Annotated in this window: 411 protein-coding genes, 6 tRNA genes and 13 pseudogenes (2 of these 430 running past the window's edge); 200 read left to right on the top strand and 230 right to left on the bottom strand. The window is 71.0% G+C overall.

Going from position 1 to position 456443, the window contains the following annotated elements; genetic code table 11:
- A protein-coding gene (locus tag OG252_RS35180; RefSeq protein WP_329341218.1) for an LLM class F420-dependent oxidoreductase crosses the window boundary here: on the top strand, positions 1-701 show its 3' portion. The gene continues 310 nt to the left of window position 1, outside the view; only the last 701 of its 1011 coding nucleotides appear in the window; the start codon falls outside the window, past its left edge; its stop codon occupies positions 699-701.
- 14 nt (positions 702-715) lie between these two features.
- On the opposite strand, the gene OG252_RS35175 is transcribed toward OG252_RS35180, so the two are convergent.
- Genes OG252_RS35175 through OG252_RS35165 form a run of 3 tightly spaced genes read right to left on the bottom strand, consistent with a single transcriptional unit; the run spans position 716 to position 4234 of the window.
- Entirely contained in the window at positions 716-1465 is a 750-nt protein-coding gene (locus OG252_RS35175; RefSeq protein ID WP_266440190.1) for a hypothetical protein, read from the bottom strand.
- Positions 1452-3002, bottom strand: a complete 1551-nt coding sequence (locus tag OG252_RS35170) for a vWA domain-containing protein (RefSeq protein WP_329341217.1) — start codon at positions 3000-3002, stop codon at positions 1452-1454. The genes OG252_RS35175 and OG252_RS35170 overlap by 14 nt, the downstream gene beginning before the upstream one ends.
- A 20-nt stretch (positions 3003-3022) precedes the next feature.
- Positions 3023-4234 (bottom strand): hypothetical protein, encoded by a 1212-nt coding sequence (locus tag OG252_RS35165; protein ID WP_329341215.1) that lies wholly within the window; start codon positions 4232-4234, stop codon positions 3023-3025.
- A gap of 170 nt (positions 4235-4404) precedes the next feature.
- Here OG252_RS35165 and OG252_RS35160 point away from each other — a divergent pair, with 170 nt between their 5' ends.
- Complete coding sequence (locus tag OG252_RS35160) at positions 4405-4698, top strand: hypothetical protein (protein ID WP_266440185.1); 294 nt, start codon at positions 4405-4407, stop codon at positions 4696-4698.
- A 296-nt stretch (positions 4699-4994) separates the two neighbouring features.
- Here OG252_RS35160 and OG252_RS35155 read toward each other — a convergent pair whose 3' ends face one another.
- The 3 genes from OG252_RS35155 to OG252_RS35145 are packed head-to-tail and all read right to left on the bottom strand — an operon-like array spanning position 4995 to position 8214.
- Positions 4995-6065, bottom strand: coding sequence for a prenyltransferase (locus OG252_RS35155; RefSeq protein ID WP_266440183.1), 1071 nt, complete (start codon positions 6063-6065; stop codon positions 4995-4997).
- Complete coding sequence (locus OG252_RS35150; protein WP_266440181.1) at positions 6062-6811, bottom strand: class I SAM-dependent methyltransferase; 750 nt, start codon at positions 6809-6811, stop codon at positions 6062-6064. Before OG252_RS35150 ends, OG252_RS35155 begins: the two co-directional genes overlap by 4 nt.
- Positions 6805-8214 (bottom strand): glycosyltransferase family 4 protein, encoded by a 1410-nt coding sequence (locus OG252_RS35145; protein WP_266440179.1) that lies wholly within the window; start codon positions 8212-8214, stop codon positions 6805-6807. Before OG252_RS35145 ends, OG252_RS35150 begins: the two co-directional genes overlap by 7 nt.
- 209 nt (positions 8215-8423) lie before the next feature.
- Here OG252_RS35145 and OG252_RS35140 point away from each other — a divergent pair, with 209 nt between their 5' ends.
- Positions 8424-9080 (top strand): TetR family transcriptional regulator, encoded by a 657-nt coding sequence (locus OG252_RS35140; RefSeq protein ID WP_266440177.1) that lies wholly within the window; start codon positions 8424-8426, stop codon positions 9078-9080.
- A gap of 277 nt (positions 9081-9357) precedes the next feature.
- Here the strand turns inward: OG252_RS35140 and OG252_RS35135 are convergent, their stop codons facing one another.
- The 3 genes from OG252_RS35135 to OG252_RS35125 are packed head-to-tail and all read right to left on the bottom strand — an operon-like array spanning position 9358 to position 11646.
- On the bottom strand, positions 9358-9894 hold the full coding sequence (locus OG252_RS35135) for a hypothetical protein (RefSeq protein ID WP_329341211.1): 537 nt from the start codon (positions 9892-9894) through the stop codon (positions 9358-9360).
- Positions 9895-9948: 54 nt separating this feature from the next.
- Positions 9949-10182: a ferredoxin gene (locus OG252_RS35130; RefSeq protein ID WP_266440174.1), complete on the bottom strand. Its 234-nt coding sequence runs from the start codon at positions 10180-10182 to the stop codon at positions 9949-9951.
- A 6-nt stretch (positions 10183-10188) separates the two neighbouring features.
- Positions 10189-11646 carry an aldehyde dehydrogenase gene (locus OG252_RS35125; protein WP_266440172.1) on the bottom strand — a complete coding sequence of 486 codons (1458 nt, stop codon included), beginning with the start codon at positions 11644-11646 and terminating at the stop codon, positions 10189-10191.
- A 418-nt stretch (positions 11647-12064) separates the two neighbouring features.
- On the opposite strand from OG252_RS35125, the gene OG252_RS35120 reads away from it, so the two are divergent.
- From OG252_RS35120 to OG252_RS35110, 3 genes are all read left to right on the top strand, one after another.
- Complete coding sequence (locus OG252_RS35120; protein WP_266440170.1) at positions 12065-13090, top strand: MBL fold metallo-hydrolase; 1026 nt, start codon at positions 12065-12067, stop codon at positions 13088-13090.
- Between the two features lie 82 nt (positions 13091-13172).
- On the top strand, positions 13173-13634 hold the full coding sequence (locus OG252_RS35115) for a nuclear transport factor 2 family protein (protein WP_329345257.1): 462 nt from the start codon (positions 13173-13175) through the stop codon (positions 13632-13634).
- Between the two features lie 44 nt (positions 13635-13678).
- Positions 13679-14371, top strand: coding sequence for a hypothetical protein (locus OG252_RS35110; RefSeq protein ID WP_329341209.1), 693 nt, complete (start codon positions 13679-13681; stop codon positions 14369-14371).
- Between the two features lie 246 nt (positions 14372-14617).
- Here the strand turns inward: OG252_RS35110 and OG252_RS35105 are convergent, their stop codons facing one another.
- Complete coding sequence (locus OG252_RS35105) at positions 14618-15280, bottom strand: response regulator (protein ID WP_266440166.1); 663 nt, start codon at positions 15278-15280, stop codon at positions 14618-14620.
- The gene (locus OG252_RS35100; protein WP_266440164.1) at positions 15255-16427 is read right to left on the bottom strand and encodes a sensor histidine kinase; all 1173 of its coding nucleotides are present in this window, start codon (positions 16425-16427) and stop codon (positions 15255-15257) included. Before OG252_RS35100 ends, OG252_RS35105 begins: the two co-directional genes overlap by 26 nt.
- A gap of 174 nt (positions 16428-16601) precedes the next feature.
- Here OG252_RS35100 and OG252_RS35095 point away from each other — a divergent pair, with 174 nt between their 5' ends.
- The gene (locus OG252_RS35095; protein WP_329341206.1) at positions 16602-18872 is read left to right on the top strand and encodes an MMPL family transporter; all 2271 of its coding nucleotides are present in this window, start codon (positions 16602-16604) and stop codon (positions 18870-18872) included.
- A gap of 93 nt (positions 18873-18965) precedes the next feature.
- Here the strand turns inward: OG252_RS35095 and OG252_RS35090 are convergent, their stop codons facing one another.
- A complete protein-coding gene (locus tag OG252_RS35090) occupies positions 18966-19628 on the bottom strand; it encodes a phosphotransferase (protein WP_329341204.1) in 663 nt (220 codons plus the stop codon).
- A 292-nt stretch (positions 19629-19920) separates the two neighbouring features.
- On the opposite strand from OG252_RS35090, the gene OG252_RS35085 reads away from it, so the two are divergent.
- From OG252_RS35085 to OG252_RS35055, 7 genes are all read left to right on the top strand, one after another.
- Entirely contained in the window at positions 19921-21168 is a 1248-nt protein-coding gene (locus tag OG252_RS35085; RefSeq protein WP_329341202.1) for a prenyltransferase/squalene oxidase repeat-containing protein, read from the top strand.
- Positions 21165-21806 (top strand): SCO2322 family protein, encoded by a 642-nt coding sequence (locus OG252_RS35080; protein ID WP_329341201.1) that lies wholly within the window; start codon positions 21165-21167, stop codon positions 21804-21806. Before OG252_RS35085 ends, OG252_RS35080 begins: the two co-directional genes overlap by 4 nt.
- A 52-nt stretch (positions 21807-21858) precedes the next feature.
- Positions 21859-23019: an energy-coupling factor transporter transmembrane component T gene (locus OG252_RS35075; protein ID WP_329341199.1), complete on the top strand. Its 1161-nt coding sequence runs from the start codon at positions 21859-21861 to the stop codon at positions 23017-23019.
- A complete protein-coding gene (locus OG252_RS35070; RefSeq protein WP_329341197.1) occupies positions 23016-24707 on the top strand; it encodes an ABC transporter ATP-binding protein in 1692 nt (563 codons plus the stop codon). The genes OG252_RS35075 and OG252_RS35070 overlap by 4 nt, the downstream gene beginning before the upstream one ends.
- Positions 24704-25528 carry an ECF transporter S component gene (locus tag OG252_RS35065; protein WP_329341195.1) on the top strand — a complete coding sequence of 275 codons (825 nt, stop codon included), beginning with the start codon at positions 24704-24706 and terminating at the stop codon, positions 25526-25528. The genes OG252_RS35070 and OG252_RS35065 overlap by 4 nt, the downstream gene beginning before the upstream one ends.
- Positions 25529-25831: 303 nt before the next feature.
- A complete protein-coding gene (locus OG252_RS35060; protein WP_329341193.1) occupies positions 25832-26254 on the top strand; it encodes a transglycosylase SLT domain-containing protein in 423 nt (140 codons plus the stop codon).
- Between the two features lie 335 nt (positions 26255-26589).
- On the top strand, positions 26590-27423 hold the full coding sequence (locus OG252_RS35055) for a hypothetical protein (protein ID WP_329341190.1): 834 nt from the start codon (positions 26590-26592) through the stop codon (positions 27421-27423).
- 211 nt (positions 27424-27634) lie between these two features.
- On the opposite strand, the gene OG252_RS35050 is transcribed toward OG252_RS35055, so the two are convergent.
- Positions 27635-30043 (bottom strand): serine/threonine-protein kinase, encoded by a 2409-nt coding sequence (locus OG252_RS35050; protein ID WP_329341188.1) that lies wholly within the window; start codon positions 30041-30043, stop codon positions 27635-27637.
- Positions 30044-30125: 82 nt separating this feature from the next.
- Positions 30126-30530, bottom strand: a complete 405-nt coding sequence (locus OG252_RS35045) for an ATP-binding protein (RefSeq protein WP_329341186.1) — start codon at positions 30528-30530, stop codon at positions 30126-30128.
- A gap of 94 nt (positions 30531-30624) precedes the next feature.
- Between OG252_RS35045 and OG252_RS35040 the strand changes: the two genes are divergently transcribed.
- Both OG252_RS35040 and OG252_RS35035 read left to right on the top strand, forming a co-directional pair.
- The gene (locus OG252_RS35040; protein ID WP_329341184.1) at positions 30625-31461 is read left to right on the top strand and encodes a helix-turn-helix domain-containing protein; all 837 of its coding nucleotides are present in this window, start codon (positions 30625-30627) and stop codon (positions 31459-31461) included.
- A complete protein-coding gene (locus OG252_RS35035; RefSeq protein ID WP_329341183.1) occupies positions 31433-31627 on the top strand; it encodes a DUF397 domain-containing protein in 195 nt (64 codons plus the stop codon). Before OG252_RS35040 ends, OG252_RS35035 begins: the two co-directional genes overlap by 29 nt.
- Here the strand turns inward: OG252_RS35035 and OG252_RS35030 are convergent.
- Entirely contained in the window at positions 31611-32780 is a 1170-nt protein-coding gene (locus tag OG252_RS35030) for a steroid 3-ketoacyl-CoA thiolase (protein WP_329341182.1), read from the bottom strand. The genes OG252_RS35035 and OG252_RS35030 overlap by 17 nt on opposite strands.
- 235 nt (positions 32781-33015) lie before the next feature.
- Here OG252_RS35030 and OG252_RS35025 point away from each other — a divergent pair, with 235 nt between their 5' ends.
- From OG252_RS35025 to OG252_RS35005, 5 genes are all read left to right on the top strand, one after another.
- Positions 33016-34251, top strand: a complete 1236-nt coding sequence (locus OG252_RS35025) for a cytochrome P450 (RefSeq protein ID WP_266440142.1) — start codon at positions 33016-33018, stop codon at positions 34249-34251.
- A gap of 159 nt (positions 34252-34410) precedes the next feature.
- On the top strand, positions 34411-36681 hold the full coding sequence (locus OG252_RS35020; protein WP_329341180.1) for a hypothetical protein: 2271 nt from the start codon (positions 34411-34413) through the stop codon (positions 36679-36681).
- Positions 36682-36796: 115 nt separating this feature from the next.
- Positions 36797-37216 carry a hypothetical protein gene (locus OG252_RS35015; protein WP_329341179.1) on the top strand — a complete coding sequence of 140 codons (420 nt, stop codon included), beginning with the start codon at positions 36797-36799 and terminating at the stop codon, positions 37214-37216.
- On the top strand, positions 37213-38721 hold the full coding sequence (locus tag OG252_RS35010) for a PrsW family glutamic-type intramembrane protease (RefSeq protein WP_329341177.1): 1509 nt from the start codon (positions 37213-37215) through the stop codon (positions 38719-38721). The genes OG252_RS35015 and OG252_RS35010 overlap by 4 nt, the downstream gene beginning before the upstream one ends.
- Entirely contained in the window at positions 38718-39068 is a 351-nt protein-coding gene (locus tag OG252_RS35005; protein WP_329341175.1) for a hypothetical protein, read from the top strand. Before OG252_RS35010 ends, OG252_RS35005 begins: the two co-directional genes overlap by 4 nt.
- 30 nt (positions 39069-39098) lie before the next feature.
- Here OG252_RS35005 and OG252_RS35000 read toward each other — a convergent pair whose 3' ends face one another.
- A complete protein-coding gene (locus OG252_RS35000; RefSeq protein ID WP_329341173.1) occupies positions 39099-41153 on the bottom strand; it encodes a bifunctional glycosyltransferase 87/phosphatase PAP2 family protein in 2055 nt (684 codons plus the stop codon).
- 394 nt (positions 41154-41547) lie between these two features.
- On the opposite strand from OG252_RS35000, the gene proP reads away from it, so the two are divergent.
- Both proP and OG252_RS34990 read left to right on the top strand, forming a co-directional pair.
- Complete coding sequence (proP, locus tag OG252_RS34995) at positions 41548-42981, top strand: glycine betaine/L-proline transporter ProP (protein WP_329341171.1); 1434 nt, start codon at positions 41548-41550, stop codon at positions 42979-42981.
- Between the two features lie 121 nt (positions 42982-43102).
- Entirely contained in the window at positions 43103-43774 is a 672-nt protein-coding gene (locus OG252_RS34990; RefSeq protein ID WP_266440127.1) for an O-methyltransferase, read from the top strand.
- A gap of 17 nt (positions 43775-43791) precedes the next feature.
- Here OG252_RS34990 and OG252_RS34985 read toward each other — a convergent pair whose 3' ends face one another.
- Entirely contained in the window at positions 43792-44184 is a 393-nt protein-coding gene (locus OG252_RS34985; RefSeq protein ID WP_329341168.1) for an FHA domain-containing protein, read from the bottom strand.
- An 80-nt stretch (positions 44185-44264) separates the two neighbouring features.
- On the opposite strand from OG252_RS34985, the gene OG252_RS34980 reads away from it, so the two are divergent.
- Positions 44265-44675 carry a J-domain-containing protein gene (locus tag OG252_RS34980; protein WP_266440124.1) on the top strand — a complete coding sequence of 137 codons (411 nt, stop codon included), beginning with the start codon at positions 44265-44267 and terminating at the stop codon, positions 44673-44675.
- A gap of 12 nt (positions 44676-44687) precedes the next feature.
- Here the strand turns inward: OG252_RS34980 and OG252_RS34975 are convergent, their stop codons facing one another.
- Together OG252_RS34975 and OG252_RS34970 are read right to left on the bottom strand one after the other, a co-directional pair.
- Entirely contained in the window at positions 44688-45350 is a 663-nt protein-coding gene (locus OG252_RS34975; protein ID WP_266440122.1) for a hypothetical protein, read from the bottom strand.
- Between the two features lie 5 nt (positions 45351-45355).
- Positions 45356-46033, bottom strand: a complete 678-nt coding sequence (locus OG252_RS34970; protein WP_266440120.1) for a hypothetical protein — start codon at positions 46031-46033, stop codon at positions 45356-45358.
- A gap of 182 nt (positions 46034-46215) precedes the next feature.
- Between OG252_RS34970 and OG252_RS34965 the strand changes: the two genes are divergently transcribed.
- Together OG252_RS34965 and OG252_RS34960 are read left to right on the top strand one after the other, a co-directional pair.
- Positions 46216-46830 (top strand): dihydrofolate reductase family protein, encoded by a 615-nt coding sequence (locus OG252_RS34965; RefSeq protein ID WP_329341165.1) that lies wholly within the window; start codon positions 46216-46218, stop codon positions 46828-46830.
- Between the two features lie 14 nt (positions 46831-46844).
- The gene (locus tag OG252_RS34960; RefSeq protein ID WP_406492629.1) at positions 46845-47348 is read left to right on the top strand and encodes a GNAT family N-acetyltransferase; all 504 of its coding nucleotides are present in this window, start codon (positions 46845-46847) and stop codon (positions 47346-47348) included.
- Here OG252_RS34960 and OG252_RS34955 read toward each other — a convergent pair.
- Complete coding sequence (locus tag OG252_RS34955) at positions 47341-49389, bottom strand: MFS transporter (protein ID WP_329341161.1); 2049 nt, start codon at positions 49387-49389, stop codon at positions 47341-47343. The two genes, OG252_RS34960 and OG252_RS34955, sit on opposite strands and share 8 nt — an antisense overlap.
- A 173-nt stretch (positions 49390-49562) precedes the next feature.
- Between OG252_RS34955 and OG252_RS34950 the strand changes: the two genes are divergently transcribed.
- The gene (locus OG252_RS34950; protein ID WP_329341159.1) at positions 49563-50621 is read left to right on the top strand and encodes a peptidoglycan-binding domain-containing protein; all 1059 of its coding nucleotides are present in this window, start codon (positions 49563-49565) and stop codon (positions 50619-50621) included.
- Positions 50622-50984: 363 nt separating this feature from the next.
- On the opposite strand, the pseudogene OG252_RS34940 reads toward OG252_RS34950, so the two are convergent.
- From OG252_RS34940 to OG252_RS34920, 5 genes and pseudogenes are all read right to left on the bottom strand, one after another.
- Positions 50985-51143 (bottom strand): annotated as a pseudogene (locus OG252_RS34940) (HAD family hydrolase); the annotation flags it as partial.
- A 76-nt stretch (positions 51144-51219) separates the two neighbouring features.
- Positions 51220-51378 (bottom strand): annotated as a pseudogene (locus OG252_RS34935) (HAD family hydrolase); the annotation flags it as partial.
- Positions 51379-51454: 76 nt separating this feature from the next.
- Positions 51455-51613: pseudogene (locus tag OG252_RS34930) on the bottom strand (HAD family hydrolase); the annotation flags it as partial.
- 76 nt (positions 51614-51689) lie between these two features.
- Positions 51690-52349: an HAD family hydrolase gene (locus OG252_RS34925; RefSeq protein WP_329341157.1), complete on the bottom strand. Its 660-nt coding sequence runs from the start codon at positions 52347-52349 to the stop codon at positions 51690-51692.
- 185 nt (positions 52350-52534) lie between these two features.
- Entirely contained in the window at positions 52535-53122 is a 588-nt protein-coding gene (locus OG252_RS34920) for a TMEM165/GDT1 family protein (protein ID WP_266440110.1), read from the bottom strand.
- 397 nt (positions 53123-53519) lie between these two features.
- Between OG252_RS34920 and OG252_RS34915 the strand changes: the two genes are divergently transcribed.
- From OG252_RS34915 to OG252_RS34895, 5 genes are all read left to right on the top strand, one after another.
- A complete protein-coding gene (locus OG252_RS34915; protein ID WP_266440109.1) occupies positions 53520-54164 on the top strand; it encodes an HNH endonuclease family protein in 645 nt (214 codons plus the stop codon).
- Positions 54165-54295: 131 nt separating this feature from the next.
- On the top strand, positions 54296-55933 hold the full coding sequence (locus tag OG252_RS34910) for an alkaline phosphatase D family protein (protein WP_329341153.1): 1638 nt from the start codon (positions 54296-54298) through the stop codon (positions 55931-55933).
- 178 nt (positions 55934-56111) lie between these two features.
- Positions 56112-58046 carry an FAD/NAD(P)-binding protein gene (locus OG252_RS34905; protein ID WP_329341151.1) on the top strand — a complete coding sequence of 645 codons (1935 nt, stop codon included), beginning with the start codon at positions 56112-56114 and terminating at the stop codon, positions 58044-58046.
- 88 nt (positions 58047-58134) lie between these two features.
- Positions 58135-58587, top strand: coding sequence for a DoxX family protein (locus tag OG252_RS34900; RefSeq protein ID WP_329341149.1), 453 nt, complete (start codon positions 58135-58137; stop codon positions 58585-58587).
- Positions 58588-58787: 200 nt separating this feature from the next.
- A complete protein-coding gene (locus tag OG252_RS34895; protein WP_266448578.1) occupies positions 58788-59405 on the top strand; it encodes a DedA family protein in 618 nt (205 codons plus the stop codon).
- Positions 59406-60006: 601 nt separating this feature from the next.
- Here OG252_RS34895 and OG252_RS34890 read toward each other — a convergent pair.
- Positions 60007-60237, bottom strand: a complete 231-nt coding sequence (locus OG252_RS34890; RefSeq protein ID WP_266440102.1) for a DUF2277 domain-containing protein — start codon at positions 60235-60237, stop codon at positions 60007-60009.
- Between the two features lie 143 nt (positions 60238-60380).
- Here OG252_RS34890 and OG252_RS34885 point away from each other — a divergent pair, with 143 nt between their 5' ends.
- The 4 genes and pseudogenes from OG252_RS34885 to OG252_RS34870 all read left to right on the top strand — a co-directional run bounded on the left by OG252_RS34885 (position 60381) and on the right by OG252_RS34870 (position 63285).
- A complete protein-coding gene (locus OG252_RS34885; protein WP_329341147.1) occupies positions 60381-61283 on the top strand; it encodes a ketopantoate reductase family protein in 903 nt (300 codons plus the stop codon).
- A 204-nt stretch (positions 61284-61487) separates the two neighbouring features.
- Positions 61488-62483 (top strand): alpha/beta fold hydrolase, encoded by a 996-nt coding sequence (locus tag OG252_RS34880; protein WP_329341145.1) that lies wholly within the window; start codon positions 61488-61490, stop codon positions 62481-62483.
- Between the two features lie 21 nt (positions 62484-62504).
- Positions 62505-62880: pseudogene (locus tag OG252_RS34875) on the top strand (hypothetical protein); the annotation flags it as partial.
- A 51-nt stretch (positions 62881-62931) separates the two neighbouring features.
- Positions 62932-63285, top strand: a complete 354-nt coding sequence (locus OG252_RS34870; protein WP_266440098.1) for a hypothetical protein — start codon at positions 62932-62934, stop codon at positions 63283-63285.
- A 45-nt stretch (positions 63286-63330) separates the two neighbouring features.
- Here the strand turns inward: OG252_RS34870 and OG252_RS34865 are convergent.
- A tRNA-Val gene (locus OG252_RS34865) sits at positions 63331-63402 on the bottom strand.
- A 253-nt stretch (positions 63403-63655) separates the two neighbouring features.
- Between OG252_RS34865 and OG252_RS34860 the strand changes: the two genes are divergently transcribed.
- The 3 genes from OG252_RS34860 (at position 63656) to OG252_RS34850 (ending at position 66161) form a co-directional block, all read left to right on the top strand.
- Positions 63656-64426 carry a DUF4097 family beta strand repeat-containing protein gene (locus OG252_RS34860; RefSeq protein WP_329341142.1) on the top strand — a complete coding sequence of 257 codons (771 nt, stop codon included), beginning with the start codon at positions 63656-63658 and terminating at the stop codon, positions 64424-64426.
- Between the two features lie 75 nt (positions 64427-64501).
- Positions 64502-65893 (top strand): hypothetical protein, encoded by a 1392-nt coding sequence (locus OG252_RS34855; protein WP_329341139.1) that lies wholly within the window; start codon positions 64502-64504, stop codon positions 65891-65893.
- 43 nt (positions 65894-65936) lie between these two features.
- The gene (locus OG252_RS34850) at positions 65937-66161 is read left to right on the top strand and encodes an FmdB family zinc ribbon protein (protein ID WP_266440093.1); all 225 of its coding nucleotides are present in this window, start codon (positions 65937-65939) and stop codon (positions 66159-66161) included.
- Between the two features lie 4 nt (positions 66162-66165).
- On the opposite strand, the gene OG252_RS34845 is transcribed toward OG252_RS34850, so the two are convergent.
- Genes OG252_RS34845 through OG252_RS34835 form a run of 3 tightly spaced genes read right to left on the bottom strand, consistent with a single transcriptional unit; the run spans position 66166 to position 70639 of the window.
- Positions 66166-66975 carry an HAD family hydrolase gene (locus tag OG252_RS34845; RefSeq protein WP_329341137.1) on the bottom strand — a complete coding sequence of 270 codons (810 nt, stop codon included), beginning with the start codon at positions 66973-66975 and terminating at the stop codon, positions 66166-66168.
- On the bottom strand, positions 66975-69449 hold the full coding sequence (locus OG252_RS34840; protein WP_329341135.1) for a phosphoribosyltransferase: 2475 nt from the start codon (positions 69447-69449) through the stop codon (positions 66975-66977). The genes OG252_RS34845 and OG252_RS34840 overlap by 1 nt, the downstream gene beginning before the upstream one ends.
- A gap of 23 nt (positions 69450-69472) precedes the next feature.
- Positions 69473-70639: an HpcH/HpaI aldolase/citrate lyase family protein gene (locus OG252_RS34835; RefSeq protein ID WP_329341133.1), complete on the bottom strand. Its 1167-nt coding sequence runs from the start codon at positions 70637-70639 to the stop codon at positions 69473-69475.
- Between the two features lie 198 nt (positions 70640-70837).
- Between OG252_RS34835 and OG252_RS34830 the strand changes: the two genes are divergently transcribed.
- Entirely contained in the window at positions 70838-71659 is an 822-nt protein-coding gene (locus OG252_RS34830; RefSeq protein ID WP_266440085.1) for a TerD family protein, read from the top strand.
- Between the two features lie 30 nt (positions 71660-71689).
- Here the strand turns inward: OG252_RS34830 and OG252_RS34825 are convergent, their stop codons facing one another.
- From OG252_RS34825 to OG252_RS34800, 6 genes are all read right to left on the bottom strand, one after another.
- Complete coding sequence (locus OG252_RS34825) at positions 71690-72427, bottom strand: TerD family protein (RefSeq protein ID WP_266440083.1); 738 nt, start codon at positions 72425-72427, stop codon at positions 71690-71692.
- Between the two features lie 94 nt (positions 72428-72521).
- Positions 72522-73667, bottom strand: coding sequence for a DUF475 domain-containing protein (locus OG252_RS34820; protein WP_266440082.1), 1146 nt, complete (start codon positions 73665-73667; stop codon positions 72522-72524).
- Between the two features lie 49 nt (positions 73668-73716).
- On the bottom strand, positions 73717-74292 hold the full coding sequence (locus OG252_RS34815; RefSeq protein WP_266440081.1) for a TerD family protein: 576 nt from the start codon (positions 74290-74292) through the stop codon (positions 73717-73719).
- Between the two features lie 100 nt (positions 74293-74392).
- A complete protein-coding gene (locus tag OG252_RS34810; RefSeq protein WP_307674513.1) occupies positions 74393-74968 on the bottom strand; it encodes a TerD family protein in 576 nt (191 codons plus the stop codon).
- A 114-nt stretch (positions 74969-75082) separates the two neighbouring features.
- On the bottom strand, positions 75083-75541 hold the full coding sequence (locus OG252_RS34805; protein WP_266440077.1) for a peroxiredoxin: 459 nt from the start codon (positions 75539-75541) through the stop codon (positions 75083-75085).
- Positions 75542-75669: 128 nt separating this feature from the next.
- Positions 75670-76107, bottom strand: coding sequence for a DUF3052 domain-containing protein (locus OG252_RS34800; RefSeq protein WP_217240558.1), 438 nt, complete (start codon positions 76105-76107; stop codon positions 75670-75672).
- Positions 76108-76480: 373 nt separating this feature from the next.
- Between OG252_RS34800 and aceE the strand changes: the two genes are divergently transcribed.
- Positions 76481-79213 carry a pyruvate dehydrogenase (acetyl-transferring), homodimeric type gene (gene aceE, locus OG252_RS34795; RefSeq protein ID WP_266440075.1) on the top strand — a complete coding sequence of 911 codons (2733 nt, stop codon included), beginning with the start codon at positions 76481-76483 and terminating at the stop codon, positions 79211-79213.
- Between the two features lie 83 nt (positions 79214-79296).
- Positions 79297-80034 carry a potassium channel family protein gene (locus OG252_RS34790; RefSeq protein ID WP_266440073.1) on the top strand — a complete coding sequence of 246 codons (738 nt, stop codon included), beginning with the start codon at positions 79297-79299 and terminating at the stop codon, positions 80032-80034.
- 158 nt (positions 80035-80192) lie between these two features.
- On the opposite strand, the gene OG252_RS34785 is transcribed toward OG252_RS34790, so the two are convergent.
- Together OG252_RS34785 and OG252_RS34780 are read right to left on the bottom strand one after the other, a co-directional pair.
- The gene (locus OG252_RS34785; protein WP_266440072.1) at positions 80193-80501 is read right to left on the bottom strand and encodes a small hydrophobic protein; all 309 of its coding nucleotides are present in this window, start codon (positions 80499-80501) and stop codon (positions 80193-80195) included.
- 307 nt (positions 80502-80808) lie between these two features.
- Entirely contained in the window at positions 80809-82428 is a 1620-nt protein-coding gene (locus tag OG252_RS34780; RefSeq protein ID WP_266440070.1) for an MFS transporter, read from the bottom strand.
- 96 nt (positions 82429-82524) lie between these two features.
- Between OG252_RS34780 and OG252_RS34775 the strand changes: the two genes are divergently transcribed.
- The 3 genes from OG252_RS34775 (at position 82525) to OG252_RS34765 (ending at position 85405) form a co-directional block, all read left to right on the top strand.
- Positions 82525-83166: a TetR family transcriptional regulator gene (locus tag OG252_RS34775; RefSeq protein ID WP_266440068.1), complete on the top strand. Its 642-nt coding sequence runs from the start codon at positions 82525-82527 to the stop codon at positions 83164-83166.
- A gap of 100 nt (positions 83167-83266) precedes the next feature.
- Positions 83267-84487 (top strand): alpha/beta hydrolase, encoded by a 1221-nt coding sequence (locus tag OG252_RS34770; protein ID WP_329341124.1) that lies wholly within the window; start codon positions 83267-83269, stop codon positions 84485-84487.
- 57 nt (positions 84488-84544) lie between these two features.
- Positions 84545-85405 carry a DUF4429 domain-containing protein gene (locus OG252_RS34765; RefSeq protein ID WP_329345255.1) on the top strand — a complete coding sequence of 287 codons (861 nt, stop codon included), beginning with the start codon at positions 84545-84547 and terminating at the stop codon, positions 85403-85405.
- A 26-nt stretch (positions 85406-85431) separates the two neighbouring features.
- Here the strand turns inward: OG252_RS34765 and OG252_RS34760 are convergent, their stop codons facing one another.
- Positions 85432-86448, bottom strand: a complete 1017-nt coding sequence (locus OG252_RS34760) for an aldo/keto reductase (RefSeq protein WP_329341122.1) — start codon at positions 86446-86448, stop codon at positions 85432-85434.
- Positions 86448-86912 (bottom strand): MerR family transcriptional regulator, encoded by a 465-nt coding sequence (locus OG252_RS34755; protein ID WP_266440062.1) that lies wholly within the window; start codon positions 86910-86912, stop codon positions 86448-86450. The genes OG252_RS34760 and OG252_RS34755 overlap by 1 nt, the downstream gene beginning before the upstream one ends.
- 97 nt (positions 86913-87009) lie before the next feature.
- Here OG252_RS34755 and OG252_RS34750 point away from each other — a divergent pair, with 97 nt between their 5' ends.
- Positions 87010-87483 (top strand): GNAT family N-acetyltransferase, encoded by a 474-nt coding sequence (locus tag OG252_RS34750; RefSeq protein ID WP_266440060.1) that lies wholly within the window; start codon positions 87010-87012, stop codon positions 87481-87483.
- Positions 87484-87502: 19 nt separating this feature from the next.
- Entirely contained in the window at positions 87503-88324 is an 822-nt protein-coding gene (locus OG252_RS34745) for a serine hydrolase domain-containing protein (protein ID WP_329341121.1), read from the top strand.
- Positions 88325-88559: 235 nt separating this feature from the next.
- Here OG252_RS34745 and OG252_RS34740 read toward each other — a convergent pair whose 3' ends face one another.
- A complete protein-coding gene (locus tag OG252_RS34740; protein WP_329345253.1) occupies positions 88560-89213 on the bottom strand; it encodes a pirin family protein in 654 nt (217 codons plus the stop codon).
- Positions 89214-89285: 72 nt separating this feature from the next.
- On the opposite strand from OG252_RS34740, the gene OG252_RS34735 reads away from it, so the two are divergent.
- The 5 genes from OG252_RS34735 (at position 89286) to OG252_RS34715 (ending at position 94244) form a co-directional block, all read left to right on the top strand.
- Positions 89286-90491, top strand: a complete 1206-nt coding sequence (locus OG252_RS34735; protein ID WP_266440056.1) for a PucR family transcriptional regulator — start codon at positions 89286-89288, stop codon at positions 90489-90491.
- An 89-nt stretch (positions 90492-90580) separates the two neighbouring features.
- A complete protein-coding gene (locus OG252_RS34730) occupies positions 90581-91528 on the top strand; it encodes an ACP S-malonyltransferase (RefSeq protein ID WP_266440055.1) in 948 nt (315 codons plus the stop codon).
- A gap of 18 nt (positions 91529-91546) precedes the next feature.
- Positions 91547-92545: a ketoacyl-ACP synthase III gene (locus tag OG252_RS34725; protein WP_329341118.1), complete on the top strand. Its 999-nt coding sequence runs from the start codon at positions 91547-91549 to the stop codon at positions 92543-92545.
- Positions 92546-92647: 102 nt separating this feature from the next.
- Positions 92648-92896, top strand: a complete 249-nt coding sequence (locus OG252_RS34720) for an acyl carrier protein (RefSeq protein WP_030796760.1) — start codon at positions 92648-92650, stop codon at positions 92894-92896.
- 76 nt (positions 92897-92972) lie between these two features.
- Positions 92973-94244 carry a beta-ketoacyl-[acyl-carrier-protein] synthase family protein gene (locus OG252_RS34715; RefSeq protein WP_266440052.1) on the top strand — a complete coding sequence of 424 codons (1272 nt, stop codon included), beginning with the start codon at positions 92973-92975 and terminating at the stop codon, positions 94242-94244.
- 165 nt (positions 94245-94409) lie between these two features.
- On the opposite strand, the gene OG252_RS34710 is transcribed toward OG252_RS34715, so the two are convergent.
- Positions 94410-94904 (bottom strand): DUF3145 domain-containing protein, encoded by a 495-nt coding sequence (locus tag OG252_RS34710; protein WP_266440050.1) that lies wholly within the window; start codon positions 94902-94904, stop codon positions 94410-94412.
- Positions 94905-95193: 289 nt separating this feature from the next.
- On the opposite strand from OG252_RS34710, the gene OG252_RS34705 reads away from it, so the two are divergent.
- Both OG252_RS34705 and OG252_RS34700 read left to right on the top strand, forming a co-directional pair.
- The gene (locus tag OG252_RS34705; protein ID WP_266440048.1) at positions 95194-96090 is read left to right on the top strand and encodes an SGNH/GDSL hydrolase family protein; all 897 of its coding nucleotides are present in this window, start codon (positions 95194-95196) and stop codon (positions 96088-96090) included.
- 15 nt (positions 96091-96105) lie between these two features.
- Positions 96106-97077, top strand: coding sequence for an aldose epimerase family protein (locus tag OG252_RS34700; RefSeq protein ID WP_329341114.1), 972 nt, complete (start codon positions 96106-96108; stop codon positions 97075-97077).
- 92 nt (positions 97078-97169) lie between these two features.
- Here the strand turns inward: OG252_RS34700 and OG252_RS34695 are convergent, their stop codons facing one another.
- Positions 97170-99602, bottom strand: coding sequence for a beta-glucosidase H (locus tag OG252_RS34695; RefSeq protein ID WP_329341112.1), 2433 nt, complete (start codon positions 99600-99602; stop codon positions 97170-97172).
- Positions 99603-99711: 109 nt separating this feature from the next.
- Here OG252_RS34695 and OG252_RS34690 point away from each other — a divergent pair, with 109 nt between their 5' ends.
- The gene (locus OG252_RS34690; RefSeq protein WP_266440043.1) at positions 99712-100287 is read left to right on the top strand and encodes a TetR/AcrR family transcriptional regulator; all 576 of its coding nucleotides are present in this window, start codon (positions 99712-99714) and stop codon (positions 100285-100287) included.
- Here the strand turns inward: OG252_RS34690 and OG252_RS34685 are convergent.
- Entirely contained in the window at positions 100265-100660 is a 396-nt protein-coding gene (locus OG252_RS34685; protein WP_266440041.1) for a RidA family protein, read from the bottom strand. The genes OG252_RS34690 and OG252_RS34685 overlap by 23 nt on opposite strands.
- Before the next feature lie 58 nt (positions 100661-100718).
- On the opposite strand from OG252_RS34685, the gene OG252_RS34680 reads away from it, so the two are divergent.
- The 3 genes from OG252_RS34680 (at position 100719) to OG252_RS34670 (ending at position 103323) form a co-directional block, all read left to right on the top strand.
- Positions 100719-101657, top strand: a complete 939-nt coding sequence (locus OG252_RS34680; RefSeq protein WP_266440040.1) for a LysR family transcriptional regulator — start codon at positions 100719-100721, stop codon at positions 101655-101657.
- A gap of 49 nt (positions 101658-101706) precedes the next feature.
- The gene (locus tag OG252_RS34675; protein WP_329341109.1) at positions 101707-101973 is read left to right on the top strand and encodes a hypothetical protein; all 267 of its coding nucleotides are present in this window, start codon (positions 101707-101709) and stop codon (positions 101971-101973) included.
- Between the two features lie 93 nt (positions 101974-102066).
- Entirely contained in the window at positions 102067-103323 is a 1257-nt protein-coding gene (locus OG252_RS34670) for a pyroglutamyl peptidase (RefSeq protein WP_329341107.1), read from the top strand.
- Between the two features lie 110 nt (positions 103324-103433).
- Here the strand turns inward: OG252_RS34670 and OG252_RS34665 are convergent, their stop codons facing one another.
- Positions 103434-104228 (bottom strand): EI24 domain-containing protein, encoded by a 795-nt coding sequence (locus OG252_RS34665; RefSeq protein ID WP_329341105.1) that lies wholly within the window; start codon positions 104226-104228, stop codon positions 103434-103436.
- 69 nt (positions 104229-104297) lie between these two features.
- Positions 104298-105161: a hypothetical protein gene (locus OG252_RS34660; protein ID WP_329341103.1), complete on the bottom strand. Its 864-nt coding sequence runs from the start codon at positions 105159-105161 to the stop codon at positions 104298-104300.
- Between the two features lie 213 nt (positions 105162-105374).
- On the opposite strand from OG252_RS34660, the gene OG252_RS34655 reads away from it, so the two are divergent.
- Together OG252_RS34655 and OG252_RS34650 are read left to right on the top strand one after the other, a co-directional pair.
- Positions 105375-107936 carry a M14 family zinc carboxypeptidase gene (locus OG252_RS34655; RefSeq protein ID WP_329341101.1) on the top strand — a complete coding sequence of 854 codons (2562 nt, stop codon included), beginning with the start codon at positions 105375-105377 and terminating at the stop codon, positions 107934-107936.
- The gene (locus OG252_RS34650) at positions 107933-109084 is read left to right on the top strand and encodes a serine hydrolase domain-containing protein (protein ID WP_329341099.1); all 1152 of its coding nucleotides are present in this window, start codon (positions 107933-107935) and stop codon (positions 109082-109084) included. Before OG252_RS34655 ends, OG252_RS34650 begins: the two co-directional genes overlap by 4 nt.
- Before the next feature lie 87 nt (positions 109085-109171).
- Here the strand turns inward: OG252_RS34650 and OG252_RS34645 are convergent, their stop codons facing one another.
- A complete protein-coding gene (locus OG252_RS34645) occupies positions 109172-109591 on the bottom strand; it encodes an organic hydroperoxide resistance protein (RefSeq protein WP_266440028.1) in 420 nt (139 codons plus the stop codon).
- Between the two features lie 116 nt (positions 109592-109707).
- A complete protein-coding gene (locus OG252_RS34640; protein ID WP_266440026.1) occupies positions 109708-110730 on the bottom strand; it encodes an NADP-dependent oxidoreductase in 1023 nt (340 codons plus the stop codon).
- Between the two features lie 92 nt (positions 110731-110822).
- Between OG252_RS34640 and OG252_RS34635 the strand changes: the two genes are divergently transcribed.
- The gene (locus OG252_RS34635; RefSeq protein WP_329341096.1) at positions 110823-111266 is read left to right on the top strand and encodes a MarR family winged helix-turn-helix transcriptional regulator; all 444 of its coding nucleotides are present in this window, start codon (positions 110823-110825) and stop codon (positions 111264-111266) included.
- 178 nt (positions 111267-111444) lie between these two features.
- On the opposite strand, the gene OG252_RS34630 is transcribed toward OG252_RS34635, so the two are convergent.
- The 6 genes from OG252_RS34630 to OG252_RS34605 all read right to left on the bottom strand — a co-directional run bounded on the left by OG252_RS34630 (position 111445) and on the right by OG252_RS34605 (position 118857).
- Entirely contained in the window at positions 111445-112632 is a 1188-nt protein-coding gene (locus OG252_RS34630; protein ID WP_329341094.1) for an SCO2400 family protein, read from the bottom strand.
- 219 nt (positions 112633-112851) lie between these two features.
- Positions 112852-113880 carry a galactofuranose ABC transporter, permease protein YjfF gene (gene yjfF, locus OG252_RS34625; protein WP_266440020.1) on the bottom strand — a complete coding sequence of 343 codons (1029 nt, stop codon included), beginning with the start codon at positions 113878-113880 and terminating at the stop codon, positions 112852-112854.
- Positions 113880-114989, bottom strand: coding sequence for an ABC transporter permease (locus OG252_RS34620; protein WP_266440018.1), 1110 nt, complete (start codon positions 114987-114989; stop codon positions 113880-113882). The genes yjfF and OG252_RS34620 overlap by 1 nt, the downstream gene beginning before the upstream one ends.
- Positions 114986-116524, bottom strand: a complete 1539-nt coding sequence (locus OG252_RS34615; protein WP_266440017.1) for a sugar ABC transporter ATP-binding protein — start codon at positions 116522-116524, stop codon at positions 114986-114988. The genes OG252_RS34620 and OG252_RS34615 overlap by 4 nt, the downstream gene beginning before the upstream one ends.
- Positions 116525-116631: 107 nt before the next feature.
- Positions 116632-117636 carry an ABC transporter substrate-binding protein gene (locus OG252_RS34610; protein ID WP_266440015.1) on the bottom strand — a complete coding sequence of 335 codons (1005 nt, stop codon included), beginning with the start codon at positions 117634-117636 and terminating at the stop codon, positions 116632-116634.
- Between the two features lie 174 nt (positions 117637-117810).
- Positions 117811-118857, bottom strand: a complete 1047-nt coding sequence (locus OG252_RS34605) for a LacI family DNA-binding transcriptional regulator (protein ID WP_266440013.1) — start codon at positions 118855-118857, stop codon at positions 117811-117813.
- A 476-nt stretch (positions 118858-119333) separates the two neighbouring features.
- Between OG252_RS34605 and OG252_RS34600 the strand changes: the two genes are divergently transcribed.
- From OG252_RS34600 to OG252_RS34565, 8 genes and pseudogenes are all read left to right on the top strand, one after another.
- Complete coding sequence (locus OG252_RS34600; RefSeq protein WP_266440012.1) at positions 119334-120491, top strand: mandelate racemase/muconate lactonizing enzyme family protein; 1158 nt, start codon at positions 119334-119336, stop codon at positions 120489-120491.
- Complete coding sequence (locus tag OG252_RS34595; RefSeq protein ID WP_266440010.1) at positions 120488-121492, top strand: zinc-dependent alcohol dehydrogenase; 1005 nt, start codon at positions 120488-120490, stop codon at positions 121490-121492. The genes OG252_RS34600 and OG252_RS34595 overlap by 4 nt, the downstream gene beginning before the upstream one ends.
- Before the next feature lie 110 nt (positions 121493-121602).
- On the top strand, positions 121603-122571 hold the full coding sequence (locus OG252_RS34590) for a hypothetical protein (protein ID WP_329341090.1): 969 nt from the start codon (positions 121603-121605) through the stop codon (positions 122569-122571).
- A 145-nt stretch (positions 122572-122716) separates the two neighbouring features.
- Positions 122717-123829 carry a multiple monosaccharide ABC transporter substrate-binding protein gene (chvE, locus tag OG252_RS34585; protein ID WP_354006249.1) on the top strand — a complete coding sequence of 371 codons (1113 nt, stop codon included), beginning with the start codon at positions 122717-122719 and terminating at the stop codon, positions 123827-123829.
- Positions 123830-123861: 32 nt separating this feature from the next.
- Entirely contained in the window at positions 123862-125412 is a 1551-nt protein-coding gene (mmsA, locus tag OG252_RS34580) for a multiple monosaccharide ABC transporter ATP-binding protein (protein WP_266440005.1), read from the top strand.
- Positions 125409-126653, top strand: coding sequence for a multiple monosaccharide ABC transporter permease (mmsB, locus tag OG252_RS34575; RefSeq protein ID WP_266440003.1), 1245 nt, complete (start codon positions 125409-125411; stop codon positions 126651-126653). Before mmsA ends, mmsB begins: the two co-directional genes overlap by 4 nt.
- Before the next feature lie 52 nt (positions 126654-126705).
- Positions 126706-127773, top strand: a pseudogene (locus tag OG252_RS34570) (aldose epimerase family protein); the annotation flags it as partial.
- Between the two features lie 194 nt (positions 127774-127967).
- Entirely contained in the window at positions 127968-129626 is a 1659-nt protein-coding gene (locus OG252_RS34565) for a pyridoxal phosphate-dependent aminotransferase (protein ID WP_329341084.1), read from the top strand.
- A gap of 17 nt (positions 129627-129643) precedes the next feature.
- Here OG252_RS34565 and OG252_RS34560 read toward each other — a convergent pair whose 3' ends face one another.
- From OG252_RS34560 to OG252_RS34530, 7 genes are all read right to left on the bottom strand, one after another.
- The gene (locus tag OG252_RS34560; protein ID WP_266439998.1) at positions 129644-131077 is read right to left on the bottom strand and encodes a family 43 glycosylhydrolase; all 1434 of its coding nucleotides are present in this window, start codon (positions 131075-131077) and stop codon (positions 129644-129646) included.
- Positions 131059-132045 carry an arabinan endo-1,5-alpha-L-arabinosidase gene (locus OG252_RS34555; RefSeq protein ID WP_329345251.1) on the bottom strand — a complete coding sequence of 329 codons (987 nt, stop codon included), beginning with the start codon at positions 132043-132045 and terminating at the stop codon, positions 131059-131061. Before OG252_RS34555 ends, OG252_RS34560 begins: the two co-directional genes overlap by 19 nt.
- Before the next feature lie 205 nt (positions 132046-132250).
- Positions 132251-132547, bottom strand: coding sequence for a hypothetical protein (locus OG252_RS34550; protein WP_266439996.1), 297 nt, complete (start codon positions 132545-132547; stop codon positions 132251-132253).
- Positions 132548-132758: 211 nt separating this feature from the next.
- Entirely contained in the window at positions 132759-133412 is a 654-nt protein-coding gene (locus OG252_RS34545; protein WP_329341069.1) for a DUF4360 domain-containing protein, read from the bottom strand.
- A 224-nt stretch (positions 133413-133636) separates the two neighbouring features.
- The gene (locus tag OG252_RS34540; RefSeq protein ID WP_329341067.1) at positions 133637-134167 is read right to left on the bottom strand and encodes a TSUP family transporter; all 531 of its coding nucleotides are present in this window, start codon (positions 134165-134167) and stop codon (positions 133637-133639) included.
- Complete coding sequence (locus OG252_RS34535) at positions 134164-134766, bottom strand: sulfite exporter TauE/SafE family protein (RefSeq protein ID WP_329341065.1); 603 nt, start codon at positions 134764-134766, stop codon at positions 134164-134166. Before OG252_RS34535 ends, OG252_RS34540 begins: the two co-directional genes overlap by 4 nt.
- Before the next feature lie 118 nt (positions 134767-134884).
- On the bottom strand, positions 134885-135343 hold the full coding sequence (locus OG252_RS34530) for an RrF2 family transcriptional regulator (protein WP_266439991.1): 459 nt from the start codon (positions 135341-135343) through the stop codon (positions 134885-134887).
- Positions 135344-135426: 83 nt separating this feature from the next.
- Between OG252_RS34530 and OG252_RS34525 the strand changes: the two genes are divergently transcribed.
- A complete protein-coding gene (locus OG252_RS34525; protein WP_266439989.1) occupies positions 135427-138438 on the top strand; it encodes a glycoside hydrolase family 35 protein in 3012 nt (1003 codons plus the stop codon).
- A 21-nt stretch (positions 138439-138459) separates the two neighbouring features.
- Here OG252_RS34525 and arfA read toward each other — a convergent pair whose 3' ends face one another.
- The 5 genes from arfA to OG252_RS34500 all read right to left on the bottom strand — a co-directional run bounded on the left by arfA (position 138460) and on the right by OG252_RS34500 (position 144214).
- Complete coding sequence (arfA, locus tag OG252_RS34520; RefSeq protein ID WP_266439987.1) at positions 138460-139974, bottom strand: arabinosylfuranosidase ArfA; 1515 nt, start codon at positions 139972-139974, stop codon at positions 138460-138462.
- Between the two features lie 107 nt (positions 139975-140081).
- Positions 140082-141050 carry an arabinan endo-1,5-alpha-L-arabinosidase gene (locus OG252_RS34515; RefSeq protein WP_329341062.1) on the bottom strand — a complete coding sequence of 323 codons (969 nt, stop codon included), beginning with the start codon at positions 141048-141050 and terminating at the stop codon, positions 140082-140084.
- A gap of 22 nt (positions 141051-141072) precedes the next feature.
- Positions 141073-141933 carry a carbohydrate ABC transporter permease gene (locus OG252_RS34510; RefSeq protein ID WP_266439983.1) on the bottom strand — a complete coding sequence of 287 codons (861 nt, stop codon included), beginning with the start codon at positions 141931-141933 and terminating at the stop codon, positions 141073-141075.
- Complete coding sequence (locus OG252_RS34505; RefSeq protein WP_329341060.1) at positions 141930-142868, bottom strand: carbohydrate ABC transporter permease; 939 nt, start codon at positions 142866-142868, stop codon at positions 141930-141932. Before OG252_RS34505 ends, OG252_RS34510 begins: the two co-directional genes overlap by 4 nt.
- Positions 142865-144214 carry an extracellular solute-binding protein gene (locus tag OG252_RS34500; RefSeq protein WP_329341058.1) on the bottom strand — a complete coding sequence of 450 codons (1350 nt, stop codon included), beginning with the start codon at positions 144212-144214 and terminating at the stop codon, positions 142865-142867. Before OG252_RS34500 ends, OG252_RS34505 begins: the two co-directional genes overlap by 4 nt.
- Positions 144215-144462: 248 nt before the next feature.
- On the opposite strand from OG252_RS34500, the gene OG252_RS34495 reads away from it, so the two are divergent.
- The 3 genes from OG252_RS34495 to OG252_RS34485 are packed head-to-tail and all read left to right on the top strand — an operon-like array spanning position 144463 to position 147750.
- Entirely contained in the window at positions 144463-145065 is a 603-nt protein-coding gene (locus OG252_RS34495) for a toxin-antitoxin system, toxin component family protein (protein ID WP_266439977.1), read from the top strand.
- Positions 145066-145103: 38 nt separating this feature from the next.
- Positions 145104-146354: an MAB_1171c family putative transporter gene (locus tag OG252_RS34490; RefSeq protein ID WP_329345249.1), complete on the top strand. Its 1251-nt coding sequence runs from the start codon at positions 145104-145106 to the stop codon at positions 146352-146354.
- Positions 146347-147750 carry an NAD(P)/FAD-dependent oxidoreductase gene (locus tag OG252_RS34485; protein ID WP_266439975.1) on the top strand — a complete coding sequence of 468 codons (1404 nt, stop codon included), beginning with the start codon at positions 146347-146349 and terminating at the stop codon, positions 147748-147750. The genes OG252_RS34490 and OG252_RS34485 overlap by 8 nt, the downstream gene beginning before the upstream one ends.
- A gap of 602 nt (positions 147751-148352) precedes the next feature.
- Here the strand turns inward: OG252_RS34485 and OG252_RS34480 are convergent.
- From OG252_RS34480 to OG252_RS34465, 4 genes are all read right to left on the bottom strand, one after another.
- Positions 148353-149204 (bottom strand): SMP-30/gluconolactonase/LRE family protein, encoded by an 852-nt coding sequence (locus tag OG252_RS34480; RefSeq protein ID WP_266439974.1) that lies wholly within the window; start codon positions 149202-149204, stop codon positions 148353-148355.
- Positions 149201-149974 carry an IclR family transcriptional regulator gene (locus OG252_RS34475; RefSeq protein ID WP_266439972.1) on the bottom strand — a complete coding sequence of 258 codons (774 nt, stop codon included), beginning with the start codon at positions 149972-149974 and terminating at the stop codon, positions 149201-149203. The genes OG252_RS34480 and OG252_RS34475 overlap by 4 nt, the downstream gene beginning before the upstream one ends.
- A 146-nt stretch (positions 149975-150120) precedes the next feature.
- Complete coding sequence (locus tag OG252_RS34470) at positions 150121-151371, bottom strand: helix-turn-helix domain-containing protein (RefSeq protein WP_266439970.1); 1251 nt, start codon at positions 151369-151371, stop codon at positions 150121-150123.
- A 3-nt stretch (positions 151372-151374) separates the two neighbouring features.
- Positions 151375-151527, bottom strand: coding sequence for a hypothetical protein (locus OG252_RS34465; RefSeq protein WP_266439968.1), 153 nt, complete (start codon positions 151525-151527; stop codon positions 151375-151377).
- Positions 151528-151869: 342 nt separating this feature from the next.
- Between OG252_RS34465 and OG252_RS34460 the strand changes: the two genes are divergently transcribed.
- From OG252_RS34460 to OG252_RS34415, 10 genes are all read left to right on the top strand, one after another.
- The gene (locus OG252_RS34460; RefSeq protein ID WP_329341054.1) at positions 151870-152856 is read left to right on the top strand and encodes a DUF3068 domain-containing protein; all 987 of its coding nucleotides are present in this window, start codon (positions 151870-151872) and stop codon (positions 152854-152856) included.
- Positions 152857-153056: 200 nt separating this feature from the next.
- Entirely contained in the window at positions 153057-154208 is a 1152-nt protein-coding gene (locus OG252_RS34455) for a glycosyltransferase family 4 protein (protein WP_266439964.1), read from the top strand.
- Positions 154209-154243: 35 nt separating this feature from the next.
- A complete protein-coding gene (locus OG252_RS34450; protein WP_266448563.1) occupies positions 154244-155038 on the top strand; it encodes a class I SAM-dependent methyltransferase in 795 nt (264 codons plus the stop codon).
- A complete protein-coding gene (locus tag OG252_RS34445; RefSeq protein ID WP_329345247.1) occupies positions 155035-159243 on the top strand; it encodes a DUF3367 domain-containing protein in 4209 nt (1402 codons plus the stop codon). Before OG252_RS34450 ends, OG252_RS34445 begins: the two co-directional genes overlap by 4 nt.
- Positions 159240-160658, top strand: coding sequence for a condensation protein (locus tag OG252_RS34440; RefSeq protein WP_329341052.1), 1419 nt, complete (start codon positions 159240-159242; stop codon positions 160656-160658). The genes OG252_RS34445 and OG252_RS34440 overlap by 4 nt, the downstream gene beginning before the upstream one ends.
- The gene (locus OG252_RS34435) at positions 160655-161383 is read left to right on the top strand and encodes a class I SAM-dependent methyltransferase (protein ID WP_266439960.1); all 729 of its coding nucleotides are present in this window, start codon (positions 160655-160657) and stop codon (positions 161381-161383) included. The genes OG252_RS34440 and OG252_RS34435 overlap by 4 nt, the downstream gene beginning before the upstream one ends.
- A gap of 15 nt (positions 161384-161398) precedes the next feature.
- Positions 161399-162304 carry a hypothetical protein gene (locus OG252_RS34430; RefSeq protein WP_266448561.1) on the top strand — a complete coding sequence of 302 codons (906 nt, stop codon included), beginning with the start codon at positions 161399-161401 and terminating at the stop codon, positions 162302-162304.
- A complete protein-coding gene (locus OG252_RS34425) occupies positions 162301-162525 on the top strand; it encodes a Trm112 family protein (protein WP_266439957.1) in 225 nt (74 codons plus the stop codon). Before OG252_RS34430 ends, OG252_RS34425 begins: the two co-directional genes overlap by 4 nt.
- A complete protein-coding gene (locus OG252_RS34420) occupies positions 162522-163370 on the top strand; it encodes an FkbM family methyltransferase (protein WP_329341048.1) in 849 nt (282 codons plus the stop codon). Before OG252_RS34425 ends, OG252_RS34420 begins: the two co-directional genes overlap by 4 nt.
- A 69-nt stretch (positions 163371-163439) precedes the next feature.
- Positions 163440-164057: a hypothetical protein gene (locus tag OG252_RS34415; protein ID WP_266439955.1), complete on the top strand. Its 618-nt coding sequence runs from the start codon at positions 163440-163442 to the stop codon at positions 164055-164057.
- A gap of 124 nt (positions 164058-164181) precedes the next feature.
- Here the strand turns inward: OG252_RS34415 and OG252_RS34410 are convergent, their stop codons facing one another.
- Positions 164182-165051, bottom strand: coding sequence for an ATP-grasp domain-containing protein (locus OG252_RS34410; protein ID WP_329341046.1), 870 nt, complete (start codon positions 165049-165051; stop codon positions 164182-164184).
- A 135-nt stretch (positions 165052-165186) separates the two neighbouring features.
- Between OG252_RS34410 and OG252_RS34405 the strand changes: the two are divergent.
- Positions 165187-165387, top strand: a pseudogene (locus OG252_RS34405) (MerR family transcriptional regulator); the annotation flags it as partial.
- Between the two features lie 15 nt (positions 165388-165402).
- On the opposite strand, the pseudogene tnpA reads toward OG252_RS34405, so the two are convergent.
- A pseudogene (tnpA, locus tag OG252_RS34400) lies at positions 165403-165802 on the bottom strand (IS200/IS605 family transposase); the annotation flags it as partial.
- A 25-nt stretch (positions 165803-165827) separates the two neighbouring features.
- Here tnpA and OG252_RS34395 point away from each other — a divergent pair.
- Positions 165828-167051, top strand: a complete 1224-nt coding sequence (locus tag OG252_RS34395) for an RNA-guided endonuclease InsQ/TnpB family protein (RefSeq protein WP_329341044.1) — start codon at positions 165828-165830, stop codon at positions 167049-167051.
- A gap of 236 nt (positions 167052-167287) precedes the next feature.
- Here OG252_RS34395 and OG252_RS34390 read toward each other — a convergent pair whose 3' ends face one another.
- The gene (locus tag OG252_RS34390) at positions 167288-168007 is read right to left on the bottom strand and encodes a FadR/GntR family transcriptional regulator (protein ID WP_329341042.1); all 720 of its coding nucleotides are present in this window, start codon (positions 168005-168007) and stop codon (positions 167288-167290) included.
- 219 nt (positions 168008-168226) lie between these two features.
- On the opposite strand from OG252_RS34390, the gene OG252_RS34385 reads away from it, so the two are divergent.
- The 11 genes and pseudogenes from OG252_RS34385 to OG252_RS34335 all read left to right on the top strand — a co-directional run bounded on the left by OG252_RS34385 (position 168227) and on the right by OG252_RS34335 (position 185665).
- Positions 168227-169603 carry an SLC13 family permease gene (locus tag OG252_RS34385; protein WP_329341040.1) on the top strand — a complete coding sequence of 459 codons (1377 nt, stop codon included), beginning with the start codon at positions 168227-168229 and terminating at the stop codon, positions 169601-169603.
- Positions 169604-169655: 52 nt separating this feature from the next.
- Positions 169656-171140: an acyl-CoA synthetase gene (locus OG252_RS34380; protein WP_443068445.1), complete on the top strand. Its 1485-nt coding sequence runs from the start codon at positions 169656-169658 to the stop codon at positions 171138-171140.
- On the top strand, positions 171133-172485 hold the full coding sequence (locus OG252_RS34375) for a carboxyl transferase domain-containing protein (RefSeq protein ID WP_329341038.1): 1353 nt from the start codon (positions 171133-171135) through the stop codon (positions 172483-172485). The genes OG252_RS34380 and OG252_RS34375 overlap by 8 nt, the downstream gene beginning before the upstream one ends.
- A gap of 94 nt (positions 172486-172579) precedes the next feature.
- Entirely contained in the window at positions 172580-172978 is a 399-nt protein-coding gene (locus tag OG252_RS34370; protein ID WP_329341036.1) for a CU044_2847 family protein, read from the top strand.
- Entirely contained in the window at positions 172975-174696 is a 1722-nt protein-coding gene (locus tag OG252_RS34365) for a VMAP-C domain-containing protein (RefSeq protein WP_329341033.1), read from the top strand. Before OG252_RS34370 ends, OG252_RS34365 begins: the two co-directional genes overlap by 4 nt.
- A 48-nt stretch (positions 174697-174744) precedes the next feature.
- Positions 174745-175767 carry an AAA family ATPase gene (locus tag OG252_RS34360; protein WP_329341031.1) on the top strand — a complete coding sequence of 341 codons (1023 nt, stop codon included), beginning with the start codon at positions 174745-174747 and terminating at the stop codon, positions 175765-175767.
- Positions 175757-180172 (top strand): SAV_2336 N-terminal domain-related protein, encoded by a 4416-nt coding sequence (locus tag OG252_RS34355; protein ID WP_329341029.1) that lies wholly within the window; start codon positions 175757-175759, stop codon positions 180170-180172. The genes OG252_RS34360 and OG252_RS34355 overlap by 11 nt, the downstream gene beginning before the upstream one ends.
- Positions 180173-180298: 126 nt before the next feature.
- Positions 180299-181336: a rod shape-determining protein gene (locus OG252_RS34350; RefSeq protein ID WP_266439931.1), complete on the top strand. Its 1038-nt coding sequence runs from the start codon at positions 180299-180301 to the stop codon at positions 181334-181336.
- Positions 181335-181680: pseudogene (locus OG252_RS34345) on the top strand (histidine kinase); the annotation flags it as partial. The gene OG252_RS34350 and the pseudogene OG252_RS34345, both read left to right, overlap by 2 nt.
- Positions 181681-181907: 227 nt before the next feature.
- Positions 181908-184517 (top strand): ATP-binding protein, encoded by a 2610-nt coding sequence (locus tag OG252_RS34340; RefSeq protein ID WP_329341026.1) that lies wholly within the window; start codon positions 181908-181910, stop codon positions 184515-184517.
- Positions 184514-185665 (top strand): hypothetical protein, encoded by a 1152-nt coding sequence (locus OG252_RS34335; RefSeq protein ID WP_329341025.1) that lies wholly within the window; start codon positions 184514-184516, stop codon positions 185663-185665. Before OG252_RS34340 ends, OG252_RS34335 begins: the two co-directional genes overlap by 4 nt.
- A gap of 30 nt (positions 185666-185695) precedes the next feature.
- Here the strand turns inward: OG252_RS34335 and OG252_RS34330 are convergent, their stop codons facing one another.
- Together OG252_RS34330 and OG252_RS34325 are read right to left on the bottom strand one after the other, a co-directional pair.
- The gene (locus OG252_RS34330; protein WP_266439926.1) at positions 185696-186637 is read right to left on the bottom strand and encodes a sensor histidine kinase; all 942 of its coding nucleotides are present in this window, start codon (positions 186635-186637) and stop codon (positions 185696-185698) included.
- Complete coding sequence (locus tag OG252_RS34325; RefSeq protein ID WP_425587643.1) at positions 186634-186981, bottom strand: STAS domain-containing protein; 348 nt, start codon at positions 186979-186981, stop codon at positions 186634-186636. Before OG252_RS34325 ends, OG252_RS34330 begins: the two co-directional genes overlap by 4 nt.
- Positions 186982-187199: 218 nt before the next feature.
- Between OG252_RS34325 and OG252_RS34320 the strand changes: the two genes are divergently transcribed.
- On the top strand, positions 187200-187919 hold the full coding sequence (locus tag OG252_RS34320; RefSeq protein WP_329341022.1) for an ANTAR domain-containing protein: 720 nt from the start codon (positions 187200-187202) through the stop codon (positions 187917-187919).
- Between the two features lie 70 nt (positions 187920-187989).
- Positions 187990-188862 carry an LLM class flavin-dependent oxidoreductase gene (locus OG252_RS34315; protein WP_329341021.1) on the top strand — a complete coding sequence of 291 codons (873 nt, stop codon included), beginning with the start codon at positions 187990-187992 and terminating at the stop codon, positions 188860-188862.
- A 42-nt stretch (positions 188863-188904) separates the two neighbouring features.
- On the opposite strand, the gene OG252_RS34310 is transcribed toward OG252_RS34315, so the two are convergent.
- The 4 genes from OG252_RS34310 to OG252_RS34295 all read right to left on the bottom strand — a co-directional run bounded on the left by OG252_RS34310 (position 188905) and on the right by OG252_RS34295 (position 194056).
- On the bottom strand, positions 188905-190026 hold the full coding sequence (locus OG252_RS34310) for a DUF2235 domain-containing protein (RefSeq protein WP_266439919.1): 1122 nt from the start codon (positions 190024-190026) through the stop codon (positions 188905-188907).
- A gap of 13 nt (positions 190027-190039) precedes the next feature.
- A complete protein-coding gene (locus OG252_RS34305; RefSeq protein WP_266439917.1) occupies positions 190040-190903 on the bottom strand; it encodes a DUF6424 family protein in 864 nt (287 codons plus the stop codon).
- A 153-nt stretch (positions 190904-191056) separates the two neighbouring features.
- A complete protein-coding gene (locus OG252_RS34300; RefSeq protein WP_266439916.1) occupies positions 191057-191557 on the bottom strand; it encodes a hypothetical protein in 501 nt (166 codons plus the stop codon).
- A gap of 519 nt (positions 191558-192076) precedes the next feature.
- Positions 192077-194056 carry a heavy metal translocating P-type ATPase gene (locus OG252_RS34295; RefSeq protein WP_329341015.1) on the bottom strand — a complete coding sequence of 660 codons (1980 nt, stop codon included), beginning with the start codon at positions 194054-194056 and terminating at the stop codon, positions 192077-192079.
- Between the two features lie 141 nt (positions 194057-194197).
- On the opposite strand from OG252_RS34295, the gene OG252_RS34290 reads away from it, so the two are divergent.
- Together OG252_RS34290 and OG252_RS34285 are read left to right on the top strand one after the other, a co-directional pair.
- Positions 194198-194584 carry an ArsR/SmtB family transcription factor gene (locus OG252_RS34290; RefSeq protein WP_266439914.1) on the top strand — a complete coding sequence of 129 codons (387 nt, stop codon included), beginning with the start codon at positions 194198-194200 and terminating at the stop codon, positions 194582-194584.
- 264 nt (positions 194585-194848) lie between these two features.
- Positions 194849-195415, top strand: a complete 567-nt coding sequence (locus OG252_RS34285) for a hypothetical protein (protein WP_329341013.1) — start codon at positions 194849-194851, stop codon at positions 195413-195415.
- Positions 195416-195563: 148 nt separating this feature from the next.
- Here OG252_RS34285 and OG252_RS34280 read toward each other — a convergent pair whose 3' ends face one another.
- From OG252_RS34280 to OG252_RS34265, 4 genes are all read right to left on the bottom strand, one after another.
- Entirely contained in the window at positions 195564-196430 is an 867-nt protein-coding gene (locus tag OG252_RS34280) for an amino acid ABC transporter permease (protein WP_329341011.1), read from the bottom strand.
- The gene (locus tag OG252_RS34275) at positions 196427-197077 is read right to left on the bottom strand and encodes an amino acid ABC transporter permease (protein ID WP_266439910.1); all 651 of its coding nucleotides are present in this window, start codon (positions 197075-197077) and stop codon (positions 196427-196429) included. Before OG252_RS34275 ends, OG252_RS34280 begins: the two co-directional genes overlap by 4 nt.
- A 256-nt stretch (positions 197078-197333) precedes the next feature.
- Positions 197334-198227, bottom strand: coding sequence for a glutamate ABC transporter substrate-binding protein (locus OG252_RS34270; RefSeq protein ID WP_329341009.1), 894 nt, complete (start codon positions 198225-198227; stop codon positions 197334-197336).
- A gap of 44 nt (positions 198228-198271) precedes the next feature.
- A complete protein-coding gene (locus tag OG252_RS34265; protein WP_425587638.1) occupies positions 198272-199018 on the bottom strand; it encodes an amino acid ABC transporter ATP-binding protein in 747 nt (248 codons plus the stop codon).
- A 464-nt stretch (positions 199019-199482) separates the two neighbouring features.
- On the opposite strand from OG252_RS34265, the gene OG252_RS34260 reads away from it, so the two are divergent.
- Positions 199483-200652 carry an aminotransferase class V-fold PLP-dependent enzyme gene (locus OG252_RS34260; protein WP_329341007.1) on the top strand — a complete coding sequence of 390 codons (1170 nt, stop codon included), beginning with the start codon at positions 199483-199485 and terminating at the stop codon, positions 200650-200652.
- A 94-nt stretch (positions 200653-200746) separates the two neighbouring features.
- On the opposite strand, the gene OG252_RS34255 is transcribed toward OG252_RS34260, so the two are convergent.
- From OG252_RS34255 to OG252_RS34240, 4 genes are all read right to left on the bottom strand, one after another.
- Entirely contained in the window at positions 200747-201451 is a 705-nt protein-coding gene (locus tag OG252_RS34255; protein ID WP_266439906.1) for a FadR/GntR family transcriptional regulator, read from the bottom strand.
- A 193-nt stretch (positions 201452-201644) separates the two neighbouring features.
- On the bottom strand, positions 201645-203129 hold the full coding sequence (locus OG252_RS34250; protein ID WP_266439904.1) for a ricin-type beta-trefoil lectin domain protein: 1485 nt from the start codon (positions 203127-203129) through the stop codon (positions 201645-201647).
- Between the two features lie 415 nt (positions 203130-203544).
- Positions 203545-205200, bottom strand: a complete 1656-nt coding sequence (locus OG252_RS34245) for an FG-GAP repeat domain-containing protein (RefSeq protein WP_266439902.1) — start codon at positions 205198-205200, stop codon at positions 203545-203547.
- 16 nt (positions 205201-205216) lie between these two features.
- Positions 205217-207028: an alkaline phosphatase D family protein gene (locus tag OG252_RS34240; RefSeq protein WP_406492733.1), complete on the bottom strand. Its 1812-nt coding sequence runs from the start codon at positions 207026-207028 to the stop codon at positions 205217-205219.
- A gap of 87 nt (positions 207029-207115) precedes the next feature.
- Between OG252_RS34240 and OG252_RS34235 the strand changes: the two genes are divergently transcribed.
- On the top strand, positions 207116-207919 hold the full coding sequence (locus OG252_RS34235; protein WP_329345242.1) for a DUF4232 domain-containing protein: 804 nt from the start codon (positions 207116-207118) through the stop codon (positions 207917-207919).
- A gap of 137 nt (positions 207920-208056) precedes the next feature.
- Here OG252_RS34235 and OG252_RS34230 read toward each other — a convergent pair whose 3' ends face one another.
- Together OG252_RS34230 and OG252_RS34225 are read right to left on the bottom strand one after the other, a co-directional pair.
- Entirely contained in the window at positions 208057-208875 is an 819-nt protein-coding gene (locus tag OG252_RS34230; RefSeq protein WP_329341002.1) for an oxidoreductase, read from the bottom strand.
- Between the two features lie 230 nt (positions 208876-209105).
- Entirely contained in the window at positions 209106-210080 is a 975-nt protein-coding gene (locus OG252_RS34225; protein ID WP_329341000.1) for an enoyl-CoA hydratase/isomerase family protein, read from the bottom strand.
- 398 nt (positions 210081-210478) lie between these two features.
- On the opposite strand from OG252_RS34225, the gene OG252_RS34220 reads away from it, so the two are divergent.
- The 3 genes from OG252_RS34220 to OG252_RS34210 all read left to right on the top strand — a co-directional run bounded on the left by OG252_RS34220 (position 210479) and on the right by OG252_RS34210 (position 212273).
- Positions 210479-210694: a type II toxin-antitoxin system VapB family antitoxin gene (locus OG252_RS34220; protein ID WP_020115394.1), complete on the top strand. Its 216-nt coding sequence runs from the start codon at positions 210479-210481 to the stop codon at positions 210692-210694.
- Entirely contained in the window at positions 210691-211104 is a 414-nt protein-coding gene (locus tag OG252_RS34215) for a PIN domain nuclease (RefSeq protein WP_266439896.1), read from the top strand. The genes OG252_RS34220 and OG252_RS34215 overlap by 4 nt, the downstream gene beginning before the upstream one ends.
- Before the next feature lie 323 nt (positions 211105-211427).
- Positions 211428-212273 carry a helix-turn-helix domain-containing protein gene (locus OG252_RS34210; RefSeq protein ID WP_266439895.1) on the top strand — a complete coding sequence of 282 codons (846 nt, stop codon included), beginning with the start codon at positions 211428-211430 and terminating at the stop codon, positions 212271-212273.
- Positions 212274-212299: 26 nt separating this feature from the next.
- Here the strand turns inward: OG252_RS34210 and OG252_RS34205 are convergent, their stop codons facing one another.
- Together OG252_RS34205 and OG252_RS34200 are read right to left on the bottom strand one after the other, a co-directional pair.
- Positions 212300-212659 carry a cyclophilin-like fold protein gene (locus OG252_RS34205; protein WP_266439894.1) on the bottom strand — a complete coding sequence of 120 codons (360 nt, stop codon included), beginning with the start codon at positions 212657-212659 and terminating at the stop codon, positions 212300-212302.
- Positions 212660-212847: 188 nt separating this feature from the next.
- Positions 212848-213825 (bottom strand): aldo/keto reductase, encoded by a 978-nt coding sequence (locus tag OG252_RS34200; protein WP_329340993.1) that lies wholly within the window; start codon positions 213823-213825, stop codon positions 212848-212850.
- A gap of 97 nt (positions 213826-213922) precedes the next feature.
- Between OG252_RS34200 and OG252_RS34195 the strand changes: the two genes are divergently transcribed.
- On the top strand, positions 213923-214513 hold the full coding sequence (locus OG252_RS34195; RefSeq protein WP_329340991.1) for a TetR family transcriptional regulator: 591 nt from the start codon (positions 213923-213925) through the stop codon (positions 214511-214513).
- Positions 214514-214671: 158 nt separating this feature from the next.
- Here OG252_RS34195 and OG252_RS34190 read toward each other — a convergent pair whose 3' ends face one another.
- Positions 214672-215694: an alcohol dehydrogenase catalytic domain-containing protein gene (locus OG252_RS34190; RefSeq protein WP_329340989.1), complete on the bottom strand. Its 1023-nt coding sequence runs from the start codon at positions 215692-215694 to the stop codon at positions 214672-214674.
- 62 nt (positions 215695-215756) lie between these two features.
- A complete protein-coding gene (locus OG252_RS34185; protein ID WP_329340987.1) occupies positions 215757-217193 on the bottom strand; it encodes a carboxylesterase family protein in 1437 nt (478 codons plus the stop codon).
- A 122-nt stretch (positions 217194-217315) separates the two neighbouring features.
- Here OG252_RS34185 and OG252_RS34180 point away from each other — a divergent pair, with 122 nt between their 5' ends.
- Positions 217316-217879, top strand: a complete 564-nt coding sequence (locus OG252_RS34180) for a hypothetical protein (RefSeq protein WP_329340985.1) — start codon at positions 217316-217318, stop codon at positions 217877-217879.
- 213 nt (positions 217880-218092) lie between these two features.
- Here OG252_RS34180 and OG252_RS34175 read toward each other — a convergent pair whose 3' ends face one another.
- From OG252_RS34175 to OG252_RS34150, 6 genes are all read right to left on the bottom strand, one after another.
- Complete coding sequence (locus OG252_RS34175) at positions 218093-219061, bottom strand: hypothetical protein (RefSeq protein WP_329340983.1); 969 nt, start codon at positions 219059-219061, stop codon at positions 218093-218095.
- Between the two features lie 81 nt (positions 219062-219142).
- Positions 219143-220594 (bottom strand): amino acid permease, encoded by a 1452-nt coding sequence (locus tag OG252_RS34170; protein ID WP_329340981.1) that lies wholly within the window; start codon positions 220592-220594, stop codon positions 219143-219145.
- 203 nt (positions 220595-220797) lie between these two features.
- Positions 220798-221553 carry an ABC transporter ATP-binding protein gene (locus OG252_RS34165; protein ID WP_257564205.1) on the bottom strand — a complete coding sequence of 252 codons (756 nt, stop codon included), beginning with the start codon at positions 221551-221553 and terminating at the stop codon, positions 220798-220800.
- Position 221554: 1 nt separating this feature from the next.
- Positions 221555-223387 carry a branched-chain amino acid ABC transporter ATP-binding protein/permease gene (locus OG252_RS34160; protein WP_329340976.1) on the bottom strand — a complete coding sequence of 611 codons (1833 nt, stop codon included), beginning with the start codon at positions 223385-223387 and terminating at the stop codon, positions 221555-221557.
- 5 nt (positions 223388-223392) lie between these two features.
- On the bottom strand, positions 223393-224304 hold the full coding sequence (locus tag OG252_RS34155; RefSeq protein WP_329340974.1) for a branched-chain amino acid ABC transporter permease: 912 nt from the start codon (positions 224302-224304) through the stop codon (positions 223393-223395).
- 22 nt (positions 224305-224326) lie between these two features.
- Positions 224327-225388 carry a branched-chain amino acid ABC transporter substrate-binding protein gene (locus OG252_RS34150; protein WP_329340972.1) on the bottom strand — a complete coding sequence of 354 codons (1062 nt, stop codon included), beginning with the start codon at positions 225386-225388 and terminating at the stop codon, positions 224327-224329.
- Positions 225389-226546: 1158 nt separating this feature from the next.
- Between OG252_RS34150 and OG252_RS34145 the strand changes: the two are divergent.
- Both OG252_RS34145 and OG252_RS34140 read left to right on the top strand, forming a co-directional pair.
- Positions 226547-226951 (top strand): annotated as a pseudogene (locus OG252_RS34145) (aminotransferase class III-fold pyridoxal phosphate-dependent enzyme); the annotation flags it as partial.
- Between the two features lie 354 nt (positions 226952-227305).
- The gene (locus OG252_RS34140) at positions 227306-227857 is read left to right on the top strand and encodes a cupin domain-containing protein (protein WP_329340970.1); all 552 of its coding nucleotides are present in this window, start codon (positions 227306-227308) and stop codon (positions 227855-227857) included.
- A gap of 376 nt (positions 227858-228233) precedes the next feature.
- Here OG252_RS34140 and OG252_RS34135 read toward each other — a convergent pair whose 3' ends face one another.
- A complete protein-coding gene (locus OG252_RS34135; RefSeq protein WP_266439873.1) occupies positions 228234-228383 on the bottom strand; it encodes a hypothetical protein in 150 nt (49 codons plus the stop codon).
- Positions 228384-228608: 225 nt separating this feature from the next.
- On the opposite strand from OG252_RS34135, the gene OG252_RS34130 reads away from it, so the two are divergent.
- Positions 228609-229292 (top strand): response regulator transcription factor, encoded by a 684-nt coding sequence (locus OG252_RS34130; RefSeq protein ID WP_323186074.1) that lies wholly within the window; start codon positions 228609-228611, stop codon positions 229290-229292.
- Positions 229289-230737: a sensor histidine kinase gene (locus OG252_RS34125; protein WP_329340967.1), complete on the top strand. Its 1449-nt coding sequence runs from the start codon at positions 229289-229291 to the stop codon at positions 230735-230737. Before OG252_RS34130 ends, OG252_RS34125 begins: the two co-directional genes overlap by 4 nt.
- Before the next feature lie 302 nt (positions 230738-231039).
- Here OG252_RS34125 and OG252_RS34120 read toward each other — a convergent pair whose 3' ends face one another.
- The gene (locus OG252_RS34120; RefSeq protein ID WP_329340965.1) at positions 231040-233190 is read right to left on the bottom strand and encodes an MMPL family transporter; all 2151 of its coding nucleotides are present in this window, start codon (positions 233188-233190) and stop codon (positions 231040-231042) included.
- A gap of 86 nt (positions 233191-233276) precedes the next feature.
- A complete protein-coding gene (locus tag OG252_RS34115) occupies positions 233277-233732 on the bottom strand; it encodes an aromatic-ring hydroxylase C-terminal domain-containing protein (RefSeq protein ID WP_329340963.1) in 456 nt (151 codons plus the stop codon).
- Positions 233733-233737: 5 nt separating this feature from the next.
- Between OG252_RS34115 and OG252_RS34110 the strand changes: the two genes are divergently transcribed.
- A complete protein-coding gene (locus OG252_RS34110; protein ID WP_329340961.1) occupies positions 233738-233977 on the top strand; it encodes a DUF2568 domain-containing protein in 240 nt (79 codons plus the stop codon).
- An 807-nt stretch (positions 233978-234784) separates the two neighbouring features.
- Here OG252_RS34110 and OG252_RS34105 read toward each other — a convergent pair.
- The 3 genes from OG252_RS34105 to OG252_RS34095 all read right to left on the bottom strand — a co-directional run bounded on the left by OG252_RS34105 (position 234785) and on the right by OG252_RS34095 (position 235188).
- Positions 234785-234858, bottom strand: a tRNA-Ile gene (locus OG252_RS34105).
- 178 nt (positions 234859-235036) lie between these two features.
- Positions 235037-235109, bottom strand: a tRNA-Asn gene (locus OG252_RS34100).
- Positions 235110-235115: 6 nt separating this feature from the next.
- Positions 235116-235188 (bottom strand) — tRNA-Asn (locus OG252_RS34095).
- Between the two features lie 159 nt (positions 235189-235347).
- Here OG252_RS34095 and OG252_RS34090 point away from each other — a divergent pair.
- From OG252_RS34090 to OG252_RS34075, 4 genes are all read left to right on the top strand, one after another.
- Positions 235348-235653: a YtxH domain-containing protein gene (locus tag OG252_RS34090; RefSeq protein WP_266439867.1), complete on the top strand. Its 306-nt coding sequence runs from the start codon at positions 235348-235350 to the stop codon at positions 235651-235653.
- Between the two features lie 117 nt (positions 235654-235770).
- Positions 235771-237225 (top strand): FGGY family carbohydrate kinase, encoded by a 1455-nt coding sequence (locus OG252_RS34085; RefSeq protein WP_266439866.1) that lies wholly within the window; start codon positions 235771-235773, stop codon positions 237223-237225.
- Positions 237226-237414: 189 nt separating this feature from the next.
- On the top strand, positions 237415-239148 hold the full coding sequence (locus OG252_RS34080) for an ABC transporter ATP-binding protein (RefSeq protein ID WP_329340956.1): 1734 nt from the start codon (positions 237415-237417) through the stop codon (positions 239146-239148).
- Positions 239148-241076 (top strand): ABC transporter ATP-binding protein, encoded by a 1929-nt coding sequence (locus OG252_RS34075; protein ID WP_329340954.1) that lies wholly within the window; start codon positions 239148-239150, stop codon positions 241074-241076. Before OG252_RS34080 ends, OG252_RS34075 begins: the two co-directional genes overlap by 1 nt.
- Positions 241077-241251: 175 nt before the next feature.
- Here OG252_RS34075 and OG252_RS34070 read toward each other — a convergent pair whose 3' ends face one another.
- From OG252_RS34070 to OG252_RS34050, 5 genes are all read right to left on the bottom strand, one after another.
- Entirely contained in the window at positions 241252-242541 is a 1290-nt protein-coding gene (locus OG252_RS34070) for an RNA polymerase sigma factor (protein ID WP_329340952.1), read from the bottom strand.
- Between the two features lie 106 nt (positions 242542-242647).
- Positions 242648-244549: a DNA primase gene (dnaG, locus tag OG252_RS34065; RefSeq protein ID WP_329340950.1), complete on the bottom strand. Its 1902-nt coding sequence runs from the start codon at positions 244547-244549 to the stop codon at positions 242648-242650.
- Positions 244550-244596: 47 nt separating this feature from the next.
- Positions 244597-245862 (bottom strand): NAD(P)/FAD-dependent oxidoreductase, encoded by a 1266-nt coding sequence (locus OG252_RS34060; protein ID WP_266439856.1) that lies wholly within the window; start codon positions 245860-245862, stop codon positions 244597-244599.
- A 135-nt stretch (positions 245863-245997) separates the two neighbouring features.
- On the bottom strand, positions 245998-247293 hold the full coding sequence (locus tag OG252_RS34055; protein WP_266439854.1) for a deoxyguanosinetriphosphate triphosphohydrolase: 1296 nt from the start codon (positions 247291-247293) through the stop codon (positions 245998-246000).
- A 169-nt stretch (positions 247294-247462) separates the two neighbouring features.
- Positions 247463-248383, bottom strand: a complete 921-nt coding sequence (locus OG252_RS34050; protein WP_266439852.1) for a sirohydrochlorin chelatase — start codon at positions 248381-248383, stop codon at positions 247463-247465.
- Between the two features lie 213 nt (positions 248384-248596).
- Here OG252_RS34050 and OG252_RS34045 point away from each other — a divergent pair, with 213 nt between their 5' ends.
- Positions 248597-249370 (top strand): SanA/YdcF family protein, encoded by a 774-nt coding sequence (locus tag OG252_RS34045; protein ID WP_329340946.1) that lies wholly within the window; start codon positions 248597-248599, stop codon positions 249368-249370.
- A gap of 40 nt (positions 249371-249410) precedes the next feature.
- Here OG252_RS34045 and OG252_RS34040 read toward each other — a convergent pair whose 3' ends face one another.
- From OG252_RS34040 to OG252_RS34030, 3 genes are read right to left on the bottom strand one after another with little or no spacing between them, the layout of a single operon-like run.
- Complete coding sequence (locus OG252_RS34040; protein WP_329340944.1) at positions 249411-250178, bottom strand: enoyl-CoA hydratase-related protein; 768 nt, start codon at positions 250176-250178, stop codon at positions 249411-249413.
- Between the two features lie 17 nt (positions 250179-250195).
- Positions 250196-251464, bottom strand: a complete 1269-nt coding sequence (locus OG252_RS34035; protein WP_329340942.1) for a hypothetical protein — start codon at positions 251462-251464, stop codon at positions 250196-250198.
- Positions 251461-253023, bottom strand: a complete 1563-nt coding sequence (locus OG252_RS34030; protein ID WP_266439844.1) for an amino acid adenylation domain-containing protein — start codon at positions 253021-253023, stop codon at positions 251461-251463. Before OG252_RS34030 ends, OG252_RS34035 begins: the two co-directional genes overlap by 4 nt.
- A 370-nt stretch (positions 253024-253393) precedes the next feature.
- Between OG252_RS34030 and OG252_RS34025 the strand changes: the two genes are divergently transcribed.
- Positions 253394-255553, top strand: coding sequence for a molybdopterin oxidoreductase family protein (locus OG252_RS34025; protein ID WP_329340939.1), 2160 nt, complete (start codon positions 253394-253396; stop codon positions 255551-255553).
- A 6-nt stretch (positions 255554-255559) separates the two neighbouring features.
- On the opposite strand, the gene OG252_RS34020 is transcribed toward OG252_RS34025, so the two are convergent.
- The 7 genes from OG252_RS34020 to OG252_RS33990 are packed head-to-tail and all read right to left on the bottom strand — an operon-like array spanning position 255560 to position 261952.
- Positions 255560-256039 (bottom strand): GAF domain-containing protein, encoded by a 480-nt coding sequence (locus tag OG252_RS34020; RefSeq protein ID WP_329340937.1) that lies wholly within the window; start codon positions 256037-256039, stop codon positions 255560-255562.
- Positions 256040-256055: 16 nt separating this feature from the next.
- On the bottom strand, positions 256056-257495 hold the full coding sequence (locus OG252_RS34015; RefSeq protein ID WP_329340935.1) for an alkaline phosphatase family protein: 1440 nt from the start codon (positions 257493-257495) through the stop codon (positions 256056-256058).
- Positions 257495-258649, bottom strand: a complete 1155-nt coding sequence (eboE, locus tag OG252_RS34010; protein ID WP_329340933.1) for a metabolite traffic protein EboE — start codon at positions 258647-258649, stop codon at positions 257495-257497. The genes OG252_RS34015 and eboE overlap by 1 nt, the downstream gene beginning before the upstream one ends.
- A gap of 7 nt (positions 258650-258656) precedes the next feature.
- Complete coding sequence (locus tag OG252_RS34005; protein ID WP_329340931.1) at positions 258657-259511, bottom strand: TatD family hydrolase; 855 nt, start codon at positions 259509-259511, stop codon at positions 258657-258659.
- A 2-nt stretch (positions 259512-259513) separates the two neighbouring features.
- Positions 259514-260107 (bottom strand): EboA domain-containing protein, encoded by a 594-nt coding sequence (locus OG252_RS34000; RefSeq protein WP_329340930.1) that lies wholly within the window; start codon positions 260105-260107, stop codon positions 259514-259516.
- A gap of 46 nt (positions 260108-260153) precedes the next feature.
- Positions 260154-260999, bottom strand: a complete 846-nt coding sequence (locus OG252_RS33995) for a sugar phosphate isomerase/epimerase family protein (protein WP_266439830.1) — start codon at positions 260997-260999, stop codon at positions 260154-260156.
- Entirely contained in the window at positions 260996-261952 is a 957-nt protein-coding gene (locus OG252_RS33990) for an SCO3242 family prenyltransferase (RefSeq protein ID WP_266439828.1), read from the bottom strand. Before OG252_RS33990 ends, OG252_RS33995 begins: the two co-directional genes overlap by 4 nt.
- Positions 261953-262072: 120 nt before the next feature.
- Here OG252_RS33990 and OG252_RS33985 point away from each other — a divergent pair, with 120 nt between their 5' ends.
- Positions 262073-264127 carry an alpha-galactosidase gene (locus OG252_RS33985; RefSeq protein ID WP_329340927.1) on the top strand — a complete coding sequence of 685 codons (2055 nt, stop codon included), beginning with the start codon at positions 262073-262075 and terminating at the stop codon, positions 264125-264127.
- A 41-nt stretch (positions 264128-264168) separates the two neighbouring features.
- On the opposite strand, the gene OG252_RS33980 is transcribed toward OG252_RS33985, so the two are convergent.
- On the bottom strand, positions 264169-264603 hold the full coding sequence (locus OG252_RS33980; RefSeq protein WP_266439824.1) for a gamma-glutamylcyclotransferase family protein: 435 nt from the start codon (positions 264601-264603) through the stop codon (positions 264169-264171).
- Between the two features lie 147 nt (positions 264604-264750).
- Here OG252_RS33980 and OG252_RS33975 point away from each other — a divergent pair, with 147 nt between their 5' ends.
- The gene (locus OG252_RS33975) at positions 264751-266400 is read left to right on the top strand and encodes a M4 family metallopeptidase (RefSeq protein ID WP_329340925.1); all 1650 of its coding nucleotides are present in this window, start codon (positions 264751-264753) and stop codon (positions 266398-266400) included.
- 97 nt (positions 266401-266497) lie between these two features.
- Here the strand turns inward: OG252_RS33975 and OG252_RS33970 are convergent, their stop codons facing one another.
- From OG252_RS33970 to OG252_RS33965, 3 genes and pseudogenes are all read right to left on the bottom strand, one after another.
- Positions 266498-266650 carry an SDR family oxidoreductase gene (locus OG252_RS33970; protein WP_266439821.1) on the bottom strand — a complete coding sequence of 51 codons (153 nt, stop codon included), beginning with the start codon at positions 266648-266650 and terminating at the stop codon, positions 266498-266500.
- Positions 266651-266765: 115 nt separating this feature from the next.
- A pseudogene (locus OG252_RS52405) lies at positions 266766-266813 on the bottom strand (hypothetical protein); the annotation flags it as partial.
- Positions 266814-266851: 38 nt separating this feature from the next.
- On the bottom strand, positions 266852-267265 hold the full coding sequence (locus OG252_RS33965; RefSeq protein WP_266439820.1) for an SDR family NAD(P)-dependent oxidoreductase: 414 nt from the start codon (positions 267263-267265) through the stop codon (positions 266852-266854).
- 337 nt (positions 267266-267602) lie between these two features.
- Here OG252_RS33965 and OG252_RS33960 point away from each other — a divergent pair, with 337 nt between their 5' ends.
- Both OG252_RS33960 and OG252_RS33955 read left to right on the top strand, forming a co-directional pair.
- Entirely contained in the window at positions 267603-268394 is a 792-nt protein-coding gene (locus tag OG252_RS33960; protein ID WP_443068444.1) for a ribonuclease BN, read from the top strand.
- A gap of 121 nt (positions 268395-268515) precedes the next feature.
- Positions 268516-269436: an aminoglycoside phosphotransferase family protein gene (locus OG252_RS33955; RefSeq protein WP_329340922.1), complete on the top strand. Its 921-nt coding sequence runs from the start codon at positions 268516-268518 to the stop codon at positions 269434-269436.
- A gap of 51 nt (positions 269437-269487) precedes the next feature.
- On the opposite strand, the gene OG252_RS33950 is transcribed toward OG252_RS33955, so the two are convergent.
- Entirely contained in the window at positions 269488-271239 is a 1752-nt protein-coding gene (locus OG252_RS33950; RefSeq protein ID WP_329340921.1) for a tannase/feruloyl esterase family alpha/beta hydrolase, read from the bottom strand.
- 365 nt (positions 271240-271604) lie between these two features.
- Between OG252_RS33950 and OG252_RS33945 the strand changes: the two genes are divergently transcribed.
- Together OG252_RS33945 and OG252_RS33940 are read left to right on the top strand one after the other, a co-directional pair.
- A complete protein-coding gene (locus OG252_RS33945) occupies positions 271605-272132 on the top strand; it encodes a hypothetical protein (RefSeq protein ID WP_329340919.1) in 528 nt (175 codons plus the stop codon).
- A 114-nt stretch (positions 272133-272246) separates the two neighbouring features.
- A complete protein-coding gene (locus OG252_RS33940; protein ID WP_329340917.1) occupies positions 272247-272867 on the top strand; it encodes a class F sortase in 621 nt (206 codons plus the stop codon).
- On the opposite strand, the gene OG252_RS33935 is transcribed toward OG252_RS33940, so the two are convergent.
- Entirely contained in the window at positions 272805-273194 is a 390-nt protein-coding gene (locus OG252_RS33935) for a winged helix-turn-helix transcriptional regulator (RefSeq protein WP_266439814.1), read from the bottom strand. The two genes, OG252_RS33940 and OG252_RS33935, sit on opposite strands and share 63 nt — an antisense overlap.
- 98 nt (positions 273195-273292) lie before the next feature.
- On the opposite strand from OG252_RS33935, the gene OG252_RS33930 reads away from it, so the two are divergent.
- The 5 genes and pseudogenes from OG252_RS33930 to OG252_RS33910 form a co-directional block, all read left to right on the top strand.
- On the top strand, positions 273293-274189 hold the full coding sequence (locus tag OG252_RS33930; RefSeq protein ID WP_329340914.1) for an NAD(P)-dependent oxidoreductase: 897 nt from the start codon (positions 273293-273295) through the stop codon (positions 274187-274189).
- 467 nt (positions 274190-274656) lie between these two features.
- Positions 274657-275871 (top strand): NAD(P)/FAD-dependent oxidoreductase, encoded by a 1215-nt coding sequence (locus OG252_RS33925; protein ID WP_329340912.1) that lies wholly within the window; start codon positions 274657-274659, stop codon positions 275869-275871.
- The gene (nirB, locus tag OG252_RS33920) at positions 275871-278501 is read left to right on the top strand and encodes a nitrite reductase large subunit NirB (RefSeq protein WP_329340909.1); all 2631 of its coding nucleotides are present in this window, start codon (positions 275871-275873) and stop codon (positions 278499-278501) included. Before OG252_RS33925 ends, nirB begins: the two co-directional genes overlap by 1 nt.
- Positions 278498-278848, top strand: a complete 351-nt coding sequence (gene nirD, locus OG252_RS33915) for a nitrite reductase small subunit NirD (protein WP_266439808.1) — start codon at positions 278498-278500, stop codon at positions 278846-278848. The genes nirB and nirD overlap by 4 nt, the downstream gene beginning before the upstream one ends.
- Positions 278808-279230: pseudogene (locus OG252_RS33910) on the top strand (SDR family NAD(P)-dependent oxidoreductase); the annotation flags it as partial. The gene nirD and the pseudogene OG252_RS33910, both read left to right, overlap by 41 nt.
- Before the next feature lie 9 nt (positions 279231-279239).
- Here the strand turns inward: OG252_RS33910 and OG252_RS33905 are convergent.
- From OG252_RS33905 to OG252_RS33895, 3 genes are read right to left on the bottom strand one after another with little or no spacing between them, the layout of a single operon-like run.
- Complete coding sequence (locus tag OG252_RS33905) at positions 279240-280166, bottom strand: oxidoreductase (protein WP_329340907.1); 927 nt, start codon at positions 280164-280166, stop codon at positions 279240-279242.
- 32 nt (positions 280167-280198) lie between these two features.
- On the bottom strand, positions 280199-281929 hold the full coding sequence (locus OG252_RS33900; RefSeq protein WP_329340905.1) for a SulP family inorganic anion transporter: 1731 nt from the start codon (positions 281927-281929) through the stop codon (positions 280199-280201).
- Positions 281926-282531, bottom strand: coding sequence for a carbonic anhydrase (locus OG252_RS33895; protein ID WP_266439801.1), 606 nt, complete (start codon positions 282529-282531; stop codon positions 281926-281928). The genes OG252_RS33900 and OG252_RS33895 overlap by 4 nt, the downstream gene beginning before the upstream one ends.
- Before the next feature lie 192 nt (positions 282532-282723).
- On the opposite strand from OG252_RS33895, the gene OG252_RS33890 reads away from it, so the two are divergent.
- The 5 genes and pseudogenes from OG252_RS33890 to OG252_RS33870 all read left to right on the top strand — a co-directional run bounded on the left by OG252_RS33890 (position 282724) and on the right by OG252_RS33870 (position 287478).
- Positions 282724-283590 carry a response regulator transcription factor gene (locus OG252_RS33890; RefSeq protein ID WP_329340902.1) on the top strand — a complete coding sequence of 289 codons (867 nt, stop codon included), beginning with the start codon at positions 282724-282726 and terminating at the stop codon, positions 283588-283590.
- Positions 283587-285110 carry a sensor histidine kinase gene (locus OG252_RS33885; RefSeq protein WP_329340900.1) on the top strand — a complete coding sequence of 508 codons (1524 nt, stop codon included), beginning with the start codon at positions 283587-283589 and terminating at the stop codon, positions 285108-285110. Before OG252_RS33890 ends, OG252_RS33885 begins: the two co-directional genes overlap by 4 nt.
- Positions 285111-285178: 68 nt before the next feature.
- The gene (locus OG252_RS33880) at positions 285179-286339 is read left to right on the top strand and encodes an alkaline phosphatase PhoX (protein WP_329340899.1); all 1161 of its coding nucleotides are present in this window, start codon (positions 285179-285181) and stop codon (positions 286337-286339) included.
- Between the two features lie 241 nt (positions 286340-286580).
- Positions 286581-287006, top strand: a complete 426-nt coding sequence (locus OG252_RS33875) for an LAETG motif-containing sortase-dependent surface protein (protein WP_266448538.1) — start codon at positions 286581-286583, stop codon at positions 287004-287006.
- A 29-nt stretch (positions 287007-287035) separates the two neighbouring features.
- Positions 287036-287478 (top strand): annotated as a pseudogene (locus OG252_RS33870) (excalibur calcium-binding domain-containing protein).
- Between the two features lie 185 nt (positions 287479-287663).
- Here OG252_RS33870 and OG252_RS33865 read toward each other — a convergent pair.
- A complete protein-coding gene (locus OG252_RS33865) occupies positions 287664-287909 on the bottom strand; it encodes a hypothetical protein (protein ID WP_329340897.1) in 246 nt (81 codons plus the stop codon).
- Positions 287906-288385 carry a hypothetical protein gene (locus OG252_RS33860; RefSeq protein ID WP_329340895.1) on the bottom strand — a complete coding sequence of 160 codons (480 nt, stop codon included), beginning with the start codon at positions 288383-288385 and terminating at the stop codon, positions 287906-287908. The genes OG252_RS33865 and OG252_RS33860 overlap by 4 nt, the downstream gene beginning before the upstream one ends.
- A 121-nt stretch (positions 288386-288506) precedes the next feature.
- Between OG252_RS33860 and OG252_RS33855 the strand changes: the two genes are divergently transcribed.
- Positions 288507-288923: a TIGR03668 family PPOX class F420-dependent oxidoreductase gene (locus OG252_RS33855; RefSeq protein ID WP_329340893.1), complete on the top strand. Its 417-nt coding sequence runs from the start codon at positions 288507-288509 to the stop codon at positions 288921-288923.
- A gap of 207 nt (positions 288924-289130) precedes the next feature.
- Here the strand turns inward: OG252_RS33855 and ppdK are convergent, their stop codons facing one another.
- Complete coding sequence (ppdK, locus tag OG252_RS33850; protein WP_266439787.1) at positions 289131-291878, bottom strand: pyruvate, phosphate dikinase; 2748 nt, start codon at positions 291876-291878, stop codon at positions 289131-289133.
- A 405-nt stretch (positions 291879-292283) separates the two neighbouring features.
- The gene (locus OG252_RS33845) at positions 292284-293510 is read right to left on the bottom strand and encodes an ROK family protein (protein ID WP_266439786.1); all 1227 of its coding nucleotides are present in this window, start codon (positions 293508-293510) and stop codon (positions 292284-292286) included.
- Between the two features lie 119 nt (positions 293511-293629).
- Here OG252_RS33845 and OG252_RS33840 point away from each other — a divergent pair, with 119 nt between their 5' ends.
- The 3 genes from OG252_RS33840 (at position 293630) to OG252_RS33830 (ending at position 299019) form a co-directional block, all read left to right on the top strand.
- Positions 293630-295144 carry an MGH1-like glycoside hydrolase domain-containing protein gene (locus tag OG252_RS33840; RefSeq protein ID WP_443068443.1) on the top strand — a complete coding sequence of 505 codons (1515 nt, stop codon included), beginning with the start codon at positions 293630-293632 and terminating at the stop codon, positions 295142-295144.
- On the top strand, positions 295141-297078 hold the full coding sequence (locus tag OG252_RS33835) for an amylo-alpha-1,6-glucosidase (RefSeq protein WP_329340891.1): 1938 nt from the start codon (positions 295141-295143) through the stop codon (positions 297076-297078). Before OG252_RS33840 ends, OG252_RS33835 begins: the two co-directional genes overlap by 4 nt.
- A gap of 87 nt (positions 297079-297165) precedes the next feature.
- Positions 297166-299019, top strand: a complete 1854-nt coding sequence (locus tag OG252_RS33830) for a CDP-alcohol phosphatidyltransferase (RefSeq protein WP_406492812.1) — start codon at positions 297166-297168, stop codon at positions 299017-299019.
- A gap of 20 nt (positions 299020-299039) precedes the next feature.
- Here the strand turns inward: OG252_RS33830 and dusB are convergent, their stop codons facing one another.
- Positions 299040-300182, bottom strand: coding sequence for a tRNA dihydrouridine synthase DusB (dusB, locus tag OG252_RS33825; RefSeq protein WP_307674691.1), 1143 nt, complete (start codon positions 300180-300182; stop codon positions 299040-299042).
- A gap of 111 nt (positions 300183-300293) precedes the next feature.
- Between dusB and OG252_RS33820 the strand changes: the two genes are divergently transcribed.
- The 4 genes from OG252_RS33820 to OG252_RS33805 all read left to right on the top strand — a co-directional run bounded on the left by OG252_RS33820 (position 300294) and on the right by OG252_RS33805 (position 304692).
- A complete protein-coding gene (locus OG252_RS33820) occupies positions 300294-301739 on the top strand; it encodes an MFS transporter (protein WP_266439782.1) in 1446 nt (481 codons plus the stop codon).
- Positions 301740-301833: 94 nt separating this feature from the next.
- The gene (locus tag OG252_RS33815) at positions 301834-302838 is read left to right on the top strand and encodes a helix-turn-helix domain-containing protein (protein WP_329340886.1); all 1005 of its coding nucleotides are present in this window, start codon (positions 301834-301836) and stop codon (positions 302836-302838) included.
- A 112-nt stretch (positions 302839-302950) separates the two neighbouring features.
- Complete coding sequence (locus tag OG252_RS33810) at positions 302951-303517, top strand: RICIN domain-containing protein (protein ID WP_266439780.1); 567 nt, start codon at positions 302951-302953, stop codon at positions 303515-303517.
- Positions 303505-304692, top strand: a complete 1188-nt coding sequence (locus tag OG252_RS33805; protein WP_329340881.1) for a sialidase family protein — start codon at positions 303505-303507, stop codon at positions 304690-304692. The genes OG252_RS33810 and OG252_RS33805 overlap by 13 nt, the downstream gene beginning before the upstream one ends.
- An 82-nt stretch (positions 304693-304774) precedes the next feature.
- Here the strand turns inward: OG252_RS33805 and OG252_RS33800 are convergent, their stop codons facing one another.
- From OG252_RS33800 to OG252_RS33790, 3 genes are all read right to left on the bottom strand, one after another.
- The gene (locus OG252_RS33800; protein ID WP_329340879.1) at positions 304775-309391 is read right to left on the bottom strand and encodes a cation-translocating P-type ATPase; all 4617 of its coding nucleotides are present in this window, start codon (positions 309389-309391) and stop codon (positions 304775-304777) included.
- A gap of 9 nt (positions 309392-309400) precedes the next feature.
- Positions 309401-309895, bottom strand: a complete 495-nt coding sequence (locus OG252_RS33795; RefSeq protein WP_329340877.1) for a hypothetical protein — start codon at positions 309893-309895, stop codon at positions 309401-309403.
- An 83-nt stretch (positions 309896-309978) separates the two neighbouring features.
- Positions 309979-310872, bottom strand: a complete 894-nt coding sequence (locus OG252_RS33790) for a helix-turn-helix transcriptional regulator (protein ID WP_329340876.1) — start codon at positions 310870-310872, stop codon at positions 309979-309981.
- Between the two features lie 112 nt (positions 310873-310984).
- On the opposite strand from OG252_RS33790, the gene OG252_RS33785 reads away from it, so the two are divergent.
- Positions 310985-312415 (top strand): MFS transporter, encoded by a 1431-nt coding sequence (locus tag OG252_RS33785; RefSeq protein WP_329340874.1) that lies wholly within the window; start codon positions 310985-310987, stop codon positions 312413-312415.
- A 114-nt stretch (positions 312416-312529) separates the two neighbouring features.
- Positions 312530-312742, top strand: coding sequence for a hypothetical protein (locus OG252_RS33780; protein ID WP_266439770.1), 213 nt, complete (start codon positions 312530-312532; stop codon positions 312740-312742).
- 174 nt (positions 312743-312916) lie between these two features.
- Here the strand turns inward: OG252_RS33780 and OG252_RS33775 are convergent, their stop codons facing one another.
- The 5 genes from OG252_RS33775 to OG252_RS33755 form a co-directional block, all read right to left on the bottom strand.
- Complete coding sequence (locus OG252_RS33775) at positions 312917-313345, bottom strand: VOC family protein (protein WP_329340872.1); 429 nt, start codon at positions 313343-313345, stop codon at positions 312917-312919.
- Between the two features lie 69 nt (positions 313346-313414).
- Positions 313415-314005 carry a TetR/AcrR family transcriptional regulator gene (locus OG252_RS33770; protein WP_329340870.1) on the bottom strand — a complete coding sequence of 197 codons (591 nt, stop codon included), beginning with the start codon at positions 314003-314005 and terminating at the stop codon, positions 313415-313417.
- A 25-nt stretch (positions 314006-314030) separates the two neighbouring features.
- Positions 314031-315035: an aldo/keto reductase gene (locus tag OG252_RS33765; protein ID WP_266439766.1), complete on the bottom strand. Its 1005-nt coding sequence runs from the start codon at positions 315033-315035 to the stop codon at positions 314031-314033.
- Positions 315036-315131: 96 nt separating this feature from the next.
- Positions 315132-316079 (bottom strand): DUF4394 domain-containing protein, encoded by a 948-nt coding sequence (locus OG252_RS33760; protein ID WP_266439765.1) that lies wholly within the window; start codon positions 316077-316079, stop codon positions 315132-315134.
- 170 nt (positions 316080-316249) lie between these two features.
- Positions 316250-317632, bottom strand: coding sequence for a glycine--tRNA ligase (locus OG252_RS33755; protein WP_266439763.1), 1383 nt, complete (start codon positions 317630-317632; stop codon positions 316250-316252).
- Positions 317633-317806: 174 nt separating this feature from the next.
- On the opposite strand from OG252_RS33755, the gene OG252_RS33750 reads away from it, so the two are divergent.
- Genes OG252_RS33750 through OG252_RS33735 form a run of 4 tightly spaced genes read left to right on the top strand, consistent with a single transcriptional unit; the run spans position 317807 to position 320954 of the window.
- Positions 317807-318775, top strand: coding sequence for a metal ABC transporter solute-binding protein, Zn/Mn family (locus tag OG252_RS33750; RefSeq protein WP_329340867.1), 969 nt, complete (start codon positions 317807-317809; stop codon positions 318773-318775).
- Positions 318776-318807: 32 nt separating this feature from the next.
- Positions 318808-319575 carry a metal ABC transporter ATP-binding protein gene (locus tag OG252_RS33745; protein ID WP_329340864.1) on the top strand — a complete coding sequence of 256 codons (768 nt, stop codon included), beginning with the start codon at positions 318808-318810 and terminating at the stop codon, positions 319573-319575.
- A complete protein-coding gene (locus OG252_RS33740; protein ID WP_266439757.1) occupies positions 319575-320477 on the top strand; it encodes a metal ABC transporter permease in 903 nt (300 codons plus the stop codon). Before OG252_RS33745 ends, OG252_RS33740 begins: the two co-directional genes overlap by 1 nt.
- 60 nt (positions 320478-320537) lie before the next feature.
- On the top strand, positions 320538-320954 hold the full coding sequence (locus OG252_RS33735) for a Fur family transcriptional regulator (RefSeq protein ID WP_266439755.1): 417 nt from the start codon (positions 320538-320540) through the stop codon (positions 320952-320954).
- A gap of 145 nt (positions 320955-321099) precedes the next feature.
- Here the strand turns inward: OG252_RS33735 and OG252_RS33730 are convergent, their stop codons facing one another.
- The 3 genes from OG252_RS33730 to OG252_RS33720 all read right to left on the bottom strand — a co-directional run bounded on the left by OG252_RS33730 (position 321100) and on the right by OG252_RS33720 (position 323032).
- Positions 321100-321936: an isoprenyl transferase gene (locus OG252_RS33730; RefSeq protein WP_266439753.1), complete on the bottom strand. Its 837-nt coding sequence runs from the start codon at positions 321934-321936 to the stop codon at positions 321100-321102.
- A 71-nt stretch (positions 321937-322007) separates the two neighbouring features.
- Positions 322008-322757 (bottom strand): DNA repair protein RecO, encoded by a 750-nt coding sequence (recO, locus tag OG252_RS33725; protein WP_266439751.1) that lies wholly within the window; start codon positions 322755-322757, stop codon positions 322008-322010.
- Between the two features lie 59 nt (positions 322758-322816).
- Positions 322817-323032 (bottom strand): hypothetical protein, encoded by a 216-nt coding sequence (locus OG252_RS33720; RefSeq protein ID WP_266439749.1) that lies wholly within the window; start codon positions 323030-323032, stop codon positions 322817-322819.
- Positions 323033-323359: 327 nt separating this feature from the next.
- Here OG252_RS33720 and OG252_RS33710 point away from each other — a divergent pair, with 327 nt between their 5' ends.
- The 3 genes from OG252_RS33710 (at position 323360) to OG252_RS33700 (ending at position 326154) form a co-directional block, all read left to right on the top strand.
- A complete protein-coding gene (locus tag OG252_RS33710) occupies positions 323360-324190 on the top strand; it encodes a helix-turn-helix domain-containing protein (RefSeq protein WP_266439747.1) in 831 nt (276 codons plus the stop codon).
- A complete protein-coding gene (locus tag OG252_RS33705; protein WP_266439746.1) occupies positions 324172-324447 on the top strand; it encodes a DUF397 domain-containing protein in 276 nt (91 codons plus the stop codon). Before OG252_RS33710 ends, OG252_RS33705 begins: the two co-directional genes overlap by 19 nt.
- A 228-nt stretch (positions 324448-324675) precedes the next feature.
- Positions 324676-326154, top strand: a complete 1479-nt coding sequence (locus OG252_RS33700; protein ID WP_266439744.1) for an alpha/beta hydrolase — start codon at positions 324676-324678, stop codon at positions 326152-326154.
- Between the two features lie 3 nt (positions 326155-326157).
- Here the strand turns inward: OG252_RS33700 and OG252_RS33695 are convergent, their stop codons facing one another.
- On the bottom strand, positions 326158-327306 hold the full coding sequence (locus OG252_RS33695) for an abortive phage infection protein (RefSeq protein ID WP_266439742.1): 1149 nt from the start codon (positions 327304-327306) through the stop codon (positions 326158-326160).
- Between the two features lie 153 nt (positions 327307-327459).
- Between OG252_RS33695 and bla the strand changes: the two genes are divergently transcribed.
- Positions 327460-328335: a class A beta-lactamase gene (gene bla, locus OG252_RS33690; RefSeq protein ID WP_266439741.1), complete on the top strand. Its 876-nt coding sequence runs from the start codon at positions 327460-327462 to the stop codon at positions 328333-328335.
- On the opposite strand, the gene OG252_RS33685 is transcribed toward bla, so the two are convergent.
- On the bottom strand, positions 328328-329119 hold the full coding sequence (locus OG252_RS33685; RefSeq protein WP_329340860.1) for an AraC family transcriptional regulator: 792 nt from the start codon (positions 329117-329119) through the stop codon (positions 328328-328330). The two genes, bla and OG252_RS33685, sit on opposite strands and share 8 nt — an antisense overlap.
- Before the next feature lie 56 nt (positions 329120-329175).
- Here OG252_RS33685 and OG252_RS33680 point away from each other — a divergent pair, with 56 nt between their 5' ends.
- On the top strand, positions 329176-329748 hold the full coding sequence (locus OG252_RS33680; RefSeq protein ID WP_329340858.1) for a class I SAM-dependent methyltransferase: 573 nt from the start codon (positions 329176-329178) through the stop codon (positions 329746-329748).
- Here the strand turns inward: OG252_RS33680 and OG252_RS33675 are convergent.
- Complete coding sequence (locus tag OG252_RS33675; RefSeq protein ID WP_329345239.1) at positions 329722-330186, bottom strand: protein-tyrosine phosphatase family protein; 465 nt, start codon at positions 330184-330186, stop codon at positions 329722-329724. The genes OG252_RS33680 and OG252_RS33675 overlap by 27 nt on opposite strands.
- Before the next feature lie 90 nt (positions 330187-330276).
- On the opposite strand from OG252_RS33675, the gene OG252_RS33670 reads away from it, so the two are divergent.
- Together OG252_RS33670 and OG252_RS33665 are read left to right on the top strand one after the other, a co-directional pair.
- Positions 330277-330828, top strand: a complete 552-nt coding sequence (locus OG252_RS33670) for a SigE family RNA polymerase sigma factor (protein WP_329340856.1) — start codon at positions 330277-330279, stop codon at positions 330826-330828.
- Complete coding sequence (locus OG252_RS33665; RefSeq protein WP_329340855.1) at positions 330825-331784, top strand: hypothetical protein; 960 nt, start codon at positions 330825-330827, stop codon at positions 331782-331784. The genes OG252_RS33670 and OG252_RS33665 overlap by 4 nt, the downstream gene beginning before the upstream one ends.
- 335 nt (positions 331785-332119) lie before the next feature.
- On the opposite strand, the gene OG252_RS33660 is transcribed toward OG252_RS33665, so the two are convergent.
- From OG252_RS33660 to leuA, 5 genes are all read right to left on the bottom strand, one after another.
- Positions 332120-332800, bottom strand: a complete 681-nt coding sequence (locus tag OG252_RS33660; RefSeq protein ID WP_329340854.1) for a response regulator transcription factor — start codon at positions 332798-332800, stop codon at positions 332120-332122.
- Positions 332797-334026 (bottom strand): sensor histidine kinase, encoded by a 1230-nt coding sequence (locus tag OG252_RS33655; protein WP_329340851.1) that lies wholly within the window; start codon positions 334024-334026, stop codon positions 332797-332799. Before OG252_RS33655 ends, OG252_RS33660 begins: the two co-directional genes overlap by 4 nt.
- 68 nt (positions 334027-334094) lie before the next feature.
- Positions 334095-336176, bottom strand: a complete 2082-nt coding sequence (locus OG252_RS33650) for an MMPL family transporter (RefSeq protein WP_329340850.1) — start codon at positions 336174-336176, stop codon at positions 334095-334097.
- A gap of 147 nt (positions 336177-336323) precedes the next feature.
- Positions 336324-337019 carry a tellurite resistance TerB family protein gene (locus OG252_RS33645; RefSeq protein WP_266439731.1) on the bottom strand — a complete coding sequence of 232 codons (696 nt, stop codon included), beginning with the start codon at positions 337017-337019 and terminating at the stop codon, positions 336324-336326.
- A 292-nt stretch (positions 337020-337311) separates the two neighbouring features.
- Positions 337312-339033: a 2-isopropylmalate synthase gene (leuA, locus tag OG252_RS33640; protein WP_329340847.1), complete on the bottom strand. Its 1722-nt coding sequence runs from the start codon at positions 339031-339033 to the stop codon at positions 337312-337314.
- A 323-nt stretch (positions 339034-339356) separates the two neighbouring features.
- Between leuA and OG252_RS33635 the strand changes: the two genes are divergently transcribed.
- The 3 genes from OG252_RS33635 (at position 339357) to OG252_RS33625 (ending at position 342136) form a co-directional block, all read left to right on the top strand.
- Positions 339357-340427 carry a M4 family metallopeptidase gene (locus tag OG252_RS33635; protein ID WP_329340846.1) on the top strand — a complete coding sequence of 357 codons (1071 nt, stop codon included), beginning with the start codon at positions 339357-339359 and terminating at the stop codon, positions 340425-340427.
- A 21-nt stretch (positions 340428-340448) separates the two neighbouring features.
- Positions 340449-340715 carry a protealysin inhibitor emfourin gene (locus OG252_RS33630; protein ID WP_266439726.1) on the top strand — a complete coding sequence of 89 codons (267 nt, stop codon included), beginning with the start codon at positions 340449-340451 and terminating at the stop codon, positions 340713-340715.
- Positions 340716-340783: 68 nt separating this feature from the next.
- Positions 340784-342136: a GH1 family beta-glucosidase gene (locus OG252_RS33625; protein WP_443068442.1), complete on the top strand. Its 1353-nt coding sequence runs from the start codon at positions 340784-340786 to the stop codon at positions 342134-342136.
- A gap of 619 nt (positions 342137-342755) precedes the next feature.
- On the opposite strand, the gene era is transcribed toward OG252_RS33625, so the two are convergent.
- On the bottom strand, positions 342756-343724 hold the full coding sequence (gene era / locus OG252_RS33620) for a GTPase Era (protein ID WP_266439724.1): 969 nt from the start codon (positions 343722-343724) through the stop codon (positions 342756-342758).
- 76 nt (positions 343725-343800) lie between these two features.
- Between era and OG252_RS33615 the strand changes: the two are divergent.
- Positions 343801-343941: pseudogene (locus tag OG252_RS33615) on the top strand (ammonium transporter); the annotation flags it as partial.
- Positions 343938-344276 (top strand): P-II family nitrogen regulator, encoded by a 339-nt coding sequence (locus tag OG252_RS33610; protein WP_266439722.1) that lies wholly within the window; start codon positions 343938-343940, stop codon positions 344274-344276. The pseudogene OG252_RS33615 and the gene OG252_RS33610, both read left to right, overlap by 4 nt.
- Positions 344277-344301: 25 nt before the next feature.
- On the opposite strand, the gene OG252_RS33605 is transcribed toward OG252_RS33610, so the two are convergent.
- Entirely contained in the window at positions 344302-344784 is a 483-nt protein-coding gene (locus OG252_RS33605; protein ID WP_329340842.1) for a hypothetical protein, read from the bottom strand.
- 478 nt (positions 344785-345262) lie between these two features.
- Here OG252_RS33605 and OG252_RS33600 point away from each other — a divergent pair, with 478 nt between their 5' ends.
- From OG252_RS33600 to OG252_RS33590, 3 genes are all read left to right on the top strand, one after another.
- A complete protein-coding gene (locus tag OG252_RS33600; RefSeq protein WP_266439720.1) occupies positions 345263-345922 on the top strand; it encodes a response regulator in 660 nt (219 codons plus the stop codon).
- Positions 345923-346034: 112 nt separating this feature from the next.
- Positions 346035-347582 carry an MFS transporter gene (locus OG252_RS33595; RefSeq protein WP_329340839.1) on the top strand — a complete coding sequence of 516 codons (1548 nt, stop codon included), beginning with the start codon at positions 346035-346037 and terminating at the stop codon, positions 347580-347582.
- 46 nt (positions 347583-347628) lie between these two features.
- The gene (locus OG252_RS33590) at positions 347629-348828 is read left to right on the top strand and encodes an FAD-dependent oxidoreductase (RefSeq protein WP_266439716.1); all 1200 of its coding nucleotides are present in this window, start codon (positions 347629-347631) and stop codon (positions 348826-348828) included.
- Between the two features lie 10 nt (positions 348829-348838).
- On the opposite strand, the gene OG252_RS33585 is transcribed toward OG252_RS33590, so the two are convergent.
- The 13 genes from OG252_RS33585 to OG252_RS33525 all read right to left on the bottom strand — a co-directional run bounded on the left by OG252_RS33585 (position 348839) and on the right by OG252_RS33525 (position 359528).
- The gene (locus tag OG252_RS33585) at positions 348839-349378 is read right to left on the bottom strand and encodes a TetR/AcrR family transcriptional regulator (RefSeq protein ID WP_329340837.1); all 540 of its coding nucleotides are present in this window, start codon (positions 349376-349378) and stop codon (positions 348839-348841) included.
- 106 nt (positions 349379-349484) lie between these two features.
- The gene (locus OG252_RS33580) at positions 349485-350843 is read right to left on the bottom strand and encodes an acyltransferase domain-containing protein (RefSeq protein WP_329340835.1); all 1359 of its coding nucleotides are present in this window, start codon (positions 350841-350843) and stop codon (positions 349485-349487) included.
- A gap of 13 nt (positions 350844-350856) precedes the next feature.
- The gene (locus OG252_RS33575; protein WP_329340833.1) at positions 350857-351681 is read right to left on the bottom strand and encodes a cyclase family protein; all 825 of its coding nucleotides are present in this window, start codon (positions 351679-351681) and stop codon (positions 350857-350859) included.
- 3 nt (positions 351682-351684) lie between these two features.
- A complete protein-coding gene (locus tag OG252_RS33570) occupies positions 351685-352308 on the bottom strand; it encodes a methyltransferase family protein (protein WP_266439706.1) in 624 nt (207 codons plus the stop codon).
- A complete protein-coding gene (locus tag OG252_RS33565) occupies positions 352305-353282 on the bottom strand; it encodes a carbohydrate kinase family protein (RefSeq protein ID WP_329345238.1) in 978 nt (325 codons plus the stop codon). Before OG252_RS33565 ends, OG252_RS33570 begins: the two co-directional genes overlap by 4 nt.
- 47 nt (positions 353283-353329) lie before the next feature.
- The gene (locus OG252_RS33560; protein ID WP_329340831.1) at positions 353330-353782 is read right to left on the bottom strand and encodes an SRPBCC family protein; all 453 of its coding nucleotides are present in this window, start codon (positions 353780-353782) and stop codon (positions 353330-353332) included.
- Between the two features lie 4 nt (positions 353783-353786).
- Positions 353787-354038, bottom strand: coding sequence for an acyl carrier protein (locus OG252_RS33555; RefSeq protein WP_307674732.1), 252 nt, complete (start codon positions 354036-354038; stop codon positions 353787-353789).
- A gap of 58 nt (positions 354039-354096) precedes the next feature.
- The gene (gene acpS, locus OG252_RS33550) at positions 354097-354525 is read right to left on the bottom strand and encodes a holo-ACP synthase (RefSeq protein WP_329340827.1); all 429 of its coding nucleotides are present in this window, start codon (positions 354523-354525) and stop codon (positions 354097-354099) included.
- The gene (locus OG252_RS33545) at positions 354504-355742 is read right to left on the bottom strand and encodes a beta-ketoacyl-[acyl-carrier-protein] synthase family protein (RefSeq protein ID WP_329340825.1); all 1239 of its coding nucleotides are present in this window, start codon (positions 355740-355742) and stop codon (positions 354504-354506) included. The genes acpS and OG252_RS33545 overlap by 22 nt, the downstream gene beginning before the upstream one ends.
- On the bottom strand, positions 355739-357025 hold the full coding sequence (locus OG252_RS33540; RefSeq protein ID WP_329340823.1) for a beta-ketoacyl-[acyl-carrier-protein] synthase family protein: 1287 nt from the start codon (positions 357023-357025) through the stop codon (positions 355739-355741). Before OG252_RS33540 ends, OG252_RS33545 begins: the two co-directional genes overlap by 4 nt.
- A gap of 2 nt (positions 357026-357027) precedes the next feature.
- Complete coding sequence (locus OG252_RS33535; protein WP_329340821.1) at positions 357028-358080, bottom strand: class I SAM-dependent methyltransferase; 1053 nt, start codon at positions 358078-358080, stop codon at positions 357028-357030.
- Positions 358081-358089: 9 nt separating this feature from the next.
- Positions 358090-359124 (bottom strand): methyltransferase, encoded by a 1035-nt coding sequence (locus tag OG252_RS33530; RefSeq protein WP_266439691.1) that lies wholly within the window; start codon positions 359122-359124, stop codon positions 358090-358092.
- Positions 359121-359528, bottom strand: coding sequence for a cupin domain-containing protein (locus OG252_RS33525; RefSeq protein ID WP_266439690.1), 408 nt, complete (start codon positions 359526-359528; stop codon positions 359121-359123). The genes OG252_RS33530 and OG252_RS33525 overlap by 4 nt, the downstream gene beginning before the upstream one ends.
- A 266-nt stretch (positions 359529-359794) precedes the next feature.
- Between OG252_RS33525 and OG252_RS33520 the strand changes: the two genes are divergently transcribed.
- Entirely contained in the window at positions 359795-360244 is a 450-nt protein-coding gene (locus OG252_RS33520; RefSeq protein ID WP_266439688.1) for a helix-turn-helix domain-containing protein, read from the top strand.
- Positions 360241-360825, top strand: coding sequence for a TetR/AcrR family transcriptional regulator (locus OG252_RS33515; protein ID WP_329340818.1), 585 nt, complete (start codon positions 360241-360243; stop codon positions 360823-360825). Before OG252_RS33520 ends, OG252_RS33515 begins: the two co-directional genes overlap by 4 nt.
- Positions 360826-361340: 515 nt before the next feature.
- On the opposite strand, the gene OG252_RS33510 is transcribed toward OG252_RS33515, so the two are convergent.
- Together OG252_RS33510 and OG252_RS33505 are read right to left on the bottom strand one after the other, a co-directional pair.
- Positions 361341-361694: a cytidine deaminase gene (locus OG252_RS33510; protein ID WP_266439686.1), complete on the bottom strand. Its 354-nt coding sequence runs from the start codon at positions 361692-361694 to the stop codon at positions 361341-361343.
- Between the two features lie 28 nt (positions 361695-361722).
- Entirely contained in the window at positions 361723-362604 is an 882-nt protein-coding gene (locus OG252_RS33505) for a helix-turn-helix transcriptional regulator (protein ID WP_329340816.1), read from the bottom strand.
- 82 nt (positions 362605-362686) lie between these two features.
- Here OG252_RS33505 and OG252_RS33500 point away from each other — a divergent pair, with 82 nt between their 5' ends.
- Positions 362687-364132 (top strand): MFS transporter, encoded by a 1446-nt coding sequence (locus OG252_RS33500; RefSeq protein ID WP_329340814.1) that lies wholly within the window; start codon positions 362687-362689, stop codon positions 364130-364132.
- Here OG252_RS33500 and OG252_RS33495 read toward each other — a convergent pair.
- From OG252_RS33495 to OG252_RS33465, 7 genes are all read right to left on the bottom strand, one after another.
- A complete protein-coding gene (locus tag OG252_RS33495; protein WP_329340812.1) occupies positions 364094-364453 on the bottom strand; it encodes an MmcQ/YjbR family DNA-binding protein in 360 nt (119 codons plus the stop codon). The two genes, OG252_RS33500 and OG252_RS33495, sit on opposite strands and share 39 nt — an antisense overlap.
- Positions 364450-365760: a hemolysin family protein gene (locus OG252_RS33490; RefSeq protein WP_266439680.1), complete on the bottom strand. Its 1311-nt coding sequence runs from the start codon at positions 365758-365760 to the stop codon at positions 364450-364452. Before OG252_RS33490 ends, OG252_RS33495 begins: the two co-directional genes overlap by 4 nt.
- The gene (gene ybeY, locus OG252_RS33485; protein ID WP_266439678.1) at positions 365757-366254 is read right to left on the bottom strand and encodes an rRNA maturation RNase YbeY; all 498 of its coding nucleotides are present in this window, start codon (positions 366252-366254) and stop codon (positions 365757-365759) included. Before ybeY ends, OG252_RS33490 begins: the two co-directional genes overlap by 4 nt.
- 12 nt (positions 366255-366266) lie before the next feature.
- The gene (locus OG252_RS33480; RefSeq protein ID WP_266439676.1) at positions 366267-367325 is read right to left on the bottom strand and encodes a PhoH family protein; all 1059 of its coding nucleotides are present in this window, start codon (positions 367323-367325) and stop codon (positions 366267-366269) included.
- A gap of 175 nt (positions 367326-367500) precedes the next feature.
- Positions 367501-368643, bottom strand: coding sequence for a carbohydrate kinase family protein (locus tag OG252_RS33475; protein WP_266439674.1), 1143 nt, complete (start codon positions 368641-368643; stop codon positions 367501-367503).
- Between the two features lie 857 nt (positions 368644-369500).
- A complete protein-coding gene (locus OG252_RS33470; RefSeq protein ID WP_329340809.1) occupies positions 369501-370790 on the bottom strand; it encodes a glucarate dehydratase family protein in 1290 nt (429 codons plus the stop codon).
- On the bottom strand, positions 370787-371728 hold the full coding sequence (locus tag OG252_RS33465) for a 5-dehydro-4-deoxyglucarate dehydratase (RefSeq protein WP_329340807.1): 942 nt from the start codon (positions 371726-371728) through the stop codon (positions 370787-370789). Before OG252_RS33465 ends, OG252_RS33470 begins: the two co-directional genes overlap by 4 nt.
- Positions 371729-371833: 105 nt before the next feature.
- Between OG252_RS33465 and OG252_RS33460 the strand changes: the two genes are divergently transcribed.
- The gene (locus OG252_RS33460) at positions 371834-372616 is read left to right on the top strand and encodes an IclR family transcriptional regulator (protein WP_329340805.1); all 783 of its coding nucleotides are present in this window, start codon (positions 371834-371836) and stop codon (positions 372614-372616) included.
- A gap of 199 nt (positions 372617-372815) precedes the next feature.
- The gene (locus OG252_RS33455) at positions 372816-374153 is read left to right on the top strand and encodes an MFS transporter (RefSeq protein ID WP_329340803.1); all 1338 of its coding nucleotides are present in this window, start codon (positions 372816-372818) and stop codon (positions 374151-374153) included.
- Between the two features lie 12 nt (positions 374154-374165).
- Here the strand turns inward: OG252_RS33455 and OG252_RS33450 are convergent, their stop codons facing one another.
- The 5 genes from OG252_RS33450 to OG252_RS33430 all read right to left on the bottom strand — a co-directional run bounded on the left by OG252_RS33450 (position 374166) and on the right by OG252_RS33430 (position 380762).
- A complete protein-coding gene (locus OG252_RS33450) occupies positions 374166-375158 on the bottom strand; it encodes an adenosine deaminase (protein ID WP_329340801.1) in 993 nt (330 codons plus the stop codon).
- A 20-nt stretch (positions 375159-375178) separates the two neighbouring features.
- Positions 375179-376084: a ribonuclease Z gene (locus OG252_RS33445; RefSeq protein WP_329340799.1), complete on the bottom strand. Its 906-nt coding sequence runs from the start codon at positions 376082-376084 to the stop codon at positions 375179-375181.
- A 6-nt stretch (positions 376085-376090) separates the two neighbouring features.
- Positions 376091-376444: a histidine triad nucleotide-binding protein gene (locus tag OG252_RS33440; protein ID WP_266439664.1), complete on the bottom strand. Its 354-nt coding sequence runs from the start codon at positions 376442-376444 to the stop codon at positions 376091-376093.
- Between the two features lie 133 nt (positions 376445-376577).
- Positions 376578-379802, bottom strand: a complete 3225-nt coding sequence (locus OG252_RS33435) for a S41 family peptidase (RefSeq protein ID WP_329340797.1) — start codon at positions 379800-379802, stop codon at positions 376578-376580.
- 429 nt (positions 379803-380231) lie between these two features.
- Positions 380232-380762 carry a hypothetical protein gene (locus tag OG252_RS33430; RefSeq protein ID WP_329340795.1) on the bottom strand — a complete coding sequence of 177 codons (531 nt, stop codon included), beginning with the start codon at positions 380760-380762 and terminating at the stop codon, positions 380232-380234.
- Between the two features lie 81 nt (positions 380763-380843).
- Between OG252_RS33430 and OG252_RS33425 the strand changes: the two genes are divergently transcribed.
- The gene (locus OG252_RS33425; RefSeq protein ID WP_329340793.1) at positions 380844-381242 is read left to right on the top strand and encodes a hypothetical protein; all 399 of its coding nucleotides are present in this window, start codon (positions 380844-380846) and stop codon (positions 381240-381242) included.
- Here OG252_RS33425 and OG252_RS33420 read toward each other — a convergent pair.
- From OG252_RS33420 to hrcA, 5 genes are all read right to left on the bottom strand, one after another.
- Positions 381184-381579 (bottom strand): VOC family protein, encoded by a 396-nt coding sequence (locus OG252_RS33420; RefSeq protein ID WP_329340792.1) that lies wholly within the window; start codon positions 381577-381579, stop codon positions 381184-381186. The genes OG252_RS33425 and OG252_RS33420 overlap by 59 nt on opposite strands.
- 23 nt (positions 381580-381602) lie before the next feature.
- A complete protein-coding gene (locus OG252_RS33415) occupies positions 381603-382343 on the bottom strand; it encodes a 16S rRNA (uracil(1498)-N(3))-methyltransferase (protein WP_266439656.1) in 741 nt (246 codons plus the stop codon).
- Positions 382340-383413, bottom strand: coding sequence for a nitronate monooxygenase (locus OG252_RS33410; RefSeq protein WP_329340790.1), 1074 nt, complete (start codon positions 383411-383413; stop codon positions 382340-382342). Before OG252_RS33410 ends, OG252_RS33415 begins: the two co-directional genes overlap by 4 nt.
- 327 nt (positions 383414-383740) lie before the next feature.
- Complete coding sequence (gene dnaJ / locus OG252_RS33405; RefSeq protein ID WP_266439653.1) at positions 383741-384880, bottom strand: molecular chaperone DnaJ; 1140 nt, start codon at positions 384878-384880, stop codon at positions 383741-383743.
- Positions 384881-385897, bottom strand: a complete 1017-nt coding sequence (gene hrcA / locus OG252_RS33400) for a heat-inducible transcriptional repressor HrcA (protein ID WP_266439652.1) — start codon at positions 385895-385897, stop codon at positions 384881-384883.
- A gap of 161 nt (positions 385898-386058) precedes the next feature.
- Here hrcA and OG252_RS33395 point away from each other — a divergent pair, with 161 nt between their 5' ends.
- Both OG252_RS33395 and OG252_RS33390 read left to right on the top strand, forming a co-directional pair.
- A complete protein-coding gene (locus OG252_RS33395) occupies positions 386059-386790 on the top strand; it encodes an MBL fold metallo-hydrolase (RefSeq protein ID WP_329340787.1) in 732 nt (243 codons plus the stop codon).
- A 31-nt stretch (positions 386791-386821) separates the two neighbouring features.
- Positions 386822-387628 (top strand): DUF3097 domain-containing protein, encoded by an 807-nt coding sequence (locus tag OG252_RS33390; protein ID WP_266439648.1) that lies wholly within the window; start codon positions 386822-386824, stop codon positions 387626-387628.
- Between the two features lie 210 nt (positions 387629-387838).
- Here the strand turns inward: OG252_RS33390 and hemW are convergent, their stop codons facing one another.
- Both hemW and OG252_RS33380 read right to left on the bottom strand, forming a co-directional pair.
- Positions 387839-389071, bottom strand: coding sequence for a radical SAM family heme chaperone HemW (hemW, locus tag OG252_RS33385; protein WP_329340784.1), 1233 nt, complete (start codon positions 389069-389071; stop codon positions 387839-387841).
- Between the two features lie 27 nt (positions 389072-389098).
- On the bottom strand, positions 389099-391042 hold the full coding sequence (locus OG252_RS33380; protein ID WP_266439645.1) for an ATP-binding SpoIIE family protein phosphatase: 1944 nt from the start codon (positions 391040-391042) through the stop codon (positions 389099-389101).
- 102 nt (positions 391043-391144) lie between these two features.
- Here OG252_RS33380 and OG252_RS33375 point away from each other — a divergent pair, with 102 nt between their 5' ends.
- Positions 391145-395275 carry a HAMP domain-containing protein gene (locus OG252_RS33375; RefSeq protein ID WP_329340781.1) on the top strand — a complete coding sequence of 1377 codons (4131 nt, stop codon included), beginning with the start codon at positions 391145-391147 and terminating at the stop codon, positions 395273-395275.
- Between the two features lie 14 nt (positions 395276-395289).
- The gene (locus tag OG252_RS33370; protein WP_266439643.1) at positions 395290-395865 is read left to right on the top strand and encodes a response regulator; all 576 of its coding nucleotides are present in this window, start codon (positions 395290-395292) and stop codon (positions 395863-395865) included.
- 88 nt (positions 395866-395953) lie between these two features.
- Here the strand turns inward: OG252_RS33370 and OG252_RS33365 are convergent, their stop codons facing one another.
- The gene (locus OG252_RS33365; RefSeq protein WP_329340778.1) at positions 395954-397828 is read right to left on the bottom strand and encodes an AMP-dependent synthetase/ligase; all 1875 of its coding nucleotides are present in this window, start codon (positions 397826-397828) and stop codon (positions 395954-395956) included.
- Between the two features lie 212 nt (positions 397829-398040).
- Entirely contained in the window at positions 398041-399909 is a 1869-nt protein-coding gene (gene lepA / locus OG252_RS33360) for a translation elongation factor 4 (RefSeq protein ID WP_266439641.1), read from the bottom strand.
- Positions 399910-400140: 231 nt separating this feature from the next.
- Here lepA and rpsT point away from each other — a divergent pair, with 231 nt between their 5' ends.
- Positions 400141-400407, top strand: a complete 267-nt coding sequence (gene rpsT, locus OG252_RS33355) for a 30S ribosomal protein S20 (RefSeq protein WP_266439639.1) — start codon at positions 400141-400143, stop codon at positions 400405-400407.
- Positions 400408-400608: 201 nt separating this feature from the next.
- Here the strand turns inward: rpsT and OG252_RS33350 are convergent, their stop codons facing one another.
- The 6 genes from OG252_RS33350 to OG252_RS33325 form a co-directional block, all read right to left on the bottom strand.
- Positions 400609-401007 carry a nuclear transport factor 2 family protein gene (locus tag OG252_RS33350; RefSeq protein ID WP_266439637.1) on the bottom strand — a complete coding sequence of 133 codons (399 nt, stop codon included), beginning with the start codon at positions 401005-401007 and terminating at the stop codon, positions 400609-400611.
- A 67-nt stretch (positions 401008-401074) separates the two neighbouring features.
- Positions 401075-402064 (bottom strand): DNA polymerase III subunit delta, encoded by a 990-nt coding sequence (gene holA / locus OG252_RS33345; RefSeq protein WP_329340774.1) that lies wholly within the window; start codon positions 402062-402064, stop codon positions 401075-401077.
- Between the two features lie 84 nt (positions 402065-402148).
- Complete coding sequence (locus OG252_RS33340; RefSeq protein WP_266439634.1) at positions 402149-402394, bottom strand: hypothetical protein; 246 nt, start codon at positions 402392-402394, stop codon at positions 402149-402151.
- A 37-nt stretch (positions 402395-402431) separates the two neighbouring features.
- On the bottom strand, positions 402432-403313 hold the full coding sequence (locus OG252_RS33335; protein ID WP_329340771.1) for a YceI family protein: 882 nt from the start codon (positions 403311-403313) through the stop codon (positions 402432-402434).
- Between the two features lie 180 nt (positions 403314-403493).
- Positions 403494-404348, bottom strand: a complete 855-nt coding sequence (locus tag OG252_RS33330) for an arylamine N-acetyltransferase family protein (protein ID WP_329340769.1) — start codon at positions 404346-404348, stop codon at positions 403494-403496.
- Positions 404349-404352: 4 nt separating this feature from the next.
- Positions 404353-407178, bottom strand: coding sequence for a ComEC/Rec2 family competence protein (locus OG252_RS33325; protein ID WP_329340767.1), 2826 nt, complete (start codon positions 407176-407178; stop codon positions 404353-404355).
- 146 nt (positions 407179-407324) lie between these two features.
- On the opposite strand from OG252_RS33325, the gene OG252_RS33320 reads away from it, so the two are divergent.
- The 16 genes from OG252_RS33320 (at position 407325) to cutA (ending at position 415993) form a co-directional block, all read left to right on the top strand.
- Positions 407325-407789: a hypothetical protein gene (locus tag OG252_RS33320; protein WP_329340766.1), complete on the top strand. Its 465-nt coding sequence runs from the start codon at positions 407325-407327 to the stop codon at positions 407787-407789.
- 113 nt (positions 407790-407902) lie between these two features.
- A complete protein-coding gene (locus OG252_RS33315) occupies positions 407903-408619 on the top strand; it encodes a DUF6907 domain-containing protein (protein WP_329340765.1) in 717 nt (238 codons plus the stop codon).
- A complete protein-coding gene (locus tag OG252_RS33310; protein ID WP_329340764.1) occupies positions 408616-408783 on the top strand; it encodes a hypothetical protein in 168 nt (55 codons plus the stop codon). Before OG252_RS33315 ends, OG252_RS33310 begins: the two co-directional genes overlap by 4 nt.
- Positions 408780-409487 carry a DUF6907 domain-containing protein gene (locus OG252_RS33305; protein ID WP_329340762.1) on the top strand — a complete coding sequence of 236 codons (708 nt, stop codon included), beginning with the start codon at positions 408780-408782 and terminating at the stop codon, positions 409485-409487. Before OG252_RS33310 ends, OG252_RS33305 begins: the two co-directional genes overlap by 4 nt.
- Entirely contained in the window at positions 409484-409693 is a 210-nt protein-coding gene (locus tag OG252_RS33300) for a hypothetical protein (protein WP_329340760.1), read from the top strand. The genes OG252_RS33305 and OG252_RS33300 overlap by 4 nt, the downstream gene beginning before the upstream one ends.
- Positions 409690-410817 (top strand): hypothetical protein, encoded by a 1128-nt coding sequence (locus OG252_RS33295; protein WP_329340758.1) that lies wholly within the window; start codon positions 409690-409692, stop codon positions 410815-410817. Before OG252_RS33300 ends, OG252_RS33295 begins: the two co-directional genes overlap by 4 nt.
- On the top strand, positions 410817-410984 hold the full coding sequence (locus tag OG252_RS33290; RefSeq protein ID WP_329340756.1) for a hypothetical protein: 168 nt from the start codon (positions 410817-410819) through the stop codon (positions 410982-410984). The genes OG252_RS33295 and OG252_RS33290 overlap by 1 nt, the downstream gene beginning before the upstream one ends.
- Positions 410981-411304: a hypothetical protein gene (locus OG252_RS33285; protein WP_329340754.1), complete on the top strand. Its 324-nt coding sequence runs from the start codon at positions 410981-410983 to the stop codon at positions 411302-411304. The genes OG252_RS33290 and OG252_RS33285 overlap by 4 nt, the downstream gene beginning before the upstream one ends.
- A gap of 26 nt (positions 411305-411330) precedes the next feature.
- On the top strand, positions 411331-411519 hold the full coding sequence (locus tag OG252_RS33280) for a hypothetical protein (protein ID WP_329340752.1): 189 nt from the start codon (positions 411331-411333) through the stop codon (positions 411517-411519).
- 121 nt (positions 411520-411640) lie between these two features.
- On the top strand, positions 411641-411817 hold the full coding sequence (locus tag OG252_RS33275; protein ID WP_329340750.1) for a hypothetical protein: 177 nt from the start codon (positions 411641-411643) through the stop codon (positions 411815-411817).
- Between the two features lie 12 nt (positions 411818-411829).
- Complete coding sequence (locus OG252_RS33270; protein ID WP_329340748.1) at positions 411830-412039, top strand: hypothetical protein; 210 nt, start codon at positions 411830-411832, stop codon at positions 412037-412039.
- Positions 412032-412217 (top strand): DUF6257 family protein, encoded by a 186-nt coding sequence (locus tag OG252_RS33265; protein WP_329340746.1) that lies wholly within the window; start codon positions 412032-412034, stop codon positions 412215-412217. The genes OG252_RS33270 and OG252_RS33265 overlap by 8 nt, the downstream gene beginning before the upstream one ends.
- Before the next feature lie 87 nt (positions 412218-412304).
- Positions 412305-414407, top strand: coding sequence for a cell division protein FtsK (locus OG252_RS33260; RefSeq protein WP_329340744.1), 2103 nt, complete (start codon positions 412305-412307; stop codon positions 414405-414407).
- Positions 414408-414802: 395 nt separating this feature from the next.
- A complete protein-coding gene (locus tag OG252_RS33255) occupies positions 414803-415423 on the top strand; it encodes a DUF5753 domain-containing protein (RefSeq protein ID WP_329340741.1) in 621 nt (206 codons plus the stop codon).
- Complete coding sequence (locus OG252_RS33250) at positions 415399-415584, top strand: DUF397 domain-containing protein (protein WP_329340739.1); 186 nt, start codon at positions 415399-415401, stop codon at positions 415582-415584. Before OG252_RS33255 ends, OG252_RS33250 begins: the two co-directional genes overlap by 25 nt.
- An 82-nt stretch (positions 415585-415666) precedes the next feature.
- Complete coding sequence (cutA, locus tag OG252_RS33245; protein WP_329340736.1) at positions 415667-415993, top strand: divalent-cation tolerance protein CutA; 327 nt, start codon at positions 415667-415669, stop codon at positions 415991-415993.
- Position 415994: 1 nt separating this feature from the next.
- Here the strand turns inward: cutA and OG252_RS33240 are convergent, their stop codons facing one another.
- On the bottom strand, positions 415995-417275 hold the full coding sequence (locus OG252_RS33240; protein ID WP_329340734.1) for an XRE family transcriptional regulator: 1281 nt from the start codon (positions 417273-417275) through the stop codon (positions 415995-415997).
- A 171-nt stretch (positions 417276-417446) separates the two neighbouring features.
- Between OG252_RS33240 and OG252_RS33235 the strand changes: the two genes are divergently transcribed.
- Together OG252_RS33235 and OG252_RS33230 are read left to right on the top strand one after the other, a co-directional pair.
- Positions 417447-417845, top strand: coding sequence for a DUF6415 family natural product biosynthesis protein (locus OG252_RS33235; RefSeq protein WP_329340732.1), 399 nt, complete (start codon positions 417447-417449; stop codon positions 417843-417845).
- The gene (locus tag OG252_RS33230) at positions 417835-418149 is read left to right on the top strand and encodes a hypothetical protein (protein ID WP_329340730.1); all 315 of its coding nucleotides are present in this window, start codon (positions 417835-417837) and stop codon (positions 418147-418149) included. The genes OG252_RS33235 and OG252_RS33230 overlap by 11 nt, the downstream gene beginning before the upstream one ends.
- A gap of 106 nt (positions 418150-418255) precedes the next feature.
- Here the strand turns inward: OG252_RS33230 and OG252_RS33225 are convergent, their stop codons facing one another.
- Genes OG252_RS33225 through OG252_RS33215 form a run of 3 tightly spaced genes read right to left on the bottom strand, consistent with a single transcriptional unit; the run spans position 418256 to position 422654 of the window.
- A complete protein-coding gene (locus tag OG252_RS33225) occupies positions 418256-418762 on the bottom strand; it encodes a hypothetical protein (protein ID WP_329340728.1) in 507 nt (168 codons plus the stop codon).
- Complete coding sequence (locus tag OG252_RS33220) at positions 418762-422433, bottom strand: hypothetical protein (RefSeq protein WP_329340725.1); 3672 nt, start codon at positions 422431-422433, stop codon at positions 418762-418764. Before OG252_RS33220 ends, OG252_RS33225 begins: the two co-directional genes overlap by 1 nt.
- Positions 422433-422654 carry a helix-turn-helix transcriptional regulator gene (locus tag OG252_RS33215; protein ID WP_329340723.1) on the bottom strand — a complete coding sequence of 74 codons (222 nt, stop codon included), beginning with the start codon at positions 422652-422654 and terminating at the stop codon, positions 422433-422435. Before OG252_RS33215 ends, OG252_RS33220 begins: the two co-directional genes overlap by 1 nt.
- A gap of 269 nt (positions 422655-422923) precedes the next feature.
- Between OG252_RS33215 and OG252_RS33210 the strand changes: the two genes are divergently transcribed.
- Positions 422924-423208, top strand: coding sequence for a helix-turn-helix domain-containing protein (locus OG252_RS33210; protein WP_329340721.1), 285 nt, complete (start codon positions 422924-422926; stop codon positions 423206-423208).
- Between the two features lie 63 nt (positions 423209-423271).
- Here OG252_RS33210 and OG252_RS33205 read toward each other — a convergent pair whose 3' ends face one another.
- Positions 423272-424309, bottom strand: coding sequence for a tyrosine-type recombinase/integrase (locus OG252_RS33205; RefSeq protein ID WP_329340718.1), 1038 nt, complete (start codon positions 424307-424309; stop codon positions 423272-423274).
- A 216-nt stretch (positions 424310-424525) separates the two neighbouring features.
- Here OG252_RS33205 and OG252_RS33200 point away from each other — a divergent pair, with 216 nt between their 5' ends.
- Positions 424526-424906 (top strand): hypothetical protein, encoded by a 381-nt coding sequence (locus OG252_RS33200; RefSeq protein WP_329340716.1) that lies wholly within the window; start codon positions 424526-424528, stop codon positions 424904-424906.
- Positions 424907-425600: 694 nt separating this feature from the next.
- Positions 425601-426254 carry a DUF4352 domain-containing protein gene (locus tag OG252_RS33195; protein ID WP_329340714.1) on the top strand — a complete coding sequence of 218 codons (654 nt, stop codon included), beginning with the start codon at positions 425601-425603 and terminating at the stop codon, positions 426252-426254.
- A gap of 81 nt (positions 426255-426335) precedes the next feature.
- Here OG252_RS33195 and OG252_RS33190 read toward each other — a convergent pair whose 3' ends face one another.
- The 10 genes from OG252_RS33190 to OG252_RS52400 form a co-directional block, all read right to left on the bottom strand.
- Positions 426336-426653 carry a hypothetical protein gene (locus tag OG252_RS33190; protein ID WP_329340712.1) on the bottom strand — a complete coding sequence of 106 codons (318 nt, stop codon included), beginning with the start codon at positions 426651-426653 and terminating at the stop codon, positions 426336-426338.
- Positions 426654-426707: 54 nt separating this feature from the next.
- Positions 426708-426929, bottom strand: a complete 222-nt coding sequence (locus OG252_RS33185; protein WP_329340710.1) for a hypothetical protein — start codon at positions 426927-426929, stop codon at positions 426708-426710.
- A complete protein-coding gene (locus tag OG252_RS33180) occupies positions 426926-427453 on the bottom strand; it encodes a hypothetical protein (RefSeq protein ID WP_329340708.1) in 528 nt (175 codons plus the stop codon). Before OG252_RS33180 ends, OG252_RS33185 begins: the two co-directional genes overlap by 4 nt.
- A 49-nt stretch (positions 427454-427502) precedes the next feature.
- Positions 427503-427694, bottom strand: coding sequence for a hypothetical protein (locus tag OG252_RS33175; RefSeq protein ID WP_329340705.1), 192 nt, complete (start codon positions 427692-427694; stop codon positions 427503-427505).
- A complete protein-coding gene (locus tag OG252_RS33170) occupies positions 427691-428146 on the bottom strand; it encodes a hypothetical protein (RefSeq protein ID WP_329340704.1) in 456 nt (151 codons plus the stop codon). The genes OG252_RS33175 and OG252_RS33170 overlap by 4 nt, the downstream gene beginning before the upstream one ends.
- A gap of 132 nt (positions 428147-428278) precedes the next feature.
- On the bottom strand, positions 428279-428650 hold the full coding sequence (locus OG252_RS33165) for a hypothetical protein (protein WP_329340702.1): 372 nt from the start codon (positions 428648-428650) through the stop codon (positions 428279-428281).
- Positions 428651-428886: 236 nt separating this feature from the next.
- Positions 428887-431547 carry a hypothetical protein gene (locus tag OG252_RS33160; protein WP_329340700.1) on the bottom strand — a complete coding sequence of 887 codons (2661 nt, stop codon included), beginning with the start codon at positions 431545-431547 and terminating at the stop codon, positions 428887-428889.
- Positions 431544-431750 carry a hypothetical protein gene (locus tag OG252_RS33155; protein ID WP_329340698.1) on the bottom strand — a complete coding sequence of 69 codons (207 nt, stop codon included), beginning with the start codon at positions 431748-431750 and terminating at the stop codon, positions 431544-431546. Before OG252_RS33155 ends, OG252_RS33160 begins: the two co-directional genes overlap by 4 nt.
- A gap of 234 nt (positions 431751-431984) precedes the next feature.
- Positions 431985-432752, bottom strand: a complete 768-nt coding sequence (locus tag OG252_RS33150; protein WP_329340696.1) for a hypothetical protein — start codon at positions 432750-432752, stop codon at positions 431985-431987.
- Between the two features lie 296 nt (positions 432753-433048).
- On the bottom strand, positions 433049-433249 hold the full coding sequence (locus OG252_RS52400; RefSeq protein ID WP_443068508.1) for a helix-turn-helix domain-containing protein: 201 nt from the start codon (positions 433247-433249) through the stop codon (positions 433049-433051).
- Positions 433250-433412: 163 nt separating this feature from the next.
- Here OG252_RS52400 and OG252_RS33145 point away from each other — a divergent pair, with 163 nt between their 5' ends.
- Entirely contained in the window at positions 433413-433988 is a 576-nt protein-coding gene (locus OG252_RS33145) for a hypothetical protein (RefSeq protein WP_329340693.1), read from the top strand.
- Positions 433989-434037: 49 nt separating this feature from the next.
- On the opposite strand, the gene OG252_RS33140 is transcribed toward OG252_RS33145, so the two are convergent.
- The 5 genes from OG252_RS33140 to leuS all read right to left on the bottom strand — a co-directional run bounded on the left by OG252_RS33140 (position 434038) and on the right by leuS (position 441972).
- Positions 434038-435555 carry a recombinase family protein gene (locus OG252_RS33140; RefSeq protein ID WP_329340691.1) on the bottom strand — a complete coding sequence of 506 codons (1518 nt, stop codon included), beginning with the start codon at positions 435553-435555 and terminating at the stop codon, positions 434038-434040.
- Positions 435556-435564: 9 nt separating this feature from the next.
- A complete protein-coding gene (locus OG252_RS33135) occupies positions 435565-436239 on the bottom strand; it encodes a helix-hairpin-helix domain-containing protein (protein WP_443068441.1) in 675 nt (224 codons plus the stop codon).
- Between the two features lie 1047 nt (positions 436240-437286).
- A complete protein-coding gene (locus tag OG252_RS33130; RefSeq protein WP_329340690.1) occupies positions 437287-438132 on the bottom strand; it encodes a DegV family protein in 846 nt (281 codons plus the stop codon).
- A gap of 71 nt (positions 438133-438203) precedes the next feature.
- The gene (locus OG252_RS33125; protein WP_266439626.1) at positions 438204-438947 is read right to left on the bottom strand and encodes a hypothetical protein; all 744 of its coding nucleotides are present in this window, start codon (positions 438945-438947) and stop codon (positions 438204-438206) included.
- 136 nt (positions 438948-439083) lie between these two features.
- A complete protein-coding gene (leuS, locus tag OG252_RS33120; protein WP_266439625.1) occupies positions 439084-441972 on the bottom strand; it encodes a leucine--tRNA ligase in 2889 nt (962 codons plus the stop codon).
- A 520-nt stretch (positions 441973-442492) separates the two neighbouring features.
- Here leuS and OG252_RS33115 point away from each other — a divergent pair.
- Positions 442493-443728, top strand: coding sequence for a cytochrome b/b6 domain-containing protein (locus OG252_RS33115; RefSeq protein WP_266439623.1), 1236 nt, complete (start codon positions 442493-442495; stop codon positions 443726-443728).
- On the top strand, positions 443725-445338 hold the full coding sequence (locus OG252_RS33110; RefSeq protein ID WP_266439621.1) for an NADH-quinone oxidoreductase subunit NuoF family protein: 1614 nt from the start codon (positions 443725-443727) through the stop codon (positions 445336-445338). The genes OG252_RS33115 and OG252_RS33110 overlap by 4 nt, the downstream gene beginning before the upstream one ends.
- Before the next feature lie 51 nt (positions 445339-445389).
- Here the strand turns inward: OG252_RS33110 and OG252_RS33105 are convergent.
- The 3 genes from OG252_RS33105 to OG252_RS33095 all read right to left on the bottom strand — a co-directional run bounded on the left by OG252_RS33105 (position 445390) and on the right by OG252_RS33095 (position 447563).
- Positions 445390-445462, bottom strand: a tRNA-Ala gene (locus OG252_RS33105).
- 148 nt (positions 445463-445610) lie between these two features.
- Positions 445611-445844, bottom strand: a complete 234-nt coding sequence (locus OG252_RS33100; protein WP_053750770.1) for a hypothetical protein — start codon at positions 445842-445844, stop codon at positions 445611-445613.
- A 246-nt stretch (positions 445845-446090) separates the two neighbouring features.
- Positions 446091-447563: an MFS transporter gene (locus tag OG252_RS33095; RefSeq protein ID WP_329340679.1), complete on the bottom strand. Its 1473-nt coding sequence runs from the start codon at positions 447561-447563 to the stop codon at positions 446091-446093.
- Between the two features lie 94 nt (positions 447564-447657).
- On the opposite strand from OG252_RS33095, the gene OG252_RS33090 reads away from it, so the two are divergent.
- Positions 447658-448503, top strand: a complete 846-nt coding sequence (locus OG252_RS33090) for a helix-turn-helix transcriptional regulator (RefSeq protein WP_329340677.1) — start codon at positions 447658-447660, stop codon at positions 448501-448503.
- Positions 448504-448611: 108 nt separating this feature from the next.
- Here the strand turns inward: OG252_RS33090 and OG252_RS33085 are convergent.
- The 7 genes from OG252_RS33085 to OG252_RS33055 all read right to left on the bottom strand — a co-directional run bounded on the left by OG252_RS33085 (position 448612) and on the right by OG252_RS33055 (position 453054).
- A tRNA-Ala gene (locus OG252_RS33085) sits at positions 448612-448684 on the bottom strand.
- A 94-nt stretch (positions 448685-448778) separates the two neighbouring features.
- Positions 448779-449447 carry a histidine phosphatase family protein gene (locus OG252_RS33080; RefSeq protein ID WP_266439614.1) on the bottom strand — a complete coding sequence of 223 codons (669 nt, stop codon included), beginning with the start codon at positions 449445-449447 and terminating at the stop codon, positions 448779-448781.
- Positions 449444-449887 carry a ribosome silencing factor gene (gene rsfS, locus OG252_RS33075; RefSeq protein ID WP_329340674.1) on the bottom strand — a complete coding sequence of 148 codons (444 nt, stop codon included), beginning with the start codon at positions 449885-449887 and terminating at the stop codon, positions 449444-449446. The genes OG252_RS33080 and rsfS overlap by 4 nt, the downstream gene beginning before the upstream one ends.
- Before the next feature lie 127 nt (positions 449888-450014).
- Positions 450015-451763, bottom strand: a complete 1749-nt coding sequence (locus tag OG252_RS33070) for a LytR C-terminal domain-containing protein (protein WP_329340672.1) — start codon at positions 451761-451763, stop codon at positions 450015-450017.
- Between the two features lie 16 nt (positions 451764-451779).
- Positions 451780-452514, bottom strand: a complete 735-nt coding sequence (gene nadD, locus OG252_RS33065; RefSeq protein WP_266439609.1) for a nicotinate-nucleotide adenylyltransferase — start codon at positions 452512-452514, stop codon at positions 451780-451782.
- A 104-nt stretch (positions 452515-452618) separates the two neighbouring features.
- The gene (locus tag OG252_RS33060) at positions 452619-452783 is read right to left on the bottom strand and encodes a hypothetical protein (RefSeq protein ID WP_266439608.1); all 165 of its coding nucleotides are present in this window, start codon (positions 452781-452783) and stop codon (positions 452619-452621) included.
- Between the two features lie 109 nt (positions 452784-452892).
- The gene (locus OG252_RS33055; protein WP_107091591.1) at positions 452893-453054 is read right to left on the bottom strand and encodes a hypothetical protein; all 162 of its coding nucleotides are present in this window, start codon (positions 453052-453054) and stop codon (positions 452893-452895) included.
- Positions 453055-453168: 114 nt separating this feature from the next.
- Between OG252_RS33055 and OG252_RS33050 the strand changes: the two genes are divergently transcribed.
- Entirely contained in the window at positions 453169-454305 is a 1137-nt protein-coding gene (locus tag OG252_RS33050; protein ID WP_406492897.1) for a M48 family metallopeptidase, read from the top strand.
- Between the two features lie 134 nt (positions 454306-454439).
- Here the strand turns inward: OG252_RS33050 and OG252_RS33045 are convergent, their stop codons facing one another.
- From OG252_RS33045 to OG252_RS33035, 3 genes are all read right to left on the bottom strand, one after another.
- Complete coding sequence (locus OG252_RS33045; protein ID WP_266439606.1) at positions 454440-455510, bottom strand: SCO2583 family membrane protein; 1071 nt, start codon at positions 455508-455510, stop codon at positions 454440-454442.
- Between the two features lie 100 nt (positions 455511-455610).
- On the bottom strand, positions 455611-456189 hold the full coding sequence (locus OG252_RS33040; RefSeq protein WP_406492899.1) for an SCO2584 family spore wall biosynthesis protein: 579 nt from the start codon (positions 456187-456189) through the stop codon (positions 455611-455613).
- Positions 456190-456332: 143 nt separating this feature from the next.
- Positions 456333-456443: the final stretch of a glutamate-5-semialdehyde dehydrogenase gene (locus tag OG252_RS33035; RefSeq protein WP_266439603.1), read on the bottom strand. The gene runs 1176 nt beyond the window's last position; 111 of the gene's 1287 nt are visible here — the last part of the coding sequence; its start codon lies beyond the right edge, outside the window — the gene reads right to left on this strand; the stop codon is at positions 456333-456335.

Genomic DNA, 456443 nt, shown 5'->3' with positions numbered 1-456443 from the left:
GGTACGGCCGCCCGTTCCCGAAGTCGCCGCTGACGGCGACCCGCGAGTACGTCGATGTCGTACGGCAGGTGCTCAGGCGGGAGGCGCCGGTCGAGCTGGACGGCCGCTTCCACTCGCACCCCTACCGGGGCGCCGACGGGACCGGTCTCGGCAAGGCGCTCAAGCCCATCACGCACCCTCTGCGTCCCCGACTCCCGGTGCTGCTGGGCGCCGAGGGGCCGAAGAACGTGGCCCAGACGGTCCGGATCGCCGACGGCTGGCTGCCGCTGTACTGGTCGCCGAGCCGGCCCGAGGTGTACGGGGAGGCGGTGGCCGAGCTGCCGGACGGGTTCATGGTCGCGCCGATGGCACAGGTGAAGGTCTGCGACGACGTCGCCCAGGGCCTCCTCCCCGTCAAGGCGATGCTCGGTTTCTACATCGGCGGCATGGGGCACGCGGCCCGCAACTTCCACGCCGAGCTGATGGCGCGCATGGGGTACGAGGAGGAGGCCCGGCGGATCCAGGAACTGTTCCTGGCCGGCCGCCGGGAGGAGGCCGTGCTCGCCGTGCCGGACGCGTTCGCCGACGAGATCTCCCTCGTCGGACCGCGCGAACGCATCGCGGAGCGACTGGAGTTGTGGCGCAAGGGCCCGGTGACGGACCTGCTGGCGCTGGCGCCGGACCGGCACACGCTACGGGTGCTGGCCGAGCTCAACTCATAAGGTCTGTCCGGCGGTCAGCGGAAGATCGCGATCGCCTCCAGCGTCACCTCGCCGGTGTCCTGCCGCCAGCCCGTCATCTTGCCCAGGCAGCGGGCGGTGAAGGTGCCCTCCGGGATGGTCTCGCGGCGCAGGCCCTCGCGGGCGCCGACGACCCTGACGTACGGCGGTGTCTGCGGATCGGCGTACGCGGCGCGCAGCACGATGCCCTGCGAGGTGTCCGGGTCCATCAGGAAGCGGCCCCGCACCGACACGAACTCGTCGATGTCGCTCAGCGCGATCCGGGTGTCGCCGTCGAGGGCGTCGTTCAGGGCCCGGTTGGGCCGTACGTTGCCCGTGCGCAGGTCGGCGTGGACGATGGCGTCGGCCCGGTCGAGGGCCTCCATCAACATCCCTATGACGTTGATGGGTTCGTTCTTCTGGACGTACTTGGTGAACTTCTCCTGTGTGACGTCCTTGCCGGCCTTGACGGTCCACGGCATGACCTTCCCGAGGAAGCCGACACTGGTGTTGACGTTGGTGCGGTGCTCCACCGCCTGTTCGAGCGCCTCGCTGTAGTGGCTGACCTGGTAGAGGTCCATGACGGACTTCCCGTCCAGGTAGAAGCAGATGCTGTACGCCGTCTGGCGTGCCGCCGCTCGTCGGCGGGCCTCGCGCGCGTGGTGCAGCAGGACGGCGGCGAGCACCAGCAGGCCCGCGGCCGTCACCAGCCAGACCGTCATCCACGGCCACCACACGCTCCACCACAGTCCGTCAGTGACAGCCACGGATCTCCTTGAAGGCCTCGGAAAGGGACGAGTCGTCGGCGTCCACCATCCGCCCGCCGGTCTTCGCCGCCGCGCGCCGCAGTTCGCCCGCGTCGGCCTCGCCGAAGTGGACGGGGAAGGTGGGCACTTCGCGCGCCGCGTCGGGCAGCGCCTCGTAGTGTCGTACGAACTCCGTGTAGGGCAGGCCCGCGTTGTTCTCGCCGTCCGTCATCAGGACCACGGAGACGGAGCGGTCGGGGTCGGCGGTGAGGGCGTCGGCGGCGGTGCGGTAGCCGTGGTCGAGGGCGGACCAGACGGCGGTGTCGTCGCCGAAGCCGCCGCGGGCGACGGTGTCGGTGATCTTCCGCAGATCGGCCGGGCCCGCGACGGTGACGGTCCGCTCCTCCAGGACCCGGCCGGCGAACCGTACGACGGTGAGGCGTTCGCCCTGGTAGAACCGGGTGAACTTGCCCGTCGCCGAGGGGTCCGCGCCGCTGAGCCCGGCGAACGCGTCGCGCAGCGCGGCCATCCGGGCGCCGCGCATCGAACCGGAGAAGTCGAGGAGGAAGACGACCTGGCCGGCGGTGCGCCGGTCCGGGTCGCCGTAGTCCGCCAACAGGCGGTCGAGGACGGCCTGTTGGTCGGGGAAGTAGAGGGCGTTGCCGATCGGTGCGCGCAGCGGGGCGTCCCGGGGGACGGTGGGGCTGACCGGGCGGCGCAGCGTGCTGTGCATGATCTTCTCCTGTACGGCGTCGCGCCGCAGCCACTCGGCGACCTTGTCGTAGGCGGCGCGGCGGGACGGGTCGAGCAGGAGGAGGGGGAAGTCGGAGAGGACCATGCCGTCCTCGGGGCGGACGACGGTCAGTTTCTCCTTCAGCCGCCCCGAGGCGTTGAGAGCGAGCAGGTCGGACTCGTAGGCGATCAGCGCGTCGGCCCGGTCCTGGTGGGCGACGTAGGCGTCGACGAGGGCAGGCGAGGTGGCCGCGGTGAGGGTCTGGCCGGAGCGGAAGCCACGCAGCCGGTCGCAGGAGACGTCCTCGGTGCGCAGGGCGGCGCCGGTGCCGGCGGCGGCCGTGGCGACGCCGACCAGGGCGGCGAGCCCGCTGCCCGCGTTGCGGGGGTCGGCCATGCCGAAGCGGACCTCGCCCTGCGCGGCGGCGTCGGCGATGTCCGCCCAGGTGAGCCGGCCGCCGGGGACGCCCGCACGCAGGGCGCGGGCGGTGGCCGGGGCGAGGCCGATGACGACCGGGGACGTCATCGTCGGCGTCCGCTGCATCCCCTGCGCGGGCCGCTTGTCGCGCAGCCGCAGAGAGCGGTCGGAGGAGAGCCAGGCGAGGTCGTACCCCTCGCGTGACGCGGCGGGCCGGGTCTCCGCGTCGGCCCGGAGGTCGAGGTCGAGTTCGACGCCGGTCTCGTCCGCCAACTCGTCGAGGAGCGGGGCGAGTACGGCGAGGTCGGGGCCGGCGAGGACACGCAGCCGGACCCTTTCGCCGCCGTCGTCGCCGTCGCCGGTGCAGGCGGAGAGCAGGGTGGCCACCAGGGCCGTACAACACACCATCAGGAGCCCTGCTCTGCCCCTCACTGCGTGCCCTCGGAGGGCGGGCAGTCGCCGACGATCTGGATCATCCGCTCCAGCAGGGGCAGCCGTGGCAGTACGGCCTTGGTGTCGTCGGCGGAGGTGACGGGTGCCGGGATGTTCCGCTCGCCGAGGAAGTCGGCCAGTTGGTCGCCGGTCGCGTCACTGCCGGACTCACGCACCCGGAAGCCCAACTCCATGGCTCTTTGCTGGAGTTCGGGGTCGGTGGCGACGAGGTCGCCGAGCCGGTCGCCGTCCCGGGTGAGGGCGACGAGCTGGGGCTCGGTGACGAAGCGGGTGGACGGATAGAGCAGGACGCGTTCGGTGTCCGGGGTGCCGTGTTCCGCCTCGTACCGGATCTGGTGGGCCAGGAACTGGTGCTCGTAGATCACCGCGATCGGCGAGATGCCCTTGCCGTCGGCGGACAGGTAGGTCTCGGCCTTCTCCGAGGAGGGCAGGCCCTGTTCGACGAGGAGGGGTTTGATGCGGCGGGCGAGTTTCTCTGCCTCGGGCTCGGTGTCCGGGGCGTCGTTCTCGTACTCCACGAAGGCGACCAGGCCGAGGTAGGTGCCGGCGGAGTTGGCCTCGCAGATGTCGGAGGACTGGGCGAGGATCTTGTTGCCGTTGCGGACGCCCTGCCGGGAGATGCCGATGTCGTCCCAGCGCTGCCCCGCCTTGGTCAGGTCGAGGAAATTTCCCATGTCCAGGGTGTAGTAGAGGGGTTCGTCGCCCGAGCGGGGCTGGCGTTCGGCCACGCCCTTCTCCCGCAGGGCGTCCGCGTACTCGCGGTAGGTCGCGAGCACGATGGGGCTGACGAAGGGGCGGTACGTCGTCGCGGGGCGGTCGGCGGCCGCGCGCTCGCGGGTGATCAGGTCGGCGGCGGGCTGTCCGGACGGGAAGACGACGTCGTAGCCCTTGATGTCCTGGTTGGCGATCTCCCGGGACCCCATGCTGGTGATGTGCACCCGGAAGCCGTGCTTCAGCAGCAGCCGCTCGACCTCGGGGTCCTCGAAGAAGTCCCGCTTGGAGGCCATCTTGGCCTCGATGGTGACGACGTTCTGCAACGGCAGCATCAGATGCCCCGACGCCATCAGCAGCACCAGACCGACGACCGGGACGGGCAGCGCGACCGCCAGGGCTCTGCGCAGGCGGCCGCGGGTGGGTCTGGTGACGGCTAAACGAGGCTCAGGCGGAGCAGGTCTGTTCGCGGACACCGGCGTTCTCCCCCCAGGGTGGGCCAGGATCGTCGGTGACCGCCCTTACCCCCGAACGACCATAGGTCGAAGGCCAGTTGAACGAAAGAAGCGTGCACGATGAACACGTACGACCTGCCCTGTCAACCCCGTTCAGGTTTCATCGGGGATTGAGCGGCAACCCGATGGGCATGTCCCCTCGATATCGCAACGGTGCCAATCAGGCCGGCACGATCATCGCCGTCGTCGCCGACATCATGGCCCTCATCCTGGGCCTGTGGATCCTGATGTACCTGCTGGACGCGAACCGCGCGAACGACTTCGTGCAGTTCATCCACGACGTCGCCCGCTGGCTCGCCGGCTGGTCCCACGACCTGTTCACGTTCGACGAACAGTGGGCACGGGTCGTCGCCGGCTACGGCCTCGCAGCAGTCGTCTACCTCTTCGTCGGCCACGCCATCGCCAACCGCGTACACCGGCACTGAGCCCGCACCCAACAACCACGCCCCGGCCGACCCACCGAGCAACCGGGGCAGCAGCCCCCAACGAGCCCTCCGCCCGCCACGCCATCGCCCACCCGCTCACCGGCCGGTCCCAGGCCCCCGGGGCCTGGGGGCACCCCCAGAAAACACGGCACGTTCGACGAACAGTGGGCACGGGTCGTCGCAGGCTACGGCCTCGCAGCAGTCGTCCACCTCTTCGTCGGCCACGCCATCGCCAACCGCGTACACCGGCACTGAGGAGTAGCCCGCGCGGAGAAGCAGACCGCACTGAGAAGTCCTCAGCCGCAGCAGTCCGGGTCGAGGCCGTTCGGTAGGTGGTCGCCGCTGAAGATTCTGCAGGTTGCCTCGTGGCCGCCGAGGGCGGCGACCGCGAGGAGGAGGGAGCCGGCCGTCCAACTGGTCAGTTCTCGGGGCCAGATGGCCTTGTCCTTGAAGACGTAGCCCGTCCAGTACAGGCCGGTCTCCGAGTCCCGTAGGTGCTGTATCGACTGGAGGATCTCCAGCGCGCGGTCGGACTCGCCCATCACCCAGAGGGTGAGGGCGAGTTCGGCCGACTCGCCGCCCGTGACCCATGGGTTGGGCACGACGCAGCGCACTCCCAGGCCGGGGACGACGAAGCGCTCCCAGTCCGCCTCCAGGCGGGACTTGGCCTCCGTGCCGGTGAGCGCGCCGCCCAGCACCGGGTAGTACCAGTCCATCGAGTAGCGGTCCTTGTCGAGGAACCGCTCCGGGTGGCGGCGGATCGCGTGCCGCAGCGCTCCTGCCGCCAACTCCCAGTCCGGCTGCGGCTCTTCGCGCTGCTCGGCGATCGCGAGCGCGCAGCGCAGCGCGTGGTGGATCGAGGAGGAGCCGGTCAGCAGCGCGTCCGCGGTGTCCGTACCGTCGTCCTCGCGCTTCCAGCCGATCTGCCCGCCCGGCTGCTGCAGTTGGAGGACGAACTCGATGGCCGCGTAGACGGTGGGCCACATGCTGTCGAGGAAGGTGTCGTCGCCGGTGGAGAGGTAGTGGTGCCAGACGCCGACGGCTATGTAGGCGACGAAGTTCGTCTCCCGGCCCCGGTCGCTGACGTCGTCGAAGGCCCCGTCGGCGTATGCCGCGTACCAGGAGCCGTCCGCGTTCTGGTGTCGGGCCAGCCACGTGTACGCCCGCTCGGCGGCCTCGTGCTCGCCCGCCGCGTCCAGCGCCATCGCGGCCTCGGTGTGGTCCCACGGGTCCAGGTGGTGCCCGCGGAACCACGGGATCGCCCCGTCCTCCCGCTGCACGGAGAGGATGCCGGCGACGGTCGCGGCGGCCTCCTCGGCGGTGAGGACCCCGGGCAAAACGAGGTGTTCTGTCCGGGGGGTGGTCACTTGGCGGCCACCTCGGTCCCGGCGAGACCCGGCAGGTGGGGCTTGGTCGCGTACGCCACGAAGCTCTTGCCGATCAGCGGGTTCAGCGCCTGCTCGGCGACCCGGGTCGCGAGTGGCTTCTTCATGATGTCCCAGACCAGCAGCTTGTGGTACGCCCGCACCGGCAGCGCCTTGTCGTTGTCGACGCCGAACGCGCACTTGAGCCACCAGTACGGCGAGTGCAGCGCGTGGGCGTGGTGGGTGCCGTACGGCCTGAGGCCGGCCTCGCGGATCCTGGCGAGGAGTTCCTCCGCCTTGTAGATGCGGATGTGGCCGCCCTCGACCTCGTGGTAGGCGTCGGAGAGCGTCCAGCAGACCTTCTCGGGGCCGTAGCGCGGGACGGTGATCGCTATCCGGCCGCCGGGCCTCAACACCCGTACCATCTCGGCGAGTACGCCCTTGTCGTCCGGGATGTGCTCCATCACCTCGGAGATGATGACGACGTCGAAGGACTCGTCGGGGAAGGGCAGCGCCAGGGCGTCGCCCTCCATCGCCGTCGCGGTGGCGCCCTCCGGTGCCTCCCCGGCCTCCTTCATCGCCGCGAACCACTTGGCGACCTCGCGGATCTCCTCGCCGTTCTGGTCGAGGGCCACCACCCGGGCACCCCGCCGATAGCACTCGAACGCGTGCCGGCCGGCGCCGCAGCCGAGGTCCAGGACGCGGTCGCCCGGGGCGAGCGGGAACCGGGAGAAGTCGACGGTCAGCACGTGGCCCTGCTTTCGCGATCGGATACAACGTCGGCTACTTCTGGGGCCGCTGAGCGGCCGGGAGGCGTGGTGGCGGAGCGGGGAGCGGCTTCGCCGGCGTCGGGGACGGCCATGGCCTCCCGGTAGCGGGCCACCGTGCCCTCGGCCGCGCGGGCCCAGGTGAAGCGGGCCAGTACGCGCTCGCGGCCGGCCGCGCCGAGCCGGGCGCGCAGGTCCGGGTCGGACAGCAGGCGGCTGAGGCCTGCGGCCAGCGCCTCGGAGTCTCCCGGCGGTACGGCGAGGCAGGTCTCCCCGTCCCGGCCGGCGACCTCGGGGATCGCGCCGCCGGTCGTGGCCAGCAGCGGGGTGCCCGTCGCCATGGCTTCGGCCGCCGGGAGCGAGAAGCCCTCGTACAGCGACGGCACGCACGCGACCTCCGCCGAGCGCACCAGGTCGACCAGTTCGGCGTCCGTGATGCCCTTGACGAACTCGACGGCACCCTGGAGGCCGTACCGCTCGACGGCCTGGGCGACGGGGCCCTCCTCGGGCCGCTTGCCGACGACGACGAGGTGGGCGTCCGGGCGCTCGGTGCGTATCTTCGCCAGCGCCTCGACGAGGAAGACCAGGCCCTTGAGCGGCACGTCGGCGCTGGACGTCGTCACGATCCGGCCCGGCACGACGGGCACCGAGGGATCCGGCGAGAACAGGTCCGTGTCGGCGCCGATGTGGACGACGTGGATGCGGTCGTCGCGTACGCCGAGATCGTCGACGATCTCCTGGCGGGAGGTGGCGGAGACGGTGAGGACCGACGAGAGGCGGCGCGCCACCCGCTTCTGCATGCGCGTGAAGCCGTACCAGCGGCGTACGGAGAACCTGCGCCGCACACCCTGTGCCGCGTCCAGCTCCAACCGGCGGTCCACGGTGATGGGGTGGTGGATCGTGGTGATCAGCGGGGCGCCGATGTCGCCCAACAGGCCGTATCCGAGCGTCTGGTTGTCGTGGACGACGTCGAACTCGCCGCGCCGGGCGCGCAGATGGCGGCGGGCGCGGAGCGAGAAGGTGAGCGGCTCGGGGAAGCCGCCGGTCCACATCGTCCCGACTTCGAGGGCGTCGATCCAGTCGCGGTACTCGCCGGACTTCGGGGTGCGAAAGGGATCGGGGTGGCGGTACAGGTCCAGGCTGGGCAGCTCGGTGAGGCTCAGGCGCTCGTCGTGGCCCTCGTCGAGGACGGGATAGGGCTGGGAACCGATGACCTCGACGGTGTGGCCGAGGCGGGCCAGCTCGCGCGAGAGGTGTCGTACGTAGACGCCCTGTCCCCCGCAGAACGGGTTCCCTTTGTATGTGAGGAGTGCGATGCGGAGCGGTCGCTCGCCGTCGGTGGCCGGTCCCTCCGAGGGCCCCGCCTGACTGGCCTCAGCGGTCACTCTGGGCCCCCTTCTGCCTGCACTGTCCCGCGAGATTACGCCGGGACGCTAATCTAGAACAAGTTTCAGACTTGATCGTTCAGGAGGCTCTGAATCTACCGGCAGGTAGGAGCACGGTGAGCAGTGGATCAGGTGATTCACGCCACGACCGGCGCCCCTGTCATGCTGTGTGATCACTTGCCCTCACCGACTGTCACGGAACGGGACCCATGCCTGCGGAAGCCAAGGTGGACAAGGTGGCCAAGGTGGATGCCAGTACCCCGCGGTCCGACTCGCCGCCGCTCACCGAGCGGCAGGAGGCGCGGCGTCGGCGCATCCTGCACGCGAGCGCCCAACTGGCCAGCCGGGGCGGTTTCGACGCGGTGCAGATGCGGGAGGTCGCGGAGTCCTCGCAGGTCGCGCTCGGCACGCTGTACCGCTACTTCCCGTCCAAGATCCATCTGCTGGTCGCCACGATGCAGGATCAGCTGGAACACATGCACGGCACGCTGCGCAAGAAGCCGCCGACCGGCGAGACGGCGGCGGAGCGGGTGGCTCAGACGCTGATGCGGGCCTTCCGCGCGCTGCAGCGGGAGCCGCATCTGGCGGACGCGATGGTCCGCGCGCTCACGTTCGCGGACCGCAGTGTGTCCCCCGAGGTCGACCAGGTGTCCCGCCAGACCACGGTGATCATCCTGGACGCGATGGGGCTGGAGAATCCGACGCCGGAGCAGCTGTCCGCGGTCCGGGTCATCGAGCACACCTGGCACTCGGCGCTGATCACCTGGCTGTCGGGCCGGGCCTCGATCGCCCAGGTGAAGATCGACATCGAGACGGTGTGCCGGCTGATCGCCCTGACGGACCCGGCGAACGACAGCCGGGGCTAGGACGCGAAGAACTCACGCGAAGAACCTGGACTCACGCGAAGAACCTACGAGACGGGTTCCCTTCGCCGGTATTACCCGGATCAGGTGCTGGGGGTCGCCTTCCGGCCCGACTACTGCCTTCCGGCCTCTCAGCCCGACCGTCGACGTCGGCCACTGGCGGATGCCGAAGCGTCACGCCACAGTCGGCTACTCCGGTCGAACTCCCTCACTCGTCCCGTAGGCCACTTCCTAGAATAGAACTTTTATCCGGGGACAGAACCCCCTGAACCATGATTTTTCAGGACGCTGGAGTAGCGGCCGCCGCACCGCAGTCCCGTCCGAGGCCGGAGAGGTACAGGCCGCTGAACGCCTCGGCGCCCGCCGCCCCTCCGGGGGGCTGGGCAGCCGCGACCTGTTCCTTCGTCATCGCTCCCGCCAGGACGATGAGGGACCAGCTCGCCTTCTCCAGCGTCCAGCCCTCGCCCGCGGGATCCGCGGTCTGCATCAGCTCGTGCCACCCGCGGCCCTTCAGCTCGGCAACGAGTGTGGCGACGGCCTTCCTGTCCGGCTTCGCGTGGGTCCGCACCTCGGCGAACACCGAGCAGCGGCCCGCGCCCGGAGCACCCGTGTCGTCGACGAACCGCGGCCGCCCGAAGTCCCCGGCGGCGGCCGCCGCCCGGATGTCCCCCCGCACCGCGGCCAGGGTCACCGTGACCCCGGCCGGTCCGCCGCTCCCCTCGGGCTCCTCGGCCGCGCCCCCGCTTCCCCCGCCGCCGCACGCCGTCAGCACCACCGCCGCCACACACGCGACCACGGCCGCCCCCACCCCACGCATCGCTCTCCCACCTCGTCACGTCCCGAACGTGAGGCGGAGTGTCGCACGGAACCCCTACTCCTCCGGAGGAAATACCGGCTCCCCGCTCCCCAGCAGCGTGATCATGATCGCCTCGACGGGGCAGCCCTCCGCCGCCGCGAGGATCTTCTCGTTGGCGTCGGTCTCGGGGTCGACGGGGTGGGACTGGCGGCCCGTGTCGAGGCGGAAGCCGTCCGGGGCGAGGTGGACGCACTGGGCGGAGCCGATGCACAGGGAGCGGTCGACCTCGATCTGCCAGCGGTCGCCCATGGTCTCTCAGCCCTCCCAGCCCGCCGGCAGGTGGATCATCTTGTGCTCGAGGTACTCGCCGTAGCCCTCCGGCCCGAACTCCCGCCCCAGGCCGGAGTCCTTGTAGCCGCCGAAGGGGCCGAGCATGTCGAGGCTGAAGGTGTTCACCGAGTACGTGCCGGTACGGACCTGGCGGGCGACCTCGATGCCGTGGCCGACGTCGGCCGTCCACACGCTGCCGCTGAGCCCGTAGTCGGAGTCGTTCGCGATCTTCACGGCCTCGGACTCGTCGCCGTACGGGAGCAGGCAGATGACCGGGCCGAAGATCTCCTCGCGGGCGATGCGCATGGAGTTGTCGACGTCGCCGAAGAGAGTCGGCTCGACGTACCAGCCGCGGTCCAGGCCCGGCGGACGCCCGCCGCCGGTGAGGATCTTCGCGCCCTCCTCCTGGCCGATGCGGATGTAGTCGAGGTTGCGCTGCTGCTGCCGCTTCGCCACCAGCGGGCCCACCTGGGTCGCCGGGTCCAGCGGGTCGCCGACCACCAGCGCGCCGGCCGCCGCCGCGAAGGCCTCGGCGAACTCGTCGTAGCGCGCCCGCGGCAGCAGGATGCGGGTCTGGGCCACGCACGCCTGCCCGTTGTTCATCCAGGCCGCCGGGACGATTCCGGCGACCGCCGTCTCCACGTCCGCGTCCGGCAGCACCACCGCCGCCGACTTGCCGCCCAGCTCCAGCGTCACGCGGGTCAGGTTGCGCGCGGCGACCTCCATCACGCGCTTGCCGGCCGCCACCGAGCCGGTGAAGGAGACCTTGTCCACGCCCGGGTGCCCGACCAGGTACTCACTGACCTCGCGGTCCGCCGGCAGGATGGACAGGACGCCCTCCGGCAGCCCGGCCTCGCGGGCGATGTCGGCGAGGATGTACGCGTCCAGCGGCGACTCCGGCGACGGCTTCAGCACCACCGTGCAGCCGGTGAGCAGCGCGGGGGCGAGCTTGGCCGCGGCGACGAACTGCGGGACGTTCCAGGGGACCACGGCCGCGACGACCCCGACCGGCTCGCGCCGCACGAGGATCCGGCCCAGCACTCCGTCGCGCGTCTCCTCGTAGGTGAAGTTCCGCGCGACCGTGATCGCCGCGTCCCACACCATCATCGCGCCGAGCGCCTGCGCGAGGACGCTCCAGGAGTACGGCGACCCGTTCTCGGACGAGATCACGCGGGCGATCTCCTCGTGCCGTACGGCGATCGCGTCCTTGATCCGTCCGACCACCTCGATCCGCTCGTCGAGGGTCGTCCGCGGCCAGGGCCCCTCGTCGAACGCCTTCCGCGCCGCGGCGACCGCCCGGTCCACGTCGCCCGTCGAGGCGTGCGGCACGCGCCCGATGACCTGCTCGGTGTGCGGCGAGATCACCTCGATGACGTCCTTGCCCAGGGGGTCGGTCAACTCCCCGCCGATGAACAGCTGTCCGTGTTCCACGAGCTCGGTCATGGCGACTGCCTCCCCGGAGCGACTGCGTCTCTGACGGTTCATCAGATACGGCCACTGATACCAGGTCCGCCTGGAGGAGTCCACGGGCCGCACACCACTGCGCACATCACTCCGCGGCCACTTCGCCTTACGGTGATCAAGCCGGATAGAGGACACGGGAGATGGCGAGCGGCCATGAGCACAGACGTACCCGGGCGCTCTGCGTGACGTCCAAGACGCTGTTCGCCTGCGGCGCCGCATGGATGGTCTCGGCGGCGGGACTTCGATCCTTCGCAGGGGTGGGCGACCGGCATCTCGGCGGGTTCGGCCTCGCGGATCCGTTCCGGGGTCCAGTGCTGGACCCGGACTGTTGGTGACCTCGGGCTCCCATCGAAACGCGTTCTAGTTATAGTGGCCGGACACGGCGATTGGGGAGCCCATGACGCAGGTGTACGACCACGGCGGCGGCGTTCGCTCCCTCCAGGTCCCCATCCCGGACAATCCCCTCGGCCACACCCTCGTGTACGTCGTCGACACCGACCGCGGACCGGTGCTGATCGACACCGGCTGGGACGACCCGGCCTCCTGGGACGCCCTCGCCGAGGGCCTGACGGCGTGCGGCACCTCGCCGGAGGAGATCCACGGTGTCGTGATCACCCATCACCACCCCGACCACCACGGCCTGTCCGGCCAGGTGCGGGAGGCGTCCGGCGCCTGGATCGCGATGCACGAGGCGGACGGCGCGATCGTACGGCGGGCCCGCTCGACGCGCCCCGAACGCTGGCTCACCTACATGAGCGCCAAGCTCGCAGCCGCCGGCGCCCCCGAGGACCACCTGGCACCGCTGCGCGCCGCCCGCCCCCGCTCCGTCCCCGGCCTGGCCCCCGCCCTGCCCGACCGCGAGATCGTCCCCGGCGAACTCCTCGCCCTCCCCGGCCGCCGCCTGCGCGCGATCTGGACGCCGGGCCACACTCCAGGCCATGTCTGCCTGCACCTGGAAGAGGCGCACCCCGGCCGTCTCCCGGGCCACGGCCGCCTGTTCTCCGGCGACCACCTGCTTCCCGAGATCACCCCACACATCGGCCTGTACGAGGACCCGGACGACGCCACCGTCACCGACCCCCTCGGCGACTACCTCGACTCCCTGGAACGCGTCGGCCGCCTCGCCCCCGCCGAGGTGCTCCCCGCCCACCAGCACGCCTTCACCGACGCGGCCTCCCGCGTACGGGAGTTGCTCACCCACCACGAGGACCGCCTCACCGGCCTGCTCACCCTCCTCACCGAGCCCCTCACGCCCTGGCAGCTCGCCGAACGCATGGAGTGGAACCGCCCCTGGGCGCAGATCCCGTACGGCTCGCGGAACATCGCCGTCTCGGAGGCGGAGGCCCATCTGCGGCGACTGGTGAAGCTGGGGCGGGCGGAGGCGGTGGCCGGGAGCGAGCCGGTGACGTACGTGGCGGTGTAAATACGCGGCGGCGTACATGCGTGGCGGCGTAAAGCGGTCGCCCTCACCGGCCACCACTGGTACCAACAACCCCATGGATCCCATGGATCCCATCGACCGCCTCCTCGCCGAACGCGCCTGCGAGCACCTGATCATCGGCTTCGTCCACCGGCTCGACCTCGGCGAACCCGGCTCCGTCGCCGAGCTGTTCACCGAGGACGGCAGCTGGGAGTGGCCGGCCGGCGATCGTCTGGTCAAGGGCCGGAACGCACTGCGCCGGTACTTCGCCTCCCGTCCCGCCGACCGCCTCTCGCGCCGCCTGATGTCCAACATCCTCGTGACCGTGACCTCGCCGGACACGGCGACGGCGACCTCGTACTTCACGACGTACCGCATCGACGGCCACGACGGCGGCACGACCCCGGTCCCGTCCGGCCCGCCGGTCCAGGTCGGCCACTACGAGGACGTCTTCCACCGCCGCCCCGACGGCACTTGGCTGCTCTTCGCCCGCGTCCTCCACCTCCCCTTCGGCGGCCCGACCCCGCACGCGAGTTCGATAGCATGAACGGCCAGGATCCGGGGGGACGTGTGCGAAGAGGATCAACTGTCGTGACGGCTGCGCTCGCCTGCCTGGCGACCGGTGCCGCCGTCGCCGGCTGCTCAGGAGGCTCCTCCGGAGAGGAACCCTCCGCCGAACAGCTGCTGGACGACGCGAACGACACGATGACGGCTCTCAAGTCGGTGACCGTGGACGGGAAGACCACCACCGTGGCCACCGGCGAGGGCTTCTCCAGCCGTCTGACGACCGACCTGAAGGGCACGTGCAGGTACAAGGTGACCTGGAGCACGGGTGCGAGCCTCGAACAGATCCGGATCGGCGAGTCGGACTACGTCCGCCCGAACCGCGCCTATCTGGAGCGGGCCGGCCAGGACGTGACCATCGCGGGGGAACAGAAGCGCTGGGTCAAGTCACCGGCCCGCGAGGCGGGATGGGACACCGAGAACGCCGGACTCGCCAACTGCACCAGGGAGTTCGCCTCCTTCGGCAAGGCGACGAAGGGCGAACGCACCGAGGTCGACGGCAGGCAGGCGATCGCGTTGACGGTGACCGACAAGGCGGACAAGGGCGGCACCTACACGTTCTACGTCGCCACCAAGGGCAAGCCGTACCTTCTCAAGGTCGCCTACAAGGGCACCGAGTACCGGAGCACCACCTCGTTCAGCGCCTTCGACGCCCCCTTGGGCGTGCGGCCTCCGGCCGAGACCGACGTGCTGGACGCCGGCCGCGCGTCCGGCGACTAGGCCGCGTATCGAGTCGTGATCATCGGGTGGTCCTGGTGAGGTCTTTGATCCAGATCATCGAGGCGTGCAGGTGGAGACTGGCGAGGTAGCTGTCGGGAGTCTTGTCGTATCGGGTGTCTCACCGTCCCAGTTCTGGCTTCCTGGTACGTCACGCTCTGGGGCGGGTGAGGCACGTGGAGCCGACGTGAGCCGACCGGTGCACTGACGTCCGGGCGAGGACTCATGGGACATGGCCCGGCACCCGGCTCAGGTTCCGGGGAGGATACGGCGCGTTTCGTAGGCCCACATCGCGATCTCGACCCGGTTGCGGGCGCCGAGTTTGGCCATCAGGCTGGCCAGATGCGTCTTCACCGTGCTGAGGCTGATGTGCAGTGCATCGGCGATCTCGGTGTTGGTCAGCCCGCGAGCGACGGCGAGGAGCACCTGCTCCTCGCGGGCGGTGACGGGGGAGACCGGCTGGGCCACGGGCCGGCCGGCGGGCAGGTCCGCGAATGTCTGGAGCAGACGGACGGTGACGCTGGGGGCAATGAGCGCCTCACCGTCGGACGCCGACCGTACGGCCTGCGCCAGAAGGTCTGGTCCCGTGTCTTTGAGGAGGAATCCGCGGGCGCCGGCACGCAGTGAGCCGTAGACGTACTCGTCGAGGTCGAACGTGGTGATGACGACCACGGCCAGCGGGTCGGCGACGCCAGGGCCGGCGACCAGCCGGGTGGCCTCGAGCCCGTCGAGTACGGGCATGCGGATGTCGAACAGGCAGACGTCGGGGCGTAGTTCGCGGGCCAGACGTACGGCTTCCCGCCCGTCGGCGGCCTCGCCGACCACCTCGATGCCGGGCTGGGCGTTCAGCATGATCCGCAACCCGGTGCGGATGATCGTCTGGTCGTCAGCGACGAGGACGCGAATGGGCACCGCTCTCGCTCCTCGCTCTCGGCAGTTCGGCTTCGACATGCCAGCCCCGGTCGGTACCCGGGCCGGCTCGTAGTGTGCCGCCGAGCAGGGTCGCGCGCTCGCGCAGTCCGGTAAGTCCGTATCCGTCGCGACCCCGGCCGGTGCGCCGGCCGTTGTCGCGCACGCTCACCCGTACCGTGTGCCGTTCCGCGGCGACCCGAACGACGAGCTCGGTCGCGTCGACCGCATGGCGCAGCGCGTTGGTCACCGACTCCTGCACGATGCGGTAGACGGCCGCGTCCACGGCCGGGGGCAGCGCGTCCAGTTCGCCGTCGAGCCCCAGGTCGACCCTGAGGCGGCCACCCGGGGTGCGCACCAGGCGCTCCAGATCCGCGACTCCGGCAGGGGGCGCCAGCTCGGCGCCGACCCCTCGGTCGCGCAGCGCGGCGACCATGGCGCGCATTTCCTCCAGCGTGCGCGCCCCTTCCTCCTCGACCTCCTCCAGCGCCTTGACGGCGGCGGACGGGTCGGCGCCCGCGAGCACCCCGCCCGCCTGGGCGATGATCACCATGGCCGACACGTGGTGGGCCACCGTGTCGTGCAGTTCCCGGGCGAGCTGCTCGCGCTCGCGGGAGCGCACCTGCTCCACCTGCCGCTCGCGAGCGGTCACCCGGAACCGCACGGCAGCCCCGACCACGCCGGGCAGCAGCAGGAAGACGATGCCCATGACGTTCTCGACGACCGGCGTCTCGTCCGTGACGGAACACAGCGCGCCGGCCGCGAGGATCACCGCGCCGCCCAGCACGATCTCGCGTCCCGATCCCCACCGGGGCAGCGCGTACACCAGCACGAGCACGACCGCGCCGGTGTTCAGGCCGACGGGCTCGCCTGGTGCGGCGACGAGCGAGGCCACCTGAAGCAGGATCACCGAGCCGAACGCCAGCGTCACCATCGCCAGCGGGCGGGTCCGGCGCCACAGGGGCAGCAGGCACAGCCATACGGCGAACACCACCGCCACCGGCCGCCACACGACGTTCTCGCGCAGGGTGGCCTCCAGCGCCACACCGGCAAGGCCCGCGGCGAGCAGCGCCCAGTCCCGCCGCACCCGGGCGGGCGCGTCGGGCGGCCGGGGTTCGGTCCACAGGGTTCGCAGGTCGTCTCGGAGCACGTTCTCAGCCTAGGGACCGCGGCGTGCCGCGCATCGGCCGAAAGGACGGGTCGTCACTCCACCCCGGGGCCGACGGATCCGCGGCTCGCGGGCCGATGCCGCGGAGCGCCGTGGCGACGAGCCTCGGCATCGGCGGCCGTACAAGGACGGCCGACGAGGTGGTTGGAGGACCCGATGCTCTCGAAAGCCCTGTTGCGCGTGGGCGCAAGCGCCGCCCGCCATCCCTGGCGGGTGATCGCGGCATGGCTGGTCGCCGCCACGCTCGCCGTCCTCGCCGCCGTCGCCTTCGGCGGGCGGACCGCGGACTCGATGACCGCTCCGGGACTGGACTCCCAACGGGCCGCGGAACTGATCGAGCGGGCCGGCACCGGCCAGGAGGGGATGACCGCCCAAGTGGTCGTCACCCCCCTCGACGGCGCTGCGACGTTCTTCGACCACGACAGCGCGCGCACCGCTCTCACGCGGCTGCAGACCGAGGTGAAGCGGCTGCCGCACGTGCTCGGCACGAGCGACCCGGCGGGGGCACTCGACGCACGCGGGGACACCACCGTGCGCGGCGGCCTTGTCTCGGCCGACGGGCGGATCGCAGTCGTCCGGGTGCAGTACCCCGACCAGAGCCGGCTGTCGGCCGAAGACCTCGACGCCCTCGTCGATCTCGGCGACCGACTGCGCGCCGAACTGCCCCTGCGCATCGAGATGGGCGGGAACCTCTTCTACGCCTTCTCCGACCCCGACGGCGGCGCGAGCGAGCTGATCGGCCTCCTCGCCGCGGCCGCGATCCTGTTCCTGGCGTTCGGTTCGCTCGTCGCCGCCGCGCTGCCGATCGGCATGGCGGTCTTCGGACTGACCGTCGGGGTCGCCACGATGACGGTACTGGCGGGGGTCACGGACGTCCCCACCTTCGCACCGGTCCTGGGCAGCATGGTCGGGCTCGGAGTGGGCATCGACTACGCGCTGTTCGTGCTCGCCAGGCACCGGGAGTACCTCGCGTGCGGGCTCGATCCGCAGGCGGCGGCCGGGCGAGCGGTGGCAACGGCGGGGCGGCCGGTGGTCTTCGCCGGCGGCACCGTCGTCGTGTCGATCCTCGGCCTGGCGGTCGCGAACGTGCCGTTCATGACGGTGGGCGGGGTTGCCGTCTCGATCGTCGTCCTGACGATGGTGCTCGCGTCGGTGACGCTGCTGCCGGCCTTCCTCGGCGCGGCGGGCCCTCGCCTGGCCCGGGCCGGCCGGATCGGCCGGGCTCTGCAGACCAGGAAGCCGGCCCGACTCGCACGGCGGCGGGACTCGGCGGCAGGCGCCGCCCCCGCCGCCGGGTGGCGTCGCTGGATCGGGCATGTCAGCCGGCACCCGGTGCCGTACGCGATCGGCGCGGCGGGGCTGCTGCTGACCGCGACGCTGCCCGTGCTCGGCCTGCGCGTCGGCCTGCCCGACGACGGCTCACTGCCCCACAGTCGTACCGAGCGCCGGGCCTACGACCTCGTCGCCGAGGGGTTCGGCCCGGGCACCAACGGTCCCCTCGTCATCGCCGCGGACCCCGCCCGTGATCCGGGAGTGCTGGACCGACTCGTCGGGGCGGTCGCGGCGGATCCGGGCATCGCATCCGTCGCGCCGACGCACATCGATCGGACCACCGGCATCGCGACCCTCGTGGTGTTCCCGACCACCAGCCCTCAGGACAAGGCCACGGCCGACACCATCGCCCGGCTGCGCACCGACGTGCTGCCCACGGCGATCGGGCACGGCCCGGCCAGGGCCCACGTCGGCGGCGCCGCCGCGAGCCTGTCCGACGTGGGCCAACGCACCAGCCAACGCCTGCCGGTGATCGTCGCCGCCGTGCTGGCGATGTCGTTCCTGCTGCTGATGCTGGTCTTCCGCTCGATACTCGTACCGCTCAAGGCGGTACTGCTGAATCTGCTGAGCATCGGCGCGGCCTACGGCATCATGGTCGCGGTCTTCCAGTGGGGCTGGGGAGGCGCACTCATCGGGCTGGAAGCGACGGTTCCGATCGTGTCGTTCATCCCGACGTTCCTCTTCGCCATCCTGTTCGGCCTGTCGATGGACTACGAGGTGTTCCTCCTCTCCCGCGTACGCGAGGAGTACCTGCGCACCGGCGACAACGGCACGGCGATCGTTGAGGGCATCTCGGGCACCGCCCGGATCATCACCTCGGCCGCCCTCATCATGGTGGCGGTCTTCCTGTCCTTCGCCGTCGCCGAGGACCCCTCCACCAAAATGTTCGGGCTCGGCCTGGCCACCGCGATCTTCATCGACGCCACGGTCGTACGCATGGTGCTGGTACCGGCGACCATGACACTCCTCGGCCGGACCAACTGGTGGCTGCCGAAGTGGCTGGACCGGATGCTTCCCCGCGGCCCGGTCGGCACCGACGACACCGACGCGGAATCCACGGGTGAGGCCCCGCGTCCACGGCTGGTTGACCGTTGACTCAACTCCTGCCCGCCCCTTGGCGTCCGGCACCTCAGCGCGTCACCCAGGGGCATATCGAGTCGTGATCATCGGGTGGTCCTGGTACGCGCCCTAGGACACGACCGAGCGGATCAAGTCCTCGGCCTCACCCAGCAGTTCGACCTCCCGACGGCTCATCGTCGGGTTCGCCGCGCGCCGGCGGCGGGCCTCCGCCAGGCCCGCCTCGGTGAGGTGGGACGGGTCGGCGAGGAGAGCGGTGAGCATCGTGCGGGCGGGGGCGGCGAGGGCTTCGTCGGTCACGGCGACCTGGGCGAGGATCATCGCGGAGATGCCCCAGTCCAGGCCGGGGTCGCCCTCCTCCGTGTTGGTCCAGTCGATGACCCGGGGGCCGTCCGCGGTGAGGATGACGTTCTCCGGGTGGAGGTCCAGGTGGAGGACGCGGGCGGTGGGCGAGTGCCGGGCGGGGACGGTGTGCAACTGCCGTAGGAGACGGGCGAGGACGTCCCCCGCCTCACGCGCGCCGATCCGCCCCGCGCCGAACGCGTCCAGCATCGTCGGGCCGTGGAGCCGCTCCATCACCAACTCGGTGCGCGTGGAGTCGGCCGGGCGGACCCGCGGCACCGGATAGCCGTGGCGGCGTACGAACTCCATCACCGCGCCCTCGGCCAGCGCGTCCCCGTGCCCCTCCCGGTCGCGGCGCAGCACCCACGCCTCGTCGATCTCGTACACGTCGGCGGAACGGCCGGAGCCGAGCAGTCTTCCCGTCGGCTGCATGGGACCGAACCTACCTCCCCCGTGCGGGCGGCCCTCGGGGTGCTCCGTACGGGCCGGTAGAGTGGCCGGGTCGTATCACACCCGTACGGGGGGAAGCCGGTGCAAATCCGGCGCTGACCCGCAACCGTGTGCCGCCCGTCCAGGCGGCGAGCCGGACTGCCCCGCACGGATCGTGACCGGCTCACGCGCACCGGCAACCGGCCGGTGTGCGGCACCGTCGAGGTATACGGAGCCGAGCCGCCGGGGTGTCCCGTGCTGCCCGGCTCCCTTCAGGGAGAGGCACCCGCCGATCATGAACGTCCGCCGCAGCGCCGCGGTCCTGGCCGCCGCCACCGCCGTGATCGGGGCCGCCGTGCCCGCCGTCGCCGCCGACCCGTCCCCCTCCGCCTCGCGGGCGTTCCCCGCCGAGCTGTACGGCGGCACGGACCCGACGTACGACGGCGTCTGGCGTCAGTCCCTCGCCCTGCTCGCCCAGCACACGGCGGGAGTGAAGCCGGCCGCGACGTCCGTGGACTGGCTGACCGGACAGCAGTGCGCGAACGGCGCCTTCGCGCCCTACCGCGCCGACCCCGCCGCGCCCTGCGACGCCAAGCTCATGGTCGACACCAACAACACCGCCGCCGCCGTCCAGGCCCTCGCCGCGCTCGGCGGCCACGACGCCGCCACGGACAAGGCGGTCGCCTGGCTGAAGTCCGTGCAGAACAAGGACGGCGGCTGGGGGTACGCCCCCGGCGGCGCCAGCGACACCAACTCGACGTCCGTGGTCGTCGGCGCGCTGACGGCCGTGAGGGAGAAGCCGGCGGACGTACGCAAGGGGGGCCGGGGGCCGTACGACGCCCTGATGAAGCTCGCCCTGCCGTGCGAGGGCGAGGGCGCCGCAGCCGCTGCCGACGCTGGTGCCTTCGCCTTCCAGCCCGACAAGAAGGGCAAGCTGGTGGCCAACGCCGACGCCACCGCGGCGGGGGTCGTCGGCGCGCTCGGGAAGGGGCTGGTCGTCGAGCCAGCCGCGCAGGCGGAGGCCGCCGCCTGCTCCGGCTCCGGCTCGCCGTCCCCGCAGCAGGCCGCCGCGAACGGTGCCGCCTACCTCACCAAGGCCCTCGCCAAGGACGGCCACCTCAACTCGGCCCTCCCCGGCTCCACCGACCAGCCGGACCACGGCAACACGGCCGACGCCGTCGTCGCCCTCGCCGCGCAGGGCCAGGCCGCGCAGGCGAAGAAGTCGCTGGAGTGGCTCGAGCAGAACTCCTCCGCCTGGGCGGCGCAGAGCGGCCCGGCCGCCTACGCCCAGCTGATCTTCGCCGCCCACGCCACGGGCACGGACCCGCGTGACTTCGGCGGCACGGACCTGGTCAAGCAGCTCAACGCGACGGGGCCGGCTCCGCAGACGGCGACGGCCAAGAGCGAGAAGGCCGACGAAACGACCGACGAAACGGATGACTCGGGCAGCGGCGACGTGTGGTGGATGGTCGGCGCCGGCCTCGCCGCCGGGGCGGGCATCGGCTTCCTGCTGAGCAGCCGCAACAAGAGGCGGCAGCCGTGACCTCCCGCCGCCGTACCGCGACCCTCCTGTTCCTAGCCGCGTTCCTGTTCTCCGGGAACGCGGGCCAGGCGCAGGCCGCCGGCTACCGCTACTGGTCCTTCTGGGAGCGCGACGGCAACCAGTGGACGTACGCCACCCAGGGCCCCTCGACCGCTCGCCCCTCCGACGGCGACGTCCAGGGCTTCCGCTTCGCGGTCAGCGAGGACTCCGGCGACGCGACGAAGCCACGCGGCACGGCCGACTTCGCGACGATCTGCGCGAACACGCCCGCGCAGGACGGCAGGAAGCGGATCGCCCTGGTCATCGACTTCGGTACGACGACCGACGCCCCGTCCGGCGAAACCCCGCCCCCGGCCCGCACGGCCTGCGTGCCGACCGCCCCCGACGCCACGACCGCCGAGGCCCTGGCCGCCGTCGCGAAGCCCCTCCGCTACAGCACCAACGCCTTGCTGTGCGCGATCGCGGGTTATCCGGAGGCGGGGTGCGGGGAGCAGGTGGAGGGTAAGCAACCGACGGCTGCGCCGAAGAAGAACACCGAGGACCGCGGCCCATCACTCGGCCTGCTCGCGGGTACCGCGGCCGTGGCAGCACTGGGCGCGGCCGCGGTATGGCAGGCAAGGCGCCGCAGGAATGGATAGCTCGTGTCCAGCCGCCCAGCCTGCGGGCAGTCGTGCCGCTGGGGCGGCACGGGTGGGCGCAGGCGGCACCCCGCAACGCCGGGCTGCGCACCCCACCCGCCCACAGCAGCGCCGGCCCACATTGCACCCCGGCGCCTGGTGGCTCTGGTCCCTTGGCCTGGGCACCGCCGCCACCCGCACCACCAACCCCCTCCTCCTCGCCCTCCTCATCGCCACCTCCGCCTACGTCGTGGCCACCCGCCGCCCCGACACCCCCACCGCACGCTCCTACACCGCCTTCGTCAAACTGGCCCTGGCCGTACTCCTCATCCGCCTCGCCTTCGCGGTAGCACTCGGCTCCCCCGTCCCCGGCACCCACGTGCTCGCCACCCTCCCCGAAGTCCCCCTCCCCGACTGGGCCCAGGGCATCCGCCTCGGCGGCAGAGTCACCGCCGAAGGCCTCCTCTTCGCCCTGTACGACGGCCTGCGCCTGGCCACCCTCCTCATCTGTGTGGGCGCCGCGAACGCCCTCGCGAACCCGGCCCGTCTCCTCAAGTCGCTCCCGGGCGCGCTGTACGAGATGGGCGTGGCGGTGGTCGTGGCCCTCACCTTCGCCCCGAACCTGATCCTCGACGTCCAGCGGCTGCGCGCCGCCCGCCGGCTGCGCGGCCGCCCCGACAAGGGCATCCGCGGCCTCCTCCAGGTCGCGCTCCCGGTGCTCGAAGGCGCCCTGGAACGCTCCGTCGCCCTCGCCGCAGCGATGGACGCCCGCGGCTACGGCCGTACCGCCGACGTCCCCGCCCCGGTCCGCCGTACGACGACCGCCCTCACCCTCGGCGGCCTGCTCGGCGTCTGCGCGGGAACGTACGGACTGCTGACGGCCGAGGGCGGCACGTACGGCCTCCCCGTCCTCCTCGCCGGACTGGCCGCCGCTCTCGCGGGCCTCCGCCTGGGCGGCCGGCGTTCGCTGCGCACCCGGTACCGCCCGGACCGCTGGGACGTGCGCGCCTGGCTGGTCACCGGCTCCGGCGTGGCGGTGGCCGCGCTGCTCGTGCTCGCCTCCGCCCACGGCTCCGAGGCCCTGAACCCGGGCGTGGTCCCGTTGGTCGCCCCGGCCCTCCCCCTCTGGCCCGCGGCGGCCGTCCTCCTCGGCCTGCTCCCGGCCTTCGTCGCCCCCGATCCCAGCCCCGACCCCGCTCCCGCTCCCACTCCCGATCCCAAGGAACCGTCGTGATCCGCTTCGAGAACGTCTCCGTGACGTACGACGGTGCCGCCGAAGCCACCGTCCAGGGCGTGGACTTCGAGGTGCCGGAAGGCGAACTCGTCCTGCTGGTGGGCCCGTCGGGCGTCGGCAAGTCCACGGTGCTCGGCGCGGTGAGCGGACTCGTCCCGCACTTCACCGGCGGGACTTTGCACGGCCGGGTCACGGTGGCCGGCCGGGACACCCGTACGCACAAGCCGCGGGAACTCGCCGACGTGGTGGGGACGGTCGGCCAGGACCCGCTCTCCCACTTCGTGACGGACACCGTGGAGGACGAACTCGCCTATGGCATGGAGTCGTTGGGCCTCGCCCCGGACGTGATGCGCCGCCGCGTCGAGGAGACTCTGGACCTGCTGGGTCTGGCCGATCTGCGCGACCGGCCCATCAGCACGCTCTCCGGCGGGCAGCAGCAGCGCGTCGCGATCGGCTCGGTCCTCACCCCGCATCCGAGGGTCCTCGTCCTCGACGAACCGACCTCCGCACTCGACCCGGCGGCCGCGGAGGAGGTCCTCGCGGTCCTCCAGCGCCTCGTCCACGACCTCGGCACGACGGTCCTGATGGCCGAGCACCGACTGGAACGCGTCGTCCAGTACGCCGACCAGGTCGCCCTCCTCCCCTCGCCCGGCGCGGCCCCGGTCCTCGGCACCCCGGCCGACATCATGGCCGTATCGCCGGTGTACCCACCGGTGGTGGACCTGGGCCGCCTCGCGGGCTGGGCCCCGCTGCCGCTGACGGTCCGGGACGCGCGGCGACGGGCGGGCGACCTGCGGGAACGGCTGGGCGGGCAGGACGGGACGCCCGAAGTGTCCGTCGTCACGACGGCACCACCCCAGCCGGAGGCTCCCCCGACCTCCCGCCTCCGCCTCGGCCTCCGCCTCCGGAGGAAGCCCACGTCGGCCCCAACTACCGCACCTCCGGCCGAGGTCCACGCCCTCGCCGTCCGCCGCGAGCGCGTCCAGGCCCTGCGCCACGTCGACCTCACCGTCGCCCCCGGCGAGACCATCGCCCTCATGGGCCGCAACGGCGCCGGTAAGTCGACGCTGCTCTCCGCGCTGGTCGGCCTGGTGGAGCCGGCCGCCGGATCGGTGCGGGTCGGGGGTGCCGTACCGCATCGCACGGCGCCCCCCGAACTCGTACGCCGCGTGGGTCTCGTACCGCAGGAACCGCGCGACCTGCTGTACGCCGACACGGTCGCCGCCGAGTGCGCGGCCGCCGACCGGGACGCGGGCGCGGCGCCGGGGACCTGCCGGGCGCTGGTCACCGAGCTGCTCCCCGGGGTCACCGACGACATCCATCCGCGCGACCTCTCCGAGGGCCAGCGGCTGGCTCTCGCGCTGGCCGTGGTCCTGGCGGCCCGCCCTCCCCTCCTGCTCCTCGACGAGCCGACCCGGGGCCTGGACTACGCGGCGAAGGCCCGCCTGGTCGCGGTCCTGCGCGGGCTGGCGGCGCAGGGGCACGCGATCGTGCTGGCGACCCACGACGTGGAGCTGGCCGCCGAGCTGGTCCACCGGGTGGTGCTCCTCGCCGACGGCGAGGTGATCGCGGACGGCCCGACGGCGGACGTGGTGGTGGCCTCTCCCTCCTTCGCCCCGCAGGTCACGAAGATCCTGGCGCCGCAGAAGTGGCTCACGGTCGCACAGGTGCGGGAGGCGCTGGCATGACCGATACGCGCCAGGCCAAGGCCGTCCGCCTGGGCCCCCGCTCGACAGCCGCCCTGCTCCTCGTGAGCGCGGTCGGCGTGGCCGCTCTCGGCTGGCCGTTCCTCGCCCCGCCCACCTCCGGGGTCGGGGCACACGTGCAGGACGCCCCGTGGTTCTTCGCCGGACTGCTGCTCCTTCTCGTCGCGGTCCTGGCGGCGACGATCTCGGAGTCCGGCCTGGGCCCGAAGGCGGTGGCGATGCTCGGCGTGCTGGCCGCGACCGGCGCGGCGCTGCGCCCCATCGGCGCCGGGACGGCCGGTCTCGAGCCGATGTTCTTCCTGATGGTGCTGAGCGGACGCGTGCTCGGCCCTGGCTTCGGTTTCGTGCTCGGCTCCGTGACGATGTTCGCGTCCGCGCTGCTCACGGGCGGGGTGGGCCCGTGGATGCCGTTCCAGATGCTGGCGATGGGGTGGTTCACGATGGGCGCGGGTCTGCTGCCGGGCCCCGACCGTCTGCGCGGCCGCGCCGAACTCGCGCTTCTCGGCGGCTACGGCTTCCTGTCCGCCTTCGCCTACGGCACGATCACCAACCTCGCGGGCTGGACCTTCATGACGCAGAACGCCTCGAACATCGCCTTCCAGCCGGACGGGGCGGTCGCCGCCAACCTGGCCCGCTTCGTCGCGTACTGCCTGGCCACGTCACTGGGCTGGGACCTGGGCCGGGCGCTGGTCACGGTCGTCCTGACGGCACTGCTCGGCCCGGCGATCCTCAGGGCCCTGCGCCGGGCCACCCGCAGGGCGGCCTTCGAGACCCCGGTCACTTTCGACGCCCCCGCTCAGTGAAGCACCCCACATGACGCAGGTCACCTACGAGGCAGGGCCGTAGACCTGCGGGCCTGGCATGTACGCGCCCGCAAGGCCCCTGACCTGCGCATTGAGAGCCAGGTCACAGGAACGACCAATCACCCACATGCGACCACAACTAGTAAAAGGGGTCATTGCGGGCGCGGCCCGATCCTGTTTCTCTGGATGACGTCGCACGGCGCCGACGTGCCCTCAGGGCCGCGGCGCCGCGGCATGCCACCGCCCCCCACCACGGGGTCACGGCACGCCACGACATCCCAGTCCCCGAAGAAAAGGTTCTCCGTGTCCGTCACCCGCATCGTTCGTCGCATCGCTTCCCCGAGGAAGGCCCTCACCGCCGTAGCGCTGGCCGCCGCCACCACCGGCATGGCCCTGACCGCGGCCCCCGCCCAGGCGGCCACCACGGGCGCCTCGGCCACCGAGGCGAAGGCGATCGCGCACAAGCTGATCCCGGACACCGCTCAGTACAACGCCTTCAGCAAGATCGTCGAGCACGAGAGCGGCTGGGACGTCGACGCCATGAACCCCTCCTCCGGCGCCTACGGCCTGGTCCAGGCACTCCCCGGCTCCAAGATGGCCTCCGCCGGCTCCGACTGGAAGACCAACGCCGAGACCCAGATCGAGTGGGGCCTCGACTACATGAACGACCGCTACGGCAGCCCGACCGGCGCCTGGTCGTTCTGGCAGGCCAACGGCTGGTACTGATCGCTCCACCGATCCCAGCCCCTCTTACGCGAAGGCGGCGGCCCCCGATCCCCGGGGCCGCCGCCTTCGCCATGTCCGCCCGCTCACTCAGGCCAAGGCCGCCCAGTTTCCGCCCGGCATTACGTCGTCCGCCCGATGGCTGTGGAGTCGGCGCGCCGGGTCGCGGCTGTCCACAACCGATGTGTTGCTGTGTCACGGCTGTGCGACAGCGTTGTCCTGCTGCGATGAAGGGTGTGACCTGCGGGCCTGGCGGGCCGTCATATGGAGCACGCAGCGGGTAACGGCGAGAGCGTCGTCGACCCCGCCAACTCCCCACAGCCGAAGGGTTTCCCGTGATGAACCGCCACCTGCGCAAGGCCACCGTCGTCGCTGCCGCGATCACCGCCGGCCTGTTGATGACCGCCTGCCAGAACGACTCCGCGACCAGCGGCGGCTCATCTTCCGGCAAGGGAACCAAGGACGCGGCAGCCGCCGCCGTCGCGGACTCGTCGGCGGCAACCAAGGCCCCCAGCGGCTCGAAGAGTTCCGCGTCCAAGGGTGTCAGCGGGACGTTCGGCAACGGCACGGTCACCTACCTCGCGCCGGGCAAGTACATCGTGTCCGTGCCGGGCAAGGACGACCAGCAGTTCTTCGTCGCCGAGGACACCGAGGTCTACGGCGTGGGCACGCTATGCGGGGACGCGCAGTCGAAGGTGGACGCGCCGTGCACGCTGGACGAGTTGGAGACGGCCACCAAGAAGGGTGCCGTCAACGCCGATGTGCGGATGCAGGACGGAGTCGCCACGCTGGTCTCCGAGCGGCGTGCCGCCCAGTCCGAGAACGGCACCGGGTCCGACACGGACGCCGGCTCCGGCTCCCGTGACACGGCCGTCGAGGGCATCAACAAGGGCAAGGGCGTCAACGGAACCTGGCACGGCACCGTCTCCTACCTGGCGCCGGGCAAGTACACGGTCACCGAGGAGCACGGCGTCGCGCAGCAGTTCTTCGTCTCCGAGGACACCGACATCTGGGGCTACGGCCAGGTCTGCGGAGGCCCGGGGGTGGGTGAAGGCCAGCAGGGCGGCACCCAGTGCACGGAAGCCGAACTGGAGAGTGCCGCCAAGAAGGGCTTCCCCGCTGAAGTGAAGATCGCCAATGGCACAGCGACCACCCTCAACGACACGCCGTAAATCGCTCCTGGTTTCGCCACTCGGCCTACCGGCGGTCGCGCAGGGAGTTGCAGGACATGCCGGTGGGCGGGAGGTCCGGGACCGCGAGGCGTCGGTCCCCTGACGCTACGGACGCGCAGATCGCCCCGGCATCCGAGAACCCTCCGCCCCCGTGGTGGACTTGAGTACACCGGGCGCCTCCCGCTGCCCGGAGGCTCACGTCGGTCGGTTACTACGTCACCGCGTACAGGACGCCGTTCAGGCTGGCGATGTAGATCACTCCGTCGGCGAAGGCCGGCGTCGAGTACACGGGGCTGCCGGTGCGGAATTCCCACCGCTGTTCGCCGGTGCCGGCGTCCACGGCATACAGGTTGCCGTCCTGGCTGCCCACGTAGGCCATCCCGCCAACGACGGTCGGCGCGCTCAGGCGTCGGTCTTTGCCGATGCGGGATTTCCATCGCTGCTTGCCGGTGCCGGCGTCCACGGCGGCCAAGTCGCCGTTCCCGTCACCCAAGTAGACCGTTCCATCGACGACAGTCGGCGCGCTCAACATGCCGGTAGCGATTTTCCATCGCTGCTTGCCGGTCGCGGCGTCCAGCGCGTACAGGTTGCTGTCCTCCCTGCTGTCGCTGCTGACGTAGACCACGCCGTCGACGACGGCCGCGGCCGAGTTCAGAAAGCCAGGGGTGGTGAATTCCCACCGCTGCTTGCCGGTGTCGGCATCCACCGCATACGCGGTGCCGCTCAAACTGCAGGCGTAGACCACCCCGTCGACAACGGTCGGCGACTCGCCGACTCGGCTGTGGGTGGTGAATTTCCACCGCTGCTTGCCGGTGTCGGCGACGATCGCGTACACGTAGCCGTCTTCGTAGTCGTTGCCGCTTTCGCCGAAGCGGTACGTGACGTCGCCCCCGCCGCCGACGTACACCAGGCCGTCGACGACAGTCGGCGACGAGCTTCCGCGCTTGCCAGTGCGGAATTTCCACCGTTGCCAGCCGGTGTCTGCGTTCACCGCGTACAGGTTGCTGTCCTCACTGCCCACGTAGACCATCCCGGGGGCGGCAGCCGGCTCCGAATTCACGTCCGCACCGGTGGTGAACGTCCACCGCTGTAGGCCGGTAAAGGTGTCCACCGCGTACAGCTTGTCGGTGTCGGTGCCGATGTAGACGGCGCCGCCGACGACGATCGGCGACGCGTACACGAGGCCCCCCGTGATGAATCTCCACTGCTCCACGCCGGACGGGGCGGTGGGAGTGGGCGTGGGGGATGCGCTGGGTCTTCGGCCGGAACCGGGCGGGGCGTCGGATTCCTTGGCGGAGGCGTCGCGGTCGCTGAACTTCCAGCCGGCGAAGCCGAGCCCTGCGGCGGCGGCCCCGCCGAGGGCGAGCAGGGCGCGCCGACGGGTCAGGCCGGCCGGGAGCGCGGTCGGGCCGGCACCGGTTACTGCCGCCTCCGGGCTCTTGGGCGAGGGCTCGGATTCGGGTGAGTCGGATTCGGGTGAGTCGGATTCGGGTGAGTCGGATTCCGTTGAGTCGGGTGTCTCGGATTCGGGTGTCTCGGAGTCGGGTGTCTCGGTCAGTGCCGGAGCCGGTACGGGAGCGGGGTCGGGCTGCCGTGCCGGTGCTGGTGCTGGTGCTGGTGCTGGTGCTGGTGCTGGTGCTGGTGCTGGTGCTGGTGCTGGTGCTGGTGCTGGTGCTGGTGGGACCGTGGGTCCGTGCGTGGTGGTGCGTGCGTGCAGGGTCGCGGCGACCGGTGCGGGAAGCCAGCCGGGCTGGGTGAGTGTGTGGGTGACGGCCTCTCCGGCGGCCTCAGCCTCCCCTGCCTCCTCGGCGGCAGCCTCCGCCAGCTGGTCCAGCAGCGTGGCCACCGCCGGGCGCTGGTCGGGTTGCTTGGCCAGACAGCGGGCCACCACGGACCGCAGAGCGGGCGGGAGTTCGTCCAGGTCGGGTTCTTCGTAGACGACGCGGAAGCTCAGGGCATGCCCCGAGCCGGTCCCGAACGGCCCCGACCCCGTGGCGGTGAATGCCAGCACCGCACCGAGGGAGAAGACGTCACTGGCGGGCCCGATCGGCTTACCGGTCAATTGCTCGGGGGACATGAACCCCGGCGTGCCCACCACCATGCCGGTTCGGGTCAACGCGCTGGCCTCGTGAGCCACCGAGATCCCGAAATCGATCACCCGTGGTCCGTCCGCCGCGAGGAGGATGTTCGACGGTTTCAGGTCCCGGTGGACCACATCGGCCGCGTGGATCGCCTCCAGCGCCTCGGCGAGGCCGGCGCCGAGCGCCAGCACCGGGCCCTGCGGCCAGGGCCCGTGCGCGGTCACGGCATCGCCCAACGCGACGCCCGGCACATACGCCGCCGCAAGCCACGCGGGCGACCCGTCCGGATCGGCGTCGACCACACCGGCGGTGAACACCCCGTTGACCCGTCGGGCGGCGGCCACCTCCCGGGCGAACCGGCGCCGGAACTCGCCGTCCTCGGCCAGTTCGGAGCGCACCACCTTCACCGCCACCGCCCGGCCGCCGGGCGAGCGCCCCAGATACACCCGGCCCATTCCGCCCGCACCCAGCCGCGCCACGATCCGGTACCGCCCTACCTGCTCCGGATCCCCCGCTTCCAGCGCCCCGAACGTCTCCACCGCAACCCCCTGACCTGCCCCACGCCCCGAGCCCTGCCGAAGATCCCACATCATCCCCGACTCGCCCGCCCCCGCACTACCGTCAGCCGCTGTCGTCACCCCGGCACTCGAACCACACCGTCTTGCCGCCCCCGGCCTCCGGCCACACTCCCCACTTGGCGGCCATCGCATCGAGCAGGACGAGCCCGCGTCCACCCTCCGACTCCCACGACAACTCGGTCGGGACGACTGGCAGTTGGGGCGAGTCATCCGCGACCTCCACCCGTACCCCCGCCGCCCCCTGTCGCAGCAACAGCAACTGGCAGCGTCGGTCCGGGACATGGCGTACGACGTTGGCGATCACTTCCGTAATGCCCAACTCCACGGCGTCGGACAGCTCTTGCAGCTCCCACTCGTCCAGCAGCGAGCGGACGATGCGGCGGATGTGACGGGCGGAGTGTTCGCCTGCGGTGAGGGTCAGGCGGTACTGGGGAATGTATGCGTTCACAGGACGAGGGTGACCTGGCGTGACTACCGTGGGCTACGTACTGAATACAACCAGTCCCGAAGTGGACGGAGTTGCCGCACAGAGGGGACCGTGCGTGACCCACATCAACACCCTCGACCCGGGCGCCTCGCCGCTCGACTACTACGGCTACGAGCTGCGCCGGTACCGCGAAGCCGCCGAGCTGACGCAACGGCAGCTCGGGGACATCGTCAACTACACCGGCTCGATGGTCGGGCAGATCGAAACGGCCAGGAAGCTGCCCACGCAGGACTTCAGCGAGCGTGCCGATGCGGCGCTGGGGACGGGCGGGGCGTTGTCGCGGCTCGTCGAGCTGGTGATGCGGAGTCAACTGCCGGGCTGGTTCAGGCAGGTGGCAGAGCTTGAGGCGCGCGCCATCGAGATCTGCACGTTCCACACCCACCTGATCCACGGCCTTCTGCAGACGAAGGCGTACGCGCGTGCCGTGCTCGGCTCGCTGGACCAGACCGACCTCGACGACCGCACCGAGGTTCGGCTTGCCCGTCAGCGCATCTTCGAGAAGGAAGAGCCGCCGGTCTTCTGGGCTGTCATCAGCGAGGCCGCACTCCGCCAGGAAATCGGTGGGCCGGAGATCATGCGGGGCCAACTGGCCCAGCTGTTGACCTTCGAGGACAACCCTCGGATCAACATCCAGGTGCTGCCGTTCTCAGCCGGCGTCCACGCGGGCCTGCAAGGCTCGTTCGACCTCTTCCGCTTCGCCAGCGACCCAACCATCGTCTATACCGAGGGCTACGGAAGCGGGCATCCAACCGCGAACCCGGACACCGTCAAGGACTGTTCGCTCCGTTACGATCATCTCCGAGCCGCCGCGCTCTCCCTCAAGGACTCGGCGGAGCTGATCCGGCGAGTGATGGAGGAACGCTATGGAGAACCACGCGCTTCAGTGGCGTAAGTCCAGCTACAGCGGTGACCAGGGCGGCTCGTGCGTCGAGATCGCCGAGGCCCCCACCACCATCGCCATCCGCGACTCCAAAACCCCGGCGGGACCGATCCTCACCCTCGACCCCGCCGCGTTCACCACCTTCGTCAATTGGACGACGACTACAACCGCTGAATGATCGTGCCGGTGGCCAAGCCCCCACCCGCACACATCGTCACCAGCGCGAACTCCTTGTCCGCGCGCTCCAGTTCATGAAGTGCCGTCGTGATGAGCCGGGCCCCGGTGGACCCCACCGGATGCCCGAGCGCGATCGCGCCGCCGTTGACGTTCACCTTCTCCAGGTCCTGCTCGAAGACCTGGGCCCAGCTCAGCACCACCGACGCGAAGGCCTCGTTGATCTCGACGAGGTCGATGTCCTTCAGGGACATGCCGGCCTTGCCCAGCACCGCCCGCGTCGCGTCGATCGGCCCGTCCAGATGGAAGTGCGGGTCGGCACCCACCAGCGCCTGGGCCACGATCCGCGCCCGGGGCCGCAGCTTCAGCGCCCGTGCCATCCGCTTCGAGGCCCACATGATCGCCGCCGAACCATCGCTGATCTGAGACGAGTTGCCCGCCGTGTGCACGGCGGTCGGCATGATCGGCTTCAGCCGGGCCAGCGCCTCCATGGACGTGTCGCGCAGCCCCTCGTCCCGGTCGACCAGTCGCCACATGCCCTGCCCGGCCCGCTGCTCCTCCTCCGTCGTCGGCACCTGGACCGCGAACGTCTCCCGCTTGAACCGCTCCTCGGCCCAGGCGACAGCCGCCCGCTCCTGCGAGATCAGGCCCAGCGAGTCGACGTTCTCCCTGGTGAGGCCACGATGGCGGGCGATCCGCTCCGCCGCCTCGAACTGGTTCGGCAGATCCACGTTCCACTCGTCCGGGAACGGCTTGCCCGGCCCGTGCTTCGACCCGGAGCCCAGCGGCACCCGCGACATCGACTCCACGCCACAACTGATGCCCACGTCGATCACCCCCGCCGCGACCATGTTGGCCACCATGTGCGAGGCCTGCTGCGAGGAGCCACACTGACAGTCGACCGTCGTCGCCGCCGTCTCGTACGGCAGCCCGACCGTCAGCCAGGCGGTGCGTGCGGGGTTCATGGACTGCTCGCCGGCGTGGGTGACCGTGCCGCCGACGATCTGTTCGACCGCGTCGGCGGGGATGCCGGTGCGGCCGAGGAGTTCACGGTAGGTCTCGCCCAGGAGATAGGCGGGATGCAGGTTGGCGAGCGCACCGCCGCGCCTGCCGATGGGGGTGCGTACGGCCTCGACGATCACGGGTTCCGCGGCCATGGGGAGTTCCTCTCCTCCGGTACCCGCGCGGCGCGGGGGCGTCCCGGCCCGGCCCGCCACGCGGAACTAGTACGTGTTCTAGTTCCACCTGCAGTCTGCTGACCCCTCGCCCGCCACCGCAAGGGGCGTGCAGGCAATTCGGAGTGCCGCACCCCTTGCTACTTCTAGAACCCGTTACTACCTTCACGGCAGCCTTGTTCCTGATGGACCGTCAGATGGCTGGAGTGAGTTGCCGATGCCCTGTCCAGCGCTTCCCGACGGGTTCGACTTCACCGATCCCGATCTGCTGCAACACCGCGTCCCTCTCCCGGAGTTCGCCGAGCTGCGCCGGGCCGAGCCGGTCCACTGGGTCCCTCAGCCCTCGAACGTCGCCGGCTTCCAGGACGAGGGGTACTGGGCCGTCACCCGGCACGCGGACGTCAAGTACGTCTCGACGCACCCGGAGCTGTTCTCCTCGTACCTCAACACGGCGATCATCCGCTTCAACGAGCACATCGAGCGCGACGCGATCGACGCCCAGCGGCTGATCCTGCTCAACATGGACCCGCCGGAGCACACCCGGGTCCGCCAGATCGTGCAGCGGGTGTTCACGCCGAGGGCCATCCGCGCACTGGAGGACAACCTGCGCGCCCGCGCCCTCGCGATCGCGGCGAACGCACGCGCCCGCACCGGGTCCTTCGACTTCGTCACCGAAGTCGCCTGCGAACTGCCCCTGCAGGCCATCGCCGAGCTCATCGGCATCCCGCAGGACGACCGGGCCAAGATCTTCGACTGGTCCAACAAGATGATCTCGTACGACGATCCGGAGTACGCGATCACCGAGGAGGTCGGCCAGGAGTCGGCCACCGAGCTCATCGCCTACGCGATGAACATGGCCGCCGACCGCAAGCAGTGCCCCGCGAAGGACATCGTGACGACCCTGGTGTCGGCCGAGGACGAGGGCAATCTCAACTCCGACGAGTTCGGGTTCTTCGTGCTGATGCTGGCCGTGGCGGGCAACGAGACCACGCGCAACGCCATCACCCACGGCATGCACGCCTTCCTCACGAACCCCGAGCAGTGGGAGCTGTACAAGGCGGAGCGTCCGGCGACCGCCGCCGAGGAGATCGTCCGCTGGGCCACCCCGGTCAACTCCTTCCAGCGCACCGCCACCCAGGACACCGAACTCGGCGGCAAGCAGATCAAGAAGGGCGACCGCGTCGGCCTCTTCTACGCCGCCGCCAACCACGACCCCGAGGTCTTCGAGAACCCGGACGTCTTCGACATCACCCGCGACCCGAACCCGCACCTCGGCTTCGGCGGCGGAGGCCCGCACTACTGCCTCGGCAAGTCGCTGGCGGTCCTGGAGATCGACCTCATCTTCAACGCGATCGCCGACGCCATGCCCAACCTGAAACCGACGGGCGACCCGCGCCGCCTGCGCTCCGCCTGGATCAACGGCGTCAAGGAGCTTCAGGTCAGCACGAGTTGACGTATCCCGCGTATCCCGCCCTTCTCGCGCACCCCGCGGTTCTCGGGCCGACGGCTTCCCGGCGCCGTCGGCCCGTTCCGCCTTTTGTCCTCCCGACGGGTTGACCACTCCTCGGGGCGGGGACAGCCTGTAGGAAGACAGCATTACGGGGGTTCTGCTGTGAAGAAGGTGTTGTCGCCGTTGACCGGGGCGGCCCTTGCCGTCGGGCTGCTCCTGGGGCTCCTCGCCGTGCCGCAGAGCACGGCTGCGCCTCCATCCGTCGCGGGGGCACAGGCCGGCGTCGTACGGGAAGTCGCTCAGGACGTCGTGCGGGACGAGGATCCGGAGCCGTACGGCGGATCGTGGCGAAGGCTCGACGACTGGCTCCAGAGCCGTATCGGGGAGATCGCGTACATCGCCAGGAAGGCGAGGGGCATCGCCAGCCCCAGCGACGTGGGGCGGAACCTGGCCGTGGGTTTCTGGGACATCACGGGCCTGAACGGCCTGCGCACCCAGGGCTACGAGGTGGTCGACGTCGCCGCGCTGCTGAAGAGCGATCCCCAGCTCTACCGGGAGCTCAAGCTCCGCCACCGCCCGGGGATCGAACGGTTCCTGATCATGCGGGAGACCAACGACCGGTCGCTCTTCCACAAAGACGAGGTCCTGGTCGACGGCGCTCACTCCGAACTCCGCATGCTGATACACGCGGCCCAGTACGTGGGCATCCAGGACATCGGCCGGCTCTTCAACCTCTACAGCGACTTCTCGCCCTGCAAGTCGAAGTGCGCTCCCAGGATCCCGAAGAGCACGGACGTGCAGTACGCCGCCCAGTACCGGGCCGCTGGTTACAAGGACCGGATGAAGGGCCTCCTCGACGCGGCGGGCAAGGCCACGAAGGGGGACAAGGCGATCCACGAGGAGGTGGCGCGGGAAAAGGCGAGGATGGCACAGCTCAAGGAGGCGAACACCGAGCGCAGGTACGAGAAGGCCAGGGAGACGAACAAGGTCCTCAGGACGGACCAGGGCGGCACCTGCGGCAGCCTCGGCCTCGGACCGGCGCGCTCCGGCGTCCAGATGGCGGCCCTTGCCTCCGCCGTGCGGGCGGGGTGCGGCGAGGGCAAGGGTGTCGCCGACAGCGGGCTGGTCAGGGCGCTCTCCGAACCCGTGCCCGAGGCGCCCGGCGGCATCGACTTCTCCGCCCTCGAACTGCGCTATCTGTCCGATCCGGGCGACGGCAGCGGACTCCAGTACTCCTTCCAGGCCCCCGCCTCCACCACCGGCGGCACCTCCCCCGACCTCGGCGTGGACGCGGCACGGCTCACCTCGGACGCCTTCTTCACCTGGCTGCAGCTGGATCCCTCGGCCTACTGGGTCAACCTGAACCCCAGTGAACCGGACCGCATCACCGACCCCCGTCTCGGGCGCACCGACGCCGGGCGCGTCCTGCTCGAAGCTGACCTCCAGCTCAAGAAGGACACCGGCAGACTCATCCATCCCGACAGCACGACCGGCCGACAGTTCTGGGCAGGGCTCGAGGGGAGGTGCATCCTGACCCGAGTGTGGATCGTGCCCTCTCCCGCGCAGGTCCGCACCGACGGCGACAGGCTCTACATCCTCGACGCCCCACTGGACGTGAAGATGGAGTCCGCGCACCGCTCGCAGCTGCCCATGGGACAGGACCCGCTCAACTGCCCGCAGAAGGACGAGGCCACCGAGCGCCACAACGAGGAGCTGTTCCGCTCCCTGGTGCTGGACCGGCTGAAGAAGGACGTCAACTCCGCCCCGCAGTACGCCGATCTGCGTCGTGTGTACCTCGCCCGGGTGGCCGCCGAGTGGTACCGCGACCTGAGCCGGTCCGAGACGACCACCTACGGCGACCTGGTGGGCCGGGGCGAGGTCGGGCCGTGGGCGACCAGGACGGACTGGCAGCCCAGGGACACGTTCGACGCGTACGTCGAGTCGCGCACGGAGGGCGAGTTCGACATCGACCGCTCGGAGACCCACAACGGGCTGGTCTACCGGGCCACTTACTTCTACGGCGGCGTCGACCTGGCCGAAGTGCCGCTGCGGCAGGTGTCGGACGGCTCGTTCGAGGCGCGGTACGGGTCCCTGTCCGAGGACGTCGGCGCGTCCCTGAAGCGGCCGTCGCCCGGCGACGCGTCAGGCACGCTGTGGCTCGGCTCCCCCACCCCGCGTCAGGCGGCCGGCCTCGGCCCGCCCGGTGACGGCTCGTCCCCGTGGGACCTGACGCTGCGTCTGCTGCCCTTCGCGGCGGCCGTGCTGCTCCTGCCACTCGCCGTACTGCTGCTCCGGCGGTGGCGTCGCCGTCCCCTCTCCACCCCGGCCGCCGTGAGTCCCCTGCGCCAGGCGGCTCTCCGATCCGCCCGTACCCGACCCCATCCCCAGGGAGACAACCATGTCGTCCGAGGACGAGAGGGGCCCGGCCCCTGAGTTACCGGCGGGCGACGCCGGCCCGCCACCCATGACACCAGAGCAGGCGGGATCGTCGTCGTACCCGCCGGGTTCACCGCCGTATCCTCCGGATCCGTCCCCTCCCCCGGAACTCATGGGATTCCCGGACGAGGAGACCGCGACGAACGCGGCCGAGCCGGAGCGCGGGCCCCGGCCCTACGTACGGCTGATGGCCGCGATCGGCGGGGTCGGCGCCGTGGCCCTCGTGGTCGCCGCGGTCATGGGGGCCACCACCGAACCGGCGGTGCCGCAGACCGACATGCCGCCGCCCGCGTCGATCGTGCCCACGGAACTGCTCCCGTCCGGTGTCACCGAGATGCCCCTGCCCAGCGGCTACCCGAGCGACTGGCTCACCGGGGTCCCGAGCGAGTGGCCCACCTCCTGGCCCACCGGCGGCCCGGACTACCCGACCCCGACCTTCTCCTTCCCGTCCCTGCCCGAGCTGCCGACCCTTACGGAACTCCCCAGCGACTGGCCGAGCCTCGACCTTCCGCAGGACGGAGCTGCCCCATGACCACGGCACCCGGAGCCCTCCCGCCGCCCCCGCCCCGGCCGCCGGCGCGCGTGCCGCGGCACGGCCTGCCGACCGCGATCGTGGTGGCGCTCGTGATGTCGGCGGCCTACGGCATCGCGCAGATCCTCTTCTGGGCCACGCCCGACGTCACCTCGCCCACCTCCCTGATGGTGCTGTGGCTGAAGCCCCTGCCGGGCGTCTTCGAGGCGACGCGGATCCTGCTGCTCGTCGGCTGGGGCCTCGCGGCGGTCCTGGGCCTGTCGCTCGCCCTGCGGCGCGGCGCTCCCCCGGCCGATCCCGAGGCCCACGCCAGGACGGTCCGCGCCCACCAGTACGGCATCCTGGCGGCCCTGACCCTGCCGTACACGACGATGGCGTTCCACGTCCTGTTCCGGAGCCTGCCCCTGCTGCTGCTCTGCCTGCCCACCACGGCGGCGGCCCTGCTCCTCGTGCACCGCCTCCAGCTGTTCCGCCGGCTGCCCGGCCGGCTGCTGCTGGCCGCGTTCGGCTCGGGCGCGCTGATCGCCGCCGGGTACGGCCTCACCATGAACGTCTGGGCGTGGTGGTACGCCCCCGGCTATCTTCTCGACTGGTCGACCCCCCGGGACACGGTCCGCGCGCTCTTCGCCGTCGGCTGTTTCAACAGCGCCCTCTTCACGGAGCTGGGCAAGGCCGCCGTGGTCGCCGCCCTGTACTTCCTCTGCCGGCGCCACTTCGACGGCGTGGTCTCCGGGGTGGTCCTCGGCGCTGCCGTCGGGCTCGGATTCAACCTCACGGAGACGGTCGCCTACATGAGCGACTACCCGGGCGCGCTCGGCTCGGCCGGCCCCGAGGCCCAGCCGCCCGTGGAGTTCTGGACCCGGCAGGTGGTCGGGCTGATGGCGGTGCACGTGGCCTTCACGGCGCTGGTGGGGGCCGGGTTCGGCGCGGCCCGCAGGCTGCGGGAGCGCAGGGACCGGGCACTGGTCGTCGGCGCGGGGGTGCTGGCCGCGGTGGGCGGGCACTTCTGGACGGACATCGCTCTGGGGCAGCTCGCCAAGCAGCGGGACGACTGGTTCTCCGACAGCGACGCGGTGGGACTGCTGGTGGGGGTGCCGTTGATGACGGCCCTCACCTCGGGGGTGTTCGTCGTCCTGTACGTGCTGGTCCTCAGGCAGGGACTCAGGGCGCAGCGGCTGGGCCTGACCCACGCGCTGCACGCGGAGGCCGCGGAGGGCGGCGGCGCCGTCACGGAACCGGAGATCGGGCTCCTGCTCTCCCCGCGCCGCCGGCTCCTGCTGGAACTGCGGGTGTGGCGCCGGGACGGAGTGGCGGGCGTACGCCACCTCATGCGCCTCCAGCAGGCGCAGCTGGACCTCGCGACACAGCGCATGCACCGCGACCACTCCGGCGCCGACATCTTCGTACCGGATGAACGGCCCCTGCGAGACCGCGTACTGGAACTGAAGGGAGCGCCCATGGCCCCGGAACCGCCCGCCCTCCCGGCGCGGGGAGCGCTGTCATGACCGGCTCCCGTGCCGTGCGGCTGCTGGCTCTGGCCGCGGCCGCCGTGCTCCTCGTGCTCGGCGGGCCCTCGTCCGCCTCGGCGCAGTGTCTGCCCCCCGCCTACCACAGCGACCTGCCGGGTGGCAGCGGGAGCTGCCCGGAGCAGGTCGCGGGCAGCGCGTCGGCCGTCGTGTGGGCGGTGCTCGTGCTCGCCGCGGGGCTGTGGCTCGCCCGGTCGCTGTCCCGGTCGCGGGACAGGACGGACGACGACCTGACGGTCGTCGACTCCGTGTTCAGCCAGTCCGCGCCCGAAGGGAGTCCGGAGAGCGGCACCAGCGGGGGGACCGGCGGGCCCGCGCCTTCGTGACCAGGTCACCGGGGGCGCGGGCGGGGCGGGTCAGCTCGGTGCGGGGTCCTTCACCAGTGACGGTTCGCTGCTGACCCGCTCGGCCTGCGCGCTCCTGGCCCGCGGCCCCTGGAACAGATAGGCCAGCCCGAACCCCGCCGCCACGACCACCGCACCGCCCGCCGCGTCCAGTACCCAGTGGTTGCCGGTCACCACGATCGCCGTCACCGTGAAGAGCGGGTGCAGCAGGCCCAGCGCCTTCATCCACCATCTCGGGGCGATGATCGCGATGACGAGGCCGCACCACAGGGACCAGCCGAAGTGGAGCGACGGCATCGCCGCGTACTGGTTCGTCAGCGCGGTCAGGGTGCCGTAGTCCGGCTTGGTGAAGTCCTGGACGCCGTGGACGGTGTCGATGATGCCGAGGTTGGGCATCAGGCGGGGCGGGGCGAGCGGGTAGAGCCAGAAGCCGACCAGGGCGAGCAGGGTGGTGAAGCCGAGGGTGGCGCGGGCCCAGCGGTAGTCGACGGGGCGGCGCCAGTACAGGACGGCGAGGACGCTCAGCGGGACGACGAAGTGGAACGACGTGTAGTAGAAGTCGAAGAAGTTCCGGATCCAGTCGACCTTGACGACGGCGTGGTTGGCCCAGTGCTCGATGTCGATGTGGAGCCAGCGCTCCATGTCGTGGATCTGGTGGCCGTGCTTCTCCGCGCGGGCCCGGCCGGCCGAGTTGGAGCCGCCGGTCGCCGCGAGTCTGACCTGCTGGTAGGCGGCGTAGGTGACGCGGATGAGCAGGAGTTCCAGCAGCAGGTTCGGGCGGCTGAGGACCCGGCGCAGGAAGGGCAGCAGCGGGACCTGCCTGAAGCGTGCCGGGACGGGTTCGGCGTACTCCGTCGGGATCGGTGACCGGTAGTGCGCCGAGGTGCGGGACAGGAACGGGATGACGGTGGCCGCCGCGACGGCCGCGAGCAGCACCACGTTGTCGCGCAGGGCGTACAGCGCCGGCATGTTCGGCAGCATCATCTTCGCGGGCAGCGTCATCACCACGACGACGGCGACCGGCCACACGTACCGGTCGGAGGCCCGCTTGCCGACCCGGCCGACGACCGCGAGCAGCACCCACAGCAGCTGGTGCTGCCAGGTGGTCGGCGAGACGGCGATCGCGGCGCAGCCGGTGATCGCGACGGCGAGCAGGAGCTGTCCGTCCCGCGCGTAGCGCACGGCGCGGCGCACGCCGAGGGTGGCGACGGCGGCGCCCAGCAGCAGGAAGAGCGTGATCTCCAGCGGGCCGGACAGGCCGAGGCGCAGCAGGAACCCGTGCAGGGACTGGTTGGCGAGGTCGTCGGCCTTGCCGCCGAGACCGACGCCGGCCATGTGGTGCACCCAGTAGGTGTACGAGTCGTGCGGCATCGCCGCCCAGACGAGCGCCGTGCATCCGGCGAAGGTCACGCCGGTGGACAGGGCGGCCCGGCGGCGGCCGGTGAACCACAGCAGCGGGGCGAACAGCAGGACCGTGGGCTGGAGTGCGGCAGCGACGCCGATGAGGAGGCCGCTGGCGCGCTGGCCGCGTACGGAGAAGCAGCCGAGCAGCACCAGCAGGACCGGGATGATGCTGGTCTGGCCGAGCCAGAGCGTGTTGCGCACCGGCAGCGACAGCATCAGCAGGCTGATCGCGACGGGTGCGGCCAGCAGGGAGGTACGGCGGCTGACCGGCTGGGGCAGGGATCGGGCGGCGACCAGGCCGAGCGCGACGACCAGCAGGAGGGTGCCGAAGGTCCAGCCCCAGCCGAGGGCCTGCTCGGCCGCTCGGGTGAGCGGCTTCATGACCCATCCGCCGAAGGGGGTGCCGGTGAAGCGCGTCGAGTCGTACAGCGAGCCCTTCACATGCAGGACACCGTTCGGACCGACCCAGGTCTCCAGATCGGTCAGCCGCTCCCCCCGGGGCGTACTGAGGACGACGGCCACCTGTCGTACGGCGAGGACCACGGCGACCAGCCACAGGCCGAGCCGGGCCGCGCGCAGGCGGGCCTGGGCAGCCGTAGTCGTGCCGACGGCTGTCGCTCCGAAAGCTTCCGCCGGTCGCCCACTGTGCTCCGCATTCGCCACGCCTCGTCGGCCTCCCGCCCCGTTCGTCCCACGCGTCGCATGCGTCGGAATACTTAGCGAACCCTATGAGGCTCGCACCACCCCCGGAGAGAGACGCGGGCAACCCCTGCTTCACCTGACGTCCGCTCTCCTTTTGTCCGGATGACGATAGTGCGCCAAAGGTTCACTTGCCTCCGCAGGGCGCGAGAAGGATCACAGCGGGAGGCCGGAACATCCGCTCCGAGGCCGGGATACGGGCCTGCATACACCGCATTTAGGTGCACCCTGCAGTTAATCGTGCACGGCACGTGAACGGGACAAGTACCCCTATGGTCGATTTTCCGCCTGCCCGCCGTCGCCGCCGCCGTCGCGCAGGCCTGTCCATGTCCCCGTCGAAAGGCAGGCGAGCGAAGTCTTGACGACTGCCCCAGTCGCCGCTCTCCCCGCGAAGAACCCGACCGCCGACCCGACCGCCCCGAAGAACGCCACCGTCACCGACCCGGCCCTCGTGAGGCGCGCCGTGAAGGCCGCCGCGCTGGGCAACGCGATGGAATGGTTCGACTTCGGTGTCTACAGCTACATCGCGGTCACGCTCGGCAAGGTCTTCTTCCCGTCCGGCAACCCCACCGCCCAGCTGCTCTCCACGTTCGGCGCCTTCGCCGCGGCCTTCCTGGTCCGCCCGCTCGGCGGCATGGTCTTCGGGCCGCTGGGCGACCGCGTCGGGCGCCAGAAGGTCCTCGCCGTCACCATGATCATGATGGCCGCGGGCACCTTCGCCATCGGTCTCATCCCGTCGTACGCCACGATCGGCGTCGGCGCCCCGCTGCTCCTGCTGGCCGCCCGCCTGGTACAGGGCTTCTCCACCGGCGGCGAGTACGCGGGCGCCTCCACCTTCATCGCCGAGTACGCCCCCGACAAGCGGCGCGGCTTCCTCGGCAGCTGGCTGGAGTTCGGGACCCTCGCCGGGTACATCGGCGGCGCGGGTCTGGTCACGCTGATGACCGCCTTGCTGTCCACCGACGACCTGCTGAGCTGGGGCTGGCGGATCCCGTTCCTGATCGCGGGCCCGATGGGCATCATCGGCCTCTATCTGCGGATGCGCCTGGAGGAGACCCCGGCGTTCGCGGCCGAGGTCGCCAAGGCCGAGGCGGACCGCCCGAAGGTGCCGCTGCGCGACATGATCACCGGCCAGTGGCGGGCGCTGCTGCTCTGCGTCGGCCTGGTGCTGGTCTTCAACGTCACCGACTACATGCTGCTGTCGTACATGCCGAGCTATCTGACCAGTGAACTCAGGTACGACGAGACGCACGGCCTGCTGGTGGTGCTGGGCGTGATGGCGCTGATGATGGTCGTCCAGCCCTTCGCGGGTGCCCTGACGGACCGGATCGGCCGCCGTCCCGTGATCGCCGCGGGCTGCGCGGGCTTCCTGCTGCTGTCCGTCCCGGCCCTGCTGCTGATCCGTCAGGGCAGCCTGTTCGCGGTCGCGCTCGGCATGGGTGCGCTCGGTCTGCTACTGGTCTGCTTCACGGCGGCGATGCCGTCCGCGCTGCCGGCGCTGTTCCCGACGAGGGTCCGCTACGGCTCCCTGTCCATCGGCTTCAACGTGTCGGTGTCCCTCTTCGGCGGGACGACCCCGCTGGTGGTGACGGCGCTGATCGGCGCGACCGGGAACATGATGATGCCCGCGTACTACATGATGGCCGCGGCCGTGATCGGCGGCGTGGCGGTGTGGTTCATGGCGGAGTCGGCCGGACGACCCCTGCCGGGCTCGGCGCCCTCGCTGGAGCAGCGACCCTCGGCGGAGCAGCGGCCCTCGGCGGAGCAGCGGCCCTCGGCGGCGCGGCGCTAGCGGCGTCTGGGCCGATCGGCTGAAACCTCCCCGTGGGAGTCCCTAGGGAACCGGCACGCGACTATGTTCGTTAGCACAGCTAGTTAGCTGTTCTAACTAGACATACGGAAGGCACAGGTCCATGAGCGAGTCGCAGCGCTGGGACGACGTCGACGACTACTTCACCACCCACCTCGCGCGGGACGACGAGGCCCTGGCGGCGGCCCTGCGCGACAGCGAGGCCGCCGAGCTGCCGCCGGTCAGCGTCACGGCGCCCCAGGGCAAGCTCCTCCAGCTTCTCGCCCAGATCCAGGGCGCCCGCACCATCCTGGAGATCGGCACCCTCGGCGGCTACAGCACCATCTGGCTGGCCCGCGCCCTGCCCGCCGACGGCCGCCTGATCTCCCTGGAGTACAACCCCCGGCACGCGGAGGTCGCCACCCGCAACATCGCCCGCGCGGGCCTCGACAAGCTCGTCGAGGTGCGGGTGGGCCCGGCCCTGGACTCGCTGCCCGAGCTGGCCGACGAGAACCCGGCCCCCTTCGACCTGGTCTTCATCGACGCCGACAAGAACAACAACCCGCACTACGTGGAGTGGGCGCTCAAACTCACCAGCGTCGGCAGCCTGATCGTCGTCGACAACGTGGTGCGGGGCGGCCGGGTCGCCGACACCGACAGCACCGCCCCGGACATCCAGGGCACCCGGACCGCCATCGAACTGATCGGCAAACACCCGAGGCTGAGCGGTACGGCGATCCAGACGGTGGGCAGCAAGGGCTACGACGGTTTCGCGCTGGCCCGCGTTCTCGCGTAGCCCCTGCCCCGGTTCCCTCACACCTCGTGATAGAAGCCGACGTTGACGCTGCGCGGGGCGGTGCGGTCCTGGACGATGATCTCGCCGCTGCCGCCCCTGGGCAGCGGCACGGTCCCGCCGTAGGACAGCGGCTGCGCGTACTCGCCGACGGTGAGGCGGACCTCGGAGGACGGGTCGGGCTGGGAGCCCTGCAGCCAGGTCAGGTGCCAGGTGCCGTCCGGGCCGCAGAGGAACTCCAGGTGGACGCGGGAGACGAACAGCCAGTCGTCGGGTGTCGCGAGGCGGCACACGGTCTTGTCCCGGCCCACCCGCAGCACGGCGCCCGGCTCGCTGGGCGAGTCGGCCATGAGCATGCCGGCCGTGGCACCCTCCTCCGCCGCGGAGACGGCGGCCATGGTGAGTTCGAGCACGTGCGCTCCTCCTGAAGTGTCCTTACGCAGCCGCCGCATGATAAATCGCCCGGCCCCGACCCGTCCGGCACAATGGACTCATGACCGAGCGAAAACCACCCGGAGTTGCGTTCGAGTCCTGGGTCGACAAACAGATCCGTGATGCCGAGCGCCGCGGTGAGTTCGCCCAACTCCCGGGCGCGGGCAAGCCGTTGCCGGAGGGCACCGACACGTCGTACGACGAACTGTGGTGGATCAAACAGAAGATGGCCCGCGAAGGCCTCGCCGTCCTGCCGCCCACCCTCGCGCTGCGCAAGGAGGCCGAGGACGCGCTCGCGGCTGCGTACGCGGCGCCCTCGGAGCGGATCGTCCGGAAGATCCTCACGGACGTCAACGTCAAGATCAGCGACATGATGTTCAAGCCGCCGCCCGGTCCCCCGCTGGGCATGAAGCCGTACGACGTCGAGGACGTCGTACGGCAGTGGCGGGAGCGCCGGGCGGCGCAGGCCTGAAGGCCCGAATCCTCAGGTGCGTAGCAGTCGCTCCGCCAGTTCGCGGTAGTCCCGCAGGGCCAGACGCAGTTGTTCGGTGTCGGTGGACGTGGCGGGCTTGCCCTCGGTGCCGCCGCCGTCCGTGGCCTGCCAGGAGTTGCGCAGGGTACGGCGCCGCTGTGTCACCGCGTCGGTGAAGCGGGCGGCGGCCTCCTCCAGCACGTGGTCGGCCTCCTCGACGGCCGACTTCGGAGCGTCCACGAACCCGGTGACCGCGTGCTGCAGTCGCGAGGAGAGCTTGTCGCTCTCGTCGCGCGGGAGGAGGCGGCCGCCGTGGCTGCCCTGGCCCTGCTCGGATCCGTGGCTCTGTTCGGAGCCGGTGACCAGCGGTGCCGAGTCGGAGGAGGTACCGGAGGGGCCGTGGCCGGCCGGCGTGCCCGCCGGGGCCGGAGCGCCCGGGGTACCCGCCGGGGCCGGGGCGTCGCGGCCCGTGGCGGTCTCGCCACCGAACCCGCCGCCCGACTCCGTCTCACGGCCTCGCCCGGTCTCCGCGCCGGTCGCCCGCACGTTGCCCGGTACCTTCTCGCCCGTCACCGGGTCGCGGCCCGGAGCCGCAGCCGGGACCGCGGACCGCCCCCTGGGCTTTCCGTCACGCGGGGCGCCCTCGGCGCCCGGGCCGCTCGTCGCATCCGTCATGTCATTCAACTCCCCTTCGCATGACGCCTGGTGAATCCCCACGGCTGGTGGTGGGCACGACCGTGCGCCGCCTCGCCGTCGGACCTTTCGACGGTCTTCCGGGACTCGTCCCGGTGCCGGGTCGGGCGCGTCAGGTCCTCGAACAGGGCCCGCGCCTCGACCATGGCCTCGCGCATCTCCTCGGTGCCGGCCCTGCCGTCGCCGTCCTGCGTCCCGGTCCCGCCCGCGGTGGCGACGCGGTGTACGCGCCGGTAGCCGTGCACGTGGTGAGCGTGGTGCACGGACAGCGCGTCGAGCTGTTCGTCGTACCGCGCGCCGTCCGGGAAGCCCCGGGCGCCGGCCAGCTCGGCGAGCAGCCGGTCCGCCTCGGCCACGGCCTCCCGCGGCGAGTCGACGAACCGCTCCTGCGCGGCCGTCCAGCGGGCCTCGTACTGCTCGCGCTGTGCGGGTTCCAGCGGCCGCTCGCGCAGCGATCCGTGCCGCTCCACGCGCTCGGCGAGCTCGTGCTCGGCGGCCGTGGCGTCCCCGTCGTGCCGGGCCACGGCCCGGTCGTACTCGGGCCCGAAGCGCCGCTTCAGGTTCTGGCCGCCGGGTCCGCGCCGGGCCCGCAGGGTCAGTACCGCCGCGACGATCACGAGGGCCGCCACGATCACGATCAGAGCGATGATCAAGCCTGTCGACATGAGTGCCTTCCGGGTTCTCGACCCAACCGGCTCTCCGTACGGGCCGGTTTCAACGACCGGGTAGCCCGGGCGGCCCCGTCCAAACTGTCCGCGCATCCGTGGCGACGGCGTGTCGATCCGGTGTGCGCCCGATCGACGCAAGGGTGAAGGCACCGAGAGAGCGCCCCGAGGAGGAGGTCGTCATGAGTGACGTCATCGCACAGCTGTCCATGTCGCTGGACGGGTACATCGCCGGTCCGGAATCGGGGCGCGAGCACCCCCTGGGCATCGGCGGGGAGCGACTGCACCAGTGGGTGTTCGGGCTGCGGTCGTGGCGCCGGATGCAGGGGATGAAGGGCGGGACGACCGGCTCGGAGGACGAGCTGCTCGCCGAGTGGATCGCCCGTCCGGGCGCGGTGGTCATGGGCCACCACATGTACATCACCGGCGAGATCCCGTGGGGCGACGACCCGCCCTTCCACATGCCGGTGTACGTCGTCACCCACCACGAGCGCGAGCCCCTCGTGAAGGAGGGCGGCACCACCTTCCACTTCGTCACCGAGGGCCCGGAGCACGCCCTCGCCCTCGCCCGGAAGGCGGCCGGCGACAAGGACGTCTCCCTGGCCGGCGGCGCCGACCTCGTGCAGCAGTTCATCCGGGCCGGATGGCTCGACGAACTGTGGCTGCACGTGGTCCCCGTCCTCGCCTGCGGCGGCCGCCGCCTCTTCGACGGCCTCGGCGACCAGCAGCTCGAGTGGCGCAAGACGCAGGTGCTGGACTCGCCGGAGGCCACCCATATCCGGTTGCGGACGGCTTAGCCGCGCTCCCGAGAATGGGCGCCATGACGACCTGGACCATCGCCCCTGAACCCTTCGACTCGCCCGTCGCCGTCGCGCTCTGGCGGGCGTACTACACGGAGGTCAGCGACCGCTGGTACCTGCTGCACGAGGGGCGGCGGACCGACCCCGACGAGTTGGAACGGGAGATCGCCGCCCACACGGGCGCCGAACTCGCCCCGCCGAGCGGCCGGTTGCTGGTCGCCCGGTACGGCGGCGAACCGGCCGGGGGCGCGGGCGTACGGCTGCTGGAGGGCGGGAGCGCCGAGCTCACCCGGGTGTTCCTGTACGCGGGGATGCGCGGCCGGGGCGGCGCCGCGCCCCTGGTCCGGGCGGCCGAGGACGCGGCGCGCGCCCTCGGTGCCGTGTCGATGGTCCTCGACACGCGCGGCGACCTGGTGGAGGCCCGCGCCCTGTACGCGCGGCTCGGCTACGAGGAGACCGAGCCGCACAACGACGGCCAGTACGCCGAGCACTGGTTCCGCAAGCGGCTCAGGTAAGACGGTTCACGGTCCGCTCGTCGTGCGGCCGTTCCGCCTCCGAGCCGCACAGCTCCGCGTTCAACTCCTTGACCAGCTGGATCAGGTCGGTCGGCCGGTCCGGCCCCCACCAGTCGCCGAGGAGCTCGGCCAGCGACTCCTCGCGGGCCTCGGCGAGCCGGTCGGCGACCTCGCGGCCCTCGTCGGTCAGGACGAGGTCGAGACCCTCGCGGAGGGCGAGGCGGCGCACCTCGACCTGGCGGGCGGCCTCGATGACGACGGTCAGCGGGACGGTGGTGCGCTCGGCGAGCACGCCCGGCTCGACCGTGCCGTACCTCTTGGTCCGCAGCAGCAGCCAGCTCGCCGCGGGGAGCAGGTCGTAGCCCGCCCGTGCGGTGATCTTGCGGTAGATCTCGCGCCGGCCCTCCCGGGTGCCGAGGACGGACAGCGCCCGGCAGACCTCGTCGTACGAGGACCGCTCCACCGGGTTGCTGGCGAGCGTCTCCGTGACGTCCGGCGCGGTGACCGAGCCGCGCAGCCGGTCCTCCTTCAGGAACCAGGCCAGTACGAAGCCGACGACGGCGACGGGCGCGGCGTACAGGAAGACGTCGGTGATGGACGAGGCGTACGCCTGCACGGCCGGGAGTTGCAGCGCGGCCGGCAGTGCCTCGATGCCGCGCGGGTCGGCCTCCAGCGCGCCCACCGAGACGCCGGGCGGGAGCTGGGTGCCGCTGAAGGCGTCGGTGAGCTTGTCGCCGAGGCGGTTGGCGAAGACCGTGCCGAAGATGGCGACGCCGAAGGAGGCTCCGATGGACCGGAAGAAGGTCGCGCCGGAGGTGGCGACGCCGAGATCCTCGTACGAGACCGCGTTCTGCACGATGAGGACGAGGACCTGCATGACCAGGCCGAGCCCCAGGCCGAAGACGAAGAAGAAGCCGCTCATCTCGGCCGTGGAGCTGGTCTCGTCCAGCTGGTGGAGGAGGAGCAGGCCGAGGGCGGTGACACCGGTGCCCGCGACCGGGAACACCTTCCAGCGGCCGGTGCGGCTGACGATCTGCCCGGAGACGGTCGACGACAGCAGCAGGCCGAACACCATCGGCAGCATGTGCACGCCGGACATGGTCGGGCTGACGCCCTGGACGACCTGGAGGAACGTCGGCAGATAGGTCATCGCGCCGAACATCGCGAAGCCGACGATGAAGCTGATGACCGCGGAGAGGGTGAAGGTGCGGATCCGGAAGAGCTTCAGCGGGAGGACGGGTTCGGCCGCCCGCCGCTCGACGGCCACGAACACGAAGGCGAGGACGACGCCCAGCACCGCCAGGCCGATGATCTGCGGCGAGCCCCAGCCCCAGGTGGTGCCGCCGAGCGAGGCCACCAGCACCAGGCAGGTGGCGACGGACGCGATGAGGAACGTACCGAGGTAATCGATGACGTGCCGCGTGGACTTGACCGGGATGCGCAGCACGGTCGCGATCACCGCGAGGGCGACGACACCGATCGGCAGGTTGATGTAGAACACCCAGCGCCAGCTCAGGTGCTCGGTGAACAACCCGCCCAGCAGCGGACCGAGGACGCTGGTCGCCCCGAAGACGGCGCCGAACAGCCCCTGGTAACGGCCGCGTTCGCGCGGTGGGACGAGGTCGCCGACGATCGCCATCGACAGCACCATCAGCCCGCCGCCGCCGAGGCCCTGCAGCGCCCGGAACGCGATCAGCTGGGTCATGTCCTGTGCCGCGCCGCACAGCGCCGAACCGATCAGAAAAATCACAATGGCGATCTGGAACAGCCTTTTTCGGCCGTATTGATCGCCGAGCTTGCCCCACAGCGGGGTCGCCGCCGTCGACGCCAGCAGATAGGCGGTGACCACCCACGACAGGTGTTCCAGGCCGCCGAGTTCGCTGACGATCGTGGGCAGCGCGGTCGACACGATCGTCTGGTCGAGGGCGGCCAGCAGCATCCCGAGGAGCAGGGCGCCGATGGAGACGAGAACGTTGCCGGGCACGTGTTCGTCGCGTGCGTCCGGCACCTGACCCGTCATTGCGTGTGCGTCCCCGGCCATGAAGACCTCCCGACCGTCTCGTTCCATCTTCCATCGTGGTCGGTGTGACCAGTTATGGCCTGTTGAGTCATGGCGGAAGCCGCTGTTCCGGGGGCTCGTGAGCGATGGTGTGGAGGAGGTCTGGATAATCTCTGGAGTTCGCGAGGGGAAGACGCGAGGGGAGGGGCGAACGCGTGACCGAGTCGAAGGGGCACCTGTGCCCGGAGTGCGGTGCCCCCAGAGGCGCCGACAACACCCCGTCCTGCGCCTGCACCCAGCGGGCGTCCGACGCCCTGCGCGACGCCCGCACCGCGGAGGCGGCCGCGGCGGAGGACTTCGATCCGCTGCGCATACGGCCGTACGTCGAGCTGGAGGGGGCGGCGGCCGCGTCCGAGACGCCCGAGGCGCCCGACATGCCTGGGGTTCCCGGGGTGCCCTCCGTCGAGGCGACCATGGCGCTGCGTGCGGTGACCCCGGCCGCGACCGCCTCCGGCGCCGAGGACGCCACGGTCACGCTCCCGGCCGTCGACGCGACCTCCGCGCTCCCGGCCTCGTACCCCAGCCCCACCGACCTGCACCTGTTCGAAGCGGCCGACGGCCCGGGCCCCGCCGAAGCCGACGGCGAGGGGGAGCCGGGCCGCCGCCGGCCTCGTACCGTCCTGCTCGGCGTCGGCGGAGCCGTCGTGTCGGTGGTGGCGGCGGCCGGGTTCGCGAGCGGGCTGTTCGCGTACGAGACGCCCTCGCGGGACGGCACGCCGCCGCAGGACGTACGGGCGGCCGTGCCGGACACCTCGCCGAGCGCGGCGTCCGTGTCGCCGTCCACGCGGACCACGTCCGCGACGCCGACGTCCGCCTCCCCGTCCGCGTCCGCCAGCCACAGCCCGTCGCCCACCGCATCGCCGTCGGCATCCGCGTCGAGCGCCTCACCGAGCCCGTCCCGGTCGGCCGAGCCGTCGCGGTCGGCAACGACCGGCGACTCGGGCTCGGGGTCGAGCTCCGGGGACGAGTCCGGAGAGGATCGCAGCAACCCCCCTGTCCTGCGCCGCGGCGACCAGGGCCCCGAAGTCACCGAGCTCGAGCGACGGCTGACCCAGGTCGGCCTCTACACGAGGAATGCGAGCGGCAACTACAACGAGGGCGTCGAGGACGCGGTCACCCAGTACCAGCTCACGCGGGGGATCCAGGCGGAGGAGTTCGGCGTCTACGACCTGGTGACGCGGCAGAGGTTGGAGTCGGAGACGGCGGAGCCGTAGGTCGGTGCGGGCCGTACGGGGGGCTCCGCCCCCAGACCCCCGGCCTGTGCCCACCCTCCCCCACGCTCGGTTTCACTCGCGCGGGCGGACCCCCATCCCGACTCGCTCGGGCAAGAGGTCACCCGTTCCTACCCCACGTACAGCCGAATCCCACCGTCACCCACGCCCTCCACCCGCACCTCCGTCAGATCCCGCACCAGCGCATCCGGCCCGTGGAAACCGGCCCTCGCCCCCACACCGACGACCCGCATCCCGGCCGCGCGGCCCGCCTCGGAAACCGGCCCGGACGCCGTGTCCGACGCACGCGGAAAACCGGCCAGGCAGCCCTCAGCCGACGCACCGCGGAAACCCCACACGCGGCTCTCAGCCGACGCACACCCTCAGCGTCCCGTCACCCACGCCCTCCACCCGCACCTCCGTCAGATCCCGCACCAGCACATCCGGCCCGTGGAAACCGGCCCTCGCCCCCACACCGACGACCCGCATCCCGGCCGCGCGGCCCGCCTCGGAAACCGGCCCGGACGCCGTGTCCGACGCACGCGGAAAACCGGCCAGGCAGCCCTCAGCCGACGCACCGCGGAAACCCCACACGCGGCTCTCAGCCGACGCACACCCTCAGCGTCCCGTCACCCACGCCCTCCACCCGCACCTCCGTCAGATCCCGCACCAGCACATCCGGCCCGTGGAAACCGGCCCTCGCCCCCACACCGACGACCCGCATCCCGGCCGCGCGGCCCGCCTCGGAAACCGGCCCGGACGCCGTGTCCGACGCACGCGGAAAACCGGCCAGGCAGCCCTCAGCCGACGCACCGCGGAAACCCCACACGCGGCTCTCAGCCGACGCACACCCTCAGCGTCCCGTCACCCACGCCCTCCACCCGCACCTCCGTCAGATCCCGCACCAGCACATCCGGCCCGTGGAAACCGGCCCTCGCCCCCACACCGACGACCCGCATCCCGGCCGCGCGGCCCGCCTCGGAAACCGGCCCGGACGCCGTGTCCGACGCACGCGGAAAACCGGCCAGGCAGCCCTCAGCCGACGCACCGCGGAAACCCCGCACGCGGCTCTCAGCCGACGCACACCCTCAGCGTCCCGTCACCCACGCCCTCCACCCGCACCTCCGTCAGATCCCGCACCAGCACATCCGGCCCGTGGAAACCGGCCCTCGCCCCCACACCGACGACCCGCATCCCGGCCGCGCGGCCCGCCTGGATGCCGGCGCCGGAGTCCTCGAAGACGATGCAGTCGGCCGGGGCGACGCCCAGTTCGGCGGCGCCCTTGAGGAACCCCTCGGGGTCGGGCTTGCTCGCGCCGACGGACTCGGCGGTGATCCGGACGTCGGGCAGGCCGAGGCCCGCGGCGGCCATCCGCGCGGTGGACAGCGGGACGTCGGCGGAGGTGACCAGGGCGTGCGGCAGTCCGTGCAGCGAGGCGAGGAACTCGGCGGCGCCCGGGATCGCGACGACGCCGTCCATGTCGGCGGTCTCCTCGGCGAGCATGCGCGCGTTGTCGGCGTGGTTCTGCTCCATGGGGCGGCCGGGCAGCAGCAGCGCCATCGAGGCGTACCCCTGGCGGCCGTGGACGACCTTCATGACCTCGTCCCCGTCCAGCGCGTGCCGGTCGGCCCAGCGCCGCCAGATGCGTTCGACCACGGCGTCGGAATTGACCAGGGTGCCGTCCATGTCCAGCAGGAGGGCGCGGGCGGTGAGCACGGCGGTGGCCGTCATCGGCAGCTCCAAGACGCGGGGCAGCGGGGCGGGTGGGTGAGCCCCGGGGGGAACAAGGCGGCCCCGCCCGCCGGTCAGGGAAAACGGGCGGGAGCCACTTTGTTTCTCCACGGTACAAAACAGAACCGGCTTCCCGCCACCGTCTGACGCAACAGTTCACGCACAGTTCAGCTCACGCGGCGGGTTCACCCGGCCACGGCCTCCCACAGCGACCACACCCCGAGGCCCAGCATCAACAGCGCCGCGACCTTGGTGATCAGCCGTAGCGGAACCCGCTTCATCAGGGCCTTTCCGCCGACGATGCCGAGTCCGGCCACCGCCCACAGCGCGAGCACCGCACCGAGGCCGACGGAGAGCGGGTCGTCGTAACGGGCCGCGAGGTTCGCCGTCATGATCTGGGTCAGATCGCCGAACTCGGCGACCAGGATGAGCATGAACCCGGCGCCCGAGACCTTCCAGAAGGACTGGTTCTCCGGCTTGCGGATCTCCGCGTCATCATCGGCCCCGTCCCTCGTCATCAGCAGCACGGCCGCGCCGCCGAGGAAGAGCACACCGGTCAGCGCGTGCACGAGCTGCTGCGGCAGGAGCGTCAGCACGCTGCCGGCCGCGACGGCGAGCGCGACATGCAGCGCGAAGGCGGCGGCGACGCCCGCGAAGACGTAGGACGCGCGGTAGCGGGTGCCGAGGACGAGGCCGGCGAGCGCGGTCTTGTCCGGCAGCTCGGCGAGGAAGACGACGCCGAAGACGAGCGCCGTCACGGTGAAGCTGATCAAGGGTCCTCAATCGGTCGGGGCTGCCCCACCAAGAGCGCTGCATCCGTCGGACGGGACACCTCGGCACGGCAGCGCACACGTCACCCGTGCCGTACGGCACGGATGTGCACTGCTTGCCGAAGGTCTCGCTGGCCGACCGCAAAGGATCCGCCTCCGGGCGCCGGCTCAGACGAGCTGAGCAGTATGTCGACGGTCCGGCGAAGAGCTACTCCCCTTCTGCGCCGTCCATAGTACGTGACCCATGAACCGACCCCCGGGGCCGAAAGTCCCGTCGCGGGCATAGACGCGTCATGTACACGTCATTAGCTTCTTACCCGACGCACATCCCCCGGCAACACGGCCCCGCGAGCATTCCCTCGCTCGCACCTCAACGGCCCCACACCCCATGGGAGTTCGTATGTCGAAGTTCTACGCGCGTCGACGCGTCAGCATACTCGCCGCGCTCACCGGTCTCATAGCCTCGGTCGGGCTTTTCAACGGCCCGACCGCCTCCGCCGCCCTCCCCACCCCGGTCAGCGGCGCCACCGCCCGCACCTACCTCGCCTCGCTCACCGTGGCGACGGAGGACCGCACCGGGTACAACCGCGACCTGTTCCCGCACTGGATCACCCAGTCCGGCACCTGCAACACCCGTGAGGTCGTCCTGAAGCGCGACGGCACGAACGTCGTCCAGGACTCCGCCTGCGCCGCCACCAGCGGCAGCTGGTACTCCGTCTACGAGGGCGCGACCTGGACCGCCGCCTCCGACGTCGACATCGACCACCTCGTCCCGCTCGCCGAGGCCTGGGACTCCGGCGCCGACAGCTGGACCACCGCCCGCCGCCAGTCCTTCGCCAACGACCTGACCCGCCCGCAGCTCATCGCCGTCACGGACAACGTCAACCAGTCCAAGGGCGACCAGGACCCCGCCACCTGGATGCCCTCGCGCACGGCCTACCGCTGCACCTACGTCCGCGCCTGGGTCCAGGTGAAGTACTACTACGACCTCTCCGTCGACTCGGCCGAGAAGTCCGCGCTCACGAGCTACCTCTCGGGCTGCTGATCCCGCGACCCTTTGCCGATCCCGGAAGATCCACCAGGTTCGGCAAAGGGTCGACAAACCGTGATCTGCGGAACCTCCCCGTTCCCCTCCGTCGTTCCGTACCGTACGGGGCGACGGAGGAGGGTGATCACGTGGCGGGACTGCGCCTTGGGCCACTGCTGAGGTATGCCGACGGCTCGTGCGCGACCGTCTGGGTCGAGGCGAGCCGCCCGTGCACCGCCGAGGTGCGCTGCGCCGACGGCGCCCGCGGCGAGGCCCGCACCTTCCAGATCGAGGGCCATCACTACGCCCTCGTCCCGGTGACCGGCCTCACCCCCGGCACGACACGCGCGTACGAGGTGTTCCTCGACGGCACGCGCGTGTGGCCGTTGCCCGACTCCCCGTTCCCGCCCTCGGTCATCCGCACCTCCACCGAGGACGAGGCCGTCCGTGTCGCCTTCGGCTCCTGCCGCTGGGCCGCGCCCCCGGCCGGAGAGAAGGACCCCTTCGGCCCGGACGCCCTGGACACCCTCTCGGCCCGGATGGCGAGCAGTCCCGAGGGCGAACGTCCGGACGTGCTGCTGCTGTTGGGCGACCAGGTGTACGCCGACGAGACCTCGGACAGGACCCGCCGCTGGCTGGCCGCCCGCCGCGACCTGAGCGACCCGCCGGGCAACGAGGTGGCGGACTACGAGGAGTACACCCACCTCTATTACGAGTCCTGGCTGGACCCCGAGGTGCGCTGGCTGCTGTCCACCGTGCCCAGTTGCATGATCTTCGACGACCACGACGTCATCGACGACTGGAACACCTCCGCCGCCTGGCTCGAGGACATGCGGGCCACCGGCTGGTGGCAGCAGCGGCTGCTGAGCGGCCTCATGTCGTACTGGGTGCACCAGCACCTGGGGAACCTGTCCCCGGCCGAACTGGCCGCCGACCCGCTGTACGCGGCGGTGCGCGACACCCCCGACGGCACCGACGTGCTGCGCGCCTTCGCCGCCGAGGCCGACGCCGACGCGGCCTCGGTGCGCTGGAGCTACCGCCGCGACTTCGGCCGCGTCCGCCTGCTGATGGTGGACACCCGGGCGGCCCGCGTCCTCGACGAGGAGCACCGCGCGATGCTCGACCCGCGCGAGGCGGAGTGGGTGCGCGAACAGGCGCTGGACGCGCCGGGTTCGTACGACCATCTCCTCGTCGGCACCTCCCTGCCCTGGCTGCTGCCGCACCTGGTGCACGACGCCGAGGCGTGGAACGCGGCGCTGTGCCGGGGCGAGAAGGGCGCCCGCTGGGCCCGCTTCGGCGAGGACCTGCGGCGCCGGGCCGACCTGGAGCACTGGGCGGCCTTCCCGGAGTCCTTCACCGCGCTGACGGAGCTGCTCGCCGAGGCCGGTTCGGGGCCCGAGGCGCCGGCGACGATCCTCGTCCTGTCCGGGGACGTGCACCACGCGTACGTGGCCGAGCCGCACTGGCGCGCCGAGTCCCCCGACGCCCGGATCCTCCAGCTGACCTGCTCCCCGGTCCACAACTCCATTCCCCTGTCCATAAGGCTCGGCTTCCGCTTCGGCTGGAGCGCCCTGGCCCGCGCCCTCGGCCGCCGCTTCGCCTGGCACGCCGGCACTCCCGTCCCGCCGGTCAGCTGGCGCAAGAAGGGCGGCCCGTGGTTCGGCAACCAGCTCATGACCCTGACCCTGCGCGGCCGTTCGGCCCGGCTGCGGCTGGAGCAGGCGCGGGAGGTACGGGGCGGGAGGCCGCAGTTGGCGACGGTCACGGAGTCCGAACTCGCCCACTAATCAACCCGTTACGACCGTTTGTTGTGCCCGTGGCCGGTGATGCGCGTGATGCTCGTGATGCATCCCACAGTCCGTGCACCCTGGTCTCGGCTCCCTCGGCTCGCGACGGCATGATGAGGCGGACCGTCCGCTTCCAGTGGTCGCCTCGACGCGCCCCCCACGCCCGGGAGTCCCCTTCTTGTCCGCACCGACCGAGGACCACGTGCCCGTCTCCGTCGCCCTGGTCGGCGCCGGACCGCGCGGCACCAGCGTCCTGGAACGCCTCTGCGCCTCGGCGCCGGAACTCCTCCCGCCCGGCGCCCGGCTGACGGTCCACGTCGTCGACCCGGCGCCGCCCGGCCCCGGCCGCGTCTGGCGGACCGAGCAGTCGCCCGAGCTGCTGATGAACACGGTGGCCTCGCAGGTGACCCTGTTCACCGACGAGAGCGTGGACTGCTCGGGACCGATCCGGCCGGGCCCGAGCCTGCACGAGTGGGCGGGCGGCACGCTCGGGCCCGACGCGTATCCGACCCGGGCCCAGTACGGGCGTTACCTGGAGTGGGTGTTCGCGCGGACGGTGCGCGAGGCACCGCCCGGGGTACGGGTCGAGACGCACGCGGCCCGCGCGGTACGCCTCGACGACGCCCCCGACGGCCTCCAGACCCTCACCCTCGACGACGGCCGCGCCCTGTCCGGCCTGTCCGCCGTCGTCCTGGCCCAGGGCCATCTGCCGGTGGCCGCGGACACCGCCGTACGGCGGCCTGCGGCCTACGCCGAGCAGCACGGCCTGTGCCACATACCGCCCGCCAACCCGGCCGACGTCGACCTCGCGCCCGTCTCCCCCGGCGAACCGGTGCTGTTGCGCGGTCTGGGCCTCAACTTCTTCGACCACACGGCCCTGTTGACGACCGGCCGCGGCGGGCGCTTCGTACCCGGTCCGCACGGACTGCGGTACCTGCCCTCCGGCCGCGAGCCGCGCCTGTACGCCGGTTCGCGGCGCGGCATCCCGTACCAGGCCCGGGGCGACAACGCGAAGGGCCCCTACGGCCGTCATCTCCCGCTGGTCCTCACCGACGAGGTGATCGCCGGCTTCCGCAAGCGCGCCGACTCCGGCGAGGCGCCGGACTTCCTCGCCGAGATATGGCCGCTGGTGGCGAAGGAGGTGGAGACGGTCTACTACGAAGCGCTGGTCGGGGCCATGGAGTTCGGCATCACGGAGTTCGCGGCCACGGGGTACGCGACCTCGGACTTCCGGGACCGTTTCCTGGCCACCGCGCACGGCAGTCCCCAAGAGGCCGCCGTACTCGAGGAGTTCGGGGTGGCGCCGGCCGACCGCTGGTCCTGGGACCGGATGTCCCGCCCGTACGCGGGACGCGCCTTCGCCGGCCCCGGTGCCTGGCGGGCCTGGCTGCTCACCCACCTCCGCGAGGACGCCGCCCAGGCGGCCCTCGGCAATGTCGCCGGTCCACTGAAGGCCGCCCAGGACGTGCTGCGCGACCTGCGCAACGAGCTGCGGCAGATCGTCGACCACGGCGGGCTCGCGGGCGCCTCCCGCCGGGACCACCTGGACCGCTGGTACACCCCGCTCAACGCCTTCCTGTCCATCGGCCCGCCCCGGCGCCGCATCGAGGAGCTGGCCGCGCTGGTGGAGGCGGGCGTGGTGGAGGTGCTCGGACCGCGTCTTGAGGTCCGCGAGGAGGACGGGGCGTGGGTGGCGCACTCCCCGGAGGTGCCGGGGTCCGCCGTACGCGTCACCACACTCATAGAGGCGCGGCTACCGGAACCGGATCTGCGACGCACGGCCGACGAGCTGCTGGCCCGGCTGCTGAAGACCGGACAGTGCCGGCCCCACACCGTGGACGGTTACGAGACCGGGGGGTTGGACGTGACACCGCGGCCGTACCGTCTGCTGGACCGTCAGGGCCGGGCGCACGCACGGCGGCTGGCCTTCGGGGTCCCCACGGAGGGCGTGCACTGGGTGACCGCGGCGGGCGCCCGCCCTGGTGTGGATTCGGTCACGCTTTCGGACGCGGACGCGGTGGCGAGAGCGGCCCTACGTGCGGCCTCGGCCGAAACGGAAGGGCAAGCGGAGGCAAACCGATGGCCAAATGTTGAACTTGCAACAATAGATTAGGTGCTCCTAACCTGGGTCACTCACTCGGTTCCGTCCCCAGACCGGTCCTCTCCCCACGGACCGGCCCGACCGAAGGAGTAATCCCCACATGACGGCACGCCTCAACAGCGCCCAGCCGTACGCCCTCGGCCTCTTCCGCATCGTCGTCGGCCTGCTCTTCGCCTGCCACGGCGCCTCCTCGCTCTTCGGCGTCCTCGGCGGCGCCGACGGCAGCGGCGGCACGGTCGAGACCGGTGCCTGGCCCAACTGGTACGCGGCCGTGATCGAGTTGGTCGGCGGCTCGCTCGTGCTGATCGGCCTCGGCACCCGCGCCGCCGCGTTCATCTCCTCGGGCGCGATGGCGTACGCGTACTTCAAGGTCCACCAGCCCAACGCCCTGTGGCCGATGGAGAACAGCGGCGAGGGCGCGGCGATGTTCTGCTGGGCCTTCTTCCTGCTGGTCTTCACCGGCTCCGGCGCCTTCGGCCTGGACCGGCTGTTCGCCAAGCGCTCCACGGCGACGCAGAAGCCGGCCACCGAGCACACGCCGGTGGCGGCCTGATCCTCGGCAGCCGCATTGCACGCACGACGGCGCCCGTTCCCGCGGCTCACGCTGGGCGGGCGCCGTCCCCGCGAGGGGGCAGCCGGGTGAACATGTCGTGCCGAACACACGAGCCCCCGGTGAATGTCCTGTCAGACCCCGGGCGTACGCTGTATGGCTGTTAACACGGGGGATCACGGGGAGTTCGGGTGCTGGAAAGCATGGAGAGTGTGGGGCTGCTGACCGGCGGCCCATGGATCTACGCGGTGATCGCCGCATCCGTCCTCCTGGACGTGTTCCTGCCGGTCCTGCCGAGCGGCGTCCTCGTCATCGCGGCCGCCACGGCCGCCGCCGGCGCGGCGACCGGCCAGGTCGCTCCGCACGAGGTGCCCGACATCCTCGCCCTCATCCTCTGCGCCACGACCGCGTCCGTACTGGGCGACCTGGTGGCCTACCGCCTGGCCTGGCGCGGCGGGGCCCGCCTGGACCGCGCCATCGCCCGCTCCCGCCGGCTGACCGTCGCGCAGGAACGTCTCGGCTCGGCCCTCGCCAGCGGCGGCGGCACCCTGGTCGTCCTCGCCCGCTTCGCCCCGGCCGGCCGCTCCGTCGTCTCCCTCGGCGCCGGCGCCGCCCACCGCCGCGCCCGCGACTTCCTCCCCTGGTCCGCCCTCGCCGGCCTCTCCTGGGCCGCCTACAGCGTCGCCCTCGGCTACTACGGCGCCCAGTGGCTGGGCACCACCTGGCTGGCGACGGGGGTGTCGCTACTGGCCCTGTTCGGAGCGGGCGCAGGCGCGGCCTTCATCATGCGCCGCCACCCGGAACCGGCGGAGGCACCGTAACAACGCCCACTGCACCGGAAGGCCAACGCCCCGGACACCGCAACTGCGGGCAGCTTGCCGCGGGACCGACAACCGCAGCCGCGGGCAGTCGTGCCGCAGGGCCGACACAGGCAGCACCCCGGACACGCGTCGCACCGTAGCTGCGGGCAGTCGTGCCGCAGGGGCGGCACGGGTGGGCGCAGCGGCACCCCGCAACGCCGGGCCGCGCGACCCACCCCCCGGGCAGCAACGCCGGCCGACTCCGCCAATCCGCGGGCAGCCGTGCCGCGGGACCGACACAGGCAGCACCCCGGGCACGCATCGCACCGTAGCTGCGGGCAGTCGTGCCGCAGGGGCGGCACGGGTGGGCGCAGCGGCACCCCGCAACGCCGGGCCGCGCGACCCACCCCCCGGGCAGCAACGCCGGCCGACTCCGTCAATCCGCGGGCAGCCGTGCCGCGGGACCGACACAGGCAGCACCCCGGGCACGCATCGCACCGTAGCTGCGGGCAGTCGTGCCGCAGGGGCGGCACGGGTGGGCGCAGCGGCACCCCGCAACGCCGGGCCGCGCGACCCACCCCCGGGCGGCAACGCCGGCCCACCCGCCAAACCCCGGCCCGCTCTACCCCGCCCTCTGCGCAGCGGACCCCCGTACCTCCAACCCGGCCAACAACTCCGCCGTGGCCTCGGCGATCACCTCCACGGCGCGGTCGAACACCTCCTGGTTGTGCGCGGCGGGCGCGCGGAACCCGGAGACCTTGCGGACGTACTGCAGGGCGGCGGCCCGGATCTCCTCCTCGGTCGCCTCCTCGGGCAGTACGGGCGGACGAAGCGTCTTGATACTGCGGCACATGCCTCCAGTCTCGCCCCCGCCGGGGAATATCGCCGGGCCTCCGCCGGATTCCACCAACCAGGCCACCCCGAAAGCGCCGCCTGCGATGATCGTTCCGAGGCGGCCACCGTCCCGGGGCCGACCGAGGAGAGGAACCCCGCATCATGGCGTACGAAGAACTGACCGTGGCCGTCCTGGGCCCCGGCGGCACCGGCGGCCTGCTCGCCGCCCTCCTGTCCCGCGCCGGCCACCGCGTGATCTGCCTGGCCGGCGACGAGACGTCGGACACCCTCCGTACGGCCGGAATCCGCGTCCGCAGTGAGACGTTCGGCGACTTCACGGCCCACGTCGAGGCGGACACGACCCTGCGCGAACCGGTCGACGCCTGCCTGGTCGCGGTCAAGCACACGACCCTCGACGCCGCCCTCGACCGCGTCCCGCCCGCGACGCTCGGCGACGGTCTGGTCGTACCGCTCCTGAACGGCGTCGAACACCCCGCGGCCCTCCGCACCCGCTACCGCCCCGACCGCGTCGCCCCCGCCGTCATCCGCGTGGAGTCGACCCGTGTGGCGCCGGGCGTGATCGAGCACGGCAGCCCCTTCGCCGAGGTCGATCTCACCGGCGAAGGCGTCCCCCGCGAACGCCTCGACGCGCTGGCGGAGGCCCTCACGGCCGCCGGCCCGACCACCCGCGTGCTGCCGGACGAGTCGGCGGCGCTCTGGGCGAAGATGTCGTTCCTGGCCCCCTTCGCGCTCCTGACGACACGCCACGGGCTCTCCCTCGGCGACGTCCGCACCAAGTACCGCGAGGAGTTGACGGCCCTGGTGGAGGAGACCGCCGAGGTCAGTGCCGCCTGCGGCGGCCCGGCGGACCCCGCCCAGGCGCTCGCCCGCTACGACAGCTTCCCGCACGGGATGAAGTCGTCGATGCAGCGCGACGCCGAGGCAGGCCGCCCGCTCGAACTGGACGCGATCGGCGGGGCGTTGCTGCGCGCGGCCGAGCGCCACGGGGTGGAGGTGCCCGTAACGGCCCGCCTGGTACGGGAGTTGAGGGACGCGGGGCACTGACGCGGGCCCGCCAGGGCTGAGCGACACACCGGGGCGGCCGGTTCTCACCGCCCCGGTGACCGCCTCCTCCCCACCGGGTACCGATTTGCCGAACCGGCAACAAACCTCGCGCCCGGCCGCCGCCGAACCGCAGGATCGACGTACGAGCCGCAGCGCCGCCGCCCGTGTGCGTGCCGCTGCACCCGACGCACGTACGGAGGACTCATGCACCGCCCGGCCCCCCAGCTCGAAGACGTCACCCACCGCCTCCTCCCCTCCCCCGCCGGCCGCGTCCACGCCGCGGAACTCGGCGAGGGACCGCTGGTCCTGCTGCTGCACGGCTTCCCGGAGTCCTGGTACTCCTGGCGTCACCAGCTGCCGGCCCTGGCCGCCGCCGGATACCGGGCGGTCGCGGTGGACGTGCGCGGATACGGGCGTTCCTCGCGGCCGGACGCGGTGGCGGCGTACCGGATGCGCGACCTGGTGGCGGACAACGCGGCCGTGGTCGAGGCGCTCGGCGAGCGGTCCGCGGTGGTCGTCGGACACGACTGGGGCGCGACCATCGCCGCGCACTCCGCCCTGCTGCGGCCCGACGTCTTCCGCGCGGTGGGCCTGCTGAGCGTGCCGTACACCCCGCCCGGCGGCCCGCGGCCGAGCGAGATCTTCGCGCAACTGGGCGGCGGGAAGGAGGAGTTCTACGTCTCCTACTTCCAGGAACCGGGCCGGGCCGAGCGCGAGATCGAACCGGACGTCCGCGGCTGGCTCGCCGGTTTCTACGCCGCGCTCTCCGCGGACACCATGCCCGGACCCGGCGCCCCCGACCCGCACTTCGTGAGCCCCGGCAGCACCCTCCGTGACCGTTTCCCGGCCGACCGTCTGCCCGCCTGGCTCGGCGAGGCGGAACTCGACGTCTACGCCGGGGAGTTCGAGCGCACCGGCCTCACCGGCGCCCTGAACCGCTACCGCGCGATGGACGAGGACTGGAAGGACCTCGCCGACCTCACCGGCGCCCCGATCCCCCAGCCGTCACTCTTCCTCGGCGGCACCCTGGACGCCTCGACGACCTGGCTGTCGGACGCGATCGAGGCCTTTCCCGTCACCCTCCCCGGCCTGCGCTCCTCCCACCTCCTCGAAGGCTGCGGCCACTGGATCCAGCAGGAGCGCCCGGACGAGGTCAACCGCCTCCTGACCGCCTGGCTGGCCGCCCTGCCCACAGACTGAGTCGTGCTCGGCGAGTACGCCAAGGTCTCACGGACCTCGGCCGACTACGTCAAGCCGATGCCGGCGAGCATCGGGGCGCTGGCGGTCGGGCGTCACGTCTTCGACATCACCAACGGCTGGGAGGACAAGCCCCCGGCGGGTGAGCACATCGTCGTGGTGTCGCACCGGCCCAGGCCCGAAGGGTGGCATCCGGAGGCGCCGTTCCACTCCGTCGGCGACGTGACCCGGGCGATCGCGAAGGCCAAGGAACTCGCCGGGGACCGCACGGTCGGCGTGGCGGCGGGCGGACCCGCACACGGTGATCCAGGGCGACGGCGTACTGCACCTGCGCTACCGGGTCCACCACCCACGCCGACCACCGAACGCCAGCCGCACTCCAGCACACCCGTTCGCATGAACCACGCGAAGGAACTCGCCACCCAAATTCGAACAGGCGTAGCATTGTGCCGTGGCAACGACCTATGACTTTCCGAGTGACCTCCTCGCCGGTCAGGAGGAGCTGCATCAGGTCCGGGCCGAGCTGTCGGCCCTGCTCAAGCGGCTTCCCTGGTCGGTCGAGCCGCTGGACGGCTTCAGCGACGCGGGCGGCTGGCGCAAGGTGGAGCGGCCCGCCTCCCCCGGCTGGACGGCGGACGAACAGGCCGCGGTGGAGAAGCTCCGCCGGCGGGAGCACGAACTCGCGGTCTTCGTGAGCTGCCACCGCTTCTGGGCGGAGGTCACGGCGGCGGAACGGGTGGACGCCCGCACGAAGCTGAAGCACGCGCACGAGGCTCCGGAGAAGCCGGAGAAAGAGGGGGTCTGAACCAGGAAGACCCCGGCCAGGATCGGCTGGGGTCTTCTCGCGGTGTGGGCGCGGACGGTTTCGAACCGCCGACATCCTGCTTGTAAGGCAGGCGCTCTACCCCTGAGCTACGCACCCGAGACGAGTCGACAGCCTACATTGCCCGGGGCACTGCCCCGCAAACCCGTATCGCGGAGCTGTGTGCGGCCCAGCTGTGTGCAAGGGCCCCCTCCCTGGGACCTCCGCGATCTCCGGGGGTCTCCGGGGGTCTCCGGGGGTTATCCCCACCCGGAATCCGGGAGCGGCCCGGATGCCCCCGCCCGCCCGGGATCCGTACGGTCGAAGAGCGTCGTAGCACAGGCTTCGGCGCTCGTCCCAGGGGGAGACCGTCATGGCCCGTACCGTTCCCGTCCGTGCCCTCGCCGTGGCCGGTGTCGTCGCGGCCCTCGTCGCCGGTGCCACCGCGTGTGGCGCCTCCGCCGGCGACGACAAGGACCCCGACCAGCGGTCCTTCGCGCTGCGCGGCGACACGCTCACGATCGACTCCGACGACTCCGCGCTGGAGATCGTCGCCGCCGACGCGCACAAGGCGGGCACGGTCGACGTCACCCGCTGGTTCCAGGGCACGGTCGCCATGGGCAAGGATCCCAAGGTGACCTGGTCCATGAAGGACGACCGGCTGAAGCTGCGGCTGACGTGCTCGGGCGTGGTCGCCGACTGCGCGGCCAAGCACCGGATCGAGGTGCCGCGCGGGGTAGCGGTGAACGTCGTGGACGGGGACGGCAGCGTGCGCGCGCGGGGCTTCGAGGACGCGCTGAACATCCGTACCGGCGACGGCTCCGTGCGCGTCACCGACTCCAGCGGCCCGCTGGAGCTGCGTACCGGCGACGGCTCGGTGCACGCGGAGGTCTCCTCGCGCGAGGTACGCGCCCGGACCGGTGACGGCTCCGTCCACCTCGAACTGGACGCCGTACCCGACCTGGTGGAGTCCCGCACCGGCGACGGGTCCGTGACGATCGCGCTGCCCGACGCCACGTACCGGGTGACGGCCAGGACGGGCGACGGAGCGGAGGACATATCGGTACCTCGGGACGACTCCAGCTCCCATGTGGTGTCCGCGCAGACCGGCGACGGCAAAGTAACGGTCCGAACGGCGAACTGACCGGCCCGTGTGTTCGTCCTTAACCGGTGGGAGAATGACAGCGGGCAAGGACGATTCACAGCACGGGAGAGGGATGTGACGGCGACACCTTCGCAGTCGTACTCGCCGTTGGTGCCGCGCGCACAGCACCCTGTGCGTCACGTGCTGCGGGACACCCTCACCCTGCTCGGACTGCCGCTCGTCGTCGCGCTCACCCTGCCCGCCGCCTTCGCGAGCGGTGGCGGCAGCGGCACCCGGCGCTGGTTCGGCGGGCGCGCCGAGAGCCAGCGGGCCGAGGCGCAGGCCGCGAAGGACGCCGCCGCGGCCGCGTTCTACGAGCTGGACACCGCCCAGCGTGACCTGCGGATCTCGATAGAGACCATCACGGCCGTCGACGACTCCCCGGCCGCCCGGCGCGCGGTCGCCGACTTCCAGGCGATCAGCAACCGCATCGACGAGGCCAGTCACCAGTACATCAACGCCGTCGACGCACACGACCTCGACCGGGACGACCTGGAGACCTCGGCCGCCGCGCAGGCGCGCACCGCGCTCGGCCGGGCCAAGGACGAACTGGGCCGGGTCAAGCAGGACCTGGACCGGTTCACGGCCGGGCTCGAACCTCTGATCGGCAAGGCCGAGACCCAGCTGGCCCGCCTCGCCCCCGCCGTCGAGCGGGCCCGGCAGGGCCTGCTGGCCGCGTCCAACGCGCTCGACGCCGTACGGGGATCGGGGCTGAAGGCGGACGACCTGGCCGGCCGGCTCGCCGCCCTCGGACCCGAGCTGACCAAGCTCAACCAGGGCGCGGGAGCGCACGGCGTCCCCCAGACCCTGGAGCGCGCCGAGCGCGTGGCGCGGGAGGCCGAGTCGGTGCGGGTGGAGGCCGAGCGGCTGCCGGAGCGGGCCGCCGAGATCGACCACCGGCTGGTCTCCCTGCGCACCCGCGCCCAGGCCCTCACCACCCGCGCGGAGCAGCTCGACCCGATCCTGAGCGAGCTGCGGCGCCGCTTCGTGGCCGCCTGCTGGCAGGACCTCCAGCACGTGCCGGACCAGGCCGCGGAGAACGTGGCGCAGGCCGAGCTGAAGCTGCGCGAGGCCCGCGCCGCCCGCGACGAGCAGCGCTGGCCCGACGCGACCGCCCTGCTGTCGACGGTCCGGGCGCTGCTGAACACGACCGACGAGTCCGTCTCGGCCGCCGGGGACCGGCTGCGCCGGCTGAACGCCGTGCAGAAGGACCCGCAGCAGGAGATCGACCGCACCCGCTTCGCCATCCGCGACGCCCAGCGCCTCGCCATGGCCGGCCGCCACACCCCCGACCCGCATCACGCCCGCCCCCTGGACGACGCGGTCGCCCGCCTCGAGCGCGCGATCGGCACGCTGGAGGGCCGCCATCCGGACTACTGGCACTTCCTGACCGAGACGGAGGCGGTACGGCAGTCGGTGGCGCGGGTCGTGAACCAGATCCGGGAGGAGCGCGGGTCCGGGCACTGACGTGCCCCTACGACGGCGGCCGTACGCCGGTTAACCTGTGCGCATGCCTCGCTATGAGTACCGCTGCCGGACCTGCGGCGACACCTTCGAACTGAGCCGTCCGATGGCGGAGTCCTCCGCCCCCGCCGACTGCCCCGCGGGCCACGACGACACGGTCAAGCTCCTGTCGACAGTGGCGGTGGGCGGCTCGGCCTCCGCGCCCGCCCCCGCGCCCGGGTCGGGCGGTGGTGGCGGGGGCGGCTGCTGCGGCGGGGGCTGCTGCGGCTGACGGGTCAGGCTTGCCGCGCCTCCCGCAGGAACTCCCGCAGGATCCGCTCCCCCGCCAGCACGCCCCGCTCCGGCAGCGCGCTGACCGTCGGGGCGCTCCAGTCGGCGTCGGCGAGTTCGCCGTGGCCCGGGCGCCAGCCCCGGTCCGCCGCCAGGAGCAGGTCGGCGTCGAGGAGGGAGTCCCCGGCGGCGAGGGTGAGCTCGGCGCCGGTGCGGCGGGCGACCTCGTGCATGGCGGCGCTCTTGGTGAGCGGCTTCGGGACGGCGTAGATCTTGCGGCCTTGGAGGGACACCGTCCAGCCGCGGTTCTCCGCCCAGACGGCGAGTTCCTTCACCCATTCCTCGGGGAGCAGCTCGCGCTCGACGACCAGGTAGGCGAAGAGGCCCTCGGCGTCGCGGTGCTTGCGCACCCAGAGCGGGTCGGCCGTCGTCATCAGGTGCTCGCGCACCTCGTCGAGCGGGGCGCACTCGTCGGCGAGGCGGGCCGTCACGCGCGCGTGCCAGTCGGGGTCGGAGACGCCGTCCACCAGGAGGTGCCCGCCGTTCGCGCAGATCGCGTACGTGGGCGTGGGGCCGGGGAGGTTGATGCGCTGGTACTGCTTGCGGGTCCGGGTCGTCGTCGGGACGAAGACCGCCGCGTCGCCGAGTTCGGTGAGCAGGGCCGCCGAGGTCTCCGTCATGAACGACAGCGGCCTGCTCTCGTGCACCTCGACGCACAGCAGCCGGGGCGCCCGCGCGTCCGGCATGGTCAGCGCGAGGGCCGCCGCGGAGTAGATCAGCGTACGGTCGAGGTCGCTCGCCACCAGCACCGGCATCAGACCGTCACCGCCTTGCCGTCGGCGCCCGTCGCGCCCCGCGTGTACTTGGGGTGGATCAACCCCACGCAGGTGTACGGGAGTTCGGCGACCTCTTCCACCGGGACACCTCTCTGTTCGGCCAGCAGACGCACATGGTCGAGGTCGGCGCCCGCCCCGGCCCGCGCGAGAATCTTCCAGGGCACCCGGCGCAGCAGCACCCGGGTGGTCTCGCCGACGCCGGGCTTGACGAGGTTCACGTCGTGGATGCCGTACTCCTCGCTGATGCGCTCGACGGCCGCCCAGCCCTCCCAGGTCGGTTCGCGGTCGCCGGACAGCAGTTCCTTGGCCTGCGCGTCCACCGCGTCCCCGACCTCGGGGAAGCGGGCGGCGACCGCGTCCAGGAAGGCCACCGACACATCGGCGCCGGCGAGTTCGCGGTAGAACTTCGCGCCGTGGAAGTCGTTGGGGCCGACCAGGTCGGCGCGCAGGACGGTGCGCGAAATCAGGCCGGAGACGGTCGAGTTGAGGCACGCGGACGGGATGAGGAAGTCCTCGCGGGTGCCGTACGTCCGCACGCACGAGCCGGGGTCGGCCAGCACCGCGATCTCCGGGTCGAAGCCCACCGCACCGCCCCCGCCCTCGAACTCCTTGACCGCGTCGGCGAGTTCGCGGGTGATGGCGCCCTTACCGGTCCAGCCGTCGACGAAGACGACGTCGGCCGGGTCGTGGTGGGCGGCCAGCCAGCGCAGCGCGTTGGCGTCGATGCCGCGGCCGCGCACGATGGAGACGGCGTAGTGGGGAAGGTCGAGGCCGTGCCGGAACTGGGCCCAGCGGCGCATCAGCACACCGATCGGCGTGCCCGCGCGGGCCAGCGAGACGAGCACCGGCCGGGGAGAGCGCTCGGCGAGCACGAGCTCGGTGACCGCGCCCACCGCCAGCGCCAGTCGCCCCGCGGACGCCTCCAGCGCCGTGTGGAACAGCTCCTGGTACTGCTCGCTGGGCTGGTACTCCACCGGCAGCGACTCCGCGTAGTGCGCGCCGCCGCTCTGGATGGCCTCCTCGCGCTCCTCGGTCGGCGCCTCCAGCGTCACGTCCGAGAGATCCTGGAGCAGCCAGCCGACCTCCTCGGGCGGGTACGAGGAGAAGGCGGGGCCACGGAGGGGCTCGGGCAGCATGGCGGGCCTTTCGGGAACGTACAGCGACTCGGGGACGTACGACGGTACGACCGCGAGGACCACGTGCGGGGTGTGTGCGGCCAGCCGGGCCAACAGGCCGTCGGACGCGTGCAGTTCGGGGGTGTCGGCGGCCGAGTCGACGACGGCTATGACGGCGTCGAAGCCGCCGCCGGCGACGTTGTAGGCGTAGCGCTCGCCGGAGCCGTCGGCCGGGTCGTCGTGGGCCGGGAAGACGAGGCGGCTGCGGATCGCGTAACCGGGGTCGTCGACCGCGAGGACGGGTGAGCGGGTGGTGGTGGAGTAGCGCACCTCGGCGCTGCCGGTGTCGGCGGCGTCGACGGCGTCTACGAGCTGCTCCAGCTCGCGGGCCAGCCTGAGCGGGGCGTACATCAGCTCCTCGAAGCCGAGGACGAGCACGCGCCGGGCCTTCGGGGGCAGCGCCTCGGCGAGCCGGGCGGCCATGGCGGGCAGTGCGCTCTCCAGGCGTATTCGGTGCTGCGGCGTGAACCCGTGCCGCCCGCCGTCGGGCAGGCCGCGGGGCCAGCGCAGGTCGACGCGGGCGATCCGGCCGTACGGCGGCGGGGCGGGGACGGCCGCGGCCTCGTGCCGGGCCACCAGCTCCTGCCCCTTCTCCAGCACCCCCTCCGGCAGCCGTACGGTCCCCGAGGCGGCCGCCACCAGGTCCACCCGGGCGCCGATCTCCCGCGCGAACTCGTCCAGGCGGCCGGCGTCGGCCGCCGAGCGCATGTCGACGAGGGCGACCACCACATACCGTTCGCGCGGATAGCGTTCGTGCAGGTCACGGATGGTGTTGAGGATCGTGTTGCCGGTGGAGAACTCGTCGTCGACCAGGACCAGCGGCCCGTCCCCGACCAGCAGCGCCGGGTCCTCGGGCAGCAGCAGGTGGGAGGTGGCGTGCGAGTGGGACTCCTCGAAGCCGCCGGCCGTGGCGACGCCCGGGACCGGGCGCCTGGTGGAGTGCAGGTAGGGCGCGAGGCCCACGCCGTCGGCGACACAGTGGCCGAGGCCGGTGGCGGTCTCCGCGTAGCCGAGGACGACCGCCCGGCGGGCCTCGTCGGTGCCGAGCAGGTCGCGGACGCGGCGGCCGAGGGTGAAGCCGTGGCCGTAGACGACGGACGGCGACTGCGGGACGTGCTTGCCGAGCACGTTCGACACCAGCAGGTGCGCCCGCTTGGGGTTGCGGCGCAGCGCCAGCCCCAGCAGTTCGGTCAGCCCGTCGTCGCCCACCAGTTCGACGCCGAGTCGCTCGGCGACCCAGCTGCCGGACCAGACGGCTTTGTTCACTGCGTGGTTCATACGTCCCTTGGTGGTCAGCGGTCTCAATCGGGGATTCCGGCCGCGAGCAGCTCGACGAAGCCGATGTCCTCGTTCGCCACACCGAACACCTCGGCGCGCAGCAGGGTCCGCTCGGCCCAGGCGCGGTGCGGCTTCACTTCATTCATTTTGTTCGTGTACGCCGACCTGAGCACGCCGCCGCCGCCCCGCTCGGACCGCAGGATGTCCTGGGCGTCACTGAACTCCTCGTGACTGACCACGGAGAGTGCGTGCACGGGCAGCACGTGGGAGGGGTGGATGCAGGTCTTGCCCTGCAGGCCGTTGGCCTGGTCGAGGGTGATCTCGCGCAGCAGGCCGTCCATGGCGTGCTCGATGAGCGCCTCGCGCAGTTCCTCGGCCTTGCCCTCCAGGAAGGGGCTGCGGCGCAGCTGCGGCTTGAACATGCGCTCCTGGACGCGGAAGTACTCCCACACCGGCCCGGTCACCGTGAACCCGGTGCCGTCGGCCCGGCCCATCATGTTCACCACGTCGGCGATCACGGAGGCGACGACCTGGACGTCGTAGGCGGTCATGTCGGGCGCTCTGCGCAGGCCGTACGAGGAGCAGAAGTCCGTCACGCCGAGGCGCAGCGCCAGGACGCGCTCGCGGTACTTGTCGACCGCGCGGGAGATGCCCTCCAGGGTCTCCACCCGCGACTCCCGGTACAGCAGCTCGGGCGACTCCAGCACGGGCATCGCGAAGAGCCGCCGCCCGCTCGCGGTCTCGGCGCTCGCCAGCGCCTCCAGGAAGGGGATGCCGCGCTCCTCGGTGAACTTCGGCATCACGAACCCGGACAGCAGCCGGGCGGCGGTACCGAGACGCTTCACGAGGTCGGGGATCTGCTCGGGCGTGCGGACCCGGATGAACAGCAGTGGCAGGTCCATGCCGTCGTACCCGGCGAGGTCCTTGAACTGCCGGACGAGGTTCTCCTCGGCGTCCGCGACCTCCTCGTCGGCGATCGAGTCCTCGAGGCACAGCACCATCGAGACGACGCCACGTCCGGTCTGCTTGACGATGTCGTCGGCGAGCCGTGGCCGGGTGGCCGGACTGTAGAGCGTGGCGCCCAGGGCCACGGCGAGCAGCCGGGCCGAGGAGTCCGCGGTGAACTCGCACGGCTCCAGGTGGAAGAGGCGCTGCCGCACCTCAGGGGCGATGTGCCCGAAATGACGCATAGAACTCCCCCGTGGACGCTGATGGACTCCTGCGGGCTGTCCACAGGTGGCCGGTAATAGTACGTAGGGATCCATGTCCTAGGTTCCCGCAGGGCATGAATTTCAGGTAACGCGGACACACACACCCATGCACAGCCAAACACACGGATCTGCGACCCCGCGTTGTCGTGAGCAGGACCGAGAGGGCAGGATGACCGCATGACGCACGCGATGCTGAAGGGGTCGAACGTCCCGCTCGAAGCCACCACGGTACGCGCCGTGCTGCGCTGGGCGCCCGTGCAGGGGAGCCCTGTCGTCGACGCCTCGGCGCTGCTCCTCGGCCCTGACGGTCGTGTGCGATCCGACGAGGACTTCGTCTTCTACAACCAGCCCCGCCACCCCTCCGGAAAGGTCTGGCTGCTCGGCAAGAAGCGGGTCGCCGAGGGGCCCACGGACACGATCCAGACAGATCTCGCCGGTGTCGAGTCCGATGTCAGCCGGATTCTGCTGGTCGCTTCCGCGGACGACGTCACCTTCGACCGCGTCCAGGGGCTGTGCATCCTGCTGTACGACGCCACGGTGGCCGACGGCGAGCCGCTGGCGCACTTCGACATCAAGCCGGAGACCGGCGAGGAGACCGCCCTGATCTGCGGCGAGCTGTACCGCCGCGGCGAGGGCTGGAAGTTCCGCGCGCTGGGCGAGGGCTACTCCAACGGCCTTCAGGGCCTCGCCACCGACTTCGGCATCGCGGTGGACGAGTCGGAGGAGCAGCAGACCCCGGACGAGCCCGCGGCCCAGTCGCCCCCGGAGACCTCCCAGCCCCTCCCCCCGGAACAGCCCACGATGGTCCCGGCCCAGCCGGACTACGGCTACCCCCAGCAGCCCGCTCCCACGGTCCAGCCTGCGTACGGCTACCCGCAGACCCCGGCCGCGGCGACGACGGGAGCCCCGGGCGGCTACGGCTACCCGCAGCCGGTGACGGCGGCACCGGCGCAGGAGTTCCGGCTGCCTCCTCAGGGACCTCAGTTCATCGGGCGGTGAAGGGGCGCGGGGCTGTGAGTGGGCGAGCGCTCACCGCTCCGCCTTCGCCTTGTAGCCCCGCCCCCACTGCAATCCCCACCCGTACAGCCGGTCCAGCTCCGCCTGGAACCCGTAGACGAACTTCACCTCACGCCGAACGATCAGCTCCCCCTTCACGTTCTCGATCATCACCACCGCGCACGACCGAGCCTGGGGATGCCGCTCGTCGAGACCTATCTCGATCCGCGGCCCGTTGCTGGGATACAGCGTGACGATCGCGTGCGTACGGTCGAACGCCGGCGTCTGGTCGTAGATGTACACGAACACCAGCAGCCGCTTGATCGCGTCCCGATGGTCGAGGTTGACGTAGATCGTCTCCCCGGAGGCCGACCCGAACCGGTCGTCCCCGCTGAGCTTCACGTACGGCGCCCCGTTGATCTCCCCGAGGTAGCCCCCGAGCGGCTGCACAACGCCCTTGGTGCCGTCCTGGAGCTCGTACAGGCACCCCAGGTCGAGGTCGACGTTGACCATGCTCTGGCTGTGCCCGAGGACCTCCGGCGGCTTGAGCGCCCTGAAGGGGTGCCGCAGCAGGCTCTCCCGCTGGGAGCCGCCGAAGTCGGACGTCCGCATGCGCCAGGCCAGGTTGATGCGCAGATGCCCGGTGGCGGCGCCCTGCTTGGTGAGGGAGACCTGGCCGTGCCGTTTGGTCAGCTCGATGGAGTTGGTCGCCGCGTTGCCCGAGTCGAAGTCGGACTCCTGCCCGCGCCGGAGCCCGTCGAAGAAACCCATTCCCGCCCCACCTTCACGTCAAAGACCGGCGGGGCGGCGCCGAGGACTCGCCTCGACGCCGCCCCGCACAGAGCGTTCCTCACCCCGGAGGGTGTCACACCCCGGACGACACCTCAGTCTTGTCGTCCGAGCCCGCTTTTCCCTCGGCCGCTGCCAGTGCCCTGTTGCGGCGCACGGAGGACAGGAAGGACCAGCCGATCAGGAGCACACCGACGGAACCGGTGATGAGCTCGCTGATCTGGTACTGGATGGTGATCAGGAGGATCGCGGCGAGGGCGCCGATCGCGTAGTGCGCGCCGTGCTCCAGGTAGACGTACTCGTCGAGGGTGCCCTGGCGGACGAGGTACACGGTCAGCGACCGGACGTACATCGCGCCGATGCCCAGACCCAGCGCCATCAGGACGATGTCGTTGGTGATGGCGAAGGCACCGATCACGCCGTCGAAGGAGAAGGACGCGTCCAGGACCTCGAGGTAGAGGAACATGAAGAACGCGGCCTTGCCGGCCATGACGACCGCCGAGCGGGGCTTGCCCTGGCGTTCGGCGGCTTCCTCCTCCTCGTGCTCGCGTTCCTCCTGTTCTTCGAGCCTGTTCTCGAAGAAGCCGGAGAGACCGCCGACGATCATGTAGGTGATGAGGCCGCCGACACCGGAGAGGAGGACCGTCTCCGCCTTGTCGACGTGGGTGCCGCCGTGCTGGTGGGCGTGGGTCGCGAAGGTCATCGCGGAGATCAGCAGCACGATCAGGGCGATGCAGACCGAGAGCATGTCGATCTTGCCGAGCTTGGCGAGCGGCCGCTCGAGCCAGCCCAGCCACTTGATGTCCCGGTCCTCGAAGATGAAGTCGAGGAAGATCATCAGCAGGAACATGCCACCGAAGGCGGCGATCGACGGGTGAGCGTCGGTCACCAGCTGCTCGTAGCGGTCCTTGTCGGTGAGGGCGAGGTCGACGGCCTCGATCGGACCCATCGAGGCGCTGACGGCGACGATGACGACGGGGAAGACCAGTCGCATGCCGAACACGGCGATGAGCACGCCGATGGTAAGGAAGATCTTCTGCCAGAAGGCAGACATCTTCTTCAGGATTCCGGCGTTGACCACTGCGTTGTCGAAGGACAGCGAGATCTCGAGGACGGAGAGGATCGCCACGACGCCGAAGCCGGTCCACCCCCCGTAGAAGACCGCCGCGACGAGGCCGAGCGCGGTGACCGCGAACGACCAGCCGAAGGTTTTCAGAACCACTGGCTACCCAATCCTGTAAGTACGGATTTCTATCGCGCCGTACTCGGCTTTACGAAACATTGACTCCGAAGTCTAGAGCGATGCCCCGCAGCCCCGACGCGTACCCCTGCCCCACGGCCCTGAACTTCCATTCCCCCTGGTAGCGATAGACCTCGCCGAAGATCATCGCGGTCTCTGTGGAGGCGTCCTCGCTGAGGTCGTAGCGAGCGAGTTCCTGGCCGTCGGCCTGGTTGACCACGCGGATGAAGGCGTTGCTCACCTGGCCGAAGCTCTGGCCGCGCTCGTCGGCCTGGTGGATGGAGACGGGAAAGACGATCTTGTCGCACTGCGGCGGCACCTTGGAGAGGTCGATCAGCAGCGACTCGTCGTCGCCCTCGCCCTCACCGGTGAGGTTGTCACCGGTGTGCTCGACCGAGCCGTCCGGGCTCTTGAGCTGGTTGTAGAAGACGAACCACTCGTCCCCCAGCACCCGGCCGTTGTTGCACATCAGCGCGCTGGCGTCGAGATCGAAGGGCGCGCCGGTGGTGGAGCGCGCGTCCCAGCCGAGCCCGACCGTCACCTGGGTGAGGTTGGGTGCGGCCTTGGACAGGGAGACATTGCCTCCCTTGGCGAGCGTGACGCCCATGATGCTGGTCCCTCCCCGAGACAGTCCTTCTCTGCTTGTCCTGCACGTCCGGCGCCGCACGCAAACCGTGCGGCGCCGGACGGTGAGACCCGCCGTGGGCTCAGACGTTCACGCCGAAGTCCTGGGCGATGCCGCGCAGGCCCGAGGCGTAGCCCTGGCCGATGGCACGGAACTTCCACTCCGGGCCGTTGCGGTAGAGCTCGCCGAAGACCATGGCGGTCTCGGTGGAGGCGTCCTCGGAGAGGTCGTACCGCGCGATCTCGGCGCCGCCGGCCTGGTTCACGACGCGGATGAACGCGTTGCGCACCTGGCCGAAGGACTGCTGGCGGTTCTCGGCGTCATAGATCGACACCGGGAAGGTGATCTTGTCGACGTCGGCCGGGACGGCGGCGAGGTTGACCTTGATCTGCTCGTCGTCGCCCTCGCCCTCACCGGTGAGGTTGTCGCCGGTGTGCTCGACCGAGCCGTCCGGGCTCTTGAGGTTGTTGAAGAAGATGAAGTTGGCGTCACTGGTGACCTTGCCGGACGCGTCCAGCAGCAGCGCGCTGGCGTCCAGGTCGAAGTCCGTGCCGGTGGTGGTGCGGATGTCCCACCCCAGACCGACGATGACCGCGGTCAGGCCCGGGGCCTCCTTGGTCAGCGATACGTTGCCGCCCTTGCTGAGGCTGACTCCCACGAGTCCTCCATTGGTGTCCGGGGGCTGGGAGGCCCCGCCGTGCGTTCGATGTCGGATCAACGAGTCGATCCTAGTGACGGGTTCCCGTACCACGCATGGCATGGAACCGAAGAATCACAGGGTGTCGAGCGCCTTGACGTACTCGTTCAGGTCGCGCGCGTCCGGCAGGGCGTTGACGACGGTCCAGCGCACGAGGCCCTCCTTGTCGATGACGAAGGTGCCGCGCACCGCGCAGCCCTTGTCCTCGGCGAAGACGCCGTACGCGCGACTGACCTCGCCGTGCGGCCAGAAGTCGCTGAGCAGCGGGTACTCCAGACCCTCCTGCTCGGCGAAGACACGCAGGGTGTGGATGGAGTCGTTCGAGACGGCGAGCAGCTGGGTGTCGCGGTCGGAGAACTGCGGCAGGTGGTCGCGCAGCTCGCACAGCTCGCCGGTGCACACGCCCGTGAAGGCGAAGGGGTAGAAGATCAGTACGACGTTCTTGCTGCCGCGGAAGTCGGACAGCTTCACGGTCGCGCCGTGGTTGTCCTTGAGCTCGAAGTCGGGGGCCTTCTCGCCGATCTGGATCGCCATCGCCTCGGATGTCCCTTCGTGGGCTGTTCGGGTGAGAACCACCCTACGCAGCGATCACCGAGGGGCTTCGGACGGGCTGGGGGTCTCGGCCACTGCCGAGTGCTGACCAGCCCGTCCGGCGCTGCGGGCTACTTCTTGGACTTCGCGGCCTTCGGCGTCACCAGCCGGCTGCCGCTCCAGTCCTTGCCGACGCTGACGCTCTTGGACGCGGACAGCCCTGCCGTGGTCGCGGCTTCAGAGATGTCGCTCGGCTCCACGTAGCCGTCCCGGCCGGTCTTCGGCGTCAGCAGCAGGATCGAACCGCCCTCTTCGATGTACGTGATGGCATCCACCAGTACGTCGGTCAGGTCGCCGTCCTCGTCGCGGAACCACAGCACAACGGCGTCGGCGACGTCGTCGTATTCCTCATCCACGAGGTCTGTGCCGATGACTTCCTCAATGGCCTCGCGGAGTTCCTGGTCTACGTCGTCGTCGTAGCCGATCTCCTGGACCACCTGCTCGGGCTGGAACCCCAGCCTGACGGCAGGGTTCGTCCGCTCCTCCGCGTGGTCCGCGGTCGCGCTCACGGGTTGCCTCCTGATCATGTCTTGGTGAATGTCTCAGCCACGCGCGTGCGCGAAGCAATGGCCGTAGTCCACACGGGCGGGACCGATCGCGCAAGTACCCGGCCGTTCGGACCGCCGAAACGGTGACGATACCGGCCGTGTCGCCGCAACCTACGGCACACCGCCCCAGTCCGAGGTGATGCAGCCCACACCCATGTGCCCTGTTTGTACGTTTGGGAACCCCACTTGGGGGCGTCCGTGCGCACCAGGCTCTGATTACCTCACAGTAGAGATGACGTTTGCGACGCCGAGGTACACGATGGGGAACGGTGCAGGCATACGAAAACCCCGAGGAATCCCTCGCAAAGCAGCCCTCTGACAGGTAAGGAACAGCGTGGCTTCCGGATCCGATCGCAATCCGATCATCATTGGCGGCCTTCCGAGTCAGGTTCCTGACTTCGATCCCGAAGAGACCCAGGAGTGGCTCGACTCCCTCGACGCCGCTGTGGACGAGCGCGGCCGGGAACGGGCCCGCTACCTGATGCTGCGGCTCATCGAGCGCGCCCGCGAGAAGCGCGTGGCCGTGCCGGAGATGCGCAGCACGGACTACGTGAACACCATCCCCACCAGGGCTGAGCCGTTCTTCCCGGGCAACGAGGAGATCGAACGCCGGATCCTGAACGCGACCCGGTGGAACGCCGCGGTCATGGTCTCGCGCGCCCAGCGGCCCGGCATCGGCGTCGGCGGCCACATCGCCACCTTCGCCTCCTCGGCCTCCCTCTACGACGTCGGCTTCAACCACTTCTTCCGCGGCAAGGACGAGGGCGACGGCGGCGACCAGGTCTTCTTCCAGGGGCATGCCTCCCCGGGCATCTACGCCCGCGCGTTCCTCCTCGACCGCCTCAGCGAGCAGAACCTGGACGCGTTCCGGCAGGAGAAGTCGAAGGCGCCGTACGGCCTGTCCAGCTACCCGCATCCGCGGCTGATGCCGGACTTCTGGGAGTTCCCGACCGTGTCGATGGGCCTCGGCCCGATCGGCGCGATCTACCAGGCCCGGATGAACCGCTATCTCCACGCGCGCGGGATCGCGGACACCTCCAAGTCGCAGGTGTGGGCGTTCCTCGGCGACGGCGAGATGGACGAGCCCGAGTCGCTCGGCCAGCTGTCCATCGCCGCCCGTGAGGGCCTGGACAACCTCACCTTCGTGGTCAACTGCAACCTGCAGCGGCTCGACGGCCCGGTGCGCGGCAACGGCAAGATCATCCAGGAGCTGGAGTCGATCTTCCGCGGCGCCGGCTGGAACGTCATCAAGCTGGTGTGGGACCGCACCTGGGACCCGCTGCTGGCGCAGGACCGCGACGGCGTGCTGGTCAACAAGATGAACACCACGCCGGACGGGCAGTTCCAGACGTACGCCACCGAGACCGGCGCGTACATCCGCGACCACTTCTTCGGCGACGACCACCGGCTGCGCGCGATGGTCGAGGGCATGACCGACGACCAGATCCTGCACCTGGGGCGCGGCGGTCACGACCACCGGAAGATCTTCGCGGCGTACAAGGCGGCCGCGGAGCACAAGGGCCAGCCGACCGTGATCCTCGCCAAGACGATCAAGGGCTGGACGCTGGGGCCGAACTTCGAGGGCCGCAACGCCACGCACCAGATGAAGAAGCTGACGGTCGCCGACCTCAAGGGCTTCCGCGACCGGCTGCACCTGCCGATCTCCGACAAGGAGCTGGAGTCGGGCGCGCCGCCCTACTACCACCCGGGCCGGGACTCGGAGGAGATCCAGTACATGCACGACCGCCGCAACTCGCTCGGCGGTTACGTCCCGACGCGCGTCGTGCGCTCGCAGCCGCTCCCGCTGCCGGACGACAAGACGTACGCGACCGTGAAGAAGGGCTCGGGCCAGCAGTCCATCGCGACGACCATGGCCTTTGTGCGGCTCCTGAAGGACCTCATGCGGGACAAGGAGATCGGCAAGCGGTTCGTGCTGATCGCGCCGGACGAGTACCGCACCTTCGGCATGGACTCCTTCTTCCCGAGCGCGAAGATCTACAACCCGCTCGGCCAGCAGTACGAGGCCGTGGACCGGGACCTGCTCCTCGCGTACAAGGAGTCGCCGACCGGGCAGATGCTGCACGACGGCATCTCCGAGGCGGGCTGCACCGCCTCGCTGATCGCCGCGGGTTCGTCGTACGCCACGCACGGCGAGCCGCTCATCCCGGTGTACGTCTTCTACTCGATGTTCGGTTTCCAGCGCACCGGCGACCAGTTCTGGCAGATGTCCGACCAGCTGGCGCGCGGCTTCGTGCTGGGTGCGACCGCGGGCCGTACGACCCTGACCGGTGAGGGCCTCCAGCACGCGGACGGCCACTCGCAGCTGCTCGCCTCGACCAACCCGGGCTGTGTGGCGTACGACCCGGCCTACGGCTTCGAGATCGCGCACATCGTGCAGGACGGGCTGCGCCGGATGTACGGCCCCGACAGCGAGGACGTCTTCTACTACCTCACCGTCTACAACGAGCCGATCCAGCACCCGGCCGAGCCGGCGAACGTGGACGCCGAGGGCATCGTCAAGGGCATCCACCGCTTCGCTCAGGGCACGTCGGGGTCGATCCCGGCGCAGATCATGGCGTCCGGTGTCGCGGTGCCGTGGGCGGTCGAGGCGCAGAAGATCCTCGCCGAGGAGTGGAACGTGAAGGCCGACGTCTGGTCGGCGACCTCCTGGAACGAGCTGCGGCGCGAGGCCGTGGCCTGCGAGGAGCACAACCTGCTGCACCCCGAGGAGGAGCAGCGGGTGCCGTACGTGACGCGGAAGCTGTCCGGCGCGGAGGGACCGTTCGTGGCCGTGTCCGACTGGATGCGGTCGGTTCCGGACCAGATCGCGCGGTGGGTGCCGGGGACGTACCAGTCGCTGGGCGCCGACGGCTTCGGCTTCGCCGACACCCGTGGGGCGGCACGCCGCTACTTCCACATCGACGCGCAGTCGATCGTGGTGGGCGTGCTGACCGAGCTGGCGAAGGAGGGCAAGGTCGACCGGTCGGCGCTGAAGCAGGCCATCGACCGCTACCAGCTGCTCGACGTGTCGGCGGCGGACCCGGGGGCCGCGGGCGGCGACGCGTAGCGCGGAGCGCATGACCGAGTGAGGGCGGTGGGGCCTGTGGCCCCACCGCCCTCACTGCTTCACCACTTCTTTACGATGCGGGCATGAAGGAACAGACGCCGCAGGTGCGTTGGGAGCGGCGCACCCAACGGCCTTTGCTGGCGCTCGCCGTGCTGTTCGCCGTCGCCTACGCCGTGCCCATCGTGGTCAGCCCGGCGAGCCGGTCGCTGACCCTCGCCTGCACGGCCGTCGAGTGGGCGGTGTGGGGGGCCTTCGCCGTCGACTACCTGGTGCGGCTGGTCCTCGCGGAGGATCGCCGGCGGTTCGTACGGACGCACTGGCTGGACCTGTGCGCGGTGGTGCTGCCGCTGATCCAGCCGCTCAGGCTGCTGCGGCTGGTGTCGACGCTGGTGCTGGTGCAGCGGCGGGCGCGGATGGCCTCGCAGATCCGGCTGACGACGTATGTCGCGGGGGCGGTGGTCGGGCTGCTGATGTTCGGGTCGCTGGCCGTGCTGTCGGTGGAGCGGGAGTCGGCGGACGGGAACATCAGGACGCTGGGTGACGCGGTGTGGTGGTCGTTCACGACGATGACGACCGTGGGGTACGGGGACCACGCGCCGACCACCGGCCTCGGGCGCATGATCGCCGTGGGGCTGATGCTGTCCGGGATCGCGCTGCTGGGTGTGGTGACCGCGAACATCGCCGCGTGGTTCATCGCCCGGTTCGAGAAGGACGACGTGGAGGAGCGGCGGCAGACGGAGGCGATCCGGTTGCTGACCGATGAGGTGCGGGCGCTGCGGGCGGAGGTCGCGGCGTTGCAGGAGGGGTCAGTTCGGCAGTGAGCGGGGCTGCGGCTGGGGGGCGCGCAGCCCGGCGCTGACGGGGTGCCGTCCGCGCCCACCCGTGCCGCCCCAGCGGCACGACTGCCCGCGGACTGACGGCGGCGGACGCGGGTGGGCCCCCGGCGTCCCACCGGGGGCCCTTCCCTCACGCCCCCGGGTCAGAACATGCCCGTGCCCGGGGTTGCCGCTCCGGCGATCCAGATGACCGCCAGGAGCGTGTCGATGGCGCCCAGTACCAGGGCGACCAGGGCCGTGACGGGGCGGGTACCCGCCCAGCTGCGGCCCATGGCGAGCCAGCCGCAGACGATCGCGACGGGGCCGAGGATGATCCCCAGCACAAAGAATCCGGCGATCGCACAGATGACTCCGATGATTCCGAGCGTCGCGCGATCCGGCCCGCTCCGTGACCACGTCCGGCTACGTGAGCGGGGGTACCTGCGCGTTCCGTGTCCGAAGCCCGCCATCATCAACTCCCTGAACCCCTCGGTTGGTTGGGTTCGTTCCGGGTTCGACGATGCGAGTACCCCCGATGCGGTGCCTAATCCTCCGGCCTTGCGGCGCGCCGCCCCCCTCCGGCAGCGCGCCGCAGATCCGGTCGCCCTCATTCGTCGTACGAACGTCCCGAACTTGCCTGGGGAACATGCCGCACCGGAGGGCTTGACCCACTGTGACCTGCGGCGCGTACCGGGTGCGAGGAATCTTTAGCGTTGTCACCCTGATAGGGGAACTCCGCGTATTCCTCCCGGGGTTGGAGAAGGACGGGGTGTATCGGGGTCAGATGTGCCCGACGCCCGCGCCCGCCTCGGCGTTCTCGCCGCGCTTGGTGAGCATCGCGACCAGGACGGCGAGGACGGCGACCCCGGCGGCGACCAGGGACGCCAGGCTCATGCCGGAGACGAAGGTGTCGTGCGCGACGTCGGTGATCTTCGCGACGACCGCCTCCGGCGTGCCCTGGGCGACCGGTGGCACACCGACCTGGACCGCCTCGGAGGCCTGGTCGAGCTGGGCCGGCGAGAGCGGCGGGAGTCCCGCGTCCTTCCAGTTGCCCGCGAGGTCGCTGTCCACCTTGGAGGCCATCACGGCGCCCAGGACGGCCGTACCGAGGCTGCCGCCGATCTGCATCGCGGCCTGCTGGAGTCCGCCGGCGACGCCGGAGAGCTCCATCGGGGCGTTGCCGACGATGACCTCGGTGGCGCCGACCATGACGGGTGCGAGGCCGAGGCCCAGCAGGGCGAACCAGAGCGACATGAGACCGCTGCCGGTGCCCGCGTCCAGGGTGGACATCCCGAACATGGCGATGGCGACGGCGGCCATGCCTCCGGCCAGCGGAATGCGCGGGCCCAGCTTGGTGATCATCGCGCCTGCGAGCGGGGAGCCCACGATCATCATCCCGGTGAGCGGGAGCAGGTGCAGACCGGCGTCGATCGGGCCCATACCGTGCACGTTCTGCAGATAGAAGGTGACGAAGAACAGGCCGCCCATGAAGGCGATCGCCATGAGGACCATGAGGACGACACCCGCCGACAGCGGGACCGAGCGGAACAGGGCCAGCGGGATCAGCGGCTCCTTGACCTTCGTCTCCCAGAAGGCGAAGAGCGCGAAGCCGACGACGGACGCGAGGAGGAAGGTCCAGGTCGTGCCGGAGCCCCAGCCCCATTCCGGGGCCTTGATGAGCGCCCACACCAGGCAGAACATGGCGGCCGACAGCAGCGCGATGCCCAGGATGTCGAAGGAGCGCGGGGCGTTCTCGGCGCGGTGGTCGAGCAGGATGAACACGCCGAGGGCTACGGCGAGGATGCCGACCGGCACGTTGATGAAGAACACCGACTGCCAGTTGACGTGCTCGACCAGGACGCCGCCGAGGATCGGGCCGCCGGCGGTGGAGGCGCCGATGACCATGCCCCAGATACCGATGGCCATGTTGAGCTTCTCGGCCGGGAAGGTCGCGCGCAGCAGGCCGAGCGCGGCCGGCATCAGCAGCGCGCCGAACAGGCCCTGCAGGACCCGGAAGCTGACGACCAGCGCGATACTGTCGGACATTCCGATGGCACCGGAGGCGGCGGCGAAGCCGACCACGCCGATCAGGAAGGTCTGCCGGTGGCCGAAGCGGTCACCGAGCTTGCCCGCGGTGATCAGGGAGACCGCGAGGGCGAGGAAGTAGCCGTTGGTGATCCACTGGACGTCGGCGAAGCTCGCCTTCAGGTCCGACTGGATGGCCGGGTTGGCGATGGCCACGATGGTGCCGTCCAGGGCCACCATCATGACCCCGACCGCGACGGTTATGAGCGTGAACCAGGGGTGGCCGCGCAGCCCGGAGGCAGGCGACCCGCCGGACGAGGCGGATGGTGCCTTGTCCCCCGGCCCCGTCTTGTCGATGGTGGTCTGACTAGTCATGCGTTCGAGGCTAATGACAGCCACTGACAATTGACAAACCAATTCACAAGTCGGTAACTGTCACGACAGTGATTGTTATTCGCAGGGAGAGGCCCCATGGACACCGCGGCACGGCCGGGACTGCGCGAGCGCAAGAGGCAGCGCACCCGTGACGCGCTGATCAGGGCCGCCCTCGAACTGTTCGTCGGCCGGGGGTACGAACAGACGACCGTCGACGACATCGCCGAGGCGGTCGACGTCTCGCAGCGCACCTTCTTCCGCTACTTCGCCAACAAGGAGGAGGCCGCGCTCGCCGTCCAGGAGATGACGATCGAGCGCTTCGTCGAGTCGGTGCGCCAGCGCCCGGCGCACGAGGCGCCGATGGAGGCGCTGCGGCAGGCGGTACTGGAGGGCTGGGACACGCTCAACGAGATCGTCGAATCCGTCGTACCCGTGGAGCTGCATCTGCGCATGTCCCGGGTGATCGAGTCGACGCCCGTCCTGCTCGCCGCCCATCTGCGCCGCTCCGCGGAGATCGAGGAGATCATCGCCGGGGTGCTCGCCGAGCGCGAGGGCCTCGACGTGGACACCGACCCGCGCCCCCGGCTGACGGTGGCCGTGTTCAGCGGGGTGATACGGGTGACGGAACGGCAGTGGAGCACCGGCGAGGACTTCAGCCTCGACGCGATCCGCGCCCTGACGGTCAGGTACCTCGAGCAGGTGGGACCGGCGTTGACCGGAAACTGGCGAACGGCCTGAAGGCGACCGCACTATGCACCGAAGACCCCGCTTTGTCCAAACGTGATTCACGCCACTTGGTTAACGCGAGACCCTCTCGTTCTCCTAGTGTGTCCTTTCAGTGACTTCCTTCGACACCTCCCCGCAACTGAACGTCTGGCGCGCACTGCTCGCGTTGGCCGTGGTGTTCGTGATGCTGGCCACCACCGGCTGGACGGCACTGCGCAGTCAGCCGAGCAGCACCGCGATCCAGGCATCGCTCTCGGACTGGGAGCACGGCAGCATCGCCGGGCACCGGCTGCCCGACCCGCAGGAGACGACCCCCCACCGTCTCGCCCGGTTCTTCGCCTCACTCACCGCACAGCAGCGCGGCAGCCTCGTGAGGCGCTATCCGCTCGCCGTCGGCAACATGAACGGCGCCCCCGTCGAGCTGCGTTACCGCGCCAACCGCATCGCGCTCGACCAGGCCCGCAAGGTCGAGCTGAAACGCATGCACGACGTACGGCTCACCCCTGACGGGCAGCAGGAGGCCGGGCGGCGCATGCACCGCTACGTCGCGCTGATGACCAAGGGCCGCCACATCCTCGCCTTCGACCCCGACGGCTCGGGCCGGGTCGCCGAGGTCTTCGGCAGTCTGCGTAGGGCGGAACGGGTCTCGGTCGTCGTCCCCGGTGTCGACACCGACCTGCTCACCTTCCAGCGCACCTCCCGGCAGTACTCCGCGCCGGTCGGCATGGCCAAGGCCCTGTACCGGGCCGAGCGCGCGGCGAGTCCGTCGACGCGTACGGCCGTCATCGCCTGGGCCGACTACACCGCGCCCAGCGGGCTCGGCATCGACTCGGCCACCGCGATGCGCGCGGCGGACGGGGCGGTCCGGCTGAACGCGCTGGTGCGGGCCCTGCCCGGTGGCACCCCGGTCTCCCTGTTCTGCCACAGCTACGGCTCGGTGGTGTGCGGCCTCGCCGCGCGGACGCTGCCGGACCGGGTGGCCGACATCGCGGTGGCCGGCAGCCCCGGGATGCGGGTGGCGAACGCGTCCCACCTGCACACCTCCGCGCATGTGTGGGCGATGCGGGACGCCGACGACTGGGTGCAGGACGTGCCGTACCTGGAGGTCGGAGGGCTCGGCCACGGGGCGGACCCGATGTCCGCCGCGTTCGGCGCGCGCGTGCTGTCCTCGCAGGGCGCGGACGGACACAGCGGCTACTTCGAGCCCGGCACGGAGAGCCTGTCGAACTTCGCCGACATCGGCACTGGCGCATACCGCTCGGTGCACTGTGCGGGAGATACCGAAGCCTGCCGGGCGGGTTTGTCCGGGGCGGCGTCGGCCGGACGCGCGTAGAGAAGGAGAAATCCACGGATGCGCGGGGAGGGGACGAAGGAGCGCGTGCCGCATACGATGAGCCGCATGGGTGACGTACTGGCCGGATTTCATGCCGCCTGGGAGTTCGACTCCGACTCCGTGCTCATCCGCTACGAACGGGGGATTCGAACACCCAAGCTGTTCCAGGCGCTCGGGGAACGCCGCATCCCCCTCGACGCGCTGGCCGGGGTGACACTCACCCCCGGCAAACGCGGGACGGTGGTCCTGCGTGCCCAACCGCGCCCCGGCGCCGATCCGTTGATGGAGGCGGCCGAGGGGCAGCTCAAGGAAGGGTGCGATCCGTACCGGCTGGTGCTGCCGGCCGGCAAGGAGACGCTCGCCGAGTACTACGCCGACGAGTTGCGCGCGCGGCTGAAGCAGGACGACGAGCCGGCCGAAAGGTTTCTGGTGCCGGCCCCCGAAGTGCCGCTGCAGTTCAAGGCGTACGACGGCAAGGCGTCCTTCGATGGCAGGACCGTGCGCTTCCGGTGGTTCTGGACCGGGGCGTCGTCGGCGAAGTGGAAGGCCGGCGACCAGAGTTTCCCGGTCTCCGAGCTGACCGGGGTGGAGTGGCGGTCGCCGGAGGTGTTCGAGGGACATCTGCGGTTGGTGCGGCGGGACGCGGGGGCGCCGCCAGCCCAGGCGGACCAGGACCCGGCGGCTGTGGTGTTCGGGTTGGGATACGGGCCGGTGCACGAGTCGTTGCCGTTCGCGGCGGCCGTGCTGGCCGCCGTCCGCGAGCGCGGGCCGGTCGCGGCCGTGGCCACGACGGCGCCCCGCCGCGACCCCGCCGACATCGCCGAGCGCATCCGTCACCTTGGGGAGCTGCATCAGGCCGGGCTGGTGACGGATGAGGAGTTCTCGGTGAAGAAGGCGGAGTTGCTGGCGGAGCTGTAGCTACTCGCGGCCTGCGGAAGTCGTAGCTACTCGCGCCCTGCAGAGGTGAACGTCATGTCCGCGTAGCGGTCGCCCGCCACCTTCGCTGCGATCGGCTCCAGGAGCTCCAGCTCACCCTTCGTCAGCTCGATCCGGGTCGCCGCCGTGTTCTCCTCGACGCGGCTGACCTTGCGGGTGCCGGGGATCGGGACGAGCGGGAGGCCGTGCACCGAGGCCTGCTGCTGGACCCACGCCAGGGCGATCTGCCCGAGCGAGGCCCCGTGCGCCTCGGCCACCGTGCGGATCGGGTCCAGCAGGGCCACGTTGGCGGACGCGTTCTCGCCGGTGAAGCGAGGCTGGTGGCGGCGGAAGTCGTCGGCCGTCAGGTCCTTGTCCGCGTCGGCGAAGGAGCCGGTGAGGAAGCCGCGGCCGAGCGGGGAGTACGGCACCAGGGTCACGCCCAGTTCGCGGGCCGTCGGCACCACGTTCGCCTCGATGTCCCGGCTGAACAGCGACCACTCCGACTGCAGGGCGGCGATCGGGTGGACGGACTGCGCGGTGCGCAGCTCGTCGGCCGTGACCTCGCTCAGGCCCAGGTGCTTGACCTTGCCCTCGCGCACCAGCTCCGCCATCGCGGCGACGGTGTCCTCCATCGGCACGTTCACATCGCGCCGGTGCATGTAGTAGAGGTCGATGACGTCGACGTCGAGGCGCTTGAGGCTCGCCTCGACGGCCTGGCGTATGTAGGGCCGGTCGTTGCGGATGACCCGCCGGGTCGGGTCGTCCGGGGGGATGGACAGGGCGAACTTGGTGGCGATCACGACCTCGTCGCGGTGCGCCTTGAAGAACGGGGAGAGGAACTTCTCGTTCTCCCCCGCGCCGTACGCGTCCGCCGTGTCGAACAGGGTGACGCCGAGTTCCAGGGCCCGCTCCAGCGTGGCCCTGGACTCGCCGGCGTCCGTGGGGCCGTAGGCGAAGCTCATGCCCATGCAGCCGAGGCCCTGTACACCGACCTCGGGGCCGTCGTCGCCGAGTCGGACCGTGGGGATCTTGCCGTCCGTCATCAGGACCTCTCCGACGCCAGGGCCCGCCCGGCGTCCGCGTAGAAATTGATCTTCCGGTCGAGAACCGCGAGCGTGTCCTGGAGTTCGGCGATCCGCGCGAGGACGTCCTCGCGGGTCTCCTTCAGCAGCTCGAAGCGGTCCGTGTACGTGTGGTCGCCCTCGCGGACCAGTTCCGCGTACCGCACCATGTCCGCCACCGGCATACCGGTCAGCCGGAGCTTGCCGACGAGGTCGAGCCAGTCGAGGTCGCGGTTGCAGTAGCGACGCTGGCCGGTGTGCGAGCGGTCGATGTGCGGCATCAGGCCGATGCGCTCGTACCAGCGCAGGGTGTGCGCGGTCAGGCCGGTGATCGCGACCACCTCGCTGATCGTGTAGCTGTCCTGGCCGTCCGGGCGTCGACCGGGTTGATACTCCGGGGCGGCACAGCTGTCGGTACTGGTACCCGTGGTTTCCATCACCGTCATGACCTCAACGCTATGGCCTTGGAGTGCACTCGAAGCAAGCGGTACCGGTAAGAAATCGGCAGGACGCCGCACAGGCCGGCTGGCTAGCGTGCGGGGCATGAGTCTTGTACGCCGTGCCACGACCGAGGACGCGGAGGAAGTTCTGCGTCTGCGCCAGGTGATGATCGATTCGCAGTCCGGTCCGGACGCCGGGGACACCGAGTGGCACGCGGAGGGCCTGCCCGCCCTGCGTGCCCGGCTGTCCGAGCCCGACGGGGACTTCGCGGCCTTCGTCGTCGACCACCCGGAGCGGCCGGGGGCGCTGGCGGCCCTGGTGGTCGGCACCATCGACTACCGGATCGGCAAGGCGGGCAATCCTCGCGGGCTCGCCGGCTACGTCTTCAGCGTCGCCACCGACCCGGACGCCCGCCGCCGCGGCTACGCGCGGGCCTGCATGGAGGAACTCCTCGCCTGGTTCCGCGAGCGGGGCGCCGGCCAGGTCCTGCTGACCGCGTCCAAGGAGGCCGAGCCGCTGTACGCCTCCCTCGGCTTCGCCCGCAAGCCGGACCCCGCGATGGGGATGAGGCTCTGAGCGGCTTAGGCTCGACGGCATGTCCTTGCAGAGCCTCGCCTTGATCGAGAACTGGCCGGTTCCCACCGCCGCGGCGGCCGTCGTACGGGCGGACGGGACCCTGCTGGGTACCCACGGCCCGGTCGGGCAGCGCTTCCCACTGGCCTCGGTGACCAAGCCGCTCGCCGCGTACGCCGCCCTCGTCGCGTACGAGGAGGGGGCGATCGAGCTCGACGAGCCGGCCGGGCCGCCCGGGGCGACGGTCCGTCATCTGCTCGCACACACCGCGGGCCTGGCCTTCGACGAGCACAAGGTGACGGCCTCGCCCGGGGAGCGGCGGCTGTACTCCAACGCCGGGTTCGAGCAGCTCGGGGACCACATCGCCAAGGCGGCGGAGATCCCGTTCGGCGAGTATCTGCGCCAGGCGGTGCTGGAGCCGCTGGGGATGACCTCGACGACGCTGGAGGGTTCCCCGGCCAAGGACGGCGTGTCCACCGTGGACGACCTCGCACGGTTCGCGGCTGAGGTCCAGGCGCCGCGGCTGCTGGATGCCCGTACGGTCGCCGAGGCGATGACGGTGCAGTACCCGGGGACGAAGGGTGTGCTGCCGGGGTACGGCCACCAGAACCCGAACGACTGGGGGCTGGGCTTCGAGATCCGGGACTCCAAGTCCCCGCACTGGACGGGGTCGTCGTCCTCGCCGCGGGCCTTCGGGCACTTCGGGCAGTCCGGTACGTTCCTGTGGCTCGACCCGGACGCGGGGGTGGCGTGCGTCGCGCTCACCGACCGTGCGTTCGGGCCCTGGGCGGTCGAGGCGTGGCCGGTGTTCACGGACGCGGTGCTGGCGGAGGTGCGGGGCTGAGGTCGGCCGGGGTTTCCGCCGGGCTTCTTTCGCCCCCGCCGCCCCTACCCGTCCCGTCCCCAGGGGGCTCCGCCCCCTGGAACCCCCGAACCTTTGCCCACCCACCACCCGACTCGGTGGGTCGAGGGGTGGGCCTTGCCCGGCTCGGCAGGGCGCGAAGTGGTCTTCGGGCTCGCCTCCTGGCCGACCGAGTCGGGTCTGGAGGCGGAGCCCCCGGCAGCGGGCCGCACGCCGGTCAGACCGTCATCTCCCAGATCAGCAGCTCCGCCCGCGTCACTCCCACCGCCTCCAGATCCTTCGCGTCCGTGATGCGTGCCGCGTCGCCCGGGGTCAACTCCTCGCCGTCCAGGGCTACTTCGCCGCGTACGACCTGGACGTACGCGTACGGCCCGTCCGGTACCGCCGTGCGCTCCCCCGCCGCCAGGCGCCGTACGTGGAGCATGGCGCCGGCCTCGGGGACGGCGTAGGGGGTGGAGTCCGCGATGCCGTGGACGATGTCGTAGGAGGGGTCGCCGCCCGGCTCCAGAGGGGCCAGCCACATCTGGACGAAGGTCAGGGGGGTCGGACCGTCGTTGCGCTCGATGTGGCGGACGCCCGCCGCCGAGCTCAGGTGCTGGACGTCGCCGGGGCGGACGAGCGTCTCGTGGCCCGTCGAGTCGCGGTGGGTCAGTTCGCCCTCGACGACCCAGGTCACGATCTCGGTGTGGCTGTGCGGGTGCTCGTCGAAGCCGGCGCCGGGGGCGAGCCGCTCCTCGTTGCAGGCGATCAGCGCGCCGAAGCGGAGGTTGTCGGGATCGTAGTGCGGGCCGAAGGAGAAGGCGTGCAGGGACTGGATTCCGGTCCCCGGGTCACCGCCTCGGTAGCGCTCCGTGGCGCGCCGTACGTCCATCACGGACCCCACCGTAGTCCTCACCGGTACCCGGGCACGCGTACTCCCGTCCGGATAAGGCAGTCTTGTCCCGTGCCCGAACCCGAATCCCACGCCGGCAATGCGGCCGCGCCCGATGTCCATCCGCACCCCGCGACGCTGAAGCGACTGGAGAAGTCGTCCGGGCGTCTCGCCGCGCAGGCCATCCAGCGTATGGACGAGACGCTGCCGTGGTACCGGGCCATGCCCCCGGAGAACCGTTCCTGGATCGGGCTCGTCGCACAGGCCGGTATCGCCGCCTTCACCGAGTGGTTCCGGCACCCGGACGCCCCGCAGGCCATCTCCACCGACGTCTTCGGAACCGCGCCCCGCGAGCTGACCAGGGCGATCACCCTGCGGCAGACCGTCGAGATGGTGCGCACCACGATCGAGGTCATGGAGTCGGCGATCGACGAGGTGGCGGCCCCGGGCGACGAGAACGTGCTGCGCGAGGCCCTCCTCGTGTACGCCCGTGAGATCGCCTTCGCCACCGCCCAGGTGTACGCCCAGGCCGCCGAGGCACGCGGCGCCTGGGACGCACGCCTGGAGTCGCTCGTCGTGAACGCGGTGCTGAGCGGGGAGGCCGACGAGGGGGCCGTCAGCCGGGCCGCCGCCCTTGGCTGGAACTCGCCCGAGCATGTGTGCGTGGTGTTGGGCAACGCTCCCGACGGTGACAGTGAGTTGACCGTCGAGGCCATCCGGCGGGCCGCCCGGCACGCCAAGCTCCAGGTGCTGACCGGGGTGCTCGGGTCCCGGCTCGTGGTCATCGCCGGTGGCAGCGACAACCCGCTCGCCGTCGCCAAGTCGCTGATCGGGCCGTTCGCCGCCGGGCCGGTGGTGGCGGGGCCCATCGTCCCCGATCTGCAGGCCGCGACCCGGTCCGCGCAGGCCGCCGCGGCCGGCCTGAAGGCGTGTTCTGCCTGGCAGGACGCCCCGCGCCCGGTCCTGGCGGACGATCTGCTTCCGGAGCGCGCGATGGCCGGGGACCCCGCGGCCCGCGACCAGTTGGTGGAGGAGATCTACAGACCGCTGGAGGAGGCCGGCTCGGCGCTCCTGGAGACGCTCGCCGTCTATCTGGAACAGGCGAGCAGCCTCGAAGGCGCCGCCCGTATGCTCTTCGTCCATCCCAACACCGTGCGCTACCGGCTCCGACGTGTGACTGACGTCACCGGCTGGTCGCCCTCCGATGTACGTTCGGCGTTCACGCTGCGCATCGCGCTGATCCTGGGGCGTCTGGCCGACGGGGATCTCCAGCTCTAGTCTTTTGTCGGGGGTCCACAAAACCCCCTCGTGTTCTTCGTCCTTGTCCCCACGGGCGGTCGTGGCCGTCCACAAGAGAGAGTGTGAGAGTGCTCGTACTCGTCGCTCCCGGCCAGGGCGCCCAGACGCCCGGCTTCCTGACCCCCTGGCTCGAACTCCCCGGTGCCGCGGACCGCGTCGCCGCGTGGTCCGACACCATCGGACTGGACCTCGCCCGTTACGGCACGCACGCCGACGCGGACGAGATCCGGGACACGGCTGTCGCCCAGCCGCTCCTTGTCGCGGCCGGAATCCTGTCGGCCGCGGCACTCGGTGACATCGGCGACCTCGCGCCCGGCGCCGTCGCGGGCCACAGCGTCGGCGAGATCACCGCCGCCGCCTTCGCGGGTGTGCTCGACGACACCGCGGCGCTGACCCTCGTACGCAAGCGCGGGCTGGCGATGGCCGAGGCCGCCGCCGTCACCGAGACCGGGATGTCGGCGCTGCTCGGCGGCGACCCCGAGGTGAGCGTCGCGCACCTGGAGAAGCTCGGCCTGACCCCGGCGAACGTCAACGGGGCCGGCCAGATCGTGGCCGCGGGCACGCTGGAGCAGCTCGCGGTGCTGAACGAGGACAAGCCCGAGGGTGTCCGCAAGGTCGTCCCGCTCAAGGTGGCCGGCGCCTTCCACACGCACCACATGGCGTCCGCGGTCGACGTGCTGGCGAAGGCCGCCGAGGCCCTGACGCCCGCCGACCCGAAGGTCGCCTACGTCTCGAACAAGGACGGCCAGGCCGTCGCCACCGGCGCGGAGATCGTCGCGCGGCTGGTCGGCCAGGTCGCCAACCCGGTCCGCTGGGACCTGTGCATGGAGACCTTCAAGGCGCTCGGAGTGACCGCGCTGATCGAGGTCTGCCCCGGCGGCACGCTGACCGGCCTGGCCAAGCGCGCGCTGCCCGGTGTGAAGACCCTGGCGCTCAAGACCCCCGACGACCTCGACGCTGCTCGCGAGCTCATCGCCGAGACGGTTACATCTGCCGCTGACGCGGCGGGTGCCTGACAAGGAGCCTGGAGAGCAATGCCGAAGATCAAGCCCAGCAAGGGCGCCCCGTACGCGCGGATCCTCGGTGTGGGCGGCTACCGTCCCACCCGGGTCGTGCCGAACGAGGTGATCCTCGAGACGATCGACTCGTCCGACGAGTGGATCCGCTCGCGCTCCGGCATCGAGACCCGGCACTGGGCGAACGACGAGGAGACCGTCGCCGCCATGTCGATCGAGGCGTCCGGCAAGGCGATCGCCGACGCCGGGATCTCCGCCGAGCAGATCGGCGGCGTGATCGTCTCGACCGTGTCGCACTTCAAGCAGACTCCGGCCGTCGCCACCGAGATCGCCGACAAGCTGGGCACGAACAAGGCCGCCGCCTTCGACATCTCGGCCGGCTGCGCGGGCTTCGGCTACGGCCTCACCCTCGCCAAGGGCATGATCGTCGAGGGCTCGGCGGAGTACGTACTCGTCATCGGCGTGGAGCGGCTCTCCGACCTGACCGACCTGGAGGACCGGGCCACGGCCTTCCTGTTCGGGGACGGCGCGGGCGCGGTCGTGGTGGGTCCCTCGCCGGAGCCCGCGATCGGTCCCACGGTCTGGGGCTCGGAGGGTGACAAGTCCGACACCATCAAGCAGACGGTGGCCTGGACCGAGTACGACAGCTCCAAGGACAAGTTCCCGGCGATCACGCAGGAGGGCCAGGCGGTCTTCCGCTGGGCCGTGTTCGAGATGGCGAAGGTCGCCCAGCAGGCGCTGGACGCGGCCGGGATCAGCCCGGCCGACCTGGACGTTTTCATTCCCCACCAGGCCAACGAGCGGATCATCGACTCGATGGTGAAGACTCTCAAGCTGCCGCAGCACGTCACGGTCGCGCGTGACGTGCGCACCACCGGCAACACCTCGGCCGCCTCGATTCCGCTCGCGATGGAGCGGCTTCTGGCGACCGGCGAGGCGAAGAGCGGCGACACCGCGCTCGTCATCGGTTTCGGGGCGGGTCTCGTGTACGCCGCGACGGTCGTTACCCTCCCCTAGGCACTCCGTGCCGGATCATGCGGTCCGGTGCGGGAAATGCACCACCTGCCGCTCACGCGGCGGGCGCCACACCCTCTGGATCACTACGAAGGAGCGCCTGACATGGCCGCCACTCAGGAAGAGATCGTCGCCGGTCTCGCCGACATCGTGAACGAGATCGCCGGCATCCCGGTTGAGGACGTCCAGCTGGACAAGTCCTTCACCGACGACCTGGACGTCGACTCGCTGTCCATGGTCGAGGTCGTCGTCGCCGCCGAGGAGCGCTTCGACGTCAAGATTCCCGACGAGGACGTCAAGAACCTCAAGACGGTCGGCGACGCGACCGAGTACATCCTCAAGAACCAGGGCTGATCCCAGCCCGGATCCTGGCCCCGCCACCCGGCGGTGGCGCCGCTTAATCCTCGTATCCGTTGGAGAAAGAATTCCCGTGAGCTCGACCAATCGCACCGTGGTCGTCACCGGTATCGGCGCAACCACACCGCTGGGTGGCGACGCAGCTTCTACCTGGGAGGGCCTGGTCGCCGGACGTTCCGGTGTCAAGGCCCTGGAGCAGGAGTGGGCCGCCGAGCAGGCGGTCCGCATCGCCGCGCCTGTGGCCGTGGAACCGACCGAGGTCATTCCGCGGCCCCAGGCCCGCCGACTGGACCGTTCGGCGCAGTTCGCGCTGATCGCGGCCCAGGAGGCGTGGAAGGACGCCGGCTTCGAAGCCAGGGCCGGGGAAGACGCCAGCGTCGACCCCGACCGGCTCGGTGCGGTGATCGCCTCCGGCATCGGTGGCGTGACGACCCTCCTCGACCAGTACGACGTGCTCAAGGAGAAGGGTGTCCGCCGCGTCTCCCCGCACACCGTCCCCATGCTGATGCCGAACGGTCCCTCTGCCAACGTGGGTCTGCTCGTGGGCGCCCGTGCGGGCGTGCACACGCCGGTCTCCGCGTGCGCCTCCGGCGCCGAGGCCATCGGCTACGCCATCGAGATGATCCGCTCCGGCCGCGCCGACATCGTCGTCGCGGGTGGCACGGAAGCGGCCATCCATCCGCTGCCGATCGCCGCGTTCGGCAACATGATGGCGATGTCCAAGAACAACGACGACCCCGAGGGCGCCTCACGTCCCTACGATCTCGCCCGCGACGGCTTCGTCCTCGGCGAGGGCGCCGGCGTGATCGTCCTGGAGTCCGCCGAGCACGCCGCCAAGCGCGGGGCGCGGGTGTACGCCGAGGCGGTCGGGCAGGGCATCTCCGCCGACGGCCACGACATCGTGCAGCCGGAGCCGGAGGGGCGGGGCATCTCGCACGCCCTGCAGAACCTGCTGGACCGCACCGACCTGGACCCCGCCGAGATCATGCACGTCAACGCGCATGCCACCTCGACGCCGGCCGGTGACGTGGCGGAGCTGAAGGCGCTGCGCAAGGTGTTCGGCGACGACGCCGACCACATGGCGGTCTCCGCGACCAAGTCGATGACCGGTCACCTGCTCGGTGGCGCGGGCGGTGTCGAGACCGTGGCGACGGTGCTCGCGCTGTACCACCGGGTGGCTCCGCCGACCATCAACATCGAGAACCTCGACCCTGAGGCCGAGGCCAACGCGGACATCGTGCGCGGTGAGGCTCGGAAGCTGCCGGTCGAGGGGCGGATTGCCGCGCTGAACGACTCGTTCGGGTTCGGTGGGCACAACGTGGTGCTGGCGTTCCGTACGGTCTGATTTCGGCCGTAGCTTGTCGTGAACGGCGTGTGGCCCGAACCCCGGGTTGGGGGGCGGGCCACACGCCGTTCTGGTGTCTGTTCGCGGCCGAGTGCGGGCCGTCTTGGGCTGGTCGCGCCCACGCGGCGGAGCCGCACATCGATACAGCCCCGCGCCCCTAAACCCTCACACCACCTGGTGTAGCCAGCGGACCGGGGCTCCCTCGCCCGCGTACCTGAACGGCTCCAACTCGTCGTCCCACGGCTTGCCCAGGAGCTTGGACAGTTCCGCCTCCAGGTCCGTCTCGCCGCGCTGGGAGCGGAGCAGGGCCGCCCGCAGGCGGTCCTCGGGGATCAGGATGTCGCCGTGGATGCCGGTGACGGCGTGGAAGATGCCGAGTTCGGGGGTGCAGCTGTAGCGCTCGCCCTCGGCGGTGGCGCAGGGCTCGGCGGTGACCTCGAAGCGGAGGAGGTGCCAGCCTCTCAGCGCGGAGGCCAGTTTGGAGGCGGTGCCGACCTGGCCCTGCCAGGAGAACTCGGAGCGCCAGGTGCCGGGCGCGGCGGGCTGCCGGATCCAGTCGAGGTTGACGCGTGTGCCGAGCACCCCGGCGACGGCCCACTCGACGTGCGGGCACAGCGCGCGCGGCGCGGAGTGCACGTACAGAACTCCACGTGTCGTCACCGGGACCTCCGGGCAGAGCGGGACATCTTGCGAACTGGCTGACGGCAGTGGCCGGGCAGCCACGTTGATGGCGAGGCTACCGTGCGGCGGCGCAAGGAGTGTGACGTACCGTCGGTCCCAGTGCCGTGAAACCCCCGCCATTCACTCGGCAGGACGCCAGTACGGGTGCGAACCGTTGCACGGGGGGCGTCGGGAACTCTCGCGCGTTGTTATGGGAGGACGAGCTTTTTCACCTTTCATGCCATCACCCGACGGGCACAGCACCGACGACCGAGGGGATCATCACCGGATGCGGAAGCAGAGCCACCGCTCGCGCGCCGTTCTCGCCGTCCTGGCGGCGGCCGTTCTGGGCGTCGCCGGCTGTGACGCCGTCGGGGGCGACTCGCCGGGGCCCAGCGGCACCGGGGCGCAGAAGGCGAAGCCGTCCCCGAAGCCGACGCCGGACTGGGACAGCAGCCCGGCATCGGTCGCCGCCGTGGGGGACTCCATCACGCGCGGTTTCGACGCGTGCTCGGTGCTGTCGGACTGCCCCGAGGTGTCGTGGGCGACCGGCAGCAGTGCCAAGGTCGACAGTCTCGCCGTACGGCTGCTGGGCAGGGCGAAGGCGGCCGAGCGGAGTTGGAACTACGCGGTGACCGGGGCGCGGATGGCGGACCTGCCCGGTCAGATGACGCGGGCGGCCGTGCAGAAGCCGGCGCTGGTGGCGGTGATGACGGGGGCGAACGACGCCTGCCGGGCCAGCATCTCGGCGATGACGTCCGTGGCCGACTTCCGGACCGACTTCGAGGACGCGCTGAGCAGGCTGCGCACGGCCTCGCCCAAGACGCAGGTGTACGTGGCGAGCGTGCCGAACCTGAAGCGGCTGTGGTCCCAGGGTCGTACGAACCCGATGGGCACACGGGTGTGGCAGCTGGGCATCTGCCCGTCGATGCTGGCCGACCCGAACGTGTTGGACGCGGCGGCGACCGAGCGCCGGGACACCGTGCAGCAGCGGGTGGAGGAGTACAACGAGGTGTTGGAGGAGGTCTGCGCCAAGGACCGCCACTGCCGCTTCGACGGGGGCGCGGTGTACGACTTCCGGTTCGGGACCGACCAGCTGAGCCACTGGGACTGGTTCCATCCGAGTGTGAACGGCCAGGCGCGGCTCGCTGAGATCGCCTATCGCACGGTGACGGGCAGGTCGTGACCTAAAGTTCCGCACATGAACGAACTCTTCGGCACACTTTCCGACGGCACGCCTGTTCACCGCTGGACCCTGGAGCGGGCCGGCGTCCGCGTGCGGATCCTGTCGTACGGCGGGATCGTGCAGTCGGTGGAGGTCCCGGACCGGGAGGGGCACGCCGCGGACGTGGTGCTCGGGTTCCCGGAGCTCGACGGCTATGTGACGCACCCGGACCCGCACTTCGGCGCCCTGGTCGGCCGGTACGCGAACCGGATCGCGGGTGGCCGCTTGCCGCTGGACGGCCGGACGTACGCGCTCGCGCTCAACAACCCGCCCAACTCCCTGCACGGCGGCGAGCGCGGCTTCGACAAGCGGGTGTGGGACGGGGCACCGGTCGAGCACGGGGTGCGTCTGACGCGGGTGAGCGCCCATGGCGAGGAGGGCTTCCCGGGGCGTCTGGAGGTCTCGACGACGTACTCGCTGGACGGGACCGGTGCGCTGCGGATCGCGTACGAGGCGGTCACGGACGCGCCGACCGTCGTGAACCTGACCAACCACAGCTATTTCAACCTCGGCGGGTCGGGGAACGCCGGCGGGCACGAACTGCGGATCGCCGCCTCCCGGTTCACCCCGGTCGACGCGGACCTGATCCCGACCGGCGTCCTGGACGAGGTGGCCAACACGCGCTTCGACTTCCGGGAGGCGCGGAAGGTGGGTTCCGGGTACGACCACAACTTCGTGCTCGACAAGGGGGTGACGGACGGGCCCGTGGAGGTCGCCGAGCTGTACGACCCGGCGTCCGGCCGGGTGCTGACCGTGGCGACCACCGAGCCCGGCCTCCAGCTGTACACCGCGGACCACCTCGGCGAGCCCTTCGCGCCCGGCGACGGCATCGCGCTGGAGACGCAGCACTTCCCCGACTCCCCGAACCGCCCCGAGTTCCCGAGCACGGTGCTGCGTCCGGGGGAGATGTACCGATCGGAGACGGTGTACGGGTTTTCCACCCGATAAACGCCGTTTCCCCTCTGTCAGACGTAATGAGCCCCGGCCCAGGGGTCAGGTCCCGGGCCGGGGCTGGTTCATGGGGAGGAACGCGTCCCTGATCAGACGTTAATCGTCGCGGTGAGCCGACGGTCCGTGATGGAGCGGCTCACCTGGATCTCGTACGAACCCTTCACAAACGACCAGGCCCCCTCCTTCTCGTCCCAGGCCTCGAAGGCCCGGCGCGGGAGTTCCACGGTGGCCTCGACGGTCTCGCCGGGGGCGGCCGTGACGCCCGCGAAGCCGGCCAGCCGGCGGGCCGGGCGTTCGGCGTCGGGCTCGCCGGGGGCCAGATAGACCTGGACGACCTCGTGGCCGGGGCGCGGGCCGGAGTTGCGGAGGCGGACCCGGGCGGTGGTGCCCCGGACCTCGACCGACTCGTAGGTCCAGTCGGTGTAGCCGAGGCCGTGGCCGAAGGGGTAGGCGGGGGTGCGGCCCTGCTTCTCCCAGGCGGTGTAGCCGATGAAGACGCCCTCGCGGTACGGGAGCTCGCCGCTGTCCGGGACGACCTGGGTGACCGGGGCGTCCGCGAGGCTGCCCCAGGTGCTGGGGAGGCGGCCGCCGGGCTCGTGGGCGCCGGTCAGGACGTCGGCGAGGGCGTCGCCGCCCTCCTGGCCGGGGAACCAGCTGAGCAGGACGGCGGCCACCTCCTCGCGCCAGGGCAGTTCCACCGGGGAGCCGGCGTTGACGATCACGACGGTGTTGGGGTTGGCGGCGGCGACGGCGCGGACCAGGTCGTCCTGGCGGCCGGGGAGGGTGAGGTCGGTGCGGTCGAAGCCCTCGGACTCGACGCGTTCGGTGGTGGCGACCACGACGACGGCCGTGTCGGCGGCGCGGGCGGCCGCCACGGCCTCGGCGATCAGCTCGTCGGGGTCGCGCTGCGGTTCCTGGTGGGCGAGGGCGAAGGAGACGACCTTCGTCGGGAAGTCGTCGGGGAGCCGGACGACATAGCTGAGGGAGACGTCGACCGGCCGGTCCGCGGTGAGTTCGGCCCGGGCGCAGGGCGTGGGGGCGCCGAAGAACGCCTCGAAGGGGTCGGCGTCGTTGGCGGGGCGCCGGACGTCGTCGAAGTACGTGGTGCCGTCGACCCGGAGAGTGAAGGCGCCGAGGCCCTTGATGCCGAAGGTGTGGGTGCCGGTGGCGCGCGGGGTGAAGGTGCCGGTCAGTTCGACGGTGTGGAGGTTGGCGCGGGTGACGCCGTCGGGGAGGTTGTCGCCCATCCACTGGAGCTGGCCGTTCGGCGCGGAGGCGGTGCCGACGACCTGGCCGTCGGCGTCCCGGCAGACGGCCCGCAGCTCGAAGCCCTTGTCGGCGACGGCGAGTTCGGTGTTCGGGTCGGCGCCGACTGCGTAGCTGAGGGTGCCTTCGGGGAGGGCCGCGGTGAGGCCGTCGAGCGGGGAGACGACCCGGGCCGGGAAGACGGTGGCGGAGCCGCCGCCGAGGACGCGGGCGTCGCGGGCGGCGGCGCCGATGAGGGCGACCGTGCCCGGCTTGAGCGGCAGGGCCTGGTTCTCGTTGCGCACGAGGACGAAGGAGCGGCGGGCGATCTCGCGGGCCAGGGCCTCGCCGTCGACGGTGTCGGGCAGTTCGGTGACGGCCGGCTCGGCGCCCTCCAGGATGCCGACGCGGGCTGCGAGCCGCAGGACGTTGCGGACGGCGTCGTCGACCTTGGCCTCGTCGACCTCGCCGTCCCGCACGGCCTTCGCGAGCGCGTCGCCGTACACGGTCTGCGGGCCGGGCATGGCGACGTCCAGGCCGCCGTCGATGGCACCGGTGGTGGAGCGGGCGGCGGTCCAGTCGGAGACGTTGAAGCCGTCGAAGCCCCATTCGCCGCGCAGGATCTCGTTCACCAGGTGGTGGTGCTCGGTCATCGTGGTGCCGTTGACCGAGTTGTAGGCGGTCATGATGCCCCAGGGGTGGGCGTTCTCGACGATCGCCTCGAAGGGCGCGAGGTACAGCTCGCGCAGGGCGCGCTCGCTCAGCAGGTTGTTCACCGTGAAGCGTTCGGTCTCGGCGTCGTTGGCGACGAAGTGCTTGACGGTGGTGCCGACGCCGCCCGACTGGACGCCGGTCACATAGCCGGAGCCGATGCGGCCGGTGAGGTACGGGTCCTCGCTGTACGCCTCGAAATGGCGGCCGCCGAGCGGGGAGCGGTGCAGGTTGACCGTGGGGGCGAGCAGGACGTGGACGCCCTTGCGACGGGCCTCCTGGGCGAGGAGGACGCCGGCGCGGCGGGCCAGCTCCGGGTCCCAGGTGGCGGCCAGCGCGGTCGGCGAGGGCAGCGCGATGGACGGGTCGTCGGCGCTCCAGTGGACACCCCGGACGCCGATCGGGCCGTCCGACATGACGAGGGACTCCAGGCCGATCTCCGGCAGGGCGGGCAGGGACCACGTGTCCTGACCGGCCAGGAGACGGGTCTTGGCGTCCAGGTCGAGTGTGCGCAGGGCCGCCTCTACGGCCGCCTCCGTGTCCGGCGATGTCGGGGTTCCCGCCATGGCGGTGCCTCCTCGTTGAAGCCTGGGTCCGTGCGGTTCCTCCATCGTGCATCGATTGCCTGTAGACCGGTAGGTTTCGTTATACTGCCGTTACATTGGGCTTGTTCGGGTGTCGTACGGTGACGGCATGAGCGCGAGAGTCAGGAGCGAGGAGCGGCGGGCCGCGATCGTCACGGCGGCGCTGGAGGTGATCGCCGAGCGCGGATACCGGGGCGCGAGCCTCGCGGCGGTGGCCGAGCGGGTGGGGCTGACCCAGCAGGGGCTGCTGCACTACTTCCCGACGAAGGACGCGCTGCTCGTGGCCGTCCTCGAGGAGCGGGACAGGTGGGACGCGGTCCCGGCCGGGCAGTGGCGCACCGACCTCCTCGCCCAGCTCGTCGAGTACAACGCGATGCGCCCCGGCATCGTCCAGACCTTCTCCGCACTGCTCGGCGAGAGCGTCACGGAGGGGCATCCGGCGCGCGGCTACTTCACCGAGCGGTACGCGCAGGTCCGGGCGAGCATGGCGCGGGTCCTGCGCGCCGAGTACGGCGACCGGCTGCCGAACGGACTCACCCCGGAACGCACCGCTCCCCTGCTGGTCGCGGTGATGGACGGTCTGCAGTACCAGTGGCTGCTGGACCCGGACTCGGTGGACATGCCGGGGGCGTTCCGGGACTTCCTCACGATGCTGGGCGAGGGCTGACCGCCGCCACCACCTCGACCTCGACCTGCGCCTCGGGCCGGAACAGCCGGGGCACCTCGAAGGTCATGCTGGTGGGCGGGGTCCCGGTGAGGAACTGCCGTCGTACGGTGCCGTATTCCTCCAGCCCGCCGATGTCCGTGAGGCAGGTGCGGATGTTGATGACGTCGGCCAGGGTCGCCCCGTGGGCCCTGAGCAGGGCGTCCAGCGCCTCGAAGACGCCCCGGCTCTGCTCGGCGAGGGTGGCGCCCTCGGCGATCTGCCCGGAGACGAACAACAGGGCGCTGCCGTCGGCGTGTTCGACGCGGGCGACCTGGGAGTAGTACGGGCTCAGGGGCTGGGGTGCGGAGGCGGGGTTGCCGATGGTGATCTGCATGCCCTCGACGCTAGGTCCGGGCCATGGATGCGACAAGCGAATGTCTAGCATGGCTGCCATGCCGAACCAGCATGTCCCTGTGGACGTTCCGGACCTCTCCTCCGTGTGGCTGCGGGTCTTCCTGGAGGTGGCCCGGCAGGGGTCCTTCACCGTCGCCGCCCGCACCCTCGGCTGGACCCAGTCGGCGGTCTCCCGGCAGATCTCCTCGCTGGAAGGGGCCCTGGGCGGTGCCCCGTTGTTCGACCGGCTCCCCCGGGGCGTACGGCTGACCGAGGCCGGGCGGGTCCTCGTGCCGTACGCGGAGGCGGTCGCCGAGGCGCTGCAGGGGGCCGGGCGGGAGCTGGCCGCGCTGCGTGAAGTGGCGGGCGGGCGGCTGCGGTTCGGGGCGTTCGCGACGGCCGACGCGGCGCTGGTGCCGCACGCCCTCGCGGCCTTCCGCGCCCGCCACCCCGAGGTGGGCGTGAGCCGCGAGGAGGGCTTCACTCCCGCTCTGCTGGACCGGCTCACCGCCGGGCACCTCGACCTGGCGGTCGTCTCGACGACGGGCGGCGGCATCCCGTCGCCGGCGTACGCACTCCACCACCTCCTCGACGAGTCGCTGTACGTCGCCGTCCCGTCCGGCCATCCGCTGACGGCGGGCCCGGGACCCGTGCGGCTCGGTCAACTAGCCGACGCCGACTGGATCTCCGGCGGCCCCCGCCCCGAGGGCACCCTGCTGGACGCCGCCCTGCGGCAGGGGTTCCGGCCGCGGGTCGCGCATGTCGTGGGCGAGTGGACCGCCAAGCAGGGATACGTCGCCGCCGGACTCGGCGTCACGCTGGTGCCGGCGCTCGCCGCCGGGTCCGTACGCCCGGATGTCACCTTGCTGCCGGTACTGGACGAGGGCGGGCCCGCACGGGCCGTGTACGCGGCGACCGTCCGGGGCCGCTCGCTCGCGCCGGCCGCCGAGGCCTTCCTCGGGGCGCTGCGGGAGGCGGCCGCCCGCATCCCGGCCTAGGTATGCGTACTCAGGCGCTCACCCGGCCCCCGGGACGAGGATGAGCCGTATGAGAGGGAGAAACATCATCGCGGTGCTCGCTCTGCTGCCCGTCAACGCCCTGGCCGTGGGCTACGGGTGGCTGGCGGTCGGCATGACCGGGTGGGCGGCGGGCTTCGACGACGAACCGTACGAGGCGCCGATGGCCGAACTGGGCGTGACCTGCGGAGTGGTGGCGGCCATCGGCGTGCTGCTGTGGCTGGCCCGGCTGCGCGGAGCCGCGGTGTTCCAGCTGGCTCCGTTGCTCGTGCTCGGCCTGCTGATGCCGCCCTCCTGAGCCACACCCCATGGCGTGGACCACTTCCGTCACGCGATACTGCGGCCGTTCGCACCGCACGCGCCCCACAGCGACGGAAGGACCTGAACTTCCTTGAATTCCATACGTGTTCGGATCGGCGTACTCGGGCTGGCTCTGCTGGCCGGGCTGGCGGCCCCCACCCAGGCGTCCGCCGCCGAGACCGCTCTCCCACCCACCGTCGAGGAGCAGCGGCTCGACCGGGCCGTACCGCAGGAGATCCTCCGGCGGTCCGGATTCGACGCCGTGACCGCGGAGTTCGCCCGGGAGCTCGGCGCGGCGCGCTCCTACGCCGACGCGCGGCGGGTCGTCGTACGCGAGGGGTCGGCGCTGTGGCGGCGGGCCGTCGGGCGGGCGCAGGGGCGGGGACCGGTCGGCGGTGACCTCAGTCGGGACGACGACCGGCCGCTGTACTGGGCGCGGCTGGGCATGACACGGGAAGTACGGACATGGGAGCCCGAGTTCGGGCTGACCGACGACCGACGCACCGCGCTGCTCGGTGAGTTGGAGCGGACGTCACGCGGGCAGACCGCCGTGCGGTATCCGCGGGGCGACGGGATCAAGCGGGTCCTTGTCACCGGCTTCGATCCGTTCACGCTGGACCGGGACATCCGGATCTCCAACCCGTCGGGAGCGACCGCGCTGGCGCTCGACGGCACGGTGATCGAGACCGCTGAGGGGCCGGCGCGGGTCGAGACCGTCGTCTTCCCCGTGCGCTGGCAGGACTTCGCGGACGGCACGGTGGAGCGGACGCTGCGGCCGTATCTGCGGCAGGTGGATCTCTTCGCCACCGTGAGTCAGGGGCGCGTGGGGCGGTTCGACGTCGAGCGGACCAACGGGGCCTGGCGGGGCGGGTTCCCCGACAACGACAACATCGGCAGGACCGAGACCGTGCCGGTCCGCGATCCGGCCTCGCAGCCGCAGTGGACCTCGACGACGCTGCCGTACGCGACGATCGTGGGCGCCGAGACCGGGCGGTTCCCCGTGTACGACAACACGAGTGTGACCGAGATTCCGGCGGGCGGTACGGAGGCCGTGGTGCGGGCGGACGGGCCGACGCCGGGGTCTGCCGCGCGGGCCGGGGGTGGCGGGAACTATCTGTCCAACGAGATCGCCTATCGGGCCACGCTGTTGCGGGACCGGCTGGGGTTGCACGAGGTGCTGCCGGGTGGGCATGTGCATACGCCTGTGCTGCAGTTCGGGGCGGGGAACACGGATCCGGTGGGCGGGGCGGTGACGGATGCGGAGTTCGTGCGGAACCGGGTGGACATCATTGCTCAGGTGACGGGGATTGTGCGGGTGGCTGTGGAGGCTACATCGGCTTCGCAGTAGGTGTCCGGTCGGGGGGGGGCGGGCGTCGGGGTTTTTCGCCCCCTCCGCCCCTTCCCGTCCCTGGGGGCTGCGCCCCCAGACCCCCGCTTTCGGCCCGAAGGGCCTCGTCCTCAAACGCCGGACGGGCTGACAGGGCCTTCGGACGGGCTGAGGTGAGGCGTCTCCTCGGCCAGTAGGTCCCGGGCCATCAGCGTCGCGCCCGCTACCGCGCCCGGCATCAGGAAGACCGCGACGAAGGGGATCAGGAAGGACACGGCGAGGGGGGTGCCGAAGCCCCAGACCAGGGTTTTGCGGGTGCGGAGGAGGGCGAGGCGGTCGCGGAGTTCGACGCGGCGGCGTTGGAGGGCGACGGAGGTGAGTTCCTGGGTGAGGAAGAAGCCGGTGACCATGAAGCCGATCACGGGGACGACCGTCTGGCCGACGACCGGGATGAAGCCGAGCCCGAAGAGGAGGACGCCCCACAGCAGGGCCCGCACGAGGATGCGGAGGCTGTCGCGGGCCGAGATCCACAGCTCGCGCCAGAGCGGGAGGCCGGACTCGGGGGCGGTGCCGTCCGGCGAGACGTCCCGGTCGACCTTCTCGGAGAGGTTCTCGTAGAAGGGCTGGCCGATCAGGAGGGTGACCGCGGTGAAGGTGATGACGGAGAGGAGGAGGGCCAGGGCGAAGAGGACGGCGGTCAGGAAGCCTCGGAACAGGCCGGGCCACGGGCTCGACCAGTCGTCCGCGAACGGGGTCGCCCACGTCACGAAGTCCTCGCCCCAGAGGGCCAGGGCGACCAGGGCCGCCGCGTAGAGGACCAGGGTGATCAGGCCAGGGAGCAGGCCGAAGCCGAACTGCTTGCCGTGCCGGGCCACCCAACGCTGGCCCTCCATGAGGTACTTGAATCCCGCCCCGAGATCGCGCATGGGGAAACTCTATCGGGAGGTTGTCGGTCACCTTTTGACCGACCGGGTCGGGTGGCGCCCGGCGCCGGGTCACACCGGAGTCACCGCCACCACGACCCCCCGCTCCGCCGCCGGAGACACCGCCGCCGACACCCGTACCGCCGCCGCCCGCGCGAAGCGCCCCGCTCGGGACGCGCTCGTCATGAGGAGCGGCTGGAGGTGTTCGAGGCCGAAGACGAGGATTTCCTCGCCGGCGACCAGGACCGGGCGGGCCGCCTTCGTCGTCGCCGCTGCCGCCTCCGTGAGGTCGGCCAGCGGGGCGAGCGTCGTGCGGACCACGTTGGCGCCGGCGGCGGCCGCGCGTTCCGCGAGGGCCACTTGGAACGGCAACAGCGGGGCCAGCGCGGCCGTCAGGGCATCGGCGATGCGGCGGAGTTCGGGGTTCGACTCCTCCAGTACGTCCGCCGCCGCCCGGATCACCGGGGTGAGGGCGAGGAGCGCACCGGCGGCCAGGCCGGCCGCCGCCGGCAGCAGGGGCGAGGCCGCCTCGACCAGGTCGCCGAGCGCCGCCGCGAACTCCTCCACGGCCGGCTCCACGGCGTCCAGGACGGGCAGGAGGCTGTCGCCCAGGGCCGCGAGCAGCGCCTGGGCCGGTTCGCTCACGGGGTGTACGGCCAGCGGCGCCCCGGACGTGCCCAGCCGCATCAGCGTGTCGACGATCCGGTAGAACGCCTCCTGGGCCTGCGGGGACTCGCTCGCCTCGGCCAGTTCCGCGGTGGTCTCGCGCAGGACGCGCAGCGCCTCGCTGCCCGAACCGTCGCGAGGGTCGAAGGTGTTGATGGCGATTCTGGTGATGTTCCCGGCCGTGTCGAGGAGTTGGCCGGTGATGTCGGTGGTGTTGCGGGCCATGCGCAGTACGTCGTCCCTGCTGGGGAGCGAAGGGATCGTGGCCACGAGCTCTCTCCTCGTCTCACACGCCGGGACCGGCGCCGAACTCCGGGGTGTTCCGCCCTCAGCATGCCCACTCCGCACCCGCAATGCGCCCCCTGCCGACCACCGGTGACGAGCCGTCCGGGGTGTCAGCGACTCCGACTCCCTCTTGTTGCGGTTGAGTCGAACAGGTACACCTCGCCGTACCGATCACAGGAAGCCCCACAGGAGGTACGCGTGCGCACCACGAGAACCGTTCCTGCGAGACCTGTTCTGATCACCGCCCTCGCCGTCACCACGGCGGGCTCACTCCTGCTCACCCCCCACACCGCCGTCGCGAGGCCCGAGCCCCCCGTCACCCGCGAGGGCCCCGCCGTCGACGAGCGCGCCGCCCGTGCCCCCGAGAGCGCCGCCGAACGGGCACTCACCGGTCAGGGCAGCCCGACCACCGGCACCGGGCGCGGCTATCCCCGCGAACAGGTCCTGACTCCCGACCCGGAGAACCCCGCCGACAGGTCCATCAAGCTCGGCCTCACCCCGTACCACGGGATCGCCCCGAAGCTGAACGCCCTGCAACGGCTCGGTGACCGGGTGAGCGTCGAGGTCGCGGGCCGTTCGGCCGGCGGGCACCGGCTCTACCTCGTGACCGTGACCGCCCCGGAGAGCGCCCGGCAGGCCCGCACCCAGGAGCGGATGCGCGAGCTGATCGAGAGCGCGCCGGGCAGGGCCGCCAAGGACCCGGCGGTCAAAGCGGGTTACAAGACTCCCGTCTTCTTCAACAACAACATCCACGGCAACGAGTGGGAGGGCACCGACGCCTCCCTGAGGATCGTCGAGCAGCTCGCGACCGCGAACGACGCGAGGACGAAGGACCTCCTCGCGCACAGCCGCCTGTACTTCAACATCACGGCCAACCCGGACGGCCGTATCGCCGGCACCCGCGCCAACGCCAACGGCTTCGACATGAACCGGGACTTCGTCACCGCCTCGCAGCCCGAGGTGCGGGCGATGCGGCAGATCGAGATCGACAAGCAGCCGGCCGTCATGCTCGACCTGCACGGCTACGTCAACGGCACGCTCATCGAGCCCACCACTCCCCCGCACGGCGAGAACTACGAGTACGACCTGTTCCTGAAGAACACCTACGCCAACGCCCTCCGCATGGAGTCCGCCGTCAACGGCCTCGGCTACACGCCCGCGAAGGACGGCGTGCGGCCCGCGCAGATCCCCTTCCGGGACCAGGAGGAGGGCTGGGACGACTGGCCGCCGATCTTCACCCCGCAGTACGCGGCCTTCCACGGCACGGTCGCCGCGCACACCGTGGAGATCCCGCTGGCGGTGAACAACGCCGCCTACACCAGCCTGCCGGAGAGCGAACTGCGCCGCCGGTCCGCGATCAACGTGGACGTGGCCGGTGCCGCCATCCGGGCCACCCTCGACTTCGTCCGGACGAACCGCACGTCGCTGGTCGCCGACCAGATCGAGGTCTTCCGGCGCGGGGCGGCGGGCGCGGCCCAGGTGCCGGTTTCGGAGGAGACCGTGCCGGGCGTTCCGGGCATCGGTCCGGAGGACGTGTACACCACCGACTTCCCGCGGGCGTATGTCATCCCCGGAGGGTCCACCGCCGCCGCGCGCCTCGTCGAGCATCTCCTCGCCAACGACGTCCGGGTCACCCGCGCCGCCCGCGACTTCCGGCTCGCGGGACGGTCGTATGCGAAGGGCTCCTACGTCGTCGACATGCACCAGCCCAAGCGAGGGCTCGCCAACGTGCTGCTCGCCGACGGGACGGACATCAGCGACAAGGTCTCGGTGATGTACGACATCTCGGGCTGGAGCCTGGGGCGCCTGTGGGGCGCCGCGGTCGAGCCGGTGACCTCCGGCGGCCTGACGGGCCTGCCGCTGCGGACCGTGGACGAGGCCGCGCCGGTCGGTCACGTCGCTCCGCGCGGCGACCTGCGGCTGCGGCTCGACGACCCGCAGGAGATCGCGGCACTCAACGCCCTGCTCCAGCAGGGCGTTTCGGTACGGGGGTCCGCGGACGGCAGTGCGATCGTGCCGGCGTCGGCGCGGACGAAGGCAGCCGCGGCGGCGCGGACGTACGACGTCGCCTTCGACGCGACGAAGGCGACCGGCACGAGCGAGCTGCGCCGGCTGCGGGTGGCCGCGGCCGTCACGCCCGGTGAACTGTTCGCGCTGCGGGAGATGAACTTCGACGTCACGCCGGTCTCCACGGCCGTGCTGAACGCGGGCTTCGACTGGGCGGCGGCGGACGTGCTGTTCGTGTCGGCGGGACTGGACCACGGCGCCCTGAACACGGCCGCCCGTACCGCCCTCGACGCCTTCCTCGACAGCGGGCACGGGCTCGTCGGGCGCGGGGTCGCCGGAGCCGGCCTGAGCACCGCCGCCGGGCTGCTGGCGGCGAAGCCGGTCGAGGGCAACGGGGACGCCAACGGCGTGGTGCGGGTGGTGAATACGGGACCGGTGACGGCCGGTGCGCCGGATCACGGGTTCGTGTACGCGCCCGTCTGGTTCACCGACCTCGGCCCCGGGGTCCGGGTGGAGCAGACCTACGGGACCGGTAACCCGCTCGTCTCCGGGCATTGGCGGGCGCTGGAGGACGGCTCCGGCGGTCCCGCCCAGGCGGCGGGGCAGGCCTCGGTCGTCAGTGGCTCGGGGGCCGTTCTGTTCGGCACCGAACCCCTCTTCCGGGACCATCCGAAGGGGGAGTTCGCGCAGGTGGCACGCGCGCTGTTCACAGTGGCGCAGGCGCGTGGCGGTACAGGTGAGGAGAGCGGATGACACAGGAGATCCACGGCACCGTCGCGGACGGATTCGAGGCGGTGCGCGAGGAGTTCGCCGCCTTCGTGGCGGGGGAACGCCCGGACTACGAGGGGCAGTTGTGCGCGTACGCGCACGGCCGCAGAGTCGTCGACCTGTGGACGGGGGACGGCGCCGACGCCGGATCCCTCTACGGCGTGTACTCCTCGACCAAGGGTGCCGCCCACCTGGTGGTCGCGCTCCTCGTGCAGGACGGCACGCTCGAGCTGGACCGCAAGGTGACGTACTACTGGCCGGAGTTCAGCGCCGAGGGCAAGGGCGCGCTGACCCTGCGCGAGCTGGTCTCCCACCGCGCGGGCGTGGTCGGGCTCGACGCCGGGTTCACCGCGCAGGAGCTGGCCGACGACCGGCTGGTCGCCGAACGGCTCGCCGACCAGCGGCCGTTCTGGCGGCCGGGCACGGCGTTCGGCTACCACGCGCTCGTCATCGGCGCGCTCGCCGGAGAGGTCGTACGGCGCGCCACCGGCCGGACGCTCCAGGAGGTGTACGAGGAGCGGATCCGCGTCCCGTACGGGCTCGACTTCTTCCTGGGGCTGCCCGAAGCACTGGAACCGCGCTACCGCTCGGTCCAGCCCATGGCCCCGACGGCGACGCAACAGGCGCTGCTGGACTCGGTGCAGACCGGTCCGCACACGCTGTCCTCGATCGCCTTCAACCAGCACGTGCCGAACGCGGGTGACCTGGTGGACTACGCCAACTCCCGTGCCGTACGCGCCAAGGGACCGGCCTCGGCGGGCGGGGTCGCCGCCGCGCGCGGGCTCGCCGGGATGTACGCGGCGGCGATCAGCGAGGTGGACGGGCGGCCGCCGCTGCTGAAGCCGGACACCGTGGCCGAGGTGGGGCAGATCCACTCGGCCGGGTACGACCTGGTGGCCCGGGCGCACAAGTCGTACGGGCTCGGCTTCCAGGCGACGGCCGACATGTGGCATCCGTTCCTGGGTGCCGGGACGTTCGGGCACAGCGGCGCGGGCGGTTCACAGGCCTTCGCCGATCCGCGCAGCGGGCTGGCGTACGGCTACACCCGCCGCCGGATGGCCTTCCCGGGCGGGGCGGCACCGGAGAACGAACGGTTCGTGCGGGCCGTGCACTCGGCGGCGCTCGCCGTCTGACCGGCGTACGACGCCTTCACGGCCGTACGACAAGAGGCCGCACCCCACGTCCTGGGGTGCGGCCTCCGTCGTGAGCGACGACCGTGGTCAGGCGAGCGTCACGGTGATGTTGCCGCGGGTTGCCTTGGAGTAGGGACAGACCTCGTGGGCCTTCTTGATCAGGACACCCGCGGTCTCCGCGTCCACGTTGGGGATGTGCGCCGAGATCTCGACGATGATCCCGAATCCGTCGCCGTTCTTGCCGAGGCCGACCTTCGCGGTGACGGTCGAGCCGGAGATGTCGGCCTTCTCCTGGCGGGCCACGACGCCGAGGGCGCCCTGGAAGCAGGCGCTGTAGCCGGCGGCGAACAACTGCTCCGGGTTGGTGCCGGTGCCGCTGCCGCCCAGTTCCTCGGGCGGGTTGACGACGAGGTCGAGCCTGCCGTCGTCGGTGGCGACCCGGCCGTCGCGGCCGTTCTCGGCGGTGGCTACGGCCGTGTACAGGACGTCGGACTGCTGGATGGGCATGCGGTCGTCTTCCTCCTCGGTCTGCCGGGACTCGCGCCCACGATCCCGACAGAATTCGGAAATAAGTTACCGCATACCGGAAACAGCCGGGAAGACCTCCGCCCGCAGCCGGGTTCCTACAGCTTGACGATCATCTTTCCGGTGTTGTCGCCGCGCAGGACGCCGAGGAACGCCTCCAGGTTGTTCTCGATGCCCTCGACGACCGTCTCGCGGTACTTGAGCGCGCCCGAGGCGACCCAGGGGCCGACCTCCTGGACGAACTGCGGCTGGAGGTCCGCGTGGTCGCTGACGAGGAAGCCCTCGATGCGGCCGCGGGTCTGGATGAGGCGGGCGAGGTTGCGCGGGCCGGGGGCAGGCTCGGTGTTGTTGTAGACCGAGATCATTCCGCAGACCGCGATCCGGCCGTCGCGGTTGAGCTGCCCGATGGCGGCTTCCAGGTGGTCGCCGCCGACGTTGTCGAAGTAGACGTCGACGCCGTCCGGGGCGGCCTCGCGGAGCTGCTGGGCGACCGAGCCGTTCTTGTAGTTGAACGCCGCGTCGAAGCCGTACTCCTCGACGAGGAGCTTGACCTTCTCGTCGGAACCGGCCGAGCCGATGACCCGGGAGGCACCCTTGAGCTTGGCGATCTGGCCGACCTGGCTGCCGACGGCACCGGCCGCGCCGGAGACGAAGACCGAGTCGCCCTCCTTGAAGGCGGCGGTGCGCAGCAGGCCCGCGTAGGCGGTGAGGCCGGTCATGCCGAGGACGCCGAGGTACGTGGAGAGCGGGGCGGCCTCGGGGTCCACCTTGACCGCCTGCTGGGCGTCGAAGGTGGCGTACTCGCGCCAGCCGCCGAAGTGCAGCACGTGGTCGCCGACGGCGATGCCCTCGGCCTGCGAGGCGACGACCTCGCCGACCGCACCGCCCTGCATGGCCTTGCCCAGCTCGAAGGGGGCCACGTAGGACTTGGCGTCGCTCATCCGGCCACGCATGTACGGATCGACGGAGAGGTACGCGTTGCGGACGAGCACCTGGCCGGGACCGGGCTGCCGGATCTCCGCCTCGGCCAGCTCGAAGTCCTCGGGCTTGGGCCAGCCGACGGGGCGGCTGAGCAGACGCCATTCACGGCTTGCGGCGGGGAGTGTGCGGGTGTCGGACATGGAACCGGGCCTTCCTCAAAATACTTCAGTGCCTGAAACAACCATGCTCCTGAACATTTCAGGATGTCAAGTAACGGGGTACCCTGGATCCCATGGCCACACCCGAGAAAACCCGCCGGCCCGACGCGTTGACCATGGAGGTGGTCGAGCTGATCGGTGACGTCGTGGCGCGTTTCTACGAGGACTACGAGGAGGCGGCCGCGGAGCACGCGCTGACCGGAGCGCAGGCGCGGCTGCTGAACCTGCTGTCGCTGGAGCCCCTGCCGATGCGGAAGCTGGCCCAGAAGCTGAAGTGCGAGCCGTCCAACGTGACGGGCATCGTCGACCGACTGGAGGCCCGCGGGCTCGTCGAGCGCCGGCCGGCTCCGGCGGACCGCCGGGTGAAGGTGGCGGCCGCGACGGATGAGGGGCGGCGGGTCGCCCGGGAGCTCCGGGAAGGGCTGCGCTTCGCGCGGGAGCCCATGGCCGGACTGTCGGACGAGGAGCGGATGTCTTTGCGGGACTTGCTGCGGCGGATGCTGGAGCAGGGGCCCTAGGCGCGCACCACACCCCGCTTGCAGGGCCCCGGACTGCCCGAAAGGCCGCCGAGCCTGTCCGGCGGATCAACCCGCAGGGGAACGGACGGCGACGCCGCAGATCGGCGCCCGCCGCGGAGCGGCTGATGTCACTGCGGCCCCGCGTCCGCGGCATGATCCGCCGGACGGGCCCTGAGCCCTAGGTGCACCACCACAAGAAGCGGTTGCACGACTCCGACGGTGACGGATCCGCGGTGGGTTCCGACGTCGTGGGGTCCGTCGTAGGAGTCGGGGACTGTGCCGGCGGCGCGGGGTCCGCGGTGGTGGGGGACGTGCCCGGGTCCGTGGTGGCCGACTGGGCGTCCTTGTCGGGGTCGTCCTCGTCCTTCTTCGCGTCGTCGTCCTTCGCGGACTCCGAGGCGGAGGGGGAGGCCGACGCGGTCGGGGAGGGCGAGTCCGACGCGCTCACTCCGGTGCCTGCCGCACCGTCCTGCGCCTTGGCCGACTCGGTCACCTCCGTCGCCGCGCCGTCCGCGGACTCGCCGCCGGCCGCCGCGGGCTTCGGGCTGGAGCCCGGGGCGTCCATGCCGAGTTCCGCGAGGCTCAGCCCGCCGGCCGCCAGCACGAAGCCGGCGGCGATCAGGAGGGTCCGGCGGCGTCGGCGCCGGTGCGCGGCGGCCTTTCGGTCGCGTCGGCTCGCACCGCCCGCGGGGCCGTCGTCCTGGGTGTCGTCGTCGGCGTCTTCGTCGTGGTCGTCGTACTCTTCGGCGTCCTCGGGGGCTTCCGCGCCCCGGCCGCCACGTCCTCGCGCGCGTCTTCGTGCCGCCCGGCCGCCCGAGGGTTCCGCCACCGCCTCGGACCGGTGAGCGGCCGCCTCGGTCCCGGCCGTGCCGGTGTCGCCGTCAGCACCGTCGCCGCTCTCACTCGCGGCCCCCGAGGAGGCGCCTCCGTACCCCCGAGCCGTCCGCTGAGCGTCCTCGTAGGGGCCGACGGCCTGGCCGCCGCCGCCGTACGCCTCAGCCGCGCGGCCGCCTTCGTACGCCGTGCTCGCACTTTCGGGGGAGGAGTCCCCGTATCCACCGGCCGCCCCCTCAGCGTCCTCGTAGGGACCGGCAGCCTGGCCGCCGCCCCCGTACGCCTCAGCCGCGTGGCCGCCTTCGTACGCCGCGCTCGCGCCCCCGCTCGGGTACCCGCCCGCGTATCCGCCGCCGTACGTCCCGTCGGCCCCGTACGCCTGGTACGCCCCGGCCCCGCCCGGTGCCACCGCCTCGGCCGGCGCGTGCTGCTGCTGCGTCGCGTACGCGCGGACGGATTCGGCTGAGGTGCCGCACCCCGGGCAGGCGAGGGCGCCGTTGAGGTGCCGTCGGCACGGGAGGCAGTAGTCCATGACGCGGGAATATTAGGTTCCGCACAGGGAGCGCTCCTAGAGATCTCTGTGAAGGTTCCGTGCGGAACTGGCAAGTCGAGTTTGCCCAGTTGAGGGCAAGCCCGGCCATTCCCCGCTATCTTCCGACACACCGGAGCGGTCCGGCGCACGGCGTACGTGCGTCGGACCGCTCCGGCGTGACAGCGTCCCTTCCGGCCGTCCCTTTCGGTGTCCCTCGGCTCAGGTTTTCCTACGGGTCGTCATGGCGCGCTGGATCAGGATGAACGCGCACAGCAGCACACCGGTGGCGATCTTCGTCCACCAGGAGCTGAGCGTGCCCTCGAACTGGATGATGCTCTTGATCAGGCCCAGGACGAGGACACCGAAGAGGGTGCCCAGGACGTAGCCGGAGCCGCCCGTCAGCAGCGTGCCGCCGATGACGACCGCGGCGATCGCGTCGAGTTCCATCCCGGTCGCGTGCAGCGGGTCACCGGACTGGATGTACAGGGTGAAGAGGAGGCCGGCCAGGGCCGAGCAGAAGCCGCTCACCGTGTACACGGCGATCTTGGTGCCGCCCTGCGGCAGGCCCATCAGCATGGCCGACTGCTCGTTGCCGCCGATGGCGTACACCCGCCGACCGAAGCGCGTGTAGTGCAGGACGTAGAACGCCACGGCGAGGACGACGAGCGCGACGATGGCGCCGATCGACAGGAAGCCCATCCCCAGCGACGCCTGTGCCTGGGCCATGCTGCTCACCGAGGAGTCGTCGATGGCGATCGACTCCTTGCTGATGACCAGGCACAGGCCCCGGAAGAGGAAGAGGCCGGCGAGGGTCACGATGAAGGGCTGGATCTCGAAGTTGTGGATCACATAGCCCATCAGGAAGCCGCCCAAGGCTCCCACGCCCAGCGCGATGGGGATGACGACCAGGATGGGCAGCCCCTGCTTCTCCACCAGCCACGCGGTGAGCATGGTCGTGAAGCCGATCACGGAGCCGACGGACAGGTCGATACCGCCGGACAGGATGACGAAGGTGGCGCCGACGGCGGCGACCAGCAGGTAGCCGTTGTCGATGAAGAGGTTGAGGAAGACCTGCGGCTCGCCGAAACCGTAGTTCGTGTAGCGGCTCAGGCCCGCGACGTACATCGCGAGGAAGAGCGTGGCGGTCACCAGGACGGGCAGGCGCCGGTCGCCGAGCAGCCGAGCGCCCTTGGACGTCGTACGACTGTCCGGGGCCTTGGCCTTGGGGGTCTGGGTGGTCGCGCTCATCACGACACCTCCATCTTGGGGGCTGCCGCGGTGGTCGGTGTGGTGTCCGCCGGGGTGGCGGCCGACGTGCCGCTTCCGTTCGCGCCGGGTCCGGAGCCGAACCTGGCGCCGAAGACCTTCGCGCGGAACTTCGGGGACTGGAGCAGGCAGACGACGATGACGACGGCGGCCTTGAAGACCAGGTTGGTCTGGGTCGGCACGCCGATGGTGTAGATCGTGGTGGTCAGGGTCTGGATGACGAGGGCGCCCACCACCGTGCCGCCGATGGAGAACCGGCCGCCCAGGAGCGAGGTGCCGCCGATCACCACGGCGAGGATCGCGTCGAGCTCGATCCACAGACCGGCGTTGTTGCCGTCCGCGGCCGAGGTGTTGGAGCTGATCATCAGGCCCGCGATGCCGGCGCACAGCGCGCAGAACACGTACACCATGATCTTGATGCGGCGGGACCTGATGCCGACCAGGCGGCTGGCCTCGGCGTTGCCGCCGACCGACTCGACCAGCAGGCCGAGGGCGGTGCGGCGGGTCAGTGCCACGGTGACGGCCACGACCGCGGCCACCACGAAGATGGAGAAGGGCAGGGTCAGCCAGTAGCCGCCGCCGATCAGCTTGTACGGCTCGCTGTTGATGGTGATGATCTGGCCGTCGGTGATCAGCTGGGCCACGCCTCGTCCGGCGACCATGATGATGAGGGTCGCGATGATGGGCTGGATGCCCATCCGGGCCACCAGGAAGCCGTTCCACAGGCCGCAGACCACCGCGGCCACCAGGCCGATGCCCATGGCCAGGAACACTCCGGACAGGGCGTCCTGGTCGGACTGGTCGCTGATGTACGAGCAGGTCAGGGCTCCGGTGATGGCGACCACGGCGCCGACCGAGAGGTCGATGCCGCCGGTGGCGATGACCAGGGTCATGCCGACCGCCACCAGGATGAGCGGCGAGCCGAACAGCACGATCGAGACGAGGCTGCCGTAGAGGTGGCCGTCCGTCATCTTGATCGAGAAGAAGTCGGGGGTGAAGGGAACGTTGATCAGCAGCAGGACGACCAGCACGGCCACCGGCCAGAACAGGTGATGCTGTGTCAGCGCTCGCCATCGGGGAGTGGTGGTCACTGGTGCTCTCCGCTCGCGATGGTCTCCAGGATCCGGGTGGGGGTGATCTCGGGCCCGTTGGCGAGCTGTGCGACGAGCTTGCGGTCGCGCAGCACGCCGATGGTGTGGCTGAGCCGGAGCACCTCTTCCAGCTCGGCCGCGATGTACAGCACTGCCATGCCTTCCTCGGAGAGCGAGACCACGAGTTTCTGGATCTCCGCCTTCGCGCCGACGTCGATGCCGCGCGTCGGTTCGTCCAGGATCAGCAGCTTCGGCTGGGTGATGAGCCAGCGGGCGAGCAGCACCTTCTGCTGGTTGCCGCCGCTGAGCCGGCCGACGCGGGCCTCGGGGTTGGCGGGGCGGATGTCCAGCGCCTTGATGTACTTGGCGACGAGTTCGTCGCGCTGGGCGGCCGGGATGGGCCGGGTCCAGCCGCGGGCGGCCTGGAGCGCGAGGATGATGTTCTCCCGCACCGTCAGCTCGGGTACCAGGCCCTCGGTCTTGCGGTTCTCCGAGCAGAACGCGACGCCCGCGGAGATCGCGTCGTTCGGGGCGCTCATCGAGACCTGCTTGCCGCCGATGGTGACCTTGCCGCTGTCGGGCTGGTCGGCGCCGAAGAGCAGCCGGGCGAGTTCGGTGCGGCCCGAGCCGAGCAGGCCGGCCAGGCCGAGGACCTCGCCCTTCTTGATCTCCAGGTCGAAGGGGGCGACGCCGCCCGCCCTGCCGAGGCCGTCCGCCTTGAGGAGCGTCTCGCCGACGTCGGCGTGCAGCTGGTGCTCGTGGAGCTCCTCCAGCTGGTCCATGGCCTTGCCGATCATGAGCTGGATCAGTCCGACCTGGTCGAGCTCGCTGACCAGGTGCTCGCCGACCAGGGCGCCGTTGCGCAGCACGGTCATCCGGTCGCAGATCTCGTAGATCTGGTCGAGGAAGTGCGAGACGAACAGGATCGCGACGCCTTCGTCCCTCAGCTGCCGCATCAGGCGGAACAGTTCGAGGACCTCGTCGCGGTCGAGGCTGGACGTCGGCTCGTCCAGGACCAGCACCTTGGTGCCGGTTCCCGAGCCGTCGCTGTCGCCGGTGCCGACCGACCGTACGATCGCGACCAGTTGCTGCACGGCCAGCGGGTACGAGGACAGGGGCGCGGTGACGTCGATGTCGAGGCCGAGCCGGTCGACCAGCTCCGCCGCCTCCTGGCGCATGCGCTTCCACTGGATGCGGCCGAAGCGGGTGGGTTCACGTCCGATGAAGATGTTCTCCGCCACCGACAGGTTGGGGCAGAGGTTCACCTCCTGGTACACCGTGCTGATGCCGGCCTGCTGCGCCTGCAGCGGGCTGCCGATCCGCACGGACTTGCCGTCGAGGGTGACCGTGCCGCCGTCCAGCGAGTAGACGCCGGTCAGCACCTTGATCAGGGTGGATTTCCCGGCGCCGTTCTCGCCCATCAGGGCGTGGATCTCGCCGGGGAAGAGCCGGAAGTCGACACCCGACAGAGCCCGTACCCCCGGAAACTCCTTGACTATGCCCGTCATCTCGAGGACGGGCAGCGGCTCTGCCATGGCAGCGCTCCTCATCGATTTCGTTCAGGCCCGCAGGGAGCCCCCTGAACAGCCCCCCTCGACTCGGGGTTCGGTCGGGCGGGCTCCCTGCCGGTGGGTGCGGTCGGTCAGTACTTGCGGGTGGGGAGGGCGGCCTTGGCCTGGTCCTGCATGAAGTCGCCCTCCTTGGTCTTGATCCAGCGCTCGACCGTCTCGCCGTCCTTGACCTTCTGCACGACCTCCATCAGCTGGGGGCCGAGCAGCGGGTTGCACTCGACGATGGCGTTGATCTTGCCCTCGGACATGGCCACGAAGCCGTCCTTCACGCCGTCGATCGTGACGATCAGGATGTCCTTGCCGGGCTTCTTGCCGGCCGCCTCGATGGCCTGGATGGCGCCGATGCCCATGTCGTCGTTGTGCGCGAAGAGCACGTTGATGTCCGGGTTGGACTGGAGGAAGGCGGCCATGACCTGCTTGCCGCCGGCGCGGGTGAAGTCACCGGTCTGGCTGACGACGATCTTCCAGTCGTCGGCGTGGTCGGCTTCCATGACCTCCTTGAAGCCCTTGGCACGCTCGATCGCCGGGGCGGCACCGGTGGTGCCCTCCAGCTGGGCGATCTTGACGGCGCCCTTGTGGCCGGCCTTCTCGAGGACCTTCTCCAGGATCTTGGCGGCGCGCCGGCCCTCGTCCGTGAAGTCGGAGCCGACGAGGGTGACGTACAGGGACTCGTCGGAGGTCTCGACGGAGCGGTCGGTGAGGACCACCGGGATCTTCTTGGCCTTGGCCTCCTTCAGCACCGCGTCCCAGCCGGTGACGACCACCGGCGAGAAGGCTATGACGTCCACGCCCTGGGTGATGTAGCTGCGGATCGCGGAGATCTGGTTCTCCTGCTTCTGCTGCGCGTCGGAGAACTTGAGGGTGTAGCCCGCCGTCTTGGCCGCTTCCTTCACCGAGGTGGTGTTGGCGCTGCGCCAGCCGCTCTCCGAGCCGACCTGGGAGAAGCCGAGGACGAGCGCCTTGCTGCCGCCGGAGGTGGAGCCCGAGGGGCTGTCGTCCTCCTTGGCGCAGGCCGCCAGGCCCGTCGCAGCCGCCACGCCGACCGCCGCGGTGAGGAAGTTCCTTCTGTTGAGCATGCGTCTTCTCCTTTGAAGAGCCGGTCCGGGGATGGACCACTGGTACTCGATGGGACCGGCCGCACTGCGTCCAGCCTGTCGATCATTGTTCGAGATTTCGTCCGCACCGGTGGTGGAAGGCGATCAGTTGGTGCGGTTGGTGCGCTTCGTGCGGTTGGTGCGGTTGGTGCCGCGTCAGCCGGGAGCGGTCCCCGGCTGCGGGACGTACGGGAAAGTGCTGGCGCGAACGACGAGTTGCGGTTCGATGGCGACGCGGGACGTCCCGGAGGGGGGCCGGCCCTCGATGAGGTCCAGCAGCAGGGCGATGCTCCGTTTGCCCACCGTCGCGAAGTCCTGCCGGACGGTGGTGAGCGGCGGAGCGAAGAACTCCGACTCCGGGATGTCGTCGAAGCCGACCACCGCGACGTCCTCGGGAGTACGCACTCCCGCCTCACGCAGAGCCCGCAACACCCCCAGTGCCATCTGGTCGTTGGCGACGAAGACGGCGGTCAGGCCACGGCCCACCCAGCCGGCCAGTTCCTGGCCCGCACGGTAGCCGGACAGCGGACTCCAGTCACCCCCCAGCGGCAGCGGCGGTTCGACACCCGCCTCTTCGAGGGTCGCCCGCCAGCCGTCGACCCGGTCCACCGCCTCCTGCCAGTCCTCGGGTCCGGCGAGATGCCAGACCGTGCGGTGACCGGAGGCCAGCAGATGACCGGTGGCCAGCCGCGCGCCCAGGCGCTGATCCACGTTGACGCTGGGGATCTCCACGCCGGTCCCGGTTCCCACGGCCACCACCGGGAAGGGCTGGCGCAGTTCGGCGAGGGCCTCGACCGCCGACCGCTGCGGGGCGAGGGCGATCACTCCCTCCACCCCACCCTGGCTGAGGTGGTCCAGGGCCTCGGACAGTGTCTCCACCGTCAGTCTGCGCAGACTGACCGTCGAGACGACGTACCCCTCGGTGCGCGCCGCCTCCTCCAGCGCGAACAGCGTGCTGGCCGGTCCGTAGAGCGTGGTGTTGGAGGCGACGACACCCAGGGTGCGGGTGCGCCGGGTCACCAGGGCCCGTGCGGAGGAGTTGCGGCGGTAGCCCATCTCCTCGATCGCACGCTGCACCCGGGCCCGTGTCTCGTCCCGCACGTTGGGGTGATCCCCCAGTACGCGGGACACGGTCTGGTGGGACACACCGGCCAGGCGTGCCACGTCGGCCATGGTGGGCGGCCGGAGCTGAGTGTGGTTCACGGCCGCACCTCCTTGGTGGTCGGCTGCCGGTGAGTCCTGCGGGCCGGGCGGGTGGTTCCGCGCCGTCGGCTTCACGCCGGGGTTCCGGAGAGCCCCAAGGCACCGGGCGGGAAAGCGGGTTGAGGCACTGCCGACACGACGCTCACACCTCCTCGGATGCCGTGGGACGACGACTGGTGAATGCGGAGGTCATTGTGAGCGCTAACAATTCCCGTCGGTCAAGAGGGCTGCATCAGGGTCGTCGTCACGGTTGGATAACGCGCCGAGCGGCCACCCCGAGCGCCGGGTGACCGGTAACGTCCCTGGGTGCGGACGTGAAAGCCGGGACGACAGGACCGTCGCCGGCCGCGCCGGTCGGCGCACCGGAACCGTTGTGGGTTCGAACCATTGACACTCCGACCGGGTCGTCTTTACTGTCGCGACAGCATTTCGAACAAGTGACGATATCTCGAACAAGCCAGGACTTAGGGAGTACCGTGCGCATCACGGGAATCAGCACGCACGTGGTCGGGACGCCGTGGCGGAACCTGACCTACGTCCAGGTGCACACCGACGAGGGACTCACCGGCGTCGGCGAGACCCGCATGCTGGGCCACACCGACGCGCTGCTCGGCTATCTGCGCGAGGCGGAGCAGAACCACATTCTCGGGTCGGACCCGTTCGCTGTCGAGGACCTGGTCCGCCGGATGAAGTACGGCGACTACGGGCGCGCCGGCGAGATCGTGATGTCCGGCATCGCCGTGATCGAGATGGCCTGCTGGGACATCAAGGGCAAGGCTCTCGGGGTGCCGGTGTGGCAGCTCCTGGGCGGCAAGGTCACCGACAAGGTCAAGGCCTACGCCAACGGCTGGTACACCACCGAGCGCACCCCGGAGGCGTACCACAAGGCGGCCCAGAAGGTCATGGAGCGCGGTTACAAGGCGCTCAAGATCGACCCCTTCGGGACCGGGCACTTCGAACTGGACCACCAGGAGACCCTGTACTCGGTGTCCCTGATCGAGGCCGTGCGCGACGCCATCGGGCCGGACTCCGAGCTGATGCTGGAGATGCACGGCCGCTTCTCCCCCGCCACCGCCATCCGCCTCGCCAACGAGCTGGCGCCCTTCAAGCCCGCGTGGCTGGAGGAGCCCTGCCCGCCGGAGAACCTGAAGGCGCTGGAGAAGGTCGCCGCCAAGGTGGACATCCCGGTCGCAACCGGTGAGCGGATCCACGACCGGATCGAGTTCCGGGAGCTCTTCGAGAGCCAGGCCGTGGACATCATCCAGCCGGACGTGGGTCACATCGGCGGTATCTGGGAGACCCGCAAGCTGGCCGCGACCGCCGAGGCCCACTACGTGCTGGTCGCGCCGCACAACGTGGGCGGGCCGGTCCTGACCGCCGCCTCCCTCCAGGTCGGGTTCTCCTCGCCGAACTTCAAGATCCTCGAGCACTTCAACGACTTCGCGGACGCGGAGATCAAGAAGGTGATCTCGGGGGCACCGGAGGTCGTGGACGGCTACTTCCACCTCTCCGACAAGCCCGGCCTCGGTGTCGAGCTGGACGTGGACGCGGCGGCGGAGTTCCCCCAGCAGCAGGCCCGCTTCGACCTGTGGGCCGAGGGCTGGGAGCAGCGCAAGCCGAAGGGCAGCAAGTGAGCACGGCCGTCGTCGTCGAGGCGCCCGGCGAGCACCGCCTCACCCCGCACACGCCCCGTGAGCCGGGCGCGGGCGAGGCGCTGGTGCGCGTCCACGCCGTCGGCATCTGCGGCAGCGACCGCGAGGTGTACCAGGGCAACCGGCCCGAGGGATACGTCCGCTACCCGCTGACCCCGGGCCACGAGTGGTCCGGCACGGTCGAAGCGGTCGGCGCCGGGGTCCCCGAGGCGCTCGTCGGCCGGAAGGTCGTCGGGGAGGGTTTCCGCAACTGCCAGGTCTGCGACCGCTGCCACGCGGGCGAGACCACCCTGTGCACGGCGGGGTACGAGGAGACCGGGTTCACCCAGCCCGGGGCGATGGCCACCACCCTCACCCTGCCGGCCCGGCTGCTGCACGCCCTGCCGGACGACGCCGACCTGACGGCGGCGGCCCTGCTGGAGCCGGCCGCGTGCATCGCGGCCGCCGCGATCAAGGCGAACGCGCGGCCGGGTGAGCGGGTGGCCGTCGTCGGCACCGGCACCCTCGGCATGTTCGCCGTGCAGTTCCTGAAGGCGGGCTCCCCGGCGGAGCTGCTGGTCGTCGGCACACGCACCGACCGCGAGGCCCTGTCGAGGCAGTTCGGCGCCAGCGACTTCCGTACGAAGGACCAGCCGCTCCCGGACGACTTCGACGTCGTGATCGAGACCGCCGGGTCCGCGTCCGCCGCGCGCACCGCCGCCTCCCTGCTCAGGCGCGGCGGACGCCTGGTCCTGACGGGCATCCCGGCGCCGGGCGCCGAGGGCCTGGACCCGACCGACCTGGTCGTACGGCAGCTGGAGGTGCACACCGTCTTCGGTGCGCCGCCGGACGCCTGGGCGCACACGGTGCGGGTCTTCGGGGCCGGACTGCTCGACCCGCTGCCGCTGGTCACGCACGAGCTGCCGCTCGACGGGTTCCCCGAGGCCATCGAGCTGGTGGGATCCGGCGATCCTAAGGTGGGCAAAGTCCTGCTCCGCCCCTAGACGTACGCCGGTACGGGGGCGACCTGACGGCTTCCGTACCGGCGTACACCCAGCCCCCCCACGCCTTGAGCCGCGAACTTCGTCCGAAATACCGAACAGAAGGACAGACAGTGACCGACGCTTCCGCCACGGCGGCCCGCAGGCCCGGTGAGCAGGCACTCACCACCCTCGGCCTGGGCGCGCCCGCCCTCGACCCCGCGGACGCCTCACCGCACACCTTCCCCGGCGGCGGCAGCTGGCGCACCGAGGTTCCCTCCTGCGAGGGTCCCGAAGCGCTGGCCGTCGTCCTGAAGGAGGCCTCCCGCCTCGACGTGCCGATCCACCGGATCAGCCAGGGCAGCGGTGTGTGGATGCTGACCGACTCCGAGATCACCGAGATGGTCGAGGCGACCGACGAGCGTGACATCGAGCTCTGTCTGTTCACCGGACCGCGCGGCACCTGGGACATCGGCGGCTCGACCCGGACCGACTCGCGCGGCGGCGGCCTGCGTGCCCGCGGCCACGACGCGGTCGCCGGATGCGTCGAAGACGCCGTCCGGGCAACCGAGTTGGGCGTCAAGTGTCTGCTGGTCGCCGACGAGGGCGTGCTGTGGACGCTGCACCGGGCGCGGCTGGCCGGGATCATCCCGGCCGACACAACTCTCAAGGTGAGCGCCCTCATCGGGCCCGTGAACCCGGCCGCGTACGCGGTGTACGAGAACCTCGGTGGCGACTCGATCAACGTGCCGAGCGATCTGACGCTCGATCACCTCACCGAGATCCGGCGGGTTTCCGCCGCTCCCATGGACATGTACATCGAGGCTCCCGACGACCTCGGCGGCTACGTGCGGATGTACGAGGTCGCCGAGCTGATCCGGCGCGGCGCACCGATCTATCTGAAGTTCGGCCTGTCGAAGGCCCCGGGGATCTACCCGTACGGCCATCACATGCGCGACGTGACCTTGAACAGCGCCCGGGAGCGGGTGCGGCGCGGCCGGCTCGCCCTGGACCTGCTGGCGCGGCACGGAGCGGACGGCGACATGGCTCCGCTGGGCTCCCGGCTGCCCGGCGATCTGCGTCGGTTCGAAACGCCCTCATAACGTTCCGGACAACGCCCCTTCACAAAAGGCCACGCAGCCGCACACAATCCCACACACCCCTTCTTCGGTCAGCACCTCGCACCGCGCCAGGCAGCGTCCCCGCATCGCCAGACCGAGCCCGCCCCACACATCAAGGATGATGATCATGCGTACTCGCCGAGCCTCACTCGCCGCCATAGCCGGCGCTGCCTCCCTCGCCCTGACCCTGTCCGCCTGCGGCCAGAGCGGCGAGGGTGGCAGCGAGGAGGGCTCCGGCAGCTCCGAGGGCGCCACCATCGGCATCGCGATGCCCACCAAGTCCTCCGAGCGCTGGATCGCCGACGGCAACAACGTCAAGAAGGACCTGGAGTCCAAGGGCTACAAGACCAAGCTGGTCTACGGCGAGGACGACCCGGACCAGCAGGTCTCGCAGATCGAGAACCTGATCACGCAGGGCGTCAAGGCCCTGATCGTCGCGGCCATCGACAACAAGTCGATGAACAACGTCCTCCAGCAGGCCAAGGACGCCGACATCCCGGTGATCTCCTACGACCGCCTGATCCTCGGCACCGAGAACGTCGACTACTACGCCTCCTTCGACAACGAGAAGGTCGGCGAGCTCCAGGGCAACTACATCGTCGAGAAGCTCGGCCTGAAGGACGGCTCCAAGAAGGGCCCGTTCAACATCGAGCTCTTCGCCGGCTCGAACGACGACAACAACACCCGCTACTTCTTCCAGGGCGCGATGAACGTCCTGCAGCCCTACATCGACAAGAAGCAGCTCGTCGTCCGCTCCGGCCAGACCGAGCTGACCCAGGTCACCACCCTGCGCTGGGACGGCGGCACCGCCCAGAAGCGCATGGACGACATCCTGACCTCGGCCTACAAGAGCGAGCGGGTCGACGCCGTCCTCTCGCCCTACGACGGCATCTCCATCGGCATCCTCTCCGCGCTGAAGTCGGACGACTACGGCTCCAAGAGCAAGCCGCTGCCGATCGTCACCGGCCAGGACGCCGAGGTCGCCTCGGTGAAGTCGATCATCGCCGACCAGCAGTCGATGACCGTCTACAAGGACACCCGCGAGCTCGCCAAGGTGTCCTCGAACATGGTCGACGCGCTGCTGAACGACAAGAAGCCCGAGACGAACGACACCAAGACGTACGACAACGGCTCGAAGGTCGTCCCGGCCTTCCTGCTGGAGCCGGTCGCCGTCGACAAGGCCAACTACCAGACGGTCGTCGTGGACTCCGGCTACATCAAGGAAAGCGACCTGAAGTAACCGCCACCCCCTAGTGATTGGAAGGCACGACCATGGCGGGACCCGTCCTGGAAATGCGCTCGATCGTCAAGACCTTTCCCGGCGTCAAAGCGCTGTCGGACGTCACACTGACCGTCCAGCAGGGCGAGGTCCACGCCATCTGCGGGGAGAACGGCGCCGGCAAGTCGACCTTGATGAAGGTCCTCTCCGGCGTCCACCCGCACGGCACGTACGAGGGCGAGATCCTCTTCGAGGGTGACGTCTGCGAGTTCAAGGACATCCGGGCCAGTGAGCATCACGGCATCGTGATCATTCACCAGGAACTGGCCCTGGTGCCCTACCTCTCCCTCGCGGAGAACATCTTCCTCGGCAACGAACACGCCAAGCGCGGGTTCATCAACTGGAACGACACCCTCAAGCACGCCAGCGAACTGCTGCGCCGGGTCGGTCTCTCCGACCACCCGGAGACCCGCGTCGCCGACATCGGCGTGGGCAAGCAGCAGCTCGTGGAGATCGCCAAGGCGCTGTCCAAGAAGGTGAAGCTGCTCATCCTGGACGAGCCGACGGCCGCCCTGAACGACGAGGACAGCGGCAAACTCCTGGATCTCATCCTGGAGTTGAAGAACCAGGGCATCACCTCGATCATCATCTCCCACAAGCTGAACGAGATCCGCAAGGTCGCCGACTCGGTGACGATCCTGCGGGACGGGCGCACCATCGAGACGCTCGACGTGAAGGCCGCGGAGACGACCGAGGACCGGATCATCAGCGGGATGGTCGGCCGCGATCTGGAGCACCGCTTCCCGGAGCGCACTCCGCACCAGCCGGAGGAGGGCGCCTCGCCCGCCCTGGAGATCCGGGACTGGACCGTGCACCACCCGATCGACCAGCAGCGCAAGGTGGTCGACGACGTGTCGCTCCAGGTGCGCCGCGGGGAGATCGTCGGCATCGCGGGCCTGATGGGCGCCGGGCGCACCGAACTCGCGATGAGCGTCTTCGGCCGCACCTACGGCCGGTACGCGGGCGGCACGGTCCTCAGGGACGGCAAGGAGATCCGTACGAAGACCGTCTCCGAGGCGGTCAAGCACGGCATCGCGTACGTCACCGAGGACCGCAAGCACTACGGCCTCAACCTCATCGACAACATCAACCGGAACATCTCGCTCAGCGCCCTGGGGAAGGTCGCCAAGCGGGGTGTCGTCGACGAGCACGGGGAACGGCAGGTCGCCGAGGGCTTCCGCAAGTCCATGAACATCAAGGCGCCGACCGTCTTCGAGCCGGTGGGCAAGCTGTCCGGCGGCAACCAGCAGAAGGTCGTCCTCAGCAAGTGGATCTTCGCGGGTCCGGAGGTGCTGATCCTGGACGAGCCGACGCGCGGGATCGACGTCGGCGCCAAGTACGAGATCTACACGGTCATCGACCAGCTGGCGGCCCAGGGCAAGGCGGTCGTCTTCATCTCCTCCGAGCTGCCGGAGCTGCTGGGCATGTGTGACCGCATCTACACGATGGCCGCGGGGCGGCTGACCGGTGAGTTCTCGCGGGCCGAGGCCTCGCAGGAATCACTGATGCGCCAGATGACAAAGGACAAAGAGGTAACCCGATGAGCACGGACGTGACCGCCAAGACGCCGGCCCCCGCGCCGCCCGGCAAGGGCGGTTCGGCAACCGGTGACGGCCTGCTGCAGCTGATGCTGGACGGCATGCGCCGCAACATGCGGCAGTACGGCATGCTGTTCGCCCTCGGCCTGATCGTGGTGCTGTTCGCCGTGTGGACCGACGGTGACCTGCTGCTGCCGCGCAACGTATCCAACCTGGTGCTGCAGAACAGCTACATCCTGATCCTCGCGATCGGCATGATGCTCATCATCATCGCCGGCCACATCGACCTGTCGGTCGGCTCACTGACGGCGTTCGTGGGCGCGGTGGGAGCCGTGCTGATGGTCAACCACGACATCGCCTGGCCCATCGCCCTGGTGATGTGCCTGGCCATCGGAGGGGCGGCCGGCGCCGCCCAAGGGTTCCTCATCGCGTATCTCGGCATCCCGTCGTTCATCGTGACACTGGCGGGCATGCTGACCTTCCGCGGGCTCACGGAGATCTTCCTGGAGGGCCAGACGATCGGCCCGTTCCCGGAGGGTCTGCAGAAGGTCGCCAACAGCTTCCTGCCCGAGGTCGGCCCCAACACCAACTACCACAACCTCACCCTGCTGCTCGGTCTCGCGGTGATCGCGTTCGTGGTCTTCCAGGAGATCCGCGACCGCAAGCGCCAGCAGGAGTTCGCCCTCGAGGTGCCGCCCGCCAAGCTCTTCGCGCTCAAGCTCGTCGCGCTGGTGGCCGCCGTGCTCACCGTCACGATGCTGCTCGCCAGCTACAAGGGCGCCCCGATCGTGCTGCTGATCCTCGGCGTGCTGGTCGTCGGCTTCGGCTACGTCATGCGCAACGCGATCATCGGCCGGCACATCTACGCGATCGGCGGCAACCTGCCCGCGGCCAAGCTGTCGGGCGTGAAGGACAAGAAGGTCACCTTCCTGCTCTTCCTGAACATGGGCATGCTCGCGGCCCTGGCGGGTCTGGTCTTCGCCGCCCGCTTCAACGCGGCCTCGCCCAAGGCCGGCCTCAACTTCGAACTCGAGGCGATCGCGGCCGCGTACATCGGCGGCGCGTCGATGAGCGGCGGTGTGGGTACCGTCCTCGGCGCGATCATCGGCGGTGTGGTCCTGGGCGTGCTGAACAACGGCATGAACCTGGTCGGCATCGGCACCGACTGGCAGCAGGTCATCAAGGGCCTGGTACTGCTGGCGGCGGTCGGATTCGACGTATGGAACAAGCGCAAGGTCGGCTCGTAGACGACCGGGCCAGAGCCCAGGGGCCCCGCCGGCAGGCGGGGCCCCTTCCACTTCCACGGGAGGCAGGAAGCCGGTGAAGTCGCTCTTCGGCAAGCTCGCCGACGGCACGGAGGTCCACAGCTGGGCCCTGGAGAACGGCGGCACCCGCCTGAAGGTCCTCTCCTGGGGCGGCGTCGTCCGGTCCCTGGAGATCCCGGACCGTGCGGGCCGGTACGCCAACGTCTGTCTGGGCTTCGACACCATCGAGGACTACGTCGCGGGCAGCCCGTACTTCGGCGCGCTGATCGGCCGCTACGGCAACCGCATCGCCGAGGGCCGGTTCACCCTGGACGGCGAGATCCACCAGGTGGACGTCAACGACGGCGCCAACAGCCTGCACGGCGGCGCCCAGGGCTTCGACAAGCGGGTGTGGGACGTCGAGCCGTTCACCGAGGGCACCGACGTCGGCCTGTACCTGTACCGCACGAGCGCCGACAGCGAGATGGGCTACCCCGGCACGCTCAGGACGAAGGCGACGTACACGCTCACCCGGCAGGGCGACTGGCGCATCGACTACGAGGCCACCACCGACCGGGCCACCGTCGTCAACCTCACCAGCCACGTCTACTGGAACCTGGCCGGCGAGAGCAGCGGCACCGTCCACGACCACGAGCTGGAGATCGCGGCCTCCCGCTACACGCCGGTCGACTCGGGGCTGATCCCCACCGGCGAGATGGCGGACGTGGCGGGCACCCCCTTCGACTTCCGGCGCCCCAAGACGGTCGGCGAGGACCTCCGGGCCGCCCACCAGCAACTGCTGTACAGCAAGGGCATCGACCACAACTACGTCCTCGACAAGGGGATCACGGGCGAGCCGGAGCACGTCGCGACGCTGAAGGACCCGTCCTCCGGGCGGACCATGAAGATCGCGACGACCGAGCCGGGCCTGCAGTTCTACTCCGGCAACTTCCTCGACGGCACCCTCGTGGGCAGCGGCGGCACCGTCTACCGCCAGGGCGACGCCCTCTGCCTGGAGACGCAGCACTACCCCGACTCTCCGAACCACCCGTCGTTCCCGTCCACCGTGCTGCGGCCGGGGCAGACCTACCGGACGACGACGGTGCACTCGTTCGGCGCGTGAGTCCTCTTCACCGGTAGCGCTCTTCACCAGTAACGCTCTTCACAGGTGGCGCACAAGTTCCTACCCGTTTCTCAGCGGTTGAACAGCGCCACCCCAGACTCCGTATCTAAGGGCGGCCCGTGCTCCCCCGCGCGGGCCACCCAAGACGACGGGCCCGGTCGTCCCCACCGGGCCCGCCCCATACGGAGGCTCCCTTGGCTGACAACGTCACCTCGCTGTTCCGCAGCACCGCGGCGCACAGCCCGTCGATGGCGGCGCTGACCCGTGAGGGCGGCGAAGGGGCCGGGCCGGTCGACTTCTGTATCCCCTGCAACCCCTACTTCCCCACCCCCGCCATGTTCGACGACATGGCGGCCCGGCTGCGGGACATCATCACGTACTACCCGAGCAGCGCCGACACCATCACGGCCGAGCTGTGCAGTCTGCTCCAACTCCCGCCGCAGTGCGTGGCGATGGGCAACGGCTCCACCGAACTCATCACCTGGATCGACCACCTGATGGTGCGCGAGTCCCTCGCCATCCCCGTCCCCACCTTCGGCCGCTGGACCGACCAGCCGATGGAGACCGGCAAGCGGGTCGACATGTTCCCGCTCCAGGAGTCCAGCGGATTCGCCCTGGACCTCGCCCAGTACGCCGAGTTCATCCGCGCCCGCGGCACCCGGGTGGCCGTCATCTGCAACCCGAACAACCCCGACGGCGGCTTCCTGCACAAGCACGCGGTCGTGCAGTTCATGGACGCCATGGCCGACCTGGACCTGGTCGTGATCGACGAGTCGTTCCTGGAGTTCGCGGACGCGGAGGTCGAGCCGAGCGTCGTCCACGAGGCCATGCTGCGGCCCAACGTGGTCGTCCTGCGCAGCCTCGGCAAGAACTTCGGCCTGCACGGCATACGGTTCGGCTACCTGGTCGCCAACCCGGCCCTGGCGGGCCGGATCCGCTCGATGCTCCCCAAGTGGAACCTCAACTCCTTCGCCGAGCACGTGGTGTTCATCCTGAAGGAGCACGGCGCCGAGTACGCGCAGAGCCTCCAGCAGGTCCGCCGCGACCGGCTGGACATGGCCGGCCAGCTCGCGAACCTGCCCGGCCTGACCGTCTACCCCTCCCAGGGGAACTTCCTCTTCGTACGCCTGCCCGTGGGCGCCGAAGGCACCGTGGTCCGGGACCGGATGCTCACCGAGCACCGGATCCTCGTCCGCGAGTGCGGCAACAAGATCGGCTCCTCAAGCCGCTTCCTGCGACTCGTGGTGCGCCCCCAGGTGGACGTGCGTCGCCTGGTGTCCGGCCTGGAACAGGTGCTCTACGGGACCAGGAGGGGAGCCGCCGTGCCCGAGCTGGCTACAGGGACCAGCTACAGCTCGGGTACGGCGGCAGTTGACCGGTTGGTCGGTGCCACCAACGGCGCCGGCACGCAGGGCCTCGCCGCTCAGGCCATGGCCGCCGCGCCGGGGTTCTCGTCCGCCCCGTCCGTCGGCGCCGGCATGCCGATGCCCGCCGCGGCACAGACCGCTCAGCCGGGTCAGCCGTTCGGGGCCGGGATGCCGATGCCGGCGGTGGCCCAGGCAGCCCCACAGCCGGTCGGCTACCCGGCCCCGACTCCGGTACCGGCGCCGATGCCCACTCCCATGCCCGCGCCCATGCCCGCTCAGATGCCCGCGGCAGCCGCCGCGCCCGCCGCCGCGATGGGCCAGACCCCACCGGGCGTCCCGGCCCGCGGCGGCCTCACCGCGGCCCAGGTCCGCGGCATGACCGCCCCGAGCTCCGCCCAGGACCTGACGGCGGCCCCGGCGACCGGCTGGCCCAACGCCCAGGCCCAGAGCTGGCCGAACGCGGCGGGGATGGGCCAGGCCGGGTAGCCCGGCCTCCACCCGTCCTACACCGGGTTCAGCCGCCACTGCTGGCAGGTGTTGTTCAGCCACGTCCACTGACGTACGTCGGCGGAGTCCGCGGTGGAGCAGTTCGCGACGTCGGCGACCTTGCCGGTGGCCTGGTTCACGATCCTGACGTAGCCGCTGTCGGTGGCGACGAACCGGTACCGCTGGCAGGTGTTGTTCAGCCAGGACCACTGGCGCAGGTCGGCACCGTCGGCGGAGGAGCAGTCGGCGGTGTCGAGCACCTTGCCGGTGGCGACGTTCACCAGTCTGCTGGTGTCGTCGCCCTGGTCCTCGATCCGCCACCGCTGGTTGTTGCCGCCGCTGCAGCCGTACTGCTGCACATTGGCCCCGTCGGCCGTCGAACTCCCGGCGACGTCGAGGCACTTGCCGCTGTTGCGGTTGGTGATGGTGTACGTCGTCGAGGCGGTGGAGGGCTCACCGGACGGACCCGTCACGCTCGCCCCGAGCCTGACCGGCGTACCGAAGTTCGGCGTGCCGTCGGAGTTCCAGGCGATCTTCTGGGCCCGTGCCGTACGCCCGTTGTCGCAGCCCTCGGAGGCGGCGTCGTTGGCGTGGTAGACGATCCAGTCCTCGGTGCCGTCGGGGGACTTGAAGTGGCCGTGGTGACCGGGACCGTAGACACCGTTCGCGTCGTTGCGCTGGAACACCGGCGTGGACTTCTTCGTCCAGGAGGACGCGGCCAGCGGGTCGGAGCCGGTGAGCGTGAGCTGGCCGAGCTTGTAGTCGGGGGTCCAGCAGCCGCTCGCCGAGTAGATCAGGAAGGTCCTCCCGCCGCGCTGGAGGATCTCCGGCCCCTCGTTGACCGTACCGCCGGACGTCTCCCAGGAGTTGGTCGGCGTGGAGATGGTCGAGAAGCCGGTGGCGAGGGTGTACGGGTTGGACATCCTCGCCGCGACGAGGTTCTGCGTGCCGCCGCTCGCGCTGCCGAACAGATACAGCTGCCCGTTGATGGTGGCGACCGACGGGTCCAGCATCCAGGCGGAGTTGAGCTGGTTCCGGTACGTGTACGGCCCGGTGGGATCGGACCCGGCGCTCTCCAGTACGTGCGTCCGCTGGGTCGGGATGTAGTCGGACACGTTCTGCCCGGCGACGTAGTACAGGTACCAGCGGCCGTTGAGGAAGTGGATCTCGGGAGCCCAGATGTTGCAGCATCTGGACGCCGCGTCGCCCTTCCACACCTCGATGTTGGGAGCGGTGGCGAGTCCGGCGAGGGTCGCGGACTTGCGCATGGTGATGACGTCGGTCCAACTCGTCGTCACCATGTAGTAGTTGCCGTTGTGGTACGAGATCCAGGGGTCGGCGCCCTTCTGCGCCTTGACCGGGTTGGCGAACGAGGCCGCGCTCGCGGAGGGCTGCCCGAGCGACAGGGCGAGCAGCAGCGCGGCCAGCAGGGTCAGTATGCGACGGGCCATCCGCTGCTCCAGTTCAGAAGGTTGATGCCGAGTTTGGGTGTGCCGTTGGCGTTGCCGTCGTAGTAGTGGTAGACGATCAGGTCGCCGTCGGCGTCGTTCATGACCGACTGTCCGCCCGGGCCGATGACGCTGCCGTGGGACTCCAGCACGGGCGTCCCGCCGTTGTTCATCATCGAGACGCCGTTCTTGTCGTAGTACGGCCCGGTGATGCTGGTGGCGCGGCCGACCTTGACCTTGTACGTCGAACTCGTGCCGGCGCAGCAGGTGTCGTACGAGGCGAAGAGGTAGTAGTAGCCGCCCCGTTTCACGATGTACGGCGCCTCGACCGCCTTGGTGCCGGTCGGGCGGGAGGCGAGCGAGTACCGCGTCGTGTTGGTGGAGAGCTGCTTGCCGGTGGACGGGTTGATCTGGATCATCTTCAGGCCGGTCCACCAACTCCCGAAGGAGAGCCACCACTTGCCGTCGTCGTCCACGAAGAGGTTCGGGTCGATGGCGTTGTAGTCGCTGGAGGTGGTGGAGGTGTAGACGGTGCCCTGGTCCGTCCAGGAACCGGCCAGCCCGGTGCTCGACGTCGCGAGGCCGATGGCCGACTTGTTGGAGCCGAAGGTCGAGACGGCGTAGTACATCAGGTACTTGCCGCCGTGGTACGAGATGTCGGGCGCCCAGGCCTCGGTGGCGTACGACGACCACCAGCCCGGCTTGGTGCCGAAGGCGTCGCCGCCGTTGGTGAAGGCGACACGGTCGGTGGAGCTCTTGTAGCCGAGGCCGCCGCCGGTGCCGTAGAGCAGGTACCGGCCGGACGAGTTGCGGATCATCGTCGGGTCGTGGACGACGACGTCGCCGGTGACCCGGCCGGGGTTGGGGTACGCCGACGCGCTGCTCGGGATCAGGGCGAGCAGGACGGCCGCGGGGACGGCGAGGAGTGCGGTTCTGCGGGGGAGACGGGGCGGGCGGGACTGGCGGGACATGCGGGGGGTGCGGGAGGTGCGGCTCACGCGGGGCCTCCTTGCGTGGGGGTACGGTCCGTTCGGTGTTCGTTCGGTATTTCGATCACCGATCAGAACTTCGGACGGACCGTAGAATCGAACCCCTTGCGCGTCAATGGTCCGCGCAGCCCCAGTAGTCGCGGCTACGGCTGGGGCGAGGCCCCCTCAGACCCGCTTCGCACCTCCGTCAGACCCCCGGCCCGAAGTCCGCCTCCAACCGCTCCCTCCAGCCGGCGTCCGCCAGCCCCGCCCCCACCAGCACGTCACGCCAGTCCTCCTTGGCCAGCTGCAGCGCGTCGAGGAGGCGGTCCATCCGGCCGCGGCTGCACAGGAGGGTCGCGGCGGCGATGCGCTCCTTGTCCTCCTTGTCGCCGCGTTCGGCCAGGTGGTGGACGAGTTCGGCGAGGAGTTCCCTCACGACCTGGCCGTCACGTCCGGGGAAGTCCTTGGCGATGCGCTGTTCGACGCGTCCGGTCAGCCTCATTCGTACTCCCATACGCAAGCCCTCCGAAACTTTTGACCCGTTTCGTCCCTTTGGAACGCCACGCTACCTCGCCCCGGCCCGCCCGACGGGCCGTCCCCCAAGGGACTTGACGGATCGTCGCTCCGTCCGTCGCGAAACGACCGACGGCGGCCCCGTCACGCACGGGGCCGCCGCGGAACCGTCGAGGGCGACCGGACCCGGCGCCGCTGCCCTACGCCTCCGGACACTCCTTCCACGCCAGGTGGTAGACCGTGCTGATGTCCCCGTCCGTCGAGTCCATCGTCATGAAGCTGACCTTGCCGGGGGACTGCGTCCCGGCGCTGACCCGGAGCTCCGTGTTGATGTTGAAGTTGCGCTGGACTCCGCAGGGCGCCCAGACCAGTTGGGCCCAGTCCGTCGTGTCGGTGGCCTGCCAGTTGTCGTCGTGGGGGCCGGTGAAGGGGTGGTTCTTGTACACCGTGCTCGACGAGCCCTGGAAGTAGTACGAGGCTCTCTGGACGGCGCTCGCGCCGGGCTGGAGTGCGGCGAAGCCGCGGTAGTCGGCGCTGGCGATGGCGTAGGTGAAGCCCTGCGGGACGTGGACGATCAGGTTGAGCTGGCAGTTCTTGCGGAAGGCCGTGGGGTCGGAGTTGCCGCCGGCCTGGGCGAGGTAGTCGCTGTAGGTCACGGTGAAGGCGGTGTTGTCCTCGGAGACGGCGATCGCGGCCGTGCCCTGTGGGCAGCCGGAGCCGTTCACCGTGGCGACCTTGATGACGATCTTGTCCGGGGGCGGGTCCTCGAACCCGGAGGACGGGCCCTGCGCGGGCAGTGCGGCGGTGAGCAGCGCGGTGATCGCGGCGCCGCTCAGGAGCAGGCCAGTAGTCACTGTCTCTCCCCTTCGGTGGGATCGGTGGGGGGTGGATGCGCCCCGGCTCCGAACTCCGGCTCCGAACTCCGGCTCCATGGAGAAACTGTGGAGTTGCTGTGGAGGATCGAGGCGTTCGCATCGTAGGAAGCCCGATGCGTCATGGACAGGTCAAACTCCGGCCATTCACCCCGGCCCGTTCACATCCACCAGGGTCACATCCACCCGGGTCACATCCATCCGGGTCACACCCGCACCGGCTGCGGCTCCGCCGTCACCTCCGCGGCCGTCTCCCTCAGGTGCGCCCGGACCGAGTACGCCAGCGCCCCCGCCCACAGCGCGTACAGCACGACGTACACCGCCGTCGCGAGCGTCCCGGACACCGCGAGCCAGTCGCTCCTGAGCAGCGTCCGGGCGTTCGTGACGCGGATGACCCCTCCCACCGCAGAACCGAGAACGCGCGGCGGCACCAGCCGGACCAGCCACGCGGCGAGCGGCGCCGCGGCCAGGCCTCCGAGGAGGAACGCGGCGACCCAGAGGGAGTCGATGCCCTGGGAGCCTAGGGAGAGGAGAAAGCCGAGGCTCGCGGCGACGGCGACGAGGAACTCACTGGTGTCGATGGAGCCGATCACCTTGCGCGGCTCCATGTGGCCGCCGGCCAGCAGCGCGGGCGTGCCGACCGGGCCCCAGCCGCCTCCGCCGGTCGCGTCGAGGAAGCCGGCGACCAGGGTCTGTCCGGCGGAGCAGGTCGCAGGAAATCGGCTGCGCCTGATCAACGCAGGTGAGCGGGGTCTGATGCGTCCAGCTGCAAGGCGGAGGAGGGCGTCGACGCGATGGGGGTCCCCCCCGCGCGAGGTTGTTCGAGCGTGGGGGAGTCGACAACCGACGACAACGCCGCAGATGGGCGTGCCAGACCCCGCGTCTGCGGCATGATCCGCCGGACAGGCCCTGGGCCGAGCGGGGTGAGGAAGCGGCGGCGCAGGGGCTTGCCGAGCTTGCCCTCGGGCAGGCCGCGGAAGGTGAAGCGGGACAGGACGTAGAAGCCGAGACCGAGCAGGATCAGGGACATCACGGGCGCGGCGACCTCGGTCGAGAGCTTCGACAGGACGGTCGCGCCGAGGAAGGAGCCCACCGCTCCCGGCACGCCGATCCTCGCGACGACCTTCCAGTCGACGTTCCCGAAACGCCAGTGCGCGGCGCCCGACATCAGGGTGGTGCCGATCTCGGCGAGGTGGACCGTGGCCGAGGCGGCGGCCGGGTTGGTGCCCAGGGCGAGCAGCAGGGTGGTGGAGGTGACTCCGTAGGCCATGCCGAGGCTGCCGTCCACGAGCTGGGCCCCGAGGCCCGCGAGGGCGAGCAGAATCAGCGTGCGCATGGGTCGTCGTCCCGTCGTGTCCTGGGTTTCCTACCGAGTGAGTAGGGATGAACGGGACGTGACCCTAGGTCGTCATTCTGAGTGCAACCTGAGACCCGGATGAGGGCCCTTCACAGGCTCAGGGGTTCTCCCAGGCCGCCGGCTCCGCCGCCAGCTGCCGTACCGGCTCGGGCAGGGCGTCCGCCGCGATGTCGGCGATGGTGACGCCCTCCAGGATCCTGCGGACGTTGGCGCGCAGCGCGACCCACAGCGGCAGCAGGGGCTGGGCCGATCCGGTGTACGCGAGGCCGGTTGGGCGCTCGCCGCGCACCGACACGATGGGCCCGTCGACTGCGCGGATGACGTCCGCTACGGTGATCGCGGTGGCCTCGCGGGCGAGCCGGTAGCCGCCGCCCCCGCCGCGCCGGCTGTCGACGATCCCGCCGCGCCGCAGATCGCCGAGAATGCCCTCCAGGAACTTGTGCGGGATGCCCTGGACGGCTGCGACGGTCTCCGCCTTCACCGGCCCGTCGTCCTGTCGTACGGCGAGCTCCAGCACCGCACGTACCGCGTAGTCCGCCCGCGCAGAGATCCTCATACGACAATTGTGCGGCGTCCGACCGTACAGAATGACCCAGCACCCACGGTCGCGGACGACCAGGCACAACAGGAGGCGCTCCCTTGGGGCTCAGCAGACGTACTTTCAGCGCCCTCGCCGGCACCACGGCGCTCGGCCTCGCGCTGACCGGCAGCGGCAGCCTTGCGACGAACGCCCGCACGTCCCGCAGCGTGCCCACGGGCCCTCCGCCGAGCCCGCCCACCGCCGACGGCCGCCGGCACTCGGTCGGCTTCGACCGGTACTCGCTGATCGTCGACGGCCGGCGACTGGTCCTGTGGTCGGGTGAGATGCACCCGTTCCGGCTGCCGAGCCCGTCGCTGTGGCGGGACGTCCTGCAGAAGATGCGCGCGCACGGCCACAACGCGGTCAGCGTGTACGTCGCCTGGAACTACCACTCCCCCGCGCCCGGCGCGTACGACTTCACGGGCGTCCGCGACCTCGGCCTGTTCCTGCGCACGGCAGCCGAGACCGGCCTGTACGTCATCCTGCGCCCGGGTCCGTACATCAACGCGGAGGTCGACGCCGGCGGCTTCCCCGGCTGGCTCACGGCGACCGAGGGACGGGCCCGCACCGCCGACCCGACCTATCTGAAGCACGTCGACGAGTGGCTGACCCAGGTGAACGCGATCGCCGCCCGGCACCAGTTCACCAAGGGCACGGGCACGGTCCTGCTCTACCAGATCGAGAACGAGTACGACCCCTCCGGTGGTGGCGCCGGCCTCGGCGCGACCGCACGGGACTACATGTCCCACCTGTACAAGAAGGTGCGGGCCGACGGGATCGACGTACCGCTGTTCCACAACGACAAGGGCCGAAACGGCCGGTGGCTTCCCGGGTCGTTCGACACCGGGGGCGAGAAGGGGCGTTGGCTGTACGGCTTCGACGGGTATCCCGATCCGGCCCGGACGCCGCCGGACTGGGGGCACTTCGGGGTCGGCGGCCGGACGGGCGGGGCCACGGCCAGTCCGCGGACGCCCGGGTTCCTGCCCGAGTTCGGCGGAGGCTGGTTCGACGGGTGGGGCGGGGCGACCTTCCAGGGCAAGGGGTACGCGGAGGCCCGCCGGACCCGGGACGCGGCGTACGAGCGGCGCTTCCATCTCACCAACCTGGCCAACGGCATCACGCTGAACAACGTCTACATGACCTTCGGCGGCACCTCGTGGGGCTGGCTGCCCGCGCCGGCCGTCTACACGTCGTACGACTACGGGGCGGCCTTCGACGAGGGGCGCAAGGCCGCCACCGCCAAGCTGGCGCCGATGCACCAGCTCGGGCATCTGCTGCAACGCGTGCCGGACTTCGCGAAGCTGGACCGGGCAGCGGCGGTACGGGCGAGGGACGACCGGCTGAAGGTGTACCACCTCACCAATCCCGACACCGGCTTCCATGTCTACGTCGTGCGCAACGACACCGACGAGGACATCTCCTCGACCATGCCGGACGCCGGGTTCGCGGTGCCGTTCACCGTCCCGGCCCGGGACGCGCTGCTGCTGACCGCCGATCTGGCCCTCGGGCGGCGGAAGCTGAAGTACGCCACCGTGCCGCCCATGTTCTGCGTCACGGCGGGGCGGCAGGACATCGCCCTCTTCGCGGGGCGGTACGGCGACATGGCGCAGATCGCGCTGGAGAGCGAACAGGACGTGGAGGCGACGCGGCTGGACCCCGAGGGCGCGTGGATCTACGACCGCGGGCTGCTGCGCGTGACCGCACCGCTCGGCGTGGGCGGGCTGACCCGGGTCAGGGTCGAGGCCGCCGGGTCCGAGCGGCCGCTGCTGCTGCTCTTCGCCGACGACGCGACCTCGCTGCGGCTGTGGCCGTTCGACACCCCGTCGGGCACGGTGCTGGTGTACGGCCCGCCGCTGGTGCGCGAGGTGACCGTGCGCGGCGACACGGTGCACCTGACCGGCGACACGTACGGCGCGACCGGGCTCGAGGTGTGGGCTCCGCGGGGCGTCGGTCGCGTCACCTGGAACCGGCGCCCGGTGCGCACCAGGATCAGCGTCACCGGCAGTCTGCTGGCCGAGCCGCTGCTGCCCGGCGTGGAACCGGTGACGCTGCCCGCGCTGGACTCGGGCTGGCGGCGGCGGACGGAGGACCCGGAATCCGAGCCGGACTTCGACGACTCCGCGTGGACCGTCGCCGACAAGAAGACGTCGTTCAGCATCACGCCCGTGCCCGAGGGGCAGCCCGTGCTCTTCGCGGACGACTACGGCTTCCACTACGGCGACGTCTGGTACCGGGGGCACGTCACGGAGGCAGCGGGCGCGGAATCGGTTGCCCTGTCCTACAGCACGGGCACGCAGGGCCTGTTGATGGCGTGGCTGGACGGGACTCCGCTGGGCACGCACCGGATGCCGGTGCCGGACAAGGACACGGTGGGCAAGGGGAGTTGGGCGGATACCGCCACCTTCGACCTGCCCAGGGTGCTCCCTCAGGGGGCCGGTGGCGCGCACGTCCTGTCCGTCCTCGTCCGGCCGATGCAGCACGACCAGGACGGCGGGGCGGACGACGCGCACAAGGTGGCCCGCGGGCTGACGGCGGTCACCTTCAAGGGGGCCGACGAGGGAGCCTCGTCCCAGCCGGAGGTGAGGTGGCGGCTGCAGGGCGCGGCCGAGCCCGATCCCGTGCGCGGGCCGCTGAACAACGGCGGGCTGTTCGGGGAGCGGGAGGGCTGGCACCTGCCGGGGTTCGCGGACGGCGAGTGGCGGACGGTGGACCTTCCGCACGCCGACCGAGGCCAGGGCGTCACCTGGTACCGGAAGACCTTCCGGCTGGCCCTCGACACCGGGACCGACGCCTCGATCGGGCTCGTCCTGGACGACGACCCGGCCCGCGCCTACCGCGTCCAGATCTTCCTCAACGGCTGGAACATGGGCCAGTACATCAACGACGTGGGCCCGCAGCACACCTTCGTCCTGCCGAACGGGATCCTGCGCACACGTGGTACCAACACACTGGCCCTGGCGGTCCTGTCCGACGGGACCACACCGTCGGGCCCGCGGGACGTACGGCTGACGCTGCTGGGCGTGGCGGCCGGAGGAGTCCCGGTGACACCGGTGGACTCCCCCGGCCGCTGATCCGCGATATTTGCGCCGCTACTACGCCAGCCGGATCACGTTCCAGGACAGCGGCTCCAGTACGGCGGTCAGCGTGCCGTCCGTCAGGGCCGTGCCCTCGACCGGGTGCGGGGCGACCCGTCCGGGCTCGTCGAGGGTGTTGCGGGCGTCGGGGTCGGCGTCCGCCAGGGCGCTGTGCTCGACGACCGAGGTGAGGTCGAGGCCGTTCAGGGCGACCTCGAGGGGCAGCGCGTCGGACTGGCTGCGGTTGACCGCGAAGACGGTGACCGTGCCGTCCTCGGCGCGGACGGCGGTGGCGTGCAGCAGGTCGGTCTCGCCGTACTTCTTCGTCTCGTACGTCGGTGAGTCGACGCGGACGTCGAGGACCTGGCCGCGGCCGTACTTCGAGGCCTGCGCGAACGGGAAGAACGTCGTCTGGCGCCAGGCCGGGCCGCCCGGCTCGGTCATGATCGGCGCGATGACGTTGACGAGCTGCGCGAGGCAGGCGACGGTCACGCGGTCGGCGTGCCGCAGCAGTGCGATGAGCAGCGAGCCGAAGACGACCGCGTCCATCACGCTGTAGTTGTCCTCCAGCAGGCGCGGGGCCTCGGGCCAGTCGTCCTGCCCGAACGACTTCGCGTGCTCCTCCCAGTCGGGCAGGTACCAGACGTTCCACTCGTCGAAGGAGAGGTTGATCTTCTTCTTCGACTTGAGCCTCGCGCCCACGTGGTCCGCGGTCGCGACGACGTTGTCGATGAAGGACTCCATGTCGACGGCGGAGGCGAGGAAGGAGTCGACGTCGCCGTTCTCCGGCCAGTAGTAGGCGTGCAGCGAGATGTAGTCGACGAGGTCGTACGTCTCCTTGAGGACCGTCGCCTCCCACTCGGCGAACGTCGGCATGCTCTGGCTGGAGGAACCGCAGGCGACCAGTTCGACGGTCGGGTCGAGCTGGCGCATCGCCCGAGCCGTCTCGGCGGCGACCCTGCCGTACTCCTCGGCCGTCTTGTGGCCCGTCTGCCAGGGGCCGTCCATCTCGTTGCCGAGACACCACAGCTTGATACCGAAGGGGTCCTTGTCGCCGTGGGCGATGCGCTTCTCGGCGAGTGCCGTGCCGGAGGTGTGGTTGGCGTACTCCTGGAGTTCCAGGGCCTCGGCGACGCCTCGGGTGCCGAGGTTCACGGCCATCATGGGCTCGGCCTGGGGGCCGACCTTGCGGAGGAACGCGATGTACTCGGAGAGGCCGAAGCGGTTCGTTTCGGTCGAGTGCCAGGCGAGGTCGAGGCGGCGGGGGCGGTCTTCGGCGGGGCCCGTCGAGTCCTCCCACTTGTAGCCGGAGACGAAGTTGCCGCCGGGGTAGCGGATGGCTGTCGCGCCGAGTTCGCGGACCAGGTCCAGGACGTCGGTTCGGATGCCGTCTTCGTCGGCGGTGGGGTGGCCGGGTTCGAAGATGCCGGTGTAGACGCAGCGGCCGAGGTGTTCGACGAAGGAGCCGAAGAGGCGGGGGTTCACTTCGCCGATGGTGAAGGCGGGGTCGAGGGTGAAGCGGGCGGTGTGCATGTGCGCCTTTCGGGGTACGGGGTTCTGTTTCGTTGGCGAGTGCGGGTGCGATGTGGCTGGTCGCGCCCGCGCGGCGGTAGCCGCATATCGAGCACAGCCCCGCGCCCCTAACGGACGTTTGGCCAGCCGCTTTTTTCCCAGCTCAGCCTATTCAGCCCTAGCTTTGGCGTGCCCTGGTCCTCTGCGTCGTAGTAGTGGTACGCCAGCCAGTCCTGGCCTCGGTCGCGGAAGACCGACTGGCCTCCTGTGCCCACGTACCTACCGTGGCCGGCCAGCAGCAGGTCGCCGCCGCCCTCCAGCATGGGCTTGCCCGTGCTGTCGGTATACGGGCCTGTGATCGTCGCTGATCTGCCGACCTTGATCTTGTACGTCGAGTTCACGCCGGAGCAACAGGCGTCGTAGGAAGCGAAGAGGTAGTAGTGGCGGCCGTGCTTCACGATGTACGGGCCCTCCACCGCGTACGGCGCGTCCGGCCTCGTCGCCAGGTGATGCACCGTCGCTCCCGGCACCGCCTTGCCCGTCCGCTCGTCCAGCTCCACCATCCGGATGCCCGTCCAGTACGAGCCGAAGGACATCCACAACCGTCCGTCCGCCCTGATGAGGGCGGGGTCGATGGCGTTCCAGGTGTCGGTTCGTTCGGAGGTGAAGACCTTGCCGCGGTCGGTCCAGGTGCCGGGGAGGCCGGTCGGGGAGGTGGCCACGCCGATCGCGGAGTGGTTGGTGCCCCAGGAGGAGACGGCGTAGTAGAGCCAGTACGTGCCGGCGCGGTAGGAGATGTCGGGGGCCCACGGGTCGCCGGTGTCGTTGTACTCGTACCACCAGCTCGGCGGCTCGGCGAAGGCGTTGCCCGCGTCGTCCCAGTGGACGCGGTCCTTCGACGTGCGGGCGCCGATCACTCCGCCGGTCGAATAGGCCACGTAGTCACCGGACTTGAGGCGGATGACGGTGGGGTCGTGGATGATCTGCTGGCCGGTGATCGGCTGGGGGTCGGGGTAGCTGACGTCCGCCGTGGCCGTGGTGGGCAGCAGGGCGAGGAGGGCCGCGGCGACGACCGCGGCGAGTCTGAGGCGCTTCAACTGCGCAGCTCCTTCGGGGGAGTTACTGGCCCGCGAGGCCGGTGTGCGCGACACCCGCCACGATCTGGCGCTGGAAGAAGACGAAGACGATGATCAGCGGCAGGCCCGCCATGAGGCCCCCGGCCATGAGCTGGGCCCACTGGATGCCGTAGGAGTTCATGACGGTCGCGATGCCGTTCGGCATGGTCATCAGGTCGGGGTTGTTGGTCACCATGTACGGCCACAGGAAGTTGTTCCAGGAGGCGATGAAGGTGAAGATGCCGACCGCCGCGAGGGAGGGGCGGGACAGGGGCAGGACGATGGTGAAGAACACGCGCCAGCGGCCGGCGCCGTCGATGAACGCGGCCTCCTCCAGCTCGCGGGGGATGCCCTGGAAGAACTTGTAGAGGATGTAGACCATCGCGGCGGGCGCGCACTGCGGCAGGATCATGCCCCAGTAGGTGTCGACCATCCCCATCTGCTGGACGGTCGTGAAGAGGGGGACGCCGAGGACCGCGGGCGAGACCATCAGGCCGGTCATCACGAGGCCCATCAGGGCGCCCTTGCCGCGGAACTCGGTGCGGGCGAAGCCGTATCCGGCGAGCGCGCTCACGAGCAGCACGACGGCCGTCACGCACACCGAGACGACCAGCGAGTTCACGAACCAGTTGGTGATGTTGCCGGTCTCGAAGATGGCCTTCCAGGCCTGGGCGGTCCACACCTTCGGCAGCCAGTGCGGCGGCACCTCGACGGCCTCGGTCTCGGACTTGAGGGACGTGAACAGGGCCCAGACGAGCGGCGCGAGGAACACGGCGGAGACGGCGGCGCCGAGGAGGGTGAGCAGGATCTGGCTGGGCGTCCAGACCTTGCGGGGCTTGACGCGTATCGGTGCGGCGGTGGTCATCGGCCGCCCTCCTCACGGTTGCGCAGCAGCCACATCCGGGCGAGGGCGACGGCCGCGATGAGCACGAAGAAGATGATGGAGATCGCGGAGGCGTAGCCCACGCGGTAGCTGGTGAAGCCCTGTTCGAGGGTGTACTGCACGAAGGTGCGGGTCGATTCCTCGGGGCCGGGGGTGAAGTCCATCATCACGACGGCCTGGTCGAAGACCTGGAGCGAGGCGAGGATCTGCAGGGCGACGACGAGGCCGGTGATGTTGCGCAGCATGGGCAGCGTGATGTGGACCATGCGGTGCCAGGCGTTCGCGCCGTCCAGCTTGGCGGCCTCGTAGAGGTGCGCGGGGATGCCCTGGAGGGCGGCGAGGTAGAGCAGGAAGCTGAAGCCGACGGTCCACCACAGGGTCGTGATGACGACGGCGAGCATGGCGTACGACTTGTCGGTCAGCCAGGGCGTCTCGATGCCGAAGACGTGGTTGACCATGCCCGTGCCCGGGTTGAACAGCCACTGCCAGAGGTTGCCCGCGACGGTCGAGGGCAGCAGGAACGGCGCGAAGAAGCACAGCCGCCACAGCCACTTGGCGTGCTCGATGTGGTGGGCCAGCATCGCGAGGAGGAAGGCGAGGACGGTGATGCAGGGCACGACCAGGAGCGTGAAGTAGGCGCTGTGGCCGAGCGCGTCCCACATCAGGGGGTCGTTCAGGGCCTCGCGGTAGTTGTCGAGGCCGACGAAGTTCGCGCTGTCGCCGGAGATGTTGGCGTCCGTGAGGCTGAGGTAGACGCCGCGCAGCAGCGGCCAGATCACGAAGAGCACGAACAGGGCGAGGAACGGGGCGACGAACCAGCCGCCGTGCTGGAAGCCCTGCTTGCGGCGGACGGTGGCGCCGGCCGCGGCGGTCCTCGCGCGGGCCGGGGCGAGGACGGTCTGTGCGCTGGTCGTCATGCGACCGCACCTCCCTGCGCGGCGGTCTTGCCGTCCATGGGGTTCTTCATGGCGAGCAGTTCGGTGAGCGTGCTCTTCATCCGGCGGGCGGCGGTCTCCGGCTTGGCGGAGCCCATCGTCGAGGAGACGACGATCGGGCCGACGCGCTGGGCGAGGATGCCGGTGGAGCCCGCGAACCACACCTTCGGCTCGGTGGCCTGGTGGTCCATCGCCGAGGCGTACTCGTTCTGCGGGCTCAGCTTCTTGTACGCGGCCGTGGACAACGTCGGCGTGTAGGCGGGGATGTGACCGCCGGCCGCCCACTGCTGGGCGTGCTGGACGACGTAGGCGGCGAGCTGGTGGGCGGCCTCGTTCGTGGCGCCGCCGCGCTCGGACTGGTGCGGCAGGACGAAGGAGTGCGACTCGGCGTGGGTGGCCTGCTTGCCGAAGACGGGTGGCAGCGGGGTGGCGCCGTAGTCGAGCTTCGCGCCGGAGAAGACGGGCACCGACCAGTTGCCCTCCCAGGTGAAGGGCGCGCCGTTGATGAACTGTTCGCCGTCGGCGGCGCCCGCGGTGGAGTAGCCGTCGGTGACGTGCCGGCGCAGGAATTCCAGGACCTCGGTGGCCTTGTCGGTGTCGAAGGTGACCTCGGTGTCGGCGTCGTTGAAGTAGGTGCCGCCGAGCTGGGTGTAGAACGCGACGAAGAACCACCACATGAAGTTCTGGTCGTTGGCGTGCAGCCCGAGGGTCTGCAGCCCTTTCCTGGTGGCTTTCTTGGCCTCCTTGAGCACGTCGAACCACTCGTCGGCCGAGGTGACCGGGACCATTCGGCCGTCGTCGCCGAGCAGGCCCGCCTTCTTCAGCACGTCCTTGCGGTAGAAGCAGAGCTGGACGTGGATGTCGAGCGGGAGGGCGTAGAGCTCGCCGTCGATGACCGCGCGCTTCCACAGCGCCGGGTTGAAGTCCGCTTCCCGCACGCCGTACTTGGCGAGCAGGTCGACGTCCCAGGGGTCCAGGAGGCGGCCGGGCGAGAAGCCGGTGACCCGGCCCAGGTGCATGACGCCCAGGTCCGGCGCGCGGTTGCCGGCCGCCGCCATGGCCAGTTTGGTGTAGAAGGGGCTGCCCCACTGGAGGGTGGAGTCCTTCACGTCGATGCCGGGATTCTCCTTACGGAAGGCGTCCAGCATCGCGATCATGTTGTAGCCGTCGCCCCCGCTGAAGAGGTTCCAGTACCGCACGCGGGTCTGTGAGCCGCTGGCGAGGGCGTCGGCGCCGGTCCCGAGTGCGGCGAAGCCGAAGCTGCCCGCGACCGTGAGACCGCCCGCCGCGGCCAGGAGTTGCCTGCGGTTCAGGCCAGGTTGTCCCATTCCCTGCCCTAACTGTTCGATATTCCGGATCACGCTCGTAACTTCGAACGGGACCGTAGGTTCGAAGCGCTTGCGCGTCAATGGGGCGGGCAGCAGGGTGGCACCGAAAACCCGGCCGAAAAGAGTCGGCAAGGCTTTCGAAAAGTGATCGTTCCTGATTGAACAACGGTCGCGGGATCGCATGACGCGGACAGTTGTGGGCGCGTAATCTCGGACGAGCCGCCGAACGGCGGTGAGAAGGGGGAACGATGGACATCGCGGGCGCGCGGAGGACTGCGTCCCGGATCGCCGCGGCGCTGCGGATCCCGCGGCGCGGCGCCACGATGCGGGGCCTGGCGGCCGACCTCGCCACCGCCCTGCGCGCCAGACCCCGTCCCCCGGCCGACGTCCGCGAGTTGTGCGCGGCGCTGTGCGAGGAGATGAGCGTCCGCCGCGGCGGACGACCCCTCGAGCTGCGCTTCGAACGGTTCCCCGACGAGCTCGAAGTCACCGGCCTGTGGGTGGAGTTCCACGACTTCGACCTCGTCATCGTCGAGGAGCGGGCCGAGGCCGTGCAGCAACTGGTCATCCTCGGCCACGAGTTGTGGCACCTGCACGCCGCGCACACCCACCACCACGTGGCCGGTACGGCGGCGGCGCACGCCCTGGCCGACCAGCCCGGCTGGAAGGACGTGGCGCTGACCGTGGCCGCCCGCGACGGCTCCCGCGAGCGCGACGAGGCCGAGGCCGACGACTTCGGCCACCGCCTGGCCGCCGCCTTCCGGCCCCTGCTCTCCTCGGGCCGGGACACCCGCCCCGACCCGGTGCAGCGGTCCCTGGGCTACCGCGGACACGGAGGTACGGCGCGGTGAGCACCGCCTTCGCACCAGTGGGCAGCGCGCTGCACCTGGTGGCGGGTCCGGCGGCCCTGGCCCTGGACACGTCCCTCGGCGAGCTGAACCTCACCTTCTGGGTCCCGACCGCGGTCCTGACCGCCGCGCTGGCGATCAAGCTGCCCAGCATCGTCAAGATGTGGCGGGACCCGCTGCTGCGCGCCGTCGGCGGCCTGCTGCTCTTCGCCTGCGCGGTGTTCGTCTTCGCGGCCCCCGGCACCATCGCCTGGACCAACCGGGTCACCGGTGTCCCGAACATCTCCTCGCCCTGGGTGTACTCGCTGCTCACCACGCTCTGCGCGTCCTGGCTGCTGCTGATCATCGCCTGGCGCAACGGCCTCACCGACCGCACGGACCGCACGCGCCGCGCCACCCGGTGGGTCGTCGCCGTCTACGCGGGGGTGATCGTCGCCCTGTGGGTGCTCTTCGCGTTCGCGGACGCCCCCGTGGAGCGGCTGCGGGACCTGGACACCTACTACGCCAACACGCCGTTCATGCGCGAGGAGATCCTGCTCTACCTGACCGCGCACACGGTGGCCTCCACGGTCACCGCCCGGCTGGTGTGGAACTGGATCCGCACCGACGGCCTCGACGCCTGGCTGCGCTGGGGACTCCGGCTCCTCGGTATCGGCTTCACGACGAACCTGTTCTTCGCCGTGTTCAAGCTCACCGCCATCATCGCCCGCTGGACCGGCCACGACCTGGACTGGCTGTCCACCGACCTGGCGCCGCTGGCCGCCGGTGTCGCCGCCACGCTGGTCGCGATCGGCTTCATCGTCCCGCACGCCGGCCAGTATTTGCAGGAACGCTGGCGCGTCCGGCTCCGCCACCGGCGCCTGCGGCCCCTCTACCTGCTGATGCGGACCGCGGCGGGCGGCCGCGAGCCGTTCACCCTGCGCGCCACCGCCGAACTGCGCCTGATCCGCCGCGAGACGTTCATCCGCGACGGACTGCTCCACCTGTCCCGGCACCTCGACGAGAACCTGCGCGTACGGTCCTACGCGGCCGCCGTCGCCCTCGGCTTCGAGCGCGGCCGGGCGCAGGCCCTGGCCGCCGCCGTAACGATCCTGGACGCCGCCGCCGGACCACAGCGGTCCTCGGCGGGAGCCTCGGAGGCCACCTCCGAAGAGCGGTCCCCGGAACCGGACACCACCTATCTGCTGCGGGAGATCCAGGCCGTCTCCGAAGCCCTTCGCCGCCCCGACGACATCAAGGCGGTGCGCGCCCGCGCCGCCGCCCCGGCAGAGAGCGTGTCCGCGCATGACTGAACCACCCGCCCCCCTCAGAACCGCCGTCGTCCTGGGGGGATCCCACACGGGCATGCTCGCGGCGCGCGCACTGGCGGAGTCCGCCGACCGGGTCGTCGTCGTCGAACGCGACGTACTGCCCGAGGGCCCCGAGCCCCGCAAGGGCCTGCCGCAGGCGCGGCACGCCCACATGCTGTGGTCGGGCGGCGTACACGCCGTGGAGGAACTGCTGCCGGGCGTCACCGACGTGCTGCGGGACGCCGGAGCGCGCCGGGCGCCGGTCACCACGGACATGGTCATCATGGGTCCGCGGGGCTGGTTCCGGCGCTGGCCCGAGTCCCACCACGTGATCCTGGCCGGCCGGGACCTGCTGGACGCGACGATCCGTGCGCAGGTCCTCGCCGACGAGCGGATCGAACTGCTCGACGGGGCCGAGGTGCTGGGGCTCGAAGGTACGGCGGACGCGGTCACCGGGGTGCGGGTACGGGTGCGCGACGAGGGCGAGCGGGTCATCGAGGCGGGCCTGGTGGTCGACGCCACGGGGCGCGGCTCCGGGGCCTCCCGGTGGCTGACGGCCCTCGGACTGCCCGAGGCGGAGCGGCGCGAGGTCGACTCGGGGCTGGTGTACGCCAGCCGTCTCTACCTCGCCCCCGAGCAGGCCCGGGACGGCTATCCGGTCGTCAACGTGCAGCCCGACCCGCGGGACGAGGGACCGGCCCGGGCGGGCTTCCTGCTGCCCATCGAGGACGGCCGCTGGATCGTCACCCTGAACGGCACCCGCGGCGGCGAACCCTCCGCCGCGAACGACGACTTCGTGCGGTTCGCCCGCGAGGAGCTGCGGCACCCGGTCATCGGCGAACTGCTGGAGCGGGCCGAGCCGTTGACCGACGTGTCCGTCAGCCGCACGACCCTCAACCGCCGTTACTTCTATGAGCGGATGCGGGCCTGGCCCGAGAACTTCACCGTCCTCGGCGACGCCCTCGCCGCGTTCAACCCGCTCTACGGCCACGGCCTCGCGGTCGGCGCCCAAAGCGCCCTGCTGCTGCGCAACGTGATCCGGCGTCGGGGCTGGGGCGCGCCGGGCCTGTCCCGCCGTATCCAGAAGGCGGTGGCCCGCCCCGCCGCCGCGGCCTGGGACCTCGCCATAGGCCAGGACGTCTTCTACCCCGGCGCCACGGAAACCGGCCCCACTCTCAGGGACCGCCTCCTGGCCGCCTACGTCGGCCGCCTCATGCACACGGCCACGGGCAACGGCCGCATCGCCCGCCGAGTGACCGACGTGACGTCCCTGGAACGGGGCGCGGCGGTCCTGCTGACCCCGCCGGTCCTGCTGGCAGCGACCCTGGGCCCACTCAAGCCACCCCTGGACGGCCCACCACTGACCGCAGAGGAGCGAAAGGCAGCAGAGCTGGAGTGACCCGCCCGGCGGCCCGCGAACAATCGAGCCGCCGAGGCGGCAAACAGCCAAAGCCGCCAAGCTGCGAACAGCCATGCCACCGGACACGGCAAACCGCCGAAGTCGTCCAGCTGCGGGCAGTCGTGCCACCGGACACGACGGACAGCCGAAGTCGTCCAGCTGCGGGCAGTCGTGCCACCGGACACGACGGACAGCCGAAGTCATCCAGCTGCGGGCAGCCGTGCCACCGGACACGACGGACAGCCGAAGTCATCCAGCTGCGGGCAGCCGTGCCACCGGACACGACGGACAGCCGAAGTCATCCAGCTGCGGGCAGTCGTGCCACCGGACACGACGGACAGCCGAAGTCGTCCAGCTGCGGGCAGTCGTGCCGCTTAGGGCGGCACGGGTGGGCGCAGGCGGCACCCCGTCAGCGCCGGGCTGCGCGACCCACCCCCGGCGCCCACAATCCCGCCGACCTGCGGACAAGCGATGCCACCAGACCGCGGACAGCCGAAGTCGTCCAGCTGCGGGCAGTCGTACCGCCGGGGCGGCTCCCGACCCAAAGAGGCGCGGCACCCCGTCGGCGCCGGGCTGCGCGACCCGCCCCGCGCCGACACGCCTCAGCCCTCGAACGCAGGCTGCTGCAGTCCCTTCCCCACGCCCCGGACCACCAGCAGCGACCCCGCCACCGGATGCGGCGCGGACAACCCGACCCGGGCTGTCGTGATGTACAGGTCGGTCAGGTCGGCGCCGCCGAACGCGCAGGCCGTCACGCGGGGTGTGGGCAGTTCGATCACGCGGTCCAGCTCGCCGTCCGGCGTGTAGCGGCGTACCGCCCCGCCGTCCCACAGCGCGACCCACACACAGCCGTCGGCATCGACCGTGAGGCCGTCGGGGAAGCCCGCGCCCTCCTCGATCTCCACGAGCGGACGCCTGTCGACCGGCCGCCTTCCGTCCACGAAGTCGAAGACGTCGACACGGCGGGTCGGCGAGTCGATGTAGTACATCAGCCGCCCGTCGGGACTCCACCCCGTGCCGTTGCTCACGGCCACGTCGTCGAGGACGACCTCGGCCGTGCCGTCACCGGTGACACGGGAGAGCGCGCCGCCGCCCGCGGCCTCGTCGTAGCGCATGGTGCCGGCCCACAGGGAGCCGTCGGGGGCGACGGCGGCGTCGTTGGCGCGGCGGCCGGGGACGGGGTCGTGGTGCAGCCAGCGGAAGGTGTCGTCCTCGTCCAGCAGCCCCACCCCGTCGCGCAGGTTGAGGACGAACCCGCCGCCCGCCCGCGGCTTGACCGCGCCCACGTGCTGCTCGGTGGTGCGGGACGTACGCCGGCCGGAGACCGGGTCGTACGTGTTGATCCGCGAGCCCAGGATGTCGATCCAGACGAGCCGGCCGCCCGCCGCGTCCCACGTGGGGCCCTCGCCGAGGGTCGCCTCCGCCCGGACCGCCACCTCGTACGCGTCCGTCATGCCACGCTCCGGTAGCCGAGCCGCTCGGACAGTTCGGCGGCGCCCTTCGCGGCGAGCTGCTCCAGCTCGATCCGACGCTCGTCGCTCCAGCGGATCATCGGCACCGAGATGGACAGCGCGGCGACGACCCGGCCGGTGCGGTCACGGACCGGCGCGGCCACACAGGAGACGTCCGGGTTGGACTCACGGCTCTCCACCGCGATCCCGCGCTGCCGGATCTCGGCGAGGGCCTCGCGCAGCGCGTCCGGGTCGGTGATGCTGTTGGGTGTCATCGCGAGGAGGTCCGCGTTGTCCGGGACCCGCGCGGTGAGCTCGTGCTCGGGGAGGGAGGCCAGCAGCATCTTGCCGACGGAGGTGCAGTGGGCGGGCAGGCGCCGGCCCGCCGCGGAGACCATGCGCACGGCGTGCGTGGAGTCCACCTTGGCGATGTAGATGACGTCGGTGCCCTCCAGGATCGCCACGTGCACGGTCTCGTCGCAGGTCTCGGCGACCGAGCGGGCCACCTGCTGGCCCTCGGCGGCGAGGTCGAGCTGCTCGGCGTACCGGCTGCCCAGCTGGTACGGCCGTACCCCGAGCCGGTAGCGTCCGGGCTGGCCGGGTACCTGCACGATGTACTGCCGGGCGGCGAGCGTGGTGACCAGTTCGTGCACGGTGGTGCGCGGCAGCTGGAGCCTGCGCACTATGTCGGGGGCGGAGAGCGTCCCGTCCCCGTCGAGGAAGAGCTCAAGAATGTCGAGAGCCCGGGTCACCGCAGGTACAAGACGTCCCATGACCGGCCCCCTCCCTTGTATCTAAGAAGTCTGTGTTCGAAATTTCAACAGACGATCGGCATGACGAACACAGGCTAGTCACATGCGTTTGCCCGGGCAATGGGCGCGGGTGATCGGACGCCCCCGATCGCGCACGGACGCGCTGCTCAGCCCCGCCCCCGCATCTCCCCCAGGGTCCCCCGCAGCCGCTGCGCCCGCAGTACCAGTTCCAGCTCGAAGCGGCGGTCCGGGTCGTCGATCTCGGCGCCCCACAGTTCGCGGATCTGACGGAGCCGGTACCGGACCGTCTGCGGGTGGACGCCGAGCCGTGCCGCGACCTCCGGTGCCCCGCCTCGGGTCTCCAGCCACGCCAGTAACGTCTCCGCGAGTCGTCGGCGGTGGGTCGGGCCGCAGTGGGTCAGGGGGGCGAGGCAGCGCAGGGCGAGGTCGTCGATGAGTTCCTCGGGCTGGAGGAGGACGAGGGCCTCGGTGTGCTCGGTGCAGTACAGGACGCCGCCCGCCGGGAGCAGATCGCGTTCCATCAGGCGTACGGCCGCCTCGGCCCAGCGCAGCGACTTCGCCGCGTCGGCCAGGGGCACCGGCGGGCCGATCGCCCCGGCCCATCCGGTCAGGGCCCGGTGCAGCAATTCATGGCGTCCGGCGGCCTCCGGCTCCGGGACGACCATGCGGGGCTGCTCGTACTCCATGTCGAGCAGCACCCCCTGCCCCACGGCCGGTGCCACCGCCTCCCGCGCCGGGCGCAGCAGTACGCCCACCGCGACCTTCGACGGCAGCGGCCAGCCGATGCGGGCGGCGCGTTCGGTGAGGGCCTCGCTGGGATCGCCCCGGTGGTGTTCGGCCAGCAGCAGTTCCATCAGGCGGCGCTGGAGCCTGAGCCGCTCCCCGGCCTGGCGTGCCGCCGCCTCGGCGTACCCCCGTACGGACTGGTCGACCAGTCCGTCCAGGTACTCGTAGCCCGCGTCCACCAGCTCGTACATCGCCGGCGGCGGGATCTCCACGCGCTGGCCGATCTCGGCGAAACGGCGCCAGGCCAGCCGTACGCCCATGCGGTAGATCGCCTGGAGCGAGTCGAGGCTGCGGCCGCCGAGGCCTTCGCCGCGGCCGAACTCCTGGAAGACGCCGGGCGGTACGGTCGGGCGGCCCGCCGAGTGGTCGGAGTGCTCCAGGTGCTGGACGAAGACCTCGATGGCGCGGCGGATGCCGATCAGGGCCATCGGCTCGCCCGACTCGTCGAGGACCTCGGGCAGATGCGGGTACTCGCGGCGGATCTCGCTCAGGATCTCCTCGGCGAGCGCGGGCGCCTCCGCCATGGCGATCGCCGCGAACCGGCGGACCTGGAGGCGGGGCACGTCGTGCCAGGCCGAGCGAGTGGTGATGGTTGCCGGACGGGACGTCACGGGTCAACTCCCCTGGCCCGCTTGCTCATACGTGATCAAAGGGGTGTTGGGCTGGTCGGGCGTCGCTTCGAGGAGCGCGACCACGCCGAGGGCCGCGCCCACGGCGAGGGCGGCGCCGAGCGCCACGGCGAGTGCGGCGGCAAGCAGTCTGGACATCGCAGGGTCAGCCTCTCTGTCCGGCACGATCCGGAGGTCCCACCCCGGCGTTCCGCCCTGCCTGTCGGGCCCAGTGTCGACAAGCATTGACACTCCGTCAAGGGGGGCTTACGGTTCCCGGCCCAAGGGCCCTGTCGTCACGCTCCCGTCAGCCCCGCGGCGTCCGGCACGCGCATCTGCGGCGTTGTCGCAGGTCACCGACGCTCCGCGGCAACTCCCTCCGCCACCTTGCCGTCGCACGCACCGGACGCCGCGGGGCCCGCCCTCCGGGCGGACGACAGGAGCCGACGACAGGGCCGGAGCGGCCCGAACTCCGTCATCCCACGCCTCAGGAGTGTCCGGATGCGCCGTACAGCCTCACCTCTCTCTTTGATTCTGCTGGGACTCGGCACGTTTCTGCTGGTGCTGGCACCCCTGTTGGCCTGGTACGTGGAACCGCGGGCCGCCGTGAACCCCATCGACATCGACACCACCGCCGTCTACCGCGGCACGGGCAGCGTCTTCGACACCGAGCGCGTCGAGACCGTGCCCGACCAGCGGATCACCGTCACCCAGCGGGTGCGCGGCAACGTCGCGGAGAGCGAACGCAGCGGCAACGCCGTGTGGGACGTGACGACCACGGTCGACACGGACAAGTCGCTGCCGGCCGCCGATCCGCACGACGCGCTGGACTTCGTCCCGCACCGCTGGGTGATGGACCGGAAGACCACCGAGCCGGTGCACTGCTGCAAGGAGACCCCGTACATCGAGGGCGAGGCCTATCTGAAGTTCCCCTTCGACGTGCAGAAGCGCTCTTACCGCTGGTGGGACAACACCCTGGGCGGGACGGTCATGCTGAGCTACCGGGGTACCGAGAAGGTCCAGGGGTACACGGGTTACAAGTTCACCGGGAACGTCCCGCCGACGAAGGTCGGCAGCCGGCTGGTGCCGGGAGCCATCGTCGACCAGCCCGACCGGCCGCAGGTGCTGGCCGAGGAGTGGTACTCCAACCACGGCTTCGAGCTGATCGTCGACCAGGCCACCGGCCGCGTGATCTACGCGCAGACGGGCCCGAAGCGGACGCTGCGGGCACCCGGCACGGACGGGGACGCGGCGGTCCTGCTGGACAGCCGGAAGATCGCCTTCACCACCGCGACGCAGAAGGAGGCGGTGCGGCAGGCGGAGCAGGACAGCGGGCAACTGCGCACGGTGGGCGTGACCTTGCCGATCGGTGCTGCTGTGGCCGGATTCGTTCTGGTGGTCGTGGGGGGCGTTTTGGTGGTACGGGGGCGCAGGCATCCCGAATCCGATGAAACACCCGATACGTCCAGGGTCCCCCTCACGATATGACGTGACGTCAGCTCCAACAAAGCCGGAAATTGTCACTTCCGTGAGTAGCCGTGGCGAACGGCTGGGCGAAAACTGTCCACCCCACCCCGAACACAGTCCGTCCACACCCGCCTCGCAAGAGGCCCTCAGATCCCCCACAGGAACCGAAAACCCTCTTCCCCCACGCTGAGTTCCGCACCCTGACACGAGTTGGAGCACCTATGCCCCAGCACGTACCACCGGCGCTGCGCCCCCCGCTCCCGCGGGTGTCGCAGCACTCTTCGGCGCTCCCCCCACCTCCGCGCCGAATCGTTTTCCTTGCCCATCGCGATCTGGACAACCCGGCCGCCGGCGGCTCCGAGCTGCTGGTCGACCGGCTCGCCGACGGTCTGACCCGGCTGGGTCACGAGGTGACCCTGTTGTGCGGCGGTCCCGCCTCCTACCGGGACTACCGGGTCGTGTCGGCGGGCGGCGAGTTCGGCCACTACCTGCGCGCCCGCTCGGCCTTCGCCCGTCAGGTCGGCGACTGCGACCTGCTGGTCGAGGTCTGCAACGGCATGCCGTACCTGGCACCCCTCTGGCACCGCGGCCCCACCCTGTGCCTCGTCAACCACGTCCACACCGACCTGTGGAAGATGCGCTTCGGCGGGCCCCTGGCCCCGGCCGCGCGCATCGGCCGAAGACTCGAGCACTGGGCGCTGTCCGGTGCCCAGCAGCGGAATCTGCTGGTCGCCGTCTCCCCGTCGACGGCCCACGCCCTGCGCGCGATCGGCGTGGAACGCGACCGCATCCGGGTCGTGCACAACGGTGTGGAGGAGCCCGGCCCCCGGGCCGACCGTTCCCCGGACCCGCTGTTCGTCGCGGTGGGCCGGCTCGTCGAGTACAAGCGGATCGATCTGCTGCTGAGGCTGTGGGAGCGGGTGCGGCCGGTCACCGGCGGCCGGCTGCTGATCGTCGGCGACGGGCCGGAGCGGGAACGCCTGGAGCAACTCGCCGGTCCCGGCGTGGAGTTCACCGGGCATGTCTCCGAGGCCGAGAAACACCGTCTGCTGTGCGAGGCCTGGCTGCTGCTGCACCCCTCCGCGGTGGAGGGGTGGGGCCTGGTGGTCACGGAGGCCGCCGCCCGGCAGACCCCGTCGATCGCCTTCGACGTACCGGGGCTGCGCGACTCGGTCGTGGACGGCGAGACGGGCGTCCTCGCCCAGGGCGAGTCGTCGTTCGCGGCGGCCTGGTGCACGTTGGCCCTGTCGGGACATCGCCGGGAGCTGATGGGCAAGGCGGCACGCGACCGCGCGGCCAGCTATCGCTGGGACCGGACGGTGCGGCAGTTCCGGGCGGTGGCCGCGGAGGCGGTTCGGGGATGGGTGCCGTGACGCCTACTCGCCGTGGCTGGAAGGCCGTCGCGCGGGTGTCCGCCGTTCGTGGCTGGTCGCGCAGTTCCCCGCGCCCCTATAGGGGCGCGTCACCGCCCCGTAAGACGAAGGATCCCTCTTTCGGGCGCTCCCTCGCCCTCTTCCGGGCCTTCCTGCGCGAGCAGGAGGACCCGGAAGCCTGCTACTCGTTGCTCGCCCGGGACGCCGTCGACCAGGTGGAGGCCTACGACGGTCCGGTCGCCGGCCGTACGGTCGTGGACGTCGGCGGTGGCAGTGGCCACTTCACCGAGGAGTTCCGCAGACGCGGCGCCCAGGCCCACCTCTTCGAACCGGACGTACGGGAGCTGGGCGAGAAGCCGCCCGAGGGGACCGTGATCGCCGACGGCTATCTGCTGCCCCTGTACGACGGGGTCGCCGATGTCACTTTTTCGTCCAACGTCCTTGAGCACGTGGCCGACCCGCAGACCTTCATCAGCGAGTTGGTGCGGGTGACCCGCCCCGACGGGCTGATCTATGTGTCGTTCACCAACTGGCTGTCCCCGTGGGGCGGCCATGAGTGGGCGCCCTGGCACTACCTGGGTGCCGAGCGGGCCCGCGCCCGCTACCGGCGCCGTACCGGAAGGGCCGCCAAGCACACCCTCGGCGAGAACCTGTTCGCCGTGCACATCGGCCCGACCCTGCGGCAGGTGCGCGCCCGTGACGACGTCAGGATCGTCTCGGCGCGCTCCCGCTACTGGCCGTTCCTCGCGGAGACCGTGGTCAGAGCCCCCGGGATCCGCGAGGTCGCCACCTGGAACCTCCTCCTCATCCTCCGGCGGTGTCCACCATGACGACGTCCACGGTCCAGGCTCCTCCCCCGGCAGCCGTTCCCACCACCGCGATCATGTCGCGCCCTCCCGAGGGCCCGAGGTCGCGACGCTGGCTGCTGGGGTTCTGGGCCGTGGTGTTCGTGCTGTTCCTGGCGGTGCGGCCGGGCCGCCAGACCTTCGACACCAAGCTCGGCGTCACCACCGACCCGGGCCGCTTCCTCGCCGACCTCGGCCAGTTGTGGCACGACCAGGGCTCGTTCGGCGGGATCCAGGACCAGTACGTCGGCTATGTGTGGCCGATGCTGCCGTTCTACTGGCTCGGCCACGCCGTGCAGCTGCCGGTGTGGCTGGTGGAACGGCTGTGGCTGTCGCTGGTCGTGTCGGTGGCCTTCTGGGGTGCGCTGCGGCTGGCCGAACGGCTGCGCATCGGCAGTGGCGCCTCCCGGCTGCTCGCCGCCGTGGCGTACGCGCTGTGGCCGGTGTTCACGATCGTCGTCGGCTCCACGTCGGCCGCCGCGCTGCCCGGCGCGTTCCTGCCCTGGGTCCTGCTCCCGCTCGTTGACGAGCGCTACAGCGCCCGGATCGCCGCCCTGCGCTCGGCGTTGATCATCCCCTTCATGGGCGGCGTCAACGCGGCCTCGACCCTGGCAGCCCTGCTCCCGGTCGGCCTCTACCTTCTTTCCCGCCCGCCCGGCCCGAGACAGCGCAAGCTGATCGCCTGGTGGACGCCCGGCGTGATCCTCGCGACGGCCTGGTGGTGGATCCCGCTCCTCCTGCTCGGTGCCTACGGCGAGAACTTCCTTCCGTACGTGGAGAGTTCGCAGACCACGACGGAGACCATGTCGGCGACGGAGGCGCTGCGCGGCGCCGGCAACTGGGTCGCCTATCTGCACCTGGTGGACGCCTGGCTGCCGGCGGGCTGGACGGTGGCGTCCTCGGTCGTGGTGATCCTCTGTTCGGCGTTCGCGGCCGGACTGGGGCTCGCGGGGCTGGCCCGGCGGGACCTGCCGGAGCGCCGCTGGCTGGTGCTGACCGCGCTGACGGCCGTACTCGTCCTGCTCGCCGGGTACGGCGGCCCGTTCGGCGCCCCCTTCCACGGGGCCGTGCAGGACTGGCTGAACGGCGGCCTCGCGCCCTTCCGCAACATCTACAAGTTCCAGGTGGGTCTGGCCCTCGCGCTGGTGCTGGGCCTCGCCCATCTGGTGGGCGTGGCGGCCGAGCCGCGCGGTGCCCGTCAGGTGCGGGGCCGTCGTTTCGCCCCGCTGATCGCGGCCGTGCTGATCCTGCCCGGTCTGCTGTGGCCGTACCTCAACGGCTCGATCCTCCAGCCGGGTTCCTTCCAGGAGCTCCCCAAGTACTGGCAGTCCACGGCCGACTGGCTGGAGAAGTACTCCCCCGACTCGCGTGCCCTGGTCGTCCCGGCGACCGCGCACGGCATCTACACCTGGGGCTCCCCCATCGACCAGCCCCTCGACGTGCTCGCCGAGTCCCGCTGGGCACAACGGGACTACGTCCCCTTCGGCACCCCCGGCAACCGGCGCGCCATGGACGCGGTGGAGGAGGCGCTGCTGACCGGCAGCGAAGTCCCGGGCCTGGCCGACTACTTGAGCCGGGCGGGCGTCTATTACGTCGTCGTCCGCAACGACCTCGACCCCGACCAGATCGGCAACGTGCCGACCTCGACGGTGAAACGGACCCTGGAGCAGTCCGGGTACCAGCGCGTGACGGGCCTCGGCCCGCTCATGACCGGCGGCAAGATCCAGCCCGACACCCCGCTCCAGGTGGAGGGCCTGTATCCGAGGCAGCGGGCGGTGGAGATCTACCGTCCGGCGAGCGAGGACGTGCAACGGCCCGGGCAGGCCGGGCTGACGCCGGTCGCCGACACGGCGGTGGTCTCCGGCGGCCCGGAGGCGCTGCTGCCGCTGGCGACCGAGCTGCGGGGCCGGGCGACCGTCCTGACCGGCGACAACCATCCCGGGCTCGGCACCCCGCCGCTCCAGGTGGTCGGCGACGGGCTGCGCCGCGCGGACACCCGCTTCGGCCTGGTCAACGCGAACACCTCGTACACGTACACCCGCGACGAACGCAACGCGTCCGGCGCCGCCCAGGACGCCGGTGACAAACCGCACCAGATCCTGCCGACCACGGGCCAGGACCACCAGACGGTCGCCGAACTGCGCGGCGCCCGCGAGGTCACGGCGTCCTCGTACGGCAACTGGCTCTTCCATCTCCCGCAGTTCGACCCGGTGAACGCCTTCGACGGCAACCCGGACACGGCGTGGACGGAGGGCGTGGCGGGTTCGCCGAACGGGCAGTGGCTGCGGATCGGCTTCACGGAGAACTACGACATGCCGTCGTCGTTCAAGGTCACGCCGTTGCCGCAGGAGAGCGTGCGGTCGGCGCCGACGCGGGTGCGGGTGGAGACCGAGAAGGGGTCGGTGACCAGCTTCCTCCGCCCGGACGGCTCGACGCAGAGCGTCAAGGCGCCAGAAGGCGCGACGAACTGGATGAAACTGACGATCATCGACTCGGTGGCCCGGCGGGCCGGGCTCGCGGGCGCGGGCTTCACCGAGATCGACCTGCCGGACGTCCAGGTCACCCGCCTGCTCCGGCTCCCCACCGACGCCGCGAAGGGCGAGACCGCGGCCGCCTCCGCCGAGGTCATCTCCCTGCACCGCACCGCCGACCCGGCCGGGTTCTCCCCGACCGGCACGGAGGCGGGCCTGCACCGCCGCTTCTCGACGGCGACGGCGGGGACGTACGACGTCAAGGCGAGCGCGGTCCCGGTCACCGGCGAGGAATTCGACCGGATGCTGTACGAGATCGCGCCCGACCAGGCCGGCCGCATCACGGCGACCGCCGACTCCACGGCCGCTCTCGGCGCGGGTCTGTCGGCGCGGAACCTCACCGACGGCGACCTGACGACGGCGTGGATCGCGGGGGACCGTCCCACGATCCATCTGCGCTGGCCCGACAAGCAGCCGGTCGGCGAGCTCGTCCTGCCCGGCGCGGGCGGCCTGTCCGCCCGGCCCACCGAGGTGGACATCAGCTCTCCCGACGGCGCGGTGATCGCCGGTGTCGACGAGAACGGCTGGGTCCGCTTCCCGCCGATCACCACGGACCGCCTCGACATCACCATCACCGAGACGGCCCCGATGACCCTGCACAACCCGGTCGCCGACGAGGACCTGCAACTGCCGGTCGGCCTCACCGAGGCGTACATCCCGGCCCTCGACCGCTACCGGACGCCCCAGCCGGCGGCTTCACGGACCTTCTCGCTGCCGTGCGGGTCCGGACCGGACCTGGCGGTCGACGGGGAGCTGTACCAGACGAGCGTCAAGGGGGCGGTACGGGACCTGACCGAGCGCCGGCCCGTGGACGTGACGCTCTGCCAGTCGGGCCGGGCCGACAGCGAGCTGGAGCTGACGGCGGGCTCGCACCGGGTCGAGGGCGGCGACGCGGGACCGCTCACCCTGACCGACGTGACACTGACCCGCGGCACGGTCACGGCACCCACGCCGGTCGCCCGTGACCTGCGGATACGGGACTGGCTGGGCGACCAGCGCGCGGTCACGGTCGGCTCGGGCGCGGCGTCCTACTTCACGACCTACGAGAACTTCAACGACGGCTGGAAGGCCACGCTGAACGGCAAGGAACTGTCGCCGGTACGGCTGGACGGCTGGCAGCAGGGCTGGCGGATCCCGGCGGGGGCCGGCGGCACGGTGAAGCTGTCGTACGAGCCCTCGACGACCTACGACGCCGGGCTGATCGGCAGCGGGGTGGCGATCGTCGGGCTCGCGGGCCTCGTGCTCTGGCGGCGCCGGTCCCCCAACCCGGACGACCCGCAGCCGCTGCCGCCCGCGCCCGGCGTGTGGCTCGGCGCGGTGGCGCTGACGCTGGTCGGCGCGGTGATCGCCGGGTGGTTCGCGCTGCTGGTCCCGGCGCTGGCGCTCCTCGCGTACCGACGGCATTCGCTCCTCGTACCGATCGCGTTCGTGGCCCTCGCGGGGGCCGGGATCGCGGCGGCCGTGGGGGCCGGGAATCCGGTGGGCGCGGAGGAGGGGGCGTTCGGGCCCGCGGCCCAACTACTGGCGTTGATCGGGCTGTTCGCGGGACTGGTGAGCGTGTGGGAGCGGCCAAAGACGCCTGCGGCCGTGGCGCCCGAGGCGCCGACGCAGCAACTGCCGCCGGTGGAAGTGACCAAGGGGAGGGGCGAGCCCGCATGACCAGCACTCCGCTGCGCATCCCGTTCCCGGTGGTGGACGAGGTGGCCCGGCACTGCCTCCAGGAGGAGGAGCCGGAGACGGTCCACATCGAGGTGCACCTGCCCGGGCAGTTGGACCCCGTACGCCTGCGGAAGGCCTTCACGGAGGCCCTGCACCGTCACCCGCGCATCCTCATGCGGGAAGCGCCGGGGCGGTGGTACCGACGCCGCTACGAATGGGAACTGACCTCCGAACCGGACGTGGAGGTGGTCAGCTTCCCGGCACCGGGCAGGGACGCGCTCCGGGATGCGCGGACGCGGGCACTGGTGGAGGCGCCACCGCTTTCGGCTTCGCCGCCGGTGCGGTTGGAAGTGGTGGAGGGGGCGGGGCCCGTGGAGGGCAGCGAGGCTACGGACGGAGTGGGTGAAGCACGTGCGGGGAGTCGGGGCTCGCGGGTGGGTTCGCTCGCCGGCGCCGGCGGGGTGCCGCTGCGCCCACCCGTGCCGCCCCAGCGGCACGACTGCCCGCAGCTGGGTCGCCCCCAAGGCACCGTCCTGTTCCTCACCATCAACCACACCGCCCTCGACGGCCCCGCCTGCCTCCGCGTCCTCGCCACCGCCGCGGAGCTCTACGGCGGCAAGGACAACGCCCCCGCCGCACCACCCGTCCGCACGCCCGAACCCCCGCAGGGCCCTCCGGACACCCCCTCCAACTGGTCCAAACCCGCCCGCGTGGCCCCCGGCGCCCCCGAGCCATCCCCCGGCAACGGCCTCCTCGTCACCGAGCTCCCCCTCCCTCACCGCCCCAAGGGTTCGCCCTACACGGTGAACGACCAGCTCATGGTCACCACGGCGCTCACCATCGCCCACTGGAACAGGGAACACGGCGCCCGCCCCCGCCCGCTGCGCATCACCATGCCCGTGGACGACCGCCCCCGCGACACCTCCATGCCCATAGGCAACGGCACCCGCCTCGTCGAAGTCCCGTTCGCTCCGCAGGAGTTGGACCACCCCCCGATGCCCGACCTCCTGCGCCGCACGGCGACCCGTACCCGTGCCCTCAAGTCCCTCCCCCGCCCCCAACTGGGCCACGGCGCCTCCCTCCTGACCGCCCCGGTCACCCCCGTGGCGTGGCGGGCCGCGCTCACCAGGGGGCTGCGCAGGGCCGCCGCACCGTGGACGTCGACGACCCTGCTGAGCAACATCGGCCGGATCCCGTATCCCCTGGACTTCGGTGAGGAGGCCGGCCGCGCGCACGCCGTGTGGTTCTCCGCGCCGGCCCGGATGCCCCGCGGCCTCACCGTCACCACCGCCTCCACCGCGGGCCGCCTCCACCTCGCCCTGCGCTGGTCGCGATCCCTGCTCGGCCACGGCGACGGAGCCCATCTGCGGGACCTCTTCGAGCACTACCTGCACACCACGGAGGCCGGCGCATGACCACCACCGCGCAACTCCCCAAGGAACTCCGGGACTTCTACGAGGATCCCGCCGTACCCGTCGCCTCCGGCGCCTCCCGGTCCCTGCGCCAGGCCCGCATGCTGGCAGCCGCCCTCGGCACCGGGAAGGCCCACACGATCCTCGACATCGGCTGCGGCGACGGCACCGCCGCGGCCACCGCCGCCCCCCTCCTCAAGGGCCACCGCATCGTCGGCGTCGACTGGTCCCAGGACGCCCTGAAGCGTGCCCGCGCCCATCTGACGTACGCGATCCGCGGCGAACTCACCGGCGAGGGCCTGCCGTTCGGCACCGGTTCCGCGGACGCCGTCCTGTTCAGCGAGGTGATCGAGCACCTCGTCGACCCGGACGCCGCGCTCGACGAGATCCGCCGCGTCCTGCGCCCGGGAGGCCACCTCATGCTGTCCACCCCGAACCTGGCCGCCTGGTACAACCGCGCCCTGCTGTTGGCCGGCGTGCAGCCCGTGTTCTCCGAGGTCAGCCTGCGGGCGATCCACGGCCGGCCGGGCACGGAAGTCGTCGGCCACCTGCGTCTCTACACCGCCCGCGCGCTGCGGGAGTTCGTCGGCGCGGCCGGCTTCGAGGTCGTACGCGTCGAAGGCGCTCCCTTCCACGGCGTACCGCGTCCGCTGCGGCCGCTGGACCGGCTGGCCTGTGCCAGACCGTCCCTCGCGTCGATCCTCCTCCTCCACGCCCGAAGGACGTAGGCGATGTGGTGGGGAGTGGCCGCGGCGCTGCTGGCGAACGTCCTGTACAGCACCGGATTCGTCCTGGAGAAAAGGGCGTTGGCCACCCTGCCCGAGGTCAGCATCCGGCAGCCGGCCCGGCTGCTGGGGCTCGTGCTGCGCAGCCCGCTGTGGATCGGGGGGTCGCTCTCGCTCGCCGCCGGTTTCGGCGCGCAGCTGGCCGTGTACCGGACGCTGCCGATCGCCGCCGCGCAGGGCATCTTCGTCTCCGGCCTGGTGCTGCTCGTGCTGCTGTCCGCCCGGCTGCTGGGGGAGGAGACCACCGGGCGCGAGCGGTACGCGCTGGGCGCGATCCTCGCCGCGCTGCTCATGGTCGTCCTGTCGCTGAGCGAGAGCTCCGACACGGTCAGCGAGGAGGCGCCGTATCCGCTGATCCTGCTGGTGTGCGTGCCCTCGCTGGCGGGGGGCGTCTGGCTGTACAACTCCGCCGAGCGCCGCACCCGGCACCGCCACCGCGCCCCGACCACGGGCGTCGAGTACGGCGTGGCGGTGGGCCTGCTCTACGGCGTCAGCTCGCTCGCCATCAAGGGCATGTCGGGCTACCTGACGGCGAGCGGCCTGGGCGGGGCCGTCGTCGACGTGCTCCGCTCCCCGTATCCGTATCTTCTGCTGTTCACCGGCGCGTTCGGTCTCGTCATGTCACAGGCGGCCCTGCAACGCTGCCGGGCCTCGCTGATCGTGCCCGTGTGTACGACGGTGACCTGCCTGTACACGGCGGTGCTCGGCACGCTCTCGTTCGGCGAGGCGCTGCCCCAGGACCCGCTCAGACTCGCGCTGCGCCTCGCGGGCATCGTGCTCGCCGTCGCGGTGCTGCTGAGCATGCCGAAGCACGACCGGGCGCCCCAGCCCTCCCTCGGTGCCAAGGAGTTGACTCCCCCGTGAAACCCGACGATCCACTGTTGAAGATACTGGCGTGCCCGCTGGACAAGGGTCCGCTGCACCTCGTCGTACCGGACGGTCCGGCGCGGACCGAGGCCCTCTACAACCCTCGTCTGCACCGGCGTTACCCGATCGTCGACGGCATCCCGCAACTGCTGCCGGCCTCCGGGGAACAGGTCTCGGACGACGAACACGACGCACTGGTGAAACGGATGAACCCATGACGGGCCCCGCGCGCACCTGGGCGGCCCGAGTGGCCCCGCACCTGCCCACCCGCCTGGTCGCCGCCGCCGCCAGAGCCGTGTACCCACGGTTCGAACCGGAGCTGGCGCGGCTCGCCGACCTGTGCCCGGACGATTGCGGTACGGCCGTGGACGTCGGCGGCTGGTACGGCCCCTGGACGCGGCGGCTGTCCGAACGGGCCAGCCGGGTGGTGACCGTCGAGCCGGTGCCCCATCTGGCACGGCTGCTGACCTCGGCGGCCCCGGCGAACGTCCGGGTGGTCCAGGCCGCCGCCGCGGACCGCCCGGGCACGGCCCGCCTGTGGCTGCCGCCGGACGACGCGGGCGACCGGGGTGTGTCGTCGCTGGTCCGCCGGGACATCCACGGCCGCGCGCTGGAGGTGCCCTGCGTCACCCTCGACGAACTGGCCCTGAAGGACGTCGGCTTCATCAAGGTCGACGTGGACGGCAGCGAGCTGGCGGTGCTGCGCGGGGCGACGGGGCTGCTGGCCCGCGACCGGCCGGCCCTCTTCGTCGAGCTGGAGTCCCGTATCCAGCCGATCGCGCCGGTGGTGACGTATCTGGCCATGCTCGGCTACGACGGCTGGGTGCTGCCCCGCGACAACTGGGTGCCGCTGGCCGCGTTCCCGCTGGAGGCCCATCAGTCGGTGGCCTCGTACGTCGTCGCACACGGCCTGCTGCGCCGGGTCCTGCCGTTCCGCAAGCGCCCCCGCTACGTGAACTCGGTGCTGTTCCTCCCGGACGGCCGTCGACCGGGGTCCCGCCGCGCGGAGCCGGAGAGCGCGTCGGTGCCGAGGGGACGAGCGCGCGGAGGCCCGAAGGGTTGAGCACGCTCGTCCCCTCGGCACCGACTGAGGCGCTCGGAGGCGGAGCGCCGAAGAAGCAGGTGGGGGACGATGGTTCGCATGCCCTCCGGAAAGCCCGCCGCTAGCCCCTTCACCCCGCTCGACTTCCAGCTGGTGCTGCTGCGCCGCATGGCCGACCACAACCCCGACCTGGTGGAGGAGGCCCGCCACCGCCTCGGCGTCTCCCTCACGGACATGAGGGAGGCCAACCGACGCTGGCAGGCGATGGTCCGCTCCCCGCGCTCCCGGTCCGCCGCCTCCCGGTACCGCTCGATCCTCGGCGAGCCGGAATCGGTGCTCACCCGCAAGGTCGGCGACCTGGAGTGCGAGGCCCGCCTCTGGCCCCTCCCCCTCTGGCCCGACCTGCGTTTCGAGGTGCTCCTCGCGCCGAACGGCGGCGTCTGGAACGAGTGGCTGATCCGCGCCCCGGGAGCCGAGGCACCCGCGCTGCGGACCCTCGACGACCTCACTCCCTGGTCCTGCACGGTCGACGAGGCGGCCCGCGCCTTCGCCCCCGCCCGCCCCCTCCAGGGCACGGCCCCGACCCGCTGGGGGCTGGCCTTCACCGCCCCGGACGCGCGGGGCGGGCGGTGGGAGTGTGCCGCCGAGTTCACCTGGGGGCTGTTGCAACGGGTGGCGGTCAACGACCGGTCGACCGGGGGAAGTTAGGCCAGGTCCTCCACGACCGGGGCCAGGTCGGCTCCGGTGACGCCTTCGCCGCGGGCTGCCGCCGCCCGGCACGGCACCTCGCCGCACGGCCGCGTCACCCCGGTACGTCCGGCCCCGAGACCGTTCAGCGGGCCGCGGCAAGGATCGCCGCCACGACGGTGGGTATCGAGTCCGGATGCAGGAACAGGAACAGGTTCGGCTCCACCAGCTCCAGCTCCATGACCCGCGGCTCCCCGTCCTCCCCGTCCACCAGGTCGACGCGGGCGTACAGCACCTCGTGCGCGTCCGGTACGACGGCCAGGGCGCGCTCGGCGACGGAGAGTTCGGCCGGGGTCGGGGTCCAGGGCTCCAGGCCGGGATGCGCGACCTTGGCGGCGTCGAAGGCCGTACCGGAAGCGAGGACGGCCCGCTTGCGGCTGGCGTGCAGCAACCGCCCGCCGAAGAACTGCACCGCCCGCTCACCACGGGCGTCTATGCCGTTCATGTACGGCTGCACCATCGCGGTGAACCCTTCCTCGTGCATGCGCCTGAGGTGTCGTACGGCCGTCTCGTGCTGCTCGGGCGTGTAGCGCGCGGCGTAGCGGGCGCCGGCGCCGGAGGTGGGCTTGATGACGTACTCGTGGTCGTCGGGGAGGTCGGCGGTGTCACCCGGCGCGAGGTACCGGGTGGGGACGACGGGCACCCCGGCCGCCGCCAGGTCCCCGAGGTACCGCTTGTCGGTGTTCCACCGCACCACGCCCGCCGGATTCGCCAGCCGCGTGACCTTGGCGCAGCGCTCCGCCCAGGCCACAAACTCGGCCGCCCGCCAGCTGTAGTCCCAGGTGGACCGGATGACGGCGAGGTCGTAGGCGCCCCAGTCGACATCGGCGTCGTCCCAGATGACGGCGTCCGCCTCGGCCCCGGCCGCGCGCAGCGCGTCCCGCAGCACGGGCAGGTCGGCGTCCTTGCTGGGCTCCGGCCGGGGGTCGTAGGTGACGAGGGCGACTCGGGGCACGGCGGGCTCCATTCTCGTACGGCTCGACCAGGCAGGCTAACCGCCGCCCACGCAACCGCGGCAACCCATTGACCTTCCCCTTCAGTGAAGCCCCAGCATCGGTGGCGAGGAACGGAGCGAAACGGAGGCCCCCGCATGGAATGGCTGACGATCGGCACGTTCGCGAAGGCGTCCCGGCTGTCGCCCAAGGCGCTGCGATTGTACGACGAGCTGGAGCTGCTGCGTCCGGCACGGGTCGACCCCGACACGGGTTACCGGTACTACGCGGTCGAACAGCTGGAGCGGGCGCGGCTGGTGGCGTGGCTGCTGCGGCTCGGGATGCCGCTGGCCCGGATCTCGCACGAGCCGGTTCTGCTGTTCGATCAACTGCCTAACCATGGAGAGCGGGGCGCCGCCGACGGTTCCGGCGTAGTAGGAACCGGACCATAGCTTGTTGGCGCGCTAGTAGTGGCGTACCAGGTCGGGGAATCCTGGCGCGGACGGCGGGAGGAGACTCCCTTGAGGGAGTTGACGAGCTTGGTGACGGCGACCTTGGGCGGGAAGTTCACCAAGAGGTGGACGTGGCTGGTCTCGCCGTTGAATTCCACCAGCTCGCCTCGAAGTCCGCACACACCGACCGCATGATCTCCTCCATCCGCCTCAGGTGATCGTCCGTGAACACCTTGTGCCGGAACTTGGTCACGAAGACCAAGTGAACATGCATCACGAAAACACAGTGCCGAGCAGTCCTGATCTTCTGCATCTCAGCCATAACCCGCATAGGTAGCGTGGCCGTCATGCAACTTCGGTACAGCTTCCGCCTGTACCCGAACTTAGGCCAACGCACCGCACTGGCCAAGGCGTTCGGGTGCGCCCGCGTCGTCTTCAACGACGCGGTACGAGCCAGAGAGGACGCCCGCCAAGCGGGCCAGGCATTCCCGGCGGCCGGCGAGCTGTCCAAGAAGCTGATCACCGAGGCGAAACAGACCGCTGCACGATCCTGGCTGGGCGAGGTCTCCTCCGTCGTGCTCCAGCAGTCCCTGCGCGACGTGGAGGCCGCCTACAAGAACTTCTTCGCCTCCTGCAAAGGGGCCCGAAAGGGTCCGAAGACCGGTGCGCCCCGGTTCAAGTCCCGCAAGGACAAGCGGCAGTCGATCCGGTTCACGGCCAATGCCCGCTGGTCGATCACCGGCAGTGGGCGGCTGAACCTTCCCAAGATCGGCGCGGTGAAGGTGAAGTGGTCACGCACTCTGCCCGCATGGCCTTCCTCGGTCACTGTGATCAAGGACGCGGCCGGGAGGTACTTCGCCTCCTTCGTCATCGACACCGACCCGGCCGCTGACGCCGCCCGGATGCCCGGCACCGACCAGAGGGTCGGCATCGACCTGGGCCTGACCCACTTCGCCGTCCTCTCCGACGGTACGAAGATCGACTCCCCGCGGTTCCTGCGCCGCGCCGAGAAGAAACTCAAGCGAGCCCAACGCGAGCTGTCCCGTAAAGAGAAGGGATCCAAGAACCGCGAGAAGGCCCGCCTCAAGGTCGCGCGTGCCCACGCACAAGTGGCCGACGCCCGCCGTGAGTTCCACCACCAGCTCTCCACCAAGCTGATCCGCGACAACCAAGCGATCGGTGTGGAAGACTTGGCGGTCAAAGGACTCGCACGCACCAGGCTGGCCAAGAGTGTTCACGATGCGGGCTGGGCGCAGTTCGTGCACATGCTGGAGTACAAAGCGGTCAGGTACGGCCGGACCCTCGTGAAGATCGGCCGGTTCACACCGACCAGCCAGGTCTGCTCGGAGTGCGGGGCCAAGGACAGCCCCAAGCCCCTGCACGTCCGGACCTGGACCTGTGCCGCCTGCGGTGCGGTCCATGACCGGGACCACAACGCCGCGAAGAACGTGCAAACGGCCGCCGGACTGGCGGTGACAGCCTGCGGAGCGCCGGTAAGACCAGGACTCGTCCCGGCACAGCGCGAAGAAACAGGAAGCCATGGATCCCCGCCCGAAACCTGTGCCGCGTAGCAGCACAGCAACGGACGAGAGGCCAGAATCCTCGGGCTTCAGCCCGAGGAGCAAGTCAACTCCTGTGCTCCGACGGCCGGCCTGTCCACCGTCGTTCCCGACGACCGCATCCGCACCCGCCTCGGCGCCGCCCCGGCCCCGGACGAGGCCGTACGCACCCTGGTCGCCGAGGCGAACACGGCCGGTGGGCAGCACAACGTGAGCTGTGTGGTGGCGGACATGGTGGAGACGGCAGCCTAACGTTCCTCGTCCGGTTCCCAGTCGAGCAGGCGGACCTTCGCGACCGTACGCACATGGCGGCGCATCGCGGTGGCCGCCTGCTTCGGCTGTCCGGCGGCGATGGCGTCGAGGATCGCCTGATGCTGGGTCAGGGAGCGGTGCGGTCGGTGGGGCTGGCGCAGGGACTCGGTGCGGCTCTCGGCGATCTGGTCGGCGATGGAGCGCATGAACTCGGCGAGGAGGCTGCTGTGGGCGGCCGCGGTGACCGCCGCGTGGAAGAGCCGGTCGCCCTCGATGCCGTGACCGCCCGCCTCGATCTCCTCGGCCATGTGGGCGAGTGCCGCCCGCATCGCCGCGAGGTCGTCCTCCGTGCGGCGCTCGGCGGCCAGTTCGGCGAGCTTCGTCTCCAGAGCCTCGCGGGCGTCCAGGACGTCCGGGAGGCGCCTGCGGCGCTCGACCATCCTCTCGACGGGTTCGACGTCCAGGCTGTCGCGGACCAGGTACGTTCCGCCGCCGTGCCGTGCCTCCACCAGGCCCTGGACCTCCAGGACCACGATCGCCTGCTTGACCGAGGCCCGGCTGACACCCAGCCGCTGGGCCAGGTCACGCTCGGGCGGGAGGCGGTCGCCGGCCTTGAGGCCGCCCTCGGCGACGTACTGGCGCAGCCGGTCGAGCACCTGCTCGTACAGGCGCTGTTTCGTCATGGGGCGCAGGGCGTCGGTCGCGTGCTCGGTCATGGACTCCCCCTCTCGTCGGGAGCGTAACACCGGGCCTTTGGGTGGCCGAGTGGCTGAGCCAATTTCTGCGCGACCCCTTGACGAGGCTCCGCCGCGCGCCCACGCTAACCAGCCAACCGACCTAAGTGGCTCAGCCACTCGACCACTCGATCGCCCTACCACCTCGCCCCACCCGAAGTACCCACGCAACCGCTCCGGGACCCAAAGACGGGAGCCCGTATGTCCCCCGAACTCATCTCGATCCTCGTCCTCGTCGTGGTGTTCGTCATCGCCACCACCCGTTCCGTCAACATGGGCGCGCTCGCCTTCGCCGCCGCCTTCGCGGTCGGCGAGCTCGTCGCCGACCTCGACGCGGACGGCATCTTCGCCGGTTTTCCCGGCGACCTGTTCGTCGTGCTCGTCGGCGTCACCTACCTCTTCGCCATCGCGCGGGCCAACGGCACGACCGACTGGCTGGTGCACGCGTCCATCCGGCTCGTCCGGGGGCGCGTGGCGCTGATCCCCTGGGTGATGTTCGCCATCACCGCCGCGCTCACCGCGATCGGCGCGGTCAGCCCGGCCGCGGTCGCGATCGTCGCGCCGATCGCGCTGAGCTTCGCCTCCCGCTACGGGATCAGCCCGCTGCTGATGGGTGCGATGGTCGTGCACGGTGCCCAGGGCGGCGGATTCTCGCCGATCAGCATCTACGGCACGATCGTCAACGGCATCGTCGAGCGCGAGAAGCTCCCGGGCAACGAGATCACCCTCTTCCTCGCGTCACTCATCGCCAACGTGATCATCGCGGGGGTCGTGTTCGTCCTGTTCGGCGGGCTGAAGCTGTGGGCACGGGGGGCGGTCGCGCCGGACGGCGGCTCCGGCGCGGGCGACCTGCCGGAGGGCAGCGGGGGGGCCCGTACAACAGCTGACGTCGGCACCGGCACCGGCACCGGCACCGGCACCAGCCCTTCCGGCACCGCCACCCTCGTCGAAACCCAGCCGGACACCCTGGACACCACCCGCCTCAACCCCGCCCGGATCGCCACCCTCACCGCCCTGGTCGCCCTCGTCGTCGCCGTCCTCGCCTTCGACCTCGACGCCGGTCTGACCGCGATCACCCTCGCCGTCCTCCTGAGCACCGCCTGGCCGGACGACAGCCGCAAGGCGGTCGGACAGATCGCCTGGTCGACGGTGCTGCTGATCTGCGGTGTCCTGACGTACGTCGGTGTCCTGGACGAGATGGGCACCATCACCTGGGCCGGCGAGGGCGTCAGCGGCATCGGCGTCCCGCTGCTGGCCGCCGTACTGCTCTGCTACATCGGCGCGATCGTGTCGGCCTTCGCCTCCTCCGTGGGGATCATGGGCGCGCTGATCCCGCTCGCCGTGCCGTTCCTCGCGCAGGGCGAGATCGGGGCGATCGGCATGGTGGCGGCGCTGGCGGTGTCGGCGACGGTGGTGGACGTGAGCCCGTTCTCGACGAACGGCGCGCTGGTGCTGGCCGCGGCGCCGGACGTCGACCGCGAGCGTTTCTTCCGGCAGTTGATGATCTACGGAGGGATCGTGGTGGCGGTGGTCCCCGCGGTGGCGTGGCTGGTGATGGTCGTGCCGGGCTGGGGATAGGACCGACAGACGGCAGCAGGCAGTGACAGTGAACAGTTAAGGAGCAAGACGCGTGTCCTCTCTCTTCCCGGACCTGACCGAGGGCCGGACCGACGGCCTGACCGACTGCCTGACCGACGGCCGGACCGACCGGCCCGCCCTCCGGTTCGGCGACCGGTCCCTGACGTACGGCGAGCTCGGCGCCGCCTCCGGTGCCCTCGCGGCGCGGATCGGCGGGGCGGGCCGGGTGGCCGTCTGGGCGACCTCAGCGCTGGAGACGGCCGTGGCGGTGGTGGCGGCGCTGGAAGCCGGAGTCGCCGCCGTGCCGCTGAACCCGAAGTCCGGGGAGAAGGAGCTCGGGCACATCCTGGCCGACAGCACACCTGCCCTGGTCCTCGCCGCACCCGGCGACGAACTCCCGCCTCCCCTGCGGGACCTGACCCGCGTCGACGTCGACGTGCGGGCCACCGGGCCCGTCCGCCACGGCGAGGCCTCCGTGGACGACGACCCCGCCCTCGTCGTCTACACCTCCGGCACCACCGGCCCGCCCAAGGGCGCCGTCATCCCCCGCCGGGCCGTCGCCGCCACCCTGGACGCCCTCGCCGACGCCTGGCAGTGGACCGGCGACGACGTGCTCGTGCACGGGCTGCCCCTGTTCCACGTCCACGGCCTGGTCCTGGGCATCCTGGGCCCCCTGCGGCGCGGTGGCTCGGTCCGCCACCTGGGCCGGTTCACCACGGAGGGCGTGGCCCGCGAGCTGAACGCCGGCGCGACCATGCTGTTCGGCGTGCCGACGATGTACCACCGGATCGCCCAGACCCTGCCCGACGACCCGGAGCTGGCGAAGGCGCTGGGCCGCGCCCGGCTGCTCGTCTCCGGTTCGGCCGCCCTGCCGGTGCACGACCACGAGCGCATCGCGGCCGCGACCGGCCGCCGGGTGATCGAGCGGTACGGCATGACCGAGACGCTGATGAACACGAGCGTGCGGGCGGACGGCGAGCCGCGCGCGGGCACGGTCGGCGTGCCGCTGCCGGGAGTCGAGCTGCGGCTCGTGGAGGAGGACGGGTCGGCGATCACGTCGTACGACGGCGAGACGGTGGGCGAGATCCAGGTGCGCGGGCCCAACCTGTTCACCGAGTACCTCAACCGGCCGGACGCCACGGCCGCCGCCTTCACCGCCGACGGCTGGTTCCGCACCGGGGACATGGCGGTGCGCGACCCCGACGGCTATGTCCGCATCGTCGGCCGCAAGGCCACCGACCTGATCAAGAGCGGGGGTTACAAGATCGGGGCGGGCGAGATCGAGAACGCGCTCCTCGAACACCCGGGGGTGCGGGAGGCCGCCGTCACCGGCGAGCCGGATGCCGACCTGGGCGAGCGGATCGTGGCGTGGATCGTCCCGGCCGATCCCGAATCGCCGCCCACCGTGGCCGAGTTGGCGGACCACGTGGCGAACCGTCTCGCCCCGCACAAGCGTCCCCGGGTGGTCCACCACCTGGCCTCCCTCCCCCGCAACGACATGGGGAAGATCATGAAGCGGGCGCTGACCCGTGACTGACCGCCCGACCGCACGCGAGACGATCGCCGCGGTCACCGACGAGTCCACCTTCACCGAACTCCCGTACCCGGCAAGGGAATCCAAGCCGGACGGCCCGATCGGCTGGCAGGGCTACGACGCCTCGCGCGCCCGCGCCGCCGAACGCACCGGCGAGCAGGAGTCCGTGGTCTGCGGCACCGCGCGGGTGGAGGGCACGCGGGCGGTGCTGATCGCGTTCGAGTTCGGCTTCCTGGGCGGTTCGCTCGGCGAGCGCACCGGGGACCGGCTGGAGGCGGCGTACACCCATGCCCGCGAACACCGGCTCCCGGTCGTGCCGTTGATCGCCACCGGCGGCAGCCGCATGCAGGAGGGCATGCTCGCGCTGACCCAACTCCAGCGCGTGGCCCGGCAGTCGGCGCTCACCCGGGAGGCGGGGCTGCCGCAGATCGCGGTCCTGCAGGACCCGACCACCGGCGGCGGCTGGGCCACGCTGGGCGCGGGCGCCGACGTGATCCTCGCCCTGCCCGGCGCTCAGGTCGGCTTCGCGGGTTCCCGGGTCCGGCCGCCGGACGCGGACCCGGCGGCGTACACGGCCGAGGCGCAGGTGGCGGCCGGCGCGGCCGACGCGGTCGTACCACCGGAGGAACTGCGGGGGACGCTGGGCCGGTGGCTGCGGCTGCTGACGTCACCGGCACGGCAGGCGCCGGTGCCGCCGCCCCTCGGCGCCACCGATCTGCCGGCCACGGGAGGGGACGCGGTGCGGCGCGCCCGTGCTCCCCGACGCCCGCGCGCCGAGCGCTACTTGGACGCATACTTCACGCACCGTCTCCCCATCAACGGCGACCGCTGCGGCGGCACCGACCCCGACGGCATGCTGTGCGGCTTCGGCGAGCACGAGGGCCGTACGGTCGCCTACGCCGCCCAGACCGGCACGGCGACCCGCCCCGCCGGCTACCGCACCGCCGCCCGCCTGTTCCGCCTCGCGGACCGCCTCGGCATCCCGGTCCTCACCCTGGTGGACACCCCCGGCGCGGCCAACGACGCCGAGGCCGAACGTCAGGGCGCGGGCGCCGCGATCGCGGACCTGTTCCTCACCGTGGCCGCCGCCCGCACCCCCGTCACCACGCTGCTGATCGGCGAGGGCGGCTCGGGCGGCGCGCTGGCCCTGGCGGCACCCGGCAACACCTGGGCCACGCCGGACAGTTACTTCTCGGTGATCGCACCCGAGCAGGCGGCGGCGATCCTGAAGCGGCCGGCCGAGGAGGTCGAGGCGACGGCGGACCAACTGCGGATCCGACCACAGGACTTGGCCGAACTCGGACTGGTCCGGCATGCGCCACGCGACAACCTCAAGTACCGTCCGTAACAATAGAGATGCTCAGTGCTGCGAGAGCGGTGCGAGAGCGTGCGAGAGCAGTGCAAGAACCTGCGAGAACGCGTGACGGGACGACGGGGGCACCATGGAACGCTTAGTGGAGTTCGAGACCGCCGACGGGGCCGTGGTGTCGGTCGAGGCCTTCGAGGAGCGGTCCGGCTCCCGGCTGGTGTCCCGCGGGGACGGCACCGTCCAGGCGGCCCGCACCTTCGAGGGCGCCCTGGAAGGAGTGCGCGCCGCCGCCTCCTCGGCGCTCCGCGTCTTCCGTGACGGCTCCCTGCGGCCTGATGGAATCGAGATCGAGTTCGGGGTGAAGCTGTCCGCCGAGACCGGCGCGATCATCGCGAAGGGGACGGCGGAGGGCCACCTGGTGGTGAAGCTGAGCTGGTCACCGGGGGCGGCCCCGGAGACCGACGTGTCCTCGACCTCGTCCTCGTCCTCGTCCTTGTCCGCGCCCGTCCCGGAGCCCAGCCCGTCGTCATGAACAGCGCCGAATGGCACGCCCGGATCGAGTGCGGGGGCGAGGTGGCCGGAGCAGGCTTCCTCGTGTCCCCGAACAAGGTGCTGACCTGCGCCCATGTGGTGAAGCGCGCGGACGCGGGGCTGGCCGTGACGTTCACGGAACGTCCCGGCTCCCCCGCTGTCCCGGCCCGTGTCGTGGCCCACGGCGGCTGGGCGGGCGGTGACACCGACCCGGGGGACCTCGCGGTCCTGGAGCTGGAGCGGGACATGCCGATCGCGCCGGCCGCGCTGGCGCCCGTCGACACGGCACACGGCGTGACGGCGCCCCGCAAGCTCGTCGTGTACGGGTTCCCGGTCGGCTTCGACGAGGGCACCCTCGCCGAATACCGCATCACCGCACCGCAGCTGATCAACCGGGAGTGGATCCAGCTGGAGGCCTGGCAGCAGGGCGGCCAGCCGCTCGCCCCCGGGTTCAGTGGCTCGGCGGTCACGCTCGTCGACACCGGCGAGGTCGTCGGCATGGTCACGGCGGAGGGCGCCCCGGGTGTGCGCAACGGGCGGATGATGCCCACCGAGGTCATGGTCCGGTACTGGCCCGACCTGGAGGGCCTGGTGCCCACCTCGGACCATGCGAGCGCCGACCGGGCGCGGCTGCGCGCGCTGGTGGAGCGGGCGGTCCGCACCGGTTTGGAGTGCGATCCGGTACGGCTCTACACCGCGGCCGCCGACCGGTTCGACCCGCCGCCGCCCGAGGAGGGCTTCGACTCGCTGTGGTCGGCGGCGCTGTTCGTGCTGTGCGAACTCGACGGGCCCGGCGCCGCCGGCACGGTCGCCCGGTTCGCCGACCACCTGGAGGCGCGGCTGCACGCCCTGTTCCGGGCGCCCGCGCCCGCCGAGCCGGAAGCGGCCCCCGACTGGTCGCCGATCCTCGTCGAGCTGGCGCACAGCGGCGCCGGTGACGACCTGGTGCGCGTGGAGGTGTCCGCGTACAGCGGAGGGCACCGCCACCCGGTCGACTCGGACACGGTTCCGCAGAACCGCCTGCGCGCCTTCGTGCAGGACCGGATCGAGGCGGCGTTCCGCCATCTCACGCCGGGTGCCGACGAGTTGATCGCGTTCGCGCTGCCCCGGGACTGGCTGGACTGGCCGGTGGACCGCTGGGAGAGCGCCCCCGACGACGCCACTCCGCTCGGCTGCCTCTACCCGCTCGTCGTCACCGACCACGCCCGCCGCAAGACCAGCACCCGGCACGTCCTGACCCGCGCCTGGAACCGCCTGGACTCCTCCCCGGGCGCGCGGGTGCACCGCGTCGAGTGCTCCGGCCCCGAGGAACCCGGCCGGCTCCGGTTGCGGCTGCGCAAGCCCGACGCCTGTCTGGCCGGCTTCGCCACCGCGCCGGCCGCCGCGCGCACCCGCCCGCACTTCGACACCTCGCTCACCGCTCCGGCCCCGGTGATCATCTGGTCGCGCAGCGGCTGCGGCGCCGGCCGGGCCGACCAGGAAACGGACTGCTCAGACACGACCGCCCCCTGCACCGGCAAGTCCTTCCTCGACGAACTCGACGCCCACGTCGCCCACGTGCCGCCGGCCGAACTGCCCCGGCACATCCTGGCCCTGCGCGAGGAGGCCGACGCGGAGGACGGCCACTGGGCCCGCGACATCCAGCTGCTGTGGGACGACCCGCGCTGCTTCACCGACCCGCACGACACCACCGCGCACGTCCGCTCACCTGTGGCGTGACCCCACCCCGGCACGAACCCCAGTAAGAAGGAGCCCGGAGACCACCTCATGGCGCACTGGTCCGTCTACACCGGCAAGAGCGAGCCGCACGACGGCATCGACGAGCTGCCCGCCCCGCCCCCGTGGCGGGCCTTCGACGGCGGTCCCGCGCTGCCGCCGCCCGCCGAGGGGGAGGACGAGGCCGCCGTCTCCCCGGACCGCATGCACCGCGCGAAGACGTACGTCGCCTCGCCGGAGACCGTCCAGCTCGTCAACGCCGCGCTCTGTCTGCGCCGCCCGCTGCTGGTCACCGGGCCGCCCGGCACCGGCAAGTCCTCCCTGGCGTACGCCGTCGCCCGCGAACTGCGTCTCGGACCGGTCCTGCGCTGGAACATCACCAGCCGCAGCACCCTCGCCGACGGCCTCTACCAGTACGACCCGCTGTCCCGGCTGTACGCCTCCCGGCCCGGCCCGGGAAGCGACCGCGGTGGCCGGGGCGGCGTGGAGGACCACCTCCGCCTCGGCCCCCTCGGCACCGCCCTGCTCCCCTACGGGCGCCCGCGCGCCCTGCTCGTCGACGAGATCGACAAGAGCGACCTCGACCTGCCCAACGACCTGCTCAACGTCCTCGAAGAGGGCCAGTACGAGATCCCCGAACTGGTCCGCGCCGCCCGCCACTCCGCCGACGACGGCCGCGCCGAGGTCCTCGCCGACGGCACGGACAGTCCGGTGGCGATCACCCGCGGCCGGGTCCGCTGCCGCGCCTTCCCCTTCGTCGTCCTGACCAGCAACGGCGAGCGCGAGTTCCCGCCCGCCTTCCTGCGCCGCTGCGTCCGTCTCAAGCTGCGCCGCCCCGACCGGAGCCGCCTCACCGACATCGTCCGCGCCCATCTCGGCAGCCCGGACGGCGAGGCCGAGCCCCTGATCACCCGCTTCCTGGAGCGCGCGGGCAGCGGCGAGCTGGCCACCGACCAGCTCCTGAACGCGATCTACCTCACCGGGGTCGCCGGTCTTGACGCCGCCTCCCGCGACGAGCTGGCCGAGCAGCTGATGCCGTACCTGAGCGCGGCGGCGGACGGCGATGGCTTCTGAGCGGGCGGGTTCGAGTACGGGCTCCGATGACGCTTCCGCCTCGCCCGTCGCCCGGCTCTCCGCGGTCCTGGCGGCCGCGGCGGGGGCGGACGGGCCGACCCCGCGCGAGCTGGCCGAACTGCTGTGGCTGGCCGGACAGTTGGCGCGTCCGGAGGAAGCGGCGGCGTCCGGGGGCGGGGAGCCCCGGACCGCGTCCCCCGCGCCGGACGCCTCGGTCGCGGTACCGCCCCGCCCCGAGGCCGACCGCCCACGCCCGCCGGACCAGGCACCCGCCCCGCACCACGACGGCCGGGTCCCCCTGCTCCTGCCCACCCCGTCACTCGGCGTCCCCGGCCCGAACGGCGGCGGCACACGCTTCCTCGCCCCCGCACCCCCGATGCTGCACCGCCCCCTCGCGCTGCAGCGGGCGCTGCGTCCCCTCAAGCGCAAGGTGCCGTCGCCGCGCGCCCGCGTCCTGGACGAGCGGGCGACGGCCGACCGGATCGCCCGGCTGGGCGCACACCCCGAGGTGTGGGTGCCCGTACTGCGTCCCGCCCCCGACCGCTGGCTGCGCCTCAACCTCGTGCACGACACCGGCCCCACCATGCCCGTGTGGCGTCCCCTGGTCCGCGAACTGCACACCGTCCTCGCCCAGTCGGGCATCTTCCGCACGGTCACCCTGCACCCGGCCGGCCCCGACGGCCGGGCCCGCCAGGTCCCGGCCCTCGACGACGGCCGCACGGTCACCCTGGTCGTCAGCGACTGCATGGGCCCCCAGTGGCGCCCGGGCGAGGCGGGCGCGCGTTGGTACGGCACGCTGCGCGATTGGGCGGCCCGGATGCCGGTGGCGGTCGTCCAGCCGCTCCCCGAACACCTGTGGGCCGGCACGGCACTGCCCGCCGAACCGGGCCTGCTGACACCTCCGGCCTCGGCGGCCCCGTCCGCCGCGCTCTCCTTCCTGCCGTACGACCCGGAAGCCCCGCCGCCGCCCGCCACGGCCGTCCCCCTCCCCGTACTGGAGCCCGGCGCGCCCTGGCTCGCCAACTGGGCCGCGCTGCTGGCCGACCCGGGCGGCAGCCGGATGCCGGGAGCGGCGGCCTGGCTGCCGGACGCTCCGCGCCCACCTGCCGAACCGGCCCCCGACATAGCCGAGTTGGGCCCGGAGGACCTGGTGCTGCGCTTCCGCGCCACCGCCTCCCCGGAGGCCTTCCGCCTGGCCGGCCACCTCGCACTGGCCGTCCCCTCCGTGCCGGTGATGCGCCTCGTCCAGCGCACGGTGGACCGCGATCCACGCCCGCAGCACCTGGCCGAGGTGATCCTCAGCGGCATGCTCCAGGCCGTCCCCGGGCCGACGGGGAGGTATGAATTCCGGCCGGGTGTACGGGAGTTGCTCCTGCGGTCCTTGCCGCGTACGGCCCGGGGGCGGACGCGGGAGTTCCTGGCGCAGGTCGGCGGGCTGATCGACGAGCGGGCGGGGCTGGCGGCCGGAGAGTTCCGGGCGGAGACGGGCGGGGCGTCCGGCGACGCCGGGTCGGTGTTCGCGACGGTGAGCGAGGAGACGGTACGGCGGCTGGGCGGGGGTGGGGCGGAGCGGCTGGTCGGGGGGCGCTACCGGCTCGGCGAGCCGCGTGGTCCGGGTCAGCGGATGTGGGAGGCCGTTGATGTGCGGACCGGGGAGCGGGTGGTCGTACACCTGTATCCGCAGCAGGCGGAGCATCATCGGGAGCGGTTCCTCAGGGAGGCTGCCGCGCTGGCCGAGGTCGACAGCCCGTACGTGGTGCGGGTGCTGGACTTCGGGGTGGACGGCGAAAAGCCCTACCTGGTCGTCCAGTTCGAGGACGGGGTGACACTGCGGGAGGTGACCGAGGGGGACCGGCCCCAGCTGTCCTTCGAGGTGTTCGCGCGCTTGGCCCGTCAAGGCGTGGCGGGGCTGGTGGCCCTGCACGCCCGCGGCCTGGTGCGCGGGCAGTGGGGCTTGCTGGGGTTGCTGCTGCGGCCGGACGGTACCGTACTGATCAGCCGGTTCGCTCTCGGTGAGGAGTCCCTGGGCAAGCACCCGGACACGGACTACCGCGAATTCGACGAGATGCTCCAGCAGACGGCCCGGCTGGTTCGGACGGTGCCGCCGGAGTACCAGGGTCTGGTGCGCCGCATCGCCAATGGCTACCTCGACGACCCCGCCCGCAGAGCGGCCGAGGAACTCGCGACCGTCGAGCCCACCGAGCCAAACCGGTTCACCCTGCTCGGCGAGCCGCGGATCAGCCACCAGGGCTCCGTCCTCGCCCCGCCCTCACGCGACGCCCAGGCCCTGCTGTGCATGCTGCTCCTCAGGCACGGCCGACGCCTGACCTACGCCGAACTGGCGCAGGGCATCTGGGACGATCCGCCCGCGCCGGCCGAGGCGGAGCGGATCATCGACGCTCTGGCCGCGCAGGTACGGCCGCTCGTCCCCCCCGGCGCCCTCGTCGCCCTCTCCGGCGGCTACGCGCTGCACGCGGCGGACCACCACATCGACGTGGACCTCTTGGAAAAGCTCAGCCACCGCGACCCCGACCAGCCCCCCGACCTCCGACGCACCCAACTCCGCCAGGCCCTCGACCTCTTCTACGGCGACCCCCTCGACGGCGTCCCCGGCCCCGCCGCCCATGCCGCCCGCACCCGCCTCCGCGCCCTCCGCGACGAACTCACCCGCGAACTCGCCGAACTGGACAGGACCACGGTCGCCCCGCGCTCCGCGATCCTCTTCGAGGCCGACGACCTGAGCGGCCTGCCCGAGGCCCGCATCTCCCTCGAGTACGCGGTGCACGAGTTCCTGTCCCGCGGCACCCTCGCCCCCCACCAGCACGAGGTGCGCGTCCGCGACAACGGCTATGTCGTGCTCGCCGACCCCGACGCCTACCTGCTCCCCCTCCTCGTGGCCGTCCTGCGCGGACTGCCCGAGGCCTTCGCGAGGCTGGCCGACCCGCCGCGTCTTAAGGTGACGTTCTGGGACCGGCCCGGCCTGCCGCCCGAGCTGGCCACTCTCCAGGACCGCACCCCCTCCGACCTCCTGGTCGTCGTCCCGCCCGCCCTGTACGAGGAGTTCGCGGCCAGCTCCGCGGCGCTCGGCACCCAGCGCTTCCAGCCGCTGTACGGCAGCACCGCGCCGGACACCCCGCCCGTCGCCTGGTACTGCCCGCTCGCCCCGTCGCAGCCCCGGACCGACGACCGCGACCTGGTGCACGGCCCGCTGATCACCCACGACCTGCACAGCCTCGGCATCCCCGCCCCCGGCCGCACCGCCATCGTCCACACCCAGCCCGACGGGCCGCTCACGCTCCTCAACCCGGCCCGTCCGCACGGCTCCGGGCCGCCGCGGGCGACGACGTACTACGAGGTCGACCTCACCACCCAGCAGGCCTTCCACCAGGTGTCCCTGCCCAGCTCCGGCAAGGGCGCCTTTGCCGCGGCCGTGGAGCTGTTCTGGCGGGTGGAGGATCCGGTCGCGTTCGTGCACGGCGAGGTTCCGCGGGTCTCCGGGGTACTGCTCGAGCACCTGCTCACCGCGGCCGGCCGGATCACCCGGCGGCACCCTCTGCGCCGGGCGGGCGCGGCCCAGCGGTCGGTGAACTCGGGGCTGCGCACGACGTCGTGGCCGGTGCCGGGACTGTCGGTGTCGTTCTCCGTGCACCTGGTTCCGGAGGGGACGCCGTTGCCCGTGCCGGGGCGGGCGGCGCCCGCGCGGCGCCCGTTGTCCGACGTCCTCGGCGAGGCCGAGACCGTGCTGCTCGGTTTCGACGGTCCCGTCACCCGTCTGTACTCGGCGCAGACCGCCCGCGAGGCCGCACTCGACCTGCTCTCCGTCGTCGCCGAGCACCGCGACCCCGAGGACGCGCTGGCGGGACGGCACCCTTTGCCCACCGCCGACGGCCCCGGGCGGGAGGTCTTCGTCCACCCTCTGGACGTGCTGCGCGCCTTCGCGCACGACCGCCTCGGACCGGCCCTGCGCCGACGCCTCGACGAGATCGAGCTGCGGGCGGTCCCGGACGCGCCCACGACCCACAACTCCGTCGCCCTGGTGCGTGCGCTGCACGCCGCCGACCGTCGGGTCCTGGTGGTCACGGACGTCTGCGAACAGGCGGTGCACCGCTACCTGGAGCCGTACCGCCTCCCCCTGGCCGGCGTCCACGGCCGCAACGACAATCTCAGCCTGCTGATGCCGCACCCCGACTGTCTGCTGCGCGCCCTGCGCTCCCCCGCCGTACCCGCTCCCACGGGCGTGCTGATCGGCTCCACGGTCGCCGAACTCACCGCCGCCCAGCAGGTCGGACTGCGCTTCATCGGCCTGGCCCGCAACCCGACCGTCGACCAGAGTCTGCGCGAGGCCGGCTGCGAGATCACCGTCCCGTCCCTCGCGCCGGTGCTGGAGGCCGCCCGCTCCCTGTGACACATCGCCCGTTCAGCGGCACCCCACCCGGCCCACCACAAGACGCGCCCCCTGCCCCGCCCCCGCACGATGCCTATGAGGCCGCCACCCGGCGGCTCACGGTCTGTGCTCTCGGGAGGACCTGCCATGACCGCCAGTCTGGAGCAGCTGCGCCGCTGCCACTTCGCCGTGGACCTGGGTGCGGCGAGGACGCGGGTGTACGTGAAGGGGGCCGGGCTCGTCGTCGACCAGCCGTCCGCCGCCGCCGTGAACACCCGTACCGGCGCGCTGATCGCGGTCGGCGAGTTCGCGGAGAAGATGACGGGCCGTACGCCCGACTACATCCGCGTCGTCAGGCCCGTGTCCGGCGGCACGGTCGTCGACATCGAGATGGCGCAGCGCATGCTGCGGCACCTGCTCGGCGACAAGGTCCGCCGCGCCCTGCGCCGCAAGCCCCGGCTGCGGGCCGCCGCCTGCACCCCGCACGACGCCGACCCGCTGGCCCAGCGTGCCGCGATCGAGACGCTCGTCGGGCTCGGGGCGCGGCGCGTGGAGCTCGTCGACACGCTCATCGCCGCGGCCGTGGGGTGCGGGCTGCCCGTCGAGCGGCCCGAGGCGACCATGATCATGGTGTGCGGAGCGGCGGCGACCCAGGTGGCCGTGCTCTCCCTCGGGTCGATTGTGACCGCCGAACGGATCCCGGTGGGCGGCGAGGCCGTGGACCACGCGATCGTGCAGCACCTGCGTCACGAACACGAGCTGATGCTGCCCAGCCAGTCGGTACGGCCGCTGCAGCTCGCCCTCTCCGGCAACGGCCTCACCCCGCAGGGCCCGGCCTCCACCGAGATCCACGGGCGGGACGTGGCCACCGGCCTCGCCCGTTCCGTCCAGGTCGACACCGCCGCCGTACGGGACGCGATCGAGACCCCGCTGACCGCCGTACTGGACGGCATCGGCAGGGTGCTGCGCAACTGCCCGCCCGACCTGGTGGCCGACCTCGCCGACCGCGGGATCATGATGGTCGGCGGCAGCGCGCTGCTGCCCGGCTTCGACCAGATGCTGCGGCACGCGACGGGCATGCCGGTGCACATCGCAGAACGGCCGGACGTGTGTGCCGCCCAGGGCCTGGGCTACATGCTGGAGGGCAAGATCGAGCCGCTGGTCCTGGACCCGCTGGCCACCTGATACCCGGCTGTACGAGGCCGCCCGGCAGCGCGAGCGCTGGATCGAGGGCGCGGCGGCCTCCACCACGGCGCTGCTCACCGGCGAGAGTGCCGCCGACGCCTGCGCGGGCGTCGTCCTCCAGCCCACCGCGGGCGTCGTCCTCCAGCCCACCGCGGAGGGCGGCCTGGAGATCGTGACGGCGTCGACGTACGACGATCCGGGCGACCTCGTCGGGACGACCATCGAGCCCGCAGCGCGGCCCTCGGACAACTCCTGGGCGGTCAGCCGGTATTCAGCATGATGCTCCCCCTGAGCGAGCCGAGGGCCGCCCGACCGGCACCCTCGCCCTCCCCCACCGCTGCGGCGACACCGGTACGACCCGTCGCGTCGCCCGGCGTCTTCTGGTTCTGGCGATCAGTCAAGAAGGGAGCCATTACGGGCACTTCGAGTCACAGACCGTGTGAGACACACTCCCGGCGCTACCCTCCTTACACGCACAAAGTGTGACCGGCATCACTACCGCCCGTGCTCCGGCCTCCGGCGGAGGCAGACAGTGACGGCGGTGGCTCGGGGGGAACCAGGGAGGGCCGCCATGCCTGAGATGTCCTTCGACTTCGAAGGTCTCATCAAGATGATCGCGAACAACCTCTACAGCGAGAAAAAGGTCTTCGTTCGCGAACTCATCCAGAACGCGCACGACGCCACCCGCAGGCGGATCGCCCTGGACGGCGTGGCCGGCCGCATCGATGTGGAGACCCGGCCCCAGGATCTGGAGATCACGGTCCGGGACGCCGGGATCGGCATGAACCGCGAGGATCTCGTCGACTACCTGGCGAACATCGGCAAGAGCCTGACGCTTGAGGAACGGGAGCACGACAGCACCCTGATCGGGCAGTTCGGCATCGGCTTCCTGGCCGCCTTCGTGGTGGCCTCCAAGGTGCGGGTCACGACCCGCAAGGTCGGCGAGGAGACCGGCTGGCTCTGGGAGAACGAGGGCAGCAAGGAGTACCGGCTGACGGAGTGCGAGGTGGCCTCGCCGGGCACCACGGTGACGGTCAGCCTGGCGGGTGCCGAGGACCGCGGGATGATCCAGGAGGCGGAGGTCCGTACGCTGATCCGCCGCTACGCGGACATGCTCACCATCCCGATCCACCTCAACGGCTCCCGCGAGCCGGAGAACACCCTGCACATGCCGTGGGAGAAGGGCGGCCTGACCGCCGAGGAGCTCAGCTACGACCTGCGCTTCTACGTGGAGCGCACCCTCAACGACCGGGTACTGGAGGTCATCCCGGTCCAGCTGCACGGCCCCGTGCAGGCGGAGGGGGTCCTCTACATCACCCGCGACCGGTTCTACACCGTGGACCAGCCCCGCACGATCCGGCTGTTCCACCGCCGTATGTTCCTGTGCGAGGACCAGCCGGACATCCTGCCGCAGTGGGCCAGGTTCATCAACGGCGTGATCAACACCCCGGACCTCACGCCGACCGCGGCCCGGGACAACTACCTGCGCGACGACAAGTGGGCCGCCCTGCGCGACGCCCTCGGCAACCTCGTCATCGAGCACCTCGAGCACCTGCGCGACACTCAGCGGCCGCGGTTCGCCGGCATCGCCCGTTTCCACCGGATGAGCTTCGCCGCCGCCAGCTACTACTACGACGAGTTCTTCGCGAAGTTCGCCGACCTGCTGCTGTGGCGCACCAACCGGCTGTCCGACGAGCCCGACGACGCCACCGTCAGCGATCCGCTGAACGAGACCGGCACGGGCGTCGCCCTGCGGACCCTGCCGGAGATCCTGGACCGGCTGCCCGGTCCCGCGGACCAGACCAAGACCCTGCAGTGCGTCACCGGGGTGGACGCCGCCCGCCAGTACTTCAAGATCGCCAATGCGGCCAAGACCACGGTCGTGGACGCCAGTTTCGTCTTCGAGCCCGAACTTCTGGAGGCGTACACCCGGTTGCCGGGCGTGAACCTGCGCCTGGTCCACATCGACCGCGAGGACGCCCCGTCCGGCGACGCCATCTTCCGGCAGGCCGGCGGGGAGGAGGGTATGGCGGCCCAGAAGCTGGCGGACCGCATGAGTGCGGTGCTGCGCACCCCGCACGGCCATGTCATCCGTACCGAGGCCCGTGAGTTCGAACCGCCGGACATCGCGGCGGTCCTGCGGACGGACGCCCGCACCGAGGCCCAGAGCAAGGCGGAGGAGGTGCTGCTGGACCCGAACGCGCCCCCCGGCATCCGGGAGATGGCCGAGGCGGTCCAGCGCATGTCCCACGGGACCGGTCAGCGGCTCACCATCAACTCCCGGAACCCCCTCGTGCAGCGACTGGCCGCCTATCACGACAGTGCCATTCCCGAGGTGAAACAGCTCATGCGGGCGCTCTACCACAGTGCGGTGCTCGCCAACGGACAGCTGATCACCGCCCACGCGGCGAACGCCTTCCACGACCAGTTGCAGCAGCTCATGAGCCGCAGCCTGGAGGCCCTGGAACTCGAAGTACGCTGCAAGGCCCTGGACGACCGGCTGCGGGCCGCTCAGGGCCGCAGCCGCCCGGGCTCCGACGCCACACACCGCAGCTTCTTCATGATCACCCCCTTCGCCTCCCGCTACCGGCCGCTGATCGACGCCTGCCGCGAGGTCGTCGAACAGCGATGGGGATTCGAACTCGTCGTCGCCAGCGACCATCAGGAGGACCACCGTCTCCTCGACAACGTCCAGGTCCTCATGGACGCGGCGGACGGCTTCGTCGCGGAGATCACCGACAGCAATCCCAACGTCATGTTCGAGCTGGGCGCGGCCTTCGCCGATCGCCGGGAGCGTCCGGTCGTACTGCTGCGGGAGAACACGTCCGCGAACGGGACGGTACTTCCCGCCGACCTCCAGGGCCTGCTCTACATTCCGTACTCCCTCGACGACGCGTCGCTCGCGGACCACCTCCGTACCGAGATGTCGAAGTCGAGCTCACTGCGCGAACTGCTCAGCGCCGGCCGCCACCCCCGCTACATCTCCCGGGAGCACCTGGCTCGACGGATCGCCGCCCTGAACCTGACCGCCTCGGCCCTCGACGAGTTGTCGTCCCGGTACCGGACCGCGCAGGACTGGCTGGCCGCGCAACCGGACGATGTGGGCAGACTGCTCGGGAAGGAGCATGAGGGGCTGGCGGGATGGATCGTCGAGCGCATGCGGCAGACGGACTCGGCGTGACCGAGGACGAGTTCGACGATCTGGCCGACCGGGCGGATGAGGCTCGGAACGCCGGCGACATGTGGACTGCCGCGCTGCTCTATGAGCAGGTTCGTGACACCGGCCTGGCTCTCGGCTGGCAGGCGGACTCCCTGTGGGCCCTGAGGCTCGCCGCGGAATGCTGGGTGGATGCCTCGGAGCCCGACCGCAGCATCCAACTGCTCCTCGATGCCCTGCACCAGCCGGGCTCCGGGATCGACGGCACGGAACAGTACTGGCTGCACAGCCTGTTCCTCGATCACGCGATGTACTACGACGTGGCCGTCACGGATTTCGAGGAACGGATCGAGCACCTGGAGACACTCGCGCTGTCGGTCTGGGGCCACGAGGGAGCCAAAACCCTGACCCATCGGGGCTCGCTGCTGAGTTGCCGGGGACAGTGGCAGGAGGCACTCGTGGCCGCGGAGCGCGCCTGGGCCCACCGGGACGGGCCCGGGCCCGGGGTGGCCAGCAACTCCAGCCTCGCCGCAGAAGCCTGCCTCCACAGTCTGAAGCTCGGCCGCCGGGCAGACGCGGAGCGCTGGAAGGACGCGATCTGTCCGCCGGACAACGCCTGGGCGCGATGGGAGCTGGCCTCGTGCCAGGTCGAACTGGCGTTGTTCGACAACGACGCGGCGGCCGCGCGGGCGGCTTCGAGACGCACCGACGCCCTCTGCAACGCTCAGCAACCGGACCAGTTCCTCGCCGCGACGGCGGACGCGATCGCCGCGCTGCTCCTCGACCCGGCAGAAGGCGACCCCGCGAGTCCCTCCCACCTCATCCGGGTGCGCCTCGCCCATGAGGAACCGCGCAGAACACCCATGTTCTGGCTCAGGTTCAGCTGGTACTCGCGGCTCGCCGCCCTCGAACTCGCAGGCGTGCGCCATGCCGCCGGAATGCTCCCCGCGGACGACTCCTACTACCGCAGGCCTCAAGTCCTCCCCCGTCCCGAGGACGCCCGCCTTCCCGGCGAGATCGACCAGCGGCTGGCCGCCTTCGAGCACGCCTGCGACACAGCGCTGAAGCACGCCCAAGAGGCCGACACCCGCTTCGGCTGCTCCTGGCGTCAGGAGGAGGTGGCCCAGCTCAGGCGGCGGGGCCGGGACGTCGCCGCGGTGTTCCGCGGTTAGTCGTCGGTTGTCCGGCCACAGCCGCTGACGTCAGCGCGCGAACCAGCACCGCACGGTCGTCCCGTCGGCCCCCGTGTGCACCCGCACCAGATCGGCGAGCAGGTTGACCATGAGCAGGCCCCGTCCGCCGCGCTGATCGCGGGGGGCGGGTCGGCGGCCGGCCAGGGGATCCGCCAGGCGGCCCTTGTCGTGGACCTCGCAGACCACGCGCTCGTCCTCGGCCCACACCCGCAGCGTGCCCGTACCGCCGCCGTGCACCACGCTGTTGGTGGTCAGTTCGGCGGTGACGAGGGCCAGGTCCTGCAGCCGGGTGCCGGCCAGACCGAGCCGCGCGGCCAGGTCGGTGGCGACATGCCGGGCCTGCGAGAGGGACTCCGTGTCGAAGTCGAGGGCCGGCACGCCTGCGACGGGCGGCAGCGGCTCGTTGTAGCGGGCCACGACGTCGTCGGGGTCGTACGCCCCGCTGTCCCGCTCCTGCCCAGCGCCCGCCTGGATGACGGTCGGGTGGGTGGCGTACGCGTCGGCGACGACCTCCGGTGCGAGGCGCCGGACGTCGTACGGACACAGGATGCTCACCGTGCGGCCCCGGAAGGCCGCGTTGATCAGCGCCTCGTGCTGGACGCAGGCGGGGTACTCGGTCTCCGAGCGGCCCGCCCAGATGGGCTCGCCGATGATCCGCACCCGCTTGCCCGGCGGCTGGGCGTCGGCGAAGGCGCGCAGCACGCCGGGGATGATCCGGCCGGGGTTGCGCCCGGCCTCCCGCATGTCCATGAGCCGTACGGCGTCGGCGTCGGCACCGAGTCCGTCCCGGATGAGCTCGAGGTTCTCGCCGGGGACGGCCACCGCCACGGGGTCGCCGGCGGCGAGGCCGGCGCGCACGAAGGACACCGTGCCCGCGAGGTACTCCTGCTCGTCGCCGTAGAAGAGGGCGGGGTGGACGAAGGGGTCGAAGTGTTCGGCCGCGGCACTCATGACATCGACACCTCGATCGCCGAAAGGTCGGGCCAGAACAGTTCCAGCACCCGTTGCAGGGTGTCCGGGGGCCGGTCCAGGACGATCCGCCGGCCGTCGCGCAGTTGCTGGGCTGCGGCGGCGAGCGCTCCGGCGCCGGCGACGTCGACGAAGGTCACGGACGACAGCTCCAGGTAGTAGACCTCTTCGTCCTCACGCACGGCCCGTTCCAGCGCGCGTTCCCACACCGCGTGCGTCGCCAGACCGACCTCCCCCGCCACGCGCAGCCCGCTGCGCTCGACCAGGGGGGACACCGTCAGCTCCGGGACCGCGCCCGCGGTCCCGGAGACGGTCAGGTACCGGATGCCCACACCGCCTCCCCACTTTTCCCGGACTCGATCGCACATACCCCCGACCGGACCGGCCATTCCCACGGTCTGTGTGTACTACGCCGTACGGCGGGCAGGCGCTCAGTCAGCACCGCCTGGCACCACCTGGTCGGCCGGGCGGACGGAGGCACGGGGGCACGAGGCACGGGGCACGCAACGTCATGAAGGCTGTCGGTGATCTACAAGGCGGGGACATGACCTCAGCGGCACACACATCTCTCGCGGGGCGGATGAAGGCCCTGGTGATCGAGAGCCGCGTGGACGCGGGCCGAGCGGTGCTCGTTCCGCGCGGGGAGCTCATCCACGGATCGGCGGACGTCCTGGCGAAGGCACTGGCCGAGCTGCCGGACGGCATCGGCCGGCTGGAGCTGGACATGACCGAGGTGCGCTTCATGGACACGGCGGGACTGGAGTTCCTGGAGACCCTCGGCGACTACGGCCACCTGCACGGGATCCCGGTCATGACCGCGAACTGGGACGGCCAGCCGCGCCGGATCCTGGAGCTGGTCGGCCTGGACACCGCGGACCCGGTGCGGCCCGCGGACGGCGGATCCGCCCCCGAGCCACCGCACCCGCCCGCCCCCTCGGCGGTGGCCGTCGAACGCGCCGAACAACTGCGGCACCTCCAGCAGGAGGTCGACCAGCTCCGCCAGGCGATCGCCTCCCGTCCGGTGATCGACCAGGCGCGCGGCATCCTCATGGCCACCCATGCCTGTACGTCCGACGAGGCCTGGACCATCCTCCGCGAGGCCTCCCAGCTGTCCAACACCAAGCTCCGCACGGTCGCCGCGGCGGTCACCGCCAGCACCGGCACCGACGGCCCGCCGCCCCCGGAGGAGCTCCGCACGGCCCTGCGCACGGCGGTGGCACGGCGGTGGCACGGCGCGGCCGGCGACGGCTCGGGGCGGCCCTGAACCGGGCGTTGATCCCCTCGTCCGAATACGGCGTTGATCCGTTCCTCGGCCGGGGCATAGGTTCCGACGCATGACGAACCTTCGGATCGGTGTGATGTACGACCGCGACTGGGCCCCGGAGGGACTGCCCGGGTTCGCACGGCAGGCCGAGGCGCTCGGTGTGGACGACCTGTGGGTGGTCGAGGACCTCGGCTGGAACGGCGGGGTGTCGGCGGCGGCCGTGGCACTGGCCGCGACCGAGCGCCTCCGGGTCGGTATCGGCATCACACCCGCCCCGTTGCGCAGCCCGGCCCTGCTGGCCATGGAGCTGGCGACACTGGCCCGGGTGTTCCCGGGACGGCTGGTGGCCGGGATCGGGCACGGGGTACGGGAGTGGATGGTCTCGGTGGGCGTCGCGCCGAGTTCACCGCTGGCCCTGCTGGAGGAGACGATCACCTCCGTGCGCGCGCTGCTGCGCGGGGAGCGCGTCGAACTGGCGGGCCGGGAGGTGCGCCTGGACGGCATCCAGCTGGTGCACCCGCCCGCCGAAGTGCCGCCGGTGGTCGCGGGCGTGGTCCGTTCCCGCTCGCTGGAGCTGTCCGGCCGGGTCGCGGACGGCACACTGATCGCCGAGGGGCACGGCCCGCGCGACCTGGAGAACACCCGGGCGCTGACCGCCAAGGGCGGAGCGACCGCCGACCACACGCTGACCGTGCTGTCCTTCTGCTGCGTCGGCGAGGACCCCGACCAGGTGGCCCGGACCCTGCACCCGGTCACCGAGGGCCACGGCACCTGGCTCGGCCGCCCGCAGGACGAGGTGTTCACCGTCTCCGGCCGACCGGCCCAGGCCGCCGCCCACGTCCGGGAACTGGCAGCGGCGGGAGCGGACACGGTCGTACTCCGGGTCATCGGGCCCGAGCCGCTGGACCAGCTCAAGGCCGTACTGGGCGCACTGGGACGCTGACCGCCGCGTCACCCCGGCTGAACGCCGCCGTCACCCCGGCCGTCACCCCGGCCCGATCACCGGTTCCGTCCAGTCCGGGTCCGCCCAGCGGGCCAGGTCGTCCGGGTCGGGGAGGCCGCGGCGGTATCCCCGGTCCTGCTGCTGCCGGACCCGGACGCTCGCGTGGAACACCGCGTCCTCGGGCACGGCACGCGACCGCCTGCCCGCGAGGAACCAGAGCGGGCCGTTGCGGTGGACGGGGGCGCCGGCGAACTCCTTGGTCAGCGCCGTCGCCTCGGCGTAGGCACCGGCCCGGAAGAGCAGGTCCTCGTGGACGCCGTCGACGATCCACTTGAGGGTGACGGTGGAGAGCAGGGGTTCGCCCTTCGCGTGGTCGAAGGTGCCGCCGACGTCGGAGTGCACCCCGGCGAACCAGACCTCCTCGAGTGTGTCCCGGGCCGGCTGCGGCCGGGGTTTGACGAGGTACTCGCGGTAGGGGCGGCGCCGCTCGTCGAGGGACACGGCGTGCCGGATGCGGGCGGCGTTGGGCAGGGAGCGGGTGTAGGGCCATCGCAGATTGCCCAGGCGGAGGATGCCGGCCGCCTTCACGGTGTCCCAGAGCCCCAGGTAGGCGACCGGCACGGCGTAGCGCGAGACCTGCTTGGAGTCGTTGCGCTTGACCGTCTCCCACAGCGGGTCCGTGTGGGTGTGCCGGCAGAAGGCCCGCGAGAACCGCGCGACCTCTTGCTGGTTGCGGTCGATGTCGTGGTTGAAGGCGTACTTCGCCACGGCGTACGGGACGAGGTTCTCGGCTCCGGGGCGCATGAGGCCCGGTTTGTTGAGCATCCCGACGAGTGCGCGGGCCGTGTAGGCGCCGCGGCTGAATCCGAAGACGTACACGCGGTCGCCCGGCTCCCAGTGCCGCATCAGATACGTGTAGGCCTCGGCGAGGTTGGCCCTGAGCCCGGTCCCGAAGGCGAGGCCGCTGAGCCGGGAGAGCCGGTGGCCGAGCGGCCCGCGCGCGCCGGCCGACGACATGGTGCCGACGCCGGGGTCGTAGTAGAGGAGCTGGTGCGAGGGGTCGTCGGTGCTGAGCATCTCGTACAGCTTGACCACGTTGGTGGGGTTGCGGGCGCCGACCTGGTTGCCCGTTCCGTCGAGGCAGATGACGATGTTGCGCGGCATGATCGCTCCTCGCCTAACCGACGGGCGGGGTGGATGCGGTGTCCGCCCCGGGCGGTATCTGCTGCTCGAACGCCGCCAGCGCGATGGGGCTGTCCGGCGGGGCGACCGCCATCATGCGGCGCCGCTGTGCCTCCGCCAGGGCGTCCCCGGCCGGTGTGCCGTGCCGGGCGTGGACGATGCGCACCTGGCCGTCACCGGAACCCCGGCGGCCCACCGGGGCGACGCCGACGTGGGTGTCGTCGGACAGGGTGACCCACAGCTGGAAGTCGTCGAACTTGAAGAAGTCCGCGGACTTGGTCGGCCAGGGGTAGTGGTGTTCGCCGGCCGCCTTGGGCAGGACACCCGAGTGGTGCGGGTTGCTCATCGGCACGCACGCGTTGAACAGCGAGTCCGTCCAGGCCTCGACGCTGTCGGCATCCGTGACGGGCCTGCTCAGGAGGTCCCGGGCGCGCTTGTAGCCGAGGGCGTCCAGCGCGGGCAGCGTGAACGGGAAGGCGGCCACCAGGTCGGCGGCCTCCTGCCGGAGCCGGTCGATCTTCGCGGGGTCGGCGCAGAACTGCATGCTCCACTCGATGCCGACCCGGGCCCGGTACATCCGCCAGCCGCTCCCCGTCATGACCCAGAGGCTGCCGCCGTGGTGCATCTCCCAGGGCCCCGGCCCGTACGGGGCCTCGGCCCCGGCGGCGCTCAGCTCCTCGAGGATCTTCTTGGCCACCTTCTTGGCGGCGCGGAAGTGGCCGGACACGGAGCGCTCCGGATGCTTGACGATGCGTATCTTCCAGGGGCGGGTTTCCCCGTGGGTGTGGTCCACCTCGAGGAGAGCACCCGCCCCCGGCGCCGCACCCCCCGGTACTGCCACGGAACCGGCGTCAGCCACGGCCGGCCTCCTTCGGTCGGCGGCCCCGCACGCGATGACCGCGCCCGAGCGCCGCTCCCTCCATCGTGCAGCGCCCGGGTGACGGCGTCGACTTATAGGCGTTCCGTCGCGCAGAAATACGCCCGTCACGGGGACTTGACGGGGTGACAGCCGCTACGACGTGCTCGGGGCCGGAGTCGGCCCGATGCCCCGCAGTTGCTGAATGGTCCCGCCGAGCTTGGTACGGAACTGCTCCAGCATCTCCGGCTCCTTCGCGCTGACGATCCACCGCGTGCCGACCAGGTACTTGCCTCCGTAGACGGCGGCGGAGTCCAGCCAGGTCTGTTTGTACTTCTCCTCGGGGAAGGTGGTGATGAGGTAGTCGACCTCCTTCGTGTGGCAGAGGCCCTGGCGCAGTTCGTCGGCGTCGATGCGGATCTTGGGTTTGCAGCCGGTCAGGTTGGCGATCACCTCGACCTTCGCCGGGGCCACGACACCGGCCGCGGGGGCCGCGGATATCTCCGACGGCTTGCCGCTCGCCGATGCGCCGTCCGCATCCCCACCGGTGCAGGCCGTGACCAGGGGAAGAAACGCCAGACTCGCGGCCAGCGCGGCGCCGCGTACGAGACGGGCAGCGGGTGGCGTACGTCCGGTGCGCCCTCGCGGTAACTGCACTGCGTGCTCTGCCTGTTCTGCCTGTTCTGCCTGTTCCAGCTCGTGTGACACGTGCCTCTCCGTATCCGGCGTCCCTGCCCGCACCAGCGGCCGGGCGTTCGACAAGGGGTACGGGTGACCGCCGGGGGCTGTTCACGCCCTGAGGGTGCGGGGCGTCGGGGGAGGAAAATCTCCCTGCCACGGGTGCCGCCGACGAATGCCGGACTTCCGGCGTGACCAGCCGCGGCGTGCGGCTCCTGCACGCCCAGCGCGAGTAGCCGGCAGTTGCCCGGCGTTCGCCGCACGGGCCCCTGCACTCCGAGTCGCCTCGGGGCAAGAGCCATGCCTTGACGACGATGACGCCGACCCTGCTCGCACGCGTCCGGGCAGTGCACCGCCCGGACCTGTGCGGCCGATCCCGACTCCGCCTTCAGCCGGGCAGCCGGGCGGCGTGGTCGACGCCGGGGACCCTGGGCGTCCCGCAGCGGCGGCCCGGCATACGGTGACCGTGCACCGCCTGGGCGGGAGCCCTGCGGCGGCTCACTCGGCGGCCCGCCGCCAGGCCGACTCGCGCAGCAGCCGCAGTCCGTTGAGGCCGACGATGACGGTGGAGCCCTCGTGGCCGGCGACGCCGAGCGGCAGTGGCAGGTGGCCGGCCAGGTCCCAGACGACCAGGACGGCGATGAAGACTCCGGCGACGACGAGGTTCTGCACGACGAGCTTGCGGGCCCGGCGGGACAGGGCGATCACGGCGGGCACGGTGGCGAGTTCGTCGCGGACGATCACCGCGTCGGCGGTCTCCAGGGCCAGGTCGGAGCCGGCCCGGCCCATGGCGACACCGGTGTGCGCGGCGGCGAGCGCCGGGGCGTCGTTGACGCCGTCGCCGACGACCATCACCCTGCGGCCGCCGTCCTCCAGCTCCCGGACCGCCCGCACCTTGTGCTCCGGCAGCAGTCCGGCCCGTACGTCCTCGATGCCGACCTCGGCGGCGAGGCGGGCGGCGGCGCGAGGGTTGTCGCCGGTCAGGAGCAGGGGTGCGGTCCCGGTGAGGGAGGCGAGCGAGGCCACGGTCTCCCGCGCGTTGGGGCGGAGCCGGTCGGCGATGCCGAGCACGCCGGCCGGAGCACCGTCCACGGTGATCAGCACGGCGGTCCTGCCACCCTCCTCCAGTTCACCGGCGAGCACCGCCGCGCGGGCGGAGGCGGCGTCGGTGGCCTCGTTCAGCAGCCGGGCCGGGGCGCCGACCGTGACCGCGCGCCCGTCGACGGTGGCCGTCACCCCGACGCCCGGCGTCGAGTCGAAGTCCTCCGCCGGGGCGAGCGCGAGCCCGCGTTCGCGCGCCGCGGCGACGACCGCCCTGGCCAGGGGGTGCTCGCTCGGGTTCTCCGCCGCCGCCGCGAGGGCCAGCAACTCGCCCTCGTCCCTTCCGGATCCGGGGAACGGCCGGATGTCGGTGACCCGCGGGGTGCCCTCGGTGAGCGTGCCCGTCTTGTCCAGCGCCACGGCGTCGACCTGCCCGAGCCGCTCCATCACCACGGCCGACTTGACCAGTACACCGTGGCGGCCGGCGTTGGCGATGGCCGACAGCAGCGGCGGCATCGTCGCCAGCACGACCGCGCAGGGCGACGCCACGATCATGAAGGTCATCGCCCGCAGCAGCGAGTCCGTGAGGTTCGCTCCGAAGGCGAGCGGCACGAGGAAGACGGCGAGGGTCGCGGCCACCATGCCCAGCGAGTAACGCTGTTCGACCTTCTCGATGAACAACTGGGTCGGCGCCTTGGTCTCGGACGCCTCCTCCACCATCCGCACGATCCGTGCGATCACCGTGTCGGAGGCGTCCCGCTCGACCCGTACCCGCAGCGCGCCGGTGCCGTTGAGGGTGCCGGCGAAGACCTCGTCGCCCTTCTCCTTGGTCACGGGAAGGGGTTCACCGGTGATGGTCGCCTGGTCGACGTCGCTCGCCCCGTCGAGCACGCGGCCGTCGGCGCCGATGCGTTCACCGGGGCGTACGAGGATCGTGTCGCCGACGGACAGGTCCTCGACGGCGACGGTCGCCTCGCTGCCCTCGTCCGCGACGCGGGTGGCGGTCTCGGGTGCCAGGTCGAGCAGTCCGCGCACCGAGTCGGCGGTGCGGGCGGTGGCCAGCGCCTCCAGGGCGCCCGAGGTCGCGAAGATCACGATCAGCAGGGCGCCGTCCATGACCTGCCCGATCGAGGCCGCGCCCAGCGCGGCGACGATCATCAGGAGGTCGACGTCGAGGGTCTTCTCCTTCAGCGCCTGAAGGCCGGTCCAGCCCGGCTCCCACCCGCCGGTCGCGTACGACAGCGCGTACAGCGGGCCCCACGCCCAGGCCGGAGCGCCGGTCAGCTGGAGGGGCAGCGCCAGCAGGAAGAAGACGGTGGCGGCAGTCGCCCAGCGCGCCTCGGGGAGGGCGAGGACCCTGGTACGACGCCGGACGGCGTCGCTTGCGCGCGAGGGCGCGGCCCGGTCGGCCGTGGGCGGAGCGAGGGTGGAGGTCATCGGAGCGGAAGTCCTTCACGACGGCATGACGGCATGACGAAACAACGGCAACTGGAACGCCCGGCGCCGCTCACTCCACCGTACAGGACCACATGAAGACCCATTCATATGTTCATGGACGTCGCTCCGTAGGATGAGGGCATGGGCCACGGAGCTGACGCCAAGACCACCGCCACCGCACGCGAACGCCTGGAGACCGTGGGCGCCGCCGACGTGGCCGCCACGCTCCAGGCCCTCGCCACCCCGTCCCGGCTCCGGATCCTGGCGCGCCTCCAGGAGGGTCCGTGCGCGGCGACCGAACTCGCCGACGCCGTCGGCATGGAACAGTCCGCCTGTTCGCACCAGTTGCGTCTGCTGCGCAACCTCGGTCTGGTGACCGGCGAGCGCCGGGGCCGCTCGATCATCTACGCCCTGTACGACAACCACGTCGCCGAACTCCTGGAGCAGGCCCTCTACCACGTCGAGCACCTGCGCATGGGCCTGCGGGACGCCGCCCAGGCCCCGGCGGTCGTGGCCGAGACGCACTGAACCGCGGGCGGGTCAGCTCACCGAGTACAGGCACCGGCTTCGGCGTCAGCTGCCCGGTACGGCGGCGCAACCAGGCCACCGACCCGGCCCACAGCGGCCCGGCGCAAGCCGACGCCGCCCACCCCGCACCGCCTGCCCGGACCACCCGGACCAGTTGTCCGGCCGCGTCTCCGCAGCACCCGGCGGCCATGCTCTCGGAACCGTCCGGATGATTCCACCCACCCCGGGTAGTCCTGCCACAGGCGACCCCGGAGGTGCAGTCCCATGACCGCCACGACACGGCGCGGGGCCTGGGCGACGGCTTCCGCCGTCACCCTTGTCCTCGCCCTCACCAGCGCCTGCGACAGCGGCGACGGCGACGAGACAGCCCCCTCGACGCGTACGCCCGCCACCGCCCCGCCCGACCCGACAACGGCCGCCACGTCACCGCCGGTGTCCCGATCCCCCACGCCGACCGGCACGGCACCGGAGGACCCGGTGGAGGCCGAGAAGGAGATCAGGGAAGCCTGGCGGATCCTCTTCGCCCCGGAGTCATCAGTCGACGAGCGAAGCGACGTCATCGAGGACGGCTACGAGAACGCGCTGATGACCGAGAACCTCTTCGCGGACCCGCTCGGCAGTCGCCTCCGCGCCGAGGTGACCTCGGTGTCGTACACCTCGTCCCTGAGCGCCGACGTCCGCTACACCCTCACGCGCGAGGGCCGTCGGCTGGACACCGGCGGCCCGGGAGCGGCCGTCCTCCAGGACGACACCTGGAAGGTGGCGCTGCAAACGGTCTGCGATCTGACGCGGCACGCGACGGACGCCCCTCAGGCGCCGAGCTGCGAGTGACCGACCACACCGGTCCGCCGACGACGGCACCCGCCGTCGCCCACCGTGCCCGAGCGGATCAGCTCACCGTCAGCCCCGCGGGCGGGTGACCGCAGGATCCCGGCTCCTTCACCGTGTCCTACGAGACCCTACGAGAACCCGCGCCGGCTCAGGCAGCGGTCCCGGCGGCCACCACGGCGGGCGGATCGCTTCTGCGCCCGGGGCGGGACAGCCGGCGCTGCACGGCTTCGGCCAGCTTGGAGAGGCTGAAGTTGACCAGGATGAAGATGGCTCCGACGACGAAGAACATCTGCAGCGGGTTCTCCAGCGTCTGGACGGCGATCTGGCCCCGGCGCAGCAGCTCTTCGTAGCTGATGATGAAGCCCAGCGACGTGTCCTTGAGGACGACCACCAACTGCCCGATGAGCACGGGGAGGGTGATCCGGAAGGCCTGCGGGAGCAGGATCAGCCGCAGGGTGGCGCCCCGGGTGAGGCCGATGGCGTACGCGGCCTCCCCCTGTCCCTTGGGCAGGGCCTGGATGCCGGCGCGGATGACCTCGGCGATGACGACCGAGTTGTAGAGCGTCAGGCCGATGACGAGGAACCACATGGCCGGCAGGTCGACGCCGATCTCCGGCAGTACGCGGGCGGCGAAGAAGACGGACAGCACCACGGGGACACCGCGAAAGAGTTCGATGAACCCCACGACCGCCCAGCGGTACCACGCCGCGGCCGTGACCCGGGTGACGGCGAGCGTGCTGCCCAGGGCGAGGGACAGCACGATGGAGACGGCGGCCGCCTGCAGAGTGGCTTTCAGGCCGCCGCCGAGGAAGTCCCAGACCAGTCCGAACTGCGGGTCGGAGGGGTTGACCAGGGGACTCCATTTGGCCTCGTCGAGCTGCCCCTGCCGGGAGAGCCTGGCGACGACGAGGGCCAGCACGGCGGCCAGCGCCGTGAGCAGCGCGGCGGTGCCCCAGCGGATCCGCCGACGGGTGCGCGGACCCGGGGCGTCGTACAGGACATGGGTCGTGGTCATCGGGCGATCGCCACCTTGCGCTCCAAACGGCTGAGGAGAAATCCGAAGGGCAGGATCAGCAGGAGGTATCCCGCGACGACGCCGGTGAGCGTGGGCAGTGCGGGAAGGCCCCGGGACGAGGTCAGGGTGTCGGCCACGCTGAAGAGTTCGCCGCCGACGCCGAAGGCGCCGACGATCGCCGAGTTCTTGATCATGGCGATCAGGGCATTGCCGAGCGGCGGGACCATCGATCGCAGGGCCTGCGGCATGACCACCAGCCGCAGGCCCGCGCCGAAGGTCAGGCCGATGGCGCGTGCCGCCTCGACCTGGCCGGCCGGAACCGCGTTGATCCCGCTGCGTACGGCTTCGCAGACGAAGCCGGACGTGTAGCAGGTCAGCCCGGCCACCCCGAACCAGAAGTAGCTGCCGTGCAGACCGACTTCGGGCAGACCGAACGCCATGAAGAACAGCACGACGGTGAGCGGGCAGTTGCGCACGCACTGGACCCACAGGGCGCCCAGGCGTTGCAGCAGCGGTACCGGGGAGACCCGGGCCACGGCGACGGCCATACCGAGGACGAGCGAGCCGATGGCCGCGTAGATGCAGATTTCTATGGTCTTCAGCCAACCGGACCAGAAGAGACCCGCGTTGTCGACGATCACGTTCATGTGTCTGCTCCGAATCACACAGCTAGGGCCTGTCCGGCGGATCAGGTCGCAGGAAATCGGCGGCGCCTCATCAGCGCCGGTGAGCGGGGCCTGGTGCGTCCAGCTGCAAGGCGGAGGAGGGCGTCGACGCGATGGGGGTCCCCCCGCGCGAGGTTGTTCGAGCGTGGGGGAGTCGGCGACCGACGACAACGCCGCAGATGGGCGTGCCAGGCCCCGCGTCTGCGGCATGATCCGCCGGACAGGCCCTAGGCGCGGGTCACCCGCAGGTGCCGAGTCGGGGAAGGGCCGGGACCTCCGGAGCCGCGTCGCCGACGGAGTCCTTCCAGGCCTTCGCGTAGCTGCCGTCCTTCTCCGCGTCGGTGAGCACGTCGTTGACGAACTCGCAGAACTCGACGTCGCCCTTCTTGATGCCGATGCCGAACGGCTGGTCGTAGAAGGTCTCACCGACGGTCTTGAACTTGCCCTCGGAGGCCGAGACGAAGCCGAGCAGGATGGCGCTGTCGGTGGTGACGGCGTCGACCTGGCCGGTGCGCAGGGCGTCGGCGCACTTGCTGTAGACGTCGAACAGGACCAGCTGCTTGCCCGGGTCATCGAGGTACTGCTTGATGTTCTCGGAGTCGACGGAGCCGGTGGCCGTACACACCTTGAGGCTCGCGTCCTTGAGCGACTGCGGGCCGGTGATGTCCTTGTTGTCGCTCTTGACCATCAGGGTCGAGCCGGCGTTGTAGTAGGGACCGGCGAAGGTCACCCGCTTGCGGCGCTCGTCGTTGATCGTGTAGGTCGCGGTGATCAGGTCGGCCTTGCCCTGCTCCAGATACTCCTCCCGGACCTTGGACGGGGTCTCGACCCAGGTGATGTCGCCGGGGGCGATGCCGAGTTCGCCTGCGATGATCTTGGCTATCTCCACGTCGAAGCCGGCCGGTTTGCCGTCCAGGCCCTTGAGGCCGAAGAGCGGTACATCGAACTTCGTACCGATCGTCATCTTTCCGGCGGCGGACAGCTTGGCCATCGTGGTGCCGGCCGCGAACGTGGGCTCGGCCGTGGACGAGCCTGCGGTGTTCTCCGCTGCGCTTCCGCCGCACGCGGAAAGGCCCAGGGCCAGGGCGGCGATCGCTGCCGTCATCGTGAGGGCGTGTCTGTGCTGGGTCATCGTGTTTTCCCTTGTACGAGGGTGTGGTGGGCGGGGGCCCGGAATCAGTGGCTGAGAATTTTCGACAGGAAGTCCCTGGCGCGTTCGCTCTTCGGCGCCGAGAAGAAGTGGTCGGGCCGCGCCTCCTCGACGATGCGGCCGTCGGCCATGAAGACGACCCGGTCGGCGGCGCGGCGCGCGAAGCCCATCTCGTGGGTGACGACGACCATGGTCATGCCCTCGCGGGCCAGGGCCGTCATGACGTCGAGGACCTCGTTGACCATCTCCGGGTCCAGGGCCGAGGTGGGCTCGTCGAACAGCAGCACCTTGGGGTCCATGGCCAGCGCGCGAGCGATGGCGACCCGCTGCTGCTGCCCGCCTGAGAGCTGGGCGGGGTACTTGTGGGCCTGGGCGGCCACCCCGACGCGCTCCAGCAACTGGAAGGAACGCTGCTCCGCCGCGGCCTTCGCCGCCTTGCGGACCTTGACGGGACCGAGCGTCACGTTCTCCAGCACGGTCTTGTGCGCGAAGAGGTTGAAGGACTGGAAGACCATGCCCACGTCGGCCCGCAGTGCGGCCAACTCCCGCCCCTCACTGGGAAGTTCACTCCCATCCAGGGTGATGCTCCCCGACCCGATCGTCTCCAGTCGGTTGATCGTGCGACACAGCGTCGACTTTCCCGAACCGGAAGGGCCGATCACCACGACGACCTCCCCCTTGGCGACATCCAGATCGACATCAGCCAGGACGTGAAGCGCCCCGAAGTGCTTGTTGACCCCGCGGAGGGACAGCAGTGGGGACAAGGAAGACATGGGCTGCTACCTAGCTGTGAGGAGGACGGGGCACCAGCAGTGGTGGGACCGGAAGGCCATTGGTCCAACCTGTCGGACCAATGGAAGGTCCGCCGGTCGACCCTGTCAAGAGTCGCCGTCGAATTGCTCGTGACGCTTGTGTTACAGGTCCGGTCATAGCGGACCAAATGTGGATGACCCTCACGACGCACCTCTCTCCACAACAGGAAGCAGACGTCAATTGAGGGCCGTTGGCCCTACCGGTCCAGCCAAGCTAGGGACCCAAAACGCTTTGCACAACAGTCGCGCGGATCCGCTTCGCCGCAGCCCTGAACAGGCTCAACCGAGGGGTCATCGCCCCACCACTCGATCGAACGCCTGGAGATCGCCCTTGACCTCCGAGGGGACCGTAGGCAGGATTGGTCCTACCGGTTGGGCCAATTAGCGAGGTGCCCGGCCCGGAGCAGAGGAAAGAGATCGCCTCAGTGAGTGCCACAGCAAGCGCGCCCCCGCGTTCCCACTTCCCGGCGGCGGAGCAGTTCCTGTACCTGGACGCCGCTCACCAGACCCCGCTGTCAGTGCCCGTCCGTAACGCCCTCGACGCCTTCTATGACGAGGCACTGGAGTCCGCCGGCCCGAAGAAGCGCTGGCTGGCACGGCTGACGGACGTACGTGCGCGGCTGGCGGCCTTCCTGGGAGTGGACGTCGACGAGATCGCCTTCACCAAGAACACCTCGGAAGGCATCAACATCGCCGCCCACGGCCTCCACGTAGAGCCGGGTGACAATGTGCTGCTCCTCGAAGGCGAACACCCCAACGTCGCGTACGCCTGGCTCAACCGGCAACCGGACGGGCTCGAGGTGCGGATGGTCCCGCAGGACGGGCGGAAGAAGTGGGCCGACGCCGACACCTTCGCCGCGTACGTCGACGACCGGACCCGTGCGATCGCCCTCTCGCACGTGATGTTCCACAACGGTCAGCGCAACGACGTGGCGGGCATCGCCCGACTGGCTCGTGCACACGGGGCCGAGGTGGTGGTCGACGCCATGCAGTCCGTCGGCGTCCTCGACGTCGACGCCCGCGCGCTGGGGGCCTCGGTGCTCGCCGCCGGCTGCCACAAGGGTCTGCTGGTACCCCAAGGGCTCGGCCTGCTCTGCACGCCGTACGGGGCAAAGGGGCTGCGACCGACCTACATGGCGCTGGCCGGTGTCGCCGATCCCGACGAGCACGTCGTCGTCGGAGCGGGACGTGTGGAGCCACGCGGTGACGCCCGGCGTTTCGAGATCGGCAACTTCAACCTCCCGGCGATCCACGCGCTCGCCGCCGCGCTGGATCTCATCGAAGGCCTGGGCGTCCGGGACATCGAGCGGCACGTACTGGATCTGGGCGACCATCTCATCGCACACCTGGACGACCTGGGCATCGCCCTGGTCGGACCACGGGAACGCGAACACCGCTCGCACATCCACGTCCTGGACCTGCCCGCATCACGGTGGGCGGGCTTCCTCGCCGCCGAGGGCGCCCGGCTCTCCTCCGTACGCGACGGCATCCGGATCTCCTTCGGCCTGTACAACAACGCCGAGGACGTCGACCGGTTGGCCGCCCTCCTGCGCCGGGGACTGCGGACCCTTCCGCACCGCGGGACCGTCCGATGACCGATGCGTCGCCGGCCGAGATTCTCAGCTCGGAGAACCGGGTGCGCCCCGTGGCCCCGGCCGACCGGTGAGACCACCCGGCCGGGAGCCTTCCCTACCCCTGGCCCAGCCCCTGCAACACGGGATAGTCGTGATAGTGCCGACTCGTCGCCTCGTACACCGCGACCACGTCCTTGTCGCGGATCGCCCTGACGAGCGCTCTGTGCACATCCAGCGAATACGCGCCGATCGCCGGGGTGTACCGGGTGTGCAGCAGCCATTCGTGACTCTGGTGCTTGGTGGTCAGCTCCTTGACCAGGGTGACCAGCAGCGGCGTACGCGAAGCTGCGGCGACCGCCCGGTGCAGGTCCATCGTGGTGCGCAGATAGCTCTCGTAGTCGTCCTGCTCCAGATGCTCTTCCATCTCCGCCACGAGAGCATCCATCTTGAGCAGGTCCGACCGGGTCGCCCTGCGGATCGCCGTCAGGGCACTCGCAAGCTCCAGCGCCTCGCGCGCCTGCAGCAGTTCGGTGATGTTCAGCGCGGCGACGAGCCCGGCGTCGTTCTCGTCTCGGGCCGGACCTTCCGGCTGCGCGATATAGCTGCCGTCCCCGAGCCGAGTCTCGACATGGCCGCTGAGCTGCAGCACGGCGAGCGCCTCACGAATGGCGTTCCGGCTCACGCCGTACTCGCTCGCCAGATCCCGCTCCGAGGGCAGCCGCCGGCCGACCGGCAGTTCCCCCTCCCGGATCCTCGCCAGCAACGCCTCCGCGACGAGCTCCGGCTTGCGCCGACGGCCCTGCGACTGCTGTGACGCCATGAACTCCTCGCACCCTGCCATCGGTAGGACCAACTGGTAGGACCAGCTTTCCACGTCCTCCCACCTTGGTCAACAGACGGCCCGCCCGGTCGGCCGACTCAGTCTCCAGAAACCGGAGCGCCGCCGCCCTCGCCGGAAGGCGAAGCGCGGCGGCGCCGACCCGATCAGTGGTCGAGGGGAACAGACGCCGGCATCAGCTTCTGGTCCACTGCTGGTTGCCGCTTCCGTTGCAGTACCAGACATCGACCGCCGTGCCGTTGCCGGTGCCCGCTCCGGCCGCGTCCAGGCAGAGTTCCGGGTTCGCGACGCTGGTCACGGTGAGGTCCGCGTTCAGGTTCCACTGTTGTGCCGCCGCGCCGGTGCAGTCGGAGATGACCACGGGGTCTCCCGCCGTGGCTCCGGTGCCTCCCACCGTCATGCACTTGTTGCCGTAGACGGTGAGTTGTTTGTCCGCGTTCCAGTTCCAGGACTGGTTGCCGCCGTCGTTGCAGTCCCAGAGGTCGAGTTGGGTGCCGTTGGTCGTGCTGAAGCCGGGCACGTCGACGCAGCGGTTGGAGGCCACTCCGCGCAGGACCTCGCCGGGAGGCGCGGGCGGCAGGTCGTTGACGGGCGGGGTCGTGCCGAAGCCGTAGCCCCAGCGCAGCTGCGCGACTCCGCTGGCGTTGTTGTCCACCAGGTTGCCCTCGGAGTCCAGCGACTCGATCGAGTAGGCGTCGCCGAACCTCAGCCCCGGCCAGTACACCAGGCCCATCCCCTTGCTGCGGGCGGTGTTGGTCACGGCCGCGAGATACGACGTGTAGATGTTGCCGTCCCACGCGCCGTAGTTCAGACCGGTGGTCATCGGAGAGCCTGCCTCGTCGATGATGGTCCGGCCGGCGTACGCGCCGATCCGGGCTTCGAGGTCGGCGACCCAGTCCGCCTGCTGGGTGTGGCTGGCCCAGAAGCCGTAGAAGTGCAGCGACAGCAGCGTTCCCCGCAGTTCGGGTGCCGCGCCGACACCGGTGACGTTGTCGTTGTAGCCGGTACCGCTGATCACGACGCGGCCGCGCGGGACGTCCTTGTGCTGGGCGAGCCAACCACTGGTGACGGACACCCACTCGTCCAGGGTGTAACCGTGCGGCTCGTTCATGGGCTCGAAGTAGACCCGTGGGTTGTGCTTGTACTCCCGCACCACGGTGTTCCACATCGTCTTCCAGGCGGCCGCGTCGTCGACCAGGCCGTCCTTGCTGGTGTTGGCCTCCCAGTAGCTGACGATGACCTTGTCACCGTAGGCCGTGGCCGCGTCGATCGTCGCCCGGTACGACTTCCACCAAGTGGTGCCCACACTTGCCGGGTTGATCGGCAGTCGCAGCGTGTTGGCGCCCAGGTTCTTCTTGAAGCCGCGCACCATGTGACCCGTGGTGCGGTACACGGTGCGGTAGTCGTCGGTCACCGACAACCCGCTGGGCACCACGGCGTCACTCGCGTAGTTGTCCCGCGGGTCTGCCCAGTTCACCCCGCGGAAGTCACTGGTACCGCCCTTCGACGCGGTCATCACCGCCGCCTGCGAGGCATCTGACGTCTCGGCTGCCGACTGGGCGAGGGCGGGGGCAGGGGCGGTCAGGAACAGGAGTGTCGCGCCGAAGCCGGCCATGAGCACACTGGCCAGTCTTCTCGACCGCGTCGGGGTCTTGGTCATGTCGTCTCCAGTGACGGGAATCGCGGAGGGCGGAGTGCGGGTTCGCCACCTGAGCCGAGGCAGTGATGAACCAGGGTCCGGATACGGACACTCGGACCCGCGTAAACCTGCAATGGTTACGTAACCATTGCGTGCCCGGACACTGGCACGATGCCGGCACTGGTGACAAGACCCGCGACGGTTCCGAAGTACGACAGCCCTCTTCCCGGGCCCCCACCCAGATCGCCTACACCTCGGACGGGGCGGTGGCGTACGCCGCTGTGGGCGCCGATGGAACCGTGGTACCGATCCCGACCACGAACGGCGAGACGGGGGCCGCCGATCCGGGTCGGCAGCTACCCGATCGGTGTCACTGAACGTGGGGTAGGCGGCCTGTCCGACGCGGAGGCGGAGGCGGGGTTGCCGGCAGTCGTGCTCACAGCAGGTCTGCCCAGCCCGTCCAGCCGCTGGTGGCTTTCGCTACGCGGGATTTGAAGGTGCCGGTGCCGGTGGCCGCGTAGAAGTACAGGGCGCCGGAGGAGTTCGTGGCCATGAGGTCGGCCTTGCCGTCGCCGTTGGCGTCGCCGGGTGAGAAGAGTTTGCTGTACTGCTGCCAGCCGGTGCCTATCTTCACCCGGGCCGAGAAGGGGGCGGAAGCCGAGCCGGTGCCCGCGTAGCGCCACAGGGTGCCGGAGGTGTCCCGGGCCAGGAGGTCGGGGCGGCCGTCGCCCGTGAAGTCCCCCGCGCCGACAAGGGCGTTGTACTGCTGCCAGCCGGTGCCGAGCTTGACGGCGCCGGCGACGGACATGCCGGAGGCGTTGCCCGCGTAGAGGTAGAGCGTGCCGGTGCTGGTCACGGCGAGGAGGTCGCCCTTGCCGTCGCCGGTCAGGTCACCGGGGCCGACGATGCGTCTGTACGAGGTGGAGCCGGCTGCCAGCAGGGGGTCCGCGAGGGCGTAGAACGCCGGGTTGGTCAGCTTCCCGCTGCTGACCGACTGGACGACCAGGTCGGCGAGGCCGTTCTCGCGGAGTGCGGAGGCGTATGCGAGGCGGGTGCTCGAGGACGGCCACGCCCCACCGACCAGGAGCTTGCCCGTCAGCGTGCCGGTGCCGGTGACCTCGTAGCTGTAGACGTTTCCGGCCGACGTACGGCCCATGATCCCGAACTTGCCGAAGTGCGGGTTGTTGCCCGCTCCCGCGAACTGCGTGGCCTTGCCCCAGCCCTTGCTGCGGGGGGAACGGGTGCCGAAGGTGCCGTTGCCGTTGCCCGCGTAGAACCACAGGTTGCCCGAGAAGTCCCTGGCCAGCAGGTCGGTCTTGCCGTTGCCGTCCCAGTCGCCGCCGCCGATGATCTGGTTGTACGAGGCCCACTCGGTCTTCGAGTCCTTGACCTTGGCGCTGAAGGTGCCGCCCTTCTTGCCCAGGTAGCGGTAGAGGGCACCGGCCGGGGTGCGGGCCAGGAGGTCGCCGACGCCGTCGCCATTCAGGTCGCCGGCGCCGATCAGTTCGTCGTACTGCTGCCAGCCGGTGCCGATCTTCACACGGCTGCCGAAGGCGCCGGTGCCCTTGCCGGGGTAGTAGTAGAGCGTGCCGGTGGGGGTGCGGGCCAGCAGGTCGGCCTTGCCGTCGGCGTTCATGTCGCCCGGGGCGGCGACCTTGTTGTAGGCCTGCCAGCCGGTCGCGACCGTACGGCGTGAACCCAGGCCGCCGGGGACGCGTGCGTAGATGCCGGGATGGAAGGACAGCACGCCGCTGGAGCTGAGGGTCAGCACGTCCTGGACGCCGTCCGAGTCGAGGTCGCCCGGGGTGAGTACGTCCTTCACCTTCGCGACGTCCGCGTCGACGACCATGGTCTCGGCCGGACCGGTGTTGATGTACAGCCGGCCCTCGACGTTGCGGTAGACCAGGTCGGAGGTGCCGTCCCCGTCGAAGTCGCCGCGCGCCGGGTTGATCGCGTCCGCGTCGCCGGGCAGCACCGCGAAGACGCCTGCCGCGAGCACCGCCGCCGTGCCGGCCAGCACGGATGCCTTCATGGCGAGGGGGCGCCGGTGTCTGGGACCCCTGTCGCGCAGCCGGGGTCGAGTGGTGAACACGTTCTCTCCCGGAGGGTCAGGGGGTGGTGGAGGGCGTGGCGGAGGGGGTCGTCGAGGACGTGGCGGAGCTGTTGCTCGCGGGCTCGGTCGCTGTGGCCGACGGCTCTGCCGATGCGGCCGAATCCGTCTGATCCGCGGAGGCCGTCGTCTCGGCCGTGTCGGTCTGGGTGGCCGTGTCCGTCGGCGTCGCGGACTCCTCCGCGCTCGTGCTCGCCGAGGACGAGGGCGAGGACGCGGTCTGGACCCCGACCTGGTACACGCCCGGCACGCCGTCCTCCACTCGGAAGGTCGCGGCCTGGGTGGTCGTCCCGTTCTTCGTCGACACGGTGGAGATCGTCCTCAGTTGTGCCTCGATGCGGTCCGTGGTGATGTCGAAGAGGAGGTAGCCGCGCCGGGCGTCGATCATCTTCCAGTGGGGGTTGTCCGCCAGCTTGGGCGCCCACTCGGCGGCGAAGGCCACCAGGTCCTCGTCTCCGGCACTGGATATGGACGTCCCGACGAACTCCGCGCCGACCACGGGCGAGTTCACGTCGTCGAAGTCCAGTTTGAGGTCGCTGACGATGGTGCGGTGCCGGTCGCCGGAAAGCACCACGGGGTTGCGGACGTCCTGGAACTCCGCGAGCAGGGAGGCCCGTTCCTTCTGGTAGCCGTCCCAGGCGTCGTACGCCCACTCCTTGCCGACGCCGGCGAGGAAGTCGGTCTCGGCCATCATCACCTGGGAGGCGACCAGGTTCCACTGCCTGCCGGAGCTGCGTGCGCTGTTCACCAGCCAGTTCCGCTGGGTGTCGCCCATGATGACACGGCCGGTTTGCGTGGCCCCGTCGGCGGTGGTCGCCTGGTCGTCGCGGTACTGCCGGGTGTCCAGGACGTGCAGCCGGGCGAGGGTGCCGAAGTCGAGCTTGCGGTACATCAGGACGTCGGGGCCGCTGGGCTTCTGCGCGGCTCGGATCGGCATGTGCTCGTAGAAGGCCTGGAAGGCGGCCTTCCGGCGGGCCAGGAACTTGTCGGTGGGCCAGGCCACCGGGTCGTTCGCCGCGTCACCGGCCCAGTCCTGCTCCACCTCGTGGTCGTCGAAGACGACGACGAAGGGGGCGGCGGCGCGCATCGCCTGCAGGTCCGGGTCGGTGCCGTACTGCTCGTGCCGGGCGCGGTACTCGGTGAGCGTGACGGGCGAGCCCGTGCCGTCGTGGCGGCGTACGCGGTAGGAGTAGGCGGGGCTCTCGTAGATGTAGTCGCCGACGAACAGCACGAGGTCCGGCTTCTGGTCGCGCATGTCCTGGTAGGCGGTGAAGTAGCCGTGCGCCCAGTTCTGGCAGGAGGCGAGAGCGATCCGCAGCTTCTCGGGGGTGCTTCCGGCGGCGGGGGCGGTGCGGGTGCGGCCGGTGCGGGAGGTGCGGCTCAGGGCCTTGAACCGGTACCAGTAGTCGGTGGCCGGGGTCAGGCCCGTGACGTCCACGTGGACGCTGTAGCCGAGGCTGCTGCTCGCCGTCGCCGTACCGCTCTTGACGATCTTCGTGAAACCGCTGTCCGAGGCGAGCTCCCAGGTCACCGCGACCGTGGGGGGCAGGATGCCGGAGCTGCCCGGATTCGCGGGCAGCACCCTGGTCCACAGCACGATCGCGGTGGGCAGCGGGTCGCCGGAGGCGACGCCCAGCTTGAAGACCGTGCCGCTGACCGACGTACCGGCACCGGCCGTCGCGGTGGCCCCGCCCACGGAGGCCGAGGCGCTGCCCGACAGCAGTTGACCGGCGGCCGCCGCGCTCGCGGCTCCCAGCGTGACCGCTCCAGCGCCCAGAAAGCGCCTACGGCGTATCGCTCCCGGGTCCATGCTGTTGTCGCTCGGGTGCACAGCCGTGCCTTCCCCCCAAAGGCGGTGCCGTGCGCAGCGCCGGTGAACGTGATCGTCGTGGATTCTATGCAATACCCTCACACTTGTGGGACCGGGTCCGTCAATTCGTTCGAGCAACCGGCAGGAGACATGCGCCGACCACTGATGTCCGTAGGCAGCACGGTCCTGCTTGTCGTCCTTGCCGTCGGCACGGCGGGGTGCTCGTCGTCTCCCTCGACTGCGGACGGTTCGGGAAGCGGTTCTGGCACTGCCTCAGATTCGGACCCGGGCTCGGGCTCGGGCTCGTCGAGCGCGGCGGACGGGGGCGGTTCGCAGGCCGGCGGTTCGCGGACCGGCGGGTCACTGAGCCCCGACGGAAGCGGAACTCCGGGCGGTAGCGGCAGCGGTGGCGCCAATGGCAACGGCAACGGCAGCGCGTCCTCCCCACCCGGGGTGCTCTTCGGAGCCGGCTCCCTCCCCAGCCCCGCAGCAGACCACTGCCGTACGAAGAACCTGAAGGCCGTGGCACGCAGCACCGGTCAGGGCCGGGCCTCGGTCGTGATCACCAACAAGGGGGCCGGCTCCTGCACGGTACGCGGATTCCCCTCCCTCCTCTTCATCAGCGAGGCAGGTCGGACCGAGTTGCCGGTGGACTGGGACGGATCAGCCGCCGACGCCGCGAAACTCACGCTCGCCCCCGGGGACTCCGCTTCCGCCGCACTCACCTTTACCGGCCTCGACGAGTGCGACCCGATCACCGGACTCGACCTCGTGCCTCCCGGCGAGTCCCGCCCCCTCACACCTGCTTTCACCAACACCAACGGGAAGAAGCAGGTGGTACGCATCTGCGACACCGGAGTACGAGTGAAGGCGTTCACGCCCGAACGGTGAGGTCCCCCGTTGGCTCAGTCTGTGCCGACAGCCACGTCGACCAGGGCAGCGAGCTGTTCGGGGGTCAGGACGTCTCCAGTTGGGTGATCTGGTACGTCACACCGCCTCGCGAACCGGGGCGGTTCGGTCTGCAAATCTCAGTCGGCAAGCTTGTTGGTCTTGCGGATCTGTCCGTCGAAGACCCCGGCGGGAAGGATACGGTGCGCCGCGCTGACGAGCCGGGCTTGCCGGCCGGCGGTGTACCGCACCTTCGGCTTGGAGTCGGTGGCGGCCGCGACGATCACCTTCGCGACGGTGGCGGGGTCGTCGCCGTCCTCGTTGACCGCCACCGCCAGCTGGTCGGCTATGCGCCGCTGCTCCGCGTAGATCTGCATGGGCATGTCGGGCTCGACAGTGTTCGCCTCGAACGCGGATTTGGTGCCGCCCGGCTGGACGATGAGGGCACGGACCCCGTGCTCGCGGATCTCGTGGTCCAGGGACTCGGTGTACCCCTCGAGCGCGTGCTTGGACGCCGAGTAGGTGGCCATGTAGGGCGCGGGGAGGAACCCGAGGACGGACGAGATGTTGATGATGCGCCCGCTTCCCTGGGCGCGCATGTGCGGGAGAACCGCCTTGGCCATGCGCATCACACCGAAGACGTTGATGTTGAAGAGGCGCTCGGCCTGCGCTAGAGAGTTTTCCTCGGCGGCGCCCGACGAGCCGATGCCCGCGTTGTTGACGAGTACGTCGATCCGCCCGAACTTCTCGATCACCTGCTCGACCGCGGCAGCGACCGAATCGTCGCTGCCCACGTCGAGGGCGAGGAACGTCACGCCGTCACGACGGTCGGCTCCCGACGTCTTCCGGCTCGTTCCCACCGTCTCGAAACCCGCCGCGACGAGCGCGAGGGCGGCCGCCTTTCCGATACCGGTGGAGGCACCTGTCACGAGTGCCACCGGTCGGTTCGTTGTAGCCATTGTGACCTCCAAAGCCCATTGCATTACGATCATAATAGACGTGCAGAGCGGACCATCAAGAACCACAGCTGCCGGGACTGACACGCATGCCGTCGTCGGCAGGTACCGGCGACGTTCTACAGCCGCCTCGTGGTCTCCATCGACATCTCCACCGTCACCTTCACTGGAGACAACCTGCTGTCGACGGCGGCGGCGCTCCACATTTCACGCGTCCCGACAATCGACCCGATCTACTCGCTCGGGCTACCTCCGAATCGCCCGGCGGCGAGTGCTCGCGCGTACGTCTCACGATTCAACAGAGGGAGCTCGCCAGTGGCGTCCGTAGTGGCGATGTATTCAAGCATCCGCCCCTGAGCTTCCTTCGATTGATCTCTGACCAGGAACTCGGCGTGCTCGAGCTGCAAGCCGTCCTCGAGCGACAGGGAACTGCCGAAGTAGATGGATCGCTTGATGGCCCCGAGAGATTTCTTCGAGCGAAAGCTCAGATACTCTGCGCGCTCGATCGACCGTGCGAGGACCTCGTCCTGTGGCACCACTTCGTCGACCGCACCGAGCGAGAGAGCCTCCGCAGGCGTGAACGGCCTGCCTTCGAGGACGGCGACCAACGTCTGCTGAGTACCGATCAGACGAGGCAGTCGCTGAGAGCCGCCGCCACCCGGTGTCAGTGCGAGCAGGACTTCTGTCAGACCGATGACATGCTCCCCGTCTGCCATGATGCGCAGATCACAGGCGAATGCCAGCTCCGCACCGACGGCAAGTGCCGAACCGTTGAGTGCCGCGACGAAGATGGTGCCGCTTGCATTCATCTTCAGGAAGGTGGCATGGAAGCTGTCGAGCTGCAGAAGTGTCTTGAGCCGGGTCATACCCGCGAGCGTTCTGACAACCGGCACTCGGTTGACGAGTCGCGCCATGCGCGCTACGAGCTTGGCGATGCGCGTGTTGATCGGCGGGAATCCAGTGCCCCCCTCTTGCAGCCAGCGCACATCAGAATGGCTCAAGAAGCGGTCAGGATGCGTACCGGTGAAGACGACCGCGCGGATGTCCGGATCTCGGTCTGCACGATCGACCAACTCTTTCAGCTGCTTGGCGATCTCGGGATCGAACAACGCATGCGGGCCTCCGTCGATACGAGCGACAAGCACCCCGGCGTGGCCCTCGACGGCAATGTGTCCTGCGGGCTGCGAGCTACTTCGCGACGTGCCCATGTGGTCCTCCGGTGAGTCGGCTGTGGTCGACGGTTTCCGGCGCTCACGCGTGTCCCGCTCCTCGCCATGTCGTCTCCCGCGGAGCGCGCGCGAGTGCGCTGACCACGCCCGACTCTAAGGACAGCGAACGGCAGGCGAATCTGTCGTCGTATCGGTCACGGAGAGGGCAAAGTGTGGAACGCAGGTAGCACGAGCGCTCCGGCGCCAGCAGCCACGAAGCTTTCAAGCAAAGGGACCTTTACGGAGGGCGCCAGGAGCAGGCCGCCCACCGGGCCCCTGACGCGCTCGCTGCAAGTCCACAGATCTGAGAAACAGACCACCCAGGGGTGCGCGAGCCCATCCATATACAATCGATCATGTATATTGATATACGCCACAGTGTGCATGAGGAGGCCATCTTGAGCCGCACCGTGATCGACCTCGACGACGAGGCACTGGAAGAAGCCGCCAAGGAACTCGGCACCACCACCAAGCGCGACACCATCAACACCGCCCTGCGCGAGGTCACCGCCCGCTACCGGCGCCTGCGCGCGCTCGAAGACGCCCGGCAACTGGTGACCGACGGAGCCCTGGACATCGACATTCTCCTGGACAAGAACCAGTACCGGCCGTGACCGTCGCCGACTACCTCATCGACACCTCCGCCCTCGCCCGCGTCCTGCTCCGCCAGACCACGACTGAGTGGGACGACAGGATCGGCGCTGGCCTCGTCGCGATCTGCGACATCACGGAACTCGAGGTCCTCTACTCCGCCCGCTCAGCCGCGGACCGCGCGCGACTGAAGGCTGCACTCGACGCCCACTACGTGTGGTGCCCCATGCCTGACGGCATCTACCGCCGCTCCCGCATCGTCCAGGAACAACTGACCGCCAAAGGGGAACACCGCAGTGCGGGCCCCGTCGATCTCCTGGTGGCCGCAGCCGCGGAAGAAGCAGGTTTCACCCTGCTCCACTTCGACCGCGACTTCGAAACCATTGCCCGCACGACGGGGCAGCCGGTCCGCATGATCGACCTCAGGCAGTAGAGTCCGCGCGGTCGCACGGAGGGGCGTCAGGCCTCTCGCCGACCGCCCACCCGAGGCGGTATCGCGGCGATGCCCCACTGCCGGACGGCCCTCGTTCCGCACCCTCGCGCCCGCCCCGCGGACTGAGCCGCCTTGCCGACAGGGTGCGCCGCGCGGGCGCGGTGGCACGTCCCATCCTTACGTCGAAGCCGACTGGAAGGGCGGTAGGCTGCGGACACGTGATGGTCGACAAGCGACACTCCGGGCCGAGCGGGCAGGCCGGACCAGCTGCGGTTCCGCTGTACGGTTTCCAGCCCCCGGTCGGTACTCCCTACGGCCTTGAGGTGAGTACCGTCGAGGACTTCTTCACTCAGCACGACGACTGGCCGTGGAACCCGCCCCGTCCGGGCCGTGCCACCTTCCACTACCTCATCGCGGTCACCGAGGGGGAGCTGCGGCACGACGTCGACCACGTCACGCGGACCGTCGCCCCCGGCCAGTGGCTGTGGGTGCGTCCCGGGCACGCGCAGTGCTGGCATCCGCCCGGCACGGCCCGCGGCACGTTCATCCTGTTCGAACCGGACGTGCTGCGGCCCGACCTCGCCCGTCTCCTGGCCCCGCTCACCACGCACGAGGCCCCTGCCGTGCTCAGCCCGCACCCCGACGACACCGCCTGGCTCCAGCAGACGGCACTCCAACTCCTGGACGAACACCGCGCACTGGGGCGCCGCCCCCTCGACATCCACCACGCACTGCGGCGCAGCCTGCTCGAATCGCTGCTGCTGCGCCTGGCCAACTCCCCGGGCATCGCCCCCATCGGCACGGCGACGGCCGGCACGGGCCGCGCCGACAGGTACGGGCGTTTCCTGGACGCCTTGGAGCTGCACTTCCGCGAACTGCACCAAGCCGCGGACTATGCCGAGCTGCTCGGCTGCTCGGTCCGCACCCTCAGCCGTGCCGCCCGGGACGTCACCGGCAAGGGGGTGCGCGAACTCATCGACGAGCGGCGCCTTCTGGAAGCCCGACGCCTGCTGGGAGGTGCCCGGTGGGATGCCCGGACCGTGGCTGTCCACCTCGGCTTCACCGACCCCGCGAACTTCGGCCGCTTCTTCCGCGACCGCACCGGTCTCACCCCGGCCGCCTTCGCGGCCGGCGAGGCCACGACCGTCCCCCCTCCTGTCCTTGGTTGACGATCTCGGTGGTCCCCGGCTGCGTCTCAGTCGACGGCCTCGACAGTGACGTCGACCGTGCCGTCGTACTTCTTGAAGGCATCGGCCCCCGAGCCGATTTCGCCGAGGATGACGATGCCGGGGTCGGGGATGGACTGGCCGTCGTGGTCATAGAAGATCGCGATGTCGGGACCGGGTGACCAGTAGACGATGTTGCCGATCTCGTAGCTGAAGCGCGGCTCGCCTCCTGCGGCGAGAGACCGGGACAGGTGACCGTACTTCTCGCGCTTGAACAGGTCGTTCATCTGCAGCGTCAGCGGAAGCAGAGAGGCGAAGTCGCGTGCCGTCGCGTTGTCGTCGAGGGTTGCGTTGAGGACGGTCTCTCCGGCGGTCAGTCGGATTCGCATATGGGTTCTTCCCTCGGGGGTGTTGTGGGAGTGAATGTCAACGGCCGCCACGTACGCCATGTTCATCGGAGTACGAGCTTCAGTTCGGCACGCCGCCTTCGCGGCCCGCGACACCACGACCCACCCGTGACAGTGGCCTGGCGCCGGATGTTCATGCGGCGGGACCGGTGGTCGATTCGTAGGTCCGGTCAGATCCAGTTGGGGATGTGCTCTTCGGCGTAGCGGGCGCCGAATCCGCCGGTCGGGAGGATCTCGTGGATCGCGGCGAGATCGGCCTCGGTGAGGGTGACGTCGGCCGCGTGGGCGTTCTCCTCCATGCGGGCGGCGCTTCGGGTGCCCGGGATCGGGACGATCTGTTCGCCCTGGGCGAGCAGCCAGGCCAGGGCGAGTTGGGAGACGGTGATGCCCTTGACGGTGGCCAACTGGCCGAGTCGCTCGACGGCTTCGACGTTCTTCTCGAAGTTGCCGGGCTGCCAGCGGGGGTTGGTGTTGCGGAAGTCGGTGGCGTCGTACTGTCCCGCGGGCTTCGCGGTACCGGTGATGAAGCCGCGGCCGAGGGGTGAATAGGGGACGAAGCCGATGCCGAGCTCCTCAAGGACCGGGAAGAGCTGCTCGACGTCGCGCTCGAAGAGCGAGTACTCGGTCTGCAGGACCGAGACCGGCTGGACGGCGTGTGCCTTGCGGATGGTCTGCGGGCCGGCCTCGCTGAGGCCGAAGTACTTGACCTTGCCCGCATCGATCAGTTCCTTGACGGTGCCCGCGACGTCCTCGATCGGCACGTCCGGGTCGACGCGGTGCTGGTAGAGGACGTCGATCTGGTCGACGCCGAGGTAGCGCAGGCTGTTGTCGGTGACGGTGCGGATGTTGTCCGGGCGGCTGTTGAGGCCCAGGCCCTGCTCGGTCTGTGCGAAGCCGAACTTGGTGGCCAGTACGACCTCGTCACGGAAGTCGCTCACCGCCTTGCCGAGCAGAACTTCGTTGTTGCCTGTGCCCCAGCCGTAGAGCTCGGCGGTGTCGAAGAAGGTGACGCCCAGGTCGTGGGCGCGGCGGATGGCGGCGATGCCCGCCTCCTCGTCACCGGGGCCGTAGCCCATGGTCAGGCCCATCGAGCCGTAGCCGATCGCCGAGACGGTCAGGCCCTGGGTGCCGAGTGTCCTTTGGTGCATGTCGATCTCCTTATGTCAAACCAAACGGTTCGGTTTTACCCTACGCCGACCACCGCCCCGCGGCAAACCAAACGGTTTGGTCGGGTAGCGTGGCAGTATGAGTGCCTCAACCCGCGCAGACTCGGTCCACGACCGCATCGTGAATGCCGCCAAGGCCGAGTTCTCCCAGCACGGGATCGCCGGGGCGCGGATCGACCGCATCGCCAAGGGCGCCCAGACCAGCAAGGAACGCGTCTACGCCTACTTCTCCAGCAAGGTGGCCCTCTACCGCTTCGTCTCCGCGCAGGAGCTCGCGGCCGTGACCGAAGCGACCCGCATGGACCCCACCGACCTGCCCGGTTACGCCGGCCGCCTCCATGACTACTTCACCGACCACCCCGACCGCTTCCGGCTCATCAGCTGGGGGCAACTGGAACTCGACGCCGGCGACTCCCTCCCCTACGACTCCTTCCGGAAAACAGTGGCTCACAAGGTCGAGCAACTCCGCCAGGCCCAGGAAGCCGGCCGGCTGGACGCCAACTGGGACCCGGTCGACATCCTGGTCTTCGTCCACCAGATCGCCACCGCCTGGGCTGCACAACCTGACCTGCTGCCCCCGTCCGGCGAGGGCCGCGCCACGTTCCTGGCGGCGCGCCGAGCTGCCATCGTCGCAGCCGTCGAGCGCCTGTTTCCCGCGACTGCGAACTGAGCAGGTGCCCCAAGCCCTCGAAGCGGCGCCTCGCTTTATTGGTGAGACGGGGAACATAGCCACCGGCTGCAGCCGGTTGGCTCATACCGAACTCCCTGCCCTGTTCCCCCTCGGAGGTGAAGGTAGAGCCGGGGTTCCAGGCGCAGGTACCCAAACGATCAGTCAGTAAGGACAACGACGTGCTTGCCCGGCGTGGTGCCGGACTCGAGGTCGGCCTGGGCATCACGGACCTGTTCCAGGCCGTGGTAGACCTTCGCGACCGGTACCTTGAGGCGCCCTTCGGCGATGGCCTGGAGCTGGTGGGCGAAGACGTCGGCCGGCAGGTCGGCGGCCTCGCCCGCGTAGCTGGTCAGCCGCACCCCGCTGGGGATCATGAACGGGGTGAAGTCGGGGATGGTCCACGCGCCGCCCAGGGCGCCGGTGAAGCAGACGGTGCCGTGCACGCGCACGCATCCGAAGGTGTCCGGCAGGGCTGTGCAGCCCACCAGTTCCAGCGCGGCGTCCACGCCCTGCGGTGCGAGGTCCCGGACCTTCTCGGCGATGTGTCCGTCGTCCACGATCGGATGGTCGACGCCCATGGCCCGCAGTTCGTCGGCACGCCCGGCGTGACGCGTGGTGGAGATGACGGTGGCGCCGATGTCCTTGGCCATCGCCGCCGCGCTCAGCCCGACCGTGGAGGTGCCTCCGCGGATCAGCAGCGTCTGTCCGGCCTTGAGGTCCAGACCGCGGGTCAGGGATCCGTAGGCGGTCTGGAACATCTCCGGCAGCGCGCCGACCACGTCCCACGGCAGGGTGGTCTCGAACGGGATGACCTGTGCCGCGGGGGCGGTGACGTACTGGGCGTACGCGCCGTCGTACGAGCGGCCCATGTTGCCCATCATGGTTGCCACCTGCCGGCCCGGGCGCAGTCCGCTGTCCTCGTCGGCCTGATCGACCACGCCGACGCCCTCGATGCCGGGGACGCGCGGGTAGGTGACCTCCGCGTCCGACTCGCCCTTGCGGGTGGTGACCTCGGACTCGTTGACGCCGAACGCCTTCACCCTGATCCGCACCCAGCCGGGCTTGCGTATCGGCACCGGCACATCCTTGATCTGAAGTGCGTCCAGGCCGCCGGGCCGGGTGACGACGACGGCCCGCATCGTCGCCGGTGCGGCGTCGCCGGCTGCTGTCGGTTGGCTCATACCGAGTTCCTCACTCTGTTTCGCCCCCTTGGTGCGCTATTCCGGATGGCGTTCCGCCACTGTCAGGGGCGGGCGATGCCCTCCCACAGGTCGAGGGCGGCCTGGTAATGGGCGGTGGCCTCGAAGGGCGGGTTGCCGACGCTTGCGGAGGTGGGTTTGTCCGTGACGGCGGGCCACAGACGGGACTGCTCACCGGTGGCGAAGTCGAGAACGATGTCGCGGATACGCGTGTCACGCTCGGCCTGTTCGGGGCTGCGGCCCGGCTTTTCCTGGCCGACCAGGGCGTACATCTCGGTGCCGTGCACCGCGGGCGCGCCCTCGGCGGGCCCGATCAGCAGGAGATGGGCGTTGCCGCCCGCGGCGGCGTGCGCCAGGGCGCCGCGGGCGGCCGGGAGCGCGAAGAGGTAGTCCGCCATGACCGCGGCGCGGACCTCGGCCGGGGTACGACCGCCCTGGTCGTAGGCATCGACGATCTTCCTGGCGCGGGAGCGGGAAATGCGCCACCCCGCGACCTCGTCGACGACGCGGTCGAGGGTGTGCGGGTCGTAGCGGTCGAGGTCGTTCGCCACCCACCACCCCATGTCGTCACTCGCCATACTCAGCAGCACGTCGACCTTCCGGTGCGCGCCCGAGGCGAGGACGTCCATGGGATGGGCGTGCACCACCGCGCCGGGCTGCCCGATGTCCAGGACGACGCCGGTGGCCTTGTTGTCCACCCCGCCCCGGACTCCGAGATCCGTCGGCGCGACCTTGCTCAGAGCATCCCTCAGGGACGCCGTGTCGAGGTCGAGCAGCTTCTCCGGGTTGCCTGCGACGCCGAGTTCGGTGACGAACCGGTGCGCCAGCTCCTCGACCCACCAGGCCGGGACGCTGCGGGCGGGCCCGCCGGAGAACCCGGCCAGGCGCCGGTACAGACCGTCGGCGGAGGAGGCCCCGAGCAGCCCGAAGGTGGTATAGGCGCCGGCGCTGTGGCCGTAGACGGTGACGTTGCCGGGATCGCCGCCGAAGTGGGCGATGTTCCGCTGGACCCAGGTGAGCGCGGCGATGACGTCCTGGAGGAAGAGGTTGCTGGCCTCAGCCAGGGCTCCGCCGTACTGGGAGAGCGAGAGCGCGCCCAGCGCACCGAGCCGGTAGTTGACCGACACACCCACCACGCGCCCCGACGCGGCGAGACCGGCGGCGTTCGACGTGATCTGCGTGTTCGCGCCGTACTCGAATCCGCCGCCATGGACGTACACGGCCACCGGCAGCGCCTTGCCGGCCGGCTGCTCGGGAGCCCACACGTTCAGGTTCAGGCAGTCCTCGCCCATCCCGCTGTCCGCTTCCAGCCAGTCACCGCTGTCGGGCTGGACAGAGACGACGCCCTTGCGGTCATAGGAGCGGTCCGGATCGAAGCCGGCGACCACGGGGCGGCGATACCGCTCGGCAGTGGCATACGGGATCCCCCACCAGGACCGCACCCCTGGTGCAGTCGGAGCCTTGGGCGCGGTAGCGGTCATGACATGTCCTTCCAGCGCGGTTCGGCTGTTTCGCGCGGCGAGTCGGCGGCTGGTTGCGAGCGATGACGTCTCCCATCGTTTCCCGGGATCCGACCAGGCGCCCGGCGAGTGGCGGTCACCTGGTGGTCGTCCAGAGACACTTCGGCAACAAGATCCCGATGCAGGCCGTGAACCTCTACTACCTGGCCGACGGCCGGATCGTCGGCGAACGGCGCCAGCCTGACCTCGCGCAAGAGGTCGGTCTCCTCTTCTTGATCCGGCATCTTCGCGCGAACAGCGCCCGCTGCGGTGAGAGCTGTACCCCCTGGGGTGCGGTGTCGCGGCTGCTGAGGCGGTCGAGGGAGATGCGCAGGAGGCGGCACCCCTGGCCCGGATGGCTGTCGCCGGTCGTCAGGGCGGCCTGGCTCAGGGAGCCGCTGAACAGAACCAGATCTGTAGGACATCGGCTGACCGCGATCGCGAGCCGGGCGAGGTTTGTGACGAACGACGGCCTGCGGCGCCCCGAACTCACCGCCGAGGGCAAGGTCGTACTCGACATCGGAGCGTCCGTGACGCGCCGTACGACGGCCGCGTCGAGCCACGTCACGTCGTCGGCGATCACCAGCAGCACGCGCTCGGCGGCCCTGGGCAGCGGACCCTGTCTCGCCTCAGCGGTACGCGTCGCTGCCCCGGGAGGAACGGGATGAGCAGGAAGACCGGCGGCTGTATGTGCGGGAGCCGCCCAGCCCGGCCGTTCCCGCCCCGCCTGTCGGTCCTCTCCGGGCCGTGTCTGCCGGAACTGCTCCATGACGTCGAAGACCTGCTCGGCCGGTACCTCGGAGACCGCATTTTGACTTCGCTTTCACGCGTAACAGCCTCCGGCCCGTTGTGAGTGACAAGCAGGCCTGGTAGCCGCGCGGTCATCGTCGGCTGGTCGCGGGCCGGGCACGTGAGATCGCACCGTGCCAGTACAGAAAACGTTCCAGGGGGTCTCCCTCCGCGTTCCATGGCCAAGGCGTCGCCATGCCTGCCGTGGCGCGCAGCACGACAACGGCCTCGTCCATCAGGGCGGCTTTGACCAACGCGTAGGCCAGCACGTTGAGATCCGCCAGTGCCGCCGCGTGACCGAGGAATCCAGGGAGCGGCCAGTCGCGCGCCGCTCGGCTCAGCGCCGCGGACGCATCAGGCCGTCTCCAGTAGTCCCCGGCGTTCAGCGCCGCCATGCCGCCGGCGGAAACGGCGCGTTGGTAGGCGTGGACGAACGCGGTGACTTCCAAACCGACCGTGGGAGCCCTGGCCGGCATCACGGAACGGATGCCGTCGAGCAGGTCCAGCACCTGCCCGGTCGAACCGCACTCGTCCGGTGACAGATAGCCCAAGGCCTGAAGATGCGCCTCCCGATTCCACGGATCCCGGGCCTTGATCTCCCGCCAGACCGGCCTTACCTCGCCGTAAGGTTCCTGCCCACATCTCATCGCGGCCAGGAGCACGGTCCAGGGGGTGGGGTCGGCGGGTATCAGCTCGGCCGCGCGCAAGCAGGCCTCCCGGATGCTGCTCAGGTCCACGTGCGTTCCCTGTGCCCGCGCGTGCGTCACCTCCGACCAGGCGTGCAGCAGGAGTGCTCCCGGGTCCTGCGGGGCCTGACGCAGCCAGATCTGTGGCAGTGCCCGCCCGGCTGCCTCGGCGAGCACTCCGAGGCGGTGCGCCTTACGGTCCCAGTCCTGCCCTGCGTCCAGGATCACCTTCTCCATCAGTGCGATGACCGTGGTGTCGAGTTCGCCGCGGGCCCAGCTGATGTCCAGGCGCCGCCGGACCCGGCCGAGGACCACGTCGTCGAGTTCGGGGGCCAGGCGAGGAGAGTTGCCTTTGCGTCGTCTGAAGGCGGACATGCCATCACTTTCTTCCTGGGGTGGGCTCCGGATACCGACGCCGCAGCATCCGGGGCTCCACTGAACGCACGCCGGCGGCATCTACCAGCGGCTGACGACTTCATCGTCGGCGTTTCGGCCGATACCGCTCCGGACCAGTGAGACCGCCACAACCAGCACGGCGACCAGCACCGACAGCAGCACCTGGATCCGTCCACCGCCCTCACTGTCGTCGGTGAGCATGTAGCCGAGCACGAACGTGATGACCGTGATGGTCGCCCACGTCAGGTACGGGAAGAACCACATCCGGACCAGGAGCCCCTCCGGGTTTTCGCGGAGGATGATTCTCCGCATCCTCAGTTGCGAGAAGCAGATGACCAGCCACACGAAGAGCGCGATCGCGCCTGAGGAGTTCAGCAGGAACTGGAAGACCGTGTCCGGCCACAGGTAGTTGAAGGCGACGGCGACGAACCCGAAGGCGACGGAGGCCAGGATCGCGGCCTGCGGGACACCCCGCATGGTCGTGCGCGCGAAGGCTCTGGGCGCGTCGCCGCGCCGGCCGAGCGAGAAGGCCATCCGGGAGGCGGTGTAGAGACCGGAGTTGAGACAGGAAAGGACAGCGGTGAGCACGACGGCGTTCATGACCTGGCCGGCGTGCGGGATACCGATCGCGTCCAGGGCGGCGACGTACGAGCCCTTCTCGGCGATCGCCGGATCATTCCACGGCAACAGACAGACCACGACGAGGATCGAGCCCAGGTAGAAGAAGCCGACCCGCCGGATCACGCTGCTGATGGCCCTGGTGACCGCACGCTGCGGGTTCTCGGACTCACCGGCGGCGAGGGTGACGATCTCGCTGCCCATGAACGAGAAGACCACCAACAGCATGCCGGAGAGGATCGCGTCGGCGCCGTTGGGCAGAAAGCCGCCATGCGCGGTGAGGTTGGCGAAGCCGTCCCCCGGGCTGTCCGAGCCGGGCAGTACACCGAAGGCCGCCAGTCCGCCGATGACGACGAAACCCGCTATGGCGACGACCTTGATGCCCGCGAACCAGAACTCGAATTCGCCGAAGGAGCCGACCGATGCCAGGTTCGTGGCGGTGAGAACGACCATCACGACGAGTGCCCAGGCCCACTGCGGGAGGGCCGGCACCCACCCTTCCAGGATCACGGCACCCGCGGTCGCCTCGACAGCGAGCACCACGACCCAGAAGAACCAGTACAGCCAGCCGATCGAGAACCCGGCCCAGCGGCCGAGCGCCCGGTCGGCGTAGGCGGAGAAGGAACCGGACGTGGGGTTGGCCACGGACATCTCGCCGAGCATCCGCATCACGCAGACGACCAACGCACCGACCAGGGCGTACGACAGCAGAATGCCGGGTCCGGCCTTGGCGATGCCCGAGGCGGAGCCCACGAAGAGGCCGGCACCGATGATCCCGCCAATGGCGATCATGGACAGATGGCGGTTCTTGAGTCCGGCCTGCAGGCCGTCCGAGCGATGAGTCTGCTCGCGGGTGCCGGGCGACAGGGCTCTCTTGCCGTGCGTCGTACTCATGAACATCCTTGGCTGAAGGGCTAGTTCGAAGATCCAGGCGGACTGGCGGCTCCCAGCCGCGCTACCGCAGGTCAGGTGCGGGCGCACACCTGCATGGTCTTGTAGAGGCAGGCGAGCTGCGGTTTCCGCAGTGCCAGTAGCGCCAGTAGCCGGCCTGGTATGAGAGGCGCCGGGAACCCCGTCGGGGTTCCCGGCGCTTTTGGTCAGGCGCTGTCGACGACCGCGTCCTGCGGCGGGACTTCCGCGGAGCCGCCGAGGTACGCGGCCTTCACCCGCGGATCGGCGGCCAGTTCGGCGGCCGGACCCTCCAGTGCGACCCGGCCGGTCTCCAGCACGTAGGCCCGGTCGGCGAGCCGCAGCGCCTGGCGGGCGTTCTGCTCGACGAGGAGGACCGCCGTGCCCTGGTCCCGGATCTGCCGCACGATCTTGAAGATGTTGCGGGTGAACAGCGGGGACAGGCCGAGCGAGGGTTCGTCCAGGGCGAGAAACCGCGGTGCGTTCATCAACGCCCTGCCGATCGCGAGCATCTGCTGCTCGCCGCCGGACAGCGTGCCCGCGAGCTGGTCGCGCCGCTCGGCGAGACGCGGGAACAGCTCGTACACCTGCTGTCGTCGCTGAGCCAGCGCCGCGGTGTCCTTGCGGGACAGGTAGCCGCCCATCGTCAGGTTCGTGTCGACTTCGAGCGCGGCGAACACCCGGCGTCCTTCCGGCACATGGCCGAAGCCCATGCCCACGACGTCATGCGCCGGTGTACGGGTGATGTCCTGGCCGTCGAGCAGGACCTTGCCCGACTTCGCCCGGTGCAGCCCGGTGAGGGTGCGCAGCAGCGTCGTCTTGCCCGCGCCGTTCGCGCCGAGGATCGCCACGATCTCTCCCGGCTCCACCCGGAGGGAGACCCCGGACAGAGCCTCGATCGCGCCGTAGGAGGCATCCAGGTCCGTGACTTCGAGCAATGCCATCTCAGTGGCCCTTCGCGAGAGTCGGGGCGGTGGACGCGTCGGGGCCGATGCCGGCGCCCTCGGCGTCTTCATCGTCGTCCTCGTCCACCCCGAGGTAGGCCTCGATCACCCGGGGGTCCTGTTGCACCTCGGCCGGCGGTCCCTCGGTGAGCCGCGTACCGGTCTCGATGACGAGCACCCGTTCGCACAGTCCCATGACGAAGGCCATGTCGTGTTCGATGAGTACGACGGTGACGCCCCGGTCCCGGATACGGGCGACGAGTTCCATGAGGTCGGTCTTCTCGCTGGGGTTCATTCCGGCGGCGGGCTCGTCCAGGAGCAGCACCAGCGGATTGCTCGCCAGCGCGCGGGCGATGTCGAGGCGGCGTTGATCACCGTACGACAGCTCGCGTGCGAGGCGCGTGGCCTTGTCGGACAGGCCCACGAACTCCAGCCAGTAGCGGGCCTCGCGACCGGCGCGCTGTTCCTCCTGGCGCTGGGCGGGCAGCCGCAGCAGTGAGGTCAGTACGCCGCTCTTCAGCCGCGAGGTCATGCCGACGAGAACGTTCTCGACGACGCTCATGTCGCCGAAGAGCCGCGCCCCCTGGAAGGTGCGGGCCATGCCCCGCTGTACGACCTCGTGGGGACGACGCCCGACCAGCGACTCACCTCCCAGGAGGACCTCTCCGGAGGTCGGCTCGACCACGCCCGTCACGCAGTTGAACACGGTGGTCTTGCCCGCGCCGTTGGGTCCGATGACGCCGAGGACCTCGCCGCGTCCAACGGTGAAGGCCACGTCGTCGAGCGCCATCAGCCCGCCGAACCGCATGGTCAGGCCGCGTACTTCGAGCAGCGGCTCGCCCGGTGTCACGGCGGTCTGCGGCAGCGGCGGTTCCTGCGCGGAGTCGGCGAGCCGCGCCCCGCGCCGGGTGCGCGCGGGCCACAGGCCCAGCGGCCGTACGAACATCAGGATGATGAGGAGCACGGCGAACAGGAAGATCCGCCACTCGTCGCCGATGCCCCGCAGCACTTCCGGCATGCCCTGGACGACGAGCGCGCCGAGGAACACCCCGACCAGGCTGCCGCGTCCGCCGATGAGGACCACCAGCAGGATCAGCACCGAGGTGAGGAAGGTGAAGCTGGTCGGGTTGACGATGCCGATGTAGGTGGCGAAGAAGGCCCCCGCCAGGCCGGCGATCACGCCGCCGACGATGTAGGCGAGCGCCTTGACCCGGATGGAGGGTACGCCCACCGCCTCGGCGACCTTCTCGTCCTCACGGACGCTCTCCCAGGCCCGGCCGATCTTCGAGCGGGTGAGGCTGGTGACGCCAAGACCCACGACGACGGCGATCGCCAGCACGAGGTAGTACATGCTGAGTGTGTCGTCGAAGGAGTGGCCGAGGAGCACCGGGCGGGAGGGGATGATGACTCCCTCCGGCCCGCCGGTGAACTCCAGGTTCTGGGCGGTGACCCGGACGATCTCGCCGAAACCGAGGGTGACGACCGCCAGGTAGTCGCTGCGCAGCCGCAGCGTGGGATAGCCGATGATGAAGCCGCCCATGGCGGCGACCAGCATCGCTATCGGCAGCGTGAGCCACCAGTTGACGTCGTAGTTGCCGACCAGGATGGCCGTGGTGTAGCCGCCGATGGCGAAGAACGCCGAGTAGCCGAGGTCGAGCAGGCCCGCGTAGCCGACCACGACATTGATGCCGAAGCCGAGGACGACGTACAGCAGCACCTTGACGCCGACGTCGGTCCAGTAGTCACCCGCGAGATTGGGGAAGGCGAGGAGGATCACGGCGAACACGGCCAGGGAGGGCAGTTTGAACCGTGGTGAGTCCAGAAGTCCACGCATCGTTGTCACACCCTTTCTGCCACGCGCTCGCCGAGCAGACCGCTCGGTCTCACGACGAGTACGGCGATGAGCGTGCCGAAGACCACCACGTCGGTCCACCGCCCGGACACATAGCCGGTGGCGTAGGACTCCAGCAGCCCGATGATGACGCCGCCCACCATGGCTCCGGGGATGTTGCCGATGCCGCCGATAACAGCGGCGGTGAAGGCGCGGAGGCCGAGAAGGAAGCCCATCAGGAAGTTGACCTGCGGGTAGTACAGGGCGTACATGGTGCCCGCCGTGCCGGCGAGCCCGGCGCCGATGAGGAACGTCAGCAGGATGGTGCGCTCGACGTTGATGCCCATCAGCCGTGCGGCGTCCTGGTCCATCGCCAGGGTGCGCATGGTGGTGCCGGTGACGGTGCGCTGCACGAAGAAGAACAGCGCGGCCATCAACACCACGCTGACACCGAAGATGCCCAGCTGCGCGTAGGTCAGCCGGACGCTGTCGGTCAGCTGGATCGCGTTCTCGGCGGAGAGGAAGCCGATGTGCGGGACGCTCTTGAAGCCGGTGCCCTGCGACAGCGCGGTGCCGTACTCGACGGCGAGCGACAGTCCGAGGGCGGAGACCAGCAGCGACAGTTGCGGGGCCTTGAGCAGGGGCAGGTAGACGATACGGGCGGAAGCCACACCGAGTGCGCCGGTGACCGCCGTGGCCGCGACGAGCGCGACCACGACGAGGACACCGGCCGGCATGCCGCCGTTGGCCAGCAGGCTGAGCACTCCCAGTGCGAGGAAGCCGCCCACCATGAAGAAGTCGCCGTGGGCGAAGTTGATGAGCCGGATGATCCCGTACACCATCGTGTAGCCCAACGCGACCAGCGCGTAGAACGCCCCGACCGTCAGGCCGTTGAGCGTGTACTGGAGGAATTCGTGCATGTCGGTCTGTGCGCCGGCCCGGTCAGCCCGCGTCGACCCACGCGCCCGAGGCGTCGAGGGTCTTGCCGGGGACGAACTTGGAGTCCTTCACGACGGCGGTCACATAGACCGCGTTCTTCCTGTCGCCGTTCGGCTCGAAGTTGATCGCGCCGGTGATGCCCGCGTAGTCCTTGGTGGTGTGCAGCGCGTCGGTGATCTTCTGCGAGTCAGCGGACTTCGCCCGCCCGATGGCGTCGGCGATCACCTTGATCGCGTCGTACTCGTAGGGCGCGAACGGACCCGCGTCGGTGTCGTACGCCTCCTTGTACGCGGTGACGAACCCGGCGGCCGAACTGATGAAGGAGGGCAGCGGGGCGGTCGTGGTGGCGAAGCCCTCGGAGGCAGAGCCGGCGGTCTTGATGACGGTCGCGTCCTGGGTCGCATCGCCGCCGATGATCGGGACCGTGATGCCCAGCTCACGCGCCTGCTTGAGCACCAGGCCGGCGTCGGCGAAGTAGCCGGTGAAGTAGATCGCCTGGGGATCGGTGCTCTTCACCTTGGTCAGGAAGGAGGTGAAGTCCTTGGCGCCGGGGGTGATGGCGTCGAAGAAGACGTCCTTGCCGCCGAGCTTTCCGAGGCTGCTCCTGGCCGCCTCGGCGAGTCCCTTCGCGTAGGCCGTGTTGTCGTGGATGACCGCGACGTTCTTCGCCTTGAGGGACTCCACCAGGTACTTCGCGGCGAACTCGCCCTGCTTGTCGTCACGGCCGATGGTGCGGAAGACGTGCTTGAGGCCGCGGTCGGTGATCTGCACGTTCGTCTGCGCGTCGGCGATGAAGGGGACGTTGCGCTTGTCGGTGATCACGGTCTCGGCGATGGCGGCGCCCGAGCAGTAGCCGCCCGCCACGGCCACCACCTTCTGCGACATCAGCTTCTGCATCGCGGCGGTGCCGGTCTGCGCGTCGCAGGCGTCGTCGACGACCACGAGCTCGACCTTCCGGCCGCCGAGCAGGCCGCCGTCCTTGTTGATCTCCTTGGCCGCGAGCTTGGCGGCGTTCACGATGTCCGTGCCGGCGGAGGCGGAGTCCCCGGACAGCGGCGCGACCACACCTATCTTGATCGCGCCGGTCCCGCTGTCGCCGCCTGACGCACTGTTGCCGCCACAGGCGGAGACCAGCGCGACACTGGTCAGTGCGACGCCGGCGCCAAGAAATCTGGACCGATTACATATCACTGGGATGCCTCCTGGAGCGGGGTTCCTGCTACATGCAGGTATCTCTACGTGGTCACACTGGGAGGCAACGAAGCATCTCCGCTGTGCGGGTAGGCCGATAACTCCGGGCTACGTGGGCACAGACGGTAGATTTCCAAAACACTTTGCACAACAGCGGTTTTAGAAAGTTCGGAGTTTCCTGATCAAGGGTGCGGAAATTCTCGGGCACCTTAAATCAGGGAAGGCTAGAGCGGGCCGTGGAATGCGTACATGCTCCATCGCGTATGACAACCATCCACCGATTATCCGAAGTGGAGCTTGCGGACCGGGCGGAGTTCGTGCGTGGCGGAAGAGGCGGTCGCTGGGCATGGCTGATGTCTGTCAAATGTCAGGACAACCAGGGCAGTTGGGGTTGCCGACGTGCTGTCGAGAGTCGCTGCCGAAGGCGTTCGGCACGATGTTTCCAGCGGCTGACCCAGCCGGCTGCGGGCCTTGCCCCCGGGCCTTGGACACGTTCGCCGTCCGGCCGCGCCCGCCGGGGCAGTCCACTGTTCCTCGCGGGAGGCGGAGCTGTCCGAGCCGTACAAGAAGGTCCGTGAGCTGGAGGAAAAGCGCGACATCCTGCGGAAGACGGCCAAGTGTTTCGCCGGGGATACGCGCTGGTGAAACAAACCGCTTCCAATTCGTCGCCGACCACCAGCGCCGCTTCGTCGTCAAGCGGTTGCGACAGGTACTCGACGGCACCGCCCGATCCAGTAAGCGAGCCACTCCGGGTTGGGCAGCGCAGCCCGATCGCCTTCGAGGCGACTTCCGACACAACATCAAATCCATGGACGCGCAGCGCGTAAGGCGTGTCCAAGACTCAGGTCGAGGCCTCTCACCGTTTGCCCTCGCATGTGTACCCGCACGGGCCGGCACTCAAGGGAACCGTCCGCCGCGTCGAAAACGATGTCACCGCTGCGCCCTGTCGGAGTGCGCGGATCCACCGGAACTCCGCCTAATCTGCGGGAAATTCACGGCACGAACATCGCACGGAGAGGGAGAGCTCCGGTCATGAGCGAACTTGTCCGGGAGCGCCGACTCATCACGTCCGTTCCCCGTCCGAAGTCGCAGCAGTTGCCGGCCGGCAAGTCGGCGGCGGTCGCCGACGTCTGCGTGACGCTGCCGGTGTTCGTCACGCGTGCCGGAGGCGGCGTGCTGGAGGACGTCGACGGCAACTAGTCGACGGCAACTAGCTGATCGATTTCGAGTCCGGCATCGCCACGACCTCGGCCGGCAACAGCGCGGCGGCGGTAGTACACCGCGCGTCCGCGCATCTGGCGGACTTCACCCACACCCGTTTCACGGTGCCGCACGAGGAGTGCGTGGAGGTCGCCGAGCGGCCGGCCGATCTGACCCGGGTGACCACGCAAGAAGTCGGCGCTGTGCAACTCCGGCGCCGAGGCGGTCGAGAACGCATGGAATATGGAGGTTGTTACAGGTGAAAGCAAGGTCAACTGTTCAGATGGATACGGATCGAGTCGTTGTCACGCAGTGGCGCTTCGCCCCGGGCGCCGAGACAGGCCATCACGTTCACGCACACGACTACGTGGTCGTTCCCTTGATCACTGGAACGGTGCGCGTGGAGGACTCAGCAGGGGAACGCGAAGTAGAGATGCACGCCGGCGTTTCCTACGCACGGTCTGCCGGTGTCGCGCACAACCTCGTCAACGTGAACGGGTACGAATTCCGCTTTGTCGAAGTTGAGCTCAGGTAGAAGCGCGCCACACCAGGCCACGTAGGACGGATTCCGCGATCCCCAGGAAGGTTCCCATGACCTCACAACCCTCGCTGCCGACCCCGCCCGTCTCCGCCGCGACGGAGGACTGCGCCCGTGACGGCTTCCATCCAGACCTGCCCGACGGTCCGAGCGGCCCGCTGCCTGAGGCACGCCAGCGGGTGCACCACATCCGCGCCGACGACCTGGACGGCGGCACGGCGCAGACCGGCGGTATGCGTCGCTTCGCCGCGATCAGTGGGGCCAGGGTCGGCTCGGAGCGGATGTGGATGGGGCAGACCACGGTTGCGCCCGCGACCGCCTCGGCCGACCACCACCATGGCGACTCCGAAACCGCCATCTACATCGTCAGCGGACACCCCGAGTTCGTCTTCCTCGCCGACCCCGCCGAACACGGAGCGGAACCCGAGGAGGTGCGGTTGCGCACCGGGCCGGGCGACTACGTCTTCGTCCCGCCCTTCGTGCCGCACCGCGAGGAGAACCCCGACCCGTACGACGAGGCCGTCGTCGTGATCGCCCGCAGCACGCAGGAGGCCGTGGTCATCAACCTGCCGAGCCTCTATGTACTCCGGTCCGGACAGGGGTAGCGCCCCGTCCACCCGCGAGCAGGCACTCGTCGACGCGGGCAGCAGCGACCGCACCACGCCGTCGCCGGTGCTGACGGCCGCCGGTACCCCGCGGCAGGCCGCGCGCACCATGAGGCTCGGCATCGGCCGCGACACCACCGCCGACGAAATCGACCGCGCCGCGCACGCCCTCGGACCGCGGTGCACCGGCCGATCCGCGCCCCGTGGACCGAGGCCGTCCTCCCCCTCACCGCGCTCCTCCTCGCCACCGCCGCCCCGAAACCCGCACCAGACGTAGTTGAACGACATCGCAACAGCATCGGAGCTGCATAGGCCGCGCGCCAAGGCACAGCCAGCGAACAGACACTGCCCGGCCGAAGGCGCAACGGCCCGGTGATCAAGTCCGGGCCCGCCCCGTGCGTTCGTCGAGCTGTGCGGTCAGCTGCGCGACCTGTTCCCGCACCGTCTCGGCCCGTGGGGTGATCTCGCGTTCCCGCTCCTCCAGCCGCGCCGGCACCGCGCCGAGCGTCAGCTCCCCGCCGGTCATGCGGTGCGCCAGGCCGATGTGGTCGCCCCGGTCAGCCGACGCAGTATCACCGCGGTCATCGCCCAGTACACCCGCGACTCCGAACTGCGGGGCAGATGCTCGTAGTAGGTTCCATTTCCTAGGTATCCGTAAGAGCGCGGTCCCCAGCGACGCTCTAATCCTGGTCTCAGGTTGATCGGGGACAATGAGCGGCAAAAAACATCGACTGGAAGGGGGCGGGCCGGCGTGCGGATCATGATCGCGGATGACGAGGCGGCCATCCGGGATTCGCTGGAGCGGGTGCTCCAGGTCGAGGGTTACGACACCAGCACCGTCGCCAACGGTTTCGCCGTGCTCGACGGGGTCGGTGGCGACGCGCCGGATCTGCTGCTCCTCGACGTGATGATGCCCCGCCTCGGCGGGTTGGAGACCTGCCGGCGGTTGCGGGCCGCGGGCCAGGATCTGCCGGTGCTGATGCTGACCGCCCGTGACCAGGTCTCCGACCGGGTCGCGGGGCTGGACGCGGGCGCCGACGACTACCTGCCCAAGCCGTTCGCCACCGAGGAGTTGCTGGCCCGGGTGCGGGCCCTGCTGCGCCGGCGCACGCCGACCGACGAGGAGTCGCAGATCCTGTCGTTCGCCGACGTCCGGCTCGATCCGGACAGATTCGAGGCGTGGCGGGGCGGGCGGCCGCTGCACCTGACCCGGACCGAGTTCTCCCTCCTGCAGGTCCTCGTGAGCAACGCGACCCGGGTCTTGACCCGCGACGCGCTGTTCGGGGCGATCTGGGGCTTCGGCATGAGCTCCACCGCCAACAACCTCCAGGTATACGTGAGCTACCTGCGCCGCAAGATGGAGGCCGAGGGTGAGCCGCGATTGATCTACACGCTGCGCGGCCTGGGATACACGTTGCGGGAGACTCCTCCGTGAGCAGGCCCGCCGGCCGGGAACCGCGCCGGCTGACCCGATGGTGGCGCCGGCGGTCCCTGCGGACCAGGCTGACGGTGATCGCGGCGACGGCCATCGCGGTCAGCGTGTTCGTGGCCTTCCAGGTGGCCAGCCAGCTACTGGACTGGGAGCTGCGGGACACCGCCGAGAATCAGCTGCGCGCCGACTCCCGCGTCCTGGCGACGAACGCGGAGCGCGCCGGTCTGGCGCAGGTCCAGCTACCGCCGTATCCCGGGTCCGGTCGGCTGGTGCGGGTCATCCTGCCCGACGGCTCGATCCGGACGCCGGCCGGCCAACCCGCGCTGCCCCCGGTCAGCGAGGACGCCGGGCGCGTGGCGCAGGGCGCGTCGGCCGACCTGATGGAGTCGAACGACAGCGACGAGGACGGCTTCATCATCTACACGCTGCGGGCGGGCGACGGCGCGGTCCAGGTGGCCCGCGTCGTCGACGACAGCCCGATCAACCGGTTCGGGTTCGGCATGCTGCTGATCGGGCTGCTCTGCGTGGTCGGCGGCGCCCTTGTCGGGCGGACCGTGGCGCGGACCGGGCTGGCACCGATCGACCGGCTGACCGCCGCCGCGGTACGTGTCGCGCACACCCGGGATCTCGACGCCGACATCCCGGATGAGGGCGGTGGGGAGATCCGGCGGCTGATCCAGTCGATCAACGACATGCTCGCCGCGCTCCGGGACTCCCGGCGGGCCCAGCGGCTGCTCGCCGAGGACGCCGCCCACGAGCTCAAGACCCCGCTCACCAGCCTGCGCCTCAACGTCGAGCTGCTGATCCGGCTCGATCGGCGCGGCACCCTGGACAGCGCACTGCCGGCGGAGAGCCGGACCCGGCTACTCAACGATCTCGGCGCCCAGGTGACCGAGTTGAGCACCCTTGCCGCCGAGCTGACCGACCTGGCGCGCGGTGACGTCAGCGACGAGAGCACCGAGGTCCTCGACCTCGCCGACGTGGTGGTGGCCGCCGCGACCCGGGCGGGTTCCCGCGTGCCCGACATCGAGGTCGCGCTCGACGTGACCTCTGTGTGGGTGAGCGGGCGTCCCGCTGCGCTCGAGCGGGCGGTGCTCAACCTCATCGACAACGCCGGCAAGTGGTCCCCCGCGGACCAGCCGGTCCAGGTCCGGCTCCGTATCGAGGGCGCGTCGGCGGTGCTCGAGGTCGACGACGCCGGGCCGGGCATCGACGCCGCCGACGTACCGCGGGTGTTCGACCGGTTCTACCGTGCCGACAGCGCCCGGGCGTTGCCGGGATCCGGTCTGGGGCTGTCGATCGTGCAGCGGGTCGTCGACGCCCACGGCGGCCGGGCCACGGTCGCCCGCTCCGCACGCGGTGGCGCACTGCTTCGGGTCGACCTTCCGGCCGCGGCGCCCGCCCCGATCGCGCGGCTCACCGCCGGGGAGGACACCGCGGTGCGCTGACCCGCCCCGGCGGCGCGGCGCGGGACAAGGGACGGCGGCGGCCCTCGGGCATGGCCCCGCGCGGCTCACCGTCGGGGCAGGACACCGCGATGCGCCGACCCCAACCCCGGCCGCACGGCGCAGGACCAAGGGCGGCGACCGTCGGGCAATGGCCCGCGCGGCCCGCCACCGGGCAGGACACGGTGCGCCGACCCCAGCCCCGGCGCGTGGCGCAGGACCAAAGGGCGGCGACCGTCGGGCCCATGAAAAAAATCCGGGACGGGCCTGGGTCCCCGTCCCGGATCTCGTCCGTGCTGCCGCGCTCAACGTTGCAGCGCGGGCTCCTCGTCGTCGGCGAGCGGTTGTTTGCCGTCCGGCAGCTCCGCCGCTGGACGGGACAGCCGGCTCGGCCACCACATCCGCCGGCCGATCAGCAAGGTGAGGGCGGGCACCAGGACCGACCGCACCAGCAGGGCGTCGAGCAGCACGCCGAAGGCGACCAGGAACCCGACCTCGATCAGCATCACCAGCGGAAGTGTGGCGAGGACCGCGAACGTGGCCGCCAGGACCAGGCCTGCCGAGGTGATGACGCCACCGGTGGCCGAGAGGGCTTTGAGCATGCCCTCTCTGGTGCCGAGACGCACGGTCTCCTCCCGGGCCCGGCTGGCCAGGAAGATGTTGTAGTCGACGCCGAGCGCCACCAGGAACAGGAATGCCAGCAGCGGCACCGAATAGTCGATCCCCTTGAACCCGAGGATCGTGTCGAAGACGAACACGCTGCCGCCGAAGGCTGCGGCGAATGAGACGATCACGGTGGCCATCAGGATCAGCGGGGCCAGGATCGCGCGCAGCAGCAGCCCGAGGACGATCAGGACGACGGCGAGCACCAGCGGGATCACCAGCTTCTCGTCGCGCTTGGTGGTCACCTCGGTGTCGAGGTTCTCCGCACTCGGCCCGCCGACGATCGCCTCCGCCCCGCTCACCGCGTGCACGGCGGTGCGCACCCGCTTGATCGTGTCGTACTCCGCGACGGTGTCCGGCGCGTCCTTCGGGAACACGGAGATGTTGGCCCAGCCACCGCTGGTCTGCTCCGGAATGGCCAGGGCCACACCGCGAGTGTCCTTGACGATGTCGAGCACCCGCTCCTGGTGCGCCGGCCGCGTGAAGATCGTCATCGGCTGGCCGCCGAGCTCCGGGAAGTGCTGGCGGACAACGGTGAAGCCGGTGACCGACTCCGGCGCGGACAGGAACTGGTCCTGCTCCCGCAGGGCGCCGGTGTTGCCCGCCAGCCCGAGGGCGAGCACGCCGAGGACTCCGAGCGAGCCGAGCGTCGCCACCCACCGGCGGCGGCTGATGGCGGTGCCGAGCCGTCCCCACAGCCCCGGCTTCTCCTCCACGGCCGTGCTGAACCGCGGGATGGCCGGCCAGAAGATCCGCCTGCCGAGCACCACGAGCACCGCCGGGAACAGCGTCAGCATGGCCACCAGCGCGCACAGGATGCCGGCCGCACCGATCGGGCCCAACCCGCTGGTGCTGTTCAGGTCCGCGACGAGCAGGCAGAGCAGGCCGGCGACCACGGTGGCCGCGGACGCGACGATGGCCGGCGCCGCGCCGCGGAGCGCGTGGACCATCGCGACCCGGACGTTCTCATGGTGGTGCAGTGCCTCCCGATATCGAGCGATGAGCAACAGCGCGTAGTCCGTGCCGACGCCGAATACCAGGATCGTCAGCAGCGCCGAGTTCTGGTCGTTGACCACGATGCCGAAGCCCTTGACGAGCAGGTAGACGGTCCCCATCGAGGTCAGTGCGGCCGCGCCGACGGCCACCAGCGGGATGATCCACAACACCGGGCTGCGGTAGGTGAGGATGAGCAGGAGCGTGACGACGACGATGGTGGTGAGGAGGACCTGCACGTCGATGCCGTCGAAGACGGCGTCCATGTCGCCGTCGATCGCGCCCGGGCCGGTCACGTCGAGTTCCAGGCCGGAGGGGCGGTCCTTCGCGGCGTCACGTAACGGGCCGACGATGTCCTCCGGTGCGCCGTAGGCCGTGCTCACCTCGAGGGTGAACATCATCGCCTTGCGGTCGGTGGAGGGGCTCGTCGGTGAGCCCTCGTCGTCCTCGCCGGCCGCCGCCGTCGCCTTCGGCGGGTACCGCTTGGCAAGGGTGTCGTAGTGGCGCTCGACCGTCGCGCGGTCGGCGTCGGTCATGCCGCCGGCGCGGTGGTACACGAAGACGAACGTGTTGTCGTCACCGCCGGGGAGACTGTCGTCCAGCACCGCCACCTTGGTGGACTCGGCACTGGCCGGCAGGGTGTCCACGGCGCTGTCGGTGGTGACCGAGCTCAACTTTCCGCTCAGCGGCACCATGCCCGCCGCCAGCACCAGCCACAAGCCAATCACTAACCACGGCACCCACCGGCCTGCCAACCGACCGGCCGGCGCTTCCCCGGACGGCGCTGCGTTGACTGCCATCACTAGCCTCCTACATACGGGTTGCATCGCTTATCTGGATGCCTGCTTCCTACCGAGCGAACCTGAGACGACTGTTAATACGGTGCTCAGGCCGGTTGGGCGAACCATGTGCCCAGCGCACGCACCAGCGTGGTGGCGTCGAGGTCCTGCCCGGTAGGCAAGGCCCAGGCGACACAGCCGTCGGGCCGGATGAGCAACGCGTCGACGTCCACCCGGTCCGTGCGGGCGGTGACGGTGTTGACCCGTCCGGTCCACGCGGCCGCGGCGTCGCGGACCTCCGCGCGGTAGACGAGGTCGAGCAGGAGCCCACGACCCTCACGCAGCAGGTCCGCCGACCGGGTCACCGCGGTGACGACGTCCGGGTCGGGCCGCTCCAGCGTCAACTTCAGGTCCGGGCACAGGGTGCCGACGAACCGGTGGTCGTCGCCCAGGTCGTACCGGACGTCCATGCCGGCGAGCATGTCGGCGACGTACCGGTGGGCGTCGTCGAGGGTCCTGGCGCAAGGTCCCCTCTCCGTGGCGCTGGCTGCTGGTCGTCGCACTGCCCGTGGCTGTGGGCTGGGCGTGGGGTTCCTTCGCCGTGCCGGATGACCCGTCCCGTTCTGGCGAGAGCGATATCCACACCCCCGGACCAGTGCGCCTGCTCCTCGAACTCACTGTGTTCTTCGGCGCGGTGGCCGCGCTCAACTTCGCCGGCCTGCCCCGCGCGGCCCGCCGGCTCCTTGTGATCATGGTCGGCTACCAGGTCCTCGCCTACGACCGAATCGGCTGGCTGCTCAGCCACTGATCCGCCTCCGATACGTTCGCGCCGTTGGCCGGATGCGCGCCGGCGGAGCCATCCCTCCCACAGAGCCACACCCAACTTCGACTTCCTCAAGCGCGCCCGGGAGGCAGACAAGCTGAGGGAGGTCATCGCCCGCACGATCACCGACCTGGCGACGGTCGGCGCCCCCGCCACCCGAGCCCTCTCCAACCACGACGAAACCCGCCGCGCCCCCCACACCGGCATCACGACCCCGCTGCGCGATCAGGGCCACCCCACCGACCTCACCCTCGGCACCCGCCGAACCCGAGCAGCGGCCCTGATGATGCCGGCCCTGGAGGTCCGTCACGAGAACGCTTTCCCCGTAGCGGACCAACGCCTCGTAGTAGCTCGCGGCCACGACTCGCAGCCTCGTGATGCGACTCCTTGAGAAGTTCGGCCGTCTTCAGTACGGGCCGTTAAGCCGTCGCTCCGGCCGGCCTCAGCAGCGGCTCGGTGATCAGCGAAGCCGAGGCCCAACCTCGCGCCACCCCACCACTCGGATGCCCCTGCCCAGCCTTGGCCGGCATCGACGGCACGGCATCGGAACGGACACTTCCGTTTCCCTGTGTCCTGCCGGCGTCCCGAATTCGACGTCCAGCCGCTCACACCGGCCATATTCAGCAACGTCCCCGACCGCGGCGGCAGCACATCTATGCAGGTCAGGCCAGTTCGAAGAGCCACCGACAGCCACAACACCAAACCCGCGAGCAGCGGATCCAGTCCGTCCAGGCAAAGTTGACGATCCGACACCCAAAAATGAACGTTTCCGCAGGTCAAAGCCTGCGCAGGTGGGGCGGGTGGGACTCGAACCCACGGCCGACGGATTATGAGTCCGCTGCTCTAACCGGCTGAGCTACCGCCCCATCGCGGCGTGTCGCGTACATGTGTGCGCGCCGTCTGCCGCAGCATAGCCGCTCATACGATCTCCTGCCTCGCATGGTCGGCTTCGCACGGCGTCCACGCGCCTGAGGACTGCGGCTACGCCATGCCCGGTTCCCCGGGACATGAAAAAGGACCCCTACGGGGTCCTCTCTCAACATGCTCTCCCGACTGGACTCGAACCAGTAACCTGCCGGTTAACAGCCGGCTGCTCTGCCAATTGAGCTACGGAAGATCGAAGCTCCCCCGACTGGACTCGAACCAGTAACCTGCCGGTTAACAGCCGGCTGCTCTGCCAATTGAGCTACGGAGGATTGCCTCGTTGCATCGAACGTACCTCCCTGGGTATTCGCCAGGGAGCGGGCGGTCGCTGCGACACATACATTAGCGCAAGCAGGGGGGTGCTCCGCCAATCGGTTCCCCCCTGGCACCGATGCCGCACCGGAGACCTACACGAGGGAAGGGTGGCCGTCATGCGCTACCGGCTCACGTTCGTCGTCGGACTCGCTCTGGGTTACGTGCTGGGCACGAAGGCCGGACGCGAGCGCTACGAGCAGCTGAAGAAGTCCGCACGCCAGGTCGCGCAGAACCCCGCCGTCCGCAACACCGCGGAGACGGCGGCGCAGCAGGGCCGTCAGTACGCGGGCAAGGCGTACCACGTGGTGAGCGAGAGGGTCGGCGACCGGGTCCCGGACTCGGTGGCCCAGCGGGTCCGCTCCCTGCGTGAACGCAACACCAACGGCACAGCAGAGGACGACTGGGGCACGAGCAACACCTGACCGCACCAGTGTGTGGGGGCGCGCGACCAGCCACAACGCGCCCTCGCCCGACCATCCGCACGCACCCTGCGGCGCCCATGGCCCCAGCAGGTGCGGCGGTACGGCAGAATTTTGGCCATGGGGATAGTCGCCGGGTTGGACAGTTCGCCCGATTTCACTCGTATCGTCGTCTGTGACTCTGACACGGGTGCCGTGCTCAGGCAGGGCTACGCACCGCATCCGTTGGAGAACGCCGACGGCGGTTCGCGGCCTTCCGATGTCGACCCGCAGGCCTGGCTGCTGTCCCTCGGTGAAGCCGCCGGCGGCGGGCTGCTGGAGGGCGTGCAGGCCATCGGCGTGTCCGCGCAGCAGAACGCGGTGGTGCCGCTGGATTCCCAGGGCAACACGGTGCGGCCGGCGATGGCCGGCGCGGACAAGCGGGCGCAGGTCGCGGCGGCCGATCTGGTCGACGCGCTCGGCGGGCGCGAGGCGTGGGCGCAGGCGGTCGGCAGTGTGCCGCAGGCCGCGCAGCCGGTGGCCAAGCTGCGCTGGCTCGCCAGGACCGAACCCGAGGCCGCCCAGCGCACCGCCGTCCTGCTGCAGGCCCACGACTGGCTGGTGTGGCAGCTACTCGGACGTCCGGTGAGACGGACCACCGATCGTGGTGGGGCTTCCGGGACCGGGTACTGGTCGGCCGCCACCGGCGCCTACCGGCCCGATCTCGTCGAGCTGGCGCTCGGTCATCAGGTCATGCTGCCCGAGGTGATCGGGCCCTCCGACGCGGCCGGTACGACCCCGGAGGGGCTGCTGATCTCCGCCGGGACCGGCGAGACGATGGCCGCCGCCTTCGGTCTTGGGCTCGGCCTGGGGGATGCGGTGGTGTCCCTCGGGGCCTCCGGGTCCGTGATGGCCGTGCACCCCGAGGCGCTGGTCGACCAGAGCGGGATGATCACGTCGTTGGCGGACGCCACCGGCATGCACCTGCCGGTCGTCACCACGCTGAACGCCGTACGGACCTTGCGCGGGGCCGCCGAGATGCTGGGGCTCGCCGATCTGGAGAGCCTGTCCGACCTGGCGATGAAGTCGACGCCGGGGGCGCACGGGCTGGTGCTGCTGCCGTATCTGGAGGGTGAGCGGACGCCGAATCTGCCGCACACCGCCGGGACGCTGGCGGGTCTGCGGCGCGAGTCGATGAAGCCGGAGCATCTGGCGCGGGCCGCGTTCGAGGGCATGCTGTGCGGGCTCGCGGACGCGCTCGACGTGATGCGCGGCCGGGGTGTGGAGGTGCGGCGGGTCTTCCTGCTGGGGGCGGCGGCCGAGCTGTCCGCCGTGCAGGCCTCGGCGCCCGCGCTGTTCGGCGCGCAGGTCGTCGTACCGCAGCCGGCGGACTACGCGGCGATCGGCGCGGCCCGGCAGGCCGCCTGGGCGCTGGGGGTGTCGCAGGGGACCCTGGACCCGCGTACCCCGCCGGCCTGGCAGGGGGCGGCGGCGCAGGTCCTGGATCCCGGTGACGAGCTGGCGGTCGGGCAGGCCGTGCGGCAGCAGTTCGTGTCGGTGCGGGAGCAGACGCATCCGGGGGCGTTCCGGTCGTAGGAACGGTCGTAGGGACGTCGGAGGGACATCGGAGGAACGTAAGACTCCGGTATGAGCCGGGCCCGGAAGGCCGTACGAAACACTGCTGTCGGCTTAATCGGTTGAGGTAACACGGGTGGAGTGTCCGACGATAGGGGCCAGGGGCAACCAACCCACCCCGCCCCCACCGCCGACTCCGAGAGACCGAGCGTGCTCATACGACTTCTGCGGACCTATATCAGGCCCTACAAGAAACCCATCACCCTGCTGGTGCTGCTGCAGTTCCTGCAGACCTGCGCCACTCTCTACCTGCCCACGCTGAACGCGGACATCATCGACAGCGGCGTCGTGCAGGGCGACACCGGCTACATCCTCTCGTTCGGCGCCGTGATGATCGGTATCTCGCTGGTGCAGGTCGTGTGCAACGTCGGTGCCGTGTACTACGGCGCGAAGACCGCCTCGGCGATCGGCCGCGACCTGCGGGCCGACATCTTCGACCAGGTGCAGTCCTTCTCGGCGCGCGAGGTCGGCCAGTTCGGCGCGCCCTCGCTGATCACGCGGACGACCAATGACGTCCAGCAGATCCAGATGCTGGCCCTGATGACGTTCACGCTGATGGTGTCCGCGCCGATCATGTGCGTGGGCGGCATCGTGCTGGCGCTCGGACTGGACGTGCCGCTGTCCGGAGTGCTCGTCGCGGTGGTGCCGGTGATGGGTATCTGCCTGACGCTCATCGTGCGCGCTCTGCGGCCGCTGTTCCGGTCCATGCAGGTGAAGCTGGACACGGTGAACCGGGTGCTGCGCGAGCAGATCACCGGCAACCGCGTCATCCGCGCCTTCGTGCGGGACGAGTACGAGCAGCAACGCTTCCGCAAGGCCAACGCCGATCTGACCGACACCGCGCTGGCCTCCGGCAACCTGCTCGCGCTGATGTTCCCGATGGTCATGACGGTGGTCAACCTGTCGTCGATCGCGGTGGTGTGGTTCGGCGCGCATCGCATCGACGGCGGGGAGATGCAGATCGGCGACCTGACCGCGTTCCTGGCCTATCTGATGCAGATCGTGATGTCCGTGATGATGGCCACGTTCATGTTCATGATGGTGCCGCGCGCGGAGGTCTGCGCCGAGCGCATCGAGGAGGTCCTCGGCACCTCGTCGAGTGTGGTGCCGCCGAAGGCACCGGTGCTGGAGCTGCGCCGGCACGGGCATCTGGAGCTCCGCGGGGCGGGCTTCCGCTATCCGGGGGCCGAGGAGCCGGTGCTGAAGTCGATCGACCTGGTGGCCCGGCCGGGCGAGACGACCGCCGTGATCGGGTCGACCGGCAGCGGCAAGTCGACGCTGCTGGGGCTGGTGCCGCGGCTGTTCGACGCGACCGACGGCGAGGTGCTCGTCGACGGCGTGGACGTGGCGACCATCGACCCGGTGCTGCTGGCGAAGACCGTCAGCATGGTGCCGCAGCGGCCCTACCTGTTCGCGGGCACGGTCGCCACCAACCTGCGCTACGGCAATCCGGACGCGACCGACGAGGAGCTGTGGCACGCGCTGGAGGTGGCGCAGGCCAAGGACTTCGTCGAGCGGCTGGAGGGCGGGCTCGACGCGCCGATCGCACAGGGCGGGACGAACGTGTCGGGCGGGCAGCGGCAGCGGCTCGCCATCGCCCGCACCCTGGTGCAGCGGCCGGAGATCTACCTCTTCGACGACTCCTTCTCCGCCCTCGACTACGCGACCGACGCGGCCCTGCGTGCGGCACTGGCCCAGGAGACCGCCGAGGCGACCGTCGTGATCGTCGCCCAGCGGGTGTCGACCATCCGGGACGCCGACCGGATCGTCGTCCTCGACGAGGGCCGGGTCGTCGGGACCGGACGGCACCAGGAGCTGATGGCGGACAACGAGACCTATCGGGAGATCGTGCTCTCCCAGCTGACGGAAGCGGAGGCTGCCTGATGGCGGGGCCTGCAGGGCGGATGATGGCCGGGACCGGCCCCGACCACCATTCGATGGACTTCAAGGGGTCGGGCAAACGCCTCATGGCCCAGTTCAAGCCCGAGCGGCTGACCATCTACGCGCTGCTGATCTGCGTGACGGTGAGCGTCGCTCTGTCGGTCGTCGGGCCGAAGATCCTCGGCAGGGCCACCGACCTGGTCTTCGCGGGAATCATCGGCCGGCAGATGCCCGCCGGGTCGAGCAAGCAGGAAGTCCTCGACTCGATGCGCGAGCGGGGCGAGGGCTCCGTCGCCGACATGCTCCGCAGCACCGACTTCACCCCGGGCAAGGGCATCGACTTCGATGCCGTCGGCCAGGTGCTGCTGCTCGCGCTCGCCGTGTTCCTGGTGGCCGGTGTGCTGATGCTGGCGGCCACCCGGCTGGTGAACCGGGCGGTCAACCGGACGATGTACCGGATGCGCGAGGACGTGCAGAGCAAGCTGTCGCGGCTGCCGCTGGCGTACTTCGACAAGCGGCAGCGCGGTGAGGTGCTGTCCCGGGCCACCAACGACATCGACAACATCGGGCAGACCCTGCAGCAGTCGATGGGCCAGCTCATCAACTCCCTGCTCACCATCATCGGTGTGCTCGTGATGATGTTCTGGGTGTCCTGGCTGCTGGCGCTGGTCGCGCTCGTCACCGTGCCGCTGTCGTACGTCGTCGCCACCCGCGTCGGCAAGCGGTCGCAGCCGCACTTCGTGCAGCAGTGGCGCACCACCGGCAAGCTCAACGCGCACGTCGAGGAGATGTACACCGGGCACGCCCTGGTGAAGGTGTTCGGCCGTCAGGAGGAGTCGGCGCAGCAGTTCGCCGAGCAGAACGAGGCGCTGTACGAGGCCGGGTTCAAGGCGCAGTTCAACAGCGGGATCATGCAGCCGCTGATGATGTTCGTGTCGAACCTGACGTACGTCCTGGTCGCGGTCATCGGCGGGCTGCGGGTGGCGGCCGGTGCGCTGTCCATCGGCGATGTGCAGGCCTTCATCCAGTACTCGCGGCAGTTCTCGATGCCGCTGACGCAGGTCGCCTCGATGGCGAACCTGGTGCAGTCGGGGGTCGCCTCGGCGGAGCGGGTCTTCGAGATCCTGGACGCGGAGGAGCAGGGCGCGGACCCGATGCCGGGCGCGAAGCCCGAGGAGCTGCGCGGGCGGGTGGCGCTGGAGCACGTGTCGTTCCGGTACGACCCCGACAAGCCGCTCATCGAGGATCTGTCGCTGAAGGTCGAGCCGGGTCACACGGTCGCGATCGTCGGACCGACGGGAGCCGGCAAGACGACCCTGGTGAACCTGCTCATGCGGTTCTACGAGGTGTCCGGCGGCCGGATCACCCTCGACGGCGTCGACATCGCGCAGATGTCCCGGGACGAACTGCGCTCCGGGATCGGCATGGTGCTCCAGGACACCTGGCTGTTCGGCGGCACGATCGCCGAGAACATCGCGTACGGCGCCTCCCGCGAGGTCACGCGCGGGGAGATCGAGGAGGCGGCGCGCGCGGCCCACGCGGACCGGTTCGTGCGGACGCTGCCCGACGGCTACGACACCGTGATCGACGACGAGGGCAGCGGGGTCAGCGCCGGTGAGAAGCAGCTGATCACCATCGCGCGGGCGTTCCTGTCCGACCCGGTGATCCTGGTCCTCGACGAGGCGACGAGTTCGGTGGACACCCGGACCGAGGTGCTGATCCAGAAGGCGATGGCCAAGCTCGCGCACGGGCGTACGTCGTTCGTCATCGCGCACCGGCTGTCGACGATCCGGGACGCGGACACGATTCTGGTGATGGAGAACGGGTCGATCGTGGAGCAGGGCGCGCACGCGGATCTGCTGGCGGCCGACGGGGCGTACGCGCGGCTGTACAAGGCGCAGTTCGCGCAAGCGGTGGCTGAGGTGGACTGACGGTTTTTCGCCCCCGCCGCCCCTTCCCGTTCCCGACCTTGGGGGCTCCGCCCCCAAACCCCCGCTCCTCAAACGCCGGAGGGGCTGACTTCAGCCCGTCCGGCGTTTGAGGACGAGCGCGAAGCGCGAAACGGGGGTCTGGGGGAAGGGGCGGCGGGGGCGAGAGACTCCTGCCTCAGTCCAAGTAGCCCCTGAGCTGGTCCGCGAAGGCGTGGTCACGGAGCTTGTTCAAGGTCTTCGACTCGATCTGGCGGATCCGCTCCCGGGTCACGCCGAAGATGCGGCCTATCTCCTCCAGGGTGCGCGGGCGGCCGTCGGCGAGGCCGTAGCGGAGTTGTACGACCTTCCGCTCCCGCTCCCCGAGGGTTGACAGCACCGCTTCCAGGTGCTCCCTGAGCAGCAGGAACGCGGCGGACTCGACGGGGGATGCGGCGTCGCCGTCCTCTATGAGGTCGCCGAGGGCCACGTCGTCCTCCTCGCCCACGGGGGCGTGCAGGGAGACGGGTTCCTGGGCCAGGCGCAGGACCTCGCTGACCCGCTCCGGGGCCAGGTCCAGGTGGGCGGCGACCTCTTCCGGCGTCGGTTCGTAGCCCCGTTCCTGGAGCATGCGGCGCTGGACGCGGACGACCCGGTTGATCAGCTCGACGACGTGGACCGGGACGCGGATGGTGCGGGCCTGGTCGGCGAGGGCGCGGGACATGGCCTGGCGGATCCACCAGGTGGCGTACGTGGAGAACTTGTAGCCGCGGGCGTAGTCGAACTTCTCGACGGCCCTGATCAGGCCCAGGTTGCCCTCCTGGACGAGGTCGAGCATGGTCAGCCCGCGGCCGACGTACCGCTTGGCGACGGACACGACCAGCCGCAGGTTCGCCTCGATCAGGCGGCGCTTGGCCATGCGGCCCATCACGACCAGTTTGTCCAGGTCGAGGGCCAACTGGCTTTCGACGTCGGGGGTGTTGCTCAGCTTCTCCTCGGCGAACAGGCCGGCCTCGACGCGGCGGGCCAGTTCGACCTCCTCGGCCGCGGTGAGCAGCGGGATGCGGCCGATCTCCCGCAGGTACTGGCGGAACAGGTCCGAGGAGGGGGCGCCGTTGTCGGCGCGGCCGCGGGGCGGCTCGGGAACCTCGACGGGTTCGGGGGCCTCGGCGCTGTCCAGCGCGTCGGCCGGCGGGGCCTCGGGCTCCGCCTCGGGGTGGTGCACGGCACGGTTCTGCGGCGGGACCGCGACGAGCGTGTCGGTCTCCGTGTCCGGTTCCGTGCCGTCGGTACGCGTGTCGGTCTGGGCGAGGGTCTGGGTCTGCACGGGGGCGACCTCCAGGATGATCGCTGCTGAGGTGTGCGGCAGCGCTGCTTCGGGAGCGGAGTCGACGGCCTCGCCGCTGTCCGTCCCGTACGCGATGAGCGGAACCGCGGGGGTGTGGGATCCGTTGGGGACGGATCGGCCGCGCTCCGAGGACTCAGGCACCGGAACCCAGTGTGGAGTACGACACATCGCCGCCACGAGGGGCGTGCGGGGACTTTTTGAGTCCGGTCCGTGACCGGGTGGTTACCGTGACGATCGCCGTCCGGTCTCAGAGTGCGGCGGGGCCCTGTTCCTGGAGTGCCCTGTCGTACCGCGTGAGGATCATCATCTCGTTCTGGATGGCGGCGACCTGGGCCGGGTCCGCGTTGTGGCCGAGCCTGGTCAGGGCGCTCTGGAGGTCGGGGATACGGCGGGCCACGGCCCTGCGTCGTACGGTCACCAGTTGTTCGCCCGCGTAGTTCTCGTCGACCGTCTTGCGCATGATCGCCTCGACCGCGAGCTCCGTGACCATCGCGCGCACGGCGTCGTCCGGGGCCGCGTCACGGACCCGGACCAGGTACTCCTGGGGGTCCTGGACGCCGTACTCGGCGCCGCCCGCGTCCATGATCGCCTGGCGTACGGCCGCGTAGGGCGGGGCGGTGAACTCGTCGATGCCGTACGCGTCGAAGGCCGGGGAGACCAGCTCGGGGTGCTGGAGGGCGAGTTTGAGGAGCTCGCGCTCGGTGGCGTAGACGGGGTTGCGGAGGTTGAGCGCCGGTCCTGACACGGCGGGCCGGGCCGGGGCGTCGTACTGCTGCCCGCGGACCCGCTGGGGTGCCGGGCCCTGGCCGCCGCGGTCGCGGGCCCAACGGGCCAGCTGGGCGACCCGCTTGACGACGAACTGGGTGTCGAGGATGCCGAGCATGCCGGCGAGCTGCACGGCGACCTCGTGCTGGGCGCCGGTGTTCTTGATGCGGGCGACGATGGGGGCGGCCTCGTCCAGCGCCGCCGCGCGGCCCGCCGGGGTGTCCAGGTCGTAGCGGACGACGATCTGGCGCAGCGCGAACTCGAAGAGCGGGGTGCGGGGTTCGACCAGGTCGGCGACCGCCTCGTCGCCCTTGGCCAGGCGCAGGTCGCAGGGGTCCATGTTGTCGGGGGCGATCGCGATGTACGTCTCGGCGGCGAACTTCTGGTCGTCCTCGAAGGCGCGGAGGGCGGCCTTTTGGCCGGCCGCGTCGCCGTCGAAGGTGAAGATCACGCGGGCGCTGCCGTTGTCCATCAGCAGACGGCGGAGGATCTTGATGTGGTCGCTGCCGAAGGCCGTACCGCAGGTCGCGATCGCCGTCGTCACTCCTGCCAGGTGGCAGGCCATGACGTCCGTGTAGCCCTCGACCACGACCGCGCGGCTGGACTTGGCGATGTCCTTCTTCGCCAGGTCGATGCCGTAGAGGACCTGGGACTTCCGGTAGATCGCCGTGTCGGGGGTGTTGAGGTACTTGGGGCCGTTGTCCGTCTCGTAGAGCTTGCGGGCGCCGAAGCCGACCACTTCCCCGCCGATGTCGCGGATGGGCCACATCAGGCGGCCGCGGAAGCGGTCGATGGGGCCGCGGCGGCCCTCCTGGGAGAGGCCGGAGAGGAGGAGCTCCTTGTCGGTGAAGCCCTTGCCGCGGAGGTAGCGGGTGAGATGGTCCCAGCCCTGGGGGCTGTAGCCGACGGAGAAGTACTCGGCGGCGGACTGGTCGAAGCCGCGCTCGGCGAGGAACTTGCGGCCGGTCTCGGCCTCGGGGCTGGTGGCCAGCTGCTCCACGTACCACTGGGCGGCGACCTTGTGGGCCTCGACCAGGCGGATGCGTTCGCCGCGCTGGTGGGAGGGGTTGTACCCGCCCTCCTCGTAGCGCAGCGTGATGCCGGCCTGGGCGGCGAGGCGCTCGACCGCCTCGGAGAAGGAGAGGTGGTCGACCTTCATCACGAACGTGATGGTGTCGCCGCCCTCCTGGCAGCCGAAGCAGTGGAAGAGCCCCTTGCTCGGGCTGACCTGGAAGGACGGCGACTTCTCGTCGTGGAAGGGGCACAGGCCCTTGAGGTTGCCGCCGCCCGCGTTCCGTAGCTGGAGGTACTCGGACACCACGGCGTCGATCGGGACCGCGTCCCGTACCGCCTTCACGTCCTCGTCGTTGATCCGTCCTGCCACGCGTGAATTCTACGGGTGCGGTGTGACAGTCGATCGCACTCGTCAGGTCATGAGGCCAGGCTGTCCAGCGGAACGTGCGGGTTCGCGAGCGCCTCGGTGTCCACCTGAGCCTTGGTACGAATCAGCTGCTGGATGGGCTCTGTGACGTCCCACACGTTCACGTTCATCCCGGCCAGCACCCGGTTCTCCTTCACCCAGAAAGCGATGAACTCACGCTTTCCCGCGTCCCCCCGGATCACCACTTCGTCGTAGGACCCCGGGGGCGCCCAGCCGCTGTACTCCATCCCCATGTCGTACTGGTCGGAGAAGAAGTAGGGCACGCGGTCGTAGGTGAGCTCGCGGCCGAGCATCGCGCGGGCCGCCGCCGGACCGCCGTTCAGGGCGTTGGCCCAGTGCTCGACGCGCAGCCGGGCACCGTAGAGGGCGTGGTGGAAGGAGGCCACGTCGCCGGCCGCGTAGATGTCGGGGTCGGAGGTGCGCAGCTGTTCGTCGACCATGACGCCGCCGCCGTGCGCGCGCTCGGCGATCCGCAGTCCCGCCGCCTCCGCGAGGCCGACGCGGGGGGCCGCTCCGACCGCCGCGAGGACGTCGTGCGCGGGGTGCTCCTCGCCGTCGTCGGTGCGGGCCGCGAGGACCACGCCGTCCTGGCCGACGATCTCGGTCAGCCGGGCGCCGAAGTGGAAGCGGACGCCGTGCTCGCGGTGCAGCTCGGCGAAGAGGTTGCCGAGCTCGGGGCCCAGGGCGCCGTACAGCGGGGTCGGCTCGGGCTCGACGACGGTGACCTCGGCGCCGTACTCGCGGGCCGCCGCCGCGACCTCCAGGCCGATCCAGCCGGCGCCGGCGATCACGATGTGGCCGTTGTCCCGGCCGAGGGCGGCCAGCACGCCCTTGAGGCGCTCGGCGTGGGCGAGGCGCCGCAGATGGTGGACGCCCGCGAGGCCGGTGCCCGGGATGTCCAGGCGGCGCGGCTCGGCGCCGGTGGCCAGAAGCAGCTTGTCGTAGCGGACGACGGTGCCGTCCTCGCCGAAGCGGACCGTCTTCGCGGTGCGGTCGACGGCGTCGACGGTCTGGCCGAGGTGCAGCTCGATGTCGTTGCGCGCGTACCAGGCCGGTTCGTGCACGAAGACGCTGTCGCGCTCCTCCTTGCCGAGGAGGTAGCCCTTGGAGAGGGGCGGGCGCTCGTACGGGTGGTCGCGTTCGTCGCAGATCAGTATCACGCGGCCGGTGAAGCCCTCCGCTCGGAGCGTCTCGGCCGCCTTCGCGCCGGCGAGACCGCCACCGACGATGACGAATGTCTGATCCGCGTCGACCACTTGATGCCTCCTCGTAAGGGTGCCGCCACATGCGAGCGTCCCGCACGCAGCGTGATGCGGGAAGAGGGAGTGCCCCGTTCAGGCCACGGAGGGTCACGTTCGGGCTTGTTTCACGTCACTCCTACCTCGGCAGTCTCATAGGTGCCCCGTCAGGTGTGCGTGAAGCGAACGGGCCGAGGCGTCGGTCAGGGACGCGATCTGGTCGACGATCACCCGCTTGCGCGCGCGGTCGTCGGACGCCCGGTCGAACAGGGCGCGGAACTGGGGGTCCAGGCCGTCCGGCGCGCGGACGGTGAGCGCCTCGGCCAGCTCGGCGACCACGATCCGCTGGTCGGCGCGGAGTCTCTCCTGCTCGGCGCGCTGCATGACGTACCGGTCGGCGACCGCCTTGAGGACCGCGCACTCGAGGCGGATCTCGTGGGGTACGACCAGTTCGGCGGTGTAGCGGGTGAGCCGCCCGGTGCCGTACGCCGCGCGCGTGGCGGCCTCGGCGGCGAGGCAGAAGCGGCCGATGAGCTGGCTGGTGGCGTCCTTGAGACGGGCCTGGGCGACGGCCGAGCCGTCGTAGCCGTGCGGCCACCACTCCTGGTCCTGGAGGCGGTCGAGGGCCTCGGCGAGTTCGGCGGGGTCGGTGTCCTCGGGGACGTACCGGCCGATGGCGACCGCGAAGACCGCCCGGCGTTCCGGTTCGGCGTGCAGGCAGTTGGGGTCGATGTGGCCGGCGTGCAGGCCGTCCTCGACGTCGTGCACGGAGTACGCCACGTCGTCGGACCAGTCCATGACCTGGGCCTCGAAGGTGGTGCGGGTGCCGGGGGCGCCCTTGCGGACCCAGTCGAAGACGGGGCGGTCGTCGTCGTAGACGCCGAACTTCGGGGACTTCGGGTCGGTGGGGTGGGCGCCCCGGGGCCAGGGGTACTTGGTGGCGGCGTCCAACGTGGCCCGGGTGAGGTTGAGGCCGACGGAGCCTTCGGCGGTGAAGCGCTTGGGCTCGATGCGGGTCAGGAGCCTCAGCGACTGGGCGTTGCCCTCGAAGCCGCCGCAGTCGTCGGCGAACTCGTTCAGTGCCACTTCGCCGTTGTGGCCGAACGGGGGGTGGCCGAGGTCGTGGGAGAGGCAGGCGGCCTCCACCAGGTCGGGGTCGCAACCGAGGGCTGCGCCGAGTTCGCGGCCCACCTGGGCACACTCCAGGGAGTGCGTGAGGCGGGTGCGGGGGCTGGCGTCCCAGACCTGGCTGCGGGTGCCGGGCGTTACCACTTGGGTCTTGCCGGCGAGTCTTCTGAGCGCGGAGGAATGGAGTACGCGGGCTCGGTCGCGTTGGAAGGCGGTGCGGCCTGGGCGTTTGTCCGGTTCGGTGGCCCAGCGGTCGACTGACGTCGGGTCGTAGCCGGGGGGTGGGATGTGGTTCTTGTGTGCGGGGTCGGTGCCTTCCATGTCTCGACAGTAAGCGCAGGTGGTGACAATTGGGGTGCGCCTTCTCGTCTGCCGAGTCCTGTTGTTTCGCGACTGCGGATGCGATGTGGCTTGTCGCGCCCACGCGGCGGAGCCGCATATCAAATACAGTCCCGCGCCCCTTTAGGGGCGTCGGCCCCTCCCGGCGCTTTTAAGCCGAGGCCAGTGCCGGTGCTGTTGTCACCTGCGTTGCCAGGGACTGGTCGTAGCGGTGCAGTACCAGGCGGGCCATTGCGGGGTGGGTGCCCAGGGGGGCCGAGGCTATCCAGGGGGCCGCTTCCGCGCACTGGGTGGCGAAGAGGCCCGGGGCCGTGAAGTAGGAGGCCACCGCCACTCGGTCGCGGCCCTGGGCTGCGAGGGCGCGGATCGCCGTGTCGACCGTCGGAGTGGCGGCGGAGGCGTAGGCCGGGACCACCGGTACGCCCAGGCGTTCCGCGAGGAGGTGGGCCGTGCGGCCCGTGTCGATGGCCGCCTCCGGGTCGCGGGAGCCGGCCGCGGCGAGGACGACCGCGCTGGAGCGGCGGGTGGTGTCGTCCATGCGGGTGCGCCAGCCGGCCTCGACGAGACGGGCGTGCAGGGTCTCGACGAGGAGGGGGTGCGGGCCGAGCGGGGCGGCCACGCGCGTGTGTGCCCGGGCGGCGGCGGCCATCTCGGGGATGTCGCGCTTGACGTGGTAGCCGCGGCTCAGGAGCAGCGGTACGAGGACGGCCTCGCCGGTGCCGAGGGAGGCGAGCGTGTCGGGGAGCAGGGGCTCGTTCAGCTCGATGTGGCCGAGGTGCACGGGCAGACCGGGGCGCAGCTCGCGGACGCGCTCGACGAGCGTGTGGACCGTGCTCAGCGTGCGCGGGTCGCGGCTGCCGTGGGCGACCAGGACGAGCGCGGGCGGCTCGGGGCGTCGGCGGCCGTCGAGGGAGACGAGGCTGAGCTGGGTGGCGAGCTGGCTGCTGATCCGGTTCATGATGTGCGCCGTACTGTCGAGGTCGGCCCCCGGAAGCGGCAGGGCTCCGACGGGGCGGGTCGTGGTCTTCTCACCAGGAACGTTCGACTTGCTCGTTTTGCTCGTCGCCGTCATGAACCGATGGTGGCGGCGGGAGGTTGCCACCCGGTTGCGCGGGAATGACGGGTGTTTTCGGGCGGTTCACGGTGGGGTGCAGGGGGGCTGTGAGGTGTTGTGACCTGCGGGTTCGCGGAACGGAGTGAAGCTGGTCACGTGGGCCGCGGCGAACCGGGGGGCCTTACAGGACGTCTCTGACTGTCGAAGGCCGACCAGGGAGGGACCCGTCCGATGCGACTGGTGAAGCCGCTCAGACAGCTGCGCCGACCGCGTCTGCCGCGCACCCGTGCCGGGCAGCGGCGGCTGGTGCAGGCCGTGATGGCCGGGTGTGTGCTGGCGCTGCTGCCGGCGACCTGGATGTACGCCGTGACCGGCGACCGGCTGCGGACGGCGGCGGACGTGCCGCGCACCGAGGTCGCCGTCGTTTTCGGGGCCGGTCTGTGGGACGGGGAGCCGTCGCCGTATCTGGCCCACCGGCTGGACGCGGCGGCGCAGTTGTACCGCGAGAACCGGATCGAGGTCGTCCTGGTCACCGGTGACAACAGCCGCGAGGACTACGACGAGCCGGACGCGATGCGCACGTATCTCACGCGACACGGGGTGCCCGACGGGCGGATCGTCAGTGACTACGCCGGCTTCGACACCTGGGACTCCTGCGTCCGCGCGAAGAAGATCTTCGGCGTGGACCGGGCCGTGCTGATCAGCCAGGGCTTCCACATCCGGCGGGCGGTCGCGCTGTGCCAGGCGGCGGGGGTCACGTCGTACGGCGTCGGGGTCGACGCGGTGCACGACGTGACCTGGTACTACGGGGGTGCCCGGGAGATCTTCGCGGCGGGGAAGGCGGCCCTGGACGCCGCGTTCCGGCCCGATCCGCGGTTCCTCGGGCCGCGGGAGCCGGGGGTCACCGAGGCGCTCGCCAGGGCCTGTCCGGCGGATCATGCCGCAGACGCGGGGCCCGGCACGCCGATCTGCGGCATGCCGGGCCCCGCTCACCCGCGTCGATGAGACGCCGCCGATTTCCTGCGCCCCGGCCGCCGGACAGGTCCTAGCGGCCGGTGAAGCGCGGGGCGCGTTTCTCCAGGAACGCGGTCATGCCCTCCTTCTGGTCCTCCGTCGCGAACAGGGCGTGGAAGACCCGGCGTTCGAAGCGGACGCCGTCGCGCAGGCCGGTTTCCAGGGCGCGGTCGACGCACTCGCGGGCCGCCCTGACCGCCGTACGGCTGTAGGAGGCGATGGTCGCCGCCGCTTCGAGGGCGTCGGGCAGGACGCGGTCGTCGGGGACGACCCGGGAGACCAGGCCGGCGGCCTCCGCCTCGCGGGCGTCCATGGTGCGGCCGGTGAGGACGAGGTCCATCGCCTTGGCCCGGCCCACCAGACGGGTCAGGCGCTGGGTGCCGCCGATGCCCGGGATCACGCCGAGCTTGATCTCCGGCTGGCCGAAGACCGCCGATTCTCCGGCGATCACCAGGTCGCACATCATCGCCAGTTCGCATCCGCCGCCCAGGGCGTGCCCGCCCACGGCCGCGATCTTCGGGGTGCGGAGGTCCGCGAACTCCTCCCAGGCGGCGAAGTAGTCCTCCGCCGCCATCTCCACGGCCGTCTTCGTCGCCATCTCCTTGATGTCGGCACCCGCCGCGAAGATGCTCTCCGAGCCGGTGACGACGAAGCAGCCGACCTCGGGGTCCGTGTCCAACGGGCGGAGGGTGTCGAGGAGTTCGGCGAGGAGTTCGCCGCTCAGGGCGTTGCAGACGTGCGGGCGGTGCAGGCGTACGGTGACCACTCGGTCGTGCCGTTCGATCTTGATGGTGTTCATCGGTGTCCCTCCTCGGTCTACGAGTCCCAGATCGCGCCGTACGCGGGAATTCCGCGTCGTTCCAGTCCGTGCACCACCTGCCAGGTGAGCTTCTTGTTGGAGATGCAGATCACCGCTTCGGCCCCGAAGTCGCGGTAGGCCTCGTAGGCGAGGCGCACCATGTCGGGTTTGCCGTCGCGGGAGGTGTCCCAGACGAGGGCGTGCGGCTGGACGGCGAGGATCTCGTCGACGAGGGCGTCGCCGTAGGTGGTGCGGGGGTCGCGGGTCGCCCAGACCAGGCGGGAGGGGACCTCGGCGGCGAGGAGGTGGGGCAGGCAGGGGCCGATGCCGCTGCCTGTCGCGACGTAGACGACCTTCGTGAAGAGGGTCTCGATGTTGGCGACGCCGGCCGTGGTGATCCCCTTCACCCACACCCGGGACGGCAGGTCGTCGATGAACGAGCCCGTCCAGTCGCCGGCCCGGGAGATCGTGAGCCGGAAGCCGGGCTCGCCGGGGGACGGGACGTTGGCGAAGGAGTGCCACTCCTTCAGCGGGCTGCGGCTGACCGCGGTGGAGGAGCCGGCGAAGGGGGTCTCGCCGTGGTCGAAGCGGGCCAGGGCCACGTGCGGCGAGGGACGTTCGACGTGTACGTCGACCTTGCGCAGCCGCAGCCAGGGCAGGGCGACGCTGAAGGTGACCACGCAGAGGACCGTGACCGGGACCGGCCCCGGGGTGGACAGCAGCGTGTGCGTCCAGAAGAGGGCCAGGGCCGTCCAGCCGCCGAAGCGGTGGATCTTCTCGAAGTGGTCGTGGTGGCGGGAACGGAAGGGGGGCAGGGCGGTGGCGACGATGACGGCCAGGAGAGCCACCAAGGTCCAACTGGTGGCTATGAGCGCGGGGTTGCCGCCCTCCGCCGTCACCGCGACCGCCAGCGCCAGGAACCAGCCCGCTCCGGCGAGCGCCCCGCCCACGTGCAGTCCGCCGAAGTGGTAGACCTTGCCCAGCGTCCAGCGGACCCGCAGCGGCCAGCCGGTCGACGGCCAGGTGGCCAGGCGGAAGAAGAGGTTGATGACGTGCTGCTGGCGGACGACGATCGCGAGCGCGAGGTTGGCGATCGAGGCGTGCCCCAGGGTCGGCGTCGACAGTGGCCAACCGGCGTACAGGAACACCAGGTTGGCCAGGATCACCAGCCCCGCCAGGCGGTTGTGGTGCATCAGGCGCGGGTGCTTGAGCAGGCGGCGGGCGGCGGGGAGGAGTGGGGGCAGCTCGACGGCCGCGACGGCCTCGCGGTCGAGGGAGGTCGTCATCGGGCCACCCCCTGAAGAGCGGTCCGCTCCTCGGCCAGCCGCAGCAGTGCCTGCTTGTCGATCTTGCCGCGGTCGGTCTCGGGGAGGAACGCGAGCGGCAGGACGTCCGAGGGCACGCAGTAGTAGGGCAGCGCGTCCGCCACCGTGCGGCGGGCCTCGTCCGGGTCGACGTCCGCCGGGCAGACGAAGGAGACCAGGTTGCGGGCGTCCCGCTTCAGGGTCACCGCGCGCGCACAGCCCTCGACCGACTCCAGGACCGAGGAGACGGAGTCGAGTTCGACACGGAAGCCGCGCACCTTGACCTGGTCGTCGGTGCGGCCGAGGTGTTCGAGTTCGCCGTCGTCCGTCCAGCGGCCCAGGTCGCGGGTGCGGAACATCCGGCGGTCGCCGCCGAGGAAGGGGTCGGGGGCGTAGCGCTCGGCGTTCAGCCGGTCGTCGCCCAGGTAGCCGGCCGAGACGCAGTCGCCGCCCGCCCACATCTCGCCGACCTCGCCGACCGGCAGCGGCCTGCGGTCGGCGTCGAGGACGTAGACCGTGTTGTTGGGGGTGGGGCGGCCGATGGTCAGCAGCGGGTCGGCAGGGTCGTGCCGGCGCATGGTGTTGACGATCGTCGTCTCGGTGGGGCCGCAGCAGTTGAAGAAGGCCGCCTGGGTGGCCCAGCGGTCGGCGAGCGGGCGCGGGCAGGGCTCTCCGGCGACGGCGACCGTGTGGACGCGCGGGCAGGCGGCGGGGTCGATGCCGGACAGCACGGTCGGGGTGGCGATCAGCACGGTGGCCGTACGGGCCGCCGCCGCGATGTCCTTGCCGCGGATGACGAGGGTGGCGCCGTGCGCGAGGCAGCCGAGGATCTCCCAGGCGGCCATGTCGAAGGCGATGTTGAGGAGCTGGGCCACGCGGTCACCGGGGCGGATGCCGAGGCCGCCCGGCTGGGTGAGCAGGAGGTTGGCGACGTTGCGGTGGGTGACCTTCACGCCGTTGGGGCGGCCGGTGGTGCCGGAGGTGAACAGGACGTAGCAGCCGTCGTCGGGGCGGACGTGCGGGCGCGGGGCCCCGGGCTCCTTGTCGGTGGCGCGGCGGGGGCCGGGAACGTACGGCAGCGGTTCGTCGAGCGCGATCGCGCGGTGGCCGTCCGGCAGCGGAACGCGGTGGGCGTGTTCCGCGAGGGTGAGGACCACGCGGGTACGGGCCGTGCGGACGACGTGGGCGAGCTGGGCCGGGGGCGCCAGGGCGATGTCCTGCGGGACGTAGGCGGCGCCGGTCTTCAGGATGCCGAGCAGGCCGACGATCATCGGGATCGAACGGCGGACGAAGAGTCCGACGTGGTCGCCGGGGCGTACGCCTTCACGGACGAGGCGGGCGGCGAGGGCGTCGGCGTATCGGTCGAGCTCGCCGTAGGTGATCGTCGCTCCGAGGTGCTCGGCGGCGACGGAGTGGGGGGCGGACGCGGCCCACCGTTCCACGGCGTGGTGGACGAGGGGGTCCGGGACGGCGACCGTGGGGCCGTGGCCGTGCTGCCGGAAAAGGTGCTGGTCTCGGGGGGTCAAATGGCGCAGAGGCATGGTTGGGGGACCTCCTGGCTGGCTGTTTCGAGTGACGGTGTGCCACAGGCGGCCAAGCCGCGTGTGGATGCAGCCGGAATGAACGGCGGGCATGCCCGGGTGTCGAACGCCGTGCGGAGTCGCGCGCGGGGGCCAGTCTGCGCTTCGGGTCCTTCAACGCTCAACGAGGCGTGTTCAGCCAGTCACGGAGCGGAATGCGCCACATGTGGCTTCTTTCACCACAACGGCAACTTCCGTGCCGCCCGGCGGCGACTGCGCGGTGGGCAGGTGTGCGCCTCACGGCGGCGGACCGGCGGCGGGGAGGTCGCCGTGCCGGGCGCGTAACAGGGAGCCCCCGTCCGCGTAACACGGCGGAAGCACGCTGAGAGGCATGCAGAACACCGCGACGCCCACGCACTGCCCGTACTGCGCCCTGCAGTGCGGGATGAATCTGACGGCCACCCCGGAGGGGACCGTCGAAGTGAGCGAGCGCGCGGATTTCCCGGTGAACCGGGGCGCGCTGTGCGGCAAGGGCCGTACCGCGCCCGCGGTGCTCTCGTCCGGGGTGCGGCTGACCTCCCCGTTGGTGCGCTCCGAGGGCACGCTCGTGCCCGCCTCCTGGGACGAGGCGCTGGACCGGATCGCCGAGGGGCTGTCCCGCACGCGTACGGAACATGGTCCGGACGCGTGCGGGGTCTTCGGCGGGGGCGGCCTGACCAACGAGAAGGCGTACACGCTGGGCAAGTTCGCGCGCGTGGTGCTCCGGACCTCCCAGATCGACTACAACGGGCGCTTCTGCATGTCGTCCGCGGCGGCGGCCGGCATCAAGGCCTTCGGCCTGGACCGCGGTCTGCCCTTCCCGTTGGAGGACATCCCGAAGACGGGCTGCGTGATCCTCGTGGGGTCCAACCTCGCGGAGACCATGCCGCCGTCCCTGAGGTTCTTCAACGAGCTGCGGGAGAACGGCGGCACGCTGATCGTCATCGATCCGCGCCGCACGAAGACCGCCGAGCAGGCGGACCTGCACCTGGCGCCCCGGCCGGGGACGGACCTGGCGCTTGCGCTCGGGCTGCTGCACCTGGTCGTCGCCGAGGGGCGGGTCGACGAGGAGTACGTCCGCGAGCGGACGTCCGGCTGGGAGGAGGCGCGAGCCGCGGCCATGGCGCACTGGCCGGAGTACGTGGAACGGATCACGGGGGTGTCCGTTCCGCAGCTCCGCGAGACCGTGCGGATGTTCTGCGAGCCCGAGTCGGCGATGGTGCTCACCGCCCGCGGGCCCGAGCAGCAGTCCAAGGGCACCGACACGGTGGGCGCCTGGATCAACCTGTGCCTGGCGACCGGCCGCGCGGGGCGCCCGCTGTCCGGGTACGGCTGTCTGACCGGGCAGGGCAACGGGCAGGGCGGGCGCGAGCACGGCCAGAAGGCCGACCAGCTGCCCGGCTACCGCAAGCTGGACGACCCGGCGGCCCGTCGGCATGTCGCCGAGGTGTGGGGCGTGGACCCGGACAGCCTTCCCGGGCCGGGGCGCAGTGCGTACGAGCTGCTGGACGCGCTGGGTACGGACATCAAGTCGCTGTTGCTGATGGCCTCGAACCCGGTGGTGTCGGCGCCGCGCGCCGCCCACATCGAGGAGCGCATCAAGTCGCTGGACTTCCTGGCGGTGTGCGATGTGGTGCTGTCGGAGACGGCCGCCCTCGCGGACGTCGTCCTGCCGGTCACGCAGTGGGCGGAGGAGACGGGAACCATGACCAACCTGGAGGGCAGGGTGCTGCTGCGCAAGCGGGCGATCACCCCGCCCGAGGGCATCCGCAGCGACCTGGAAGTGATGCACGAGCTGGCCGCCCGGCTCGGGGTGGAGAAGGGCTTCCCGACCGACCCCGAGGAGGTCTTCGAGGAGCTGCGCCGGGCGAGCGCGGGCGGGCCGGCCGACTACTCCGGGATCACCTACCGCAGGCTCGCTGAGGAGAACGGGGTGTTCTGGCCGTGCCCGGCGGCCGAGACCGACGACTCCGAGGACGCCTCCCTGGATGTCCGCGGAGCCGACGACCCGGCGCAGGAGCAGGACGACGACCTCGCCGCCGCCGTGCATCCCGGCACTCCCCGCCTCTTCCTCGACCGCTTCGCCACGCCGGACGGCCGGGCCCGGTTCGTTGCCGTCGCGCACCGGGCCATCGCAGAGGAGCCCGATGACGAGTACCCGGTGCTGCTGACGACCGGGCGGGTCGTGGCGCAGTACCAGTCCGGCGCCCAGACCCGCCGCGTCGACGAGCTGAACGCCGCCGCCCCCGGCCCCTTCGTGGAGCTGCACCCGCGGCTGGCGGAGCGGCTCGGCGCGGCCGAGGGCGACCCGGTGGCCGTGGTCTCCCGGCGGGGCCGGGCGGTGGCGCCGGCGCGGATCACGACCGCGATCCGCCCCGACACCGTCTTCATGCCCTTCCACTGGGCCGGCGAGGGCCGCGCCAACACCCTGACGAACCCGGCCCTCGACCCGACCTCCCGCATGCCGGAGTTCAAGGTGTGCGCGGTACGGCTGGAGACCGTACGCGGGTGAATCCCGTTACACGGCCTTGAGGACCGTCGCCGCGTCCGCCCCGTAGGCCGCGATCTCCGCCTCGGTGAAGTCACGTGTTTCCGTGAAGCCGAGGCCGACCACCGCGAGCAGCCGGGTGTCGTCCGCCGGATCGAAGACGGGGAGCGTGAGGGAGCCCTTCGCCCGCGCGGCGCGGCCGCCCGGGACGGCGACTCCCGTGGTGTCGGTCTGGAAGTCGGAGACGGCGACGGGCGCCCGGCGCTCGGCGGCGGTTCCGGCCATGCCCTTGCCGACGGGGATGACGGCGGTGCCGTTCTGCACCGACGGCGGCAGGTTGTGCGCGGCGACGAGCACGATCTCGCCCTCCGTCGCGGCAGGCCCGGACAGATGGACCGACCCGACGAAGCCGCCGTTGCGTTCGACGAAGGCGGCGAGCCATGCGCGCACTTCGGGGTGGGCGTTCTTCAGAACCGTCTCGTTCAGCGTGGTGGGGGTGGGGGTGGGCATGGGGGTGCCTAACTTTTCAGAGCCCCGCGAGGCGCAGGAGCAGGGGTTTGATCTCGGTCGCGGCGAACTCGGGCCGCGCCGGGCCGGGTTCGGAGCACAGCAGTACGGGGCTGTACTCCGGGTCCTCGGGCAGGCGGCCGTGGCTGCCGCGTACGCCGGACGGGTCGAGCGGGACGGTTCGCAGCCGGTAGCGGAAGCCGAGCTTCTTGCGGGCGACCTGGCCCACGGCCCGCAGCTTCACCGCCGGGACCGTCTCGTCGTAGAGCAGCTCGGCCGGGTCGTAGCCGGGCTTGCGGTGGATCTCGACCTGGCGGGCGAAGTCCGGGGCGCGGTCGTCGTCCAGCCAGTAGTAGTACGTGAACCAGGCGTCGGACTCGGCGACCGCGACCAGCTCTCCGGAACGCTCGTGGTCCAGGCCGTGTGCCGCTTTGCCCGCCGCGTCCAGGACCTGGTCGACGCCGTCGAGTTCGCCGAGGATCTTGGCGACCTCGGCCTCGTCCGCCGGATCGCGCACGTACACGTGGGCGACCTGGTGGTCGGCGACGGCGAAGGCGCGCGAGGTCCAGGGGTCCAGGTACTCCATGCCGTCCTGGGTGTAGACGTCCAGGAGTCCGGCGCGGCGCAGGGCGCGGTTGAGGTCGACGGGCCGGGAGACCGGGGTGATGCCGTACTCGCTGAGCGCCACGACGGTGGCCCCGGCGGCGAGGAAGTGGTCGATCAGCGGGCGCAGGGCGTCGTCGAGTCGGCGGGCCTCGCGGGCGGTGGCCTGCGAGTCCGGTCCGGTGCGCTGCGGCTCGTAGTCCAGTTGCGGGATGTAGACGAGGGTCAGGTCGGGGTCGTGCTCGTCGAAGACCTGGCGGGCGGCGCCGAGGATCCACTGGGTGGAGGGCATGCCGGCGTTCGGACCCCAGTAGGTGAACAGGGGGAACGGGCCCAGCCGGTCGGTGAGTTCGTCGTGCAGGGACGGCGGCCAGGTGTAGCAGTCGGGTTCCTTGCGGCCGTCGGAGTAGTAGACGGGGCGTGGGGTCACCGTCCAGTCGACGTCGGCGCCCATGGCGTACCACCAGCAGATGTTGGCGACCTTGTAGCCGGGCTTGGTCTTTCGGGCCGTGTCCCAGATCTTCTCGCCGCCGACGAGGGCGTTGTGCTGGCGCCACAGCAGGACCTCGCCGAGGTCGCGGAAGTACCAGCCGTTGGCCACCGCGCCGTGCGTGGACGGGGGTTCGCCGGTGAGGAAGGTGGACTGGGCGGTGCAGGTGACGGCGGGCAGGGTGGTGCCGAGGCGGGCCCGGAAGCCGCGGTCGCCGAGGGCGGCGACGGCGGGCATGTGCTTCAGCAGGGTGGGGGTGAGGCCGACGATGTCGAGGACGACGAGGCGGTTCGTGTGAGGGGTTTCGGTCGTGTGAGGGGTTTCGGTCGTGTGGGGGGTTTCGGTCGTGTGGGGGGTTTCGGTCATCAGTGGTCCTCCTTGAGGCCGAGGGCGGTCAGCCGGTCCCTGGCCCAGGCGAGTTCGGCGGCGATGCCCTCGGCGAGGTCCGCGGGCGGGCGGGGCAGCACGGACCAGGTGTAGGTCTCGACCTCGATGTGGTCGCAGACCGCGGTCGGTCCGCCGAGGAGTCCGTCGAGGACGGTGGTGAGCTGTCCGGCGGTGGTGCGCAGCGGTGGCTCGGGGTTGGTGTGCAGCGGGGCGTGGAAGTGCACCCGCCAGGGTCCGGTGTCGTCGGGGAGGGCGCCGGCGAGGGCTTCCGGGAGGTCGTCGACTCCCTTGACCGACCCGTGGGTTGCCGTGCGGGTCTGGTGCAGGAAGCGGCGCTCGGCGAGTTCGCGCAGCGCGGTGCGGGCGTCCGGGTCCGCCGGGTCGGGTGCCTCCACCGCGCAGGACGCCTGGAGCTTGACGACCGGCAGGCCGCCCTCGGCGAGCCGGCCAAGGGCCTCGTCCGGTTCCTCGAACTGCACGGCGAGATGGCAGGCGTCCAGGCAGATCCCGAGGTGTTCGTGGTCGAGGCCGCCGAACTCCCGTACGGCCTGCTCGGTGGTCTCCACGACGCAGCCCGGCTCCGGTTCGAAGCCGACCCGGACGGGGCGGCCGGTCCACGCTTCGAGCCCGGCGAGCCCGATGGCCAGCCGGTCCAGGGCCCGGCGGGCCGCGTCGGAGCGCTCGCGGGACCAGGGGGTGCGCCAGCCGAGCGGCAGGGTGGAGACGCTGCCCCGGCGGGCGTCGTCGGGGAGGAGGGCGGCGAGGACGCGAGCGCAGTCGAGGGTGTAGGCGAGTCGCGCCTCGTCCGCCCAGTCGGGGAGGTAGACGTCCTTCTTGACGACCTCGCGGTGGAATCCCTCGTACGGAAAGGCGTTGAGGGTGACGGTCTCCAGGCCGCGCGCGGTCAGCTCTGCCTTGAGTCTCGCCAACGCGTCCGCGTCGGCGGCGAGTTCGGTGACTGCGGGGCGGGCCAGCCACAGCCCGATGCCGAGGCGGTCGACACCCAGGCGCTCACGCACGGGCTCGGCGTGGCGGGAGAGCTGGCCTATGACGCCCTCCAGGTCCTCCGCCTGGTGGACGTTGCTGCAGTACGCGAGGTGGACGGGGGTGCCGTCGGGGTGGCGGAAGCGCACGGGCGGTTCACTCTCCCCCGCGTTTGATGGAGTTGCCCTCGAAGCTCGACGCGTCGTCGGGCTTGGGTTCGTCCAGGTCGAGGCGGCCGCTCTGGCCGTAGAAGGCGACCGGGTTGCGCCACATCACGAGGTCGACGTCGTCCTCGCCGAACCCGGCGGCGAGCATCGCGTCGGCCGTCTTCCTCGTCTTCAGCGGGTCCGAAGTGCCCCAGTCGGCCGCCGAGTTGACGAGGACGCGGGCCGTCCCGTGCTCCTGGAGGATGCGGACCATCCGCTCCTCGCTCATCTTCGTCTTCGGGTAGACCGAGAAGCCCGCCCAGCAGCCGCTGTCGAGGGCCATGGAGACGGTGAGCTCGTTGAGGTGGTCGAGGACGACGAGCTCGGGTGCGATGCCGGACTCCCGGACGACGTCCAGTGTGCGCCGCGTCCCGGCCGCCTTGTCGCGGTGCGGGGTGTGCACGAGGGCGGGCAGCCCGTGTTCGACGGCGAGCTGGAGCTGGGCGGCCAGGGCCTCGTCCTCCTCCTTGGTCATCGAGTCGTAGCCGATCTCGCCGACCGCGACGACCCGGTCCTTGGCGAGGTAGCGCGGCAGTTCGTCGAGGACGGGGCGGCAGCGCGGGTCGTTGGCCTCCTTGGGGTTGAGGGCGATCGTGCAGAAGTGCTGGATGCCGAACTGGGCGGCCCGGTACGGCTCCCAGCCCAGCAGCGAGTCGAAGTAGTCGTAGAAGGACTCGGGCGAGGTGCGGGGCTGGCCGAGCCAGAACGCGGGCTCGACGACGGCCCGGACCCCGGCCGCGTGCATCGCCTCGTAGTCGTCGGTGGTGCGGGAGGTCATGTGGATGTGGGGGTCGAAGATGCGCATGGTCAGGGGGCTCCATGGGGGAGGGAGGCGCTGATGAGGGGGCCGATGTCCGCGGGTAGGGGGCGGGCGGCGGCGCTGCGTTCGGCGGCGAAGTCGGCGAGCATGCGGGCGAGTTCGGCGTCCGCGCGGTCGTCGAGGCCGGCCACGCGGGCGAGCGGGATCTCGTAGAAGACGCACTTGAGGACGGCCTGCCGGTACTCGTCCGGTGGGAGGTGGGCGGCCGCGTACGGGCCGAGGGCCGCCTCGATCAGCGTGGTGTCGTTGCCGCGCAGGGTCTGCCGTACGAGGTCCAGGCAGCGGCCCTGGTCGTCGAGGAGCGGCAGGGCCCTGAGGACGGCCCGCTGTTCGGCGGGGTCGCCGAACCGGTGGAGTGCTGCCACCTCCTCGGCGAGGGCCTCGCCGTGCAGCGGCAGGGCGGTCAGGAGCAGCGCGCGGGCGGCCTCGTCGACGGTCCGGCCGTCGGGCAGCGGTTGGCGCCCGCAGTGGCGGCGCACGGCCGGGAACAGGGCGCGGACGGCGGCCGGGTCGGTGGCGACGCGGGCGACGGCGGCATCGAGCCAGGCGCGGGCGTCGGGGGTGAGGGGGAGGTCGGGCATGGTCGTACCTCGATGCGTGGGGGGGGCTCCTGGATCTTCGGGAGGCTCAGGAGGCGAGTAACCCGGTCTCGGCCGCGCGCAGGAAATCGAGCGAGCGACGGGCGACCTCGGGGGCGTCCAGGGAACCGCCCTGGATCTCGACGGACACCAGGCCCTCGTGTCCGAGGGTGTGCAGCGCCGCCAGCACCGGCGGGAAGTCGATGTCGCCCAGGCCGAACTCCAGATGCCGGTGGACGCCGCGCACCATGTCCTCGATCTGCACGTTCAGCAGGTACGGCGCGGCGAGCCGCACGCACTCCAGCAGCGGCCGTTCCTCCACGCAGTGGGCGTGCCCGACGTCCAGGGTGATGCCGAAGAGTTCGTGTCCGCCGACCAGTCGGCGCAGTCGCAGACACCGTTCGACGGTGTCGACGAACATGTACGGCTCCGGCTCGAAGGCCAGGGCGACCCCGTACGCCTCGGCCGTCTCCAGCACCGCCCCGACGCCCGCCGCCAGGCGCTGCCACACCGCCGTCTCGGACACCCCGTCCGGGGCCGGGCCGCTGCACAGGTGGACGGTGGGCGAGCCCAGTTCGGCCGCGATGCGCACGGCGCGCCGCAGCAGGTCGATCCGCCGTTCCGGTTCCGAGGACATCAGCGTCGGCTGGTGCTTGGCCCAGGCGTCGAGGAAGTACGGCGCCCCGGTCTCGACGGTGACGTCGAGCCCTTCGCGGGCCAACTCCTTGCCCACCGTCGCGACTTGTCGGCCCAGGTCCCTGGCGTACGGATCGAGATGGTGGTGGTCGAGGGTGAGGGCGACGCCGTCGTAGCCCAGGTCCGCGAGGACGCCGAGCGCGTCGGTCAGCCGGTGATGGGCGAACCCGTTGGTGCCGTAGCCGAATCTGAGGCTCATGTCGGCGACACCCGTCTGGCGAGCCGCAGCGCCAGGGGATGTACGGCGCCGAGGACGGCGGCGGCAGCGGGCGCGCCGCCGCGCGCGGTGAGCGCCGTCTGCAACGGGACCATGGCCATGATCCCGGCCCCGACCGCCCGCCGTACGGTGCCGCCGCGCGGATCGCGTACGGCGAGCGCCTGGGCCCGGCCGTAGGTTCCCAGGTAGGCGAGGGCTCCGGCGGCGGCGACGGCGGTACCGGCCGCGGCCCGGCGGGGTGTCGAGCGTGCCGACCGCCCGAGGGGCCAGGCGCCGGCCACCGCTGTCGCCGACGAGACGGCGAGCGTCGCCGCGGGCAGCCGCGCCGGGGCCCCGGAGATCTCGTGGCGGCTGAGCAGCGTGAGCGTGTAGGTGTGCAGCCCGGTCAGGAGCGCGGGGACGGCCGCGCGGCCGAGCGCGCGAGCGGTGCCGGCTCCTCCGCCGGACGCGGGCGCCGGCACCTTCCCGCCGCCCGCCACCGCCCCCGCGAGCACGTCCAGTGCCCGTGCCCCGGCCATGGCCGCCGGTCCCGCCGGGGTCGACTTCAGTTTCAGGTCGTACGCCCACACCAGCGCGGTCAGCGGCAGGGCGGCGGCGAGGCCGCGCCGGCCGCCCGAGAGGCCGGCGAGGCCGAGGCCCGCGGCGGTCAGACCGGTGGCGACGGACAGGGCGGTCCGGCGCGGCACCCGGCCGGAGGGTATGGGGCGTTCGGGCCGCTCCACCGAGTCGACGGCTGCGTCCGCGTAGTCGTTGAGGGCCATACCCGCCCAGTAGAGGCACACGGACGAGGCCATCACTCCGGCCGTCCGCAGACCGAGTGGGCGTCCGGCCGCCGTCGCACCGACGAGGACGTCGCCGGGGACGCTGAGGGCGGCCGGGGCGCGGACGAGACTCGCCAGATCCGCCCAACGGGGTACCGCTTTCCGCTCGTTCATGCGGCGATCATTGCCAAGATTGATTGAAGTTTCATACTGCGGAATGAGGAGGTTATGTGTGACATACGCAACAGCAGGATGACGTTGCCGTGATCCTCCGGCCGGGCAGGTGAGGAGGCCATGACGCACATCCACGGCCACCGCTGGGGCCATTCCGCGCTCACCGTCGACTTCGACCTCGACGAGACCACCCCTCGGCTGCTGCGGGTGACACGGCCGGGTGACCCCGAGGCGCCGCCGGGAGACCTCCCGCTCGTCGACGTGACGCTGTCGGGCGCGGGCACGGGGTGGTCGGGCCCGCGGTTCCGGGGTACGGCGCTCGGGCCACGGCTGGTGTACCGGGCCCACCACGCCACGTACGGCGACGGCTGGCACCGCCTCACGGTCGAACTGCGGGACCCCGCAAGCGGGTTGACCGTCTTCGCCGAGTACTCCTCGCCCGACGGAGTGCCGGTGCTGCGCTCCCGGGTCCGGCTGCGCAACGACGGACGCGAGCGGCTGACCGTACGTGCCGTCGGCAGTCTGCTGCTCGGCGGGCTGCCCTCCCCCGACGTCCTCGACGCGCACCGCGCGCGCAACAACTGGCTCGCCGAGTGCCGTTGGTACACCGAGCCGCTGCGGGACGCCGTACCGGACATCAACCGCGGCGTCCACGAGCACGACGCCCGCGCGGCCCTGCGGCTGACCGGCCGGGGCAGTTGGCCGACCGACGGGCATCTGGCGATGGGCGCGCTCACCGACCGCGGCGACGGGCGCTGCTGGCTGTGGCAGGTCGAGTCGGCGGCCGGGTGGGGCTGGGACGCGGGCGAGGCCCCGGCCCGGCGGACGTACCTCGGGCTGGGCGGGCCGACGTACGACGACCACGGCTGGCGCCAAGTGCTCGCTCCTGGCGAGGAGTTCGCCTCGGAGTACGCGGCGGTGGCGCTCGGGGACGGCTTCGACGGGGCGCTCGCCGCGCTGACCTCGTACCGCCGCCGCATCCGCCGTCCGCATCCGGACCACGAACAGCTCCCGGTCGTCTTCAACGACTACATGAACACCCTGATGGGCGACCCCACGACCGAGAAGCTGCTGCCGCTGGTCGACGCGGCGGCCCGGGCGGGCGCGGAGTACTTCTGCGTGGACGCCGGCTGGTACGACGACACGGCGGACGGCGGCTGGTGGGACAGCGTCGGCGCCTGGCAGGCGTCCGCGCGCCGCTTCCCCGGGGGCATCGGGGAGGTGCTGGACCGGATCCGCGAACGCGGGATGGTGCCGGGGCTGTGGCTGGAACCGGAGGTGGTGGGCGTACGGAGCCCGGTGGCCGACCTGTTGCCGGCCGCCGCCTTCCTGCGCCACGACGACGGCGGCCGGGTCACCGAACAGGGCCGCCACCAGCTGGACCTGACCCATCCGGCGGCCCGCGCGCACCTGGACGAGACGGTCGACCGGATCGTCGGCGACTGGGGCGTGGGCTATCTGAAGCTGGACTACAACATCACGACGTCGGCACCGGGACTGCTGGCGCACACGCGGGCGTGGCGGGCGTGGCTCTCGTCCGTCCTGGACCGCCACCCGGACCTGGTGATCGAGAACTGCGCGTCCGGCGGCATGCGCATGGACGGCGCGTCCCTGTCGGTCACCCAGCTCCAGTCCACCTCCGACCAGCAGGATCCGGTCGGCTACCCGCCGATCGCGGCCGCCGCCCCGACGGTCGTACCGCCGGAGCAGGGGGCGGTGTGGGCGTATCCGCAGCCGGAGTTCAGCGATGCCCAGATCGCCTTCACGCTCGGTACGGCGATGCTCGGGCGGATCCATCTCTCCGGGCACCTCGACCGCATGACGGAGGCTCAGCTGGACCTGGTGAGGGAGGCGGTGCGGACGTACAAGGAGATCCGCGGGGATCTGCGGTCGGCCGTGTCCTTCTGGCCGCTCGGGCTGCCGGGGTGGACCGACGAGTGGGTGGCTCTGGGGGTGCGGGCGCCGGTGCAGGGGGCGACGTACGTGATGGTGTGGCGCAGAGGCGGGGAGGCCGAACGGGTGCTGCCCGTACGGCACTTGGCGGGGACCGAGGAGCTGAAGGTCGAGGTCCTGCACTCCGCCGGCGTGGCGTCGGCGCAGTGGGAGGGGAGCGCGGGCGGCCTGCGGGTACGGCTGGCCGACGCACCGTCGATGGCGCTGGTGAAGCTTGTCTAGCCCGCTCGTCTAGCCCGCTCATCTAGCCCGCACGGCTCGGTTCAGCCCCGCACCAGCCAGTCGCCGCTCCCGATGGGCTTCCCGCGGGCGCGCAGGCGGGCGGCCACGGAGGGCGCGGCGACGTACACCCAGGCCCGGACGGTGCGCCCGCCGCCGTCGAGGGTCACCTCGCGCGCCACGCGTTCGTAGAGGCTGCGCGGGTCTCCCGGCGTGTACTCCTCCAGCCGGTCCAGCGCGACCAGCAACTCCCCGTACGCCTCGGGCAGCGCGGTGACGACCTCGCCGCGCACCACTCCCCCGCGGTCGTCCGCGTACTCCTCCACGGCATAGGGGTAGCCCGGCCCCTCGTACAGCACCGCGCCGGTGAGCCGGCCCGGTTCCTCGGAGCGGATACGTCCGCGCAGGAAGCGGTCGTGGTTGGGCTCGCCGGGGCGGAGGGTGCCGTAGACGAAGAAGGGCAGTTTCGGGGCGCTCACAGAAACGATTCTCTCCTCTCACACACCTGCGCATCCGCGCCATAGACATGACATGTCATGGCCACTTAAATCTTGGTCAAGATCCGCGCCACCCCCACGTTCCGCGCGCCCCTTAACGCCCTTTCGGGCGCCTTCCCGAGGAGACCGATGAGCCGGATACGGCCGTACGTCCGAGGTTCCCGTCGTCTCACCACCGCCGGCGCTGCCGCCACCACCGCCATCCTGCTCGCGGCCGCGCTCTCCCCCGCCGCCGGCGCGGCCGACCGGCCGAGCCGGGCCTCCGCGATCGAGAACGCGGCGTCGGTGCTCGCGGACCGGGCCGCGGCGCTGGGGCTCACCGCCGCACAGGACACGACCGTCCGGGACGTCGTGGTGGACGCGGACGGCACGCAGCACGTGCGCTACGACCGTACGTACCACCACATACCGGTCCTGGGCGGCGACTTCGTGGTCCACCTGTCGCCCGACGGCAGCTACCGCGGCGCCGACCGCGCCACGAAGAGCACGGTCACGCTCGCGAGCGTCACCCCGAAGCTGTCCGCGCCGAAGGCCGCCGACCTCGCGGTGAACGCGCTGCGCGCCGCCCACCTCGGCGAGACCCTGCGGAGCCTCACCGCCAAGCCGCAGCTCGTCGTCGACGCCCTGCACGGCACCCCGAAGCTGGCCTGGCAGACGAACGCCGTGGCGCAGGACTCCCTCGGCAACCCGACCGCCCGGACGATCCTGACGGACGCCGCCACGGGCACCCAGATCGACGCCTGGGACACCCTCGAGACGGCGTCGGGCGACGGCAAGTCCCTGTACGGCGGCACGGTCCCGCTGGAGACGACGCTGTCGGGATCGACGTACCAGCTGAAGGACGCGACGCGCGGGAACACGTACACCGGCGACGCGGCGAACCAGAACGACCTGTGCGTCCTGGGCATCTGCCTGAGCCGGGCGCCCTCGACGGTCTTCACCGACGCCGACAACCACTGGGGCACCGGCACGGACGCCGACCGCGCCTCGGCGGCGGTCGACGCGCAGTACGGCACGGACGTGACCTGGGACTACTACAAGAACGTCCACGGCCGCAACGGCATCGCGGGCGACGGCAAGGGCTCGTACAACCGCGTGCACTACGGCACCCGGTACAACAACGCCTTCTGGGACGACAGTTGCTTCTGCATGACGTACGGGGACGGTGACGGCACGCAGCTCGGCCCGCTGGTGTCCCTCGACGTGGCGGGCCACGAGATGTCGCACGGCGTCACCTCCAAGACGGCGGCGCTGACGTACTCCGGCGAGTCCGGCGGCCTGAACGAGGCCACGTCCGACATCTTCGGCACGCTGGTGGAGTTCTACGCCGGCAACGCGTCTGATCCGGGCGACTACCTGATCGGCGAGAAGATCGTCCGCTCCGGCTTCGGACGCGACGCCCTGCGCTACATGGACAAGCCGTCCAAGGACGGCGCCTCCGCGGACTGCTGGACCCCGGCGGTGGGCGACCTGGACGTCCACTACTCCTCGGGCGTCGCCAACCACTTCGCGTACCTGTTGGCCGAGGGCAGCGGCGCCAAGACGGTGAACGGCGTCAGCCACAACTCGCCGACCTGCGACGGTTCTTCGGTCACCGGGATCGGGCGGGCCAAGCTGGGGGCGGTCTGGTACCGGGCGTTGACGGTCTACATGACGTCGTCGACGGATTACGCGGGTGCGCGGACGGCGACGCTGAGCGCGGCGAAGGATCTGTACGGGGCGGGGAGCGCGGAGTACGGGGCGGTGGCCGCGGCGTGGAGTGCGGTGGGCGTGGGGTGAGTCGAGCAGTGGCAGCGTGACGTGACCGCCTCGGTCGGGTGACCGGGGCGGCCGTGCGTGATGTGCGTTGCCTGCATCGCTCGCATGCTTGCGTTGCTCAGCCGAGTGTGTGGCCACCGTTGACCTTGATGCGTTCCCCTGTGACGAAGGCGGCCTCGGCGGAGGCGAGGAAGGACACGGCGGCGGCGACGTCCTCCGGCCGGCCCATGCGCCCCAGGGGTACGTCGGAGGCGTACGCGGCCAGGGACACCCGGCGCGCGGGCCCAGCACTCCGTCAGGCCGTGCTTGGCGGCCTTGGCGGCCTTGGCGGCCTTGGCGGCCTTGGCGGCCACGTACGCGGACATCTCGGGCAGGGCCCGCTCCAGGACGTCCGAGCCGATCTGAATGATCCGGCCGCCGCCGCGTTCCCGCATCGCCGGAAGCACCGCCTGCATCAGCAGCGTCGGGCTCTTCACGAAGAACGTGAGCTGGGCGAGGTGGGCCCCGGTTGCCGGCCGGTGGCGTTCACGACGAGGGTGGCGACGGGACCCAGGCGAGCCGTGACGTCCGTGACGAGATCCGTGACGTCGGCCTCGTCGGTCACGTCCGCGGCGAACGCCTCGGCGGTCCCGCCCGCCGCGCGGATGTCCGCCACGAGCTCGCGGGCCGCCTCGGCGCCCGCCCAGTAGTTGACGGCGACCGGGTGTCCGTCGGCCGCGAGGCGGCGGGCGATGACCGCTCCGTCAAGATATGCCGAGGGCTCCGGGCCGTACGTCTCCCCTGTCGAGGCCGCTCCAGGGTGGGCCCGCGGTCCAGGCCTGCCTTCGCTCGCACATCCGGTGCCGGAGGGGCACGCTGGAATCAGCCACTCGCGCTGCACGGGCACGCCGGTGACGAGCCCGTACGCGGGTACGCCTGTGCACGGGAACAGGACGAGGTGACGATGGATGCGCCACGGGTTCGTGCCGCCAGTGCGCCAGGCCTGTCGGAGCCCTTCCGGCGAGGAGGGGAGCGGCGGGCATGACCCGCCTGGCGGATCCCTCGGCCCGTCGGGTGCCCCGGGGGCGTCCGAGCGGTCCGGCTCACCGCACGCTCCGGATACTCCTGAGCCGCCCGAGGCTTCTCCGGGCCAGGGCCCGCCCCGCAGCCACGGAGGCCGGTGGAGGGCACTGGGCCGCTTCGTCCACGTCAGGAGTACGCGCGTATGGCAGCGCGGCAAGGAAGTGGAGCTGCTGCACCGCGCCATGGGCTTCGCGGCGCTGGGACTGGTGACGATCGCCCCGCTGCTGATCGTGGTCGCGGCGACCGCCCCGATCCAGGAACGCGGCTTCGCCCAGTGGGTCGTGGACGGCATGGGGCTGTCCGGGCGTCCCGCCGACGCCGTGCAGGACCTCTTCGCCGCACCCCGCGAGGTCCTGAGCACGACCAGCGTCCTGAGCGTGGTGCTGCTCGCCCTGTTCGGCGTGCCGTTCGCCGGCAGCGTCCAGACCGGTTACGAAAAGGTGTGGGACCTGGCGGCCGGACGCTGGCACACCGTATGGCGACGCGCGGCGTGGCTCGTCGCGCTGACCGCCTACCTCTTCGCCGAAGCGCAGAGCGGGACCGTCCTGGAGCCCGGAGTCCTGGGCTCATCGGCCCGCATCGGACTGTCCTCGTTGCTCGGCGTGCTCTTCTTCTGGTGGGGGCAGCGTTTCCTGCTGGGCGGCCGGATCCCCTGGCGCGCCCTCCTGCCGGGCGCCATCGCCACGATGGTGGGCCTCGGCGGTCTGCGGCTGTTCTCCTCCCTGGTCTTCTCCCCGCTCATCGTGAGCAACGCCGTCTCGTACGGTTCGGTCGGCACCGTCCTGGTCGTGACGTCCTGGCTGGTCGGTGTCGGCTTCGTCGTCTTCGGCGGCGCCCTCGTCGGCCGCTACTGGTACCTCCACGAACCGCACCACATTCCGCACCCGCACGCTCACGCCCACCCCCACGCCCGCTCCCGCTCCCGCTCCCGCTCCCGCTCCCGTAAGAGCTGAAGCGTGCGCCGACGCAACGCGGCGGCCAGCACCCCAACGTGGTGAACAAATCCATGGCGGCGCACCTCGCCCGCCGGATACGCTCCCCTGCCGCCCACCCGCCACACTCCCGGGAAGCCGTATGCCGCCGTCCACGACCAAGATGCACCCCGACGAACTCGACATCGACGCGACCCTGGTCGAGGCTCTGCTCTGCGACCAGTTCCCGCGGTGGGCCGGGCTCCCGGTCACGCGGGTCGAGTCCGCCGGGACCGACAACGCGATGTACCGGCTGGGCGACGAGATGGTCGTACGGCTGCCGCGGTTGCCCGGCGGAGCCCACCAGGTCGGCATCGAGCAGCGGTGGCTGCCCCGGCTGGCCCCGCGTCTCCCGCTGGCCGTACCGGCGCCGCTGGCGATGGGCGAGCCCGGGCGCGGGTACGCGCTGCCGTGGGGGGTGTACCGGTGGCTGGACGGCGACAACGCCTACGACTCGCCGCTCACCGAACTCGCGGAGGCGGCCGTGGAGTTGGGGCGGTTCGTCGCGGCGCTGCGGCGGGTCGACGCCACGGGCGGGCCGGTCTCCTGGCGGGGCGGTCCGGTCGCGGGCAACGACGAGGCCGTCCGTGCCGCGATCGACGACATGGGCGCCGACGGGACGCTGGACGCGGTCGCCGCCACGGCCGTCTGGGAGGACACGCTCCGGTTGCCCCAGTGGGACGGTCCTCCGGTCTGGCTCCACGGCGACCTGCTGCCCGGCAACCTGCTGACCGCGCACGGCCGGCTCACCGCGGTCATCGACTTCGGCGGGCTGGGGGTCGGGGATCCCGCGGCGGACGTGATGGCCGGGTGGACGCTCTTCGACGCCGAGACCCGTGGATTGTTCCGCGAGGCGGCCGACGTCGACGACCTGACGTGGGCCCGGGGGCGGGGCTGGGCCCTGTGCTTCGGGCTGACGGCGGAGCACTACTACCGCGGCGGGAAGAACCCGGTGCTCGCGGCGGTGGGGCGGCGGGCGGTACGGGAGGTTCTCACCGAGTACGCGGGCGGCATGCGGACCTGACCTCCGCATGCCGCCCGCCGATCACTGGCCGCCGGCCACCGACGCCTACGCCTACGCGCGTTCCGTCAGCCACGTCCGTTTCGGTCGGCACTCCAACCTGCCGTCCACGACCTTGCACCAGGTCTGGTAGTCGCTGGAGTAGAGGCGCTCGCCGAGCCAGTCGTAGTCACCCGCGTCCGGGCGGGCCGGCGGCGTGTGGGGGACGAAGTTGGCGGCGTCGTCGACGCTGCCGGTGCCGTCGTAGCGGGCGACCTGGGGGTACGGGTACACCGGTCGCGTGCGCGTCACCGTGTCGTCGGTGACCTTGGACGCGACGATCGCGGCGGGCTTGGTGGCGCTCTCCGCCCATGCCATCACCGGAGTGAGGACGTCGAAGGTGTTGGGGCCCTCGCCTCCGCCGCAGTGGGCGACGCCGGGGAAGAGGTACAGCTCGGCGAAGCGGTCCACGGCCCGAGCACCCATCGTCGTACGCATCGCGTCGTAGTACGCGAGCGTGCTCTGCGGCGAGATGTGCTGGTCGTTCCAGCCGTGCCACAACAGCAGCTTGCCTCCCCCGCGTCGGAAGGCGCCGAGGTCGGGGTCGAGCGCGGCGAGGTAGCTGGAGGACTGGACCGTCTTCCAGAACGACTCGGCCGTGAACTTCAGGTCGGACAGCTGGAAGCCGGGGTCCGGGGCGTTGGTGTGGGCGAGGTAGCGCGCGAAGGACGTCACGAAGTTCTCGCTGGCCACCGTCTGGCCCTGGGCGCTCGGCACGAACAGCGTCCACTCCGGCTCCGAGCCCCACTCGTGGGAGACCGGCACCTCCAGCTTGCGGCCCTGCGCGTCCGTCGCACCGTCGTGCAGTCTCTGCACCACGCCTGCCTGAGCCGCCGTCAGGCACGTCGACGGATCCTGTCCGGCCTCGCACACCAGCGTCCGCGGGTCGAAGTCGCACCGGCGCGGGTCGTCGAGCAGTCCGTCGGTCAGGCCGTCCAGCGCGTCGCAGGCGTCGAGCACGGCCCGGTGGACGAGGGGCAGTTTGTCGGCTAGGAGGATGTACTTTCCGTCCGCGTCCTTGTTCGTCAGGACGTTCCAGGCGTGGTGGAAGGTGTTCTGGACGATCATGTTGTTCGCGGGCGCGCCGGCGGCGATGCCGTCGAAGTCGTCGGGGTGGCGCTGGGCCTCCATCAGCGCCTCACGGCCGCCGTCGGAGCAGCCGGTGAAGTAGGAGTACGCGGGGCGCTGACCGTAGAACTTCTTGATGACCGCCTTGGCGACCTGGGCGGTGACGTGCACGCCCCGGTAGGCGAAGTCGATCTGCGCCTGCGGGTTGTCCAGCGCCCAGGAGCCGTCGTTCTGGCCCTGGTGGCCCATGTCGGTCGTGGCACTGGCCACCGTGCCGTCCCTGACGACCGGGCAGGTGGACGCCTGGCCGTAGTTGATGCTGGCGCTGCCGCACAGGCCGCCGCAGCCGGTCTGTACGTAGCGCTGCGTCCAGCCGTCGACCGGCAGGCGCAGGACGATGGTGTTCGCGGGGGCGACGGTGCCCCGTACCTCGCAGTACGGAGCCGCCGCTCCGGTCGTCACGACGGTCGCGGAGCGGATCGTGACCGGCGCGTCGGTGACCCCGTCCAGGTCGAGGCCGGTCACGTCGGCGCAGTCCAGCACGGGTTTCACCGCGGGCAGGTCCGCGAGACCCGCCGCGGTGAACGAGGGACGCGACGCGTCCGCGCCGGCGGCGGAACCGGCGCCTGTGACCGGCACCAGGACCAGCGCGAGCACAGCGGCCGCGACCGCTCTGCCGCGCGCGAAGGACCGACGCATGGGTTTTCCTCCTCGGTGGGGCGCGGCGCCCGGGTCGGGCGATGCGCCGCCGAGCGGGTAGTAGCGTGCCGGACGTCGGAGATATCGTCAACGATTTTCACGGCAATTCAGCGAGGCGGATGCCGAGACCGCCCCGGTCACCCGTTCACACCCCCGCCCTGCACCCTTCGGGTTCTTTTCCCGTCGCGCCCGCCTCGCGCCGATGACCTGCTGAAACAGCGGCCGCCGACCTCCGCCCGAGCGCCGCCTGACACCCATTCACCCTATTTCTGACGCCCCCTCAGGAAGCGGTCGCGGCCCGCTGCCAGTTACCTCGGAAGGGCAGCGCCCCACCGAAGTGCACCGCAGAGCTCGAGGGAGCACCGATGCGACGTACCGCCCGTCTGCTGTCCGGTACCGCGTTCGCCGTCGCCGTCGCAGGCCTCGGCGCCACGCCCGCGTACGGCGGCAGCGGCGATACCGGCGGCCTGGAGGTCTACCCGTCCTCCGTCGTGCCGGGCGGACAGGTCACGGTGAACACGGCGGACTGCGGGGACGGCGGTTCGGCGGCGGGCGATGCCAGCGCGGTGGGCGCCGGTACGTTCACGCTCGCACCGAGCACGCACGAGGGCGACGCGATCGGGCAGTTCCGGGTGCCGCCGAGCGCGCAGCCGGGGACGTACGAGATCGTCGCGACGTGCGCGGAGGACGGCCGGCGGGTCACGGGCGACCTGGTCGTGACGCTGACGTCCGCGCGCGAGCCGGTCGCTCCGCGGGGAAGTGTGAAGACGGGGGTCGGCGGCGCACTGGGCCCCGACCCCGTACAGACCGCGGCCGGCGTGGCGGCTCTCGCCGTCGCCGCCGCGGGCGGTACCTGGCTCCTGCATCGCCGGGCGAGAGGCGACGGGATCTGACGGACACCCTCCGCTGTCCGTCCGCCGGTACCGCAAGCCCCCTCCCCCTCCGGGTCCGACGCCCCTCGCGGCCCGGAGGGGGAACGGGTCCCGTTCAGGAGAGAGAGCATCGCCATGCGCAGACTCGGCAACGCCGCGATAGCGACCGTCACCGCCGCGGCCCTGTGCTCCGGTGCGTGGCTGCTGCGCAGCGGCGCCGAGACGCACGCGCCGCCACAGCCGGCCGCGGCCGAGGCCCGCGTCGACCCGGGCGCCCGGGGCTCCGCCGCGCCCGCGCTGCCGCCCTCCCCGCCCGACCGGATCCGCATCCCCTCGATCCGCGTGAACGCTCCGCTGATGGGCCTCGGCCTCACCGCGTCCGGCAGCCTCGACGTCCCGCCAGCCGCGCGCGGGAACCTCGCCGGCTGGTACGAGGCCGGCACCACCCCCGGCGAGCGGGGCACCGCGATCGTCGCGGGCCATGTCGACAACGCCGACGGCCCCGCCGTCTTCTACCACCTCGGCGCGCTGAGGAAGGGCGCGGTCATCGAGGTCGACCGGCGTGACGGAGACGTCGCCGTCTTCACCGTGGACACCGTCGAGGTCTACGACGCTCAGGACTTCCCCGACGAGAAGGTGTACGGGGCGGCGGCGCGGCCGGAGCTGCGGGTGATCACGTGCGGCGGCGGTTACTCACGGAGCACCGGCTACCAGGGGAACGTCGTCGTCTTCGCGCACCTCACCGGCAGCCGCTGAGCCGCCCAGTACGTTCACCCGTCCCCACGCGCCCAGGGGCGCCAGCGCCTCGTTCAGCGCAGCGCCCCGAGGTGTCAGCGAGTACTCGACGCGCGGCGGCACCTCGTCGAACGCCTCCCGGTGCACGACGCCGTCCGCCTCCAGCTCCCGCAGGTGTGCCGCGAGGACCTTCTCCGTCACGCCGGGCAGCTCTCTGCGCAGCTCGCCGAAGCGGCACGGCCGCACACTCAGCGCCCACAGGATCAGCACCTTCCACTTGCCGCCGATCACGTCCATCGCCGCGTCGACCCCGCAGACGTACGCCCCCGGCCGCCGTACGGTCGCCATGCCGCCCCCTCCTCCTGCCTGGACCCTTTCCCACCGGTAACCACCCACTCCGAAGTGCGTACTTGAGCAGGATGTTCACCTCGTCGAGCCTAACTTCCATGACTGACAACGCAGTTGCCTCTCGTACTCCCGTCACCCTCCTCGGCACCGGAGCCATGGGCACCGCCCTCGCCCGCGCCTGGCTCGCCGCCGGGCATCCCGTCACCGTCTGGAACCGCACCCCCGCCCGCGCCGAGGCCCTGGCCGCCGAGGGTGCGACCGTCGCCGCGAGTGCCGCCGAGGCGGTGGCCGCGGGCCGGCTCGTGGTCGCCTGCCTCCTCGACGACGCCTCCGTGGGCGAGGCCCTCGACGGGGCCGACCTGACCGGCCGGGACCTGGTGAACCTCACCACCGGGACGTCCGCACAGGGACGGTCCCGCGCCACTTGGGCACAGGCTCGCGGGGCCCGCTTCCTGGACGGCGGGATCATGGCCGTACCGCCGATGATCGGTGCCGCGGGCTCCGGGGCGTACGTCTTCTACAGCGGTTCCGCGGCCCTCTTCGAGGAGCACCGGGCCACCCTCGCCGTCCCGGCCGGCACCACCTACGTCGGCGCGGACCCGGGATTCGCGGCGCTGCACGACGTGGCGCTGCTGAGCGCGATGACGGGGATGTTCGCGGGCATCACGCACGCCTTCGCGCTGATCCGCCCGGAGGACATCGCCCCGAAGGACTTCGCGCCGCTCCTCGTGTCCTGGCTCACCGCGATGGCGCCCATGGCCCACCAGGCGGCCGACCAGCTGGAGAGCGGCGACTACGGCAAGGACGTCGTCTCCAACCTGGCCATGCAGGTCGCGGCCAACGCGACCCTGCTGCGCACGGCCGAGGAGCAGGGCGTGAGCGCGGAGCTGCTGACTCCGTACATGGACCTGATGGAGCGGCGCCTCGCCGACGGGCACGGCGCCGAGGGCACGACAGGCCTCGTCGACCTGCTGGCGCCCGCACAAAGCGCCTAGGCCACCCCCTGCTCGTACGCCACGTGCGGTGGCGGGCTGCCAGTGGGACGCACGCCACACCACGGGCTCGGTGAGCCTCGCGTAAGCGGTTCGGCGCCGGTTCTCCGGCGCCGAACCGCTTCCCCGGCCGCCTCCGGATCCGTACGACGGCCCTGCCGCGAGCCGGCGCCCTGGCGGCCGAACCGGGACGTTCCGGGCACCTCCCCTCCTCCGTCCCCCCGCGCGTGAGCTGGTGAAACCCCGCCGCTCCCGGCGCGGGCCGGCCCCGGTCGTAGACGATGGCGACTGCACGGACCCCGGGGATGCGGCCGCCCCCGGCCCGTCCCCGCCGTACCGGGCCTCACAGCGCACCCCCGGCGCCCGTCCCGAACCCTCACACCCATCCCCCGCCCCCGCTGAGGGCAGCGTTCCCCGCGGGAAACAGACGTGATGCGGCCGGGTAACACCGGCACCGCACGCTCCTAGGCATGACCTCGAATACGCGTGTGGTGGTGATCGGCGCCGGGCTCGCGGGCGTCCGTCTCGCCCGGCGGCTCGGTGAGCTCGGTGTTCCCGTGACGCTCATCGGCGAGGAGGAGCACCGGCCCTACAACCGGGTCCTGCTCGCCGAAGTGCTGGCCGGCCGCTACAGCCCCGACGTGATCGCCCTCCCGGCGCCCGCGGAACTGACGCGCGCCCGGATCACCGGCATCGACCGGGCCGGGCGGACCGTTGAGTGCGCGGACGGCACGAAGATCGCATACGACACGCTGGTCCTGGCCACCGGCTCCAACCCCGTGCTCCCGCCCCTGCGCGGCCTGTTCAGCCCCGACCACGTGCTGCCCGAGGGCGTCCACGCCTTCCGCACGATGGACGACTGCCTGGGCCTGTCCAAGGCGGTACGGCCGGGTGTGAAGGCGGTCGTCATCGGCGGCGGGCTGCTCGGTGTGTCCGCGGCCCGTGCGCTCGCCCTGCGCGGCGCCCAGGTCGTCCTCGCCCAGCAGTCCGAGCGGCTCATGGAGCGCCAGCTCGACCCGTCCGCCTCCAAGCTGGTCCGGCGCCACCTCACCGACCTCGGCGTGGAGATCCACACCGAGTGCCGGGTCCGGGACGTGCGCTGCGTCGGCGGCGCGGTCCGCTCGGTGGAGATGTCCGACGGGTACGCCCTCGACGCCGACCTCGTGGTCCTGGCCTGCGGGGTCCACCCGCGCGTGGGCCTCGCCCAGATCTCCGGCCTCGACGTCCGCAAGGGCGTCGTGGTCGACGACGAACTGCGCACCTCCGACCCGCACATCCGGGCGATCGGCGACTGCGCACAGCACGACGGCACGGTGTACGGACTGGCCACTCCCGCGCTCGAACAGGCGGATGTGCTGGCCGAGTCGCTCGCCGGCCGGGCGAACGCCCGCTACACCGGCACCCGTTCGCTGACCCGACTCACCCTCACCGGGCAGACCGCCTTCGACCTCGCCGCGTTCGGCGAGACCGAGGCACTCCCCGGTGACGACGTCGTGCAGCTCACCGACGCGACCCGAGGCACGTACCGCAAGGTCGTCGTCCGCGACGACCGCCTGGTCGGCGGGGTCCTCGTCGGCGAACTGGGCACCGTCGGCGCTCTTGCCCGCGCCTGGGAGGGAGCAGAGCCGCTCCCCGCCGACGGTGCCCCCTTGCTCCACCTGCTCACCAACGATGGAGGCTCCTGATGTCCACGACCGCACTTGTGGGGAACGGCCCCCGCCCCACGATCGTGCTCGTCGGCCATGGCATGGTCGGCCAGCGCTTCCTCGAAGCGCTCGCCGAGCGCGGCCTGACCGCCACGCACCGCGTGGTCGTGCTGTGCGAGGAGCCGCGTCCCGCGTACGACCGTGTGGCGCTCACCTCGTACTTCTCGGGCAAGACGCCCGAGGACCTGTCCATGACGGACATGCGGTTCATCGCCGACCACGGGATCGAGCTGTACGTCGGTGACCCGGCGGAGACGATCGACCGCGAGGCGAAGAAGGTGACCGCCCGCTCGGGACTGGTCGTCGACTACGACGTGCTGGTCCTCGCCACCGGCTCGTACCCCTTCGTCCCGCCCGTCCCCAACAAGGACGCCGAGGGCTGCTTCGTCTACCGCACCATCGAGGACCTCCTCGCCATCGAGGAGTACGCCAAGTCCAGGGCGACGACGGGCGCGGTGGTCGGCGGCGGTCTGCTCGGCCTGGAGGCCGCGGGCGCGCTCAAGGGCCTCGGGCTCAACGCCCACATCGTGGAGTTCGCGCCCCGCCTGATGCCGGTGCAGGTCGACGAGGGCGGCGGCGCCGCGCTGCTGCGCACCATCGCGGACATGGGTCTGAGCGTCCACACCGGCGTCGGCACCCAGGAGATCGTGGTCGGCGAGGACGGCGCGGTCACCGGCATGAAGCTGTCCGACGGCTCCGAACTCGCCGCCGACATGGTGGTGTTCTCCGCCGGTGTCCGCCCCCGCGACCAGCTGGCCCGCGAGAGCGGTCTGACGGTCGGCGAGCGCGGCGGCATCAGCGTCGACGAGCAGTGCCGCACGGTGAACGACCCGCACGTCTTCGCGATCGGCGAGTGCGCGCTGGCCTCCGACGGCCGGGTGTACGGCCTGGTCGCCCCCGGCTACGAGCAGGCCGAGACGGCCGCCGCGACCATCGCCGCCGACGAGGCCTCCTTCACCGGCGCGGACCTGTCCACCAAGCTGAAGCTGCTCGGCGTGGACGTGGCGTCCTTCGGCGACGCGCACGGCACCACCGAGGACTGCCTCGACGTCGTCTACTCCGACTCCCGCGCCGGCCTGTACAAGAAGCTGGTCATCGGCCGCGACGGCACGCTGCTCGGCGGCATCCTGGTCGGCGACGCGGAGGCGTACGGCACGCTGCGCGCGTTCACCGGGTCGGTCCCGCCGGTCTCGCCCGAGTCGCTGGTCCTGCCCGCCGGATCCGGTGAGAGCGTCCAGCTCGGCCCGTCCGCGCTGCCGGACGAGGCGATCATCTGCTCCTGCCACAACGTGTCCAAGGGCACGATCCGCGGCGCGGTCACCGACCACCAGTGCACGACCGTTCCCGAGGTCAAGAAGTGCACCAAGGCCGGCACGGGCTGCGGCTCCTGCGTCAAGGTCCTCGGCCAGCTGGTCACCGCCGAGCTGGAGGCCAGCGGCGTCGAGGTCGACAAGGGCCTGTGCGGCTGCTTCTCGCAGACCCGCGAGGAGCTGTACGAGATCGTCCTCGCCCTGCGCATCAACACCTACCAGGACCTCCTGGACCGCTACGGCCGCGACGGTGCCAAGGGCGGCGACGGCTGCGAGATCTGCAAGCCGACGGTGGGCTCGATCATCGCCTCCCTCGCCCCGACGATCGGCGCGAGCAACTACGTCCTGGAGGGCGAGCAGGCGGCGCTGCAGGACAGCAACGACCACTTCCTCGCCAACCTCCAGAAGAACGGCTCGTACTCGGTCGTCCCCCGCATCCCCGGCGGCGAGATCACCCCCGAGGGCCTGATCGTCATCGGTGAGATCGCCCGCGACTTCGGCCTCTACACGAAGATCACCGGCGGCCAGCGGATCGACATGTTCGGCGCCCGCGTCGAGCAGCTCCCGCTGATCTGGGCCCGGCTGGTGGACGCCGGCTTCGAGTCCGGCCACGCCTACGGCAAGGCCCTGCGCACGGTGAAGTCCTGCGTCGGCCAGACCTGGTGCCGCTACGGCGTCCAGGACTCCGTCCGCATGGCGATCGACCTGGAGCTGCGCTACCGGGGCCTGCGCTCCCCGCACAAGCTCAAGTCGGCGGTGTCGGGCTGCGCCCGCGAGTGCGCGGAGGCCCAGTCGAAGGACTTCGGCATCATCGCCACCTCCAACGGCTGGAACCTGTACGTCGGCGGCAACGGCGGCGCCACCCCGCGCCACGCGGACCTGCTGGCCCAGGACCTGACCGACGCCGAACTGATCAAGCTGATCGACCGGTTCCTGATGTTCTACATCCGCACCGCCGACCGCCTGGAGCGCACGTCGACCTGGCTGGAGCGGATCCCCGGCGGCCTGGACCACGTCCGGGACGTGGTGGTGGAGGACTCCCTCGGCATCTGCGAGGAGCTGGAGTCCCTGATGGCGGACCACGTGTCGCACTACCGCGACGAGTGGGCGACGACCATCAACGACCCCGAGAAGCTCTCCCGGTTCGTCTCCTTCGTGAACGCGCCCGACACCCCGGACCCGGTCGTCGGCTTCGTCCCCGAGCGCGACCAGATCAAGCCCGACCTGCCTCTGCTGTCCATCGGCATGCGCCCCAGTGAGAACCCGGCAGACGTCCTGGAAGGAAGCGCCCAGCGATGACCCTGGCACCCGAGACGACCGACCTGAAGGTCCAACTGAGGCTGGCCGACAGCTGGTTCACGGTCTGCGACCTGACCATGCTGCTGCCGGGCCGCGGAGTAGCCGCCCTGCTGCCCGACGGCCACCAGGTCGCCCTCTTCCGCGACCGCGCCGGCACCCTCTACGCCGTCGACAACCGCGACCCGTTCAACGGCGCGGCGGTCCTCTCCCGCGGCCTGATCGGCTCCCACCAGGGCCGGCCCTTCGTCGCCTCACCCCTGCTGAAGCAGCGCTTCGACCTGGCGTCGGGGCAGTGCCTGGACGACGATTCGGTGCGGATCGCGACGTACGAGGTGCGGAGCGCGTGACGTCTTCTTGACCGGCGCCGGCTCCGGCATCGGACGGGCCGTCGCCCTCGCCTTCGCCGCCGAGGGCGCGAACGTCGTCGTGGCAGGGCGGCGACGGGGCCCGCTCGACGAGACGGTGAGCCTCGTCGAGGCTGCGGGCGGCAAGGCGCCGGCCGTCACCGCGGACGTCACCCGTGCCGCCGCCGTGGAGGCCCTCGCGGCCGCCGCCGTGGAGGCCCTCGCGGCCGCCGCCGTGGAGGCCCTCGCGGCCGCCGCCGTGGATCTCCCCCACTCTCGGCTTCGCTCGAGCGGGGGGACCCCCATCGGCTCGCTCGACGTGGCCGTCAACAACGCGGGCGTCTTCCGCGGCGGCGCCCCGCTGGCCGAGCTGTCCGAGGAGGACTGCACATCCTCATTCCTTCAGCTGGTCGTAAGCCATACCCGTCAGCTCCTCCGAGGCGGTCCACAGCCGTTCCCCCGCCCGGTCGTCGAGCGTCCACGGTGCTCGCCAGGACGCGGCGGGCGAGCCGCGCCAGCCGGCGAACGAGGGCCCGGTGAAGGAGTCGGGGCGGACCTCGGGTGCGGTCGCGGCGTAGAGCGTGGGCAGGGCGCCCGCCTCGGCGGACTGGGCGAAGAAGCGGTTGCCGATCTGCATGAACCGCTCGCTCACCTTGCGGCCGGACATCCGGGCGCCCTCCGTCTGGAGGTTGGTGGCGGCGTACCCGGGGTGCGCCGCCACCGCGACGAGGTCCGAGCCGTGGGCCGTGAGCCTGCGCGCGAGTTCGTGCGTGAAGAGCAGGTTGGCGGTCTTGGAGCGGGCGTAGGCGATCCAACGCCGGTACCGGCGCTCGCTGTTGAGGTCCGTGATGTCGATGTTGGCCACCGAGTGCATGGTGCTGGAGACGGTCACGACACGCGCCCCGGGCGTGCCGAGCAGCGCGGGCAGCAGCAGCCCGGTGAGCGCGAAGTGCCCGAGGTGGTTGACGCCGAACTGCGTCTCGAACCCGTCCGCGGTCGTCCCGTACGGCAGCGCCATCACGCCCGCGTTGTTGACGAGCAGGTCGAGCCGGTCATGCGGGAAGGCGGCCGCGAACCGCCGTACGGAGGCGAGGTCCCCGAGGTCTAGCTGCCCGAACTCCACCTCGGCGCCCGGCACTTCGGTGGCGATCCGGTCCCCGGCCTCGGTGCCGCGCGCCTCGCTCCGGCAGGCGAGCACCACCCGGGCTCCCCGGCGGGCCAGCTCGCGCGCGGTGACGTACCCGAGGCCGCTGTTGGCCCCGGTGACGACGGCGACACGGCCGTCCTGGTCGGGGATGTCCTTCTCGGTCCAGCCGGCCATGGCCGACCCTCCCTCCGGTGACGGGGTCGGGTTCAGCCTACGAGCGGGGGGCGCTCCAGGTAATCGTCCGGGAGGGGCCGCGTGTCCAGGTAGAACCATTCGGCGCCGGGGCCGGGGCCTGGGGCGGACGCCGCCGGTTCGGGGGCCCAGGGCGCGGTCTCGGCTGTCCGGGGCGCGGTCTCGGTGGCCGGCTGCTTCGCCGGGCCCGGCATCAGGAGCTCCACCCGTACGCCGTTCCCCCGCTGCTGGGCCGTGAACTCCTCCACCTGGTTGCGGCAGGCGTGGTCCAGATGGGTCACGCCGGTCAGGTCCAGGCGGATGCGGGGCCTGCCCGAGGCCGCCGCGGCCTCCAGCGCCTCGATGACCTTCGGCAGGCGCAGGAAGGTCGCGTTGCCGGCCATGACGACCTTGGCGGTGTCCTCGTCGAGGTGCTGGCGGATCACGGTCTGCGACATCCGCAGCGCGGCCAGCACGATCCCGGCGGCGAGCCCGACGAGTACGCCCTCCAGCAGCGCGGTCGCCACGATGACCAGCGTGGTGAGGGTCATCACCGCGAACTCGCCCCGGTCCTGGCGCCACATCTTCGGGAACTCCTCCGGCGCGAACAGCTTCCAGCCGCTGTGCACCAGCACTCCGGCCAGCACCGAGATCGGGATCAGGGCCAGGACCTGCGGCAGCAGCAGCGCGAAGGCGAGCAGCCACAGGCCGTGCAGGGTCCGGGACAGCCGGGTCTTGGCGCCGGCCTGGACGTTCGCCGAACTGCGCGCGACGACGGCCGTGATGGGCAACGCCCCGAGCACGCCCGCGACCGTGTTCCCGGCTCCCTGGGCGATGAGTTCGGTGTTGTACCGGGTGCGCGGACCGCTGTGCATACGGTCCACCGCGGCCGCCGTGAACAGGCTCTCCGCGGAGGCGATGACCGTGAAGGTGAGGATCGACGTGATGATCGCCGCGTCGGCGAGCCCCGCGAACTGCTCCCCGCCGGGCACGCTCACGGCGGCGAGCAGATTGCCGACCTGGAGGGTCTTCACGTCCACGCCGGGCAGCGCGGCGACCGCGATGCCGATGCCCACGGCGACCAGCGCGGCCGGGATCTTCTTGACCGGCCCCGGCACCTTCTTCCACACGAAGCTCAGCACGACGGTGACCACCCCGAGCAGCGTCGCGATCATCGCCTGCCGGTCGGTGAGGATGTCGGCGAACAGCCCCGGGATCCCGGCCATGTTCTCGATCGGAGTGCCGGGCGCCTTGCCGTCGGCCATGGGATACATCTGGCTGAACATCAGCGGCAGGCCGATGCCGGCCAGCATGCCCTGGACGACGGCGAGGGAGATCGCCTGGAACATCCGGCCCAGCCGTACGACGCCGAGGACGATCTGCAGGATCCCGGATCCCAGCACGATCACGCCGAGCATGGCCACCCCGTGCTCGGCGACGGTCTCCGCGACCAGCGCGGCGAGCCCCGCGGCCGGCCCGCTGACCTGGAGCGTGCTGCCCCGGACCGCGCCGACCACCAGCCCGCCGATCACCCCGGAGATGATCCCCAGCTCGGCCGGGACGCCCGAGGCGACGGCGACGCCGATGCACAGGGGCAGGGCGACGAGGAAGACGACGAGGGAGGCGGTGATCTCGGTGCCGAGGTCGGCTTTCGGGCCGGTGGGCTTGGGACCCGCGTTCGGGCCGGTGGGCCTGGGACCTGTGCTCCTTGGGCCGGGGGACTTGGGGAAGGCGCCACCCCGGCCCCGCGCGTGCACCCCGCTCATCCGGCGTGCACCCGGAAACGACCGTCCTCGTCGAGCTCGTACACCCGCCCGGTGTCGACCTCGTAGTACCAGCCGTGCAGCCGCAGCCCGCCCGCGTCCAGCCGCTGCCGCACCGACGGGTGACTCCGCAGCGCGGCCAGCTGGTTGACGACGTTGCGCTGTGCCACCTCGGACAGCGCCGGATCGTCGGACGCGCCGGCGAGCGTCGGAGCCAGCTCCGGGCGGGCCACCTCCAGCCAGGCGCCCACGCCGGGCAGCGCGGCCAGGTCGTCGCCGGACTTCAGCGCGCCCATCGCCCCGCAGTGTGAGTGACCGCACACCACCACGTCCTGAACCCCCAGCACCTCCAGTGCGTACTCGATGGTGGCCGCCTCACCACCGGCCCCGTACTGCCCGTACGACGGCACGATATTGCCCGCGTTGCGCAGCTCGAATATCTCTCCGGGCCGGGCGCCCGTAATGAGCGCGGGTATCACCCGAGAGTCCGAGCAGGTAATGAAGAGCGCCTCGGGATATTGCCCCTCGGCCAGTTTCCGGTATTCGTCGTGCTCGAATTCGACCCGCTGTGTGAACGTGCGGGCACGGTCCAGAAGAGCCTTCAACGATGCCTCCTCGATGGGAAGTTCGGCCAGGTCACCACACCGTAGAGGGGCACGGAACAGCGGAAGGTTAAGTAACGGCCAGAGCGCGGACAGGAATTGAACATTTCTTGTCGGGGCCCCGTGCAAGCGCTGTCATCTTGTAACGTGTCGACTCCAGAGCGCGAAATGCGAATTCACGGAGAGACGGGACGCATGGGCCTACGAGTGCTGCTCATCGAGGACGACGCGACAATCGCCGAACCGCTCGCCGAAGGTCTCGGCCACTTCGGGCTGACGGTCGACCACGTCGCCACCGGCACCGAGGGTCTGAGAGGCCCGTACGGCGATGTCGTCCTGCTCGACCTCGGACTGCCGGACATGGACGGCATCGACGTCTGCCGCGGCATCCGGCAGGTCTCCGACGTCCCCATCGTCATCCTCAGCGCCCGCGGGGAGGAGGCGGACCGGGTACTGGGCCTGGAGCTGGGCGCCGACGACTATCTGGCGAAACCTTTCAGCATGCGGGAGCTGGTGGCACGGGTGCGGGCGGTGACCCGGCGGACGCAGCGGACGCAGCTGCCGCAGGCGGTGGCGGAGACGGTGCCGGTCCCGTCGTACGACCGCGCGCCGGGCCCGTCGTACGACTTCGCGTCGGCCCCGTCGTACGAACCTGTGCCGCCGCCGTCGTACGAGCAACCCGTCTCAGCCCCAGGTCCAAGCCCAGGTCCAGGTCCAGGCCCAGACCCGGCCTCAGCCCCCTCGCCCGACCCGGGCCCGCTCGTCGTCGACCGCCGCACCCGGCAGGTCTGGGTCGGCGAGACCCAGGTCGCGCTCACCCCCAAGGAGTTCGAGCTGCTGGCGCTGCTCACCGAGGATCCGGGCGCGGTCTACTCCCGGCAGCAGATCCTCGACCGGGTCTGGGACCCGCACTACGAGGGCCCGACCAAGACCCTCGACGTCCATGTCGCCTCACTACGACGGAAGTTGGGCCACCCGGCATGGATCCGGACACTTCGCGGCGTCGGCTTCCGGCTGTCGGTGCACGGGGAGCCGAACGATCCCCAACAGGGCCCGACATGACCCGCCGCCTCCTGTTCAGCTACCTCACGCTCGCCGCGCTCGTCCTGCTCTGCCTGGAGATACCGCTCGGCTTCGTGTACTCGCGGGGCGAGCGGGATCGGGTGGTCAACGCGGCGAAGGACGAGGCCGAGTCGGTCTCCGCGTACGCCGCGCTGTCCCTCGCCGCCGGCCGCGCCGAGCGGGACCTGCCCGCCCGAGTGGCCCACTGCGCCGAGCGCATCGGCGGCAAGGTGGTGGTCGTCGACGACACGGGCGCGCCCCTCGCCACCTCGCACCCCCTGAGCGCCGACGCGTCCCGCGCGCTGATGTCCCGCCCGGGGATCGCGGCAGCCCTGCACGGCAGCTCCACGGAGGACGTCCGCACCTCCACCATCGGCGGAGTGGAGTACCTGTCGGTCGCCGCACCCGTGGGCCAGGGCGTACGGCCCAAGGGTGCGGTATGGCTCACGGTCCCGACCCGGATGGTGCACGAACGCGTCCACCACGTATGGATGTTGCTCGCCGCGGGCGGACTCGGGGTCCTCACCGCGGTCACCTTCGTCGGCTTCGGCATCGCCCGCTGGACGGGCCGCCCCATCCGCGAACTGGAGCGTGCGACCCATGAGTTGGCCGAGGGCGGCCGCGCGGAGCCGGTGACCGTCACCAAGGGCCCGCCCGAAGTCCGCAGACTGGCCGCCGCGTTCAACCGTACGGCCGCCCGTCTCGCCCATCTCCTCGACTCCCAGCACGCGTTCGCCGGCGAGGCCTCGCACCAGCTCAAGACCCCGCTCGCCGCCCTGCGCCTGCGCCTGGAGAACCTGGAACCGAATGTCGCCGCCCGCGGCCGGGGCAGCCTCACCGCCGCCGTCACCGAGACCGACCGGCTCTCCCGCATGGTCGAGGGCCTGCTCGCGATGGCACGGCTGGAGGAACACGCGGCCACCCCCGGCCCGGTCGACGTGGGCGAGGCCTGCGCGGAACGCCACCGCACCTGGGCCCCGCTCTTCGACCGGCAGAAAGTCTCCCTGGTCCTGTTCGCGGGCAGCGTGGGCCCGGTGCTGGCCCTGCCGGGGTCCGTCGAGCAGATCCTGGACAACCTCCTCTCCAACGCCCTGCGGGCCTCCCCGCCCGCCACCACCGTCACCATCGAGCTCCGCCTCCACGTCCCGCCCCGCCGCGCCCTGCGCGACGCCCGCCCCTGCTGGGTCGACCTCCACATCACCGACGAGGGCCCCGGCATGACGGCCGAGCAACGCGCCCGCGCCTTCGACCGCTTCTGGCGCGCACCGGGCGCCCCCAAGGGCGGCACGGGCCTCGGCCTCGCCCTCGTCCAGCGCCTCGCCCACGCGAGCGGCGGCGAGGCGAGCCTGCGCGCGGCGGCGACGGGCGGGGTGGACGCGGTGGTGCGGCTGCCGTCGGCGGAGGCAGCGTCGGGGGTCCAGCGAGGCGGGCGCGAGGTACTGGCGCTGCACGTCGCTGGTCATCTGCACCGCGCCCCCGCTTCACAGCCCGTGCACAGCGATTCCACCCCGCGCACCTAGGGTCCGTGACCGCGCGACCCCGCCGCCGACCGGTGGCGGGCCGGTCACGACACACCCTTGGAGCAAGCGTGGAACGTCGTACCCTCCTGCGTGCGGCCGTCCTCGGCGGGTCCTCCGCCGCCCTCGGCGGAACCCTGTGGCGAGGCGCCGCCTACGCCGCGCCCGCCCAGCCCGGAGCCGGCCCCTACGGAGCGCTCGGCTCCCCCGACGCCAACGGCATCAGACTCCCCAGCGGCTTCACCAGCCGGGTCATCGCCCGCTCCGGCCAGACGGTCACCGGAACGTCGTACACCTGGCACAACGCCCCCGACGGCGGCGCCTGTTACACGGACGGCACCGGCTGGATCTACGTGTCCAACTCGGAGATCAACCCGTCGGGCGGCGCGAGCGCGGTGAAGTTCTCGTCGACGGGCGCGATCACGTCGGCGTACCGGATCCTGTCCAGCACCCGCCAGAACTGTGCGGGCGGCAAGACCCCGTGGAACACCTGGCTGTCCTGCGAGGAGGTGTCACTGGGCTACGTCTACGAGACGGACCCCTGGGGCGTCCAGTCGGCCACCCGCCGGGACGCGATGGGCCGCTTCAAGCACGAGGCGGCCGCCGCGGACCCGGTGCGCAGGGTGATCTACCTGACCGAGGACGAGACGAACGGCCGCTTCTACCGCTTCGTACCGACGACCTGGGGCAACCTCTCCTCCGGCACCCTCCAGGTCATGGTCGCCGGCACCGCCACGTCGGGCTCCTTCACCTGGGCGAACGTCCCCGACCCGGACGGCTCCCCCACCACGACCCGCACCCAGGTCTCCGGCTCGAAGTCCTTCAACGGCGGCGAGGGCTGCTACTACGCCAACGACACGGTCTGGTTCACCACGAAGGGCGACAACCGCGTCTGGCAGCTCAACCTGACGACCAACACCTACGAGCTGGCGTACGACGACTCCCTGGTGACAGGCGGCACCGCCCCGCTCACGGGCGTCGACAACATCACCGGCGCCACCTCGGGCGACCTCTTCGTCGCGGAGGACGGCGGCAACATGGAGATCTGCGTCATCACCCCGGCCGACGTGATCGCCCCGTTCCTCCGCATCGACGGCCAGTCGGGCTCGGAGATAACGGGCCCGGCCTTCTCCCCGGACGGCACGCGGCTGTACTTCTCCAGCCAGCGGGGGACGAGCGGGAGTTCGTCGGGCGGGATCACGTACGAGGTGAAGGGCCCGTTCCGGGCCTAGCGCGCCGAGTCGCCGGGCGCCCCGAGGGTGCGCCCGGCGACCTGGGCCGGCGGATCGCATGCGGAGAGCTACCGTCCGGTCACGTCACGTTCGCATCACGGGTCCTCCATATCTCCACCACACCAGTGGCCCCTCACTAGGTTCGTCACTTCATATCCGGCTGATCGCACCTTTTGGATCACAAGCGCTCAGACAAGCGGATATCCCCATGAACCTGAACCCGAACCTGGAAGGCCCCTCCGTGAACCTGTTCCGCAAGCCCGGCGCCATCGCCGTCGCCGCGCTGGCACTGGCCGCCCTCCCGTCCACCGCCGCGGCTCACGACGGCACTCACCCGTTCAAGAACTGCAGCGAGGCGTACGCCAGCGGGTACTCGGACATCCCCGAGGACGACGAGCACTACGGTTCCCACCTGGACCGCGACGGGGACGGCGTCGGCTGCGACCAGCCGCCCGGCGACTTCGTCCCCGCCGAGGACGAGGGAGCCGAGGAGGGCGCGGCCGCTCCGGCCGAGGACACGTCCGCCGATGGCACGGCGCAGGACCCGGACCTGGCCGAGACCGGGGGCGACGACAGCACCCCGTACCTCTTGGCCGGGGGCTCCACCATCCTCCTCGCCGGCGGCGCCCTGGTGGCGGCCACCCGCAGGCGCCGCGCCAACCACTGAGCAGCCCGTACAACCACCCGACCCAGCCGATGCCGCCGACCGCTTCCGGCCCCGCCCCCAAGTGGGCCCGGAAGCGGTACGTACTGCCCGCCCTCGCGCTGGCCCTCTTCATCGGTGTAGGCATCGGCAGCGGCGACACCACGACGTCGACCGACGCGAAGCCCGCCGCCGCCGAACCGCAGCCGACGGTCACCGTGACGGCAACGGCCACCGCGCAGGAGACGGCCGAACCGGAGCCTGCGGCCACCGTCACGGCCACGGAAACGGTCAAGGTCAAGGTCGACGTCACCAGAACGGTCAAAGCGCAGCCGGCGGCAGGGGGCGACGCCGGTTCCTCCGAGGCGGACACGGACGTCTACTACGAGAACTGCACCGCGGTCCGAGCCGCCGGCGCCGCCCCATCCGCCGCGGCGAACCCGGCCACGCCTCCCACCTCGACCGCGACAACGACGGCGTGGCCTGCGACACCTGAGCCGTCGATAGGTAGGCGTCGAGGAGGCCGGGGAAGCGGATGTCGGTGTTCAAGCAGCCGCCGTACCTGTTCAGCGGCGATCCGTGGCTCGTGGGTGCCCCGTGCCCACGAAGGTGATCCAGCAGGTGTCCCGGGCTGCGTCCAGGAGGTACCAGATGCGGCCGCCGCCGGTCACCTCGATCTGCCTACTGCTCGCAGGTCTGTCCGCGGTGGGTGCCGTGCGCCAAGCTGCCCTTGAGCCGGTGGTGCCGGGACGTCTCGGTGGCCGGTCCGGGGCCGGTGCTCATGGTGATCCAGGCGCGGTAGGTGTTCTCCCGGGCCTGTTGGGTGAGGCTGTCCCAGCCTTTGGCCGAGGCCGCGTCAGCGAAGCGGACTTCCCAGTGGCCGTCTGACGCCGGTGGTGCGGCGCGGTCGCCGCGACCCGCGGTCATGCGACGTCCCGTGGGTCCGGCACCGGCCCGTAGTCCTCGCCGTGGTCCTTGGTCAGAGCGGTGAGCAGTTCGGGGTCGGAGTGGACCTCTGCGGTGTGCTGCCAGGCGATGAGCATCTGGGCGACGGCCGCGCTGTTGCCGATCGAGTCGGCGGCGCGCATGGTGTCGACCAGTTCGACCGCGAAAGCATGGAGATCGGGCTCGGGAAGGAAACGGACCCAAGGGAACGCGTCCGGCAGTATGTCGAGGAGCAGTTCCGTGCTTCCGGGCTCCCGGCGCGCCATCGCGGCCAGCATCCGGGTGGCGGCCGACACCACGGTCTGGTCCTGCTCGGCCCGCGCCGCGGTGGTAAGGACCAGATCCTCGCCGTCTCTGCGATGCAGGAGCAGTCTCGGCGACTCCTTGAGCCGGGCAAGCGTCTGCTTGTTCTTGTTCACCAGCTCGGAGAAGTTCACGGCAGCATTCTCAGTACTCACAACTTTGAAACTACTTCGAAACTCACCCCGCCGCCATCACCCACAAGAGGGGCGCAGAGCAGCCGATCGGTCACGCACACCGCTGCGTTCCCGGTCTCCGAGCCTCGCTACCGTGGAACGCATGAAGCTCTCGCAGCTCGTAGCCCGCGAACGCTTCGCCGCGTCGCCCGTCGCCAGGCTGGCGACAGCCGACGCCCACGGCGTGCCTCACGTCGTTCCGGTGACCTTCATCGTCCTGAACGACGTCCTGTACTTCGCGATCGACCACAAGCCCAAGAGCACCTGGGATCTTCGGCGATTGCGCAACATCAGGGAGAACTCCTCGGTGGCTGTCCTTGTGGACCACTACGACGAGGACTGGTTCACGCTGTGGTGGGCTCGCGCCGACGGACACGGCGACGTACTGGAGGAGGGCCAGGAGCGGGATCGCGCGGTGGGATTGCTGTGCGACAAGTACGAGCAGTACAAGGACTCCCCTCCCAAGGGCCCCGTGGTCGCCGTTCGGGTGGAGCAGTGGAGCGGCTGGGCCTTCGCATAGCCCAGAGGCACGACGTGTTCGTCCCTTCGTCAGCTGTCACTTGGCCGACAGCCCAGGCCGAGGGACTGACGTACCGAAAGGGCGGCACCCCCGCACAGGGTGCCGCCCTCTCTTCGTGATCCGGAACCGCCGCCCATCGGTGAGGGTCGGTCGGGGACGGCCGGCGGTCCCGGGGTTCAGTGGCCGTGAGGCCGGTGCCCGCAAGCCCTACCGGTGATCACTTCCCGCCGACTGCGAAGCCGCCCGCCCCGCCTCCAGCCGCGCCACCGGGATCCGGAACGGCGAGCAGGAGACGTAGTCGAGGCCCACCTCGTGGAAGAAGTGGACGGACTCGGGGTCGCCGCCGTGCTCGCCGCAGACGCCGAGCTTCAGGTCGGGGCGCGTCGCGCGGCCCGCCTCCACGGCCAGCTTCACCAGCGAGCCGACGCCGTCCTTGTCGATCGTCTCGAAGGGGGAGACGCCGAAGATGCCCTTCTCCAGGTACGCCGTGAAGAACGAGGCCTCCACGTCGTCCCGGCTGAAGCCCCACACCGTCTGGGTCAGGTCGTTCGTGCCGAAGGAGAAGAACTCCGCGGCCTCGGCGATCTGACCGGCGGTCAGGGCGGCGCGCGGCAGTTCGATCATGGTGCCGATCGCCAGCTTCAGTGAGGTGCCCGTGGCGGCCTCGACCTCGGCCACCACCTGGTCGGCCTCCTCGCGGACGATCTCCAGTTCCTGGACCGTGCCGACGAGCGGGATCATGATCTCCGCGCGCGGGTCGCCCTTCGCGGCCTTGCGTTCGGCCGCGGCCTCGGCGATCGCCCGTACCTGCATGGTGAAGAGGCCGGGGATCACCAGGCCCAGGCGCACGCCCCGCAGGCCCAGCATCGGGTTCTGCTCGTGCAGGCGGTGGACGGCCTGGAGCAGCCGCAGTTCGTTCTCGTGCGGCTCCTGGCGGGACTCGGCCAGCGCCACGCGGACCGACAGCTCCGTGATGTCCGGCAGGAACTCGTGCAGCGGCGGGTCCAGCAGCCGTACCGTCACCGGAAGGCCGTCCATCGCCGAGAACAGCTCCACGAAGTCCTTCTTCTGGAGGGGGAGCAGCGCCTTCAGCGACTCCTCGCGCTCGGCCTCCGTATCGGCCAGGATGAGCCGCTCGACCAGCTCACGGCGGTCGCCGAGGAACATGTGCTCGGTACGGCACAGGCCGATGCCCTGGGCGCCGAAGCGACGGGCGCGCATCGCGTCCTCGGCGTTGTCCGCGTTGGCACGCACCCTCAGGCGGCGCTTGCGGTCGGCGAACGCCATGATCCGGTGCACGGCCTCGACCAGTTCGTCGGCGTCGTTGGCGCCCGCGTGCATCCGGCCTTCGAAGTACTCCACCACCGGGGACGGGACGACCGGTACCTCGCCCAGGTAGACCTTGCCCGACGACCCGTCGATGGAGATCAGGTCGCCCTCCTCCACCACGTGCCCGCCCGGCACCGTCATCCGACGCCGCTTGGTGTCGACTTCCAGTTCCTCCGCGCCGCACACGCACGTCTTGCCCATGCCGCGCGCCACGACCGCCGCGTGGGACGTCTTGCCGCCCCGCGAGGTCAGGATGCCCTCCGCCGCGATCATGCCGTCGAGGTCGTCCGGGTTGGTCTCGCGGCGGACCAGGATGACCTTCTCGCCCGAGCGCGACCACTTCACCGCGGTGTACGAGTCGAAGACGGCCTTGCCGACCGCCGCGCCCGGCGAGGCCGCGATGCCCCGGCCGACCTTCTCCACCTTCGCGTCCTCGTCGAAGCGCGGGAACATCAGCTGCGCGAGCTGGGCGCCCGTCACGCGCTGGAGCGCCTCGGCCTCGTCGATCAGGCCCTGGTCGACGAGCTGCGTGGCGATGCGGAACGCCGCTCCCGCCGTGCGCTTGCCGACGCGGGTCTGGAGCATCCACAGCTGACCGCGCTCGATGGTGAACTCGATGTCGCAGAGGTCCTTGTAGTGGTTCTCCAGCGTCTCCATGATCTGCATGAGCTGGTCGTACGACTTCTTGTCGATCGTCTCCAGCTCGGCCAGGGGGACGGTGTTGCGGATGCCCGCCACGACGTCCTCGCCCTGGGCGTTCTGGAGGTAGTCGCCGTACACGCCCTGGTGGCCGCTGGCCGGGTCGCGGGTGAAGGCGACGCCGGTGCCCGAGTCCGGGCCCAGGTTGCCGAACACCATCGAGCAGACGTTGACCGCGGTGCCCAGGTCGCCCGGGATGCGTTCCTGGCGGCGGTAGAGCTTGGCGCGGTCGGTGTTCCAGGAGTCGAAGACCGCGTGGATGGCGAGGTCCATCTGCTCGCGCGGGTCCTGCGGGAAGTCCCGGCCGGCCTCGGCCTTGACGATGCGCTTGAACTTGGTGACCAGCTTCTTGAGGTCCGCGGCTTCCAGCTCGGTGTCGACCGTGACCTTCTTGGCGGTCTTGGCGGCCTCCAGCGCGTCCTCGAAGAGCTCGCCCTCGACGCCGAGGACGGTCTTGCCGAACATCTGGATGAGGCGGCGGTAGGAGTCCCAGGCGAAGCGCTCGTCGCCGGCCTGCTTGGCGAGGCCCTGGACGGACTTGTCGGAGAGGCCGATGTTCAGGACCGTGTCCATCATGCCGGGCATGGAGAACTTGGCGCCGGAGCGGACCGAGACGAGCAGCGGGTCGTCGGGCTGGCCGAGCTTCTTGCCCATGCGCTGCTCCAGCGCGTCGAGGTGCGCACTCACCTCGTCACGCAGTGCCGCCGGCTCCTCGCCGCTGTCGAGGTAGACCTTGCAGGCCTCGGTGGTGATCGTGAAGCCCGGAGGCACCGGAAGGCCCAGGTTGGTCATCTCGGCGAGGTTCGCGCCCTTGCCGCCGAGGAGGTCCTTGAGCTCCTTGTTGCCCTCGGTGAAGTCGTAAACGAACTTCACGCCCTCAACGCTGGTGCCGTGCTCAGCTACCTGGGGATCTTTGTTTTCCGACACGGGTCTCGACTCCTCGAGGACGCGGTGGCTGCCCTGACGGCCAGGAACATACCCAGATCGAAGGCGCCTGGGTACGTCCACTTGCGCGTCATGCGCCTGTAACCACTCGTCCGCCACCGGATCGAAAGTCAAAGCTTGGCAAGCGGAGACAGGCTGATGTTTTCACTTCTTGAACGAATGCGCGCTCACATTTCGAAAATTCAGCTCAGATGAGCGCACGAAAGCCCCTCTGTTTTCGATCGATGAACGATCAAGGGGTGGCACTGAGTGCCACCCCTTGGAGAAGTGCAGTCGATCACGATCCGCTCATCTGAGCGCAACCCTCATCAAGGGTGGCGATAATCACGCTGCCACAGACGCCGGAATTTCACCATGCGGACACGTATTCGGACGGAAACGCAGTGGTCACACCCCCAACGCCGCCAGCCGTTCCTCCACCCGCTCCGGCGCGTACAGGTACTCCACGACCATCGCCCCGGCCCCGACCAGCCCCGCCCGCTCCCCCAGCCGCGAGGTGACGACGTCCAGATGAGCGGTGGAGCGCGGCAGTGCCCGCTGGTACAGCAGCTCCCGTACGCCCGTGAGGAAGGGGGTTCCGGCCAAATCCCCCGCGATCATCAGAACGCCGGGGTTCAGGAGCGTGACGACGGTCGCCAGGACGTCCCCGACCTGCCGCCCCGCGTCCCGCGCGAGCGCCGCCGCCTCCGGGTGCCCGGACGCCAGCAGGTCCCGCACGTCCGAGCCGGACGCCGCCGGCACCCCGGCCTCCGCCAGCAGCCGGGCCACGGCGCCTCCACTGGCGACGGCGGCGAGACAGCCGTAGGAACCGCAGCGGCACAGCGCGTCGGCGCCCGCCGGGACCCGGATGTGGCCGAGGTCGCCCGCGCCGCCGTCGATGCCGCGGTAGACCGAGCCGTCGACCACGACGCCGGCGCCGATGCCCGTGGACACCTTGACCAGCACGAAGGCCGAGCAGTCCGGGTAGGCCGTGCGCTGTTCGCCGTACGCCATGAGGTTGGCGTCGTTGTCGACCAGGACCGGCAGCGGTCCGGCGCCAGAGTGCTCGGTGAAGGCCCTCGCCAGGCGGCCTCTTATGTCGTAGCCGTCCCAGCCGGGCATGATCGGCGGTTGGACGACCCGGCCGGTGTCGGTGTCGACCGGGCCGGGTACCGCGAGGCCGATGCCGCAGACCTCGTCCGTCCGGTGGCCGGCCTTCTCCAGGAGTTCGGCGAACCAGCGGCCGAGTTCGCCGAGTACGGCGTCCGGGCCGTCCTCGATGACCAGGACGCCCGAGTGCTCGGCGAGGATCTCGCCGGTGAGGGTCAGTACGGCGGCGCGCGCGTGCCGCGTGTCCAGGTCGGCGGAGAGGACCACCGCGTGGGCGTCGTCGAATTCGAGGGTGATGGAGGGGCGGCCGCCCAGCGGTGAGTCGACGGGGCCGCCGGCGCCCTCGCGCAGCCAGCCCGCGCGGAAGAGGCGGTCCAGGCGCTGGCCGACGGTGGCGCGGGACAGACCGGTGGCGTGCTGCAGGGCACCACGGGTGGTGGCGCGGCCGCTGCGCACCAGTTCGAGCAGATCTCCGGCGCTCGCCTGACTTCCCGCCCTGCCGGTCCTGCCGGGTCGTCCGGTCATGCGCACCCCCTTGTGTTTCTCAAGCGTGCATTACATATTGAGTTTTGCGTGTTAAATAGACGTAACCCTACGGTAGCCACTGTCGAACTGGTCGGCAGTACGTCTTCGGGGAGCCTTGAGTGGATCGCGCAACGCAGCTCACCGCCCGCAACACCGGGCACTTGACCCCCGTACGCACCATTTCCTCACCACCCTTTTCCGGACACGGTGAGGTGCCGGGATCCGAGGCCGTTGCATACGATCCGGCGGTCCCGAAACATTCCGTCCCGGTGCCCCGTTCCCTGCACGTCAGGGCCGCCCGCGTCCTCGAAGGCAACTGGACCGGCACCTCCACCGTGCCCTCGCACGGCCTGTATCCGCACCAGTGGTCCTGGGACTCGGCCTTCATCGCGATCGGCCTGCGCCACCTGTCGCCGCTGCGGGCGCAGACGGAGCTGGAGACGCTGCTGAGCGGCCAGTGGGAGGACGGGCGGATCCCGCACATCGTCTTCAACCCCTCCGTCCCCCTCGACGCGTACTTCCCGAGCCCCGACTTCTGGCGCTCCTCGACCGCGGGGCACGCCGCGGGCGCCCCGCGCACCGTACAGACCTCGGGCATCGTGCAGCCACCGGTGCACGCGCTGGCCGCGTGGCTGGTGCACTGCGCCGACCCGGGACTGTCGCGGGCGCGCGGCTTCCTCGCCCAGGTGTATCCGCGGCTCGCGGCCTGGCACCGGTATCTGCTGCACCGGCGGGACCTGGGCGGAGGGTCGCTGGCGTCCGTCGTGCACCCCTGGGAACAGGGTATGGACAACAGCCCCTGCTGGGACGCCCCGCTGAGCAGGATCACACCGGCCCCGGCCCGTTCCTTCCGCCGCGCCGACCTGGACCACGGCGCCCCCGAGGACCGGCCGACGGATCTGGACTACGGGCGGTACGTGCGGCTGGCGACCGACTACCGGGACGCCGGATACGCCGACGGCACCAGTGACTTCGCGGTGGAGGACCCCGCGTTCAACGCCCTGCTCATCGCCTCCGAGCACGCCCTCGCGCGGATCGCGCAGGAACTCGGGGCCACGGGGACGGCCCGGCACGCGCGGGCCGAGCGGCTGACGGCGGCGCTGATCGAGCGGCTGTGGGACCCGGCGGAGGAGATGTTCTTCTGCCGGGACGTGCGGGGCGGGGAGCTGATCCGCGAGCGCAGTGTCTCCGGGCTCGTTCCGCTGCTGCTGCCCGGCCTGCCGCAGAAGATCACGGACGCGCTCGTCCGCACGCTGGGCGGGGCGCACTTCGGACTCGGCGACTCGACCCGCCTGGTCCCGAGCTACGACCTGCTCGGCGAGGCCTTCGACCCGCACCGCTACTGGCGCGGCCCGGCCTGGTTCAACACGAGCTGGCTGGTGGAGCGCGGGCTGCGCACGCACGGCGAACAGGAGCGGGCCGACGCACTGCGCCAGGCCGTCCTGGACACCGCCGGCACGTCCGACTTCGCGGAGTACGTCGACCCGTACACCGGCGAGGCCTGCGGGGCGACCGGCTTCAGCTGGACCGCCGCGCTCACGCTCGACCTGCTGCACAACGGCCCGGGAGACGACATGTCCCCCACGGGCATCCGGACGTTCGAGATGAGTGACAGGGGAGGGGACCGGGGATGACGGACCGGCATCATCTGCTCGTGCACGGCGGGACGTTCGCCGCTGTGGGCGACGGCGGGGACATCAGCGGCGTACGGGGCGGCAGTTCCCCGGACGGGTTGTTCGTACGGGACGCCCGGCACCTCAGCCGGTGGCAGCTCACCGTCGACGGCGCGGTGCCGGAGGCGCTGTCGCCGGTCGCCGACGGGGACACCGCGCGCTGTGTGCTCGTACCGCGCGGCGGACGCCAGGAGCCGCCCGCGTACACGCTCTTCCGGGAACAGGCCGTCGGCGACGGCTCGTTCGTCGAGTCCCTGCGGGTGACCAGCAACCGCCCGGTGCCGACCACGGTCCGGCTCGCGGTGACCGCGGACGCCGACTTCACCGACCAGTTCGAACTGCGCTCCGACCACCGTACGTACGCCAAGATAGGAGCGACCCGTTCCCGCCAGATCCTGGACGGCGGCGTGGAGTTCGCCTACCAGCGCGGTGAGTGGCGCTCCTGTACGACGGTGACGGCCGAGCCCGTCCCGGAGGGCGTGGAGGAGACCGGCACCGGCGCCCGGCGCCTCGTATGGACCCTGGATCTGGAACCCCACGGCACGGCCGAGCTGATGCTGCGCGTGATGGCCCGGCCGCACGGCGACAGGCGGACCCTGCGGGTACCGCGCTCCCCGGCCGCGCTGAACGACCAACTCCTTGCCCTGGAGGGCGAGTTCGTCGAGGGTGTGGCCTTCCCGACCGGCTGGCCGGAGCTGGCGGCGGCCTGTGCGCGCGGGCTCGCCGACCTCGCCTCGCTCCAGGTGCCGGCGACCGGTCCGGACGGCGAGGAGCTGCGCGTACCGGCGGCGGGTGCCCCCTGGTTCCTGACGTTGCTGGGCCGGGACGCCCTGCTGACCTCGATGTTCGCGCTGCCCTACCGGCCCCGCCCGGCCGCCGCCACGCTGCTGGCGCTGGCCGCGGCACAGGCGACGGAGACCGGCCCGGAGTCGGTCTCCCAGCCCGGCAAGATCGTGCACGAGGTGCGGCACGGCGAGCTGGCGCACTTCGGGCAGGTGCCGTACGGCCGTTACTACGGCTCGGTCGACGCCACCCCGCTGTTCCTCGTGCTGCTCGGCGCGTACGTCGAGCACACCGGGGACGCGGAGCTGGCCCGCCGACTGCAGCCCCACGCCCGTGCGGCGATCGGCTGGATGCTGGACCACGGCGGGCTGACCTCGCGCGGCTACCTGGTCTACCGCGCCGACCAGGGCGGCCTCGCCAACCAGAACTGGAAGGACTCCCCCGGCGCCATCTGCTCGGCCGACGGCACCCGCGCGAGCGGCCCGGTGATGGCGGCGGGGGCCCAGGGGTACGCGTACGACGCGCTGCGCCGCACCGCCTGGCTGGCGCGCACGGCGTGGGACGACAAGGTCTACGCGGCCCTGCTGGAGCAGGCCGCCGCCGATCTGCGCGACCGCTTCCAGCGCGACTTCTGGATGCCGGAGCACTCCTTCCCCGCCCTCGCGCTGGACGGCGAGGGCAACCAGGTGGACGCGCTGGCCTCGGACGCCGGGCATCTGCTGTGGTCGGGGCTCCTGGACAAGGAGTACGGCGAGGTCGTCGGCCGGCGCCTGCTCGAACCCGACTTCTTCTCCGGCTGGGGCGTGCGCACGCTGGCCGCCGGGCAGCCGGCGTACCACCCGCTGTCGTACCACCGCGGTTCGGTGTGGCCGCACGACAACGCGCTGATCACGCTGGGCCTGGCCCGCTACGGCCTGCACGACGAGGCCCGTACGGTGGCCCACGGCCTGGTCGACGCGGCGACGGCGACCGGGCACCGGCTGCCGGAGGTCCTCGCGGGCTACGGTCGCGACACGCACGCGGAGCCGGTGCCGTACCCGCACGCGTGTGTGCGGGAGTCGCGGTCGGCGGCGGCGCCGCTCGCGCTGCTGACGGCGGTCGGGGGCGCGTAGCGGGAGTTTGCCCGGTGTTTGCCGACCCCTGGGCAAACCGGCTGAACACCGGACGGAGGCGAACCGTACGGGAGTACGGCGGACGCGATGCCCTGCTTCGGGCCCACGTCCGCCGTATCACCGGGCTTCGTACGGAAGGACCTTCGGGTGTCGGCAGAGGCGACCGCGGCGACCGAGACAACCGAGGCGACGGGCGATGCCGTACCCGAGGAACATGCCGTACCCGATGGGGCCGTCCCCGGCGAGAAGACTCCCGGCACGCTCAAGGCCCGTCTCGCCCACTGGCGTTCCTGGCGCACCCGGCACCCCGCCGCCGCCCGCGCCCTGAGCTGGACGACCACCGGTCTCGCCGCCGTCCTGGTCTACGGCGCCCTGGTGCTGCCGAACACCGTCAACGCGCTCCAGTACAACCGGTTCACGCGGCTGCCTGCGGAGGCGATCGTCGGTGCTGTCCTGGTGCTCGCGCTGCCGCGCCGGCCGCGGGTCGTCGTGGCGGCGGCGTGCGGGACGCTCCTCGGCGCGCTGACCGTGCTGAACCTGCTGGACATGGGGTTCATCGAGTACCTCGGCCGCGGCTTCAACCTGGTGCTCGACTGGGGGCTGCTGGACGACGCCCAGGCGTACGTCGAGGACTCGATGGGCCGGGCGACGGCCCTCGGAGCGGCGGTCGGCGCGGTCGTCCTGGTCGTGCTGCTGCTGGTCGTGATGGCGCTGGCGACGGTCCGGCTGAGCAACCTGCTGGTCCGTGACACCCGGACCGCCACCCGGGCCACCCTGGTCGCGGGCACCGTCTGGATCACCTGCTCCAGCCTCGGCCTCCAGGTCAACGGCATGCCGATCGCCTCCGACCGGGCCGGCTGGGCGCTGAAGGTCCAGGCGCGGCGGGTGCAGGAGACCCTGCGCGACGAGGCCGCGTTCGCGAAGGAGGCGAAGGCCGACACCTTCGGCAACACCCCGGGCAGCGAGCTGCTCCCCGACCTGCGCGGCAAGGACGTCATCTTCACGTTCATCGAGAGTTACGGCCGCAGCGCGCTCGAGGACCCGGAGATCGCACCCGGCGTCGATCAGACCCTCGACGCGAGCACCGAGGCGCTGGAGAAGGCCGGTTACCGCGCGAAGAGCGGCTGGATGACCTCGGCGACGTACGGCGGCAGCAGCTGGCTCGGCCACTCCACCACCATGTCGGGCCTGTGGATCGACAACCAGCAGCGCTACCGGACCGTCATGTCCAGCGACCACCTCAGCCTGACCAAGGCGTTCGGGAAGACCGGCGCCTGGGACACGGTGGGCATCATGCCGGGCGTGCAGAAGGGCTGGCCGGAGCAGGAGTACTACGGCCTCGACAAGGTCTACAACGCCTTCCAGCTGGGCTACAAGGGCCCGAAGTTCAGCTGGTCGACCATGCCGGACCAGTACACCCTGGAGGCCTTCCAGCGTCTGGTGCACGGCAAGAAGCGCGACAAGCCGCTGATGTCGGAGATCATCCTGACCTCCAGCCACCAGCCGTGGGCGCCCGTCCCGAAGCTGGTCGACTGGGACGAGCTCGGCGACGGCTCGGTCTTCGGCCCGATCCAGAAGGCCGGCGTCGACCCCTCGGAGCTCCTCACGGACTCCGACCGCTCCAAGGAGGAGTACGGCAAGTCGATCCAGTACTCCGTCACCAGCCTCACCCAGTGGCTGGAGCGCTACGGCACCGACGACACCGTCCTCGTCTTCCTCGGCGACCACCAGCCCATCGCCCGGGTCAGCGGCGCGGGCGCCAGCCGTGACGTGCCCGTCTCGATCGTCGCGAAGGACCCGAAGGTCCTCGACAAGATCGCCGCCTGGAACTGGACAGACGGTCTGAAGCCCGCCAAGGACGCGCCGGTGTGGAAGATGAGCTCGTTCCGGGACCGGTTCCTGACGGCGTACGGGTCGACGCCGCGCCCCAGCAAGGACTGAGCCCCTTCACGAGAGGGGAATCAGCCCCCGGACGTGTCCAGTTCCGCGTCCTCGCCGATCCCGGCGCAGTCGTACGGGTCCTTCAGCCAGCCGTCCGGCAGTACCACCCGGTTGTTGCCGGAGGTACGGCCGCGGGGCCCGTCGGCGCCGGTCGGCCAGGGCTGGTCGAGGTCCAGTTCGTCTAGCCCGGAGCGGAGTTCGGCCAGCGAGGAGGTGATCGCGAGCCGCTTGCGCATCTCGGAGCCGACCGCGAAGCCCTTCAGGTACCAGGCGACGTGCTTGCGGAAGTCGATGACGCCCCGCGCCTCGTCACCGATCCACTCGCCGAGCAGGGTGGCGTGGCGGACCATGACGTCGGCGACCTCGCGCAGGGAGGGGCGTGCGATGTCTTCCGTACGCCCCTCGAAGGCCGCCACCAGGTCCGCGAACAGCCACGGCCGCCCGAGGCACCCACGCCCGACGACGACCCCGTCACAGCCCGTCTCGCGCACCATCCGCAGCGCGTCCTCGGCCGACCAGATGTCGCCGTTGCCGAGCACGGGGATCTCCGGCACGTGCTCCTTGAGCCGCGCGATGGCGTCCCAGTCGGCCGTGCCGCCGTAGTGCTGGGCGGCGGTGCGGCCGTGCAGGGCGATGGAGGTGACGCCCTCCTCGACGGCGATACGGCCGGCGTCGAGGAAGGTGATGTGGTCGTCGTCGATGCCCTTGCGCATCTTCATCGTCACCGGCAGGTCACCGGCGCCGCTGACGGCCTCGCGCAGGATCGCCCGCAGCAGGTTCCGCTTGTACGGGAGGGCGGAGCCGCCGCCCTTCCGGGTCACCTTCGGGACCGGGCAGCCGAAGTTCAGGTCGATGTGGTCGGCCAGGTCCTCCTCCGCGATCATGCGGACGGCCTTGCCGACGGTCGCCGGGTCGACGCCGTACAGCTGGATCGAGCGCGGCTTCTCGGTCGCGTCGAAGTGGATCAGCTGCATGGTCTTCTCGTTGCGTTCGACCAGCGCCCGGGTCGTGATCATCTCGCTGACGAACAGGCCCTTGCCGCCGCTGAACTCCCGGCACAGGGTGCGGAAGGGCGCGTTGGTGATCCCGGCCATGGGGGCGAGGACGACCGGCGGCCCGACGGTGTGCGGGCCGATCTGCAGGGGCGAGGCGGGCGTGGACATTCCCCCATTGTCGCGTACGGCGACGGGTGCTCGGCAGCGTGATCCGCGGCAGGCGAATGGGCGACGGTCATTAGTTAGACACACTATCGATGTCGGCGTACGCTGGAGCGCATGCCCGAGCTCAGCCATCGCCGACGCATGCTCGTCCTCGCGATCTGCTGTATGAGCCTGCTGATCGTGAGTCTCGACAACACCGTTCTGAACGTCGCCCTCCCCTCCATGCAGAAGGAACTGCACGCCAGTACGGCGGGCCTCCAGTGGACGATCGACGCCTACACCCTGGTACTTGCCTCGCTGCTGATGCTCGCCGGGTCCACGGCCGACCGGATCGGGCGCAAGCGGGTGTTCATGGCGGGGCTGGTCGTCTTCACGATCGGCTCCGCGCTGTGTTCCGTCGCGCCCGATCTGGAGATGCTCGTCGCCTTCCGCATGGTGCAGGCGGTGGGCGGTTCGATGCTCAACCCGGTCGCCATGTCGATCATCACGAACACCTTCACCGACCCGCGCGAGCGGGCGCGGGCGATCGGTGCGTGGGGTGCGGTGGTCGGCATCTCCATGGCCGCCGGGCCGCTGGTCGGAGGGCTGCTCGTGGAGTCCGTCGGCTGGCGGTCGATCTTCTGGCTCAATCTGCCGGTGGGGCTCGCCGCCCTGCTGCTCACCCTGCGGTACATCCCCGAGTCCCGCGCGCCCAAGGCCCGTCGGCCCGATCCGCTCGGCCAGGTCATGGTGATCGCGCTGTTCGGCTGCCTGACGTACGCGATCATCGAGGCGCCGAGCGCCGGGTTCACGGCGGTCCTGCCGTTCGCGGTGGTGGCTCTGGGGGCGCTGGCGGGACTGGTCTGGTACGAGCCCCGGCGCGAAGAACCCCTCATCGATCTGCGGTTCTTCCGTTCGGCGCCGTTCAGCGGAGCGACCGTCATCGCGGTCAGCTCGTTCGCCGCGCTGGGCGGATTCCTGTTCCTGTCGACGCTGTATCTGCAGAACGTACGGGGGCTGGACGCGCTGCACGCGGGGCTGTGGATGCTGCCGATGGCCGTTCCGACGTTCCTGTGCGCGCCGCTGTCGGGGCGTCTGGTGGGCAGCCGGGGCCCGCGGCTGCCGCTGCTGATCGCGGGGGTCGCGATGACGACGAGCGGGCTGTTGTTCGCCGCCTTCGACGCGGAGGCGTCCGACGTCACACTGCTCCTCGGGTATGTGCTGTTCGGGGTGGGCTTCGGTTTCGTGAACGCGCCGATCACCAACACGGCGGTGTCGGGCATGCCGCGCAGTCAGGCGGGGGTCGCGGCGGCCATCGCCTCCACCAGTCGGCAACTCGGCCAGACCCTGGGCGTCGCGGTGGTCGGCGCGGTCCTGGCGGCGGGCGTGAGCGTCTCGTCGTACCGCGACACCTTCGTCTCCGCGGCCCTCCCCGGCTGGTGGATCCTCGCCGGCTGCGGCCTGGTGGTCCTCGTCCTGGGCGCCGCGACCACCGGAACATGGGCCCGACGGACGGCCGAGCGGACCGCGGAGCGGCTGGAGGCGACGGACGTCCGGGATGCGGCGAGCGTCAGCGCCTGAGCAACGCGAGCCGGACCCCGAGGGCTGAAATACTCTCCGCACGGGCGGTGACGGACCAGGACCGCCGGGGGACGTGGGTGGAGGTCGGGGCGGGATGATCGGGACTGTGTTCCGGACCGTGGACGTACCGGTGGAGGACAGGTTCGAGTACTGGCGGCAGGTGATGAGCCTGGCGATCGCACCCAGCGAGATGAGCAGTGACTACGCCGCGGACTTCCGGGCGGAGCAGCGGTTGCTCGAACTGGGGCCGGTGCGCGTGTGGCCGACCCGGATCCGGCCGACACGGTTCCAGCGGAACGCGCGGCTGGTGCGGCAGTCCGACCCCGAGGAGTACCACCTGTCGCTGGTGCTCGGCGGCGGGATGGGCTTCGACCACGTGGGGCGGGCCGACACGTACGGCCCGCACGACCTGTGGCTGTCCGACACCTCACGCCCGTACGACGTACAGCCCTACGGCATGCGGCCGTCCGCCGGCCAGGACATCCCCTTCATCACCGGGGTGGGTGTGGACTTCTCCAAGGCGCTGCTGCCCCTGCCGCCGGCCCGGGTCCGGGAGTTGCTGGGCCGGCGGCTGTCGGGGCGGGAGGGGACGGGCGCCCTGCTGACGGGCTTCCTCACCGGCCTGGACCGGCAGTCCGACTTCCTCCAGCCGTCCGACGCGCCGCGCCTGGGCATGGTCCTGGTCGACCTGCTGGCGGCATGGTTCGCCCACCTGCTGGAGGCGGAGAGCGCCCTGTCTGCGGAGACCCAGCGCCGGGTCACGGTCACCCGCATACGGGCGTTCATCCGGCAGCGCCTGCACGACCCGGAGCTGCGGCCGCCCGTGATCGCCGCCGCACACCACATCTCGCTCAGCTACCTGCACCGGCTCTTCCAGGAAGAGGGGTCGGGCGAGACGGTGGCGGCCTGGATCCGCGCTCAGCGGCTGGAGAGCGCCCGCCGCGATCTGGCCAACCCCGCGCTGTACACCACGCCCGTCCACACCATCGCCGCCCGCTGGGGCATCCCCCGCGCCTCCGACTTCACCCGCGCCTTCCGCACCGCGTACGGGATCTCGCCCACGGAATACCGGTTCCAGGCCCTGTTCGAGGGCGAGTAGACGCAGCGTCAAATCCCTGTGGACCCAGTGGTAACGACAGCCCCAGGACCCGCTCCGCATTCTGGTGACGTGATGAGCACGTACGTTTCACCCGAATCGAGAGAACTCCTCCATGGGTAGACCCTTCCGGATTCCCCTCGCCATGGCGGCCGTCGCCCTGCTGACCGCGCCCGCCCTGACCGGTTCCTCACTCACCGGCACGGCGACGGCGGCAGAGACCACCACGACCACCACGACCGCGGCAACCGCGGCGGTCACCGCCGAGGCCGCCGCGGACCCCGTCTACGCCCGGCTCTACAACCAGGGCACCGGAAAGTGCCTCGCCGTGCCGGGCCCCTACACGGACGTCGAAGGCGCCGAGCTGATCCAGTGGACGTGCAGCACCAGCGAGACCCAGTACTGGGCGCTCATCCCCGTGACGGGCGGCTACCAGGTGAAGAACCTGGCGAGCGGAAGATGTCTCGCCGTGGCGGACAGCAGCAAGGTGCAGGGCGCCATCTCCGTCCAGTCGACGTGCGACGGCGGCGGCGGGCAGGTCTGGGCACACGACTCCATCGACCGGCTGACGAACGCCAACAGCAAGTTCTGCCTGGCCGTCCTCGGCACCGAGACGGCCAACGGAGTCAACCCCGCTCAGTGGACCTGCGGCACCAACAAGGATCAGCAATGGCTCTGGTAACGGAACAGCGTTCCTCGCGCCGGCCCCGGCCGGCCCTCCTGGCAGGTCTCCTCGGTCTCGTCGCCGCGCTGCTGGTGACCCTGCTCATCGCGCCCGACCGCGCGTCCGCCGCGAGTATCTCCGCCCCGCAGGTCGCCTACCAGAACACGGCGACCGAGGGCGACGGGCCCCGCACCCCCGACATCATCAGCACCAGCGCGAACGACGCGGTCGTGGTGTGGCGGGAGGGCACCACCGCCGCGGTGATCACCGCGCCCGACAAATCGGTCTTCGACCACGGGTACATCCGGTACTCGTACACCACCGACGGCGGTACGAGCTGGAGCCGCCCGCAGACCTTGGCGCAGGAGACCAGCGAGCACTCCTGGCACTACGTCGAGCTCTACAAGACGGGCAACAGGATCATCGCGTACATGGGCAGGACCTCGCCCTCGGAGTACTCGGGCCTGCCGATCAACGCCATCGTCGCCAAGGAGAGCACCGACGGGGGGCACACCTGGCACGACTTCACCGTCAACCTGCCGCTCGCCGACCACGGGAACCTCGCCCTCGCCGGACGCCCGGTCTGGATGGCCGACAAAAAAAGATATGTCATGCCGGTCTGGTGGACGGGCCGGCAGGTCGGGGCGCTGTACTCCACCAACCTCCAGGACTGGACGGCCGGCACCGCCGCCGCCAACCCGACCAAGCACCTGCCCGGCGAACCGCAGCTGGTCATCTCCCAGGACGACCCGACCAAGCTGCTCATGGTCGCCCGCAGCACTCCCCCCGTAAAGGGAGATCCGTCGTTCGCGCTGACCGCCATCAGCGACAACGGCGGCGAGTCCTGGAGCAGCCTCGGCCTGGACTACAACGTGCCCAACAACGACTCCAAGAGCTACTTCACCAAGGACAGCACCGGCCGGTATCTGACCATCTACAACACCGAACCGGCGCCATCGGGCCTGATCCGGCAGGCCCTGAACTACCGGACCAAGAGCCCCGGCGCGGCCTGGTCCAGCGGCAAGCTGTTCGCCAACCCCGCCGGCCCCACCGACCCGACACCGGCCGGCACCGGCGCCGGCTGGGACACGTACCCGATGGGCGACGAGTACGCGCCCGGCAAGTACTTCATCGTCTGGGAGCACGACACCTCGGCCATCCTGGTGAGCAAGCTCGACATCTCCGACACGTAGACCGACCGGCTCCGCCGACCCGGCTGTTCCGCGAGGGGAGAGCAGCGGGGTCGGCGGAGTCTCACGAAGCAGCTCGTCCCTCTCAGCCCGTCTGCGAGGCCAGGTTCGGCCATCGCTTGAGCAGTAGCTCCTCCACCCGCGGCAGAGCCTTCTGGCCCACCAATGCCACCGCTATCGCCGCCAGTACACCCGCCCACGCCATCGGCCCCAGCGGCGTGCAGCCGAACAGTTGGCTCGCGCCCGGGGTTTGCACCAGGGCGAAGAGGACGAGCGCCGAGCCAAGGGAGGTGAGGCGGACCAGGGGGCTGTCGCGGCGGTCGGCCAGGGTCTGGGCCAGTTGGGTGCCTACCACCGCGCACAGGGCCATCGTGGTCGAGCGGCGGGTCGTGCCGGGGGTGAAGCGGCCGAAGAGCCAGGCGACCGTGGCGCCCAGGCAGGTGGTGAGGGCTCGGTGGCGGATCTGGCGGATGAGGGGGGCGCCGAGGAGGGCCGTGCCGAGGGGTTCGTCGGATGCTGTGGACTCGCCGCCCTCTTCCTTGGGTTCCTTGGGGGTCACCGCCACCGCCATCGCCGGGAACAGGTCCGTGAACAGGTTGACCAGCAGCATCTGGCGGGTGGACAGGGGTGCGGAGCCCGACAGGACGGTGCCGAGGATGCCGAAGCCGACCTCGCCCGCGTTGCCGCCGATGAGGATCGCGATGGCGTCGGCGACGCTGTGCCACAGGGCGCGGCCTTCGTGGACCGCCTCGATGAGCACGGAGAGGTCGTCGCCGGTGACGACGAGGTCGGCGGCGTTGCGGGCGGCGGCCGAGCCGCGGGCGCTGATGCCGACGCCGATGTCGGCGGCGCGGATGGCGGCGGCGTCGTTGGCGCCGTCGCCGACCATGCCGACGACCCGGCCGGCGTCCCTGAGGGCCTCGACGACCTGGAGTTTCTGCTCGGGCGCGACCCGGGCGACGACGTCGGCGTCCCGGAGCATCCGGGCGCGGACCGTGCGGTCGGCGGCGGCGAGTTCGTCGCCGGTGACCACGTTCGCGTCGTCCGGCCAGCCGAGGTCGACGGCGATGGCGTGGGCGGTCTGCGGGTGGTCGCCGGTCAGCACGACGGGCCGTACGCCCGCCTCGCGCAGCCCGTGGACCAGGGCCGGGGACGTCTCGCGTGCCACGTCGGCGAGCGCGAGCAGTCCGGTGAACTCCAGGTCCTGCAAGGGCTCTTCGAGTACGTCCGCAGCCTTCTCGCCCTCCCGCAGCGGGCGTCCGGCGACCGCCAGGACGCGCAGCCCGTCGCCGGCCAGCGACTGGGCCCGGTCGGACAGGTGGGAGGGGAGGTCGGCGCAGGTGGGCAGGACCGTCTCGGGGGCGCCCTTGACGACCAGGACCGGGGTGCCGTCTCCGGCCCGGCCGACGGCGGCGGCATAGCCGCGGGCGGCCTCGAAGGGGACGCCCTCGGTCTGCTCCCAGTCGAGGTCGGGCCCGGCGGCGTCCAGGACGGCCTCGTCGGTGGCGTGCACCGGGCGGACCGAGTCGCCGTTGAGGCGCGGGCAGGCGCGGGCCGCCGCCCGCAGCGTCTCGGCGGCGTCCGGCTGGTCGGGGGTGTGGACCGTGCCGTCCGTGTCGGCCACCCGGACCAGGCGCAGCCGGTTCTCGGTGAGGGTGCCGGTCTTGTCGAAGCAGATCGTGTCCATGCGGCCCAGCGCCTCCAGCGTGCGCGGGGTGCGGACGAGGAGGCCGCGGCTGCTGAGCCGGCGGGCGGCGGCGAGCTGCGCCACCGTGGCCACCAGCGGCAGCCCTTCGGGTACGGCGGCCACGGCCACGGCGACTCCGCCGCTGACCGCCTGCTTGATCGGCGTCCCCCGCAGCAGCGACAGGCCGGTCACGGCGGCGCCGCCCGCCATCGTCAACGGCATGGCCTTGCGGGTGAGTTCCTGGAGGCGGGCCTGCACTCCGGCGGACGGCGGGACGCGGGCGGCGAGGGAGACGGCCCGGGCGGCCTCGGTACGGTCGCCGGTGTCCACGACGACGGCCTGGGCGCGTCCGGCCACCACCGTCGTCCCTTCGAAGACCATGCAGTGCCGTTCGGCCACGGGGGCGCGCGGAGCCGGGTCCATGCCCTTGTCGACCGGCAGGGACTCGCCGGTCAGCGCGGACTCGTCGACCTCGAGACCGTCCTCCCACAGCAGGCGGGCGTCGGCGGGCACGACGTCGTCGGTCTTGAGCTCGATGACATGGCCCGGGCTGAGCTTGGCGGCGTCGACCACACGGGCCGTGTCCCCGTCGTCCGTGACCCGCGCCTTCTGCTTCTGCTGGGCGAGCAGCCCGGACAGCGCGCGCTCGGCCCGCAGCCGCTGGACGCCGCCGACCAGGGCGTTCAAATCGAGGGCGCCGAGGACCAGCAGGGCGTCCACGGCCGAGCCGAGGATCGCGGACGCGGCCGAGCCGACGGCCAGGACCGGGGTGAGGGGGTCGTCCAGTTCGCCGCGTACGGCCCGGGCGAGCTGCCACGACCAGCGCGCGGGGGCCAGCACGGGCTGTCGTACGACCGTGCCGGCGGCCGTGCGTGCCCGGGCCGTCGCCTGTTCGAGGGGGGTCGGCTCCGGGGGCGCCTCCTGTTCGAGCCGGTCGCGTACGTCGTCCGGGTGCAGGGCGTGCCAGGCGACCCTCGGCCGGGGGTGGGGGGCGCGGGCCACCGCCACGCCGAGGGCCGCGCGTACTCCGGTGAACAGGGCGGCGGCCGCGCCGATGTCGACCGGCGCGTGCCGCAGGCCGGGCAGAAGTGACACGCGATCCCGGCGGGAGGACTCGCCTACGGCCACGAGCAGGCCGGACAGCGCGGCGCCGGACCGGGCCAGGGTCTTCGACCGGCGGCCGACGCCACGCTCCGCCGGGATGGCGACGAGCAGCCGCCACACGTCGGCGAGGCCGTGCGGGGCGAGGACGTCCGCGCCCCACACCACCTGGCCGTCCTCGTCGGTGAGGGCGACGGCCACGTCACCGCCGAGGAGTCCGGAGGTCACGTCCGCGTCGTCGTGCGGGCGGGGGCGGGCGACGGTGACGACCCCGCCCTCGTCGCGCAGTTCGTCCACGACCTCGCGCAACGGCCGGTCCGCGCCGACGACTTGGTCGGCCAGGCCGGTGAAGTCGGCGAGTGCGGGGTCGTCGACGACCACGACCCGCAGCCCGGCCCGGCGGGCGGCGTCCAGGACGGGCTCGGCCCACGGGTCGGCGCCCGCGCCGGGTTTCCTGAGCGCGCTGGGATGCAGCACGATCGTGCCGGCCATCTCCAGCTGCCGCAGCCGTCCCGGGTCGCGCACGAGCACGCCCGAGCCGGACAGGGCGCCGCTCAGGACGGCGTGGAAGGCGGCGGGCCCGTACCGGGCGGCCTTGGGCGAGCCGGCGAGGACCGCCTCTGCCGCCTCGGCCATGTCGTGCTTGACGAGCAGGGCCGCCGCCGCGCCCAGGACGCTGCCGGCGGAGGCGTGGGCGGCGTACTCCTGGGCCGGGGAGGTCCGCAGCGGCGGGCGCAGGGACGGATCCACGGGCACGCTGTCCCGGCCCGGTGCGCACAGCTGGTCGTGCACGGTCTCGAAGGCGGCCGTCCGCATCACCGCCTCCGCCAGCTGGGAGATGCGCAGCATCCCGTCGAGCAGCAGCGAGGTCGGAGTGTGCCCGGCGCCGTGCACGGCCGCGTTCGCGACGGCGAGGAAGACTTCCATACGGGCGTTGCCGAGGCGGGCGCGCAGCCAGGCGCGGAAACGGGGGTTCTCGCGCAGCAGCGTGACCACGGCGGTCACCAGGCGCGGCGAGGGCGGCAGCCGCATCGCGGACCCCACCAGCGCGGCCGCGGCACCCACCGCGTCGGCGGCGAGCGCCTCGGCGGCGGTCCGCACGGACGCGGGGTCACCGGGGTGACCGAGCTCCTCGACACTGTCGTCGTCGGCGGGCACCAGACCGTGCCGCTCGGCGAGCGCCGCCGCCCGCTCCACGACCCGGTCGCTCACGGCCTCCTCGGTCGCCGCCACGACCAGCCGCCCCAGCCCCTGGTCCCAGTAGGCGAAGGCGACGTCCGGATGCTCGGCGAGGGCGGCGGCCACGCGGCGGGCGAGGTGTTCGGTACGGCGGGAGTGTTTCCGCGCACCGGCACCCGGCCGCTCTCCGCCCCCCGGCTCACGCTCCACGCCCGGTTCGCCGCCGGCCCGGCCGGCCTGGTCGGCCACGGCGACCCCGTCAGCCCCGGCGGCCCGGTCGGCCCCGGTGGCCTCGTCCGCCCAGCCTGCCCCCTCAGCCCCGGAGGCCCGGTCGGTCACGTCGGCCCGGTCGGCCCGGTCGGCCCGGTCAGCCCCGTCGGCCCCGTCGGCCTGTCGTGCCGTCTGTTCCGCGTCGCCCGCTTTCTCCGCTCGCTCCGCCGTCTGTTCCGCGCGGCCGGCCGCCTGCCGGAGTTCCTCCGGGGTGGCCTCGCGCAGGGCCAGGTGGGTGCGGGTGCCGGCGTGCCAGTCGCGGGGGGCGCCCGGGAGGGCCGCGCGGGTGACGCGGGCGACGCGCAGGGCGAAGTCCGCGCTGTGCACGCCCGCCTTGGCCGTGCCCGCGACCGCCCCGGCGGCGGCGCCCACGGCGGGTGCCGTACCCCGGGCCAGCAGACGCGGGCCGGCCAGTACGAGTCCGGCGGCGGCCGCCGTGGGACGGCTGAGGAGTCCTCCGCTCATCACTCGCCCTCAGCCGTTCGCACGGGCAGGTCGGGCCGTCGTCGCGCCACTCGGCCCGCCGCCGGCGGGGGGCGGCGTGTGGTGCGCGGGCAGCCTGTCGGAGGGCGTGGCGGGTGCCGCCGTACCCCCCGCGGACGGCTTGCCGGAGGACGACGCCAGCACCTGCGGCGTGGGCCGCGTGCCGGACCCCTCAGCGGTCTCCCCGTGCTTCTCCGCCTTCTCCGTCTCCTCCCGCCGCGGCTGCGTCAGCCACGCCACCGCCGCTCCGGTGATCGCGACGGGCCACTCCACGACGCCCGCGACGCCGAGCACCCCGGCGCCGGTGTACACGGCGATCCGGCGCCCGCGCGGCGACACCGCGCCGATCTTGTCCAGCGTGCCCTCGGCCGCCCGGCCCACCGTTCCGGCGCCGGGCACCCGGCTCAGTACCGAGGCTGCCGCCCGCAGTGGTTGCGGAAGGTCCTGTGTCGACCCTGTCGACCCTGTCGACTTCTGCTCGGCCATGACTCTCCTCGGGATGGTGCCTCACCTTTCGGTGACCCGAGTTCCCGCAGTTCGGAGAGTCATCCCGACTCCCGGTGACTACCTCATCCGCGTGACCGCGCTCGCTCGACGGCGATCGCGTGCAGCCGCTCAAGCCGTGCCCGTGACTCCTCGTCCGCCGGTGTGTACGTGACCATGCGCGGCCCGTTCTCCGGGCCGAGCCACAGGTCGGTGTGGTCGACGACGACACGGCCCACGTACTTGTTCAGGAACTCCTTGCGCTTGCTGCGGTGGGCGATCACCTCGTGGCGGTCCCACGCCTCGCAGAAGTCCGGGGACTCGGCACGCAGCCGCTTGAGGAGCATCTTCCAGGCGGGCTCGGCCAGATGCCCGGCCATCGTGGCGCGGAAGCGGGCGGCCATCATGCGCTGGGCGTCCTCCAGGTGCACGATGGACGACTGCCACTCGGGGTGCGTGTAGGAAAGGATCATGCAGTTGCGGTCCTCGGGCGGCACGGCGTCGAGGTCGCAGAGCAGCAGGCTGTAGGTCCGGTTGTAGCCGAGGAGGTCGTACCGGCTGTTCTGCACGGCGGCCGCCGCCGGCTCCAGCTGCTCCAGGACCGCCCGCAGCCCCGGGGTGAGCGACGGGCAGTCGGTGGCCGGCATCGGGTCCACGGCGCCGGCGAGCCGGAAGAGGTGGGCGCGTTCGGTCGGGTCGAGCAGCAGGGTGCGGGCGAGGGCGTCGAGGACCTGGACGGAGACCTGGATGTCCCGGGCCTGTTCGAGCCACGTGTACCAGGTGACGCCGACCGCGGAGAGCTGGGCGACCTCCTCCCGGCGCAGTCCCGGGGTGCGGCGCCGGCGGCCGCGGGGCAGCCCGACCCGTTCGGGGGCGATGTGCTCGCGGCGGTGACGCAGGAAGGCGGCGAGTTCATGCCGCCGGACCTCCGCGAGGGCCGTCCCCGCCATCCCCGCCGTCTCCTGGGTCATGGTCGTCATGCCTCCAGCCTGCCGCCGCCCGCACCTCGTCCACACCCTGTTTCCAGGTGCTTCTTGTACCAGGATAAGAAGACTCTGGTACCCGTCTCGGAGCGGCCGCAGGCTCATACCCGTGACGGAAACCACGACCACCCCACGCCCGACCCGCCCCTCCCCCACCCCACCGGAGCTCGGCGGGCTCGGCCTGTTCACGGTGCTGCTGGCCGCGGCACTGCCCCTCGTCGACTTCTTCATCGTCAACGTCGCCCTGCCGACCATCGGCTCGGACCTCGCCGCGAGCGAGTCGGTCCTGGAGCTCGTCGTCTCCGGGTACGGCCTGGCGTACGCCGTCCTGCTCGTCCTCGGCGGCCGGCTCGGCGACCTCTTCGGCCGGCGCCGCCTCTTCCTGGGCGGCATGGCCGCCTTCGGGCTGACCTCGCTGGCGTGCGGGCTCGCGCCCACCGCCTGGACGCTGGTCGCGGCCCGGGTCGCGCAGGGCGCGGCGTCCGCCGCGATGCTGCCGCAGGTGCTCGCCACCATCCAGGCGGCCACCGCGGGCCCGCGCCGCGCCAAGGCGATGAGCCTGTACGGCGCGACGGCCGGCCTGTCGATGGTGGCGGGCCAGATCCTGGGCGGCGTACTCGTCTCGGCCGACATCGCGGGCACCGGCTGGCGCTCGGTGTTCCTGGTGAACGTGCCAGTCGTCCTCGTCGGCCTCGTCCTCGCCGCCCGCGCGATCCCGGAGACCCGGGCGCAGCGCCCGGAACCGGTGGACGGCCCCGGCACGCTCCTGCTGGCCGCCTCGCTGATCGCCCTGCTGGCCCCGCTCACCGAGGGCAGGGCGGCGGGCTGGCCGCTGTGGACGTGGCTGTCGCTGGCGGCGTTCCCGTTCCTGGCGGCGGCGTTCTACGCGGTGGAGCGCAGGGCGGACCGTCTGGGCCGTACGCCGCTGGTGCCGCCGAGCCTGTTCCGGCTGGTGTCGTTGCGGCGCGGGCTGGTGATGATCCTGCCGTTCTCCATCGGGTTCAGCGGCTTCATGTTCGTGATCGCGGTGGCCTTGCAGCAGGGCGCGGGCCTCGGCCCCGTCCAGGCGGGCCTGGCCCTCGCCCCGCTGGCGGTGACGTTCTTCTTCACCTCGCTCGCCGGTCCCCGGCTCATCGCCCGGTACGGCACGCGGGTGGTGACGGCCGGCTCCCTGTTCCAGGTCGTGGGCGTGGGCCTGATCGCCTTGGCCGCGTGGCGTTCCTGGCCGGACCTCGGCGTCGTCGCCCTGCTGCCGGGCGGTGCGATCGCCGGGGTGGGCCAGGCCCTCCAACTCCCCGTGATCTTCCGGATCGTCCTGTCCGAGGTGCCGCCCGCGCGGGCCGGCGTCGGCAGCGGTGTGATGACCACCACCCAGCAGTCGGCGCTGGCGCTGGGCGTGGCCACCCTCGGCACCCTCTTCCTGTCCCTGACTCCGGGTCTGGGCATGCGGGACGCCCTGGTCATCACGCTTCTCGTACAGCTGGCGGCGATCGCCCTGACCGGTCTGCTGAGCCTGCGGCTGCCGAGGACGATCGACTGAGGCCAAGAACACGGGTTGGCCAACGAGCTGTGAAGGATCCCCCGTTGATGTTGGTCTTGCTGCACACTCCTTGCTGCGTCAACGGACTCGCAGGGCGCGGCCTCTGGAGGCAGCATGCTGGAGATCAACACGAGCAAGGTGAGCCGCTGGGACCAGCACGGGCGCGAGCACGTCGTCCGGGTCCAGCGGGCGGGAATGCAGCGCACGATCAGCTGCGACACGTGCGGCTGGCGCAAGGGTGCGCAGTTCCTGCCCTGGCTGAAGGCGGAGGAACACCTGGCGGAGGCGCATCAGGCGACGGTCGATCCGACAGACCGGTCGGCCTAGGGCCTGTCCGGCAGATCAGGTCGCAGGGAATCGGCGGCGCCTCATCGACGCAGGTGAGCGAAGTCGAGAGTGGGGGAATCGGCAACCGACGACAACGCCGCAGATCGGCGCCCGCCGCGGAGCGGCTGATGTCACTGCGGCCCCGCGTCTGCGACCTGATCCGCCGGACAGGCCCTAGTCACCGAGCTCGGTGAAGAGTGTCAGCTGAAGCGCACCCGGTGCCTCCAGCCGGGAGTTCAGCGAGTTCCACGGCGTGCGGGTCGGCTCGGCGACCACCTCCGCTCCGGCGGCGGCCAGCTTCCCGGTGGTGGCGACGGAGTCGTCGACCTGAAAGGCGACCCGGATGTGACCGGCCACCCGCCGCCCGACCTCGACCTCGTCGATGAAGGCGGCGTGGTTCGGGTCGGTCAGCTCCAGGGTGGCCCGGCCGGCGTCGAGGATGGTGACCCGCCCGCCCTCGGAGGTGAACGCGCCGCGTTCGGGCAGACCGAGGACGTCGCGGTAGAAGTGCAGGGCCGCGTCGTAGTCGGCCGCCGTGACCACCAGGCGGAGTTCGCGGACAGCGGGTTCCCCGGAGGTTTTCTCGGAGGTTGTCTCGGACATGTCGGCTCCTCAAAGATCGCGGGTATTGAACCCGACAACCCGGCGATCTGCCGCGCGATTCCCGCCGCCCTAGACCCCCAGCCCCCGCAGCAGCAGCCCCACCACCGCGTCGAACTCGTCCTCCACGCCCGGCAGTTCCCACTCCCGGTGGTAGCCGGGGTCGTGGAAGCGGCCGGTCGCCTGGAACAGGGCGCGGGCCGTGGCGGCCGGGTCGGCGGCCGTGAACACGCCCGCGTCCACGCCTGCCCGGACGATCCGGGTCAGCTGCCCGGTGAGGTCGGTGATGTGCTCGGCGACCGCCCCGCCGTTCTCGTCGGTCAGCACCATGTACGTGGCGAAGAGCTCGGGGTCGTCGCCCGCCTTGCGGCGCTTGGCCTCGAAGAGGGCCGCGAGCCAGTCGCCGAGGCGTTGTCGGGGGTCACGGGACGCGTCGGTGGCGATCCCGGCCAGTGACTCCGACGTGCGGTCCAGCCACCGCTTGGTGACCGCCTCGCGCAGCGCCGCCTTCGTGCGGAAGTGGCGGTAGACGCTGCCGTGGCTGACGCCGAGCGCGCGGGCCACGTCCACCACGGTCGCCTTGGCCGGACCGTGGCGGCGCAGCACCTCCTCGGTCGCTTCGAGGATGCGCTCGGCGGTCAGGATCTCGCTGGTCGGTGGCATGAGCAGACCGTACCCGGCGCCCGCCTCAGGCCTCGAGGTGCGCCATCTGGGCCGCCGGGTAGCGCTCGCCCGCGGCGGCTCCGGCCGGTACGGCCTCCTCGATCGCGGCGAGGTCGGCCGCGTCCAGCGTGACGTCGAGTGCGCCGAGGGACTCCGTCAGCCGCTCGCGGGTACGGGCGCCGACCAGCGGCACGATGTCGTCGCCCTGGGAGGCCACCCAGGCGATGGCGATCTGCGCGACCGAGGCCCCCTTCTGCTCGGCGATCTTCCGCAGCGCCTCGACGAGGTTCAGGTTGTGCTGGAGGTTCTCGCCCTGGAAGCGCGGGGACATCGCCCGGAAGTCGTTCGCGGCGAGCTGCCGGTCGCCGGTGAAGTGGCCGGAGATCAGACCGCGGGAGAGGACGCCGTACGCCGTGACGCCGATGCCCAGTTCGCGGGTGGTCGGCAGGATCTCGTCCTCGATGCCGCGGGAGATCAGCGAGTACTCGATCTGGAGGTCGCTGACGGGGGCGGTGGCGGCGGCCCGGCGGATGGTGTCGGCGCCGACCTCGCTCAGGCCCACGTGCCGGACGTATCCCTTCTCGACCAGTTCGGCGATCGCGCCGACCGTCTCCTCGATCGGGACGGCCGGGTCGAGCCGGGCGATCCGGTAGACGTCGATGTGGTCGACGCCGAGGCGCTGGAGCGAGTACGCGGCGAAGTTCTTCACGGCGGCCGGGCGCCCGTCGTAGCCGGACCAGCCGCCGGCCGGGTCGCGCAGCGCGCCGAACTTCACGCTGACCAGGGCCTGTTCGCGGCGGGCGGCGGGCGCGGTGCGCAGGGCCTCGCCGATGAGGAGTTCGTTGTGGCCCATGCCGTAGAAATCGCCGGTGTCGAGCAGGGTCACGCCCGCCTCCAGGGCGGCGTGGATGGTGGCGATCGACTCGGCGCGGTCGGCGTCGCCGTACAGCGCGGACATGCCCATGCAGCCGAGGCCGAGGGCGGAGACCTGGGGGCCGGTGCTTCCGAGAGTGCGCGTGTGCATCGTCATGACACCCACCATGACATGACAGCTGACAGATTTCAATATCTGTCAGCTGTCATGTGTCGGCAACTCACCGATTCACGGGTACCCCGTGAGCCGCGCTCAGCCCTGCTTCAGCGGCAGCGCCAGGTCCACGACCTTGCGGCCGCCGTCGAAGGTGCCGGTGCGGGTGACCGAGCCGTTCAGCAGGTCCACGCGGTAGAGGCGCTGGGCGCCGCCGACCGCCAGGACGCCGTACGCCGTGTTCGAGCCGGTGCGCCGAGAGGTGTAGACGTCGAAGCCCGCGTCCGGGCCCGCGTCGACGCCGAGCTTCCCGGTGGGCGCGAGGTTGCCCGCGTTGGCCGGGGACTGGACGGCGACCTGGTCGTTCACCGTGTCCACGTCGAAGAGGGTGGTGGCGGTGGTCGCGGAGAGGTCGTTGTTCGTGTACGCCGCACCCGTCACGCCGGCCGCCGTGGCACCGGTGGTCGCGGGCGGCACGGGCGGGTTGGTGAGGGTGCCGTCGACCGCGGTGGTGCCGGCGGCGGGCGCGCCGGCCGGGTCGTCGATGTTGTGGCGGAGGTTCTGGCCGGTGTCGCTGATGACCCGGAGCCGGTTGGCGGCCGGGTTGAAGTCGACGCCGAAGGCCGCGCCCTGCAGGGCCACGCTCAACTGCGAGACCTTGGTGGCCTTGGCGCCGATCTCGCGGATCGTGTAGATGCCACCCTTGTCGCCGACGCCGTACAGCTTGCCGTTCTGCACCCGGTAGTCGATGCCGACGAGCTTGCTGTCGCCCTTGAGGCCGTCCACCTTGCCGAGCGGGAGGACGCGGTCCGGCCGGTCGACGCGGAAGCTGACGAGACGCCGGTCGTCCGTGAGGCCGATCGCGGTGAGCCGGTCGCCGGCGACGCCCTGCGCCCCGGCCACCGAGCCGCCCTGGGTGCTGATCGCCGAGGAGTCGCTCTCCTGCCCCTGCCCCTGCCCCTGCCCGCTGTCGCTCGCGGCGACATAGCCGACGGAACCGATGGCCAGGGCCAGAACGGCCGCCCCGATGACTGCTTGCTTGCGCATGATGCCCCCGTGTAGGTCGGTCACAGCGCCCCGCACTCTGCGAGCCGCGTATGACCTCCTCTTCGGAGCCGCGCGTGTCCTGGATGGGCGAAACCCCGGTTCCGTTACGTCTGTTACGGAACCGGGGTTTTCGTGTGCTGTTGGTGACGTGCCCTTGGCGCCTTCGGCGACTAGCAGCCGATCAGTCGGCTCGCCAGGTACCCCTCGATCTGGTCCAGCGACACGCGCTCCTGCTTCATCGAGTCACGCTCGCGCACCGTCACCGCGTTGTCGTCCAGGGTGTCGAAGTCGACGGTCACGCAGAACGGCGTACCGATCTCGTCCTGGCGGCGGTAGCGGCGGCCGATGGCGCCGGCGTCGTCGAAGTCGATGTTCCAGTTCTGGCGCAGCGCCTGGGCCAGGCCCTTGGCCTTCGGGGACAGCTCGGCGTTCCGCGACAGGGGCAGCACCGCGGCCTTCACCGGGGCCAGCCGCGGGTCGAGGCGCAGCACCGTGCGCTTCTCCAGCTTGCCCTTGGCGTTGGGCGCCTCGTCCTCGATGTAGGCGTCGAGCAGGAAGGCGAGCATCGCGCGCCCGACACCGGCCGCCGGCTCGATGACGTACGGGGTCCAGCGCTCCTGGGCGTCCTGGTCGAAGTACGACAGGTCCTGGCCGGAGGCCTTGGAGTGGGCGCCGAGGTCGTAGTCGGTGCGGTTGGCGACGCCCTCCAGCTCACCCCACTCGTTGCCGCCGAACTGGAAGCGGTACTCGATGTCGGCGGTGCGCTTGGAGTAGTGGGAGAGCTTCTCCTTGGGGTGGTCGTACCACCGCATGTTCTCCTCGCGCAGGCCCAGGCCGGTGTACCAGTTCCAGCGCTGCTCCATCCAGTACTCCTGCCACTTCTCGTCCTCGCCCGGCTTGACGAAGAACTCCATCTCCATCTGCTCGAACTCGCGGGTGCGGAAGATGAAGTTGCCGGGCGTGATCTCGTTGCGGAAGGACTTGCCCATCTGCGCGATGCCGAACGGCGGCTTCTTGCGCGAAGCGACCTGCACCTGGGCGAAGTTGGTGAAGATGCCCTGCGCGGTCTCGGGGCGCAGGTAGGCGACGGAGCCGCTGTCCTGGGTCGGGCCGAGGTGGGTGGAGAGCAGACCCGAGAACTGCTTGGGCTCGGTGAACTGGCCCTTGTTGCCGCAGTTCGGGCAGTTCACGTCCGCCAGGCCGTTGGCCGGCGGGCGGTTGTGCTTGGCCTCGTACGCCTCTTCAAGGTGGTCGGCACGGAACCGCTTGTGACAGGAGGTGCACTCGGTGAGCGGGTCCGTGAAGGTGGCGACGTGGCCGGAGGCGACCCAGACCTCGGGGGCCAGGATCACGGACGAGTCGATACCGACCACGTCCTCGCGCGACGTCACCATGTAGCGCCACCACTGGCGCTTGAGGTTCTCCTTGAGCTCGACACCGAGGGGCCCGTAGTCCCAGGCGGCCCTGGTGCCGCCGTAGATCTCACTGCTGGGGAATACGAAGCCACGGCGCTTGCTCAGGCTGACGATGGTGTCGATCTTGTCGGCGGCCACGGTGCTCTCTTCATTACGACGACGGGCGACGAAGCGAGATGCTTCAGAGCATTGCTTCAGAGCGAATGCTTCAGGTTACCGGCGTGGGCTCCCCTCCAATCAAATCGGTTCCGGTACCAGCCCTCTCACCACGTTTGTTGACAACGGTTTCCATATTTGTTGAAAATGACTGTCATGAACGTACGACGACAGCACATGTCCGGCATCGCGGTCGCCGCGGCCACCGCCCTCGGCCTCGGCACCCTCTCCGCCTGCTCGAGCGACAGCGAGGCGGCGGGCAACACGGACAAGTTCGACGTCGTCGCCTCGTTCTACCCGATGGCCTTCCTCGCCGAGCAGATCGGCGGGGACCACGTGAACGTCACCAGTCTCACCGAGCCCGGCCAGGAGCCGCACGACCTGGAGATCAGCGCCCAGCAGACCGCGCAGCTCCAGGAGTCCGACGCGGTGCTCTACCTCAAGGACCTCCAGCCCGCCGTCGACAAGGCGGTCGAGCAGGCCGAGGTCAAGAACAAGATCGACGCGGCCACGCTGACCACGCTCGAGGACCACGGCTCCGTGGAGCACGAGCACGAGGGCGAGGAGGCCGCCGCGGAGGAGCCCGCCGAGGAGGAGGAGCACGCCCTCGACCCGCACCTCTGGCTCGACCCGGTGAAGTACGCCGAGGTCGCCGCGGGCGTCGCCAAGTCCTTCGAGAAGGCCGACCCGGACAACGCGGCGGACTACAAGAAGAACGCCGCCGCGCTGACCAAGAAGCTCGGCGACCTCGACACCGCGTTCACGGACGGCCTGAAGAACACCGACAGCAAGGTCTTCTTCACCAACCACGCCGCCTTCGGCTACCTCGCCGAGCGCTACGGCCTGACCATGGAGGCCATCTCCGGCCTCGACCCGGAGAGCGAGCCCAGCCCGGCCCGGATCAAGGAACTCCAGGAGGAGGCCAGGGCCGACGGCGTCACCACCGTCTTCTACGAGACACTGGTGTCCGACAAGACCGCGAAGACCCTCGCCCAGGACGCGGGCCTCAAGACGGACGTCCTCGACCCGCTCGAGGGCATCACCGACAAGTCCAAGGGCGACGACTACTTCCAGGTCATGGAGTCCAACCTGACCGCGTTGAAAACCGCTCTCGGCGCCAAGTGACCGCTGCGGAGCACGGAGTTACGGAGGACCTCGTGAGCGAGCCCGTCATATCCCTGCGCGGCGTCCGCGCCGAGCTGGGCTCGCGCCCGGTCCTGCGCGGCATCGACCTCACCGTCTCCCGCGGTGAGGTCGTCGCGCTGCTCGGCGCCAACGGCTCCGGCAAGTCGACCGCGATCCGGACCGTCATCGGCCAGGTGCCGGTCAGCGCCGGCGAGATCGAGCTGTTCGGCACCCCGCGCCGCCGCTTCCGCGACTGGGCGCGCGTGGGCTACGTCCCGCAGCGCACCACGGCCGCGGGCGGCGTCCCCGCCACCGTCACCGAGATCGTCTCCTCCGGCCGCCTCTCCCGCGCCCGCTTCGGCATCCTGCGCAAGGCCGACCACGAGGCCGTACGCCGTGCGCTGGACCTGGTCGGCCTGGCCGACCGCGCGAAGGACTCCGTCAACGCCCTCTCCGGCGGCCAGCACCAGCGCGTACTGATCGCCCGCGCCCTCGCCGCCGAACCCGAACTCCTGATCATGGACGAGCCGATGGCGGGCGTGGACCTGGCGAGCCAGGAGGTGCTGGCCTCGACCCTGCGCGAGCAGGTCGCCCAGGGTACGAGCGTCCTGCTCGTCCTGCACGAACTGGGCCCCCTGGAGCCCCTGATCAACCGGGCGGTCGTCCTGCGCGACGGCTGCATCACCCACGACGGCCCGCCCCCGCAGGCCCTCGGCCAGCACGCGCTGCCCGGCCACGACCACGTACACCCGCACGCGGCTCACGACGCCGAACCGATCCGGACGGGACTGCTGAGCTGATGGACCTCCTGAACTACGCCTTCATGCAGCGGGCCCTCCTGGCGGCGGTCCTGGTCGGCATCACGGCCCCGGCCGTCGGTATCTACCTCGTCCAGCGCCGCCAGGCCCTCATGGGCGACGGCATCGGCCACGTGGCGATGACCGGCGTCGGCCTCGGCTTCCTGCTGTCCTGGTCGCCGGTGTGGATGGCCACGCTGGTGTCCGTGCTCGGCGCGGTCGCCATGGAGCTGATCCGCTGGTACGGCAAGACCCGCGGCGACATCGCCCTCGCCATGCTCTTCTACGGCGGTATGGCCGGCGGCGTGATGCTCATCAACCTCGCGCCGACGGGCTCGAACGCGAACCTGACGTCGTACCTCTTCGGCTCCCTGTCGACGGTGAGCGAGTCGGACATCACGGCGATCTGCATCCTGGCCGCCTTCGTGGTGCTGGTCTCCGTCGGCCTGCGCCGCCAGCTGTTCGCGGTGAGCCAGGACGAGGAGTTCGCGCGGGTCACGGGCCTGCCGGTGCGGGCCCTGAACCTGCTGACGGCGGTCACGGCCGCGGTCACGGTGACGGTCGCGATGCGCGTGGTCGGCCTGCTGCTGGTGTCCGCGCTGATGGTGGTGCCCGTGGCGGCGGCGCAGCAGCTGAGCCGCAGCTTCGCGGCCACTTTCGCGATCGCGGTGGCCATCGGGGTCTCGGTGGCGGTCGGCGGCACCGTGACGTCGTACTACCAGGACGTGCCGCCCGGCGCGACGATCGTGCTGCTGGCCATCGGGGCGTTCATCCTCATGACCGCGCTGGCGGCCCCGCTGGCCCGGCGCCGCGCGCGGGCCCTGGCGGCCGCGCATCCCGCCGGGGATCCGGCGGAGTGTGCGATTCCGGCCAGCCGTGGATCCGACGGAAAGGTCGGCGTCTGACCGCTGACAGGCCGGACTGGCACAATGGCCCGGCAGGTGCAGACGTTAGGGAGGCAACCGGTGACGACCGCAGGACCGTCCGTGAAGGGCCGCGCAACCCGGCAGCGGGCCGCCGTGGCGGCGGCCCTCGATGAGGTCGACGAGTTCCGCAGTGCCCAGGATCTCCACGACATGCTCAAGCACAAGGGCGACTCGGTCGGGCTGACCACGGTCTACCGCACGCTCCAGTCCCTCGCCGACGCCGGCGAGGTCGACGTCCTGCGCACCTCCGACGGCGAGTCCGTCTACCGCCGCTGCTCCACCGGCGAGCACCACCACCACCTCGTCTGCCGCGTCTGCGGCAAGGCCGTGGAGGTCGAGGGCCCGGCGGTGGAGACCTGGGCGGAGGCCATCGCGTCGGAACACGGGTTCGTGAACGTGGCGCACACGGTGGAGATCTTCGGAACGTGCGAGGACTGCGCGGCGAAGACGGCGTAGCGGCCAGCCGCGAGCAGTAGCAGCCGCGTAGCTGCGGGCAGTCGTGCCGCTGGGGCGGCTCCCGACCCAAAGAGGCGCGGCACCCCGCAGCGCCGGGTTGCGCACCCACCCCCCGGCCCGCAGCGACACCGGGCACCTGTCAGGCCTACTGCTCCTGGTCGCCCTCCATGGCCAGCAGCTCCTCGTTCGGAATCGCCCCGCCGAAGCGCCGGTCCCGCGAGGCGAACTCCACGCAGGCCCGCCACAGGTCGCGCCGGTCGAAGTCCGGCCACAGCACGTTCTGGAAGACCATCTCGGCGTAGGCGCTCTGCCACAGAAGGTAGTTGGACGTCCGCTGCTCGCCGCTCGGCCGCAGGAACAGGTCCACGTCCGGCATGTCCGGGTAGTACAGGTACTTCTGGATGGTCTTCTCGGAGACCTTCGACGGGTCCAGGCGCCCCGCCTTCACGTCCTCCGCCATCGCCTGCATCGCGTCCGCGAGCTCGGCGCGGCCGCCGTAGTTCATGCAGAAGTACAGCGTCAGCCTGTCGTTGTCCTTGGTCTGCTCCTGGGCGACCTGGAGCTCCTTGGCGACGGACTTCCACAGCCGGGGCATACGGCCCACCCAGCGCACCCGGACACCGAGCTCGTCGAGCTGGTCGCGGGACTTGCGGATGAAGTCGCGGTTGAAGTTCATCAGGAAGCGCACCTCGTCGGGCGAGCGCTTCCAGTTCTCGGTGGAGAAGGCGTACAGGGAGATGTTCCTCACGCCCATCTCGACCGCGCCCTGGAGCACGTCCAGCACCCGCTCGGCGCCGACCTTGTGCCCCTCGGTGCGCGGCAGGCCGCGTTCCTTGGCCCAGCGGCCGTTCCCGTCCATGACGATCGCCACATGGGTGGGCACCAGCTCGCCGGGGAGCTTCGGCGGGCGGGCCCCGGACGGGTGCGGCTCCGGCGTCTTGTACTCACGGCGCTGGCGCCCCAGGATCCCGCGTACGGCCATGTGCTTCTCGTCTCCTCTGTGGTGCTTGCCCTCGGAGGTGCTTGTCCTCGGGGTCCTTGTCCTCGGGCTGCTTACGACTTTTCCACGTATCTGAGCGAGCGCAGTCCCCGCTCCAGATGCCAGTGCAGGTAGGCGGACACCAGCCCGCTTCCCTCCCGGACGTGCCGCGGCTCGCTCGCGTCCGCGGTCTCCCAGTCTCCCGTAAGCAGCGCCCCGAGGAGTTCCAGGGTCTGTGGCGACGGTACGACACTCCCCGGCACCCGGCAGTCGACGCAGACCGAGCCCCCGGCCGCCACCGAGAAGAACCGGTTCGGCCCGGGCATGCCGCACTTCGCGCAGTCGGTGAAGGTGGGCGCGTAGCCGTTCACGGCGAGGGAACGGAGGAGAAAGGCGTCGAGGATGAGGTGCGGGGCGTGCTCGCCGCGGGCGAGGGTCCGCAGGGCCCCGACGAGCAGCAGGTACTGCTGCACCGCCGGCTCGCCCTCGTGGTCGGTGAACCGCTCGGCGGTCTCCAGCATGGCCGTCCCGGCGGTGTAGCGCGCGTAGTCCGCGACGATCCCGCCCCCGTACGGCGCGATGGTCTCGCTCTGCGTACACAGCGGCAGCCCGCGCCCGATCAGCTCGCTGCCGCGGGCGAAGAACTGCACGTCGACGTGGGAGAAGGGCTCCAGCCGGGCCCCGAACTTGGACTTGGTCCTGCGCACCCCACGGGCCACGGCCCGTACCCGCCCGTGACCGCGTGTGAGCAGGGTGATGATCCGGTCCGCCTCACCCAGCTTCTGGGTGCGCAGCACGATGCCGTCGTCACGGAACAGACTCATGGGGCCCATTCTCGCCTACGCCGGCTGGCCCCCGTCGGCCCCGGGCTTCTCCCGTCGCTTCAAGGCACCTCGCCGCGGCTTCGTGCGTTGGCGTACGCCGTCATCGCGCTCAGCCGCTCGGCAGGCGTGGCATGCCGCACGGCACCCGGCTCGGCATCCCACTCCCGCCCCCCTCCGTACGGTCTCAGTTGCACATACGGCCCCTCGTGCCCCATGACGATCCCCATCCGCCCGCTCCGGGTGTCCACGACATACGCCCCCACCGGCGGCTTCACCGCAGTACCGCCGCGAGTCGCTGCGCGGTCTCCACGGAACACCGCCCCAATTCGACGAGCGGACAGGGTGCCTCCCGCGCGAGACTCACGGGATCGAGCCCCAGTGACGGCAGTGTAATTCCCGCCATAAGAAGCGCCGAGCGCAATTCTTTCACCGTTTCCTCCGCCTCTTCGACGCAGTGCGCCGAGTGCCGTGACTCCACAGACTTCACCGTGCTCCCCTTCCTTTTCGAGTTTCACTCTTCTCATCTCCAGGGTGCCCTGCGGGGCCTACACTCGGCAGGAGTCTGTGCACTACAAGTGGGGGTCAGCGGAAGGTGGTTGGCTGTGGCCAATGGTTCACGGCAAGCGGTCTGGGAGTTCTTCGGGGCGGAGCTGAAGCGGCGAAGGGAAGACGCGGGGATCACTCAAGTGGAGCTTGGGTTACGGGTTTTCGTGTCCGGCGGGTACATCGGACAGTTCGAACAGGCTATTCGGAAACCGCAATTGGATGTGGCGCAGAGGATTGACGAGGCACTACAAACCGACGGTATTTTCGAGCGGCTGTGCCGGAAGCTCATCGATGATCCGCGGTATGCGGATTACTTCGCGAAGGCGGCCGAGCTGGAGGCGCTGGCGACGAAGATCTGCGAGTTCGCGCCGGCGCTGGTGCCGGGCCTCTTGCAGACGGCGGAGTACGCACGGGCGATCACACTCGCGATGAACCCGTTCGCGCCGGACGAGTACATCGAGGAGAAGGTGTCCGGCCGCGTGGAGCGGTCGAGGATCCTCAAGGACGCTACACGGCCCGTGTATTGGGTGATCGTGCACGAGAACGTGCTGCGGATCCCGGTGGGCGGGGCGGCGGTGATGGCCGAGCAGCTGGAGTACGTGGCCGCGCTGGCGCGCAGGCGGGCGGTGTTGGTGCAGGTGTTGCCGTACGCGGCGGGGGCGTATGCCGTGCCCGGGATGATCACGCTCATGGACTTCGAGGACGCGCCCCCAACGGCCTATACAGAAGCCGTGTATTCGGGGAACCTCCTTGACGATCCAGCCGTGGTGATGCGGGCGCAGTCGGCATACGATCAGCTCAGGGCCGCCGCGCTGTCGCCGGAGGCGTCCCTGGCACTGGTCGAATCGGCGGCGGAGGACTTCAGACGATGCGCGAGTACGACCTGACCCACGCACGCTGGCGCAAGAGCACCTACAGCGACGGCAACGGAGGCAGCTGCGTCGAGGTCGCGTACGACTTCCCTGGCGCTGCCAGCTGGCGCAAGAGCACGTACAGCGACGGCAACGGTGGCGACTGCGTCGAGGTAGCCGACGGAGTCCCCGGCGTCGTACCCGTCCGCGACAGCAAGGTGCCCGGTGGGCCCGTGCTGCTCCTCGGGCCGGTCGCCTGGACGGAGTTCGTCCGTACCGTCGGGGTCGCCTGAGGGGCGGAGCCCGGCGCGCTGCTGGAGCCGATGACCCCGTCGCATCGTTCGGGGCGCCGCTCTCGAGGACCGACTGGTCACCGCGGTGACGAGCGTCGACCCTCCGAGCGACCTGGGTTGACTCTCGGGCTCAGGGAAACCCCGAGCACGCTGTGGGGGTAACCCCGCCCAAGAACACGGGAGTTACCCGGATGTGGTGAACCGTCAGGTTCCGCGAGGCTCGTTCGCATGACGCAGATCAAGAGAAACGCCGCCCTCGTAGCCACCTCCGCCGTACTCCTCGGTCTCACCGCCCCCCTCACCACGTCCGCCTCCGCCGCCACCCCTTCCCTCGGGTGGACCAAGTGCGCGGGCACCGGCCTCGACCCCCGGCAACAGTGCGCCACTGTCAAAGTGCCGATGGACTACGCCCACCCAGACGGCCGGAAGATCGACGTCGTCATCTCCCGCATCCCCGCAGAGAACCCCACCACCCGTCGCGGCGCGCTGATGCTGATTCCCGGTGGGCCGGGCGGATCCAGCCTCAACGACCCGTCCGGCAAGGGGCAGAAGCTGCCCCAGGACGTACGCGACGCCCACGATCTGATCGGCTTCGCGCCGCGCGGGCTCGCCCCCTCCACCTCCGTGGACTGCGGGCTCGAGCACGCCGATCTCGCCCTCTCCAAGCTGCGGCCGTGGCCCGCCCCGGACGGTTCCGTCGCCGAGAACATGGTCACCGCGCAGCGTATGGCGGACGCCTGTGCCCGTAATGGCGGCGAGTTGATGCGGCACATCAGCACGGTCACCGAGGCCCGCGACCTCGACCGCATCCGGGCGGCGCTCGGAGAGCGGAAGATCTCCGCGTGGGGAGTGTCGTACGGGACGTACGTCGGCTCGGTCTACAGCCAGCTGTTCCCGCACCGCACCGACCGGATCGTGCTGGACAGCAACGACGACCCCGATCCCACCCGCGTCTCCCGCGCCTGGCTCGCCGGGCACGAGCAGGGCGTCGAGGACGTCTTCCCCGAGTTCGCGAAGTGGGCGTCGGCGCCGGACAACCCGGACCGGCTGGCCGGGACGGCGGCCGAGGTGCGGCCGCTGTTCCTGAAGCTGGCCGCGCGGCTCGACCGGGAGCCCATCCCATGGCCCGGCGCCAACCCCGAGGAGCTGAACGGCAACGTGCTGCGCCAGACGCTGCTGGACACGCTGTACTCGCCCAGCCGCTTCCCCGCCCTGGCCAAGCTGATCCTGGCCGCCCGGGCCGGCACCGTGCCGCCCGCGCCGGCCGCCCCGCCGGAGCAGGTCCTGCAGAACGTCGCCGCGGTCGGCGCCGCGACCCTGTGCAACGACGTCGCGTGGCCCGCATCGGCCGCCGAGTACCAGAAGGGCGTCGACGAGAGCCGGGTCAAGTACCCGCTGACCGCGGGCATGCCGCGCAACGCGATGGTGTGCGCCGCCTGGCCGACCCCGCCGAAGCAGGCGCCGGTACGGATCACCGACCGCGGGCCGTCCAACATCCTGCTCGTGCAGAACGAACGGGACGTCGCCACCCCGCTCGCCGGTGCCCTCAAGCTTCGCCGCGCCCTCGGAGACCGTGCCGTCATGGTGACCGTGAACTCCACCGGCCACGACGCCTACCTCCTCCACGGCAACGCCTGCGGGGACGAGACGGTGTCCCGCTTCCTCGCCACGGGTGAGCGACCCGACACGGACGTCTACTGCGACTGACGTCTAGCGCGGCTGACGGGAGCGGCACGCCCCGGCATAGCGTCGGGCCAGGGCGTGGAACGCCTCCTTCGGCTCCCAGTGCCACCCCGAATTCGGATCGTCCGGACGGTCCTTGACGGACTTGGTGATGCTGTAGCTCGCCAGGTCGAGGTCGTAGCGCGGTTCGTCGGGGCGGTGCGGGGCGTCGGCGGTGACGAACTCGAAGGCCATCGCCGCGTACAGACCCATGGACTCGAAGACGTCCAGCAGATCGGTCAGATAGGCGGCCTGGACGCGCTCGCTGCGGACCAGGTCGCCCTTGATCTCCGGCGGGTCCTTCTCGTAGTCGACGATCGACCAGCCCATGCCGCCGGCCTCGGGGGCACCGACGTACGTGCACGTGCCGAACTCGGTGATCGCGAGGGGCTTGCCCCAGCGGAGGTACTTCTTCAGCTCCCGTACGTAGGCGCTCCGGTCGCGGAAGTACGAGTAGTAGTCGATGCCGACGACGTCGAAGAGGTTCCAGTCGACCTCGTCGTCCTGGGCGGCCGCGTAGCTCAGTCGGCCGCGGAAGACCGAGCGGCCCACCTGCGCCGCCTTCGCGGTGAAGCGGTCCAGGCGGCGCTGCATCTGCTCCCAGTCGACCGTGCCGTTCTGCAGGTTCTCGATGCGCTCCAGGACGTTCTCCCCCGGCACGATCCCGGGCACGAACAGCCAGAACTCGCAGCCCACACTGAGATCCACGCTCGCGCCCTGCCGCCGCAGCCGCTCCGCGAACCGCCCGGTCTCCGCGAGGTGTTCGAGGATGTCCCCCTCCGGGACGTCCCCGAGGGTTGGCTGGAGCCACACGTGCAGCCCGCGCTCGGCGGCCTCGGCGGCGGTGGCGGTCAGGCGCTCGACGCCGTCGCCGGTGACGTCGAGGGTGTCGGCGTGCAGGTCCTCGCGGATCGCGCGGACGTCGGCACGCATGCGGGCGGTGCTGAAGGCCGTGCCGGGGGTCTCGCCGGCCCCGACGGTGTAGACGACGCCGTGGTGCCTCAGCCCGCGTCCGCTCCCCGCGGCCTCCCGTGCGGTCGCCGCGGCCGGGCGTGCGGGCAGTGTCGCCGCCGCGACTCCCAGGACCGCCGCACCGGCCAGGAACTGTGCTCGGTTGATCCCCTTCGTCTTCTCCATGCCGTCACTGTGCCGAGCGCGGGCGCGCACCGCCGTCCTCCGATGGTCTACGGCCCCGCAACCAAGGGATGAGATCCGGCGTCGATCACTGGAGAGATCGTCGACACACAGCGAGCGAAGGAGAACAAGATCTTAGGCTCCGGCACCTCCCCGATGACCCGACGCACCCTCCTCGCGGCCGGCACCGCCACCGCGGCCACCCTGCTCACCAGCGGGCCCGCGCACGCCACCGGCGACCCGGGCGTCACCGCCCGCCTCCGCCGCCTGGAGGAACAGCACGGCGCCCGGCTGGGCGTGTTCGCCCACAACCTCGCCACCAAGCGGTCCGTCCGCCACCGCGCCGACGAGCTGTTCCCGATGTGCTCTCTGTTCAAGACGCTCGCGTCCGCGGCCGTCCTGCGCGACCTGGACCGGAACGGCGAGTTCCTGGCCCGCCGTATCCACTACACGGAGGCCGACCTGCCGGCGGCGGGTTCCGACACGACCAGGCAGCACCTGGCCGAGGGCATGACCGTCGCCGAACTCGCCGAGGTGGCCATCACCTTCAGCGACAACGGCGCGGGCAACCTCCTCCTGCGCGAACTCGGCGGCCCCACCGCGATCACCCGCTTCTGCCGCTCCCTCGGCGACCCGGTGACGCGCCTCGACCGCTGGGAGACGGACCTCAACTCGGCCGAGCCGTGGCGGATCACGGACACGACGAGCCCGTACGCCATCGGCCGCACGTACGGCCGACTGGTCCTCGGCGACGCGCTGAACCGCAAGGACCGAGCCCTCCTCACCCACTGGCTGCTGAACAACACGACCAGCGGCAAACGCTTCCGCGCGGGCCTGCCGACGACCTGGACGATCGCCGACAAGACGGGCTCCGGCTCCTACGGCACCACCAACAACGTGGGCATCGCCTGGACCGACACCGGCGCCCCCGTCGTCCTGTCCGTCCTGTCGACCAAGCCCGACCAGGACGCGGCCTGGGACGACGCCCTGGTCGCGGAGACGGCGGCGCTGCTCGCCGAAGCCCTCAGCTGACCGGGAAGTACTGCCTCGGGGTCACCCCGACCAGCCGGTGGAACGCGGCGGTGAAGGAGCTGGCCGTCGCGTAGCCGACGCGGTGGGCCACCGACTCGATCGGCAGGCCCGCCGCGAGGTGCGGCATCGCCGACTGCATCCGCGCCCGCTCCCGCCACTGCCCGAAGGAAAGGCCCGTCTCCGCGACGAAGAGCCGGGCCAAGGTCCGTGCGCTGGCGCCGACCCGGCCTCCCCAGTCGGCGAGGCTCCGGCCGTCCGCGGGGTCGGCCCGCAGCGCCTCGGCCACCGTGCGGGCGCGCGGGTCGCGGGGCAGGGGCGCGGAGACGCTGGTGACCGGCACCGGACGCAGCTCGTCGAGGAGCACGGCCTCGGCGCGCGACCGGGCGTCCGGGGCCAGTCCCGGGTGGATCAGATGGTCGATGAGCGCCCGCAGCAAGGGGGTCACCGCCATCACGGTCGGCTCCCGCCAGTCGATGTCCGGGCAGCACTCCGGATCGACGTACGCACTGCGCATGACGGCGTCCCCCGCCGACTCCGTGGCGTGCACGACCCTCGCCGGGATCCACAGGGCCAGCGACGGCGGCAGCAGCCACACCCCCTGCTCGCTGCGCACCCGCAGCAATCCCTTGGCCGACCAGGCGAGTTGGTGGAAGTCATGCCAGTGCGTGGTGAAGGCGCTGCCGCGCGGCATGCTGAAGTGACCGACGAAGATGCCCGAACCGGCGGCGTCGTACGGGCGGTACTGTCCGCTCGGCTGTCCGCTCGGCTGTCCGTTCGGCGACATGGGACGGCACACTAGCGCGTGGCGGACGGCACTACGCCCCGCCTAGCGTCGATGCCATGCCGATGAACCGAGCCCACCGCAAGCTGTGCAGCTCCGAGAAGTGGGCGCAGACGACGAAGGACCACATCCTGCCCTGGGCCCTCGAACACGTGGAACTGGGCGCGGACGTACTGGAGATCGGCCCGGGTTACGGCGCCAACCTCCGCGTCCTCGCCGACCTGGTCCCCCGCCTGACGGCCGCCGAGATCGACGCGGACACGGTCCGGCTGCTCCAGGACACGTGGGGCGACCGCGCCCGCGTCCTCCTCGCGGACGGCGCCGAACTCCCCCTGCCGGGGGCGTCCTTCGACTCCGTCGTCTGCTTCACGATGCTCCACCACGTGCCCACGGCCGCCCACCAGGACCGCATCTTCGCCGAGGCGTTCCGAGTCCTGCGCCCCGGCGGCACCTTCGCCGGCAGCGACAGCCAGCCGGGGCTGCGCTTCCGCATCCTCCACTTCAGGGACACGATGAACACCCTCGACCCGGCGGGTCTGCCGACCCGCCTCAAGGAGGCCGGCTTCACGGACGTGTCCGTCGACACGCACCCGCAGAGCGGCGGCCTACGCTTCCGCGCCCGCCGCCCCTGAACCCGCCGCCGCCCCGAACCGCCGTACGTACCGCCGCTGCCACGGCGTCTCCACCGCGTGCCGGTCGTAGTGGCGGCGGACGTACGCGACGGCCTCCCCGGCCGGCACGCCGTCCAGCACCGCCAGACACGCCAGCGCCGTGCCCGTACGGCCGCGACCGCCGCCGCAGGCCAGCTCCACGCGCTCGCCGGCGGCCCGCTCCCAGGCCTCTGTGAGGACCGCGCGGGCGGCCGCGTGGTCGGCGGGCAGCCGGAAGTCGGGCCAGCGCAGCCAGCGGGACTCCCACTCCACGGCGGGCGGCTGCCTGCCGAGCAGATAGATGCCGTACGACGGGCTCGGCGCCCCCGGTGCGAGGGGGTGCCGTAGGCCACGGCCCCGCACCAGCCGCCCGGACGGCAGCCGCAGCACCCCGGTGTCCCGCTCGTCCCACCGCTCCATACTCGCCACCAGACCATTCGAACGCGGCATCGGATCCCGGGCAACCGAATCCGGCGGAACGGTGGTCTGGAGGGCGAGGGAGGGTGCTTGATGCAGGCCGAACAAGAGGCCCAGTTCCAGGAATTCGTCAGAGCCCGGTGGTCCCGGCTCGTACGGACCGCGTATCTGCTCACCGGTGACGTGCACCACGCCGAGGACCTGACGCAGACGGCGCTGGCGAAGGCGTACCGCTCCTGGCGGCGCGTGTCGCGCAGCGACAGCCCGGAGGCGTACGTCCGCCGGATGCTGGTCAGCTGCAACAGCGACCGGTTCCGCAAGCGGCGCGTCAGGGAGTCGCTGACCGCGGCGCCGCCGGAGACGGCGGGGCGCGACGAGGCCGTGTCCCGGGTCGACGAGCGCGGTGTGCTGCTCGGCGCGCTGGCCGGGCTGCCGCCGAAGCAGCGGGCGGTGATCGTCATGCGGTACTGGGAGGACCTGTCCGAGGCGGAGGTCGCCGAGATGCTCGGCTGCTCCCCCGGCACGGTCAAGAGCCAGGCGTCCAAGGGGCTGGCGAAGTTGCGTACATATCCGGGGCTCGCTCAGGTCATGGACCGGCCCGAGCAGAGTCGCACGTCGTCCGCCGGGCAGGGAGGAACCAGGTGAGCGAGGAACAGGCTCTGGGTCAGGGCCAAGGTGAGGGCGCGGAGGTCGAGGCGGGCTTCGAGGAGCAGCTGCGTGAGTTGCTCGCCGAGGACGCCTACACGATCCGGCCGTCGGCCGCGCCGTACCCCACGATCCGGCGCCGGGGCGTGGTGGAGCGGCGGCGCCGGGTGGCGGCGGCCGGGGCGGTGCTGGTGACGCTGGCCGCGGTGCCGGTGGGGGCGTACGCGGTGGGGGGTTCGGGCGGGGGGTCGGTCACGGCGTCGCCGCAGTCGTCGGTCAGCGCCTCGCGGGCGTCGACGCCGACTCCCTCTCCCTCGCCGACGCCGTCCGGGCCCGCCGGGCCGGCCACGCCGGGGCAGCTGCTCGACGGGATCACGTTCGCGCAGGCCGCGGACGGGCTGGAGAAGTGCCTTGCCTACAACCGGGACCGCGAGGAGAACGGCGGCGGGATCAAGCTGAACCTGGGGGCGGCCGACAGCTACCGGATCATCCTGGCGATGAACAGCACCGGCGACACCAACGCACCCGGTGACGGCATGTACGTCGTCGCCGTGCGGGACAAACCTCAGGAGACCCGGCTGATCTGCAACGTCAAGGACGGCGAGGCCTCGGGGCTCAACACCAGCGGCGGCAGCGACCGGTTGCCGGATTCCCCGCCCGTGCTGGCCGACATCAACGGCGGCAAGCTGTACCAGCAGTCGTTCCTCGACAAGGGGAACTGGAAGTTGCCGTTCCGGTGGGGGTTCATCGGCACGGTGGTCCCTTCGGTGGCGAAGGTGACCGTCTCCTACGGTGGCGCCACCAGCGAGGCGACCCTCGACCACGGCTGGTTCGTCGCGTCCGGCGTCCTGAACCAGCAAGTCACGGTCGCACCCCACATCAAGGGCTACGACCCCGACGGCAAGCTCATCTACGACTCCGACAAGGACAAGACCTACCAGAAGACGCTCCCGTAACGACCACGCCCCAGGGGCGCCGCCCCTTCAATCCCGTCCCAGGGGGCTCCGCCCCCTGGACCCCCGGGCCTATGCCCACCCACCACCCGACTCGGTCAGCCAAGAAGTGACCCTCTACCTGCCGACTCGGTCGGACGAGAGGTCAGCCCTCGACCTCCACCTCTCGACCCACCGAGTCGGGTGGTGGGAGGGCACAGGCCGGGGGTCTGGGGGCGGAGCCCCCAGGGACGTGCACCCCCACCGACCCGTCACCGCGCCCCCTCGGGAAGGTGGGCACAGGCCCGGGGGTCTGGGGGCGGAGCCCCCAGGGGAGACGCGCGCCCCCACCGGGCACGTCACCCGCCGCCCCCCGGCGTCACCATCCCCGACTCGTACCCCACGATGACCAGTTGGGCCCGGTCCCGCGCGCCCAGTTTCCCCATGATGCGGCTGACGTGGGTCTTCGCCGTCAGTGGGCTCAGTCCCAACGCCTCGGCGATCTCCGTGTTGTTGAGGCCCCGCGTGACCAGCACCAGCACCTCCCGCTCCCGTTCCGACAGACACTCGGGCCCACCCCCCTTCACGGACCCCGACACCGACACCGACGGACTGCGCAGGAACCGCTCGATCAGCCGGGCCGTCGGCCCCGGTGACAGCAGCGCCTCCCCCGCCGCCACCGTACGGATCGCGTCGAGGAGATCGGCCGGCCGCGTGTCCTTCACCAGAAACCCGGACGCCCCCGCCCGCAGCGCCTCGACGATGTTCTCGTCCGTGTCGTAGGTGGTGAGGACCAGCACCTTCACCCCCGCGAGATCCTCGTCCGCGGCGATCAGCCGGGTCGCCTCGATGCCGTCGAGGTCGGGCATCCGGACGTCCATCACCACCAGGTCGGCCCGCGCGCCGCGCGCGAGTTCCACGGCCTCCCGCCCGGTGCCCGCCTGTCCGACCACCTCCATGTCCCGAGCCGACTCGACGAGCATCGAGAAGGCCTCCCGTACGAGCGTCTGGTCGTCGGCGAGCAGTACGCGGATGGTCATCCGGTTCCCCCTACAGGCATCACGGGCGCGGCGGCGAGCGGCAGTACCGCGCTCACCTCGAAGCCGCCCCGCCCCCGCGGCCCGGCGTCGAGTGTGCCACCGACGCTGCGGGCCCGCTCCCGCATTCCGACCAGCCCGTACCCCGGCGTGCCGCCCGGCGTGGGCCCGGTGCCGTCGTCGGTCACCGACAGGTGCAGGGCGCCCTCCGCCTCGTACATCTCGACGCGTACGGCGGGTCCGGGCCCGGCGTGCCGTACCGCGTTGGTCAACGCCTCCTGCACGATCCGGTACACGGCGGCACCCACCGCGGGCGGTGCCTGCCGGACCCGGACGTCGGGCTCGACGCGGGCGCCCGCGAGCCGTGCCGCCTCCACCAGGTCGGGCACGCCGTCGAGGCCGGGCAGCGGGCCGCGCGCGTCGCCGTGTTCGGAGGCCCGCAGCACCTCCAGCGTCGTACGGAGTTCCCCGCGCGCGCTCCGGCAGGTCTCGGAGATGTCGTCGAGGGCCTTGGCGACCGTCTCCCGGTCGAGGCGCTCGGGGTCGGCGGCCAGGACGTGCGCGGCGACGGAGGTCTGGACGCCGATGAGGGTGATGCTGTGCGCGAGCAGGTCGTGCAGGTCACGGGCGATGCGCAGGCGCTCCTCGGCGACCCTGCGGCGGGCCTCCTCCTCGCGGGTGCGTTCGGCGCGCTCGGCGCGGTCCACGATCGAGGCGACGTACTGGCGGTAGTAGCGGATGTCGACGCCGCAGAAGAGCACGGCGATGATCCAGCCGGAGATCCGCAGCAGTTCGATGGCTTGTTTGGTGTCGACGGTGAGCATCACGCTCAGGGCGGTGGCGAGGACCACGACCCCCGTCAGGATCGTGCGCAGGGGGCGGCCGGTGACCGCGACCGTGTACAGCGCGGTGAAGGCCGCCGGGGTCGGGGCGGTGTGGTTGTTGTCGAGCGCGTGGTAAGGCGCGACGAGTGCGATCACCACCGCGAGGACGAGCAGGGGGTGGCGCCGCCGCCACACGATCGGCACATGGGCGGCGAGCAGCAGCGTCCAGCCGAGTGCGTCCGGGCGGCGGGCGGGGTCGGTGGACAGCGCGATGCATACGGCGCCGACGGCGAGCACGAGCGCGAAGAGCGCGTCGTTGCGGGTGGCGTGCGGGGCGGTGCGCGGGTCGCGGTGGATCGCCGCGATGATCCGGTCGCTGAGGCTGGGTCGGCTGGTGTCCGGCACGGACCCATCCTCCGCCACGAGGGCGTCCCTCCGGGAGAGGAGGGACGCCCTGAGGGTGTGCCGGCGGCTCACACGGGCTCCGGCTGGCGTTCCAGTGGCTCCGGCTCCGGGATCCGCGACAGCTTCCCGGGCCACCACACCTTCCGGCCGAGCAGCACACTCGCCGTGGTCACCAGGTACGTCCGGACGAGGAAGGTGTCGAGGAGCACCCCGACCGCGATGACGAACCCGAGCTCCACCATCCCCACCAGTGGCAGCGTGGTGAGCACGGCGAACGTCGCGGCGAGCACGACGCCCGCGGAGGCGATGACCCCGCCGGTGGTGCGCAGGGCGGTGAGCGCCGCGGTCTGCGGTTCGGCGCCGTTCACGGACTCCTCGCGCATCCGGTGCATCAGGAAGATGCCGTAGTCGACGCCCAGCGCCACCAGGAAGACGAAGGACAGCAGTCCGAGTCCGGGGTCGGTGCCCCCGAAGTCGAGCACCGGTCCGAAGACCAGGCCGCCGATGCCGAGCGCCGCGCCCCACACCGCGACCACGGCGACCAGCAGCATCAGCGGCGCTACGAGGCTGCGCAGCAGGAACACGAGGATCAGGAACACGGCGGCGAGCACCAGCGGCACGACCACCATGCGGTCCCGGGACTGGCTGTCGGCCAGGTCGATCTGCTGGGCGCTGGGCCCGCCGACGTAGGCGCCGTAGGAGCCGTCGAGGCTGTCGCGCAGCGCCTCGATGGTCTTCGTCTCGCCCGCCGACTCGGGGGCCGCGGTGGTGAAGACGGCGATCTCGGTCCAGCCGTCGCCGCTGCGCCCGGCGGCCGCCTCGGCGACCCCGTCGGTCGCGCGGGCCTCGTCCAGGACGGCGCCCGCCTTGTCGGTGGGGGCGATGACGGTGACCGGCTGGCTGCTGCGCTCGGGGTACTCCTGGGCCAGTGTCTGCATCGCGGCGATCGACTCGGGCTTCTCGGTGAAGGAGTCCTCCTGCTTGAGGCTCCCGGGCAGGTTGAGGGTGCCGAGGGCGAGCGCGCCGAGGAGGACGGCACCGCCCGCGAGCACGGCGGCCGGCCTGCGGGTGGCCGAGGTGCCCATGGCGCCGAAGAGGGAGCGGCGGGCCTTGGGCGTGCTGCCGAAGGCGGGGATCAGCGGCCAGAAGACCCGGCGCCCGAGCAGCACCAGGACCGCGGGCAGCAGCGTGGTCATGGCGACCAGCGCGGCGAGCACGCCGACCATGCCGACCGGCCCCATGCCGCTGCTGCTGTTCAGGTCGGCGGCGAGCAGGCACAGCAGGCCGGCCGCGACGGTCCCGGAGGAGGCGAGGATCGCCGGTCCGCAGCCGCGCAGGGCGGTGCGCATGGCGTCGTACGGCCGCTCGTGGCGTCGTAGCTCCTCGCGGTAGCGGGCGATCAGGAGGAGCGCGTAGTCGGTGCCGGCGCCGAGGACCAGGATGGTCATCACGCCGCCGCTCTGGCCGGTGATGGTGACGTCGAACAGTTCGTGCAGGCCGTATGCGGCGGCCATCGCCATGGCGGCGGCGACGCCCGCGACGGCGAGCGGGACCAGCCACAGGAACGGGCTGCGGTAGATGAGGATCAGCAGCACGGTGACGACGGCGAGCGTGGCCAGCAGCAGGGTGCCGTCGATGGTCTCGAAGACCTTGCTCATGTCGGTGTTGAGCGCGCCCGGGCCACCGACCTCGACGCTGAGCCCCGCGCCGCTCTCGGCGATGTCGCGCACCCCGTCCACGAAGGCGTTGCGGGCCTCCTCGTCCTGGCCGGGCTGGTTGCTGGACACCGGGTACATGAGCGTGGAGCCGTCCTCGGACGGGATGCCCTGCGGGGTGCCGGAGAGGTCGTAGGCGCCGCCGACCTCGGTGACCTGGTCGGCCGCGGTCTGCCGGTCGGCGGCGGTGAGCCCGCCGTCCCGGTGGTAGACGAGCACCAGGTCGGTCGCCTCGCCGCCCGGCAACTGGTCCTGGACCCTGGCTACTTGGGTGGAGTCCGCACTGTCGGGCAGGTAGTCGACCGCCCGGTTCTGCTGGACGTCGCTGAATTTCCCGGCGAGCGGTCCGACGAGCACGAGCGCGGCCAGCCACAGGCCGAGCACCGCCCAGGGCACTGCGCGCCGTCGCCGTGTAGGTGTCCTTGCGGCCCCCATGGACGGGCCTCCCTCCGGTCGGTGTGTCTGGGTCGCTTCCAGACTTCCGGCGGACAGGGGGCGATACGTCGGACGGGAGGGCGAGTTGCGCGGTACTGCCCGGGGTGACGGGCGGGCGAAACTACTCCCCAGGGAGTATGGGGAGCATCAGGACGGCGTCCGCGCCGACACCAGCAGCCGGGTCACGTCGTCCGCGCAGATGGTGAGGGCGGCACCCACGGTGGCGAGGACCTCGCGCTCGGCCGGGGTGTACGGGCCGTCGGCGAGGGCGATCCGGGCGCCCTGCAGCAGGATCGATTCGCGGCCGGCCGGGGCGAGGTGCGGGGCCAGCGGGTCCAGCGCCTCGTGCAACTCTATGGCCAGACCTGCTCCGCAGGGGCGGCCGTGGACCCGCCCGGTGTCCGCGGCCAGCGCCTCGACCAGGGCGTTCAGCTGCTCCTCGGTGCAGTCGTCGTAGCCGGCGGCGCGGACGGTGGCCGCGGCGGTCTCCAGGGACGTACGGGAACAGGTGCCGCCCGCCGACAGCACCGCGAGGGCGACCGTGTGGACGGCGTCCCTGAGCATCGCGGAGAAGCGGGTGGTCGTCGGGTGGTCGAGGACGTCGGTGCCGAAGTGGCGGCGGCAGGCCGCGCACTCCACGACGGGACCGGTCTCGCCGCGCGGCAGCACGGGCACACCGAGGAGGGTGAAGCGGCGTCGGCCGGTCAGCCGCTGGAAGTTGCGGTCGCCCCCGCAGCCGGGGCAGAAGAACTCCCCGTCCCCGGCGGGTGTCCACGCGGTACGGGTGCCCAGGAGGCGCACAGGCCTGGCGGCATGGCCGTTTCGTCCCCGTCCTGGCAGCACGTCGCACCTCCGTAACGCCACGGCAACATCGCCGCGCTTGCGTGATGTTAGCCACATTGGCGGGGCAGAGTCATCACCCCGGACGAGACCTTTCCGTGACCTGCACAGGTCAATGGCCGGAAAGCGACGGACCCCGCCCACCGGAAATACGGCAGGCGAGGCCTCAAAACGCCGGGTGCGGCAGTGTTTTCAGGGGCGCGGGGAACTGCGCGACCGGCCACGACGGCGCTGCAGCCGACCGACAGCCCATCGCGGCACTACGTATCGCGGCCCAACCCAGCGGAGCGAACCGTCAGCGAGCCGCGCGGTTGACGGCCGAGACGACCGCCTTCAGCGAGGCGCGGGTCGTGTTCGCATCGATGCCGATGCCCCACAGGACCTTGTCGTCGATCGCGCACTCGATGTAGGAGGCGGCCTGCGCGGACGCGCCCTCGCTCATCGTGTGCTCCGAGTAGTCGAGCAGCCGGGCGTCGATGCCGATGCCCTGCAGGGCGTGGAAGAACGCGGAGATCGGACCGTTGCCGGTGCCCACCAGGGTGGTCTCGACACCGTCCACCTCGGCCTCGACGGTCAGGGTGTCGACGCCGTCCGTGTCCGTCGTCGACTGGCCGTTCTTGACCTGAATACGGCCCCACGGGTTCTCGGGGTTGGGCAGGTACTCGTCCTGGAAGGTCGACCAGATGGCGCCGCCGGTGACCTCGCCGCCCTCGGCGTCCGTCTTCGCCTGGATGATCTTCGAGAACTCGATCTGCATCCGGCGCGGCAGGTCCAGCTTGTGGTCGTTCTTCAGGACGTACGCGATTCCGCCCTTGCCGGACTGCGAGTTGACCCGGATGACCGCCTCGTAGGAGCGGCCGACGTCCTTCGGGTCGATCGGCAGGTACGGCACGGCCCACTCGATGTCGTCGACGGTGACGCCCTTGGCGGCCGCGTCGGCCTCCATGGCGTCGAAGCCCTTCTTGATGGCGTCCTGGTGGGAGCCGGAGAAGGACGTGTAGACCAGGTCGCCCACGTACGGGTGGCGCGGGTGGACCTCCATCTGGTTGCAGTACTCCCACGTACGACGGATCTCGTCGATGTCGGAGAAGTCGATCTGCGGGTCGACGCCCTGGGAGAACAGGTTCATGCCCAGCGTGACCAGGTCGACGTTGCCGGTGCGCTCGCCCTGCCCGAACAGACAGCCCTCGACGCGGTCGGCGCCGGCCATCAGCGCCAGCTCGGCGGCGGCGACGGCCGTACCGCGGTCGTTGTGCGGGTGGACGGAGACGCAGACGTACTCGCGGCGGGAGAGGTTACGGCTCATCCACTCGAAGCGGTCCGCGTGGGTCGACGGGGTCGAACGCTCCACGGTGGCGGGCAGGTTGAGGATGATCTCGCGGCCCGGGCCGGGCTGGTAGACGTCCATCACCGCCTCGCAGACCTCCAGCGCGAAGTCCAGCTCGGTGTCGGTGAAGATCTCGGGGCTGTACTGGTAGCCGAACTCCGTCTCCGGGCCCAGCAGTTTCTCCGCGTACTCCATGACCAGCCGCGTGCCGTCGACGGCGATCTGCTTGATCTGCTCCTTGGAGCCGCGGAAGACCACGCGGCGGAAGACCGGCGCGGTCGCGTTGTACAGGTGCACGGTGGCGCGCTTGGCGCCCTTCAGCGATTCCACGGTCCGCTCGATCAGGTCCTCGCGGGCCTGGGTCAGTACGGAGATGGTGACGTCGTCGGGGATGGCGCCGGGCTCCTCGACGATGGAGCGCACGAAGTCGAAGTCGGTCTGGCCGGAGGCCGGGAAGCCGACCTCGATCTCCTTGTAGCCCATCTTGACCAGCTGGTCGAACATCCGGCGCTTGCGCTCGGGCGACATCGGGTCGATCAGGGCCTGGTTGCCGTCGCGCAGGTCCGTGGAGAGCCAGCGGGGGGCGACGGTGATCCGGTTGTCCGGCCAGGTGCGGTCCGGGATGTCGACCTGCTCGTACTGGCCGTACTTGTGGATCGGCATGGAACTGGGCTGCTGGCGGTTCGCCATGATGCGGGGGCTCCTCGAAGGCGGGTCCTGAAGGACGGCCGACGGCGCAACGCCAGAACTCCGCGGGGAGGGGGTCGGCCTCGGTTACAGGCCCTCGCCGCGGCAGCTAAGGAGAAGCAGCCCGAATCGCATGATGCTCCGCAGCCTAGCCGAGCCACGCCTGTCGCGCGGGCCTGTATCAGTATGCGGGACCCCGGGGACCAATGGGACAAAAAGTGCGCCATACCACTAGACCACAGAGAGTGAGGCTTCTTGTCCCCACATTTCACCAATCAAGGTTGCGAGTAGTGACAGCGTCATAACTCAGTGCAAGGGTGCCGGGCATGACGACGAACGGGGGCTTCGAGCCCGTCTTCTGCACTGTCGTACCGCCGCATGTCCTCGACAAGCTGGCCCGGAACGACGACCCCGCACTGTCCGGTCCCGCCCAGCGCACCCTGATGCGCGACAGCGAGCTGCGCGCCAGGCGCCGCGTGACCACCGAGTTCCGTCTCGCGGCCGCCCCGACGGCGAAGGCACCGTCGGACCAGCCACTGCGCACCATCTACGACGCCGGGCACAAGACCGCCCTGCCCGGCACCAAGGTGCGCGCGGAGGGCTCGGAGCCCGGCCGGGACGCCACGGTCAACCGCGCCTACTCCGGCCTCGGCGCCACCTTCGAGCTCTTCCTCCAGGCCTACGGCCGGCACTCGATCGACGGCGACGGCCTGCCCCTGGACGCCACCGTCCACTACGACGAGAACTACGGCAACGCCTTCTGGAACGGCGAGCAGATGGTGTTCGGCGACGGCGACGGCGAGATCTTCCTCGACTTCACCATCCCGATCGACGTCATCGGCCACGAACTGGCCCACGGCGTCACGCAGTACACCGCGAACCTCACCTACTTCGGCCAGCCGGGCGCCCTCAACGAGTCGATGTCCGACGTCTTCGGCTCACTCATCAAGCAGTACACGCTCGGCCAGACCGCCGCCGAGGCCGACTGGCTGATCGGCGCGGGCCTGCTCGCCCCGAGCGTCACCGGCAAGGCGCTGCGCTCCATGAAGGAACCGGGCAGCGCGTACGACGACGACGTGCTCGGCAAGGACCCGCAGCCCGCGACCATGGACGACTACGTCCGCACCGGCCGCGACAACGGCGGCGTCCACATCAATTCCGGCATCCCCAACCACGCGTTCTACCTGGCCGCCACCGCACTCGGCGGCCACGCCTGGGAGAAGGCGGGCCAGATCTGGTACGACGCACTGTCCGGCGGCGAACTGTCGGAGCGCGCGTTCTTCGGCGACTTCGCGAAGCTCACGGTGAAGGCCGCGCGGGAGCGCTTCGGCGACGGCGGTGAGGAACTCCAGGCCGTGGAGAAGGCGTGGGAGCAGGTCGGGGTGCGCATTCTCTGACTCCGTACTAGACAGGGACCCATGCGTATTCAGGTGAGGCGCACGGGCGGTTTCGCGGGCATCGAGCGGCATGCCGAGGTGAACACCTCGGGCCGGACCGATGCCCACGAATGGCACGCCCTGGCCGAGAAGGCGGTGGCCGCCGGTCGGGGTACGCCGCCGGTCGGGGTGCCGGACGGCTTCAGCTACCAGATCACCGTGGACGGGAAGACCGTGTACTGCTCGGACCCCCGGCTGACGGAGGAGCAGCGGAAGCTGATTTCGAGGGTGCTCAAGGAAGGCGCGTAGGTCCTCTTCGGGGAGGGCGTAACTCGTTGTTCACGCCTGTCCGTTGACTTCCCTACCCGCGAGTACGGATGATCCGGCGCATGGCGACGAACCCGATACCCCAGTTCCCGGCGTTCCCGGCGTTCCCGGCGTTCCCGGCGTTCCCCGACGGCTTCCTGTGGGGCGTCTCGACCTCGGCCCACCAGATCGAGGGAGCGGTGGACGCGCGCGAGCCGTCCGTCTGGGACACCTTCTCGGCCGAGCCGGGAAAGGTGAAGGACGGCTCCACGGCGGCGGTGGCCTGCGACCACTACCACCGCTACCGCGAGGACGTGGCCCTGCTGGCCGGCCTGGGCGTGGACGCGTACCGCTTCTCGATCTCCTGGCCGCGGGTGCGGGCGGCGGGCGGCCTGGACTTCTACGACCGTCTGGTCGACGAGCTGTGCGCGGCGGGCATCCGCCCTGTCCCGACCCTCTTCCACTGGGACCTGCCGGTGTCGCTCGACTGGCTGGAGCGGGACACCGCCTCGCACTTCGCGGAGTACGTGTCGCTCGTGGCCGACCGTCTCGGCGACCGCGTGCGGAAGTGGATCACGATCAACGAGCCCGCCGAACACACCCTCTTCGGGCATGCGCTGGGCGCCCACGCCCCCGGCAAGCAGCTGATGTTCGACGCGCTCCCGGCCGCCCACCACCAGCTCCTGGCCCACGGTCTGGCGGTACGGGCCCTGCGCGCGTCCGGCGCGACCGACATCGGCATCGCCAACTCCCACGGCCCGACGTGGCCGGCGTCGCAGGACCCCGCGGACCTGGAGGCGGCCGCCTTCTACGACCTCCTCCTCAACCGCCTGTTCGCGGACCCGGTGCTGCTCGGCGAATACCCGGAGGGCCTGGGCGAGTTGATGCCGGGCGACGTGGCGGCCGACCTGAAGGTCATCGGGGAGCCGCTGGACTGGTACGGCGTCAACTACTACGCCCCGACCCGCGTGGGCGCCCCGCAGGGCGAGGACATCGAGTTCGGCGGCCTGACGATCCCGGCGGAACTCCCCTTCTCCGTCCGCGAGATCGAGAACGTCCCCCTTACGGACTTCGGCTGGCCGGTGGTCCCCGAGGCCCTGACCGAACTGCTCACCGACTTCCGGGACCGCTACGGCGACCGACTCCCCCCGATCGTCATCACCGAGAACGGCTGCTCGTACGACGGCATCGACGACCAGCCCCGTATCACCTACCTGGACGGCCACATCCGCGCGCTGCACCGGGCGGTGGAGGCGGGGGTGGACGTACGCGGCTATTTCGTCTGGTCCCTGCTCGACAACTTCGAGTGGGCGGAAGGCTACGCACGGCGTTTCGGCCTGGTCCACGTGGACTACGAAACCCTGACCAGAACCCCGAAGGCGTCGTACACCTGGTTCCAAAACACGCTGAGGTCTCAACACTGAGGCCCCTGTGCCTTTGCCCACCGAGGGGTGCACCTTGCCCTTTGACTCCGGGCAGGGCGAGGTGCGGCTCGCTGTTCGGCCAAGCGAGCCGGGTGGTGGGCGGGCAAAGGCCGGGGGTCTGGGGGCGAAGCCCCCGGGCAAGGCGCACCGCTCGACCCACCGAGCCAGGCGGTGGGTGGGCAAAGGCCCGGGGTCTGGGGGGGAAGCCCCCGGGCAAGGCCCACTCCTCGACCCACCGAGCCAGGCGGTGGGTGGGCAAAGGCCCGGGGTCTGGGGGCGAAGCCCCCGGGCAAGGCGCACCCCTCGACCCACCGAGCCGGGCGGTGGGTGGGCAAAGGCCCGGGGTCTGGGGCGAAGCCCCCGGGCAAGGCGCACCCCTCGACCCACCGAGCCGGGCGGTGGGTGGGCAAAGGCCCGGGGTCTGGGGGCGAAGCCCCCGGGCAAGGCGCACCCCTCGACCCACCGAGTCGGGTGGTGGGTGGGCGAAGGTCCGGGGGTCTGGGGGCGGAGCCCCCAGGGCAAGGCGCACTTCTTGGCCGACCGAGTCGGGTGGTGGGTGGGCGAAGGTCCGGGGGTCCAGGGGGCGGAGCCCCCAGGGGGTGCGATAAGAGGGGGCCGCTCAGAAGCCGAGCTTGCGTAGTTGCCGGGGGTCCCGTTGCCAGTCCTTGGCGACCTTGACATGGAGGTCGAGGAACACCGGCGTACCCAGCAGCGCCTCGATCTGCTTGCGCGACTTGATGCCGACCTCCTTCAACCGCTTGCCCTTGGGACCGATGATGATCCCCTTCTGACTGGGCCGCTCGATGTACACGAACGCGTGGATGTCGAGGAGGGGCCTGTCGGCGGGACGGTCCTCGCGCGGGAGCATCTCCTCCACCACGACAGCGATGGAGTGGGGAAGCTCGTCCCGCACACCCTCCAACGCGGCCTCACGGATCAACTCCGCGATCATGACCTGCTCGGGCTCGTCGGTGAGATCACCCTCGGGGTAGAGGGCCGGGCCCTCTGGCAGGAGCGGGACGATCAGATCAGCCAGCAGACCCACCTGCGTGTCCGCGACCGCCGACACCGGCACGATCTCCGCCCACTCGAACCCCAGCTCCCGCCCGAGCTGGTCGATCGCGATGAGCTGCTCGGCCAGCGTCTTGCCGTCGACGAGGTCGGTCTTCGTGACGATCGCGATCTTCGGCGTCTTCTTGATGGCCGCCAGTTCCTTCGCGATGAAGCGGTCACCGGGACCGAGCTTCTCGTTCGCCGGCAGACAGAAGCCGATCACGTCGACCTCGGCCCAGGTCGTACGGACGATGTCGTTCAGCCGCTCGCCCAGCAGCGTGCGCGGCTTGTGCAGCCCGGGGGTGTCCACCAGGATCAGCTGGGCGTCGGGCCGGTGCACGATCCCCCGCACCGTGTGCCGCGTCGTCTGCGGCTGGTTGGCGGTGATCGCCACCTTCTGCCCGACCAGAGCGTTCGTGAGGGTGGACTTGCCCGCGTTGGGGCGGCCCACGAAACAGGCGAAGCCCGCGCGGTGGGCGGCCTCCGACGATTCCGACGGCTCGGATGACTGGCTGCGAACGCTCATGCGGCCCATTCTCCCTGATCCACAGAGCCCCGCCGCACAAGCGTCCGCCCGCACTCATCACCGCCGGACTCCTCACCGCCGGCCGCGCGCGAGCCAGGAACGGGGGCAGACCGGTGCGGACCTTACGGTGCATGCAGAGACCGCATACGATCACGGCGTCCCGGGCCACGCCGCCCCGGTCACCGCCTCCGTCCCCTCCCCTCGGAAGGTCAAGTCCCAGGCATGAAGCTCATCACCGCGATCGTCAAGCCGTACCGCCTCGACGAGGTCAAGACCGCCCTCCTGGAGCTCGGCGTGCACGGTCTGACCGTGACCGAGGCCAGTGGCTACGGCCGTCAGCGCGGCCACACCGAGGTGTACCGCGGCGCCGAGTACCAGATCGACCTGGTCCCCAAGGTGCGCATCGAGGTCGTCGTCGAGGACGCGGACTCGGACGCCGTGATCGACGCGATCGTCAAGGCGGCGCAGACGGGGAAGATCGGCGACGGGAAGGTGTGGGCGCTCCCGGTGGAGACGGTCGTACGGGTACGGACGGGCGAGCGCGGCCCCGACGCGCTGTAGGCAGGGGGCCGCGTTCGCGCGCGGCTCAGTCGAACACGAACGGACCCGGCGACTGCGGTCCGGCCGCCGTGCAGGTGATGGTGATCCCGAGGACCGTCATCTGGAGGGAACCGCCGAAGGCCTCCAAGGTGTCGCCGGAGGCCACGGTGCCGTCGAGCGGGCCGACCGTGACGGGGTCGCCGGCCGCCATGGCCGGGTTCTTCGTGCCGGTGAAGGCGGTGGTGCCGCCCGCGGTGTTCACCAGGGTGAGGGTGGAGCTGATCGAGTCCTGCCCGAGGGCGATCGGCGCGGTGATCGCCGAGGACGTGACCGTGACGGTGGCGGCGGTGCCGTCCTGCGTCGCCGTCAGGGTGGCCTCGCCGCCGCCGAAGGTGCCGCAGTCGGCGGTGATGGTGGCGGTGTCCGGGGTGACGGCCACGGCCGTGGGTGCGAGGGCGAGGCCGGTGAGCGCGAGGGCTCCGACCAGGACTGCCGTACCTGTTCCTGTGCGCTTGCGCTTGCCTCTCATGGGGTCCGGCTCCCTTTCCGTAATCTCCACGAATCTGACGGGCCATCAGAACTACTGGTTTCATTGATACGCAGGGGACTGATGACGGCAAGAGCGATATTCGGCCGGTCACGCCCGCACTGCTACAAACAGTGCACGTTAAGTATTTTCGGCGCATCGACAAATTGACGGCGGACCGAACAAACAGAGCGGAACAATAAAGTCCGGATTCGTGTCTCGCCACGAGAACTGCCAGGTCGTAGGGGAATTCCCGCGCCCGCACGGCCGACCCGCTGAACAGCGGATAAACATCCGTCGTTACGGTCGGGATGATCCTCCCAATTCTGACCGAAACGAACCAGCGAGTACGTGTAGCATCGACTGGCAGCGGCCCACTAATTCACCGGCGAAGGAAGTCGGGCCATCAACGGGGGCACCACCGCTGCACCCGCGCACTCTCTTCACGCACGCGAATGTTTGACGCGAACGAAGGGATCGCATGTCATCGATTCGAGTCCTGCTCGTGGACAGCGAGCGCCTAGTGGCCGAAGGGTTCCGGAAGTTACTGGAGGGCTTCTCCGAGTTCTCCGTGGTCTCCGTCGCCCGCGACGGGATGTCGGCCTTGCAGGAGGTACGCCGGGAGCGGCCGCATGTCGTCGTCATGGGCCTGTGTCCCGCCGGGTCCGACGGGGCGCAGGTCGCCCGGGCGATCCGCCGGGACTTCCAGCACGTACGGATCGTCGTCCTCGCCACCAACCAGCAACCGGTCTACATGCGCGAGGCGTTCGCCGCCGGCGCCAACGCCTACCTCTCCCGGAACATCGGCGCGGACGAGCTGCGCGACACGCTGCTCACCGTGCACCGCGAGGGCGCCGCGCTGTCCACCGTCGCGGCCGGTCAGGTCCTGGAGCTGCTGTCCGGGCGTCCGGCGGACGGCGGTTCACCGCTGTCCCAGCTCACCGAGCGCGAGCGGCAGATCCTGATCCTGGTGGCCGACGAGCAGGCGACACACCGCATAGCCAAGCGTCTGGGCATCAGCCCGAAGACGGTCCGCAACTACCTCAGCCGTATCTACGCCAAGCTCGGCACCCAGAACCGCGTGCAGACGGCGCTGTACGCCAAGCGCTCCCTGGATCCGCAACCGGTCGCCGAGCCCTGACCCACCCGTCCGACCTGCCGTTTCGGTGCGCTTGGCCCTCTCCTGGGCAAATACGATACGCTCCTCGTAGCGTATTTGAATGGTTCGCATATGAACGACCGGAGGAGGGGGCATGGCGCCCAACCGGTGGTGGACGCTGACCGTGGTGTCCGTGGGCAGCTTCATGCTGCTGCTCGACGTCACGATCGTGAACATCGCACTGCCCGACATCGAGGAGGCCCTGGACGCCACACTCACGGACCTGCAATGGGTGGTCGCGGCCTACGCCGTGGCGCTGTCAGCCGCCCTGCTCACCGCAGGCTCCCTCGCCGACCGGTTCGGCCGGCGGGCCGTCTTCTCCTGGGGCATGGGGATCTTCACGCTCGCCTCCCTGCTGTGCGGGATCGCACAGGACCCGCTCACGCTCATCGCGGCCAGGGTGCTGCAAGGGGTGGGCGGCGCCGCCCTGCTGGCGACCTCGCTGGCGCTGCTCGCCGCTGCGTACCCCGACCACCGCGACCGGCATGTGGCCCTCGCGGTCTGGGGTGCCGTCAGCGGTGCCGCGCTCGCTGTCGGGCCACTCGCGGGCGGTGTCCTGGTCGAGGCCGCCGGCTGGCGGTGGATCTTCCTGGTCAACCTGCCCGTGGGCGTCCTCGCCCTGCTCGCCACCGCACTGCGCGTCGCCGAGTCCCGGGCCGAGAGCGCCGGGCGGATCGACTGGCCCGGCTTCCTCACCTTCGGCACCGCGCTGGGCGCCCTGTCGTTCGCCCTGCTGCGCGCCAACGAGGAGGGCTGGAGCAGCACCCAGGTGGTGAGCGGCTTCGTCCTGTCCGCCGTGGCGATGGCCGCGTTCGTCCTGGTCGAGCGCGCCCGGCGCGACCCCATGCTCCCCGGCACCCTGTTCCGGAAGCTCACCACCACGGGTGCCGCCGTCGGCGTACTGGCGATGAGTTCCACGGCGTTCGCGCTGCTGCTGTATCTGACGCTGTATCTGCAGACGGTCCTCGGTCACGAACCGCTGGCGGCCGGGCTACGACTGCTGCCGCTGACCCTCTCCATCTTCGCGGCCTCGGCGATCGCGGCCAGGCTGGGCACGGTGCTGCCGGCCCGCTGGCTGGTCTCGGCGGGGCTCGCCTGCATCAGCGGGGGCCTGCTGCTCATGGGCGGGCTCGACGCGTCCGACGACTGGACCGCCCTGCTCGCCGGGCAGTTGGTCACCGGCCTCGGCGTCGGCCTGGTCAACCCGAACGTGGTCGCCGCCGCGATGGGCGCGGTGGAACCGGCCCGGGTCGGGGTCGCCTCCGGGCTGAGCAACACCTGCCGGTCGCTGGGCATCGCCGTCGGCATCGCCTCCCTGGGCGCGGTCTTCGCCGACCGGGTGCGCGACGCGGTGCACGAGGCGCTCGCGGGCACCCCGCTCCAGGAACGGGCGGGCGAGCTGGGCCATGCCGTCTCCTCCGGGCAGATCGGTCCCGCCCTCGCGGAACTCCCGCCGCAGCAGCGGGGGATCTTCACCGACGCGGCGCACTCCGCGTTCGTCGACGGACTGAACTCGATCCTGACCGTGGCGGCGGTGGTGGCCTTCGTGGGCGCGCTCGCCGTGATCCCGCTCATTCGCAGCCGCGACCTCACCACGACCGCGCCCGACGGCGAGCCCCTGCCGATCGCGGCCGGACACTGACCGGTGCCCGCCCGCACCCGATCCGCACCCACCCCAGGAGCGATCCATGAAGACCGAGACCGCCCAGTGCTGTGTCGTCGGCGGCGGCCCCGCCGGCATGATGGCCGGACTGCTGCTCGCCCGGCAGGGCGTGCGGGTGACCGTCCTCGAGAAACACGGCGACTTCCTGCGGGACTTCCGCGGTGACACCGTCCACCCCTCGACCCTCCAGGTCATCGACGAACTCGGGCTGCTGGACGAGTTCCTGCGGATCCCGCACACCAAGGTCACCGACATCACCGTGCGGACCCCCGCCGGACCCACCACGTTCGCCGACTTCTCCAAGATCCGCGGCCGCTTCCCCTACATCGCCTTCATGCCGCAGTGGGACGTCCTCGACTTCCTGGCCCGCAAGGCCGGCGAACTGCCCGGCTTCACCCTGATGCAGAAGGCCGAGGCGACCACCGTGATCCGGGAGGGCGACCAGGTGCGCGGGGTGCGCGCGGACACCCCGGAGGGCCCGCTGGAGATCCGCGCCGACCTCGTGATCGCCGCCGACGGCCGCCATTCCGCCATGCGCAAGGCCGCCGGGCTCACCGTGTCGGCCAGCGCGGCCCCCATGGACGTGCTGTGGTTCCGGCTCGCCCGCGAACCCGGCGAGACCATGAGCTTCCTGCACACAGGGGCGGGCTTCGTGCTGATCACCATCGACCGCGGCGCCTACTGGCAGGTCGCGTACGTCATTCCGCAGGGCCAGTACGACGCCGTACGCGCGGAGGGCCTGGGCCGCCTCCGGGCCGACGTCTCCTCCGTGCACCCGCCCTTCGCCGAGCGCGTCGAACGGGAGATCCACGACTGGGACGACGTGAAGCTGCTCGGCGTCCGGGTCGACCGGCTCCGCACCTGGCACCGGCCCGGCCTGCTGTGCGTCGGGGACGCCGCGCACGCCATGTCACCGGCCGGCGGGGTCGGCATCAACCTCGCCGTGCAGGACGCGGTGGCCGCCGCCCGGATGCTCGGACCGGTGCTGCGCACGGGACGTACGCCGACACCGCACGAGCTGCGCCGGGTGCAGCGGCGGCGTGAACTTCCCGTGCGGGCCGTGCAGTTGGCGCAGGTGCACATGCTGGCCGACCTGTATCCGAAGGACCGGCGGTCGGTGGTGGAGCGGCCGTTCGCGGCGCGGCTGGTGCGGCGCTTCCCGTTCCTGAACCGGTGGACGGCACAGTTCATCGGGGTGGGGCTGCGGCCGGAGCACGTGTCCTGAGTCCGAGGTCTCAGGCGGCCCGGATCGCCGGCCAGATCGTGTCGACCACCGACTCCGCCCAGTCGGCGGGCGGCGGCGCGCCCCGTACGGCGAACCGGGCGATGAAGGAGCCGGCCAGCATGCTGACGACCGTCTCGTAGTCGGCGTCCGGCCTCAGCTCGCCGGCCTCCACGCCGGACTCAAGGGTCCTGAAGATGACCTCCAGGCGGGGCCCGAGGATGGTCTCGCGGAAGACCTGGGTGAATTCCGGGTCCTCGTCGCCGTGCAGCAGGGCGACCAGGGCCCGGAGCCCGACGACCTCTTCGAGACCGTACCGGAATTGCTTGAGCAAATAGACGAGCCGCTCACGCACCGGAAGTCCGGGGGACGGTTCCGGGATCTCCTCGACGAAAGCGAGCGAGGACCGAAGAAGTTCATAACGGTTCTTGTACCGGCGGTAGATGGTCGTCTTCGCGGAACCCGAATACTGGGCCACCGCCTCCACCGTGACACCCTGCGGGCCGCGTTCCCGCAGCAGGGCGAGAGCGGCCAGATTGATTCCTCTGGACACTTCCGCACTGCGGGGGCGGCCCGGAGCGGACCGGGCGATATCTTCTTCAACCATTGCGCCCAGTATAGGGACGGCTCAGCGGCGGTTCGGGGCGGCTCGGAGACCGTTATACGGCGGAACGGGACCCGGGGTAGACGCGGTTCCAGCTCACCGGCACCCCCGCCGTGTGCAGTCGCCCCAGCGCCATGAGCATGGGGGCGGTGCCGTCGGTGCTCCGGCCGAGCGAGGCCAGCCACATGCGTTCCCCGCCGGGCAGGCAGCGCGCCCCGAGGCCGACCAGCGCCCGGCCCGGGCCGACCTCCAGGTGGGCGCGTACGCCGAGTTCGTCGAGGGCGCGGACCGCGTCCAGGAACCGCACCGGGCCGCGCAGCTGGCGGCACCAGTGCTCGGGGGCGAGCGGGCCGGTGACCCCGGTGCCGGTGACCGTGGAGACGAAGGGGATGCGGGGCGGCCGCGTGGGGATCGTGGCGGCCACGGCGCGCAGTTCGGCGAGTGCCGGTTCCTGGAGCGGTGAGTGCAGGCCCGACGACACCGGCAGGCTGCTGGTCCGTACGCCGGAGGCCGTGAGCCGGTCCACGATCCGGGCCAGCGTCGTGGCCCGGCCCGACAGGGACACCTCGCCCGGGGAGATGACCGCCGCGAGGCCCACCGACGGCTCGGCCTCCGCGAGGAGTTGGAGCGCGTCCTCCTCCCCCAGTGCGACCACCGCCATCGCGCCGTCGGTGACCCGCTCGGCCAGCGTGACCTGCGTACCGAGCAGCCGCACCGCGTCCTCCGGGGCGAGGATCCCCGCCCAGCAGGCGGCGGCGTACTCGCCCGAGCTGAAGCCGAGCACCGCCGCGGGTTCGACGCCCCAGCTGCGCCACAGCTCGGCGAGGGCGATGTTGACGCAGAACGTGCCGAGGGCCGCGTGGGCGAGCCGGTACACCACGGACGGCCCGGCCCCCGGGTCGAGCAGCTCCTGGAGGGGGACGGCGGCGAAGGGCCGGGCGGCCTCCGCGCACCGGTCGAAGGCGTCCCTGAACACCGGTTCCGTGCGGTGGAGGCCCTGGGCCATGCCTGCGTACTGCGCTCCCTGGCCGCTGAAGAGGAAGGCTACCGGCGGCCGACGGGCCGGGTCGGCGTGGCCCACGAAGACCTCCCGGACCGGGTCGCCCGCCAAGTGGGCACCGATCCGCTCGGCCAACTCGCCCGCCGTACGGCCCACGACGCCGAGCCGGTGGCCGGAATGCGGCCCTCCGGCGGCCCTGGAGCACAGCGGGGCGGGGGACGCGTCGCCGAGCGTGGCGAGGTGGGCGGCGGTGTCGCGGGCCGTGGTGGTCAGGGCGTCCGGGGTGGAGGCGGAGAGGGTGAGCAGATGGGTGGTGCGGGAGGCGTTGGGGTCGGAAAGGCTGGGGTTGGGGTCGGAGGGGTTGGGGTTGGGGTCGGAGGGGTTGGGGTTGGGGTCGGAGGGGTCGTAAGCCATGGTGGGAGGCCCTTCACCTGGGGGCGGGGTCTGTGGGCCCGGTGCGCGCCACCGCCCGGCACCAGGCCGCGCCCGCGTCGGCGAGGGCGATCGGGAACGCCATGAACGTGAACGGGCCGTCGGGGAGGGTCCGCAGCCTGGCCAGGCCCTCGATCTGGATGAACTCCCGTCGCCTGCCGTGCAGATGGGTGGGCCACAGCGCACCGGAGTCGCCCGTGGCGAAGAAGTCCTCGACCATCCGGCGGGCCGGCCCGTCGAAGCTCCAGCAGTCCGTGCCGAGCACCTTGACGCCGAGGTCCAGGAGGAGGTCGACGGCCTCGGGAGTGATCGCCGTGGACTCGGTGTAGTACGCCGGGGTGCCCAGCCGCAGATCGGAGTCGGTGCGGAACAGCGCCACCCAGCCGGGTCCGACCTCCGAACCGGCCGTGCGCAGCGCCTCCTTGACGTCAGCCGCCGTCACCCGGCCGCCGCAGCCGCGCACGTCGAGAACGACGCCGGGGCCGTGGAACCATTCCAGAGGCAGGTCCATGACCTTCTTCGCGGGGCGTCCCTCGCACTCGGGGCCGTAGTGGAAGGGGGCGTCGACGTGGGTGCCCTGGTGGACGGACATCCGGTAGAACTCGTTCGACATGAAGCAGCCGTCGGGCAGGTCCCGTTCGCGCAGGCGGCGGCTGCCGGTGAGCCAGCGCAGGTGGTTGACGAAACGGTCCCGGCGGCTGTCACCGGGCAACGCCCTGATCCTGCGGGAGAGGTGGCGGACGCCGTCCCGGTGGAGCCACTGCTCGAACTCGACGCCGGGGGCGCGGCGGCTGACGGGGATGCTCAGATCGACGAACACGGGCTACTCCTTGGTCGGTCCCGGCTGTTGCTCTCTGGTCGGTCCCGGCTGCTGTTCCTCGCGTGCGTTCCGCCGGCGGCTAAGGGCCCGGCGCCCCGTGCCCGCCCTGGTGCCGGGTATCCACGCGGGCACGGCGCGCCGGTAGGCGGCGTACTCGGCACCGAAGGTCTCGGACAGTCCCGGCTCCTCGATCCGGCGGGCGGTCGTCCAGGAGACGGCCAGGACGAACGCGGCCCACAGGGCGATGACCGGCGCGGACCACAGCAGGGTCTCGGCGGCCAGGACGAGGGTCATCCCGGCGGCCATGGGGTTCCTGATCACGCCGTACCAGCCGGAGCGCACGAGGTGTTCGGGCGGCCGGTCGCCGAGAGGCGTGGGCTGGCGCAGATAGACGCGGTCCACGGCGTCCACGGTCATCCAACCGCCGAGCAGGACGAGGAGGACCCCGATCGGCAGCGACAGCGCGCGGGACAGGGGCAGTTGGGGGCCGGGCAGCCACCACCCCAGCACCGTGGGCACGATCCCGGCGACGGTCACGGGGATCAGGAGCGGACCGGGGCGCAGACGGCGACGGCCGGGGTTGGTCGACGCGGTCACGGGAGCCTGGTTGGCGGGAGCCCGGTTCACGCGATCCTCGCCCTGTTCGGTACGGCGGCGAGCCCCGGCACCGCGGCCAGCGCCGCCGCCGTCCGCTCCCCGTACGCCTCTCGTACCCGCCCCGCCACCGCCCGCGCGCCCGGCGCATACGTCTGCGTGCCGATCGACTCCAGGGCGAAGGACGCGAGGGCGCAGCCCAGCCGGGCCGCCGCCTCGACCGGTAGGTCGAGCGCGAGGGCGGCGAGCATGCCCGCCCGCAGCGCGTCCCCCGCCCCCGTGGGGTCGGTCACCGCGACGCCCGGCACTGCGGGCACGACGACGCTTTCGTGGCCGGCCCGTTGCAGGCGTACGCCGCCCGCGCCGAGCGTGGTCACCCAGGTACCGACCCGGTCCAGGACGCTCGCGGCGCCCCAGCCGGTGCACTCCTGGAGCAGCGCGGCCTCGTACTCGTTGGTGAACAGCCAGCGGGCCTCCCCCAGCAGGAACCGGACGTCCGCCCGGTCCATGCGGGCGAGCTGCTGGGAGGGGTCGGCGACGAACGGCAGTCCGGCGCCGCGGCACTCCTCGGTGTGCCGCAGCATCGCCGCCGGGTCGTTCGGCGACACCACCACCAGGCCTAGCTCCCCGACGCGTTGGCGTACGTCCCGCAGGGCGATGGTGTACGCAGCCCGCATCGCGCCCGCGTGGAACGTGGCGATCTGGTTGTGGTCCGCGTCGGTCGTGCACACGAACCGTGCCGTGTGCTCGCCCGGCACCACCAGCACGGAGTCGGTGTCGACGCCGTGCTGCTTGAGCCACACCTGGTAGTCGGGGAAGTCAGCCCCGGCCGCGCCGACCAGCACCGGGGCCATCCCGAGCCGCCCGAGGCCGTACGCGATGTTGGCCGCGACGCCGCCACGCCGTATCTCCAGCCGGTCGCAGAGGAACGACAGGGAGACGCTGTGCAGGTGGTCGGCGACGAGCTGCTCGGCGAAACGGCCCGGGAAGGACATGAGGTGGTCCATCGCGATGGACCCGGTGACGGCGATGCGCGCCGGGGACGGGGGTCGGGTCACGGCCCCACGGCCCCCGACTCGATCTTCTTCTTGATCCCGGCCTGGTTCTGCCGCGTGTGGGTGTTCATCCGCTCCAGGACCGTGGCGAGGGGGACGTCGAACTTCTCGTCGAGCTCGAAGTCCTGGATCCAGGTCATCCGCGTCCCCTCGGGGACCGCCCGGTAGCTCCACCGCAGGTGCATGTAGCCGAACGGGTAGAGGGGGTCGCGGCGTTCGGCGACCACGACGAGTTCGCGGTGGTCCATGATCCGCCAGGAGCGCCAGCTGGCCCCCTCCTCGTTGGTCAGCTCGAACACGATCTCCGTCCAGCGGCCCTCCCGTTCCTCGGAGAGGACCTTGGCGTCGCTGTACTCGTCGAAGATCTCCGACCAGCGGGCGATGTCGTTGGTGACGTCGAAGACGAGCCGGGCGTCGGCCCCGATCACGATGCTGTTCTCGATCCGCGGCATCCCGTCACCTCCGCGCGCCGGTGCCGACGGACAGCAGCCGCCCGACGCACGCCACCAGGTCGCCCACCGTGGTGAACCCGCCCTCGGCATCGGCGTCGATGCCGATCCCGAAGTGCTGCTCCAGGGCGACGACGATCTCCACCAGCTCGGTCGAGTCGATGTCGAGGTCCTCGGCCAGCCGCCGGCCGTCCTCCAGTTCGTCCCCGTCGAACCCGACGCCGCGCATGACGGCGACCACCTGCTCTCGTACGTCCATTGCTTCCCTCTCTTGGTTCGTGTGCTTTCTGTGGTTCCTGTGCTTTCTGTGGTTTCGTCTAGACGGCGAGGGCGATCGCCACCGCGAGCCCCGCCTCGTGCGTGATGCTCAGGTGCAGTCCGGTGAACGAGGCCCGCCGAAACGCTTCTTCGGCCCGCCCGGAGACCCGCGGCACCGGCTGCCCGGACACCGCGCGGCCGATCTCGATGTCCCGCCAGCCGCAGCCCGGGCCGTGCTCGCCGAGCGTCTTGCGGACGGCCTCCTTGGCCGCGATCCGCCCGGCCAGGCGGTACGCCCGGTGGCGCGGCGAACCGCCCTCGCACAGGGCCTGTTCGGCGGGCGTGAACAGCCGGTCGTACAGGGGCTGTCCGCGGCGTTCGAGCATGGCCCGCAGCCGCTGTACGTCCACGACGTCGATGCCGATTCCGCGGACCGCCGCGGGGACGTCCCGGAGGGCTTCCGCGATCAACGCCTCAGCAGCAGACACGCGTTCACACCCCCCAGGCCTCGGGACACGACCAGCGTGTGCTCCCAGTCCGGGGCCGGCCGAGCCGCGCCGCGCACGAGGTCCAGGTCGATGCCCGGCGCCTGGCGGTCGAGGTTCACCGTGGGCGGCACCGAGCCCGCCGCCATGGCGCGCAGGGCGAGGGCCGCGTCTGCCGGGGCCGCCGCGCCGAGCAGGTGGCCGAAGCCGGACTTGGGTGCGGTGACCGGGAGTCGGGCCGCGTTCTCGCCGAACGCCTCGTGCAGTGCGTAGCCCTCCGTCACGTCCTCGAAGGGGATGCCGGAGCCGTGCGCGAAGACCGCGCCCAGGTCGCCGCCGGTGATCCCGGCGCGCTCGGTGGCGGTGCGCATGGCGCGGCCCAGCACCTGGCCGGTCGGTTCGACCGTGTAGTACGGCATGTAGCCGTCGGTGCTGACGCCCCAGCCGGCGAGTTCGCCGAGGATGCGGGCGCCGCGCCGCTCGGCGTGCTCGCGCCGCTCCAGCACCAGGAACACCGAGCCCTCGGCGAAGACGCTGCCGCCGTGCCCGGCGTCGAAGGGCCGGTACAGCTCGTGCGGGGCGAGGGAGCCGCGGGCCTTGGCGACGAGCCCGCTGGTCTCCAGGCACAGCCAGCCGTACGGCGACAGCGGCGCCTCCACGCCGCCCGCGAGGACGACGTCGGCCCGGTCCCGCAGCAGGGTCTCGGCGCCGCCGATCAGCGCGTAGGCGCCGCTGGCCCGGTCGGCGACGAAGGTGCGGGCGGGGCCCTTGATGCCCTGGTCGATGCAGATGTTGCCCTGCGGGGCCGCCGGGAACCAGGCGGTCGCCTGGTACGGGCTGACCGCGCGCGGTCCGTCGGTCCACAGCTTGCGCAGCTCGCGCTCGGCGAACTCCCAGCCGCCGAGGATGTTGCCCACCATGACGCCGGTGCGCTCGGGCGCCACGTCGGTGCCGACCGTGACCCCGGCGTCCGCGAGGGCGCGGCGGACGCTGTGCACGGCGAGGTGGGTGAAGCGGTCGGTGCGCTTGACGAAGCGGGAGGGCAGCTCGGCCTCGGCGTCGAAATCGGCCTGTCCGGCGACGGGGCAGGCGTAGTCGCCGGCGTCGAAGCGGTCGATGGTGGCCAGGTGCGAGGTTCCCTCGCGGGCGCTGTTCCACAGGGGTTCGAGGCCGTCGCCCGCCGGGGTGACGGCTCCGGCACCGGTGATGACGATGCTCATGACCGGCCCCCGTCCCGCACGGCCCGCAGGACCATCGCCGCATGGAGCCCGGCGAAGCCGCTGGCGTCCTTGAGGATGACCTCGCCGTCCCAGGGGCGACCGGTGCCCGGCACGTAGTCGAGGTCGCAGGTGGGGTCGGGCGTCTCGTAGTTGGCGGTGGGGTGCACGAAGGAGTGCCGGCTCGCCAGGGCGCACAGCACGATCTCCATGGCGCTGGCGGCGGCCAGGGCGTGGCCGAGCATGGACTTCGCCGAGTTCACCGGGATCTCGTGGGCGCGCTCGCCGAGCGCCAGTTTGAGCGCGCTGGTCTCGCAGGTGTCGTTCTGCCGGGTCGAGCTGCCGTGCGAACTGACGTGGTCGATCGCCCCGGGGGCCACCCCGGACGCCTCGACGGCCTGGCTCATGGCCCGGGTCAGGTCCTCGCCGTCGGACAGCAGGTCGGTCATGTGGATGGCGTTGGAGGTGTGCGAGAAGCCGCTGATCTCGAGGTAGGCGGTGGCGCCGCGGCGCAGCGCGTGCTCCTTCTCCTCCAGTACGACGACACCGCAGCCCTCGCCGAGCACGAAGCCGTCGCGGTCCGCGTCGTAGGGGCGGGAGGCGGCCTCGGGGTGGTCCCGATGGGCGCGGGAGAGGCAGTTGATGATCTCGAAGGAGGCCACGGTCACCGGGGTGATGGGGGCCTCGCTGGCGCCGGCGATCATGACGTCCGCGTCGCCGTGGGCGATCGTCTCGAAGGCGTGCCCGACCGCGTCGATGCCGCCGATGCAGCCCGTGGACAGGGTGACACAGGGCCCCTGGGCACCGAGCAGGGCCGACAGGACGGTCCCGGGCGTGTTCGACATGGACGCGAGATACAGGTCGCGGCCCGCCTTCGCCGGGTCGATGGGCTTTCGGCCCTCGTCCGTGACGGCGAGGAACTCCTCCTCCATCTTGGGTGTGCCGCAGATCGCCGTGGAGAGCGAGATACCGGTGCGTTCCGCGTCGTAGCCGCCCGCGTCGAGGCCCGCGTCCCGTACGGCCTGCAAGGCCGCCGCGACCGCGAACTGCACATAGCGGTCCAGCCGTTGGACCTCCGGGGGCAGTGAGGGTATCTGATCCTCGAATCCGGGAACCTCGGCTATCGCGTCGGAGGTGAATTCGAAGGACGTGAACAGTGTGGAACTCGTGATGTCGGAAAGGGATTTCGTGACGCTCTTTCCCGCCGAGACCGTGTCCCAGAAGGCGTCTTTCCCGATTCCCGCCGGGCTGATCACGCCGAGCCCGGTGACGACCACTTCTCGCATGGTTACCGCCTTTCTCCTGTCTGGGCCGTCACCAGCCCGCGCGTTACGCATTCCTTCGCCGTCACTCCGGCTTCTTCCATGAGGGCCCGGTATTCTTCCGCCGCCATTACGGCCCCGTCCGCGGTGTTCACCCGGAGGCTGAGTCCGAGCATCGGCCGGCTCAGCGCGGGCCGCCCCGGCTCCGGCCGCATCACATCCGCCAGCAGCAAGCTGCCCCCTGGGCGCAGCAGCCGGGCGCACTCCCCGACCAGCCGGGCCGTGGCCGAGGGCCCCGCGAAGCGGCCGGCGTGTGCCAGCACCACGGTGTCGAAGCCGGCGTCGGCGAACGGCGGGGCGGCGAAGTCGGCGGACACGAACCGGAACCTGCCGGCCACCCCGAACTCCGCCGCCCTCGCCCGGGCGGAGCCGAGCAGCACCGGATCGTCGTGCGCGGTCACCTCGGCGAGCGGATCGGCGGCGGCCAGGGCGATGCCCCACTCGCCGCCCCCGCAGGCCAGGTCCAGCACCCGGCCCGCCCGGCCCGCCCCACGCAGCCCCAGCGCCTGAACCGCCGCGAAGGCGACCCGTACGGCGATCGGGAAGCCGCCACCGAACAGTCCCGGGTGCCGGCCGCGCGAGGCCGGTGCGCCGAGGTCCCCGGAGCGTTCGCCGGAGCGGACGACCGAGGTCAGCGCGCTCCAGCGGTCCCACTGGCCGAGCACCTCGGCGAAGTGGTCGCCCAGGTAGGCCGGTTCGCCCTCGACGAGGTAGGCGCGGGACAGCTCGGTCGGCTCCTGCCCGTCCTCGGTGAGCAGCCCGAACTCCGTGAGGACGGCCAGCAGGTCGCCCAGCGCCCGGGAGTCGCAGCCGAGGGCCGCCGCGAGGTCCTCGCAGGTGCGCGGGCCGCGGGCCAGTTCGGTGAAGAGGCCCAGGTCCAGGGCCGTACCGAGCGCTCTGGCCCGGGCGAAGCCGAAGTTCAGGGCCAGGAGCGGAGCGGGGTCGGGGGCGGTCGTGTAGCGGGCGCGGGCCGCGGCGGGGGAAGCGGCGGGCGCGGCCGACGCCGAGGTGTCCGTCATCGGGGCGTCCTACTTGGTGGCCGTGAGCAGGCCGGAGAGCAGGGACACCGTGCGGGTCCCGGTCTCCCGGAACCCGGCGTCCGCCACCCAGGCGCGGATCTCGTCCACGTCGCGGACCTCGCCCTCCTCGGTGTTGACCAGGAGGATCAGCCCGAACATCGACGGGAAGAGCCCGGTGGCCAGGGCGGGCATGTGCGAGTGCACCAACAGGAGCCCGCCGTCGGGGAGATGGGCGTGGATGCGCTTCACCAGGTGCGCGGCGCGCTCGGGGCCGTAGCCGTCGAGCACGTGGGACAGGAGGACCGCGTCGGTCTCGGGCCAGGGGTCCTCCATGATGTCGGCGGGCCGGACCTCGATCCGGTCCGCCAGACCGGCCTCCCGCACGTTGGCGCGGGCCAGGTCGGTCACCGCGGGGTAGTCGAGGGCGGTGACCTTCAACTCCGGGTGGTGCGTGGCCAGGGCGATCGAGTAGTCGCCCGAGCCGCAGCCCAGGTCGACGACGCGTCGTACACCCGCCAGCGGGGCCGCGGCGGCCAGCTTGCCCGCCTGGAGACGCGAGCTGACCCGCATGGCCTGGATGAGCCGCCCGGTGCCCTCACGGCCCTCGCCGGCCGCGGCGCCCTGGTCGCGGTAGCCCCGCTTCAGGACGCGCTGGTTGAGCGAGGTGTTGGTGCGTACGGCCTCGTCGAGGCGGGAGAAGTGCCCGAAGTGGGTGTTCTGGTGCGCGGCGAACCCGCCCATGTACTCGGGCCGCCCGGCGACCAGGTAGCGGCTCGCCTCGTCGGAGTTGCGGTACGTCCCGCCCTCGGTCCGCACCAGGTCGAGGCCCTTGAGCGCGACCAGGAGGGCACGGGCGGGACGTTCCTCCAGCTCCAGCCCGCGGGCCAGTTCGGCCAGGGTGCGCGGGCGCTCCTCCAGCGCCTCGAAGACGCCGAGGTCGAGCGCCGTGAACACGGCCTTGGACTGGAGGTAGGCGGTCAGGATGGAGTGGACCCGGGACGAGTCCCCGTCGGCGGAGGTCTGCGCGGCCTGAGGGCTGGTCACTTGCTCTCCAGGAGGTTGGTGTACTCGGGCATCTGCGTGTACTCGTAGGGGTCCTCGGAGAGGAACACGTTGCGCACCGGCGGCCGCTCGCACGGGGCGACCACGAGGAACCGGCAGGTCTGTTCGGGCCCGGTGACGAAGCCGTGCGGCTCGCCCCGGGGTATGAAGATGGCCTCGCCCGGCCCGACCTCCTCGGTGCGGCCCTGGTCGGGCAGCACGAGCCCCATGGAGCCTTCGAGGACGTAGATCTCGTGCTCCCACTCGTGGAAGTGGGGCGGGGTGGAACCATTGGGCGACACCTCGAACTCGGTGAGTACGAAGCGGTCCGCGCCGTCCGGGGTGTCGATCAGTTTGCGGTGCGTCGTTTCCTTCGCTCCCGGTTCCCTTACGATTTCCGCCTTCACGTCGGTTCGGTGCACGCGTTTCATCGGCCGCCTTTCGCTCGCCGGTACCCGGAAGCTGTGATCCGGAATCTCGTTCGGAAAGCGACTCTAGGGCGGTCGTGTGAAACACCTCTACGGGCACCCGTCACCGCACATCCGTGACAATCACCCAGGACCGACCGGGACATACGCCCACCCGCCCGGGACATACGCCCACGCCGCACACCGACCGGAACTTTGCCGGAATTCGACTGTGGCCGACATGCGGAAGCCGTAATTCTGAATCCGTGAACAAGGACCGAATTCTCAGCGCGGCCCGTCAGGAACTCTGCCGAAACGGCTTCGAAGGGACGACACTGCGCGCGGTGGCGCACCGGGCGGGGGTGGACGCACGGCTGGTGAGCTACTACTTCGCGGGCAAGGAGCAGCTGTGCACCGAGGCCGTCCGGCTGCCCTGGGACTCCCCCTCCGCCGGCCGCGCGGCGCTCGCCGCCGCGCTCACGCACCGGCCCTCGGCCGCGCGGCTGAGCGACGCCCTCGGGTCCGCGCTCGGTGAGATGTGCCGGACGGCGGGGGCGCGGGACCCGGAGCTCGGGGCGGCGACGACGGCGAGCGTCCTGCTGGGCCTGGCGCTGCTCTCCTGCGCCGGGGTTCCCTCGCTGGATCCGCCCGGGCCCGGGACGGCCGCGGCCGTGTCGCAGTACATCGGATTCCTGCTGGAGGAGGCGCCGTCATGAGTCGTGGCAGCAAGGGCCGGCGCCCGGGCACCGGCAGTGCCCGCGCGGAGATCCTCGACGCGGCCCGGACCGCCTTCGCCGAACACGGCTACGAGGGCACGACCCTGCGGGCCATCGCCTGCGCCGCGGGGGTCGACGCCTCCCTCATCCACCACTTCTTCGGCCCGAAGGAGGAGGTCTTCCTGGCCGCGATCGGCCCGGCGCCGCGCCTTGCCCCGCCCCCGCCGGGCGCTCCTGGTGAAGCCGCGGAGCGGATCCTGCGGTCCTGCCTCGACCAGTGGGAGTCCCCGGAGCACCGCGCCCCCGTCCTGGCGGTCGTCCGCTCCACGGTCTCGCACGCCCAGGCCGCCGCGCGGCTACGGCACTTCGTCGCCACCGAGCTCCACGACACCCTGGCCCGGACCCGCCCAGGCCCCGACCCGGCCGTCCGGGCCACCCTGGTGGGCTCCCAGCTGATCGGCCTGATGATGGCACGGCACGTGGTCCCGATGGAGCCCTTGGCCTCGGCCGACCGGGACACGGTGGTGCGGCTGCTCGCGCCGGCACTCGGGCAATGTCTGAACACACCCCCGGACCGATGACATGGTCAGCCCGCGGACACCGCCACCCGCACAGCCCCGTCCCGCTCAGGCCCCCCACCCGGCCATCCGGACCACCCTCGTGGGCTCCCAGCTCGGCCGACCGCGACACCGTGGTGCGGCTCCTCGCGCCGGCACTCGGGCAATGTCTGAACACACCCCCGGACCGATGACATGGTCAGCCCGCGGACACCGCCACCCGCACAGCCCCGTCCCGCTCAGGCCCCCCACCCGGCCATCCGGACCACCCTCGTGGGCTCCCAGCTCGGCCGACCGGGACACCGTGGTGCGGCTCCTCGCGCCGGCACTCGGGCGGTGTCTCAACACGTCCCCGGACCGATGACGTGATCAGCCCGCGGACACCGTCACCCGCACAGCCCCGTCCCGCTCAGGCCCCCCACCCGGCCATCCGGACCACCCTCGTGGGCTCCCAGCTCGGCCGACCGGGACACCGTGGTGCGGCTCCTCGCGCCGGCACTCGGGCGGTGTCTCAACACGCCCCCGGACCGATGACGTGATCAGCCCGCGGACACCGTCACCCGCACAGCCCCGTCCGGCCCCGCCACCAGCACCGGCGTCCCGGGCCCGCCCAGGTCCCGTACGGCCGCCCGGTCCTCGGGCGACGCGGACTCCGCGTCCGTCACCACCGCGGCCGCCTCCAGGGACTTGGCGCCCGAGGCCACCGCCATCGCCACCGCCGTCTGCAACGCGCTGAGCTTCAGCGAGTCGAGGTCGACGGTCCCGGCGACATACGTCCGCCCGGTGTCGTCGCGTACGGCCGCCCCCTCGGGCACGCCGTTGCGGGCCCGCGCCGAACGGGCCAGGGTGACGATCTTGCGGTCCTCGGGGTCGAGCGCGCTGCTGTCGGTCATGAGGCGAGCATACGTAGCACCGCCGCGGCTACCCCGCCACGGGGTACATCGCCCCGCGCCGCCCCTCCGGCGAGGCCAGCCACTCCAGCTTGCCCGCGGTGTTCTCCTCGTCCAGCGGGGTGTGCAGGACGACCGTCAGGTCGGGCCGGGCCGGCACCTTCAGCGCCGTGGACTCCACGCACAGCAGCCCGACCAGCGGATGGTCGAGCTCCTTGCGGATCACCCCGGCGTCCTGGATGTCCCGCCGCTCCCACAGCGCGGTGAACTCCGGGCTCGCCGAGTGCAGCCGGCTCAGGACGTCCCGGAAGCCCTCGTCGTCGGGGCGGGACGAGTAGGCCGCCCGGAACTGGGCGACGATCGTGCGCGCGTTCCGCTCCCAACTGTGCGACCGGGAGCGGTACATGGAGTCGGTGAAGAAGTCGACGATGCAGTTCTGCGTGTTCTCGGGACGCATGCCGAGCACCCACCCGGCGGCCTCGTTGTACATCACGCAGTTGTAGTACGCGTCCATGAGGTGCGCCGGATACGGCATCCACGCGTCGATCAGTCGCCGCAGCCCCTCGCAGCCGTGGTCCGCCGCCGGTTCGGGCGCGGGCGGGTTCAGCCCGGCGAGGACGTACAGATGGCGCCGCTCGGCGTTGCTGAGCCGCAGCACCCGGGCGACGGAGTCGAGGACCTGCGGGGAGACGGAGATGTCCCGCCCCTGTTCCAGCCACTGGTACCAGGAGGCGCCCACTCCGGCGAGTACGGCGACCTCCTCGCGCCGCAGCCCGGGCGTCCGGCGCCGCGCCCCGCCGTCGGGCAGCCCGGCCTCGGTCGGGGAGACCCGGGCCCGCCGGCTCATCAGGAACTCGCGCAGTTCACGCAGCCGATGCGCCTTGCCCGCGCCCGTCTCGATCACGTCCGCCACCTACGCCCCCAGTCTGGTGGTGCCACCACCAGGACAACTGCCCGCTCCCCACGGCTATTCCGCGGCCCGCAGGCTCTTGCCCATGGCGATCGACACCTCCTCCTCCCAGCACCTGCGACCGACAGCCGCACCCCGCCTGTCGCCGCGCGACAGACTCGTCCTCTTCGTCCTGTGCGCCGCCCAGTTCATGGTGGCGCTCGACTTCTCCGTCCTGAACGTCGCCCTGCCCGTGCTCGGCGCGGACCTCGGCATGAGCCAGTCCGCCCTGCAGTGGGCGGTCACAGCGTTCGCGCTGCCGTCCGGCGGCTTCCTGCTCCTCTTCGGCCGCATGGGCGACCTGTACGGCCGCCGCCGGCTGTTCCTGGCGGGGCTCGCCCTGTTCGGCGCGGCCTCGCTGCTCGCCACGTTCGCCTGGGACCCGGCGTCGTTCCTGGCCGGCCGCGCGCTGCAGGGCGTCGGAGCGGCGGCGATCGTACCGACCGGCATGTCCCTGCTGACGACGACGTTCCCGGAGGGCCCGGCCCGCGACCGCGCGCTCGGCATCTCGGGCACCCTGCTCTCCCTCGGCTTCACCGTCGGCATGGTGGCCGGCGGCGTCCTCACCGACACCCTCGGCTGGCGCTCCACCATGGCCCTGCTGGCCCTGTTCGCGGTGATCGTCCTGCCTCTGGCCCCGGCCCTGCTCCCGGAATCCCGCACCCCGGACCGCCCCCGCCTGGACGTCCCCGGCGCGATCACGGTCACGGCCGGCCTGCTCTCCTTCATCTACGCCCTGTCGACGGCCGCCGACCACGGCTTCGGCCGTCCGGACGTCCTCGTGACCCTGATCGTGGGCGTTCTGCTGCTCATGGCCTTCGTGGCCGTCGAGTCCCGGACGAAGTCCCCCCTGGTCTCCCTCCCGATGCTGCGCCGCCGCACGGTGGCGTGGGGCAACCTGGGCGGCCTGGTCACCTTCTCGATGATGTCGACGGTCGTCTTCGTGCTGACCCTCTATCTCCAGGAGATCCTGAACCTGTCGGCCTTCGAGACGGGCCTGGTCTTCGGCGTCCAGGGCGCCTTCTCGGTGGTGGCCGGCTCGTACGCCCCGCGGGTGATCGGCCGCCTCGGCGCCCGCCGCACGCTGGTGTTCTCGCTGCTGGGCCAGGGCGCACTGGTGGCGACTCTGCTCGCCCTGGACGAGAACAGCTGGTCGGTGTGGCTGGCGACGGCCGCCGTCTCCCTGGCCAGCATGTGCCACCTGGGCGCGATCATCTCCTACGGCGTCACCGTCACCTCCGGCGTCCCCGACGGGGAACAGGGCCTGGCCACCGGTCTGGTCACCTCCACCCAGCAGATCGGCATCACGATCGGCATCCCGCTCCTCGGCGTACTCGCCACGACGTCGAGCGACCTGATGTCCGGCGTCCACACGGTGCTGGCACTCGACGCGGCGATCGTGCTGGCCGCGGCGGTCCTGGTGGCGGCGGGGCTCCGGGTCCGCCGGGGCGGCTCAGGGGCGGTCGAGGCGGAGGCGGTCGGCGCGCGGTAGACCGGCCACCACCAGGTCGTACGAGTCCTCGACGAGCTCCCGGACCAGCCGGTCCGGGAGGCCGCCGTCGACGGTGACCGTGTTCCAGTGCCGCTTGTTCATGTGGTAGCCGGGGATGACGAGCCCCGGGTACTCGCCGCGCAGGCGGATCGCGTCCTCCGGGTCGCACTTCAGGTTCACCGTGAGGGGCCGCGCGTCGAGGTTCGTCAGGGCGAACAGCTTGCCCTGCACCTTGAAGACGGACGTCTCCGGGTTGAACGGGAAGTCCTCCACGGCCGCGTTGAAGGACAGGCAGAACGCGCACAGCTCCCGCGGGGTCACTCCGCCTTCGCCTCCTCGTCCGCGGGGGCCCCGACCGGGTCCACCGGCTCCACCAGCACCGTCACGATCTTGTTCCGGCGGCCCGCCGCGGCCTCCGCCGTCAGCCGCAGCTCGCGCCCGTCGGGAAGGTCGACCACGGCCGACGCCCCGGCGATCGGGACCCGGCCCAGCGCCTTGGCCAGCAGCCCGCCGACGGTCTCCACGTCCTCGTCGTCGTACTCCTCCAGGCCGTACAGCTCGCCCAGGTCGGTGATGTCGAGGCGGGCGGTGACCCGGTGCCGGTCGTCGCCGAGGTCCTCGACGGGCGGGAGTTCACGGTCGTACTCGTCGGTGATCTCGCCGACGATCTCCTCGAGGATGTCCTCGATGGTGACGATGCCGGCCGTGCCGCCGTACTCGTCGATGACGACGGCCACGTGGTTGCGGTCCTGCTGCATCTCGCGCAGCAGGTCACCGGCGTTCTTGGTGTCCGGCACGAAGGCGGCCGGCCGCATGGCCGTGGACACCAGCTCGCTCTCCGCGTCCCGGCTGATGTGCGTCTTGCGGACCAGATCCTTCAGATACACGATCCCGACGATGTCGTCCTCGCTCTCCCCGGAGACGGGAATCCGCGAGAACCCGGAGCGGAGCGCCAGGGTCAGCGCCTGACGGATCGTCTTGTAGCGCTCGATGACGACGAGGTCGGTCCTCGGGACCATGACCTCCCGCACGAGCGTGTCGCCCAGCTCGAAGACCGAGTGCACCATACGGCGCTCCTCGTCCTCGATCAGCGACTCCTTCTCGGCGAGGTCGACCAGCGCCCGCAGCTCCGCCTCGGAGGCGAAGGGGCCACGGCGGAAGCCCTTGCCGGGGGTGAGCGCGTTGCCGATGAGGATCAGCAGCGACGGGATCGGGCCCATGATCCGGGCGAGCGGCACCAGGATGTACGCCGCCGCCGTGGCCGTGTTGAGCGGATGCTGGCGGCCGATGGTCCTCGGGGAGACCCCGACGGCGACGTACGACACCAGGACCATCACGCCGATCGCGACCAGGAGCGCCTCGGTGGTTCCGGCGAACTCCTGCAGACAGGCGTAGGTGATGAGGGCGGCCGCCGCCATCTCGCAGGCGACGCGCACCAGCAGCGCCACGTTCAGATAGCGGGTCGGGTCGGCGGCGACCTGGGCGAGCTTCACGCTGCCCCGGCGGCCGGTCCGTACGGCCTCCTCGGCCCGGAAGCTGGAGACCCGCGCGAGGCCCGCCTCCGCGCAGGCGGCGAGCCAGGCGACGACCACCAGGGCGATCGCGCCGGAGACGAGCGTCGCGCTCATGAGACGGTCGGGGCCGGGGACGGACCGGTCAGGCCCTTCTCCGCACGCCAGCCGTCCACGATGGCCGCCTGCAGACCGAACATCTCGGCCTTCTCGTCGGCCTCCTCGTGGTCGTAACCGAGGAGGTGCAGCACTCCGTGGACGGTGAGGAGCTGGAGCTCCTCGTCCATGGAGTGCTGCGTGTCCGCGTCCTTGCCCTGCTTCTCGGCGACCTCGGGACACAGCACGATGTCGCCGAGCAGCCCCTGCGGGGGCTCATCGTCGTCCTTCGACGGCGGCCGCAGCTCGTCCATGGGGAAGGACATGACATCGGTCGGCCCCGGCAGGTCCATCCACTGGATGTGGAGCTGCTCCATGGCGTCGGCGTCCACCGCGATCACCGAGAGCTCGGAGAGCGGGTGGATGCGCATCCGCGCGAGCGCGTAGCGGGCGATGTCGAGGATCGCCTGCTCGTCGACCTCGGTTCCGGACTCGTTGTTGACGTCGATCGACATGGTCGTGCTGGTCTACTTCCGCTTGTTACGGGCGCCCTTGTGGGAGCCGTTCTCCGTACCGTTCTCGCTGTCGTACTTCTCGTACGCGTCGACGATACGGCCGACCAGCTTGTGCCGTACGACATCGTGGGACGTGAGCCGCGAGAAGTGGACGTCGTCGAGGCCTTCGAGGATGTCCTGCACCTGGCGCAGACCCGACTTGGTGCCGGACGGCAGGTCGACCTGCGTCACGTCACCGGTGATCACGATCTTCGAGTCGAAGCCGAGCCGGGTGAGGAACATCTTCATCTGCTCGGGGCTGGTGTTCTGTGCCTCGTCCAGAATGATGAAGGCGTCGTTGAGCGTCCGGCCGCGCATGTACGCCAGGGGCGCGACCTCGATCGTGCCCGCGGCCATCAGCCTCGGGATGGAGTCGGGGTCGAGCATGTCGTGCAGCGCGTCGTACAGCGGGCGCAGGTAGGGGTCGATCTTCTCGTAGAGGGTGCCCGGGAGGAATCCGAGCCGCTCTCCCGCCTCGACCGCCGGACGGGTCAGGATGATGCGGTTGACCTGCTTGGACTGCAGGGCCTGCACCGCCTTGGCCATGGCGAGGTAGGTCTTGCCGGTGCCGGCGGGGCCGATACCGAAGACGACCGTGTGCTTGTCGATCGCGTCGACGTACCGCTTCTGGTTGAGGGTCTTGGGGCGGATGGTGCGACCGCGCGAGGAAAGGATGTTCTGCGTGAGCACCTCGGCCGGGGTCTCCCGGCCGTCGGCCTCGCCGGTGCCACCCGCTCTGAGCATGGCGATCGAGCGTTCCACTGCGTCCTCCGTCATCGGCTGCCCGGTGCGGAGCACGAGCATCATCTCTGCGAACAGGCGCTGGATGAGGGCGACTTCACCGGTGTCGCCGACCACGCTGATCTCATTGCCCCGGACGTGGATGTCGGCCGCCGGGAAGGCCGTCTCGATGACGCGTAGGAGGGCGTCGCCGGAACCCAGCACGGTCACCATGGGGTGCTGGGCGGGGACGGTGAACTGTGCTCTCGCCTGTCCCTGCGCGAGGGTCTGAGCTGTGGGTGTCTGAGTCATGGGCCGGCGCTGTAGGCCTGCGGTTCCTCCTCATCACGGCCGCGTAGCTGAGAGCGGCCTCGCGATACCAAGGGTACGACGGTGCACTGACAACGCCGTAGGGCTTTTATGGTTGCCGATTCATCCAACCGGGTCGGGTGGTGAGTGGCCGAGTCGGGTGGTGAGTGGCAGAGGCTCACGCCGACCGCCCGAACCCGATCGTCGGCACAGCCCTCCGCAACGGCCACGGCCGCGACGCCGCCTCCGGCACCAGGCCCGCCAGGAACCCGTACCGCTCCAGCGCCGCCGGATCCTGCCCGTCCACCGACTGCACCCTCCGCCACCACGCACCGATCTCGGACCACCCGGGCGCCGACAACGACCCCCCGAACTCCTGCACGGACAAGGCGGCCGTCAGCCCCGCGAAGGCCAGCCGGTCGGCCAGCGGCCACCCCGCCAGCGTCCCCGTGACGAACCCCGCCACGAACACGTCCCCCGCCCCGGTCGGATCGAGGGCCTCCACCGCGATCGCAGGCACCTCGGCCGTCTCTCCCGTCCGCCGGTCCACCGCGTACGCCCCCTCCGCACCGAGCGTGACGACAGCCACCGGAACGTAGTCGGTCAACGCATGCGCGGCCTGCCGCGGACACCGGGCCCCCGTGTACCGCATCGCCTCCTCGGCGTTCGGCAGAAACGCCTCGCAGTGCTCCAGGTCGGCCAGCCCCGCCAGATCCCACGCCCCCGTGTCGTCCCACCCGACGTCGCCGAAGATCCGCGCCCCCTTGCGGGCGGCCTGCGCGATCCAGGGCGCGCGCTTGCCCGGCGTGAGGGAGGCGATGGCGGCACGCGCGCGGGGCGGGCAGTCGGGCGCGGGCTCCTCGGGGGGCGGCTCGTGGCCGTGGGAGACCATGGTGCGCTCCCCCTCGTAGGCCATGGAGACGGTGACCGGCGAGTGCCAGCCCGGGACGGTCCGGGACGGTGCGAGGTCGATGCCCTCACCCGTCTCCAGCGCGTCCCAGCAGTACTCGCCGTAGTGGTCGTCGCCGAACGCGGCCGCGAGGGAGGTCCGCAGGCCGAGGCGGGCCAGCGCGGTCGCCATGTTCGCCACGCCGCCCGGACTCGACCCCATCCCGCGCGCCCAGGACTCGGTCCCGCGCACCGGGGCGGAGTCGAGGCCGGTGAAGACGATGTCGAGGAAGACGGTGCCCGTGAGGTAGACGTCCCAGGACGGGTCGCCGGGTGTGCGCAGGGCGGTGAGCGGGTCGACCTGGGCCCGAGGGTGCCCGGCCTCTCCGAAGTGCGACGGTCCCTTTCCGGTGGACGCGGTGGACGCGATCACGGTGCGCTCCCTGACGTGGTGCCGATCAGGCCAGTCTGCACCACACCACAGACAACCCGCCGTCGTCACACCATCACCGCAGGTCGCCGCGGGTCGCGGCAGACCGCGGCCCGTGCGGCAGGCCGCCACAGGTCGCCGGGCGCGGCAGTTGTGGCAGGTCGCTGCCGGTGGGGCCGACTGCCACGGGCCGCCGCAGGGGCGGCAGGTCGCCACAGGTCGCGGCAGGTGCGGCAAGCCGCCGCAGGTCACCGCATGCGGCCCGTGCGGCAGGCCGCCGCAGGTCGCTGCCGGCCGCCGCAGGTGCGGCAGATCGCTACCGGTGGGGCCGACTGCCACAGGCCGCCGCAGGGGCGGCAGTTGCGGCAAGTTTCGCGCCGGTGCGGCAGGCCGACGCAGGTCGCTGCCGGTGCGGCAAGCCGCCGCAGGTCGCTACCGGTCGCGGCAGGTGCGGCACGTCGCCGCCGGTGCGGCCCGTGCGGCCCGCGCGGCCCGTGCGGCCCGTGCGGCCCGTGCGGCCCGTGCGGCCCGTGCGACAGGCTGCCACGGGCCGCCGCAGGTCGCGGCAGTTGCGGCAGGTTTCGCGCCGGTGCGGCAGGCCGACGCAGGTCGCCGCAGGTGCGGCCCGTGCGGCAGGCCGCCGCAGGTGCCGGACGGCCGTACCGGACGTATCCGCGCCCTCCCGAGCGCGCCCGGTGCGGCCGGCGGTGCCGCGGCCGCCCCGAAGCCTTCCCCGCCCGTGTCCGGATCCGGTCGTGCCGGGCGCGCACGCGGGCGCACATGATGCCGGCGCTCTCGCCGCACCCGCCGCCCCAGGAGCGGGACCCGCGGCGCGGCGGAGCCGACCGGGCCGCCGGGCTCTACCAGCGCGGCACGGTCGGCGTGACCCACCCCGGCTCGGCGATGCGCATCGCCGCCGCGTCGTCCCGCTCGCGCAGCGACCCGTCGTCGTCCAGCCAGCGCCGGTGGAGGAAGCGAAGCCGGTCCCGGTCGAGTTCGACGCCCAGGCCGGGCGCGTCCGAGACGATGACCTTGCCGCCCTCAAAGGTGAGGCGCTCGGTCAGCACGTCCTCCGACTGCCAGGGATAGTGGGAGTCGCAGGCGTGGTGGAGGCCCGGGACGGTGGCCGCGACATGGGTCATCGCGGCCAGCGAGATCCCCAGGTGGGTGTTGGAGTGCATGGACACCCCGACGCCGAAGGTGCGGCAGATGGCGGCGAGTTGCTGCGTGTTGCGCAGCCCGCCCCAGTAGTGGTGGTCGGAGAGCACCACCTGGACGGCATCGCGGGTGAAGGCTTCCTCGATCTCGGCGAAGGTCGTCACGCACATGTTGGTGGCGAGGGGAACCTCGGTCCGAGCGGCGACCTCGGCCATGGCCGGCGTACCGAGCGTCGGGTCCTCCAGGTACTCGAGGACGTCCCCGAGTTCCTTCGCCACCTTCAGCGAGGTCTCAACACTCCACGCCCCGTTGGGATCGAGCCGCAGCGGATGCCCGGGGAACGCCTCGGCGAGCGCCCGTACGGCCGCGATCTCCTCGTCCGGCGGGAAGACACCGCCCTTGAGCTTGAAGGAGGTGAAGCCGTAGCGCTCGGTGAACGTCCGGGCCTGCTCGACGATCCCGGCCGGGTCGACGGCGGCACCCCAGTCGTCCTTCTCGGCCGTCACGCCCTCGGGATGGTCCGCCCACTTGTAGAAGAGGTACGCGCTGTACTCCACCGCATCCCGCAACTTGCCGCCCAGCAGCGCGTGCACGGGCAGGCCGAGCGCCTTGCCCAGCGCGTCGAGGCAGGCCACCTCGAAGGCGGACACGACGGACAGCCGCAGTTTGTCGGCGGTCTGGACGCCGCGCAGCCCGCCGACGTCGACCTGACCGGCGACGCGGGAGCTGTCGACGACCACCTCGTCGGCGAGGACGAACAGCCCGTTCAGGTCGCTCACCTGGTGTCCGACCAGCTTCTGGGCGAACGGCCGTGCCAGTTCCAGGTACTTGGTGTCGCCGTACGTCTCGCCGACGCCGGTGACCCCGTCGGCCGTCACCACCTCCACGATCAGCCGGGGCGTGTACGGCTGGTGCACACCCTGCGTGTTCAGCAGCGGCGGGTCGGCGACCAGGATCGGCGTCAGCCGTACCTCCGTGACGGAGAGGTTCACAGGGCGGCTCCCACGAGGTCGAGTCCGGCGGCCAGCAGCAGCTCGAGGTCGGCCAGGTCGGCGGCCGAGGGATCGGTGAGCGGGGCGCGTACGGGTCCCACCGGGCAGCCGCGCAGCCGGGCCGCCGCCTTGACCAGGGACACGGCGTATCCGGGCACCCGGTCGCGGAGTTCGACGAGCGGGACGTAGAAGTCGCGCAGCAGCTTGTCGACCGTGCCGTCGTCGCCGCCCTGGAACGCGGTGAAGAAGGCGTTCGCGATCTCGGGGGCGAAGGCGTGCACGGCGGAGGAGTAGGCGGGGACGCCGACGGTGGCGTACGCCCGGGCCTGGATCTCGGCGGTGGCGGCCCCGTTGAAGAAGAGGAAGTCCTCGGGTGCGGCGAGGGTGAGGCGCTGGAGCCGGTCGAGGTCGCTGTGGCCGTCCTTGAGGCCGACGACGGTCGGGATGTCGGCGATGCGCTTCACCGAGGCCACGGAGAAAGCGACTTGGCCGCGCTGGTAGGCGATGAGCGGCAGCCGGGTGCGGGCCGCGATCTGCTCCAGCTGCGCGACCAGCCCGTCCTGCGGGGCGGTGACCAGATAGTGCGGCAGGACGAGCAGGGCGTCCGCCCCGGCCTCCTCGGCGATGCGCGCGAACCGGACGGCCTGCGCCCAGCCGTAGCCGATCCCGGCGACGACGGGCACGCGCCCGCCGGCCTCCTCGACGGTGATGGTGACGACCTGCCGGTACTCGCCCTCGTCCAGCGAGAAGAACTCGCCGGTGCCGCACGCGGGGAAGACGGCACCGGGGCCGGTGGCGATCCGCTCCGCGACGTAGGCGCGGAAGCCGTCCGGGTCGAGGGAGCCGTCGTCGTGGAAGCTGGTCAGCGGGAACGACAGCACGCCGTCCGCCATGCCCTTCCGCAGCCTCCGCACCACGGTGCCCGTCTCAGGAGTCACCCTCACTCATCTCCCCATGTAGACGACATCCACGTATGAGGATGAAGATTAGATACGCGAACGATCCCCGTCAATGGGCCCGGCACCCCCGCTTACGATCGACGCATGTCAGAGACAGGGGGCGTCCGCGAGGTGAAGTCGGCCGCGCGCACGGTCGAGCTGCTGGAACTGCTCGCCACGCGGGGCGACCGTCCGGCGCGGCTGCAGGAGCTCGCCGACGAACTGGGCGTGCCGCGCAGCTCGATGTACGCGCTGCTGCAGACCCTGATCTCGCGCGGCTGGGTCCGCACGGACGTCACCGGCTCCCTGTACGGCATCGGCCTCCACGCCCTGCTCACCGGCACCAGCTACCTCGACTCCGACCCGCGCGTGCGCGTCGTACGGCCGTATCTCGACGAGGCGTCCCAGGCGCTGGGCGAGACGATCCACATGGGGCGCCTGGACGGCCGGGGGGTGGCCTATCTGGCGACGCGCGAGTCGCACGAGTACCTGCGGACCATCAGCCGCGTCGGGCGCCGGCTGCCGGCCCACGTCGGCGCCCTGGGCAAGGCCCTGCTGGCCGAGCGGGACGACGCCGAGCTGCCCGAGGGACCGTACGAAGCCCTCACCCCGAACTCCCACACCGGGCGGGAGTCACTGGCGGCGGATCTGGCACAGGTCCGCGCCCGCGGCCACGCGATCGACCGCGAGGAGGGCGTCCTCGGCATCGTCGGCTTCGGCTTCGCCCTGCGCTACGACTCCCCCGCGCAGGACGCCATCAGCTGCTCGGTACCGGTGACCCGGCTGACACCGGGGCACGAGGAGCGGATCGTCGCGGTGATGCGGGAGATCAGGGGCAGGATCGAGGCGACGGCGCCGGGCACGGGCGGCGCGCCGCACTGGCGTTAGCGGGGACCCAGAGGCCGGGAAAAAGGCCTTCGTCTACCCGACCCCACCCACCCCAAACGCAACGTGCGCCACATCACACGCCCCCAGCTTCTTTACCGAACCACGTGCTTGATACAAATTGCCCGCGCGTTCCTGTCCGTCGACGGTCGTCGCCCACCCCCTTTCTGAGCCGCTTCTTTCGCATGCCCTGGGAACGCCCGTGTTCGCCCGCACCACCACGCCCTGGCCCCTCGTCGCCCTTTTCACGGCCGGGTATCTCGCCCCCTACCTCCTCCCGACCACCGTCGGCAGACTCGACTCGGGGCTTCCGCTGTCCGCCACGCAGGCGGGCGCCATCGGCAGTGCCCTGCTGCTGAGTTCGGCGTCGGCGGGCTTCGTGCTCGCCTCCCGCGTCGAGCGGATCGGCGCCCGGACCCTGGCCCGCGCCGGACTGGCCCTGGCCTTTGTCGGCTACGGCACCGCCGCCCTGACCGCCTCCGTCCCGGCCGTGGTCGCGGGCGCCCTGCTCGGCGGCTTCGGCTCCGGTACGGCCACCACGGTCGCCGCCACCGGAATCGCCGCCCAGCGGGATCCGCACCGCACGACCACACTGGGCCTGCTGAGCGTCTCCGCGCTCGCGGGCACGGTGTATCTGACGGTCCCGCACCTCGGCCCCGCCCACGGACTGCCGCTCGCCGCGATCGCCCTGACCGCGGCGGCCGTCTGGCCTCTGACGAGCCGCCTCCCGGTCCGTACGGCCGCCACCCGGCAGGCCCGCCGGAACCAGGACCCGCTGCCCCACCTGCGCGTCGGTCTCGTCCTCGCCGTCGCCATGCTCTTCTGGTCGCTCGCGCAGAACTCCCTGTGGGGTGTCAGCGGCCGGATCGGCCTCACGCAGGCGCATCTGACGGAGGCGACCGTCGGCGTCGTCTTCGCCGTCGCGCTGGGCGCCGGGCTCCTCGGGGTGATCGGCGCGGGCGCGCTCGGGCCGCGACTCGGCCGGGCCCTGCCCGTCGGCGCGGGCACCGTCCTCATCGCCGGCTGCATCGCGCTGAGCGCCTCCGCCACCGACCTGCCGACCTTCGCGGCCGGCGAGATCGCCTGGAACACGCTCTACCCGATCGTCCTGTCGTACGTCATCGGCCTCGCCGCCTCCCTCGACCCGCGCGGCCGCTGGGCGGTGCTCGTCGGCTCCGCGTCCTCGCTCGGTACGGCGGCCGGTCCGCTCATCGGCAGTCTGCTGGCCGCCGAGGCCGGCTTCCCGGCCATGGGCGCGCTCCTCGCCCTCGGGCTCCTGGCCGTCACCCTCCCGATGACCGCCGTGGCCCTGCACACCGGCGGGCGCCCCCTGCTCACCGGCGCGGTGCGCCGCCGGGGCGGCACCCCGGCCGCCGTGGTCGCCGCCTCGACCGGCACCCCGGCGGACGCGCTCCCGCAGGCGGGGCTCTCCGAACAGCCGGTCGTGGAGATCTCGATCGACGCCCCGGCAGTCCCGGCCCGGCAGTCCTACGACACGGCAGGACCCCGGCAGGCGGGCACCGCCGCACCGGGGTCCTGACAGACCGACGGCCTACGGGAACTCGTACGCCTCCACCTCGGCCAGATACCGCGCCCGCCGCTCCTCGTCGTGCTCCAGGAAGGACGCGACGAAGGAGTTGCGGGCCAGCTCACGCAGCCGGTCCTCACCGAGGCCCAGCGCCTGGCGTATGGCGTCGAAGTTGTCGCCCGCGTAGCCGCCGAAGTAGGCCGGGTCGTCGGAGTTGACCGTGCACAGCAGCCCGGCCTCCAGCATCGCGGGCAGCGGGTGCTCGGCGAGGACGTCGACGGCACGCAGCCGGACGTTGGAGAGGGGGCAGAGGGTCAGCGGTATCCGGTCGCGGACCAGCCGGGCGACCAGCGTCTCGTCCTCCATGCACCGCAGCCCGTGGTCGATCCGCTCGACGCCGAGTATGTCCAGGGCCTCGGTGATGTACTCCGGCGGCCCCTCCTCACCGGCGTGCGCCACGCGCCGGAGACCCAGGGCGGCGGCGGACTCGTACACCTCGCGGAACTTCACCGGCGGATGCCCGACCTCGGCCGAGTCGAGCCCGATGCCGACGATCCGGTCGAGATACGGCTTCGCCGCCTCCAGGGTCTCAAGCGCCGACTCGGCGGACTCGTCGCGCAGGAAGCACATGATCAGCTGCGTGGAGACGCCGTGCTCGGACTCGCTCTCTCCCAGCGCCCGCCACAGCCCTTCGACGACCGTCCCCATGGCGACCCCACGCGCCATGTGCGCCTGCGGGTCGAAGAAGATCTCCGCGTGCCGGACACCCTGCGCGGCGGCGCGGGCGAGGTAGGCGTTCGCCAGGTCCGCGAAGTCCTGCTCGGTGCGGAGCACGGCCATGAGCTCGTAGTACAGGTTCAGGAAGGACTGGAGGTCCTCGAACTGGTACGCCTTGCGCAGCTCGTCCGTGTCGGCGTACGGCAGCTCGACACCGTTGCGGGCGGCCAGCTCGAAAGCCAGCTCCGGCTCCAGGGTGCCTTCGATATGGAGGTGCAGTTCAGCTTTGGGGAGGGGCATCGAAGCATGGTACGGGGGTTTCACTGACGCTTCGGAACCGGCACCCTCTGCAGATCGTGCGCGACCGTCAGCTCCCCCTCGAACCCGGCGGCCCGCGCCTGCTGCTCGAACGCGTCCGGCTCGGAGTAGCGCTGGCTGAAGTGGGTGAGCACGAGGTGCCGCACACCGGCGTCCCGGGCGACCCGGGCCGCCTGACCTGATGTCAGGTGTCCGTGCTCGACGGCCAGTTGCTCGTCCTCGTCGAGGAAGGTCGACTCGATGACCAGCAGGTCGCAGCCCTCGGCCAGCGCGTACACGCCGTCGCACAGCCGGGTGTCCATCACGAACGCGAACCGCTGCCCGCGACGGGTCTCGCTGACGTCGTCGAGCGAGACACCACCGAGGACCCCCTCGCGCTGGAGGCGGCCGACGTCCGGGCCCTTGATGCCGTGCGCGGCGAGCCGGTCGGGCAGCATGCGGCGGCCGTCGGGCTCGATGAGGCGATAGCCGTAGGACTCGACGGGGTGGGAGAGCTTGCGGGCCTCCAGGGTGTAGCCGCCCGGTTCGGCGATCACCCCGTCCGCGCTCACCGGCGCCTCGACGAGCTCGACCGTCTCGCGGTAGGCGGTGGCGTACCGCAGCCGGTTGAAGAACCGCTGCCCGGAGCGCGGATAGTGGGCGGTCACCTCGTGCGGGACCCGGTCGAGGTTGATGCGCTGGATGACTCCGGCGAGGCCCAGCGAGTGGTCGCCGTGGAAGTGCGTGACGCAGATCCGGTTCAGGTCGTGCGCGGCGACCCCGGCGCGCAGCATCTGCCGCTGTGTGCCCTCGCCGGGGTCGAACAGGATGCCCTCGCCGTCCCACCGCAGCAGGTAGCCGTTGTGGTTGCGGTGCCGGGTCGGGACCTGGCTCGCGGTGCCGAGGACCACCAGTTCACGTACGGACACGTCGAGTTACCCGGGGGGCCACTCGAGGCCGCGGCCGCCGAGGACGTGCGCGTGGGCGTGCCAGACGGTCTGCCCGGCGCCGCTGCCGGTGTTGAAGATGATGCGGTAGCTCTCCAGCTTCTCGTCGTCGGCGACGGCCTGGGTCTCGCGCAGCACGTCGGCGGCGAGCTCCGGGGCGGCGGTGGCGAGCGCGGCGGCGTCCCGGTGGTGGGCCTTCGGGATCACCAGGACGTGGGTGGGCGCCTGGGGGTTGATGTCCCGGAACGCGACGGTCGTGTCGGTCTCACGGACGATCGTCGCCGGGATGCTCCCCGCGACGATCTTGCAGAACAGACAGTCGCCTTGCGGTTCCCCTGCCATGCGTGTGCCTCCTTCACGCCGGTGATCTCTTACAAGGGGCATGCTATCGAGGCGAGGTCCACCTCTTGTCCGACCGAGTCGGGTGGTGGGTGGGCACAGGCCGGGGGTCTGGGGGCGGAGCCCCCAGGGACGGTCACGGCAACGCGGGCGGAACCTTGGCAGGCGCCGACTCCAACGTCTCCAGCGCCAGCCGAACCGCCTCGTCCAACTGCATGTCCCGCCCCGCAGCGTGATCCTGAGGCCGCTGCACGACCTCGACGTCCGGGTCGACGCCGTGGTTCTCCACGCCCCACTCGTATCCCTCCAGCCAGAACGCGTACTTCGGCTGCGTGATCAGCGTCCCGTCGACCAGTCGGTACCGGCTGTCGATCCCGATCACCCCGCCCCACGTCCGCGTACCGACCACCGGCCCGATCCCCAGCGCTTTGATCGCCGCGTTGACGATGTCCCCGTCCGACCCGGAGAACTCGTTCGCGACGGCGACCACCGGCCCCCGGGGTGCGTCGTGCGGGTAGCTGTACGGCCGCATCCCGCGCGGCACGGCCCAGCCGACGATCCGCCGGGCCAGCTTCTCGACGACGAGCTGGGAGGTGTGCCCGCCCCGGTTCTCGCGGACGTCCACGACCAGCCCTTCCCGTGCCACCTCCACCCGCAGGTCGCGGTGGATCTGGGCCCAGCCGGGCGCCTGCATGTCCGGCACGTGCAGATACCCCAGCCGGCCGCCGGACTTCTCGTGGACGTACGCCCGCCGGTCCGCGACCCACGCGTGGTAGCGGAGCGGTTCCTCGTCCGCCGTCGGCACGACCACCGCGTGCCGTACCTCGCCCCCGCCGGACGGCGAGATGGTCAGCTCGATCGGCTTGCCCGCCGTACCGACGAGGAGCGGCCCTGGTCCGGTCACCGGGTCGACCGGCATCCCGGCCACCGCGACGATCGCGTCCCCGGCGCGCACGGCGACGCCCGGCGCGGCGAGCGGGGAGCGGGCGTCCGGGTCGGAGGTCTCGGTCGGGAGGATGCGGTCGATGACCCAAGTGCCGTCCGCATGGCGGGAGATGTCGGCGCCGAGCAGGCCCTGCCGGGGCCCGCCGCCGTGGCCGCCGCGCGGGACGACGTAGGCGTGCGAGGTGCCCAGCTCGCCCTGGACCTCCCACAGCAGGTCGACGAGGTCGTCATGGGTGGCGACCCGGTCCAGCACCGGACGGTAGCGGTCGAGGACGCCGGGCCAGTCGACCCCGTTCATGTCCGGGCGCCAGAAGTGGTCCCGCATGACGCGGCCCGTCTCCTCGTACATCTGCCGCCACTCGGCCGCCGGGTCGACCCTCTGCCGTACGCGGGTGAGGTCGACGGTGATGTTCGTGTCGCTGTCGTCGTCGTTCGAGGCGCGCCGGTCGCTGGGCACGACCTTGAGCCGGCCGTCGGTCCACAGCAGGACCCGCTTGCCGTCGCCGCTGACCTGGAAGTGGTCGGCGTCGGCGGCGAGGTGCTCGATGCGCTGCTGGGCGAGGTCGTAGCGCTCCAGCTCGGTGTGCGGGTCCGGGTCGTCCGGGGTGGCCCGGGAGGAGCCGAGGACACCGCGCACCGGGTGCCGCAGCCACAGCACGCCGTCCTTCGCGGCCCGAAGGTTGGAGTAGCGGGCCGCCTCCACCGGGAACGGCACGATCCGGTCGGCGAGGCCTTCGAGGTCGATGCGGGTGGCCGGGGTGCCCTCGCTGTCGGGCGTCTCGTCCTTGTCGGGGGCCTCGAAGGGGCGGCCGTGCCGCTGCGGGCCGAACGGCGAGGGCGTGGTCGCGGCCAGCGTGATCAGGTGCGGGCGGTCGCCGACCACGAAGGCCAGGTCGAAGACGTGCTCGTCGTAGACCGGGTCGAAGGAGCGGTTGGAGAGGAAGGCGAGGTGCTTGCCGTCGAGGGTGAACGCCGGGGCGTAGTCCCGGAACCGCAGCGGGGTCGCCTCGGTGACGGACAGGTCGGTGGTGTTGGCGAGCCGCAGCTGGCGCAGCGGGCCGGGGCCGGGGTGCGACCAGGCGAGCCAGGCCGAGTCGGGCGAGAAGACCAGCCCGGAGACGTCGCCCTCCTCGCTGCGGTCGACCTCGCGGACCTCGCCGGTCTCGCGTTCGACGAGCAGGACGCGTCCGTCGTGCGCGGCGACCGCGGCCCGGCTGCCGTCGGGTGCCATGGCGAGCCCGAGGACGCGGCCCAGCTGTCCGGCGGCGAGCCGGCGCGGGGTGGCGCCGGGCGCGTGGCCGGTGGCGGGCGCGAACTCCAGGGCGTCGTCGCCCTCGGCGTCCGTCACCCACACCACCCATTCCTCGCCCTCGGCGCGGAAGGTGCGCGGCAGCCGGGCCCGTACGCCGGGTTCGGCGGAGAGTGCGCGGGCCGGTCCGGCGCGGTGGGTCACCCAGTGCACGGCTCCGCGCACGGCGACCGCGCTGCCGCGCGCGGTGTGGTCGGGGGCGGCCGACCCGAACCAGCGGGTGGCGTTCACCGTGAACGGCTGCCGGTCGGTGTGCTGCCCGCCGAGCCGTACGTCGAGGCGGCGGGGCTCGGCGCCGTCGAGGTCGTCGAGGATCCACAGTTCACCGGCGGAGGAGTACACGACCCGGGTGCCGTCCCCGGCCGCGTGCCGGGCGTAGTAGCCGTCGAGTGGGGCGTGCCGCCGCAGGTCGGAGCCGTCGGCGAGGGAGGAGTACAAGGCGCCGACGCCCTCGTGGTCGGACAGGAAGGCGATCCGGTCCCCCGTCCACACGGGGTACTCGATGTTCCCGTCCAGGTCTTCGTGCAGCCGTACGAACTCGCCGACACCCTCCCCGTCGCGGACGTCCCTGTCGATCCACAGCTTGCCCGCCGTACCGCCCCGGTACCGCTTCCACCAGGCCGCCTCGCGTCCCATCGGCGCGGACAGCAGGACCGTGCCGGGACCTCCGTGGGCGACATCGCCTACGGGTCCGTAGGGCAGGGTCGTGGCCGGGCCTCCGTCGAGCGGGATCGCGCGGGCCCAGCTGCGGCGCAGGCTCGCCTGGCCGTAGGTGCTGAGCGCGAGGACCTCGCCGTCCGCGGTCCAGCCGCGCACCTGGGTGCGGGAACTGCCCCAGTGGGTCAGGCGTTTGGCGGGGCCGCCGTCCACCGGGGCGATGTGCACCTCGGGGGCGCCGTCGCGGGTGGAGGTCCAGGCGACGGTGGTGCCGTCGGGCGAGATGCGGGGGTGGGTGACCGGCACGTTGTCGGCGCTGACCCGCCAGGCCCGGCCGCCGTCGAGCGGGGCGAGCCACACGTCGTCCTCGGCGGTGAAGGCGACCAACTCGCCGTGCAGGTGGGGGAACCGGAAATACGCTGAGGCTGCGGCGGTCGCTGACTGTGTCACCCGATCACCCTATGCACGCCCGGCGACAGGGGACAGGGGGGCCGGGGAATGTAGACGAGGACGGTTTAACTCGATCGTATGATGGTCGACTTACGGGCTTGCGGCGTCCTGGTCCGTTCGGGCTACGGTGATCGTGTGATCTGGGACGCCGGGTACGGCGCCAGCGTGCGGGGCCCCCGCTCCACCGGAGTGATGGTTCAGGGCCTCCCCGTCGCCTCTGGCTGTACCCATCTGGCCAGGTCGTGAGGGAACCGGCCTCCCGGGATCGGACCACGGACACGATCCGTGTCGCTGCCCCGGGGTCGAGTACGCCGGGGACCAGTGCGCCCAAGACCGTTCGGGGCGTGCGGCTGAGCAGACTCACTCCTGCTCAGTCCACAGGGACGGTTTGAAGCAGGTTTGGATCACGCGACCGCCCCGGACGGCGGCTCACTTGCCGTCCGGCCAGCACTGGGGCGCCTTCTGGCAGTAGACGGTCTTGGTGACGGTCACCGTGACCGTCGGCCCCGGCTGGTCGGGGTTGTTGACGGGCGGGGTGGTCCGCGCGTTGCAGTTCCCCAGCCCCTCCACGTGGAACCACTCCTTGCCGTCGATCTTCGCGGTGAGGTCCCCGCGCACACACGCACCGCTGACCGCGCGGGTGACCTTGCCGGTGACGGTGATGTCCTTGCCGTCGTCGGTCTCGCCCTCGCAGTCGACCTCGGCGACGGCGTTCTCGGTGGCCGTGGGCGTCGAGCCGCTGTCGCCGTACGAGGCCGTGCAGTTGAGCCAGCGCACATCCGCGTTCTGCCGCTCCAGCTCGTCCGTCACGGTCTGGTCGGTCGTGTACGCCACGGTCGCGGAGTTCAGTCCGCTCGGATCGCAGGCGACCGTCCCGCCCACGGCGAGCACGCCCAGCACCACCGCAGCCGCCACCCGCCGCCCGCGCGGCCGACGCCGAATCCTCCTCAACGCCCCCATGCGCGGCAGCCTGCCACCGTCCCGGCCGTCGCGGTAGAGCGCATATGGCCACCCCGCGCGCCCCACCTCTACCGTGGACGGATGCGCAAGCAACACAGCCCGCGAAGGCTCGTCGTGGACGAGCGGACCGTCTACCTGTGGACCGTCCGCCACCGGCACGGCGACGGCGAGCCCTGCCGCGAGACCCTCAGCCTGAACCGCGACGGCATCCGCACCCGGATCGTCTTCCGGTCCGGCGAGGGACGCGACGCCGGCGGCGGCTACCCCGGCCACTCGGGCGGCGTGAGCGACGCCCACGGCCACTACGCCAACCTGAACGAACCCGGCGTCGTACGCGCCCTGGTCGACGAGGCGTCGAGGCGCGGACTGCTGTCCGGCGGCGGCGAGTTGGACGGCTGGGACCTGCTGCCGGCCGTGGCCGTCAGCCGCGCAGCAGCAGCCACTCCTGAAGCTCCACCAGGTTGCCCTCCGGGTCCTTGAGGTGCGCGACCCGCATCCGGTCGGTCATCGCGGCCGGTCCGTACAGCAGGGTCGCCCCGCGAGCGGTGACCTGCGCGCAGTATGCGTCCAGGTCATCGACGCGCAGCACCACCAGGGAGCGGTGGCCGGTGGCCCCGTCGCCCAGCTCGTCGCCGAGGACCGCGGACATCATGTCCCGGTCCTGGAGGGCGATTCCCGCGGAGCCGACGGCCGGGCTGAACTTCTCGTACGGCCCCTCGGTCGCCCCCGACTGCGGCTTCAGGCCGAGGACGTCGGCGTAGAAGCGGTAACAGGCGGCGAAGTCGCCGACGAGCAGGCGTACCTGGGCGAGTTCCATGAACCGTTCTCCCGAGGGCAGAGTCAGGACCAGCGGCCGGAGCGGCCGAGGAGCAGGGCGGTCGCGGCGGTCCCGGCGGTCGACGTGCGCAGCACGGTCGGCCCGAGCCGGTACGCCTTCGCGCCCGCCTCCTCGAAGAGCGCCAACTCCTCGGGGGAGACCCCGCCTTCGGGGCCGACGACGAGCACGATCTCGCCCTCGGCGGGCAGTTCGGCGGTGGCCAGGGTCTCCGCGCCGCTCTCGTGCAGGACGGCGGCGAAGTCGGCTTTGGCGAGAAGTGCCGCAACCTGCTTGCTCGTCGCTGCGTCCGCGACCTCGGGGAAGCGGACCCGGCGGGACTGCTTGCCGGCCTCGCGGGCGGTGGCCCGCCACTTACCGAGCGCCTTCAGACCGCGGTCGCCCTTCCACTGCGTGATGCAACGGGAGGCCGCCCAGGGCACGATCGCGTCGACGCCGGTCTCGGTCATCGTCTCGACGGCCAACTCGCCCCGGTCGCCCTTGGGAAGAGCCTGCACGACGGTGATGCGGGGGGACGGCGCAGGTTCCTCGGCGACGCCCGTCATGTGGACGATCAGCCGGTCCTTGCCCTCGGTGCCGACCACGTCGCACTCGGCCCAGCGCCCGGCACCGTCGGTGAGGACGAGGCTCTCCCCGGCCCGAAGCCGCTTGACCGAGACGGCGTGCCGCCCCTCGGGGCCGTCGAGAACGTACTGTCCGCCGCCGCCCGCGTCGAAGTGCTCGACGACGAACACCGGCGCCGTCACAGCGCCCCGCCTCGCGACAACGCTGTCCTGGCGGCGCCGAGTTCGGCCGCCAGCACCTCCACCAGCTGCCCGGCGGGCAGTTCGCGGGCCATCCGGAACCCCTGCCCAGCCCACAGCGCCATGCCCTGCGCGTCGCCCGCCTTGGCGGCCGCCTTGCGCAGCGGCGAGGTCAGGTGGTGGATCTCCGGGTAGGCCGCGGGGGCGTACGGGCCGTGCTCGCGCAGGAAGCGGTTGACCAGCCCGCGGGCCGGGCGGCCGGAGAAGGCGCGGGTCAACTCGGTACGCACGAAAAGGGGGTTGGTCAGTGCCTGCTTGTGCACGGCGCTCGCGCCGGACTCGGGGGTGGCGAGGAACGCCGTGCCGAGCTGGGCCGCGCTCGCGCCCGCGGCCAGCACGGCGGCGATCTGGCTGCCGCGCATGATGCCGCCGGCGGCGACGATCGGGATGGCCACGGTCTCGCGGACCTGCGCGATCAGGGAGAGCAGGCCTATCCCGGAGCCGTCGGTCTCCGGGATGTCACGGTGCGTGCCCTGATGGCCGCCCGCCTCCACGCCCTGCGCGATCACCGCGTCGGCACCCGCCCGCTCCACGGCGAGGGCCTCCTCCGCGGTGGTCGCGGTGACCAGGGTGAAGGTGCCGGCCCGGCGCAGCGACTCCAGGACGTCCGGGCTCGGCACACCGAAGTGGAACGACACCACCGGCACCGGGTTGTCGAGCAGCACCGCGAGCTTGGCCTCGTAGCCGTCGTCGCGGCCGCTCTCCGGGTCGCCGAGCTCGGTCTCGTACCAGGCGGCCTCGCCGGCCAGCTGGTGGGCGTACACGTCGACGGCGGCCGGGTCCGCGTACTCCGGCTGCGGCATGAAGAGGTTCGCGCCGAAGGGGCGGGCCGTGAGGCTCCGCAGCTGCTTGATCTCCTGATACAGGCCGTCGGCCGTCTTGTACCCGGCAGCGAGGAACCCCAGCCCGCCGGCCTCGGACACGGCCGCGGCGAGCGTCGGCACGGAGACGCCGCCCGCCATGGGGGCCTGCACGATCGGATAGGGGAAGAGATCGGTCAGTGCGGAGGACATGACGGCATGTTGTCACGTCCCCCGAACAAGTCCGAATCGAGCGTTCCCCTTGGCATACGCCAGCTGCAACCAGCCCGTCCGGCGCGCATCCAGCCCGTCCGGCGTTTGAGGACGAGGCCCTTCGGGCCGACAGGGGGGTCTGGGGGGCGCAGCCCCCCAGGGACGGGAAGGGTAGGGCGGCGGGGGCGAAAAATGCCGCCCGCAGCCACCCCGTCAGCGACCGTTGAACGCATCCTTCAACCGCGAGAACAACCCTTGCTGCCCCGGCTGACTGTGTCTGCCCGGGGGACAACCCCCGGACCCCCGGCAGCCCTCCCTCAGCGCGCGTCAGCGGCCATTGAAGGCGTCCTTCAACCGCGAGAACAACCCCTGCTGCCCCGGCTGGAACTGCCCCAGAGGCCGCTCCTCGCCCCTCAGCTTGGCCAGCTCACGCAGCAACCGCTCCTGCTCGGGATCCAGCTTGTTCGGGGTCTGGACCTCGACGTGGACGATGAGGTCGCCGCGCCCGCCGCCGCGCAGGTGCGTGACGCCACGGCCGTGCAGCGGGATCGACTGGCCGGACTGGGTGCCCGGGCGGATGTCGACCTCTTCCAGACCGTCGAGGGTCTCCAGCGGGACCTTGGTCCCGAGGGACGCCGCGGTCATCGGCAGCGTGACCGTGCAGTGCAGATCGTCGCCGCGCCGCTGGAACTGCGAGTGCGGCAGCTCGTGGATCTCGACGTACAGGTCACCGGCGGGACCGCCACCGGGCCCGACCTCGCCCTCGCCGGCGAGCTGGATGCGGGTGCCGTTGTCGACACCGGCGGGGATCTTGACGGTGAGGGTCCGGCGGGACCGTACCCGCCCGTCGCCGGCGCACTCCGGGCACGGCGTCGGGACCACCGTGCCGAAGCCCTGGCACTGCGGGCAGGGGCGCGAGGTCATGACCTGGCCCAGGAAGGACCGCGTCACCTGCGACACCTCACCGCGGCCGCGGCACATGTCACAGGTCTGCGCGGAGGTCCCCGGCGCCGCGCCCTCACCACTGCAGGTGGTGCAGACGATCGCCGTGTCGACCTGGATGTCCTTCGTGGTGCCGAAGGCCGCCTCGTCGAGCTCGACCTCCAGCCGGATCATCGCGTCCTGGCCGCGCCGGGTGCGCGAGCGCGGACCCCGCTGGGACGCCGTACCGAAGAAGGCGTCCATGATGTCCGAGAAGTTCCCGAAGCCGCCCGCGCCGAAGCCGCCCGCGCCACCGGCGCCGCCGGCCTGCGAGAGCGGGTCGCCGCCGAGGTCGTAGACCTGCTTCTTCTGCGGGTCCGACAGCACCTCGTAGGCGGCGTTGATCTCCTTGAACCGCTCTTGGGTCTTCGGATCGGGGTTGACGTCCGGATGCAGCTCGCGTGCGAGCCGCCGGAAGGCCTTCTTGATCTCTTCCTGCGACGCGTCGCGGCGCACGCCGAGAACGGCGTAGTAGTCCGTGGCCACTTACGACTCCGCCAGGATCTGTCCGACGTACCGTGCCACTGCGCGTACCGCTCCCATCGTTCCCGGGTAATCCATGCGGGTCGGTCCGACCACGCCGAGCTTGGCGACTGCCTCGCCGCCCGAACCGTAGCCGACCGACACCACCGAAGTGGAGTTGAGTCCCTCGTAGGCGTTCTCGTGACCGATGCGTACGGTCATGCCCGAATCCCCCGCCTCGCCAAGGAGCTTGAGAAGCACGACCTGCTCCTCCAAGGCTTCCAGAACGGGCCGGATGGTGAGGGGAAAGTCATGTCCGAAGCGGGTGAGATTGGCGGTGCCGCCGATCATCAGCCGCTCCTCGTTCTCCTCGACGAGCGTCTCCAGCAGAGTGGAGAGCACCGTCGAGACGGTGCCGCGGTCCTCGGTGTCGAAGCCCTCTGGCAGGTCCTCCACCAGCTGCGGCACATCGGCGAAGCGGCGACCTGCGATCCGGCTGTTGAGCCGTGCCCGCAGATCGGCCAGCGACGCCTCACCGAACGGCGCCGGGCAGTCGACCATCCGCTGCTCGACCCGCCCGGTGTCCGTGATCAGGACGAGCATCACGCGCGCGGGGGCCAGCGACAGCAGCTCGACGTGCCGCACCGTCGACCGCGTGAGCGACGGGTACTGCACGACGGCGACCTGCCGCGTCAGCTGCGCGAGCAGCCGTACGGTCCGCGCCACGACGTCGTCCAGATCGACGGCGCCGTCGAGGAAGTTCTGGATCGCGCGCCGCTCGGGCCCGGTCATCGGCTTGACGCCGGCCAGCTTGTCGACGAACAGCCGATAGCCCTTGTCGGTCGGGATCCGCCCCGCGCTGGTGTGCGGCTGGGCGATGAACCCCTCGTCCTCCAGGGCCGCCATGTCGTTACGCACGGTCGCCGGGGAGACACCGAGGTTGTGCCGCTCGGTGAGCGCCTTGGAGCCGACCGGCTCCTCGGTGCCGACGTAGTCCTGGACGATGGCGCGCAGCACCTGAAGCCTGCGTTCACTCAGCATCGCGCACACCTCCAGAAAGTCGACCCCTCGGCGCCCCGCCTGGCACTCGTCACTTCCGAGTGCCAACCCACCCCGGCCAGTGTACGGCTGTCGGGTACGCCCGGGGCAAGGCCGGGCCTGCGAGGTCGTGCCCGAGGAGGCTTCCCCGCTAGCGTCGCGGTATGACGGTGACTTGGGAAGAGCTGCGGTGGGAGCGGCTGGCCCCCGGGGTCGGCCGGTGCCGGCTTCCGGTCTGGGACTGCACGGTGGGGCTGGTCGTCGGGGCGGGCGCGGCCCTGCTGATCGACGCCGGGTCGAGCCTGGCGGAGGGGGTGCGGCTGCGGGCGCAGGCGGAGGAGCTCGCCGGCCACCGTGTGACCCATCTCGCGCTCACCCACCCCCACTTCGACCATGTCTTCGGGGCGGCGGCGTTCGCGGGGGCGGAGGTGTTCGGCGCGGTCGGCATCGACACGGTGTTCACCGCCCGGCACGGCCGCGAGGAGCTGCGCGCGGACGCGGTGGGCAACGGCCTCGACGCGCACCTGGCCGACGAGGCGGTCGACGCCCTGGCCCTGCCCCGCCATCACGTCTTTGGCGAGTGGACCCTCGACCTGGGCGGCGGCCGCCAGGTCCTGCTGGCGAACGTGGGACCGGCGCACACGGCCCACGACCTCGTGGTGCTCGTCCCCGGCTCGCCGGAGGTGGTCTTCTGCGGTGACCTCGTCGAGGAGTCGGGCGAACCCCAGGCGGGCCGGGACGCCGTACCGTCCCACTGGCCGGCCGCCCTGGACCGGCTGCTGGACCTGGGCGGCGAGGACGCGCTGTACGTGCCCGGTCACGGAGCGGTGGTGGACGCGGCGTTCGTACGGGCGCAACGGGACGCCCTGGCGGACCGCTTCGGCGTGTCGCTGTGACCGCCGCCGAGCTCCTCCTATCGTCATCCGAATGCGCCAGTACACTCCGGACCTGACCCCGCCGTGGAAGAAGCCCAAGCCGGCCCCAGAGGTCCCGGCCGAGCCCGGCCTGGTGGTCGAGGAGCCGGGGACGGGCTTCTGCGGTGCGGTGATCCGCTGCGAGGCGGGCACGGTCACCCTGGAGGACCGCTTCGGCAAGCACCGCGTGTTCCCCCTGGAGCCGCGCGGCTTCCTCCTGGAGGGCCGGGTGGTGACCCTCGTACGCCCCACCGGCCAGGCTCCGGTACGCCCCGCCCGCACCGCCTCCGGTTCGGTCGCCGTCCCCGGCGCCCGCGCGCGCGTGGCCCGCGCCGGGCGCATCTACGTCGAGGGCCGGCACGACGCCGAGCTGGTCGAGAAGGTGTGGGGCGACGACCTGCGCATCGAGGGCGTGGTCGTGGAGTACCTGGAGGGCGTCGACGACCTCCCGTCCATCGTCGAGGACTTCGCGCCGGGGCCGGATGCCCGGCTGGGGGTCCTGGTGGACCACTTGGTCCCGGGCAGCAAGGAGTCCCGTATCGCGGCGGCGGTGACCAGCGAGCACGCCCTCGTCGTCGGCCACCCGTACATCGACATCTGGGAGGCGGTGAAGCCGTCGGCCGTCGGAATCGAGGCGTGGCCCCGCGTCCCGCACGGCCAGGACTGGAAGACGGGCGTGTGCCGGGCACTGGGCTGGCCGGAAAACACGGGCGCGGTATGGCAGGCGATCCTGAAGCGGGTGGGCTCCTACCGGGACCTGGAGCCGGAGCTCCTGGGCCGAGTGGAGGAACTGATCGACTTCGTGACGGCCCCGGAGTAGGGCTACGCGCCAGGGTTTTCGCCCCCGCCGCCCCTACCCGTCCCGTCCCTGGGGGCTGCCGCCCCCAGACCCCCGCCTTCGGCCCGAAGGGCCTCGTCCTCAAACGCCGGACGGGCTGAAAATCAGCCCCTCCGGCGTTTGAGGAGCGGGGTCTGGGGCGGAGCCCCAGAAGGATGGGACGGGTAGGGGCGGCGGGGGCGAAAAAACCCCTCAGTCCACCAGGTCCCTCACCACCGCGTCCGCCAGCAACCGCCCCCGCAGGGTCAGCACCGCACGCCCCTCCTCGTACGGCCCCTCCTGGAGCAGCCCGTCCGACAGGGCCCGGCGTGAGGCCGCGAGCCCCTCCTCCCGCAGCAGCGACAGCGGCACCCCCTCCCGCAGCCGCAGCTCCAGCAGAATCCGCTCCACCCGGCGGTCCTCCTCCGACAGGAGTTCCCGACCGGCGCCCGGGGAGCGCCCCGCCGCCAGCGCCGCCGCATACGCCCCCGGATGCTTCACGTTCCACCAGCGCACACCCCCCACGTGGCTGTGCGCCCCCGGCCCCGCACCCCACCAGTCGGCACCACGCCAGTACAGCTCGTTGTGCAGGCAGCGCCCCGCGTCCGAAGTCGCCCAGTTCGACACCTCGTACCAGTCGTACCCGGCCCTCGAGAGCATCTCCTCGGCGATCAGATACCGGTCCGCGTGCACGTCGTCGTCGGTCATCGGAACCTCGCCCCGCCGGATCCGACGAGCCAGCTGCGTGCCCTCCTCGACGATCAGCGCGTACGCCGACACATGGTCCGGCCCGGCACCGAGCGCGGCTTCCAGGGAGGCCCGCCAGTCGTCGTCCGACTCCCCGGGCGTGCCGTAGATCAGGTCGAGGTTGACGTGCGAGAACCCCGCCGCACGCGCCTCCGCCACGCACGCCTGGGGCCGGCCCGGCGTATGCGTCCGGTCCAGCACGCGCAGCACGTGCTGCTTGGCGCTCTGCATGCCGAAGGAGACCCGGTTGAAGCCGCCCTGGCGAAGCGTCGCCAGGTAGCTCGGATCCACCGACTCCGGGTTCGCCTCCGTCGTCACCTCCGCGTCCGCCGCGAGCCCGAACTCGTCGCGGATCGCCCCCAGCATCCGTACGAGGTCCCCCGCGGCCAGCAGCGTGGGCGTACCGCCGCCGACGAAGACCGTGCGGACCTCGCGGGGGTCGTCGCCGAGGACCTTGCGGGCCAGGCGGATCTCGTCGATCAGGGTGTCCGCGTAGTTGTCGCGGGAGGCGAGGACGCCGCCGGTGCCGCGCAGCTCGGTCGCCGTGTAGGTGTTGAAGTCGCAGTAGCCGCAGCGGGTCGCGCAGTACGGGACGTGCAGGTAGAACCCGAGGGGGCGGTCGGCCGCCCCGGCGAGCGCGGGCGCGGGCAGGGCGCCGTCGTCGGGGACGGGCTCGCCGTCGGGGAGTGCGGAAGGCATGCCCCCCATTGTCCCGTACCCACGCCGTTACTCGGCCTGCAGTACCAGCAGCGCCAGGTCGTCCTCCGGCGGCCGTACCCCGAACTCGTGCACCAGCCGTTTGATGCGCTCGGCGATCAGCTCCGCGTCCAGCCCCGCGCAGCCCGCGAGCGCGTCCGCCAGCCCGTCCTCGTCGTCGAACTGGCGCGAGCCGCTGCGCCGCTCGGTGACCCCGTCGGTCACGCACAGCAGGCTGTCGCCGGACCGCAGCTCGAAGGTCTCGCTGGTGTACGTGGCGTCCTCGACGACCCCGAGGAGGGTCTGCGGATGGGCGGCCGTACGGACCTCGCCGCCCGACCCGAGCAGCAGTGGCAGCGGATGCCCGGCGGAGGCGAGGGTGCAGCGCACCCCGCCGTCGAAGGGGGCCAGCTCGCCGTAGAGGAGGGAGAGGAAGCGGGTCTGCGGGCCGTCTCCGGGGGCCATCGGCCGGCCGCCCGCCGAGGCCAGCGAGCGGGCCGCCGCGTCCGCGGCCTCCGTCGCGTCGTCGAGGAGCAGCTGGTTGAGGCGGTCCAGGACGTCGGCGACGCGGTAGCCCTCGCGGGCCAGCAGCCGCAGCCAGGGCCGGGCGAGGCCGATGACGACGGCCGCCTCGGGCCCCTTGCCCTGGACGTCGCCGACGGCGAAGCACCAGCGGCCGTCGCCGGCCGGGAAGAGGTCGTAGAAGTCGCCGCTGGGGCCGCCCTTGTCGCACGGCTCGTAGACCAGGGCGCTGCGCATCCCGGGTATCTCGGCGACCGCCCCCGGCAGCAGTCCGCGCTGCAGTACGGCGCTGATGGTGGCCTGCCGGGCGTACTGGCGGGCGGCGCCGATGGCGAGCGCCACCCGGCGGCTGAGGTCCTCGACCAGGCCGGTGATCTCGTCCGGGAAGCACAGCACCCCGGACCGGCCGATGACCAGGGTGCCGAGCGGGCGGCCGCCGGCCGTCAGCCGGTAGGCGAGCGCGGCGCCGTGGGTGCCGCGCGGGCCCAGCGCGTCGCCGGGCCAGGGGAAGGCGGCGGGCCCGGGCCGTGCCGGGTCGGTCGGGCGCGGTGGCTCCTTCTCCAGGGCCTGGCGCAGGTCCTCGATGCGGTTCTCGCTGCTGTGCCACACCCGGGCGAGGCGCGGCCCGGTCCCGCCGGTGCCGTCGGCCGCCCAGCCGCCGCGGCCCGTCAGCTCGTCCTCCAGCCACACGGCACACCAGTCGGCCAGCCGCGGCACGATCAGCTGTCCGGCGAGCGCGGCCACCAGGTTCTCGTCGAGCTGCCCGGCGAGCAGGTCGGAGGCCTCGGCGAGGAAGGAGAGGGCGCCGCGATTGAGCCACTCCCGGTCCTGCTCGACGCGCTGCGGTTCCGGGGCGAGTATCTCGGCCACGCGCAGCGCGCGCTCCCCCACGTACGCCTCGCGCGCGTCGGCCGCCGACTCCCCCTGTGCGGGCAGCCGCGCCCACACCGTCTTGGCGCCCGTGCGGTAGGTGACGCCCCAGGATTCGGAGAGCGCGGCGACCAGCCGCAGGCCCCGCCCGTACTCCGAGGCCTCGTACGAGGCTTCGGCGGAGGCGTCGCGCGGGGCGCGCGAGGGATGGTGGTCCAGGACCTCGACGACCAGGGCGCCGGTCATCGGCTCCAGCCGGCAGGCCAGCTCGACCTCGGTGCCGGCGTGTACGACGGCGTTGGTGACCAGCTCACTGACGACGACCACCGCGTCGCCGGTCAGGCGGTCGGTGAGGTGTTCGGTGCCGGGCAGAGCGCGCTCGGCCCATTCGGCGAGCGCGTCGCGTAACACCGCGCGGGCGGTGCCCGGCGCGAGGGAACTGCCGGGCAGGGCGGCGTGCGCCTCGGCGCACGGAAGCACGTCGGCGGCTGGGTTCGCCTCGGTGCGCGGGGGCGCACACTCGTGCGCAGGCGCATCAGAGGCAAGGGAAACGGTCTCCCGTTGCGTCGGAATGGCCCCCATGTACAGCTCCCCGAGCGGTTCGGACGAATACGCCTCAGTCGATGCCGACAGAGTGACAGACTGGCCACGCCCATAAGCGCCGAGTTACCGAAGTGGGCCGCCATGAGTGAGAACAGTGCTACGCCTGTGCTCGAAGATGGGCACAAAGATGGCCTGATTCGAGCATCCGATCTGCGTCCGCTGCTCGCCGCGATGACCGCGGCCAGGGACGGTGACTTCACGAAGGTGCCGGAATCGGGCCACGGTCTGGTGGCCGAGGTGACGGCCGTCTTCAACCAGATCATGGACCGCAGCACGCACTTCAACACGGAAGTACAGCGTGTGAAGCGGGACCTGGTGCGGTACGGCCGGCTCGACGAACGCCTCTCGGCCAGCCCGGGACAGGGCGCCTGGACCTCCCGGGTCAACGACGTGAACCAGCTGCTCGACGCGCTCGTCGCCCCGGCTGCCAACGCGACGCGCGTCCTGGACGCGGTGGCCGGCGGCGATCTGACCCAGCGGGTCGATCTGCACGACGGCAGCAGGCAGTTGCGCGGCGATCTGCGGCGCCTCGGCCGTGCCGTGAACAAGATGGTGGACCAACTGTCCCTGTTCACGGGCGAGGTGACCCGGGTCGCGCGCGAGGTCGGCACCGAGGGGCGGCTCGGCGGGCGGGCCAAGGTGACGGGCCTGTCGGGGAGTTGGCGGGACGTGACCGAGGCGGTCAACACCATGGCGTCCCGGCTGACCGCCCAGGTCCGGGACATCGCCCTGGTGACCACGGCGGTGGCCCGCGGTGACCTGACCCGCACGGTCACCGTCGAGGCGACCGGCGAGCTGCTCGAACTGAAGCTGACCGTGAACACGATGGTCGACCAGCTCTCCGCCTTCGCCGACGAGGTCACCCGGGTGGCCCGCGAGGTCGGCACCGAGGGCCAGTTGGGCGGGCGCGCTCAGGTGCGGGGGGTCAGTGGCGTCTGGAAGGACCTCACCGACAACGTCAACTTCATGGCCTCGAACCTGACCTCACAGGTCCGGAACATCGCCCAGGTCACCACGGCCGTCGCCAACGGCGACCTGAGCCAGAAGATCACGGTCGCCGCCCAGGGCGAGATCCTGGAGCTGAAGTCGACGATCAACACGATGGTCGACCAGCTCTCCGCCTTCGCCGACGAGGTCACCCGCGTGGCCCGCGAGGTCGGCACCGAAGGCAACCTCGGCGGCCGGGCCCAGGTGCGGGGCGTCTCCGGCGTCTGGAAGGACCTCACCGACAACGTCAACTTCATGGCGGACAACCTGACGTCGCAGGTCCGCAACATCGCCCTCGTCTCCACCGCCGTGGCCCAGGGCGACCTCGGCAAGAAGATCACGGTCGAGGCGAAGGGCGAGATCCTGGAGCTGAAGTCGACGATCAACACGATGGTCGACCAGCTCTCCGCCTTCGCCGACGAGGTCACCCGCGTGGCCCGCGAGGTCGGCACCGAAGGCAACCTCGGCGGCCAGGCGCAGGTGCGGGGCGTGTCGGGGGTCTGGAAGGACCTCACCGACAACGTCAACTTCATGGCCCTGAACCTGACCTCACAGGTCCGGAACATCGCCCAGGTCACCACGGCCGTCGCGAACGGCGACCTGTCCAAGAAGATCACGGTCGACGCCCGCGGCGAGATCCTCGAACTCAAGGACACCGTCAACACGATGGTGGAGCAGCTGCGCGCCTTCGCCGACGAGGTGACCCGCGTGGCCCGCGAGGTCGGCACCGACGGCCGGCTCGGCGGACGCGCCCAGGTGCTGGGCGTCTCCGGGGTCTGGCGGGACCTGACCGACAACGTCAACTACATGGCCGACAACCTGACGTCGCAGGTGCGGAACATCGCCCAGGTGGCCACGGCCGTGGCGCAGGGCGACCTGTCGAAGAAGATCGACGTGGACGCCCGCGGCGAGATCCTCGAACTGAAGACCACCATCAACACGATGGTCGACACCCTGTCCTCCTTCTCCTCCGAGGTCACCCGGGTGGCCCGCGAGGTCGGCAGCGAGGGCCAACTCGGCGGCCAGGCCCGGGTGGAGGGCGTCTACGGCACCTGGAAGCGCCTGACGACGAACGTGAACGAACTCGCCCTCAACCTCACCACCCAGGTCCGCGCGATCGCCGAGGTGGCCTCGGCGGTGGCCCAGGGCGACATGTCCCGCTCGATCACCGTGGAGACGCAGGGCGAGGTCACCGAGCTCAAGGACAACATCAACCTGATGGTGGCCAACCTGCGCGAGACGACCCGGGCGAAGGACTGGCTGGAGTCGAACCTGGCCCGTCTGGCCGCCCTGATGCAGGGCCACCGGGACCTGATGGAGGTCGCCGACCTGATCCTGCGCGAGCTGACCCCGCTGGTGAACGCGCAGTACGGCGCGTTCTTCCTGGCCGACCCCGACGAGGACGGCACCTCTCTCCACACGGCCGTTCCGGCGAAGGGGCTCGCGTTCATCGCCGGGTACGGCTCGGCGCAGAGCGCGACCGTCGACACCGGCAGCATGCCGGTGCACGGTCTCGTCCGCCAGGCCGCGCGCGAGAAGAAGCGGATCCTGGTGGAGGAGGCCCCGCCGGACTACATCAAGATCAACAGTGGTCTCGGCGAGGCGGCCCCGGCGAGCGTCGTCATCATCCCGATCCTCTTCGAGGACAAGCTCCTCGGCGTGATCGAGCTGGCGTCCTTCTCCCGCTTCTCCGACGTCCACCTGGCCTTCTTCGACCAGTTCGTGAACACCATCGGCGTCGCCATCAACACCATCATCGCCAACTCCCGCACCGAGTCCCTGCTCGGCGAGTCCCAGCGCCTGGCCATGCAGCTCCAGGAACGCTCGGACGAACTCCAGAAGCAGCAGGCGGAGTTGCAGCGCTCGAACGCCGAACTGGAGGAGAAGGCCGCCCTGTTGGCCACCTCTTCCCAGTACAAGTCGGAGTTCCTGGCGAACATGTCCCACGAACTGCGCACCCCGCTGAACTCCCTGCTGATCCTGGCCCGGCTGCTGTCGGACAACCCGGACGGTCACCTCACCGACCAGGAAGTCCAGTTCGCGACGACGATCCACCGCTCCGGCTCGGACCTCCTGCAGCTGATCAACGACATCCTCGACCTGTCCAAGATCGAGGCGGGCAGGATGGACGTACGCCCGAAGAGGCTGCCGTTGATCAAACTGCTCGACTACGTCCACGCCACCTTCCGCCCGCTCACCCTGGACCGGGGGCTCGCCTTCGAGGTGACGGTCGGCGATGACGTGCCGCGCGAGATGTACTCGGACGAGCAGCGCCTCCAGCAGATCCTGCGCAACCTGCTCTCCAACGCGATCAAGTTCACCGCCACGGGCCGGGTCGAGCTGCGCGTGACCCGCGCGAAGGACCCCGAGCACCGGTACGTCCAGGGCAGCGACGAGGTGGTCGCCTTCGCGGTCTCCGACACCGGCATCGGCATCGCCCCCGAGAAACTCCCCGTGATCTTCGAGGCGTTCCAGCAGGCCGACGGCACGACCAACCGCAAGTACGGCGGCACCGGCCTGGGTCTGTCCATCAGCCGTGAGATCGCCGGCCTGCTGGGCGGCCGTATCGTCGCCGAGAGCGAGCCCGGCAAGGGCTCCACCTTCACCCTGTACGTCCCCGGCGTCAGCCCCGGCCACTCGGCGACCGGCCCGACCCCCGAGGACCGCCCCCTGGCGGTGTCGGACGAGCTGTCGAGCGAGCCCTACCCCACCGCCCACGAGGCGGACGACTCCTGGCCCACGCCCACCAAGCTGGAGGCCTGGACATCGGGGCGTGCGGGCCAGGTCCTGTCCGGGCGCCGGGTGTTGATCGTCGACGACGACATCCGCAACGTCTTCGCCCTCACCCATGTCCTGGGCCGCGTCGGCATGCCCGTCCTCTATGCGGAGAACGGGCGCGAGGGCATCGAGACGCTGGAACGCAACCCGGACGTCGAACTCGTCCTGATGGACATCATGATGCCGGAGATGGACGGCTACGAGACCATCTCCGCCATCCGCCGCGCCCCCCGCTGGACGGGCCTGCCCATCGTCGCGCTCACCGCGAAGGCGATGCCGGGAGACCGCGAGAAGTCCATCGCGCGGGGCGCCAACGACTACGTACCGAAGCCGGTGGACGTCGACCAGCTGCTGACCGTCGTCTGCGCACTCCTGGACCCCGAGAGCGCGGCCGACGACGAGCATGCCGAGGTCGAGGAGGCTGTGGTTCCGCCGGCCGACGACTGAATGAGGCCAGTCACATGAGCGCTGCGGCAACGACCGACCAGAGTGCCGGCATCCTCCTCGTCGACGACATGGAGGACAACCTGATCGCACTCGAGGCCGTCCTGGGATCCCTCAACGAACCGCTCGTCCGCGCCCGTTCCGGCGAGGAAGCGATGAAGGCACTCCTGCGACAGCGGTTCGCCCTCGTCCTCCTCGACGTACGCATGCCGGGCATGGACGGTTTCGAGACCGCCGCCAACATCAAACGCCTCGACCAGACCAAGGACGTCCCGATCATCTTCCTGACCGGCGCGGAGGAGGACCACGGCTACGCCTTCCGTGGCTACGCCACCGGAGCGGCCGACTACCTGACCAAGCCGTTCGACCCATGGGTCCTCCGCGCCAAGGTCACGGTGTTCCTGGACCTGCACCGCAAGAACCAGCAGCTGGAGCGGCTGCTGAGGCGGGAACAGGGCAGTTACGGCGAGGTGGGCGCGGGCCTGGCGGCCTTGGAGGCCCAGCTGGACGGGGACACCCCTTTGGACGTACCAGCACTGCGCGCGCAGGTGAGGGAGCTACGCCGACTGATAGCAAGCGGGAGCGCGAACTGACCTGCTTTTAGGGGCGCGGGGAACTGCGCGACAAGCCACAACGGACCGTCAGCCGCCAAGCAGTCCCCGCCACGCCTCCGCTTCCGCGCTACGCCTCCCGCGCCCCGGCGTACATCTCATCGATGAGGTGCTTGTACTCCCGCTCCACAACCGGCCGCTTCAGCTTCAGGCTCGGCGTGATCTCCCCGTGCTCGACATCGAGATCCCTCGGCAGCAACCGGAACTTCTTGATCGTCTGCCACCGCTGAAGCCCCTCGTTGAGCTGCTTCACGTACTCGTCGACCATCGAGACCGTGACCGGCGCGGCGACCACCTCCGCGTACGACTTGCCCTCCAGCCCGTTCTCCTTGGCCCAGTCCATGATCGAGACCTCGTCCAAGGCGATCAGCGCCGTGCAGAAGTTCCGGTCGGCCCCGTGGACCAGGATGTTGGACACGTACGGGCACACGGCCTTGAACTGCCCCTCGACCTCGGCGGGCGCGATGTACTTGCCGCCGGACGTCTTGATGAGGTCCTTCTTGCGGTCGGTGATCCGCAGGTACCCGTCGGGCGACAGCTCACCGATGTCACCGGTGTGGAACCAGCCGTCCGCCTCGAGGACCTCGGCGGTCTTCTCGGGCAGGCCGTGGTAGCCCTCCATGATGCCGGGACCGCGCAGCAGGATCTCGCCGTCGTCCGCGATCCGCACCTCCGTGCCGGGCAGCGGCTTGCCGACCGTGCCGGTGCGGTACGCCTCGCCGGGGTTCACGAAGGACGCGGCCGAGGACTCGGTGAGGCCGTAGCCCTCGAGGATGTGGATGCCGGCGCCGGAGAAGAAGTAGCCGATCTCGGGCGAGAGCGCGGCCGAGCCGGAGACACAGGCACGCAGGTTGCCGCCGAAGGCCTCGCGGATCTTGGCGTACACCAGCGCGTCCGCGACCTTGTGCTTGGCGGAGAGTCCGAAGGGCGCCGACGCCGTGCCGGTGCGCCGGAAGTTGTCCTGGGTGACCTTGGCGTACTCGCGGGCCAGCTCGGCGGCCCACTTGAAGATCTTGTACTTGGCGCCGCCGCCCGCCCGGGCCTTGGCGGCGACCCCGTTGTAGACCTTCTCGAAGATGCGCGGGACGGCCGCCATGTACGTCGGCTGGACGACCGGCAGGTTCTCGATGATCTTGTCGACGCGGCCGTCGACGGCGGTGACGTGCCCGACCTCGATCTGGCCCGAGGTGAGGACCTTGCCGAAGACGTGCGCGAGCGGCAGCCACAGGTACTGCACGTCGTCGGCGCTGATCAGCCCGGTCGCGGCGGTCGCCTTCGCCATGTACGACCAGTTGCCGTGCGGCAGGCGGACACCCTTGGGGCGGCCGGTGGTGCCGGAGGTGTAGATGAGGGTGGCGAGCTGGTCCTTGGTGATCGCGCCGACCTTCTCCTTGATCAGGTCGGGGTTCTTCTCCAGGTACGCGGCACCGCGCTGCTCCAGCTCGGCGAGCGTGAGCACCCAGTCGCCCGTCTCGACGCCGGCCGGGTCGATCACCACGACATGGGTGAGGTCGGGCAGCTCGGCGCGCTTCTCCCGCGCCTTGGCGAGCTGATCGGCGTTCTCCGCGAACAGGACCTTGCTGCCGGAGTCCGAGAGGATGAACGCGGACTCTTCGGCGTTGGTCTGCGGATAGATGGTGGTCGTGGCGGCGCCGGCGCACAGGATGCCCAGGTCCGCGAGGATCCACTCGACCCGCGTCGAGGAGGAGAGGGCGACCCGCTGCTCCGGCTGCACGCCGAGCTCGATCAGACCGGCGGCGATGGCGTACACCCGCTCGGCGGTCTGCCCCCAGCTCAGCGACTTCCAGTCGTCCGGCCCCTCACCGGAGGCCGGAGGCACTGGATAGCGGTATGCCTCGGCGTCCGGCGTGGCCGCCACGCGGTCCAGGAAGACGGCCGCCACACTCGGCGGACGGTTCTCGATCAGTGTCTGTGTGTCGCTCACGACATCCTCCGGGGCCCGCGGCTGTGCGGCTGGCTCATTGCGGCTGTTGTTTAACTCACGAGTAACTACCGAGCAGGGATCAGAGTAAAGCGCGACCGGCCGGTGCGTAAGAGGCGGCGGCCTGTCATTTCATACAGAGAGCGACGCTACTTACGCGTAGGGGCTCACCGCGCCGACACGCGGTGAGCCCCTATTTTCGCCGTAAACGTCGGCTACTTCTTGCCCTTGCCGGATCCCGCGTTCTCGTCGCTGGACAGCACGGCGATGAAGGCCTCCTGCGGAACCTCCACTGAGCCCACCATCTTCATCCGCTTCTTGCCCTCCTTCTGCTTCTCCAGCAGCTTCCGCTTGCGGGAGATGTCACCGCCGTAGCACTTGGCGAGGACGTCCTTGCGGATGGCGCGGATGGTCTCGCGGGCGATGACCCGGGAGCCGATGGCGGCCTGGATGGGGATCTCGAAGGCCTGGCGCGGGATCAGCTCGCGCAGCTTGGCGACGAGCCGTACGCCGTACGCGTAGGCGGCGTCCTTGTGGGTGACGGCGGAGAAGGCGTCGACGCGGTCGCCGTGCAGCAGGATGTCGACCTTCACCAGCTGGGCGTCCTGCTCGCCGGTGGGCTCGTAGTCCAGGGAGGCGTACCCGCGGGTCTTGGACTTCAGCTGGTCGAAGAAGTCGAAGACGATCTCGGCGAGGGGGAGCGTGTAGCGGATCTCGACGCGGTCCTCGGAGAGGTAGTCCATGCCGAGGAGGGTGCCGCGGCGGGTCTGGCAGAGCTCCATGATCGAGCCGATGAACTCGCTGGGAGCGAGGATCGTGGCCCTCACGACCGGCTCGAAGACCTTGTCGATCTTGCCCTCGGGGAACTCGCTCGGGTTGGTGACCGTGTGCTCCTTCCCGTCCTCCATGATCACGCGGTAGACCACGTTGGGCGCGGTGGCGATGAGTTCGAGGTTGAACTCGCGCTCCAGGCGCTCACGGATGACGTCGAGGTGCAGCAGGCCGAGGAAGCCGACGCGGAAGCCGAAGCCGAGGGCCGCGGAGGTCTCCGGCTCGTAGACCAGGGCGGCGTCGTTGAGCTGGAGCTTGTCCAGGGCCTCGCGCAGGTCCGGGTAGTCCGAGCCGTCCAGCGGATAGAGGCCGGAGAAGACCATCGGCTTGGGGTCCTTGTACCCGCCGAGGGCCTCGGTGGCGCCCTTGTCCTTGCTGGTGATGGTGTCACCGACCTTGGACTGACGGACGTCCTTCACGCCGGTGATGATGTAGCCCACCTCGCCGACGCCGATGCCGTCGGCCGGCGTCATCTCGGGGGAAGAGACGCCGATCTCCAGCAGCTCGTGGGTGGCGCCGGTCGACATCATCTTGATGCGCTCGCGCTTGTTGAGCTGGCCGTCGATGACACGGACGTAGGTGACCACGCCCCGGTAGGAGTCGTAGACCGAGTCGAAGATCATCGCGCGGGCGGGGGCGTCCTTGACGCCGACCGGGGCCGGGACGTCGCGGACCACCCGGTCCAGAAGCGCGTCCACGCCGATGCCGGTCTTCGCCGAGACCTTGAGCACGTCGTCGGGGTCGCAACCGATGAGGTTGGCGAGCTCCTCGGAGAACTTCTCCGGCTGCGCGGCCGGCAGGTCGATCTTGTTCAGTACGGGGATGATCTTGAGGTCGTTCTCCATCGCCAGGTAGAGGTTGGCGAGGGTCTGGGCCTCGATGCCCTGGGCGGCGTCGACGAGGAGCACGGTGCCCTCGCAGGCCGCGAGCGACCGCGAGACCTCGTAGGTGAAGTCGACGTGCCCCGGGGTGTCGATCATGTTGAGGATGTGCGTGTTGGTCTTGTCATGGGTGGGAGCCCACGGCAGACGCACGGCCTGTGACTTGATCGTGATGCCGCGCTCACGCTCGATGTCCATGCGGTCGAGGTACTGAGCACGCATCTGCCGTTGCTCCACCACACCGGTCAGCTGGAGCATCCGGTCGGCGAGCGTGGACTTGCCGTGGTCGATGTGCGCGATGATGCAAAAGTTGCGGAGCAGTGCCGGGTCGGTACGGCTCGGCTCGGGCACATGGCTGGGGATCGCGGGCACGCAGGGTCCTGATTCTTGAGGCGTCCGCAGTGTCTGCGGTCTCGGGTCGGATCGATACGTAGCCTCCATGGTCCCACGGGCGGGGACCGGCGACCGGTTTGGGCCACTCGGTAGCCCGCTGGTAGTCTGGGTGGCTGTGTCTCCTGCCCTCTCAGCACGAGACACGACTTCTGGAAAATCATCGGTACGGGACCCGTGAGGACCCGTGCCTGAACCTGTAGAGGCTCATTCGTGGCGAACATCAAGTCCCAGATCAAGCGGATCAAGACCAACGAGAAGGCCCGGCTGCGCAACAAGGCCGTCAAGTCCTCCCTGAAGACCGCGATCCGCAAGGCCCGCGAGGCCGCTGCCGCGGGTGACGCCGCGAAGGCCACCGAGTACCAGCGCGCGGCTGCGCGTCAGCTCGACAAGGCCGTCTCCAAGGGCGTCATCCACAAGAACCAGGCCGCCAACAAGAAGTCGGCGCTGGCGTCGAAGGTCGCGGCCCTCAAGGGCTGACATCTTCATCTTGATCTGACCGCCGGAGGGAATCGAGCGGGCCCTCTCTCATCCGCTCCCGTCCGGCATCCCGAGTCTGTACGCGGCCTGCGTTCGCCACGCGGGTACGGACTCACCTTGCTTTGCACCGAAGGCCCCGCCGCTGCCCTTCCCCAGGGCAGACGGCGGGGCCTTCGGCATGCCTGCGCGGCCCGCCGACCGTCACGACCAGAAGGCGTTGCCCTTCTCGATGTCCTCGACGCACTCGTCGAGGTCGGTGATCTTGTCTCCGACGATCCGGAAGACGATGCCCCCGCTCTCGTCGATGTGCTTGTCGCCCCGGTCGGCTGTGAAGCGGTGCACGGAGACGGCGTGCCCGCGGCCGTCGACGAACACGTTGAGCAGCTCTACGCGGAACGAACCGCCCGTCTCCGAGAAGAGCCGGCCGTAGTACCCGTCGAAGATCGAGTCGACTCCCTTGAAGTCACCCGAGAGCGGGTGGGAGCCGGGTACATGGTGCGTGGCGTCCCCGGTCATCAGGCCGCGCAGAGTGTCCATGTCCCCGCGCTGGAAGGCTTCGTAGCCCTTGCGGACGAGCGCTGCGTGCGGGTGTTCAGCCATGGTGATCGCCACCTTTCCGTGTTCGGCGACATACGGCTGATACGCACGATTCTCCTCCCCGGAGGGCCTATCCGCGCCCCCGGGACCGCGCCGCCCGCGCGATCGCCACGACCGCCTTCTCCAGGGCGTACTCGGGGTCGTCACCGCCGCCCTTCACGCCGGCGTCGGCCTCGGCCACGGCCCGCAGCGCGTAGGCCACCCCGTCCGGCGTCCAGCCACGCATCTGCTGCCGTACCCGGTCGATCTTCCAGGGCGGCATGCCCAGCTCGCGCGCGAGATCGGCCGGACGTCCCCCTCGCGCGGAGGACAGCTTGCCGATGGCCCGTACGCCCTGCGCCAGCGCGCTGGTGATCAGCACCGGCGCGACCCCCGTCGCCAGCGACCACCGGAGCGCCTCCAGCGCCTCGGCGGCCCGCCCCTCCACCGCCCGGTCGGCGACGGTGAAGCTCGACGCCTCGGCCCGCCCGGTGTAGTACCGCCCGACGACGGCCTCGTCGATGGTCCCCTCGACATCGGCGACCAGCTGGGACACGGCGGACGCCAGCTCCCGCAGGTCACTGCCGATCGAGTCCACGAGCGCCTGACAGGCCTCGGGCGTCGCGGACCGCCCGGTCGCCCGGAACTCGCCTCGCACGAACGCCAGCCGGTCCGCCGGCTTGGTCATCTTCGGGCACGCCACCTCCCGGGCCCCCGCCTTGCGCGCGGCATCCAGCAGCGACTTGCCCTTGGCCCCACCCGCGTGCAGCAGCACGAGCGTGATCTCCTCGGCGGGCGCCCCGAGATACGCCTTCACGTCCTTGACCGTGTCCGCCGACAGATCCTGCGCGTTGCGCACGACGACGACCTTGCGCTCCGCGAAGAGCGACGGACTGGTCAACTCGGCAAGCGTCCCGGGCTGCAACTGGTCCGAGGTCAGGTCACGTACGTCCGTGTCGGCGTCGGAGGCCCGGGCGGCGGCCACCACGTCCCGCACGGCACGGTCGAGCAGGAGGTCCTCCTGGCCCACGGCAAGAGTCAGTGGGGCGAGAGGGTCGTCATTCGCAGTCTTCCTGGACATTGCGCCAAGCATGGCACGCGCCACTGACAACGGGTGCCGGGTGCCGGTGCTGGGCTCGGGCGGCATCACCAGCGGCCGGCCGGGCTACGGCTCCTCCCGCCACCCTTCCCACTCGCCGGCGAACTCGTCCAGCTCCCGGGGATCCAGCCGCTGCGCCTCGTCGCGCAGCACGACGAGCCACTGGGCGTCCTCGGCATCGTCCTCACCGGCCAGCGCGTCCCGTACCAGCCGCGGTTCCTCGTCGACCCCGAACCGGTCCGCGAGCGCCTGTGCCACCTCTTCCGCGGCGTCACGGTCGGGCAGCACCAGCACATGTCTCACATCGCTCACGAAGCCATTGTCCGGTACCCCACCCGGGCCGACCGGCTCACCCCTTGCGCACGACCTGTACGTCGAGGTCGATCCGGATGCTGGGCCCGACGACCGCGATTCCGCGCGCCAGCATCGTCTGCCAGCTCACCGTGAAGTCGTCCCGGCGCAACTCGGTCGTGGCCCGGCAGGCCGCCCGCACCTCGCCCTCCATGCCGTTGCCGAGCCCGAGGTACTCCGTGTCGAGGGTGACCGTGCGCGTCACCCCGTGCAACGACAGCGCGCCCGTGATCGCCCACCGGTTGCCGCCCTTGTGTACGAACCGGTCGCTGTAGAACTCCAGCGTCGGGAAGCGCTGTACGTCGAGGAAGTCGTCCGACCGCAGATGGTCGTCGCGCATCCTGACGTTCGTGTCGATGGACGCCGCGTCGATCACCACATGCATCGCCGAGTGCTCCATCTGGTCGGCGATCCGTATGACCCCCGCGAAGGAGTTGAACCGCCCGTGGATCCGGGCCAGCCCGATGTGCCGCGCGGTGAAGGCGATCGAGGAATGCGTCGGCTCGATCTCCCAGTCCCCCGGCGACGGCAGCTCGGGCGGCCGGGCCACCTGGAGGGTCACGTCACCGAGCGAGGCGAGCGCGTTCTCCCCGACCACGGCGGTCGCCCGGTACGGCGTGTACCCCTCGGCCGAGACCGCGAGCCGGTACTCACCCGCCGGCACCGTCGTCATGAACGACCCGAAGGGATCCATACCCCCGACGACCACCTTGCGGCCCGCGACGTCGGTGACCGCGAACTCGGCGTGAACCACCGGCTCGTTGACCGGGTCGAGTACCCGGCAGCTGAGCACCCCGGCGCTCGGCGGTGTCCGCACCGCCGCCAGGGGACTCGTCCGCTGCGTCCGGTTCGTTCGGCTTCCCAGCCAGCGACCGATCATCTTCGACACCCCTGCACGCCTCGACATCACTGCTGCCGAAGACGCATTCGACCACCGATGAGGCTTTCGAGGCAACACAAGGTCACATCATGGGAAACCAGCACATGTGCCGGATCTAAAGCGGGAGTCAAAACACGAGTGGCCCGAGTGGCCTCGTATGGTGACCTCGTGTGGTCCGAATCAGCCGTGCGGGTGGGGATCTCGCACAGTCGGCACACTGTCGAGCTCGATCCCGAACCGCTCCCGGTACACCGCCAGCACCTCCTCTTCCGAGTCCAGCTCGCGCTCCTCCCGCGTCCCGTCGGCAGCCGTCGTCTTGAAAGTGCGGCCACTGAGTGTGATCCGTCCTCCGTCCTCCGTCACCCGCGAGCAGACCAGCGACTGCGTGAAGTGCGAGACCGGCGAGGTGCAGTGCCACCAGGCCCCGGCCACGAAGTCACCGAGCACCCGCGGCCGCGGCTCCAGGCGGTACTGAGGCCTGCCGTTCACGACGACGTCCAGGTCCGCCGCCCCCACCGCCCCCGCCCCGGCCGCCTCCGGTCCCGCCTCGGCGATCCGGAACGTGCCGCCGGGATCCTTCTGCTCCCCTCGCTCCCGGAACGCCAGCGGATAGTGACTGTGCGCCCCGAACCCGACGTCGGCCAGCCACTCATCCCCGTCCACCGTCCGCACCCGCAGCGCGAGATGGTCGTACGGAATCCCGAGCCGCCCCTCCTCCCCGTACACCCGCCCCGCGAGCAGCGTGACGTCGAATCCGAGCGCGGTGAGCAACGCCCCGAACGCGCCGTTGAGTTCGTAACAGAACCCGCCTCTCCGCGAGCCCACCACCTTGTCCAGCAGCCGTTCCTCCTCGAGCACGATCTCCTCCCCGAGGTGGATCGACAGGTTCTCGAAGGGCACGGTCTGCAGGTGACGCAGATGCAGACCGCGCAGCACCTCGAGGGTGGCGCCCGGGGCGCTGCCCGCGGCCGTGGGCCACTCGGACGGCTCGACTCCCAGACGGCGGAGGTAGGCATCGACCTGTGTGGAATCCATGGCCTCAGTCTCGCCCCACCCAAAGTTCCCCGCCGCCCATACGGCCGCTCATACCGCCGCCCGTACCGGCGACCGCGAGCGCCCCGTCCCGGTCGGTCCGCAGCACCACCGCACCCCCGGCCCGCAGCGCGGCGACCGTACTCGGAGCCGGGTGCCCATACGGGTTGTCGGCGCCGCAGGAAATGAGCGCCAGCCGCGGTGCCACCCGGCGTATCAGCTCCGGGTCCTGGTAGGCCGAGCCGTGGTGGGCGACCTTGAGCACATCCACCCCGCCCAGCCGCGCACCTGCAGGCGACCGCAACAGCGCCTGCTGCGCCGGTGGTTCGAGATCCCCGAGCAGCAGGAACCGCAGCCCGGCCGACCTGACGAGCAAGGCGACACTCGCGTCGTTCGGCCCCTCCGGCTCCGGTGCCGGGCGCGGCGGCGGCCACAGCACCTCCCAGGACAGTGCCCCGGTACGCCGCTGCTCACCGGCCATGCCACGCGTCACGGGAATCCGCCGCGCCGTCGCCTCCCTCCGTACGAACTCGGCCTGGTCCACCGGCTCTTCGTAGGCCGTCGTCTCGATCGCCCCGACCGACCGCCCGCGCAGCACGCCGGGCAGCCCCGCCACATGGTCGGCGTGGAAGTGGGTCAGCACGACCAGCGGGATCCTGGTGATGCCGAGCGTGCGCAGGCAGTGGTCGACGAGCGCGGGATCGGGCCCCGCGTCCACGACCACACCCGTGCCCTCGCCCGCCGCGAGCACCGTCGCGTCGCCCTGCCCCACGTCGCACATAGCCATCCGCCATCCCGGTGGCGGCCAGCCCGTGATCACCCTGGTCAGCGGCGGCGGCTGCACGACCGCCAGCAGAGCCAGCAGCCCGCAGGCAGCGCACAACCAGGGATGTCCCAGCAGCCGCCGGCCGACGAGCAGGACGACCACGGTGACGAGAAGAAGCAGCGCCGCCCCGGCCCAGGTGTCCGGCCAGTCCACTCCCCCACCGGGCAGCGACGCCCCGGTACGCGCGATCTCCGCGATCCACTCCGCGGGCCAACTCGCGCACCACGCCAGTCCCTTGGCCACCGGCATCACCACGGGTGCCGTCGCAAGCGCCGCGAAGCCCAGCACCGTGGCCGGTGCCACGGCGAACTCCACAAGGAGGTTGCACGGCACCGCCACCAGACTCACCCGCGCCGACAGCACCGCGACGACCGGCGCGCACAAGGCCTGTGCGGCAGCCGCGGCCGCCAGCGCCTCGGCCAGTCGCGGCGGAACCCGGCGCCGTCGCAGCGCGAGGCTCCAGCGCGGCGCCAGCGTGAGCAGGGCACCGGTCGCCAGGACGGAGAGGAGGAAGCCGTAACTCCTGGCCAGCCACGGGTCGTACAGCACCAGCAGCAGAACGGCCGTCGCCAGCGCCGGGATCAGCGACCTTCGCCGCCCGGTCGCGAGCGCGAGCAGCGCGACGGCTCCACAGGCCGCGGCCCGCAGCACGCTCGGGTCCGGCCGGCACACGACGACGAACGCAAGGGTGAGCACCCCGCCGAGCAGCGCGGTCGTCCGGAGCGAGATGCCCAGGCGGGGCGCGAGTCCGCGGCGTTCTGCGAGCTGGGCCAGCCCGGGCGGGCCGATGAGCAGGGCGAGGATGATCGTGAGGTTGCTCCCGGACACGGCCAGGGTGTGCGCGAGGTCGGTCTCCTTGAAGGCCTCGTCCAGTTCCGGAGTGATCCGTGCGGTGTCCCCGACGACCAGCCCGGGCAGCAGGGCCCGCGCGTCCGCCGACAGCCCGTCGGTGGCCTCCCGCAGCCCCGCGCGCAGCCGGCCCGCGAAGCGCTGCGCCGCCGACGGCTCCTCCACCACCTCCGGCGCGGCCCGACCCCGCACCCGCAGCACGGCCGCGAACCGGTCGCCGCTCACTGCGGCGGGCGCCAGCCGCGCGGTCACCCGCAGCCGCGTGGACGGCAACAGCCCTAGCCAGGGCGACCGGCCCGGCCCGTCCGGGGAAGCCTGCGCCCCCTCGCCATCGGGCCGTGATCCGGCCGACGTGCCGTCGAGCGGCGCCCCGGAGAGCCGCGACCCCGACGCCCCGACGACAGCTCGGCCGACCCTTGAACCCACGTCGACGATCAGCAACACCGGCGTACGTGTCGCCACCGGCGCCCCGCGCACCGCCTCCACGCGCCGCACCTCGGCGTTGATCAGTACGGAGACCGGCGCCGCGTGGTTCCCCCTGATCCGGGGCCGGGTGAGCCGCGGATCCGAGGTCACCTCGACCTCGGCGGTCACGGTCGCGTACTCCCGTGCCAACTCAGGCACCGGGCCCCGCCGCAGATCGGCCCCATGAAGTCCGGCCGACACGGCGGCCGCCCCGACACACAACAGCACGGCGGCAGCGGAGGCGCGCGGCCAGGCGACGCGGACGCGCACGGTCCGGACCCGCGCCCACAACGACACGAGGAGTACACCTGCCACGACGAGACACACCACCGCAAGGCCGGTGACCCACCGCGGTGAGGCGTCCAGCATCAGCGCGGCCGTCGCCCAGGCCGCGAGCGCGGGCGGTACGAGACGTAGATCCGTCGGTCCTTCCTGCCGGGGGTGGGGGTCGCCGAGCCGTCTGCCGGAGGCCTCGTGAACGGCGAGGGGGGAGCGGGGGCCAGGATCGGGGTCGGGGTCGGGGTCGGGGTCGGGGCTGGGGTCGAGATCGGAGCCAAAGCCGAGATCAGAGCCAGGACCGGGATGGGAGATAAGACCGGGATCGGAGACAAGGTCGAGGTCGGAGCCAGGGCCGACGTCAGCGCCAGGGCCGAGGGTGTCGTCCTCGAGCGGCTCATCGGGCGTGTGCCTCATGGCCGTACGAGATTCCGCAGGTCGGCGAAACGGCGGTCGCCGAGAGTTAGATGGGTATCTAGCAAAGACGCAAAGCGGCCCCCGGAAGGTGTCTCACCACCGACCGAGGGCCTGACGGAACTACCTGACATCACCAGGAGCCCGCTGTGCTGCAGTTTCTCACGTCCCCTCGTACCGCCCGCAACGTCCGTGGCCTGCTCGGCACTGTCGCCGCCGCAGTCCGCTCCGTCATCGCCCCGGCCGCGCTCGTCGAGCAGCTGGCCGACAAGGAGCCCGCCACCGCCCCGGACCCGGCCGGCCTGTACGAGGCCAGCGAGATTCCCGCCGTCGAGACGATCGAGGCCGCTGCCCGCGAGTACGAGCGCGCCGTCGACCAGGCCCGCCGCGCCGACCGCGGCAAGCGCGCAGCGAAGAAGGTTCTCGACCGACTCCCGTCCGGCATCTACGGCACGTGGCGCGTCTTCCGCACCCCGTCCAGCCGTCAGACCCCGGACCTTGCGGAGATCACGGCGACGTACAAGCGCCTCGGTCTCGGCCCGGTCCCGATGAAGGCGTGCGCTCCGTCCCTCAAGGTCGAGGCCGTCGAGCAGCCCGCCCTCGTCGTCGCCTGAGCGACCCCCAGACCACCGTTCCACCGGCCTCCGCACAAGCGGACGGCCCCGGCAGGAGCTCGCAACTCCCGCCGGGGCCTGTGGCCGAACCCCTTCGAGCAGGGAGAACGACCATGCAGGACACCGTACAGACCCCGCCCGCCACATTCACCGGCCCCGAGCCGGCCGCCGTCGAGCCGCGCACGATCACCTACCCGATCAAGTCCGGTGGTTCCCTCACCTCGACCTGCCCCGCCTGGTGCACGACGGATCACACGGACGATGTCGCCGTTGGCCTCACCGCCCCGGGCGACCTGTACCACCAGGGCGACGTCGTCAGCCTCGGCTTCACGGCGCAGGGCGTCGAGCAGAGCGTCCTCGAGGCGCGCATCGGTCAGTGGCCGCTCACCCCGGACGACGACAGGCCGTATGTCGAGCTCGTTCCCGAGGGCCGTTCCGGCGTCGGCATGATCTTGACGAGTCGGCTCGAGCTCGATGACGAGATCCGCCGGGTGCGCGCCCACCTGCGTGCGCTGGAGGAACTGGCCGACCAGATGGGCGAGGCGCAGGCTGTCGACCACGCCCGCCACACCAAGGCCGACCCTGAGCCGTGGCTGACGCTCACCCGCACCGACCTGCAGTCCCTGCCGATCGCGTACCTGCTGAAGGTGTTCGGGGTGACGGTCGTCGAGAGCGACGAGCCGATGGGTCGGTCCCGCCTGGTCCTCGGTGGCACGCCGGGCGACATGCTCCTGCTGATCAACCCGGACACGCCTCAGCACGTCCGCGAGGACGCGACCCGCACCGCTCTCCTGGACTGGCGTGAGGACCACTTCGGTGGTGCGGCGTGAACGAGCGCGACGCGCTGGTTCTGATCCGGCGTCTCCTCACGGAGGCGCTGGAGCAGCCCAGCCCCTGGAAGTACATCCGCGACCTGGCCGACCAGAACGGCGCGCTGCGCGCCACGATGCGCGCGGCCGTCACCGTCATCGATCAGACGGAGGCGGAGAAGTGAGCACCCCGCCGCCCCCGTTCGGGCCGACCGAAGTCTTCCCCTGCGACGAGAACAGTGAGGCGTTCGCCGTCGTCCGCTTCGCCGTTGAGGTGTCCCTCGACCAGCTGCGCACGGCGATCGCTATCGGGCACGCCGAGATGAGCGGCACGCCCCCGCTCGCCGAGATGAGCGTCGCTGACATTCGCCGCGAGGTCGAGGGGCATCTCGCGGCCGGCGCCACCATCAACCTGTACCGGGAGACCGCTGAGGTCGTCCGGCGTGTGAACGAGTCGGGCCACCTCGCCGAGCTCGACGCCGCCATCGACCGCGCCTACCGCCCCCGCCCCGCACCGCCTGTCCAGAGCCCGGAGTACGGCGACGGCACGGTCACGCTCGACACCCTCGACCACGGCCGGATCACCATCCCGGAGCCGGTCTGGTGCAGGGGGCACGACGGCGAGCAGGTCGTGCGGCGCGTCGACATCACGCACGTCGGGGCCACGACGGCCGGCGAGTTCGAGGGGGTCGAGTTCCTGCCCGCCAGGATCTCGTGGGGCCCGTTCGCCGAGCTGCGGCCGGAGCCGTACCCGCTCGCTGACGTCGACGAGTTCCCGTCGATGGAGCCTGACGAGCTGCGCGAGCTGGCCGCTGAGGTCGGCCTGCACGCCGGCCGCCTGTACGCGAAGGCCAACGAGCTCGACCGGATCCGGAGGGCTCAGCCGTGAAGAAGTGGCCCATCCCGCGCCCGACGGAGCATGCCGCGCTGCGCAACCTCGACCGCGCCGCTCAGCGTGCCCGCCGCCCCCAAGTCCCGCACGTTCCCGCCCTGATGGCCGCCCTGGTCGACGCCGTCGACCGCAGCGACCGCGAGGGCATGTGCCTGGCCGCGCACCGTGTCGTGCGGGCCGCCGACCCGGAGGTCGTCGCATGACCAGCACCATTCGCAGAGAGCTGTCCACGGGGCAGGCCCTCGTCCTCGGCGCCACGGCGGTCGTCATGGTCGCCGTCGGAGGCTTCGGGGCGTGGGGCACCTACTCGAACGTCATGGGCCAGTTCCACCGGCAGGCGACCGCGGCCGGTGTCGTCGCCGCGGGCGAGGGCCTCACCCTCGTCCTCGCCCTGATCATGCTCGGCCGGACCATGCTGGGCATGGCCTCCCCCGCGGTGGTCCGCGCCGGCATGTGGCTGGCCCCCGTGTCGGCCAGCGTCCTCGGGTTGCTGATCGCCGACAGCGTGACGGAGGCCGCGGTGTACGCGGTCACCCCACTGGCCATGTCCGGAGCGGCCGAGGGCCTCGGGTTCATCGCCCGCTCAATCGTCGTCTACCGCACCGGCACGGACGCCGAAGTGATGCGCCGCAACGCCGACGCCGCCCGGCAACTCGCCTTCAACCGCGCCGTCGCCGACAGCCACCCCGACGCGAGCAAGCGCAAGCGTGCCGTGCGCCGTTACTGGCGGCTCGCGAAGTACGTGGGCGTAGGGGATGCCGAGCTCGGCGCCGGCCTGGTCGACGTCCAGCGCGTCCGCGTCCGCGATGGGGCTGATGCGGCCCTCGCCGGGATGTACGGCGCAGCGCCTGCGGCAGTTGTTGCCCAGACGGCTACGACTGCCCGCTCGGCCTCCGCCACCGAGGTGCTGCGCGCCCGGTTCGCCGACATGGATCCGGCGGATGCGATTCGCCTCGCCCATGATGCGCGACCTGATGCGCCCCCGGCCGAACTCGCCCACCTGCTCGGCACCTACGGGGTTCCCGTCGATCCGGTGGCGGTTGCCCTGGTCCTTGGTCAGCAGCCCCCGGAGTACACCGTCGACCGCCCTGATGCGGGCGTTGCGCCCCAGCTCAGCGAGCTGCCCGCGCTCGGCGTGCAGGGCGCCGTCGAGGAAGCCGCAACAACCCTCGGTGAGGACGCATCGGCCCGCGAAATTGCCGAGCACCTCGAGCGGACCCGTCGCCTGATCGTCCCTGAGAACCATGTTCGCGCCGCTCTGTCGAGGGCCGCGAAGAAGCCTGCGCCCGCCGTCGAGGCGGACCCGATGACGGAGGGATACAACTGATGCGCTGGCTGCTGCTCGGCCTCGTCCTCGGCCTCCTGCTGCTGTACCCGTCCCTCGTTGGGATCCTCGCCGCGGTGGTCGCCGCGATCCTGTCGAAGCCCCTCGTGGTCGCGTTCGGCCTCGGCCTCGCCGTCCGCCTGCCCCGGCTGCGGAGGTGGGCGCGATGAGCGAGCCCACCCCGCTCGACAAGGCGGAGGCCGCGGTGAGAGAAGCCTCGACGGACACGGCCGCCGTGCAGCTGGCGCTCGCCGCGATGGAGCTCGCCAAGATGGCGCAGCAACAGCCCGCCGCCCACCCGCAGACGTGCGGCCACCAGCACAAGCAGGGCCGCGGCGCTGGCGAGTGGTTGGCCATCGCATGCGCGGTCTGTGTCGGCGGTGTCGGCATCGCGTTCGCGTCGATCGCCATCGCCATCGGCGGGATCTCCGTCGCGATCCTCGCCCTCGTTCTGCGCTCGATGTGGCGCGATTTTCAGCGCGGCAAGTAGCCCCCTGACCTGCAAGGAGTTCCGCCATGAGTGTTCGTTCCCGTGCCGCCCGCCAGCGCCGTACCCGTATCGGCCGGATCGCCCGCCACCTGCGCCAGGTCAACGGCCAGGTACGCCCCGGCGAGGTCATTGACCTGGCTGTGGGCTGCGGCATCAAGACGTCCCGCGAAGAGGTCGTGCATGTCCTGACCCGCCTCCGCATGCACCGCCGCTGACCTGCCCTTCCGTCCTCCGTCAACTGTTGCTCAGAAGGCAACGGTTGCGGGGGTGCGGTGGGGCCGGAGAGCCCGGCCCGCAACCCAGGGAGAACCCCTGACCAGCGAGAGGAGCAGGCGCATGGCCGCATTCAGCAGCAGCGAGTTGAAGCTCATCGCTACCAGCATGGCGCAGCAGGCCGAGCAGAAGGCCGCGACCGGCCCGCAGTCCCACGTGAACGAACTGCACCGGCAGATCAACGACCACCTCGACGAACTGCAGGACCGCGGCGACCTCGGCCCCACCAACAACCACTGACCAGGAGACACCATGACCCGCGAACAGCGTCTGACCATGGCTGATGTCGCCGCCACCAGGGCCGCCAGCCTCGCCCGCGACGCCGAGACCGCCGCCCGCAGCAGCGACGCCCGCTCCAAGGCCGCCCCGCTCGCCGCGGCCGGCTCCCTGTGGGCCGATGTCGCCAGGGCGCACGCCGCGATCGCCGCCGCCCTGCCCGAGACGGAGACCGCCGATGCCTGAGCCGAAGCTCACCGTCTGGGAGAAGGCCCGCATCGTCGCCATCGAGGCGCACGGCGTAAAGCGTGCGGCCGCCGGCATCACCACCCAGCCCGACATCGACCGTCGTGTCGCTCGCGTCAAGAAGCAGGCCGCCGCCCGCGAGGCCGCCGCCGCAAAGGCCAAGGCCAAGAAGAGGTAGCTCCACCCCGGGGACGGCCCCAAACCGCCAAGTCAACGGCCGTCCCCGGGCCCCGGACCGCCCATCAGAACGACCGGAGAAGACAGCATGACCGAGACCGTCGAGCACCCGCTACACGCCACCACCGAGCCCCCGCCCGCCGCGGCACCGACCGAGGCCCCTGCCACCGACAGCACGCCGGTCGCCCCGGTCCCTGTCGACAACCCGAAGCTGCCCGACCCGGGCGTCACCAGCGAGAAGCGCCGGCCGATCGTCGCCCCGTGGCTGCGCTCCCGCCGCGACCTGCTCGCCACGATCGAACGCGCCGCAGGTCACGCCTGGTACGCCACGGCCTATCACGGGCTTCGCGCCCCCTGGTACAGCGTGCAGCTCACCCTCATAGCCCCGCGCGGGACGGCCCGCCTGGTCGCCGACACGAACCGGTGGGTGTGGGACCGCGAGGCCGCACCCCTGCGGGACTACGCCGTGCGTACCGAGGACGTCGAGGAGTACATGCGTCTCGCCCGGCTGCGCGGCAACCGGGTCCGGCTGCGCGGCCTGGTCACCGTCGTCGCCGCGGTGTTCGGCACCGGCTTTGCCCTGTGGCTGTACGTCATGGCCCCCGGATTCCTGTGGGCGTTCGCCGCCGGCGGGGTCCTCACCATGGGCTACTTCGGCCAGCAGCCCGACGCCCCCGTCATCGGCCCGGCCGTCATGCGCACCGAGCTGCAGAAGCTCACCGGCACGATCGTGCTGCGCGCCCTCGACGCCATCGGCAACCCGAAGATCTCCGCCGCCATCAAGAAGGGCGGCAGCATGGACGGGATGCGCTTCACCAGCGAAATCACCCGCGACGGCCCCGGCTACCGCGCCGACCTCGACCTGCCGTATGGGGTGACGCCGGACGACGTCATGGAGAAGCGGGAGCAGCTCGCTTCCGGCCTGCGCCGCAAGGTCGGCTGCGTGTGGCCGTCCGGCGACGAGAACGAGCACGAAGGCCGCCTGGTGCTGTGGGTCGGCGACAAGCCGATGAACGAGACCACGAAGCCGGCCTGGCCGCTGCTGAAGGACGGGCAGGTCGACCTGTTCAGGCCGGTCGTCTTCGGCAACGACCAGCGCATGCGGTGGGTTGAGGTCACCCTCATGTTCGCGTCCATCGTCATCGGCTCGATCCCGCGCATGGGCAAGACGTTCCTGCTCAGGCTGCTTCTGCTGATCTGCGCCCTTGACCCGCGGGCGTGGATCCTCGCCTTCGACCTGAAGGGGACCGGTGACCTGGGCGCCCTCGAGCCCGTCTGTCACCGGTACCGGGCCGGCGAGGAAGACGAGGATGTTGAGTACATCCTTCACGCCCTCCGCGAGATCAAGGCCGAGCTGCGCCGCCGTGCGAAGGTCATCAAGTCTCTGCCGCGCTCCCGCTGCCCCGAGTCGAAGGTGACGGCCGCCCTGGCTGACGACAAGTCGCTTGGCCTGCACCCCATCGCTATCGGCATTGATGAGTGCCAGGTGTTGTTCGAGCACGAGAAGCACGGTGCCGAGATCGAATCCATCTGCACCGACATCACCAAGCGCGGCCCGGCGCTGGGCATCATCGGCATGTACGCCACCCAGCGGCCCGACGCCAAGAGCCTCCCGCCCGGCATCAGCGCCAACGCCGTCCTGCGGTTCTGCCTGAAGGTCATGGGCCACCAGGCCAACGACATGGTGCTGTCCACCGGCGCATACAAGAGCGGGATCCGCGCCACCATGTTCAGCCGCCGCGACCTCGGCATCTGCTACATGGCCGGAGAGGGCGACGACCCGCGCATTGTCGCCTCCGCCTTCGTCGACGCCCCCAAGGCTGAACTCGTCGTCACCCGGGCCCGCAAGATGCGCGAGGAGTACGGCAACATCACCGGCCACGCCCTCGGCGAGGGGCCCGCCGCGACCGTCGGGATGGACCTGCTCGGCGACATCCTCAAGGTGGTTGGCGCCGACGAGGAGCAGGTGTGGAACGAGCGCGTCGCCGCCCGGCTCGGCGAGCTCCGACCCGACGTGTACGAGGGCTGGAAGGGCGAGAACGTCACCAGCGCGCTGAAGCCGTGGGGCGTCGAGACGACCCAGGTGTGGGGCACCACCGATGAGGGCGACGGCAAGAACCGGCGCGGCATCAAGCGGGCCGACGTGGTCGCAGCCGTCACCCGCCGTAACGCAGATCGGGCCGCCGCGTAGCCCTAGAACCGCTGCTAGACCTAGCAGGCCGCCCCGCTAGGTCTAGCAGCCCCGCTAGCAGCAGAAAGCGCCCCTGACCACGCATCTAGCGTCTAGCAGGGGCGCCCCCGGGAAACGGGAAACACCCACTTCAGCAGGAGGAGACACCCCATGTGGCTTGCTATAGCCGCGCTCATCGCCTGGCTTGGCGGTTACGCAGTGTTGTGCGCCGTGAAGCCGTTCGCCCCGTGCCGTAAGTGCCACGGCACGGCGGAGATTCAGCGCTTCGGGAAGCCGCGGCTGTGCCCGCGCTGCCACGGCCACAGGCTCCGGCTGCGCGTCGGCCGCCGCATGCACAACGCATGGCGGCGCACCCACCAGGCCGGCACGCGCCCCATGCCGCAGCAGGAGGTTCGGTGACCACCGTCTTCGAGTCGCCTGCCGATTCGCTCGGCGGCCACATCGCCCGCCTGGCCGCCGTCGAGGCTGCTGCCGACAGCGTGCAGGCGTGGCAGCCGCTGTTCATCCCCGGGCTGCTGCAGAGCTTCCCCTATGCCGTCGAGGCCATCCGCGCGACCTCGCCCGCCCTGCCGCTCGAGGAAGTCAGCCAACGTGCGGAGGAACGGCGCCAGCGCATCGACCGCCTCGGCCGGCCCGGCGCCCGCAGCATCCGAGTCGTCGTCGACGAGAGCGCCCTGCACCGGCCTGTGGGCGGCTACGGCGTGCTCGTCGACCAGCTCGAGCGCCTACTGTCCCTCGCCGCCCTGCAGCCGTCCCTGAGCGTGCAGGTGCTGCCGCAGGGCATCGAGGCCCATCCGGGTCTCGTCGGTCCCTTCACCGTCTATCGGGCGTTCGGGAAGCGGGCCGTGTTCGTCGAGTCGTTGACGTCTTCCGAGATCACCACCCGCCCCGAAGATGTGGCCGCCTACTCTGCGAGTTGGGAGCGGCTGCACGGCCTGGCGTTGCCGCCGCGCGAGTCGCTGGATCTCATCGACGGAGTGCGAGGAACCCTGTGCCGCAGACTGAAGACGGCCTGATCTGGAAGACGTCCACCTACACGGACAGCGGAGCCTGCGTGGAGTGGGCGCGGCCCTCGGCGGGCGTCCTCGTGCGGGACACCAAGGCCCGGGAGCGGGCCCGTGTAGGTCTGTCCGCCCCGGCCTGGCGGGAGTTCGTCACCTGGGTCCGCCAGCCATAACTGAGCAAGGCCCTCTGCATGGCCCTCGCGGCCACGCAGGGGGCCTTTCGTGCGTTTGGGAGCGCCGCATACGCTCGCGCGCATGGCTGACTTCCTCCAGGTATCCACCGCAACCCCCACCCGCGACCAGGCCCTCGGTCTCGCCCGGTCCGCCGTCGCCGAACGGCTCGCGGCCGGCGCCCAGATCATCGGCCCCGTCACCTCCGCTTTCTGGCACGACGGCGAGTTCGGCACCGGCGAAGAGTGGCAGCTGCTGCTGAAGACCACCCGGAACCGCTACCCGGAGCTGGAGGCCCACCTGTTGAAGCACCACCCGTGGCAGAACCCGGAGATCGCCGCCGTAGCGATCGAGGCCGGGTCGAAGGGCTGCCTCGACTGGATCGCGGCGAACACCGCCCCCGCCGAGTAGCTCAGCTGCGGGCCATGTCCAGAACCTCGGCGACCGCAGGTAGCGCCTGGTGCTCGCCGAGCCGCCGCAGGACCGGCTCCAGCCGCTCCCGGGGCCGTACCGACGCCACCCCAGATGAGAGGGCGAGCGCGCGGCCCGCGACCGTGGCCGCCTGCTCGACCTCGCCCGCCGCCAGGTAGGAGTCGGCGAGCCACGACAGGTACAAGGCTTTGTCCCGGGCGTGCGAGTCGTCGTACCGGGCCAGCGCTGTCTCAAGGACGGGCACTGCCCGGAGCGGGCGGCGGAGTTCCGTCCAGCACCGGCCAGACATGATCTGCAGTTCGGTCTCGTCGACCCATGCCGCCCAGTCCGGCTGCGGGGCGCCGTCAGCCTCGTTGAGCGCATCCTGAGCAGCTTCCAGGGCGCGTTCCGTCTCGTCGGCGTTGCCCGCCACCGCGTGCGCCCACGCGAGGCGCTCGTACAGCAGCGCACGCACCCCGGGGGCCGCGTCCGGTCCGGCCGTCGCGCAGGATCGGGCAGCGATCTGGACGCCCGCTTGTCGGTCGCCCGGCAGTTCTTGGTAGGCGAGGAAGGCGAGCGCGTTGCCTGCGAGTGGCGCGTCCCTCGCGTCCGTTGCGGCCTTGTGGCTTGCTTCGTACAGCCCTCGCGCCTCGGCGTGCCGGCCGCCGTCGAACGCTGCCCATCCGGCCTGCTGTGCCTGTTCGGCGAGGACCGACAGCAGCCCGCGCCCCGTCTCCTCCGTGTATGAGCGGGCGCGCAGGAGCGCCCTGGTGGACTGGTACTCGCCGAGATACGTGCGGAATGTGTCGCCGCCCCCGAGGACGTCGTCGAGGCGCCGCAGCCGGGCGGTGCGCTGCCGCAGCTTCTCGGGAAGGTCGCTGCCTACGCGTCCTCCGGCCGAGGGGCGGGAGAGCTCGGGGAGGCCCACCGCAAGGCTCGCGGCAGCAGTGGTCTTGAGGAACTCCCGACGAGGTGCAGCGTCTTCGGGCGGTGCCTCCCAGGGGCGGGAGGCCAGCCCAACCATGCGGCCAGGGATACGGAACGCGTCGGCGATACGGACGACCTTCTCGAACGTCGTCACCTTGCCGTGCCCCTTGGCGAGCGTCCCCACGCGCTCCGGCTTGATGCCGCACTCTGCCGCGATCATCGAGTAGCTGATGCCCGCCTCGGTACGGGCGACGTGGAAGACGGTGCCGAAGTCGTGGGTGGCGAGCGCGGATCGCACGTCGGGGCGCTCAAGGAGCTCACGAGGGAGCGCGGTTGGCGGTTCGTGACCGGTCATGAGGTGCCCCATCGCGCTTGGTGACGGCGTGGTCTGACGTGAGGGTACCCACGATGGGTACCCGTCGGAGGGAAGTCAGAAGCCGTGTGCGCTCGCAAGGTTGACCCTTCAAACCCCGGCGAGGCGGTGAGGCCTCCCGGGGCGTGGCCAACGCTGCTGAGGAGCGCCGACATGGCAACAACTATCACCCACCCCCCGGCTGCCGAAACAGGGGATCCACGCCCGCTCGACATCGAGTTGATGCGCGAGACGGTGAACCGGCTGCTTGACCCGGACGCCGTCCCTGAGGCTCTGCCGCTGTCTCGGGAAGATCTGGAGACGCTCACGGCGACGGTACGCGGGCACATTCAGCTACTCGCCCCCGAAGTCGAGGCTGCCGCCAGGAAGCTCAAGGCGGGCAGTATCCACCGCTACACCGTGCTCAGCAGCGTGTGGGAGGCAGAGAGCAGGCTGGAAGCGGAGCCGAGCCCCCGGTACGGCGGCCCGGCCGGCCACGCCCGCCGCCTTGCCCGGGCGCTCAACGCCCTGTGCGACCACTACGAGAATCTCGGCGGCAGGCATGCGCGCTGACCTGCCTGTGCCGCCGCCGTTCATGTGGACCTGCCAGCGCTGCGCCGAACTCCTCGACGACCTCGCCGACGCGCTCGGCATAGCCGCCAGCGAAGACCTATTCGACGGTGCCCTGCGCAGCCAGATGATCCTCGCCGGGCACATCGCCCACGAACACCGCGCAGAGGTCCCTCCAGCGCACGAGGACTGCCCACGCTGCGCGTACTACGCGAGGCAGCCAGATAACCGCGGCATCGGCGATCTCTGGCTAGAGCACCGCGCGCGGGACCTTTTCCTGCCAGCCAGCCAGGCCCGCCTCATGTGACGCCCGCCCGTCCTCGTACCCCGTGAGCTGTTGGGGGCGGGCGGGACCAGGCCCCGGCCGGTGGGTGCATCCCGGCCGGGGCCACTCGAGGGAGCAGGCGCAGCGGTCAGTCGCTGTCGAGGTCTGTGGCCGTGTGGGACAGGTTGGCGGCGACCCAGCGCGGGAACCGCTCCTCGTCCCACTGGTGGCCGTTGAGGCAGCGCATGGTCGAAGGCTCGCGGTCGAAGACGTGCGAGTCGAAGCCGACCGCCAGGCCCTTCCTGGCGCGGCACCGCGGGCAGGCTATGGGCGCCCCTCCGCGCCCGCGCGCCCCATCGGGCAGGTGCACCATGCCGGTGACGCGCGGACGGTCCAGGGCGGCACACAGGCGCTGCGCCATAGCCACAAAGCCCGGGTCTTCACGGAGCGCACCGCGGAGCATGCCGGCGCCGATGAGCCGCGGGAACGCCGGCTCTTCCCAGAAGTGGCCGTTCCCGCACCGCATGTAGCTCGGGTCGGGGCTCGCGTCCTCGGCGTCGAGGGCGACCGTGACGCCCTCCGTGGTGCCGCATGTGGGGCACGGGAACGCGCCCTGGGCCAGCGGCCAGCGCAGGACTGTCGGTGTACCGGGCATCAGCGCCTCCGCTGCTTCTGGTAGGCGAGGAGGACGTCGTTGATGTCCTTCCCTAGCTCCCTGACGAACGCCTTCCGCTCGGCCGGGCCTGGCACTGCCATGGAGTTGAAGTTCGCAGTCAAGTGGACGACCACCGGCGCCCCGCCAGGCGTGGCGGCCGAGGATGCGCCGGTCATCAGGGCCGGCCGGACCCGGAGGCCTGCGGCGCTGCCGGACAGCAGCGTGCTGCCTGCGGCGGCCCGCTTCACCCAGCCCTGCTCGACGCCCTGGAAGGCGAAGTCGCCGATGGGCTCCATCACCTTGGCGGGGCTCTTGATCCCGAGCGCCTTCTTGATCGCCGCTTCCATCGACTTGGCGATCGACATCATCGCCGCCTCGATGGCGCCCTGCTGCTTGGTGAGGCCCTTCACCAGGCCCTCGGCGGCGCGCACGCCCGCCCCGTACATGGCGTCGGCGGTGACGGTGCCCGCCTTGTCCGCGGACTTCTGCAGCTGGGCTTGCAGCTCGTTGATGTGCTTGATCTGCTCCGGGGTCGCATTCAGCAGCGATTGCGCCGTAGCCATTCCGCCACCCGCAACGCCACCGGCGGCAATATCCCCGATCGCGGTCGCATTCAGGCCCTTGCCCTTGAGCTGCTCGAGCATCCCCGCGAACTGGGTCGTCCGCGTAGTGTCCGACTGCAGCTGCTTGATGAGGGTCTCTGGCGAGGTGCCGTATTTACCAACCTTGGTGATGTTGCCGAACGAAACGAGCGAGGAGGAAACGCTCGTCTTCAACTGGTCGAACTTCCCCTTGAGATCGTCGAGCTTGCCTTTTGCCGCGTCGAGGGATTTGTTGACCGATTCCAGCTTCTTCTGGTTGTCGAGGAGGGCCTTGCCGGACTTCATCATCTGGGAGACGAGCTGGGATTCCTGCTTGCCGGTGAACGCCTTCTTGATGTCCGACAGATATTTGTTGATCGCCCCGGCCAGGGAGTTCACCGAGTCGGGCATGCCCAGGTTGTGCATCATCTCGGCGTTCTTGAACCCGGCCATCTTGCCCGCGGTGGAGAACGTCACGTCGCCGGTGAGGGCGCCGCGGCCTTCCTTCTGCCGCTGCTGTTCGGCCTTCTGCGCGGCGGTGAGCTTGCCGCCCTTCGCAAAGCCCGGCAGTCGCAGGCTGCCAGCGTTCAGGGCATCCATGAACGGGACGCCGTACTTCTCGACCGCGCGGGCCCGCACCACATACTCCGTGTCCGAGACGCGCGCAGCTGCCCCGGATCCCATCAGTGCATGAATGCTGTCGCTCATCGGCCCGCCAGGGCCCTGAACATAGCCACCGTTCGGGAAGTACTGAACGTCACCGCCGCCCGCATAGCCGCGCACCGGACCGCCACTGGCCCGGAACGGGGCCTGCACGTTCGACTCGGACTTGCGGTATGCCACGTTGATGTACGACGTACCCAGGGTGCGACCGACGAGGCCGCCGACCGCGTTGGTGAACTGGTTCGTGTTCGCGCCGACGAGGACCGTCGCCTTCTTCCGGTCCAGCGCCGCCAACTCCCGCTTCGCCGCCGCCAGCTTCTGCTCAGCCTCCCGCTTGTCCGCGGACAGCTTCGCTCGCCGCTCCTTCGTCAGTTCGGGATCCTTCAACTGCTCCTTAATGGAGGCGAGGTTCTGCGAGGCCTCGTCGACGTTCATCTTGACCTGCGCCCGGTTCAGCCGCGGGATCGCCTCATTGGCCAAAGAGTTGATGCCCCCACCGATCGTGTCGAGGGCCTCCCGGAACTTCCCCGACGTCGCGTCGAAGTCCCTGTTCCAGTCCTTGAACGTGTCACCGACGACGGGCAACTCACCGAACGTGGCTGCCAGAGTGCTGACCAGGCCATCGATACCGGTGAGCATCCCCTCGGTCATCGTGCGGAACGCAGAGAAGAGATGAGGCAGCGCGGAAATGCCGGTCGAGACCATGGTGGTGATGCCCTCGGCGATGTTGTAGAACGACGCCCGGAGCGTCCCCTCGTTCGCCTTCACCCAGTCCGACAGCCCCCGGAAGCCACGACCAAGGCCCGACGTATCGACACCTGCGACCGACGCCAGCGACTCGAACAAGGCGCCGCCGACGCTGCTCGCGAAGCTCCCGGCGACCTCAGCGCCGATATCCATGACCTCGTTCAAGGCGCGCACACCGTCCGCGGCGACATGAGCGAACGGGGCCAGGCCCTCCATGGTCTTGTCGATGACCGTGGCGAGCCTGTTCAGGTTGTCGCCCGTCGCGATCAGCAGTTCCCCGATCAGCGGGCCGAAGGCGTCCGCGAAACTTCCGGAGATCTTGCCGAGGCTCGGAAGCAGCGACTCGTTCAGCAGCGACGCCAGGCCGTTCACGACGTCCGAGGATCCGCCGATTCCCTGCTCCAGCTCCTTGAACATCGACGGCAGGCCGGTGTCGAGCATCCCGCCGAGGAGGTTCTGCCACGCATCGAGGGCGGGCTTCGACTTGGTGCCGAAGTCGAGGAACGACTGCGTGAATTTGCCGACCGATCCGGCGAACTCCTCGACCCACTGGGCGCCCATCTCGGCGTTCTTCGCCAACGCACCCTTGAACGCAGGACTGTCGGCGAATGCCGCGGCCTTCTCGACGATCCGGCCGAACGACTCTGCCCCAATCTCGATCACCGGATTGAGGTCCTTCATCGCCCCCTTCAGGGACTTGACCGCCTCCTCGGTGTGCGGGGCGACCGCCTCGTTCGCGACCTTCTGCCATTCCTCGAACGGCTTCTTAAGCTGCTTGGCCTTGTCCTTCAGGTCGTCCATGGCCAGGGCTGCGCCGCCGCCGACGACCGCGAGGCCAGTCAGCATCGGGGCGACGGCCCCAATCGACGGGAGCAGCGAGGCGCCGAGTGCGCCCGCAGCACCGATGGACATTCCGCGCAGGCTGCTTCCGCCGCCACCGATCGCGCTTCCTGCTTCCCCGCCGGCCGCCGTCAGCTGGCCGAGCCCGCCGCGCAGGCCGGCGAGAGCGGCGGCGGTGCTGTCCGTGCTGCCGCCGAAGTCGTCCATGTCCCCGGCCAGAGTCCGGGTCGTCCGCGATAGGTCGTCGAAGCGGGTGATGGTCGCGCCGCTACGGGTGTTGATGGTGCGCAGGCTGTTGCTGACGAGCGTGTTGGCGCCGTTCAGATCGCGCATGGCGTCCGCTGTGGCGGCGGCACGGCCGCGCAGGGTGGTCAGCGAACGGGAGGCGTCCTGTGCGGCGGCATCGAGGCGTTGCAGGGCCGCGGCTGCGGCTACCGCGCGGGCGGCTAGCTGGGTTAGCGGTGTGCCGGTGCGGGCGGTGCTGTCGTTCAGATCGCGCATCGCCTGTGTCATGGCGATGAGTTGCGTGGCGCTCCCGTCGAAGCGTGCCCGCAGCTGGATGGGGCTTTCCCGCTTGAGGGCACGGATTGCGGCGACCACTGAGGCGATGCCTGATCCGGCCCGGTCGTCGAGGTCGGCCCGGACCCGGATGTTCCCGAGTGCTTTGACGCGGCCGAGGGTTCGCGCGAGATCCTGCGCCTGCTCGTCGACGGCGCCAAAGGAGCGGACGCCCTCGGTGCCCATCCGGCGCATCTTGTCGAGGAAGCGCTCGAGGCCTTGCTCGGCTTCCCGAGTGTTGGTCGTGACTTCGACGTGCCCGGAGGCGATGAGGAAGGACATCAGACGGCCGCCAGTTCGTCAGACCAGAGCAGCCGTTCGAGGGGTACGGCGACGGCTTCGGCGAACGCGTCGGCCAGGTCGACGGACACGGACACGCGGCCGGTCTCGACGTTGTAGACGGTCCACTGCGACCGGCCGACGGCGGCGGCGAGTTGGGGGACGGTCAGGCCGGCGGAGCGGCGGGCGGTACGCAGAGCGGGACCACTGAAGGAGCGGGGCACGGGGCATCCCAGGGGCGTGGGCAGCAAGGAGGGCCGAGGTGTTCGCCCGGCTTCGCATCCGCTCTGGCCCGCACCATCTCGGTGCTCACGGCCTACCGACGCCGCTCGCCTGTGTCCCTGGTGGCTTCCTGCCTGAGCGGACCATCACGGTCCGCCGGGACCTCGGCTCTACGACTAGCTTCCTCCTTTGCAGGATACGCCAACAACCACATCGGCACCATGTATTCGAAGGCGCATCATGGGTTACACCTTCGAATTGTCAGGGAGTGATGGGTGTGGAGATACGGGTACGGCGGACCCCGCCGGACGGACTCGGCCCGATGCTGCGCGCCGCACGCGAACGCGCCGGCCTCGGCGTGCGGGAGACGGGGCGGGAGGCTCGGCTGTCCTCCGGATACGTGGCCCACCTCGAGGACGGGAGCCGTTGCCCGTCGCGAACCGTCGCCCAGCGGCTCGCCGCAGTGCTCGGGCTGGACGCCGACGAGCAGGCGCAGCTGTACGCGGCAGCCGTCACGGACGCGGGAGCCGACCACCCCGCCCGCACCGCAGCATGACGAAAGGGTCCTCACTGTTGAGGACCCCTCTGACTTGCTTCCCTCAAGGAAGCCTGTTGCGGCTCACAGCCCCATGACGGGGTTGTCCTCCCACGGGTCGCCCTCGTCGAAGTACCGGGCGAGGGATGTGGAGTTGTCGGCCCAACCGCCCTGCCGGGCGACGCGAACCATCGGGGCCCCGCCGCGCTGGGCCGCGGTAGCGAAGCCACGCCGCAGGGAGTGGCCGCGCCAACGCCCCTCGAACCCGGCGGCCTCCGCCAGGCGCTCGATGACGTCGGACGCCGCGTCAGGGGTGAGCCGACCGGACGGATCCCCGATCGGCTTGCCGTGCCGCATCATCGGCGGGGCGATGCGGCCGTGCCGGTCGATCCGCACGAACAGCGGCCCCTCGGTACGTCCCGCCTCCCGCATGGCCGCGACGAGTACGCGAACAGCCCGGACGGGGCAGGTGGCGGGGTTCTTGCCGTAGGGCACGGCGGAGTCGGTGAACTTCTTCATCTTCGTTCGGTAGATCTGCACCATGTACCCCTCGTCGCACTCGGCTGGGTCGCCGATGTCCAGGCCGACGAGCTCGGAGGATCGGGTGGCTGCCGCGTAGCCGAGCAGCAGCATGGCCGCGTCGCGCTTCCCGACGAGGGTGCCCCGGTCGAGGGTGTCCAGCATCTTCCGCAGCGCGGGCGGCAGCGCGGCCTTCGCCTGGCGCTGCTTACCGCCGGGTTTCTTGTCGATGGCCAGCTGGTGCTTGTAGCCAGCGATGACGGTACGGGCGCCCTTCGTCTCCGGCTTCGGCAGATTTAGTTCCGCGTGCATGGTCGTGATGGCGGACAGCATGCGCTCGAGGGAGCTCGGCGCCGAGGGCCGGCCGGTGCGTGGGCGGGGCGTGCGCGTCAGGTGCGTGACGTACTCGACGAGCAGCTCCTGCGTCGCGGGCAGCGGCTGCTCGCCCTCCTCGGCGCACCACTTGACGAACGCCTCGCGGTCTTCGCGGTAGGCGCGGCGGGTGGAGTCGGCGCGGCCGGCGGCGAGCGCGGCTTGCGCTTCCGGCGACAGCTGCCGCCGGGCGGGCAGGGCCGGTGCTTCGTAGCGCTCGATGTCGGTCACGAACTCCCCCTCGGTACAGCCCTGTTCTAACTCCAGAGAATAAAGATTATCAGGAGCCAGAGTGTTGCCCTAGGGAAACGGCGGCTGCGAGGCCCCTCGCACTGTCAGTGGGCCCCAATACCCTTGATCGGCAGGACGACCGAAAGGGGCGCGATGCCCAGCACCGAACGGAAGTGTCGCCGCTGCGGCCAGAGATGCCGACGCGGATGGCTGCATGTGCACGAGCAGGGCGCAGTCAAAGCACCAGGCGCCAACCTGCCCAACGATGACGAGACGGTCTACTGCTCCGAACGCTGTCTGCGCACCAGCCTGTTGGAGGCGGCCGGCAACATGCAGTTGATCGTCGACCAGCAGCGGGAGATAGACCGACTGCGGGAGAGTGTGCGCGGGCGGCGAGATGACGAGGACTGGCGAGACTCCGAGACGCTTGAGATGCGACAGCTACTCAACAGGATCATCGACCAGGCCGAGCCGCTGGCGAACATCGACCCCAACGCCCGCGACGCCAAACCGGAAGACCTCGAGCGCCTTCGGATCGCGGCGAACAACATCCTCCGACTGGCTGGCCCGTACATCCGCAGGCGTCAGACTCGCTGAAGTCTGTTGTCAGTGCCGAGCCGTATCGTGGCCCCAACTCATCCGCGCCTGCTGCCTGCTTGGCGCTGATGTTCGGATGCCTCGCCCGATGGACAGCAACCTCGGCGGGGCATCACCGCCTCCATAAGGCGCTACGGTGCCGGGATGCAAGGAGGCGACTGGGCAACTTGGGTGGGGTCGACCGCGGCCACCGTTGCGGCCGTAGCGTCGGTGGCCGTGTGGTGGCGTGGACGCAACGCTGTGGCATGGGAGTTCCATCACGAGAAACGGCACCTCTCGCATGTCCGCAACGTAGGCCAGGCTGTCGCTAAGAGCGTCAACGTGCGGGTTGGGTCTGCCGGTACGCCGGCAAGCACCGACCAGCGGGTCGCCGTCTCCGCTGTCGCCCCTGGCGAGGTCATTCCCGTTATCGCTTCTCCCGACATGGGTGACCCGCCGGACTGGGCCGTCGTGGTCACCTGGCGAGGATTCCTCGGTCGGCGAGAGAAGTGGACGCGGCTCGTGGTCTGACTTCTCCGATCGGGGTCAGAGCCGCGACACCGCATCCTCTATGCGGTTAGCGGGCGTCCGCTGTACGTCGTCCACCAAGATCCGCGGATCCACTCATCTGTGGTCACAACACGGACACACCGCGTCGCACGCCTCACGCGAGAACGCATGATGCCCTCTGGCACATCACGCCCTTGGGGGGACCATGACCGACAGTACGCCGCCACCGCCACCCGGCTTCCCGCCGGCACCCGCGCCGAAGAAGAACCGCACCAACGCGATCATCATCGGGGCCGCAGCCGCGATCATCGCCGCAATCGTCACCACGGGAATCGTTGTGGTGCAGTCCCGGGACGACGACAGCTCAACGGGAAGCACAGTCACCGCCGCCAGCCCCGAACCGTCGTCGGCCAGCTCCACGGAGCCGACAGCCACGCCCCGCCAGGAGGCGTTCAACATCGGTGACACCGCCGACATCGAGACGGCTGGCCTGAACTTCTCCGCAGGCGTCCTCAACTACGAGGACAAGGGCATCACGGGCCTGCCGGAGATGCTGGGCGCCGGACAGAAGTGGGCGGTGGTCGAGGCGAAGGTGTGCAACAAGGGCACCGAGGTCATCGCCGTCAGCACCTATCCGTGGTCCCTGGCCTACGCGGACGGGGCGCGGGTTGAATCGGCCGGCATGAACGCCGGGGACCTGCCGCAGCCGCTCTATCCGATGGACGCGAAGGTGAAGGGCGGGGACTGCGTGCGCGGGAACATCGTCTTCCAGGTGCCGAAGGAAGGGCGCCCGGAGCGGATTCTGTACTCGCCGTCGGATGTGGCTGAGCCGGTGGAGTGGAGCGTCACCAAGGCGTAGCCGAAAGCCCCCGCGGCCCGGTCACGACTGCGCCCGGCCACCGTGCGGTGCGGCCGGGCAGAATTCTGCGGGCGGTGAATATCAGAGCTGGCGGCGGGCGGCCCTCCGGCCGACTTCCGTTATCGCGTCCTGCGCGGTCTCGAGCGCGGATGCGCCCGGCTTGGCCCGGAGCTGAGCCGGCAGGGTCGCCCTCCGCTCCGCCACCGCGAGCAGACCCTGACCGTGCAGGGAGTCGAGGTTCTGCTGTAGCCGTTGCCGGAACGCGAGGTCGGTGCGCCGCCATGCCCGCACGGTGGCGGGGCTGATCTTGAGTCGGGCGGCGATGAACTCGGCGCCTTTACCGAGGGCCAGCAGACGGGCGGCCTCTTCCTTCTTCTTCGGATCGATGGGAACGCCCACGCCCGACCTCCTCACAGTTAAGGGCCGACCCGCAGAGTGCGGGCCGGCCGATGGTCAGGCCGCCTCGTGCTGCCCGCGGCGGACCTGCACAGCGGAGCGAGAGGCCGTGATGACGTCCTCGGCGTCGCCGGTCGACCAACCGGCCGGAGCCTTTGAGTCAGCCGTCTCGAGGGCCTGCGCGGCTTGGGTGTGCGGGTCCTGCTCGACGGGCGGCAGGTCGACACCCAGGGCGCGCGCCGCGATCCTCTGCGCGGACGTGATCGGCTTGCCGGTCATGCGGCACGCTCCTCGTCGAGGGCGGGCAGGTTGATGCCGCGGATGGTCGCGGCGGCATTGCCCACTGCCATCCGAGCCAGGTGGTTCCTGCCGATGCGGCTGTCGACATCGAGCGTGGCGCCGGCTGCCGCACAGGCGTGCAGTGCCGCAGCCTCGGCCGCCTCGTCGAGGGCGTCCAGCAGTTCCCGCTCGGCGCGCGCCGCACGGTCGAGGGCGCCGTTGTAGGCGTCGGCCGTGGAGGCGAGCAGCGCCGAACGGTTGCGGGCGGCGGCCCCGGCGAAGTCGTCGTAGGCCTCGAGCTGCGCGGCCTCCGTCTTCTTGGCCGCCTGCTGGAACTTGGCGAGCTCCGGGCCGGTGCCGAACCCGCAGGTGGCTGTGGCCTGCTCGGCGGCTGTGCGCTTGTCGGTGGCCTCCTCGAGCTTGCTGAGCAGCTTCTGCATGGCGGCGGGCAGATGGTCGCGGCGGAGGCTGAGGCGGTAGGTGGCGCGTCCGGCGAAGTCGAGCCGGTGGGTGACGTCGGGCATGTTTTCTCCTTGGGGTGGGCGCAGATCAACGCGCGAGTGGTTTGTGTGGCTATGCGCCGGATGCGGCGAAGGTGGTGTTGTCGATGACGTTGGCGAGGTTGAAGAGCTTGCGGGCGTTCCTCGCTGCGACGCCGGCCTTACGGCGGCGGGCGAGTTCTTCCCGCTGCTTGCGCTTGCGTTCTTCCTCGGCGCGGACGCGGGCGATGCGGGCCTGTATCTCGGCCTCGACGTGGGAGGTCACGGCGCTGCCTCCGCCGCGATCTCGGCCGTGAGCGGCACGGGCGGGAAGCCGGAGAAGACGATCGAGGTCCCGTCGATGTGGAAGCGGGGTCCGGCCTGGTCGGCGAAGTGCCAGTCGCAGAAGGCTTTGCGGGCGAGGTTGAGGCAGTGCATGAACTGGACGGCTTCTGTGCGGACGTAGTCCTCGGCGGCGGGGGTCAGCATCATCTGGGTGCGGGTGGTGAGGGCGAGTTCGCTGTGGAGGCGGTCGAGGGCGTTGTGCCAGTCGGTCAGGGTCTGGAAGAGCTGGGCGGTGAAGGTGTCGGCGTTGCTGCGGGCGGCCTGCTCGTTGTGGAGGGTGGCGGCGTCGAGCTGATCGAAGGTGTCGAGGACGCCTTCGGTGGCTTCGAGGTAGTTCGCTACGGCCTCCGCTTCGGCTGAGGTGAGGCAGGACTCCAGGGCGGTGACGGTCATGAGCTCTCCTTTGTGGTGAGCGATGGGCGTGCGTCGTACACGCCTATCGCTGTGAGCTGGGTCTTTACGGGGTCCCGTAAAGTTCGGGAGGTGGCCGGCCCGGTTCCCGCGGGCCGGCCGGTTGCGTGCGGGTCAGGCCCAACTCAGGTACTGGCCGGGGGCGTCGAAGGCTCGGATGCCGTCTGGTCGCATCCGGCCTGTCAGCCCGCGGTACAGGTCGTGGCTTGCCTCGCAGCGGTGCTCGTCGCAGGTCACGATGCAGAGCGGCAGCCCGTTTTCCTTCACCAGGCAGAGGCCGAGCGGACCGTCGTCCTCGACGACCTCCTCGATGGCGAGAGTCGCGAGGGTCGCGGTCTTGGTGCAGCCGTCGGGCTCCTGGCAGGGCAGGCCCTTGATCAGCTTGGGGATGCGCTCCACGCGGGTCTGGAGGATGGCGTATCCGTGGTCGCGGATGTCGTCGGTGATCGCGGCGGGCGCGCCGTGGGTGAGGGTGCGTTCAGTCATGACGTTCTCCTTCGTGTTGTGGTGGTGAGGGGACAAGGGGGGGACAGGGGGGACGCCGTTCGTCCCCCCCTCTCTCGCGCATGTAGCGAGTCCGTTAGTTTTTGATCTTGATCTGTATATGTGCAGGTCAGAAGCTTGGTTGAAAATGGGACCTTTAGGTGGGCGAACGGATTTCGCTGTTCTGCGGGAGAGAGGGGGGGGACAAAGCCTGTCCCTGTCCCCCCTTCCGTCCCCCCTCATGAGGGCTCGACCGGGCCGCGCGAGAGCTTGCCGTCCCGGTCCACAACCCACTCGCGAAGTTGGGCGTAGTTGATGGCGTCGTTGATGTGCTTCTTGTCGCGGCCTGCGAACTTCCCTCGCAGCGCCGAGCGGGTGAGGGCGTCGCTTTCGCGGACGTACACGGCGATGCGGGTTGCGATCCGCAGGACCGCCCTGTCGGCCCGCTCGTTCTCCGCGACGACCTTCGCTTGGTCTACGCGAACTTCCTCGATGATTCGGGCCTGCGTCCGCCGCTCCTGGTCTTCCCGACGCTCCTGCTCGATCTTCCGCAGGGCTGCATCGCGAGTTGCGCACGACGCCTGCCAAACCATCTCTGCCAGTTGCCAGTCGTCGGTGGTGACGTGGAGGCGACCAGTGAGGATGGCGAGCAGCGAGGCGACCTTGGCGAGCATCAAGGGGGCGTGCGCATCGAGGGGGTTGATGTCGGCGACGGACATCTCGCCGCGTGCCTTTGCGAGGTCGACGCGACGCAGCTCGGCTTTGATCGCGTCGTCGAAGGTGATCAGCGTGGGAACCTCGGCGTCGATCGCCGCCCGCCACTTGACCAACTCGCCCGGCCAGGGCGGCTGCTCGTCCGGGATCGACGGGTCGATGACTTGCAGCCATAGGAACCGTTGCGGGGTACCTTCGGCGATCTCCTCGAAAAGCGGTGCGACCGTCTCAGGCTGGAAGCCGACCAGCAGGCCCATGCTGTACGAGCCCTTGGGGATGTAGCGGCTGGTGTCCTTGCTGGCGTTGGTCTGGCCGAGGGTTTGCCCCACGGCTGCGCTGCGGAGGGTCTCTCCAAGGGTCGACCCGGAGCGCTCCTTCATGAGCCGCGTGAGAGAGGCGCCCTCGTCGATGTAGAAGAAGGCGTTGTGCCGCACCTGTCGGCGGACCCGCACCGTAACGGGCGTCTCGGTTCCGCCCCGCCCTTTGCGGGTCTCTCCGGTCTCTTCCTCGACGGTGTCCATGAAGATCTCAGCGATACCTTCGCCGGATCCGATGGGCAGGTTGTCGCGGAAGTCGAGACCTCCCGGCGCCGGCAGCAGCAAGTCGGCGACGTCGACGCCTGTGGACTTGCCGATGCCGGACGGGCCGATGATCCCGGCGAACAGGTTGAGCGAGGCGTAGCCCGCGACGCCCGTGTCCGCCCGGATGTGGTGTGAGACGAGGCTGGACAAGCGAGTCAGGGTGGCAAGGAATGCCACGTCGCCAGATCGGTTGCGGGAGTGTCCGGCCTGACGGATGTGCCGCAGTTCTTCGCGCCTCGCGTAGAACTCTTCCGGCAGCAGCCCGGCCGGCTTGCTGGGCCCTTCCGGTTCCTGCGGCGGGTCGTCGGAGTCCGGCGGGTCGACGAGGTCGTCCCAGTTGATCCGCTCCTTGGCTCGTTGGTGGTTGTTCTCGTCGGGCAGGCAGCGCCGTTTGACCTCGTCGAGGACGGCGGCCGACAGCCCTCCGGCGGGGCCGTGGGCTGCGCGTCCGGCGGCGGCGCGGAGGATGTCGCTGGCGGCTGCGCTGACGTCGCCTCCGTAGTTGTAGTGAGCCCACAGGTAGGGGACGGTGAGCTTGCGTCCGGCGGGCTGCGCCCCGACGGGGAGGTCTGAGCGTTCGGACCAGTTGATGGCGACGTGGTCGTCGCAGAGCAGGCTGTAGGCGCTGCTCGCGGACTCTCCGCCTGCGGAGGGGCGAAGCCACTTCTGGCGGCCGTCGCTGTGGGTGCCTTCGTAGGTGAAGCCGGCGGGCTCGAGGACGTCGCTGAACTCAAGGTGTTCGGCGAGGACGTCGAGCGGCCCGTCACCGGTCGGTACGACCGCTCGAGGTGCCCGGCGGGGGCGCGGCGGGGTGGGCTTGATGCCGAGTCGCTGGTTGCGGCGCAGCTGCTTCTCGCGGCTGGCTTCCTCGAGCGCCTGGCGGGCAGCGTGGGCGAGTTCGGCGGCGGCACCGGCGAGAACGCTGAGGTCGTAGATGACACCGCTTCCGGGGCCGATGCTGGTCGGCCGCTCGAGGCCTTCTTTGCGGTTGACGGTGCCGGGCAGTTTCATCAGCCGGTCGAGGTTGCCGACTTCGGTGTCCCATGACCAGCCGTGCCGGTATGCCTGCGCGGCGAGGGTGGCCTGCCACGTCATGGTCAGGTCTTTGACCTTGGCGCGGTCTTCGTCGTCGCCGATGACGTGGAACTCGGAGAGCAGCCAGACGGGGTTGTATCCGCCTCCGGAGTGGACCCATCCGCTGGGTTCGGGGAGCCCGGATTCCGTGACGACTTTCGTGACGGCGTCCTCGTCGGGTGGGGCGGGCAGATCGTCGGGTCCGGGCTTGTGGCCGATGGTCCCGAAGTCCCCGTCTGCCCACAGGTGGGTGAGAGCGTGGGCGAGGTCTTCGCCGCCGCGCCCCTTGGCGGGGTGTTCGCGCAGGGTGGTGACCTGGGTGTAGATGCCCTTCGGCTGTCGCGTGTCGAGGCGGACCGCGTAGTCGGTCGCAGCCGTGAGCCCGCTTTCGTCGGTGCTGAACCTCCGGCCGGCCCACTTGTCGGCGTCGGAGCACACGCTGATGAAGCCCGGGGCGTCGGCGTACACGTGCGACAGCCACGTCTTAATGACGTCGGGGTCCGCGGAGAGCGGCGGCTGTTCGGTGCTCACTCGTGCTCCTGGTCCATGACGGCGATGACGCCGTCGGCGAGGTAGTTGATGTCGTTGATCCAGCGGCGGGCGCAGGCTCGTACAGCGCGGGGGCTGGGCTGTTCGGCGAGGTGCTGCCGGATGCTGTCGATGACGAGCTGACGGCGTCCGCGTTCGCGCGCCCACTGTTCGCGCAGCTGGTCGCTGTGCATGGCGTCGGGCATGTCGGGCTGTTCGCCCGGTAGCCGCATGGCGGGCCGGACTACACTGGTGGTTGAGGAAGTCGGCGTCGTTGCGGGCGCTGTGGAGGGGTCCGGGATGAGCGCCGGGCCCCTTTCTCGTGTCGCCATGTCGTTGTCCTTCGCGGCGGCGAGGCGGTGCGGGTGCCTGTGCGGAGGCCGGTCTCGCGAGGGATATTGAGTTGGTGGCCGCGCCCGTCGCCGGGCGCGGCTGGGGCCCTACAGGTCGTCGGCGTCGAGGGCGGGGCCGCGGCGAGCTCGGCGTTGGGCCTCGTCCTCGGTCAGGCCGTCGGTGCTGAACATGTCGTCGTAGGCGTTGCCGCCGGTCGGTGTGCCGTCCGCGCCGTAGGTGGGGATGCCCTTGAGCTTGTCGCCCCAGATCTCCCGCATCGCGTACCCGAACGCGGGGAGCGTGTTGTTCATGAATTCCTTGGACCAGGGCGACGCCGAGATCAGGGCGGGCAGGCGGTCGCGGGAGACGAGCCAGTCGCTGTAGTCGGACCAGAGCTTGCCGTCTGCATCAGGCTTGGCCTCCGGGTCGTCGACGATCAGGTCGATGTCGAGGCGGATGTAGTCGCGCATCCGCCTCCAGCCGAGGCGGCCGTCGCCGCGTTCTTCGTCTTCGCGGCGCTGGTCTTCGAGGTCGAAGCTGGCCATCGTTTCGGCGAAGCTGTGGGCGCGGGGCATGAACCAGCCGAGGGCTTCGGCGACGTCGGAGAGCAGTAGGTACTCGACGCTTTCGTTGCCGTCGTCGGCGACGTACAGCAGGGGGGCGTTGCCGAAGCCGGCGAGGTCGATGTCCGTGTCGGAGACGGGGCTGAGGGGGGCGATTCGGTTGAGCCGGTCCATTCGCTGAAGGATCATGGCGACCTGCTCTTCGGGCCCGTAGTTGAAGAGCCGGTCGTCGTTCTTGGCGACGAGGCGTTCAGCGAATCCCTGGAAGGGGGAGCGTCGGCCTGCCTGGCTGAGCTGTACGACGTCTGTCATGATGCTGGGAGTCCTATCTGTTGTTGAGGCCCTGGGTCGCTGGCGAGCGATGAGCCCGGGGCTTCGGCATGTACGGGCTGTGTGGCCCCTGTCGGCCGGCGTTGACGCGCCGGTCTGGTGGGGGCCGCTTTCATGTCGCTACGCGGCCTCTTGGCTTGCTGCTGCGCGGCGTTCGGCCGGTTGCTCCGTGAGGCGTAGGAGGGCGACGAGACGGCGCACCTGGGCTGGCGTCAAGGCGCGTTCCGCGTAGACGTCGGCCAGCGTCCGGTGTTCCCGTGCACGCTCTTCCGCCGCCCTCACGCGACCTTCTCCCGACTGTCCGCCGTGACGATTCCGAGGAGGTCGGCGAGCTTCAGGGCTGCCCCTGGCCGCGGCTGAACTCGTCCGGATTCCCAGCGAGAGAGACTGCCCGGCGTCATATCCAGAGCCGTTGCGACCTCTCGCAGAGACATCCGAAGAGTCAGTCGGCGTTCGCGGGCCTGCCCGGAAGCAAGCATGCGACGCACCTCGGAAACCCGCTGAAGGGCTTCGATGTCCATGAGTGAATTCAACACTACTGCCGATGTGTTTGCAACAAGCTCACTGAAGTGTTGACCTCATGAAACGCACACTTGCTGCCAGGTGTTGCACTCGCGTCCTGTGGTCAACGACGATGGCCGCATGCCCGCACGCACTCAGCTCGAGGTCGAGGCCGACGAGCCCGAATACTGGCCGATCGGCGTCGACGGAAGTCGGACCATCGAGGTGATAGTGCGTGACCCCGACCATGACGGGACGGCGCTCTTCAAGTTCGGAATGGTCCCCACCCTTGGCATGCGGATCGTCACGTTCACCGCGTTCTCCAACCAAGGCTTCAAGGCCAGCCTCAAAGATCTGCCCGTATCCCGGTGGGAGAAAGTTGCGCGAGCGGCAGCAGAACGGCGCCTGATGGCCGGCGGCCCCTACGGGCAGCATGTTGCGCCCGAAGACGCAGCCCGAAGCATCGTCAACAAGAAGTTCCCCGAGCTCGCGGACGCCAGTGGGGGCAACGCCCTCCGTAGGCGCAACGGCTTGATCCACCTGGCGATGATGTTCGAGGAGTACAAGCGAGCCGAGGAGACCGGCGTTGAGAATCCCGCGCAGGTGCTAGCCGAGAAGCATTCGGTCTCCGCCGCTACCGTGCGCGGCTGGCTCCACAGGGCCCGCAAGGAGGGCCTGGCTCCCGAGAGCACACACCCCAACGCCGGGACGCGCTGAGCGTCCTGAACGGCGAAGGGCCCCGCCGTCTGGCGGGGCCCTCCGCATGTCACCCGCGCGGTACGAGCCGCGCGGGGTTGAACTTGTTGCCGTAGCGGCGGTCGTGCGGCAGGACGCTGTACCCGCCCGGCAGCAAGGCTAGGAGCACCTCGCGCTTGTCGGCCGGCGGCAGGTCCCGCCACCCGCTCTGTACGTCACCGGCCAGCAGCCGCCGCAGGACCAGCGGGGCCCGGGACACCAACAGGGCGCGGGACTCCTTTACGCGAGCCTCAATGATGCTGCGGGCTTCGCGATACTCGCCGAAGCTGATCTCCCGTCGCGCGTACATGCGGGCCAGCTCTTTGAGTTGCTCTTCGTCCTCTGCGAGTTCACGCCGCGCCTCGTCGCTCACCTCGGTGTCCGCAGCATTCCGCAGCTGCTCAAGGATCCGCGGCTTTCCCAGTAGCTCGAGAACCTGGCTCTCGACTTCGTCCTCGACGAACGACGCCTTCACTGCCAACTTCCCGCAGCCGCCGCCCTTCGGGTTGCACCAGTACCGGGGGCCTCCGTTTCCGTGGCTGCCCGTCGGCATGTGCCCGCAGAGGGAGCAGTGCAGGGCGCCGTTCAGCCAGCGCTGCAAGGTGAGGTCTGTCGTACCGGCCCGTCTGGCGAGGCGCAGGCAGATCTGTTCCCAGCGCTCCCTGGGGATGATGGCGTCCCAGATGGCGTCGCCGACGATCTCGCCTTTGTGTGCGCGCAGGCCGGCGACTGAGGGCTTGGAGATGACGGAGCCTATGCTCCGTCCTGACCAGGGCGCGCCGGTGGCTGTAGGGACTCCCCGACGCTGCAGGTCGTCGGCGATTGAGTTGAGGCTCTCGCCCACCTCGGGGTCGATTTTCTGCCGCTGCTTCTCGGTCCAGTCGTCCCAGTCCCCCAGAATCCTGGCTCCGATCTCTACAAGGATCTTGGCCTCATCCTCTACGACCTTCTTGCTGTCCAAGGTGAAACCGTATCCGCGAAACCCTCCCCCGCCAGGCTTGCCCTCGGCCGCCAACTCCTCGTGCTTGCGGGCGACTCGACGCGCGGTGTCACGGCTGGACTTGTTGGCGACGGCACACATGATGCGAGCGACGGTGATGTCTGCGTCGTTGGCCAGCCGGAGCGAGCCCGTGACGGACTCGACGGGAATGTGCGGCCGGCGGGACTCGACAACGTCGATGAGGTCTTCCAGGTCTCGAGGGTCGCGGGCGACGCGGTCGAGGTCGTCGGCGATCATCCCGTCGAACTCCCCGGAGGCGAGCCCCTCAAGGGCGGCTCGAAAGCCGGGCCGGACGGTCCGCAGGGCGCTCGTTCCGTCGGGCAGCTTGATCTTGCGGCGCTTGTAGGCGCTGGTGTCGTCCTCGGGGATCACCTTGGCGATGGTCCACCCGAGTCGCTTGGCGAGGGCGCGGCCGTCTTCCTCCTGGCGGCCGATGCCCTTGGAGAACTCGGCTCGGCGGCGCTCCGCCTCCGTCTGCTGGTCCTCGTCTTCGTCCTCCGGCTTGCGGTAGCTGATACGCAAGAGGAGTACGGCGCGGCTTGGGGTCATGTTCGTAGATTAGCATTGACATCTCGGATCGCCGATGCCGTTGACCTCACGCAGCTCGTCCACGGAGCGGAAGCCGCCGCGCTGGGTGCGGTAGTCGACGATGTGCTGCGCCAGCACGGGGCCGACGCCCGGCAGCGTGTCGAGCTGGTCGACGGTGGCCGTGTTGAGGGAGACGGGAGCAGCCGGTGCCGCTCCCGCCATCGAGCCGACCGGGCCGCCGCCCAGACCCGTGCCCCCCGCACTGGCCGAGCCCGGCATAGAGGCGCCGGCAGGACCGCCGACGATCACCTGTTCTCCGTCCACTAGGAACCGGGCGCGGTTGAGACCGTCGGTGTCCGTACCGGGCCGCACCCCACCGGCCGCGCGCAACGCGTCGGCGACCCGCGAACCGGCCGGCAGGCGATGGATACCCGGCTCACGAACCTTGCCGCTGACGTCCACGACGATCTCGACTCCGGCCGCACCCACGGCGTTCGGCGCCCCGGCCGAGGCTGCCGGTGGCTCTGCGGGCTCGCCGCTCTGCTGCCCCTCCTCGTACGGAGCGGCCGCGCGCACCACCTCGGGCGCTCGGACGGCCTCGGTGCGGCCCGCCCAGAAGTGCTGCACGGCGAAAACCGCGGCGACGACGAGCACCACGGAGAGCGCGAGGACGCTCCGCCGCTCCAGTCCACACCTCGTCTGCACCCACACCGGCATCCGCTCCCGCAGAGCAAGCCCGGCCCACCCCCGCCGCCGCCCGACCGAACCGAGCCCCACCCCGAGGCCGGTCGCGGCAGTCTTGTTTGTCTCACCCGGCCCGACCCGTCCGTCCGGCCCGATCGATCCGACCGAGCCAACAGACTCGCCCCTCCCAGCCGACCCGACCTCGACTGGCCCGACCGGCCCGACTGGCCCAGCAGCCTCGACCAGTCCGTCCGACCCAGCCGATCGGACCGACCCGACAGACTCGACCCTCCCAGCCAACCCAGCCCCGACTGATCCAACTGGCGCGACTGACCCAGCGGTCCCGACCAGCCCCGTCGGCCGAATCGGTCCAACCGGCCGGATCGACTCACCCAGCCCACCGGTCAAGCCAACGTCCGCAACCTCCGCGCCCCCGGAACCCGCGGTCCCCATACAGTCCGACTCAGCCTCGACTCCCACACCCGTAACAACGCGCGCTTCCACAAGACCGCCGAGGCCCTCACCGTCGACCCGACCGACAACCACGCCGGCACCCGACGCATCCGGGTTCGCCCCGACACGCCCGTCGCCGCCCTCCGAAACCCGCGCTCCCGCGCCCGGCGGCCCCTTCCCCGACTCCCGCCACTCTCCCGCGCGTTCGGCGAACAACGCCTCCGCCCGTCGCCGGAGCTCGTCCGCGGAGGCGTGCCGGGCACGGCCATGGGTGGGGCGCCGGCGATGGCGGGTGCGCCCGTCGGAGGCGGGGCCGCGGCCCGGGCCACTGGTTGCGTTCGCTGTGTGTGAGTGTGATCGAAGTGCCATGCGCCGAGGATCGGTCACCTCGACACTTCCGCGATGATCTTGGTCAATTCCCGGGGATTACCGCCGGGTTGTGGATAACTCCGTCACCCGCACGAGCGCGGACGCCCCCAAACACGCCCAACACCCACGCACACCCGGCATCCCGCACCCCGCACCCCGCACCCCGCACCCCGCACCCCGCACCCCGCACCCCGCACCCCGCACCCGCCAGTCATCCACCCCGCACACACGCCTCCCCCGCCAACCTCAACGCGGCGAGACCACAACCCCCAACAACCCAGGCCCCGTATGCGCCCCGATCACCGCCCCGACCTCGCTCACATGCAGATCTGCCAGCCCCGGCACCCGCACCCGCAGCCGGTCCGCCAGGGCCGACGCCCGCTCGGGGGCGGCGAGATGGTGCACGGCGATGTCGACCTGCGCGCCGCCTGCCCGGTCCACCGCGATCTCCTCGAGGCGGGCGATGGCCTTCGACGCCGTCCGCACCTTCTCCAGGGGCTCGATCCGGCCACCCTGGAGCTGCAGCAACGGCTTCACCGCGAGCGCGGAACCGAAGAGGGCCTGCGCGGCGCCGATCCGGCCGCCGCGGCGCAGATAGTCGAGGGTGTCGACGTAGAAGTAGGCGGAGGTGCCCGCGGCCCGCTTCTCCGCGGCCGTCACGGCCTCGTCCACGGTGCCGCCCGTCTCCGCGGCCTCCGCCGCCGCGAGGGCGCAGAACCCCAGGGCCATGGCGACCATCCCGGTGTCCACCACCCGCACCGGAACCGGGGCCTCGCGCGCCGCGACGACCGCCGCGTCATGGGTGCCGGAGAGTTCGGCGGACAGGTGCAGGGAGACGATGCCGGTGGCGCCGGCCTCGGCGACCTTGCGGTAGGTCTCCGCGAACACCTGGGGGCTGGGCCGCGAGGTGGTGACGGAACGTCGCTTCTGCAACGCCTGGGCCAGCGAACGGGTCGAGATCTCGGTGCCCTCTTCGAACGCCCGGTCGCCGAGGACCACGGTCAGCGGCACCGCGGTGATGCCGTGACGCTCCATCGTCCGCGGCGGCAGGTAGGCCGTTGAATCGGTGACGATCGCGACATGGCGGGACATGAGCTGGAGGTTACCTGGCGTAGCGCCCTGGCGGCAGCCCGGCCCCTCTCACCTGGGCGTCCGTGTCCGGATCAAGTCGTGCTCTCCGGGCGGGTCTTCTTCTGCCAGGGATAGGTGGGGCGCGGGCTCGGCGGGGTGATGGCGGGCCGCGTGGGTTCCTCGGCGGTGCGTGCCTGGGGCGTCTGAGGCCAGGTCTGCCGGGCCGTGTCGGTGTCGGGGGCGGCCGGGGCCTCCGGCCACGGGGGCGGAGGTGTGGCGGAGGCGGGTTCCGCTGTCGTCCAGTGCCGCAGGGCGCCGGCCTCGACGTCGATCTGCGTGCTGAGCGAGTCCAGGTCGTCGTCGGCGAAGCGGCGGGCGCGGTCGCGGGCCGCCCAGCGCAGCGAGTCCGCCGACTGAGTGATCCGCTCGGTGCGCTCGCGCAGGCCGGGCAGCCGCTCGCCGAGCGTCGACTTGTCGGGCTCGGACTCCAGGCGCCGGAGCTCGGCGTCCAGTTCGTGCCCGTGCGCGCTGAGCCGCTCGAAGAGGCCGATGGACTCCTTGAGGGACTCGTCCTCGGCCACGCCCGCGTGCAGGGCCTCCTGGGTGGCGCGCATCGACGTGCGCAGCTTCAGCCGCAACTGGGCGATCTCGCCCGCCGGGCCGGGCTGGGCGAAGGACTTGGCGCGCAGGGTGTGGTCCTCGACCGTACGACGGGCCTGGGTGATGGTGCGGTCCACTCCGCGCTTGGCGGCGCCGACCACCTTCACGGTGGCGTAGGCGCCGAGCACCACAAAGAGCACGAAAAGCAGGGCGACTACTGCGATCACTGCTTCCACCAGCTCCTCCTCCGACCGTCGGCACGCTCCGCGCCGCTCTTCAACGGTAAACGCTACGGGCAGGCCCGGAGTTCCAGAAGAACCCCGAACCTGCCCGTAGGGGACTACCCCGAGCTGCGGCCGGACGCCGCCCTACCTACGCCGGAACGATGTTCACCAGCTTCGGCGCCCGCACGATCACCTTGCGGATCCCCGCGCCGTCCAGTGCTGCCACGACCTTCTCGTCGGCCAGCGCGACCTTCTCCAGCTCGTCGTCGGAGATGGACGGGGAGACCTCCAGCCGCGCCTTGACCTTGCCCTTGATCTGCACGACGCAGGTCACGCTCTCGTCCACGACGTAGGCCGGGTCGGCGACCGGGAAGTCCTGGTGGACGACCGAGTCGGTGTGGCCCAGCCTGCGCCACAGCTCCTCGGCGATGTGCGGGGCCAGCGGCGCGACCAGCAGCACCAGAGGCTCGGCGACCGACCTCGGCACCGCGCCGCCCGCCTTGGTCAGGTGGTTGTTCAGCTCGGTGACCTTGGCGATGGCGGTGTTGAACCGCATGCCCTCCAGGTCCTGGCGCACCCCGTCGATCGCCTTGTGCAGGGCACGCAGTGTGCCCTCGTCGGGCTCCGTGTCGGCCACCGACAGAGCGCCGGTCGTCTCGTCCACGACGTTGCGCCACAGTCGCTGCAGCAGCCTGAACTGACCCACCACCGCGCGCGTGTCCCACGGCCGGGAAACGTCCAGCGGGCCCATCGCCATCTCGTACAGGCGCAGGGTGTCGGCGCCGTACTCGTCGCAGATCTCGTCCGGAGTGACCGCGTTCTTCAGGGACTTGCCCATCTTGCCCAGCAGCCGGGAGACCTTCTCGCCCTGGTAGTAGTACGCGCCGTCGCGCTCCTCCACCTCGGCGGCCGGCACCGCGATGCCCCGGCTGTCACGGTAGACGTAGGCCTGGATCATGCCCTGGTTGAACAGCTTGTGGAACGGCTCCGCCGAGGAGACGTGCCCCAGGTCGTGCAGGACCTTGGACCAGAAGCGGGCGTACAGCAGGTGCAGCACGGCGTGCTCGGCGCCGCCGACGTACAGGTCGACGCCGCCGTGCGGCTGGCCCTCGCGGGGGCCCATCCAGTACTGCTCGATCTCCGGGTCGACCAGCTTCTGGTCGTTGTGCGGGTCCAGGTAGCGCAGCTCGTACCAGCAGGAACCGGCCCAGTTGGGCATGGTGTTGGTCTCGCGGCGGTACGGGCGGGGGCCGCGTCCGTCGCCCAGGTCCAGGGTGACGTCGACCCAGTCCTGGTTGCGCGACAGGGGGGTCTCGGGCACGGTGTCGGCGTCGTCCGGGTCGAAGGTGCGCGGCGAGTAGTCCTCGACCTCCGGCAGCTCCAGCGGCAGCATCGACTCGGGCAGGGCGTGGGCGATGCCGTCCTCGTCGTAGACGATCGGGAAGGGCTCGCCCCAGTAGCGCTGCCGGCTGAACAGCCAGTCCCGCAGCCGGAAGTTGACCGTGCCCTCGCCGATGCCCTTGCGTGCCAGCCACTCGGTGATGCGTGCCTTGGCGTCGGCGACACCCAGGCCGTCCAGCGAGATGTCGTCGTTGGAGGAGTTGATGATCTTCGCGTCGTACGACGCGAAGGCGTTCTCCCAGGTCGAGGTGTCGGTGCCGCGGCCGTCGGTCGGCTCGACGATGCAGTGGATCGGCAGCTCGAAGGCGCGCGCGAACTCGAAGTCGCGCTGGTCGCCCGCCGGGACGGCCATGATCGCGCCGGTGCCGTAGCCCATCAGCACGTAGTCGGCGATGAAGACGGGGATCTGCTCGCCGTTGACCGGGTTGGTCGCGTACGCGCCGATGAAGACGCCGGTCTTGTCCTTGGCCTCGGCCTGCCGCTCCACGTCGGACTTGGAGGCGGCCTGCGCGCGGTACGCGGCGACGGCCTCCCCGGGGGTGGCGTGACCGCCGGTCCACACGTCGTGGGTGCCCTCGGGCCAGGCGGCCGGGGTGAACTTCTCGACCAGGGGGTGCTCGGGGGCCAGCACCATGTAGGTCGCGCCGAACAGGGTGTCGGGGCGGGTGGTGAAGACCGTGATGCGCTCGCCGTCGATCGGGAAGTCGACGCGGGCGCCCTCGGAGCGGCCGATCCAGTTGCGCTGCTGCAGCTTGATGGCCTCGGGCCAGTCCAGCGCGTCCAGGTCGTCCAGCAGCCGGTCGGCGTAGGCGGTGATGCGCATGTTCCACTGGCGCAGCTTGGCCTTGAAGACGGGGAAGTTGCCGCGCTCGGAGCGGCCGTCGGCGGTGACCTCCTCGTTGGCCAGCACGGTGCCCAGGCCGGGGCACCAGTTGACCGGCGCGTCGGAGGCGTACGCCAGGCGGAACTCGCCCAGGACGTCGGCGCGCTCGGTGGCGCTCAGCTCGTGCCACGCGCGCGTGTGCCCCGGTACGGCGCGCTCACCGGTCTCGAACTGGGCGATCAGCTCGGCGATGGGGCGGGCCTTGTCGGCCTCGTCGTCGTACCAGGAGTTGAAGATCTGCAGGAAGATCCACTGGGTCCACTTGTAGTAGTCCGGGTCGATCGTTGCGAACGACCGGCGGTTGTCGTGGCCCAGGCCCAGCTGGCGCAGCTGGACCTTCATGTTCTCGATGTTGGCCTCGGTGGACACCCGCGGGTGCGTGCCGGTCTGCACGGCGTACTGCTCGGCGGGCAGGCCGAAGGCGTCGAAGCCCAGGGTGTGCAGGACGTTGTGGCCGGTCATGCGCTGGAACCGGGCGTAGACGTCGGTGGCGATGTAGCCCAGGGGGTGGCCGACATGCAGGCCCGCACCGGACGGGTACGGGAACATGTCCATGATGAACTTCTTGGGCTTGGCGCTCAGCTCCGGATCGCCGGCCAGGTCACCGCTCGGGTTCGGCGCCGCGTAGGTGCCCTCGGCGTCCCAGAAGTCCTGCCAGCGTGCCTCGATGTCGGCCGCCATGGCGGCCGTGTAGCGGTGCGGCGCTGCCTCCGCCGACACGGCAGCGGCGGCAGCGGGGTTCGTCTCGCTCATGATCCTCAAAGCTCCATCGATCGTCTCTGCCAGCGGCTGTGACATCCGGGAAACGAAAAATCCCCTCGCACAGGAGGGGACGCCGCGCCGATTCCGACCATCCGATTCGCCCGGTGGTCGGGACTGATCAGCGCGGCTCGCTAAGCAGAAGGCGTACGGCACGCATGGCGTTAGGGTACCGCAGCCGTTGAGCACGATGCGACGCGCTTACGTATGCCCTCTTGGCACCGGGTGCCGCCCTCACCGACCCGTCCACCAGATTCCGTCCAGCACACTGATCACACCCGCCGACCACTGAACCAACGCCACAGGTTACTTCGCGTAACAACCCCTAAGGGACATCACAACGACGACCTTGTCGTTTGGTAACAACGCAATAACTCAAACCTCGTACCCATCGGTATGGAGCCACTTAGAGTGCGGCAGCGGGACCGCTTTCCCGAAACTGCTCGGAGTTGCCCCCATGAACACTCGTCGTAGTAACAGCTCGCTCCCCAAAACGGGCCGGTCGGCCTATGGGATGGCGTCGGCTGCCTTCCTGCTCCTCATACCCGTATTCGTGCTGGTCGGAGGTGACAGGGTCCGGGACTTCCTCAATTTCGGCGCGGGCGTCCTGTCACTCGTCTCGCTCAGCTGCTCGGTGATCTGGGGCCTGGTCGCCCAGGACCGGGTCTTCCTGAACACGCGCCAACGGATCATCGGACAGGCGGTGCACCGGACGACCGCGGTCGCCTCGATCGCGTTCCTGCTGTTGCACATCACCACCAAAGTCGCGCTTGATCACACCAGCCTGATCTCGGCGCTGATCCCCTTCTCGCTCGGCGTGACCGGAAGCGCCGGCCTGATCGGCCTCGGCTCCCTGGCCGGCCTGCTCATGATCTTCGTGGGCATCACCGGCGCCATGCGCAGCGCCTTCGCCTCCCCGGCCCCGATCGCGGCCCGCTGGCGCGCCATGCACATGCTGGCCTACCCGGCCTGGTGCGCCGCACTCATCCACGGCCTGTACGCGGGCCGCACGGCGAAGCCGATCTTCGTGATCCTGTACGGCCTGTCCCTGCTCGGCGTCACCGCGGCCCTCGCCCTGCGCGCGGCCCCGCGCCCGGTCAAGCGCAAGGTCGCCGACAGGATCACCGCGTTCCTGGGAACCAGCGAGGAGCGGCCGGGCCGCGATGAGCTCGACGCCAGCCGGGCCAGGATGGCCGAGGGCGCCGCGCTGCCGGGCTACGAGAACCGGCGCGGCCCGCGCGCCGCCCAGCCCGGCACGGCACCCCCGTACGACGCCCCCCTGGGCGCCCCCGCGTCCCCGGAGCCCGCGAACGGCTTCGCGGCCGCCTACCGGGCCGTGTCGACACCACGCCAACAGCAGCCCTACGCGGCCGACCAGACCGCGCGCATGGACCTGCCGATGGACATGCAGCCCACGGAGGCGATCCCGCGCTACGACAACGGCGGCAGCACCTCGGGCAGCTGGCCGATCCCCTCTCCGCCGCCGGTCGGCGAGGCACCCCCGTCGGCCTACGACCCGCTCCAGGACACCGGATACAACATCCCGGCCTATGACAATTCAGGCGCCTCGGGCTATGGCTCGAGTGACGTGTACGACACCACTGAGACGAACAACCTCTACGGCGCGTACTACCCGGACGACACGTACAACAGCGGTCCCGCCACTGAAACAACGCCCGGTGCTTCCTACGACTTCGACGCACCGGGTTCGGGCGAACCTTGGAACACGCCTTCCGGAGGCTTTAAGTGAACGAGGCCCTGCCCGACGTCCCAGAAGTCCGCGTGGTCGGCCTTCCCCAGCTCACGTCGGGCTTCGACCTTGTCGAGAGACTCGACCTGCCCATGCACCTGAAGGTGCACGGGCCGCTCGAACCGATGGGCGGCGAGCAGCTCGCGAAGCTCTCGGAGGCCATCAACCTGAAGGGCCGCGGCGGCGCGGGCTTCCCCTTCCACAAGAAGCTGCGCTCCGTCGCCGAGTCGGCGATCAAGCGCGGCGTACGGCCGGTCGTCGTCGTCAACGGCAGCGAGGACGAACCGGCCTGCCGCAAGGACACGGTGCTCATCAACCGTGCCCCGCACCTCATCCTGGACGGCGCTCTGCTGGTCGCGGAGGCGCTGGGTGCCCGCACGCTCGTGGTGGGGGTCACCCGGGAGTCCACGCAACGCTCCATGGAGGCCGCGCTCGCCGAACGCGGCCTCAGCAACGGCCGCCGATCGGCTCTACGCGCGCGCGTGCAGCGCAATCCCGTCCGGATGGTCACCGGAGCGGCGGCGTCGCTGATCCGCTCCATCGACGGCGGCCCCGCGATCCCGCCGGGCCGCAAGGTCAGCGCCTCGCAGACCGGCGTGGGCGGGGCGCCCACGCTGCTGTCGAACGCCGAGACCTTCGCCCAGCTCGCGATCGCCGCCCGCATCGGCCCCGAGCGCTACGGCAACACCGGCCTGTACGACGAGCCGGGCACCGTCATGCTCACGGTCTCCGGCGCGGTCGCACGCCCCATGGTCATCGAGGTCCCCACGGGCGTGCCGCTGCGCTACGTCCTCCAACTGGCCGGCGCCCCGCCGGTCCCGCAGGGTGTGCTGACCGGCGGCTACCACGGCAAGTGGATCGACGCGGCGACGGTCAACGAGGCGATCGTCTCGCGCAACTCCCTGGACGCGGTGGGCGGTTCGCTCGGCGCCGGCGCGATCCTGCCGATCAGTCAGGACACCTGCCCGCTGGGCGAGTCGCTGCGCGTGGCGCAGTGGCTGGCCGAGGAGAGCGCGGGACAGTGCGGTCCCTGCTACCTCGGTCTGCCGGCCGCCGCGCGCGGCATGGAGGACATCATCAACGGCGGCGGCCCGGCCGCCCTCGAGGCGCTCAAGCAGGTCGCCAAGAACGTGAAGCGGCGCGGTGCGTGCTCGCACCCCGACGGGTCCGCCATGTTCCTGGAGTCGACGATCAAGGCGTTCACGGACGACCTGGCCGCGCACGTCCTCGGGAACGGCTGCGGAAGGCCCGTGGAGGGCGTTCTGCCGCTCTTCGAGGGCGGCAAGACGCCCACGGGTATCCCCGGCGGCAGCGAGGCCGAGGAGAACGGCCCCAGCCGTCAGAAGATCTACGTCGACTGGACGCTGTGCCGGGGCCACGGCCTGTGCGCCGACATCCTCCCGGAGGTCTTCGAACTGGGCGCCGACGGCTTCCCGACCGTCGCGCAGGCCCAGGTACCGCGCTACGCGGAGGCGAAGGCGCTGCGCGCGGTGCGGCGCTGCCCGGCGCTGGCCCTGCGCATCGAGGAGGACACCCGCTCGCAGGGCGCGACCCGCAACAACCTGCCGGTCCTCTCCCAGGGCCGCGGCCGCCGCGCCCTGGGTCGCTGACCACACGACGAAGGCGGGTCATCCTCTCGGATGACCCGCCTTCAACTGTTGTGGAGCTAAGGAGAATTGAACTCCTGACCTCCTGCATGCCATGCAGGCGCTCTACCAACTGAGCTATAGCCCCTCGCGGTCATGCGGCGGAGCCGCATATCGACCGTGTCGCCCGGTTCCCCCGGCGGCGACGCCAACATTACCGGCCCACCGGGGGGACCACCAAATCGTTTCCGTTCTGTCCGGTTACGCGGATCGATGCCCGATCCGGCGGTGATCACTCATGCCGTGACGAACGAATAGAACCGTTTGAGCGTGCAGTGCTCTTCGAGGAGCCGGCCGTAGATCGGCTCCCCCTCCAGTTCCCGGTACGTCTCGATCGGGTCGCCTTTTATGATCAGCGCCCGCGCGCACTCCTCGCACCAGTACTGGTACTCGGGATTGACCGGTTCCATGTCACGGACGATCGGCGTACCGCTGCCGCACCAGTCGCACTTTCGCCTGTGTGCACCCATCGATCAGCTCCAGCTGTGGCCGCAGGCCGTGCACACGTAGGAGATCCCGCCGTTGTCACCGAGAACTTGGGCCACATGGACGGAACCGCAGGAAGGGCAGCTGAGACGGATGACCGTATCCCGTGTCGATGCTGCTTCGCGGAGGTGGCCGACCTCCGCGAGGATGCTCGCAGGCATCACTACTCCCTCCCGTCGGGCCGCGCCCCCTTCCGGCCGTTTGATTCTGCCACGGCCGGGCCAATACGGTCAGCGACGCCTCAGTACCAGTCCGGACACGGCACCCACCGCGGCCGTTCCGGCCAGCGCGAACATGCACGCCAACAGCGCCTCCGCAGAGGTATACGCCTGCGAGGCCCCAAGTGACTCAAGCCGGTTCAAGAACAGTGTGCCGAACACCGCGACGCCGGTCAGCTGGCCGAGCTGGGTGACCGTGGCCAGCAGACCGCTGGCGTCCGCCGCGTTCTCGGGCGGCACCGTGGCCAGCGCCCGGGTGAGCGTCGGGCTGAAGGCGAGCGCGAGACCGACACCGACACCGGCGTACGCGACGTACAGCGGTGCACCGCCCTCGTCGCCGCCCTTCAGGGCCAGGCCCACGCCCGCGACCGCCAGCGCGGTGATCACGAAGCCGGCCGGGGTCAGGGCCCGCTGCCAGGACGCCGGCCAGGTGCGCCAGGTCAGGCCGACCAGGCCGAAGACGACCGCGGTCGGCGCGAAGGTGAGGCCGGCCCGCAGCGCGCTGTAGCCGAGGCCGCCCTGGACGTGCAGGGTGAGCGCGAACAGGAAGCCGCCGTTGACGGCCATCACCGCCAGGATCCGGAAGACGGCGAGGCCCATGCCGGGATGGCGCAGCACACTGGGCGCGATCAGCGGGGCGCCGCCGCGCCGGGCCAGCCGGGACTCGTACGCGCAGAACAGGCCGAACGCGATCGCGGCCGCGGTCAGCGACAGCCAGGACCACAGCGGCCAGTCCTCCTCCTGCCCGAGCACCAGCGGCACCGTGAACAGCGACACGGCCGCCCCGAGCAGCACCAGGCCGGGCAGGTCGAGGCCGCGCGTCGGCCGCGGGGCCGCGGGGCCGTCCCCGGGCAGCAGCAGGCGGCTGCCGAGGACCAGCAGGACGAGGCCCACCGGCACGTTGACCAGGAACACCGGCCGCCAGCCGGTGCCGAACAGGTCGGCGCTGACCAGGATTCCACCGAGGACCTGCCCGGCGGCGGCGCCGACGGCGAGGACCGCCGAGTAGGCGCCGAGCGCCTTCATCCTGGCCTCGCCGGTGAAGTTGCGCTGGATCAGGCTGAGCACCTGCGGGATCATCACCGCCGAGCCGGCGCCCTGGACCAGCCGGAACACGATCAGTTCGGTGGCGCCCTGCGCCAGACCGCAGGCCAGCGAGGCCGCCGTGAACAGGGCGAGCCCGGCCAGGTGGACCCGGCCGTGCCCGAACCGGTCGCCGAGGCGGGCGCCGGTGATCAGCAGCACGGAGTAGGTGATGGCGTATCCGGTGATCACCAGCTGCACATCCGCGCCGGACGCGTGGAGGTCGGTGGCGATGGTGGGGGCGGCGACATTCACGATGAACACGTCGAGCAGCGCCATGAACTGGGCGGCGAGGACCAGCGCGAGCAGCGCACGGGGCGGATTGTCAGTGGCGGGCGCTTTACTGATCGCAGGACTTGGAACGGGTGCGGGACCCGGCCCCGTCCGGGGAGTTGTCGTCATGCCGTCGAGCCTGGCGTCCCTCCGGTACGGGTGCCGAGTGCCCGCTGATGCTGGTACCGACAGCACCTGGCAGGGGACAGGTGCGGCATCGACGATGGGGGACGTGACGATGGGGACGACACAGCGCCGCCGGCCCGAGCTGGCCACTTTTCTGCGCACGCGGCGGGCCCGGGTGACACCGGCGGACGTGGGCATGCCGCCGGGCTTACGGCGTCGCACACCGGGCCTGCGCCGCGAGGAGGTGGCCCAGCTCTCGGGTGTCGGTGTGACCTGGTACACATGGCTGGAGCAGGGTCGGCCGATCAACGCCTCCGCGCAGGTCCTGGACGCCGTGGCACGCACGCTGCGCCTCGACCCACCGGAGCGGGAGCACCTGTACCACCTCGCCGAAGTGCCGTACGCACACGCCCCGGAGACTTTCGCGCAGACGGTGGGACCGGAAGTCCTGGGCATCATCGAGGCCCTCGAACCACGCCCCGCGGTGGTCTACAACTCGCGGTACGACATCCTGGCCGCCAACTCCGTCTACCACGACCTGTTCCTCTCCGATCCGATGCCGGCCCGGCGCCCGCACAACGCCCTGTGGGCGCTGTTCACGGTGCCGGAGAAGGACTGCCCGCTGGTGTTCCGGGAGACGGAGCTGCCGGTGATGGTGGCGACCCTGCGCGCCGCGTACGGACTGCATGCCGGGGAGCCGGTCTGGGAGGACTTCATACGCAGGCTGTCGGCGGCGAGCCCGCTCTTCGCGCGGCTGTGGGAGAGCGGCGACGTTGCGGAACCCGGGCGGCGGGTGAAGACGTTCCGGCACGCGGAGGCGGGTGAGCTGCGGATGACGTCGGTGTCGCTGTCGATCAACGGGATGCCGGAGTGCCGGATCGTGGTCTACACGCCGGACGACGAGGAGACGGCTCGGCGCACGGCCCTTCTGAGGAGGGCATAAAAAGAAATCCCGCCCCAGCGGGACGGGATCTTCATCAAGCGATCTTCGACAGCGCACGATCTTTGACAACTCAAGAGTCCAACTCAAGACTGTCGATCTCTCGATCTGTGGAGCTAAGGAGAATTGAACTCCTGACCTCCTGCATGCCATGCAGGCGCTCTACCAACTGAGCTATAGCCCCTTGCGTTCTTCCCGCTCGGCGGGGCGAACAAGAAGAACTTTAGCCTGCGACCTGCCGGAAAGTGAAATCCGGGTCGCGGGCCCTGGTGCCCCGCTCAGTCGTCGTCGCCGAGCACCGGCTCCGGCAGGGTGCCGGCGTTGTGCTCGAGCAGACGCCAGCCGCGCGCCCCCTCGCCGAGGACGGACCAGCAGCAGTTGGAGAGTCCGCCGAGGCTCTCCCAGTGATGGGACTCCAGGCCGAGGAGGCGCCCGATGGTCGTCCGGATCGTGCCGCCGTGGCTGACGACGACGAGCGTGCCGTCGTCGGGGAGCTTCTCGGCATGCCGCAGCACCACGGGGGCGGCGCGGTCGGCGACCTCGGTCTCCAGTTCGCCGCCGCCGCGGCGCACCGGCTCGCCGCGCTTCCACGCCGCGTACTCCTCGCCGTGCCGGGCGATGATCTCCTCGTGCGTCAGCCCCTGCCAGACGCCCGCGTAGGTCTCGCGCAGGCCCTCGTCGTGGGTCACCTCCAGGCCGGTGAGCGCGGCCAGCTCGGCGGCCGTGTTGGCGGCCCGCTGAAGGTCGGAGGCGACGATCGCGTCGGGCTCCAGGGAAGCCAGCAGCCGGGCGGCACGCTGGGCCTGGAGAACGCCGGTCTCGGTGAGGGAGACGTCCGTGGTGCCCTGGAAGCGGCGCTCCACGTTCCACGAGGTCTGGCCGTGCCGCCAGAGGATGACACGGCGGCCACGGCCCGGCTTCCGGCCGGCTCCCGCGGGGGCGCTCACCGGGGTTCCCCGAACTCGGCGGCGTCCTCCTCGGCCCGCAGCTTGGCGTGCTCCTCGCCCTTGCCGCGGGTCGCCTTGGCGTCGGCGGGCAGCTCGAGCTCGGGGCAGTCCTTCCACAGCCGTTCCAGGGCGTAGAAGACGCGCTCCTCGCTGTGCTGGACGTGGACGACGATGTCCACGTAGTCGAGCAGGATCCAGCGGGCCTCGCGGTCGCCCTCGCGGCGCACCGGCTTGACGCCGAGCTCCTTCGAGAGCCGCTCCTCGATCTCGTCGACGATCGACTTGACCTGACGGTCGTTGGGCGCGGAGGCCAGCAGGAAGGCGTCGGTGATCGACAGGACGTCGCTGACGTCGTAGGCGATGACGTCGTGCGCCAGTTTGTCGGCGGCCGCCTGGGCGGCGGTGGTGATGAGCTCGAGAGAGCGGTCAGTCGCGGTCACTACAAGGCTTTCGGTCGGCGGACACTTGACACCAAGGGTCTCACGGACAGCCGAGGCCACCCCACGCGATCAGTGGATCACGTGGGGCCGCCCCCGGCCGACCCTACGGACAGACTCTTGACGGGCCCTAGGAAGAGCTCGGCTCGTAGTCCTGGCCGAGGACCACGGCGACGTTCGCGCTCCCCGAGACCTTGCCCTTGCTGACGGAGCTGGTGGCCAGGCCCAGGGTCTTGGCAACCTCGATGGCGTTCTCCTTGTCGGCGGCGTCGGCGTAGACGACCTTGGAGGCGGTCTGGGCCGAGGAGGCCGTGCCGCCTTCCAGGAAGCTGAAGCCGCCGTTGAGGAGGACGACGCGGGCCTTCTCGGTGTTGTCCTTGACGCCGGTGGCGTTCTGGACGGAGACGCTGACGGCCGCGTCCTTGTCGGGGCTCTTCGCGGTGCCGCCGAGCACGTCCTTGACGACGCTGTCGCTTGCCTCGGCGCTCAGCGTGCCGTCGGTCTGCACAGGCAGCAGCGCGGTCTTGTAATCGCCGCCCTTGGCACGGTCGGCCAGCTTGGCGAGGAAGGTGCCGAGGTCCTTGTCGGTGAGCGACGGGTCGAGGATCTGCGCCAGCGTCTGCACGGTGGTGGTCGCCGCCGTGGGGTCGGAGGACAGCTTGCGCAGCACACTCTGCATGACCTGGCCGAACCGCTCCAGCTGGGCGTTCTGGGCCTCGCCGGAGGCGCGGTAGGTGGCGTAGGCCACGGCCGCCTTGCCGCTGAGCGTCTGGCTCTTCCCCTTGTTCACCAGGGGCGCCTCGCCCTTCTTGGCGTCCGGGTCGGCCACGACGGTGTTGGTGTCGACCTCGATGTTGCCGACGAGGTCGACCAGGTTCTGCAGATAGGGGGTGTCCAGGCGCCAGGTGCCCTCGATGTCGGTGCCGAGGACCCCGTCGAGGGAGTCGCGGGTGCCGGAGGAGCCGTCGTCCTCGACCGACTTGGCGAGGGTGGTCGTGGTGCCGCCGTCGTCGGTCAGGACGAGGGAGTTGGGCAGCAGGACGGTGGTGCCCTGCTTGGTGGTGGTGTTGTCGACGAGCAGTGCCGTGGACGTGCCGCCCTGCGCGGTGTTGTGCAGGTGGACGACGATCACGTCACGGTTCTGTGCCCCGACGGCGGTGGCGGTTCCGGTCTTCGCGTCCGAGGACGAGGACAGTCCGGGCAGCTTCCCGGCGTACCAGAGGTAGCCGGCGCCGCCGACCGCGACCAGCGCCAGCACCACCACGAGGGCGACGAGGCGGCTGCGGGCGCGGCGCTTGGCCTCCTCGCGGCGCTCGGTGCGGTTCTCGGTGAAGTTCAGCCAGTCGATGACGTCCTCGGAGTCGCCGTCCGGCTCCTCGACGAAGGCGAACTGCTCGGTGCGGTAGTCCCGTTCGCCCTCGGCCGGGTGGTTCCCGTCGGCGTCGGAGCGGGGGCCCCGCCCAGGGATGTCCGTCCGCTCGGGCGGGCCGGCCTGCTGGGGGATGTAGGCGGTCTGCTCGACGACGCGGGGCTGCTGACCGCTGGTGGCCTCCCGGCCGTAGGGGTCGTACGAGGGCGCCTGCCCGCCGGTCTGCTGGGCACCGGTGCCGTAGGGGTCGTAGGGCGGTGGCACGGGTGCCTGCCGGCCGGTGTCGTACGGGTCGTACGGAGGGGCCGGCTGCTGCCCGCCCGTCGCGTACGGGTCGTAGCCGTAGCCCTGCTGCTGCGCGTACGGGTCGTACGGCTGCTGGGGGGCCTGCTGTGGCTGTTGCTGCGGCGGGGCCGGCCGGTACATCGGCCGGCCGTACTCGTCGTAGCCGACGAGCTCGTACCGGTCGTCGTGGTTGCCGCCGTATCCCGCGTCGTATCGGTCGTTCACCGGTGCCCCTCTCGGCTCACTCGCCGCGGTACAGCTCGCGCTTGTCGATGTAGCGCACGACTCCGTCCGGCACCAAATACCAGACGGGGTCGCCCTTGGCGACTCTCGCACGGCAGTCGGTGGAGGAGATGGCGAGGGCGGGGACCTCGACGAGCGAGACACCGCCCTCGGGGAGCCCGGGGTCGGACAGGACGTGGCCCGGCCGGGTGACCCCGATGAAGTGCGCGAGGGAGAACAGCTCTTCCGCGTCCCGCCAGGTCAGGATCTGGCCGAGGGCGTCGGCGCCGGTGATGAAGAAGAGGTCGGTGTCGGGATTGAGCGCGCGCAGGTCACGCAGGGTGTCCGCGGTGTAGGTGGCGCCGCCGCGGTCGATGTCGATGCGGCTGACCGAGAACTGGGGGTTCTCGGCGGTCGCGATGACCGTCATCAGGTAGCGGTCCTCGGCCGGGGAGACCGTGCGGTGGCTCTTCTGCCACGGCTGGCCGGTCGGGACGAACACCACCTCGTCCAGGTGGAACTGCGCGGCGACCTCGCTGGCCGCCACGAGGTGCCCGTGGTGGATCGGGTCGAACGTCCCGCCCATGACGCCGAGGCGGCGCTTGCCGGGGTTCGACGGTCCGTTGCCGGCGCCGCTCGACAGACGGTTCCCGACGCCGCGACCCGGACCTCTCCCGGTGGCGCTCACCGGGCGGTCGTCCGTGCCGTTCGGCGTGTCGTTCGCCGGACCGGTAGGCATGTCCTGCTCTCCCATGCGTGCAGACCCTACCGGCCCGGCCTGAGAGCCCCGGCCGAGAGATCCCCGGGACGGCCCGTGCGGGACGCCCCTGCCGGATTCCTGCCGGGCTCGTGCCGGGCTCAGCGGTCGCGGTTGAAACGGGTCGTGATCCACAGCAGAAGCATCAGGATGACGAAGGCGGCCCCGCCGGTCACCAGCGGGTCGAGGCTCTCGTGGTTGCCGCCGTGCTCCTCGCCCTCGGCGGCAAGGGTGACCAACTGGGCAGCGGTGCTGTGGAAGCTCATCTTCGGCAGGACCTATCCGGTGTGGGCGGGATGAACACGTCGGCCCATGGTAAGCGGGCGGTCCGACGCCGATCACGCCGACTCCGCCATCGGGAACCTTCGCCCCGCCTCAGTCGTCTTTCCGCTTGTACCCCCGCAGCAGGAACCACGCGGTCAGCACACAGCCCAGCACCATCACGATCAGTACGACCCGGAGCAGATTCCCCGCCCCCTGCTGCTCGGCGGCGCGCGCGGCCTCGGCGAGCCAGGCGGCCCGGGGGTTGTGCTCCATGGCGCGGAACTCCTTCGCTGTAGTGCCCGTCCACGGTAACTCCGCCTAGGCTGGGCCCAGCTTCGGGGGAGCAAAGGGCCGCACAAAGATCCGCAAAGGGCCACACACACGCACATGGGGGAAGACATGTCCGACGGCCACCAGCAGAACGGGCACGAGAACGTGCCGAGCAGGCAACGCAGGCGCTTCCCGGGGATCTCCTCCCGTGCGTACGAGCACCCGGCCGACCGCTCCGCCCTGGTGGCGCTGCGCAAGCTGAGCGGCTTCGACACGGTCTTCAAGGCGCTGAGCGGTCTGCTGCCCGAGCGCAGCCTCAGGCTGCTGTTCCTGTCCGACTCGGTGCGCGTCTCCGACCAGCAGTTCGCGCACCTCAACGACATGCTGCGGGACGCCTGTTACATCCTGGACCTGGAGAAGGTCCCGCCGATGTACGTCAACCAGGACCCGCAGCCCAACGCCATGTGCATCGGCCTGGACGAGCCGATCATCGTCGTCACCACGGGCCTCGTCGAGCTGCTCGACGAGGAGGAGATGCGGGCGGTGATCGGGCACGAGGTGGGCCACGCCCTGTCCGGCCACTCGGTGTACCGCACCATCCTGCTGTTCCTGACCAGCCTCGCCCTCAAGGTGGCGTGGATCCCCCTCGGCAACCTCGCGATCATGGCGATCGTGACGGCGCTGCGCGAGTGGTTCCGCAAGTCGGAGCTGTCCGCGGACCGCGCGGGTCTCCTGGTCGGTCAGGACCTCACGGCCTCGATGCGCGGTCTGATGAAGCTCGCCGGTGGCAACCACCTGCACGAGATGAACGTGGACTCGTTCCTGAAGCAGGCCGAGGAGTACGAGGCCGGCGGCGACCTGCGCGACTCCGTGCTGAAGATCCTGAACGTGCTGCCGCGCTCCCACCCCTTCACCACCATCCGGGCGGCCGAGCTGAAGAAGTGGTCCGAGTCCCGGGACCACCAGCGGATCATGGACGGCCACTACCCGCGGCGTGCCGAGGACAAGGACACCTCGGTCACGGACTCGTTCCGCGAGTCGGCGTCGAGCTACGCCAGCAACGTCAAGAGCTCCAAGGACCCGCTGATGAAGCTGGTCAGCGACCTCGCCGGCGGGGCCGGGGACCTGGGCGGCCGGGTGCGGCGCGGCTTCGGCGGCTTCGCGAGCTCGGCACCGCAGGACCGGCCGCCGACGGACCCGACGGACGAGCCGGGCCCGGCGAACGGTACGGACACGCCCCCGCGGGACAACTGACCGAGACGACTGGCCGAGACGACTGGCCGAAGGGCCCTCGCAGCCGACGGAACCAAAGAGACCCGTCGGCTGCTCACACCTCCGGCTGCTCGCCGCTCCGGCCGCTCACACGGCCACTCGCACCTCCCGGCCGCTCACACCTTCGGCTGCGCGCTCGTCGCCAGCGATCCGCACAGCGGCGTCGCGCCGCCCGTCGCGTACGGGTCCGTGCCCGCGGGGCCGCCCGCCTTGGCGGTCTGCCCGGCGAGCAGCGGGTGCAGGTGGTTGGTGGAGTCCTCGGCGCAGGACAGCGGGCCCGCCTGCACATAGGAGACGACGAGCTGGGTGGTGTGCAGCCGCAGGTCGTCGCGGTCGAAGCGGAAGTGCAGCTCGCGGCGGACGGTGAACAAGGACGCCTCGGCCTTGTCGCCGGCGCCGGGGGCTCGTAGCGCGTACACGAAGGTGTGGTCCGCGGTGACCTCGAGCGTGGACGAGTCGGTCTCGGCCGCCTGGAGCGTGCCCTGGACCCTGATCTTGCCGTCGGCCAGCTCGGCGCCGGACGGGTCGAAGCGAACCAGCCATCCCGTGGGGGCGTGCCGTCCGTCGGCGGCCGGGCGGTCGAAACTCTCGTCGAACTGGCCGAGTTGGTCCGCGTCGAGCAGGACGCGCACCGGACGGACCTGTCGGCCGGTGAGGACCTCCGGGTAGAGCGAGGACCGGACGATGTAGTCCTTGGCGGTGGTCAGGGCGGCGACCACCTGGCTGTCCGAGAAGTGCGCGGTGCGCCGGGAGGCGGGCAGCGGGATGCCCTCGGCGCCGATGCGGTACTGCGCGGCGGGGCTGTGCGCGTACAGGTACTCGGTGTCGGTGTGCCCGGGCACCTTGCCCTGCGGGGCGAGCGGGATGACGGTCATCCGCAGGGGCTCGACGGGCTGCTGCGCGGCGGGGGTCTGGTAGGGATGCCGTACGCCCATGTAGATCGCGGTGCCGAAGGCGACGGCGATCAGCAGGACGAGGATCAGCGCCTGCCGGGACAGGCCGCGGCGCAGCGGGGGCCGGCGGCGTACGGCGGGCGCGTGGTCGGCGATGCGCTCCTGCGCGGAGAACTCCTGGAGGCGGGCAGCGCGGACGAACGACTCGTCGAAGACGACGGATCGGTACTCGTCCTCTCCACCTCCGGGGCCGCCCTCGGGTGTCCCCTCAGGTGGGTTTCCAGGCCCGCCCATATCTTCAGGGTAGGTCGCCGGGCCCTCGGGTAAACGCCCCCCTGCGCGACAACTTCTGACAGGTTCTCACCAGGACCGGGCACGGGCCGGCGGCCGGCGTTCAGGGCGTGCGCGGCACGGCGGAGACGGCTGGCTGGGAGTAGTCGGCGGACGCGGAGGGCGCCGCCGAGGTGCCGTGTTCCAGGCCGGTCGAGGCGGGCGGCGGAACCGGGCCCCCGCCGTCCGAGGAGGCGCTGCGGTAAACCGCCGCGAACGCCAGTGCGACCATGCCGATGCCCATCACGAGGGCGAGCATCCAGGCGACGGGACGGTGCCAGCGGACCTGTTTGCCGTACGTCCCGGGGGCGCCGTAGCGGCCTTCGAGGATGTCGGCGTCGTCCAGGTCGTCGAGTTCCGGATCATGGCCGAATCCGGTGGGGTCGTCGGGGCCGTAGCCGTCCTCGTAGCGCTCGCCCCTGCCGAGGGCCGCCCGGCGGGCCTCGGCCTCGGAGGCCTCCGCTCTCGCCTGCGCGGCGGCAAGGAGGCGCTCGACGGCGGTCGGCTCGTGCACCACGGCCGCCCGTACGAAGTCCTCGTCGAAGACCACGGAGGCGAACTCTTCGTCCGACACCCCGCGGTCGTGGTCGTCGTCGGGCTCCCAGCCGTCAGGGAACGGCGTGCCCCCCACGTCCTCCGGCACGGATCCAGAGTAGACCTGGGGGGTCAATTTGGGCAGACGGTATGGAAATTCATCCGCTGGATGAGACGGCTCTTCTGCGGCACGCACCAGGAAGGGGCGCGCGCGGCGGGGGCATGTCCCTGCCGCGCGCCAGGTCGTGCGCCTCAGCGCCGTACGTGCCCGTCCCCGGTGACGATGTACTTCGTGCTGGTCAGCTCCGGCAGACCCATCGGTCCGCGCGCGTGCAGCTTCTGCGTGGAGATGCCGATCTCCGC

It is taken from the genome of Streptomyces sp. NBC_01352 (assembly GCF_036237295.1).
GTDB lineage: Bacteria > Actinomycetota > Actinomycetes > Streptomycetales > Streptomycetaceae > Streptomyces > Streptomyces plumbiresistens.
This window is presented reverse-complemented; position numbering and strand designations above follow the sequence as displayed.

What these genes read in the sequence shown, in the direction of transcription:
- OG252_RS35170 (WP_329341217.1), bottom strand. Translation starts at nt 3,002, where the DNA reads ATGGTGTGTTGTACGGCCCTGGTGGCCACCCTGCTCTCCGCCTGCACC.
- OG252_RS35160 (WP_266440185.1), top strand. Translation starts at nt 4,405, where the DNA reads ATGTCCCCTCGATATCGCAACGGTGCCAATCAGGCCGGCACGATCATC.
- OG252_RS35140 (WP_266440177.1), top strand. Translation starts at nt 8,424, where the DNA reads ATGCCTGCGGAAGCCAAGGTGGACAAGGTGGCCAAGGTGGATGCCAGT.
- OG252_RS35135 (WP_329341211.1), bottom strand. Translation starts at nt 9,894, where the DNA reads ATGCGTGGGGTGGGGGCGGCCGTGGTCGCGTGTGTGGCGGCGGTGGTG.
- OG252_RS35130 (WP_266440174.1), bottom strand. Translation starts at nt 10,182, where the DNA reads ATGGGCGACCGCTGGCAGATCGAGGTCGACCGCTCCCTGTGCATCGGC.
- OG252_RS35125 (WP_266440172.1), bottom strand. Translation starts at nt 11,646, where the DNA reads ATGACCGAGCTCGTGGAACACGGACAGCTGTTCATCGGCGGGGAGTTG.
- OG252_RS35120 (WP_266440170.1), top strand. Translation starts at nt 12,065, where the DNA reads ATGACGCAGGTGTACGACCACGGCGGCGGCGTTCGCTCCCTCCAGGTC.
- OG252_RS35115 (WP_329345257.1), top strand. Translation starts at nt 13,173, where the DNA reads ATGGATCCCATCGACCGCCTCCTCGCCGAACGCGCCTGCGAGCACCTG.
- OG252_RS35095 (WP_329341206.1), top strand. Translation starts at nt 16,602, where the DNA reads ATGCTCTCGAAAGCCCTGTTGCGCGTGGGCGCAAGCGCCGCCCGCCAT.
- OG252_RS35090 (WP_329341204.1), bottom strand. Translation starts at nt 19,628, where the DNA reads ATGCAGCCGACGGGAAGACTGCTCGGCTCCGGCCGTTCCGCCGACGTG.
- OG252_RS35085 (WP_329341202.1), top strand. Translation starts at nt 19,921, where the DNA reads ATGAACGTCCGCCGCAGCGCCGCGGTCCTGGCCGCCGCCACCGCCGTG.
- OG252_RS35065 (WP_329341195.1), top strand. Translation starts at nt 24,704, where the DNA reads ATGACCGATACGCGCCAGGCCAAGGCCGTCCGCCTGGGCCCCCGCTCG.
- OG252_RS35055 (WP_329341190.1), top strand. Translation starts at nt 26,590, where the DNA reads ATGAACCGCCACCTGCGCAAGGCCACCGTCGTCGCTGCCGCGATCACC.
- OG252_RS35035 (WP_329341183.1), top strand. Translation starts at nt 31,433, where the DNA reads ATGGAGAACCACGCGCTTCAGTGGCGTAAGTCCAGCTACAGCGGTGAC.
- OG252_RS35030 (WP_329341182.1), bottom strand. Translation starts at nt 32,780, where the DNA reads ATGGCCGCGGAACCCGTGATCGTCGAGGCCGTACGCACCCCCATCGGC.
- OG252_RS35025 (WP_266440142.1), top strand. Translation starts at nt 33,016, where the DNA reads ATGCCCTGTCCAGCGCTTCCCGACGGGTTCGACTTCACCGATCCCGAT.
- OG252_RS35015 (WP_329341179.1), top strand. Translation starts at nt 36,797, where the DNA reads ATGGGATTCCCGGACGAGGAGACCGCGACGAACGCGGCCGAGCCGGAG.
- OG252_RS35010 (WP_329341177.1), top strand. Translation starts at nt 37,213, where the DNA reads ATGACCACGGCACCCGGAGCCCTCCCGCCGCCCCCGCCCCGGCCGCCG.
- OG252_RS35005 (WP_329341175.1), top strand. Translation starts at nt 38,718, where the DNA reads ATGACCGGCTCCCGTGCCGTGCGGCTGCTGGCTCTGGCCGCGGCCGCC.
- OG252_RS34990 (WP_266440127.1), top strand. Translation starts at nt 43,103, where the DNA reads ATGAGCGAGTCGCAGCGCTGGGACGACGTCGACGACTACTTCACCACC.
- OG252_RS34980 (WP_266440124.1), top strand. Translation starts at nt 44,265, where the DNA reads ATGACCGAGCGAAAACCACCCGGAGTTGCGTTCGAGTCCTGGGTCGAC.
- OG252_RS34975 (WP_266440122.1), bottom strand. Translation starts at nt 45,350, where the DNA reads ATGACGGATGCGACGAGCGGCCCGGGCGCCGAGGGCGCCCCGCGTGAC.
- OG252_RS34970 (WP_266440120.1), bottom strand. Translation starts at nt 46,033, where the DNA reads ATGTCGACAGGCTTGATCATCGCTCTGATCGTGATCGTGGCGGCCCTC.
- OG252_RS34965 (WP_329341165.1), top strand. Translation starts at nt 46,216, where the DNA reads ATGAGTGACGTCATCGCACAGCTGTCCATGTCGCTGGACGGGTACATC.
- OG252_RS34960 (WP_406492629.1), top strand. Translation starts at nt 46,845, where the DNA reads ATGGGCGCCATGACGACCTGGACCATCGCCCCTGAACCCTTCGACTCG.
- OG252_RS34955 (WP_329341161.1), bottom strand. Translation starts at nt 49,389, where the DNA reads ATGGCCGGGGACGCACACGCAATGACGGGTCAGGTGCCGGACGCACGC.
- OG252_RS34925 (WP_329341157.1), bottom strand. Translation starts at nt 52,349, where the DNA reads ATGACGGCCACCGCCGTGCTCACCGCCCGCGCCCTCCTGCTGGACATG.
- OG252_RS34915 (WP_266440109.1), top strand. Translation starts at nt 53,520, where the DNA reads ATGTCGAAGTTCTACGCGCGTCGACGCGTCAGCATACTCGCCGCGCTC.
- OG252_RS34900 (WP_329341149.1), top strand. Translation starts at nt 58,135, where the DNA reads ATGACGGCACGCCTCAACAGCGCCCAGCCGTACGCCCTCGGCCTCTTC.
- OG252_RS34895 (WP_266448578.1), top strand. Translation starts at nt 58,788, where the DNA reads ATGGAGAGTGTGGGGCTGCTGACCGGCGGCCCATGGATCTACGCGGTG.
- OG252_RS34890 (WP_266440102.1), bottom strand. Translation starts at nt 60,237, where the DNA reads ATGTGCCGCAGTATCAAGACGCTTCGTCCGCCCGTACTGCCCGAGGAG.
- OG252_RS34885 (WP_329341147.1), top strand. Translation starts at nt 60,381, where the DNA reads ATGGCGTACGAAGAACTGACCGTGGCCGTCCTGGGCCCCGGCGGCACC.
- OG252_RS34880 (WP_329341145.1), top strand. Translation starts at nt 61,488, where the DNA reads ATGCACCGCCCGGCCCCCCAGCTCGAAGACGTCACCCACCGCCTCCTC.
- OG252_RS34860 (WP_329341142.1), top strand. Translation starts at nt 63,656, where the DNA reads ATGGCCCGTACCGTTCCCGTCCGTGCCCTCGCCGTGGCCGGTGTCGTC.
- OG252_RS34850 (WP_266440093.1), top strand. Translation starts at nt 65,937, where the DNA reads ATGCCTCGCTATGAGTACCGCTGCCGGACCTGCGGCGACACCTTCGAA.
- OG252_RS34845 (WP_329341137.1), bottom strand. Translation starts at nt 66,975, where the DNA reads ATGCCGGTGCTGGTGGCGAGCGACCTCGACCGTACGCTGATCTACTCC.
- OG252_RS34840 (WP_329341135.1), bottom strand. Translation starts at nt 69,449, where the DNA reads ATGAACCACGCAGTGAACAAAGCCGTCTGGTCCGGCAGCTGGGTCGCC.
- OG252_RS34835 (WP_329341133.1), bottom strand. Translation starts at nt 70,639, where the DNA reads ATGCGTCATTTCGGGCACATCGCCCCTGAGGTGCGGCAGCGCCTCTTC.
- OG252_RS34830 (WP_266440085.1), top strand. Translation starts at nt 70,838, where the DNA reads ATGACGCACGCGATGCTGAAGGGGTCGAACGTCCCGCTCGAAGCCACC.
- OG252_RS34825 (WP_266440083.1), bottom strand. Translation starts at nt 72,427, where the DNA reads ATGGGTTTCTTCGACGGGCTCCGGCGCGGGCAGGAGTCCGACTTCGAC.
- OG252_RS34815 (WP_266440081.1), bottom strand. Translation starts at nt 74,292, where the DNA reads ATGGGCGTCACGCTCGCCAAGGGAGGCAATGTCTCCCTGTCCAAGGCC.
- OG252_RS34805 (WP_266440077.1), bottom strand. Translation starts at nt 75,541, where the DNA reads ATGGCGATCCAGATCGGCGAGAAGGCCCCCGACTTCGAGCTCAAGGAC.
- OG252_RS34790 (WP_266440073.1), top strand. Translation starts at nt 79,297, where the DNA reads ATGAAGGAACAGACGCCGCAGGTGCGTTGGGAGCGGCGCACCCAACGG.
- OG252_RS34785 (WP_266440072.1), bottom strand. Translation starts at nt 80,501, where the DNA reads ATGATGGCGGGCTTCGGACACGGAACGCGCAGGTACCCCCGCTCACGT.
- OG252_RS34780 (WP_266440070.1), bottom strand. Translation starts at nt 82,428, where the DNA reads ATGACTAGTCAGACCACCATCGACAAGACGGGGCCGGGGGACAAGGCA.
- OG252_RS34775 (WP_266440068.1), top strand. Translation starts at nt 82,525, where the DNA reads ATGGACACCGCGGCACGGCCGGGACTGCGCGAGCGCAAGAGGCAGCGC.
- OG252_RS34765 (WP_329345255.1), top strand. Translation starts at nt 84,545, where the DNA reads ATGAGCCGCATGGGTGACGTACTGGCCGGATTTCATGCCGCCTGGGAG.
- OG252_RS34760 (WP_329341122.1), bottom strand. Translation starts at nt 86,448, where the DNA reads ATGACGGACGGCAAGATCCCCACGGTCCGACTCGGCGACGACGGCCCC.
- OG252_RS34755 (WP_266440062.1), bottom strand. Translation starts at nt 86,912, where the DNA reads ATGACGGTGATGGAAACCACGGGTACCAGTACCGACAGCTGTGCCGCC.
- OG252_RS34750 (WP_266440060.1), top strand. Translation starts at nt 87,010, where the DNA reads ATGAGTCTTGTACGCCGTGCCACGACCGAGGACGCGGAGGAAGTTCTG.
- OG252_RS34745 (WP_329341121.1), top strand. Translation starts at nt 87,503, where the DNA reads ATGTCCTTGCAGAGCCTCGCCTTGATCGAGAACTGGCCGGTTCCCACC.
- OG252_RS34740 (WP_329345253.1), bottom strand. Translation starts at nt 89,213, where the DNA reads ATGGACGTACGGCGCGCCACGGAGCGCTACCGAGGCGGTGACCCGGGG.
- OG252_RS34725 (WP_329341118.1), top strand. Translation starts at nt 91,547, where the DNA reads ATGCCGAAGATCAAGCCCAGCAAGGGCGCCCCGTACGCGCGGATCCTC.
- OG252_RS34720 (WP_030796760.1), top strand. Translation starts at nt 92,648, where the DNA reads ATGGCCGCCACTCAGGAAGAGATCGTCGCCGGTCTCGCCGACATCGTG.
- OG252_RS34705 (WP_266440048.1), top strand. Translation starts at nt 95,194, where the DNA reads ATGCGGAAGCAGAGCCACCGCTCGCGCGCCGTTCTCGCCGTCCTGGCG.
- OG252_RS34700 (WP_329341114.1), top strand. Translation starts at nt 96,106, where the DNA reads ATGAACGAACTCTTCGGCACACTTTCCGACGGCACGCCTGTTCACCGC.
- OG252_RS34695 (WP_329341112.1), bottom strand. Translation starts at nt 99,602, where the DNA reads ATGGCGGGAACCCCGACATCGCCGGACACGGAGGCGGCCGTAGAGGCG.
- OG252_RS34685 (WP_266440041.1), bottom strand. Translation starts at nt 100,660, where the DNA reads ATGCAGATCACCATCGGCAACCCCGCCTCCGCACCCCAGCCCCTGAGC.
- OG252_RS34680 (WP_266440040.1), top strand. Translation starts at nt 100,719, where the DNA reads ATGCCGAACCAGCATGTCCCTGTGGACGTTCCGGACCTCTCCTCCGTG.
- OG252_RS34675 (WP_329341109.1), top strand. Translation starts at nt 101,707, where the DNA reads ATGAGAGGGAGAAACATCATCGCGGTGCTCGCTCTGCTGCCCGTCAAC.
- OG252_RS34665 (WP_329341105.1), bottom strand. Translation starts at nt 104,228, where the DNA reads ATGCGCGATCTCGGGGCGGGATTCAAGTACCTCATGGAGGGCCAGCGT.
- OG252_RS34650 (WP_329341099.1), top strand. Translation starts at nt 107,933, where the DNA reads ATGACACAGGAGATCCACGGCACCGTCGCGGACGGATTCGAGGCGGTG.
- OG252_RS34645 (WP_266440028.1), bottom strand. Translation starts at nt 109,591, where the DNA reads ATGCCCATCCAGCAGTCCGACGTCCTGTACACGGCCGTAGCCACCGCC.
- OG252_RS34640 (WP_266440026.1), bottom strand. Translation starts at nt 110,730, where the DNA reads ATGTCCGACACCCGCACACTCCCCGCCGCAAGCCGTGAATGGCGTCTG.
- OG252_RS34635 (WP_329341096.1), top strand. Translation starts at nt 110,823, where the DNA reads ATGGCCACACCCGAGAAAACCCGCCGGCCCGACGCGTTGACCATGGAG.
- OG252_RS34630 (WP_329341094.1), bottom strand. Translation starts at nt 112,632, where the DNA reads ATGGACTACTGCCTCCCGTGCCGACGGCACCTCAACGGCGCCCTCGCC.
- yjfF (WP_266440020.1), bottom strand. Translation starts at nt 113,880, where the DNA reads ATGAGCGCGACCACCCAGACCCCCAAGGCCAAGGCCCCGGACAGTCGT.
- OG252_RS34615 (WP_266440017.1), bottom strand. Translation starts at nt 116,524, where the DNA reads ATGGCAGAGCCGCTGCCCGTCCTCGAGATGACGGGCATAGTCAAGGAG.
- OG252_RS34610 (WP_266440015.1), bottom strand. Translation starts at nt 117,636, where the DNA reads ATGCTCAACAGAAGGAACTTCCTCACCGCGGCGGTCGGCGTGGCGGCT.
- chvE (WP_354006249.1), top strand. Translation starts at nt 122,717, where the DNA reads ATGCGTACTCGCCGAGCCTCACTCGCCGCCATAGCCGGCGCTGCCTCC.
- mmsA (WP_266440005.1), top strand. Translation starts at nt 123,862, where the DNA reads ATGGCGGGACCCGTCCTGGAAATGCGCTCGATCGTCAAGACCTTTCCC.
- mmsB (WP_266440003.1), top strand. Translation starts at nt 125,409, where the DNA reads ATGAGCACGGACGTGACCGCCAAGACGCCGGCCCCCGCGCCGCCCGGC.
- OG252_RS34560 (WP_266439998.1), bottom strand. Translation starts at nt 131,077, where the DNA reads ATGGCCCGTCGCATACTGACCCTGCTGGCCGCGCTGCTGCTCGCCCTG.
- OG252_RS34555 (WP_329345251.1), bottom strand. Translation starts at nt 132,045, where the DNA reads ATGTCCCGCCAGTCCCGCCCGCCCCGTCTCCCCCGCAGAACCGCACTC.
- OG252_RS34550 (WP_266439996.1), bottom strand. Translation starts at nt 132,547, where the DNA reads ATGAGGCTGACCGGACGCGTCGAACAGCGCATCGCCAAGGACTTCCCC.
- OG252_RS34535 (WP_329341065.1), bottom strand. Translation starts at nt 134,766, where the DNA reads ATGCGCACGCTGATTCTGCTCGCCCTCGCGGGCCTCGGGGCCCAGCTC.
- OG252_RS34530 (WP_266439991.1), bottom strand. Translation starts at nt 135,343, where the DNA reads ATGAGGATCTCTGCGCGGGCGGACTACGCGGTACGTGCGGTGCTGGAG.
- arfA (WP_266439987.1), bottom strand. Translation starts at nt 139,974, where the DNA reads ATGCACACCGCCCGCTTCACCCTCGACCCCGCCTTCACCATCGGCGAA.
- OG252_RS34510 (WP_266439983.1), bottom strand. Translation starts at nt 141,933, where the DNA reads ATGACCACCGCCGCACCGATACGCGTCAAGCCCCGCAAGGTCTGGACG.
- OG252_RS34505 (WP_329341060.1), bottom strand. Translation starts at nt 142,868, where the DNA reads ATGACGACCAGCGCACAGACCGTCCTCGCCCCGGCCCGCGCGAGGACC.
- OG252_RS34500 (WP_329341058.1), bottom strand. Translation starts at nt 144,214, where the DNA reads ATGGGACAACCTGGCCTGAACCGCAGGCAACTCCTGGCCGCGGCGGGC.
- OG252_RS34495 (WP_266439977.1), top strand. Translation starts at nt 144,463, where the DNA reads ATGGACATCGCGGGCGCGCGGAGGACTGCGTCCCGGATCGCCGCGGCG.
- OG252_RS34485 (WP_266439975.1), top strand. Translation starts at nt 146,347, where the DNA reads ATGACTGAACCACCCGCCCCCCTCAGAACCGCCGTCGTCCTGGGGGGA.
- OG252_RS34480 (WP_266439974.1), bottom strand. Translation starts at nt 149,204, where the DNA reads ATGACGGACGCGTACGAGGTGGCGGTCCGGGCGGAGGCGACCCTCGGC.
- OG252_RS34475 (WP_266439972.1), bottom strand. Translation starts at nt 149,974, where the DNA reads ATGGGACGTCTTGTACCTGCGGTGACCCGGGCTCTCGACATTCTTGAG.
- OG252_RS34465 (WP_266439968.1), bottom strand. Translation starts at nt 151,527, where the DNA reads ATGTCCAGACTGCTTGCCGCCGCACTCGCCGTGGCGCTCGGCGCCGCC.
- OG252_RS34460 (WP_329341054.1), top strand. Translation starts at nt 151,870, where the DNA reads ATGCGCCGTACAGCCTCACCTCTCTCTTTGATTCTGCTGGGACTCGGC.
- OG252_RS34455 (WP_266439964.1), top strand. Translation starts at nt 153,057, where the DNA reads ATGCCCCAGCACGTACCACCGGCGCTGCGCCCCCCGCTCCCGCGGGTG.
- OG252_RS34445 (WP_329345247.1), top strand. Translation starts at nt 155,035, where the DNA reads ATGACGACGTCCACGGTCCAGGCTCCTCCCCCGGCAGCCGTTCCCACC.
- OG252_RS34440 (WP_329341052.1), top strand. Translation starts at nt 159,240, where the DNA reads ATGACCAGCACTCCGCTGCGCATCCCGTTCCCGGTGGTGGACGAGGTG.
- OG252_RS34435 (WP_266439960.1), top strand. Translation starts at nt 160,655, where the DNA reads ATGACCACCACCGCGCAACTCCCCAAGGAACTCCGGGACTTCTACGAG.
- OG252_RS34420 (WP_329341048.1), top strand. Translation starts at nt 162,522, where the DNA reads ATGACGGGCCCCGCGCGCACCTGGGCGGCCCGAGTGGCCCCGCACCTG.
- OG252_RS34415 (WP_266439955.1), top strand. Translation starts at nt 163,440, where the DNA reads ATGGTTCGCATGCCCTCCGGAAAGCCCGCCGCTAGCCCCTTCACCCCG.
- OG252_RS34395 (WP_329341044.1), top strand. Translation starts at nt 165,828, where the DNA reads ATGCAACTTCGGTACAGCTTCCGCCTGTACCCGAACTTAGGCCAACGC.
- OG252_RS34390 (WP_329341042.1), bottom strand. Translation starts at nt 168,007, where the DNA reads ATGACCGAGCACGCGACCGACGCCCTGCGCCCCATGACGAAACAGCGC.
- OG252_RS34385 (WP_329341040.1), top strand. Translation starts at nt 168,227, where the DNA reads ATGTCCCCCGAACTCATCTCGATCCTCGTCCTCGTCGTGGTGTTCGTC.
- OG252_RS34370 (WP_329341036.1), top strand. Translation starts at nt 172,580, where the DNA reads ATGGAACGCTTAGTGGAGTTCGAGACCGCCGACGGGGCCGTGGTGTCG.
- OG252_RS34365 (WP_329341033.1), top strand. Translation starts at nt 172,975, where the DNA reads ATGAACAGCGCCGAATGGCACGCCCGGATCGAGTGCGGGGGCGAGGTG.
- OG252_RS34360 (WP_329341031.1), top strand. Translation starts at nt 174,745, where the DNA reads ATGGCGCACTGGTCCGTCTACACCGGCAAGAGCGAGCCGCACGACGGC.
- OG252_RS34355 (WP_329341029.1), top strand. Translation starts at nt 175,757, where the DNA reads ATGGCTTCTGAGCGGGCGGGTTCGAGTACGGGCTCCGATGACGCTTCC.
- OG252_RS34350 (WP_266439931.1), top strand. Translation starts at nt 180,299, where the DNA reads ATGACCGCCAGTCTGGAGCAGCTGCGCCGCTGCCACTTCGCCGTGGAC.
- OG252_RS34340 (WP_329341026.1), top strand. Translation starts at nt 181,908, where the DNA reads ATGCCTGAGATGTCCTTCGACTTCGAAGGTCTCATCAAGATGATCGCG.
- OG252_RS34330 (WP_266439926.1), bottom strand. Translation starts at nt 186,637, where the DNA reads ATGAGTGCCGCGGCCGAACACTTCGACCCCTTCGTCCACCCCGCCCTC.
- OG252_RS34320 (WP_329341022.1), top strand. Translation starts at nt 187,200, where the DNA reads ATGACCTCAGCGGCACACACATCTCTCGCGGGGCGGATGAAGGCCCTG.
- OG252_RS34315 (WP_329341021.1), top strand. Translation starts at nt 187,990, where the DNA reads ATGACGAACCTTCGGATCGGTGTGATGTACGACCGCGACTGGGCCCCG.
- OG252_RS34310 (WP_266439919.1), bottom strand. Translation starts at nt 190,026, where the DNA reads ATGCCGCGCAACATCGTCATCTGCCTCGACGGAACGGGCAACCAGGTC.
- OG252_RS34295 (WP_329341015.1), bottom strand. Translation starts at nt 194,056, where the DNA reads ATGACCTCCACCCTCGCTCCGCCCACGGCCGACCGGGCCGCGCCCTCG.
- OG252_RS34290 (WP_266439914.1), top strand. Translation starts at nt 194,198, where the DNA reads ATGGGCCACGGAGCTGACGCCAAGACCACCGCCACCGCACGCGAACGC.
- OG252_RS34285 (WP_329341013.1), top strand. Translation starts at nt 194,849, where the DNA reads ATGACCGCCACGACACGGCGCGGGGCCTGGGCGACGGCTTCCGCCGTC.
- OG252_RS34280 (WP_329341011.1), bottom strand. Translation starts at nt 196,430, where the DNA reads ATGACCACGACCCATGTCCTGTACGACGCCCCGGGTCCGCGCACCCGT.
- OG252_RS34275 (WP_266439910.1), bottom strand. Translation starts at nt 197,077, where the DNA reads ATGAACGTGATCGTCGACAACGCGGGTCTCTTCTGGTCCGGTTGGCTG.
- OG252_RS34270 (WP_329341009.1), bottom strand. Translation starts at nt 198,227, where the DNA reads ATGACCCAGCACAGACACGCCCTCACGATGACGGCAGCGATCGCCGCC.
- OG252_RS34265 (WP_425587638.1), bottom strand. Translation starts at nt 199,018, where the DNA reads ATGTCTTCCTTGTCCCCACTGCTGTCCCTCCGCGGGGTCAACAAGCAC.
- OG252_RS34255 (WP_266439906.1), bottom strand. Translation starts at nt 201,451, where the DNA reads ATGGCGTCACAGCAGTCGCAGGGCCGTCGGCGCAAGCCGGAGCTCGTC.
- OG252_RS34250 (WP_266439904.1), bottom strand. Translation starts at nt 203,129, where the DNA reads ATGACCAAGACCCCGACGCGGTCGAGAAGACTGGCCAGTGTGCTCATG.
- OG252_RS34240 (WP_406492733.1), bottom strand. Translation starts at nt 207,028, where the DNA reads ATGGACCCGGGAGCGATACGCCGTAGGCGCTTTCTGGGCGCTGGAGCG.
- OG252_RS34235 (WP_329345242.1), top strand. Translation starts at nt 207,116, where the DNA reads ATGCAATACCCTCACACTTGTGGGACCGGGTCCGTCAATTCGTTCGAG.
- OG252_RS34230 (WP_329341002.1), bottom strand. Translation starts at nt 208,875, where the DNA reads ATGGCTACAACGAACCGACCGGTGGCACTCGTGACAGGTGCCTCCACC.
- OG252_RS34225 (WP_329341000.1), bottom strand. Translation starts at nt 210,080, where the DNA reads ATGGGCACGTCGCGAAGTAGCTCGCAGCCCGCAGGACACATTGCCGTC.
- OG252_RS34205 (WP_266439894.1), bottom strand. Translation starts at nt 212,659, where the DNA reads ATGCGAATCCGACTGACCGCCGGAGAGACCGTCCTCAACGCAACCCTC.
- OG252_RS34200 (WP_329340993.1), bottom strand. Translation starts at nt 213,825, where the DNA reads ATGCACCAAAGGACACTCGGCACCCAGGGCCTGACCGTCTCGGCGATC.
- OG252_RS34195 (WP_329340991.1), top strand. Translation starts at nt 213,923, where the DNA reads ATGAGTGCCTCAACCCGCGCAGACTCGGTCCACGACCGCATCGTGAAT.
- OG252_RS34190 (WP_329340989.1), bottom strand. Translation starts at nt 215,694, where the DNA reads ATGAGCCAACCGACAGCAGCCGGCGACGCCGCACCGGCGACGATGCGG.
- OG252_RS34185 (WP_329340987.1), bottom strand. Translation starts at nt 217,193, where the DNA reads ATGACCGCTACCGCGCCCAAGGCTCCGACTGCACCAGGGGTGCGGTCC.
- OG252_RS34175 (WP_329340983.1), bottom strand. Translation starts at nt 219,061, where the DNA reads ATGTCCGCCTTCAGACGACGCAAAGGCAACTCTCCTCGCCTGGCCCCC.
- OG252_RS34170 (WP_329340981.1), bottom strand. Translation starts at nt 220,594, where the DNA reads ATGAGTACGACGCACGGCAAGAGAGCCCTGTCGCCCGGCACCCGCGAG.
- OG252_RS34165 (WP_257564205.1), bottom strand. Translation starts at nt 221,553, where the DNA reads ATGGCATTGCTCGAAGTCACGGACCTGGATGCCTCCTACGGCGCGATC.
- OG252_RS34160 (WP_329340976.1), bottom strand. Translation starts at nt 223,387, where the DNA reads ATGCGTGGACTTCTGGACTCACCACGGTTCAAACTGCCCTCCCTGGCC.
- OG252_RS34155 (WP_329340974.1), bottom strand. Translation starts at nt 224,304, where the DNA reads ATGCACGAATTCCTCCAGTACACGCTCAACGGCCTGACGGTCGGGGCG.
- OG252_RS34140 (WP_329340970.1), top strand. Translation starts at nt 227,306, where the DNA reads ATGACCTCACAACCCTCGCTGCCGACCCCGCCCGTCTCCGCCGCGACG.
- OG252_RS34135 (WP_266439873.1), bottom strand. Translation starts at nt 228,383, where the DNA reads ATGACCGGCGGGGAGCTGACGCTCGGCGCGGTGCCGGCGCGGCTGGAG.
- OG252_RS34120 (WP_329340965.1), bottom strand. Translation starts at nt 233,190, where the DNA reads ATGGCAGTCAACGCAGCGCCGTCCGGGGAAGCGCCGGCCGGTCGGTTG.
- OG252_RS34090 (WP_266439867.1), top strand. Translation starts at nt 235,348, where the DNA reads ATGCGCTACCGGCTCACGTTCGTCGTCGGACTCGCTCTGGGTTACGTG.
- OG252_RS34085 (WP_266439866.1), top strand. Translation starts at nt 235,771, where the DNA reads ATGGGGATAGTCGCCGGGTTGGACAGTTCGCCCGATTTCACTCGTATC.
- OG252_RS34075 (WP_329340954.1), top strand. Translation starts at nt 239,148, where the DNA reads ATGGCGGGGCCTGCAGGGCGGATGATGGCCGGGACCGGCCCCGACCAC.
- OG252_RS34055 (WP_266439854.1), bottom strand. Translation starts at nt 247,293, where the DNA reads ATGGAAGGCACCGACCCCGCACACAAGAACCACATCCCACCCCCCGGC.
- OG252_RS34050 (WP_266439852.1), bottom strand. Translation starts at nt 248,383, where the DNA reads ATGACGGCGACGAGCAAAACGAGCAAGTCGAACGTTCCTGGTGAGAAG.
- OG252_RS34045 (WP_329340946.1), top strand. Translation starts at nt 248,597, where the DNA reads ATGCGACTGGTGAAGCCGCTCAGACAGCTGCGCCGACCGCGTCTGCCG.
- OG252_RS34040 (WP_329340944.1), bottom strand. Translation starts at nt 250,178, where the DNA reads ATGAACACCATCAAGATCGAACGGCACGACCGAGTGGTCACCGTACGC.
- OG252_RS34035 (WP_329340942.1), bottom strand. Translation starts at nt 251,464, where the DNA reads ATGACGACCTCCCTCGACCGCGAGGCCGTCGCGGCCGTCGAGCTGCCC.
- OG252_RS34030 (WP_266439844.1), bottom strand. Translation starts at nt 253,023, where the DNA reads ATGCCTCTGCGCCATTTGACCCCCCGAGACCAGCACCTTTTCCGGCAG.
- OG252_RS34025 (WP_329340939.1), top strand. Translation starts at nt 253,394, where the DNA reads ATGCAGAACACCGCGACGCCCACGCACTGCCCGTACTGCGCCCTGCAG.
- OG252_RS34020 (WP_329340937.1), bottom strand. Translation starts at nt 256,039, where the DNA reads ATGCCCACCCCCACCCCCACCACGCTGAACGAGACGGTTCTGAAGAAC.
- OG252_RS34015 (WP_329340935.1), bottom strand. Translation starts at nt 257,495, where the DNA reads ATGACCGAAACCCCCCACACGACCGAAACCCCCCACACGACCGAAACC.
- OG252_RS34005 (WP_329340931.1), bottom strand. Translation starts at nt 259,511, where the DNA reads ATGCGCATCTTCGACCCCCACATCCACATGACCTCCCGCACCACCGAC.
- OG252_RS34000 (WP_329340930.1), bottom strand. Translation starts at nt 260,107, where the DNA reads ATGCCCGACCTCCCCCTCACCCCCGACGCCCGCGCCTGGCTCGATGCC.
- OG252_RS33995 (WP_266439830.1), bottom strand. Translation starts at nt 260,999, where the DNA reads ATGAGCCTCAGATTCGGCTACGGCACCAACGGGTTCGCCCATCACCGG.
- OG252_RS33990 (WP_266439828.1), bottom strand. Translation starts at nt 261,952, where the DNA reads ATGAACGAGCGGAAAGCGGTACCCCGTTGGGCGGATCTGGCGAGTCTC.
- OG252_RS33985 (WP_329340927.1), top strand. Translation starts at nt 262,073, where the DNA reads ATGACGCACATCCACGGCCACCGCTGGGGCCATTCCGCGCTCACCGTC.
- OG252_RS33975 (WP_329340925.1), top strand. Translation starts at nt 264,751, where the DNA reads ATGAGCCGGATACGGCCGTACGTCCGAGGTTCCCGTCGTCTCACCACC.
- OG252_RS33955 (WP_329340922.1), top strand. Translation starts at nt 268,516, where the DNA reads ATGCCGCCGTCCACGACCAAGATGCACCCCGACGAACTCGACATCGAC.
- OG252_RS33950 (WP_329340921.1), bottom strand. Translation starts at nt 271,239, where the DNA reads ATGCGTCGGTCCTTCGCGCGCGGCAGAGCGGTCGCGGCCGCTGTGCTC.
- OG252_RS33945 (WP_329340919.1), top strand. Translation starts at nt 271,605, where the DNA reads ATGCGACGTACCGCCCGTCTGCTGTCCGGTACCGCGTTCGCCGTCGCC.
- OG252_RS33940 (WP_329340917.1), top strand. Translation starts at nt 272,247, where the DNA reads ATGCGCAGACTCGGCAACGCCGCGATAGCGACCGTCACCGCCGCGGCC.
- OG252_RS33935 (WP_266439814.1), bottom strand. Translation starts at nt 273,194, where the DNA reads ATGGCGACCGTACGGCGGCCGGGGGCGTACGTCTGCGGGGTCGACGCG.
- OG252_RS33930 (WP_329340914.1), top strand. Translation starts at nt 273,293, where the DNA reads ATGACTGACAACGCAGTTGCCTCTCGTACTCCCGTCACCCTCCTCGGC.
- OG252_RS33925 (WP_329340912.1), top strand. Translation starts at nt 274,657, where the DNA reads ATGACCTCGAATACGCGTGTGGTGGTGATCGGCGCCGGGCTCGCGGGC.
- nirB (WP_329340909.1), top strand. Translation starts at nt 275,871, where the DNA reads ATGTCCACGACCGCACTTGTGGGGAACGGCCCCCGCCCCACGATCGTG.
- nirD (WP_266439808.1), top strand. Translation starts at nt 278,498, where the DNA reads ATGACCCTGGCACCCGAGACGACCGACCTGAAGGTCCAACTGAGGCTG.
- OG252_RS33905 (WP_329340907.1), bottom strand. Translation starts at nt 280,166, where the DNA reads ATGGCCGGCTGGACCGAGAAGGACATCCCCGACCAGGACGGCCGTGTC.
- OG252_RS33900 (WP_329340905.1), bottom strand. Translation starts at nt 281,929, where the DNA reads ATGAGCGGGGTGCACGCGCGGGGCCGGGGTGGCGCCTTCCCCAAGTCC.
- OG252_RS33890 (WP_329340902.1), top strand. Translation starts at nt 282,724, where the DNA reads ATGGGCCTACGAGTGCTGCTCATCGAGGACGACGCGACAATCGCCGAA.
- OG252_RS33885 (WP_329340900.1), top strand. Translation starts at nt 283,587, where the DNA reads ATGACCCGCCGCCTCCTGTTCAGCTACCTCACGCTCGCCGCGCTCGTC.
- OG252_RS33865 (WP_329340897.1), bottom strand. Translation starts at nt 287,909, where the DNA reads ATGACCGCGGGTCGCGGCGACCGCGCCGCACCACCGGCGTCAGACGGC.
- OG252_RS33855 (WP_329340893.1), top strand. Translation starts at nt 288,507, where the DNA reads ATGAAGCTCTCGCAGCTCGTAGCCCGCGAACGCTTCGCCGCGTCGCCC.
- OG252_RS33845 (WP_266439786.1), bottom strand. Translation starts at nt 293,510, where the DNA reads ATGACCGGACGACCCGGCAGGACCGGCAGGGCGGGAAGTCAGGCGAGC.
- OG252_RS33835 (WP_329340891.1), top strand. Translation starts at nt 295,141, where the DNA reads ATGACGGACCGGCATCATCTGCTCGTGCACGGCGGGACGTTCGCCGCT.
- OG252_RS33830 (WP_406492812.1), top strand. Translation starts at nt 297,166, where the DNA reads ATGCCCTGCTTCGGGCCCACGTCCGCCGTATCACCGGGCTTCGTACGG.
- dusB (WP_307674691.1), bottom strand. Translation starts at nt 300,182, where the DNA reads ATGTCCACGCCCGCCTCGCCCCTGCAGATCGGCCCGCACACCGTCGGG.
- OG252_RS33820 (WP_266439782.1), top strand. Translation starts at nt 300,294, where the DNA reads ATGCCCGAGCTCAGCCATCGCCGACGCATGCTCGTCCTCGCGATCTGC.
- OG252_RS33815 (WP_329340886.1), top strand. Translation starts at nt 301,834, where the DNA reads ATGATCGGGACTGTGTTCCGGACCGTGGACGTACCGGTGGAGGACAGG.
- OG252_RS33810 (WP_266439780.1), top strand. Translation starts at nt 302,951, where the DNA reads ATGGGTAGACCCTTCCGGATTCCCCTCGCCATGGCGGCCGTCGCCCTG.
- OG252_RS33805 (WP_329340881.1), top strand. Translation starts at nt 303,505, where the DNA reads ATGGCTCTGGTAACGGAACAGCGTTCCTCGCGCCGGCCCCGGCCGGCC.
- OG252_RS33800 (WP_329340879.1), bottom strand. Translation starts at nt 309,391, where the DNA reads ATGAGCGGAGGACTCCTCAGCCGTCCCACGGCGGCCGCCGCCGGACTC.
- OG252_RS33795 (WP_329340877.1), bottom strand. Translation starts at nt 309,895, where the DNA reads ATGGCCGAGCAGAAGTCGACAGGGTCGACAGGGTCGACACAGGACCTT.
- OG252_RS33790 (WP_329340876.1), bottom strand. Translation starts at nt 310,872, where the DNA reads ATGACGACCATGACCCAGGAGACGGCGGGGATGGCGGGGACGGCCCTC.
- OG252_RS33780 (WP_266439770.1), top strand. Translation starts at nt 312,530, where the DNA reads ATGCTGGAGATCAACACGAGCAAGGTGAGCCGCTGGGACCAGCACGGG.
- OG252_RS33775 (WP_329340872.1), bottom strand. Translation starts at nt 313,345, where the DNA reads ATGTCCGAGACAACCTCCGAGAAAACCTCCGGGGAACCCGCTGTCCGC.
- OG252_RS33770 (WP_329340870.1), bottom strand. Translation starts at nt 314,005, where the DNA reads ATGCCACCGACCAGCGAGATCCTGACCGCCGAGCGCATCCTCGAAGCG.
- OG252_RS33765 (WP_266439766.1), bottom strand. Translation starts at nt 315,035, where the DNA reads ATGACGATGCACACGCGCACTCTCGGAAGCACCGGCCCCCAGGTCTCC.
- OG252_RS33760 (WP_266439765.1), bottom strand. Translation starts at nt 316,079, where the DNA reads ATGCGCAAGCAAGCAGTCATCGGGGCGGCCGTTCTGGCCCTGGCCATC.
- OG252_RS33750 (WP_329340867.1), top strand. Translation starts at nt 317,807, where the DNA reads ATGAACGTACGACGACAGCACATGTCCGGCATCGCGGTCGCCGCGGCC.
- OG252_RS33740 (WP_266439757.1), top strand. Translation starts at nt 319,575, where the DNA reads ATGGACCTCCTGAACTACGCCTTCATGCAGCGGGCCCTCCTGGCGGCG.
- OG252_RS33730 (WP_266439753.1), bottom strand. Translation starts at nt 321,936, where the DNA reads ATGGCCGTACGCGGGATCCTGGGGCGCCAGCGCCGTGAGTACAAGACG.
- recO (WP_266439751.1), bottom strand. Translation starts at nt 322,757, where the DNA reads ATGAGTCTGTTCCGTGACGACGGCATCGTGCTGCGCACCCAGAAGCTG.
- OG252_RS33705 (WP_266439746.1), top strand. Translation starts at nt 324,172, where the DNA reads ATGCGCGAGTACGACCTGACCCACGCACGCTGGCGCAAGAGCACCTAC.
- OG252_RS33700 (WP_266439744.1), top strand. Translation starts at nt 324,676, where the DNA reads ATGACGCAGATCAAGAGAAACGCCGCCCTCGTAGCCACCTCCGCCGTA.
- OG252_RS33695 (WP_266439742.1), bottom strand. Translation starts at nt 327,306, where the DNA reads ATGGAGAAGACGAAGGGGATCAACCGAGCACAGTTCCTGGCCGGTGCG.
- bla (WP_266439741.1), top strand. Translation starts at nt 327,460, where the DNA reads ATGACCCGACGCACCCTCCTCGCGGCCGGCACCGCCACCGCGGCCACC.
- OG252_RS33685 (WP_329340860.1), bottom strand. Translation starts at nt 329,119, where the DNA reads ATGTCGCCGAACGGACAGCCGAGCGGACAGCCGAGCGGACAGTACCGC.
- OG252_RS33680 (WP_329340858.1), top strand. Translation starts at nt 329,176, where the DNA reads ATGCCGATGAACCGAGCCCACCGCAAGCTGTGCAGCTCCGAGAAGTGG.
- OG252_RS33675 (WP_329345239.1), bottom strand. Translation starts at nt 330,186, where the DNA reads ATGGAGCGGTGGGACGAGCGGGACACCGGGGTGCTGCGGCTGCCGTCC.
- OG252_RS33670 (WP_329340856.1), top strand. Translation starts at nt 330,277, where the DNA reads ATGCAGGCCGAACAAGAGGCCCAGTTCCAGGAATTCGTCAGAGCCCGG.
- OG252_RS33660 (WP_329340854.1), bottom strand. Translation starts at nt 332,800, where the DNA reads ATGACCATCCGCGTACTGCTCGCCGACGACCAGACGCTCGTACGGGAG.
- OG252_RS33650 (WP_329340850.1), bottom strand. Translation starts at nt 336,176, where the DNA reads ATGGGGGCCGCAAGGACACCTACACGGCGACGGCGCGCAGTGCCCTGG.
- leuA (WP_329340847.1), bottom strand. Translation starts at nt 339,033, where the DNA reads ATGGCGAACCGCCAGCAGCCCAGTTCCATGCCGATCCACAAGTACGGC.
- OG252_RS33635 (WP_329340846.1), top strand. Translation starts at nt 339,357, where the DNA reads ATGACGACGAACGGGGGCTTCGAGCCCGTCTTCTGCACTGTCGTACCG.
- OG252_RS33630 (WP_266439726.1), top strand. Translation starts at nt 340,449, where the DNA reads ATGCGTATTCAGGTGAGGCGCACGGGCGGTTTCGCGGGCATCGAGCGG.
- OG252_RS33625 (WP_443068442.1), top strand. Translation starts at nt 340,784, where the DNA reads ATGATCCGGCGCATGGCGACGAACCCGATACCCCAGTTCCCGGCGTTC.
- era (WP_266439724.1), bottom strand. Translation starts at nt 343,724, where the DNA reads ATGGGCCGCATGAGCGTTCGCAGCCAGTCATCCGAGCCGTCGGAATCG.
- OG252_RS33610 (WP_266439722.1), top strand. Translation starts at nt 343,938, where the DNA reads ATGAAGCTCATCACCGCGATCGTCAAGCCGTACCGCCTCGACGAGGTC.
- OG252_RS33605 (WP_329340842.1), bottom strand. Translation starts at nt 344,784, where the DNA reads ATGAGAGGCAAGCGCAAGCGCACAGGAACAGGTACGGCAGTCCTGGTC.
- OG252_RS33600 (WP_266439720.1), top strand. Translation starts at nt 345,263, where the DNA reads ATGTCATCGATTCGAGTCCTGCTCGTGGACAGCGAGCGCCTAGTGGCC.
- OG252_RS33595 (WP_329340839.1), top strand. Translation starts at nt 346,035, where the DNA reads ATGGCGCCCAACCGGTGGTGGACGCTGACCGTGGTGTCCGTGGGCAGC.
- OG252_RS33590 (WP_266439716.1), top strand. Translation starts at nt 347,629, where the DNA reads ATGAAGACCGAGACCGCCCAGTGCTGTGTCGTCGGCGGCGGCCCCGCC.
- OG252_RS33580 (WP_329340835.1), bottom strand. Translation starts at nt 350,843, where the DNA reads ATGGCTTACGACCCCTCCGACCCCAACCCCAACCCCTCCGACCCCAAC.
- OG252_RS33565 (WP_329345238.1), bottom strand. Translation starts at nt 353,282, where the DNA reads ATGGACCACCTCATGTCCTTCCCGGGCCGTTTCGCCGAGCAGCTCGTC.
- OG252_RS33560 (WP_329340831.1), bottom strand. Translation starts at nt 353,782, where the DNA reads ATGCCGCGGATCGAGAACAGCATCGTGATCGGGGCCGACGCCCGGCTC.
- OG252_RS33555 (WP_307674732.1), bottom strand. Translation starts at nt 354,038, where the DNA reads ATGGACGTACGAGAGCAGGTGGTCGCCGTCATGCGCGGCGTCGGGTTC.
- OG252_RS33545 (WP_329340825.1), bottom strand. Translation starts at nt 355,742, where the DNA reads ATGAGCATCGTCATCACCGGTGCCGGAGCCGTCACCCCGGCGGGCGAC.
- OG252_RS33540 (WP_329340823.1), bottom strand. Translation starts at nt 357,025, where the DNA reads ATGCGAGAAGTGGTCGTCACCGGGCTCGGCGTGATCAGCCCGGCGGGA.
- OG252_RS33535 (WP_329340821.1), bottom strand. Translation starts at nt 358,080, where the DNA reads ATGACGGACACCTCGGCGTCGGCCGCGCCCGCCGCTTCCCCCGCCGCG.
- OG252_RS33515 (WP_329340818.1), top strand. Translation starts at nt 360,241, where the DNA reads ATGAGTCGTGGCAGCAAGGGCCGGCGCCCGGGCACCGGCAGTGCCCGC.
- OG252_RS33510 (WP_266439686.1), bottom strand. Translation starts at nt 361,694, where the DNA reads ATGACCGACAGCAGCGCGCTCGACCCCGAGGACCGCAAGATCGTCACC.
- OG252_RS33500 (WP_329340814.1), top strand. Translation starts at nt 362,687, where the DNA reads ATGGCGATCGACACCTCCTCCTCCCAGCACCTGCGACCGACAGCCGCA.
- OG252_RS33490 (WP_266439680.1), bottom strand. Translation starts at nt 365,760, where the DNA reads ATGAGCGCGACGCTCGTCTCCGGCGCGATCGCCCTGGTGGTCGTCGCC.
- ybeY (WP_266439678.1), bottom strand. Translation starts at nt 366,254, where the DNA reads ATGTCGATCGACGTCAACAACGAGTCCGGAACCGAGGTCGACGAGCAG.
- OG252_RS33480 (WP_266439676.1), bottom strand. Translation starts at nt 367,325, where the DNA reads ATGACTCAGACACCCACAGCTCAGACCCTCGCGCAGGGACAGGCGAGA.
- OG252_RS33460 (WP_329340805.1), top strand. Translation starts at nt 371,834, where the DNA reads ATGTCAGAGACAGGGGGCGTCCGCGAGGTGAAGTCGGCCGCGCGCACG.
- OG252_RS33450 (WP_329340801.1), bottom strand. Translation starts at nt 375,158, where the DNA reads ATGCCCCTCCCCAAAGCTGAACTGCACCTCCATATCGAAGGCACCCTG.
- OG252_RS33440 (WP_266439664.1), bottom strand. Translation starts at nt 376,444, where the DNA reads ATGGCAGGGGAACCGCAAGGCGACTGTCTGTTCTGCAAGATCGTCGCG.
- OG252_RS33430 (WP_329340795.1), bottom strand. Translation starts at nt 380,762, where the DNA reads ATGGGGGCGTTGAGGAGGATTCGGCGTCGGCCGCGCGGGCGGCGGGTG.
- OG252_RS33425 (WP_329340793.1), top strand. Translation starts at nt 380,844, where the DNA reads ATGCGCAAGCAACACAGCCCGCGAAGGCTCGTCGTGGACGAGCGGACC.
- OG252_RS33420 (WP_329340792.1), bottom strand. Translation starts at nt 381,579, where the DNA reads ATGGAACTCGCCCAGGTACGCCTGCTCGTCGGCGACTTCGCCGCCTGT.
- OG252_RS33410 (WP_329340790.1), bottom strand. Translation starts at nt 383,413, where the DNA reads ATGTCCTCCGCACTGACCGATCTCTTCCCCTATCCGATCGTGCAGGCC.
- hrcA (WP_266439652.1), bottom strand. Translation starts at nt 385,897, where the DNA reads ATGCTGAGTGAACGCAGGCTTCAGGTGCTGCGCGCCATCGTCCAGGAC.
- OG252_RS33395 (WP_329340787.1), top strand. Translation starts at nt 386,059, where the DNA reads ATGACGGTGACTTGGGAAGAGCTGCGGTGGGAGCGGCTGGCCCCCGGG.
- OG252_RS33390 (WP_266439648.1), top strand. Translation starts at nt 386,822, where the DNA reads ATGCGCCAGTACACTCCGGACCTGACCCCGCCGTGGAAGAAGCCCAAG.
- hemW (WP_329340784.1), bottom strand. Translation starts at nt 389,071, where the DNA reads ATGCCTTCCGCACTCCCCGACGGCGAGCCCGTCCCCGACGACGGCGCC.
- OG252_RS33380 (WP_266439645.1), bottom strand. Translation starts at nt 391,042, where the DNA reads ATGGGGGCCATTCCGACGCAACGGGAGACCGTTTCCCTTGCCTCTGAT.
- OG252_RS33375 (WP_329340781.1), top strand. Translation starts at nt 391,145, where the DNA reads ATGAGTGAGAACAGTGCTACGCCTGTGCTCGAAGATGGGCACAAAGAT.
- OG252_RS33370 (WP_266439643.1), top strand. Translation starts at nt 395,290, where the DNA reads ATGAGCGCTGCGGCAACGACCGACCAGAGTGCCGGCATCCTCCTCGTC.
- OG252_RS33350 (WP_266439637.1), bottom strand. Translation starts at nt 401,007, where the DNA reads ATGGCTGAACACCCGCACGCAGCGCTCGTCCGCAAGGGCTACGAAGCC.
- holA (WP_329340774.1), bottom strand. Translation starts at nt 402,064, where the DNA reads ATGTCCAGGAAGACTGCGAATGACGACCCTCTCGCCCCACTGACTCTT.
- OG252_RS33335 (WP_329340771.1), bottom strand. Translation starts at nt 403,313, where the DNA reads ATGATCGGTCGCTGGCTGGGAAGCCGAACGAACCGGACGCAGCGGACG.
- OG252_RS33330 (WP_329340769.1), bottom strand. Translation starts at nt 404,348, where the DNA reads ATGGATTCCACACAGGTCGATGCCTACCTCCGCCGTCTGGGAGTCGAG.
- OG252_RS33325 (WP_329340767.1), bottom strand. Translation starts at nt 407,178, where the DNA reads ATGAGGCACACGCCCGATGAGCCGCTCGAGGACGACACCCTCGGCCCT.
- OG252_RS33315 (WP_329340765.1), top strand. Translation starts at nt 407,903, where the DNA reads ATGCAGGACACCGTACAGACCCCGCCCGCCACATTCACCGGCCCCGAG.
- OG252_RS33295 (WP_329340758.1), top strand. Translation starts at nt 409,690, where the DNA reads ATGACCAGCACCATTCGCAGAGAGCTGTCCACGGGGCAGGCCCTCGTC.
- OG252_RS33290 (WP_329340756.1), top strand. Translation starts at nt 410,817, where the DNA reads ATGCGCTGGCTGCTGCTCGGCCTCGTCCTCGGCCTCCTGCTGCTGTAC.
- OG252_RS33285 (WP_329340754.1), top strand. Translation starts at nt 410,981, where the DNA reads ATGAGCGAGCCCACCCCGCTCGACAAGGCGGAGGCCGCGGTGAGAGAA.
- OG252_RS33280 (WP_329340752.1), top strand. Translation starts at nt 411,331, where the DNA reads ATGAGTGTTCGTTCCCGTGCCGCCCGCCAGCGCCGTACCCGTATCGGC.
- OG252_RS33275 (WP_329340750.1), top strand. Translation starts at nt 411,641, where the DNA reads ATGGCCGCATTCAGCAGCAGCGAGTTGAAGCTCATCGCTACCAGCATG.
- OG252_RS33270 (WP_329340748.1), top strand. Translation starts at nt 411,830, where the DNA reads ATGACCCGCGAACAGCGTCTGACCATGGCTGATGTCGCCGCCACCAGG.
- OG252_RS33265 (WP_329340746.1), top strand. Translation starts at nt 412,032, where the DNA reads ATGCCTGAGCCGAAGCTCACCGTCTGGGAGAAGGCCCGCATCGTCGCC.
- OG252_RS33260 (WP_329340744.1), top strand. Translation starts at nt 412,305, where the DNA reads ATGACCGAGACCGTCGAGCACCCGCTACACGCCACCACCGAGCCCCCG.
- cutA (WP_329340736.1), top strand. Translation starts at nt 415,667, where the DNA reads ATGGCTGACTTCCTCCAGGTATCCACCGCAACCCCCACCCGCGACCAG.
- OG252_RS33240 (WP_329340734.1), bottom strand. Translation starts at nt 417,275, where the DNA reads ATGACCGGTCACGAACCGCCAACCGCGCTCCCTCGTGAGCTCCTTGAG.
- OG252_RS33235 (WP_329340732.1), top strand. Translation starts at nt 417,447, where the DNA reads ATGGCAACAACTATCACCCACCCCCCGGCTGCCGAAACAGGGGATCCA.
- OG252_RS33230 (WP_329340730.1), top strand. Translation starts at nt 417,835, where the DNA reads ATGCGCGCTGACCTGCCTGTGCCGCCGCCGTTCATGTGGACCTGCCAG.
- OG252_RS33225 (WP_329340728.1), bottom strand. Translation starts at nt 418,762, where the DNA reads ATGCCCGGTACACCGACAGTCCTGCGCTGGCCGCTGGCCCAGGGCGCG.
- OG252_RS33220 (WP_329340725.1), bottom strand. Translation starts at nt 422,433, where the DNA reads ATGTCCTTCCTCATCGCCTCCGGGCACGTCGAAGTCACGACCAACACT.
- OG252_RS33210 (WP_329340721.1), top strand. Translation starts at nt 422,924, where the DNA reads ATGGGTGTGGAGATACGGGTACGGCGGACCCCGCCGGACGGACTCGGC.
- OG252_RS33195 (WP_329340714.1), top strand. Translation starts at nt 425,601, where the DNA reads ATGACCGACAGTACGCCGCCACCGCCACCCGGCTTCCCGCCGGCACCC.
- OG252_RS33185 (WP_329340710.1), bottom strand. Translation starts at nt 426,929, where the DNA reads ATGACCGGCAAGCCGATCACGTCCGCGCAGAGGATCGCGGCGCGCGCC.
- OG252_RS33180 (WP_329340708.1), bottom strand. Translation starts at nt 427,453, where the DNA reads ATGCCCGACGTCACCCACCGGCTCGACTTCGCCGGACGCGCCACCTAC.
- OG252_RS33170 (WP_329340704.1), bottom strand. Translation starts at nt 428,146, where the DNA reads ATGACCGTCACCGCCCTGGAGTCCTGCCTCACCTCAGCCGAAGCGGAG.
- OG252_RS33165 (WP_329340702.1), bottom strand. Translation starts at nt 428,650, where the DNA reads ATGACTGAACGCACCCTCACCCACGGCGCGCCCGCCGCGATCACCGAC.
- OG252_RS33155 (WP_329340698.1), bottom strand. Translation starts at nt 431,750, where the DNA reads ATGCCCGACGCCATGCACAGCGACCAGCTGCGCGAACAGTGGGCGCGC.
- OG252_RS33150 (WP_329340696.1), bottom strand. Translation starts at nt 432,752, where the DNA reads ATGACAGACGTCGTACAGCTCAGCCAGGCAGGCCGACGCTCCCCCTTC.
- OG252_RS52400 (WP_443068508.1), bottom strand. Translation starts at nt 433,249, where the DNA reads ATGCTTGCTTCCGGGCAGGCCCGCGAACGCCGACTGACTCTTCGGATG.
- OG252_RS33145 (WP_329340693.1), top strand. Translation starts at nt 433,413, where the DNA reads ATGCCCGCACGCACTCAGCTCGAGGTCGAGGCCGACGAGCCCGAATAC.
- OG252_RS33140 (WP_329340691.1), bottom strand. Translation starts at nt 435,555, where the DNA reads ATGACCCCAAGCCGCGCCGTACTCCTCTTGCGTATCAGCTACCGCAAG.
- OG252_RS33130 (WP_329340690.1), bottom strand. Translation starts at nt 438,132, where the DNA reads ATGTCCCGCCATGTCGCGATCGTCACCGATTCAACGGCCTACCTGCCG.
- leuS (WP_266439625.1), bottom strand. Translation starts at nt 441,972, where the DNA reads ATGAGCGAGACGAACCCCGCTGCCGCCGCTGCCGTGTCGGCGGAGGCA.
- OG252_RS33115 (WP_266439623.1), top strand. Translation starts at nt 442,493, where the DNA reads ATGGCGTCGGCTGCCTTCCTGCTCCTCATACCCGTATTCGTGCTGGTC.
- OG252_RS33100 (WP_053750770.1), bottom strand. Translation starts at nt 445,844, where the DNA reads ATGGGTGCACACAGGCGAAAGTGCGACTGGTGCGGCAGCGGTACGCCG.
- OG252_RS33095 (WP_329340679.1), bottom strand. Translation starts at nt 447,563, where the DNA reads ATGACGACAACTCCCCGGACGGGGCCGGGTCCCGCACCCGTTCCAAGT.
- OG252_RS33090 (WP_329340677.1), top strand. Translation starts at nt 447,658, where the DNA reads ATGGGGGACGTGACGATGGGGACGACACAGCGCCGCCGGCCCGAGCTG.
- nadD (WP_266439609.1), bottom strand. Translation starts at nt 452,514, where the DNA reads ATGGGAGAGCAGGACATGCCTACCGGTCCGGCGAACGACACGCCGAAC.
- OG252_RS33060 (WP_266439608.1), bottom strand. Translation starts at nt 452,783, where the DNA reads ATGAGCTTCCACAGCACCGCTGCCCAGTTGGTCACCCTTGCCGCCGAG.
- OG252_RS33055 (WP_107091591.1), bottom strand. Translation starts at nt 453,054, where the DNA reads ATGGAGCACAACCCCCGGGCCGCCTGGCTCGCCGAGGCCGCGCGCGCC.
- OG252_RS33050 (WP_406492897.1), top strand. Translation starts at nt 453,169, where the DNA reads ATGGGGGAAGACATGTCCGACGGCCACCAGCAGAACGGGCACGAGAAC.
- OG252_RS33045 (WP_266439606.1), bottom strand. Translation starts at nt 455,510, where the DNA reads ATGGGCGGGCCTGGAAACCCACCTGAGGGGACACCCGAGGGCGGCCCC.